Annotated in this window: 391 protein-coding genes, 1 tRNA gene and 1 pseudogene (2 of these 393 running past the window's edge); 147 read left to right on the forward strand and 246 right to left on the reverse strand. The window is 38.0% G+C overall.

Annotation, left to right across the window (positions count from 1 at the left end; translation table 11 throughout):
- From BW964_RS02945 to tpx (BW964_RS02965), 5 genes are all read right to left on the reverse strand, one after another.
- Positions 1–444 carry the 5' portion of a Crp/Fnr family transcriptional regulator gene (locus tag BW964_RS02945; protein ID WP_076504548.1) on the reverse strand. The gene continues 147 nt to the left of window position 1, outside the view, so 444 of the gene's 591 nt are visible here — the first part of the coding sequence; it begins with the start codon at positions 442–444; its stop codon lies beyond the left edge, outside the window.
- 258 nt (positions 445–702) lie between these two features.
- Positions 703–1,914, reverse strand: a complete 1,212-nt coding sequence (locus tag BW964_RS02950; RefSeq protein ID WP_076504550.1) for a DUF763 domain-containing protein — start codon at positions 1,912–1,914, stop codon at positions 703–705.
- Between the two features lie 101 nt (positions 1,915–2,015).
- On the reverse strand, positions 2,016–2,423 hold the full coding sequence (locus BW964_RS02955; RefSeq protein ID WP_076504552.1) for a glyoxalase superfamily protein: 408 nt from the start codon (positions 2,421–2,423) through the stop codon (positions 2,016–2,018).
- A gap of 49 nt (positions 2,424–2,472) precedes the next feature.
- Positions 2,473–2,820, reverse strand: coding sequence for a VOC family protein (locus tag BW964_RS02960; RefSeq protein ID WP_076504554.1), 348 nt, complete (start codon positions 2,818–2,820; stop codon positions 2,473–2,475).
- Between the two features lie 88 nt (positions 2,821–2,908).
- Positions 2,909–3,406, reverse strand: coding sequence for a thiol peroxidase (tpx, locus tag BW964_RS02965; protein ID WP_076504555.1), 498 nt, complete (start codon positions 3,404–3,406; stop codon positions 2,909–2,911).
- Positions 3,407–3,567: 161 nt separating this feature from the next.
- Here tpx (BW964_RS02965) and BW964_RS02970 point away from each other — a divergent pair, with 161 nt between their 5' ends.
- The 3 genes from BW964_RS02970 to BW964_RS02980 are packed head-to-tail and all read left to right on the forward strand — an operon-like array spanning position 3,568 to position 7,468.
- On the forward strand, positions 3,568–4,020 hold the full coding sequence (locus tag BW964_RS02970; RefSeq protein ID WP_076504557.1) for a T9SS type A sorting domain-containing protein: 453 nt from the start codon (positions 3,568–3,570) through the stop codon (positions 4,018–4,020).
- A gap of 14 nt (positions 4,021–4,034) precedes the next feature.
- Positions 4,035–5,189, forward strand: a complete 1,155-nt coding sequence (locus tag BW964_RS02975) for a cadherin repeat domain-containing protein (protein ID WP_076504558.1) — start codon at positions 4,035–4,037, stop codon at positions 5,187–5,189.
- Between the two features lie 59 nt (positions 5,190–5,248).
- Positions 5,249–7,468: an NADP-dependent isocitrate dehydrogenase gene (locus tag BW964_RS02980; protein WP_076504560.1), complete on the forward strand. Its 2,220-nt coding sequence runs from the start codon at positions 5,249–5,251 to the stop codon at positions 7,466–7,468.
- A gap of 210 nt (positions 7,469–7,678) precedes the next feature.
- Here the strand turns inward: BW964_RS02980 and BW964_RS02985 are convergent, their stop codons facing one another.
- The 4 genes from BW964_RS02985 to BW964_RS03000 all read right to left on the reverse strand — a co-directional run bounded on the left by BW964_RS02985 (position 7,679) and on the right by BW964_RS03000 (position 11,278).
- Positions 7,679–8,671, reverse strand: a complete 993-nt coding sequence (locus BW964_RS02985) for an MBL fold metallo-hydrolase (RefSeq protein ID WP_076504561.1) — start codon at positions 8,669–8,671, stop codon at positions 7,679–7,681.
- A 70-nt stretch (positions 8,672–8,741) separates the two neighbouring features.
- Positions 8,742–9,743, reverse strand: a complete 1,002-nt coding sequence (locus BW964_RS02990) for an aldo/keto reductase (RefSeq protein ID WP_076504563.1) — start codon at positions 9,741–9,743, stop codon at positions 8,742–8,744.
- 89 nt (positions 9,744–9,832) lie between these two features.
- The gene (locus BW964_RS02995; protein ID WP_076504565.1) at positions 9,833–10,738 is read right to left on the reverse strand and encodes a helix-turn-helix domain-containing protein; all 906 of its coding nucleotides are present in this window, start codon (positions 10,736–10,738) and stop codon (positions 9,833–9,835) included.
- Between the two features lie 120 nt (positions 10,739–10,858).
- Positions 10,859–11,278: a hypothetical protein gene (locus BW964_RS03000; RefSeq protein ID WP_076504567.1), complete on the reverse strand. Its 420-nt coding sequence runs from the start codon at positions 11,276–11,278 to the stop codon at positions 10,859–10,861.
- Between the two features lie 401 nt (positions 11,279–11,679).
- On the opposite strand from BW964_RS03000, the gene BW964_RS03005 reads away from it, so the two are divergent.
- Positions 11,680–11,967: a GNAT family N-acetyltransferase gene (locus BW964_RS03005; RefSeq protein WP_076504568.1), complete on the forward strand. Its 288-nt coding sequence runs from the start codon at positions 11,680–11,682 to the stop codon at positions 11,965–11,967.
- 1 nt (position 11,968) lies between these two features.
- Here the strand turns inward: BW964_RS03005 and BW964_RS03010 are convergent, their stop codons facing one another.
- Positions 11,969–13,069: an MBL fold metallo-hydrolase gene (locus BW964_RS03010; protein ID WP_317044322.1), complete on the reverse strand. Its 1,101-nt coding sequence runs from the start codon at positions 13,067–13,069 to the stop codon at positions 11,969–11,971.
- A gap of 170 nt (positions 13,070–13,239) precedes the next feature.
- On the opposite strand from BW964_RS03010, the gene BW964_RS03015 reads away from it, so the two are divergent.
- Positions 13,240–14,772, forward strand: coding sequence for a S41 family peptidase (locus tag BW964_RS03015; protein WP_076504570.1), 1,533 nt, complete (start codon positions 13,240–13,242; stop codon positions 14,770–14,772).
- A 42-nt stretch (positions 14,773–14,814) separates the two neighbouring features.
- On the opposite strand, the gene BW964_RS03020 is transcribed toward BW964_RS03015, so the two are convergent.
- The 5 genes from BW964_RS03020 to BW964_RS03040 form a co-directional block, all read right to left on the reverse strand.
- Positions 14,815–15,405: a hypothetical protein gene (locus BW964_RS03020; protein ID WP_076504571.1), complete on the reverse strand. Its 591-nt coding sequence runs from the start codon at positions 15,403–15,405 to the stop codon at positions 14,815–14,817.
- A 22-nt stretch (positions 15,406–15,427) separates the two neighbouring features.
- A complete protein-coding gene (locus BW964_RS03025) occupies positions 15,428–15,922 on the reverse strand; it encodes an RNA polymerase sigma factor (RefSeq protein ID WP_076504573.1) in 495 nt (164 codons plus the stop codon).
- A 493-nt stretch (positions 15,923–16,415) separates the two neighbouring features.
- On the reverse strand, positions 16,416–17,231 hold the full coding sequence (locus BW964_RS03030) for a hypothetical protein (RefSeq protein ID WP_076504574.1): 816 nt from the start codon (positions 17,229–17,231) through the stop codon (positions 16,416–16,418).
- An 11-nt stretch (positions 17,232–17,242) separates the two neighbouring features.
- Positions 17,243–17,752: an RNA polymerase sigma factor gene (locus BW964_RS03035; RefSeq protein WP_076504576.1), complete on the reverse strand. Its 510-nt coding sequence runs from the start codon at positions 17,750–17,752 to the stop codon at positions 17,243–17,245.
- A 156-nt stretch (positions 17,753–17,908) separates the two neighbouring features.
- The gene (locus BW964_RS03040) at positions 17,909–19,537 is read right to left on the reverse strand and encodes an NADP-dependent glyceraldehyde-3-phosphate dehydrogenase (protein WP_076504578.1); all 1,629 of its coding nucleotides are present in this window, start codon (positions 19,535–19,537) and stop codon (positions 17,909–17,911) included.
- Positions 19,538–19,714: 177 nt separating this feature from the next.
- Here BW964_RS03040 and tpx (BW964_RS03045) point away from each other — a divergent pair, with 177 nt between their 5' ends.
- Together tpx (BW964_RS03045) and BW964_RS03055 are read left to right on the forward strand one after the other, a co-directional pair.
- The gene (gene tpx, locus BW964_RS03045; protein ID WP_084175547.1) at positions 19,715–20,275 is read left to right on the forward strand and encodes a thiol peroxidase; all 561 of its coding nucleotides are present in this window, start codon (positions 19,715–19,717) and stop codon (positions 20,273–20,275) included.
- A 529-nt stretch (positions 20,276–20,804) separates the two neighbouring features.
- A complete protein-coding gene (locus BW964_RS03055) occupies positions 20,805–21,179 on the forward strand; it encodes a helix-turn-helix transcriptional regulator (RefSeq protein WP_076504582.1) in 375 nt (124 codons plus the stop codon).
- Positions 21,180–21,493: 314 nt separating this feature from the next.
- Here BW964_RS03055 and BW964_RS03060 read toward each other — a convergent pair whose 3' ends face one another.
- On the reverse strand, positions 21,494–22,195 hold the full coding sequence (locus BW964_RS03060; protein WP_076504583.1) for a DUF6261 family protein: 702 nt from the start codon (positions 22,193–22,195) through the stop codon (positions 21,494–21,496).
- A 324-nt stretch (positions 22,196–22,519) separates the two neighbouring features.
- Between BW964_RS03060 and BW964_RS03065 the strand changes: the two genes are divergently transcribed.
- Entirely contained in the window at positions 22,520–23,305 is a 786-nt protein-coding gene (locus tag BW964_RS03065) for a hypothetical protein (protein WP_076504585.1), read from the forward strand.
- Between the two features lie 85 nt (positions 23,306–23,390).
- Here BW964_RS03065 and BW964_RS03070 read toward each other — a convergent pair whose 3' ends face one another.
- The 6 genes from BW964_RS03070 to BW964_RS03095 all read right to left on the reverse strand — a co-directional run bounded on the left by BW964_RS03070 (position 23,391) and on the right by BW964_RS03095 (position 30,360).
- Positions 23,391–23,849 (reverse strand): hypothetical protein, encoded by a 459-nt coding sequence (locus BW964_RS03070; protein WP_076504587.1) that lies wholly within the window; start codon positions 23,847–23,849, stop codon positions 23,391–23,393.
- Between the two features lie 91 nt (positions 23,850–23,940).
- Entirely contained in the window at positions 23,941–25,926 is a 1,986-nt protein-coding gene (locus tag BW964_RS03075) for a urocanate hydratase (protein WP_076504588.1), read from the reverse strand.
- A gap of 669 nt (positions 25,927–26,595) precedes the next feature.
- A complete protein-coding gene (locus tag BW964_RS03080) occupies positions 26,596–27,033 on the reverse strand; it encodes an endonuclease domain-containing protein (protein WP_076505429.1) in 438 nt (145 codons plus the stop codon).
- Between the two features lie 157 nt (positions 27,034–27,190).
- The gene (locus BW964_RS03085; protein WP_076504590.1) at positions 27,191–27,481 is read right to left on the reverse strand and encodes a hypothetical protein; all 291 of its coding nucleotides are present in this window, start codon (positions 27,479–27,481) and stop codon (positions 27,191–27,193) included.
- Positions 27,482–27,567: 86 nt separating this feature from the next.
- Positions 27,568–29,931, reverse strand: coding sequence for an outer membrane beta-barrel family protein (locus BW964_RS03090; RefSeq protein ID WP_076504592.1), 2,364 nt, complete (start codon positions 29,929–29,931; stop codon positions 27,568–27,570).
- A gap of 96 nt (positions 29,932–30,027) precedes the next feature.
- A complete protein-coding gene (locus BW964_RS03095) occupies positions 30,028–30,360 on the reverse strand; it encodes a DUF6249 domain-containing protein (RefSeq protein WP_076504593.1) in 333 nt (110 codons plus the stop codon).
- Between the two features lie 107 nt (positions 30,361–30,467).
- Between BW964_RS03095 and BW964_RS03100 the strand changes: the two genes are divergently transcribed.
- Positions 30,468–31,019 (forward strand): RNA polymerase sigma factor, encoded by a 552-nt coding sequence (locus tag BW964_RS03100; protein ID WP_076504595.1) that lies wholly within the window; start codon positions 30,468–30,470, stop codon positions 31,017–31,019.
- Complete coding sequence (locus tag BW964_RS03105; RefSeq protein ID WP_123912014.1) at positions 31,000–31,395, forward strand: hypothetical protein; 396 nt, start codon at positions 31,000–31,002, stop codon at positions 31,393–31,395. Before BW964_RS03100 ends, BW964_RS03105 begins: the two co-directional genes overlap by 20 nt.
- Before the next feature lie 39 nt (positions 31,396–31,434).
- On the opposite strand, the gene BW964_RS03110 is transcribed toward BW964_RS03105, so the two are convergent.
- Together BW964_RS03110 and BW964_RS03115 are read right to left on the reverse strand one after the other, a co-directional pair.
- Positions 31,435–32,412, reverse strand: coding sequence for a 2-hydroxyacid dehydrogenase (locus BW964_RS03110; RefSeq protein ID WP_076504598.1), 978 nt, complete (start codon positions 32,410–32,412; stop codon positions 31,435–31,437).
- Positions 32,413–33,069: 657 nt separating this feature from the next.
- A complete protein-coding gene (locus BW964_RS03115; RefSeq protein ID WP_076505431.1) occupies positions 33,070–33,720 on the reverse strand; it encodes a protein-L-isoaspartate(D-aspartate) O-methyltransferase in 651 nt (216 codons plus the stop codon).
- A gap of 139 nt (positions 33,721–33,859) precedes the next feature.
- Here BW964_RS03115 and BW964_RS03120 point away from each other — a divergent pair, with 139 nt between their 5' ends.
- From BW964_RS03120 to BW964_RS03140, 5 genes are all read left to right on the forward strand, one after another.
- Positions 33,860–34,822: a Gfo/Idh/MocA family protein gene (locus BW964_RS03120; protein ID WP_076504600.1), complete on the forward strand. Its 963-nt coding sequence runs from the start codon at positions 33,860–33,862 to the stop codon at positions 34,820–34,822.
- A 61-nt stretch (positions 34,823–34,883) separates the two neighbouring features.
- On the forward strand, positions 34,884–35,762 hold the full coding sequence (bla-A, locus tag BW964_RS03125; RefSeq protein ID WP_076504601.1) for a CGA/CIA family class A beta-lactamase: 879 nt from the start codon (positions 34,884–34,886) through the stop codon (positions 35,760–35,762).
- 69 nt (positions 35,763–35,831) lie between these two features.
- A complete protein-coding gene (locus tag BW964_RS03130) occupies positions 35,832–36,239 on the forward strand; it encodes a hypothetical protein (protein WP_076504603.1) in 408 nt (135 codons plus the stop codon).
- Positions 36,240–36,251: 12 nt separating this feature from the next.
- Complete coding sequence (locus tag BW964_RS03135) at positions 36,252–37,142, forward strand: 3-hydroxybutyryl-CoA dehydrogenase (protein ID WP_181876129.1); 891 nt, start codon at positions 36,252–36,254, stop codon at positions 37,140–37,142.
- 53 nt (positions 37,143–37,195) lie between these two features.
- A complete protein-coding gene (locus tag BW964_RS03140; RefSeq protein ID WP_007845674.1) occupies positions 37,196–37,435 on the forward strand; it encodes a hypothetical protein in 240 nt (79 codons plus the stop codon).
- Between the two features lie 51 nt (positions 37,436–37,486).
- Here the strand turns inward: BW964_RS03140 and BW964_RS03145 are convergent, their stop codons facing one another.
- The 3 genes from BW964_RS03145 to dnaN form a co-directional block, all read right to left on the reverse strand.
- Positions 37,487–37,897 (reverse strand): META domain-containing protein, encoded by a 411-nt coding sequence (locus BW964_RS03145; RefSeq protein ID WP_073335269.1) that lies wholly within the window; start codon positions 37,895–37,897, stop codon positions 37,487–37,489.
- A gap of 364 nt (positions 37,898–38,261) precedes the next feature.
- Positions 38,262–40,664 carry a phenylalanine--tRNA ligase subunit beta gene (pheT, locus tag BW964_RS03150; protein ID WP_076504604.1) on the reverse strand — a complete coding sequence of 801 codons (2,403 nt, stop codon included), beginning with the start codon at positions 40,662–40,664 and terminating at the stop codon, positions 38,262–38,264.
- A gap of 290 nt (positions 40,665–40,954) precedes the next feature.
- The gene (dnaN, locus tag BW964_RS03155) at positions 40,955–42,085 is read right to left on the reverse strand and encodes a DNA polymerase III subunit beta (protein WP_076504606.1); all 1,131 of its coding nucleotides are present in this window, start codon (positions 42,083–42,085) and stop codon (positions 40,955–40,957) included.
- A 202-nt stretch (positions 42,086–42,287) separates the two neighbouring features.
- On the opposite strand from dnaN, the gene BW964_RS03160 reads away from it, so the two are divergent.
- Positions 42,288–42,641, forward strand: a complete 354-nt coding sequence (locus BW964_RS03160; RefSeq protein ID WP_076504608.1) for a diacylglycerol kinase family protein — start codon at positions 42,288–42,290, stop codon at positions 42,639–42,641.
- Between the two features lie 48 nt (positions 42,642–42,689).
- Here the strand turns inward: BW964_RS03160 and BW964_RS03165 are convergent, their stop codons facing one another.
- From BW964_RS03165 to purB, 7 genes are all read right to left on the reverse strand, one after another.
- The gene (locus BW964_RS03165) at positions 42,690–43,022 is read right to left on the reverse strand and encodes a gamma-glutamylcyclotransferase family protein (RefSeq protein ID WP_076504609.1); all 333 of its coding nucleotides are present in this window, start codon (positions 43,020–43,022) and stop codon (positions 42,690–42,692) included.
- Complete coding sequence (locus BW964_RS03170) at positions 43,022–43,648, reverse strand: SGNH/GDSL hydrolase family protein (protein WP_084175550.1); 627 nt, start codon at positions 43,646–43,648, stop codon at positions 43,022–43,024. Before BW964_RS03170 ends, BW964_RS03165 begins: the two co-directional genes overlap by 1 nt.
- 134 nt (positions 43,649–43,782) lie before the next feature.
- On the reverse strand, positions 43,783–44,187 hold the full coding sequence (locus BW964_RS03175; protein WP_076504611.1) for a barstar family protein: 405 nt from the start codon (positions 44,185–44,187) through the stop codon (positions 43,783–43,785).
- Positions 44,188–44,639: 452 nt separating this feature from the next.
- Positions 44,640–48,335 carry a phosphoribosylformylglycinamidine synthase gene (locus BW964_RS03180; RefSeq protein WP_076504613.1) on the reverse strand — a complete coding sequence of 1,232 codons (3,696 nt, stop codon included), beginning with the start codon at positions 48,333–48,335 and terminating at the stop codon, positions 44,640–44,642.
- Positions 48,336–48,411: 76 nt separating this feature from the next.
- Positions 48,412–49,836 (reverse strand): serine hydrolase, encoded by a 1,425-nt coding sequence (locus tag BW964_RS03185; RefSeq protein ID WP_076504615.1) that lies wholly within the window; start codon positions 49,834–49,836, stop codon positions 48,412–48,414.
- 9 nt (positions 49,837–49,845) lie between these two features.
- Positions 49,846–50,805, reverse strand: coding sequence for a WG repeat-containing protein (locus tag BW964_RS03190; RefSeq protein WP_076504617.1), 960 nt, complete (start codon positions 50,803–50,805; stop codon positions 49,846–49,848).
- Positions 50,806–50,850: 45 nt separating this feature from the next.
- Entirely contained in the window at positions 50,851–52,278 is a 1,428-nt protein-coding gene (purB, locus tag BW964_RS03195; protein WP_076504619.1) for an adenylosuccinate lyase, read from the reverse strand.
- Positions 52,279–52,531: 253 nt separating this feature from the next.
- Here purB and BW964_RS03200 point away from each other — a divergent pair, with 253 nt between their 5' ends.
- From BW964_RS03200 to BW964_RS22440, 3 genes are all read left to right on the forward strand, one after another.
- The gene (locus BW964_RS03200) at positions 52,532–53,413 is read left to right on the forward strand and encodes an AraC family transcriptional regulator (protein WP_076504621.1); all 882 of its coding nucleotides are present in this window, start codon (positions 52,532–52,534) and stop codon (positions 53,411–53,413) included.
- A 65-nt stretch (positions 53,414–53,478) separates the two neighbouring features.
- Positions 53,479–54,645 (forward strand): iron-containing alcohol dehydrogenase, encoded by a 1,167-nt coding sequence (locus BW964_RS03205; protein ID WP_076504622.1) that lies wholly within the window; start codon positions 53,479–53,481, stop codon positions 54,643–54,645.
- A gap of 195 nt (positions 54,646–54,840) precedes the next feature.
- On the forward strand, positions 54,841–54,990 hold the full coding sequence (locus BW964_RS22440) for a hypothetical protein (RefSeq protein WP_165789208.1): 150 nt from the start codon (positions 54,841–54,843) through the stop codon (positions 54,988–54,990).
- Positions 54,991–55,131: 141 nt separating this feature from the next.
- Here the strand turns inward: BW964_RS22440 and BW964_RS22310 are convergent, their stop codons facing one another.
- The 8 genes from BW964_RS22310 to BW964_RS03240 all read right to left on the reverse strand — a co-directional run bounded on the left by BW964_RS22310 (position 55,132) and on the right by BW964_RS03240 (position 65,743).
- The gene (locus BW964_RS22310) at positions 55,132–55,272 is read right to left on the reverse strand and encodes a bacteriocin-like protein (RefSeq protein ID WP_123912015.1); all 141 of its coding nucleotides are present in this window, start codon (positions 55,270–55,272) and stop codon (positions 55,132–55,134) included.
- A 206-nt stretch (positions 55,273–55,478) separates the two neighbouring features.
- Positions 55,479–55,892 (reverse strand): hypothetical protein, encoded by a 414-nt coding sequence (locus BW964_RS03210; protein ID WP_076504624.1) that lies wholly within the window; start codon positions 55,890–55,892, stop codon positions 55,479–55,481.
- Positions 55,893–56,089: 197 nt separating this feature from the next.
- Positions 56,090–56,476, reverse strand: a complete 387-nt coding sequence (locus BW964_RS03215) for a hypothetical protein (RefSeq protein ID WP_076504626.1) — start codon at positions 56,474–56,476, stop codon at positions 56,090–56,092.
- A gap of 87 nt (positions 56,477–56,563) precedes the next feature.
- Entirely contained in the window at positions 56,564–58,891 is a 2,328-nt protein-coding gene (gene bglX / locus BW964_RS03220) for a beta-glucosidase BglX (RefSeq protein WP_076504627.1), read from the reverse strand.
- 335 nt (positions 58,892–59,226) lie between these two features.
- Positions 59,227–59,934: a carboxylesterase family protein gene (locus tag BW964_RS03225; RefSeq protein ID WP_076504629.1), complete on the reverse strand. Its 708-nt coding sequence runs from the start codon at positions 59,932–59,934 to the stop codon at positions 59,227–59,229.
- Positions 59,935–60,026: 92 nt separating this feature from the next.
- Entirely contained in the window at positions 60,027–61,418 is a 1,392-nt protein-coding gene (locus BW964_RS03230) for a glucoamylase family protein (protein ID WP_076504630.1), read from the reverse strand.
- Positions 61,419–61,492: 74 nt separating this feature from the next.
- The gene (locus BW964_RS03235) at positions 61,493–62,911 is read right to left on the reverse strand and encodes a RagB/SusD family nutrient uptake outer membrane protein (protein WP_076504632.1); all 1,419 of its coding nucleotides are present in this window, start codon (positions 62,909–62,911) and stop codon (positions 61,493–61,495) included.
- A gap of 12 nt (positions 62,912–62,923) precedes the next feature.
- A complete protein-coding gene (locus BW964_RS03240; RefSeq protein ID WP_084175553.1) occupies positions 62,924–65,743 on the reverse strand; it encodes a SusC/RagA family TonB-linked outer membrane protein in 2,820 nt (939 codons plus the stop codon).
- A gap of 349 nt (positions 65,744–66,092) precedes the next feature.
- Here BW964_RS03240 and BW964_RS03245 point away from each other — a divergent pair, with 349 nt between their 5' ends.
- Both BW964_RS03245 and BW964_RS03250 read left to right on the forward strand, forming a co-directional pair.
- Positions 66,093–66,764, forward strand: a complete 672-nt coding sequence (locus BW964_RS03245; protein ID WP_076504635.1) for a DUF4197 family protein — start codon at positions 66,093–66,095, stop codon at positions 66,762–66,764.
- 41 nt (positions 66,765–66,805) lie between these two features.
- Positions 66,806–67,111 (forward strand): DUF493 family protein, encoded by a 306-nt coding sequence (locus tag BW964_RS03250; RefSeq protein WP_073335288.1) that lies wholly within the window; start codon positions 66,806–66,808, stop codon positions 67,109–67,111.
- 41 nt (positions 67,112–67,152) lie between these two features.
- Here BW964_RS03250 and BW964_RS03255 read toward each other — a convergent pair whose 3' ends face one another.
- From BW964_RS03255 to BW964_RS03365, 23 genes are all read right to left on the reverse strand, one after another.
- Positions 67,153–67,503, reverse strand: a complete 351-nt coding sequence (locus BW964_RS03255) for an ArsC/Spx/MgsR family protein (protein WP_076504637.1) — start codon at positions 67,501–67,503, stop codon at positions 67,153–67,155.
- An 86-nt stretch (positions 67,504–67,589) separates the two neighbouring features.
- A complete protein-coding gene (locus BW964_RS03260; protein WP_073335289.1) occupies positions 67,590–68,204 on the reverse strand; it encodes a deoxynucleoside kinase in 615 nt (204 codons plus the stop codon).
- Between the two features lie 29 nt (positions 68,205–68,233).
- Positions 68,234–69,199 carry a hypothetical protein gene (locus BW964_RS03265; protein WP_076504638.1) on the reverse strand — a complete coding sequence of 322 codons (966 nt, stop codon included), beginning with the start codon at positions 69,197–69,199 and terminating at the stop codon, positions 68,234–68,236.
- A gap of 79 nt (positions 69,200–69,278) precedes the next feature.
- Complete coding sequence (locus BW964_RS03270; protein ID WP_076504640.1) at positions 69,279–70,319, reverse strand: glutaminyl-peptide cyclotransferase; 1,041 nt, start codon at positions 70,317–70,319, stop codon at positions 69,279–69,281.
- Positions 70,320–70,406: 87 nt separating this feature from the next.
- Positions 70,407–71,429 (reverse strand): glutaminyl-peptide cyclotransferase, encoded by a 1,023-nt coding sequence (locus BW964_RS03275; RefSeq protein WP_076504642.1) that lies wholly within the window; start codon positions 71,427–71,429, stop codon positions 70,407–70,409.
- A gap of 35 nt (positions 71,430–71,464) precedes the next feature.
- Entirely contained in the window at positions 71,465–71,842 is a 378-nt protein-coding gene (locus BW964_RS03280) for a VOC family protein (protein WP_076504644.1), read from the reverse strand.
- A complete protein-coding gene (locus tag BW964_RS03285) occupies positions 71,839–72,348 on the reverse strand; it encodes a GNAT family N-acetyltransferase (RefSeq protein ID WP_076504646.1) in 510 nt (169 codons plus the stop codon). The genes BW964_RS03280 and BW964_RS03285 overlap by 4 nt, the downstream gene beginning before the upstream one ends.
- A gap of 5 nt (positions 72,349–72,353) precedes the next feature.
- Positions 72,354–72,779, reverse strand: a complete 426-nt coding sequence (locus BW964_RS03290) for an SRPBCC family protein (RefSeq protein ID WP_076504647.1) — start codon at positions 72,777–72,779, stop codon at positions 72,354–72,356.
- A 21-nt stretch (positions 72,780–72,800) separates the two neighbouring features.
- Positions 72,801–74,414 (reverse strand): Na+/H+ antiporter, encoded by a 1,614-nt coding sequence (locus tag BW964_RS03295; RefSeq protein WP_076504649.1) that lies wholly within the window; start codon positions 74,412–74,414, stop codon positions 72,801–72,803.
- A gap of 193 nt (positions 74,415–74,607) precedes the next feature.
- Positions 74,608–75,612, reverse strand: a complete 1,005-nt coding sequence (locus tag BW964_RS03300; protein ID WP_076504650.1) for a bestrophin family protein — start codon at positions 75,610–75,612, stop codon at positions 74,608–74,610.
- Between the two features lie 88 nt (positions 75,613–75,700).
- Entirely contained in the window at positions 75,701–76,378 is a 678-nt protein-coding gene (locus BW964_RS03305; RefSeq protein WP_076504652.1) for a DUF2490 domain-containing protein, read from the reverse strand.
- Between the two features lie 122 nt (positions 76,379–76,500).
- Complete coding sequence (locus BW964_RS03310) at positions 76,501–76,896, reverse strand: DUF1398 domain-containing protein (protein ID WP_076504653.1); 396 nt, start codon at positions 76,894–76,896, stop codon at positions 76,501–76,503.
- A 159-nt stretch (positions 76,897–77,055) separates the two neighbouring features.
- Complete coding sequence (locus BW964_RS03315; protein WP_076504655.1) at positions 77,056–77,505, reverse strand: VOC family protein; 450 nt, start codon at positions 77,503–77,505, stop codon at positions 77,056–77,058.
- Between the two features lie 40 nt (positions 77,506–77,545).
- Entirely contained in the window at positions 77,546–78,091 is a 546-nt protein-coding gene (locus BW964_RS03320; protein WP_228432137.1) for an SRPBCC family protein, read from the reverse strand.
- Between the two features lie 4 nt (positions 78,092–78,095).
- A complete protein-coding gene (locus BW964_RS03325; RefSeq protein WP_076504656.1) occupies positions 78,096–78,467 on the reverse strand; it encodes a VOC family protein in 372 nt (123 codons plus the stop codon).
- A complete protein-coding gene (locus BW964_RS03330; protein ID WP_076504658.1) occupies positions 78,464–78,868 on the reverse strand; it encodes a hypothetical protein in 405 nt (134 codons plus the stop codon). Before BW964_RS03330 ends, BW964_RS03325 begins: the two co-directional genes overlap by 4 nt.
- A gap of 2 nt (positions 78,869–78,870) precedes the next feature.
- Positions 78,871–79,341: an RNA-binding protein gene (locus BW964_RS03335; RefSeq protein ID WP_076504660.1), complete on the reverse strand. Its 471-nt coding sequence runs from the start codon at positions 79,339–79,341 to the stop codon at positions 78,871–78,873.
- Between the two features lie 10 nt (positions 79,342–79,351).
- Positions 79,352–79,807, reverse strand: coding sequence for a DUF1569 domain-containing protein (locus BW964_RS03340; RefSeq protein WP_076504662.1), 456 nt, complete (start codon positions 79,805–79,807; stop codon positions 79,352–79,354).
- A gap of 202 nt (positions 79,808–80,009) precedes the next feature.
- On the reverse strand, positions 80,010–81,203 hold the full coding sequence (locus tag BW964_RS03345; RefSeq protein ID WP_076504664.1) for an ABC transporter permease: 1,194 nt from the start codon (positions 81,201–81,203) through the stop codon (positions 80,010–80,012).
- Between the two features lie 2 nt (positions 81,204–81,205).
- Positions 81,206–82,162, reverse strand: coding sequence for an HlyD family secretion protein (locus BW964_RS03350; RefSeq protein ID WP_076504666.1), 957 nt, complete (start codon positions 82,160–82,162; stop codon positions 81,206–81,208).
- A gap of 18 nt (positions 82,163–82,180) precedes the next feature.
- Entirely contained in the window at positions 82,181–83,590 is a 1,410-nt protein-coding gene (locus tag BW964_RS03355; RefSeq protein ID WP_076504668.1) for a TolC family protein, read from the reverse strand.
- Between the two features lie 845 nt (positions 83,591–84,435).
- Positions 84,436–84,924: a serine protease inhibitor ecotin gene (gene eco / locus BW964_RS03360; protein WP_076504670.1), complete on the reverse strand. Its 489-nt coding sequence runs from the start codon at positions 84,922–84,924 to the stop codon at positions 84,436–84,438.
- A 44-nt stretch (positions 84,925–84,968) separates the two neighbouring features.
- Positions 84,969–90,851, reverse strand: a complete 5,883-nt coding sequence (locus BW964_RS03365) for an alpha-2-macroglobulin family protein (RefSeq protein WP_076504672.1) — start codon at positions 90,849–90,851, stop codon at positions 84,969–84,971.
- Between the two features lie 18 nt (positions 90,852–90,869).
- On the opposite strand from BW964_RS03365, the gene BW964_RS03370 reads away from it, so the two are divergent.
- Genes BW964_RS03370 through BW964_RS03385 form a run of 4 tightly spaced genes read left to right on the forward strand, consistent with a single transcriptional unit; the run spans position 90,870 to position 93,660 of the window.
- Entirely contained in the window at positions 90,870–91,625 is a 756-nt protein-coding gene (locus BW964_RS03370; protein WP_076504674.1) for a UbiA prenyltransferase family protein, read from the forward strand.
- 3 nt (positions 91,626–91,628) lie between these two features.
- Positions 91,629–92,732, forward strand: coding sequence for a DNA replication/repair protein RecF (gene recF / locus BW964_RS03375; protein WP_076504676.1), 1,104 nt, complete (start codon positions 91,629–91,631; stop codon positions 92,730–92,732).
- Complete coding sequence (locus BW964_RS03380) at positions 92,729–93,367, forward strand: hypothetical protein (RefSeq protein ID WP_076504678.1); 639 nt, start codon at positions 92,729–92,731, stop codon at positions 93,365–93,367. Before recF ends, BW964_RS03380 begins: the two co-directional genes overlap by 4 nt.
- Positions 93,364–93,660 (forward strand): DciA family protein, encoded by a 297-nt coding sequence (locus BW964_RS03385; protein WP_076504680.1) that lies wholly within the window; start codon positions 93,364–93,366, stop codon positions 93,658–93,660. The genes BW964_RS03380 and BW964_RS03385 overlap by 4 nt, the downstream gene beginning before the upstream one ends.
- 321 nt (positions 93,661–93,981) lie before the next feature.
- On the opposite strand, the gene BW964_RS03390 is transcribed toward BW964_RS03385, so the two are convergent.
- From BW964_RS03390 to BW964_RS03400, 3 genes are read right to left on the reverse strand one after another with little or no spacing between them, the layout of a single operon-like run.
- The gene (locus tag BW964_RS03390; RefSeq protein ID WP_076504683.1) at positions 93,982–96,012 is read right to left on the reverse strand and encodes a recombinase; all 2,031 of its coding nucleotides are present in this window, start codon (positions 96,010–96,012) and stop codon (positions 93,982–93,984) included.
- 13 nt (positions 96,013–96,025) lie between these two features.
- Positions 96,026–96,670: a monofunctional biosynthetic peptidoglycan transglycosylase gene (mtgA, locus tag BW964_RS03395; RefSeq protein ID WP_076504685.1), complete on the reverse strand. Its 645-nt coding sequence runs from the start codon at positions 96,668–96,670 to the stop codon at positions 96,026–96,028.
- A gap of 45 nt (positions 96,671–96,715) precedes the next feature.
- Positions 96,716–97,762, reverse strand: a complete 1,047-nt coding sequence (locus BW964_RS03400; RefSeq protein ID WP_076504687.1) for an ABC transporter substrate-binding protein — start codon at positions 97,760–97,762, stop codon at positions 96,716–96,718.
- Positions 97,763–97,821: 59 nt separating this feature from the next.
- Here BW964_RS03400 and BW964_RS03405 point away from each other — a divergent pair.
- A tRNA-Arg gene (locus BW964_RS03405) sits at positions 97,822–97,895 on the forward strand.
- Between the two features lie 198 nt (positions 97,896–98,093).
- Here BW964_RS03405 and BW964_RS03410 read toward each other — a convergent pair.
- Together BW964_RS03410 and BW964_RS03415 are read right to left on the reverse strand one after the other, a co-directional pair.
- A complete protein-coding gene (locus BW964_RS03410) occupies positions 98,094–98,249 on the reverse strand; it encodes a PTS sugar transporter subunit IIBC (RefSeq protein ID WP_076504689.1) in 156 nt (51 codons plus the stop codon).
- Positions 98,236–99,225 carry a recombinase family protein gene (locus tag BW964_RS03415; protein WP_228432139.1) on the reverse strand — a complete coding sequence of 330 codons (990 nt, stop codon included), beginning with the start codon at positions 99,223–99,225 and terminating at the stop codon, positions 98,236–98,238. Before BW964_RS03415 ends, BW964_RS03410 begins: the two co-directional genes overlap by 14 nt.
- A gap of 99 nt (positions 99,226–99,324) precedes the next feature.
- Here BW964_RS03415 and BW964_RS03420 point away from each other — a divergent pair, with 99 nt between their 5' ends.
- Complete coding sequence (locus tag BW964_RS03420; protein WP_076504691.1) at positions 99,325–100,866, forward strand: NAD(P)/FAD-dependent oxidoreductase; 1,542 nt, start codon at positions 99,325–99,327, stop codon at positions 100,864–100,866.
- Positions 100,867–101,301: 435 nt separating this feature from the next.
- Here the strand turns inward: BW964_RS03420 and BW964_RS03425 are convergent, their stop codons facing one another.
- The gene (locus BW964_RS03425; protein WP_076504693.1) at positions 101,302–102,093 is read right to left on the reverse strand and encodes an AraC family transcriptional regulator; all 792 of its coding nucleotides are present in this window, start codon (positions 102,091–102,093) and stop codon (positions 101,302–101,304) included.
- A 474-nt stretch (positions 102,094–102,567) separates the two neighbouring features.
- Here BW964_RS03425 and dapB point away from each other — a divergent pair, with 474 nt between their 5' ends.
- Positions 102,568–103,371 carry a 4-hydroxy-tetrahydrodipicolinate reductase gene (gene dapB / locus BW964_RS03430; RefSeq protein ID WP_076504695.1) on the forward strand — a complete coding sequence of 268 codons (804 nt, stop codon included), beginning with the start codon at positions 102,568–102,570 and terminating at the stop codon, positions 103,369–103,371.
- Positions 103,372–103,661: 290 nt separating this feature from the next.
- Here dapB and BW964_RS03435 read toward each other — a convergent pair whose 3' ends face one another.
- Positions 103,662–104,594: an aromatic alcohol reductase gene (locus BW964_RS03435; RefSeq protein ID WP_076504697.1), complete on the reverse strand. Its 933-nt coding sequence runs from the start codon at positions 104,592–104,594 to the stop codon at positions 103,662–103,664.
- Between the two features lie 274 nt (positions 104,595–104,868).
- On the opposite strand from BW964_RS03435, the gene BW964_RS03440 reads away from it, so the two are divergent.
- Positions 104,869–105,285, forward strand: coding sequence for a winged helix-turn-helix transcriptional regulator (locus BW964_RS03440; RefSeq protein ID WP_084175563.1), 417 nt, complete (start codon positions 104,869–104,871; stop codon positions 105,283–105,285).
- A 165-nt stretch (positions 105,286–105,450) separates the two neighbouring features.
- Here BW964_RS03440 and BW964_RS03445 read toward each other — a convergent pair whose 3' ends face one another.
- The 9 genes from BW964_RS03445 to BW964_RS03485 form a co-directional block, all read right to left on the reverse strand.
- On the reverse strand, positions 105,451–106,314 hold the full coding sequence (locus BW964_RS03445) for a class I SAM-dependent methyltransferase (protein WP_076504699.1): 864 nt from the start codon (positions 106,312–106,314) through the stop codon (positions 105,451–105,453).
- A 46-nt stretch (positions 106,315–106,360) separates the two neighbouring features.
- Positions 106,361–106,618, reverse strand: a complete 258-nt coding sequence (locus BW964_RS03450; protein ID WP_076504701.1) for a hypothetical protein — start codon at positions 106,616–106,618, stop codon at positions 106,361–106,363.
- A 10-nt stretch (positions 106,619–106,628) separates the two neighbouring features.
- Positions 106,629–107,696 carry a S8 family peptidase gene (locus BW964_RS03455; RefSeq protein WP_165789209.1) on the reverse strand — a complete coding sequence of 356 codons (1,068 nt, stop codon included), beginning with the start codon at positions 107,694–107,696 and terminating at the stop codon, positions 106,629–106,631.
- 158 nt (positions 107,697–107,854) lie between these two features.
- Entirely contained in the window at positions 107,855–108,313 is a 459-nt protein-coding gene (locus BW964_RS03460) for a hypothetical protein (protein WP_076504704.1), read from the reverse strand.
- Positions 108,310–111,369: a type 2 lanthipeptide synthetase LanM gene (gene lanM, locus BW964_RS03465; protein WP_165789210.1), complete on the reverse strand. Its 3,060-nt coding sequence runs from the start codon at positions 111,367–111,369 to the stop codon at positions 108,310–108,312. The genes BW964_RS03460 and lanM overlap by 4 nt, the downstream gene beginning before the upstream one ends.
- Entirely contained in the window at positions 111,359–112,789 is a 1,431-nt protein-coding gene (locus BW964_RS03470; protein ID WP_076504707.1) for a radical SAM family RiPP maturation amino acid epimerase, read from the reverse strand. The genes lanM and BW964_RS03470 overlap by 11 nt, the downstream gene beginning before the upstream one ends.
- A 10-nt stretch (positions 112,790–112,799) precedes the next feature.
- Positions 112,800–114,227 carry a SagB family peptide dehydrogenase gene (locus BW964_RS03475; protein ID WP_076504709.1) on the reverse strand — a complete coding sequence of 476 codons (1,428 nt, stop codon included), beginning with the start codon at positions 114,225–114,227 and terminating at the stop codon, positions 112,800–112,802.
- 20 nt (positions 114,228–114,247) lie between these two features.
- Positions 114,248–116,488 (reverse strand): TOMM precursor leader peptide-binding protein, encoded by a 2,241-nt coding sequence (locus BW964_RS03480; protein WP_076504711.1) that lies wholly within the window; start codon positions 116,486–116,488, stop codon positions 114,248–114,250.
- A gap of 217 nt (positions 116,489–116,705) precedes the next feature.
- Positions 116,706–117,059 carry a hypothetical protein gene (locus BW964_RS03485; protein ID WP_073335637.1) on the reverse strand — a complete coding sequence of 118 codons (354 nt, stop codon included), beginning with the start codon at positions 117,057–117,059 and terminating at the stop codon, positions 116,706–116,708.
- 619 nt (positions 117,060–117,678) lie between these two features.
- Between BW964_RS03485 and BW964_RS03490 the strand changes: the two genes are divergently transcribed.
- From BW964_RS03490 to BW964_RS03500, 3 genes are all read left to right on the forward strand, one after another.
- Entirely contained in the window at positions 117,679–119,139 is a 1,461-nt protein-coding gene (locus tag BW964_RS03490) for a serine hydrolase (RefSeq protein WP_076504713.1), read from the forward strand.
- A 1,042-nt stretch (positions 119,140–120,181) separates the two neighbouring features.
- A complete protein-coding gene (locus BW964_RS03495) occupies positions 120,182–120,700 on the forward strand; it encodes a hypothetical protein (protein ID WP_123912016.1) in 519 nt (172 codons plus the stop codon).
- A 33-nt stretch (positions 120,701–120,733) separates the two neighbouring features.
- Positions 120,734–120,928, forward strand: coding sequence for a hypothetical protein (locus BW964_RS03500; protein WP_076504717.1), 195 nt, complete (start codon positions 120,734–120,736; stop codon positions 120,926–120,928).
- On the opposite strand, the gene BW964_RS03505 is transcribed toward BW964_RS03500, so the two are convergent.
- From BW964_RS03505 to BW964_RS03515, 3 genes are read right to left on the reverse strand one after another with little or no spacing between them, the layout of a single operon-like run.
- The gene (locus BW964_RS03505) at positions 120,905–121,129 is read right to left on the reverse strand and encodes a hypothetical protein (protein ID WP_076504719.1); all 225 of its coding nucleotides are present in this window, start codon (positions 121,127–121,129) and stop codon (positions 120,905–120,907) included. The two genes, BW964_RS03500 and BW964_RS03505, sit on opposite strands and share 24 nt — an antisense overlap.
- A 46-nt stretch (positions 121,130–121,175) precedes the next feature.
- Positions 121,176–121,529 carry a hypothetical protein gene (locus BW964_RS03510; RefSeq protein ID WP_076504721.1) on the reverse strand — a complete coding sequence of 118 codons (354 nt, stop codon included), beginning with the start codon at positions 121,527–121,529 and terminating at the stop codon, positions 121,176–121,178.
- Positions 121,526–122,452 carry an IS1595 family transposase gene (locus tag BW964_RS03515; protein ID WP_076504723.1) on the reverse strand — a complete coding sequence of 309 codons (927 nt, stop codon included), beginning with the start codon at positions 122,450–122,452 and terminating at the stop codon, positions 121,526–121,528. The genes BW964_RS03510 and BW964_RS03515 overlap by 4 nt, the downstream gene beginning before the upstream one ends.
- Before the next feature lie 163 nt (positions 122,453–122,615).
- Between BW964_RS03515 and BW964_RS03520 the strand changes: the two genes are divergently transcribed.
- Entirely contained in the window at positions 122,616–123,458 is an 843-nt protein-coding gene (locus BW964_RS03520; RefSeq protein ID WP_165789211.1) for a retropepsin-like aspartic protease, read from the forward strand.
- Positions 123,459–123,690: 232 nt separating this feature from the next.
- Here the strand turns inward: BW964_RS03520 and BW964_RS03525 are convergent, their stop codons facing one another.
- From BW964_RS03525 to BW964_RS03535, 3 genes are all read right to left on the reverse strand, one after another.
- Positions 123,691–124,209, reverse strand: coding sequence for a DUF2911 domain-containing protein (locus tag BW964_RS03525; RefSeq protein ID WP_076504727.1), 519 nt, complete (start codon positions 124,207–124,209; stop codon positions 123,691–123,693).
- Between the two features lie 35 nt (positions 124,210–124,244).
- Positions 124,245–125,936 (reverse strand): sodium:solute symporter family protein, encoded by a 1,692-nt coding sequence (locus tag BW964_RS03530; RefSeq protein ID WP_076504728.1) that lies wholly within the window; start codon positions 125,934–125,936, stop codon positions 124,245–124,247.
- Positions 125,937–126,036: 100 nt separating this feature from the next.
- Positions 126,037–128,541, reverse strand: a complete 2,505-nt coding sequence (locus BW964_RS03535) for a PIG-L family deacetylase (RefSeq protein WP_076504730.1) — start codon at positions 128,539–128,541, stop codon at positions 126,037–126,039.
- Between the two features lie 739 nt (positions 128,542–129,280).
- Here BW964_RS03535 and BW964_RS03540 point away from each other — a divergent pair.
- Positions 129,281–130,495, forward strand: a complete 1,215-nt coding sequence (locus BW964_RS03540) for a hypothetical protein (protein WP_076504732.1) — start codon at positions 129,281–129,283, stop codon at positions 130,493–130,495.
- A gap of 255 nt (positions 130,496–130,750) precedes the next feature.
- On the opposite strand, the gene BW964_RS03545 is transcribed toward BW964_RS03540, so the two are convergent.
- Entirely contained in the window at positions 130,751–131,779 is a 1,029-nt protein-coding gene (locus BW964_RS03545; RefSeq protein WP_165789212.1) for a serine hydrolase domain-containing protein, read from the reverse strand.
- A gap of 356 nt (positions 131,780–132,135) precedes the next feature.
- Entirely contained in the window at positions 132,136–132,681 is a 546-nt protein-coding gene (locus tag BW964_RS03550; RefSeq protein ID WP_076504736.1) for a hypothetical protein, read from the reverse strand.
- A gap of 92 nt (positions 132,682–132,773) precedes the next feature.
- Here BW964_RS03550 and BW964_RS03555 point away from each other — a divergent pair, with 92 nt between their 5' ends.
- The 6 genes from BW964_RS03555 to BW964_RS03580 all read left to right on the forward strand — a co-directional run bounded on the left by BW964_RS03555 (position 132,774) and on the right by BW964_RS03580 (position 139,266).
- Positions 132,774–132,995 (forward strand): hypothetical protein, encoded by a 222-nt coding sequence (locus BW964_RS03555; protein ID WP_076504738.1) that lies wholly within the window; start codon positions 132,774–132,776, stop codon positions 132,993–132,995.
- Positions 132,996–133,409: 414 nt separating this feature from the next.
- On the forward strand, positions 133,410–134,744 hold the full coding sequence (locus BW964_RS03560; protein ID WP_076504740.1) for an SIR2 family protein: 1,335 nt from the start codon (positions 133,410–133,412) through the stop codon (positions 134,742–134,744).
- Positions 134,745–134,979: 235 nt separating this feature from the next.
- The gene (locus tag BW964_RS03565) at positions 134,980–136,104 is read left to right on the forward strand and encodes a helix-turn-helix domain-containing protein (protein WP_076504742.1); all 1,125 of its coding nucleotides are present in this window, start codon (positions 134,980–134,982) and stop codon (positions 136,102–136,104) included.
- Between the two features lie 150 nt (positions 136,105–136,254).
- Positions 136,255–137,295, forward strand: a complete 1,041-nt coding sequence (locus BW964_RS03570; protein WP_076504744.1) for a serine hydrolase domain-containing protein — start codon at positions 136,255–136,257, stop codon at positions 137,293–137,295.
- Positions 137,296–137,496: 201 nt separating this feature from the next.
- Complete coding sequence (locus BW964_RS03575; protein WP_076504746.1) at positions 137,497–138,633, forward strand: helix-turn-helix domain-containing protein; 1,137 nt, start codon at positions 137,497–137,499, stop codon at positions 138,631–138,633.
- A gap of 90 nt (positions 138,634–138,723) precedes the next feature.
- Positions 138,724–139,266 (forward strand): DUF3575 domain-containing protein, encoded by a 543-nt coding sequence (locus BW964_RS03580; protein WP_076504748.1) that lies wholly within the window; start codon positions 138,724–138,726, stop codon positions 139,264–139,266.
- A 155-nt stretch (positions 139,267–139,421) separates the two neighbouring features.
- Here the strand turns inward: BW964_RS03580 and BW964_RS03585 are convergent, their stop codons facing one another.
- The gene (locus BW964_RS03585) at positions 139,422–140,363 is read right to left on the reverse strand and encodes an alpha/beta fold hydrolase (protein WP_084175566.1); all 942 of its coding nucleotides are present in this window, start codon (positions 140,361–140,363) and stop codon (positions 139,422–139,424) included.
- 124 nt (positions 140,364–140,487) lie between these two features.
- Positions 140,488–140,667 (reverse strand): hypothetical protein, encoded by a 180-nt coding sequence (locus BW964_RS22315; RefSeq protein ID WP_123912017.1) that lies wholly within the window; start codon positions 140,665–140,667, stop codon positions 140,488–140,490.
- 480 nt (positions 140,668–141,147) lie between these two features.
- Between BW964_RS22315 and BW964_RS03590 the strand changes: the two genes are divergently transcribed.
- The 13 genes from BW964_RS03590 to BW964_RS03655 all read left to right on the forward strand — a co-directional run bounded on the left by BW964_RS03590 (position 141,148) and on the right by BW964_RS03655 (position 158,593).
- The gene (locus BW964_RS03590) at positions 141,148–141,462 is read left to right on the forward strand and encodes a hypothetical protein (protein WP_228432141.1); all 315 of its coding nucleotides are present in this window, start codon (positions 141,148–141,150) and stop codon (positions 141,460–141,462) included.
- Positions 141,463–141,763: 301 nt separating this feature from the next.
- Positions 141,764–143,551 carry an ATP-dependent nuclease gene (locus BW964_RS03595; protein ID WP_076504752.1) on the forward strand — a complete coding sequence of 596 codons (1,788 nt, stop codon included), beginning with the start codon at positions 141,764–141,766 and terminating at the stop codon, positions 143,549–143,551.
- A gap of 300 nt (positions 143,552–143,851) precedes the next feature.
- Positions 143,852–144,403 carry a hypothetical protein gene (locus tag BW964_RS03600; RefSeq protein ID WP_076504753.1) on the forward strand — a complete coding sequence of 184 codons (552 nt, stop codon included), beginning with the start codon at positions 143,852–143,854 and terminating at the stop codon, positions 144,401–144,403.
- A 299-nt stretch (positions 144,404–144,702) separates the two neighbouring features.
- A complete protein-coding gene (locus tag BW964_RS03605; protein WP_076504755.1) occupies positions 144,703–147,093 on the forward strand; it encodes a TonB-dependent receptor plug domain-containing protein in 2,391 nt (796 codons plus the stop codon).
- Between the two features lie 303 nt (positions 147,094–147,396).
- Positions 147,397–149,280: a type VI secretion system Vgr family protein gene (locus BW964_RS03610; RefSeq protein ID WP_076504756.1), complete on the forward strand. Its 1,884-nt coding sequence runs from the start codon at positions 147,397–147,399 to the stop codon at positions 149,278–149,280.
- Positions 149,281–149,473: 193 nt separating this feature from the next.
- The gene (locus BW964_RS03615) at positions 149,474–151,051 is read left to right on the forward strand and encodes a PAAR-like protein (RefSeq protein WP_165789213.1); all 1,578 of its coding nucleotides are present in this window, start codon (positions 149,474–149,476) and stop codon (positions 151,049–151,051) included.
- Entirely contained in the window at positions 151,032–151,607 is a 576-nt protein-coding gene (locus BW964_RS03620; protein WP_123912018.1) for a hypothetical protein, read from the forward strand. The genes BW964_RS03615 and BW964_RS03620 overlap by 20 nt, the downstream gene beginning before the upstream one ends.
- Before the next feature lie 712 nt (positions 151,608–152,319).
- Entirely contained in the window at positions 152,320–153,822 is a 1,503-nt protein-coding gene (locus BW964_RS03630; protein WP_076504763.1) for a hypothetical protein, read from the forward strand.
- Positions 153,807–154,418: a hypothetical protein gene (locus tag BW964_RS03635; RefSeq protein WP_123912019.1), complete on the forward strand. Its 612-nt coding sequence runs from the start codon at positions 153,807–153,809 to the stop codon at positions 154,416–154,418. The genes BW964_RS03630 and BW964_RS03635 overlap by 16 nt, the downstream gene beginning before the upstream one ends.
- 93 nt (positions 154,419–154,511) lie before the next feature.
- Positions 154,512–154,985, forward strand: coding sequence for a hypothetical protein (locus tag BW964_RS03640; RefSeq protein ID WP_076504766.1), 474 nt, complete (start codon positions 154,512–154,514; stop codon positions 154,983–154,985).
- A gap of 50 nt (positions 154,986–155,035) precedes the next feature.
- Complete coding sequence (locus BW964_RS03645; RefSeq protein WP_076504767.1) at positions 155,036–155,905, forward strand: hypothetical protein; 870 nt, start codon at positions 155,036–155,038, stop codon at positions 155,903–155,905.
- Positions 155,906–156,024: 119 nt separating this feature from the next.
- Entirely contained in the window at positions 156,025–157,614 is a 1,590-nt protein-coding gene (locus tag BW964_RS03650; protein ID WP_076504769.1) for a hypothetical protein, read from the forward strand.
- Positions 157,607–158,593: a hypothetical protein gene (locus BW964_RS03655; protein ID WP_076504770.1), complete on the forward strand. Its 987-nt coding sequence runs from the start codon at positions 157,607–157,609 to the stop codon at positions 158,591–158,593. Before BW964_RS03650 ends, BW964_RS03655 begins: the two co-directional genes overlap by 8 nt.
- A gap of 710 nt (positions 158,594–159,303) precedes the next feature.
- Here BW964_RS03655 and BW964_RS03660 read toward each other — a convergent pair.
- Positions 159,304–159,828, reverse strand: coding sequence for a hypothetical protein (locus BW964_RS03660; RefSeq protein WP_076504772.1), 525 nt, complete (start codon positions 159,826–159,828; stop codon positions 159,304–159,306).
- A gap of 795 nt (positions 159,829–160,623) precedes the next feature.
- Between BW964_RS03660 and BW964_RS03665 the strand changes: the two genes are divergently transcribed.
- Positions 160,624–160,875 (forward strand): helix-turn-helix domain-containing protein, encoded by a 252-nt coding sequence (locus BW964_RS03665; RefSeq protein WP_076504773.1) that lies wholly within the window; start codon positions 160,624–160,626, stop codon positions 160,873–160,875.
- A gap of 228 nt (positions 160,876–161,103) precedes the next feature.
- Here the strand turns inward: BW964_RS03665 and BW964_RS03670 are convergent, their stop codons facing one another.
- Positions 161,104–161,787, reverse strand: a complete 684-nt coding sequence (locus BW964_RS03670) for a hypothetical protein (RefSeq protein ID WP_076504776.1) — start codon at positions 161,785–161,787, stop codon at positions 161,104–161,106.
- Between the two features lie 8 nt (positions 161,788–161,795).
- Positions 161,796–162,740 (reverse strand): hypothetical protein, encoded by a 945-nt coding sequence (locus BW964_RS03675; protein ID WP_076504778.1) that lies wholly within the window; start codon positions 162,738–162,740, stop codon positions 161,796–161,798.
- A 562-nt stretch (positions 162,741–163,302) separates the two neighbouring features.
- Here BW964_RS03675 and BW964_RS22445 point away from each other — a divergent pair.
- Positions 163,303–163,467: a hypothetical protein gene (locus BW964_RS22445; protein WP_165789214.1), complete on the forward strand. Its 165-nt coding sequence runs from the start codon at positions 163,303–163,305 to the stop codon at positions 163,465–163,467.
- 343 nt (positions 163,468–163,810) lie between these two features.
- On the opposite strand, the gene BW964_RS03680 is transcribed toward BW964_RS22445, so the two are convergent.
- From BW964_RS03680 to BW964_RS03725, 10 genes are all read right to left on the reverse strand, one after another.
- Positions 163,811–164,074 (reverse strand): hypothetical protein, encoded by a 264-nt coding sequence (locus BW964_RS03680; RefSeq protein WP_123912020.1) that lies wholly within the window; start codon positions 164,072–164,074, stop codon positions 163,811–163,813.
- A gap of 20 nt (positions 164,075–164,094) precedes the next feature.
- Positions 164,095–164,778: a hypothetical protein gene (locus tag BW964_RS03685; RefSeq protein WP_076504783.1), complete on the reverse strand. Its 684-nt coding sequence runs from the start codon at positions 164,776–164,778 to the stop codon at positions 164,095–164,097.
- 56 nt (positions 164,779–164,834) lie between these two features.
- Positions 164,835–165,383, reverse strand: coding sequence for a hypothetical protein (locus BW964_RS03690; RefSeq protein ID WP_076504785.1), 549 nt, complete (start codon positions 165,381–165,383; stop codon positions 164,835–164,837).
- A 76-nt stretch (positions 165,384–165,459) separates the two neighbouring features.
- Positions 165,460–166,107, reverse strand: a complete 648-nt coding sequence (locus BW964_RS03695; protein WP_076504787.1) for a hypothetical protein — start codon at positions 166,105–166,107, stop codon at positions 165,460–165,462.
- 365 nt (positions 166,108–166,472) lie between these two features.
- A complete protein-coding gene (locus BW964_RS03700) occupies positions 166,473–166,871 on the reverse strand; it encodes a hypothetical protein (protein ID WP_076504789.1) in 399 nt (132 codons plus the stop codon).
- Between the two features lie 57 nt (positions 166,872–166,928).
- Entirely contained in the window at positions 166,929–167,339 is a 411-nt protein-coding gene (locus tag BW964_RS03705) for a 5-fold beta-flower protein (protein ID WP_076504791.1), read from the reverse strand.
- A 141-nt stretch (positions 167,340–167,480) separates the two neighbouring features.
- On the reverse strand, positions 167,481–171,059 hold the full coding sequence (locus tag BW964_RS03710; RefSeq protein WP_084175570.1) for an RCC1 domain-containing protein: 3,579 nt from the start codon (positions 171,057–171,059) through the stop codon (positions 167,481–167,483).
- Between the two features lie 153 nt (positions 171,060–171,212).
- Positions 171,213–178,406 carry an RCC1 domain-containing protein gene (locus BW964_RS03715; RefSeq protein WP_084175574.1) on the reverse strand — a complete coding sequence of 2,398 codons (7,194 nt, stop codon included), beginning with the start codon at positions 178,404–178,406 and terminating at the stop codon, positions 171,213–171,215.
- Between the two features lie 19 nt (positions 178,407–178,425).
- The gene (locus tag BW964_RS03720; RefSeq protein WP_104669481.1) at positions 178,426–179,601 is read right to left on the reverse strand and encodes an autotransporter outer membrane beta-barrel domain-containing protein; all 1,176 of its coding nucleotides are present in this window, start codon (positions 179,599–179,601) and stop codon (positions 178,426–178,428) included.
- 2,046 nt (positions 179,602–181,647) lie between these two features.
- On the reverse strand, positions 181,648–182,178 hold the full coding sequence (locus tag BW964_RS03725; RefSeq protein ID WP_076504799.1) for a hypothetical protein: 531 nt from the start codon (positions 182,176–182,178) through the stop codon (positions 181,648–181,650).
- 673 nt (positions 182,179–182,851) lie between these two features.
- Here BW964_RS03725 and BW964_RS03730 point away from each other — a divergent pair.
- The 5 genes from BW964_RS03730 (at position 182,852) to BW964_RS03750 (ending at position 185,182) form a co-directional block, all read left to right on the forward strand.
- Complete coding sequence (locus tag BW964_RS03730; RefSeq protein ID WP_076504801.1) at positions 182,852–183,160, forward strand: helix-turn-helix domain-containing protein; 309 nt, start codon at positions 182,852–182,854, stop codon at positions 183,158–183,160.
- Positions 183,161–183,459: 299 nt separating this feature from the next.
- The gene (locus BW964_RS22450) at positions 183,460–183,612 is read left to right on the forward strand and encodes a bacteriocin-like protein (RefSeq protein WP_165789215.1); all 153 of its coding nucleotides are present in this window, start codon (positions 183,460–183,462) and stop codon (positions 183,610–183,612) included.
- Positions 183,613–183,790: 178 nt separating this feature from the next.
- A complete protein-coding gene (locus BW964_RS03740; RefSeq protein WP_073336030.1) occupies positions 183,791–184,003 on the forward strand; it encodes an ArsR family transcriptional regulator in 213 nt (70 codons plus the stop codon).
- Positions 184,004–184,094: 91 nt separating this feature from the next.
- Entirely contained in the window at positions 184,095–184,547 is a 453-nt protein-coding gene (locus BW964_RS03745) for a GNAT family N-acetyltransferase (RefSeq protein WP_076504805.1), read from the forward strand.
- A gap of 170 nt (positions 184,548–184,717) precedes the next feature.
- Positions 184,718–185,182 (forward strand): hypothetical protein, encoded by a 465-nt coding sequence (locus BW964_RS03750; RefSeq protein ID WP_076504807.1) that lies wholly within the window; start codon positions 184,718–184,720, stop codon positions 185,180–185,182.
- Between the two features lie 92 nt (positions 185,183–185,274).
- On the opposite strand, the gene BW964_RS03755 is transcribed toward BW964_RS03750, so the two are convergent.
- The 4 genes from BW964_RS03755 to BW964_RS03770 all read right to left on the reverse strand — a co-directional run bounded on the left by BW964_RS03755 (position 185,275) and on the right by BW964_RS03770 (position 189,111).
- Entirely contained in the window at positions 185,275–185,727 is a 453-nt protein-coding gene (locus BW964_RS03755; RefSeq protein ID WP_123912021.1) for a hypothetical protein, read from the reverse strand.
- An 86-nt stretch (positions 185,728–185,813) separates the two neighbouring features.
- Positions 185,814–186,401, reverse strand: a complete 588-nt coding sequence (locus tag BW964_RS03760) for a hypothetical protein (RefSeq protein WP_076504811.1) — start codon at positions 186,399–186,401, stop codon at positions 185,814–185,816.
- 86 nt (positions 186,402–186,487) lie between these two features.
- Entirely contained in the window at positions 186,488–188,023 is a 1,536-nt protein-coding gene (locus BW964_RS03765) for a hypothetical protein (RefSeq protein WP_076504812.1), read from the reverse strand.
- A 281-nt stretch (positions 188,024–188,304) separates the two neighbouring features.
- A complete protein-coding gene (locus tag BW964_RS03770) occupies positions 188,305–189,111 on the reverse strand; it encodes a hypothetical protein (RefSeq protein ID WP_123912022.1) in 807 nt (268 codons plus the stop codon).
- A gap of 385 nt (positions 189,112–189,496) precedes the next feature.
- Here BW964_RS03770 and BW964_RS03780 point away from each other — a divergent pair, with 385 nt between their 5' ends.
- The 4 genes from BW964_RS03780 to BW964_RS03795 all read left to right on the forward strand — a co-directional run bounded on the left by BW964_RS03780 (position 189,497) and on the right by BW964_RS03795 (position 197,722).
- Complete coding sequence (locus tag BW964_RS03780; protein WP_084175577.1) at positions 189,497–191,749, forward strand: tetratricopeptide repeat-containing sensor histidine kinase; 2,253 nt, start codon at positions 189,497–189,499, stop codon at positions 191,747–191,749.
- Positions 191,742–192,371 carry a response regulator transcription factor gene (locus BW964_RS03785; protein WP_076504817.1) on the forward strand — a complete coding sequence of 210 codons (630 nt, stop codon included), beginning with the start codon at positions 191,742–191,744 and terminating at the stop codon, positions 192,369–192,371. Before BW964_RS03780 ends, BW964_RS03785 begins: the two co-directional genes overlap by 8 nt.
- A gap of 376 nt (positions 192,372–192,747) precedes the next feature.
- Positions 192,748–193,983 carry an exonuclease SbcCD subunit D C-terminal domain-containing protein gene (locus BW964_RS03790; protein WP_076504818.1) on the forward strand — a complete coding sequence of 412 codons (1,236 nt, stop codon included), beginning with the start codon at positions 192,748–192,750 and terminating at the stop codon, positions 193,981–193,983.
- 1 nt (position 193,984) lies between these two features.
- Complete coding sequence (locus tag BW964_RS03795; protein ID WP_076504820.1) at positions 193,985–197,722, forward strand: SbcC/MukB-like Walker B domain-containing protein; 3,738 nt, start codon at positions 193,985–193,987, stop codon at positions 197,720–197,722.
- 72 nt (positions 197,723–197,794) lie between these two features.
- Here the strand turns inward: BW964_RS03795 and BW964_RS03800 are convergent, their stop codons facing one another.
- Positions 197,795–198,925 (reverse strand): alpha/beta hydrolase-fold protein, encoded by a 1,131-nt coding sequence (locus tag BW964_RS03800; protein ID WP_076504821.1) that lies wholly within the window; start codon positions 198,923–198,925, stop codon positions 197,795–197,797.
- 320 nt (positions 198,926–199,245) lie between these two features.
- On the opposite strand from BW964_RS03800, the gene BW964_RS03805 reads away from it, so the two are divergent.
- Positions 199,246–199,704 (forward strand): hypothetical protein, encoded by a 459-nt coding sequence (locus BW964_RS03805; protein WP_104669482.1) that lies wholly within the window; start codon positions 199,246–199,248, stop codon positions 199,702–199,704.
- A gap of 94 nt (positions 199,705–199,798) precedes the next feature.
- On the opposite strand, the gene BW964_RS03810 is transcribed toward BW964_RS03805, so the two are convergent.
- Entirely contained in the window at positions 199,799–200,923 is a 1,125-nt protein-coding gene (locus BW964_RS03810) for an acyltransferase family protein (protein WP_076504825.1), read from the reverse strand.
- Between the two features lie 186 nt (positions 200,924–201,109).
- On the opposite strand from BW964_RS03810, the gene BW964_RS03815 reads away from it, so the two are divergent.
- Entirely contained in the window at positions 201,110–202,168 is a 1,059-nt protein-coding gene (locus tag BW964_RS03815) for a sensor histidine kinase (RefSeq protein ID WP_076504827.1), read from the forward strand.
- Positions 202,165–202,863, forward strand: a complete 699-nt coding sequence (locus tag BW964_RS03820) for a LytR/AlgR family response regulator transcription factor (RefSeq protein WP_076504829.1) — start codon at positions 202,165–202,167, stop codon at positions 202,861–202,863. Before BW964_RS03815 ends, BW964_RS03820 begins: the two co-directional genes overlap by 4 nt.
- 51 nt (positions 202,864–202,914) lie before the next feature.
- On the opposite strand, the gene BW964_RS03825 is transcribed toward BW964_RS03820, so the two are convergent.
- Positions 202,915–203,415 carry a GNAT family N-acetyltransferase gene (locus tag BW964_RS03825; protein ID WP_076504831.1) on the reverse strand — a complete coding sequence of 167 codons (501 nt, stop codon included), beginning with the start codon at positions 203,413–203,415 and terminating at the stop codon, positions 202,915–202,917.
- A 137-nt stretch (positions 203,416–203,552) separates the two neighbouring features.
- Between BW964_RS03825 and BW964_RS03830 the strand changes: the two genes are divergently transcribed.
- From BW964_RS03830 to ade, 6 genes are all read left to right on the forward strand, one after another.
- The gene (locus BW964_RS03830; protein WP_076504832.1) at positions 203,553–204,032 is read left to right on the forward strand and encodes a nuclear transport factor 2 family protein; all 480 of its coding nucleotides are present in this window, start codon (positions 203,553–203,555) and stop codon (positions 204,030–204,032) included.
- Between the two features lie 306 nt (positions 204,033–204,338).
- Positions 204,339–204,908: a hypothetical protein gene (locus BW964_RS03835; protein WP_076504834.1), complete on the forward strand. Its 570-nt coding sequence runs from the start codon at positions 204,339–204,341 to the stop codon at positions 204,906–204,908.
- Positions 204,909–204,990: 82 nt separating this feature from the next.
- Complete coding sequence (locus BW964_RS03840; protein WP_076504835.1) at positions 204,991–205,692, forward strand: ABC transporter ATP-binding protein; 702 nt, start codon at positions 204,991–204,993, stop codon at positions 205,690–205,692.
- A gap of 8 nt (positions 205,693–205,700) precedes the next feature.
- On the forward strand, positions 205,701–206,741 hold the full coding sequence (locus BW964_RS03845) for a hypothetical protein (protein WP_076504837.1): 1,041 nt from the start codon (positions 205,701–205,703) through the stop codon (positions 206,739–206,741).
- A 56-nt stretch (positions 206,742–206,797) separates the two neighbouring features.
- Entirely contained in the window at positions 206,798–207,244 is a 447-nt protein-coding gene (locus BW964_RS03850) for a hypothetical protein (RefSeq protein WP_076504838.1), read from the forward strand.
- Positions 207,245–207,409: 165 nt separating this feature from the next.
- A complete protein-coding gene (ade, locus tag BW964_RS03855; RefSeq protein WP_076505444.1) occupies positions 207,410–209,035 on the forward strand; it encodes an adenine deaminase in 1,626 nt (541 codons plus the stop codon).
- A gap of 65 nt (positions 209,036–209,100) precedes the next feature.
- Here the strand turns inward: ade and BW964_RS03860 are convergent, their stop codons facing one another.
- From BW964_RS03860 to lpdA, 4 genes are all read right to left on the reverse strand, one after another.
- Positions 209,101–209,892: a patatin-like phospholipase family protein gene (locus BW964_RS03860; protein WP_076504840.1), complete on the reverse strand. Its 792-nt coding sequence runs from the start codon at positions 209,890–209,892 to the stop codon at positions 209,101–209,103.
- 146 nt (positions 209,893–210,038) lie between these two features.
- Positions 210,039–211,979, reverse strand: a complete 1,941-nt coding sequence (locus tag BW964_RS03865; RefSeq protein WP_076504842.1) for a S9 family peptidase — start codon at positions 211,977–211,979, stop codon at positions 210,039–210,041.
- A gap of 78 nt (positions 211,980–212,057) precedes the next feature.
- Positions 212,058–212,672, reverse strand: coding sequence for a PH domain-containing protein (locus BW964_RS03870; protein WP_076504844.1), 615 nt, complete (start codon positions 212,670–212,672; stop codon positions 212,058–212,060).
- Positions 212,673–212,699: 27 nt separating this feature from the next.
- A complete protein-coding gene (gene lpdA / locus BW964_RS03875) occupies positions 212,700–214,088 on the reverse strand; it encodes a dihydrolipoyl dehydrogenase (protein WP_073335991.1) in 1,389 nt (462 codons plus the stop codon).
- Positions 214,089–214,371: 283 nt separating this feature from the next.
- On the opposite strand from lpdA, the gene BW964_RS03880 reads away from it, so the two are divergent.
- Positions 214,372–215,256 carry a hypothetical protein gene (locus BW964_RS03880; protein WP_076504846.1) on the forward strand — a complete coding sequence of 295 codons (885 nt, stop codon included), beginning with the start codon at positions 214,372–214,374 and terminating at the stop codon, positions 215,254–215,256.
- A gap of 122 nt (positions 215,257–215,378) precedes the next feature.
- Here the strand turns inward: BW964_RS03880 and BW964_RS03885 are convergent, their stop codons facing one another.
- The 11 genes from BW964_RS03885 to BW964_RS03935 form a co-directional block, all read right to left on the reverse strand.
- The gene (locus BW964_RS03885) at positions 215,379–215,633 is read right to left on the reverse strand and encodes a hypothetical protein (RefSeq protein WP_076504848.1); all 255 of its coding nucleotides are present in this window, start codon (positions 215,631–215,633) and stop codon (positions 215,379–215,381) included.
- Between the two features lie 263 nt (positions 215,634–215,896).
- Entirely contained in the window at positions 215,897–218,656 is a 2,760-nt protein-coding gene (locus tag BW964_RS03890; RefSeq protein WP_228432143.1) for a beta-glucosidase, read from the reverse strand.
- On the reverse strand, positions 218,563–220,008 hold the full coding sequence (locus BW964_RS03895) for an alpha-L-fucosidase (RefSeq protein ID WP_076504851.1): 1,446 nt from the start codon (positions 220,006–220,008) through the stop codon (positions 218,563–218,565). The genes BW964_RS03890 and BW964_RS03895 overlap by 94 nt, the downstream gene beginning before the upstream one ends.
- 51 nt (positions 220,009–220,059) lie before the next feature.
- Positions 220,060–220,959 (reverse strand): TIGR01777 family oxidoreductase, encoded by a 900-nt coding sequence (locus tag BW964_RS03900; RefSeq protein ID WP_076504853.1) that lies wholly within the window; start codon positions 220,957–220,959, stop codon positions 220,060–220,062.
- An 86-nt stretch (positions 220,960–221,045) separates the two neighbouring features.
- On the reverse strand, positions 221,046–221,750 hold the full coding sequence (locus BW964_RS03905) for a YqjF family protein (protein WP_076504855.1): 705 nt from the start codon (positions 221,748–221,750) through the stop codon (positions 221,046–221,048).
- A 60-nt stretch (positions 221,751–221,810) separates the two neighbouring features.
- Positions 221,811–222,266, reverse strand: coding sequence for an SRPBCC family protein (locus BW964_RS03910; protein ID WP_076504857.1), 456 nt, complete (start codon positions 222,264–222,266; stop codon positions 221,811–221,813).
- Positions 222,267–222,450: 184 nt separating this feature from the next.
- Entirely contained in the window at positions 222,451–223,263 is an 813-nt protein-coding gene (locus BW964_RS03915; protein ID WP_076504860.1) for a DCC1-like thiol-disulfide oxidoreductase family protein, read from the reverse strand.
- Between the two features lie 12 nt (positions 223,264–223,275).
- On the reverse strand, positions 223,276–223,665 hold the full coding sequence (locus tag BW964_RS03920) for a hypothetical protein (protein ID WP_076504863.1): 390 nt from the start codon (positions 223,663–223,665) through the stop codon (positions 223,276–223,278).
- Between the two features lie 81 nt (positions 223,666–223,746).
- Entirely contained in the window at positions 223,747–224,148 is a 402-nt protein-coding gene (locus BW964_RS03925) for a hypothetical protein (protein ID WP_076504865.1), read from the reverse strand.
- A gap of 7 nt (positions 224,149–224,155) precedes the next feature.
- Positions 224,156–224,500 carry a hypothetical protein gene (locus BW964_RS03930; RefSeq protein WP_076504866.1) on the reverse strand — a complete coding sequence of 115 codons (345 nt, stop codon included), beginning with the start codon at positions 224,498–224,500 and terminating at the stop codon, positions 224,156–224,158.
- A gap of 68 nt (positions 224,501–224,568) precedes the next feature.
- The gene (locus tag BW964_RS03935; RefSeq protein WP_076504869.1) at positions 224,569–225,072 is read right to left on the reverse strand and encodes a GbsR/MarR family transcriptional regulator; all 504 of its coding nucleotides are present in this window, start codon (positions 225,070–225,072) and stop codon (positions 224,569–224,571) included.
- Between the two features lie 368 nt (positions 225,073–225,440).
- Between BW964_RS03935 and mdlD the strand changes: the two genes are divergently transcribed.
- Positions 225,441–226,769 carry an NAD(P)-dependent benzaldehyde dehydrogenase MdlD gene (gene mdlD / locus BW964_RS03940; RefSeq protein ID WP_262484537.1) on the forward strand — a complete coding sequence of 443 codons (1,329 nt, stop codon included), beginning with the start codon at positions 225,441–225,443 and terminating at the stop codon, positions 226,767–226,769.
- Between the two features lie 101 nt (positions 226,770–226,870).
- Here the strand turns inward: mdlD and BW964_RS03945 are convergent, their stop codons facing one another.
- The 4 genes from BW964_RS03945 to BW964_RS03960 all read right to left on the reverse strand — a co-directional run bounded on the left by BW964_RS03945 (position 226,871) and on the right by BW964_RS03960 (position 233,831).
- Entirely contained in the window at positions 226,871–228,034 is a 1,164-nt protein-coding gene (locus tag BW964_RS03945) for a cytochrome-c peroxidase (protein WP_076504874.1), read from the reverse strand.
- Positions 228,035–228,235: 201 nt separating this feature from the next.
- The gene (locus BW964_RS03950; RefSeq protein ID WP_076504876.1) at positions 228,236–229,648 is read right to left on the reverse strand and encodes a RagB/SusD family nutrient uptake outer membrane protein; all 1,413 of its coding nucleotides are present in this window, start codon (positions 229,646–229,648) and stop codon (positions 228,236–228,238) included.
- Positions 229,649–229,659: 11 nt separating this feature from the next.
- Positions 229,660–232,452, reverse strand: a complete 2,793-nt coding sequence (locus tag BW964_RS03955; protein WP_076504878.1) for a SusC/RagA family TonB-linked outer membrane protein — start codon at positions 232,450–232,452, stop codon at positions 229,660–229,662.
- Positions 232,453–232,844: 392 nt separating this feature from the next.
- Positions 232,845–233,831: a LacI family DNA-binding transcriptional regulator gene (locus tag BW964_RS03960; protein WP_076504884.1), complete on the reverse strand. Its 987-nt coding sequence runs from the start codon at positions 233,829–233,831 to the stop codon at positions 232,845–232,847.
- A gap of 226 nt (positions 233,832–234,057) precedes the next feature.
- Between BW964_RS03960 and BW964_RS03965 the strand changes: the two genes are divergently transcribed.
- The 4 genes from BW964_RS03965 to BW964_RS03980 all read left to right on the forward strand — a co-directional run bounded on the left by BW964_RS03965 (position 234,058) and on the right by BW964_RS03980 (position 239,802).
- On the forward strand, positions 234,058–236,475 hold the full coding sequence (locus tag BW964_RS03965; protein ID WP_084175586.1) for a TonB-dependent receptor domain-containing protein: 2,418 nt from the start codon (positions 234,058–234,060) through the stop codon (positions 236,473–236,475).
- A 96-nt stretch (positions 236,476–236,571) separates the two neighbouring features.
- Entirely contained in the window at positions 236,572–237,693 is a 1,122-nt protein-coding gene (locus tag BW964_RS03970) for a glycoside hydrolase 100 family protein (RefSeq protein ID WP_084175587.1), read from the forward strand.
- Between the two features lie 70 nt (positions 237,694–237,763).
- A complete protein-coding gene (locus BW964_RS03975; RefSeq protein WP_076504887.1) occupies positions 237,764–238,408 on the forward strand; it encodes a hypothetical protein in 645 nt (214 codons plus the stop codon).
- Positions 238,409–238,410: 2 nt separating this feature from the next.
- Positions 238,411–239,802 carry an MFS transporter gene (locus BW964_RS03980; RefSeq protein ID WP_076504889.1) on the forward strand — a complete coding sequence of 464 codons (1,392 nt, stop codon included), beginning with the start codon at positions 238,411–238,413 and terminating at the stop codon, positions 239,800–239,802.
- A gap of 387 nt (positions 239,803–240,189) precedes the next feature.
- On the opposite strand, the gene BW964_RS03985 is transcribed toward BW964_RS03980, so the two are convergent.
- A complete protein-coding gene (locus BW964_RS03985) occupies positions 240,190–240,432 on the reverse strand; it encodes a hypothetical protein (protein ID WP_076504890.1) in 243 nt (80 codons plus the stop codon).
- A 129-nt stretch (positions 240,433–240,561) separates the two neighbouring features.
- Between BW964_RS03985 and BW964_RS22455 the strand changes: the two genes are divergently transcribed.
- From BW964_RS22455 to BW964_RS04010, 6 genes are all read left to right on the forward strand, one after another.
- Complete coding sequence (locus tag BW964_RS22455; protein ID WP_165789218.1) at positions 240,562–240,735, forward strand: hypothetical protein; 174 nt, start codon at positions 240,562–240,564, stop codon at positions 240,733–240,735.
- A gap of 260 nt (positions 240,736–240,995) precedes the next feature.
- Complete coding sequence (locus BW964_RS03990) at positions 240,996–242,060, forward strand: STAS domain-containing protein (RefSeq protein ID WP_076504892.1); 1,065 nt, start codon at positions 240,996–240,998, stop codon at positions 242,058–242,060.
- 2 nt (positions 242,061–242,062) lie between these two features.
- Positions 242,063–242,422 (forward strand): STAS-like domain-containing protein, encoded by a 360-nt coding sequence (locus BW964_RS03995; protein ID WP_076504894.1) that lies wholly within the window; start codon positions 242,063–242,065, stop codon positions 242,420–242,422.
- A gap of 56 nt (positions 242,423–242,478) precedes the next feature.
- A complete protein-coding gene (locus BW964_RS04000) occupies positions 242,479–242,943 on the forward strand; it encodes a hypothetical protein (protein WP_076504896.1) in 465 nt (154 codons plus the stop codon).
- 121 nt (positions 242,944–243,064) lie between these two features.
- Positions 243,065–243,433 carry a hypothetical protein gene (locus BW964_RS04005; RefSeq protein ID WP_076504897.1) on the forward strand — a complete coding sequence of 123 codons (369 nt, stop codon included), beginning with the start codon at positions 243,065–243,067 and terminating at the stop codon, positions 243,431–243,433.
- A gap of 572 nt (positions 243,434–244,005) precedes the next feature.
- Positions 244,006–244,917, forward strand: coding sequence for a hypothetical protein (locus tag BW964_RS04010; protein ID WP_076504899.1), 912 nt, complete (start codon positions 244,006–244,008; stop codon positions 244,915–244,917).
- Between the two features lie 24 nt (positions 244,918–244,941).
- On the opposite strand, the gene BW964_RS04015 is transcribed toward BW964_RS04010, so the two are convergent.
- From BW964_RS04015 to BW964_RS04030, 4 genes are all read right to left on the reverse strand, one after another.
- On the reverse strand, positions 244,942–245,445 hold the full coding sequence (locus BW964_RS04015) for a hypothetical protein (RefSeq protein WP_104669413.1): 504 nt from the start codon (positions 245,443–245,445) through the stop codon (positions 244,942–244,944).
- 73 nt (positions 245,446–245,518) lie between these two features.
- Positions 245,519–246,490, reverse strand: a complete 972-nt coding sequence (locus tag BW964_RS04020) for an IS1595 family transposase (RefSeq protein ID WP_228431923.1) — start codon at positions 246,488–246,490, stop codon at positions 245,519–245,521.
- Between the two features lie 224 nt (positions 246,491–246,714).
- Positions 246,715–249,195 carry a vWA domain-containing protein gene (locus tag BW964_RS04025; protein WP_076504902.1) on the reverse strand — a complete coding sequence of 827 codons (2,481 nt, stop codon included), beginning with the start codon at positions 249,193–249,195 and terminating at the stop codon, positions 246,715–246,717.
- Between the two features lie 11 nt (positions 249,196–249,206).
- Positions 249,207–249,725, reverse strand: a complete 519-nt coding sequence (locus BW964_RS04030; protein WP_076504904.1) for an RNA polymerase sigma factor — start codon at positions 249,723–249,725, stop codon at positions 249,207–249,209.
- 230 nt (positions 249,726–249,955) lie between these two features.
- Between BW964_RS04030 and BW964_RS04035 the strand changes: the two genes are divergently transcribed.
- The 3 genes from BW964_RS04035 to BW964_RS22465 all read left to right on the forward strand — a co-directional run bounded on the left by BW964_RS04035 (position 249,956) and on the right by BW964_RS22465 (position 251,738).
- Positions 249,956–251,158 carry a C1 family peptidase gene (locus tag BW964_RS04035; protein ID WP_076504906.1) on the forward strand — a complete coding sequence of 401 codons (1,203 nt, stop codon included), beginning with the start codon at positions 249,956–249,958 and terminating at the stop codon, positions 251,156–251,158.
- A 173-nt stretch (positions 251,159–251,331) separates the two neighbouring features.
- Positions 251,332–251,493, forward strand: coding sequence for a bacteriocin-like protein (locus tag BW964_RS22460; RefSeq protein WP_165789159.1), 162 nt, complete (start codon positions 251,332–251,334; stop codon positions 251,491–251,493).
- A gap of 83 nt (positions 251,494–251,576) precedes the next feature.
- Positions 251,577–251,738, forward strand: a complete 162-nt coding sequence (locus tag BW964_RS22465) for a bacteriocin-like protein (protein WP_165789158.1) — start codon at positions 251,577–251,579, stop codon at positions 251,736–251,738.
- 153 nt (positions 251,739–251,891) lie between these two features.
- On the opposite strand, the gene BW964_RS04040 is transcribed toward BW964_RS22465, so the two are convergent.
- On the reverse strand, positions 251,892–252,953 hold the full coding sequence (locus BW964_RS04040; protein WP_076504908.1) for an NADH:flavin oxidoreductase: 1,062 nt from the start codon (positions 252,951–252,953) through the stop codon (positions 251,892–251,894).
- A gap of 132 nt (positions 252,954–253,085) precedes the next feature.
- On the opposite strand from BW964_RS04040, the gene BW964_RS04045 reads away from it, so the two are divergent.
- On the forward strand, positions 253,086–253,472 hold the full coding sequence (locus BW964_RS04045) for a winged helix-turn-helix transcriptional regulator (protein WP_076504911.1): 387 nt from the start codon (positions 253,086–253,088) through the stop codon (positions 253,470–253,472).
- 7 nt (positions 253,473–253,479) lie between these two features.
- Here BW964_RS04045 and BW964_RS04050 read toward each other — a convergent pair whose 3' ends face one another.
- Positions 253,480–254,211 (reverse strand): methyltransferase domain-containing protein, encoded by a 732-nt coding sequence (locus tag BW964_RS04050; RefSeq protein ID WP_076504913.1) that lies wholly within the window; start codon positions 254,209–254,211, stop codon positions 253,480–253,482.
- Positions 254,212–254,315: 104 nt separating this feature from the next.
- Entirely contained in the window at positions 254,316–256,748 is a 2,433-nt protein-coding gene (locus tag BW964_RS04055) for an alpha-ketoacid dehydrogenase subunit alpha/beta (protein WP_076504915.1), read from the reverse strand.
- 138 nt (positions 256,749–256,886) lie between these two features.
- Between BW964_RS04055 and BW964_RS04060 the strand changes: the two genes are divergently transcribed.
- On the forward strand, positions 256,887–257,180 hold the full coding sequence (locus BW964_RS04060) for a hypothetical protein (protein ID WP_076505450.1): 294 nt from the start codon (positions 256,887–256,889) through the stop codon (positions 257,178–257,180).
- A gap of 159 nt (positions 257,181–257,339) precedes the next feature.
- Here BW964_RS04060 and BW964_RS04065 read toward each other — a convergent pair whose 3' ends face one another.
- The 5 genes from BW964_RS04065 to queA all read right to left on the reverse strand — a co-directional run bounded on the left by BW964_RS04065 (position 257,340) and on the right by queA (position 262,784).
- Positions 257,340–258,317 (reverse strand): polyprenyl synthetase family protein, encoded by a 978-nt coding sequence (locus BW964_RS04065; protein WP_076504916.1) that lies wholly within the window; start codon positions 258,315–258,317, stop codon positions 257,340–257,342.
- A gap of 73 nt (positions 258,318–258,390) precedes the next feature.
- Positions 258,391–259,269 carry a hypothetical protein gene (locus BW964_RS04070; RefSeq protein ID WP_076504918.1) on the reverse strand — a complete coding sequence of 293 codons (879 nt, stop codon included), beginning with the start codon at positions 259,267–259,269 and terminating at the stop codon, positions 258,391–258,393.
- A gap of 303 nt (positions 259,270–259,572) precedes the next feature.
- Positions 259,573–260,514, reverse strand: coding sequence for a sterol desaturase family protein (locus BW964_RS04075; protein ID WP_076504920.1), 942 nt, complete (start codon positions 260,512–260,514; stop codon positions 259,573–259,575).
- 72 nt (positions 260,515–260,586) lie between these two features.
- Positions 260,587–261,621, reverse strand: coding sequence for a dual-specificity RNA methyltransferase RlmN (rlmN, locus tag BW964_RS04080; protein WP_073334743.1), 1,035 nt, complete (start codon positions 261,619–261,621; stop codon positions 260,587–260,589).
- 113 nt (positions 261,622–261,734) lie between these two features.
- A complete protein-coding gene (gene queA, locus BW964_RS04085; RefSeq protein ID WP_076504922.1) occupies positions 261,735–262,784 on the reverse strand; it encodes a tRNA preQ1(34) S-adenosylmethionine ribosyltransferase-isomerase QueA in 1,050 nt (349 codons plus the stop codon).
- Positions 262,785–262,966: 182 nt separating this feature from the next.
- Between queA and BW964_RS04090 the strand changes: the two genes are divergently transcribed.
- From BW964_RS04090 to BW964_RS04105, 4 genes are all read left to right on the forward strand, one after another.
- Entirely contained in the window at positions 262,967–263,659 is a 693-nt protein-coding gene (locus BW964_RS04090) for an AIM24 family protein (protein WP_076505452.1), read from the forward strand.
- Positions 263,660–263,821: 162 nt separating this feature from the next.
- Complete coding sequence (locus BW964_RS04095) at positions 263,822–265,219, forward strand: Gfo/Idh/MocA family protein (protein WP_076504924.1); 1,398 nt, start codon at positions 263,822–263,824, stop codon at positions 265,217–265,219.
- Positions 265,209–266,114, forward strand: coding sequence for a sugar phosphate nucleotidyltransferase (locus tag BW964_RS04100; RefSeq protein ID WP_076504926.1), 906 nt, complete (start codon positions 265,209–265,211; stop codon positions 266,112–266,114). The genes BW964_RS04095 and BW964_RS04100 overlap by 11 nt, the downstream gene beginning before the upstream one ends.
- Positions 266,105–267,139, forward strand: a complete 1,035-nt coding sequence (locus tag BW964_RS04105) for a phosphotransferase enzyme family protein (RefSeq protein WP_076504928.1) — start codon at positions 266,105–266,107, stop codon at positions 267,137–267,139. Before BW964_RS04100 ends, BW964_RS04105 begins: the two co-directional genes overlap by 10 nt.
- 189 nt (positions 267,140–267,328) lie before the next feature.
- Here BW964_RS04105 and BW964_RS04110 read toward each other — a convergent pair whose 3' ends face one another.
- The 6 genes from BW964_RS04110 to BW964_RS04135 form a co-directional block, all read right to left on the reverse strand.
- Positions 267,329–267,820: a DNA-deoxyinosine glycosylase gene (locus tag BW964_RS04110; RefSeq protein WP_076504931.1), complete on the reverse strand. Its 492-nt coding sequence runs from the start codon at positions 267,818–267,820 to the stop codon at positions 267,329–267,331.
- A 134-nt stretch (positions 267,821–267,954) separates the two neighbouring features.
- On the reverse strand, positions 267,955–269,949 hold the full coding sequence (locus BW964_RS04115; protein WP_076504933.1) for a S9 family peptidase: 1,995 nt from the start codon (positions 269,947–269,949) through the stop codon (positions 267,955–267,957).
- A 300-nt stretch (positions 269,950–270,249) separates the two neighbouring features.
- Entirely contained in the window at positions 270,250–270,594 is a 345-nt protein-coding gene (locus tag BW964_RS04120; RefSeq protein ID WP_076504935.1) for a phage holin family protein, read from the reverse strand.
- Between the two features lie 110 nt (positions 270,595–270,704).
- A complete protein-coding gene (locus BW964_RS04125) occupies positions 270,705–271,127 on the reverse strand; it encodes a PaaI family thioesterase (protein ID WP_076504937.1) in 423 nt (140 codons plus the stop codon).
- Positions 271,128–271,283: 156 nt separating this feature from the next.
- On the reverse strand, positions 271,284–272,834 hold the full coding sequence (locus BW964_RS04130) for a GMC family oxidoreductase (RefSeq protein WP_076504939.1): 1,551 nt from the start codon (positions 272,832–272,834) through the stop codon (positions 271,284–271,286).
- Between the two features lie 18 nt (positions 272,835–272,852).
- Positions 272,853–274,259 carry an aldehyde dehydrogenase family protein gene (locus tag BW964_RS04135; RefSeq protein ID WP_076504940.1) on the reverse strand — a complete coding sequence of 469 codons (1,407 nt, stop codon included), beginning with the start codon at positions 274,257–274,259 and terminating at the stop codon, positions 272,853–272,855.
- A 102-nt stretch (positions 274,260–274,361) separates the two neighbouring features.
- Between BW964_RS04135 and BW964_RS04140 the strand changes: the two genes are divergently transcribed.
- Together BW964_RS04140 and BW964_RS04145 are read left to right on the forward strand one after the other, a co-directional pair.
- Complete coding sequence (locus tag BW964_RS04140; RefSeq protein WP_076504942.1) at positions 274,362–275,231, forward strand: AraC family transcriptional regulator; 870 nt, start codon at positions 274,362–274,364, stop codon at positions 275,229–275,231.
- Positions 275,232–275,319: 88 nt separating this feature from the next.
- Positions 275,320–275,721: a hypothetical protein gene (locus BW964_RS04145; protein WP_084175591.1), complete on the forward strand. Its 402-nt coding sequence runs from the start codon at positions 275,320–275,322 to the stop codon at positions 275,719–275,721.
- 372 nt (positions 275,722–276,093) lie between these two features.
- On the opposite strand, the gene BW964_RS04150 is transcribed toward BW964_RS04145, so the two are convergent.
- Positions 276,094–278,217, reverse strand: coding sequence for a type IA DNA topoisomerase (locus tag BW964_RS04150; RefSeq protein ID WP_076504945.1), 2,124 nt, complete (start codon positions 278,215–278,217; stop codon positions 276,094–276,096).
- Positions 278,218–278,575: 358 nt separating this feature from the next.
- On the opposite strand from BW964_RS04150, the gene BW964_RS04155 reads away from it, so the two are divergent.
- Positions 278,576–279,124 carry an REP-associated tyrosine transposase gene (locus BW964_RS04155; RefSeq protein WP_076504946.1) on the forward strand — a complete coding sequence of 183 codons (549 nt, stop codon included), beginning with the start codon at positions 278,576–278,578 and terminating at the stop codon, positions 279,122–279,124.
- Positions 279,125–279,409: 285 nt separating this feature from the next.
- Here BW964_RS04155 and BW964_RS04160 read toward each other — a convergent pair whose 3' ends face one another.
- From BW964_RS04160 to BW964_RS04180, 5 genes are all read right to left on the reverse strand, one after another.
- Positions 279,410–280,123, reverse strand: a complete 714-nt coding sequence (locus BW964_RS04160; RefSeq protein ID WP_076504948.1) for a M17 family peptidase N-terminal domain-containing protein — start codon at positions 280,121–280,123, stop codon at positions 279,410–279,412.
- A gap of 49 nt (positions 280,124–280,172) precedes the next feature.
- On the reverse strand, positions 280,173–281,048 hold the full coding sequence (locus tag BW964_RS04165; protein ID WP_076504950.1) for a pirin family protein: 876 nt from the start codon (positions 281,046–281,048) through the stop codon (positions 280,173–280,175).
- A gap of 136 nt (positions 281,049–281,184) precedes the next feature.
- A complete protein-coding gene (locus tag BW964_RS04170) occupies positions 281,185–281,496 on the reverse strand; it encodes a hypothetical protein (protein ID WP_076504952.1) in 312 nt (103 codons plus the stop codon).
- Between the two features lie 42 nt (positions 281,497–281,538).
- On the reverse strand, positions 281,539–283,149 hold the full coding sequence (locus BW964_RS04175; protein WP_076504954.1) for a Na+/H+ antiporter: 1,611 nt from the start codon (positions 283,147–283,149) through the stop codon (positions 281,539–281,541).
- 145 nt (positions 283,150–283,294) lie between these two features.
- Positions 283,295–283,588 (reverse strand): GNAT family N-acetyltransferase, encoded by a 294-nt coding sequence (locus BW964_RS04180; RefSeq protein WP_076504956.1) that lies wholly within the window; start codon positions 283,586–283,588, stop codon positions 283,295–283,297.
- Positions 283,589–284,143: 555 nt separating this feature from the next.
- Between BW964_RS04180 and BW964_RS04185 the strand changes: the two genes are divergently transcribed.
- From BW964_RS04185 to BW964_RS04205, 5 genes are all read left to right on the forward strand, one after another.
- On the forward strand, positions 284,144–285,139 hold the full coding sequence (locus tag BW964_RS04185) for an EamA family transporter (protein WP_076504957.1): 996 nt from the start codon (positions 284,144–284,146) through the stop codon (positions 285,137–285,139).
- A 23-nt stretch (positions 285,140–285,162) separates the two neighbouring features.
- Positions 285,163–286,191, forward strand: a complete 1,029-nt coding sequence (locus BW964_RS04190; RefSeq protein WP_076504959.1) for a methionine ABC transporter ATP-binding protein — start codon at positions 285,163–285,165, stop codon at positions 286,189–286,191.
- On the forward strand, positions 286,184–286,840 hold the full coding sequence (metI, locus tag BW964_RS04195) for a methionine ABC transporter permease MetI (protein ID WP_076504960.1): 657 nt from the start codon (positions 286,184–286,186) through the stop codon (positions 286,838–286,840). The genes BW964_RS04190 and metI overlap by 8 nt, the downstream gene beginning before the upstream one ends.
- Positions 286,841–286,928: 88 nt before the next feature.
- Positions 286,929–287,735 (forward strand): methionine ABC transporter substrate-binding lipoprotein MetQ, encoded by an 807-nt coding sequence (gene metQ, locus BW964_RS04200; RefSeq protein WP_076504962.1) that lies wholly within the window; start codon positions 286,929–286,931, stop codon positions 287,733–287,735.
- Between the two features lie 433 nt (positions 287,736–288,168).
- Positions 288,169–290,430 (forward strand): glycoside hydrolase family 3 C-terminal domain-containing protein, encoded by a 2,262-nt coding sequence (locus BW964_RS04205; protein ID WP_076504964.1) that lies wholly within the window; start codon positions 288,169–288,171, stop codon positions 290,428–290,430.
- Between the two features lie 82 nt (positions 290,431–290,512).
- Here BW964_RS04205 and BW964_RS04210 read toward each other — a convergent pair whose 3' ends face one another.
- The 10 genes from BW964_RS04210 to BW964_RS04255 form a co-directional block, all read right to left on the reverse strand.
- Positions 290,513–291,451, reverse strand: a complete 939-nt coding sequence (locus BW964_RS04210; RefSeq protein WP_076504965.1) for an HNH endonuclease — start codon at positions 291,449–291,451, stop codon at positions 290,513–290,515.
- 110 nt (positions 291,452–291,561) lie between these two features.
- The gene (locus tag BW964_RS04215; protein WP_076504967.1) at positions 291,562–292,521 is read right to left on the reverse strand and encodes a Fic family protein; all 960 of its coding nucleotides are present in this window, start codon (positions 292,519–292,521) and stop codon (positions 291,562–291,564) included.
- 162 nt (positions 292,522–292,683) lie between these two features.
- A complete protein-coding gene (locus BW964_RS04220; RefSeq protein ID WP_076504969.1) occupies positions 292,684–292,872 on the reverse strand; it encodes a hypothetical protein in 189 nt (62 codons plus the stop codon).
- 333 nt (positions 292,873–293,205) lie between these two features.
- Positions 293,206–293,760: a DUF2652 domain-containing protein gene (locus BW964_RS04225; protein ID WP_076505454.1), complete on the reverse strand. Its 555-nt coding sequence runs from the start codon at positions 293,758–293,760 to the stop codon at positions 293,206–293,208.
- A gap of 60 nt (positions 293,761–293,820) precedes the next feature.
- Positions 293,821–295,239 (reverse strand): efflux transporter outer membrane subunit, encoded by a 1,419-nt coding sequence (locus tag BW964_RS04230; RefSeq protein ID WP_076505456.1) that lies wholly within the window; start codon positions 295,237–295,239, stop codon positions 293,821–293,823.
- A 17-nt stretch (positions 295,240–295,256) separates the two neighbouring features.
- Positions 295,257–298,397 carry an efflux RND transporter permease subunit gene (locus BW964_RS04235; protein WP_076504971.1) on the reverse strand — a complete coding sequence of 1,047 codons (3,141 nt, stop codon included), beginning with the start codon at positions 298,395–298,397 and terminating at the stop codon, positions 295,257–295,259.
- Positions 298,398–298,406: 9 nt separating this feature from the next.
- Entirely contained in the window at positions 298,407–299,552 is a 1,146-nt protein-coding gene (locus BW964_RS04240; RefSeq protein WP_076504973.1) for an efflux RND transporter periplasmic adaptor subunit, read from the reverse strand.
- A gap of 240 nt (positions 299,553–299,792) precedes the next feature.
- Positions 299,793–300,710 carry a helix-turn-helix domain-containing protein gene (locus tag BW964_RS04245; RefSeq protein WP_076504975.1) on the reverse strand — a complete coding sequence of 306 codons (918 nt, stop codon included), beginning with the start codon at positions 300,708–300,710 and terminating at the stop codon, positions 299,793–299,795.
- 89 nt (positions 300,711–300,799) lie between these two features.
- On the reverse strand, positions 300,800–301,594 hold the full coding sequence (locus BW964_RS04250; RefSeq protein ID WP_228431921.1) for a metallophosphoesterase: 795 nt from the start codon (positions 301,592–301,594) through the stop codon (positions 300,800–300,802).
- Positions 301,595–301,771: 177 nt separating this feature from the next.
- A complete protein-coding gene (locus BW964_RS04255; protein ID WP_076504979.1) occupies positions 301,772–303,160 on the reverse strand; it encodes an MFS transporter in 1,389 nt (462 codons plus the stop codon).
- Between the two features lie 143 nt (positions 303,161–303,303).
- Here BW964_RS04255 and BW964_RS04260 point away from each other — a divergent pair, with 143 nt between their 5' ends.
- Positions 303,304–303,774 carry an Lrp/AsnC family transcriptional regulator gene (locus tag BW964_RS04260; RefSeq protein ID WP_076504980.1) on the forward strand — a complete coding sequence of 157 codons (471 nt, stop codon included), beginning with the start codon at positions 303,304–303,306 and terminating at the stop codon, positions 303,772–303,774.
- A 293-nt stretch (positions 303,775–304,067) separates the two neighbouring features.
- The gene (locus BW964_RS04265) at positions 304,068–304,835 is read left to right on the forward strand and encodes a methyltransferase domain-containing protein (RefSeq protein WP_076504981.1); all 768 of its coding nucleotides are present in this window, start codon (positions 304,068–304,070) and stop codon (positions 304,833–304,835) included.
- Between the two features lie 54 nt (positions 304,836–304,889).
- Here the strand turns inward: BW964_RS04265 and BW964_RS04270 are convergent, their stop codons facing one another.
- Both BW964_RS04270 and BW964_RS04275 read right to left on the reverse strand, forming a co-directional pair.
- Positions 304,890–305,405 carry a hypothetical protein gene (locus tag BW964_RS04270; RefSeq protein ID WP_228431919.1) on the reverse strand — a complete coding sequence of 172 codons (516 nt, stop codon included), beginning with the start codon at positions 305,403–305,405 and terminating at the stop codon, positions 304,890–304,892.
- A 19-nt stretch (positions 305,406–305,424) separates the two neighbouring features.
- Positions 305,425–306,477 (reverse strand): hypothetical protein, encoded by a 1,053-nt coding sequence (locus tag BW964_RS04275; protein WP_123911915.1) that lies wholly within the window; start codon positions 306,475–306,477, stop codon positions 305,425–305,427.
- Between the two features lie 591 nt (positions 306,478–307,068).
- Here BW964_RS04275 and BW964_RS04280 point away from each other — a divergent pair.
- On the forward strand, positions 307,069–308,247 hold the full coding sequence (locus BW964_RS04280) for a T9SS type A sorting domain-containing protein (protein ID WP_165789157.1): 1,179 nt from the start codon (positions 307,069–307,071) through the stop codon (positions 308,245–308,247).
- Positions 308,248–308,346: 99 nt separating this feature from the next.
- On the opposite strand, the gene BW964_RS04285 is transcribed toward BW964_RS04280, so the two are convergent.
- Positions 308,347–309,525, reverse strand: a complete 1,179-nt coding sequence (locus BW964_RS04285; protein ID WP_076504985.1) for a hypothetical protein — start codon at positions 309,523–309,525, stop codon at positions 308,347–308,349.
- Positions 309,526–309,717: 192 nt separating this feature from the next.
- Positions 309,718–310,044 (reverse strand): hypothetical protein, encoded by a 327-nt coding sequence (locus BW964_RS04290; RefSeq protein WP_076505462.1) that lies wholly within the window; start codon positions 310,042–310,044, stop codon positions 309,718–309,720.
- A gap of 346 nt (positions 310,045–310,390) precedes the next feature.
- Here BW964_RS04290 and BW964_RS04295 point away from each other — a divergent pair, with 346 nt between their 5' ends.
- Both BW964_RS04295 and BW964_RS04300 read left to right on the forward strand, forming a co-directional pair.
- On the forward strand, positions 310,391–310,909 hold the full coding sequence (locus tag BW964_RS04295) for a Riean_0653 family protein (protein ID WP_076504986.1): 519 nt from the start codon (positions 310,391–310,393) through the stop codon (positions 310,907–310,909).
- A gap of 21 nt (positions 310,910–310,930) precedes the next feature.
- Complete coding sequence (locus BW964_RS04300) at positions 310,931–314,050, forward strand: T9SS type A sorting domain-containing protein (protein WP_076504987.1); 3,120 nt, start codon at positions 310,931–310,933, stop codon at positions 314,048–314,050.
- 124 nt (positions 314,051–314,174) lie between these two features.
- Here BW964_RS04300 and BW964_RS04305 read toward each other — a convergent pair whose 3' ends face one another.
- The 6 genes from BW964_RS04305 to BW964_RS04330 all read right to left on the reverse strand — a co-directional run bounded on the left by BW964_RS04305 (position 314,175) and on the right by BW964_RS04330 (position 322,817).
- A complete protein-coding gene (locus tag BW964_RS04305; protein ID WP_076504988.1) occupies positions 314,175–316,472 on the reverse strand; it encodes a DUF262 domain-containing protein in 2,298 nt (765 codons plus the stop codon).
- 4 nt (positions 316,473–316,476) lie between these two features.
- Positions 316,477–318,339: a DUF262 domain-containing protein gene (locus BW964_RS04310; RefSeq protein WP_076504990.1), complete on the reverse strand. Its 1,863-nt coding sequence runs from the start codon at positions 318,337–318,339 to the stop codon at positions 316,477–316,479.
- A gap of 233 nt (positions 318,340–318,572) precedes the next feature.
- Positions 318,573–319,295: a siderophore-interacting protein gene (locus tag BW964_RS04315; RefSeq protein WP_076504991.1), complete on the reverse strand. Its 723-nt coding sequence runs from the start codon at positions 319,293–319,295 to the stop codon at positions 318,573–318,575.
- Positions 319,296–319,383: 88 nt separating this feature from the next.
- Positions 319,384–320,250 carry an AraC family transcriptional regulator gene (locus tag BW964_RS04320; RefSeq protein ID WP_076504993.1) on the reverse strand — a complete coding sequence of 289 codons (867 nt, stop codon included), beginning with the start codon at positions 320,248–320,250 and terminating at the stop codon, positions 319,384–319,386.
- A gap of 163 nt (positions 320,251–320,413) precedes the next feature.
- Positions 320,414–321,946, reverse strand: a complete 1,533-nt coding sequence (locus BW964_RS04325; protein WP_076504995.1) for a T9SS type A sorting domain-containing protein — start codon at positions 321,944–321,946, stop codon at positions 320,414–320,416.
- A 235-nt stretch (positions 321,947–322,181) separates the two neighbouring features.
- Positions 322,182–322,817, reverse strand: a complete 636-nt coding sequence (locus BW964_RS04330; protein ID WP_076504997.1) for a LysE family translocator — start codon at positions 322,815–322,817, stop codon at positions 322,182–322,184.
- 261 nt (positions 322,818–323,078) lie between these two features.
- On the opposite strand from BW964_RS04330, the gene BW964_RS04335 reads away from it, so the two are divergent.
- The 4 genes from BW964_RS04335 (at position 323,079) to BW964_RS04350 (ending at position 328,534) form a co-directional block, all read left to right on the forward strand.
- Positions 323,079–323,267, forward strand: a complete 189-nt coding sequence (locus BW964_RS04335; RefSeq protein ID WP_123911914.1) for a hypothetical protein — start codon at positions 323,079–323,081, stop codon at positions 323,265–323,267.
- Positions 323,268–323,429: 162 nt separating this feature from the next.
- The gene (locus BW964_RS04340) at positions 323,430–325,760 is read left to right on the forward strand and encodes a TonB-dependent receptor (RefSeq protein WP_076505001.1); all 2,331 of its coding nucleotides are present in this window, start codon (positions 323,430–323,432) and stop codon (positions 325,758–325,760) included.
- 3 nt (positions 325,761–325,763) lie between these two features.
- Positions 325,764–326,573 (forward strand): DUF4249 domain-containing protein, encoded by an 810-nt coding sequence (locus tag BW964_RS04345; RefSeq protein WP_076505003.1) that lies wholly within the window; start codon positions 325,764–325,766, stop codon positions 326,571–326,573.
- Positions 326,574–327,505: 932 nt separating this feature from the next.
- The gene (locus BW964_RS04350; RefSeq protein WP_076505004.1) at positions 327,506–328,534 is read left to right on the forward strand and encodes a LacI family DNA-binding transcriptional regulator; all 1,029 of its coding nucleotides are present in this window, start codon (positions 327,506–327,508) and stop codon (positions 328,532–328,534) included.
- 277 nt (positions 328,535–328,811) lie between these two features.
- Here BW964_RS04350 and BW964_RS04355 read toward each other — a convergent pair whose 3' ends face one another.
- The 8 genes from BW964_RS04355 to kduI form a co-directional block, all read right to left on the reverse strand.
- Positions 328,812–330,425, reverse strand: a complete 1,614-nt coding sequence (locus tag BW964_RS04355; protein WP_076505005.1) for a UxaA family hydrolase — start codon at positions 330,423–330,425, stop codon at positions 328,812–328,814.
- A gap of 6 nt (positions 330,426–330,431) precedes the next feature.
- Entirely contained in the window at positions 330,432–331,895 is a 1,464-nt protein-coding gene (locus tag BW964_RS04360) for a tagaturonate reductase (protein ID WP_076505006.1), read from the reverse strand.
- A gap of 146 nt (positions 331,896–332,041) precedes the next feature.
- Positions 332,042–333,571 carry an MFS transporter gene (locus tag BW964_RS04365; protein ID WP_076505008.1) on the reverse strand — a complete coding sequence of 510 codons (1,530 nt, stop codon included), beginning with the start codon at positions 333,569–333,571 and terminating at the stop codon, positions 332,042–332,044.
- Between the two features lie 245 nt (positions 333,572–333,816).
- Positions 333,817–334,494: a bifunctional 4-hydroxy-2-oxoglutarate aldolase/2-dehydro-3-deoxy-phosphogluconate aldolase gene (locus BW964_RS04370; protein WP_076505010.1), complete on the reverse strand. Its 678-nt coding sequence runs from the start codon at positions 334,492–334,494 to the stop codon at positions 333,817–333,819.
- Positions 334,495–334,496: 2 nt separating this feature from the next.
- A complete protein-coding gene (locus tag BW964_RS04375) occupies positions 334,497–335,504 on the reverse strand; it encodes a sugar kinase (RefSeq protein WP_076505012.1) in 1,008 nt (335 codons plus the stop codon).
- Positions 335,505–335,514: 10 nt separating this feature from the next.
- Positions 335,515–336,912 carry a glucuronate isomerase gene (uxaC, locus tag BW964_RS04380; protein WP_076505013.1) on the reverse strand — a complete coding sequence of 466 codons (1,398 nt, stop codon included), beginning with the start codon at positions 336,910–336,912 and terminating at the stop codon, positions 335,515–335,517.
- A gap of 18 nt (positions 336,913–336,930) precedes the next feature.
- Positions 336,931–337,713, reverse strand: a complete 783-nt coding sequence (locus BW964_RS04385) for a gluconate 5-dehydrogenase (protein WP_076505015.1) — start codon at positions 337,711–337,713, stop codon at positions 336,931–336,933.
- An 8-nt stretch (positions 337,714–337,721) separates the two neighbouring features.
- Positions 337,722–338,558 carry a 5-dehydro-4-deoxy-D-glucuronate isomerase gene (kduI, locus tag BW964_RS04390; RefSeq protein ID WP_076505016.1) on the reverse strand — a complete coding sequence of 279 codons (837 nt, stop codon included), beginning with the start codon at positions 338,556–338,558 and terminating at the stop codon, positions 337,722–337,724.
- 881 nt (positions 338,559–339,439) lie between these two features.
- Here kduI and BW964_RS04395 point away from each other — a divergent pair.
- From BW964_RS04395 to BW964_RS04460, 14 genes are all read left to right on the forward strand, one after another.
- Positions 339,440–342,445 (forward strand): SusC/RagA family TonB-linked outer membrane protein, encoded by a 3,006-nt coding sequence (locus BW964_RS04395; RefSeq protein ID WP_076505018.1) that lies wholly within the window; start codon positions 339,440–339,442, stop codon positions 342,443–342,445.
- Positions 342,446–342,455: 10 nt separating this feature from the next.
- Positions 342,456–344,291: a RagB/SusD family nutrient uptake outer membrane protein gene (locus tag BW964_RS04400; RefSeq protein WP_076505020.1), complete on the forward strand. Its 1,836-nt coding sequence runs from the start codon at positions 342,456–342,458 to the stop codon at positions 344,289–344,291.
- 80 nt (positions 344,292–344,371) lie between these two features.
- On the forward strand, positions 344,372–345,394 hold the full coding sequence (locus BW964_RS04405) for a pectinesterase family protein (protein WP_076505021.1): 1,023 nt from the start codon (positions 344,372–344,374) through the stop codon (positions 345,392–345,394).
- Between the two features lie 24 nt (positions 345,395–345,418).
- Entirely contained in the window at positions 345,419–346,837 is a 1,419-nt protein-coding gene (locus BW964_RS04410) for a pectate lyase (RefSeq protein WP_076505023.1), read from the forward strand.
- Between the two features lie 48 nt (positions 346,838–346,885).
- Positions 346,886–347,893, forward strand: coding sequence for a DUF4861 family protein (locus BW964_RS04415; RefSeq protein WP_228431917.1), 1,008 nt, complete (start codon positions 346,886–346,888; stop codon positions 347,891–347,893).
- A gap of 11 nt (positions 347,894–347,904) precedes the next feature.
- Positions 347,905–349,164 (forward strand): glycoside hydrolase family 88/105 protein, encoded by a 1,260-nt coding sequence (locus BW964_RS04420; protein ID WP_076505024.1) that lies wholly within the window; start codon positions 347,905–347,907, stop codon positions 349,162–349,164.
- A 122-nt stretch (positions 349,165–349,286) separates the two neighbouring features.
- Positions 349,287–350,927, forward strand: a complete 1,641-nt coding sequence (locus BW964_RS04425) for a glycoside hydrolase family 43 protein (protein ID WP_076505026.1) — start codon at positions 349,287–349,289, stop codon at positions 350,925–350,927.
- 62 nt (positions 350,928–350,989) lie between these two features.
- Entirely contained in the window at positions 350,990–351,835 is an 846-nt protein-coding gene (locus BW964_RS04430; protein ID WP_076505027.1) for a rhamnogalacturonan acetylesterase, read from the forward strand.
- A gap of 1 nt (position 351,836) precedes the next feature.
- Positions 351,837–353,504 (forward strand): glycoside hydrolase family 28 protein, encoded by a 1,668-nt coding sequence (locus BW964_RS04435; RefSeq protein WP_076505029.1) that lies wholly within the window; start codon positions 351,837–351,839, stop codon positions 353,502–353,504.
- A gap of 96 nt (positions 353,505–353,600) precedes the next feature.
- The gene (locus tag BW964_RS04440) at positions 353,601–354,515 is read left to right on the forward strand and encodes an alpha/beta hydrolase (protein WP_076505031.1); all 915 of its coding nucleotides are present in this window, start codon (positions 353,601–353,603) and stop codon (positions 354,513–354,515) included.
- Positions 354,516–354,711: 196 nt separating this feature from the next.
- Positions 354,712–355,680 carry a pectinesterase family protein gene (locus BW964_RS04445; RefSeq protein WP_076505466.1) on the forward strand — a complete coding sequence of 323 codons (969 nt, stop codon included), beginning with the start codon at positions 354,712–354,714 and terminating at the stop codon, positions 355,678–355,680.
- A 149-nt stretch (positions 355,681–355,829) separates the two neighbouring features.
- Positions 355,830–356,567, forward strand: coding sequence for a rhamnogalacturonan acetylesterase (locus BW964_RS04450; protein ID WP_076505032.1), 738 nt, complete (start codon positions 355,830–355,832; stop codon positions 356,565–356,567).
- Between the two features lie 82 nt (positions 356,568–356,649).
- Positions 356,650–357,015 carry a cupin domain-containing protein gene (locus BW964_RS04455; protein WP_076505034.1) on the forward strand — a complete coding sequence of 122 codons (366 nt, stop codon included), beginning with the start codon at positions 356,650–356,652 and terminating at the stop codon, positions 357,013–357,015.
- A 395-nt stretch (positions 357,016–357,410) separates the two neighbouring features.
- A complete protein-coding gene (locus BW964_RS04460) occupies positions 357,411–358,526 on the forward strand; it encodes a pectate lyase family protein (RefSeq protein ID WP_076505035.1) in 1,116 nt (371 codons plus the stop codon).
- Positions 358,527–358,777: 251 nt separating this feature from the next.
- Here BW964_RS04460 and pelA read toward each other — a convergent pair whose 3' ends face one another.
- From pelA to egtD, 17 genes are all read right to left on the reverse strand, one after another.
- Complete coding sequence (gene pelA / locus BW964_RS04465; RefSeq protein WP_104669412.1) at positions 358,778–359,797, reverse strand: pectate lyase; 1,020 nt, start codon at positions 359,795–359,797, stop codon at positions 358,778–358,780.
- Between the two features lie 10 nt (positions 359,798–359,807).
- Entirely contained in the window at positions 359,808–360,986 is a 1,179-nt protein-coding gene (locus BW964_RS04470; RefSeq protein ID WP_076505037.1) for a DUF4861 family protein, read from the reverse strand.
- Positions 360,987–361,180: 194 nt separating this feature from the next.
- Positions 361,181–362,125, reverse strand: a complete 945-nt coding sequence (locus tag BW964_RS04475; RefSeq protein WP_123911913.1) for a hypothetical protein — start codon at positions 362,123–362,125, stop codon at positions 361,181–361,183.
- Between the two features lie 117 nt (positions 362,126–362,242).
- On the reverse strand, positions 362,243–362,755 hold the full coding sequence (locus BW964_RS04480) for a hypothetical protein (RefSeq protein WP_104669411.1): 513 nt from the start codon (positions 362,753–362,755) through the stop codon (positions 362,243–362,245).
- A gap of 94 nt (positions 362,756–362,849) precedes the next feature.
- Positions 362,850–363,197 carry a hypothetical protein gene (locus BW964_RS04485; RefSeq protein ID WP_076505041.1) on the reverse strand — a complete coding sequence of 116 codons (348 nt, stop codon included), beginning with the start codon at positions 363,195–363,197 and terminating at the stop codon, positions 362,850–362,852.
- 124 nt (positions 363,198–363,321) lie between these two features.
- A complete protein-coding gene (locus BW964_RS04490) occupies positions 363,322–364,008 on the reverse strand; it encodes a hypothetical protein (RefSeq protein ID WP_076505043.1) in 687 nt (228 codons plus the stop codon).
- A 189-nt stretch (positions 364,009–364,197) separates the two neighbouring features.
- Entirely contained in the window at positions 364,198–364,932 is a 735-nt protein-coding gene (locus tag BW964_RS04495) for a tetratricopeptide repeat protein (RefSeq protein WP_123911912.1), read from the reverse strand.
- 103 nt (positions 364,933–365,035) lie between these two features.
- Positions 365,036–366,448 carry a lysozyme family protein gene (locus BW964_RS04500; RefSeq protein ID WP_076505046.1) on the reverse strand — a complete coding sequence of 471 codons (1,413 nt, stop codon included), beginning with the start codon at positions 366,446–366,448 and terminating at the stop codon, positions 365,036–365,038.
- On the reverse strand, positions 366,436–367,140 hold the full coding sequence (locus BW964_RS04505; protein ID WP_076505047.1) for a hypothetical protein: 705 nt from the start codon (positions 367,138–367,140) through the stop codon (positions 366,436–366,438). Before BW964_RS04505 ends, BW964_RS04500 begins: the two co-directional genes overlap by 13 nt.
- Before the next feature lie 2 nt (positions 367,141–367,142).
- Positions 367,143–368,942, reverse strand: coding sequence for a DUF2235 domain-containing protein (locus BW964_RS04510; RefSeq protein WP_076505049.1), 1,800 nt, complete (start codon positions 368,940–368,942; stop codon positions 367,143–367,145).
- A 10-nt stretch (positions 368,943–368,952) separates the two neighbouring features.
- Positions 368,953–370,035 carry a DUF2931 family protein gene (locus BW964_RS04515; RefSeq protein WP_076505051.1) on the reverse strand — a complete coding sequence of 361 codons (1,083 nt, stop codon included), beginning with the start codon at positions 370,033–370,035 and terminating at the stop codon, positions 368,953–368,955.
- Positions 370,036–370,551: 516 nt separating this feature from the next.
- Positions 370,552–372,411: a type VI secretion system Vgr family protein gene (locus tag BW964_RS04525; protein WP_228431915.1), complete on the reverse strand. Its 1,860-nt coding sequence runs from the start codon at positions 372,409–372,411 to the stop codon at positions 370,552–370,554.
- A 261-nt stretch (positions 372,412–372,672) separates the two neighbouring features.
- Positions 372,673–373,080 carry a type VI secretion system tube protein TssD gene (tssD, locus tag BW964_RS04530; RefSeq protein ID WP_076505055.1) on the reverse strand — a complete coding sequence of 136 codons (408 nt, stop codon included), beginning with the start codon at positions 373,078–373,080 and terminating at the stop codon, positions 372,673–372,675.
- A gap of 213 nt (positions 373,081–373,293) precedes the next feature.
- Positions 373,294–374,859 carry an ABC transporter permease/substrate-binding protein gene (locus tag BW964_RS04535; RefSeq protein ID WP_076505056.1) on the reverse strand — a complete coding sequence of 522 codons (1,566 nt, stop codon included), beginning with the start codon at positions 374,857–374,859 and terminating at the stop codon, positions 373,294–373,296.
- Entirely contained in the window at positions 374,856–375,776 is a 921-nt protein-coding gene (locus BW964_RS04540; protein WP_076505059.1) for an ABC transporter ATP-binding protein, read from the reverse strand. Before BW964_RS04540 ends, BW964_RS04535 begins: the two co-directional genes overlap by 4 nt.
- A 10-nt stretch (positions 375,777–375,786) precedes the next feature.
- Positions 375,787–376,959: an ergothioneine biosynthesis protein EgtB gene (gene egtB, locus BW964_RS04545; RefSeq protein ID WP_076505060.1), complete on the reverse strand. Its 1,173-nt coding sequence runs from the start codon at positions 376,957–376,959 to the stop codon at positions 375,787–375,789.
- Between the two features lie 340 nt (positions 376,960–377,299).
- The gene (gene egtD / locus BW964_RS04550; protein ID WP_076505062.1) at positions 377,300–378,283 is read right to left on the reverse strand and encodes an L-histidine N(alpha)-methyltransferase; all 984 of its coding nucleotides are present in this window, start codon (positions 378,281–378,283) and stop codon (positions 377,300–377,302) included.
- A 484-nt stretch (positions 378,284–378,767) separates the two neighbouring features.
- Here egtD and BW964_RS04555 point away from each other — a divergent pair, with 484 nt between their 5' ends.
- Positions 378,768–379,586: a serine hydrolase domain-containing protein gene (locus tag BW964_RS04555; RefSeq protein WP_228437930.1), complete on the forward strand. Its 819-nt coding sequence runs from the start codon at positions 378,768–378,770 to the stop codon at positions 379,584–379,586.
- A 109-nt stretch (positions 379,587–379,695) separates the two neighbouring features.
- Here BW964_RS04555 and BW964_RS04560 read toward each other — a convergent pair whose 3' ends face one another.
- Together BW964_RS04560 and BW964_RS04565 are read right to left on the reverse strand one after the other, a co-directional pair.
- A complete protein-coding gene (locus BW964_RS04560) occupies positions 379,696–380,217 on the reverse strand; it encodes a GNAT family N-acetyltransferase (RefSeq protein WP_076505066.1) in 522 nt (173 codons plus the stop codon).
- Positions 380,218–380,366: 149 nt separating this feature from the next.
- On the reverse strand, positions 380,367–381,467 hold the full coding sequence (locus tag BW964_RS04565; protein WP_076505470.1) for a calcium:cation antiporter: 1,101 nt from the start codon (positions 381,465–381,467) through the stop codon (positions 380,367–380,369).
- A gap of 800 nt (positions 381,468–382,267) precedes the next feature.
- Here BW964_RS04565 and BW964_RS22800 point away from each other — a divergent pair.
- Together BW964_RS22800 and BW964_RS22470 are read left to right on the forward strand one after the other, a co-directional pair.
- Positions 382,268–382,399, forward strand: a complete 132-nt coding sequence (locus tag BW964_RS22800) for a hypothetical protein (protein WP_262484531.1) — start codon at positions 382,268–382,270, stop codon at positions 382,397–382,399.
- Entirely contained in the window at positions 382,386–382,538 is a 153-nt protein-coding gene (locus tag BW964_RS22470; protein WP_165789156.1) for a hypothetical protein, read from the forward strand. Before BW964_RS22800 ends, BW964_RS22470 begins: the two co-directional genes overlap by 14 nt.
- A gap of 22 nt (positions 382,539–382,560) precedes the next feature.
- Here BW964_RS22470 and BW964_RS04570 read toward each other — a convergent pair whose 3' ends face one another.
- The gene (locus BW964_RS04570; RefSeq protein WP_228431911.1) at positions 382,561–382,833 is read right to left on the reverse strand and encodes a heme oxygenase; all 273 of its coding nucleotides are present in this window, start codon (positions 382,831–382,833) and stop codon (positions 382,561–382,563) included.
- A 322-nt stretch (positions 382,834–383,155) separates the two neighbouring features.
- A complete protein-coding gene (locus BW964_RS04575) occupies positions 383,156–383,716 on the reverse strand; it encodes a helix-turn-helix domain-containing protein (protein WP_076505069.1) in 561 nt (186 codons plus the stop codon).
- Between the two features lie 308 nt (positions 383,717–384,024).
- On the opposite strand from BW964_RS04575, the gene BW964_RS04580 reads away from it, so the two are divergent.
- Positions 384,025–384,465, forward strand: a complete 441-nt coding sequence (locus BW964_RS04580) for a hypothetical protein (protein ID WP_076505070.1) — start codon at positions 384,025–384,027, stop codon at positions 384,463–384,465.
- A gap of 72 nt (positions 384,466–384,537) precedes the next feature.
- On the opposite strand, the gene BW964_RS04585 is transcribed toward BW964_RS04580, so the two are convergent.
- The 4 genes from BW964_RS04585 to BW964_RS04600 form a co-directional block, all read right to left on the reverse strand.
- Positions 384,538–385,674, reverse strand: coding sequence for a 1-acyl-sn-glycerol-3-phosphate acyltransferase (locus tag BW964_RS04585; protein ID WP_076505071.1), 1,137 nt, complete (start codon positions 385,672–385,674; stop codon positions 384,538–384,540).
- A 250-nt stretch (positions 385,675–385,924) separates the two neighbouring features.
- Complete coding sequence (locus BW964_RS04590; RefSeq protein WP_076505072.1) at positions 385,925–386,722, reverse strand: hypothetical protein; 798 nt, start codon at positions 386,720–386,722, stop codon at positions 385,925–385,927.
- Between the two features lie 80 nt (positions 386,723–386,802).
- Positions 386,803–387,348 (reverse strand): hypothetical protein, encoded by a 546-nt coding sequence (locus BW964_RS04595; RefSeq protein ID WP_076505074.1) that lies wholly within the window; start codon positions 387,346–387,348, stop codon positions 386,803–386,805.
- Positions 387,349–387,720: 372 nt separating this feature from the next.
- Positions 387,721–388,221: a hypothetical protein gene (locus BW964_RS04600; RefSeq protein WP_076505075.1), complete on the reverse strand. Its 501-nt coding sequence runs from the start codon at positions 388,219–388,221 to the stop codon at positions 387,721–387,723.
- Between the two features lie 250 nt (positions 388,222–388,471).
- Here BW964_RS04600 and BW964_RS04605 point away from each other — a divergent pair, with 250 nt between their 5' ends.
- Positions 388,472–388,879: a helix-turn-helix domain-containing protein gene (locus BW964_RS04605; RefSeq protein WP_076505077.1), complete on the forward strand. Its 408-nt coding sequence runs from the start codon at positions 388,472–388,474 to the stop codon at positions 388,877–388,879.
- Positions 388,880–388,969: 90 nt separating this feature from the next.
- On the opposite strand, the gene BW964_RS04610 is transcribed toward BW964_RS04605, so the two are convergent.
- The 14 genes from BW964_RS04610 to BW964_RS04675 all read right to left on the reverse strand — a co-directional run bounded on the left by BW964_RS04610 (position 388,970) and on the right by BW964_RS04675 (position 416,744).
- Complete coding sequence (locus tag BW964_RS04610; RefSeq protein WP_076505078.1) at positions 388,970–390,868, reverse strand: Eco57I restriction-modification methylase domain-containing protein; 1,899 nt, start codon at positions 390,866–390,868, stop codon at positions 388,970–388,972.
- Positions 390,869–391,636, reverse strand: coding sequence for a hypothetical protein (locus BW964_RS04615; protein ID WP_076505080.1), 768 nt, complete (start codon positions 391,634–391,636; stop codon positions 390,869–390,871).
- Positions 391,633–392,688, reverse strand: a complete 1,056-nt coding sequence (locus BW964_RS04620; RefSeq protein ID WP_076505081.1) for a response regulator — start codon at positions 392,686–392,688, stop codon at positions 391,633–391,635. The genes BW964_RS04615 and BW964_RS04620 overlap by 4 nt, the downstream gene beginning before the upstream one ends.
- A complete protein-coding gene (locus BW964_RS04625; RefSeq protein WP_084175610.1) occupies positions 392,678–395,005 on the reverse strand; it encodes a sensor histidine kinase in 2,328 nt (775 codons plus the stop codon). Before BW964_RS04625 ends, BW964_RS04620 begins: the two co-directional genes overlap by 11 nt.
- Before the next feature lie 208 nt (positions 395,006–395,213).
- Positions 395,214–395,762 carry a hypothetical protein gene (locus tag BW964_RS04630; RefSeq protein ID WP_076505083.1) on the reverse strand — a complete coding sequence of 183 codons (549 nt, stop codon included), beginning with the start codon at positions 395,760–395,762 and terminating at the stop codon, positions 395,214–395,216.
- The gene (locus BW964_RS04635; protein WP_076505084.1) at positions 395,759–397,012 is read right to left on the reverse strand and encodes a condensation domain-containing protein; all 1,254 of its coding nucleotides are present in this window, start codon (positions 397,010–397,012) and stop codon (positions 395,759–395,761) included. Before BW964_RS04635 ends, BW964_RS04630 begins: the two co-directional genes overlap by 4 nt.
- Complete coding sequence (locus BW964_RS04640; protein WP_076505085.1) at positions 397,009–398,280, reverse strand: condensation domain-containing protein; 1,272 nt, start codon at positions 398,278–398,280, stop codon at positions 397,009–397,011. Before BW964_RS04640 ends, BW964_RS04635 begins: the two co-directional genes overlap by 4 nt.
- A 4-nt stretch (positions 398,281–398,284) precedes the next feature.
- The gene (locus BW964_RS04645; protein WP_076505086.1) at positions 398,285–400,690 is read right to left on the reverse strand and encodes a glycosyltransferase; all 2,406 of its coding nucleotides are present in this window, start codon (positions 400,688–400,690) and stop codon (positions 398,285–398,287) included.
- Complete coding sequence (locus tag BW964_RS04650) at positions 400,683–401,477, reverse strand: alpha/beta fold hydrolase (RefSeq protein ID WP_076505088.1); 795 nt, start codon at positions 401,475–401,477, stop codon at positions 400,683–400,685. The genes BW964_RS04645 and BW964_RS04650 overlap by 8 nt, the downstream gene beginning before the upstream one ends.
- Positions 401,468–401,767 (reverse strand): acyl carrier protein, encoded by a 300-nt coding sequence (locus tag BW964_RS04655; protein WP_076505089.1) that lies wholly within the window; start codon positions 401,765–401,767, stop codon positions 401,468–401,470. Before BW964_RS04655 ends, BW964_RS04650 begins: the two co-directional genes overlap by 10 nt.
- A complete protein-coding gene (locus BW964_RS04660) occupies positions 401,755–405,987 on the reverse strand; it encodes a type I polyketide synthase (protein ID WP_076505091.1) in 4,233 nt (1,410 codons plus the stop codon). The genes BW964_RS04655 and BW964_RS04660 overlap by 13 nt, the downstream gene beginning before the upstream one ends.
- Positions 405,988–406,006: 19 nt before the next feature.
- Positions 406,007–413,008, reverse strand: coding sequence for a type I polyketide synthase (locus BW964_RS04665; protein ID WP_076505474.1), 7,002 nt, complete (start codon positions 413,006–413,008; stop codon positions 406,007–406,009).
- A gap of 617 nt (positions 413,009–413,625) precedes the next feature.
- Positions 413,626–414,234, reverse strand: a complete 609-nt coding sequence (locus BW964_RS04670; RefSeq protein WP_076505092.1) for a hypothetical protein — start codon at positions 414,232–414,234, stop codon at positions 413,626–413,628.
- A gap of 137 nt (positions 414,235–414,371) precedes the next feature.
- Positions 414,372–416,744, reverse strand: coding sequence for a TonB-dependent receptor (locus BW964_RS04675; protein WP_076505093.1), 2,373 nt, complete (start codon positions 416,742–416,744; stop codon positions 414,372–414,374).
- A 110-nt stretch (positions 416,745–416,854) separates the two neighbouring features.
- Here BW964_RS04675 and BW964_RS04680 point away from each other — a divergent pair, with 110 nt between their 5' ends.
- The 3 genes from BW964_RS04680 to BW964_RS04690 all read left to right on the forward strand — a co-directional run bounded on the left by BW964_RS04680 (position 416,855) and on the right by BW964_RS04690 (position 420,564).
- A complete protein-coding gene (locus tag BW964_RS04680; RefSeq protein ID WP_076505094.1) occupies positions 416,855–418,522 on the forward strand; it encodes a histidine kinase in 1,668 nt (555 codons plus the stop codon).
- The gene (locus BW964_RS04685; RefSeq protein WP_076505096.1) at positions 418,519–419,217 is read left to right on the forward strand and encodes a LytR/AlgR family response regulator transcription factor; all 699 of its coding nucleotides are present in this window, start codon (positions 418,519–418,521) and stop codon (positions 419,215–419,217) included. The genes BW964_RS04680 and BW964_RS04685 overlap by 4 nt, the downstream gene beginning before the upstream one ends.
- Positions 419,218–419,535: 318 nt before the next feature.
- Positions 419,536–420,564, forward strand: a complete 1,029-nt coding sequence (locus BW964_RS04690) for a rod shape-determining protein (protein ID WP_073334649.1) — start codon at positions 419,536–419,538, stop codon at positions 420,562–420,564.
- A gap of 113 nt (positions 420,565–420,677) precedes the next feature.
- Here BW964_RS04690 and glsA read toward each other — a convergent pair whose 3' ends face one another.
- A complete protein-coding gene (gene glsA / locus BW964_RS04695; RefSeq protein WP_076505476.1) occupies positions 420,678–421,691 on the reverse strand; it encodes a glutaminase A in 1,014 nt (337 codons plus the stop codon).
- Positions 421,692–421,977: 286 nt separating this feature from the next.
- On the opposite strand from glsA, the gene BW964_RS04700 reads away from it, so the two are divergent.
- The 7 genes from BW964_RS04700 (at position 421,978) to BW964_RS04720 (ending at position 432,930) form a co-directional block, all read left to right on the forward strand.
- Positions 421,978–422,394: a hypothetical protein gene (locus BW964_RS04700; RefSeq protein WP_076505478.1), complete on the forward strand. Its 417-nt coding sequence runs from the start codon at positions 421,978–421,980 to the stop codon at positions 422,392–422,394.
- A gap of 376 nt (positions 422,395–422,770) precedes the next feature.
- Complete coding sequence (locus BW964_RS04705) at positions 422,771–423,958, forward strand: FAD-dependent oxidoreductase (protein ID WP_076505098.1); 1,188 nt, start codon at positions 422,771–422,773, stop codon at positions 423,956–423,958.
- 14 nt (positions 423,959–423,972) lie between these two features.
- A complete protein-coding gene (locus BW964_RS04710; RefSeq protein WP_076505100.1) occupies positions 423,973–425,736 on the forward strand; it encodes a flavin monoamine oxidase family protein in 1,764 nt (587 codons plus the stop codon).
- A 493-nt stretch (positions 425,737–426,229) separates the two neighbouring features.
- Positions 426,230–426,430 (forward strand): hypothetical protein, encoded by a 201-nt coding sequence (locus BW964_RS22320; RefSeq protein WP_123911911.1) that lies wholly within the window; start codon positions 426,230–426,232, stop codon positions 426,428–426,430.
- 900 nt (positions 426,431–427,330) lie between these two features.
- Entirely contained in the window at positions 427,331–432,217 is a 4,887-nt protein-coding gene (locus BW964_RS04715) for an RHS repeat-associated core domain-containing protein (protein WP_076505102.1), read from the forward strand.
- 74 nt (positions 432,218–432,291) lie between these two features.
- Positions 432,292–432,423, forward strand: coding sequence for a hypothetical protein (locus BW964_RS22805; protein WP_262484532.1), 132 nt, complete (start codon positions 432,292–432,294; stop codon positions 432,421–432,423).
- A gap of 309 nt (positions 432,424–432,732) precedes the next feature.
- Positions 432,733–432,930, forward strand: coding sequence for a hypothetical protein (locus tag BW964_RS04720; protein WP_123911910.1), 198 nt, complete (start codon positions 432,733–432,735; stop codon positions 432,928–432,930).
- A 125-nt stretch (positions 432,931–433,055) separates the two neighbouring features.
- Here the strand turns inward: BW964_RS04720 and BW964_RS04725 are convergent, their stop codons facing one another.
- The 4 genes from BW964_RS04725 to BW964_RS04740 form a co-directional block, all read right to left on the reverse strand.
- Complete coding sequence (locus BW964_RS04725; RefSeq protein ID WP_076505105.1) at positions 433,056–434,543, reverse strand: serine hydrolase; 1,488 nt, start codon at positions 434,541–434,543, stop codon at positions 433,056–433,058.
- A gap of 139 nt (positions 434,544–434,682) precedes the next feature.
- A complete protein-coding gene (locus tag BW964_RS04730; protein ID WP_076505480.1) occupies positions 434,683–435,657 on the reverse strand; it encodes an alpha/beta fold hydrolase in 975 nt (324 codons plus the stop codon).
- 198 nt (positions 435,658–435,855) lie between these two features.
- The gene (locus BW964_RS04735; protein WP_076505107.1) at positions 435,856–437,325 is read right to left on the reverse strand and encodes a serine hydrolase domain-containing protein; all 1,470 of its coding nucleotides are present in this window, start codon (positions 437,323–437,325) and stop codon (positions 435,856–435,858) included.
- 139 nt (positions 437,326–437,464) lie between these two features.
- Positions 437,465–438,583 carry a helix-turn-helix domain-containing protein gene (locus BW964_RS04740; RefSeq protein WP_228431909.1) on the reverse strand — a complete coding sequence of 373 codons (1,119 nt, stop codon included), beginning with the start codon at positions 438,581–438,583 and terminating at the stop codon, positions 437,465–437,467.
- 311 nt (positions 438,584–438,894) lie between these two features.
- Here BW964_RS04740 and BW964_RS04745 point away from each other — a divergent pair, with 311 nt between their 5' ends.
- Entirely contained in the window at positions 438,895–439,251 is a 357-nt protein-coding gene (locus BW964_RS04745; protein WP_076505111.1) for a response regulator, read from the forward strand.
- Between the two features lie 138 nt (positions 439,252–439,389).
- Here the strand turns inward: BW964_RS04745 and BW964_RS04750 are convergent, their stop codons facing one another.
- Together BW964_RS04750 and BW964_RS04755 are read right to left on the reverse strand one after the other, a co-directional pair.
- Positions 439,390–439,926, reverse strand: a complete 537-nt coding sequence (locus BW964_RS04750) for a hypothetical protein (RefSeq protein ID WP_139325909.1) — start codon at positions 439,924–439,926, stop codon at positions 439,390–439,392.
- A gap of 362 nt (positions 439,927–440,288) precedes the next feature.
- The gene (locus BW964_RS04755) at positions 440,289–441,344 is read right to left on the reverse strand and encodes a serine hydrolase domain-containing protein (protein WP_076505115.1); all 1,056 of its coding nucleotides are present in this window, start codon (positions 441,342–441,344) and stop codon (positions 440,289–440,291) included.
- Positions 441,345–441,602: 258 nt separating this feature from the next.
- On the opposite strand from BW964_RS04755, the gene BW964_RS04760 reads away from it, so the two are divergent.
- The 3 genes from BW964_RS04760 (at position 441,603) to BW964_RS04765 (ending at position 443,849) form a co-directional block, all read left to right on the forward strand.
- Positions 441,603–442,301 carry a DUF1826 domain-containing protein gene (locus BW964_RS04760; RefSeq protein ID WP_076505116.1) on the forward strand — a complete coding sequence of 233 codons (699 nt, stop codon included), beginning with the start codon at positions 441,603–441,605 and terminating at the stop codon, positions 442,299–442,301.
- A gap of 402 nt (positions 442,302–442,703) precedes the next feature.
- Positions 442,704–442,964, forward strand: a complete 261-nt coding sequence (locus BW964_RS22325) for a bacteriocin-like protein (RefSeq protein WP_123911909.1) — start codon at positions 442,704–442,706, stop codon at positions 442,962–442,964.
- A 66-nt stretch (positions 442,965–443,030) separates the two neighbouring features.
- Positions 443,031–443,849, forward strand: coding sequence for a GLPGLI family protein (locus BW964_RS04765; RefSeq protein ID WP_084175617.1), 819 nt, complete (start codon positions 443,031–443,033; stop codon positions 443,847–443,849).
- Between the two features lie 620 nt (positions 443,850–444,469).
- Here the strand turns inward: BW964_RS04765 and BW964_RS04770 are convergent.
- The 16 genes and pseudogenes from BW964_RS04770 to BW964_RS04840 form a co-directional block, all read right to left on the reverse strand.
- Positions 444,470–445,123 carry an SHOCT domain-containing protein gene (locus BW964_RS04770; RefSeq protein WP_076505118.1) on the reverse strand — a complete coding sequence of 218 codons (654 nt, stop codon included), beginning with the start codon at positions 445,121–445,123 and terminating at the stop codon, positions 444,470–444,472.
- Positions 445,124–445,224: 101 nt separating this feature from the next.
- Positions 445,225–445,776, reverse strand: coding sequence for a hypothetical protein (locus tag BW964_RS04775; protein ID WP_123912029.1), 552 nt, complete (start codon positions 445,774–445,776; stop codon positions 445,225–445,227).
- Between the two features lie 58 nt (positions 445,777–445,834).
- Entirely contained in the window at positions 445,835–446,512 is a 678-nt protein-coding gene (locus tag BW964_RS04780; protein ID WP_076505121.1) for a hypothetical protein, read from the reverse strand.
- A gap of 3 nt (positions 446,513–446,515) precedes the next feature.
- Positions 446,516–447,583, reverse strand: coding sequence for a DUF6965 family protein (locus BW964_RS22675; protein ID WP_185117108.1), 1,068 nt, complete (start codon positions 447,581–447,583; stop codon positions 446,516–446,518).
- 177 nt (positions 447,584–447,760) lie between these two features.
- Positions 447,761–447,922, reverse strand: a pseudogene (locus BW964_RS22890) (PG0870-related protein); the annotation flags it as partial.
- A gap of 69 nt (positions 447,923–447,991) precedes the next feature.
- On the reverse strand, positions 447,992–449,068 hold the full coding sequence (locus tag BW964_RS04790; RefSeq protein ID WP_084175620.1) for an AAA family ATPase: 1,077 nt from the start codon (positions 449,066–449,068) through the stop codon (positions 447,992–447,994).
- Positions 449,068–449,364 (reverse strand): hypothetical protein, encoded by a 297-nt coding sequence (locus tag BW964_RS04795; protein WP_076505124.1) that lies wholly within the window; start codon positions 449,362–449,364, stop codon positions 449,068–449,070. The genes BW964_RS04790 and BW964_RS04795 overlap by 1 nt, the downstream gene beginning before the upstream one ends.
- Positions 449,364–449,708 carry a helix-turn-helix domain-containing protein gene (locus tag BW964_RS04800; RefSeq protein ID WP_076505125.1) on the reverse strand — a complete coding sequence of 115 codons (345 nt, stop codon included), beginning with the start codon at positions 449,706–449,708 and terminating at the stop codon, positions 449,364–449,366. Before BW964_RS04800 ends, BW964_RS04795 begins: the two co-directional genes overlap by 1 nt.
- 84 nt (positions 449,709–449,792) lie before the next feature.
- Positions 449,793–450,497 (reverse strand): hypothetical protein, encoded by a 705-nt coding sequence (locus tag BW964_RS04805; protein ID WP_076505127.1) that lies wholly within the window; start codon positions 450,495–450,497, stop codon positions 449,793–449,795.
- Positions 450,498–450,506: 9 nt separating this feature from the next.
- Positions 450,507–451,661 carry a tyrosine-type recombinase/integrase gene (locus BW964_RS04810; RefSeq protein WP_076505129.1) on the reverse strand — a complete coding sequence of 385 codons (1,155 nt, stop codon included), beginning with the start codon at positions 451,659–451,661 and terminating at the stop codon, positions 450,507–450,509.
- 22 nt (positions 451,662–451,683) lie between these two features.
- A complete protein-coding gene (locus tag BW964_RS04815) occupies positions 451,684–452,232 on the reverse strand; it encodes a helix-turn-helix domain-containing protein (protein ID WP_076505131.1) in 549 nt (182 codons plus the stop codon).
- A 244-nt stretch (positions 452,233–452,476) separates the two neighbouring features.
- Positions 452,477–453,862 carry a tRNA uridine-5-carboxymethylaminomethyl(34) synthesis GTPase MnmE gene (gene mnmE / locus BW964_RS04820; RefSeq protein ID WP_076505133.1) on the reverse strand — a complete coding sequence of 462 codons (1,386 nt, stop codon included), beginning with the start codon at positions 453,860–453,862 and terminating at the stop codon, positions 452,477–452,479.
- Positions 453,863–454,143: 281 nt separating this feature from the next.
- Positions 454,144–454,722, reverse strand: a complete 579-nt coding sequence (locus BW964_RS04825; RefSeq protein WP_076505135.1) for an NAD(P)H-dependent oxidoreductase — start codon at positions 454,720–454,722, stop codon at positions 454,144–454,146.
- Positions 454,719–455,744 carry a saccharopine dehydrogenase gene (locus BW964_RS04830; RefSeq protein WP_076505136.1) on the reverse strand — a complete coding sequence of 342 codons (1,026 nt, stop codon included), beginning with the start codon at positions 455,742–455,744 and terminating at the stop codon, positions 454,719–454,721. Before BW964_RS04830 ends, BW964_RS04825 begins: the two co-directional genes overlap by 4 nt.
- Before the next feature lie 114 nt (positions 455,745–455,858).
- Complete coding sequence (locus tag BW964_RS04835; protein WP_076505138.1) at positions 455,859–456,425, reverse strand: Crp/Fnr family transcriptional regulator; 567 nt, start codon at positions 456,423–456,425, stop codon at positions 455,859–455,861.
- A 461-nt stretch (positions 456,426–456,886) separates the two neighbouring features.
- The gene (locus BW964_RS04840) at positions 456,887–458,656 is read right to left on the reverse strand and encodes an aminopeptidase P family protein (protein WP_076505485.1); all 1,770 of its coding nucleotides are present in this window, start codon (positions 458,654–458,656) and stop codon (positions 456,887–456,889) included.
- A 461-nt stretch (positions 458,657–459,117) separates the two neighbouring features.
- Between BW964_RS04840 and BW964_RS04845 the strand changes: the two genes are divergently transcribed.
- Genes BW964_RS04845 through BW964_RS04855 form a run of 3 tightly spaced genes read left to right on the forward strand, consistent with a single transcriptional unit; the run spans position 459,118 to position 460,860 of the window.
- Positions 459,118–459,555 (forward strand): DUF6526 family protein, encoded by a 438-nt coding sequence (locus BW964_RS04845; protein WP_076505140.1) that lies wholly within the window; start codon positions 459,118–459,120, stop codon positions 459,553–459,555.
- A gap of 21 nt (positions 459,556–459,576) precedes the next feature.
- Positions 459,577–459,744 (forward strand): phosphatidate cytidylyltransferase, encoded by a 168-nt coding sequence (locus BW964_RS04850; RefSeq protein WP_073332811.1) that lies wholly within the window; start codon positions 459,577–459,579, stop codon positions 459,742–459,744.
- Between the two features lie 9 nt (positions 459,745–459,753).
- Positions 459,754–460,860: a DNA topoisomerase IB gene (locus tag BW964_RS04855; protein ID WP_076505142.1), complete on the forward strand. Its 1,107-nt coding sequence runs from the start codon at positions 459,754–459,756 to the stop codon at positions 460,858–460,860.
- A 188-nt stretch (positions 460,861–461,048) separates the two neighbouring features.
- On the opposite strand, the gene BW964_RS04860 is transcribed toward BW964_RS04855, so the two are convergent.
- Positions 461,049–461,373: the 3' portion of a hypothetical protein gene (locus BW964_RS04860; protein ID WP_076505144.1), read on the reverse strand. 182 nt of this gene lie beyond the right edge of the window; 325 of the gene's 507 nt are visible here — the last part of the coding sequence; the start codon falls outside the window, past its right edge; the stop codon is at positions 461,049–461,051.

A 461,373-nucleotide genomic window follows, 5' to 3' on the forward strand; every position in this document is an offset into this window, starting at 1 on the left:
TGCAGAAAGGGTAAACATTTCTACCGAACGTTGTTTATAGGCAAAAAGCTCTTTTGACATCCATGATCTGCCCCATTCTCTGAGATTGGGAATTTTATGGAACAGCTCCTGAAATGTTTCAAAGTCAAACCTCCAGCATTCACAGTCGGTAATGCATACGATATTTTCCTGGGAAGGGATTCTCTGGAAAAGGGATAAAACTTCAATAATGATTTCGTTATCTGCAAAAAAATGCGTGGTCACTTCATTTCCGCTAAAATCGTTGACATAAGAACGGGCGAGGCCTTTTTCCAGAATATAATATTCATTGGCCGTTTTTCCTTCTTCAAGAATGATATCTCCTTTTTGAAATGAGACTTTTTCGTGGGCCTGAAATATTTCTTCAAGCTCTTCCTGCATAAAAAACGGGAAATCATAACAGATTTCCAAGGCTTTATTCGTCATTGAATCAGTGTTTTTAAGATTTTAAAAATATGATTTTTAATTGAATCACAAATAAAAAAAATTAAACAAATTGACGGAATACACAAAGAAAGCCGCATTTAACTATATTGTTAACAGCTGTTTTTATTATTTCTAAACAATTAAACATATTTTTATCCAGCCCATCAAAGGATGGAGGCGATCGACCATTCAACAGGAATTATCATAAGAGCCATGATTGATGTAACGGGTAAGATATTGAGCCGTTATCTTTCTATATCAGAATAAAGAAAGTTGAATGGATTTTGGTTTTTTGGGTGGTTCTGCATCTACGAATACCGTTTTTCCTCCGAAGCGCCATGAATTCTGTCTTTCCTCTTCAATGACCTGCTGGATATCGAAATCCGGGGTAAAATCTTTTTCGGTGGCTGCGACAATCTGATGGAGTTTATTTAAAGTATTCAGCTTATCTGAATTTCCCAGTTTTGATTTTTCGATTCCTTTTCTGAGAATACTGATGCTTTCATCATAGGTTTTGGTAGGAACCGGGAAAGGATGTCCGTCTTTTCCACCATGGGCAAAGGAAAATCGTGCAGGATCAGCAAATCTAGAGGGAGCTCCGTGGATCACTTCGCTTACCAACGCTAATGACTGCATGGTTCTTGGTCCTACTCCTTCCAGCATTAAAAGATCTTCGAAATTCTGCGGCTGTTGTTCACGAGTGAGATATAAAAGGGCACCCAGACGTTTCAGATCAACGTCCGAAGCCTGAACATCGTGATGCGCAGGAAGAATCAACCTTGAAAAATCTTTCATCACATCAATGGAATCGGTATGTGAAATATCCAGAATTCCTTTTCTGTTGCCTGAAGCTTCTGCATCGGTAAGGTTAAGGATTTTTCCTCTTGAGACCCCATTGATCCCCGTGTGTGGTTCTTCTATAAATGATTTGATATTTCCGGAATGCCAGTGATACCGTCTGGCCGTCCCATCCGATTCATGCATTCCCTGTTGTACCACGCTCCAGCTTCCGTTATCTGCTAAAATAAAATTATGCAGGTACAATTGATAACCGTCCTGAATAGCCGTATTATCTACTTTTGCGGAAAGTTTGCTGGCTCTCACCAGTTCATGACCATTCAGCCCTGTTTTATCAGCAATCTGAAGAAGTTCTGATGGTGTTTCTCGGGAGAATTTACCTTTTCCTCCGCAGATGTAAAGGCCGAGTGATTGAGAATTAGGATTAATGGAACGTTTCAAAGCTCCCATTACGGAAGTAGTGATCCCGGATGAATGCCAATCCATTCCCATGACGGCTCCAAAACTCTGAAACCAGAAAGGATCTGCCAATCTCCTCAATACTTCATCTTTACCATAATCCATTAAGATTACTTCAATAATGGAAAGTCCAAGCGCGGACATACGCTCATACAGCCAGGGCGGTACTTTTCCATAGTGTAAGGGCATATCTGCTATTCCTGAACGTTTCATCGGGTAAAGGTAGTTTTATCTGGTGAATTTTTTGATGATCTGAATCATCTGTCTGCGCTCCATTTTGTAATTAAGCTTTTATCATTTTTTGTGAACAGACTCTAGTGATCCCCTGAATAAAATTGAAGGCCTTTATGTTTCTCATCATCAAATTCTTCGTTGAATATGATTTTATTTCCAAATGGATCGTCTACGGTAAAAGATACTGCTCCATAGAAGGCTTTTTCAAGTCCGGGGCGGTTGTATTTGTATTTTTTATCAATGAGCTCCTTGTGATAGGCCGCTATCCCTTGTCCCCAGATAAATACTCTGCTTCCGGGAGAACCGTCCCCGTGATGTTCACTTAAATGAAGAATGATATTTTCCTTTTTCACTTCCATATAAACAGGGGTATTCTCATCAAAATGATGCTCCCATACGACTTCAAAACCCAGCCAATCAATATAAAATTCGATGGCTTTTTTATAATCAAAAATTCTGAGAACCGGAATGATCTTTTCTGCTTTCATAGGACAATGATGTTGTAAAGAAACTCGTTTACTGCTTATCGCAAAATTATTATTGATGGGAAAGTATATTTATCACGTTTCCCAACGGATCTTTTACAAAAAATCGGCGTACCCCCCATTCTTCATCGGTCATTTTGTAAATAATTTCAAAACCTGACCGTTGTACTTTGTCATAGACCTCATCCACATTATCCACTTCTATTGAAAGTAAAGGAACTTGGGTATCATTTCCGCCCTGGGAGGCAAAACTCACCTGAACTTTTGCTTCTTCATCGCTTCCGAAAGTTTTAATCCAGCCATGATTCATGAGTAGGTTAAGACCTAGAATATCATGATAGAAATGGTCTGCCTTTGACAGATCACCGGTTTTTATATTGGCGACAATTCTTTTTACCATATGGAGTGAATTTAGATTCTATAATAGCCCAAAAAAGCCCTGTAAAATAAAATTTTCACAAGGCTTTTATAAAAATCTTATCTGATCATTATTTTAATGCTTCAATAGCTGCACTATAATTGGGCTCGTCTGCAATTTCAGAAACCTGTTCTGTGTACACCACTTTATTATTTTCGTCAGTTACGATTACCGCACGGCTTAAAAGTCCTTTTAGAGGAGAATCCGTAATGGTTACTTCATAGTCATCCCCAAAGCTGCTTCTGAAATCTGAAAGGGTTTCTACGTTATTCAAACCTTCAGCTGCACAAAATCTTGTCAAAGCAAAAGGCAGATCTTTAGAAACGTTGATCACCACGGTATTTTCCAGGTTTGAAGCTTCTTCATTGAATTTTCTTGCTGATGATGCACAAGTAGGGGTGTCGATACTTGGGAAAATATTGAATACTTTTTTCTTTCCTTCAAAACTCTCAAGCGTTTTCACATTTAATCCTGAATCTACCAAAGCAAAGTCCTTAACGGTAGTGCCTACTGAAGGTAAATTTCCTATGGTATTGACAGCGTTTCCTTTTAATGTAATATTTGACATAATTTATTTTTTTGTTCTTCAAATTTACTTAAAATAGAAAGTTTCTGGAGCGGATGAAAGGTTAAATAATTCTTAAAGTAGAAATAAACGTACTTATCTGCCTCCGGTGATTTTTCTGATTAAAATTTTATATATATTCGCAATCCAAAAAAATAATAACTATGCGAAAAAAAATTACTTTCCTGCTCTTTGGGTTGCCTGTTTTTGGTTTCGCTCAGTCTGTGGTCGGCAATATCAATTCCGGTGCAGTTTCTGACACGAATTTCACGCATTCTGTAGGAGAAATCTATGTCATTCCTACCGATCCTGACCAGGCCAATTCCGGGACTATGGGGATGTATTACCAATCTGTTTTAAAGGTTTTAGGCGTCAAAGAACTTGAGAAAGACCATGTCAGGATCTACCCCAACCCTACCGCTGATTTTGTTCATATCACTTTAAACTCAAAGTCGAAAATTGAGGATGCAGAAGTATACGACACTGCGGGTAGGCTTGTATTAAAAGCGAAACTGGACAGTGGGAAGCTTGATCTCCGCAGTCTTCATTCCGGAGTGTATATGATCACTTTTAAAAATCCGGACCTTCAACCTATTAAAATCATTAAAAAACCTTAAAAACTATTCAAAACATGAAAAAACTTTACACTGCTGTAGGATTATATCTTGCTACTTTACTAAGTGCACAGGTTCCACAGGCTTTCAGCTATCAGACTATTGCTTTCAATGCTTCAGGTGCTCCGATTTCCAATGGAAACATTTCATTAAGAGTAAGCATTTTAGAAAACTCTGCTACAGGAAACGTCCTGTATACTGAAACCCATAACAAAACGACTAACGCTAAAGGCCTGGTTAATTTAAATATTGGACAGGGAACTTCATCTACAGGGAGTTTTGGAGGAATTAACTGGGGAACCAATACCAAATTCGTCAAAGTGGAAATGGATCCGCAGGGTGGTTCCAATTACACCAATGTCGGGGTAAACCAACTGATGAGTGTTCCATATGCCCAGGTAAGTAAAACAATCGTTACCGGTCCTGGCCAGGGCATTACTCTGGTATCTCCAAACGGAACCAATTATACGTTAAACGTAAGCGACTCCGGTATATTAAGTCTGCCTACGAATACGAGTTCATCCGGTAATACTTTACCTTCCAACTTATATGCGTATGGATCATACAACTCCTTTACTCCTTCCTCCGCTGAATTACTACGGGGAAACGGCACAACGAAAGTGGGGTATAAATACCTTCAGGCCAATACCCAGATTAAATTCATAGCTTCACCGGGGAATGGTGCACAGGTTTACGGGTCAGACTCCAACGGATTCGTTACTGCCAACGGAAGTAATTATAATGTTTCTTCCAACGGATACTACCAGATCCTTATCGCTCCTAACGGTCCACAAATGAGGGCAGGTTTCTTCAACTTTGTTCCTAAAATCAGGTTTACGGCTATTTCGGGTACTACGCCTGTAACTTCTGTCACCTATAATAATGCTACAGGAAAATTTACGGCCATTATCAATGGAGTTACCACCAGTACCGGAGGTTCATTTTATATCCAGCTTGCTTCAGAGAGTATAGAGGTTGAAGATTTAGGAGATAACCTGAATGACGGATCTTTTGATGTAGAAGGTACAGCAATTACCTTTCCCAACCTTTCTTCTACCACACCCAAAAACTATAAGGTTGAATTCAGCCTCAATTTTGATGCTACCGGAACTTACACAAATATAAATTTAAAGAGGCATACGCCTCTTTTTTTATGCAAAATACCTTCATAAAACAATCATATTTAGTAAATTTGTGATTCTTAAAATATCAAATAATAAATACCAGTATAATGTCAGACAAATCAAAAATCTATTACACCCTTACGGATGAGGCTCCAATGTTGGCAACACACTCGTTTTTACCGATCGTAAAAGCTTTTACAAAATCAGCAAACATTGAGATTGCCGTTCCTGATATTTCTTTGGCAGGAAGAATCTTAGCCAACTTCCCTGAGTTTTTGAAAGATGACCAGAAGATCGGTGATGCCTTGGCGGAATTAGGTCAATTGGCGACTCAACCTGATGCAAACATTATCAAATTACCAAACATTTCGGCTTCTGCCCCTCAATTGGATGCTGCTATTGCTGAATTACAATCTAAAGGTTTCGCAGTTCCGAATTATCCGGCAGAACCTAAAAATGAAGAAGAAAAAGCAATCAAAGCTAAATATGCCAAAGTTTTAGGAAGTGCGGTAAATCCTGTATTAAGAGAAGGAAACTCTGACAGACGTGCTCCAAAAGCGGTTAAAAATTATGCCAAAGCAAATCCTCACAGAATGGGAGACTGGGCTTCTGACAGCAAAACTGATGTAGCTCATATGGACAACGGAGATTTCTACGGAACAGAAAACTCTACTACGCTTGAGAATGCAACACAATATAAAATTACATTTAAAGGAGCTGACGGTGCTGAAACTTTACTAAAAGATTTCGCAGGTCTTCAGGCCGGAGAAGTAATCGATTCTTCTGTAATGAACTTAAACGCTTTAAGAGCTTTTGTACAGAAAGCGATCGCTGAAGCTCAAAACAGAAACGTTCTTCTTTCTGCTCACCTGAAAGCTACGATGATGAAAATCTCTGATCCTATTATTTTCGGAGCTATCGTAGAAACCTTCTTTAAAGATGTTTTCACCAAATATGCTGAAACATTCAAATCTCTAGATGTTAATCCAAACAACGGTCTTGCTGACCTTTTTGATAAAATCAAAGGAAATGCTCAGGAAGCTGACATTAAAGCTGATATCGAAGCTGCTTTAGCGAACGGACCAAGAGTGGCTATGGTTAATTCTGACAAAGGAATTACGAATTTCCACGTTCCTTCTGATATCATCGTTGATGCATCAATGGCTGCTCTTGTAAGAGGAGGCGGTAAAATGTGGAACAAAGAAGGTAAGGAAGAGGATACGGTATGTATTATCCCGGACCGTTCTTACGCAGGTTTCTATCAGTCTGTTATTGATGATATGAAAGCGCACGGAAAATTAGATCCTACAACCATGGGTTCTGTTCCCAATGTGGGTCTAATGGCTCAAAAAGCTGAAGAATACGGATCTCACGACAAAACTTTCCAGGCATCAGCAGAAGGAACTATTGAAGTTCAGGATGAAGCAGGAAATGTTCTTCTTTCTCAAAAAGTGGAAAAAGGGGATATTTTCAGAATGTGTCAGACGAAAGATGCTCCGATTCAGGACTGGGTAAAATTAGCGGTCAACAGATCAAGACTTTCTGATACTCCTGCGATTTTCTGGTTAGATAAAGGAAGAGCACACGACAGAGAAATCATCAAAAAAGTAGAAAAATATCTTAAGGATCACGATACGGCAGGTCTTGACATCAGAATTCTGGATGTAAAGGATGCGATGACTGAAACACTTAAAAGAGCAAGAGAAGGAAAAGATACAATTTCTGTTTCAGGAAACGTATTGAGAGATTATTTAACAGATCTTTTCCCGATCCTTGAATTAGGTACTTCTGCAAAAATGCTTTCTATCGTTCCATTGATGAACGGTGGTGGTTTATTCGAAACAGGGGCAGGAGGTTCTGCTCCAAAACACGTTGAACAGTTCCTGGAAGAAGGTTATCTGAGATGGGACTCTTTAGGTGAGTTCTTAGCGCTTCAGGCTTCTTTAGAGCATTTGGCTCAGACACAAGGCAATACTAAAGCTCAGGTTTTAGCGGATGCACTTGATGAGGCTAATGCTAAGTTCTTAGCTACCGATAAATCACCGGCAAGAAAAGTGGGACAGATCGACAACAGAGGTTCTCACTTCTATTTAGCAATGTATTGGGCTGAAGCTTTAGCTAACCAGACTGCTGACGCTGAACTGGCCTCTCATTTTGCTCCGGTTGCAAACGCCATGCAGGAAAGTGAAGAGGTAATTAATGCAGAATTAATAAGTGCTCAGGGTAAGCCTCAGAATATTGATGGTTACTACAAAACTGACACGTACAAAACGTATGCAGCGATGAGACCAAGCACGGTATTAAATGAAATCATTGACGGAATTTAATTTCTGACTGATATAAATACATGAAAGCTCCTTTTTTAAGGAGCTTTTTTTGTGTCCGAATGAATACGTTTTAAACGCATCCTATGGAGATCTCCAAGTGAATACTATTATAGATATCTTCCGCAAACTCTTTGCACCAATAATCAGCAAATCCTCCCGGAAAATGAGAGGATTTAGTATAGAAACGATATCGTAGAAAATTGAAGTCTATTAATTCATAAAACTCTCAGGAATCCATTCAAATCCTGTTGCTTTTTTTCTGGTAAATCCTAAACCTGGCCATGGAAGATGATAAGCAAAAGCTTTGGTTTTAGTTTCCGCAAGCTGTAACAACAGTTTTTTGCGGGATTCAGTGGCGATATCCAAATCTGTATCCCCTGAAAATCCCCAGTTAGGATGTGGAAAAAGAATGACATCGGAATGAATGAGATCTGCCATATAAAGGAGTTTCTCGTCGCCTGAAGAAATCGTCATTATGGTAAGTCCTGGTGTATGCCCGGGAGCCAGCTGAAAGCCGAAATGATCATACAAAGTATTTTTAAAATCATAAAACCTGAGCTTCGGGCGAATCGTCTTCAAAATATTCTGAATGGGCGGAATCACCTGGTTGAGGAATTCCGGTTGGGTCTTCAGAAAGCTGTTTTTAAAATCTTTAAGAGAAGCCTGCAGCCAGAAGTCGTGTTCAATCTTTGAAATATAGAGATGAGCATTAGGGAAAATCAGATTGTTCTGTTGATCTACCACGCCACCGATATGATCCGGATGGGCATGGGAAATAAAAACATCCGTGATGTCTTTGGGATAAAACCCTGCCTTTTGAAGGCTTTTTAATAGAAAACCCGTTCTTTCATCAGCAAATATGCCCATTCCGGCATCCAATAAAACGAGTCTATCCTTTGTTTTAACAAGCATCAGGTTCATTGCCATGTTTATATAGTCATCTGGTCGGAAATGCCCCCTCAGCATAGCTTTCAATTGAGGTACATCCGCTCGGGGAGAAAATGTATCTACATTTTTCTCGTGAATATATCCATCCGTGAGAATGAATAGCTCCAGTTCTCCAAGTTTTATCTTTTTAAACCCTGAAAGGTCTTCTTCCGGATCAGGCATCATTGTTTTATTTCCTGCAAAAACATCTGTAAAAGGGACAAAGCTTAATGCCCCCGCCATCAATCCGTTTTTTAAAAGTTCTCTTCTGTTCATAATCAAAATAAGTTTTTTCCAATAAATCCGGATTCCTGCTTACATTCAGGAATCCGGAAACAGGACAGGTTTAGTTATTGACTAATTTCATTGAACCTTCAGTGTATCGTTCGCCCACGTTAGGGTATTTTTCAAGAAGACTGTCGATCGTTTCAAGATCTGATGGTGACAGATCAATGTTCACAGCTTCAATATTCTCTTCCAGATATTTAATCCGTTTAGTTCCCGGAATCGGAATGATATCTTCTCCCTGATTGAGTACCCATGCAAGCGCCAACTGAGTCCCTTTTACTCCTTTAGACTGAGCCAGTTCATTGATTTCCTTTGCCAGGTTTCTGTTGTTTTCAAGATATTCTTCCTGATAACGGGGTAAGGTTTTTCTGAAATCTTCATCTTCAAAATTCTGCACGTCATTGATATTAGCAAAAAGACCTCTGGCTAAAGGAGAATATGGAACTAATGTGATTCCTAACTCTCTGACGGTCGGAAGTATTTCATTTTCGATATCCTTCGTCAGAATGGAATACTCTGACTGCAATGTGGTAATCGGATGGATTTTATTAGCTTTTCTGATCGATTCTGCTGAAGCTTCTGACAATCCCAGGTACTTTACTTTTCCGGCTTTTACCAGTTCTGCCATAGCGCCTACCGTTTCTTCTAAAGGAATATTCGGATCTACTCTGTGCGCATAATAAAGATCAATGGTATCGATTTTCAATCGTTGAAGACTTAAATCAACAGCTTTTTTAATCCACTCCGGTGAACCGTCAAAATAGGTCCCGGGTGCTCCGCTATGGCTCGGTTTTCCATCTTTAAATCTGAATCCGAATTTAGTCGCGATAAAGATCTTATCGCGGTTCGGAACCAAAACCTTTGAGATAAGTTTTTCATTTTCTCCGTCCGCATACATATCTGCCGTATCCCAGAAGTTGACTCCTAAATCCAATGCCTTGTGTAAGGTACTGATGCTTTCCTGCTCATCTGCCGGGCCATAAGCAAAGCTCATTCCCATACATCCTAATCCTACTGCAGATAACTGCTCTCCTGTGTTTCCTAATTTTCTGAATTTCATAATGGGTTGTGATTTTAAAATTGATAAGACAAAATTAAAACAAGACCAGTCCGGATGTTCTATAGAATTCAAACTAAGAATTATAAAAATCAAACAACCGTTGTTCTGACTGTGTTGGGCGCTAATCCTGTCTGCTTTTTAAAGAAATTGGTAAAATAAGCAGGCTCCTCAAATCCTAATCCATAGGCGATTTCGGAGATATTCCAGTCCGTATGTTTCAAAAGTGCACTGGCTTCCTGAGTGATTCTTGAGGCAATCTGCTGGCTGGTGGTTTTTCCGGTCATTTCCTTAACGGAACGGTTTAAAGAGTTGACATGAATGGAAAGACTCTGAGCATAATCATTAGGTGTTTTCAACTTCAAAAAGGCTTCAGGGCTGTCTATCGGAAATTGTCTTTCAAGAAGTTCCATAAATAGTGAGGCCACTCTATGTGAAGCATTCTGATACGGTTCAAAGTTTTCTGCAGGATGCATCTTCATCGTTTCATGGATCAAAAGATGAAGGCACGTACGGAGCATATCATATTTATGCATATACTCGGACTCAATCTCAGACATCATTTTGATAAAAAGGTCCGAGATGGTTTTTTGCTGATCCTTATCAACAAAAAATATAGGCGTTCCCCCAATTTTAAAGAGCTGCGAATCCTGAAGGTTACCCAGACGAGTACCGTTCTGCAAAAACTGATCGGTAAAAAGGCAAAACCAACCGGTCTGATCTTCGTCATCTGCTTCCCATGAATAAGGAACGACAGGATTTGAAAACAGCAGTGCCGGACGGTCTACATAGATCCATTTATCAGCATAATGAAGTTTTCCCTTTCCGATGATGAGTGAAATTTTATAATAATCCCGCCTGCTGTAAGGTGTTAGCAGTGAACAACTTTCGCGCGTAAACACATTAAAATGCCCTACTCCGGCAGACTTATCACTCTCCAGCCTTTCCACTGAGGCATTCCGTAAATAAAATCCTTGTATTGTTTCTTTAGATTCCATAGTACTAAGTTATAAAATTCAAACCAATAAAAATATGGTAATTCTTATTATACATATAACAAAAAATGACCGGCAAAAATGCCGGCCACTAAAAAACTGAATGTATAATTGATCATTGATTTAATGATGATGTTCTTTTTTCTTATTCATTTTGTACTCTTTGTTTTTATAGCCTTTATTTTTCTTATAATTATTTTTGTTTCGGTTATAGACCGCTACAGGATTCTGCCCTTTATAATAATTTTTTTTGAACTTGGTATACTTTTCCCTTCCAAGAATTCTTTCTATTTCATAATATCTGTCTTCTCTCCATCGATCAGGCTGGCTTACATAGGCCCTGTTCCATGAATCATAGTCACGGTATCTGTCATTTAAAGAATTCAGCTGATTGGTCTGGGATACGGAAAGCAAAAGATCTGCTGCCACCGATTGCCAATTGACATCCGTAATACTTCTTCTGTAATCGTTATAATAATCCGACTGTGCAAAGCTCAACCCAAAAGTTCCTGTGAGCAGTAATGCAATTAATATTTTTTTCATACTTAGCCTTATTTTTAAATTAAATTACTTCATTAAAGTCAATTAAAATGCCAATCTCTTAAAGCAGTCTCCCAATCTTTGTTAAAAAAACAAATACCCTCATCGCCATGTTCAAAAAACCTGTCACATTTTCGCCTATGCCACAATAACTTATGAATACACAATTCTTTTACTGTACTCTTCTACTCCTATCTTTTTCTACTCTGACCTTCGGTAACTCTCTTTTTAAAAGAACTTAAAATTTCGTTAAGTTTCCTCAAAACTCATGTTTTGTATTATTTTAATTTGTAATTTTAAGAATGTGAAGGATAATTCCGGAAAGGATTGCGATGTCGTAAGATTATTTTTTACGAATGCGTAGAAAGAAGTTATTTTTTTAACTCAACCAAATATTAATTGTTATGGAAAATATAAAGTTTGAGATATCTCCCTATCAGGATGAGCTGCAACTATTGATCAACGGAGAAAAAGCAGGATATATGTCTATAAAAATTGACGGAAGGCTGCTGATCGTTTATTATACTAAAATCATTGAGGAACGCGAAGGCCACGGATATGCCAAAATGCTTCTGGATGAACTGGTACGCTATTCTGAGGAGAAAGATCTTCTGGTAGATCCTGAATGTGATTTTGTACGCCAGCAATTTGAAAATCATCCTTCAAGGTATAAGGATATCTGGCACGCCTGAATCAGTCTTCCCACCAGATTTTAAACTGGTGATCAAAAGCATTCATATCCAGTACTTCCCCAATCATTGGGGTAAGAATATTGAGCCCTTTTTCTTTTCCTAAAACCGTCGCTTTTTGAAGCGGTTCATTCCACGGATGAAGAGCCAGAGCAAACTTTGAAGAATGAACAGGAATAATATTGGTGGCCCTCAAGTCCATCGCAGCCTCAATAGCATCTTCAGGAAGTGCATGGATATACTTCCATGCTTCGTCATACTGCCCGTTCTCAAGAATCGCATAATCAAAAGGTCCAAATTGCTCACCGATCTTTTTAAAATGAGAATCATATCCACTATCACCGCCCAGGAATATCTTTTTCGTAGGAGTTTCCAGAACATAGGATGTCCACAAAGTATTGTTCTGCTTTATTCTTCTTCCGGAAAAATGTCTTGCAGGTGTAAAACTTATTTTTATTTTATTTTTTAAAAGCACTTCTGTTCCCCATTCTTCTTCAATCAACTTTTCTTCAGGATAGCCCCATCTTTCAAGATGTGATCCTACTCCCAAAGGTACAATGGCCACATCCGTCCGGTCTTTTATGGATTTCACAGTCGGATAATCCAGGTGGTCAAAGTGATCATGGGTAATCACCAGATAATCGAGATTGGGAATGTCATCCGGTGTAAAAATATCTGAACCTTTAAATGCTTTGTTAAAGTATTTGAAGGGAGAGCCATATAAACTCAGCACAGGATCTACAAGAAAGGATACCCCATCTGTCTGAAGATAATACGATGAATGGCCCAACCAGATGAACAGATCCTGATCTTTAGGAATGTTTTTTAAATCTGTATGAATGGAAGGAATCGCTTTCAAAGGTTTTAGGAGACTATGTTTTTTACCCAAAACAAAATCATATGTGACCTTAATGGTACTGTAACCTTCGGAAATATTGGGAGTATAACTGATGTTTTGAAATTGTTGGTTTCTATAAAGCCTTGACTCTTTTATACGCTTCAGTCTTTCACCTTTAGGTGCTGCTCCGAAAGCCGGAAGCTCCATTACCACGAAGTAGGTGGCAACAAGAAAAACAGCAAATACAATCCAATATATCATCTGCATCTAAATATGTTGACAAAGGTATTAACTTTTACTTTCCTATAGAAACATCATTCTATAGAAGTTTCTTTTTAACTAAATTTATAAAGCTTTCTGAATAATTTATTATTTATTTAATCGAGAATTATTTTAAACTTTTTAACTTAGCCAATTGAAAAAAAAGTCAAAACACGTTGAAAAATTATTCGATTATATTGCTGGCCGCAGCGCTTTCCTCATGTGCATCTATCAGAAGGCACAATGAGCAGCGGGCAACCTGCATTGAACCAGACAAGCTTAAGGAAGACGTAGACTATGCGTATTCAAAGCTTCAGAAAATGCATCCCCAGCTGTACTGGTATATTTCCAAACAGGATCTTGATCAAAAGTTTGACAGTCTGAAACAGACGATCAACCAGCCTCTTACCCCTCTTGAGTTTTATTTTAAACTTCAACCTGTAATCGCGGATATCCGTGAAGGGCATCTTTCGCTAAGAATTCCCAGAAAGAAATTTACCAAAAGAGAAATTAAAGCTCTTGAAAATAAGAAGGGAATGTTCAGCCGCTTTGAATATTATATAAAAGATGATCATTTATATATCATTCAAAATAAAGATTCGATAGAAAACATACAACCTGGAACCGAAGTAGTGTCCATCAATCATGTTCCGGTTACGGAATACTTAAAAAAATACCGTGCACTGGTCAGCAGTGACGGTTACAATAATACTTTTCAGTCTTATTTTCTAAAGGATGTATTCTTTAATTTCTATACGGCAGAAAACGGCTTTAAAGACACGGCAACGATAGAAGCACTGTACAACGGTAAAAAGTATAATTACACGCTGCACCGGGAATCTAAATCTAAAAATGATCTGGATCAAGATAAACAACAGGAAAAACGAACTCCTGAAAAGAAAGTGAATGACTACGTAGCATCAAGCAATTCTTATAACCGGGATTTTAAATTTCTGGATAAGGACAGCACTACTGCTTACATAAAAGTAAAAAGTTTTTCAAGAGACTATTCGGATAAGTTTTATAAGGAAACCTTTGAAAAAATAAAAAAAGCAGGTTCAAAGTACCTTATTATCGATGTCCGGAATAACTATGGTGGATCTTTGTATGAGATCAACAACCTGTATTCCTATCTGGCGCCACAGCCGTATGTCCTGATCAAGCCTTCGCAGCTTACGTCAAGGCTTACTCCGCTAAAGACCAATTATTTCAGAAAAAGCAATGCCTTTCAATATGCTTTTAAGAGTCTGGCCTATCCTACTTATGTTTTTGCGCAGACTTTCAGCACTTATAAAAAGGACGGAAAAGTTTTTTATAAAATGAAAGCCGATAAGCCTACAAAACCCAACAAAGAGGCATTCAACGGGAAAGTTTTTGTACTCATCAACGGCGGGAGCTTTTCAGCATCCTCCATTATCACAGCGAAACTGAAATACGATCAACGCGCAGTTCTCGTTGGTGAAGAAACCGGCGGTGCCAATGATGGAACCGTGGCCGGATTTTACTCCTATCAAAAGCTGCCAAACTCCAAGATCAATCTTCCTATCGGATTATTATTGGTGCAACCCAACATTGATTTCCAAAATACAAAGAAAGGAGTTTCTCCGGATGTTGTAATTAAGGAAAGCATGCAAGATATCATTGATAAGAGAGATCCACAACTGGAATGGATCAAGAATGAAATAGCAAAAGAAAAAGAACTTCAATAGTTTTATAGGTTTCGGCGGGCTTTCAGCCCGCCGAAACCTTTTTTACTTCTTTAAATCCTCCAAAAGACCTTCAATATGATCAATATACCTTCCGTAGTAACGGTGGAACCAGAATTTCCCGGTCAAAAAAAGAAAAAAAAGTCCTATCGTAACTGAGCTCAATAGAATAACAGCTGTTTTCATTTCACTCATTGGCTCACGCCATGGGATAAATTCTATCACAATAATCATTTCGCAGACGATAAAAGGCACAAAACTCAGATAATAAGATAAATAATACTGCTTATTAAGATTGAACTGCATTACCAGATCTTTTAATGAATCATAAGTTTTAAGCATAGGATTGCTGATATCACTGTAAAGCCTGAAAAATTTACTAAAAAAGAAAATCGTCACCAAAAGCATAGATGCCACAAGAACCGTGATATAGAACTGGAGTTTGAATGGCCTGCAAAAGGCGCATACTGTAAATGAAAATATAAAAATTCCAATCACGGACCAGAATTCCATGCGCATGTTTTTGCGCATTTTTTCCAGCGGCAGGTTGATCTTATGTCTCTGCTCAATACTTATTTCAGGGGTTCCTTCTGATACCTCTTCATTCCAAACGTTTTTTAATTCATCTATATTCATGAGTATTGATTTAAAGTTATAATTAATTTGAGGTTAGAATATCTTTCAGTTTATTTTTGGCACGGTTCATTCTCACTCTTGCATTGCCTTCAGAAATTCCCATCTGCTCTGCAATTTCTTTTCCTGAAAAGTCTTCCAGATAGTAAAAAATAAAAGCTTTATCAATAGGATTCAGCTGTCGGATTGCTTTATACATCTTCGTAAGCTTTTCTTCCTTTTCGTCGTCGTATTCATCCTGAATCACCTTAGAGACCGAAAAATCTTCATTCGAAATAAAACTTCTTTTTTTCTCAGATTTCAGAAAAATAATCGCGGTATTCAGTGCGATCCTGTAGAGCCAGGTAGAAAATTCGCTCTGTCCTCTAAAGCTTTGATAGGCTTTCCATATCTGATACGTGATTTCCTGAAAAAGATCATCCCGGTCGTCTTTTTCGGACATATACATTTTGGAAATCTTAAAAATGATTCCTTTATGTTTTTCTATTTTGTCTAAAAATTCCTGCTCCAATGAGTTCATGATTTTAAGCTCTATAGAGTTAGTTTTAAATATCTGAAAATGTTACACCTGTTTCTTAAAAATAAAAATCCCAACAGAAAATTTCTGCTGGGCCTCATGATGTGTTTTCTTGTTTTTCTCCAGCATCCGTATCGGAGAAACGGAGCTTTTGCACGAAATAATTTTAATTTTTAAAGTTTTTCTGCAATGTTTTTTATCCATTGATTCGTCAGTTCATATCTGAAATGTACAAGCTCGAACAGATTACTAACATTTTATATTTCTAATAGTTAGTAGAAAAAAGACAAAAATGTTACACCCTTTAGGGAAAAATTTAAAAAAAAACAATATTCTATTCCTGCCATTTCATTCAAGGTTTTCCAATCCTGTGATACGGGTGTTTCCCAGCTAAAGGATTTCTGGTTTGTATTTTAAAGAAAATAATCCCGTAAGAAAATTTCTTACAGGATTGATAGTGTATTAAGTTTTTTACGGGATTAAATTTTAAAAAAAATTAATTCAGTTGATCCAAAGCCTTTTGAAGGATATTCAGATCAATAAAATCCAGTTTTACCCCAATAAAGATGAAAATAAAAAGAACCAAAGTTAAAAATATGATGATAAAGATATATACCGATACAAACCAAACAACGGTATTCAGAATATTTCCTTTAAAGCCGAATTTATTCATAAAAAAACTCTGCGAACGTTCAAACCAGGAATTTTTTCCGGTATTTTTGGGTTGTATTTCCAGTCCGTTCAGTTCATCTACCAAACGTACCACATCTTCTATATACCTGCCGTACATATAATAAATCCAGTACTTGATAATAAACCAGACGAGCAGGAGGGTAATGATGAAACTGATCCCGAAAATAGCAAGATTGTATTTCACTTCAAAATGGAAGTTGATCTTGATAAGTGATAACAGAAAAGCAAGTGGAATATAGGAAATATAATAGGAAATGTAGATTTCTTTCGATATTAAAAGCTGTGTTTTAAGGTTGAACAGGTCATAATTGGTATTGATTCCGCTTTTGCAGAGTATTTTGTAAAGTTTGAGAAAACGGGAGTAGAAATAGAGTATAAATCCTAGTGTCAGTGCGACGACAAAGGCAGAGATAATCACGACATTCCTGTCTCCGGAGGCCAATGGAAAGCCGATCAGAAGCATGGGCATGGTGACGACCATCAGCCAGAATTCTGTTTCCATATTGATCTTCAGCATCTGCATCGGAGAATGAATTTCACCTTGTTTCTGGAGGGATATCTCAGGCAGATCCTGCCTGTTGTCTTTATCCCAAAGTTCTTTAAAATTTTCTAACTCCATTTGTTTTGTTTTTAAATCTTGCTATTCCTTTGCTTTTCAATGATTTCCTTCAGTTTCACCTTGGCCCTGTTGAGCTTTACACGGGCATTCACTTCCGTGATTCCCAACTGAAGGGCGATCTTTTTTCCGGAAAAATCTTCCAGAAAGAAGAAGATTAATGCTTTATCTATAGGACTAAGCTGGTGGATAGCCTCATACATGAGTTTCATATTTTTATCATCTGCATCATTATAAGATTCGTGCGGAACAACAAGATTCTCAACCCCTTGATTTTGTATAAAACTCCGCTTTTTTTCACTCCGCAAAAATACAATGGCAGTATTGAGCGCTGTGCGGTAGAGCCATGTAGAGAAGTCACTTCTCCTCTGGAAATCTCCGTATGATTTCCAGGCCTGATAAATGATCTCCTGATAAAGATCATTCTGATCATCCTGATCGTCCATATACATTTTAGAGATCTTGAAGATAACACCTTTATGTTTCTCAATTTTCTCTAAAAACTCTTTTTCCATTAAAGACATGCTCGAAACTCTATACGTAAAGCCGTATTTTGATAAAAATACCGCTTTTTTTTAACACAAAAATTAAAACTCTATGTCTCAAAGTACAAAATCCTCAAAAAATAAAGAAATTTATTGAGGATTAATATTTTATGTTAAATAGAAGAAACAATCCGTCTAGAAAATATAGTCTGTACTTAGAAAATTAGAATCATGTTCTCTCACAATGGTATTTAATAATTTCTTATTGGAATCCGTCAGTTTTGCAGCTACCAGAGATCTTATGGAGAATGAACGGAGGGCATCAAAAACAGAAAGTGTACCTTCTGCACTGTCTTTTCGCCCTGTAAACGGAAAAACATCCGGTCCGCGCTGCGCCTGACAATTGATGTTCACACGGCTTACCAGATTCACAAAAGGATCAATTAATCTGGAAACCTCCTGCGGATCTTCACTGAAAATGCTCACCTGCATCCCATGTGAAGCATTGACCTGATAATCTATAGGTTCTTCCAGGTCTTCAAACGGAACCACAGGAATCACAGGACCGAACTGTTCTTCGTGGTATAATTTCATATCACTATTCACCGGATACACTACAGCAGGAAAGACAAAAGATTCTTCTGTAAATCCTCCGTTTTCATTTAAAACCTTCCCTCCTTTTGCTAAAGCATCTTCAATACATTCTTTCAGATAAGAAGGTTTATTCACTTCGGGAAGTGGCGTTACTTTCACATCCTTTTCCCACGGCAGCCCTGGTTTTAGTGCAGAAACTGCTGCACTTAATTTTGCTGTAAATTCCTCGGCAATTTCTTTTTGAACAAATATCAGTTTAAGAGCAGTGCAACGCTGTCCGTTGAAAGATAGAGCTCCCAGAATGCATTCACTTACAGCCACATCCAGATTCGCATTTTTAGTTACAATGGCAGCATTTTTAGCATCAAGACTGAGGATGGCGCGCAGGCGGTTCACTTTAGGATGGAGTTTCTTCAAGCCATTGGCTACTTTACTGGACCCGATAAAGGCAAGAACATTTACCTTTCCGCTTTCCATAATCGGGGTGATGATCTCCGAACCTTTGCCATAAAGCGTGTTCACCGTTCCTTTCGGGAAGGCTTCTTTAAAGGCATTCAGTAATGGGTAATGCGCCAAAACGCCATGCTTTGGAAGTTTAAATAAGATCGTATTTCCCATGATCAGTGCAGGAATCAGGGTAGTAAAGATCTCATTCAAAGGATAATTGAATGGCCCCATACTTAGAACGACACCCAGAGGAGCTCTTCTGATCTGCGCAATCGTTCCTTCTGCTTCCTGAAAACGGGAAGACTCTCTGTCCAGATCTTTCAGGGCATCAATGGTTTGATTGATATAATCTACCGTTCTGTCGAATTCCTTGGTAGAATCGGCCAGCGTTTTTCCGATTTCCCACATCAGCAGTTTGATGACCAGATCACGCTGCTCAATCATGAGGTACACAAACTTCTGCATACATTTGATTCGCCCTTCTACAGACATCGTTGGCCATTCTCCCAGACCATTATCATAGGCTTTTACGGAAGCTTCAAGAACGTCCATCGCTTCTTTGGGCGTGATATTGGGAATACTTCCGAGAAGTTTTCTTTCCAGACCATTTTCTGTAGGGACACAGACGGGAGAATAGATATTCTGCACCTCCCCTTTCCATTCTACCAGTTCCCCATTCAGAAGATAGACCTTCTGGTGAATCTCGGGAACTTTATATTCTTCGGGAATATCGTTTTCGTTTTTAAAAATATCTTGAAATAACGGCTTGTTGACTGAATTCATAAATTTTTATTTTTTTGATAACTGAATGTGATTCTAAAATTATATAGAATAAAGGTAGCCGATAAAATTGATTTTAAAAAGAGACCGTTGATAGATTTGCTCTATGTATCGGGTATTTGAATTAAAATTAATAAACGGAGACTAAAAAAAGAATAATTTTGTTCAAAATAAAATGTCATGTTTTCAAAAATAATTTTCAGTACGTTATTTCTTCTTTCAGTAGGTACTTTCGCTCAGAAGAATACAGTGATGATGGGAGGAAAACCAGTCCACACCTACGCCAAATTGCCGGCAGTGAATAAGGCAGCGCCCAAGTTTACCCTTACGGACGTTACGATGAAAGATCAGACTCTGGATTCTTACAAAGGAAAATTCATCATTCTTAATATTTTCCCAAGCGTAGATACGGGCGTTTGCTCGGCCTCGGTCCATCATTTCAATGAAGATGCGGCCAATATCCCCAATACGGTGGTTCTTTGTATTTCCAAAGATTTACCTTTTGCCCAAAAAAGATTTTGTGGTGCAGAAGGAATCAAGAATGTGGTGATGCTTTCTGATTTCCGATCTGATTTCGGAAAGACGTATGGCGTAGAAATCACAGATTCTGTGATGAAAGGCCTGTTAAGCAGAGCCGTTGTGGTGATCGATCCTTCAGGAAAGATAGTGTATGAGGAGCAGGTGGATGATATTTCGCATGAGCCGAATTATGAAGCGGCTATAGCAGCGGTGAAAAAGTAAGACTTACTTTTAAAATAATTTTAAATGGGCTCCGGCGATCTTCGATCGCCGGAGCTTGTTATTTTTTTAGCTTTTCTTTCTGATGATTTATCACAAGGTTCGGGAATTTTTCTCAGCGCGAATATCCATGTCAAGGTTTTGAACCTTGACATGGATGATCATTCTTATAATTTAACGTAAGGTTTGGGAAATTTTTTCAGTGCGAATATCCATGTCAACGTTTTGAACCTTGACATGGATTATTAGCAGCAGGACCTATTAAAAAGAATATTTTAAAGTACACGGATTTCATCTCCGATCAAACGGAATATCATCCATTTCACCATGAATACTTAGCTGAAAATCTTTGATTTTCTTGCCCCTTCCATATCCATACAAAATAAAAAAACATTGCGCCTTTGCGATTTCCCAACAAAACCAACCATACCCTTTGATCTGAACAAAAAAAGAATGATAAAATCTCACCCTCAAAAACCCTCACCTCTGTTTTTTTTGCGTAATATTTTGCATATTTGTAAAAAATACAGCTATGCAAAAAGAAAAACTACGCGACGTACGAAAAAGAAAAGGCATCACGCAGCAGCAAATCGCTGATATCATTGCTACAGATGTCTCCAACTACAGCAGAAAAGAAAGCGGAGATGTAAGCATCCGAAAAGAAGAATGGGAAAAAATTGCCCGTTTTCTGGAAGTTCCTTTGGAAGATATTTATCAGGAAGAGGAAGCTAAACAGATCAACCATTTTGATAATATTACTTCAAGCAGTAGCTTTGGAAATAATATAAGCGGTAATTATTACTGCAATGTCCCGGAATATCTTCTGGAAAGCCAGAGAGACCTTATCCAGATCCTGAAAAAGGAGAACAAAAGGCTGGAGGAAGAACTGAAAAAGTATAAAAAATAAGGAGTTTCTAACCTTTATTTGTTTTGAACCATTAAGAACATTTAAGGTATTAAGGGTCGTTAATAAACATCAAAGATGTTTTATAAAGCGTGACGCTTATTATTTCTAAACCGCGAAAATACCCTTAATGATTCCTGCCGTCATGGCGAGGAGTGCAGCGACTAAGCAATCTCAATCTCCACCTTCCCGAAATCTTCGATTTTCTTGCCCCTTACCTCATCATTTAGCCTAAAAAACTTTCGCCTTTGCGATGCTCCAACGATAAGAAATACAAAAAACTCAGCGCTGTGCTGAGTTTTTTGGGTTCTATTGTTTTAAGATGGTTTTTCCTGCTTTGAACTTAAGACAGAAGAGTTTTTGGCGGCCTTTACCAATTCATTGACATCATTGTAGAAAAGTTCCCAACCCGGAACGTTTTTCATCACGGTTAATAAACTGATATACGTTTTCAGTTTTTTTTCCAGATCCTTTCGGATGGCCGATGCGCTTTTCATCTGGCGAAGATCTGCATTAATCCCTGCCTGTTCAGAAAACAGCGTTTCAAAAGCTTCATGTTTGGCTTTCATATCAGCCAATGCGGTTTCCAGAGCAAGGCTTCTGATTTTGTGCATATTTTCGGAACTTTCCAGGGTTTCGATCAGCTTTTTCATTTGGGCAGTCTGGGAAGAATAGCTTCTTCGGTCCAGATCCAGCCCGAAAGTTTTAAATACTTGGTAGAGGTTTTCCGCCAGCTGATAATTGGCGGCAGAAGATAGCTTCCGGTACCCGTTCAGGAATGCCTTCATCCTGGTGTACGCAACATCTCTTTCATGGTCCAGCGCGGCAACGTCTTTTCCTTTCCCGCTGTAGACCTGTTTGGTATACACCTTATCGTATTCGGTATAGGAAGCCTGCAAATCTGCAAGCAGCGGATGGTGGGCAATAACCGGATATTTCCCCGACTGGGCATTTGAAATGGTTCTCTGAGCTAAAGTCGCAAGATCTTTAGTACTCAGCTTGGTGAGTGAAATTTTCATACGCTTTTTTGTGTATTGGTTAGTGAATTGATGGTGATTTTCAGAATCAAATATATTAAAAAGTCGTTAGGTTACAAACAGTCTTGCGCGTGATCTCCGGAGTACTTCTGTGGCTTCCTGCATGTTGCGGGAGACTTCCGGAGTCCTCCGGAGATTAGAAACAGGTTTGTTTTAAAGTTCCGGAGGAGTACGGTGGTTTGTTTTAATAGTGGGTGGGAGTTGCGGAGGGGTTGGGTGGGTGATTTGGTGATTGATTATGGGAAACCATAATTATCAACTATTTCAAATAATTACATTTGAAAAGTTATAATTGATTACAAACATATGCAGAAAACAACTTTACTATTAATTCTAGGATTTTTTTCACTTACAAATTGTAAAAAGTCTAATACTGATGCAAATATCAATTTAGATACATTAGTTCTAAATAATGATCATGAAATTGATTCATTAAAGATGTACGGATTTAATGATTCAAATTTGGACAAGAAAATATATGAAATAAAAGGTGAAAATATTTTTCTTAGAGATGGTCCAGGAAAAAAATATAATAAGTTGATAAACCAAAAAGCAACAGATATTATTGGAGAAACTCAATACATGCAAGTTGATTATACTTGTACTATTTCAATTGAACAAGAAAAAAATAATTGGGCCAAGGTAAGAATTGTAGAGCCTTCTCATCTATCTGCAACGCATTATGGGTGGATCCCATTACAAAATATTATCAAAGATGATAGTCAGATTCCTAGTGTAAATTTATCTCAATTAAAATATGAGATAATTTCAACAACCGAAAATAATATTAGTAAAAACTACAATATCTATCTTGATATAAATAATTTATCAAAAGATGAAATATCAAGTTTTGTGAAAAAGTTTAGAGAAAAGAATTGCTCAGTTTGCACAATAAGTATCTTTGACACAAAATCAATCAAGAATTTAATAGATATATATCCGTTAAGTAAAAGTGAATATCTACGCTTTGCTGATCATTTTGTTGCCTGGTCTACATTTGATGTCCCAAAATTAGTTAGCTTCTATCCTTTTCAAGATTCAAAATATAAAGAATATGGTGGTAAAAACTTTAAAGAACAAAAAATGAAATAAATTAATTCCAGAAATATAATATTAGCTTCCCCAAAAAAACCTGCAACATAGCAGGTTTTTCTATATCTAAAAATTAAACTATTATCTAATCCCCATCCCCACCAATAGAACTAAACTCCTGCGTAGAATAATGTAAGAAAAACAACACCAGTAAGTCATCAACAGATTCATCAACCTCAGCGTGATAAATAGGATATTTAAGTTTCTTTTTCTCTTCGGTTATGACTTCTATTAAGAGTTTTCCTTTTTCAAATAGCTGATTGGTTTTACTCAATTTAAAATTATAAATCCTAACATCGGCTCCGGACTTAATAATTCTTTCCTTCCCCAAATCTGTAAAATAAATGACGCCTTTGGAATTAAAAAGTTCGGCATCGTTCTTCAGAAAACCCACATTTTTGATATCATAGCTTCTGGAATTAAAAATGATATAATGTCCTGAAGAAAAAAACTTATTGAGTTCTACAATCCTCCCAATCTCTTTTTGATCTTCTGAAACTAAGACAAGTTGTTTGTTGTTAATTTGTGCGGTATATTTTTTCAACTATTTTTAGGCTTAAGATGTATATAAAAATAAAAAAACTTTGCTATAAAAATACAGCAAAGTTGTTTAGTATGATTTAATTTCTGTTGAATTAAAACAGATTCTCATCCACAAAATTCGGAAGCGTCACTTTCAGATTGGGTTCTGCTTCCATGGCTCTTTTAATGGCAAAAACCGCGCCTTCATTTCTGGCCCAGCTTCTTCTGGAAATTCCGTTGTTCACGTCCCAGAAGAGCATAGATTTCAGTCTTCGGTCTGCTTCATCACTACCGTCCAGCAGCATTCCGAAACCACCATTGATCACTTCACCCCAGCCTACTCCACCACCGTTGTGGATAGATACCCAGGTAGCCCCACGGAAACTGTCGCCAATCACGTTGTGAATCGCCATATCTGCGGTAAATCTTGAGCCGTCATAGATATTGGAAGTCTCTCTGTAAGGGGAATCTGTACCGGAAACATCGTGATGGTCTCTTCCCAAAACAACAGGCCCGATCTCCCCGTTTTTAATGGCATTATTGAAAGCTTCAGCAATCTTCATTCTTCCTTCTGCATCTGCATAAAGGATTCTTGCCTGTGAACCTACCACCAGTTTGTTTTCCTGAGCGCCTTTGATCCACTGGATATTGTCTTTCATCTGCTGCTGAATCTCTTCCGGAGAGTTTTTCACCATCTCCTCCAACACAGCGCATGCAATATCATCAGTTTTCTGCAAGTCTTCCGGATTTCCGCTGGCACATACCCAACGAAACGGCCCAAAACCATAATCGAAACACATAGGTCCCATAATATCCTGAACATAGCTAGGATATTTGAATTCTCTTCCCAACGTAGGATTTTCAGCCATTACATCTGCTCCGGCTCTTGAAGCTTCGAGTAAAAAGGCATTTCCGTAATCAAAGAAGTACGTTCCCTTCTGCGTGTGTTTATTGATCGCAGCGGCGTGTCTTCTTAAGGTTTCCTGAACTTTTTCTTTAAACAATTCAGGATTTTCAGCCATCATCGCATTCGATTCTTCAAAACTCTGACCCGCCGGATAATAGCCACCAGCCCAAGGATTATGAAGCGATGTCTGATCTGACCCGATATCGATTTTTAAGTTTTTCTCATCAAATTTCTCCCAAACCTCAACAATGTTTCCAAGGTAAGCAAGAGAAACGGTTTCCTTATTTTCCTGAGCTTTTCTTACTCTCTCTATCAGTTCCTCTATATTCTCATAAATCTCATTCACCCACTTCTGGTCGTGACGGATTTTAGTGATCTTTGGATTCACTTCAGCACATACCGTGATACAGCCTGCAATATTTCCTGCTTTGGGCTGCGCACCACTCATCCCGCCCAATCCTGAAGTGACGAAAAGGCCTCCCTGCGGTTCTTTTTTAATCTTTCTGAAAGCATTCAGTACCGTGATCGTTGTTCCATGAACAATTCCCTGCGGACCAATATACATGTAACTTCCCGCAGTCATCTGCCCATATTGGGTAACGCCTAAAGCATTGAATTTCTCCCAATCATCCGGCTTGGAATAATTAGGAATCATCATTCCGTTCGTTACCACTACTCTGGGTGCATCTTTATGCGACGGGAAAAGACCCATCGGATGGCCGGAATACATGGTTAAAGTCTGCTCGTCCGTCATTTCAGACAGATACTTCATCGTCAGAAGATATTGCGCCCAGTTGGAGAATACTGCTCCGTTTCCTCCATAGGTTATCAGTTCATGAGGATGCTGCGCCACTGCATAATCCAGGTTATTCTGAATCATCAGCATAATAGCTTTTGCCTGCTCCGATTTCCCGGGATAATCTGCGATAGATCTCGCCTTCATCTCATAATCCGGACGGAATCTGTACATATAAATTCTCCCGTATTTCTCAAGTTCCTCTCTAAATTCAGGCAACAATTCTGCATGAAACTGAGGTTCGAAATACCGTAAAGCATTTTTCAGAGCAAGCTTTTTCTCTTCCTCACCTAAAATTTCTTTACGCTTCGGTGCATGGTTGATGTTGGTTTCGTATGGTTTAGGCTGTGGCAGCTGATTCGGAATCCCCTGCTGTATCTGTTCTTGAAATGTCATATTGCTATCTAGTTCAATGTTTAGAATTCAACGTTTTGAAGTTTTAAAGATATTCAAATTAGAAAATATAGGCAAGGGAATTTGAGGATGTCTTTATCCACAAATACCGACCACCACAAAAACACCGACTGAAAATTCCCCTCCCACGGAGGGGTGGATTGAGAAATTTATAAAATTTTGAAAGACGGGGTGGTTACGAAGTAATGGGTTTGTTGAAAGTGAGTGTTTGCTTTAGTACCACCCCGTCTTCTCCTTTCAGGAGAATCCACCCCTCCGGAGGAGGGGAATGATGGTCGTCGTAGAATAGATGGTTTTCCTAAATATATGACTCGTTGATACACAAACCACCTGTAGATAACAACTGTAATAAAAACACCAACTGAAGATTCCCCTCCCACGGAGGGGTGGATTGAGAAATTCTATAAATTTCGCAAGACGGGGTGGTTACGAAGTAATGGGTTTGTTGAAAGTGAGTGTTTGCTTTTTGACCACCCCGTCTTCTCCTTTCAGGAGAATCCACCCCTCCGGAGGAGGGGAATGATACTCGTCGTAGAATAGATGGTTTTCCTAAATATAGGACTCAGTGATACACGTGCCACCTGTAGATAATGACTGTAATAAAAACACCAACCGAAGATTCCCCTCCCACGGAGGGGTGGATTGCGAGATTTATAAAATTTTGTAAGACGGGGTGGTCCCAAAATGTTCAATAATAAAATACTCCAGCTCCTTCATCACTACATACAAATTATTCTTTACATCAAAATCCGTAGTCCTGAAAACCAGAAGTCCTAAAGATTCAAGGTATTCCTGCCTGATTCCGTCATAAACTTGCTTTTCATCATGGCTGGAACCGTCGATCTCAACAATTAGCCCTAAAGTTTTTACATAGAAATCCACGATATAATTTCCGATGATTCTTTGTCTGTCAAAATCAATGTGATGAAAAGTTCGGGCCCGAACTTTTTTCCAGAAAAGAACCTCACTTAAAATACGTGCTTTCCGTTTTTCTTTTAGTAATACTATTAAATGGGGATTAAAAGGTAGGTTTTCTACGAAGTTCCTTTGGATGGGAACGCCTTGGATGTGGGTTAAGATTTCTTTCATTGTTTGTGTATTTGTTTTTTGACCACCCCGTCTTCTCCTTTTAGTCGAATCCACCCCTCCGGAGGAGGGGAATGATATTCGTCGCAGAATAGATGGTTTTCAAAAATAAAAAAACCTTACTGATTTCAGTAAGGTTTGTATGTTGTACGCTTAGAATTTAGGTTAAAACATCGTCATTTTCTTCTTCGTGGTCATCTTCATTATCGCTGGTGCTCCAATAGTTGTTTTCTTCATCCTCAGATCCTATTTCCTCCATATCGTCATCATCTTCAGTACCGGGAATATCCAGGCCTTTATCTATTTTGTCATCGTCCTCTTCATTGAGGATGGGATTTCCGTCACCGTCGAGCGGAATATGTTTTTCCTTATTGAATATATCTTCATTAGGATTATAATCCATCTCTTCCAGCTTTCTTTTTTGTTCGTTGGTATTGTCTTCTGGTGTCATAATATTAGTATTTAATGTGAGCGATATAGATCAAAAACGGTTCCAACCTGTCTTTTTATGGTCGTGGATTTACAAAAATATGATCCCTAGTTCGCGAGATCGTTATTATTTATTTTTCGCTGGGTACTTTTAATTTCATCTTTGAGCTTTCCGAATTTATAAGTGACATTGAAGCCGAAAGATCTGTAATAGTCTCTGCTGTAGTTATTCTGCTCGAATGTACCTCCAAATGTTTCTGTAACTGATTTTCTATAGGTGTTAAACGGATTATTGATAAAGGCTGAAAAGTAAATTTTATTGGCAAGAATACTTTTACTGACCCTAAAGGACGAACCGATATAAGCATTGGTGGTACTTTGTAAACCTGCGGGCATTTTGCTGTTGATCTCCAGGTTTGAACTGACCGTCCAGCTATTTTCAAACTGATAACTGGCAGACAGGTACATATAGTAAGTAAACAGATTATTTTCTACAGTTGATTCATTCACTTTTCCACTGATGAAAAACATGGCGGCATTTCCATTAATGCTCAGATTCAGCTTTTTTGTGACGGGATAATTGAAGTAGTAGTCAAGCCCTACTCTGCTTGCTTTACTTGAATTTTCAAAAGTCGTTTTTGTGATATGGGTAACCGGATCATAGGTGGAAACCCTAAGATCAATTTTATTGGAAAAGGAATAGGAAAGTCCTACGTTCAGGTTTACTTTTTTATTGTAGGAATAGCTGGTCATGATATCATTGTTCACTACGGATTTTAAATAGGGATTTCCGCTTATTTCAAAATAAGGATTTGATTGGTTGACAAATGGATTTAACCGAATGATTCCCGGTCTTTTGATCCTCTGGGAGAAACCAAAACTGATGCTGTGATTGTCTTTCCAGGTTTTCCCTATTGAAATATTCGGGATCCAATTGAAATAGTTTTGATCAACTGCGGTATTGGTAGAGGTAAAATTCACATCAGTGGCTGTACTTTCTGCTCTTAAACCGGTTTGAAAATTCCAGTTGAATAAGGAAAATTTTGCAGACCCATAAGCGCCGTAAATGTTTTGTCTGTTGACGAACTCATCCGAGTTATTTCCATTGTCCGGAACTGAAATATAGTTGCTGCTGTTTTTCCTCAGAATGGCTTTCAACCCAGTTTCGAACGTTATTTTCTTTATATTTTTCACAAAATCGATTTGAAAAGTATGTTCACTATTCCGGTTGGCATTATGCTGATCAATCCTGTTTGATACATTGGTGATCCGGTTCTGAATATCTGAAACAGCGTTTATATCGTAGTCGTAACTATTGAATTTATAAGACAGGGTTAAAAGTTGGCTTTTATCATGTTTAAAACCAATCTGATAATTAGCAGAAGCTTCAAAACCTTTTCCTTTACTTTCAGAATGGTTGTTGGAATTATTATTTTCTAAAAGAGCATTCTGCTGATAAAAATAAGAATCCAGAATATCGTGAGATTTGCTGTTCGAAAGATTTGAGCCCAACTGTACATTCAGCAATTGTAAACTGTCTATTTCATAACTTACATTGGCATTAAAATATCCGCCATTACCTTTGTTTGAAGTTCTGCCATCCTGTTGCAGCCTGATGGAAGCCGTATTCTGATGATTGTGATTGTCTATTTTAGGATTGTTTCTCAGAAAACCACCGCCGTATGCAGAAATACCCAGTTTTTTATGTTTCATATTCAGAGAAAATCCTATATTTTCTTCCTGTTTGGGAAATTTCGCTCCAAAATTAACCGAGGCATTATACCCATCATTCATCTTTTTTGTAGTTATGATATTGATAACTCCGGAAGCTCCTTCTGCATCGTATTTTGAGGATGGATTGGTAATGATCTCAATATTCTGAATGGTACTGGCGGGAATACTTTTCAATACTTCTTTTGCATTGGTATTGAGAAGCTGGGTTTCTTTACCGTTGATTAGTATTTTAAAATTGGTATTCCCTTTGAACAGGATATTTTCATTGGCATCTGCGGACAAATAGGGTAATTTTTTCATCATTTCGATGGCATTTTTTGACCTGCTTTCGGGATCGGCCTGAATGTCATACACCAAACCGTCTATCTTATTCCTTATCAATGGCTTTTTGAGGTTGATCACTACTTCTTTAATCGATGTTTCCCTGTTGAGCAATAAGATTCCAAAATCTGTTTGATCTGCTTTAATTCTGACCGTTCTAGATCCGAATTCTGAACTTGTGACAAGCAGTTGAAGATTCGTGATATCCTCTTTAACGGGGATTAAAAATGTTCCGTTTTCTTTTGAAATTTCCGTTTGAATAATATGATGGTCCTTATCAAGAATTTTTAAAGACGCAAAAGGAACTGCTTTGCCTGAAACAGAATCTTTTACCGTGCCAGAGAATACTTTCTGGGCACATAAACGGTCTGCAAAAAGCAGAAAAATAAAAATTAAAAATGCATATATACGTTTCATAACAGGTTAGATTAAGGGCATAAAAATCCATGGAGCAAAGTTTTTTGCCCTTATAATGGTTCAGGATTTTTATTGATTATTTAGAGAAAGAGAAGGTTATTTCTTCTGATTTTTCATCAGGAAATAATAGGTAAGAAAGCCGAGGGCAACAAAGACGGTCAGTACTCCGTAAGGAAGTGGTGAATTTTCATTATGGGGAAGAAATTCAAGAGCAATAAGTCCTGCTCCACCGAATAACAGGATGATACCCCATTTCAGCATTTCGGTATTGAATCCGGTAAGATTGTTAAGGATCATATACATACGCTCATCTATATTTTCCTTATTGAGAATCTTCCTTTTTAGGTTGTAGTTGGTGATCACGACAATAATTACAGCGATGGCAATGAGTAATGCGATCATGACTATAAAGGGTGCCAAATGTTTCATAACAATTTAGATTTAACCAATAGACAAAATACGATAACCAAAGGTTACAAAAATTACGATATATTAGAAATTTGTAACCTTACTATAAAAAGATTGTCTAATGTAATATGTTTGATGAAGAAAAAACCATTAATGAGATTCTGAAGGGAAACCTTGGCGCTTTTCAATCTATTGTGAAGCAATATCAGAATTTGGTTTATTCTATTTTGAACAGGTTATTAAGTAATGATGAAGATATCGAGGATGTAGGTCAGGAAGTTTTTATAAAAGTGTATGATCAGTTGAAAAACTTTAAAAGAGAATCTAAACTGTCCACCTGGATCGCTAAAATCACCTACAATATTGCGGTTAATTACCTGAAGAAAAATTCAAAATATCAATTCAATAGTATTGATGATGACTCAGACTTCAGGTTTTCTTCCGAAACTCCGGAAACCAAACTCATAGGAAAAGAATTCGATCTCTACATCAACAGACTGATCAGTGAGCTGCCTCTACCCTACAGAACGGTCATTACACTGTATCATCTGGATGATTTCAGTATTCAGGAAATTCAGAAGATTACAAAATTTCCGGAGGGAACGATTAAAGGTTATTTGTTCAGAGCAAGAAAATTATTAAAAGAAAAACTTGAAAAAGATGGATACCAATCAAGATAAAATAAATCAAAAGATCATCGATGATCAGAAGGGTTTCACGGAATTGTCTGAGAATGATCTGAACATTTACGGAATGGTTTACCACTCATTGGAACAAAAGTCTGATGCGGGATTTCCGTTAGGATTTTCGGATAAAATCATCAGGAAAATTGAAATCAAGCAGCAACTCCAATTCAATCTAAAATTATATGCCTTGTTTTCGGTAGTGCTTATCATGTGTCTTGGATTCCTGTTTACTTTTCTTAATGAAGATCAGCTTTCAATGATGATTTCTACAGCAACGGAGCATAAGTACATCATTCTGTTTTTCGTGTTCACGGTAACATTAATCCAGCTGGCCAGCCATTTTTTAACCATAAAAAAATTGGAAAGATAATTCTCTCCAATTGTATTCTTTATTCTTTATCAGATATAATTATCCGGTGTATACTTCAGGATTGGCACAATAAGGTATTTTTTCACCTTTAGAAAACGCGATGATATTTTCAGCCGCAATTCTGGCCATTCCTGTTCTGGCTTCCATCGTCGCAGAACCGATGTGGGGCAATACACAAACATTTGAAAGCTCTAACAAAGGGCTTTCCTTAGACATTGGTTCAGGATTGGTAACATCTAAACCGGCTCCCCAAATCTGTTTTGAAACCAAGGCTTCATAAAGATCTTTTTCATTTTGAAAACCACCTCTTGCCGTATTAATGAAAATAGCATTCTCCTTCATTTTTTCGAAAACAGGACCATTGAAAAGATCCTTCTGCTCAGGAGTAAAACTAGCATGAATACTCAATACATCAGATTGCGCAATCAGTTCTTCGAAAGAAACATAAGTGGCATTCAATTCCTGATCTGCTTCCTCATTTTGATGACGGTTATGGTAAATGATGTTCATATCAAAAGCTTTTTGGGACTTTTTAGCCATTTCAAAACCTATTCTCCCCAATCCCAATATGCCTAATGTTTTGCCATACAACTCCTGTCCTAAGGCGTGCAAAGGATCAAAATCCCCCCAGTTCCCGTCTTTTACTTTCTGAAAGTTATAACTCGCTCTTCTCGCCACCGACTGCATTAATAGAAAAGCGACATCGGAAGTGGCTTTACTGAGTACATCAGGGGTATTTCCTACGGGAATATTTCTACGGTTGGCTTCCTGAATATCTACATGATCAAAACCTACGGAATATAAGGCAATGGTCTTTATATTGGGGCACTGAACAAAAAAATCTTTGTCGTATTTAAATTCTCCTCCCACACTTAAAATAGCATCGTGATTCTGACAATAGATCAGCCATTCTTCGTGAGACAGGTTTTCATGGTCAGGAATAAAAACTTCCATTCCCGCGTCTTTCAGCATATTGATTCCAGTTTCCGGAATTCTTCTGTTTACAAATACTTTCATGTTCTATTTTGATTTAATTTTCGTGTTTACAATTTTCAATTAAAAAACCTCACTGCGTTAAAAGTGAGGCTCTTTAACTTTAGTATTAAAATTACTGATGTTTATCTTTGTTTTTGTCCCATGCATCTGAAGCCATCTCCTGAATTTCCTCCCAAAAATCCTTCGATTTTTGTGCATTCGACATGAATGGGTCTTAAATTGAATTCAATTACTATTCCGAACCTGTCTTAACGTTTATTAAAATAGAGAAAATTTCAATTTTTAACCACAAAAGGGACAGAACGTTTTTAGAACACTTAACTTACTTTTAAAGGGAATATATTGCGGACAAAAAAATACACTTAAGTTTCTATGAAAATCTTATTTTCTTTTTAGGTATTCTTACAATTTCCAGGATAATAAAACCTTTAATATTAAAACGCTTTAAAGCATTCCATACATTAAACTTGTGCGTCTTTTGTGTTCAGATCAACATTCACAAGCAAAAACAACGACACAATCTCTTAAACCAACTTCAATTCCCAGGAAAATCTCAAAATTCCCCTCCTCCGGAGGGGTGGCGAAAATTCAAAGAATTTTTGACGGGGTGGTTTAAAAAGTTAAACATCCACCAAAAAATCTTTTCAACACCTTTTCTGGTCAAAACCTTATCAGCCTCTAATGGTTTGTATCGCCCAACATCGGAACAAATTTGTAAGCGCCGAATTCCTCTTTTTCAAATTGGGTAGGAGCCGTTTTGGTAAATCGATATAAAATCTGTTCATCGGTTGGTCCTAATGGAATAACCATTTTTCCTCCAATATTCAGTTGTTTCAATAATTCTGTTGGCAAAACGGAAGCACCACAGGTGACAATGATCTTATCAAAAGGCGCAAACGTAGGAAGTCCGGCAAAACCGTCTCCAAAACTCTGAAATTTTGGAATTAAATGCAGTTCACGGAATTTCTTCTTTGAAAAATCAAACAGGTCTTTTTGTCTTTCCACCGTATATACCAAAGCCTTCATAGCAATCAATACAGCCGTCTGATATCCGCATCCGGTTCCTATTTCAAGGACTTTTTCACCAGGTCTTATCTGAAGCAGCTCCGACTGTTCCGCCACCGTTGATGGATGGGAAATAGTCTGGTGTGATAAAATAGGAAATGCCCGGTCTTCGTAGGCAAAATCCTCAAAAATGCTTTCGATGAAAAGATGTCTCGGAACTTCACTCATTGCCGAAAGTACATTTTCATCTGAGATCCCGATCTTATGTCTTAAATATTCAACCAGGATTTTTCTTTTTCCTTTATGTACAAACGAATCATGCATCATTAGTAAGATAGTAGTTATTAGGTTACGGGTAGTAGTTTCTACAAAAGTAAAAAAACTATCAATACTTATCAACCAAAAAGCAACAACGTCTTTCCTAATACCTAAAATTCTTATCTTTACCAAAATTAAAAAATCTATGTTAAAAGCAGGTTTGGTAGGTGCCGGACATCTGGGAAAGATCCACTTAAGACTTCTTAACCAGTCAGATAAGTACGAGCTGGTAGGTTTCCACGATAAAGATATTGAAAACGGGAAAAAAATAGAGGCTGAATTCGGATATAAATATTTTGAAAATTTTGATGAACTTCTTGAGCAGATCGATATGCTGGATATTGTGACGCCTACGGTATATCACTATGATTATGCTTTAAAAGCAATTGAAAAGAAGCTTCACTTTTTCATTGAAAAGCCAGTGACCCAAACCCTTGAACAGGCAGAAGAGATTCTTCAAAAATGTCAGGAAAACGGTATCAAAGCGCAGGTAGGACATGTGGAAAGATATAACCCAGCCTTTATTGCTACAAAAGAATACATTCAAAATCCAATGTTCATAGAGATTCACAGACTGGCAGAATTCAACCCAAGAGGGACTGATGTTTCTGTAGTTCTTGATCTTATGATCCATGATCTGGATATTTTATTGAGCATGGCTAAATCTAAGGTTAAAAACATTCATGCAAGCGGTGTTTGTGTGGTAAGTAAAACTCCGGATATTGCCAATGCAAGAATAGAGTTTGAAAATGGTTGTGTAGCCAATCTTACGACTTCCAGAATTTCTATGAAAGCCATGAGAAAAAGTCGTTTTTTCCAGAAAGACGCCTATATCTCAGTAGATTTCCTGGAGAAAAAAGCAGAAGTGATCCGTATGAAGGATGCTCCTGAAAACCCTACTCCATTCGACATGATCATTGAAAATGCTGATGGAGAAAAAAACCAGATTTTATTTGAATATCCGGACATACAGCCTAATAACGCCATCCTTGATGAGTTGAATTCTTTTGCAGATGCCATCACTGACGGCAAAAATGTAGAAGTTTCTCTTGCAGACGGGACTGAAGCTTTAAAGGTTGCTCTGGAAATTGTAAAACTCATTTCTTAATTAACGTAAATCTCAGTTTTCTTTTTAATGGATAAAAGAGATCTGTTTTAATGGCCATATTATGAAAAAAATAGGACTTTTCTTTTTTCTGGTTTCATCATTCACATTTGCTCAGAAATCAGCTTTGGAACAAAAAATAAACGCTATTACGGAGGGTAAAAAAGCGACCGTTGGCGTTTCCGTTCTTGGCTTTGAAAATAATTTTAAATACCATAAAAACGGCGATAAGCCACTTCCTACGTTAAGTGTATTCAAGTTTCATATTGCCTGTGCAGTTTTGGATCTTGTAGATAAAGGCAAGCTGTCACTGGATCAGAACATCTTTTTTAAAAAGGAGGATATGCTCCCCAATACCTGGTCACCTATTGGCAAAAAGTATCCGGAAGGGAATGTTTCAATTCCTCTGGGTGAAGTACTGGATTACACTGTTGCCCAAAGCGACAATAATGGCTGTGATATGCTGCTGAAACTTATCGGAGGAACGCAGACGGTTCAGAATTTCATGGATTCCAAAGGGGTAAAAGGCTTCCAGATCAAACGCAATGAAGATGATATGCACAAAAACTGGAAAACTCAATATGACAATTACAGTACTCCCAATTCAGCAGTTCTGGTCCTGAAAAAGTTCTATGACGGAAAATTAATTTCCAAAAAGTCTACGGAATATCTGATGAAGATCATGATCGGAACCACTACAGGCACCAATAAAATTGTTGAACAACTTCCTAAAAATACACCAGTAGCTCATAAAACGGGTTCTTCAGGAAAGTATGACAACGGTCTTACGGTAGCTGAAAATGATATGGGAATCATTACCCTTCCCAATGGAAAACATTACGCAATTGCCGTATTTGTAAGCAATTCCACCGAGACAGATGCCGTCAACTGCAAAGTGGTTTCTGATATTTCAAAGGCCGTATGGGACGATTTTAATAAGTAAAATATTAAGCTTATTTTTAAAGCATAGAAATTGATACAATATCATTTCTCAGACCCATAAACCATTGATATGAAAAAGGCATTAGTAACGATAACTCTGTTATGCTCCGTATTCTTTTTTTCACAGAAGAATATGAATTACATACAAATCAGCTATGGAAGCATCTGTTGTGGAACCCCTTCAACAAAACCTGTAACGGATTATCTGAAAAAGTTTGAGAAAAGCAATCGGATTAAATCTTTTGAAGTTTTAAGACAGGGCGGACTTGGAAGAGAGGGCGAATTTAATTTATACATCGGAACAGACAGACTGGGCAAAAAACAGAAGACTGCTTTTGTAAAAGGTCTTGAATCTGCTGTCGCTTTACAAAATAAAAACAGAAAGAAAGACAGCGATGGCACTGTAAGTTTCGATTCTTCAGTGATCGTCGGTAAATCTGATCTTACTAAAATCAAAAATTTAACTATCTATAAATAAAAGAAAAAAATGATCAAAAACATTGTAGTGATTGGAGCTGGGACCATGGGGAACGGTATTGCGCATACTTTTGCACAAAGCGGATTCAAAGTAAATCTGGTAGACGTATCTCAAGACGCACTGGACCGAGGCCTGAAAACGATTACAACTAACCTTGACAGAATCATTGCAAAGGGAAACCTTACTGAAGAGCAGAAAGCTGAAACATTAGGAAATATCAGCACTTTTACAGAACTTAAAGAGGCGGCAGGATCTGCTGATCTTATTGTAGAAGCAGCTACTGAAAATCAGGACCTGAAGCTGAAAATCTTCGGACAGATGGATGAATTGGCACCTGCCAACTGTATTCTGGCAACCAATACTTCTTCTATCTCGATTACGAAAATCGCAGCGGCTACGAAACGAGCTGACAAAGTGATCGGAATGCATTTTATGAATCCGGTTCCTATTATGAAACTGGTAGAGATCATCAAAGGATATTCTACTTCTAAGGAAACTTTCGATGCTATCTACGACATGAGTAAGACTTTAGGTAAAGTTCCTGTGGAAGTGAATGACTATCCTGGTTTTGTGGCGAACAGAATTCTTATGCCGATGATCAACGAGTCTATCGAAACACTTTATAACGGGGTGGCTGGTGTAGAAGAAATTGACACAGTAATGAAGCTTGGTATGGCACATCCGATGGGTCCGCTTCAACTGGCCGATTTTATCGGTCTTGATATCTGTCTTGCCATTCTTAACGTGATGTATGACGGCTTCAAAAATCCTAAATATGCTCCGAACCCACTTCTTGTGAATATGGTAATGGCTGGAAAACTGGGCGTAAAGTCAGGGGAAGGTTTTTATGATTATTCAGAAAGTAAAAAAGCTGAAAAAGTTTCAAAAATGTTTTTGAAATAATTTTAAGTCAATAATTTTATTTATCTTTGATCAAAGTTAAAATATTTAAAAAAATGAAATTACCAAAGTTTTTATTAGCAGACAATTCGGAATTTCCTGAAGATTTATTCGTAGTTCACACAGAATATCCAAGATTCATCTTAAACGTTGAAGAAGAAGAAGTTGAGTGGTTAGATGATTTAGAAGGTGACGATGAAGAAACTATGGCAGACGAAGCTACAAAAGTGGTAGAGGCTGCATTTAAATGGTGTGATGAAGAGTTGGCTAAGTACGACGAAGAAGAGGAAGAATAATAACGACCTAAACATAAAAAAAAGGAACTCAAATTGAGTTCCTTTTTTATTTTATTCCGCTTTGTTGAATTTCAACAGCAGAAGATTGTCTTTGTACAATTCTAAGGTAGTCCCGGAAATGACATATTTATTGGCTTTCCCTACCATATCCATAAAGTTTTGCTCCACACTCATATTGTTGCACATCATTTTGGTAGATCCCATCTGTCCTGCAGAGAAATCACCTGTAGAAGGGTCTATTTTAGCGGTTCCGAAATAGTTGTTGCATCCTCCGTTTCCATTGATCTTTTCCCCTTCAATATTCAAGGTTGGAACTTTGCCTTTCACGTTGTCTGCCAACGTCCATTTTGTATTAGCCAGTGAAGGCTGTGCTTTTCCTACTTTAGAGGCCGAAGCACTGGACATTGTACCGCACGACGCCAGAATAGCCGCCGCACCTATACTTAAAAAAAGATTTTTCATTTTTTTCTTTTTGAATTACTCAAATTTAAGGAAATTATATTATTTAAACGGGCCACAGAGGATTTTATTACTTTTTAAGAATTCTATTTTACGATTATTTTCAATCATAAATCTTTTATATTCTGTAAATCATATTCTTTATTTTAAGAATAAAACCAAATTGATTTCAGATCATACAATCATTGAATGAATACCGGATCTATTGCATATTTTGAAAAAATAAACTCTTCTGATGCCAGATGATTGAACCTCTCTATGTTTACCTAATCATTTAAAAGCATTATCTGAAAAATCGCTCCATAATCTATGGTGAAAAACAGAAAAACGGGCTATAAAGCCCGTTTCAATACTATATTATTCTTGATTAAGATCTTAACTCTGCGTTGTATTCTTTTTGGAATGCTTTGATCAGAGAATCCATTACTTCAGAAATTTCTTTTTCTTCCAATGTTTTTTCTTCATTCAGAAGTTCAAAACTCATGGCGTAAGACTTCTTCCCTTCCGGAAGGTTTTTACCTTCGTACACATCAAATAAATTGATGCCTTTGATGAACGGAGATTTATTCTTCTTAGCGGTCTGATAAAGCTCCTGATAATTAATATTTTTATCGATCAATAAAGCAAGGTCTCTTCGGATCTTGTTGAATTTCGGAATATCCTTGAATTTCAGTGCATTTCCAGAACGTAATTCCTGCGCCAATTCAAGCTCGATCTCTGCATAGAAACATTCCTGATCGATATCAAAGTCTTTCAGTAATACCGGAGATACTTTACCTATTCTCACTAAAGTTTTTCCGTCTGCTTCATAAGCTAAAGAATCAGAGAATCTATCGTCTGTTAAAGCCACTTCTTTATAATCTACCCCAAGTCTTTCCAACAGAACCTTTACGTATGCTTTAAGATTATAAAAACTTACTGCGGATTTAGGCTGTAACCAGTTTTCAGCAACGTCTCTTCCTGTTACCAGAATCGCCAATTGCTTTCTTTCCTCGTATTTATCTTTTTTGTGGTAGATTTTCCCGAACTCGAAGAACTTGATATCCTGATTCTTTCTGTTGATGTTATAGACTGCATTTTGAAGAAGTCCTTCCAATAAAGATTTTCTCATGAATGCAAGATCTCCACTTAAAGGGTTCAGTAATTTCACTGCATCGGTTTCGTCTTTCACAGAAGTCAGTGAATTGTTCATCACTTCATTGAATCCAATGCTCTGCAACGTTCTTGCCCAGTTGTTTTCCAGTTCATCCTGATCGTTAGCGCTCAGTTTTACAGGGGTAAATGAAATTTTTTGCGGGGCATCGATCTTATTGTATCCGTAGATTCTTAAGATTTCTTCGATAACATCAATTTCTCTTGTTACATCAGCTCTGTAAGCCGGAACAGAGATTTCAAGCCCGTTCTGGATCTCGTTTAAAACCTGGATTTCAAGAGCTTTCAAGATCTCTTTTACTTTTTCTCTGTGGATCTTTGTTCCTAAAATCTGTTCAATTTTCGAGAATCTGATGATCACATAATTGTCTTCGATTTTCTTAGGATATTCTTCCAACAGGTCTCCCACCAGTTTTCCCCCTGCAATTTCCTGGATCAGTTTAATCGCGTGAGTAATGGCTGTTCTGGTAATATTAGGATCCACTCCTCTTTCGAATCGGAAAGAAGCGTCTGTATTTAAATTATGAAGTTTAGCTCCTTTTCTTACCGCTACCGGGTTGAAATAAGCACTTTCTAAAAAGATGGTTTTTGTATCATTGGAAACTCCTGACTGCGCTCCTCCGAAAACACCGGCAATACACAGTGGATGATCCTTTCCGTCTTTGATCATGACTTCAGAACCGTTTAAAGTTCTTTCAACACCATCCAACGTTGTGAATTTTGTTCCTTTTTTTACAGTTCCCACTTTCACTTTACTGTCAGCAATCTTATCTGCATCAAATGCATGAAGCGGCTGCCCGTAACCGTGAAGAATATAATTTGTAATATCAACAATATTATTGATAGGACTTAAACCTATCGCCTTTAATCTGTCTTTTAGCCATGATGGAGATTCAGCTACTTTCACCTCTTCAATTACTGCTCCGATATATCTTGGACATAATTCAGCACTTTCAACTTCTAAAGTGAAATTATGTGAACCTTCATTATTTAAAGCCTCGGAAGATACTTTTTCAAAGGTTGATTTCTGTTGATTGGTTGAAAGGAATGCATGAAGATCTCTCGCCACTCCATAATGAGACATTGCATCTGTTCTGTTGGGCGTAAGACCAATTTCCAACACTTCGTCGTTGGTCAGCTCAAAATAATCAGCAAAGTTTTTTCCTACTTCATATTTGGTCTCATCCAAAACCATGATTCCACCGTGATCGTCACTAAGGCCAAGTTCATCTTCTGCACAGATCATCCCCTGAGAAACCTCACTTCTGATTTTAGCTTCTTTAATTTCAAAAAAGTTTCCGGTTTTGTCATAGATTTTAGTTCCGACTACAGCTACAGGAACGGTTTGCCCTGCTTCTACGTTGGGAGCACCGCAAACAATATTCAATATTTTTCCGTTTCCTACGTCAACTGTTGTTTTCTTTAATTTGTCTGCATTCGGATGTTTTTCGCAGGTCAGTACTTTTCCTACTACAATTCCTTCCAGGCTTCCTTTTACACTTTCAAATTTTTCTATCCCTTCAACTTCAAGACCTATATCTGTAAGGAATTCTCCGATTCTCTCCGTTTTCAGTTCCGTTTTGATAAAGTCTTTCAGCCAGTTGTTTGATATTTTCATTTGCTATATTTTGAAAAATTTATTGAATTTCCGTACCCACTTTCCTGTACGGTTTTTCCCGTACAAATGTCGTGTTTTTTTGAGAAACAGCGAAATTTAGGAATAACTTTAAAACAAATAGTTTTATTATTTTACGACAGCTCTCAGAATCTATCGTATTACAGAAAACAGATAAAATGAAACATTATATTTTAAATCTGCTATGATAGATCTATAACAAGCTCATTTGATTATTTAAAATAAAAAAGAGGTCTTGAAAATCAAAACCTCTTTTATGTATTTGTCAACTATTACAATCCGATAACCGGCATTGATAACATGAGTATATTTTCGCTGTCTTCAAGACCGTCAAGAGGTTCAATGATCCCCGGTCTGTTGGGTTGTGACATTTTCATAGTGATATCGTCAGACCCTAAAATCGTAAGCATTTCGGTTAAAAACTTAGAGCTGAAACCGATATTGATATCTTCGCCGTTATAGTCGCAAGGAATCTGCATATCTGCTTTGTTTGCATATTCTGTATCTTCTGCATGAAGGTGGAGAATGTTGGCCGACAATTTAAATCTTACCTGGTTGGTCGATTTATTAGACATGATCGACGCTCTTTTGATCGCTCCTAATAGAAGGTTTCTGTTGATCGTCAGCACATTTGGATTTTCTTTCGGGATTACTGCTGTGTAGTTAGGATATTTTCCGTCAATCAGTCTGCAGATCCAGATATGTTTTCCAAAAGTAAATTTAGCCATGTTCTCATTGAAGTCGATTTTCACGTCTTCATTGGAACTTGCCAGTATATTTTTGAAAATGTTCAAAGGTTTTTTAGGCATGATAAACTCCATAGGCTCGGCATTCATCAGGTCTGTTCTTTTATACACCACCAGTCTGTGGGAGTCTGTAGAAACAAAATTGGTTTCATTTTCTCCAAACTGAAAGAGCACTCCTGTCATTACGGGACGAAGAGAGTCATTGCTGGTTGCAAAAAGAGTATTGGTCAATGCTTCAGATAAGACTCCGGCTGGCATTGCAACACTTTGGGAAGCATCGAATTCCGGCAGCTCAGGATAGTCATCAGCATTATCCAACGCTACAGCGAAATTATCTTTTTCATCTAAAATCTCCAGCTGGCTTCCGGTTCCTTCTGCATTATCCTTCACAACGAACGTCAGAGGCTGTTCACCATAGGTCTTGATAAAATCTTGAAAAATTTTAGCAGGAACGGCAAATTTACCAGAATCGTCAGACTTTACCTCCAGAGAAGTAACGAGTGTAGTCTCGCCATCAGAAGCTGTAATGGTAACGTTATTTCCGTCTAATTCAAAAAGATAGTTTTCTAAAATCGGTCTCGACTGAGAGCTTGATATTACGCCACTTACAGTTTGCAATGCTTTCTGCAGTTCACCACTTGAAATAATAAATTTCATAGATTTAAAAATAAGTTTCTACAAATATAATAAATAGAAACTATAATGAAAAAAATAATCTTAAGGAGTTTTGAACAAATATCATTAACCTGTTTTCAGACTTGACCTTATGTTCAGATTTTGTCATAATTAATTTTCACACCTAGGCTGCGGAATCTGGGGTACCATCAAAATACAAATCTTATATTTGCGAAAAAGAATCATGAAAAAACCGCATATTCATAAAAGTTTTCTGCATGCTTTCCGGGGTATTTTCCTGATGGTGCGTACGGAAAGAAATTTTCAGATTGAGCTTGTGGCTTTTTTCATTAACCTTTTCTTCATTTTCTATTTTAACCTTTCCGGAATAGATACTGCTTTGGTTATCATGGCTTCTCTGGCCGTTTTAAGTGCTGAAATTTTCAATACTGCCATAGAAAGGACATGTGATATCATCCAGCCTGATTTTGACAAGAGAATCAGCTTTATTAAAGATATTGCTGCAGGAGCTGTTCTGCTGATGGCGGCCGGAGCTGTTGTTGTGGGAATTATTGTGTACCGGAAATACCTTTTCTAACATCAACGACTATTTTCATATTGCCCATCCTATGCTGTACAAAGGGAATTATTTCCCAATATAAATCCATCCTTTCTTTCCGGATCTGAAAACAGTTTCTACTTTTTTATAATCATCCACTTCATAGTCATCTGCCTGAAGAATTTCCTCTTCTGTCACTTCAAAAAGCATTCCTTCTGCTTCATCTTCGTTTTTCCCTGAAAACGTTAATATCGGATGGTATTTCTGGCCGCTTTTGCGTAAAACTTCAGGATCTGTAATTTCGACCTTACTCAGTTTATAGCCGGTAAGAATATCTTTTTCACCTTTTAAAAGCCGTCCGAATATTTCAAGTTGTACCTGCTCTTTCCGGAGGGTTCCGTAAGAAAATAAATGCGTCATTATAAGTATTTTTCTATGATGGGTATTGCTGTTTCAGCCATGATGCCGTAGCCTTTTTCATTCGGATGAACTCCGTCCGCGGAAAGCAGAATTTCTTTATCCCGGACAAGTGCAGCGTAGAAATCAATGTAATGCAAAGATTGTTCAGCTGCTATATGGGTAAGGATTTGGTTATAAATCAAAACGTCTTCGTTTACTCGTAATTTCCCTGTGGCCGACTCTACTCCATCCACTTTTTTGGAAAATGGGAGAATGCTTACGAGATAAATATCATTGGAATATTTCTTTGCATGCTGAACTGCTATTTTCATATTTTCTTCAAACTGTTCAGGGGCTACGAGGTAACTTCCATTCTTCTTCGCCAGATCATTGGCTCCGTAACCGATAAAAATAATATTTCCTTCCGCCGAATTCCTTGCTTCCATTTCATAAGGCATCCTTTTCAGCAAACCTTCTGTAGTTTCACCGCCTATTCCCAGGTTAAAAAGAATTAGTTCGTTGCTTCCTTCATGAAACTGCTGCAAGGCATATCTTTTCAGAATATCTACCCATCCTCCGAAAACGCCGTCATATTCTCCATAGGTAATGCTGTCGCCAAAGAACAGCCCGTAAATCATTTTTTTCATTTTTAAATAAGATGTTAGATGTCAGATGCTAGATGCCAGATGCCAGAAATTAGTAATATTGGGATATAAGTAATACTGTTGACCATCACTCATAACTTATAACTCATAACTTATAGCTCATCATCCGTCTAACATCAATCCAAAATTAGGGTAATATTTTTGTGTGACTCTATAATTTCTATTAAAATTTGAAACAGTGTCTGTCCGTTTCCGGAGAGTAATTCATCGAGTTTTTGCTGAATCAGTTCTATGTTAAAAGGCTTTCCCTGTCTGATTTTGTTTTCATAAAAATGACGAGTAGCTTCCAGCCCAAGATCTTCTTTTGATTTTTGGGAATCTTTCCAGGTGACCTCCACCTGATCTTTGTTTTCAAATACTCCGAAACCGCCGTACAGGATATCATCGAAACCATCGAGTGTTCCTACTTTCCAGTCTGTCTCTTTCATGAATACCAAAGAAGCTTCATCATAGAATCCGGCCAGGTCTGAGAAACGGCTGCCATCGATTATAATTTTTTTATTTTGATCTGAATTCAACATCGTTCTTGAAAGATTTTATTCCGTAAATATAAAAAAAGGCTTTTTTTCAACTTAGTTATCCAATAAAAATAGATCTTAATTTTCTTAACTTCAATGAACTTTAGTTTATTTCTAAATTTTAAACATTAAGAATTTAAGCAATATGCTTATTGTTATGAATGAAGAAATCAATAAATTGATTTTTTAAAGTTCTTTAAGTACCCTATCTTTTAAGATCTTAATGTCTTAATGTTAAAAAAGTATGCTTCCATGTTTTGAAATTGATCCAATAAAAATTCACATTTTTATCGATCATACATTAAGAATTCAATGCAAAACTTCAATGAATACATACTTTGTGTAAGAAAAGCAAAGAATTCCGACTTCGTCAGTGTTTAAGCGTAAATAAAATATCCGTTCATAGAAATCTGATATAAAAAATGACCGCCATTCGGTGGCGGTCATTTCTATTTTTATTTGAAGTATTCTACTCCGTTTTTGAATATGTTGTGGTAATTCGCGGTCGGTATGTTTTTCATGAGGCCTTCTGCAAAACGCTCAGGGTGTCCCATTCTTCCATAAATCTTTCCGCAAGGGCTGGTAACTCCTTCAATTCCGAATAATGAATTATTTGGGTTGAATGGCATTCCGTGGGCAATGTTTCCATCCAGATCAATGTATTGAGTCGCGATCTGTCCGTTTTCGTAAAGCTTTTTGATTTCCTCTTCGGATGCCATGAAACGGCCTTCACCGTGAGAAATCGGAATAGTGAATACCTGATCTTTCATTCCTTTTAACCAGGGACTTTCGTCATTGATTACTTTCACATTGACCATCTGAGAAATATGTCTTCTGATGGCATTATGAGCCAATGTCGGAGAGTTTTCATCCAGATCTTTAATTCTTCCGTAAGGTAACAGACCGGATTTTACCAAAGCCTGGAAACCGTTACAGATTCCGATGATCATTCCGTCTCTGTCCAATAATTCGTGAACAGCATTTCTCATCTTTTCATTTTTCAGAACATTCACGATGAATTTTGCGGAACCATCCGGTTCATCACCTGCTGAGAAACCTCCTGAGAAGGCCAGAATCTGAGACGTTCTGATCTCTTCCACCCATGCATCAATACTTTCGTCCAGCAACTGGTGACTGATATTTTTCAATGGAAGACTGCTGGTAACCGCGCCTTCTTTCTGAAATGCATTCAAGGTATCGTACTCACAGTTGGTTCCCGGGAATACAGGAGCAAATACTTTCGGCTGAGCAATTCCATGCTTTTTGATGATGATATTTCGTGGGTTGATGGAGTTTAATTTTTCATCGATTTCAACCGTTATTTTTTCTTTTTCCTGAGTTGGGAAAAGGTTTTCAAATGTTCCGGTATTAGCGGCTAAAAGATCTAAGATTGAAGCTTCAATACCGTTTATTGCTAAGATCCCTGAATCTTTTACGTCACCGATCTGCTGTAGAGAAGGATGCCCCAACTCTTCTTTTGATTCGATGATTAAACTTCCGATGTTTTTAGCTAACAAAACATTTTCGTCAACCGTGATGTCTGCTCCCAATCTGTTTCCAAAGCTCATTTTGGCTAAAGCTACTGCTACTCCGCCTTCTTTAATAGTTTTTACAGAAACAATTTTTCCGGCTTTGATGTTTTCAAAAATAAATTCAAAAATTCCTTTTAAGCTTGTGTAATCCGGAAGACCGCTTTCCTGCGGAGTATGGTTGAAGAAGTATACTTTATTTCCAGCTTGTTTGAATTCAGGGGAAATTACATTTTTCTTTTCTCCGTTGGCACATGCAAATGAGATCAAGGTAGGCGGAACGTTCAGATCCTGGTAAGTCCCGCTCATGGAATCTTTTCCTCCAATCGCAGCAAGACCAAGATTGATCTGGGCATCATAACCTCCTAAAAGAGAAGCTAAAGGTTTCCCCCATTTTTCAGCATCCTGACCCAGTTTTTCAAAATATTCCTGGAAGGTTAATCTGATATTTTTGTAATCGCCACCCATCGCAACGATCTTAGCGACACTTTCTACAACTGCATAAGAAGCTCCCAAGAGTGAATTCTGCTTTGAAATTCCGGTATCAAATCCCCAGCTTGCGAAGGAAACGGTTTCGATATCTTTTGCTCCTAAAATGGGTAATGTCTGAGCACTTCCTTCCATTAAAGTCTGCTGGTATTTTCCTCCCAGAGGCATTGCAACCGTAGTAGCCCCTACAGAAGAGTCGAACATTTCCAAAAGTCCTTTCTGGGAAGCTACATTTTTATCGCTTAATATGGTCATGAAGTTCTCTTTTGTAAAAGCAGGTGTTTCTTCTTTTACTTCTTCAAGATGAGTAATTTTCACCTCCTGAGTTTTGGAGCATCCATTGGTATCCAGGAATTCTCTTGAAAGGTCAACAATTTTATCGCCTTTCCAGAACATCTGCATTCTTCCTGAATCCGTTACTTTTGCCACTTCTACAGCGACAATATTTTCGTCCTGACAGAATTTGATGAATTGTTCTTTGTCTTTTGGATCAACTACTACAGCCATTCTTTCCTGAGATTCAGAAATAGCCAGCTCGGTTCCGTTTAATCCTTCATATTTTAAAGGTAAAACATCCAGATTTACTTCTAAGGAATCTGCAATTTCACCAATCGCTACAGAAACTCCTCCTGCTCCGAAGTCATTTGATTTCTTGATCAGTTTCGTTACTTCAGGGTTTCTGAACAGTCTCTGGATTTTACGTTCTTCAACGGCATTTCCTTTTTGAACTTCAGTAGACATGGTATGGATGCTGTTTTCATCCTGCACTTTTGAACTTCCGCTCGCTCCGCCTACTCCGTCACGGCCTGTTGCCCCTCCTAAAATAATGATAGAGTCACCATTTTCAGGTTTGTCACGTCTTACCCAATCTACAGGAACGGCTCCGGTAACGAATCCTACTTCCATTCTCTTGGCTTTATAGCCTTCGTCATAGATTTCAGAAACCATGGTAGTGGCTAAACCGATTTGGTTTCCGTAAGATGAATATCCGTTAGCAGCCTGTTTGGTGATGGTTTTCTGAGGAAGTTTTCCTGGCAGAGTTTTGTCTACCGACTCTAAAACGTTAGCAGCACCCGTTAATCTCATCGCCTGGAATACAAAGGATCTTCCGGACAAAGGATCTCTGATCGCTCCTCCCAAACAGGTGGAAGCTCCTCCGAAAGGTTCAATTTCCGTTGGATGATTATGGGTTTCATTTTTGAATAATAAATACCACGGCTCTTTTTTACCGTCGTATTCTGCTTCGATCTGGATGGTACATGCATTGATCTCGTCAGAGATGACAAGGTTCTCCAGATTCCCTGTTTTATGGAAATATTTACCACAAACTGTTGCAAGATCCATTAATGAGATCGGCTTCAGCTCGCGGCCTAAGAATTTTCTTTTTTCGATATAGTCACTGAAAATAGTTTCCAATGTATGTTTGAATGCTCCTTCAAACTGGATATCCGACAGTTCTGTTTCAAAAGTGGTATGACGGCAGTGGTCACTCCAATAGGTGTCTAAAACTTTCAGTTCCGTTTCGGTAGGATTTCTTTTTTCTGTTTTAAAGTATTCCTGAATGAACTTAAGGTCATCCAATCCCAGCGCAAAACCGTGGTTATTGTAAAAATTTTCAAGTTCAGCGTCATCGAAATTGATGAAGTTTTCGTGGATCAAAACTTTTGTTGGAATTTCATCTGCCGGGATGTTTAAAACAGAAAGATCTTTTTCCTGAGATTCCACTTTATTGATCAGAAGGTCTTTGATTTTCACAAGATCGCCTTCAGCAATGCCTTCAAACTGGATCAGTTTTCCGCTTCTTACTTTGGACTTTTCATTTTCCGTGAGTAAAGCAATACACTGCTGGGCAGAATCTGCACGCTGATCATACTGGCCGGGAAGAAATTCCATGGCAAACCAGATCTCCTCTCCAGGATTTTCTGTATGTAAAATATCAGTCACAGGATCTACGAAAGTGCTGTTGACCACTTTTTCGAACTCTCCTTCATTCAGTCCGAAAATATCATAGACATTATACACTTTCACATTTTTGACCGCCGGAACGACTGCTTTTACTTCATCAAAAATTTTTGGACTTTCAACATCGAAAATACCTCTTTTTTCTACGAAAATTCTTTTGTTATTAGACATTAGATGTCAGATTTTAAATATTAGATTGATTACTTTCTTTTTACTTTTTCCAGAACCAATAACGGCCCTTTATATTTTAAAGCTTCAACGTCAGATTATTATCATCTGTGCCGTCTGTATTGGAAGCATTTCCTGATGCATTGATCCAGTCTTCTCCGTTCAGAACCAATTTAAAGGAATAGGTTTTCCCTTTTTCAAAACGGGATTTCGGAATTTCCAACTCGAAGCGGTTATCTTCTTTCTTCGTTAACTGATAGTTCTTATTGTCGGTCTTCCAATCATTGAAAGATCCTGCAACAGAAGCGCTATTGATCAGTTTTGAGTTTAAATTCTTTGGATGGGTATAGGTAAACACCACATTCTCTCCTTTCAGGTAATATCCTTCTGTTTGCTTTTTGCCCGGTGCTATTGTCAGATCATTCGCTAATCTGGCAGCTGAATTATAAAGAGCCGGAAACGTATCCGGTCCGCTGATATTAACGATTAAGCAAATCCCCATATTCAGCTCAGGATAGATCATAAACCAGGTCTGATCTCCAAATGCACCTCCGTGCTTATACCCCATTTTACCGTGTTCGCTAAGACCAAAGCCATCCCAGAAATAGCCATACCAATCTCCTTTGCTGTTACTGATATTTCTTTGAGATTCCTGAACAACTGAATTTTTTGAATCCAGTTCGTACTTTAAAAACTTCACCATATCTCCCATCGTCGATTTGGTTTTTGATCCGCCTGCACCCCATAAATGGCTTATGGATCTTGGCATCAGACGTCCGCTCGTATAATATCCGTTCGCCAGGACCTCATCTTTCCCCAATTCCAGTTTGGTATGATTCATTCCTGATTTTGAGAATATATTTTCTTTAATCAGTGTTTCATAACTTTGACCATATATATTTTCCAGCATAAGGCCTGTCAATTCAAGACTTAAGTTGCTGTAAGCATATTTTGTTCCGGGTATCGTATCCAGTTTTACTTTTTGAAGATCCTGCTTAAAATGATCTTTTGTATAGTTTTCGCCTAAGGCATTGTATTGAAAAGGCGTTTCATCTGACATTGTTTTCCGGATTTCAGAATCATCCGGAAGATTACGGGGTAATGCTGTTCTGTAGGAAATAAGATCTTTAATTTTAATCGGAGTTCCATTATATTCTAAGTTAGGATAAGATCCTTTCAGATACTTACGAATATCGTCTTCAAGATTAATTTTATTTTCCAAAACGGCCTGAGCCAACAATTGTCCGGTAAAAAGCTTGGTTACAGATGCTATTTCAAAATAGGTATTGTCATCCACTTTATTTCCCTTTCCTTTATCTATTTCCCCAAAATGTTTTGTGTACACTTTACCGTCTTTCACTATTCCGACCGATACGGAATAAGCGCCCGATTTTTCTTTTAATTTCTGTGCATTCCTCTCCATAATGGAAAACATCTCTTTCTGGCTTTGAGAGAAGCTTTTTGCAGACACAAGAATCAATAAAAAAATCGACAGGTTCTTCATGGGCTATTGTTATTTTACAAATTTATTTGGATTATCGGGATGTTCTTTCTGAAACTGTTCCGCTTCTTTTATTTCATTCTTCAGCCATTTTTCGTACGGGACTTTTTCATCATAATCCAGGGTATACTTTTCTTTGCCGTCTTCTGAAACAAGGAATGTAAACCGGTCAGAAACCATACTGTCCCTACTCGAAGCATAGGTATTGATCTGGTAATAAGGAAAATTATCTTTAGGCCTGTCTACAATTTCAAAAATTAATTTTTTCTCAGCCTCAGACATCTTAGGATAAACATTGATATAATATAATCCTGAAAGTGTTTTATTCTGTTTTTCAAAAAACCGGAGAATATTCTTTTCTTTTTCGTTGTAATGAAAAGGATTGGGATAATATTTCCCCTGAATTTCTTTGTCTTTATCGGATGATTTCACAATGGGCTTTACGGTTTCGCCTTTGGTATTCATTACGCCCCAGGTTCCACCTACGATTCCTTTATGTTCATCTTCTGTCTTTTCCCAGTCGCAGCCGTCACAAAACAATGCATACCCGTACTCGAAATAGGAAACAAAGTCATGTTTGGGTTCTATGGCGATTTTTCCATTCCGGTCGGCAAAACCTACTTTTCCATTCTTAACGAATCTTCTGACTCCTTCCTTGAAATAATCTGCTCCATTGTCATAAAAGAAAGGCCTGTAAAGAAAGTTACCTTTTTTGTCGTAGACATAGCCCCATGCATTTTTTTCTTTGACTTCCCCTTTTTTGGAACCGTCGAAATAAATGGTTTCCTCTTTTACAAGATCTCCATCTTCAAGATCCGAATATATTTTAAACTGAGCAGGAACGATAATTTTTCCGTCCTGATCTTTCACTCCCGCCAAGGTATCTTTTGAGATAAAATACTTTAAAACCTCTTTCTTCTGGGAAAAAGAAAGGATGGGTATCATGGCAATAAGTAAAAGAGTTTTTTTCATGTTGAATCTAAAATAAAAAATGCAGCCCAAAAGACTGCATCTGTTTTATACTTTAAGGTCAGCCTCTAATCCTATCAGGTCTTTATTCTGATCCAGAATCGGCTGGACTTCATTCGCGATGAACTCCTCTGTCTGGATAGGGGCAAAACCGATAAAGTTTTTAGGATCTAAAACTTCTTTTAATTTTGATTTATCTAATTTTAAAGAATCATCATTTAAGATTCTTTCAATAAGGTCATTTTCTTTTCCTTCTTCTTTCACTTTCTTGGAAGCTTCCATAGAATGCACTCTGATCACTTCGTGAATTTCCTGACGGTCACCACCAGCTTTCACTTCTTCCATGATGATATATTCCGTTGCCATGAAAGGAAGCTCTTCTTCGATATGTTTGTTGATTCTGTTTGGATACACAACGATTCCGTTCATGATGTTGTTCCAGATTAACAGGATTGCATCAACAGCTAGGAATGCCTGAGGAATCGTCAGTCTTTTGTTGGCAGAATCGTCCAGTGTTCTTTCAAACCACTGAGTAGAAGCTACCATAGCAGAACTTGTTGTCAGGGACATTACATATTTTGCCAAAGCCCCGATTCTTTCACTTCTCATTGGATTACGTTTGTACGCCATAGCAGATGAACCGATCTGGTTTTTCTCGAATGGCTCCTCAATTTCTTTAAGATTTTGAAGAAGACGTAAATCGTTGGTGAATTTATGAGCAGACTGAGCAATATTTCCTAATAGAGCGACTACTTTAGCATCGATTTTTCTGTCATAAGTCTGACCTGAAACGCCAAATACTTTCTCAAAACCGAATCTTTTTGAAAGTTCTTTATCTAAGTGTTTTACTTTTGAATAGTCCCCGTTGAAAAGCTCTAAGAAACTTGCCGCTGTTCCTGTCGTTCCTTTTACTCCTCTGAAACGAAGGGTTTCTAAGAAGAAATCCAGCTCTTCGATATCAAGAACCAAACTCTGTAACCAAAGGGTCGCTCTTTTTCCCACTGTCGTCAGCTGAGCTGGCTGGAAATGAGTAAATCCTAAGGTTGGAAGGTCTTTATACTGAATGGAGAAATCAGCTAAGCTTTTTATCACATTCACCAGCTTTTTCTTTAAGATTAAAAGCCCGTCACGGATCTGAATAAGGTCGGTATTGTCTCCTACAAAAGCTGAAGTAGCTCCCAAGTGGATAATTCCTTTTGCTGAAGGCGCCACATCACCATAGGTGTGAACGTGAGCCATTACATCATGACGGAATTTTTTTTCATACTCAGCCGCTTTATCGTAATCGATGATTTCGGCATTGGCTTTCAGCTCAGCAATTTGCTCTTCTGTAATATCAAGACCCAGGTCTTTTTCAATTTCAGCTAAAGCTATCCAAAGCTTTCTCCAGGTACGGAATTTGTTATTATGTGAGAAATTAAACAACATTTCTTCACTGGAATAGCGCTCTTCCAATGGATTTTTGTAGGAATTCATTCTTTCTTTTACTTTTAGATGCACAAAAATAAGGATTTTCGGTGAGAGATGAAAATTGTAAAGGGTGTTTTAAGCTTACGTCAGAGCAATTTTATTTTCTTCATCGGCAAACCTGTAAAAGCCTGTTTCCAATGATTGTATTTCTGCCCTCAATTGCGTTGATAAACACAGATATTCTGTAGTTTCATTGAGATTTCCTGAAAAGGACTAATTTTGCAGATTCATTTTTAAACTCTACTAATTCATCAATTCAATGGGCTTACAGAAACTGGAAATAAAGAAAAACATCCAAAAAGAAGAGGATAAGAATTTGTCTTTCCGCATTTTTGATCTGGACAGAGAAAGGCTTGAGGAATACCGGCAGCCCCACAAAAAAGATCACTTCTGTATTATTGTCATGGAAACCGGCCATCTTCAGGTTCATATTGAAGAGAAGATGCATCACCTTAAGCCGGGAAAGATCTCTGTGATTTTCCCTGAACAGGTTCAGTTTATCTCGAATCCGGGTGAGGATTTAAAAGGGAAAATTATTCTGTTTGAAGAAATACTGTTCTGCTCTGATATTCTGAAAAATGAACTGAGCACTTATAATGTGAATCTTTCGACACAACTTAACTGTACGATCCTTCCTCCAAAAGATTTTGAACGAAGTAAGAATCTGCTGGAAATCATCCAGGATATTTACATGAACCCGAGTCTTATCAAAAAAGAGCAGGCCCGTTTTTATATTAAAATTTTCCTGCTGGGTCTCATAGAGTCTATTCACGGACTGCATCCGGTATTGTACAAGGAAACTACGGATAAGCCTTTGTATGTGCGCTTTAAAAAATACCTTAATCAACATTACAAGGAGCAGCGAACGGTTCAGTATTATGCTGAAAAATTAGCCATTACGCCTAAAAAACTTAATTCCATCACCAAGAAACATTGCGGAGAAACAGCGATTCATGCCATTCATAACCGTATTCTGATGGAGATCAAAAGACAGCTTTTATTTTCAGACCTTACGCATAAAGAGATTGCATTTGACCTTGGTTTTAATTCTCCTTCTGCTCTTAATAAGTTCGTAAAATCGAAATTAAAAGAGACTCCAACGGAACTTCAGCAGGAGTTGGCGCAAATGTATAACGGATAGTCTCATTTGTATAGCATCACGCGGCCCGGCTTATCTAATTTTGCATCATTATAAGAAAAAGAAAAATGAGTAAATTATTTATTGCAGGAGAAGTTTTCCATGGTCCTGGAAGTCTTGAAGAATTAAAAAATATTAAAGGTAAAAAAGCGGTTATCGTAACCGGAGGGGGTTCTATGAGAAAAAGCGGAACGCTTGACAGAGCGATTGCTTTTTTAACTGAGGCAGGAATAGAAACTAAGGTTTTTGATGGTGTGGAAGAGGATCCTTCCTCTGCAACCAGCCTTAAAGGTGCTGAAGTAATGAGCGCTTTTGAACCGGACTGGATTATCGGTCTGGGAGGATGTTCTGCGATTGATGCCGCAAAAATCATGTGGGTATTCTATGAATTTCCTGACACGGACTTTGATTCATTAATCAAGCCTTTCTCTGTCCCTGTCTTAAGAAACAAAGCTAAATTTATCGCAATCCCATCTACCAGCGGAACAGGGACTGAAACTACAGGATTAGCCGTGATTACAGATCGTGAAAAGGGCGTAAAATATCCTATCGTTTCTTATGAACTGACTCCGGATATTGCGATTGTAGACGGTGAAATATGTGCTTCAATGCCTGCTCACATTACGTCTAACACAGGTTTAGATGCGTTGACCCATTGTGTAGAAGCTTATGTTTCGAATATTGAGAATAACTATGCAGATGCACTGGCTAAAGGGGGGCTTGAAATTGTATTTGATAACCTGAAAGAAGCTGTGAATAATCCGACGAATATTAAGGCACGTCAGAATATGCATGATGCTTCTTTTATGGCAGGTTTAGCGTTTAATAATGCGTGGTTGGGAATTGTTCATTCTCTATCTCATCAGGTAGGTGCCTTGTATGGTATTCCTCATGGAGCTTCGAATGCTATTTTCTTGCCTAATGTGATCCGTTTCAATGCTCAGGCGACCGAACGTTTCCCTGATATGGCGAAGGTCATTGGTAAAGAAACGGCAGAAGATCTGGCTCAGGCTGTTGAAACCTTGCGTTCTGAAGTGAATAACCATTCATCGCTAAAAGCGTTTGGAATTTCAAGAGAAGATTGGGATAAAAACCTGGATTACATCGCCAACAATGCACTAATTGATCCTTGTACAGGTTTCAATCCGCGTGTACCGACCCTGGAGGATCTGAAAACCATCTACAATGCTTGTTATGAAGGTCTTGTATATGCTGAAGAAACCGTTCTTGGCTAATATGGTGTTTTTTTAACAGAACCCTATTCGTCATTGGATAGAAATAAAAAGACCATTCTTGTGAATGGTCTTTTGTATATTGTTATTAATTTTTCAACGGAAGGTGATTTTATTTGAATTTATTTTTTTAATTTAGTACAACTCAGCGCTTGAAAAGCTTATGAATTAAAATAACAAATCAAAACCAAACTTACTATGAAAAATTTAAAAAAATTAACTCCATCCGATTTAAAAATAATTTCAGGAGGCTGGGTTCCGCCACCGGGAGGGAGATGTCCGGATGGAACTTGCCAGTACACAGAAAACGGACCGTGCAGAATTTACAATGCCGATAAATGTTATTAAAACTGATTTGATCTTTATTCAGATTTAAATTAACTAAAATCATACAGATAAAGCCGCTCTTGTGAACGGCTTTCTTTTTTTCAGTGAATACCTTAAAGCATCAGAAAATGATCCTTACGGTATTTGGCGATCATCCATTGGCTATAACTCAAGTCCGCAGCTTGAGCCTACAGGAATACATTTTTTCACAAATGAACACCAGAAGTATCCTGCTAAACACATGGGAATACCTCCCTGAACTGTTTTCAATTCCTGTTTTGAAAGTTTTTTTAGATTTTTCATATAGTCTTTTTTGATCTTTCCTACTCTATAAGCTTTTCGGATTCTGCTATGATTCGGTAATACTAATATACATTTTTTAATTGAAACCTAATTTCATTCATTAATAAATATAAATTAAAGAATAATCAACACAAAACCATTACATCATCATTAAAGCCGAAAAAGCCGCTCTTACGAAACGGCTTTTTATTCTTAAGAATTGGGATTTACTGATAAATCACAACATCATCTTTTTTAATCTGATACCCTGTTTTTTTGTAAGGAACTAAAACATACGTTTCTTTAATATGGCTTCCACTTTTCCAAATTTTACTTTTTCCTTCTCTGGCAAGGATAATGCTTTTTGCATTGTCATAGGGAATAAAAATTTCAGCCTTTTTCATATCTTTACTAAAGATCACAGCGGTCATTGAAGTGGAACTTTTATCTGAACCTACTTCCTTTAGTTTGATTTTTTGTGCAAAAACTTTTACACAATCATTTTTGATTTGTGAATAGGTATAACCTGCCGAGCCTATACAGCCGTGAACATCTCTATCACCTCCCAGAACAGGCGTTTTTTGTTGGGTAAAGGCTAAACAACTGCAGAGCATTGTGCCTAATAAAATAGTTTTTCTCATAGTAAAATATTAATGGTTTGAGTTGTATAAAAATAGAACAGCAACAAGGTATTAGTCGACCTAAGATACAAAAAAACAGGCTTATCTCCATATTATTTAACCTTTCTGATTTTGATATGCCTTTTTCAAGGAGTGCTGTTAAAAACAAAGAGACCACCTCAACAGGCAGTCTCTATGGTATGTATAAAATTTGTGGTTTACTGATAAATCACAACATTGTCTTTTTTAAGCTGATATCCGTCTTTCTTAAAAGGAACCAGAATATATCCGTCTTTCTTCCATGCTTTACCTTTCCCTAACCTTGTCAGAATAAGGCTTTCCCCGTCGGTATCCGGAACGAAAACTTCAGCTTTTTTCATGTCTTTGCTGAAAATAACGGCAGCCATTGAAGTGGAACTTCCTTTGGGAGCAACTTCTGTTAATTTAATCTTCTGTTCAAAAACCCTTACACAATCTTTTTTGATCTGGGAATAGGTATACCCTGCTGAACCGATACATCCGTGGGCATCTTTGTCACCCCCTACCGTCTGTGCAAAAGCAAAAGACCCCAGAAACATTGCGCTCAGTATAATCGTTTTTTTCATAATTATTATCTTAAAGTTACAAATGTGCTATTAAAAATCATGCCAAAAAAGGAAAAAAGCCACTCAAAAGAATGGCTTTGGTTATTATTATTTAGTCCAGTTGATTTTTGAATGTTGTACATCATCAGAATTGGTTCCGATCATGATATCAAATTCTCCCGGTTCCCAGTCAAACTTCAATTCTCCGTTGTAGAATTTCAAACTTTCCGGAGTAATATCGAAGGTTACTTTCTTAGATTCTCCTTTTTTAAGGAATACTTTCTGGAAGCCTTTCAGCTCTTTTACAGGTCTGGTGATACTTCCTACCATATCTCTGATGTAAAGCTGTACCACTTCTGCACCGTCATAGTTTCCGCTATTCGTTACCGTCACGGTAGCCTGAACGGTTTGATTTCCTTTAGGATTCGGATTGGAAACAGACATCCCGGAATAGGCAAATTTAGAATAACTCAGACCATATCCAAATGGATATAACGGGGTGTTACATTCATCCATATAATTGGAACGGAATCTTTCGTAAACGCATTTATCTACTTTATCCTGGCTTAATGGGCGCCCTGTATTTTTTGCATTATAATAGATCGGCACCTGTCCTAAACTTCTTGGGAATGTCATCGGAAGCTTTCCGGAAGGGTTTACTTTTCCAAATAAAACATCTGAAATTGCATTTCCAGCTTCTGAACCTGCAAACCATGCATTGACAATAGCATCAGGTGTATCTTTCACGTTGGTTAAAGCTAGTGGACGACCTGTAAAAAGAACCATAGCAATAGGCTTTCCTGTCTTTTTCAACTCGTTTAATAAGTCTACCTGAGACTGAGGAATGGTGATCTCTGTTCTTGAGGAAGATTCTCCGCTCATTTCTGCAGATTCTCCGATAGCAAGAACGATAACATCTGCTTTGTTAGCAATATCAACAGCTTCTTTCAACAGTTGTTCCTTGGAACGGCTGTCTCTGTCTGTTTTTTTACCGTGAGCGGCATAAATATCTTCTAATTTTGCATCGTAATCAATGTTTGCGCCTTTTGCTGAAAGGAATTTCACTTCTTTTCCGTAATTGGCCTGAAGACCTTGCATCAGAGATACCGAAGTGGCATGTTTGGTAGCAACACTCCAAGTTCCCGCCATGTTCAGTGAATTATTTACCAATGGTCCGATCACCGCTACTGTGCCTGACTTTTTCAACGGAAGTACCTGATTTTCATTTTTCAGTAAAACCATCGACTGGGCTGCTGCACTTCTTGCGATGTTACGGTTTTCCATATTATAAACCTCTTTTGCCGCTAGTTTTGCATCTCCGTAACGGTAAGGATCATCAAATAATCCAAGGTCATATTTTGCTTCAAGAATTCTTATTGCTGCCCTATCGATTTCTGCCTGGGTTACTTTTCCTTCGTCCAGAGATTTTTTAAGGGTAGTAAGAAATCCTTCTCCTACCATATCCATATCTACTCCGGCTTTCAGTGCTAGAGCAGATACCTGCTGAAGATCTCCCATTCCGTGTTCGATCATTTCATTGATTCCTGTATAATCGGTAACAACGAAACCTTTGAAGTTCCACATTTTTCTGAGAACATCTGTCTGAAGCCATTTGCTTCCGGTTGCCGGAACTCCGTCCACTTCATTGAAAGAAGCCATCACCGATGCTACTCCTGCATCTACTGCCGCTTTATAAGGTGGAAAATATTCGTTGAACATTCTCACATGACTCATATCTACCGTATTATAATCACGTCCTGCTTCTCCTGCTCCGTATAAGGCAAAATGCTTTACACAGGCTAAAATGGTATTGCCCACGGAAAGGTCTTTCCCCTGGTATCCGTACACCATATTTTTAGAAATTTCACTTCCTAAGTACGGGTCTTCTCCGGAACCCTCAGAGACTCTCCCCCATCTTGGCTCGCGGGAAATATCCACCATTGGCGAGAACGTCCAGTTGATCCCGTCTGAAGAAGCTTCTTTCGCAGCTACTCTTGCAGACTGCTGTACCAGATTCATATCCCATGAAGCCGCCAATCCTAAAGGAATGGGGAAAGTGGTTTCATAACCGTGGATGACATCCATCCCGAAAATCAAAGGAATTTTCAGACGGCTTTTTTCCATAGCGACTTTCTGAACAGCTTTGATTTTATCTGCTCCTTTTATATTGAATAAACCTCCTACTAATCCCTGCTCTACTTTTTTTCCTATATCTGAACTTTGAGCCTGTCCTGTTGTAAAATCTCCGGAGGTGGGCAGGTTGAGCTGGCCAATCTTTTCATCTAAAGTCATTTTAGACAAAAGATTTTCTACAAAAGCTTTTCTTTTTGCCTGATATTGTGCTGTCTGGAAAGACTGCACCGGCTTGGTTACCATTTCCTGTGCGGAAAAGACCGGCGAAAGCGCTAAAGCTGCGAGTACAATTAACTTTTTCATAAATCTATCTTCTTAAATTATAGTTCTAATTTTATTTTTGTTTTAACGGGAGGCGTTAATTCTTTTCAAACATTCTATTTTTGGATACAAAGTCTATAATAAAATGATGGCTAAGTTTTTTATTATTGATTTAACGCAACGGCCCTAAGTTTTCTGTGAATCAATTTTTTTTTAGAACGCAAGGGCGTTAATACTCAGCAAAGGCTGATTTGTTTTTTAACTTTAAACTTTATTATAGAATCCTGAACATTATTTTTTTAGCCTGAATATCTTTTTAATTCTAAAGATCATCATCTTTATTCTTTATTCTTTATTCTTTATTCTTTTATTAAAATCTATTGTCCTTTTTTCTGTGACAGCATCCATTCATATAGTTTAGGATCAGAATAGGTGGAATCCCAGGAATTATGGTTATCATCAGGAAAAATAGTTAATGTAGCCGTTGGGTTTACTTTTTTTAAAGCCTGATACATTTCTATCGAATTCATTGGAGAAACGACATCATCATTTCCTCCGTGAAAAATTTTTACAGGCAATTGTTTAAACCGCTCAATATTGGCTCCCATTACTTTGTCTGCCGGGGCACATACGGGAACTACTGCTGCAAACATTTCCGGATGTTCCATTGCCAGCTTCCAGGTTCCCCAACCTCCCATCGAAAGTCCGGTAAGGTAAATTCTTGATGCATCAATTTTATATTTTTTCTGAATTTCTTTGATCAGATTATAAAGCGTCACGGTATCCCACCATGTATCCGCAGGGCATTGCGGTGCTAAAATCGCTACCGGCTCCTTGATCAGATTTTTATACGTGAACGGGCTATGGGCTTTTACGATTTCAAGATTGTTCCCTCTCTCTCCTGAACCGTGGAGGAATACGATCAAAGGTACATTTCCTTTTACTTTTTGAGGATAATCGAGGATGTAGGATATTTTTTCCTGTCTCTTGACTTCTTTGTTGAGTTCTCCTTTAATTTCCTGAGCATTCATCGGCAGTGAAAGCGGCAAGAGTAAAAGAGGAAGGTGTTTTAGTCTTAATTTCATATGGCTATTTAGGGTTGTGATGTATTGTTATTTTTTAAACAAGAAACTTTATCTTTTAATCTTTTTGGATGAAGATCATATTAAAAACCGGATTATCTGATTCCATATTTTTCAGACTGAAAGCTTAGTTTCTTCAGTCCCTGCTGAATCTCAGGAGCATTCATGAACAGTTTCCAAAGAAATCCTGTTCTGTAGTTTTCGATCATAGGGGCAATGGTTCCCTGATCTATTGCTAAATATCTTGGGGTAAACCAATTGTTATAATTTATTGAAGTGGCATCGTAAGGTCCTGCTGATCCAATAAATTCAGGGTTTTGAGTGTAGAGGAACCTTAAAAAGTCCATAGACTCTTTCGGCGTATAAGGAAAACTACTTAATGCGGCAGTTGGGGTGATCACGCCATTATCGTTGGTTGGCATATGGGCGGTGTAGCCTGTACTTCCATCTTCATTTCTTGTGTAACCTGCGGTGAGACCCCAGTAGTTCGGGCCGTAGCCTTTCCATTGTTTGGGATTTTCCACGCAGTATTTATAGTCGATGAGGACTTGATTTTTGTTTAGGTCAAAATAATTTTTAACCAGTTTATCGGAAAGTCCCGTAGGATCCAGGCCGATATAGGAGTATTGTGACCAGAAAAGTGGTCCGCCGTATTCTTCGGCATAGTTGTGTTTTACATACAGAGGAAGTCCGTATTTTGTTTTGTCGGTAAGGTAAGTTCCGTTTCTTGTCCAGCCTTTGTAGTAAGTTTCAGCATCGATAGGATGCGTGGGTGATGAAGCTGCCAGAATATAGGTGATCAGACATTCGTTATATCCTTCCAGAGGAAAGTTCATTTCCCACTGATAGTCGGGTGACCAGTGCCAGTACAGTACTTTTCCCCCACCTTTTGTATACCAGTTCCATTGAATTCCTTTCCAAAGCTCATCACATTTTGCTGCCAGGGCTTTTTCTTCTGTATTACCATTCTTAAAGTATTCACGTACCATCAGAATTCCAGAGGTAAGAAATGCTGTTTCTACCAGGTCGCCTCCATTATCTTTTTTTCCGAAAGGAACCGTTTTTCCTGTTTCTCCATTGATCCAGTGGGACCAGGCTCCTTTGTGACGGTCTGCTTTGGCAAGAAAATCCATCATATGAGTCAGTCTTTTTACGGCTTCTTGTCTTGGAATAAATCCTCTTTCCACTCCCACCAAAAGGGTTGCCAATCCGAATCCTGATCCACCTGTGGTAATAACGTGTTTGTCATTGTCAGGATAGATATTGTCTTCATGATAGCGCTCTCTTCCCAACATGGATTTGGGTTCTGCATAGTCCCAGAAGTATTTCAGTGCATCTTTCTGAACTTTATCCATCAGCTGTTCATCAGTAATGTCGCTTTTTACGGTTTTATTCTGTGTGGTTTGTGGCTTGGAAGTCTGGGTATTTTTGCAGGAATATGCAAAGAATAAAGAAGTTACGGCAATTGATAATACGGTCCTTTTCATGAAATCTTTTTTTACCTGTTTATACTAAAAGAAGAGGAGAACTTTCATTCTCCTCTAAAGCTTATGGTTATATTTTAATATCCCGGGTTCTGGGTAAACAATCCTGTACTTTCATTGATAGCATCCAATGGAATCGGGAAAAGTTCATTCTTTCCAGCCTTAAATCCGTAAGGAGCCAATACCGTAGCCGCCTGTCCTGTTCTTACAAGATCTACAAAACGGTCACCTTCCAGAGCCAGCTCTACTCTACGCTCATGCCAGATCGCATTTCTAAGAGCCAGCTGAGTAGATGCTGTAGTAACTCCTAACTGAGCTCTGTTTCTCACCTTATTAAGATTGGTAATAGCTGTACCTGTGTTTCCAAGTTCGTTAGCAGCCTCTGCATTGATCAGCAATACTTCTGCAAATCTCAGGATTCTGATATTTTGTCTTGAACCGTAGGCACAAGCGCTGTTGTTCTGAGCTTTAGGAACATATATTTTCTGGTTGTAGGTCGTCACAGAAGCCGCATCTCCCATTGCGATAAGATCACCTTCAGGAGTGGTTTCCCCATTTCTAAGAATAGTCAGTTCTTTTCTGATATCTCCCGGCTCAAATGCGTTCTCCAACGCCTGAGAAGGAGTGAAGAATCCCCATCCGAACTGATCTCTTACGCCCTGAACTTCAGCATACTGACTTCCTCCATATTGAGATGAACATTCGCAGTTTACTTCAAATACGGATTCAGAACCGAATTCTCCTGCAATTCTGAATAAATGATTGAAGTCAGGATCAAGACCGTAGCCCATTCCAATAACCTGATTAGAGGTATCGTAAGCTTTCTGCCAATCTTTCTTATACAGGTATACTTTGGAAAGCATTCCTAAAGCAGCGCCTTTGGTTACTCTTCCAAGATCTGAGGCTGCATAAGACTGAGGCAGAACTGCCGCAGCACTGGTAAGGTCAGAAATAATAAAATTATATACTTCTTCAGCAGAGTTTCTAGGAATTTTATAGGTAGATGGAATACCGTCAAAAATAGGAACTCCACCGTAAATTCTTAATAGATTAAAGTAAAAATAAGCTCTTAACATTTTAGCTTCTGCCACCAATCGGTCTCTTAGGGTAGCGTCCATGCTGATATTCGGAACATTGCTAATAACCTGATTACATCTGTTGACAGCCTGCCATTGTCCGATCCAATATCCTCTTACTCCATCATCACTTACGGTATAAGTAAACTGGTCATAAGCATTGATGAAAGATCCATCTCCTGGATTGGAACCTTTCACTACGTCATCTGCCGGTACTCCAAATACAAATTGATAAGGAAAGGCTGAATTTTCCCAGCTTCTTAAGAATAAATAAATGGCATTGGTAGCCTGCATCGCATCGTCCTGTGTCTTGAAAAATGCTCCCGCTTCTGTTGCCCCTTCCTGTTTTATATCCAGATAATCATCTTTACAACTGATCACCAGTGAAAATAAAGCGACGGATAAAAATATTTTTTTCATGATTTTCTCTAATTAAAAGGTTAAATTCATACCAATGGTATAGATGGCTGAAATTGGATAGATACTGTTGTCAACACCCATTTGTACTCTGTCTGTATTTAAAATCTCTGGAGAGAATCCGTTATACTTAAAGCTTGTCCAAGGATTTTGAGCACTTACATATAGTCTAAGCTTGGTGACCATTAAAGATTTAGCAAAATCTTTAGGCAGGTTGTATCCTAGTGTAATATTTCTAAGTCTTATATAACTTCCACTTTCTACGAAAAAGCTGTTCGGCTTAATGATTTCCTGGTTATTGGTTGTCATTGAATAGGTATTTGAAGTTCCCTCTCCATGCCATCTGTTGTTATAGAAATCTAAATCCCAGTTTTCGTTTCCATAACGTTGTTCACGGTTGTAGTTGTAAATCTTGTTCCCAAAAACACCCTGGAAATCCAAAGCAAGATCGAAATCATAGATATTTAAATTAACACCAAAACCGTACGTTCCTTTTGGAATCGGGCTTCCCAGGAAAGTTTTGTCTCTGGAATCGATCACTCCGTTTCCGTCTATATCCTGAAATTTGAAACCTCCTACTTTAGGGGTGTTCTGCTGTGCCCAACCATCGATATCCTGCTGATTCTGGAATACCCCTACTACCTGATATCCATAATAAGAACCTACCGGCTGCCCATTCTCTAATCTGACAATAGAGTTTCCGAATAGGCTGGCTCCTGTATTTAAATAAGACCCTTCATACACAGAAGTAATCTTGTTTTTAATGGTGGTTAAGTTTCCGTAAACCCCCAACTTAATTTTATCATTGATTCTGGTATCATAGTTTACTGATACTTCAAAACCTCTGTTGTTGAAAGAGTATGCATTCGTAACGAAGTTATTCCAGTTACTCGCTCCTGAAACGGTTCCCTGAACCACTCCGTATACCACATCTTTGGTGTCTTTATCGAAATAGGTCGCGTCAATTTTAAGTTTATTATTGAATAATCCCATTTCTAAACCGATGTCTCTACCTGTGGTAGTTTCCCATCCGATGTTCGGATCAATAACAGTATCGATCGTCTGTGCCGGAGCTCCTGTATTTCCATAATAAGCACCGTCTTTAAATTTTGTTGTTAAAAGAGTATATTTTCTAGCTACGTCCGGATTCCCAAGTTTCCCCCAGCTTGCTCTTAATTTTAATAAACTGAAGACATTCTGGTTACTCATGAACTCTTCTTTAGAGACTACCCATCCTGCGCTTACTGCCGGAAATATTCTGTGTCTATCACCTGAAGAATATTTGGAAGTCCCATCTCTACGGATAGATCCGTTAACAAGATATTTCCCTTTATAATCATAGTTAATTCTCCCAAACATAGATTCAATCCTGTCCTGATAAGGGGCTACATCATAACCATCTACTGCATCTGATACTTTAAAGATGTCTGTTCCACTAAAGATATTCAGAGACTCATTTGATCCGTTAAAGTTGACATTGAGAGCTTCTAAATAGGTTTGAGAATAAGAGTTTCTTGTTCTGGAATATCCTGCAAGTATTTCAAGATTATGATTACCCAATGATTTTTTCCAGCTTAATGTATTATCCCAGATATAATTTCTGTTTTTTGAATCCCTTGTGATGAGCTTAGTAGGTTTCTGATCCGACGTGGGAGCAGAAGTAATTGTAGGGGTAAATTCGTACTGACTTGTATTATAGTTATCTGTTGTATAGCTAACTCTTAAAGTAAAATCACTTAAAAATTTATACTCCGCCCAGATATTGTTCAGCATTCTTTCCTGTCTGATCTGCGAACGGTACAGGTCCAGTACAGCTCTTGGGTTAGGAATAGAATAGCCATTAAAATACTGATAGTCTCCTGAAACAGGATTCATTACTGGAAAAGTAGGAGGAGCATTATACGCATTCAGCAAAGGATTTTTTGCAAGATCGGTACGCATTTTTGAAAATGAGAAGTTATCTCCGATCGTTAAATTATCCGTGATTTTATAGCTAAGATTAACTTTCGTGTTGAATCTGTTAAATCCTGTTCCTGAATTATAGCCTCTTCCTGCTGCAAAGTTTCCTTCATCCTGCAGATATCCTACACTACCATAGTAATTCAGTTTTCCTAAGCTTCCGGATGCTGAAAAATCATTTGAATTGATAATACTTGTGGTAAAGATCTCTTTGAACCAATCAGTATCAGAAGGAAACTGGGCTCTGGAAATAGATCCGTTACTGTTTCCGTTATCATTAATCAGCTTTTCATTATAAAGTTCAATATACTGATCGGCATTAAGCATTTTAGGAACGTTGGTAATTTTCTTCACCCCTAAATAAGAACTGAAGTTATAAACAGGCTTTCCTTTCCCGGTTTTTGTTTTTATAATTACTGCCCCATTGGCTGCTCTGGCACCAAAGATCGCCAAACTCGAAGGGTCTTTCAGCACACTCATAGATTCTATATCCTGAGGATTAAGGAAAGATATGTCATCGGTAATCATTCCGTCTACGATGAATACAGTCTTACCTGTCAGTGAACCTACTCCTCTGATATCCACTCTTGGAGAAGTTCCCGGAGTTCCGGAGTTCAAAACCTGTACACCGGATAATTTACCCTGTATTGAGCTTATTGGATTGGCGTTGGGTTTATCCGCAAGGTCTTTTGCAGAAACCATCCCGATGCTTCCGGTAACATTTTCTTTTTTCTGAGATCCATATCCGATCAGGACTACTTCCTCGATCTTCTGCTCTTTCGCAGCAGTATCTTTAGGAGTAGTCTGTCCATTGACATTCATACCGAAGTACAAAACAGCAATGAGACATGAATACTTTAAATCACGTTGTTTCATATAGTTCAATTTTATTCGTACAATCTAATTTTAACTGATGTCCTTATTGGTGGAGTTATTTAAATTCTCAAAAAAAGACATTAGTCAAAAATAGAAAAAAAAATGAACAATGTTAACATATCTTAAAAATTTAAAAAAAATATATAAATATTAAACAAAAAACTAAATAAATCAGACTTAAGTAATCAAATCATATTATAACTATTAATTCACAATAAAATCCCCAATTAAAAAAGCTGTGTTTTTAACAAAATATTCACCAAATCGGTACCAAGAATTTAATATTTTGTTAATACAGGAATAGTGTTTACCTTTGGCGCAATATTTGAAAAAATAAGAAAAAAGATCAATGAAAAAATATATCATCTCAGCAGCACTGTTAATCGGAACCGGAGTGGCGGTTTTAACCAGTGTCCAATCTTGCCAGACAATGGCTACTACTGACCTCGGATTATCCATCATAAAAAGGGTTTTGCTGAACGGTATTGATAAAGGAATGGGAATTTACAGTAATAAAGAAGCCTTTCTGCAGAATAATATGGTAGACAAGGCCCTTCCCAAAGAGCTCAGAGATATCAATTCTACATTGGAAAAGATTGCTCCATCACTGGTAGCCAAAGAAAGAGATTTCATTGCTCAGGCAGCAGCTTATACTGTCAATCTTTCAAAACCTATTCTACAGGATGCGGTGAACAGCTTAAATGCTCAGGATGTTACGAGAATTATTCAAGGAACTACAGCAACGCAGATCTTAAAGGAAAAAACATCCCAACAACTTGTAGCAGCTATTGCTCCAAAAGTGGATGAGAAATTAAATGAATATGGAATTGCAAAAACCATTAATATGGCTCTTTCGGGAAACAATATTCTTGGAGGTCTTTTAGGAGGGAGCAACAACAATGTAAATACGGGCGGATTGAGTAAACTGGCTTCTGAACAGCTAGTCAACGGATTATTCAATATTATTGAAGATTATGAGCACCAGAACTCCAAAGCACTGCTTGGACCTCTTGGAAAATAGATTTTTTTTCGCTATATTTATATATAATTTAACAACGGCAGATGGACATATTACAAGGAAACCAACACGCAAATCCAGAGGAATTTTATAATTCTCTTAAGGAAAAACTGGAAGGTCACCATGACTTTCCTGAAGATTATTTATTCAAGTTTATTATCCCTACAGACGAGGCAAAACTTACTGAAATTTATAAAGTTTTTGATGGCATTAAGTTTACCCTGGGAAACCGCGAAAGTAAAAACGGAAAATACACTGCATGCAATATCAACGCATTTGTTCTGGATGCTGATCAGGTAGTGACTATTTATAAAGAGGTAGCAAAAATAGAAGGCGTTATTCTATTATAGAGAACAAAAAAGTCAGCTTACGCTGACTTTTTTTATGGCATTTATTTTTCAATAAAAAATTTCACATTTTCAATAGGTCTTCCCAGCATGGCAACAGATCCTTTTATCAGGATAGGCCTTTGGATCAGGGATGGATTTTCAGAAAGGATTTTAATCCATTCTTCTTCAGAATAATTTTTATCCGCATAGTGCTCCATGTACAGCTTATCTGTCTTCCGGATCATATGAAACACGCTCTGATTCAGCTTTTTCAGCACTGTTTTAATCTCTAGGATGCTCAACGGATCTTCTACGATGTTGATGATCTCAAATGGCACACCATTTTCATCCAGATACTCCAGAACAGCATTTGATTTGGAGCAGTTTCCGTTATGTAAAACCTTAACCATCATAATATAATTATTTAAAGATGAAACCCTTCCTTTCAAATTTAGGAAGAAATGAATTGAAAGCTGTCTTAAATTCTGATAAAAATTTGTTAAAAAAGACCGTTTAATTCGGCTTCAATCTTTTCCAGAATAAATCCGAAATCTTCAGGTTTTTCCACAAAATCAAGATCATCTACTTCAATGATAAGAAGTTTTCCTTCTGTATAATCGGAGATCCATTTTTCATATTTCTGGTTTAGTTTTGAAAGGTATTCAATACTGATGGATGCTTCATATTCTCTGCCTCTCTTGTAGATCTTTTTCACAAGATTCGGAACGTCAGATTTTAAATAAATCAGCAGATCCGGTGCAGAAACAAATGATTTCATCAAACCAAAAACAGAGATATAATTATTGAAATCCCTGTCTGAAAGAAGTTTCATGTCATTCAGGTTTTCGGCAAAAATGTGGGCATCTTCATAGATCGTACGGTCCTGGATAATATTTTTCCCACTTTCTCTGATCTCTTTTACCTGACGGAATCTGCTTCCTAAAAAATAGATCTGAAGGGCAAAACTCCATTTGCTCATATCCGCATAAAAATCCTCAAGGTAAGGATTGTGGTCTACATCTTCAAATTGTGCATCCCATCCGTAATGCTTGGCAAGCATCGTGGTTAAAGTTGTTTTTCCTGCTCCAATGTTTCCTGTAACTGCAATATGCATTCTCCTAAGTATTTTTTTTATTAATTGGTCTAAACACCTGCAGCCTGAACTTCGGAAGTATCCTCTATCAGCTTCTGTAATGTATGATCAGGAGCTTTCTCAATGGATTCCTTTTTTTCTTCCTCTGTTTTCTTACCTTCTTCCTCCGCCGTTTTTTCAGATGGCTCTGTTACCGGTGGTGCAGTTTCCTGCTTGTTTTCGGGTTCTGTCTGCAGTTTAGTTTCCTTTATTTTTTCCAGGCTGTAAATATAGAGTTTGTTGGCTTTGATTTCAAAATAAGAAAGAATGTTTTTATCCACAATTTGTGCATCCTTATCTTCAAAAACTTTCACCATTCCTTTTTCAGGATCGTATTTCAGAATCGCATTGTCTGCAACAATCAAAACAGCTTCATTCTCTCTTCTGAAACGTTTACCGTTTTCCAGTGGGGCTTCAAAGAGTTTTTCAAACTTCAGCGAGTATATTCTAAGGTGTTTTCTTGTTAAAATATAGACCTTGGTTTCATAGACCAAAAGATCCATCAGATCATCAAAGCTTACATCAAAAGGATAAGCGTTGATCGTCGTGTCATTTCTGAAATTGTACTGGATGAGGCGTTTTGTACTGTCATCAAGAAGCCAGAGCTGCTGAAGATCTTCTGCATAGGCCATTTTGATAAACCCGAATTTTTGTTTGAAATCAACCTTCTGAATTTCGTTCATATTCTGGTCCACAAATTTCATTTCCTGAGCATTTTCTGAAAACAACGCCAGACTGAGAGGATTCTGAACAGACTGTACTTTATAGGGAACGGTGAGCATCATTTTTCCAAGCTGCTTTCCTAAAGAATCGTATTTAGTGAAACTGAAGTCTTTATTTTTATAGATATACAGATTTCCGTAATCGTCGGCCAGCATATCTTTGGCTTCCTTCAGTTTCAGGGTATCCAAAGGAAGGGATTTCTGCGCAGAAGCTGTACAGAAAAAGAAGATCAATATGATATAAAGTGGTCTCAAAATCTATTTTGGTAAAGATAACTTTCCTATGTGAAACGTCAGCAATTTACATTCTTTTATTTGAATTCCGAATAATGAATTATTGAAAAGCAACTTCATAAATTTTCGACCAGTTTTTGCCTGTTATCAGCATATTATCACCTTTAAAGGCAATTCCGTTTAAAACATGTTCGCTGTTCCCCTGATCATTTTCCCGTGTTAATTTGGTGAAGTCAAACTTCCCTACCGCTTCTCCAGTTTCCGGATTGATCTTTAGAATAACCGGTTGATGCCAAACATTGGAATAAATGAAACCTTTGTGGTATTCCAGCTCATTAATATTATTATAAGTTTCTGCATATCCCGCAACAGCAAGTGTTCTTACGACCTTTGAAGGATCGTTTACATCCAGAAAGTAAAGATTTTTTGAACCGTCGGTTGCGACAAGATTTTTCCCGTCATACGTCAGCCCCCATCCTTCTCCGATGACATTGGGTAACGGAAATTGGGAAAGCTTTTTTAATGAATTTTTATCGTAGACAAACCCAATTTTATTTTTATAGGTCAGCTGATAAATTTTATCTCCTACTACAGCACAACCTTCAGAAAAAACATCAGCGGGCTGTTTTTCTATAATATCCGGAGCAGATGAACCTAAAGTATATTTTATCAGTTTAGAAGCACCATCCAGTCCGGCGCTTTCATAAACCGTATTGCCTTCCATAAGAAACCCTTCAACAAAATTGGTCGGGTCATGAGGGTATTCTGCTACAATTTTGCAGGAAATATTCTGTTCAGGATTCTTTGCAAAAACATTGATGGTTGCATCTTGATTTAAGGTTTCTCCGCTTTTGGTTTTAATGATAAAGGTAACGTCGTTATCTCCCAATGTGAAAAATTTAGGATCAATCGTCAAATTTGAAGTTTCCTTTTCACCAAAGCTTATGGTAATGGTTTCTGCATGATCTGTCACTTCTTTCGGAAGTGTAAGCTGATCTCCAAAATGATAGCCTCCTGTTTCCTTTGCATTATTGTAATCAGCCAATGAATCGAGCATTTTCTCTTTGTTATTACAGGATGACAACAGGAAAACAACCGCTAAACCGGCCAGGATATTTCTTCTGAATGAATTTTTAATCATTTGTCAAAAATAGTAAATTTTTACTCTTTATACGAAAATAGCGCTCCCGGGGAACGCTATATTTTTATGGATCAATCTTTATTTTAATTACTTGATCTGAACTTCATAGATCTTCGGCCAGTTTTTACCGGTTACAAGCATATTGTCGCCTTTGAAAGTAATTCCGTTCAATACGTCATCACTTCCTTTGGTATTCTGTTTTGCGATATCTGTAAAGTCAAATGTTCCTACGACTTCTCCCGTTGCAGGATTGATCTTCAATACTACAGGTTTTTGCCATACATTGGCATAGATAAATCCGTTGTGGTATTCAAGCTCGTTCAGCTGGTCATAAATTTGTGAACTTCCTGCTACTGCTACGTATTTGATCAGTTTTGAAGGGTTGTTGGCATCCAGGAAATACAAAAGCTTGCTTCCGTCTGATGCAATCAGGTTTTTCCCATCATACGTCAGTCCCCAACCTTCGCCTAAAACATTTGGATAAGCGAATTCGGAAAGGAGTTTAAGAGTGCTTTTATCATAAATATATCCTTTCTTACTTTGCCATGTCAGCTGGTACACTTTATCTCCCACGATCGTACTTCCTTCAGAGAAATCTTCCTGTGCCTGTTTTGTAGAGGCTAACGGAGTTGTGGTTCCTAAAGTATATTTCAGGATTTGAGAAGAACCGTTTTGCCCGTCACTTTCGTAAATGGTATTCCCTTCGATCTGGAAGCCCTGTACAAAATTCTTCGGATCGTGCGGATATTCTGCGATGATCTGATAGGCAATATTATTCTCAGGATTTTTTGCAAATACATTAATGGTTGCATCCTGATTCAGAGTTTTTCCTCCTTTTGTTTTAATATTAAAAGTAACGGCATTGTCGCCTAAGGTGAAGAATTTAGGATCGACTGTTAAATTTGAAGTTTCTTTGTCTCCAAAACTGATGCTGATACTTTCTGCATTTTCCGTTACCTCTTTTGGAAGCTCAAGTTGATCACCGAAATGATATCCTTTTTCTACCATTGTATTATTATATTCATTCAGCGTGTTCAGGATCTTTTCATCTTTATTACAAGACGCCAGCATCAAAACCACCGCTAAACCTACTATGATATTCTTTTTCATTGAATTTCTAAATATTTCCCCAAAAATAGCAAAATTTATTCCGTATTGCCAATATTATCCACAGCCTGGCCAAATTGTAACAGATAACCGTTGTTATCATAGACCGCAAACTCTCTCATTGCCCATTCAAAAGTGTCAAGTTCGTAACAAACTTTCGCTTTTCTTTTAAGATCTTCCCAAAGTTCATCAACATTATCTACATTGAAATACAATGAGCCTGTGAAGCCTATTCCATTGGGTTTTTCATAGCCGTTTTGCGAAAGCATGATCAGTACCTCGTTCTTCTTAAGTGATGCCCATTGCCATTCTTCATTTCTGTCCATTAAAGTAAACCCTAGAACTTGGGTATAAAACGCTATCGTTTCATCTATACTTTCTGTCCAGAGGATGGGGCAAAGTGCTGTAAATGTCATAATTTTCCGGATTCAAAAGCATTTTTACTGATCTTCATATTGATGGAAATCCAAATCTCGTTATCGATGCTGGCTTCGTTCATAAGGTCAGGATCAATTTCAAAACCTACTTTTTTATAGCATTCAATTGCTCCGGTATTCCAGTCGTACACATTAAGTTCTGCCGTTTTTCTGTCAAAGGTATTGAAACCATATTGCAGCAATTCCATTACCGTTTTCTTTCCGTAGCCTTTTCCTCTGTTGTTCTCATCCCAGATCAGGATTCTCCCGAGCAGAAAAGTATCTTCTTTTAAAAAAATCTGAGCGTGACCAATAGTATTTTGTTCTGTTGTATCAAAAATCCTGAACATGAATCTGTTTTCGTTGTTCAGATCATTATCCAGCTGTTCTCTGGTCAGTGGAAAGAGATAAGCAGGGCCTGCAAACTGAAGAAGTGCTCTTTTGTCTTTTATTTTGGAGATCAGCTCAGGAGCATCTTGGGTTTTAAAAATTTGAAGTTCAATCATTCGTTCTATTCTTCTACATAGTTCTTCATACGCTGTCCTATAATTGAATTCCATCCTTCTGTAAAGCTTGCTCTGGAAAATGTTTCTCCCAGACCATCGAATCCTTCAATATTTTCATGCGTCAGCTTTACTAATGTTCCGCCGTTGTCGGGCTTAAGCTCCCATGTCACTGTTGTTACCGCATCCGAAAGTTCGGGATAAGACCAGCTATGCTTTAGTTTGCTGTTGGGAATTATTTCCAAAATACGGCCACGATGGAGGTATTTGCCACCTTCGCAGGATTCGTAGAAATCAAACTCTTTTCCCTGCTCCGGTTCGAAATCCAGGATCGTAAAGTACCAGGATTTCATTTCATTCCTATCGGTCAGTGCCTTCCATATTTTTTCGACGGAAGCGTTTATTTTGTACTGAACAGTGATTGGTATACTCATAATATCAGTTTAAATTGAGATTTAACTATGCGAAAATCCTGTAATTTTTGCTTCATCAAAATCCAGCTGCATTTCTATAGATCTCATCACATGATCATCGAATATTTTCTCCTTTTTCATCCGGTGCAACTCATTTCTTTGGGCCTGAATGATCTGGCGGAGCACATCCTTGTTTTCGTTGATTGCATTCACATAATCTCCGGTTGAAGCCATACACTGTGCCTTATCTGCCATCAACATCATTTCGGTTTCCAGTTTGTGTTTCTGATGACGTACCAGCGTATTGGTTACTGCCAGATCGGAAAAATCATTTTCCAGTTTGTGCAATGCTGTTTCTTTAAGCTTTCGCATCAGGATCACCTCCTGTTTTTCTTCCGGCAGTTCGCTTCCGGCATCATCTATTTTTAACCATTTTAAGATCGGAGTCAGAAGAAGCCCTTGTCCTACCAATGTAATTAATATGATAATGAAAGTTACAAATAAAATGATATTACGGTGAGGAAAGGCATCTCCATTGGGTAAAAATGCCGGAATGGAAAGTGCGGCAGCCAATGAAACCACTCCTCTCATGGCAGCAAAACTGATAATGAAAGGTTCACGCCAGTCCGGTTTTGGAATTTTCAGCCTCAATTCTTTAGAACACAGCCTTGGAAAATACATGACAGCGTAGCTGTACAATAATCTGGTGAGAATAATAGCGCCGCCAATCACTACACTGTAAAATATTCCTTCTGAAATGGTATAGTCCTTCATGGCGGCTACCACTACAGGAAGCTCAAGACCGATCAGGATAAAGATAATTGTGTTCATGAGGAATATGAGGACACTCCATACATTTCCGGACTGTATCCTGGAGGTATGGCTGAGGTAGCAATGCGAATTGTAAGACATCAGAAGCCCTCCTGCCACTACAGCCAATACTCCCGAAAAATGGAAATGTTCAGCCCCTACATACATAATGTACGGAACGATCAGCGTAATGACGGTGTCAATATTGGAGTTGGAAGGAATAATTCTCAACAAAGCACCAAATAACAATCCCGTAGCAACCCCTATCACAACTCCACCCACAGCCATCAAAAAGAAATCCTGAATAGCATCTCTCCAGATAAACTGACCTGAAATTACAGCTGCTAGGGCAAATTTAAATACAATTAAACTGGAAGCGTCATTGATCAGACTTTCACCTTCAAGGATACTCGTGATCTTTTTAGGAATCTTCATATGTTTTAAGACTGAAGTGGCTGCCACTGCATCCGGTGGAGAATTTACGCCCCCTAACAGAAACCCCATCGCAACGGTAAGTCCTGGTATAATGGAAGAAGAAAGGTATGCCACGACAATTGAAGTCAGAAATACAAGCCCGAAAGCCATCGAAAAGATCTGTTTTCTCCATTTATGAAAATCCTGCCATGAGGTAAACCATGCGGCCTCGAACAGGATGGGAGGAAGGAAAATAAGAAATACGAGATCAGGCTCTATTTCAATATGTGGCATTCCCGGGATCAGGCTGATCAGAAGACCGGCAATCACGAGGAAGATGGGATAAGCTACTTTGAGCTTTTGTCCTATCATCACCAATATCATCACAGACAGCAAGACTGCGATGGATATGATAACATAACTGTGAATCATTTTGAGTTGTTTTTTACGTTATTTTTTGAGTTTAGTTAAACTAAAGGTGTTAACTTTCAGATCAACTGAACCTTTTTTTGGGGTTTATCACAAAGGTACAAGGTTGTCTAAGGTGAATATTTTTAAGGCGCAAGAAAACCGAAGATTTTCATCTAAGCTTTTTACTTTTAGCCTTTAGCTTTATCGTTACCCTTTAGAGTACAATATTGTTCTTTGGAGTAATGGCAGGAGGAAGATCGGATTCATCCAGCATATCTCTCATGTCAATCTCTATGGTACGGCTGATCTGGGTAATCGGCACGTCATTCGGGCTGCCTTCAAAAGGGTTGACAGAAGCTTCTCCTACACTGTCGAGGGTATGAAAACACCAGGTTACCATTAATGAAAATGGAATATTAAACCATAATGTCCATCCTTCGAGAGCGGTTCCTTCTCCCAATTTATCCAACTCTTTCAGTAATCCAAAAGGGACAAAAAGAATGAAAAGCAGCAATAAATAGGTAGTAATTGATGAGAAGTTTCTCGGATAGGGAAAGTTTTTAATTCTTTCTGCTTTTCCCTGATCGTCTGTAAATTTCACGAGCTGCTGATTGATCTGAGTCCATTGAAAATCATTGAGATCTCCTCTGGCATATGCTTCGGCCACTTCTTTGCTTTGACTCGCCATTAACTGTGTTGCCCTGTTTTTTTTGCTTAAAATATGTTGAAGCTCTGTATCGGAAAGGTACTTTTTCAGTTCATCATCAATCTTCGTCAGCCTTTCCGGGATCTCATATTTTTTAGAATATTCGTCATATTGCGCGGTTCCCATATTCTCCCAAGTTCTGGGCTCGCGGAGCTGAAAACGAAGTGCGGTAAGCCATGCGTAATGGCGGTGAAACATTTCTTTTACTTTTTGGGGATCTTTTGCTGAAAGAGCATCTCTCAGAATATATCCAAAACTACGGCTATCATTGATAATGGCGCCGTAAATCTGTCTGGCTTCCCAAAGTCTGCTGTAACTTGCATTGTTTTTAAAACCGACGATAAAGGCAACTGCTGTTCCCAGAATAGCAATCGGCTGCCAAGGAATAGAAACAAATTTCCACCCTAAAAAATACAAAACTGTAGGTATAGCCGACAATACGGTTAATACATAAATACTGCGTCTTGTCCAAATCGCGAACTCCACCGCTCCAAATCTTTTCCCTGAATGCATATTGTGTTTATTTGTTTTTTATCTGTTGATTATAGATCTAAACTAACCGTTTTTTCTTCATCATGGCATCCGGCAAAGACTGTCTGTATTAATTTTTATTGAAAGGAATATTATTATAGAAACCGATCTGGATCTGCCCACGATTCCTGTTTTCCTGAAGCTGATTCATATAGCCCGCTTCTATTCTCATGTTTTTATTAATTACGTATCCTAAAGCTCCGTATACTCTGTTTCTGTCGAAAACGGGACTATCAAAACTCAGGAATATTTCATTATACACTGAAGCGTAGAGGGATTTGGGCAGCATTTCTTTCTGGGTGATGGGAATATTCAGTCCCACCATATAACGGAATCTCATCCTGAAATCGTCCTGTAAAAAACGTTCTTCCAAACGGTACCGGTGCTGAAGATTAAAACGTCCGAACTTCTGCCTGGTAATAAACTGCTGGAAAATCCGGTGCTCTATATTCTCTGTTTTTTCACCATTTACATAAGGTCTGCTTAAAATAAATCCATATCCCAACAAAACATTATTATTGTTTTCAGTGAGATCATACCCGATTCCTGTACGGATCAACAATTGTTCTAGATCTCCTACGGCATCAAAGTTCCGGTATTGGATTTCGTTATGTAAATTCAGCTTCTTACTGATTTTATTATTTCCAAAATACATATACCATGCTCCCAGATCACTTTTCTGCGCAGCAACAGCTACGGATCCGAGACTTAATACTGTAAATGCCAGCTTCGTCAATATCTTTTTCATAAATTCAATTACTATTATCTATCGTACATAACAAAATTAATAATTTAAATCAATAATTGCAAACAAAAATGCTTTAAGCCTATGACAAATAAGCAATGCTTAAACACATACCGCTCTGTATATTAACCGGGAATCTGTTCTGCCAGGATTTCGTTGCCTTCTCTATCAAGATAAGTACAGATCATGGCATTTAAATCCATTTTCCAGCCTTCAACTCCATTTTCTACGCAGTCATGGCAAAATGTGAGATAATCCGTCCCTCCCTGCTGATGAAGCTTTAGTCTTATTTTAAACTGATCAAGATTAACGATACCTGAAATACTTCTTACTCCATCATCTTTACCTCGTGTAGAAACAGAGTTATTTTCTTTATCAAAATAGTCTATACCGCCATCAGCAACGGAAACTGTATACTCTGAAACGCCAAGTTTCTTTATCGCCTGAATGTATTGTGGGAAATCGGCTCCACTTTTTACTTTCTGATGTTCTGCTTTAATTTGTTCGATTGTAAATTTCATATTTGTTTTTTTATGCCGGAGGCTTTATCAACAAAACCTAATCCCTATCATCGGCTCTCCAAATTTAAAAATTTTTAGAATAAATTGGGTCATAAATGAAAACCGGCAGATAGTTCCGCCGGTAAGTTTTACTTCTATTTTTTATACAAAGAATGAGTTTTAAGGATGTTGCTGTACTTTAGCAGGGTCGTCATAGTTGACCATCCAGTTGATGCCAAATTGATCGGTAAACATTCCGAAATAGGCTCCCCAAAAAGTATCCGCCAACGGCATGGTTACCTGTCCTCCGGCAGAAAGTCCGTTGAATAACTGGTTGGCTTCTTCTTTAGATTCCGCATTGATGGAAATCGCGAAATTATTCCCTTCTTTTAGCTGAGACGACCAGTCTCCGGCCGTATCACTGCCCATTAAGATGGTTTCTTTGGAGATAGGAAGAGAAACATGCATGATCTTATTTTTATCTTCTTCAGAAGTTTCTTTACCCTCCATTGGAGGCATTTCCCCGAATGTTCCGATGTAAGGATACTCTCCCCCGAAAACTGATTTATAGAAATCAAATGCTTCTTTGCAGTTTCCATTAAATGTCAAATAAACGTTTACTGTTGCCATGATTGATTTTTTTTTGAGTTAAGTTTTAATAAGTTTTTGACTAAGGTTTTTCAGATAATTCTTTCAATTTTGAAAGCCCTTTCTGATAATCTTTTCCAATCGCATCTTCCATATTCATCAACACTTTCATTACCGTGAAAGGATAGGGTATCTTAGATGTAAATCCCCAAGTCGCCTTGCTTCCGTTTCCTTCCGGAACAATTTTCACGTAGGCATTGGCTTCACTTTCATAAGGAGTTAAAAATTTAATCTCCGTATCTATTCTTTTCCCGGCTGCATCTACTTTTTTCACTTCCTGGCAACCTTTCCCGGCAGCATCATTTTGACTGTCCCAGCACACTTTTTCACCTGGCTGCCCTGTAGTTCCGGTCCAGTCTTTTTTCATTTCAGGATCTAATTCATTCCATGGGCTCCATTGATCCATTGCTTTTAGTGTATTGGTCTGCTGCCATACCTTTTCTGCCGGAGCATTGATGGTTATTGATTTCTCATACACGCAGTCTCCTGAGATAAAAGCGGCTACGACCATCCATAAAATAAGGATGGAACCGAGAACGAGTATAATTCTTTTTAATATTTTCATCATTAGCTTATCTGTGTTGGTCTATTAAGATCATGTTTCCGTCCGGGTCTTTCAGGAAGATATGTTCCGGTCCTGAGGTACTTTCGTCGGCAGCTTTCTCAAGTTCCACTCCGTTTTCTTTTAAATGTTTCTGAATATCACGAACATCGTCAAAAGATTCCAGGTTCCGGGCATTTTCGTCCCATCCAGGATTGAAAGTCAGCATATTTCCGTCGAACATCGCCTGAAACAGGCCGACCAGAGTACTTCCGTTTTTCATGATCAGATAATTCTGTTCCGTTGTACCAGCCATTACAGAGAAGCCTAATTTTTCGTAAAAATCTTTAGACTTCTGAAGATCTTTTACACTTAAGCTGATTGAAAATGCTCCCAGTTTCATATTTTTTTTGTTTTTAAAGCTAATCTACTTCCTGCAAACACGAGTCCCCACACTGCTATTCCCAGCACCCAAAACCAGATCGGAGTTGGAAGAGAAGCCATCATATAGAGGGTTATGCACAGAAAAATAACTCCACAGACTGCCGCAGAGGTATGTTTTCCGTTCCTGGCCACTTTGGATGCTACAAATCCAGCTACGAAACCAGCCACCGCGTAAGCCATGATCACAAAGAACAGCGCCATAAAAGGAGCTTGTGCCACATAGTTTTTCATCGCTACCATATCATCACTTCCGGCACCTGCAGGCGGCGGATACATTTGATGGCCTATTTTCTCAATGATAGTAATGCAGATAATTCCCGCAATCAGTCCGGCAGGAACGGCAAGTATTCGTCTTACCATGATTATTGATTTTTCAAACGGGTTTTGAAGTCCAGTTTCCCATCATAACTTTTCCAATCTCCAATCAATTCTATGTACTGCGCTTCTACTTTTTCGGTTTTTTTATTCCACTTGAAGGTATAAACAAATCTCCCTTTAAAAATACCGGAATGCTTTCCTTTAGCTTCTTCTGCAAGTTCATATTCCCCGAAAACTACGCCTTTGTTTTTGGAATCTTTATATTTTGTAATGGTGATTTTTCCCTCGTAGTTTGTATAGTGATCGTCCACAAGAGAGTAGCCGGAAATAAAATATTCCTGATCATTCTTTTGGTTCTGCTCGGAAATATTGACTTTCAGCTTCAGTTCTTGTCCCCGGTTGCCAATGGTTCCAATGTAAGGTTTACTGTTGTTCAGCCAGACATTTGAAATATCAGGCATTTGCCCCCATGCAAAATTGCAGGCAAGAATGAGGATCCATAAAATTTTTTTCATATTGTGTTATTTAAACTCCAAATTGGGATAAGTGGTGATTCAGATGTTTTGCAAACATATTATTCCACTCGGTAGATTTCAATTTTCCAAAAGAAAATGATTCTTTACCATCAAACGCTTCAGGGCCCAGCTGTTGTGTTTTCTGGATAAAGCCGATGAGTCTTTTCTTTTCATCCTCAAAGTTTTTTCTTCCGGTAATTAAAAATTGGGGGGCTGTCGGAGAATCTCTGGGATATGCTTTTTCTCCTACCACTTTAGATTTTACAAATGTTTTTAAAATAAATTTGGCGATAGAGCCCGGTTTTTTATGTTTTTCCGGTTCGTACACCATTTCATATGATACACTGCAGTGTGCAAGCATCTGATCAACCGTCATTTTCCCCCATAATCCGTGGGTATCCTCCACCAAATTATTTATCCTATCAATATAGTTCTGAGCATCTTTTGCATCAAATACATTTTCCATATTATGTCTAATTATGTGAAAGCAAATATATCAGTTTTTTCTTTTGATTTTTACAGGGGGATAAAAAAAATGGTGCCGTGTTTTCGAGTTGTCAGTTTAAAGTTATTAGTTGCACGTTGATGGTTGAATGGTTGCTTGCCAATAGTGAATTTTGGATAGATAAAACTAAAGTTTAATAGTCCACTTCCTAAATACTACAACTCTATTCCCCTATAACTTCTGGACTCTCTTCCGGAGTGGCTTTTTTAAAAATAAACCAGAGTTTGATCTTTAACGCAATCCAACCAATGATCGCATACCCTACCAGCAAAATGCTTAAATGTTTTAAATAAGGGAAGGTAAGTTCCACAGAGCCTTTCTGTATCAATAGAATTTTAAAGGCCTGAAGAAAAGGGGTTAAAGGGATAATGTTAGCGATACACTGCACAAAAGCAGGCATTGCACTCAATGGCCAGGTGAATCCACTGATGATGAATGCAGGAGATGCAATGACCATCAGGATTTGGGTCGCTTTTAAAGCATCAGGAATCAATATGCTGATGAATACGCCTAAAAATGATGCGGAGCCGACAAATACTGCGGTAAGAAGGATAAAATTAAATATTCCTTCCGGCATCGGAACATGGAAAATCATGTGCATAAAATAATAAATCCCTACAATAAGAATGGAAAAGATCCAGATAGGAATCACTTTGATCAGCATGGTCGGGAAAGCCCATCTTTTCATCTTCGCGTATTCTTTTACAAAAGATCCTCTTTGAAACTCGGCGGCAAAACTTACCGCCATCGCCAGAAGAATAACCTGCTGAAGGACTACAGCCAGCATGGCCGGCCACATAAAAATAAGATAATTTCCTGTAGTATTGAAAAGCGTAATGTAATTGGCTTTAAAAGGTTCGTATTGGGTCGCTGCTTTTGTCGCTGGCATTCCGGCTTTCTGAAGGGCCTTGATTGATGCTCCGGCAGAAAAAGTGCCTATGGTAAGCTGAAGGGCCTTGGAGGCAAAATTGGCGGTCAGAACGTTTCCGGTATTAATATATACATTCAGTTCGGGATATTTTTTCTGAAGCATTTCTGCTTCAAACCTTGATGGAATGATCACGACTGCCGCTGCCTCATGTCTTATCACCTCATCTTTTATGCTGAAGGGTTCCCGGGCATATTTAATGATACTGATGCTTTTGTTGTCATCCAGCATATCGGTCAGCTGACTGGACAAAGGAGTATTATCTCTGTCGATCACCAGTACCGGTGTATTTTCTACTTTTCCGCTTTTGTACACGAAGCCCAATAATGTGGCATAGAATACCGGAGCCAGAAAAAATACGGTCCTTAGGGTAGAATTGCCTATAAAAAGCTTGAACTCCCGTTTTAAAAGTCGGAAAAATTCTTTCATAATTATTTCAGGATAACATTAGCATTCACCAATATACTTTTAGCTTTATTCATGTCAGAAGGCTTTACTTTGATTTCATAAACCGCATCCTGCAACTGATAATCCGGATAAGCGGTAGTGATGTCTGCATATCTTGTCAGCTGTTTGATATAGACAATGGTTCCGCTAAGCATTTCTTTGCTATAAACCACCTGCATATTGACCGTCTGCCCTTTTTTATATTTAGAGATTGCACTTTCAGGCACTGTGAATCTGAAGTAGGTACTCTCGGGAATATATCCGTTGAATAATGCAAAACCAGCGGTAGCCAATTCTCCCGTATTCAGGCTGATGGTTTCGATTTCCATATCATTGGTGGCGATAATGTATCTTTCGGAATAGGCTACATTGGCTTCCTGAAGGGCACCTTTGGCTTGCGAAGCTTGTCCTGCCGCCATTTCTACTTTTTCTACACGCGTTCCTCTCTGCACATCATCCAGCTCTGCTACAACAGCGTCATACTGGGCTTTTGCTCCTTGCATTTTTGCATAAATTTCATCGTATGCCTGTGGAGACATCAGGCTGTCGCGGTACATATTATTGGCTCTTTTAAAGGATTTCTGAGCAAATTCATATTGTTCTTTCAAACCTTTGTATTTAGCCTGAAGCTGTCTCAGCTGATCTGCGGTAGCTCCGTTTTTTGCCATTTGCTCCTGAGCGGTTGCAGCACTTACCGCGCCCTGAGCCTGGGCAATTTTTGCAGACACTTCCGGGACATCGAGCAATGCCAGAGTATCCCCTTTTTTTACGGTCTGGCCTTCAGCTGCGTATATTTTTAAGATCCTTCCTGTCACCTTGGGAGCAAAAGAAATCACCTCTTTTTTGGTCTTACCTTCTGAATCATTAAGGTTTTCTTTTTTTTCACTGCAGCTCCCTACTAGAAAAAGAACAGCAAAGACTATGAATCTATTTTTATGCATGATTGTAATGGTAAGGGATTAATAAAGTTTGGTAATATCAAGTTCCTGAGTCGATCTCATGAGTTCTATTCCGGCTCTTCTCTGGTTAAAAAGAGCATTCTGATATTCGAGTTCTACCAGTTCAAGATCATTTTCTGCATCAATGAGCTGAGATGATTTGCTCATTCCGTACCTGAATTCTTTTTCAGCCTGAACCAGTGCATTTTTAGCAAGCTCTTTTTCTTTGGCTTTTAAAGTGATCTGAGCGGTTGCAATATCGTAATTGGTCTGATTATTAGCCAGATTAAGGGTTAATTTTTTTAAGGCATCCTCTTTTTTGTTCTGAAGAACTTCTTTTCCAACTTTTGCGGTCTCTTCTGCATGTTTTCCTTCTTTTCCGTCGAAGATCTCCCATTTAAAACCTACCCCAGCCGTTAACAAAGGAAGTACATTGATATTGGTAGGCCTCCAGTCCAGTTTAGCCCCTTCGTATCCTAAAGCCGGAACTGCGGGAATTACATTTTCTGAGGTTTTGATACGGCTTCCATAAAGCCCGATATAATAGGCAGAAGCCATTAATTGTACCTTGGGGATCATCCAGGTTCTTTCCGCTTTTATTCTGTAGTCTGCAGCCGTTATACCATGTTCCAGTGCACGAACCTCAGCTCTTTCCTCGATTCCTTTTTCCGAAGATAAGAGTTCTACGGGAACAAGTACCGGATCGATCAATTTGAGACGTTCTTTACTGATGCCAGTCAGAATATACAGCTGGGTAAGAAGGAGTTCTTTTTTTCCCTCATACTCCACCATTTTGGCATTCAGTGTGGCTTGTGCCAATTCTATTTTTTTATGATCGTACGGGGTGATCAGGCCATAGCCTAAAGCTTTATCGGCTGTTTTCCGGTTGATATCGAGTCTTTTTTTACTCTCATCGAGAACTTTTTTAGACTGATGAATCAGAGCCAGCTGGTCGTATGCTTTTGAAATATTGGCAATGACATCATCTTTTGTTTTTTCAAGGAGAATATCTTCGGAGATCTTCTTTTCCTCGATGGCTTTTTTCAGGTACTTTACTTTTCCGCCTGAGTAGAGAAGCATTTTAGCATCTGCTTTGGCTATTCCTGAAAACCCGGAAACATTGAGATTATTGTTAAAGCTTCCTTCGGGAATATTGATAAAAGGTGCCAGATTTATTTCCGGCGACGTCAGTCTCGCTGTGGCATTTAGATATCCGACCTGTCCGCTTACTTCCAGGGTAGGAAGAAAGATGTCTTTCAGTTTGTGCTCGTCAAGATCTGTGAGTTTGTTTTGGGTGATCTGCATTTTGAGATCGGAATCCCGAACCATGGCACTGTCTAAAAGTTCCTTAAAGTCCGGCACAGACTGCGCCCAACAAAAAGCAGGGAAAGTCAGAAAACTAAACGTAAAAATCAATAAATTGTTTTTCATGGTTTATGTTTATAACAAATATAATGCAAAAATTTGTTAAATCGCTGAAGATAACTCGCCAATACGGTGAATTTAAATTAAGTTTAAAAAGTGTTTAGTTTTAACGCTCTCATGATGATCAGCATATAAGATCCGTTTAACCATAATTTAATTTTTTTTTAATTGAAAAAATATTGAATTATCTTTTATTCATCGGGATATTGGTCTTTCTAATTATATGTAATCCTTTTTTTGAAACATTAAGATGAGTAAAGCAGATAAGAATAGTTAAAAGAAAATCTAAAGATTTTTTTAAGCGTTGCTCTCAAAGCAGAGCTATTCTTAATATTCTTAAAAACTTCATATCGTCTTAATGGTTCAATTTTTAGTTCCCGTAGATTTCTCAAATCACACAGATCAAAAAGTGTATAAAATTTATGATTCAAAATATTGAAATTTTATAATTATGCTATCTGTAGTATTTCAAGATTTATCTGAGAAACCCTTGTGATCTGCGTGAAAAATATTAACCATGGATTTCACGGACGGATACAGATGATTGCGTATATATTTTCTAGCGGATTAAACAGATATGGCAAATTTTTCATTGTAACAAATAAAAATTTTAATTTTTTGCAAAACTCAAGTGCTCTTGTTTTCAGGATGAATTTTTACTTCAGATAAACTAAAGGGTTAGAAAAGCTTTGTGGCCTTTGTGGTTAATAATTCACGACATGATAAAGGTTAAATCTTCCTAATCAAACCGATCTGGGGAACAAATATCTGATGATTCGACGGAACAGATCATCTGACAAACAAAAAACTCCCCACAAAATGTGAGGAGTTCATTATTTAAGGTGATCAGATTATCTCTGAACCGCTGATTTCATTTTAGTATCAGGACGCAAAATACGGTAACGTACTTCAAGATCTTTCGGTACATAGAATACCAAAGGCAGCTTGCTGTTGTATCTTACGATCTCCGGTTGAAGGGTCACAAATTTCTTTGTTTTCTTCTGATCAGGGCAGGCCATTAAAGTCCCTCCTGTTTCACCAGTAGATTCTACTTCATAATAGTTGTATCCCCAACCCTGAAGATCCTGGGTTTTTACATTCCCCATTAAAAAATGTTTGTTGCAATCCAGCAATTTTTCTGCCCCTACAAAAAACTCTACTTTTAAATCGTTTTCATTTTTTGCAACAGGCAACTGAATGTATACCTGCTTGAAGCCTTCTTTAGCTTTAGGGAACATTTCAATCTCCAGCTTTTCAAACTTTTCTGCTTTCTTTTGTGCGAAAGCATTTACACCTGCCAACATAATCAGTCCCGTCATTAAAGTTTTTGAAAATCTCATTTTATTTTATTTTAAAAATTTTACTACTTCCCTACAGCCAAAAATCATTCCAAAATCTGAACATTGCTTCCTTTTGTATGGGCATTCATCTGCGGTGCATAGTAATTCTGCATCGTGGTGATTCCATTGGAAAACTTCCCTGCCGCATTGGAGATCACGTCATATTCAAAGACGTATTTTCCTTTTGGCATGTATTGGATGTAGAAATTCGTGGAAGCATCTTTGGTAGACTGATAGTAGCCTAAACTGTTTTTCCACTGATAACCGGACAATACATCTGTAGGTTCAAATCCAGCAGCACGCATATCTTTAAGGTGAATGAATTCCATTGCTCTGTCTGTATTCAAAATCATTCTTACGGTAACTTTATCACCTATTTTTAAAGGCGTATCTGCTGAAATTTTCTGAAGCTCTTCTCCATTGACTGTTTTCACTTTTTTGTAAAGTTCTTTGGTCACAGAGATATAGTTTTCAGAAGATTTGATTTTATCCAGGTCTTCATAATACTGCCAGAACAATCCTCCCTGAACAATTCCGGGACCAGGTTTGGTAATGGTAACGGTTCCTAAGTTTTTGTCTACCGCATCAGTTTTCACTGTTGATTTCACATAGCCTGTAGCCTGGGTTTGCGGAGCCAATTCTTTTCCGCCCCAAACGATGGTTGCTTTATCGCTTTCCGCAGATGTCCAGGATTTCCCTGAGTTTAAGATGGTAAAGATGACCTCTGAAGTCCCTCTTGAGCTTCCCCATGAATTCACTTCCTTCTGGGTGATCAGCCAGATCTTCATGTCTTCGACGAATTTCTGATCGTTGGATTTCAACTTGTTAAATGCCTCTAAAGCTCCTGCATGATTCACGACTTTAGATCCAAACCATCCCCAGCCGTTCAGGTTTTGTTTCCAGTAAACGCCCTGGGTTTTTGTATCAGTGGATGTTTCTTTCAGGTAGTTCATTAATTTATCTGAAACGTCTTTTAAGCCATAGTCATTCATCAATAAAGCGGCACGGTGAAGTCCGAAGAAAGTGAAATCTGTGATCTTCGCTGTTTTCGCTTTCTGTTTTACCAGTGTTTTCAGTGAGGCTCCTTTTCCTTTTAAAGGATATTGTTTTTCCCAATAATTTCGGGTATCAAGATAATCTATCGCCCAGTTGTTCCAGATATCACCTTTCTTCGCATCCCAGTATTTATCGATCTCATTATCGGCATACTGAACCAATTTAGCCACCAATTCCTGCTGATCTGAGCTCTGATATTCTTTCGCATTCTCTTTTAACCAGGTATTGATCTTACCCAGGTTTTTAAGAATATATAGCGATGTCCCGTAAGAACTTGGATATCCGGGATACCATGAGAATCCCCCGTCCGGGTTTTGTAGTTTTTTAAGATCGCTCCAATCCTGATTGATTGAATTTCTCATGGTGTTGGCATCAAATAGCAGGGCCAGCTTCTGCATCTGCTCGCCTTCATTTTTACTTTCGAGTACCCAGGGAGTTTCTTCCAGTAAAAGTTGTTTCAGTTCCTGATTCTTTTCAAGATTTGAAGTAAGCAATCCTTTATTCTGATATTCTTCAAAAACGGTTTTCATTTTTGGATTGGCTTTAAAAATCTCAGAAGCCAGTACATCGGCAAACCACTTGTTAAAGATCACATCAGAAGAGCTGTTTTGATCGTTTTTCAGACTTGGCAATGCAAACATGATTTCCCAGATCGGATTCGTGGTTAATTCCAGCGTATTCGACACATTGGTGATCGTGGTAGAATTTGTATTTTTAAGATTATCTAAAACAAAGGTTTTCGTTTCCCCTTCTTTTACAAAAACCGGTACGGCATCGGTCACCAGCATTCTGTTCGGAAGTATGGCAATCGCTTGCTGTTCACCATCTGAATAAGCCCCTGCTTTGGCTACGACTTTTAATATAATGGAAGAGACATTATTCGGAACTTTTAATTTCCATGTCAACGCGCTGTTTCCTTTTTCATTTAAATTAAAATTCTGCGTCCCTGCGTTGATACCGAATTGAGAAGAAATATTTTCATTCGTAAAGGCATCCAGAATCTGAAGCTCTGCTGAACCGCTTAGTTTTTTATCGGTAAGATTGGACAGTTTCGACTGAAGATTAAGTTCGTCTCCTTCTCTCAGGAATCTTGGATAATTTGGAGTCACTGAGAATTCTTTCTGTGTCACTACCTGTTTTTCCAATACAGCTGCTCTGGCATCTTTGGTGTGAGCCAGAAACATCAGTTTCCATTTGGTCAATGCTTCGGGAGAGGTAAACTCAAAGCTTACATTTCCTTCTGCATCTGTTTTCAGATCAGGATAAAAGAATGCGGTTTCGTTTAAGTTCTGACGTACGGTAACTTTTTCCAAGTTTTCTTTTACTTCTGCAATTTCATTTAAAGATCCTGCTGCATCAGCCTGCGCTTCTTCTTTGACTTCCGCGACTTCCATTTTTCTGGCCATTTTAGCCCGTGCTGCAATAGGTGCCGGAGGCGCTGGTGCATACGCGGTACTCTTCACTCCTTCTACCATAGCATCAGTACTATAAATTGCATTGCTCATTTGATAGAGATCTCCATCCAACCAGTTAAAGTTGGGTATATCTACATATTTTCCGTTGTAATATTTCAATCTTTTCTGATAGTATTGCTGAAGCAGATACTGTCTCATATCATAAGAAGTCACGATAGAATAAGGTGCATATAAATTCTGCCAGCTAAAAGTATTAGCAGCAAACTGATCCAATGACATATCGTACATATTGGCCAGCACTTCAGCATTGACTTTTTCTTTATCATTTCCTGAAACTTTTACCGTCCATTTTTCTTTGGAGTTGGGCTCAAGTTTATCCCGGAACGTTACTGTTTCAATTTTTACAGGCTGTTCAGTATCTTTTATTTTTAAAGTCACCGCCTGGGTCTGTAAATCATTGTATGCTGCGATCTGGAACTGGATATTCAATGCGGATATTCCTTTGTCTTTAGGAATATCTGTGGTGTATTCCAGAACGCCTTTCTTCATCTGGTGTACTTCAGAAACTGTTTTCCCTGAACCATCCTGAATAAATACATTTACAAGGGCATCCGGCACTGCTGAATAGACATACACCTTAGCCTTCTCTCCTCTTGAAAATTCATTCTTAGGTTCGATAACGGTCAGGAAGGTTTTTTGCGAAGGTTTTAAAGATCCTTTATCCCAGATACTGAAATTCTGAGATGATTTTATCGTGTCTTTCCCTTCGATATTGTAGAGCTCCAACTGATAATCACCTGCTTCCAGTTTTCCTAAATCCAATTCTGTAGTAGACTGCTGTTGCTTTTCGGAAATAACCTTTTCAGCTTTCCAGTTTTTGGTTTCTTCGGTTTTGTCGAACAGATCGTGCGGGAATTTGCTGATGAATTCTTCTTTGGTGTATTTCGGAAGATCCTGCACTTCCTGGGCAAAGTTATCTCTGAAAATCCTGTTTGGAGTCTGAAGTTTTGAGAGTTTAACGTTATAAGATTTTTTAAGATCCTGTTCGTTGTAATTTAAGGTTTCTACCTTTAATTTTACATTTTCATCACTGAATGTATTTTTGATTTCATTTGCTTTGATGTAGTGAGAAACTGAAGCTACTTTCAATTGGGTATTGGCAGACTGCGTTTCACCGTTGATATCTGTTACCGAAGCATTGATCTCGTAGTTATCGATCTGGATTCCCTCCAGCTTTTCATCTTTTTTTAGATCAAGACGGATAACGAATTCTCCTTTCTCGTTGGTTTTAGCTTCGCCAAGAATCGAGTTTTCATTATCGTTTCCACGGGGGTACCACCAGAAATATCTCCATCTGATGTTGTGTTTTTTGATCTCATAATTAACGGTCGTGTTGCTCAGAGCAACTCCGGAGAACATCATTGCTTTTCCTTTCAGTTCAATGGTCTGTCCGTATTTGTATTCTTCTTTTACAGGATCAAAAGTCACTTCAAATTTCGGTCTCTTGTACTCCTCAACTCTGAGGTCTTTATACCCCTGACTCCCTACATCTGTTCTTAGGTAGAAAACACCGTTCAGCTGGCCTTTTGGAAGGATAAAACTTCCGTGGTAAGATCCGAACTCATTCGTTGTAAAGTTCTGCGAAGACACTTCCTGGCTGTTGGCATCCAGAAGAGTTATTTTTTGTTTTAAACCTGAAGTTACAGATTCTACTTCTTTATCAATTTTTGTATTAATGACTTTAAAATAAACGGTCTGTCCCGGTCTGTAGATCGCTCTGTCCGTAAAGATCTGAGCGAGGGTAAGGGTTTGTTTATTGGGATTGTAATTTTCGGCGTTTTCCACATTTCCGTTGTTTCCATAGACCTGCATGATCTGGAAATCATTGGTTTTAGGCTGGCGGATCAAAAACGTTCTGTAATATTCGTTGCTTGCTGTAGAAGGGAATTTAAAAACACCGTTCGCATCCGTTTTTCCGTCGATTTTATTTAAGGTTTTATTGGCAACAAATTCATAAAAAGTAAGACTTTCATTAGCTGCAGGTTTTCCATTTTCACTGCTGACTAATTTCAGGGCATTGGAAAGCTGGTTTCTGTCTGTTTTTGTTTGGTAGATCACTTTGTTTCCTGAAACTAAGAAGTAGAAATTCTGTCTTGCATTGCTGTCTTTTGCATCAGATCCTGCTACGGAGTATTCTACAACATAGATTCCTGAAGGAAGAGGCTTGATCTCCAGTGAGGTTTTATGTACCTGATAATCTTTCGCATCATCAAGCTGGAAAGTTTCTTTTCTGACAAGATTTTTCTTCACATTCCCAAAAGTATTGTTGTAAGAATTCTGTACATATTGCATCAAAGTTGTAAAGTCTTCTTTTACTTCATAAATGTTTAATGAAAATTCTTTCACATTCTTATGGTCCGCTACAAAATGAACAGGCAGATTGTTCTGAGTCTGCTGCTCATATTTAATCGTGAGCAAAGGATTCGTGATCTGATTCTCTTTATTTTTTATGTTTTCAATAAATGGCGATTTCGGATATTGCTTTTTTGCCTGATCAGCAATAGCCAAAGCTTCTTTGTCCTTCTTTTTAGCAATCAGTTCGTTCATGATGTCTTCCATGACAATCACCTTGTAATCTCCTTCCACATCAGCTTTCAAAAGGTTCTGAAGCTGTTCCAGTTTGTCTTTGCACTGATTGTAGTTACAGTTTTCCGTTAGCTTTTCCTTCATGAAATACAGCTTAGGATTTCCGCTGTTCTGAGCAATCAGTTCATCAAAAGTGGCATTGATCTGTGTTCTGTTTTCCGCCAGTTCATTTTTTGTAAAAAGGCTGTTTTCGGAAAGAAAACTGATCTTTTTCATAGAATACCAATCCAGCAAAGTCGGGAAATAGGCTATATCCTTGCTATCGGTAAAAATAGCTTTGTACTTCGTCAGAATCACCTTTTTCATGTCCTGCTTCTGCTGATCAAGTTGCTGATAGCTTTTTTTCAGGTAGTTTTTAAAATCAAGCTTACTCCAGGTTTCAATCTGTGATAAATCCTGTGTATTGACATTCGTTCTCGATTCTATTTCCCATGAATGCTGGTTATAATAATCCATGAAAAAACCGTTCAGAAGAATGGCGTACACCAGTTTCTCTTCACCTTTCAATTGGGAATCTGCACCCTGAAGTTTTGTAAAAAACTTTGAAGCAGCATCATTTTTTTCGTCGTCTACAGTAAGATTCACAACACTGAATTCCGCTTTCAGGGAACGAATAAGCTGAATAGCATTATTTTCTTTCATGGCATGGTTTTGTATGTCTAAAATGATGGGAAGATTAGATTTATAGCTGCCTTTTGCACTATTGTCCGTCACTTTTTTCCACTGGTCGTCATAATATTTTTGCGCCGAAGCCATGGAAAAGCTCAGCATTAGAAGCAAAAGCATAAAAATCTTGGAAAATCTTTTCATATATGTTATTTTTGATAAATGAATTTCTTAAAAATACTGAAAAAAACGGTCATTGACAGCCAGATTTATGTCTCCCTGATGGGAACTCTTTTTGCAGTATTTTTCATGAAAGAGCAAAACACATTCCGTTTCCCTACAATTCTATTAATTTTCATCACTTATTTCAGCGGATATATTTACACTAAATATCAGTATACCAAGCACTTTTTCAAAATACTGCTTCTGAATGCAGGAGCAGGCGTTATCTGTGCTTTTCTCATCATCCATAATCACAATGAAGTAAGACTTCTGAAATGGTTTATTATTGTCGTTCTGGGACTTTTGTATAATAGTTTTTTCCTGGATGTCTACATCAGGAAGATTCCATTACTGAAAGTATTTTATGTAGGACTGGTGTGGGCGCTGGTCAACTGCTGGCTTACGCTTCCTGAATTCAGTATTCCGTTATTTCTGATAAGTTTCTTTTACATTACAGCACTGGTGCTGCCTTTTGATATCCGCGATATGAAAAGTGATACGGTCCAGACCTTTCCCAGGCTAATCGGTGTTCAGAATACGAAATACATTGCCTATATTCTGGTCTTCATCAGTATTATGATCGCCATTTTTTATCTTAAAATGCTTTATGGCGCTGCATTTTTCTTTTCGGTAATCATTACATTTATTCTTATCTATTTCTCTGAAAATAAAAGAGATGATACTTATTTTTCGTTCTGGATAGAAACATGCTCTGCACTTCCTTTTTTATTTCTGCTAATATTGGAGTATTTTTGACGAATGATTATCAAAAAGCTTTCCCTTTACAATTTCAAAAACCATTCGGAGAAGAAGTTCGAATTTTCTCCACAGATTAATTGTTTTGTAGGAAACAACGGTACCGGAAAGACCAATATTCTGGATGCCCTGCATTATTTGTCCGTAGGGAAAAGTTTTTTAGGAAATACGGATGTCAACAATATTAAAAGGGAGGAAGATTTCTTCACCATTGATGCCGAGATTCAGAATGAAGACAGTGAAGATATCATTAAAATCTCCCAGCCCAAAGAAGCTAAAAAGATCATTAAAAAGAATGATAAAAGCTATGACCGGCTTGCGGATCACATCGGATACCTGCCGAGCGTCATGATTTCACCTTATGATTCCAATCTGATTTCGGATTCGGGAGAAAGCAGGAGAAAATTTCTGGATTCTATGATCTCTCAGACTGATTCGGAATATCTTTTTGATCTGATACAATATCAAAAAACAGTACAGCAAAGAAATGCGCTGCTGAAATATTTTGCCAAAAACAGAACCTGGGATAAGGATTCTCTGGAAATCTATGATGCTCCCATCAGTAAGTATGGGACCCGTATTTTCCTCAAAAGAAGAAATTTTGTTGAAAAGCTTGGGCCCATCGTCCAGAATTTTTACAGGATTATTTCAGGAGGAAAAGAAACCGTTTCGGTACAATACCAATCTGACCTCATTGAAAGTTTTAATTCGGCAGATCCTGAGAGGGCTTTTCAGATGCTTTTAACAGAAAGTCTTGATAAAGACCGTATGCTTACCTATACCTCAAAAGGGATTCACAAAGATGATCTTTTATTTGAAATGGATCAGGTACTGATCAAGAAAATAGGTTCACAGGGACAGCAGAAATCTTTTCTGATTTCGTTAAAGCTCGCACAGATGAGCCTTGTAAAAGAATTAACGAAGAAGACGCCCATCCTTCTGTTGGATGATATCTTTGACAAACTCGATGATACCAGGGTTTCCCAGTTGATCGAACTGGTTAATCAGGAAAGTTTCGGGCAAATTTTCATTACAGATACACACAGGGAACGAACTGAAAGTGTTGTGAAGAAAATCAACGAAGAAAGCATAATTTTCGAATTATGATTAAAAATATCACTTGCCTGATCATTTTGCTTTTATTTTCTTTATCATTTGCACAGAAAAGAAAAGCACCGCCCGCTCCTAATGAAGCAGGTAGCAGTTTCATTAAAAAAAATTTTAAACCCAAACCGTTTTCCAATAGTATTAAAAGCTTTCCTTTTAAAAAAACCTCCAAAATAAAGCTGATATCCTACAATCTGGATTTTAAGAGAGAACCTGTTGATACCCCTCCACCTCCTGATGATTCTTTGGCCATAAAGAAATACGAAAACAGAAAGAAACCTGTTCGTTTAGAAACTATTCTTGGGACTGAAAATCTGAATGGCATTCAGCAGCAAAAGAATTTGAATCTTTTGGAAATCCGGCAGCTGACTGATATCATGCATAATACCTGTAGCAGATATACCACAGGACTGTTATCCGAATCAGGATGTTATTTTCCCAGAAATGCGGTATTGTTTTATGATGAAAATGATCAGGTTTTCGCATATCTCGAACTATGTTTTGAATGCGATGGAAATAAGCAAGAACCAAAGAATCTATTTGAAGAAGATTTTTATTGTGAAAATATTTACGGACTGCTGGAAAAGTTCTTTAATACAGCAGGAATCAAAACCCAATACTTAGAGGTAAAATGAAAAGGAATAAAAAACGTGAATTTCAATCCTCAGAACTCGTAAAATCTTTTGCGAGGATTCATGGCTTTGAGCATAAGCTGATTGCTTTTGAAATTAAAGATTTCCTGGGAGAATATCTTGATGAAAGTCTTTTTAATGAAATCAGAAGCGTTGGTATTGAGGATAAATGTATCATCATCAAAATAGATTCTCCTCTGCTGAAACATGATTTTCAGATGCGTAAAAGCTTTTACCTTAAAAAGTTTCAGGACAAGTTTGGAGAGGACAAATTCAATGATATCCGCATTTTATAGGTTTATTTTTCATTAAAGTAATCCATGATATTGGATTTAATATTATATTTGAAAACAATATTAAATCACCTAAACATGAAAAAATCGATTAAAAAACTAAGCAGAGAAAATTTGAGCCAGATTATGGGTTCCGGAGTAAAAATATGCTGTGAGGCTAATTGTGACACTGGGGAATGTTTATCTTATGTTACCCTCCCAAACAGATGCCCATCACCCGATCTTTGCTGGTAATTTATATTTGACAGATCTGTATTAAACAAAAAATGCTCCCTAACCAGGAGCATTTTCAATGATATATATAGTAGATTATTGTAAAATAATTTAGTGTTCTTCAGACTTATTGGTAAGAGTGCTGCTCATCAGGTCATCTGCTTTTTTATCCAGTCCTGAACTTAATGGGATGAAAAATTTGAACGGGTGCTTTACAAAATACCTGAAAATTTCTTTGTAGATCTCACTTACCTGTCCGAAGTTCATCTTTCTTGATCTGAATGCCAGAAACATGGATAAACTGAAACTTACCAGGAAGTTGAAGAATCCTATAAGGAAAACCGTTACGAAAGAGATCCAGAACGTATAGGAATCCACTGAAAAATCTTTTCCGTAAAGTCCTAAAGCGAAGTTTCCGGCGGCAAAGGTAATGTGTCTGATATCGAGGTCCAGTCCGAAGAAAAGACCGACTGGTGCCGTTGCTCCTAAAAATACCCCAAACCAGAAGTTGGAAACGATTCCCGGCCAGTTTTTAGCATAATATTTAGACAAGCTTTTGGCAAATTTTTTACCCAGGAAGTTTTTGATCGGCAGATTTTTTGCGATCCTCTCCGGAATCTGGTAAAACACCGAATTGTTTCCTATATTCCCTGAAATAATCCCTGAAATAAAAAGATAAAAACCCGCAATACTGGCATGCAGTATCGCTTTAGATTTAAACGGATCGAGATCCATTAATAATTTATCTGATCTTTCAACGGCTAGATTCTGTGAGAAAAAAACATCCAGACCATAGATAATTGCCAGAGCAATCGGAAAGGACAACAGCACATTTCCTACGAAGGCGATGAACTGGCTTCTGAAAAGTTTAGATACGAGATGGGCAAATTCTGTGTTATTCCGCTTGTTATTTCCTTCTTCTGACAGTACTTTGGTCATGGTGGCGGCAGTCATTGCGGGCTGCTTGGTGGCCAGGGTAAAGCCCATCAGATAGATCATCACAAACCCCATTGCATAGTTCATGGAATATAAAAACGCGTGTGAAAAGTCACTTCCCGGAATATACCCGTACAGCATTTTCAAAACACAGAGCGCACCTACAATAATTCCGCCACCACTGGCTTTATAGAACATCGTCATATATTCTTTCCGGGTAGAGGTGATGTAATGGGTGCCCGTTTCGGCGGTGTGATTGGTAATAAGGTGAGAGATCAGACGCGTACTGTCGTTGATCAGGTCTGCGATATTATTTTTATGGGATTTATAGTTCAGAATATTAAAAACCAGCTGTTTTGATTTAATGGTAATATCCTGTTCATTATCAATCACCAGAAGCTGCACGATTTCGTAAATTCTTTCGGTTTGCTGGCGGATCTTAAGAAGAGATTGATTGATTTTGCCGGAGATTCCGTATTTGGCTGAATTTTTAAATGCAATATTAACAAATTCGTGACAATGTTCTGTATAGATCTTGATCTGCTTGTAGTGGCTGTCTTTAGAGTTCAGCTGGAGTTCCGGATCTTTTTTCAGGTCTTCGGTCAGTGCTTCCAGCTCGTTCTGCAGGGCAAGAAACGGGTTGTCGAGATTTCTGTATTGCGGAGCCATTCGTACGACCTCTACTTCCATCGCCATTCCCGTCACACGCCATGACAGAATACTCATCGAGAAGATCAGTTCTTTCTTGACATTTGGTTTAATGATGAAATCTGAAGCTCCCAGAAGTTCCAAAAACTCATCCATTTCATTTTCAGGAAGATTGTTGAGGAAAGCCAGATCTTTTTTAGGTCTCAGGCTGACGTTATCAATCATATACCACACAGTCTTTTCGTTTTCTACGGGTGGCAATATTTTATTAAGGATCCTTTTTTTAAGTTCCGGAAAGAAAGCATTTTCTGAAAGAATATTGGCTTCGGTCAGAGAAAGATTAAAGGGTCTTCCTTTAAAAATAGTATGGATGTAATGTTTAAAATTTTCTGCAAAATCCGGGTTGTTTCTTAGAAAATTGAGAACATCCGTAAAATCTGACCTTTTAACGCTCTCCAGAAACTCGGCAAAAGGTTCTAACGAATGGGTTTCGTTCTTAAAAGAGAAATATTTTTTAAGAACTGATTCAAAATTTGTACTGGAATTAAAAAATTTCATTAGTACAAAGATACTATTTCAAACTCACATTCCTCATCTGTCTCAGGATCCAATTGTGTTTCTTTCTTAAATAAGGGGATGGATTTTTAGGATCATATTTCTTTGGATTAGGCAATACCGCGGCGATCCAGGCTGCATCTGAAGCACTTAGATCTTTGGATGATTTTCCAAAATAATACTGAGCCGCGGCTTCTACTCCAAAAACCCCCTGCCCCATTTCAATGGAATTCAGATATCTTTCCAAAATAATATCTTTGCTCCACACCTTCTCAATAATGAAGGTATACATGGCTTCCAGTCCTTTTCTGAACCAGCTTCTGCCCTGCCAGAGAAATACATTTTTTGCGGTCTGCTGGGAAATGGTACTTCCTCCACGGATTTTTTTTCCTTTTTCGTTATTCTTCATCGCCTTTTCAATAGCGGTATAGTCAAACCCGTTATGGTCAAAGAATTTCTGGTCTTCAGAAGCGATCACCGCCTTTTTGACATTATTTCCCATTTCATCATAAGAAATGTAGTCCCTATGCAATTTTCCGAATTCAAAAATGCCTCCTATCTGAGTGATGGTGATGGGAGGATTAAAAAATCTGCCCCATATAATGAAGACCACATTCAGAACAAGAACGATGAAAATAAGCTGTTTAATTTTTTTCCACATAATTTTTTCTAAAAAGGAACTGCAAAAATAAACAATTCGACTGAGTTATTGAAGCTCTTTCATATAGGTAAGCTGATATTCGGGAAGAAGTTCAGGATGGAAGATCTTGATATAATCTTTCAGAATCAGATCAGCTCTCACAGCACCACTTTCGAAGAAGTCGTTGGCTTTATTTTTTTCTTTTCCAGCGATCGTGTAGATTTTGCCTTTATTGAATACGTCCAGCTTTCCGTAGAAAGGATTGGTACCCAACATTTCCTTTTTAGAAGTATGACTTCCGGCATTGACCCAATACTGTACTCCTGCTGATTTGGCATATACTTCTTCAAAGCTCATCGTCAGAGATTTTTCTTCTTTATTGTCTTTCATGATATAGGAAGCATTGGCATCCGCAATATAATTGGCTACGGATGTTTTTCCACCCGGCAGATACCAGACATCTCCATACATTTCATTCGCCAGCACAACTGGTTTGTCTTTTCCTTTTAATGCCAGCTGCTTCAATTCAGTATAATTTTTCTCAATTTCCTTATATTTTGCTTCTGCTTCTTTCTCTTTTCCGAAAAACTCTCCGAAAAGTTTGATGTATGCCGTCTTCTGCAATGGAAGCTGCTCCATATACTCATCCAGAAAAACAACCTGAATTCCGTTATTTTTCAGCAACTGATACGCATTATCAAAGCTTGCAATATAGTTGGTGAAAATAGCATCCGGCTTCATGGAAATGATCTTTTCTACATCATACTTCTGCTCACTTCCCACATTCTGAATCTTCCCGGACTTGAGCAGGTTTTGAATTTTTTCCGAATAAATGTATTCCGGACTTGAAACTCCGATGATCAGATCTTCAGCTCCTAATTCAGAAATATACCCTGCCATGCTCGCATTTAAAAGAATAATTTTCTTAAAAGGAGTCTGGTTTTGCTTAAAATTATAGGTGAAATTCCCCGACTTAAGTTCCAAAAGCCCGTCCTGGTCTTTAAATTGGGTGCGGTTTGAGATTTGAGTCCAGTCTGAGGACGAAATTTTTTGTTCTCTTTTACAGGAGATTAGCGCTATAACTGTAAATAAAAGTAAAATTCTCTGTTTCATCTTTCAAAGAACGGAAAAAAGTGCTATATTTGCAAACCTTAAAACATCAAGGAAACGACGGCCTCGTGGCGCAACTGAATAGCGCATCTGATTACGGCTCAGAAGGTTACAGGTTTGAATCCTGTCGAGGTCACTTAATGAGACAACTATTTATTAGTTGTCTCTTTTTTTATAGACATAACAAATTATTTATCAAACTGTTATAGCTCGATATTTTATGGTTTGAATTTTTTCAGTTGAAATCTTTAGACTATCTAAAATATACAGCCTAAAAGTGCTACATGAGAGATTTCATCGGCATATAAGTATGGTTTGAAATCTCATTAAGGTTCTAATATTTTTTCTCCTTTGGTTTATTATAACTTTTTAATACTAAATATAGTAATTCTAATATAATTTTAGCTTCCTTCTCACTTACCTGAATTCCATTCTTGGCAAGAAGAATGATTGCTTGCTCAACTGAAACATTTTTATCAATGAAATTCATTTTTCTTATTAGTTTTTCGGTTAATTTTTTTTAATAATATTTTTGAAAATGCTTGATTCAAGTCCAAAGAGAGATCTCCCGTTCTATAATCAATATCAACTGGTGGAATAAGACTCACAAGATATCTTTTGTCTGAAGTATCAAACTTGGAAAATTTTTGAAAGATTTCAACCAGTGCTTTATTTTCTATTTGATTCTTTCTATCAATAGCTTTTAATTTAAGAGTAATATCACGTCTTTCTTTACTAAGATTCTTAGTATTAACCAGACATTCTTTTTTTAAGTCATTATAATCATCAATCTTCAATATTCCTGCTATAAATAATTTTCTACCCCTAGAAAGAGTTAGTTCTTCCTCCTTTATTCTTCTTTCTAATAGTTTTTGACCGTATAAATAACTTGCTTTCTGTGTCTTTATATTCTGACCTTCCAAAATATCCTTAAATAGTTCAATTGTGTTATTTGATAGTATCAATTGCTGAAGCTTATTTTGATAGCAATCATTCAGCAAAACTGCGTTTATCCTTGTTCTACAGCGATCATGACAATGATAATATGGGTATTTTTTTGAGCTTCCTTGCGCAATACTCCCACTGAGTTTTCGATCACAAACAGGACAAGTCAAAAAACCTCTAAGAAAAAACAGCTCTTTTAAATCATCTTTTTTAGAAGTAGTTTTTCTTTTTGTATTAATAACAGACTGAACTTGATAAAATAACGATTCAGATATTAAAGGTTCGTGCAAACCTTTTATCATTTGTTCTTCATTAGATTTAAGTTTGACTGATATAAGCCCACAATAAATTGGATTCCGTAAAATTCTAAAGAAGTGTGACCGTGAACATATCAATCCTTTTTCATTAGCCATTTTCATTATTTCGGAAATCTTATGATCGTTCTGGGCAGCTTGATGAAAAGACCACTTTATAATATCAGCTTCAGGCTCTTTAGGAGCAATAGCTTTTTTACCATCCATTAATGTCAAATTAATAGTACATAAAAGCATATAAATAGTATCAATTTTTCTTGATAGTTGTCTATCTTTGTACCGTTCGGGATAAAAACCCGACTTAATATGCAAAAAGACGTCGAAATCACATTGCTTCCTCACGAGGTAGAGCAAACTGAGCTAATCAACCAAAAACTGGCTGAAGCTTTAAAACTATCCGAATCTAGGATAAAAGGCTTTGAAATCCTGAAAAGATCTATAGATGCCCGTTCTCGAAAAGTCATTTTTCGCCTTCAGGTAAAGGTTTTTGTGGATGAAGAAGCCGTTCCGGAAGTTTACACTGTCAATTACTCTAATGTAAGTACGGCAAAACCTGTAATCATTATCGGTGCAGGCCCAGCAGGTTTATTTGCTGCTTTACAGTGTATCGAAAATGGATTAAAACCCATTATTATCGAACGCGGTAAAGATGTAAAGCAACGCCGTAGAGATTTAGCTGCCATAAATAAACAGGGTTTGGTAAATACCGAATCTAATTATTGTTACGGTGAAGGTGGAGCAGGTACTTATTCAGATGGCAAATTATACACCCGGTCCAATAAGCGTGGCGACATTAATAAAGTGCTTCAGGTTTTTGTAAACCATGGCGCACAGCCAGATATCACGATCGATGCCCGTCCGCATATCGGCACCAACAAACTTCCACATATTATTACTTCCATAAAAAACACTATCTTAAATGCTGGAGGTGAAGTGATGTTCGATAGCCAGATGACCGATATTTTAATCGAATTTGGTAAAGTAAAAGGAATAGAAGTTAATTTTCAAGACAAGTTATTTGCCGATGATATTATCCTGGCAACAGGCCATTCGGCAAGAGATGTTTACGAATTGTTAAATAAAAAAAATATTCTGATCGAGGCAAAACCTTTTGCTTTAGGGGTAAGGATAGAGCATCCTCAGGAAACTATTGATAAGGCACAATACCATTGTGATATCCGATCAGAATTTTTACCACCGGCCAATTATAGTTTGGTAGAGCAGGTTGGTACCCGTGGTGTATTTTCTTTTTGCATGTGCCCGGGAGGTATTATTGCGCCATGTGCCACAGGTGAAAATGAAATTGTGGTTAACGGTTGGTCTCCATCTAAGCGGAACAACCCTTATGCCAATTCCGGAACAGTGGTTCAGGTTACCTTAGAGGATGTTCAGGGTTACGATCCGCTAAGGATGTTACATTTTCAATCAGAAATCGAAAAGAGAGCCTTCGAGGCTGGTGGTGGCAATTTGGTTGCACCTGCACAAAGAATGGTCGATTTTGTGAACAATAGATTATCGATCGATCTGCCACGAAATTCTTATCTCCCAGGTACCAAAAGTTCAATGCTTGATAACATTTTGCCTGATTTTGTATCAGATAGTTTGCGTGCAGCATTGCCCTTGTTTGGAAAAAAAATTAGAGGTTATTATACTAATGAAGCCATTTTGGTTGGTGTTGAAAGTAGAACATCATCGCCGGTTAGGATCCCAAGGCATAAAGAAACCTATCAGCATCCGCAGGTAAAAGGTTTATATCCCTGTGCAGAAGGTGCCGGTTACGCAGGCGGAATTTTATCTGCCGCAATAGATGGAATTAACTGTGCGAATGCAATATTAAGCGCATCATAACAAACTTTCTATTATACCAATTGTTGTATCCGGGAAATACATAGTTTAACCGATAGAGGGCTGTGTAACAGTCAATTTAATATACTTAAAAAGAATTTTAGAAAAATATTTCAGCCAGAATTTGACGCCTGAAATTTCAGCATTAGTGCAGTCACAGGCACTAAAGCAATCTTTTATAAAAGTGTTTGAAGATACGCTCGTTGGGATCACCAACAGCCAAAAGGCGCCAACTATCTCAAGTTGGCGCCTTTTTTCCGCTTTATTTTTCTTATTACTTGTACATTTAATTGTCTAATTTAATAATTAACCATATTCGTATCGTTCTATTTTTGAATTAACTATTTGATTCAAAAATAGAAAAAAAACGGTAAATTTTATCTACCTTTCTCATACAGGACTTAAGATTTTTTCATAATCAATCTTAAAATCAGAATTTTAAGATTTACCGATAATTTTTGCTTTTTCTTTCATAATCCCAAAGTAGGAATTGGTAAAAGCCGATAGACTTTTATAACCAATCATAAAAGCGATCTGACTTAAAGTATATTGTCCTGTATCAATGAGTTCAATACTTTTTAAAATACGAATCAGCTGAATATATTTTTGGACAGTAATACCTGTTTCCCGCTTGAATATACGCTGAAGACTTCTTACAGACATTAAGGATATATCAGCTAAGTCATCTACACTTAACTGTTCCATGTAATTCTTATGAATATAATTACATACAGGTAATAGTCTTGGATCAACTGGAATCGGGATTTGTAAACCTACTTTCTCTGTACAGAAATGAGGAAGACTATTCAATAAAGCGGTCAGGAAATATCCCTGCTCTTCATCTTCTTCCAATGATTTATTCCACTTTGAAGCATATTGCAACATTTCTCTCAAAACCGGAGGCGCTGCAAAAACATGCACTTTATCATAAAAATCATTGTCAAAAACAGTTTTGAATAAGATAACCATAAGATCAACTGTACTGGCTTCTGACTGAGTATGATGTTTTTTGCCTGAAGGAATCCAAATTAAGTGATTTTGTGGAACCAGATAAATTTTATTCTCAATGTGGAAATACTGATATCCCTCTTCAACATAAGTCAGCTGATATCTTTGATGAACATGATCATAGTCATCATGCGTCCAGTTTTTCTCATACCAGACATAAGCAGCGATTGTAATTTCATCATCGAACTCTCCTTTTCTTTTTTCTACTAATCCACATTTCATTTTGGCGTTTTATATAATAATTCTGGCAAATTTAATAAAAATACCAATTGTAAATTTGTATTGTACAATGGATGCATCTCCTATTTTTCTGTAACCAGATGAATTTATATTAAACATTTACTATTCTATTCCGCTCAACAGAAAGGATAAAAACTTCTCAAAGAGAAAGTCATAGCAAGGTCATTTACATCGTAAAAGAAAGAATACAATAGTTCTACAGCTTGAAATTATAAATGAATCTTGCAGACATTACTCTAGATATAATCGCTTTAATACGGTAGAAAATTAAAACATGCAGAATTAATGAATGCCACTTCCGATCTTACCATAGAAATTTTTGGTGAAAAATAAAAAAATTGCAAGATTAACTCTTGTATGTATATTCAATACGTGGAAACTTATCTGTTGAAATTCAAGCTATCTTTGAGATAGATTACTATTAAAAATACCATTCAATAAATTAAAAATAATATTATGAAAAAAATTTTTGTTGCAGGAGCCACCGGGTGGGCAGGTTCTGAAATTAGCAGATCAATATTAAATCATGACGAAATGATATTAACAGGTGGACTTTCTTTGTCCCAGGATGGAAAAAATCTGTCAGAAATTCTGTCATTAAAGTCGGACCATACTATTCCATTGTTTAAATCTATAGAAGATGCAATAGAAAATGTAGAATTTGATATTCTTGTAGATTTTACCCAACCGGAAGTAGCGAAGCATAATATCCACACTGCTTTGCAGAAAGGCAAAAAAGTCATCATTGGAACTTCAGGACTAACGGATGAAGATTATGAAGAAATCGAACGTATGGCCAATGAAAATAATACTTCTGTTCTTGCTGCAGGGAACTTTGCTCTAACTGTTGTTTTATTGCAAAAGTTTGCTGAAATGGCAGCGAAATATATCCCCCACTATGAGATCATTGACTATGCAGATGCTAAAAAAATTGATGCACCAAGCGGAACAGTAGCAGAATTGGCTTATCGCCTTTCTAAAGTTCAAAAGCCTAAACTATCCGTAGCAATAGATGATACCATTGGAAATAAAGAAACAAGAGGGGCAACAATAAACGGCATACAGGTTCATGCTGTTCGCCTGCCTGGCCATACACTCGCCGTAGAAACCATCTTTGGACTCAAAGGAGAAAAATTGATACTAAGACATGATTCCGGAGAAAGTGCAGAGCCCTATGTAAAAGGAGTACTACTTGCCATTAAAAACATTGATACTTTCAAAGGTTTACGAAGAGGATTAGACTCAATAATGGAATTTTAACAATATATTTCAATGTCTATTATTTCGAATGTTTAAAAATATATTGTAAGCAGTTTACCCAATAAGAAAATTACTTGATAGAAATGAGCTTTATAATTCTTTTTTACTTTGGCTCAAGCGAACCCAATCATCGATAAAAAGGTTTGAAAATACGCTCACCTTGGCACCAACAGCCAAATGGCGCCACTTGTCTTCAAGTGGCGCCATTTTTTATCTGTACATTCTTATTAGCATTATAGCCTGCAGAGTTTATAAAATACTTTTAAGTAATGTGTTAAACAATTTATTTATTATTTGTAAAATTTCCAGTCAATATTATCTTTTGCCCATTGCCTGGCAGAGATTGTCGGAATTCCGTTTTTACCATTAAATGTCTTGTCTAATGGCCAGGAAACACCTCTTCCCGCTCCAAATATGGAACGGTATTTTTTAACGAAATTGGTGGGATCATTTTTAAGATCATTGGTTATTTCATTGATATCTGAAAGTCTACGCTTATACTCCTGTCCTGACAATGACTCTGCAATATCAGCCAGATCTCCGTAAGTGATGGTATCTCCGGCAATATAGACAATCTCATTCTCTATCTGTGGTTCTGTGAAGAATATCTCAGCGGTAATTCTGCCAATATCATCAGGGGTCGTTAAGGTAACCGCAGTATCCCATCCGCCAATGGCATTGATCGATTTTTTCTCTAAATCTAAAATGCCAAAGAATGGTTCAAATAGATAGCTTGTAAACATACCTGTGGAAATAATGACCCACTTTGTAGTATTTTGTGATCTGAGAAGTTCTCTTACATCAAGTTGTTCATCAAACAGATCCTGTGCACTTCCTCGTCCTATCAGTTCAAAATCAACTCCGAACTGCCAGGGAAAATATCTTTTAACGCCTGCATCAAGCACGGCCTTGGCCAACTTCAGCTGAAAACCTCCTGCACCGGTTCCATAGCCCGTACATGAAACAACAGCGTCATAGTTTTTGAAAATAGCAATAAGTTCCGAAGACCGAGCGGACAGATCTCCCGACAGAAGTTCCACACCTAATTCCCTGATCTCTGTAATATTCTTTTTCTTATCTTCATCTTCAGAGTGAATTGTTGCTTCTCTCAGCAAAACAGTCACTTTTACGTTAGTATAGTTTTTAGCTTTTTTTGCGATATTGCGGATGACAGGCATCCCTAATTCACCTGCTCCTAAAATTAAAATTGACTTATTTTCCATTTTAAAATAATTTAATGTATTTGAACTCCTACATTGTAGAGGTTGGTTCATTTCCTTGAGCAAAGTTATAGCGTTCAGATTATGAAAGCAATAAGATACCAAGCTGTTAGTCACTTACCTATAGGTTAGTTTTTTGATTTCTAATTCAATTATTTTTAATAAATCCAAAAAAAAATTTACTGAAACCAGTAAACTTAAAATTTATCGTTTAAAATGAGTTTTTTGCTTAGAAAGATTTATCTTTAAATTAGCAATAAGCACAGAAATTATAAATATGGACAGATTGATGACAGATGCTGAAATAGTAAAAGCCTGGGATGATATTTGTAAAGTACTGAATAAAGATCATGATGAGCTTAAACATGACATCCTGAATCATGTTGGCAATAAATGGTCCCTTTTCGTCATTCACGCTCTGGGAATAGACGGGAAAATGCGATTTTCAAATCTGGAGAAGCACATTAACGGAATCAGTCAGAAAATGTTGACGAAATGTCTCCGCGAATTGGAAAGAGACGGCCTCATTTCAAGAACAGTTTACCCCGAAGTACCGCCGAAGGTGGAATATGAATTAACATCCTTAGGCCGAGGTTTATTGATTCAAGTTACTCCGCTTTGGCTATGGATTGCCCGTCACAGCAGTGAACTTAATAATGCTCGGGCACATTATATAGAACAAATGGGACGATAATTTTCTAAAAATAGTCCTTTGTTATTTTTTATGTCAACTTCAATGATGTATGCTTTACTATATTAAATTCAATAAAAAAAATCATTTAACGACATAACCATCCAAGATTAATTTGTTTCGAAATCCATGCCCCATCTGCCTTGAATTTATATATAATTAAAAAGGCTAACTGTTTTTCTGTACCGAAAACACCAACATATCTGCTTCAAAAAGAATATTGCCGCCAGTTTTAAAACCGGACAAAAGCGAATAAATATGTTGTTCCCGTTCCTGCCGTTCATCGTCAGAAAGTGCAGACAATAATGTATTTATTATAGGATTGCAGTCTTTGAAAAAGGCCCACAATTCCTGTTCGCTACCTTCCCAGTTCAAAACGGTTTTTCTTGCCGTTACCAGGAGATTGCTGACAGGCTTGTCTGCAAACAAAATCTTTAGCGCATGGCTGTCAGAAAACATAAAGGGGTCCTGGCCGTCGGGATATTTATGGTCCGCCATAGAGAATGTATCCTTGACGAGCCGGAACAACTGGTTGTCGCCGGTCCAGGTCGTGATTACCATATGTCCTCCTGGTCTGAGTACGCGCAAAAACTGATCTATAGCCTTGGATCTATCTTTGAGGTACATCAGGGAAAAAAAGCAGGTAAGAAGATCGAAGCTGGCATCAGGATAATCCAGCACTTCGGCAGCACACACTTTGAACGAGATATGGGGCAGCTTTTCTTCCTGTGCCAGCAGCCTGGCAATCTCGATCGATTCTGTGGCAATATCACAGGCCTCAAAACGGCATTGCGGCCAGGCCTTCGCCAGGTCAAGTACGGGGGTGCCCGTTCCTGTAGCAACGTCAAGGGCAGCAGTCGGCAAGAGCCTGTCCTGCATCAATTCCTGGATGGCGAGAGAAGCGTCTTCTGTCCATCGGGTAAGATAAGCATGCCACCTGATCCAGGGATCCGAAGTTTTGGCGATGATGGCTGCCCTGCGCGCCACCTGCAAGAACTTATTATCTAGAGTTATTTTTTCACTGTTGTCCATAATAGCTGCTATCGGTTTGGGGACGGTTAATGGGAGTTATTTAATATTACAACAAACGGTTCGGTTCAATCTGAAAATCCTGACCGATAAGAGATTCTATTTCCACTATTGCTTTATTCCAGACTTCTTCCGGTGCATGAATAACCAGCTGGCCCAGCATCTGTAAATGCTCAACCTCTATGCCCATTTGTTCCAGTCGGTTTTTTAATGTAATGAGCTGGTCTCTGCCTGTTTCCCTTTTATCCGGTACAAGCGATCGGGCATCTGATAAACTTACCAGGAAACTTATTTCTTTTTTTTTCATGATCTTTTTTTTAGCTGCTTAAATTGATCCTGCCTTTGCCCGCCCGCTCTGTATCCTGCAAAGGTATGACCATATTAAGCAATAATTCTTTAAGCTTTAGCGGTTGCGTGATCAGTTCGGGCTGCCGTTCCAGCAATAGTGCCGCTATCCCTGCTGCTACCGGCGAAGCCATTGAGGTGCCGCTTTGTTTGAAGTATTGGTTCCCAGGTCCTGACAGGCTCGAGTACAGCCAGACACCCGGAGCGCTGATATCCGGTTTGTTGATATTGCCCAGCTGAGCTACTGTGCCCCAGGAGGAAAAAGAAGCCACCTGGTCATTTTCGTCCAAAGCACCGATACCCAATGTCAGATCATAATTTCCGGGGCTGCAATCACTGTTTTTTCCTTTACTTCCGTTATTGCCTATTGCTGCAATCATCAGGGTGCCGGGATCCGTAAGTGCCATGTCCAGTGCACCGTGCAGATAATCATTAAAACCGGAGGCAGATTCTATGGAGGCATTGATCAGATGTACTCTTCCCGCCTGCATATCATTGTCACTGCCTTGTTCCAGCAGATAATTCAGACCACCCAGTATTTGCGCCAGGTATCCTGCTGTGCCACCACGTTGAGTCAGGCAGGCTGCTACCGTCAGCGAAGCATCTGGTGCGACCCCGGCATTTTTGCCGGCCAACAGACCGCATACATGGGTTCCATGAGTACCGTAGTCTTTTGGCGTGGTGCCTACAAGTTTACCAACACTGTCAAACTCTGCAAATTTTATCTGCTTTCCTGCAAACTCCTGGTGGCTTGCGTAAATTCCGCTATCGATCACCCCTACATTGATATTCTTGCCGGTAAGACTCCCATCAAGGTTAAGCTTTTTTTTATGCCAGAATTCCGGTAAGGTAGCCAATGACTCCTGCGATATTTCTGCGGGTGTAACTGATGCCACTTCTACGTTTTCTCTGATTGTGGCATCAAAAGCATCTTTGAAGTAAGATTCATCGATCTGCTCTTCGTCGATAATAAAAGTGCAAAGATTGGCAAGGGCATGGTAGACTCCCTGTGACAGGGATGCAGCACGTGCTGATCGCATCTTCTGTTGATGCGGCCCACTTTGAATAAGATCATGAATATGGGCGGTTTTACCCTTTGCTGAATGGAGATTGAGGCCAGCACTTCTGAGGCCTTTTCCCTTGGACTCCAAATCCTGCAAAAAGGCTTTGGATGGAATAACGATTTTAACTGCCATAACTATTGATTTTTGGGTCTGGTATCCCTGATTGTGATTACGGTATTTTTTCCTTTTAGTTCCTGCGGATCGAGCTGTATAATACCCATGGGATGCTTAGGCATATACGCCGGCATGGGAATATAAAAGGCCCAGGTAAAAGTAAGCCCGACCGGGCCGCTTAGCTGATCTTCGCTAAGGAGATGCGTGACACAGAAATGTCCTCCCATATTGCCTTTCTGCGGCTGCATAACATGAAGCAGTTGCTTTTCTGCAGATACAATGCCACATTCCAGCTCAAGGTTATAGCTGATGTCCCATGTAATAATCGCTTCGTTCTGTTTACCGAGCTCATACTGGTGTTTTTCAACAGAGCAAGCGGGCAGGTTAAAGGGGAAATAGTCGGCTGGCCAACGGAAATAAGCATCCCAGTAAGGGTCCAGGCGAACAATAGATTGTGTTTCAGTAGGTATGTCTATCATTTGGTTATAGATTTTTTGAAAGAATTTAAACGACGGAAGGAGCCAAACTTCCCGATTTGGTCTAACCTTAAAAATAAATGGCATAATGCTCCTGTTCCATGAATAACGGACAACAGGTGTATATCGGAAGCCCAGCTATCAGCAAACCATTCGCCTGTTTGCTCTTTTCTGGAGACAATCTCTGCCGCAAAATGTTTTGCCTGGACAAGGTATTGTCCGTCACCCGTAATATCAGACAGGTTTAAGGCCAATTCAGCATAATCGATCAGTTGTTGTGTTGTTAACTGCCGGGTATCCCGTGACAGAAATGCTTGATAAACATCAGCACTGTTTTGATCATACCTGTACTCTAAAGCTGTAAATAAAGTCCCCATGTCCGGGTCCTGTTCGAATGAAAAATTACCGGATTGTCCTTCCATAATCTGGTTGAGGTAGTCGTACCCTGGCTTTAAGGAAGGCAGTACCTCCAGCGGTCTTGCATATTCAGGGAAAACACTTTTGGATTCAAAAGAATGCCGGGTAAGTTCTGCGAGTTCCCAGGCCGGTTTAAGCCCGTGAAGACTAAACAGCAAACCCGAATATCCACTGATGAAATCAGGGGAAGTATACTTCCGGAGTTGCTCCAGAGGAATTGCATTGACGTAAAGTTGTAAAGCGCTCATGGCTTCAGCAGATTGCAAATGCCGGGCGGCATATTCCAGAGCGATGATCTGGGAGCCGATGCCTGCATAAGCGCCAAGTAATAGAGGTTTGTCTGTAGTACCCCATACCAGGTCCAGATGAATGAAGTTGGCAATAGAATTTTTTACTACAGATAAGGTGGAGGCCAGACTGCCTGATGCATATGTTTTATAATCTTCGAGGCCATATGCCCGGTAGAGATCGGTAAACATCATGCTCAGACCACAGGTACCCGATAAAAGGTCAGGCTTCAGTACCTCCAGCATATAAGTACCAATATGTGACTGGTAATCCAGGCCTATCCAAGCCATATCACCCTGAGGGCTTTTTATAGCTTGATTCATAATCAGGGAGGCACAAGCCTTTGCCTGCGCGGCCCAGTCCGGAATTGGCACCTGCCCGACTGTTTCTTTATAGCCGCCTGTCGGCGCTGCATGATCCCCGCAATAGAAGGTGCTGGCAACAATTTGCTGATTTTTTTTGATGTCGAACGAATCGATCGAGCGTAAACGGCCGATCATCAGGTCCAGGGCGCTATGGTCAAAATAATTAAATACAGCAGTATCCACCACCAGTTGTATACTGCCACCTGTGGCCGTAAAAAGCGGGATGTCCAGATGGTGCATCGACGCAATCTCATTGGCGAGGAGGGTTGCTTTTTCGCGGTTCAGTTTATTGTTTTCCCATACTTCTTTGAACAGGGAGAATAATGATTTATCCCTGATGATACCCCCGACCAGGTTTTGCGAATGCGTAGAAATTTTGATAATACGCATGTAAGTCCAGGTATCGCGGTGAATATACCGCAGGAGAGCGTCCGAGAATTTATAGAGACAGCTGTTTTCAGCCAGCAGCTTATCTTTTAAGCATACCAAAGCATGATTCATATCCGCATACCCTTGCTGAAAATCCTCCATATAATCCGAGGATAGGGCAAATATACCCTTGACACTCGGCAGGTAATCCGTTTTTTCCCAGGTAATATACCCCGCATCCGATTTATTGATCCCTATACTGATGTTGTTATCGGCGGCCAGCGAAAGCTTGAAAGGAGAAGAAAAGGGTTTGATGGCAGCCAGAGTACCCAGGTCTTCGGCTTTTACACCCATGCCTATCGGCGTAGGGAAAGAAATGATGCCAATTTTGATGACGGACTCTTCCACTTCCTGTAATGCCTTTTGCTCTGATGGTAACAGGTCTTTGCCTGTTTCTTTTATATGCTGGATCACCATTTCCAGGTCGACAAACACGGGTTGATCTCCGTGTGCCACCAGGTTGTCCAGCCAGAAATCCCGGGCACCGCACAACTGGAACAAACGGGTTAGCATACCCATCCGCCGGAAAAAAGCCGGGAACTCCGAAGTGTCGTTACATTCCTTATGGGTGATAAACTCCTCCCATGTATAGTCGCCCATCACCGTTATCCGGCGCGTAGCCAGATTCAGGGGTAATACAGTATTCAACTCTGTGATTAGTCCAAAAAAATCATTGGCGATTTGCAAATTCTTGGGTTTGTAAACCAACTTCCTGCCGCCTGAAAAAGTAAGTAATGCAACCGATCTTCCGTTGCAATGTACATCACCCGCATCTCCTGAGTAATCGACAAGCAGTCCGAGGTTATCCGTATTGAAGAAGGTTTTGGCGATCATCTCCCTGTCGTGCGACAAACGTTCTAAAAACTCGGTGATACTATCGGCCCAATTCGTGTAGGCAACGGCTAGTAACCGGCCAAGAACGGGGTAATGTTCGATACGTTGCAGCCAAGCCTCAAAGCTTGCCAGGTCTTTTGTTTTATCGCCAGCGGCAAATGAAGGAATAATACTGTTGAGATAAATCTCGTTATCCAATACCGAAACAGAAAGCGTAACCAGCCTGCGACCAATAGCCTGCACCATCTGTGCGCCGGAATGGTAAGTGATCCCTAAATCCAGCCTGTCCGATTCGGCAATAACATGTGCTTCCGCCATTTTAACGAAAGGAAGCAATATACTTTCTACAGAGTTGCCCTGTTTATTTCCGGGGTGAGACAGGGTGGTACAAAAATCGGATAGGTTCTGAAATACTTTTTTTAACGCTCTGGCCCAGTCCGGCAACAAATCTGGATCGTCAACGATCACCTCGGACTGAACTGCACTTAAAAATGTAGTTTTATTCCAACCCATAAACTCCAGAAATGCATCTAACTTGGCCACATCGCCATAACCTACTATATCTGCCCACTCCTGCGCTATGGCAGGGGTGGAACCTTGTATCTTTTCCAAACCAGTAAAGGCCTTATCTGCCATCAATTCATCAATAGAGCAGGCCGTTGCAATAACCCGGTGTAAGCGTGTTGTTATTGCTGCCGGGGGTGATATTATTTCGTTAACATCCATAAAAGAAGCCTTTTTTATAAAGTTCATTAATTAATAAGTCCGATACTTGCGGTGGTATTGAAAAATAGGTCGCCGCGTGCTGCCGGATATCGGCAAGTCTGGCCGGAGCTTTGGCGATATGCTTTACCAGATGGTACAAAGATGGATTGTCCGTTTCTTCTATAATTTCCTTCTGATTAAAACGTCCTTTTATTTCGATACGATCCGGCAACACATTTACATCCAACCAGGAATGGAAGCGGAGGATGTCGTTGTCCTGCAGCTTCTCTTTAAAATATTGTGTGCTCCATGACTGCAGGATCATTTCCAGTGCGGCAGCATTTTCATAGATTGCCTCGGCAAATATGATATAGCCCAAAGGCCATTCATTTGATGCCGTTGTGGGGCTTATCAGTTGTACCTTCCTGCTTACCGCGTTAATAAGGAAGCCGGTTACACAACAAATGCTGCCATTGGCATATTCTTCCGATCCGGCGTAGTCGGGATTAGAACGATGCCAGGGCGCTTTGCGTAGCTTATTGTCTTGCTGGGATAATATTTCAGGGCGTTCTAATGCTTTCTTTCTGAAATTACCGGCATTGCCGTAAGCAAAGCTGGTATTCATATTAAGGGCCAGACATTCCACTTCAGCGAGCTCTTCGGCGCTAAATGCTTTATGTACTTTACTCATAATGCCCAGAGAGGTCAGGGAAAACCGGTTGAGCCAGCAGCCATGATCGGCGGAAAGCCTGATAAAACGACGTATGCGTTCTGTATCTTTATGAGCTACTGCCGTAGTGGTAGGCGGGAAAACCCCGCATGCTTCATAAACATCAAGACAGAATTTTTCATAATCAGGGTTGTCAAAAGGTTCGGTGGCCCAGTAAAGAAATGTGGATTTCATGGCGTCACCAAGGAAAGAATGCATGGTATCGAGCAGCTTGAGCCACTCTTCGCGGTTGTCGTCGTAATTGTAGTTTTCTTTAAAGCTATCCGGCGACAGGGCACAAAACCAACATCCTACGGAGCATCCCTGCGTTAACTCAATCGTCATGGAAGAGTGAATATTCGTATCGGTAAAGAAAGGCCCTAGATCGAATCGCTGACGCGCGATCTGCCGGTTCCTCCAGGCAAGCATACCACGATCCATAGGCAGGTTTTCAGACAGGTAAAATGACTGAATGAGATCCTGCTTGCTCTTTGATATCTCCCACATGGTTTGTACCGGTTGCGGCAACTCTGTTATCTGATCATCGATCATGTATTTTATCTCATCAGGCCTCACCGGTATGCCATGCTTTTCCAGGGTCTCTGTTGTATTGTTGATCAGGTCTTGTTTGAAATCGGGATCGGCCGACCAGCGCTCAAAAAATCTCTTCAAACCTGCATAACGATGCAGATTATCGTGATAGCTGTTTCTATAACTCAGGCTCTTTTGCATGTTTTTTTATTTATGATTGGTTTCCTAAAATAAATTCTCCAACAGAACTCTCCTGCAGGACTGTTTTTTTCGTAAGCCTGCAGAGCGTCTCAATATTACCGTTGCCTATCGCGCAGGCGCCCAGACCGAGGTCGGTAGCGACGAGGTACAGGGTCTGGAAAATCACACCGACATTTTTCAGAATAGCAGCGTAAGCCATATTTTCATACTTCCAGAACATCCGTTCGAAATCGGCGGCGAAGGTAATAACGGCGGGAGGTAATTTCTCACTGCCGGTACAGGCTCTGGCATACCACATCATAGTATCGGTATCCCTGTTTTTACGATGCAGGAGGCATAACTTATGCTCAAACGCATTGTATTGATAAAATCCGGGTTCGAGCCCTTCACATTCGTAAATGGTTATGTAAAAGATAAGCTCGTACATACTTCCTCCCGAAGGGTAAGGCGCGCTTAATGTTTCTATTTCCGCGGTATCACCTGCTGCGTTGGCTACCGGGTACGGGCGGCTCCCCTTGATGCGCAGGCACCGATACAACAGAATGCTCAGCAACCTGAGATCGAGCCCGTTAAAGGCCCGGGTAGAATGTCTTTGTTCTATACAATGATCCAGTGAATGCGATAAATGCATTTCTTCCGGACCCGGTACGGACAGGTAAACTTCCGCGAGTGCATCTGCTTCTCCCCTGCTTGCCTTCTTGGGAAGAATACGGTTGATAAATCTATAAGTCGCTCCCAGATTGTAATTGTGTCTTCCGTAACGGGTGCGAGTGTGAAACAGCAGGTCGTGAAAACTCCATAATTCTTCTTGGGACGGCTTGTTGACAACAGGCTCAAATTCTAGGAAGTCACCGGTATGCAACAGGGTAATAAAAGCCTCAAGGGTAGATGCACTGATGTGCTGCTCCCGGCTTAATGCCCCCGTTGTGGTAAAAGTGGATAGTAACGAAGTAAGCCCCAGGATCCGCTGGTCATAGATAAGAATCCTGGCCTGGCCAAGCGCTGATTCCAATAGAAAACTTGATCCTTCGCGGCGGATAAAGGCAAACTTTGAAAGCCGGAACCGCCGGGAGATCTGATCTATGCAAAAAACGGCGGTGCCAGTCATCTGTTCGTAACTGCAAAAAACAGAATTATCCTCCATCAGTGTGTAAGCCACGTAACCAGCTTTTTCCAGTCTGCCGAGGTGCAGGTTAAAATGGTTTAATCCGTTATAGCCCTCTTGTTCAAAAGCAATGCTGCCCAGTTCTGTTTTTGTATATTTATTATTTTCCAGGAGCTTTAACGCAGTATGGGTAGAAGGACGGAGATTTTCAATCATGAAAAAATTTCCCTGATTACTAAATAGCAGACTATCTTGTCCTTTTACCTCGACCCGGGTGTCCTGTTTCAGTGAGAGCTTAAGCTCCATCGACTTCTTTGCTGTGTTATGTTCCATGGCATCTGGATAATGGTTGATTAAATAAAAATGGAAATCGGGTTCAGTTCCGACTCGTTTAAAGGGGCCTGAAGCCAGCCCATTTTTACAGGCACATCGTATATACGGCCATCGGCATACCTTGCCCAGAAGTGACGTAAGCCCGGCACAACCACCTTTACCACGTGCAAGCCAATGTCAGGCCTGGTTTGATCAAGGATGTGCATATCGAGTCCCATCTTTTTTACAATCTTGACACAATAGTCAAGGTCATTTTTAATATCTGTAAACCGGGGAACATCAAAACTATCCGCAGTGCTTTTCGGGCGTCGCGTATCGGGTAACAGGTAAGGCTGGTTTTCCAGGTTGGCCGTTTGCCACCAATGGACGGTTTCCGGGTCGTCATATCTGTATTGGCCTGGTGGCAGACTTTCGTCCATAGAGGGCATCATTTGGTTCAGTTCGGTCAGCGCCCGTCGCAATGCTATGCTTGGATCGAGGTGCGCAGCAGGGGCAAATACAATGTCCTGGCAATTGGTACGGTCGTTGCGGGCAGAAATGGCAATAAACGCAGGAATACCGCTGTCGCCGGTGAGGTCTAACACCCACATATCCCGGTTTCTGCTTTTGTGATAAGCCTTAAGTTTAATTGCGTAGTCATCGTTAAAGCTTTCCAGGTCAAGTTCAGGCATATTCAGCCTGTTGTACCACCATATCGCTACACTATCCCTTTCTATAAGTTCCATGAAGCCTTGCAGTACTGCTTCTTCGAGTGTATTTCCTGCAGCACATCCGTTGGAATCCGGTGCGCAGAAGAAATGTTCTCCGCCGTTATCCGGATGGCTGTAATAGCAATAGGCGGCAGGCAGGTAGACCACTTCATTTCTTGTAACGGACCATAGCGGGCTCCATTCGATAAGAGCATTTTCATCCAGAGGCAGGGGCACAATATTAAAGAAACTTTCGCGGGCATTCCACAACTCCATATCTGCTATTTGCTTTTTACTGAACAGCATACAGTCATTGGGATGGATGGCCTTATCGCCAAGGGCTTTAAAACTGGTGAGCTGGCGTGGCTCGTCTCCCCTGTAAACGCCTGAGTACCGTTCAATGGCTTCGCCGATTGCACTGACTTTGGCCTGAATCTCCGTAACACCTTTGCCGCAACTGTTGCTTCGCAGGTTTTTTCGTAACGATTGCAGGTTATTGGTCTTGATCGCCATATTCTGACCGGAAATGAATACATGTTGCAGTACGTCATCTCCGTTTGTAATCCGTTCCAGTTTATTGACAATACCGGTTATCGGGCTGATGAGGTGTTTAAAACGGTTGTAGGTTTCTTCAGCGGTTACGGACCGATGACCGCCGTCGATAAAGCTTTTCGGGCTGGATTGGAATTGAATGTTTCCGGGTATCCTGTCTGTATCGGGTGTTCCGCATATCCTACATTGCGGTCTCCGCACCACTACGTGTTTATTGGTTTCGAATGTTCCGTAATGAATCGTCACCATTTTATTTTCCAATTGCTCGTTATGTCCCAGCACGATAAATTTCAAAAGCTCAGTTAATGCGTTGCTGAGGCTTGTATCGATCGTTGAAGGTAAGCTGCTGGCTGCAACGAGAGGGGTATTAATTTTACCGGTTTCTTTCAGGTAGACTTCAACATCACGGTTGGCTATAAGACGTTGTACCAAACAGTCAAAACATGCAGTCTTGCCGGGTATGAATATGGGGCCAAGCCAGATTTCTATTCCATTAGGTTTACAAATCAGAAAAGGAATGTTTTGATGCCATAAATCTCTGGCCTTTTCCAAAACACCATCCTGAAGGTAATCGTCTGTTAAGATTACCGCAAGGTTTTCTGCTTCCCCGACAACAGAAAGTCCTCCGGCATTCATCTGCCGGATAAAATTGCTGCTTTCGGCAGTACCATAAGTATAGATTCGGACGCGGGCCCGTTCCTTATTCCTTTGTACCACAGCTTCTTCCACACCGAGAGAACTCCAAAATGCAGATTCGGAAACGCTTAGTTTATTCTTGGTTTCAAAAATATATTTTTTCTCTTTCAGCAGGGATAGCACATACAAAACCTGCGGTGCATCAACCACACCATCGAGATGCTGAATAATGTCGTCCACACTTTTGACACCGTCCATGTACTTCGCTACGTGGATAAGGGACTTTCCGGTCAGTAATTGCTGGCCGAATTCCGAACTGAGAATAAGTTTGTCGTCTTCTACAACTATCGGGTGTATATGATCTTTAAATTTCGGGATATGCATGTTGATCTCTTTTATAAGGATAAACGATTTTTCGGGAAATGGAGGGGGAAACTACAATAGCATTGGGCCTGTCAGAAATCCTGTCCATTCACTAGGGATTAATCCGCTATAACGGGAACCGAGTAACCCGGTTCCCGCTATACCGGACCTTTTGGAATAAGCTTATCTAAACCGGCTCATTGATTTTTGAACGGAATGATGTTTATTCCAAAATGTATTAGCTGCAAGAATTTGTAGATGCGCTCGATACGCAACTTACACAAGACGGTACAGTAACACAGGTACTTGATGTACTTTGGCAGCTGGCAGCCGCCGCTGTTGCAAGGGATTCATCTTTAATTTCCTCGTTAACCTGTGGTAAAAGCAGGTAAACATCTGTACTGGTGCTGTTAGGGATTTCCGAGTTGGCCGGAGCGCCTACGATAACGTGGATATTCATCCCCTCTGGGATTTGCATACCTGCGTCAGAAAGCACTTTGTTCGGGTTGTTTACATACTCATGTGCAAAATCAGGGTTTGCCTGGGCCTTTGCTGTCACTTCGCTGATGACTCTTACTGCTTGGTTTTCCATTGTTTTAATTTTTTAGTTAATAAATTTGTGATTGTGAAATTCCACGGATTAAAGGTACCTCGAATAGGGAGGCAGAGATTATGTAGAAATACGGGTTTTCTCCAATGGGTATTTATACTGTAAATATCACTTGATCAGGATTTATTGTATTTATTCAAAGGACTTTTCCTTACCTTATGGCTCATCAGGGAACATTTACAAATCTGGAAAACGTAAAAGGAAGCGTTCATTGCAGGCGGTTTTCTTCCAGCTATGTGAACAATACTTTCTATAACAATTTGATTTTAAATCGAGAATCAAAACAGATTAATATCCCTCACTCGATATATCATTCTGTCTCTTAAAAAAAGAGATAAGCGACATCCGACTGAAACATTCCAATCAGTGAAATTCATTTTTCATATTTGTGTTTTGCTATTTTTTTGATGAAGTTTTTGAAAATACTTGATTCACTTCTAAAGAAAGGTCATTGGTTTTATAAAACTTTTGAAAAATCTCTAGTATACCAAGTCTGCAAATAAAAAAATGTAATCATCTGTTATCAAATAAACGCCTTTTCATTCATATATTTGCCCCTTAAAAACTTCATTAATAACCTTATCAATAAACTCAACTACACATGATTTTTTCACAAAAGTCTTTAATCACCATTTTACTACTATTCTGTAGCATCCCGGTTTTAGCACAGAAAGACAGCATTGATTTATTTATCAATAATCAGATGCAGAAACGTAAAATTCCAGGATTAGAATTAGCCATTGTAAGACACGGCAAAATTGTAAAAACAGGCTATTACGGATTGGCCAATATTCAGGATTCCATTCCCGTAACCCATAAGTCTGTTTTTACAATCAATTCCATTACCAAAGCCTTTGTAGGCGTTGCCGTTATACAACTGATGGAAGAAGGAAAACTAAAACTGAATGCGCCGATCTCCGAATATCTCAGTGAAATTCCTGAAAGCTGGAAAACGGCAACCGTTCTGCAACTTTTGTCCCACACTTCAGGGATTCCTGATGTGGTAGATGAGGAAGAATCCGTTATGATCGCTGATAATTTTAATCTGTCCTGGAAAAAAGTACTTGCTATGCCCAATGATTTCAAACCGGGCGAAGAGTTCAGATATAATCAAACCAATTATTATCTTCTTGGTCAGATCATCAATAAATCGAGTGGAATGAGCTTTCAGGAATTTATCACCAAAAAGCAGCTTCAAAAAGCAGGGATGGAAAAGACCATTCAATCCGGTTTTGGAGCAGTTAAAGAAATAGTTCCCCATGCGGCTAACAGCTATCAATTTTCAAAAGGTAAGCTTAACAATATGTTTTTCTCATTTCCTCCTGAATTACAAACTGCAGCCGGGATGAGCTCAACTGCAAATGAAATGGCAAAATGGGTCATCGCCTTACAGAATATGGAATTTTTCAAGCAAAAATCGAGCTTGGAAGCACTATGGAAACCTGCTTTGCTGAATAACGGAAAAACAGCAGGATTCAGCAGGCTGCTTAATGGTTATGCGGCAGGCTGGCCAGTAATTGACAGAACTGAACATCCTGCCGCTGCTCCTGTGGGAGGTGGACGCTCAGCTGTATTTGTTTATCCGAAAGATGCTCTATCCATTATTATATTGACCAATTTATCCGGTGGAAGTCCTGATGTATTTATTGATGAACTGGCAGGATTATTTATTCCGGATATGAAGGAAGCCAATGGTTTTGGAATGTCACCTTCCGGGAAGTCGATGAAATTAATCTTGGATAAAACCGGGTATAAAAACGCAATCGAAACAGCTAACAAACTAAAATTAAAAAATAAGGATTTCACATTAACAGAAGATGAAGTTAACAATTGGGGCTATAAACTGATTGGACAGAAAAGGCTGAAAGATGCTTTGGAGTTGTTCAAACTGAATGTTTCTCTATACCCTTCCAGTGGCAATGCTTTTGACAGCTTGGGCGAAACCTACGCTGAACTGGAAGAAAACGAACTTGCCATTAAGAATTATGAAAAAGCTTTTCAACTGAATCCTCAGAACAAGAATGCAGAACAGCAGATCATAAGATTGAAATCAAAACAATAGATTTAAATTCAGGCACTAACATACAATGTTACACCGATTTTAATTAAAAAAGACAGCACTTTGCTGTCTTTTATTTTTCATTTATATAACTTTTTGAATGTGAATCTATACTATTATAACAAGAAACAGATAAAATACCTAAAGTTAAAGTGTGTTAAATAGTTTTGTAGTTTGAAAAAAATTCGTATCTTTGCAAAACGAATACCCTTAACTGAAAGTAGCTTTCAGAAGGGTGAATATTGTTTAACTTTTAAAACCCAGAAATAATATGAAATAGTTATCAAATTAAATCCAGTCAACCAAAAGGTTATACTACCAATATAACACTATAGGTTTTTAGTATACATTACAGAGGATTAGGCGTTCTGTAGTGTATTTTTTTGTTTGCCTAAACTCAAATATATATTTTATGATTCAAGACATCATCGAGTTCTTAGCAGAACATTATCAAACATTAGTTACTTTACTTGCCTCAGATGAGGCTAAATCCTTAAAAAATCTATTAAGTATTCTAAGAAGTATCCACTACTTCAATAAGAACAAAGATAAAAAGGATAAGAAAGAATAACTTTCAAAAGACCTAATAAGTTACCGCTTGTTAGGTCTTCTTGTTTTGCAAATATACGAACTATGTTATTATCTGGCAACAACAACAACAACTTTAACTAGTAGTTCTTGTCTATCATTCTCTGTTAGTTTATCTATAACCATCATCTACACCTTTATCCATAGTATTATCATTAACATCATCGTCACTATTATCTTTAGCTTTATCTCTATGATAAGCAACATCTTTTTTCTATATTTGTGACCTAAACATATCGACAAAACAAAGCGTTTGCTTTTTATACTACCTTACAGGAATCTGGTAAATTCAAAAATTAGGAGTAGATAAATAAGCGAAATGCTCATGCCATAGGCGTGGGCTTTCCTGTTTATTTCCTAATGGCTTACCAGAGCCTCTGTAAGAATGAATGGGCAAAGTCCCACGCTTTCTTATTTTAACAATCACTGTTGGGACTAGGTGAACTAAAATCATATTATGAAAAAAGTTATCTTTTCCGTATTCATGTTATTCGGAGTTTTTTGTTTCTCCCAAACAGCAACCAAAAAGTACAATTCATTTTATAACCGTTACGAATATTTTGATTCAAACGGAAATATGACTGGCTATGAAAAGTACAATAGCTTCTCAAAACAGTATGAGTATTATTCTACCAATAATTCTCAATCTCCGCAAACTCGACAACCTACACAGTATCGTGCGCCTCAACAATTAAATATAGTTAATATCGGAGATAGTATGAATATTCTTCAAAATAGATATAACAATAATGTTCAACAGGTTCAAAGTACGATAAACAATATTGAAAGTCAAATCAAAAATTTAGACATTTCAGATTCTCAAAAGACGAAAATTCAAAATAATTTTTCTGAGCTACTTGTCAAAAACGTATTTGAAAAAAATTGGAACTACAATTCTGTAAGTGAAGTTAATAGAATTATTAATTGGATGTATGAAACAGCTAATATAATTATCAAAAATGTGACCTCTGAATAAGTTTAATTCCTATATTTGGGAAAAATATTATTTATGGATAAAAAAGAAATGGATGAACTTTTAAGGTTGATTTCTGCGGTTCTGAATCAAAATCAGGCAATCAATGAAGAGGTAAAGAAATTACTTCTAACAAGACCAATGCATAGCTCTCATTTAGCAGAGTTGACAAGATTACTTAAAGAAAACGAAAATATACTTTCACTTTTAAGAGATAGAATCCCTACTTAGAAATGAATTTCTAAAGTAATCAAAATCTTCATCAAGAAGTTTAACTTTATCAATATCTGAAATATCAGTGTTAACAGTTGAATTTCTTATTAAATGAAGTTCAATTGTTTGGACAACATATTTTGCAGTGGCAAAATCGGCTCCTTGCAATTCTTCTAATAGAAGATTTATTGCTTTCTCTACTTTTTGTTTTTTAGTCATAACACAAATTTAAATTGTTAAATAATAAAGCCCCTTAATCGGGGCTTTAATTTGGTTGTATTTTAATCAATTCAGTAAGTAGCTTTTCAAATTCTACATCTGCTATTGATTCTTTGTCTTTCTTTATTTTTTTATTGAACTTTTTAAATTCTGTGTAGTCTTTAGAAAGTTCAAGTAACACGCATACTCTTATCGTCCGTAATAAAATAGACTCATTTTCAAGATAATCTAAAGGTTCCATCTTGCTTAAATCCCGTCCATTTTTATTTAGCTCTTGTAATATATCGCTGTCTTTGATAGTATCAAGTACATGCGTTTTAAAGAATTCATTTATAAGACTGTTATCTTTAAATTTCTTGCTGTATTGCTTCTTGTATTCTTGAAATACTCTTTCTTTCATGTTTTCGCAGTTAACGATTGCCAAGTTAATCTTTTTTGTTGAGTTTTTTCTAAGTACATTTCAAATCTTCTGTCTGTCCGCAATTCTTTAGTATTATACCTGAATGTCATTTCATCAAGATATAACTGTAAATGCTTCTTACTTGTCTTGTAATAAACTCCTATTATTGAACGCTTCAAATGTGACCAAAAACATTCAATTGCATTTGTAGTTGTCCCTTCATCTGCATATTGCTTTTTACCGTGGTCAACATATGTATGAGTGTGGAAATAGTTTCCTATGTTTTTGTAAGCGTGCCATTCATCTGTCATTATATGAGAGTCTTTCTTGATATGCTCATATAACAATGGTTGAATTGTTTTCGCTTTTGTATCTGAAACTACTATTGCTTTAACCCATCCTGTTGATTCTTCTATTGCTCCGAATACAGGTACTTTATCTTTGAAAGAACGTCCTTGTGAATTCTTTACCTTTTTATCAGCATGACGGTTTTTGTTTTTACCGCCTACAAATGTTTCATCGCATTGTACGATGCCTTCAAACTCTTTCTGGAATGATTCATGCTCCGTTGCATATCTTAATCTTTGCAGGATAAACCATGCTGTTTTCTGAGTTACATCTAAATCCTTTGCAAGTTGATAGCTACTAATACCTCGCTTATGAGAAGTATAAAGATAGATAGCAATAAACCAATTTTGTAATGAGATTTTAGAGCCTTCAAAAATAGTATTTGTTCTTGCGTTAAAATATTTGCCTGTATTTTTACATTTGTATCTATTATCCTTACATACATAAACTTTTGATGTAGCATCAAAAGGGCTCACAACTCCATTTTTCCAACGAAGTTGTGTAAGATAATCAATACATGACTGCTCATCAGGGAAAGCCCTAATAAGGTCTAAAATACTATTAAATTTGAGCATTGATATTTATTGTAAGAGTTATAAATATACGAAAAATTTACGATATACGCAAGTTTAAATGCATTAAAACGAAATATTTAACAAAATAAATTATCAATTTTAACATTTAGTGTAAAGTTGTATGTTAGTGCCTAAATTCAAAATGATATCAACTCAATCAGTTATGAAAAAAACAATATTCAGAACAGTTATCTTATTAATAAGCTTACTATATTCTTTAAAAATAAATGCACAAATTCCATTTGAAATCAATAGCAACGGACACATCATTATCAAGGCCAAAATAAATGATGTGGAGGGAAAATTCATTCTTGATACAGGATCTGGCCTCAATGCCATTTTTAAGAGATTTTCCAATAAAATTACCAATGAAAAGACTCATAATTTCTTTGTGGGCCATCGGGCAACCGGTGAAGAACTCAATGTAGATCTTTATAATGCGAAAAGCTTAGAAATCAATAATAAAAATTTCAACAATCAGCAATACACCATTGTAGACCTGGAATTTGGAGATATTGACGGGATGATCTCACTACAGCCCTTCAGGAATACCCCTGTTACCATTGACTATATCCACAAGACAATTCTTTTCGATAAACCCGTAAAAAATGAAAAAAGCATTGATATTCAGATTGCAGATTATGCGGGGAAAGCCATCGATATTTTTACGTACGTAGAGTTGAATGATAATTTAAAAATTCAGACATTACTGGACAGCGGTGCCGGAAAAAATTCATTTTGGTTCAGTTCAAAGCTGATGGAACCATTGGCGCTGAACAAGGCAGATTTCAAAACAGTTCCTATTAAAAGTGATTTCAATAAGGAAAACAATTATTATATCGGTCAACTGTCAAAAATACATACAGCCAATAAACTACGCAGAATAGAAAATTTAGATGCTGCCTTTGTGGACGGATTGATCTATGAAGGGAAAACAAGCATAGATTGGCTGGGTAAAGTTTTAACCATCGACATTGCCAAAAAGAAAATATTCATTGCAGAATAAATAAAGGTGATTATTTTTTCACAATAAAGAATGCAGCAGGAAAGCGGTTCATCCGGCTTAGACCGACCCAATTATCTATAAAAATACTTGAAGATACGCTACTTCTCACCAATTCAGGAGGCAATTATCTGATAGTTGTCTCTTTTTTTAATACCAATAAATACCTATTTATCAGAAATTTAAACATAAAAAAATCCCGCATTGACGGGATTTTAATTTCTTATATTTAGATTTATTTGATCTCTACCGGAACTGAGATTTTATCCCAATCCATGGTGAATCCATTACTATTTACTTTATATACTAAAGCTTCCTGTGTTGCCGGTAAAGCTTTTGTTTTTACATCCACACGCAAAGCATCTTTAGCTTGCTCGTATTTATAAGCGCCCCATTGTTTTGGTTCTTTGTTAAAAATCGCAGTCCAGGTTCCGCTTTGTTTAGGGATTAAGAAAAAGCTGTATTTCCCTGCAGGCAGTTTTTTACCCTGAACAGTAATATCTTTATCCGTTTCGAAAGTCGTTGCTTCATTGGCACCTGCACGCCAAACTTTATCATAAGCTTCTAAGCCACCCCAGATGGTACGCCCTTTTACAGAAGGACTGCTATAGGCTATCGTAATGGTTGCGTCTTTAATTTTTCCCGTTGCAGTAGCCGCGGGGCTCGCAGGTTTTTTAGTATCCTGTGCAAAGGCATTCATGGAGATTGTCATTGTCGCAACAAGGACGGCAGCAGATTTAATGATGGTTCTCATATTATTTTTATTTATTTGTTTTTGTTATTGTTCGTTTACGAATTTACTGCTTTCTGCTTATAAAACAGCAAACCGATTGCAGAAAATATAATGACTGCCGCTGCCCCAATGACATTGAGCCAAAGGAAAGAAACGATATCGAATTGATAAACGGCAATCACCGCAATTTCTGATAATATGGCAGCAATAAATACATTCGAACCTGTGATTTTTTTATAGTAAAAGGCGACCAGAAAAATCCCCAATATCGGGCCGTAGAAAAGAGAACCTAATACATTCACCGCTTCAATAAGGGAACCCATCTGAGTGGCAAACATAGCAACGCCAATTGAGAAAATCCCCCAGGCTAAAGTGTGCAGGCGACTGTACTTCAATTCGGTGGCATCATCAGGAATTTCTTTTTTAAATATCAAATGAACATCTTTTAATGAGCAGGCGGCAAGGGAATTCAGCGCTGCCGAAATTGAACCCCAGCTGGCCAGAAAAATGACGGCAAATAGTAAACCGATCATCCCTACAGGCAAGGTGTTTTTTACGAAATACAGGAAAATGTAATTGGTATCCGTTTTCTCGGCATTATAGTTTGAATTGTTAATCGCTTCCTCTACCCTGCCGTGAAGCTCTTTTACCTGAGTTTGTGTACTTTTAAAATCCTGAATTGTTTTTGTGAGCTGGGGAGATTGAGTTTCTTTCATTTGCAGAATTTCTTTCGATTCTGCATTAAATTTTGCTTGTAAATCCTGATGTTCTTTTTCAAAAACCGCAGCCTGTTCAGGTTGTGTTTCCTTTAAATGTTGATAAGAGCGTTCGTTAAAATAAATCGGAGCCGGTTTTAAAGAAAAGAAAGCGAAAAGCAAAGCACCGATGAGGAGAATAGCAAACTGCATCGGAATTTTAACCAATCCGTTCAACAGCAAGCCCATTTTCGCATTGGTATTGTCTTTCGCCGTAATATACCTCCCGACCTGGCTCTGGTCCGTCCCAAAGTAAGAAAGGGCCAGAAAAAAACCGCCAATCAGTCCGCTCCAGATATTGTATTTATCTTTCCAGTCGAATTCTGTGGTGATGACATTGAGCTTTCCGGATTTCCCTGCAAGATACAGCGCATCCTTAAAACCAATTCCGTTCGGCATATTCTGAATAAGCAGATACCCTGCAAAAGCCATGGTTCCCAGAATAATCAGAAACTGTAGTTTTTGGGTGTGAGCGATCGCTTTTGCCCCGCCCACATAGGTATAAATCAACAGAATACCCCCTGTTAAGACATTGGTTAAATAAATATTCCAGTTTAAAACGCTTGATAAGATGATACTCGGAGCATAAATACTGATTCCTGTTGATAAACCTCTGGAAAAAAGGAAAAGCAGTGAAGTAAGTACCCTTGTTTTTTTATCAAAACGGTTTTCCAGATATTCATAAGCCGTGTAAACATTTAAGCGCTGAAAAATCGGGATGAACGTGATACAGATCACAATCATCGCCAAAGGCAAACCAAAGTAATACTGCACGAAACGCATGCCGTCTGTATACGCCTGGCCCGGTGCCGAAAGAAAAGTAATGGCACTGGCCTGCGTAGCCATAATCCCTATCAACACAATGTACCAGGGCATTTTATTATCTGCTTTCAGGTAAGATTCGTTGCTTTTCTGGCCACGACCGATGAATACGCCGTAAACCACCACTGCAACCAGTGTACAAATGAGAACGGTCCAATCTATATTACTCATGCCCAGGATTTAGTAAACCAATAATAAAATACGATCTGCAATACTAATGCAGCTGCTAATAATACGTACCAGGTATTCCAATTTTTAAGTTGATTGTTCATTAGTTTTTCTGTGCGGATAAAAAGTTAAAAAATAAACGTGCCGCGCCAACATTTCCCGCAGGCAACTGTCTGAAAAAGGCCAACGGTGTGTAGATAAAATTACCCTTCCCGTATTTTGCATATAAAGTTGATCCCTGAAGTGGTTCTTCCTCTGTGTCGTGCATTTCAAAAAGCGGTTCATACGCAGCATCCCATTGAGCTGGGAAATAGGCACCCCGTTCCTGTACCCAGCCTTTAAAATCATCCGCCGTAATTTTGTTTGGAAAGTTCAGTAATTTATGATTGGGATTTAAAAACGTAACCGCAGCATTTTCTTCGGTAACCCGCTTATTGGTAATACTGAAATTGTACATCCCCAATTGGTCTACGGTTGTATCCTGGTTGGTGTTATACTGCATCACCAGATTACCTCCGGCTTTTACATAAGACCATAAAAAAGGCATCCAGCGACCTAATTTTTTCTCTGTATTATTGGCACGCACACCCAATACGATCGCATCATATTGTGATAGCTTGTTTTGATTGCCGTTTCCGCCAGATTCATCTAATTTGCCATAAAAATCTTCATCTTTCAAAACATCTACCTGAACCCCTGCAATGCGAAGGAACTCAGGAATGAAATCGCCCGCTCCTTCTATGTACCCCACTTTTTTAACCTTCGCCTGAATATCGCCTTTCATTACGGTTACCGTGGCAGGTGCAAAATATTGTAAGGAAGGTAAATGCGGATACTGAATTAATACTTGTTTTTTATTGTAAGTGACTCCATCTGCAACAAAATTGGCTTCCAATGGTAAGCGGGATGAATGTATTGCGGCAAGCTTGGTTTTTGGAATAACATACTCGATGGTGGTCTCTTTTCCATTAAGCGAACTTATATTAGTTCCACCTAATCGTTCTCCGTTGTACGTCAGATTGAGATGACCGTTATTGTACGGTCTGTTAGAATTAACCTTAACATTTAAACTCAAATGTAAATCTTCATTTTCTTTGACTAAATAAAGGGGTTGTGTAAATTTCAGTTCCAATGCAGGAACAATACGTAAGGCTTCGACCACATCACCGCGCACCGGGTCTAACTTCTTAAAAGATAAAGGAAGTTTAACCTGAAAATTTTCTGAACCTATTCTTAAACTCAGCAAAACATTCAGTGGTGACTCTGCCTCTGGCAAACCGATTAAAGTATCATTCGGGACAGAGAAAGTTGCTGCGTTGGTGGGAGATTTTGCCAGCCAGTAAGGTTCTGTGAGGGCTGCATCTGCAGGAATCTGCAGGTCATGCTGAATGGTAATTAAAGAATCTTTTGATAGTTTCCTACTGAAGCTTTCTGATTGACTTAACCATTTTACATTGTCTAAAACGACAGGATTTGCAGCTCTTGAAATCAAATTTAACCTGAAATTATAATGATCTCCTGCAACCGCTTCAGCCTGATTGGTCACTACCTCGCCCATAAAGCCTGCACAGCTTAAAATGATGTTGTCAAGAGATTTAAGTTTATCCTTTTTCAGGTCTGCCTTTTTTAGCGCCATAACTTTTTTTCGCAAGGCAAGCAAAGCAGGTAAGCTGAGATCTGGCTCATTGAAATTAAAAGCTGAAATAATTTGATCTAATGATTGGTCAATATCAGTGTTTCCCTTTTCAGTCCAGGTCTTAACGACTCCGTCAAAAAGTGTTGCTTTTGCAGGTTCGCCAGTAACGTGAGCAAAATATTCAGTTCTGATGCCGGCTACAGACTGTGTTCCTGCTCCCTGGCTTTTATGTAAACTTCTGCTTAATCCTGCCAATTCACCATACCCCATTCCCAATTGTGCATCATATTGCCCAACGGTAACTTTCAGTTGATTTTCAGCAGTCGTATTGACCCCACCAAATCGGAAAGTATTCCACAATACGCGTTTCGGCTGCCATGCATTCACATATTTTAGTTGATTGGGGAAAGCCGATTTTTCGCCTGCCAGCTTAAAAGCTTTTTCTGCAACCACAGCCGAAGCCGCATGTTGTCCGTGGCCTGCCGCAGCAGTTGGAGGAAAACGACAAATGATCACATCCGGACGGAATGTACGGATGACCCAAACGACATCCGCTATAATGCTATTTTCATCCCATTGTTTAAAGGTATCGGTCGTATTTTTAGAGAACCCGAAATCAATCGCCCGGGTAAAAAACTGCTGGGCGCCGTCTAACTTTCTGGCCTCTAAAAGCTCATGCGTTCTGATTAAACCCAATGCAGCCCCCTGCTCTGTGCCTAATAAATTCTGACCACCATCACCTCTGGTTAAAGACAAATAGCCCGTTTCTACATTTTGATCGTTGATTAACCAGGAAAGCAATCCTGTATTTTCATCATCAGGATGAGCGGCCAGGTATAAAACTTTAGGAATATGTTTAAGAGTTTTAAGTTCGCGGTAAATTTCAGATGATTTTGAAGGCCGAACCTGCTGGGCCGAACAAAAAACCGTATAAAAGCCAAGAATAAAGACAGTGCTTACTTTTTTGAACATTTGAATTTGCTTTGCAGGGCAAATATAAGTAAATCATCTTTCTTTCAAACTTAAAAGATTCGGACTGTGAATTTCACAAAAAAACTGTTTAATTTTTATTAAACCACAAAAGGCACAAAAGATTTTAGATACTTAAGCTATTTAAGTTATAGATTTTGTGTATAAGAAGGACACTAAAGTTTTTTGAAAATTAAAGATTTTCATTTTTTGTGAACTTCATTGTGCGGTATTTCTTTAAACTTTTTACTAAACCACAAAAGACACAAAAGATTTTTAAACACTTAAGATATTTTAAGTTATATACTTTATGTATAAGAAGGACACTAAAGTTTTTTGAAAATCAAAGATTTTCATCTTTTGTGAACTTAATAGCGCATTATTTCCTTAAACTTTCTAAAGGTTACTAAAGGGTTTAAAAACTAAAACTTTTCTGACTTTTGTGGTTAAGTTTAAACTTTTTACTAAACCACAAAAGGCACCAAAGATTTTTAGACACTTTAGTTATTTTAAGTCATATACTTTGTATGTAAGAAGGACACTAAAGTTTTTTGAAAATCAAAGATTTTCATCTTATATGAACTTCATTGTTCGGTATTTCCTTAAACTTTCTAAAGGGTAGTTAAGTGTTAAAAATAAACAAAACATTACGATTTAATTAATTTTCGTCAATCATAAATGTATTTTAATTATTTTATCATAAAAAAAGTTATATTTGACTTAACTAAAACAACACCTTCACATGAAAACAAAATTTACACAAATCAGTACTATTCTTATTTCAGGACTCTCATTTGCCCAAGTAGGCTTCAATACAACTTTACCAAAAACCACAATGGATGTATCTGCTAAAAGAGATACTTCAGGAGTGATTACGGATAACACCCAAACATACGGATTACAGGCTCCGAGGCTTACAAGAACTGAACTTACAGCAAATACGGCTACCTATAGCAGCGATCAGAGAGGAGCATTAATTTATATTACGGATGTTACCGGGGGAGATGCTGCAGGGCAACGTATTAATGTTACGGCTATGGGCTATTATTATTTTGACGGAGCAGTATGGCAAAGACTTACACAAGCAATAAATGCCATCTCTCCTGCGATTTCTGCATTGCAATGTACTACAGCTTACTTAAATCCTTCTACGTATACTGCCGGTACTCCTTACAGCGGAAATCTGAGAGTTACCTATAGCCAGGGAAACGGAGGTTCGTATAATTCAGGAACTCCTTTTACAGTGAACGGATTAACCTTCCAGCTAAGACCCGGAATTCTAGAGTTTGGTGATGGTGAATTGGTATTCTCAGTGAGTGGAACTCCTACTACTGGTAATGATATGACGCTTCCTATCACCAGCACTGCCGTTCCTTTCTTAACAGCAGGACAAAACTGTACTGCTACAGTGGGAAATAGCAGCCGTGCAGACATTTCATCTCTCGCTGTGATGGGATATCCTACCCTAACAACCGATCCCAACGGGAAACAAGCTTATACTTTACCTCTTGCTACTTCAGATGGTAAATATTCGATCCGGGTAATATTTGATACCACCAGTGGTACAACCGCTGCAGTTCCTAATGTACAATTGTTTAATAATACAGGTGCTACCGTTAATCTGTATTGGAATTATAATACCGAATATGGCGGTTATATCGGTTCAGCCGTAACCACAAACAATATTACTTCAGGCGTATGGGGCGGTATGGCAGATTCATCAACTTCTTGGGTTCCTCAAACTACAGGGCCAGTAGGATCTGCTTACTGGGGAAACATAGGGATTATAGACGGATCCAGTGGACCTGAACACAGAAGATATACCTGGATAGACAGTAACCCTTCTTCAAAAACGGCTTATACTGCAACCATTATGGTAGGAGCCCCTACTACAGGTAGCGCTCAACCTAACCTTTCTAAAATATTCATCAAGATAGAGCAGGTAAAAGCGCAATAATATAATACCCCTGAAAAAGGGGTATTTTTTTATGTATTTACGAAGTCTCCCTAATCTGAGCAAGTTTAAAAGAAATGCTCTTTTACTCACTCAAAGTCGGGAGACTTTCCACAACAGGCTGTTAACAGTATCGATATTGTTGAAGAGACCAGTGGCAATTTCTTCACTTCTCTTTCCATTACCGCTCACTGATGGCTCATCATTAGCTGATATCTTCGTACGTAAGGAACAAGATACGACGGTTTACATTCATTTTTACTCAAGCAATATCCCTACAATTTCTTCATACAATGCCCTTAACTGCTCCTCTTTTAATGCATCGAAAAGCGTTCCCGCGTTAGTACACAGGACGACGCTGGTATTTTTGGAAGGAAAATAAAAAGCACTGGCCCCGGCTCCGATACCACTCCCCTGGTGACCGATGGCCTGCAGGCCGCCATTGGTTTTATAAAAATATAGCCCTAAGCCATATATCGGAGTCCCCTGATCACTCACCGTCACCTTCATTTCTTCCAGCAATGCGGGTGACAGTACCGTTTTGTCATGGAGCAACTTGTAGTAAAATCCAGCGATATCCTGAACGGAAGCCACAATACCGTCATCGCCAATGAAGGTACGTACTGTACCCAGCTGCAACTCGCTCACATCGTTAAAGGTGCCGTCTATTTGCACATAACTAGCTGTCGTTCCTTCAGGAGCCGTAGTAATTGCCGAACCCGCTATATAATAAGTGTTAGAAAGTCCAATGGCGTTAATTATTCTGTCTGTAATATACTGTCGATGCCCGTTTGGAGTAACATGATCAATTATTAGAGCCAGCAAGTGATAATTTATATTGCAGTACCCAAATGAGGTACCGGGTTCAAATTTTGCGGGCTGATTGTATACATAGCTCAATACCTGTTCGCTCGTCATAGGCAGTGGCCCTGCAACAACATCGTTTAAAAACTGATCGCTATCCAAATAATCAGGAAGACCTGACGTCATCGTAAGCAGTTGCCTTACCGTAATGATATTCCCGTTGGGCAGATGATTACAAATAGCAGGAAGATAGGTGTTTACTTTGGCATCGATATTAATTTTGCCCTCCTCTTTCAGTTTCAGGACAGCCACTGCGGTAAAGGTTTTTGAAATACTCTGCATATAGTGAAGTGCAGAAGCGGCCATCGGCTTTTCCTTAATGACTGCGTCTCCTGCCACCAGAGTATAATTCCCGGAAGCTGTCTTTACACTGAGGCTTAAGCCTGGGAAGTAGGACAAAGCTTTATCGAGTTTTTGCTGCACCTGCGCTTTTCTATCAGGTGATGCATTTGAATCGTCATGGCAACATGAGGTGATCAAAATAACAACAGCTAGTAATAAAAACTTTTTCATAAAATATAATTTGAATTATTTCAATGCAAAACTCAAATAATTCAAATGAGAAGAGGTTTCAAAAGCTTAAAAGTGCATAAATCGGTACTTATTTGCTGGTATTTTATATTCGTTTGGGGTCTGGCCGGCATTACTAATCTGAATATCAATAGATCTATCAAAAAAGGGAATCTAACCTAAAAGTCCCTTTCCCTGTCTCAGAAATTTCCTGAGTGTGGAGCAGGTTTAAAGGAAATGATTTATTAGCTAAATTATGCTCAAATTTATTATCCTGAATGGGTGTCAGCCATCTTCTTTTCTCTCCTTCTTTGAAGGATAAGGTGTGCGGCATCCAGCATTTTAACCGTATGGATGTAGGGCATTACGATATTCCTTTCCGGTAAATTTTCATAGACGCCCATTGAAAAATAGACGATTCCGGACATAAAATAATCAAATTCTTTGAGGGTGTATGCTCTGAATGCTTTTTTGAAAACCAGCACAGGATTCCGGTATTCCTTCTCCGAAAGCAGACCAAGAACCCACGGGGAAATCTTTTCCGGCTGAGTATCGACCGTCCATTTCCTATCCTTCAGCGTGATGAGATAGCCTGCCCGCATCAACAACCTTATCGACTGATGAAACTGGAAGATCACCGCCGGATCTTCATTGATCCAACTATTCCTCTTTACCGCATAGTTCATCATTTTGCTTAGTATTTCTTTGGAAACATCCAGCTCATTGAAGTGAAAGAAAGTTTCCATCAGCTGCAACCCAGAGGACTTCTTCCCTGCCCGAAAGCGGGGAGCAAAATCTGTTTTTATCTTTTTCATTGTTTGTATTTTTTTATAAATGTAATAAAAAATTGTAAACATTCGGATTTGAGTCCGAGATTTTTATAAGAATATGTAATTTATTTGTTTCTATGACAGAAGCAAATAGAAAAATTGTTGAATTTATAAGGGATGAATGGATTATCCCTATGAACAATAACAGCAAATTTGCACTAGATCATAATATAGATGAAAAGACAGTTCGAAGAATAAAAGATGATAAAACCTATCAAATCTCTCTTCTTACTATAATGCGAATTTGCCATGCTAGAAGTTTAACTCTTGCCAGCTTTTTTAATATGGTTGGAATATAGATTACGAAAACAATATAATTGATAAATCCTGACGAGAGTTGGGATTTACTGTAGGTAACATCTTTGCTATAATTAATTTCTAAGTTTAAATCATAAACTAAAACCATTCTCCCCCGAAGTCTCCTGACTTTGCGCTACGAGAGATTTTTGTTTTTTTATGGAAACCAGTAATGAGATGGTTTAAAGTCTACCTACCTTTGATTTTATTAACCAAAATTATTTATTATGAGCGATGGTTTAAGTAAAAAAAAGACGACAAGATGCAAATATGAACTAGAGTTGTAAATTTTGGTTATACTACGAATTGTATAATATATAAAATTCAGTAAAAACACTGAAGATGTATCTTCTTCATTTAACTAATTTTGATTTATTTTTTAAAAATTCAGACACTATCATTAATTAATAAAAAAAATGAGCGATTATTTAGAATTATCAACTTCACTTTATACAAAAACATTAACATTGTTCGTTGGCACGGGATTTAGCAAATATATGACTGACGGACAGGCTCCAAGTTGGTTAGAACTTTTAGTCGAATGCACAAAGAGAATTGATAAAAAAGATATCTTAATTAATCAACTTTTTAATTTTGATAGTTCGGGAAAAGCAAAAGAAGCTATTTATGAATTAACAATTTGTGCTCAAATTCTTGAAATTGAATATAAGAAGAATAAAAAAAGTATTAAGGAAGCAATAGCAGAAATCATTAAGGAAACTGTCAATGAATCTACAATTAATCCTGATAAATTATTATTAGTGCAAAATTTTTTTGAACAGTATCCTGATATAAATATTATTACTACAAATTATGATACTCTTTTTTCTGATTACATTATTTCAAAAAATAGCAGAGTAATTATCGAGGGGTCAACAATGCCTAGAATCAATATTGGTCAAAATATTTATCATATACATGGATCAATTTTAAAACCAGAAAGTATTGTTTTAACTTTAAATGATTATTATAATTTTCAAAATAATAACAATTATTTTTCTAGAAAATTTTATACTTTATTACAAGAAACAACAGTAGCTATTCTCGGCTATTCATTAGGTGATTTTAATCTTAATACCATTCTTAATGAAGTTAAAAATACGAGAAAACAATCATTCCGAAAATCTGATATTTATTATATAAACAAATCAAGCATTCCGGAAATAATATCTAAATTTTATAATTTAACTTATGGTATAAAAACAATTGAGGAACAACAAATCAATGAATTTTTTGATGAAATTAACAAGGCTTATGATAAAGGAAAAGAGCTAATTGATTCTGCCAACGACTTAGTAGATGTTATTAATGGTAAATGTCATTTTGTGGATGACTTTTTAAAATTAAGAATTGCTTTACCAACAATTTTAATGCAAGCTTCAAGTTTAGGAATTGAAACAAATAACAAAGATTTCCTAAATGTACTTCTTGACATTTTAAACAAAAAAAAGGAGTTTACTCACGAACATAATGCTTTTCCTCAATATGAATGCCTAGCGGATTGGTTAATTGAAATAGCATCATCAATTGAAATTAAAGATTCTATAATTGAATTACAATTTTGTGATTTAGTAAAATATTCATTTAAATATAGTAGTAAAGTAAAATATAAAGGATATTCCTGGTATGCATGGAAGCAATGGAACTCAAAATGGCATCAGATGAAAATAGAGAATCAAATTATGTTAGAAGATTTAATAAAAAGCAATAAATGGGATAAAGATTTACAAATAGAATCAATATATAAATAATTTATCAGTAATACTGTATCTAAATTAAGTATTATAAATTCAAAGTCCACCATAAATAGTTGCAGTACTCTTCGCTCTCCGAAGTCTCTTGACTTTGCAACAAATCTAAAGAAAATAATCTTATCTACCAGCTCAAAGTCAGGAGGCATTTCCACACCAGCGCACAATATTTAAAAAATGATCACCGACAATCATTTCTCTTTATCACTTATATCCTATTTTTGTAAAAAAACTAATGGACAAATTAAGTTTTCTGGAAGTTATTGCTGCGATGGCTGTATTTGTATCGCTGCTGCTTGCCGTATTTTTATTAACGGTAAAAACAGAAAGAAAACTGGAAAACAGATTATTTGCAGCGTTCCTTATCATTAATGCCATTGATATCAGCGGGCTTTTTATGCACCTTTTTGTGGATAGTTATAATCTGAAGGCTTTCAAAATATCTGCTTACTTATTGGTCATGCCTCTTTTCTATCTGTACGTGAATGCCGTCTGTTATTCTGATTTCACCATAAAAAGAAAGCATTTACTGCATCTTATTCCTTTTATTGTGGTCAACTTAATTTTAGTTCCAAGACTTTATCTGGCGGAAGGTGCTGCTAAAGAACAGTTCTTTACTACGATGTGGAACTCCCCTGAAATGTTGGTTTATCAACTCATTGGGGAACTGCAGTTTTTCTTTTATATCGTTGGCGTATTTCTTGTCCTTAAAAAATACAGGGAGATTTATCTTGAAAATTATACCAATCCTAACACTTTGCTATACAAATGGCTTTCTCAGCTTACCGTGATTTTCTTAGTCATCCATGTATGTATTATTTTTAAAAACATCGTAAGGTACACCCAGCACAGAGATCTGTTTATCTGGTTGAATATTGTGGCGGGAACGGTGTTTTTACTGGCTGCCTGTTGGTTTATCTTAAAGGCATTAAATTATCCTGAGCTTTTTCGCAGAATTGATTCTACCCTACAACCGGCAAAAGATTTTGCTGAAATCCAGAACATTGAAAATAGAACCGATGAAACCAAAAGCTTTCAGATCGAACAGCTTAAAAATTTCATGGTTGAAAAAGAACCTTTTTTAGAACCTTCATTAACCATTCAGGAACTGGCAGATCAGGTGAATATTCCCGTTCGTGAGTTGTCTGTATTAATTAACCATCACCTCGATCAGCACTTTTTTGATTTTGTAAATGAATACCGCGTAAAAAAAGCAATGACCCTTCTGAAAGATCCCACGAAAAAAGAATATACGGTGCTGGAAATTTTATATGAAGTGGGTTTCAATTCAAAATCTTCTTTTCATACTTCATTTAAAAAATATACCAACCAAACGCCAACAGCATTCAGAAACAGCTGATAATTAATTAATTGCAAATACCCGGACTTTGGATTGCAGATAATCGGACTCATTGTATTCATTAAAAATGAGTCCGACTTTTTTATACGGACTTTTTTCAGGATTCTCTACAGCATAATTGCATCAGAATATCAAATTAAAATTCTGACCATGAAATATGTGACCCTTATTTTATTTTTCGCCTTACTTGGGTGTAAAAGTGCTCAGCCAAAGCAAAATGTTGAATATGCCATTACAAAAAATGCGCTTCAGTTATTAGAGGACAAAAGATTTCATTCTGTTTCCATTGCCGTGGTTAAAGATGGACAATCCACCATCAAACATTTTGGAGAATTAACGATTGGAAAAGGAAACAAGCCCAACGATTCTACGCTTTATGAATTAGCTTCCGTCACTAAAACCTTTACGGGGTATATAGCCGCCAAAGCTGTGCTTGATCAAAAAATACATTTAGAGGATGATATCAGCATCTATCTTGACGAACCTTATCCCAATTTAGCATTTAAAGGGGAACCTATCAAAATAAAACACCTCATCACCCATACCAGTGGGTTTCCCAATTTCCCTATAAAAAGCGAAAATAAAAAAGCCTTTTTTGAAGGATTAAAACTCATCAACATTGAAACGAAACCCGGAGAAGTGTATTCCTATTCCAACACGGCTCCGGAGCTGACCGCCTACATCCTTGAAAAAGTGTATCAAAAATCGTTTGAGGAACTGGTCATTGAATTTGTGTTGAAACCCAATACTATGAATCAAACCAAGTTTACCCTCAATGAAAATGACAGAACAAGACTGGTCAAAGGCTATAACGATAAAAACGAGTTAATGCCCAACTTCAACAGAACATTATGGGGTGGAATTTCAGGATTGCACTCTACCACTACGGATCTGGTGAAGTATATGAAGCTGCAGCTTGACCTATCAAATCCTGTTGTCAAAGAATCTCATCAAAAATTATACAAAGAAGGTTCTGATTTTTGGGAAGGCTATCATTGGTATATCATAGAAAATGAGAATCAATTAATCTATAGACATCACGGAGGGATCTACGGAATGCAGAATTGGTTTGTGATTTATCCTAAACAAAATATAGGAATCTCCATATTAACAAATACCAGCTTTAATGAAACAGGAGAAATTCTAGAAAAAGTCGTTAACCAGTTGTTTGATGATATCAAGGCCCATTAAACCTAATAATTTCACAAACAGCCCGATAGCGCCGTTTTTTAATTCGCCAAATCTGTTTTTTACATTTATTTTTCACCCCAATTCATCAATCATTTCAACGGAGCAGATTTCCTAACTCTTAAAAAAGTTAATTCTTTTTATCAATCCTTATGAAAGAGGTACATTTAGCCACCATAAATCCTTATAACCACTTTTATACAATTGATCTATACAACACTTTTAAATATTGCTATTTTTCAGGGAATGGTCTTAGGCGTAGTTATTTTAAAATCTTCCCTGTTCAACAGTAAATCAAATAAGTATTTAGCGTACTTACTGTTTGCACTTTCCATGGTTTTACTGAATTATGTTTTTGAACTTGAAGGTGCATTTACATCCTATCCTTTGCTGCGTTTTCTGGACTCTATTGAGTGGATATTTTTACTGCCCGTCTTCATCTTCCTTTTTATAATAAACCGGATTGATGATGCCGTAAGGAACAGGCAAAGAAGTTATTTGTACTACATTCCATTTGTCTATTCCTCTACCTTTGTTATTCTCTACCATCTTAATGATATTTTAGGAATTTATAAAATCACAGATTCAGGCAATTTCATCATCAATATACTTGAGCTGATTCAGCTTTTATTTGCCTTTATTATCATTCTTTTTCCACCTTTTTATTCTTATTTTATGATAAGGCATTTAAAAGACCCACAAGAGAAAAAATGGATACTAACTTTATTAACGTCTCTCTATTTATTATTATCTACCTGGCTAATTACGTACATGACCGGCTTCTTTTTTGGAATAGATATTTCCTCTACCATGAGTGGGGTGGCTTTATCGGCAACATTTATCATGCACTGGACCGCCTATATAGGCATTTACAAATACAAGCTTGCCAAAAACAAAGAGGCTGTCTATCATTTTCTCAATAATGATGCAGCTATTCCGTACCCTCATCTGCAAACTGCGGACAACAGTACCCCACAGGAATATAAGGAATCCATCACGGCCGATAATCTTTATTTTCAAAAACTGGAACTTCTCTGCAAAGATGAGCACATTTATACCGACAGTACATTAAACAGAGAAAAAGTAGCTGAAAAATTAGGCATAAGCGCAGGATATGTTTCACAAATTGTTAACACGATCACCGGGGACAACTTTGCGCATTACATCAATCAATACCGGGTGGAAGCAGTCAAGGAAATGATAGCCGATCCGGAATACGACAACTATAATCTGCTTACGATGGGACTGGAAGCGGGGTTTACTTCAAAAACCACATTTTATAATGCCTTTAAAAAAGTGACCGGGCAGACCCCCAATGAATATAAAAATACCATCAAATAAGTACCATTTTCTCCATTTTTAAGCTTTTGGAACCCATCCTAATTTTTATTATTTGAGTTTTGCGCTTAAATAATTCAAATTACTTTTTTTATGAAAAAGAACTTTTTACTGGCAATGATTTTGTTTGCTTTTTATTCTGTTAATGCTCAAAACACCAAAACCAATGAAGATCCATCTGAGAGAAAAAATGAAATTAAACTGAATCTTATCTCGCCGTTATTCGGTGCTGTGGAAGGAGGTTATGAACGGCACCTCAACAAAAATTCATCAGTGGGGATCTCTGCATTTATTGTGTATCATGGCCAAAAAAATGAGGATATGAATTACTATATCTCCCCGTACTACAGATACTATTTTGGAAAAAAATACGCGTCCGGTTTTTTTGTTGAAGGATTTGGAGCGTTTACTTCCATTGATGGAAAAAAAATATACTCAGCAGACCGCCTTACATTTACTGAAAATAAAGATGTTTATGATGTTGCACTAGGTGCGGGTCTTGGCTGGAAGCTGATCACGAAAAAAGGTCTTGTTGTGGAAGCCAACGCAGGCTACGGAGGACTTTTGTTCAATGCAAAACAAACAGATCATGAAGTGGTTGCAAAATTTGGAGTGAGTATTGGCTACCGATTTTAATAACAGCCCGGGTCTAAAAAATAAAGAATGAATAAAATCCTGACGAAAGTTGGGATTTTTTTTCTGTAATGCTGCCAGTACATAGAAAAAGATAGAATCAATACTTATTGTGATTCCCTTTTTCTGATTACAAACTTTTGCAGGTGGTGTTTTTTCTATTTGTTTTTTAAGGAATTCAGGCAGTTTTCATACGTATTCCTTAACGCTTCTGCTACAATTTTGGGGTCCTGCTGATGTATTCCGTGGCTGTAACGTGGCAAGAGGATAAGCCGGCTATGAGCATTATTTTTTATCATCTCTGCATAATGGTCGATCCTTAATTGGTCCAGCTCCTTCCACCACGGGACTAAGTTAATCCCTAATTTCAGATTTTCGTTCATTTCTGTTTCATAATGTTCAATATGCTTGTTGTATGAAATCATGACGGTTACAGGAATGTCTTTAAGAGGTTGCAGGGATTGATATTTTTTAAAAAAGTCCGGTGTGCTTTCATTCAGTTCTCTTTGTGCTTCATTTCGAAAACCTTTGGATGTTGAGGTGTCTTTAATAATGTTTTTAAGGTTTATGGCAAACAATTCCCTATACCCTGTAGCGCTGGATGTATTTATTTTTACTTTGCTGTCTTCTTCTTTTGTCAACATAAAATCTGTAGGGTCTATGAAAAACAGGCCGCAAATTTCATTGGGATACATTGAGGCATACAAACGGATAAACGGTCCGCCTATCGAGTGTCCTACCAACAGATAAGGCGGGCTTATTTTTAAAGCGCCCAGCAAATCGTGAAGCCTTTTTATCACCTGTTCATCTGTTTTTATCGAAGTGTCGATTTCCGATTCTCCAATTCCATTCCTGTCATATACTATCGCTGCAAAGCTTTTTTGAACGAAAGGGAACAAGCTTCCATAGCTTCCGCCTCCCGAACCAAGACCACTTTCAAAAACAACAACGGGCTCATTACTTTTTCTTTCAGCAAGTCCAAAAGTTGTATAGGCCATTTGCGTATTGTTAACGGATATAAATTTTCTTTCAGAAGTCTGGGAAAAAATTAATGTTGTTGAAAAAAAAGTAATACATACAGCTATTATGATGGATTTCATTTCTATTGTTTTGGGATAAATTTCAGATCTTAACGCACCATGTGCATTCCGAATAGGTTAAACAATATTAATCAATTTTCATCTATCAAAATCAGATTTCATCAATTTAATAATGAGGTGAATATCAATGCGGAATTTTTAGTCTTCTGCAAGATTCCTCGTTCGCCGGAATGACATAAGCTGATGTTTTGAAGATTTCCTTGTTGGAAAATCGCAAAGGCGCAAGGTTGTAAGCTCTACGGATAGGGTAAGGCGCAAGAAAATCGAAGATTTTCAGCAAGGTATTCATTATGAAATAAGCCATATTTGATAGTGTCAGAGATCATATTACGCTTTTTTAACGCAAAGGTTTTTATAAGATCCTGATGATTGTCAGGAAAGCAAAGGTGGCGGATTCTCCGCTGATGAAGCGGATGCATAATACGCGCGCTTCATCGAATAAATCCCTGATTTATTTCCTCTTTGCCTCCTACTCTATGCATAATGATAGTAGACCTTTGCGTTAATACAATTTTTATTCTAGTAAACGTTTGCTTATTATCGTCTTGTTGGAAAATCGCAGAGGCGCAAGGTATTCATTATGAAATAAGCTATATCTGATGGTAGCAGAGCTTTTTTGACGCAAAGGTTTTTATAAGATCCTAATGATTGTCAGGAAAGCAAAGGCGGCGGATTCTCCGCTGATGAAGCAGACTGATAAAGCGCTCCCTTCATCGAATCAATCAAAGATTGATTACTTCTTTGCCTCCTGCTCTATGCAAAATTACAGTAAATCTTTGCGTTAATGAATTTTCTATTCGTTAACTATATTAAAAATATTTTAATATTCGGATTTCAGTCCGAGATATTTTTAAGAATATGTAATTTATTTGTTCCTATGATAGAAGCAAATCGAAAAATTGTTGAATTTATAAGGGATGAATGGGTTATTCCTCTGAATAATAACAGCAAATTTGCACTAGATCATAATATCGATGAAAAGACAGTTCGAAGAATAAAAGATGATGAAAACTATCAAATCGCTCTTCTTACCATCATGCGAATTTGTCATGGTAAGAATATCACTCTTGCCAATTTCTTCAAAATGGTTGGAATATAAATATCATAACCACTATAATTAATAAATCCTGACGAGAGTTGGGATTTTTTATGACCAAATTTTCGAGACTTTGAAGAATATCTCTATTTTAAATTTTCTATGAAAATGCGAAGTCTAATTTAAGAGATATCTTAAAACAACTTTTACTATAGTCCCGTCGATTTAAATACTTTATCCATGTTCTCATTTACAATAAGGCTCTTTTTTATTATGAAAATGTAATTCAAAGAATACCTTATGGAAATCCGTAATTACTTTTTTAAACTTATTTATACTTTGGTCGATAATTAATAATCTTAAAATGGCAAAACTTAAAAAAACAGAGATTGAAGCATCCTTAGTTTCTCAAGATCCCACAGTACCAAAGCCTAAACTAACAAAACTTATCATTAAAAACTATCGATGCATAGGAACAACTCCTGTGGTAATTGATCTTGATGAAGTTGTAGTTTTAGTAGGAGCTAATAATGTCGGAAAAAGCTCTATTTTAAAAGCGTATGAATTAGCAATGTCACAAGGTTCAGGAAAAGCTAATCTAAGTATAGAAGATTTCCCAAACAATAAGGTCGATTTGGGTCACTTACCAGAAATAGAAATTCATACAATAGTATATGATAATGCTCCAGGGGACCAGTGGATTGAAAGACTTGAGAATGGGGATTCAATTGTTAAAGAAAAATTTATTTGGGAAAAAGAAGGTAAACCAATTAGACAAGGTTGGGACGTAGAACTTCAAGAATGGAGTGAAAATGTTCCTTGGGGAGCTCCAAATGTCGCTAATTCCCGGAGGCCAGAGCCTCATAAAGTAGATGCATTCGACTCTCCTGAAAAGCAAGCAGAGGAAATTAAGAAACTACTTATGCAAGCACTGAACGAAAGAGTTAAAAATTATAAAAGTAATAATGAAGATAATACAGAGGAAAATGATTATCAAAAATTATTGAACCAAGTAAAAGATTTACAAAAAAGGATTTTGGAGGAAGCTAAAGATCAAATAGATGAAGTAAATTTGGAATTAACTAACTTAATCAGCAAAGTTTTTCCAAATTACAAAATCGATTTTGACGCAAAGGCTGAGGATAATTTAGACAATGCAATAAATTTATTTAAAACTGATGCCCAACTTCTTATGGGACCAAATGATGGCTATCTTAGCACAATTGATAGACAAGGAAGTGGTGCAAGAAGAACTTTATTGTGGACTGCAATAAAATTTATTTCTGAAAATAATCATAAAAATAAACCTGAAGGGGCTATTACAAGACCACATCTATTATTAATAGATGAACCAGAACTATGTTTACACCCTAATGCAATTAGAGAAGCATGTAATTTACTATATGAATTACCACAAACAGGAAACTGGCAGGTAATGATCACTACACACTCTCCAATCTTCATAGATTTCTCTAAAGATAACACCACAATAATTAAGGTAGAAAAAACTGAAAGTGGAGAAATAAAGGGGACAACGGTTTTCCGACCTGATAAAGTTGATTTAGATAATGATGACAAAAGAAATCTGAAACTATTAAATTTATGTGATCCGTATGTTGCTGAATTTTTCTTTGGTGGTAAAGTTATTGTTGTAGAAGGAGATACTGAATACACTGCATTTAACTACATTAAACAGCAAAAACCTGATCTATATAACAATATCAATATTATCAGAGCAAGAGGAAAGGCAACAATTGTCTCATTAATAAAAATATTGAATCATTTTGGATCTAATTATTCTGTTTTGCATGACTGCGATAAACCAAGAATTACAACTAAAAAAGGTAAAGATATGGCAAATCCAGCATGGGGAAATAACCCAAATATTCTACATGCTATAAATTCAAAACCAGCAAGCACCTCCACAAGATTATTAGCTTCACTTCCCAACTTTGAACAAGCATACTTCGGAACTGTTGCTGAAGAGGAAAAACCATATAATGCACTAAAAAAAATAGAGGAAAATCCAGAACTATTTCATATCATAGAAACTTTACTAAAAGCTTTAATCGATTTTGAATCTGAAACACCAATAAATTGCACTGAATGGAGCTCTATAGAGGATTTACTGGAAAAAGTAAATGCTATTTAATTCTATCATTTCAGTTCCGAATTTGGATTTCGGAACTGAAATGATAAATTTAAGGTACTAACAACCTGTAACGTCACAATCTTAAAATTCAATTTTAAGTAAAGTAGGCTTAGCAAAAACAACATCTTAAAAAACTCACTGATTAAACTAGAATTCCTCTAATTCACAAGATCATACAGAAATTTTTATTGCATACTCTACAAACTCTGTCGCACTGGTGTAATATCCAGCACAATCCCATAAAAAAATTCATGCAATTTTTTTTCAATCATAATTTTCTTTAACATTGCAAAAAAAACCATGAAAAACTTAAAATTAGTGTTGGCAGCTATTGTCATCCTGTTCTCGGCAATAAATCTAACGGCACAAAAAAAGAAACCGGCGGCTCCGTCACAACGTGGGCCTATGGAAATGCCAAAAGAAGCTGAAGTCCAGGTCATGGCCGGAGGCGAGAAAGGCATAAGCTATTATTATAAAACCAACGATCGGGTTACCTTTACCTATGATGCCAGCTCTAAAAATGCAGATGTATACATTACGGAAGACGGTACCAAAAAATTAATGTATAAAGCCAAACTGGATGGTACAGGCGTAGATACCAAGCTAAAAGCACGAATCTATCATTATAAAATATACAGTTTAGATCGTAAAACCCTTTTATTCACCTACGAATCTGAAACAGCAGTGACCAGCTTAATAAAAATGATCGCTGTATCTCCTACAAAAACCTCCACCATTCTTGATTTTTCCCAGGCATTCGGCCCTGATGAATATACGCTTGGTAAAACAGAAACGTTTGAGAAATTCCCTGTTTTCTTATATTATTCCATATTTGATGCACCCAAAAAGTAATTGCAGTATTGTACAGCATATAAAATCTCCGGAGTCAGCAGACTTTGGAGATTTTTTTCCCATTAGATCTTGTAAAACGTGATTGAAAAAACAGAAAAGAACAGTACACTTCAATAAACAGAAAAGTAAAATCACTGCTGAATAATGAGAGATCTAAATACCTTACATAAGTCCATTGCATAGTAAGCCCGGCAGACGTCAGGAAAAAACCTAAAAAAACAGATAACGGAGGTTATTATCCATTTTTAAAGCCTTTAAATGATTACATTAGCAGTGAATTAAAATGCGCTAAGATTTCTATGAAAAATATATTCTTTGTATTGCTTATTTCAATGGTACAACCGGTACTGGCACAGACTAAATTAGAAAAAGCAATTACCAGTCTTGAGAATAATTACGATCAGGAAAAAGTATACCTGCTTACCGATAAATCACAATATGCAGCGGGTGACAAAATCTGGTTTAAAAGTTTTGTTTTTGATGGATACAACCGTTCTACATTATCCACTACCCTATTTGTGGAACTGTACAATGCTGATAAAAAATTAATAGACTGGAAAACAATACTTCTGACCAATGGTGAAGGCAGCGGAGATTTCCAGCTAAAAGAAGATCTTCCTGAACAGGTTTATTTTGTAAGAGCTTATACGCCTTACATGACGAATTTTAACGAAGATTTTCAGATGGTAAAAACCATTCCGGTGTACAATCCTCAGTCCACTGAATCACTGGCGATTTCCAAAAGTTCCGACTGGTCTGCCAAAGCCTTTCCGGAAGGCGGAAATTTCATTAACGGGATGCCTACAAAATTTGCCGTAAGATTATCAGGCACTGCTACCCTGCCGGAAAACTGGACCGGAAAAGTCATTGATGCCCAAAATCCCAACGTCCCTATCACGACATTTAAATCTTTTGACAGAAATGTTGCCTCTTTTAAAATTACTCCTGCTACAGGTAAAAAATACCAGGTGATTGTTCAGGATAATGCAGGGAAAAGTCAAACAATAGATTTGCCGCAAGTGGCAGACAGCGGTCTCAGTTTAGAAGTTTACAGCTCTAAAGAAGGAATTAAATATACTTTGAAAGGAGTTAATTTAAAACAACAGCTTCAAAACTATAAAATTGTAGGAACCATCAGCAATCATCTTGCCTACAAAGCCAATATTAAAAACGTCACGAATGAAGCTTCAAGTCTTATTCCTACAAAAATCAGCAATGGAGCAAACTGTATTTTGCAATTGGCCATTTTTGATGAGCAGGACCATTGTGTTGCCCAAAGGCTTTGCTTTATAAAACCAGACCAACTAAAAATTGAAAAAGCAGAGATTATAGCCCAGAACATCAAACAAACCCCAAGAGCTTTCAACAGCATTGATCTTTCCCCGGAATCTTATTTTAAAAACTACACCGTTTTAGTAAGTGAGGATGATGGAACCCAGAAGCCGGAAGAAGAAAATCTTCTGAGTGGACTCTGGTTAACGGGAGATTTTACAGCAAAAATAGACAGTCCGGCACAGTATTTTTCTAAAAATGCCAATACTGAAGCTTTGGACGCCCTCCTGATTTCTGAAAAGTGGCAAAGATTTGACTGGAATTCTGTGCTTAGCGGAGCTGTACCAAGCCTTAAAACCAATTCTCAAAAGTTTCTTTCTTACAAGGTAAAGCCTATTCAAAACGGCTCCCTACTAATCAATACTAATGTAAATTTAATGTTGAAACTAGGCAAGGATGAGCCTGTTATTAATCAATTTACAACGGATCAAAACGGATATGCTTATTTAAATAATCTTAACTATGATGAACCCCTGGACGTTTCATTATTTGTTAATAAAGAATCAGGTACCGATAACTTATTTGTTACCATAGAACCATTGGTGACCCCCACATCATTCAAAGGTAATTTTCCGGGCACAAAATATACCTTGGTAAAATCCGGTGAAAATAAAACCATTTCCAAAGCCGTTTCCAGAGCTATCAATACTCAGAGAAACACTAAAAAAACAGAGAATACTGATGTTCAGATTGAAGAAGTAAAACTGGTAGGAAAAAAACAAGATCCAAAAGAAGAGCTGGACAAGCAACTGTCTACCGGAATGTTTAATTCTATGAATTCTACTATATTTGATTTCGTGAATGAAGACCAGCATGTTGCCGGCTCAAGCAATATATTGGACTGGCTACAGGGAAGAGCTGCCGGCTTAACATTTCATAGAAATAATTCAGGTGTCAACGTCCCTTACATCCGTGGCCAGCAAGCGAAGATGTATCTGGATGAAATGCCTACTGATGCTTCAATGATAGCCAATCTCCCTGTAAGCAATATTGCTATGGTTAAAATTCTTAAAGGAGCAGGATTAGTAGGTGATGCGGTAGCCATTTACACGATGAGAGGGAATATGAAATCTAAAAACAATGAAAAAGAAACACAGAAGAACAACTCATCTGTGATCAAAGGATATGATCATCCTTCGGAATTCCCTATTGAAATGCTGGATAACGATGATCCTGCCAAGAAAGTCGACAATGATACCCGGGAAACCCTTTACTGGAATCCAAATTTATTTGACAGCGACTACGTTCCCCCAAGAATTAAATTTTTCAATAATGACAGTGCAAAACAATTTAAAGTATTGATCATAAGCTTCGATGAAGACGATAATCTTTTGTATGATCAACAAATTTTTAAATAATATATTTTTCCGGATTAAAAAAGCCTTTCAGTTTCCCTGAAAGGCTTTCTTTTTTTAATAATTATGGGTTCACGAATGTGAATATCTTCTATGAAAATGCATCAGAAAGCAGCTCATCCAGAGCTTTAATTCAATTTAATATCGGTTTATTTTTAAATCATTAATCTAAAGCTACTTGGGGCAGAATTTTCAGTCAATCGTAGTTTTACTACAATTTTTCAGATTTAATGTAATTTTATATTGAGTACTGTGTTTTTTATCTAACTTAGGTGACATAATATCACAAAAAACGCACAATATATTATGAAAAACACCTCAAATTCTGATAAAGTTTCAGAAAACCATATTTCGGGCATCAACCGTGTGGTAAAACTGGAAATTGTGGTTGAGGGCAAGGCTATCAATCACTTTAAACACTTTCGTTTACAACAAAGTGCAAGAAAGCACCATGATTTTGAACTCGTATTGGCGCATGATTCTCTGGGCGAAGTACAAAATCACAACCTTGAACAGGCCCAAAAGTTTCTAGGAAAAAGAATCACCATTGTTTTTAAATATAAAGATGCTGAAAATGAAAGCCCCGAAAGAACATTTGTGGGCCTCATTACCAAAGTAGCCTTTAGTCAGGAAAAAATGAGTCTGGGAAATATTATCTTAAAAGGAAAAAGCCCTACTATTCTCATGGATTCTGCCCCCCATACCCAAAGTTTCGGAGGAGACCAAATGGTGAATACCAATATTATTGCCAACCGGATTATCAAGGAAACGCTGGGATCAAGCAAATTTGATTTCAGGATAGATACCCAGAATAAAAGTTATATCAGCTACAGTTCACAATACAACGAAACCCATTACAATTACCTTACAAGGATTGCAGAAGCCTATGGAGAACAGTTTTATTATGATGGTGAAATTCTACATTTCGGAAAACTTCCCTCTTCTGAAAAACCGATCCAGCTGGTGTATGGAAGCAATGTGAATGATGTGAATGTAGAACTGAAAGCCGTTCACACCAAACCGGAATACTTCGGCTATAACAGCAGCAGCCATACTAAAATGGTGGGTGTGGATGACCGTATACAACATTTGGGAGAATTGTCTTCCAAAGCCTATGACCTCAACGATAGCATTTTCACAACCCGGTCATTGACACCTACTCCCATCAATGCCAATATGTTCCGTGATGTAGATGATTCCCAGAAGAGTGCAAGAGGAAGTAAAGCTGTAGAGGTCTTTACCGTTTCAGGCCATACCACAGTTCCGTTCCTATATATCGGCTGTGTTGCAGATCTGGCCATGAGAAAGACGAACAGCAATGATACTTCGCATTTTACAACACTTATGGTGACAGAGGTGAGCCATGAAGTAGATGCCAGAGGATATTATACAGGAAGCTTTGAAGCCATCGCTGAAGGGACAGGTTTTATGCCAAAACCAGATTTTGAAATGCCTAAAGCAGAACCGCAGGTAGCCACCGTAATATCCAATGTAGATCCATTGAATCAGGGAAGAATCCAGGTCCGGTTTGACTGGCAGGTGAATGATACGACTCATTTTATAAGAATGATGAGCCCGGATGCTGGGGGAACTGATGCCATCACTCAAAACAGAGGTTTTGTAGCCATTCCTGAGATTGGCGATCAGGTGATGGTGGGATTTGAATACCACAACCCTGATTTTCCCTTTGCAATGGGCGGAATGTTTCACGGGAAGGTAGGCCTGGGCGGAGGCATCGACAACCATTTAAAATCTATACAGACGAGAAGCGGTATTATGGTTTTAATGAATGATGCCGAAAAAAGTGTCACCATTAAAGATCCAAGCGGAAATACTTATTTTATGGATGGTCAGGGTAACATTCATGTTACTGCACCAAAGAATATGACTTTTACAGCAGGAGAAGATATGAAGATTTCAGTGGGACGAAATATGACCACTAAAATCGGACAGGACAGTACCCTGAATATTGGAAATGACCATACTGAATCTATTACAAAAAGATACACTCAAACCTCTGAAAATAAAAGTGTAACCGTTAAAAAAGATCAGACAGAAAGCACAGGTAATACCTTTAAAAGTATTTCCGGAGAAGCGGATATACAGACTTCTAAGGGCGATTTAAAATTGAGAGGATCATCATTAGCCGTATTCCAGGGAGGAAAAGACGTGAAAGTAAGTAAAGGCTAAATGCATAACGGATGTGAAAGTAAGTTTTCATTGGTTCCGGATAAATATAATTACGGCCTCAACAATTGAATGCAATCCAAAATAGTAACACATGGAAGATCAGAATACTTCAGCGCATGATCGTAAGCTTTCTGAAAAAAGAGCAGAAAAACAAAAAAAAGCAAACGAAGATTCTCCTTTAGAAAAAAGAGAAATGGTCATGCATGGAGCGAAGTTGAAGTGTCCCTACGCTCAGGCGCCAGGCGCACTGAAAGTGACCTCTAACGAAATCAACCTTCAGGATAAGATATTTGCTACAGAGGGGGATGGAAATAACATGGTCAACCTTCAATTTAAAGGAACCTGCGGACACCCCAAATGGCCCGCAAGAAAAATGTCTCCTCCTCCCTGCATGAGCGTCATAAAATTGAGCCCGTGGCAAAACCTGGGAACCTCGATTATACAGGAACAAACAACCTTAGTAAAAGAGTCTTTTATCACTTGTGACCCTGAATTTAATACTGCTGTTGCGAAGCCAATTCCAAAGGTGGAAAGTATAAAAAGTGAGATTCAAAATGATGAAACTCCTAAAATTATTGATGCCTACTTTGTGAAATGGATTTCAGAGAAAGGCACTCCTGTTGAAAAGGAAGAGGAAGTCTACAACAAAAAATTGGGTAAAAAAGTTTCCGTAAAAAAGAAAGTAGAGACCACCAAAATATCTACGGAAAGAATAACAGAACGGGGATTAAGTTATCAGGTTGCTCTCGTTGTTGATACTGAAGGACTTTCAGGAAAAAAAATAAAGGTTAAAATTAAAAGCGGTAAAAATAAGGTCTTAACAGATGTTGATGCTGAAGTAAATTTAATCGATATAAAAGAGGTAGAGAAAGTTACAGACGCTTCAAAATATGCGGGTGTCAAAGCAAAAAGTGAATTTGAAATAGAGGTTGATAATTTTGCAAATGATCCTACGATAGAAAATTCAAGTCAGTTCAAAAACAAAGCAGTGCTCAAGCTAATGCTTAATCAACGTGCTGATGATTTATCATTTAATTTAGCAAAACTCATAGCAGCAAGCCCAGACAAAGAAGCATCGGTATACATAGAAGTTACTTCTGATGAACCAAAAATTGAATATCTTGGTAACCAAGGAAGTAGTAGCTTAAAAAATACCTTCTTAAATGAATTAGGGAAATATTTCAAAATAAAATACCTGGAACAGCCATGGGTTATTAAGGCCCGCGAAGAACAGGAACTTGGTGTTTCAGAATCCACCCATTGCTCAAAAATCATAGATGAATACCACGCTATAAACCGACAAAATAAACCAAAAGCCTGTGCGAATACTGATAACAGTTCCTGGTGTGCTTCATTTGTAGGCTGGTGTTTAAAAAACAGCGGATATTCTGCCCAATTAGATCCGGGTGCTTATACATACGGAGAAGAAAAGACCAGATACAGAGCTGGTTTCAAGAAAAATCCAACAGATAAAAAAGGTTTGGAAAAAGAAGAATTTGATGATCCGGTATGGGGCAAACTTATAGCAGGTAATCAACCTTTAGTGGGTTCAATATGTGTTTTACTAAATAAGCATCACGTAAGTATAGCTGTTGGAAAGAGTAGTGATGGGAAAACCATATATTATCTGGGAGGAAATCAGGGAAACAAAGTTTGTGTGGGAACTTTCGGGCAAAGAACCTCTTCCATATATCCTACAGAATACACCAAAAAATCTGAAGATGATGAATTACCAATTTACTATACAAAAAATGAAAAGCTTAGTTACTAGTTTGATCGTATTTTTCTTTATACCTGTTTTCGGGCAAAAGTCGGTTAATGATACTTTGAAAAGGTATTATCAGGATTCATTGATCATCCATAAAAACTTTAAAGACGGAACAGTGTCCAATAAGCTTACGGTAAAAGTAATTAATCCCTGTAACGCTGAAAAAAACAGATTTGACGGAGCGGTAACCATTATCAGTGCTGCAGTCAAAAATAAAAATTACAGCGATAGTATAGTTTACAATTATCCCTATGCACAATCAGGTTTAATCAATTTAAAAACAAATAATATATCTAGTTATAACATCAATAAGCATGAGGCTATCTTCATCCCCTTTACGTATTGCGGGAATTGGGATAATGATACAAAAGTCTCGTACATTATCTTGTATAACCAGAAAAAATATCTGTATCATATAAAATATTATTGTGGAGAAGATGGGAAATGTATGCTCAATGATAATCTAAATAATACATTAAAAGATTTACCCTCAACATTAAGATTAAAAATTAGTAAAGACTTGGCAACAAAGTATAATAAATCAAGTGATTTTCAATAATGAGCTCAAAATAAAACGTATGAAAAACTGAAGAAGATAAAAAACCATTTGGACCATAAATGAAGAATAGATGTAAAATATTTAAATGTATCTCATGAATTTTATACTATCTCTAAAGAAATTGAATAGATTATCATCTGCTATTGTATGTAGTGTTGTTTTTTATATCGCTGCATCACTACTGTATTTTATTTTGAACAAACTTGTTGATAAAGTAGTAGGATCTCCTTTGGGATCGGCCTATCACTGGATGTACCCTTATTCATTTATAATGGTATTTGCTGTTTTTTTTATGATAACGATGGTATTATTAGGAAGAAACAAAAAGATGATTTACAACAAAGTATTTTATTTCGTTTTTTATGTACTCTGGATCGTGCCCTCTTTACTTTTTTCTGGTCTTTTATGGTCATTTTTTGATATGAATGCAGGGTACTTTCCCCAGGGATCTGATTTTTTAAAAAAAATATTTTCAGATATGTTGTATGGTTTAACTTGGGGTGGTTTAGCTATCATAAGCGCCATACCTTTTAACCTGTTCGTTTTTGCAGTGTCATTTTTTATTATTAAAAAGTACAGAACCTTTATTAACAATAACCTTTAAATAAATACTAATTATAAAATCATTCAACCTTTTATGTAGATTTTGAAATTGTTTCCCAATTATAATATAGATATAAAGTTAATTCTAATCAGCTCAAAATAAAACGCCATGAGTGAAGAACAACAAAAAGATGATTATTCTGCCAATCCCAATCAGAAGGTTTATGATATGCCGCACCAGGTGGATCATGAAGTGAATGTAGTGAAAATATATTTTGCGAAACAGGTTCCTAAGATGATTTGGGAAACGAAGGAAGAAACGTATACGGTCAAAAGTGGTGGTCTGGTATCTGACGTCAAAAAGAAGTATGAAAAAAAAGGAAGAAGGAACATCAAGGCAGATAAAGAAGATTCTGTACAATTAAAAGCCAAAGAATCGGTAAAATTTACCTGGGAAGAAGAAGTACAGGAAATGAAAGAGGGTAAACCTGTTTTTGATTATGAAAAAATAGATAAAACAATCATTAAAAAGAAAGTATGGGTGGTCGCAATCTGTCAGGGAACCAGTGGAAAACTCTCTGTTGAGATCCATGAAAATAAATTAACAAATCCGGAGAACGTATATGAAAATCCTGTCAAATTTTTAGATGGGGAGGAAGAGAAAAGCAAAATTGAATTCAGTATCAATGGAACATTAGTATACGCTAAAGAAATAACACTGCGTCCCAAAAGTGACCCGGATCTGAAAAAATTGATAGAAAAATTTAATAAAAGAGAGAATGTGAATGCTTTTTTATATTTCAAAGCTGAAGTAGCAGGAACAGAGGATGAAGTGAAATTTCCGGATGAGACCCATGAATTTTTAAATAAAGATAGCGAACGATTTGAGATTACAGGAACTCCTTGTTATTGCAACAGAGATATCACAGTTGATGAGATGATAGATTTAATTTATCATTTGAGAGATAAACAAAATTACAAGTCAAAAAGGGATTCATTTTTTACTAGTGGTAAAGAAAAAATAATTGCCATCGGTATTACCAGCGGAAAAATCTCTGAAAACAGAGATAAAATAAAACTATTTACCGATGAAATGAATACGATGTTTAAGAAATTTAAAATTAAAACCTGCAAAAGAAAAATACATTTCATAGGCCAGATGTATCTGGAAACCATAAGCTTTACCTATACCTTTGAAAGTAGAGATTCTGTCCCTGATAACTATAAAGGCGGTGTCGATTTCCAGGGAAGAGGAATGAAACAAATAACCCATGACTACAATTATCTAGCCTATTATGACTACGTTAATGGTACTACCCATTCAGAAACCTACATGAAATTCAGATCGGGTTATGAAAGCGTTGGCGAGTGTGTGAAAAACAGGCCTAAAGCTCAGGAAAAAGGTCTCGATGCAGCCTTTTATGAAGGATTAAAGACCTATGCTAAAAACATTTCTGAAAATTTATTCCATGCTTTTAATTCTGCCGGCTGGTATTCTACTATTTATAAAACCGCTACTATTAATGCCATGGATGAGGGATTGGAGGATTCAAATGTTGAAAAAGTAACAACAGCGATTAATGGAGGACAAACTAATATCGCTGAAAGAAAGAGTTATACCAAATGGACCAGAGAATTTTTTAAATATGATACAGAATGCGTAAACAAATAATATACCTGTTTTTCTTGCTTTTTTATTCTCTGCAAAGCTGCCAGAGTGTGCCGGTGAATAATGATATTCCGGTTTTACAGAATAAGAAAAAAGTAGGGTTTATCAATCAGGCTACTGATTTTAAATGTGACAGTTGTTACACTTTAAAAAAGATGAAAGTAAATGACAGAAATTTCACCTTCAAAATATCTGTTTCTCTAAATAATATTAATGATAAGAACATTCTTCAAGAAGATTATGAGCTTTTATCTGATCAATCAAAAGACGGTTTGGTAATCAAATATAACAGTCTCTATAATTCAGATTCATACATTTTCCGGATTGGAAAAAATAAAAACAATATTGCAATTACTAAAACAAGCAAGATTAGTTCTTCAGTTAATCATCATAAAATTGCCAAAGATGACTATGTAGATTATCCTGCAACTTCAATATGTGAAAAAGAAGGCAATCATATTTTGTATGATGATCGGGAGATTAGCTTGAATCAGTATTTTATAAATTCTGATAAGAATTGTTTTTTATGCCCCTCAAAGTATAGCGTTAAAGAATGTTTGGAGAAAAAGAAAATCAATGCCAAATTCAAATGGCAATAGTAAGGTGGTAAATGAATGAAAAATTATTGAACCAATGTTTCTCATAAATGTTAAATTAAAACTTTTTAAAAGGAAAAACGCAAACTTATCATCATGAAAAAATTGACATCCTTTCTAATCATTTTTATTACTTGTGGAAACGTTGTTTCGCAAAAACATCATGATGTGCAGAATAAAATAGTAAAAAAAGATACTTTAATTGCTTTAAATGATACTTTATCATTGTATTATGCTTCCTACAACAGCCCGATGAAACTATGGTATAATCTTCATATCATTAATAAAAAGAAGAAGATAAAAGTAGGTAAAGGAAGTGAGTTTAAAGGGACCGGAAGTGAACTCTTTTCCCGACTATCCCCGAATGCAAAGTATGTAGTAGTGGACGGGATCATCAAAGAATATGTGCATGAAAGTGCTAAAGACAGTACCCTTCATGAAAACTACACGTGTGCCATTATTGACCTGAATAAAGCAAAAATAGTTAAACAGATGCAACAGGATTGTGACGGATCATGGAACAAAAAAAACCAGTGGGTTTCCTCTGATGGGAAAGTAGTTTTTAAGTAAAAACAATGGTTTAATTAGGCAGCAGCAAATTGTAAAACGAGTAAAAAATAATGGAACCCGTATTTCCCATCAATATTCAATTGAATCTTCCCGAAGGAAAGAAATTTTATCGATATACCTATAATGAATATACCACCATCAACGGACAAACGCATAGAAGCGAGCTCAACAAAAATTTTCATGTTGCGCTGAAACTTTTAGAAAAAGAAAGGTTTGAATACCATATAGAAATTTTCGACCGAGTGCACAGAGATAAGGAAATCTCACTGTCCGAAAAAGATTTTTTAGCCAGAATTGCAGAAATCAATGATGAGGTAGTGATCATAACGGACGAATATGGAAAATTAAAAAACATAAAGGAATTATCAGTTCTTCAGAATAAAGTAGAAAAAACGGTAGAAAAACTCTCCAGATCCTATGTGGGGAAACAGGCAGAGGATACGTATCAATTCTTAAAAGAATTTTATCAGAAGGAATATTGGGTAGGTCAGGATTTTTTAAAAAATAATCATTTTGGAATGATCGTCCATCAATTTTATGGAAGGTATGATCGGGAAAATACGACAAAGTATACCGTACGCTACCGCAATTTTATGACCAATACGGTAATAGATATAGAAGAGCGGGTACAACCGGAGGACATGCGTTATGATGATGAATTAATGCTCTTACAGTATAGTGGGCATATTCCTTCAGACAAAAACTGGGAAATGTTTTATGGGGAAATGAAAAGAAGGGAAATTGCTTATCATCATGAAACAGATGTTCCGAAGCTGGACAAATATAAAGGACAGATTTTACTTGATTTTAAAACCAAAGAAGTTTTGGAGCATAAACTTACGATAGAATTTTCCCTGGGAGAAAACTACCAAAAGAAAATCATCTATCATCTCAAAGAAATAAGCTATGAAGAACTATAAAAAATAAGATGAATTGAAGAACTGCACGAGCAGCGGATGTCTGAGCTTTATCTCATAAAATCTCAGATCATTCCCGTCAGGAAATAGCAAAAACTCCCGTATAAAAAAAGAAAAATAATATGGCGACACGTATTACAATAACAGATTCCGGGCAAACCCAAACTTTAAACGGTCCATTGGCTCCGGATACTCCCGACAATTCATTGCAGCGTATTACTGAGGTTTATTTTGCCAAAAAAACCACAACAGACAATGGGACAAGAGTCAATTTCACGAAAATTGATTCTGCTCATGTGCAACAAGATGATCAGAATCAAAATATTCCCTACGATTCCATCTTAGGAAAAACGGTGTATCTGGTCATAGAGACCAGCAATATGGCCAACTTGAGTATCGATGCGGTGATAAGACCTTCAGCCAATACCATGACGGACAATACCGATACCTTACAGTTAATGCGTTTTGTATCCCCTGACCGGTATGAGGCACAGAGGTTATTTACCGTACAGGTAGGAAATCTTGATGCCCTTAACAACAGAAATGGCAACCATGGTCATTACACGAATGCAAATGATCATATCAATAAAGCGATTATTAAACTTCAGCTAAGACCTGACGGAAGAGCTACTTTTGATGACTGGACCAGAAGACTGGGAGATCAAACTATTAATCTGGAAGTAGCGGTAGAAAGAACAGACAATAATCCATGTGCGTATGGAGATGGGCAGGAAGAAGTCAATGGAGCCGGTATTTTCTTAAATGATGACCGGGGGAGATTCAGAGTGGTCAATAAAAATATATATACCATTTATCATGGCAGTAATACCTACAATACTTTACGGGTGATTACTCCAAATCCGGAAAGAAGAAGAAGGATTCAGAAAGTTCGCAATACCCATTCTACAGAAGTGATCTTTTTTTATTACGACCAAAACGACAATGAACACAGGATCTGTGCCAGAACGAAGGAAAGTGTTACCAGAAAAAGAAGAGTCAACACCATTCCACCGCTGGCCCAAAGAGGAAATCTTTTGGAAACAATAGATTTCACCGCAAACAGAGCTGCCGGAGAACAGATCGATGCCCATCAGCTACTGGTGTATGCTAACGGAACCCTCGGTGATGGAGCAACGGACAAATGGTACGCCAATCAAACAGACAGTGTAGATTTGATCAATATGGATATTTTAGGAAACCAGGGCGTAGGACCACAGATTTTTGAAGCTTTCCATTACAATCAAAACGGAGTGGTCATCCGGTATGGATTTCAGCATACCCGAAGAAGAAGCATTCAGCCGGATTTATTTGCCGGTTTCTTAGGATCATTGGCTCAATTCAGACAGGAAGGACACAATCATTATATCGTATCTCAGGGGTTTTCTTATTCTGATGCTTCGTGCTATCCCAGTGCAGAACATGTGAATGGAGAAGCGGGAGATTTGAATTTATTGACGACTCAGCAAAATGGAGTCAATACCATCCTTACCGCTGCCAATTTTGATTATGACAATCAGGTTATTCTCCGGAATATTCTTTTTGAGTTTGGATTCGAATCCGGGCGATCAGAGGATTTTTCCAATACCTCCAATACCAGTGCGGCAGACAATACGAGTATAAGATTGCCTCACACCACGCATACCGCCACTCCGAGACATAATAATCATTTGCATGTTCACGGTTTCACCCCAATATTAGATATCTATGCCTAAAATTAATATCGCTTGCTTTACCCTTTTGCTTTTCCTTTTCTCCTGCTACAGTAAGGCGCAGACAGAAAATAAGGCAACCAATAAAGAATCCCATTCAACGGATAAAGGATCCGCTTTCCTGAACCCCAATAAAGCGGATTGTATCAGTCTGCCATTCGGGTATTCAGATCTTTCAAAACGAAAAACCGTTGACTCCATTCTGTCTGCGGTACAGGATGAAAATAAATTAAAGGAAATCAATGGATTACAATTTGAAAAACTAATCCAGAAAGATCTTGTATTGCTTCCCGAAGAATATGATGTTCTTCTCCCCTTCAGCACGAGTGTCAATGAAAAATATAATCCAATTAAAATAGCTTCTCGTTTTCTCTGTTACGGAGACTATTCAGTGTACTTTATGGCGGTCTATAATACCGTACGTTACGCCGAACCGTTTATCGAAAAAATATATTTAGTTTCAACGAAAGACGGTAAGCTGATCGATATGAAAAGAATCTATCTTAACCATCAGGGAGAAATGGGATTTGCCAGCTACACCCTGTTTAATATTGATAAAAATAAGATCATTGCTCTGCAGGATTATGAGTTGACTGAAAATCCTTTTCAATTAAAACCATTAAAAAAATATCAGATTCTGCCCTCCGGAAAATTTGCCCGATACTTTGACAAGGATGGTTTTTTTAAAAATAATGAAGAACAAGGCCTGGTGAAAAATCATCATAAAGAAGGAAAATGGATCGAAACCCAACCCAACGGATCTCTGGATGTACAAAAATATCCGGACTTTACCGATTCGTATACGTATCTGGAAGCAGAATATAAAAATGGGTTGCCCGCTGGAACATGGAAGTTTTACAAATTACTACAACAATACAATGAAAAAACAGGGGAACCCCTGTTGAATACCAGGAAGAAAGGATTATTGATCTATACTGAAACGTATCGGGAAGGCGCATTAGAAAAGCGGGAATTCCATTAACATTCCAGAACTTAAACAGTCAGATCAACGCTTGTTTATTGATTTGTTGGAATATCGCAAGGACGCAAGGCTTTTCAAGCTGTATGGATAGTTTAAGGCGCAAGAAAATCAAAGATTTTCAGCTAGGAATTTATTAGGGAGTAAACCGTATTCGATGTATCTGATAAACTCCAAGCTTTTTTAACGCAAAGGTTTTATAAGATTCTGATGATTTTAAGGAAAGCAAAGGTGGCGGATGCTCCGCTGATGAAGCGAACGGATCAAACAATCGCTTCATCAAATCAATCAAGGATTGATTCCTTCTTTGCCTCTTACTCTATGCGTGATTATAGAAACCTTTGCGTTAATGAAATTTCTATTCTAATAAACGTTTGCTAATTGCATTGTTGGAATGTCGCAAGGACGCAAGGTTTTTTAAGCTGTGTAGATAGTTTAAGGCGCAAGAAAATCAAAGATTTTCAGCTAGGAATTTATTAGGGAGTAAACCGTATTCGATTGTATCTGATAAACTCCAAGCTTTTTTTAACGCAAAGATTTTATAAGATTCTGATGATTTTCAGGAAAGCAAAGAGTTGCGGTTTCACCGCTGATGAAGTGAACGGATAAAACGATCGCTTCATCGAATCAATCCTTGATTGATTTCCTCTTTGCCTCCTATTCTATAAATCATGATAGTAAATCTTTGCGTTAATGAAATTCTATTCGTTAGTTTACTTCTTCCCTCTCCTTTCCAAAATAAGGTGGGCTGCATCCAGCATTTTAGTCAGATGAATGTACGGACTGATCATATTTCTTTCAGGCAGATGATCATAAGCTCCCAGTGAAAAGTAAACCATCCCGGATAGGAAATAATCAAATTCCTGTACGCTGTATTCTCTGAATGCTTTTTTAAAGACCAACAGAGGATGGTGGTACTCTTTCTCCGAAAGCAAGCCGAGAAACAACGGAGAAGTATCTTCCCGCTGAGTAGTAACGGTCCTTTTCTTTTCCTTCAGCGTAATGAGGTAACCTGCCCGGACAAACGACTGCATCGATTGGCGAAAGTGAAAAATCACGGACGGATCTTCTTTAATCCAGCGATCTTTTTTTACTGCATAATTCATAATGCTGTTGAGCATCTTTTTAGAGGCAGCCAGATCATTGAACTTAAAAAAGGTCTCCATCAGCTGGAATCCGGAGTGCTTTCTGCGAACTGCCCAAAACCGGGTGTCAAAATCTGTTCTTTTGTTTTTCATAGGTGTGTATTTTTTTAATAGTTGACAAAATAAATTTGATTTTTTTAACCATTAAGAGCTTTTTAAGGATTTAAGAATCATTAAGATCATAGCCGAAGCTATTTATTCAGTAAGCTGCTTCATCCATCTTTGATGGAACTTAACTTATCTTAAAATCTTCATCCCCCTTAATGGTTTGTATTTTAATTGGTTGTATAAATTAAACATAGCTCCAACTTTCAGCATACTGAAGTACCCTGAGATCTATTTTGATCCTTTTGTAGTTAAATATTAAATATTTTCTGTTACACGTTTTTTTACTGGTAGTAAAAGGAGTAAACCCTGACCACATGTTCCTGAACTCCCTGCCCATACCAACCAAGGATAATATGATAGAATTTGTGTTTTACAAAAGCCCGAAAGCCGCAATGGATTGTACACCCCATTGTAATAGATCATGATACTTTATATAGTAAAGCAGGCTTAGAAAAGTATTTGTAGAAAAGCAGAACAGCATGAAAATAAAACGGCATGGGACTCTACAATATCCGTCATTGAGGTACTGGTATACCTTGCACACAGATAAGAGAGCCCACGCCTAGGTCGTGAGCTTCCTGCTTATCGTCTTGTGTGTCTAAAAATTACCAGTTTCCAATGACAAGATTCTAAGCAATAGCTTCTATATTTATTTGAAGTATCGCAAAGCTACATTTATTGTAACTTATTTTACAAATATAATAAAAAATCATAACACTGGCATATATCCCAATAAGATTTATTTTTTATAAATGCAATTTAGTTGAAAACATTGTATTAATGGATTTTCACAAAGATCTGCAAATTTTGATAGGAAAGCGTATTTCTGAAATTAGAATGAAAAATAATCAAACTCAACAAGATTTAGAATTTTTAACAGGCATTGATTCAGCAGAAGTAAGTAAATATGAAAAGGGGAAAAGAAATCTAACTTTAAAAACTATGATAAAATTTGCCGTAGCATTACAAATTCATCCAAAAGAACTTTTTGACTTTGATTTTGATATCATGACTTACAAGAATAGAGAATAGATAAAAATTCCAGCTCTGCGAAGTTTGGAGATTACGAAGCATGTTTTAAAAGGATTATTTTTATTTTAGTTGCTCAAAGTCAGGAGACTTTGTGTAGTGAAGATCAAAAAAGCAAAGGAACTTTTCAATATGATTAACACAGTTATGGATTTGATTAAAAATAATAATTATTTGCATATAAAAAGCCCCGGATATCGGGGCTTTATTTTTACGTATTTAATTATTTTATTACACTAGCTTTCTCTCAATTTCAAGTTCTACTGATGGCTGTATTTGCCTAATTGTTTCTTTAGTAATTGGAAAAACACTACAAAAAGCAGAACAGAGATATTCTAGAGGAGTGACCCTTTTCTTGAAAGTGTTATATCTACTCCAATCTAATGATTTATACTTTCTTTCAGCTTCGTCAATTGACCATTGGTCTATTCCTAAATCAACACCACTACTATCCCAATCTTCCAAATTAAAGTATGACTCTTCTATATCAGTAATTGCATTTGTCAGGGTATTTACACAGAATCCTACACATGTAGCGATTTCCGGCAGCCCTGACAGTGTTTGATACCTACCTTGATTATCATAACTTGAACCGTCCATTATATAACCATACGTTACCGCGGTCTGTTGACAAACTCTTTTACAGTATTGTAAGAAAGCTCCCACATCGCTCTCGTCTTCAGTATCAAAGAAGTCTAATATTTTATAAATTAAAACATTTTCATAATGATAACCTTCTTCTACCATAGGTTGGGTTCTAAATCCTGGATAATGATATAAGAAATCGTTCGATTTGTGCCTAATCAAAATGGCAGCATGTTGTGGAATATTTCCATTTAAAAAAACAGCTATAGAAACAAAGTTACTAGGAAGCTCATTCTCGTTGTATTTAATTAATGTACCTTGTAATTGCATTCTACCACTTATATTTTCCTTGTTTGACTTCTCGATCTAAATGTTTTAACTAAGCTATCATAATATGCAAAGAGCCCATCCTCTTCTTTAATTATCGGTTTGAGAGTCATTAAAATAGTTCTTATAATTCCTTTTTCAGTAAACTTATTATTATATAATCTAATTAACTTAATAAGCTCTTCGTTTGAAGAGTTGTCATCATTAATAGTATTAACTATATAGTTATATATTAAATCATATTTGTCAATCGAATCTTGTGTCATGAGCTGTTCATGAAGATTTTTATAGAACAAATAATTATCATTTCGCAAATAACTGTCGATGTATCTGTACTCTATATCCTGTTCCGTTTTAGAAATTTTAATTACAGATAAATATACTTTACTATATAATCTATCATTTAATTTTTTGGCATCTGGCTTTTCACATTCAATTTTATATTCTTTAGCTAACTCTTTATTTTCAATGTGAACATTTACAGTAGTCCTTCCACCAGTTTCAAATAGTTCACCTTCTAAGAACTCAATTGAATATTTTCTATCAAATATTTGCTTAGCTTTTCTAAATTTTTTTCCTTTAAATATTTGGGTAATTTCACGGACTGGTTCATTTTCTTTGCTAAGAAATACTTCATACACCAATCCATTCAGTTGAATTTTTTCCTGTATATTTCTAAAAGCTTCTACCCTATTTTTATTACTTGATTGAAATGCTAAAATATCCTCAATATCTTGTGATACTTCTTCCTCTTCAGGATAAACTAAACATGTTTCTATTGAGCCATTATCTAACTTAAGTTTAATATCTGATGTATCTTCATATGTTTTCGCAAAATCAACCATAGAGTCAATAAATACCTTTAACGCATCAGCAGCTTCAATACTAATATTGCTCAGATCTAAATCATTCCCGTGAGAGTCTGTAATGATTTTTATTTTTAATTCATTGCTCATTTTATTATAATTTTGAAAGGGTTAGAAAAACACTCTCTTTTAGTAGGACTCTTACTCCGGATAAATTTTGTTTTCATTACTATTAGTTAATAGACAAATATACATTTATTTGTAAAATGAAAATTACGGTTTCCCATATAAAGCCTCAAAGTTATACGAATTATTCCTAGCGAAAATAAAAAAACTACTTGTAATCCCCACTACCGAACGAATCCTTTCATGTGTTTTTAGCATTATACATCAAACATTTGAAAAACATACAAAGCCTAACAAAACCCCACTAGGAAGCCTGTAGACCCTTCCAAAGGGTCCGCAGGTACTTCCCCAACCCCTGGGAGGGTCTTCCGAACGGCCTATACCCACTTGAGGAACGGGCGACACCCCCTTACCCAAGGGGGTAGAACGGGTTATGCAAGAGGGTAAAGAGACTTCCGAACAGCCTTCAGACCATTATCCAAGGGAGTGCAGCCCCTTGCCATACTCCCTTGAGGAGGTTGTGTCCCCCTGAAACTGGGGAATGTCTATTATTTGCTTTTGTCAATTATTTTCACTATCTTGTAGAATGAAAAAAATTGAAAATCAAGGGAGTATCACCCATGCAGGTAGAATGAATGAACGCACAAGAGCGATGGAAGTTCTTGAAAAAGCCAAGCAAACACAGGGGAAAATTACCTTTCTGAGACAAGGCGTAGGGAGAAACTTTAAGCCAAAAACTGAGGAGTCTTAAATCGGAATTGATTGAATTGATATCTTCAAAGAGCAGTTTAGAAGAACCCGGAAATAAGATACTGGAAGTCGTAAAAGAAAAATAGATCTGAACCATCGGGCATAACTGAAATAAGCGGGATCATGTTAACAGAATCCTGAATATCTCAATCTACCATCATAACGCATTTCTTCAGCGTATGGTGAATGATAAGAAAATAATGATTTGAGATAGCGCAAACCAGCGTATAACTATGCTGCCAAAATAAAGCAAAGCCCCTGAATTATCAGGGGTTATTTTTTTTGTGTAATCAGGATCTCAGCGCAGCTATTTTCACTTAAAAATAAGTCCCTGTTTTTTTTTATTATCTCCAGGAGTTCATTTCATAGTTGTAAAAGTTAACTTTCATATCTTCTATCCTGTCTTCAAGGGCTTTGATGCCTGCATGCCTATATTCTTCCATCTCAGATTCATTAAGATTATAAATGATATCGAATCCTGGCGTTGGTTTAGGAATAGGGATAGATAATGTAATCTGGTGGCCCTGCTCATAAATATAATACTCCCATTCTTTTTGTTCGGGTAGTTTCTCTTCGTCCATTCTTTCAGTTGATTTTGAACACGTCATTTGGTATTGGCTCAGGATAACTACCCTTTTGGCACCGCATAGTAACAGATCCCTTCCAAATATAACAGATACCTCCCCGGTTGATATTCTCCGTAGGAAAACAGGTAGATGGCCTCATTTTTCTTTACATAATGAATTTCCAATCCATCTTCAGAAAGATACTTTTCAACAAAGCTATTAACCAGACTGAACGTGCTTTCTTTCATGATGATATTAAAACTTCTCTCCCCTATTTCTTTTTTTAATCCTCGTAACGGGTTGTTGTAAAAATCGATCAGTTTGAACGTTTGATTTTCAATTGCAAAAACATGTCTGACAGCTTTTTCTTCATCTCCGTCAAATAATTTCCGCCTGATCATTTCAATATTTTCAATCATAGCAGGATATAATGATATACCCCAAACGATATCTTGTAGCATCTTTGCGTACGCCGTATCGGCTTCTTCACCCAGAAAATTCCTTACGACCATGATCGCCATTGGGTATTTTTTATACGCTTCATCTTCGGTGTACACTTCATGGTCATCAATGACTGTTTTTTTTATGTCCAGCAGTTGATGATAAAAAGAAATGTTCATGCGGTCATTGGGAAATTGCTCATATTGCTCCTTTGCCTCTGCTAAAGCTTTTTCAACGATTTCACGATAGTATTTTTTCGTTAACCGATCTTCTAAATCTGTATACACCTGTCTGTTCTCATTCATTAAAACTTTGTTTTGGATAGCTCAATTGAGCTAGAATAATTCAGAAAAACTCATCATTAATGCGTATATCGTCTTCTGTTGATTTGATTTTTGTAGATTTCAACGCTGTCTGAAGACACCAGTTCTACTCCTGAATCCATTTCCTCAATTGAAAAATAAGTGGGTATAGTGTTGCCTGTAATTTTTTGAGCTTCTTCCCAGCAGGAGGTAAACCAATCGTCAAAAATCTCATACTTTTCCTGCTCATATTCCTCCATCATTTCTTCCCATTTTTCCGCATACTCAAAGTCATCCTCCAGATCACTCACCGTGTCCAGTAATTCTTCTGATTTTGAAAAATAATCATTCAACTCATTTCTTAAGAAATCGTTTTTTCCCGTCATGGTAAAACCAGCTGAATTGGAGGCAAAAAACACCATGGTAAACCACTCGTGACGGTATTCAAAATTATGTACAGCGATATCGTCTTTGCTAAAATCGGGAAGCATCACAACGGCTTTTCCACTGAGGACATTGGCCAGCTCAACAATTATTTTTCCACGAATATTGTTTAAAGCTGACTGCAATATTGCGTTGGATTGTTTTAGTTCCCGTATTGGTTCCATTCGTTATTTTGTTAATTTTAAATACTCTCATTTAAAGATTGAATGATCATGCATTTTATGACAGACATTCAACGTCTTATAGAAGATTATCAGCTTTTTTTTCTGCTTCCCGTATATTGTAAGCAATCCTATTATCCTGATTGATCAATGCCCTAAAAATACCGATGTAGGCATTCAATAGATTGTTTTCATAATGAACAAGTACCGGAAATAACTGGCTGGCCTGGTAATACCGTTTGTTTTGTAAAGCAGTTTGCATGGCCAGTTCTATTTCTTTCAAAAGCGGCCCGCAATCTTTCGTTAAGAGAAAATCCTTCAGGTTAGATTCAAAAAAACGATCACCATATCGATGTAAAAACTGCTTGATATAAAGATATAATTCCTGTTCGCTTTTTCCATTGAATGTTGAAATGTACAATGCATTGGTGATGACATCATATACATTATCTTCACCATGAAGTCTATGAGGTTCAAATCGCTCTTTTTCGTCCCATTTTTCAGCAATGAACCGATCAAGGAGTTCAAACCCTTCGGGTATAGACCATGCAAGTAAAATAAGCATGGCCTGATAAGCAATATACCGGTCTTCATGGTGAAGAAACTTCTTTAATTTTTCAACCCTGTCAAAATCTTTTTTTTCAAGGAGTTGAACTTCGTTTAAATCGTATCCTTCAAATCCTTCCTCATTGTAGTAGTAAAGGAGTTCTTGGAGTTCGTTATTCATTTTATTAGTTTTTATGATTGGGTTGAATAGTACACGAAATATTCAATTCAATATTTTAAAAATACATTTTTTTTGGATAGGACAATTGTCTAATCTTTTGCAGATCAGCAATTCTTCAAATACAATGAAGTTCATGCAACCTTTTATTTTAAAACACTTTAGTGCACTTTAGAAAGGTGAATATCTTCCTTGATCAATAAATTCACTTTAGAAAAAAAATCAAAGATTTTTCAAAAAACTTAGGTGTACTTCATATTCGCAAAGTTTGAAACTTAAAATAACTTAAGTGTTTGAAAATATTTTGTTACTTTTAATTTCAGGGAATCTTTGATTGATAGCCTAAACAGCTTTATGAATGGTTCAGGTTAAAATACGACTTCCAGCGAATTAGATATTCCTCCTAAAAAATGAAACGTGAGATAAAATTTTTCATTCCTGACGATCCTGAAGGAAATTCCTTTAAAAGATAAAACCCATTCCCCGTCTTCTTCTACAATCTTACCTTGTAATTCAAACTGTCCGGTTTCATTGGGAGCCAATAGATCAGCGCGTACCTTATCACCCGTATATTTGGGCGATATAAAAGCTCTTTCATAAGGCTCTATCTCTTCATCCTTTGTATTAAAAAGTCTTATCCCGTTCCTGGCCAATGCGCCGGTGTCATTATAAAAGTAAAAACTTTGGTCCTTATCGGTATCGTTAGTGATTTCTATAGGTAGTATAAAGCGGTTTTCTTCAAGATGGTAAGCAATATTCAGTTTCATCTTTTTAGTATTTATAATTTTTCACCAGAGGTTTTAAGGCAGTGCTTTACTCTATGACTAATCTAATTTAAAAAAGAAATAGACAACCGCTGCCCACTCCTTTTTAATTCCTCTGGCATAGCCAATCGTGCTGCGACTGCTGTTTTCTACCGTTCCATCGTCTTTGATATACCCAATGGTTGAACGGCTGCTGTTCTCTATAGTCCCGTCTTTTTTAACGTAGCCTACGGTAGAACGGCTGCTATTTTCTATGGTCCCGTCGCTTTTGATATAACCGATGGTTGAGCGGCTCTTATTCTCAATAGTCCCGTCCAGCTTGATGTATCCTACTGTGGAACGGCTGCTGTTTTCAATGGTTCCGTCTGCTTTAATGTATCCCGTTGTGCTGCGGCTTCCTGATTCGATGGTTTGTGCATTGGCGATCGAAAGGCTGAAGACAAGGAAACCAATGATTCCTGTTTTTTTCATGATTTTAAAATTTTAATGGATTATTATTTTGTTTTTTTGATGTCTTAAAAATAACGATTCGTTTTAAAAAAACAGCGCCACTTAAAAGATAAGTGACGCTATTTTTTATAGATCATGCTTCCGCACTTTCATTGATCATGTTTATCTCTTGATTACTTTCACCGTTTTTACGAAGTTATTCACTGCATTTACTTTCATCTGATACACTCCTGATGGGAAAGCAGAAACATCAATGGTTCCTTTAGTGTCATTGATCGCTTTAGTAAGCACCTGCTGACCCGCCATATTGTAAACCGTAACGGAAAGTATCTTCTGATCAAAAGAAACCGTCAGAATGTCACTTACCGGATTCGGGAATACTTTCAGCTGATCTCTCTGCGTTACAACTTCATCAGTTCTTAAAACAGCACCTGACGAACAACCGATAGGAGAAAAAATTCTTTTTCGAATAAGGGTACCATCTCCGAGCTGGTTCTTTCTATTATCGCCGCTACCTGACAAAAATCCGCTGTTACTGATAACGAATAAATTATTACTTCCTGCTGCTACCGTTTTTCTGTCGGTGGCTGTCCCAATAAGCGCAGGTGATAGTCTCGAGATGCCTGTACCGTCTCCTATTTCTCCCACCTCATTACTTCCCCAAGACCATAGCGTTCCGTCTGTTTTGATAGCTATCCCATTAAAGCGCCCAATATCAAAACTTTTCCAATCGGTGGCTGTTCCTACCTGGCCCGGTGATGTTCTGGAACTTTTGGATCCGTTCCCCAGTTGCCCGGATAAATTACTGCCCCAGGTCCAAATAGTTCCATCTGTTTTCATAGCCATAGAGTGATCTCCGGCAGCATCAATACTTTTCCAGTTTGTCGCCGTTGTTATTCTTACTGGCGTTGTTTTACTGGTTGTATTTTCGTTTCCTAACTGTCCGTCATAATTCTTACCCCAGGCCCACAGGGTTCCGTCTGTTTTTATTCCCAAAGCATGATCGCTTCCGGCAGCAATACTTCGCCAGTCTGCGGCAGTTCCTACCTGTGTGGGTATAGTTCTGCTGTAGGTAGTTCCGTCTCCGTAATTACCATAGGTATTATGTCCCCATGCCCATAATGTTCCATTGGCTTTTATGGCTAATGTATAATTATTTCCAATGGTAACACCTACCCAGTCGTTTGCCGATCCTATTTTCAACGGAGTTGTTCTGTTGTTGGTAGTTCCGTCTCCCAACTGTCCAAATTGGTTACTACCCCACGCCCATAGCGTTCCATCTGTTTTAATAACCACTGTATGATTATATGCGGTAGCTATTTTCCAGACCCCTGAAATGGCTATAGGTGTTGGAGTCGCTCTATTGGCTGTAGTCCCATCTCCCAATTGTCCGTCTTCATTAATTCCCCATGCCCATAATGTTCCGTCTGTTTTCGTTGCTAAAGTATAGTCATTTCCTGAACTTACAATGTTCCAGCAGCCTGTACCGCCGGAAAGTGTGGTAAAGGTACCACCCGGAATCCAACTGGTCTGGCTGGTTGCACAATGAGCTGCGACCCAGTAATAGTAAGTAGTCCCTGGCAACAGATTATTCAAATTGACAGTTGTAGAAGTCGTTGCTTCATCGATACCTCCAACAATTGGGTTGGTGCTGTATGCATACAGATATCCATTAGCTGGTGCCGGTGTTGGTGCAGTCCAGTTAAGGGTAGCCGACCCCGAAGTAATATTAGTGGCAGAAAGCTGTGTTGGAACAGCACAGTTTGAAGGACAAGCTATAGATGTAAGCGTGTTTTTTTCAACAAAGGTACCATCACCCAGCTGGCCATTGGTGTTAGATCCGGCAACTCTTAAAGATCCGGAAAAAGTGAGGTTAAGAAAATGCGAGGATCCGCTGGAAATCATCATATTGTCTGTAGTGGAGCCCAATTGTGTTGGTGATATAATGTCCGTTGGCCCGCTTCCAAACATTCCGGAGGAATTGCTCCCCCAGCCCCAGAGTGTTCCTCCTGCTCTTATTCCCTCAGAATGTCCCCATCCTGCAGAGATACGGATCCAATTGCTTCCTGTTCCGATTTGGGTTGGAGCTTTTTTAGAAACTGTGGTTCCGTCTCCCAACTGACCTGATCCATTGGACCCCCAGGCCCAAAGAGTTCCGGTAGATTTTAGAGCTAATGTATGGGTCCCTGCTGCAACTATCTTCAGCCAGTTCGTAGCAGTTCCTACCTGTTTTGGAGAAACATCATAGATCGTAGTTGTGGTAGTTCCGTTCCCTAATTCTCCGTTGGCATTTCTCCCCCAGCTCCATAGGGTTCCGTCTGTTTTGATACCTACGGAATAATAGTCACCGGCAGATATTTTATCCCAATTGATACCGTTTCCTACTTTGAACGGAATATGCCGATCGATTTTGGATCCATCTCCTAGCTGCCCGTCATAATTCCTACCCCAGGACCATAGCGTTCCGTCTGTTTTAAGGGCTAATGTATGGGAATCTCCGGCACTAAGAGCTTTCCAATTGGTTGCCGTTCCTATTTTGACCGGCGTAGTCCTGATGATCGTCGTATTATCTCCCAACTGTCCATATCGGTTCGCTCCCCAGGCCCATAAAGTTCCATCGGTTTTAATGGCCACTGTATGGTCATATCCTGTACTTAATGTTTTCCAGTCGCTTGCTGTTCCAACCTGCATCGGAGCATTTCTTCGAATAACTCCTGCGTCTCCAAGCTGGCTGGAAGAATTACTCCCCCATACCCATAGGGTACCGTCTGTTTTGATCCCTGTGGAATAATTTCGTCCGGCACTGATCATTTGCCAGCAGCCTGTTGCGTTTTGAGGAATCGCTTTCACGAGTCCCTGCTGTGTATATCCTATCCAGATCGTATTGGTGTTCTGGGTTTTCACAACGTTGAGCGTGTTATTGGGAAGGCCGGCACCGTTCGCGGTGTAGGTAACGCAATCACTGAAGTTTTGCAATCCGCTTCCTCCATAGCCAATCCATACTTCATTGTTGCTATCTACATCAAGGGTATTTATTGAAGTATTGGCCACGCAAGAACTTCCTATAGAATACGTGTTGAGTAAAGTTCCCGCAGTAGAGTACGTAAGCATACCGCTGTTGGTATCAACATACACGATATTATTATCAATTTTCACTACTTTTTCGGCATCCTGTACGATGAAATTAAAATTGGTTCCATTATATTTATACAAAGCTCCATTATTAGTCACCCAAACTCCATTGTTGCTGTCCGTCTTTAGTGAGTTGATATTGGGGAATGAAGAATCCGTAGTCCATGTGGTTCCATTAAATTTAGTAAGCCCGTCTGTTGTGATCACCCACAAATTATTGGCTGTGTCTACGGCAATATTTTTAATTGTATTGCTGGGAAGTCCGGAATTGGCGGTGGTGTAGTTCGTCCATGTCGTTCCGTTGAATAAGATAATCCCATTGTTCTGGGTGGCCATCCATTTTCTCCCTAAACCATCAATTTCTATTTCTTTGACAGCATTGGATGCAATGCCGGAATTACCTGTGTTGTAATTGGTAAAAGCAGTTCCGTTGAATATTGAAATTCCATTGTTGGTGGCTATCCACAGCAGGCCGGTATTATCAATCTTAATATCACTGATGTTGTTGCTGCTTATTCCCGAATTTGAAGTATTGTACACTGTATACGTAAATTGTGCAGAGACCATACCGGAAATGAAAATGAGCCATAAAAAGTACATTCTTCTCATCTTAATTTTTTCTTTTGGTAGTTTTTTTTTAATTGTATTGTTTATTTTTTAAGCAGATCAATGACAAGCCCACTAAGGTTTAACCGATTTCTTTCTATTTTTTAGTAATAAAATCATCACCAAACCTCAGCGGTTGTCATCAATTTTTAAGGTTTATCTTTTAATTATTTTTACTGTTTTCGTAAAGTCATTGGCTGCATTTACTTTCAACAGGTACACTCCTGAAGGGAAAGCAGACACATCAATGGTTCCTTTAGTATCGTTGATCACTTTAGTTAGTACCTGTTGTCCTGCGGCACTGTAAACCGTAACGGAAAGAATCTTTTGATCAAAAGAAACCGTCAGGATATCACGTACAGGATTCGGGTAAACTTTCAGCTGATCCGTCTGTGTTGAAACCTCATCAGTCCTTAAAACAATACCTGTAGGACAGCTAATAGGAACCAATATTTTCCTTTGAATATTGGTACCGTCTCCAACCTGACCATAGTTATTAATTCCACAGCTTGATAAGAACCCACTGCTATTGATAACAAGCGTATTAGCTGATCCTGCTGCAATAGTTTGCCTATCAGCAGATGATCCTATAAGTGTAGGTGCATATTTATTGGTTAATGTTCCGTCTCCTAACTGTCCATAATTATTATTCCCCCATGTCCAAAGCGTTCCATCAGTTTTGATGGCAGCAGAAGAACTATTACGGCCAGCATCTATACTGCGCCAATTTGTTGCTGTCCCGATTTGTGTCGGAATGTTGGTTGAACCTGTAGATGTAGTTCCATTTCCAAGCTCCCCAATGAAATTGCTTCCCCAGGTCCACAGTGTTCCATCAGTTTTTATCCCTACCGAATGACTATGTCCTCCATCAACATTTCTCCAATTCGTAGCCATTCCAATTTTAACAGGCACAGTTTTATTGGTCCCGGTTCCATCACCTAGCTGGCCATATCCGTTATATCCCCAACCCCAGAGTGTTCCGTTTGTTTGTATGGCAAAACTATATTCTGCTCCTGCTGCGACACTTTGCCAGTCCGTTAATGTTCCAATCTGTATAGGCACAGTTTTATTGGTAGTTGTACCATCACCTAATTGTCCCCAAATATTACGTCCCCAAGCCCAAAGTGTTCCATTTGACTTTAGAGCTATCGTATGATTGGAACCAGAGGCAATACTAACCCAATCCGTTGATGTTCCTATTTGCGTTGGGGTAAGTCGTCGTACTGTTGTTCCATCGCCTATTTGTCCATAATCATTATTACCCCATGCCCATAATGTACCGTCTGTTTTTATTCCTACTGAATGGTGAAATCCGACAGCAGTTTTACTCCAATTATTTGCGGTTCCAACTTGTGTTGGGGTATTTTTGCCAAAAATAGTCCCGTTTCCTAATTCTCCACCGAAATTATCTCCCCACGCCCATAATGTTCCGTCTGTCTTTATTCCTAACGAATGATTATCACCAGCAACAACATTTTTCCAACAGCCAGCTGCAGCTGTAGGAAGTGTATTGAAGGAACCTCCTGCCGTCCAGCTACTCTGGCTGGATACGCAATTAGATGCCACCCACCAATAGTAAGTGGTATTAGGTAATAAATTGGTAAGATTGGCCGTAGTGGAAGTACTTGTTCCGTCTATCCCTCCAATAATCGAATTGGTACTGTAAAGATACTGGTAGCCTCCATTGGGAGCTGATACTGATGCTGTCCAGTTAAGGGTGGCTGTTGCAGATGTGATATTGGAAGTATACAACTGAGACGGAGGGGCACAGTTTGTAATACATGCAATAGAAACAAATGCGTTCTTTTTAACAAGAGTTCCATCTCCTAACTGGCCTACTTCATTGGCACCTGCTGCTTTCAGGAAGCCATCCGTATTTAAAGCTAATGTATAATATCCTCCTGCAGAGATTATGCTAAAATCGTTAGCATTTGAAATAGAAAACGTGTTTGAATTATTGTTGGTCGTGCTGTTAGCCAGCTGACCAAAATAATTATACCCACAGGCAAACATATTTCCGGTTGTCATTATTCCTACGGTATGATGTCCTCCTGCATCAACGCTTTGAACTCCATCAGAGACAAGTGTTGGTACTAATCTATTAATATAAGTGCCGTCACCAAGCTGTCCCTGGCTATTGTCTCCCCATGCATACAGTATTCCATTCGCAGTTCTCGCTGCAGCATGCATAAATCCGGCAGAAACATCAGTCCAGTCAGTATTGGTTCCGATTTGCTTAGGTACGGTTCTTTGTGTTTTGGTCCCGTCGCCCAACTGACCATTGTTATTATATCCCCATGCCCAAAGTGCACCGCCGGTTTTTACCGCAAGAGAGAAATCAGTTCCTGCTGCAATACTTCGCCAATCGGTTGCAGTTCCTATTTGGGTAGGGACATTCTTATCTGTAGACGTTCCGTCACCTAACTGGCCATACTGGTTACTTCCCCAGGCCCAAAGGGTTCCATCTGTTTTTAACGCTAGTGTCTGTCTTTTTCCAGTCGCAGCATCTGCCCAGTCGGCAGCTGTTCCGATCTGTGTTGGTGTCGTTTTATTCACAGTGGTTCCGTTTCCTAGTTGTCCCACAGAGTTATACCCCCAGGACCAAAGCGTTCCATCTGTTTTAAGTGCTACTGAATACTGAGCACCTGCCATAATTTTTTTCCAGTTGTTTGCGGTTCCTATCTGTTTTGGAACATTTCTGTCAAGGGTTGTTCCATCACCTAACTGGCCATACTGGTTGCTTCCCCATGCCCAAAGTGTTCCATCTGATTTGATTCCTAATGAATGCGTTTCACCGGCCATAATTTTTTGCCAGCAACCTGCCGGAGGGAGCGTAGTAAAAGATCCTCCCTGCACCCAGCTGCTTTGGCTGGATCCGCAATTGGATGCCATCCACCAATAATAGGTCGTATTAGGCATTAGATTGGTAATGTCGGCTGTTGTAGCGATCGTATTTCCGTTAGGACTTCCCATGGTTGAAGAAGTTCCATAGGCATAAATATATCCTCCTGCAGGCGCTGTTGCCAGTGGTGACCAGTTAAGCGTAGCCGTTGTAGAAGTGATATTGGAAGTAGATAACTGACTAGGAGGATTACATGGAATACAGGTAATAGAAACGAATGAATTTCTCTGAATTGTAGTACCATCACCTAAGCGTCCTCCCTCGTTATTTCCAACTGCTTTTAAGTATCGATCTGTATTTAAAGCTAAAGTATGGAATGCTCCTGCAGAAACCACACTATAATCGCTGTCGTTTCCTATGGCAAGCCAGTTCGGGTTATTAGTCGTCGTGTTATTCCCCAACTGACCATAATTATTGGCTCCGCAGGCATATAGTTTTCCGGCTGTAGTTACGGCTACGGTATGATATGCTCCTGCAGCAATACTTTTGATGTTGCCCATTATAATTATCGGTGCCAAAATGTTCGTATAGGTACCATTACCAAGCTGCCCTTTGTCATTTCGTCCCCAGGTATAAATTGCTCCACCTGTGTTGAGTGCTGCAGAATGGGTATATCCGGCTGCAACAGTTGACCAGCTATTTGCTGTTGCTATTTGCGTAGGCAGGATTCTATCGGTAGTTGTACCATCACCCAACTGTCCGTAATTGTTCAAGCCCCATGCCCAAAGTGTATTATCGGTTCTTATTCCCAGAGAAAAGCTATCCCCTCCTGCAATACTTTTCCAGTTGGTTGCTGTTCCTATTTGCGTAGGTAATGTTTTATTTAAAATAGTCCCGTCACCTAATTGTCCGTTTCCATTATTTCCCCAGCCCCAAAGGGTACCGTTGTTTTTTACAGCTAAAGTATGATTTACCCCGCTGCCAATATCTGCCCAGTCGGTAGCTGTTCCTAACTGTGTAGGTACATTTACGTTAGCGGTGGTTCCGTTTCCTAACTGACCTACTGAATTGTAACCCCATGCCCATAGTGTTCCGTTAGTTCTCAATCCAATTGAATACTGAGCACCTGTCACAATTTTTTTCCAGTTGGTTGCTGTTCCTATTTGCGTTGGAGCGTGTCTGTCGGTATTTGTTCCATCACCTAACTGTCCATCGCTATTAGTTCCCCAGGCCCAAAGTGTTCCGTCTGACTTTATCCCTGCAGAATGGGTACTGCCTGCAGCAATACTTTGCCAGCAGCCCGTAGGCGGAAGTGTCGTAAATGTTCCTCCCGGTACCCAATCACTTTGAGTGGATCCGCAATGAGATGCTACCCACCAATAATACGTGGTACTTGGTAATAAATTTATTGCATTGGCTGTTGTAGAAATAGTTGTATTATTAGTATGACTGACACTTCCAACATTGAATGAAGTACCATATTTGTACATATATCCTCCGGCAGGTACTGTTGCTGGTGCAGACCAGTTAAGCGTAGCCGTTATAGAAGTAATATTGGAAGCAGACAACTGGCTTGGAACAGGACAGTCTGTAGGACAAGCGATGCTTATCGGTGTGTAAGAACCGGCCTGAAATCCATTTGTACCATTACCCAACTGACCATTACTATTATATCCCCATGAATACAGAGACCCGTCAGATTTTAAAGCAATTGAATGATAATCACCTGCTGAGATACTGTACCAGTTACTATCTGCTCCGATACGTTTCGGTGCAGTTCTGTTCGTGGTCGTCCCATCCCCTAATTGTCCGTAATTATTTTTACCCCAAGCCCAAAGTGAACCATCGGTTTTAATAGCCAATGAGTGTTCTGTATAACTATCAATACTTTTCCAATTGGTATCTGTTCCAATTTGTGTAGGTACATTTTTATTAGTGGTAGTCCCATCCCCTAACTGTCCGTAAACATTACTTCCCCAGGTCCACAAAGTACCATCCGTCTTTATTGCTATTGAATACTGTAAGCCTGCAACAGCTGTTTTCCAGTTGGTATCTGTCCCTATTTGTGTCGGCACCAACCCATTGGTAGTATTCCCGTTACCCAACTGACCACTGTCATTATTACCCCATGTCCATAGCGTGCCATCTGTTTTCAAAGCTACGACATGTTGGCCTGTTGTTGATATCGAGGCCCAGTCTGTTGCTGTACCAATCTGTACAGGAGCTGATTTATTGATTACTGTTCCGTCTCCTAAAGATCCTTTACTGTTACCACCCCAGGCCCATAGTGTACCATTGGTTTTCAGTGCCAGTGTGGTTTCAAATCCGGCTGCTATAGTTTTCCAGTCTATAGCTGTACCCACTTGTTTAGGGATAAAGATAGCCGTAGTATTGCCATATCCTAACTGACCGGCATTATTGAATCCCCATGTCCAGATTGTACCGTCCTTTTTTAAAGTAGCAGTATGCTGTCCGGCTGAGATAATATGCTTCCAGTTGCTGGCAGTTCCTATTCTTTTAGGCATATTATAAAGAATAGACACATCTTCTCCAAAATTGCCTTCGCCCCAGGCCCAAAGGCTACCATCGGCTTTAATAGCAAAATTACGGAAGCCACCTGCCTGTATTTCCTCAAAACATCCTGAGAAAGGGAGTGTCGTAAATGATCCTCCCGGTACCCAACTGCTTTGGCTGGATCCGCACTTAGATGCTACCCACCAATAATATGTAGTGGATGGCGATAAGTTGGTTAAACTTGCTACGTTAGAAACTACAGTACCATTGGAACTGCCCACAGTTGAAGCAGTACCATAGGCATATACATATCCCCCACCAGGTGCCGGTGTTGCCGGGAACCAATTAAGAGTAGCTGCCGTAGAAGTGATATTGGAAGTATACAACTGACTTGGAGGCGTACAGTTTGAAGTACATGCAATAGAAGTGATGGTAAATTTAGAAGAGGTAGTACCATCACCTAATTGACCCGTATAATTATCTCCGCATGCTTTCAGGAAACCATCATTATCCAAAGCAAAAGTATAGTACCCTGACATAGATGTACTCACCTGTTTATAATTGGTAGCAGATCCTACCGTAATCCAGTTCTTTTTATCAATGCCTGTACCATCACCAAGCTGGCCATACTCATTGGCACCGGAAGCAATTAAAGTTCCGGTTGTTGTTACCGCTAAGGTTTGATAATATCCTGCAGAAACACTTTGAATGCCACTACGTACAAGGGTTAATGTTGATCGGTCTGTAATGGTATTATCCCCAAGTTGTCCTTTGTGATTTCTTCCCCAGGTATAAAGTTGCCCATTAGTATTTACTACCGCAGCGTGGGTGTATCCGGCTGAAATACTTGCCCAGTTTGTAGCTGTTCCTATTTGTGTAGGTACCATTATGAATGACGCAGTACCGCTACTCAGCATTCCATAAACATTTACACCCCAGCCCCAAAGCGTACCGTCAGTTTTTAATCCAAGAGAAAAATCCTCTCCTAATGATATACTTTTCCAATTGGTTGCTGTTCCGATTTGTGTGGGTGTATTCCTGTTGGTATAGGTTCCATCACCTAGATGAGCGCCCATATTACGGCCCCAGCCCCAAAGTGTTCCGTTTGCTTTTATAGCCATTGTATGACTAATTCCGGCAGCAATATCTACCCAGTCGCTATCTGTTCCTATTTTTGTAGGTGTGTTTCTAGAGATTGTGGTTCCATCTCCCAGCTGGCCTACCGGGTTCTCCCCCCAGGTCCATAGCGTTCCGTCGGTCTTTATAGCCACTGTATAGCTTAATCCGGTAACCACTTTTTTCCAATTATTGGCTGTACCTATCTGGACGGAAACATTTCGTTGAATATTAGTTCCATCACCCAGTTGTCCATAACCATTTTGACCCCAGGTCCAAAGTGTGCCATCTGTTTTTACTCCAACGGAATGACTACCGCCTGCAGTGACGCTCTTCCAACAACCTGCAGGTCCTGCGGATTGTACATCAATCACGTTTTTGAAAACAGGTCCCCAGGTCCCGTTGTTATCTTTGACACGGATATTAAATGTATGCAATCCAATAGATGGTAGGGTAATTCCTGTCTTTACGATTTGCTCATAAGCCCTGTCAAAATTACCATCTGCAGCCAAAACAGCTGTTCCGTTTCCTGCTCCCGGATCGGTATCCCAGAAATATTCGGCTTGTGAAAGAGCCAGTAAGGGAGAGGTCTGAGTTTGCTGAACATTAATGACATTAGTAAAAACAGGTCCCCAAACTCCAGTATTGTCTTTAATACGGATATTAAGTTTATGCAAACCATTACCTGGTGTAGCAATCCCCGTTTTGGTCAGTTGCTCAAAAGCACTGTTGAAATTCCCATCCGCAGCTAAAACGGCAGTTCCGTTTCCTGTACCCGGATCGGTATCCCAAAAATACTCGGCCTGGCTTACGTACATCTGTGCCGGGCACAACATGATCATAAGCAAAGCGATGATACTATAGATATATTTATTCATATTGTTCTATCATTAAGAATTATTTGGAAAAACCTGAACCGGTGATGTTCAAAGTTCCACTGCTGATGGTTCTTGGAGTTACCAGATAGTTTACCTGAGGTTTTCCTCCGCTGTCTGCAGGCCAGTAGTTAGCCCAGCTGTTGGAACCTCCATAATGTCCGGCGTCGTTTCTGGTTAAATCTAAATCGGTATAGCTTACGTCAGGATTTCCAGCATCTGCATTCATTCCACTGATAGTGTAATCCGTATTGTTGAAGTTCATATTGACAGATCCTGAATTGTTACTTTGAGTCATAGTTCCTTCTGTTACAAATGGATTGGTAAATACATTATAAGAAGCTGACACAGTAGCATTATTGTTGTTTTTAATACAAACATTGGTTTGTCCTACCACGAAAGACGCAGCATTATTCATAATGGCAATATTTCCGGTGTTTCCATTGTTTAAGTTGATGAAAAATGGTGCTACATCACCACCATTAGGATCATAGATGGTATTGTTAATGATTTCGTTGGCGCTGCCCGTTTTAATAGCATACACAAATACCCCTCTACAAAAATTATTGTAGAATTTAAAATTATAATTGGATTGTGAGTGGGTTAACCCAAAATCAGATTTATTTCCATACACTTCTATATCTGTGGTTGCAAGAACCGTATCTGTTGTGGTAGAATTGGCAGAAATGGACTGTGCTTTATTAGCTGTAATTCTTCCATGGGAAAAACTAATCCCTCCCGACACTGTAGAACCCGAAATATTCGTGGTCGTATTGGTTTGGTTGGTATTCACATTATTTAAATAACAGTTATACAGGTTTATGGTCGTTCTCCCACCGGTTGACGGCCCACTTGCCACTACGTTGTAGATCGTAAAGTTCCCGGAACTCAGACTACTGATATTCACCACTCTTCCTGCTGCCGGATTGATGGTAATGGTTCCCTGAATAAAATATCTGTTGTAACTGGTTTCAGAGACAAAAGTCAGCGATTTATTGATGGTAATGTTTTCTACATACGCAGTCCCATTGGTTTTAGGCTGAATGATGATGCGGTCTCCGTCTGAAGCAGCCGTAATAGCTGCACTTACGGTAGAATAAGCACCGCCCGCTCCGCCATTTCTAACATACAGGTCTGCCGCAAAAGCCATCGTGCTGAATAAGCTTGTCAAGGCAATCGTAAATAGTTTTTTTGTCATAATAGTGTAAGGATTAATAGTTTAATATTAAATATATGTTTGATTTTTAAATACTTATACTCGTTTGAATGGTTACTGAGCTCCATAAAAAAGATGTTAATACCAATCCAATGAATTCATACAAAAACAAAGGCCTTAATCAATGAATCAACATTGATTTTAAAAGTATTTTGTAGATGAAATGGTGTGCCTCATCATTGGAACAACAGCAAGCTTCCTCCTGCATCGCAAGCGATTTCTTTTTCCCGAACCGATAGCCGAATACCTATGGTGTTTCTCATGACCCGGTATTCTTTCCCTGACTTGAGGATCTGATTCAAATCATCCCTATGGGGTAAATACGATTTGTGGCTCCAAAGAAATTTTGAGGAGTTAGCCTTGTTTTAAATTGTCGGAACAATTAGTTTTGATGAGTTAGCAGAGATAGCGTGTAGTTTTGTTCATGTTTAATAATTTTAATTCGTTTTCAAGTTTAGTTTGGTTTTTAGTTTTTTTAAGTAAAAGCAACACTTCCATCGATTTAGATTTTATGTTGTTGAGTGCAAAAGTATATTTTTATTGTGAATCCATCAAATTGTTGATCAAAAAATAATAATTATTTGCTCATTTGTGGTATCTATTCATTTTCAGAGACTAAAAATAGGATTTAAGCTAAATTTGGAAAGTATATTCGTTTTTTTAACGAAATTTTTTTTAATAATAGTAAACCTTTGCGTTAATGAAACCTCTATTCTAATAAACGTTTGCTATGCTTTGTTGGAATAACGCAAAGGCGCAAGGTTTTTCAGGCTATATGGATAGGTTAAGGCGCAAGAAAATCAGAGATTTTCAGCTAGGGATTTATTAGGGATTAAACCATATTCAATTGTATCAGATCAATTCAAGCTTTTTTTAACGCAAAGGTTTTATAAGATTCTGATGATTTTAGGAAAGCAAAGAGTTGCGGTTTCACCGCGGATGAAGCGGATGCATAAAACGTACGCTTCATCGAATAAATCTCTGATTGATGCCCTCTTTGCCTCCTAATCTATCCATAATGATAGTAAACCTTTGCGTTAATGAAATTTCTATTCTAATAAACGGTTGCTGATTGCTTTGTTGGAATAACGCAAAGGCGCAAGGTGTTTCAAGCTATATGGATAGGTTAAGGCGCAAGAAAATCAGAGATTTTCAGCTAGGAATATTCGATTGTATCTGATAAACTCCAAGCTTTTTTTAACGCAAAGGTTTTATAAGATTCTGATGATTTTAGGAAAGCAAAGAGTTGCGGTTTCACCGCGGATGAAGCGGATGCATAAAACGTACGCTTCATCGAATAAATCTCTGATTGATGCCCTCTTTGCCTCCTAATCTATCCATAATGATAGTAAACCTTTGCGTTAATAAAACTTCTATTATAATAAACGGTTGCTGATTGCTTTGTTGGAATAACGCAAAGGCGCAAGGTGTTTCAGGCTATATGGATAGGTTAAGGCGCAAGAAAATAAGAGATTTTCAGCTAGGTATATTCGATTGTATCTGATAAACTTCAAGCTTTTTTTAACGCAAAGGTTTTATAAGATCCTGATGATTTTAGGAAAGCAAAGAGTTGCGGTTTCACCGCGGATGAAGCGGATGCATAAAACGTACGCTTCATCGAATAAATCCATGATTGATGCCCTCTTTGCCTCCTACTCTATGCATAGTGATAGTAAACCTTTGCGTTAATGAAATTTCTATTCTAATAATCGTTTGCTCATTGCTTTGTTGGAATAACGCAAAGGCGCAAGGTGTTTCAAGCTATATGGATAGGTTAAGGCGCAAGAAAATCAGAGATTTTCAGCTAGGAATATTCGATTGTATCTGATAAACTCCAAGCTTTTTTTAACGCAAAGTTTTTATAAGATCCTGATGATTTTAGGAAAGCAAAGAGTTGCGGTTTCACCGCGGATGAAGCGGATGCATAAAACGTACGCTTCATCGAATAAATCCATGATTGATGCCCTCCTTGCCTCCTACTCTATGCATAGTGATAGTAAACCTTTGCGTTAATGAAATTTCTAATCATTAGCTGTACTTCTTACGTCTCCTTTCCAAAATAAGATGAGCAGCATCCAGCATTTTAATCAGATGGATGTAGGGATTCACGATATTCCTTTCCGGGAGGTGGTCGTAGATTCCCAGCGAGAAATAGACCATACCGGATAGGAAATAATCAAACTCCTTGATGCTGTATTCTCTGAATGATTTTTTAAAGACCAACATCGGATTTTGGTATTCTTTTTCCGAAAGCAAGCCCATAACCAATGGAGAAACGTCTTCCAGCTTTGTATTAATGATCCATTTCTTTTCCTTCAGCGTGATGAGGTAGCCTGCCCGAACAAACGACTGCATCGACTCCCGAAAGTGAAAAAGAACGGACGGATCTTCCTTCATCCAGCTGTTCTTTTTGACTGCATAATGCATAATGTTATGTAACGTCTTTTTAGAGGCGGCCAGATCGTTGAGCTCAAAAAAGGTTTCCATCAGCTGAAAACTGGAACGCTTTCTGCTGTCTGCCCAAAGATGGGTTTCAAAGTCTGTTTTAATTTTTTTCATGAGGGTGTATATTTTTATAGATGACAGAATACATGTGATCTACAATGATTTTCCTTAACCATTAAGAGGTTAAGAATCATTAAGATCATAGCTGAAGCTATGGATAAGGCAAGCTGCTTCATCCATCTTTGAGGAAGCTTAACTCATCTTAATCTCTTCACGTTCTTAATGGTTTATCCTTTATTTGATTGTACGGTGTAAGCACCATTTCACTTCCAGCATACTGATCTATGCTGAGTCTTATATAAATGATGACTCTATACGAAATTTGTGTTCCCGTGAAAGCCCTAAGGCCGCAATAGGTTGTACACCCTATTGTATGGTATCATGATACTTGATGTTGAAAAGCGGCTTAGAAAAAGATGATTGTAGAAGACAGAACGGCATGAAATAAAAACGGCATGGAACTCTACAATATCCGCTTTTGAGGTACTGGTATACCATGAGACAGATAAGAGAGCCCACGCCTAGGTCGTGAGCTTCAATACTTATCCTCTTGTCTCAATTAAATTACCAGTTTTCAAAAGCAAGATTCTAAGCAATAGCTTCTAATGTTCGTTGAAGTATCGCAAAGCTACATTTATTGTAACTTATTTTACAAATGTAATAAAAAAAACAATACAATAACATATATGTGTTGATGAAAAATTTTAGAAAGCCCAAAATTTACTGAATGTATAAATGGAAAGTAGAAGAATTAAAAATTCAAATTGGAAAGCTTATCCAATTACACAGGCTAAAGAAAGAACTTTCTCAGTTCCAACTTGGAAATGAACTTAATCTTTCAAGTAATCATGTTGGTAGAATCGAGAGAGCTGAAACTAATCCAACAATAGAAATTCTAGTTAAATTCTGTAATTTTTTTGAAATTGATATGTTGCTTTTATTTACTAAACTAAGCGATAGTGAATTAAAGAGTATCGAAAGTGAAATTGATCATCTGCAAAAAGAATTTAAAAATCAAAATAAAAGAAAATCCTGACGAGAGTTGGGAATTTTTTATGTCAAAACTTTGAAGCTATTTCTCTTTTAAATTCTTGAAATTTCCGTGAAAATACGGATTGAAAGTACTGAGATGATTTTTATTTTTGTTCTTTACGGAAAGGTATGTTATTATCTTGAAAAAACTTACTTACAGAACTTTTATTTCATCATCTTAAATTCAGTATACTTTGCTCAACAAGAATTTTAATTCCCCAATAAAATTATTTCATCAAACACTCCCATCATATCAAATTTAATAGTAACTTTTTACAACATAATCACAAAAAAATTAATGCCATGAAAAATTTGAAAAAACTTTCCAGAGAAAGACTTGTTTCCATCAATGGTGGAATCGAAGTATGTACTCAAAACTGTTTACCGGGATATCGGAAATGCTGTATTCCGCGTCAACCTTATTACTGCCTTTCTGTCAATGAAATCTGCGTGTAAAGGCTTATTTTATTTATTTCAAAATCCTGATCAGAGACTGTCACCTGGACAGTCTTTTTTCAGAAATATTGGCGAACTTTGTTTAAATAATGAATAAAAACCGGGATGCAGAACTTTCAGGCAGACCAGAAAATTGAACTTGCTGCTCCAAAAATCCAAACCCTAAAACCAGATCACCATGAAACAAAACACAGCTAAAAAACCAGCCAAAACCTGCTACAACCATATTGGCGGAAAACTGGGAACGCTTCTCCTTGAAGAATTTATTCATAAGGGATGGATTGCAAAGGAAAACCCCGAAGCCAAACATTTTTACATTACTGAAGACGGCATAAAAGGATTGACAACGTTGGGAATTGATGTTTCAAAAATCCAGTCCGAAGAAATCTAAGAACTATTTTAACATCCATGTTTCTATCCTAATACAGGGAAACCGTCATCATTAAAATTTACTGTATCTTGGTACTACTGAACTCATATTTATGAAAATCATCAATTACACCAAAATTTTCAGAGAAGATTGTATCAAAATCTTCAGGAGTAATATGCCTAAATTTTTTGCTATCGAAGAATTGCCACTCTTTGAAAGCTTTCTGTACGATGATACCGAAGAGAACTACTTCGTGGTAAAAACGGATGGACAGATCGTAGGATGTGGCGGATTTTTTTTAGATCCTAAAAATAATGTCGCAGGATTATCCTGGGGAATGGTTCGCGCCGATTACCATGGAAAAGGAATAGGAAAAGCCTTTACCCAATACCGGATTGATTTGCTAAAAAAAACGTATCCTTCCATCCCTTACAAAATTGAAACCTCCCAGCACACGGCTGAGTTTTACAAAAAGAACGGATTCAGAACGATAGAAATTGTACCGGATGGATTTAGTGAGGGAATTGACAAATACACCATGATGATGGATAATACTGAAGCTTAATGGATTGTATCACCTCTCTGAAGTTTCCTGACTTTGGAGCCTCTTATTAAAAGGATTTTTTTATTTTGCTGACTCAAAGCCGGAAGACCTTGTGCAGCGGATATTTTGTTTAAAACAGGATCTTTTACAAGAAATTCTTAAATATTCCGTTTAATTCTTAAATTTGGCTCATGCAAAAGAATCTTTATTTCATCATTATATTATTTTGTTTTAGCAGTTGCTATACGTATCAGGTAAAAAAGCAAGCAGATCCGGTGACCGCCAATAAGGAAGAATTAAAAAAAGGAGGAGCTCCTTCCAATACTAATTCAGCGCAAATGAAAACAGCTGAATCCCTAAACCCGAACGCACAGCAAGCGCCCGCTCCTATTAACATTCAGGAGAGACTTGCCCCTAATAAAAATGTTAAGATTAATGTTGATGGCAAGACCTATAAAGTAATCGTGGACAAGTGGGAAAGCGACAGTCTGGTGGTTCATCCCGTTCATCAGCCTAAAAAAATCCTGAAATTCCACAAGAACCAGATCAATGCTGAGAAAATTGGAGAAAAACGCTTTTCACAACCAATCGCTGATATTATTACCGTTACGGTGTATGCCGGAATTGCTGTTGGAATCTGGTCTCTTCTGCGCTAATTTTTTAAACTTTTGCAGTCATTTCAGAAAATATTTTATTCTTAAAAATTTTATGAATCTCTTTTTTTAAGGGGATACTCAGTTCGTTTATTTCATCTTTTGCACCAGAATTTCCCGATCAGAAAACCAATCGACGGAAACAGAAAAGAGCTGCACATCAAAATCAATAAGAAGGTAAAATCACTGCTAAACAACGGAAGATTGATAAAACTTAAATAAGTCCAGTGCATATTAAGCCAATACTCCATCAGGAAAAATCCTAATGGCCAATCGCCATGACCACCAAATAGAGAAGTATTTCCAGTGCCTCCATTTGAAATAATATACCCCAATATTAACAATAGATTGACGAAGAATATCCAAAGAACAGACCGGTATTTCATTTGATGTTTCGCATTAAGAAATCCTCCGTAAAGAGTCATTAGTAGCGCGATCATGAAACATAGGGTTCGTAAAGTAGAAAAATTATCATCAGCCAACAGAGAAAAATCATATCCTAACGGAATGCATAAAAGATACAGCAGAATGGAATAATTGATCTTCAAGTGGTATTTGGTTTTTAAGATGGTCTTTTTTTTGATGACTAGCTGCTAAAAATACAGGGAACGAGTGGCATGAAACAAGATTTATTCTACTCCTGCTGTATCCAGTCAAATTTTCCGTCTTTCCAATAAATAACGCCACCGCCACAAGCTTCTTCCTGATGAATAAAAATACCGTCGTGGGGCAGTTTTATTTTATCGGATTCCTTTACGTCTTCATCGCTCATGATGTCTCCATCGTCATTGACGTTATTCCAGTAGATTTCCCCTTTGGGTGCTTTTTCAAAAACTCCGACCCAATCTAAATCATCAAATCCCTGCCCCAAAATATCTTTGCCCATGCCCAGATACTCCACTTTTTTATTTCCAAATAAGATCTCCAGACCATATTTTTTATTTTCCTTATTGAAAACAATATTGACCGTATCCGGTAAGTGATCTCCATCCAAATCGCAGGAAATTGAATTTGGATGGTGTTTTTGAGACAAAACTATGATGTCCTTTGCATTTTTTTTATCTGAATGAGTCAAATTACTTTCCTGCGGTTGGCTGGCCTTTTTATGATCGGATGGTTTTCTGGTTATTTCGTTTTTGGGTGGATCTTTTTTCTCATTCTGACAGCTTAATATCAGCAATGCGGCTAAAAAAGATAGAATTAAAAATCTGGTATTGATCATGGTGACAGGGTTTCAAAAGTGGTTTCACATCAGGATTTCCCTCTTTGGAATGCTGCTGTTTCAAGGGTCGTTATCAGCACAATAGTCTATAAATATTCATAAAATTCATACTGAAGATCAGACTCTGTGATCAGCGTATTCAATGCATTGTAAGGATCGGTCTCCTGCGTTTCTGCAAGGACCTTGGAATCCTGAATCAGTTTTCCGTCACGATTATAAATCTTCACGACAATCCATTTTCCATTGCGCTCCAGCTCCTTTATACCGGCTTCAGATTTGTATTTAAGTTTTCCGCTTTCAAGGACCCCATCTTTCACCACCGCTTTACTGGCCGCTTTTCCTTTGGCATACTGTACAATCTGCGCGGTAAAACCTTCCCCCTGCTCTAGAGGATGGCTGTAGGTGTAAGCAATAGCCCCGTTTTCATCATAAACAGTAGAATTGTATACGGTATGAGCTGCATTGATCTTTGTTTCCGTTTTTAATTTTTCATCTGATGTGAAAAATTTTGAATGAACCCGTATTCCGTTTTTGTACTGCTGTTCCGACGGGCCTTCGTACAACGTCCCATTATAAGGCATATCGTCTTTGTAGGTCACGGAACCTTTTAATTTTCCGTCCGGATAATAATATCTGATCTCCTGGGTCATCTCGTTTTCTGATACCTGCTCGGAGGATAATTTTCCGTCTTCATCAAAATATTTATTCAGGACTGCTGCCCCGTTTTTATATACTGTAATAGCTGTGAAACTTTGAAAATTATAATTGAACTGATAATCTTCGCCGTCCTGCGGCTTGTACTCATTGGTTTCTTTATCATAAAGGTAGGTAAGATGACCGATCTGCTTACCCGTTTCGACATAGGTTTTTTGATACCCTCCTTTTTTGTTTTTCTTTTCTTCCTGCAGAATTTCGCCTTTTTTGGAGTAGATAACGGTTTCTGTCACCTTTCCTTCTTTATCCTGCTTTTCGATTTTGGAGACTTTCATGGGATCCTGGTAATAATCGACCATCACATTATTGCCGGAATCTCCGTAACGGTTGGTACCAATATATTTTCCTTTGTCACCATAAAATCTGGTTTCATACTTCTCTTTGCCGTCACTGATGATTTCATAGCGTATTCCTTTAGGATCTTCGTCATAACCGACGGATTGGAAACTATCGGGAGAATCATACGTCGTCACAACATTAAAATAGGACATTTCTTCCGGATTTTTATAGGTGTATATTTTCCCTGTAAAGGTACCGTCTTCTTTATAGATTAAATCCTCCAAAATCCTTCCCTGCGCATCAAAAGACTTAGCGGCTCCCACTTGCTTGCCTCCTGAGAAAGTTCCTGTGTTCATCACTTTCCCTTCAGGAGTATACCAGGTAATTTTACCTTCATACACTTCACTGCCCGGCGTAGCATCCGAAACAAGACCTTCCATCTGAGGAGTTCCGTTTTTATAAAAGTCTCTGACTAAAGTAAGTTTTCCTTTGTTCTCCGTTTCCCGGTAGAATTCCATTTTGTCCTCAGTGGTCTTGTGCCAGTTTTCATCAAAATAAATTTTTTGCTGTGCTCCTGCGTGGATGTTTATGACCAGGGCAAAAACCGCTGACATCAATAATTTTTTCATGTTTTTAAAGGTTTAGAGGAAGGCAAAAGCCGTAAAGAACAGCTTCCGTCATCGTTTTATATCTATTTTTCCTACAAAAGGAAAAATTTCATCATTGTGCTTTTTTGTGTCCTGAAATCATTGAAACAAAGGTCTGCAAAATCACAATGATAGAAAATCCCTGTTTTCAGCTAATTTGTACCCTCTCGCGGACCCGGCATACAATGACAAAAGGTAAATGAATGCCTTTGTGTAACCTTTCTTAACGAAAAAATGATCTTGGTGAACTTGTAATAATTACTTTAACAATCAAATTGAATGGCTATTTCTGCTGCTTTTTTAATCAGTTTTCCCTTTTTTGCCTGGGAAGAAAGATATAAAATCACCCGCTCCTCTTCATAATCTCTGTTCGCACCAAAAATAAAGTCCGGTTTTCCATCCTTGTCAATATCTCCTATGAAAAGTAACTCTACGAAAGTATCATTAAAAGATTCTTCTTCTAAAAATAAGGTTTCCGGAGAATTATTTGCCGACAGGTAGAGCTTATAATCTTTTACATTCTGGTAAAGTTCTTCTCTATTATCTGTGTGTACTTTTTCGGATGACAGCACTTTTCCTTCTGCACGCAAAGTGTACTCTTCATTTCCAAAATGGAATTTGAGTTTTTCCTTTGGCCAGATTTTATTTTTTCCAATTTTCACCGTTTTTATTTCACCTTGTGCGAGTCGTGAGTTGCCTATTAGTACCAGACTTTTATTTTTAGAATTGATGATTCTGGTAGAATCTCCTGAACATTCGGAATAGCCTCTGGTAATGGTATAGTCCGCTTTCCCCACATAATATTTTCCATTTTTCTCATATAAATCCAGCCATTTATTGGTGAGTCCGTTCATATCATTTTCTTTTCCAAAGTCCCGGTATTCTCTGGGAAGAAGGATTTCTAACGCTTCACTTTTTTCTTCAACCGGATCAGGTTTGGGATCATGAGTTTTTTTATCGGATTGAACTTCTTTTGTATGTTGTACTCCTTTATTTTTTGTTTCCTGCGTTTTATCCTTACATGAAATGATCACGATCAAGGATAAAAAAGTCAATATGGTTGTCTTCATTATTTAGATTTTTTGTTGATTACCTATTGATGAGATGCGTAAATTCCCGTTCACCTCATCCTTTTTGATTGTATTTTTTTAATTCAGCAGCTGTATCAGTGGTCCCCATTTTTATTTCTAAAATACAAAGAGCAAATTTGTTAAAAAAATGCCATTGCAAAACATCCCTGTTTTCAGCCAGTTTGTTTATTCCATTGAAAATAAAACCTGTAAAGAACGAGATTTTAATATCATCACCAAAATTAGCTGAAAACAGGGATTGAAAATTCTGATAAAAATACCGAGTTTTGACCATCCATTCTTTGCTGTTATCCGTGATTGAATAGGAAACATAACCTGAGAGAAGCCACAAAGTAATAACTTTGCCGTCTTTACAAACTGAAAAATGCTGATCAATTTTTTTTCCTTTTTACGTTTTCCCATTATCTTTCTATGTCTTTTCTTAGTGGGTTATGCTGCATCAGCCCAGGAACTTCACATTAGCCTGGAACAACAGTACAAAAAATATCAGCCAGGAAGTACGCAACGGATGTTAATGACCGGAAAGTATGCACAAGCCCTTTTTTTTAATAAACAGCAGGATAAATCTTTTCTTATTTTAAATGAAAACATTGCCTACGCCAGAAAGGTAACAGACGGAAAATATGCTGCGTACTTATACATTATTGCGGCCATCAACTACAGACTGCTGGATGATGTGAAAGCGTATGAAAATGCTTCCAGATTGGCCCAAATCTATGAAGCAAAAACAAAAGACCCGGAAACAAAAGGATACGTAGCTTACGGAATTGGCTGGCTCCATGAACGCAATAACAAAGAAGCTGAAGCAGTTCGGTATTTTTTAAAAGCCCTTTCCTTTTATGAGAAAGCTCCTCATTCTGAAAGTTTAAATAATAGAAAAGCCTCTGTTTACCGGGAGCTCAACAGCATCTATGCGGACTGGAATGACTATGAACTGCAAAAAAAATACAGTAAGCTATCGCTAGAAATGGCCTTGCTGCAAAATGATCCCATGAGTTTGTTTGATTCTTATATGGCCATGGGATATCTGTATGAAAAGCGCTATGAATCCACTCAAAACAAAGCTTTTATTCATCAGGCGGAATCGTACTATATTAAAGCGGTGGAGACCTACAAAATCTATAAGGCAGATATGCCTATTCCGTCTAACCTCTCTTTTGTAGCCATCAATCTGGCCAATTTATACTTAAATTATTTCCCGGATTCCTATCAGGATAAGGTACTGTATTATGCCAATTTAGCCAAAACGCAGGGCATCGCAACCGGAAATCATGATCATGCAGCTTCTGCCAATGGTCTTTTGGCGGAAATCGCTTTAAAGAACCACCATCCGGAACAAGCGAAACAATATCTGATGACCGCATTGGCAGAAGCAGAATATGACAAAGTACCTGACCCTAATATCAAGCTTTCAATTTTCGAAAATCTCTCGCAGCTGTTTCAGAATGAAAATAATTTTAAAGAGGCCCACTTCTACCAGAAAGCTTATGTAGAAACCTTCAAACAAATTTATGATCAGAAAAGTGCGGCTCTGGGTAAAAAACTGGAGATCCAATATGAAAGGGAAAAGCAAAAGCAGCAACTGCTCCGGTTACAATTAGCATCTGAAAAACAGGAACAGCGGCTGAAGGAAATGAGCTGGCACAGTCTGCAACAAACTCAGAAACTGGAGAATCTTGAATTAACAAAAGAAAATCAGTTCAGAAAATTAGAACTGACTGAAATAGAAAACAGTAAAAAAGCACAGGAACTTCGTTTGTCACAACTGGAATCCTTTAACAGAAAACGAGAAGTAGATCTTTATAAGGCCAGAGTTGAGTATAAGGAGAAAATAAACAAATTTTATATCGGACTGATTGCCTCTGTCTCATTACTGCTGATCCTTTTGCTGTATGCGTATTTTCAGAGAGCAAAAGGCATAAAGCAAAAAGAGAAATTGCATCTTCTTGAAATGGAAAAGGTAAGACAGGACTCTAAAATATCCAACCTTACGGTGATGCTGGAAGGCCAGGAACAGGAACGGGGAAGAATAGCCAGGGATCTGCACGATGGTCTCGGAAGTTTACTTTCAGGAACCAAAATGAATCTGTTTTTATTAAAAGATAAATCTAATGATCATCATCAGCTTCAAATAGACCGATCAATGGAGCAGATCGATATAGCGGTTGATGAACTTCGTCATGTTGCGCATAATCTGATGCCGGATCTGCTGCTGAAGTACGGACTTCAGGAAACATTGATGGAATATGTGTCCCGGATGACCACTCCGAAACTGGAGGTGGATGTTCAATTCTTGTATTATTCCAACCAATTACCTCTGGACAGCCAGCTGCTCGTGTACAGGATCATTCAGGAACTGGTGAACAATGCTGTAAAGCACGCGACGGCCCAGGAGATCATTATTCAGTTTATTGAAAATGAATCGGATTATGTCATTATCGTGGAGGATGATGGAAAAGGATTTGATATCAACACTTTAAATCACTCCCATTCTGCTGGATTTCACAACATCCGTTCACGCGTAGAATTTCTGAAAGGTACGATGCAGATAGAATCCCAAGTCAATATAGGAACCAGTATTGAAATCCAATTTCCCAAATCAACAGATTATGATTAAAATCGCTATAACCGATGACCACCCATTATTGCTGGAAGGTTTAAAAAACATTCTCTCCCAACAGGAGAATTTTACAGTAGCAGGCTGCTACTCTTCTGCAAGTGAACTATTTAAAGGATTAGAAAGTCAGATTTTAGATGTACTGCTACTGGATATTAATCTTTCCGATGGCAACAGCATCGATCTGATTAAACCGATACTAAAAAAATACCCTGATACTCAAATCATCATGCTGAGTGTGCACAATGAGTTTGCAGTCATCAATAGTACTTTGGAAGAAGGCGCTATGGGCTACATCCAGAAGAATGCTCTGGTAACAGAAATAATTTCAGGAATACAGACAATACTCAAAGGAGAGAGATTTTTATGCCCTCAAACAAAAAAAATTGTAGAGATGAAAACGAATTCCGGACTCAATGCTGTACCTAAACTGACCCGGAGAGAAAAGGAAATTCTAATAGAAGCCTCTTTAGGTCTCACCACCGTTCAAATAGCGGACAAGTTATGCATCAGCCCTCATACAGTAGAAAGTCACCGCAAAAATCTGATCGTCAAATTCAAAACTTCCAACCTAAGCACGGCAATAAAATTAGCCATGGAATATGGATTAGTCCGCCCATAATCAGAGAATCTGTAAAGGATTGGATTTAAGCTGAGTCGGCTTAAAAACTGATTGTGTACAATTGGAAAAGACATTAGAAAATATAGTTGTCTCTGTTATCCTTGGCAAGGTTTAAACCTTGCCAAGAAGGGTTAAAATAATCTTTCCCAGCTCAAACCTCACACCCTATTTTCAGCAGTATTGATCCCAAGAAAACAAAAACTTTTAACGATCCCACTACAATGGACCAGAAATATGGTTTTCCATAATTTTTTTCATTTTAATATTAATATTTTTGACAAAGGAATAATGTGACATCGGATGATCCTTTTTGAGATTCCTTTTTGATCATAGTAAAGCCTGTCATTAAACGCATCCCAAATTATTTTCATCTGTTATGAAAGTTCTCCATACCGCAGACTGGCATATAGGCCAGCTATTTCATGAATACGACCGGACTTATGAGCATCAGCAGTTCCTGGACTGGCTGGTTCAGACTTTAGATCATGAACATATTGATGTTCTTCTGATCAGCGGGGATGTTTTTGATATTTCCAATCCGTCGGCCGCCTCCATAAAAATGTTTTATACATTTCTGAACAAAGCGACCAGAGGAAATAAAAATTTACAGATCATCATCACTGCCGGCAATCACGATTCGGCTTCCCGTTTAGAAGCGCCCAAGCCGCTGCTGGAGTCTTCTCATGTTCATATTATCGGATGGGTTGAGAAGGATGCGGAAGGAAATATAGATTACGAAAAGCTGATTATCCCGATAAAAGATCCTTTAGGAAATGTCAGGATATGGTGTCTTGCGGTTCCTTTTTTACGGATGGGCGACTACCCAACCCTGCCGGGCAGCGAAAATCCGTATACGGAAGGCGTAGCAGCCTTGTACAAAGAAGCATTTGAACATGCTAACCGGAAAAAACAGGAAGGACAGACGCTCATTGCGATGGGCCACCTTCATACCCATCATGCAGAAATCACGGATCTTGATACAACCGAAAGACTGATTATGGGAGGCGTAGAATGTCTTCCGGCAACAGCTTTTCCGCAGGACCTCAAATATGTAGCGCTTGGACATATCCATAAAGCACAAAAAATAGGAGGAAAAGAACACATCCGCTATTCCGGAAGCCCGCTGCCGATGTCTTTTTCCGAACTTAATTACAAGCATCAGGTGATTGTTTTTGAACTCGACGAAGAAATCAGCAACCTGAAATCGGTAGAGATTCCTGTTTTTGTACCGCTTCAGAGAATTCCGGCGAGCCATCAGCCGCTGCATGAAGTCATTACACTCCTGGAACAAATCCCCAATACAGAAGGCAACCGGGAAACTTTTCCCTATCTGGAAGTCAAGGTTCTGCTTGAAGGTCCCGAACCAGCTCTGAGACATAAAATTGAAGCGGCAATAACAGATAAAAATATAAGACTCGCCAAAATTGACACCAAATATCCGCGATCCACACAGGAAACGCCAGAATTCATTACCCAGGAAAAACTGAGTGAGCTACAACCTTTGGATGTATTTGGAAAGATCTATCAATCCCGATACCATACAGAAGTTCCCGAAGCTATGCTGCAGCTTTTTAAACAAGCCGCAGAAGAAGTAAACCAAACTGCAGAATAACATGAAGATACTCGCAATACGCATACGAAACCTGGCTTCTCTGGAAGGAAATACTGAAATTGACTTTACCACAGAACCGCTTCGCTCGGCAGGCATTTTCGCCATTACCGGAGCCACGGGAGCCGGCAAATCCACATTGCTGGATGCGCTGTGCCTTGCCTTATATGGTAAAACACCCAGATATCTGCAGGCGAAAGAAACAGGAATAGAAATCTATGATGTACAGGGAAGCACGCTGAGTCAGGGGGATGTCCGCAGTATTTTACGGGACGGAACTGCTGACGGATTTGCCGAAGTGGATTTCACAGGCACGGACGGGCAAAACTACCGCACCACCTGGACCGTAAGGCGTGCCAGAAACAAAGCTGAAGGCAGCATGCAGTCTGATTCCATTACCTTAAAGAATATCACTGCCAACGCAGATATTCCGGGTAAGAAAGCTGAAACTTTAAAAGAAATCGAGCGTCTGATCGGATTGAATTTTGAACAGTTCACCCGATCTGTACTGCTGGCACAAGGGGATTTCACCGCCTTCATGAAAGCGAATAAGGATGAAAAATCTTCATTACTGGAAAAACTTACCGGAACTCATATTTACTCTGAAATTTCTAAAAAGATTTATGAAAATTATAAATCCCAGGAGCAGCAGCTCCGCGATCTCAATTTCAGAAAAGAAGGAATCGTTACTTTAACGGAAGATGAATTAAAAACGCTGCTGGAAGAGCAAAGTAGTTTAGAAGCGATCATTAAGGCTTCAGAGAAACACATAGAAGATCTGACCAGGGAACTGGGCTGGCACGATCAGCTTACGGTATTACAAACTCAATATGACCAGGCAGATACGGCATTACAGCAGGCCAGTGAAATCAAAACAAATGCATGGCCACGCAAACAAAAATTACAGGTAGCAGAACAGGCACAGCCAACAAGAAGCTGGGCAGATGCGTTAAATCATGCCCAACAACAGCATAAGGAGAAATCCGGGGCTCTGGTTGTTTTAAAAGAAGCCATCGTAACGCTTCAATCTCAAAAGGAAAAACTCGAGATTCAGCTTGTGAAATCGGGAAATGAGCTTACATATAAAAATAAAAACCTCACCGATGCTTTACCGATTCTGGAGCAGGCCAGAAAATTGGACACGCTCCTTTCTGAGAAAAAAGAGCAATTAACTAAGGCTAGAGACGAGGCAGAAAACACTTCAGAAAACAGCAAAAGGCATCAGAAACTACTGGAAGAAAAGCAAACAGAATGCTCCGACCTTTCTGCTCAGATCAAAACAATAGAAAACTGGAAAACAGATCATGCTGAACGCAGTCCAATTGCCGAAAACAGAGATCTTATTCTTTCTAAACTACAGGACGCCCGGAAACTTCTGGAAATCCAGCAGATCTCTGCCAGCGGACTGGAGCAATTAAGAAATACTCTTAAGACCAACGAAGCTCAGAAATTAAAACTAGAAACTGACCTGAGCCAACATACCCCTGAATGGGAAAATTTAAAGAAATCTTATGATCTTCAGGCCAAAGAACTTCTGTTGGTTCCGATTGAAAAGCTTACCAACGATAAAGCTGAGGTAGACCACGCGGTTGAGACGACCATTAAAGCACAGGCCAGCTGGCAACTCTTCTATCATTCATATACCGAGCTTGAGGCATTGAAGAATAAACAATTAAAAGATCAGGCTGATTACCAGGCAAGGCAGGAAACGTTACAGAAACTGACCCAGCAATTAACGATCGAAAAAGCTCAGAAAGAAACCGCTGAACAGCTGTTACAGCATGCGCGCCTCGCATCAGCAGAAAATGTAGAAACCCTGAGAGCAGGTCTAACCGATCATGAGCCCTGTCCCGTCTGTGGCAGTACCACCCACCCGTACAAGGAACATCATCCACAGCTGGAAAATGTATTGTCGAAGCTTGAAAAAGCGTATGAGGAAAGAGAAAATACCTATCTTACCGCTTATCGCCAGCATACTGCACTGGAACAGGCCTCTGCCTTACTTCATGAAACCATCCGGAGCCAGGCCGAAACTATTCCGGTTAAACAGGATGCTTTGGAAAGTAAAAAGCAGGCATGGGAAGAGCTGGGTATGCTTCAGGAATCTAATGCTGTTGAAGATGAAAACAAAGAAATCTGGATGAGTGAAAAACTACAGACTCTTAAAAACAGACAGGCTGATCTGCTGACCCAGATTCAAACCTATTCCAACCAAAAACAAAAACTGGAGGCTGATAAAAGCAAAATCGATGAGCTTAAAGAAAATATTGACCGCATTACCGGGCAAATCAAAGACCTGAAAAGTGACATCTCTCTATTTCAGGAACAGGAAGGCAACAAAAAGAAAGAGCTTGATAAAGCTGCATCTGACCTCAGCGACGTGGAGAAAACACTTTCTCCCTATTTCATTACTCCTGACTGGATAGACAACTGGAAAGCGACCCCGGATGTTTTTACAGAACATATTGATGCATTTGCCAGAAAATGGAAAGAAAATACGGAAAAACTGGAACAAAATATCCGGACCAAAGGAGCACTGGAAGCCACATTAAAAGAACTGGAAAATCAGGGTAAAAGCTTGTTGGATGAAGTTACCAGGAAAAACGAAACTTATCACAGCCTGAACAAAAACTATCTCGATACTCAGCAGCAGCGAAATGGCATTTTTGAAGGAAAACCGGCAGAAGCAGCAGAAGCAATGTTGAGAAAGGTCATCGGTGAGGCACAACAACAGTTTGACCAATTCAAAGAAGCACAGCAACAACTGAACATCAGCATGGCCAGAGCGGATACTCAAAAGGATGAATTACTAGGCCTGCTAGCCAGGCTGGAAGCGGAATCTAAAGCAGCTATTCAAAAAATACAGGACTGGCTTCATCACTATAATGAAAAAAACAGCCAGACCTTAACCATTGCTGAACTCAATGAAATACTGGCATTAAGTAGTGATTGGATTGATCGTGAACGTACTGCATTACAAAGCATCGAAGAGGAAGTCACCAAGGCAGGCTCTATCCTCAGCGAAAGAAAACAATTGCTGGAAACTCACAAACAAAAATCGATATCGGAACGCACTCCCGATGAGCTGAATGGGTTGATTTCCAATGCAAAATCAGAAGCAGAACAAAGAAATCATAAAAAAGGAGAACTCAGATTTCAGCTGCAACAGGATAAAGAAAATAAAGATAAAATCGGCGGCTTGCTGAAAAGTATTGAAGCACAGGCAGCCATTACCGAAAACTGGAGCAAGCTGAATGAAATTATAGGATCTGCAGACGGTAAAAAATTCCGCCAGATTGCTCAGGAATATACGCTTGATGTCCTTCTCGGATATGCCAACATTCATCTGAAAGTGCTCACAAGCCGATATAAAATAGAACGAATTCCTGCCACATTGGGACTGCAGGTCGTAGATCTAGATATGGGTGATGAGGTGCGTACCGTATATTCACTTTCAGGCGGCGAATCATTTCTGGTTTCGCTTGCGTTAGCCCTGGGTCTCGCCTCTTTATCGTCCAGCAGAATGAAAGTGGAATCGCTTTTTATTGATGAAGGTTTTGGCTCATTGGATCCCACCACCCTCAATATTGCCATGGATGCGCTGGAAAGGCTTCATAATCAGGGACGAAAAGTAGGCGTGATCTCCCATGTGCAGGAAATGACAGAAAGAATACCTGTTCAGATCAAAGTAAGCAAACAGCAGAGCGGGAAAAGCAAAGTGGAGGTAAGTACAATCATTTAAAATTCACCTGAAGTCTGTTTAACAAAATCAATAGTAAAAGGCTGAAAATTTGAAGTTTCAGCCTTTTTATTTTTACTTAAAAATCTTTTGTGTAAACTGGTACAGAGACCGTCTCCAGGTAAGCCATTCGTGGTAAGTATCCGGAGATTGATATAAAACGTACGGATAATGATTTTGGCTTAAAAAACCGGTTAATACTTGATTAAATTCAATAAACATCGGACTCTCCTTCTCTCCGATTCCGATGAAGACGAAAGGTTTTTTCTTTGATGCTAATAAATTCCCGATAGGAAGCTCTTTAAAAGGCTCCGTTTTAGTTCCTTCATAAATAACCGGACTGAAGACGCCAATGGCCGAAAACAGTTCCGGATGGCTGACTCCGATCAGCATTGCCTGATAACTTCCGCGGGAAAGCCCGGCAATGGCTTTTTGACCCGAAGTTTTATATTTTTTATCGATGTAAGGAATCAGTTCCTGAACGACAATTTTGTCAAGGTTTTTGGATGAAATAACGGTTCTTGGATAGTTGTCCGGCATTTTTTCCTGCTCAGGGGTCAATGCCACTCCATAATCCATTACCACGATCATTTCCTTAGCTTTTTTTTCTGCAAAAAGATGATCAAGAATATTCCGGATATATCCCTGTTTTTCCCATCCCGTAATATCTTCTCCGGTTCCGTGATACAGATATAAAACCGGGAATTTTTTAGATCCGTAATTCGGTGGAAGGTAGACTTTAAAATTTCGTTTTCCTTGTGTTATTTTTGAATCTAAACTGTCATTTACGATGGTACCGTGCTTAACGCTCTTTTGCATGAAAAAATCTTCCCCCGAAGAAACCTCAATTCCGCTGGTCGGCTGCCCATAGCCAAAATACAGCTGGGTATTGGGATCATTCGTCCTCTTTCCATCCACATTCAGCCAATAATAATGAAACCCTGTTTCCAGAGGCGACGTTGAAATATTCCAAAAGCCATTCTTGTCTTTTGAAGCCGTGGATGATATACCTTGCATTCCGTCACCTCCTTCTAAAATCACCGATTTTGCCTCCGGAAAATACACCTGAAACAATCCCTTTCTCTCTGAATCTATTTTCGGAAACTCTTTTCCCGGTAAAGCGGTTGAAGAAGTTTTATACGTTTGCGAAAATACAATGGAAGAAAATAAAACGAGAATAAAAGATATTTTTTGTGGATACTGCATTACTTTAGTTTAAAAAAATAAGAAAATAGGCTCTACAGCGTGACCGAACAAGATTTTTATCAGGAAAAATTTCCCGTCATCTGTCCCCATAAAAGGCTGTTGTACTTCAATATTAAGAAAAATATTTCTTCTTTACTGCACAATGGTGTATTTAAAAACATACTTGTGAAGGTCAAAAATACACCTTACTTTTTCTATTTATTGTTGAATCAGCACGATAGGGTTTCAAAACGTTAATTTTCCCAGTGTTTTGTATTTCAATTATGGTCTGTTCAACGTTACAGAGCGAATTAAATAAGATTAATTAAAAATGGTCACCAATGAACTTAAAAATAGGTTTAGCAAAAAAAGTCCTTCTCTTTTATTCGGTTATTGCTCCGTTCATCATGTTCGGATCACTTTATAACCTTGTTGAGGGCGTGATCTTACACAATACTCCCTCGTACAGAATCGGCCTGTTCAGCTTATTCGGGTTTATTATCATGCCATTATTACTTATCGTCACCTACATCAAAAACAAGTGCATCATTTCGAGAGAGGGTGTACAAATCGGAAAAATCCTGTATCCTTTTTCTGATTACCATTTTAGCATCAGACAAAAAGAACTTCCTTTTAAAGACCGCCCTTTGACTTCTTTATGGAAAAAAAAGTATGATGAATTGGTGATCACCAAAATAAATACCGGTGAAACAGTACTGGAAAAAGATCTTGATGTTTTTCAAAAGGATATCGAAAATATTAAAAAAGCTCTGGTTTCCAATACCCCTCAATCTCGTTAAAATCTTCTGTCCATCTCTCAGGAATCCTCTTCAGTGATCGTCAATCTTCAAACCTATCAGGCTTTTCGTCAACGCTCAATTCATATTCCATACTTTATATTTTTAAGGTATTTAAAATTCTGATTTTAAGCTTTGAAGACGGTTTTTCAATCACGAAACGATACAGCAACCCTCCCAAAATACATCCTGCCAGACAGATTAAAAGGCAAATATTGTCTGATGTTTCTATTCCAATCTCGTCGAGACCATATTGAATCATATGGATAATTCCTTTGTGCGAAAGATAAACGGCGTAGGAAAGCCCGGCCAACTGTGCTGTACCATAGGATTGAGATTGAAAAAGAAAAGAAGACCTGGAAACGGCTGACATCAGAATAAGTCCATAACTCAATGCTACAAGAGTAAATCCAAAGACGGAAGCCTCCTTTGAAACCTGGTCATTGCAGACCCAAAATGAAATACCCAGAAGAAGAACACCCCAAACCAATAGTTGGTTTCCATTACCATGAACAATTCTTTGAAATGTTGATGAATACTGCATAAGATATCCCGCTATCACTCCTACTGCCAGGCCGTCCAGACGGGTATGCGTGGGGTAATAAATTTCCCTGTACCATTCCTTCCAAAAACCTTCCGTATTGATCACAGGAACAATAGTATTTTCCCAGATCATGAATCGTGCAGTCAGGGAAAAGAGGATGAGAATAGCGGCAAAATAAAAGGTATATCTCAGCAGCCTGGTTTTCAGCGCAAACAAAAGCAATAAAGGAAGAAAAAGATAAAACTGTTCTTCAATACACAGAGACCAGGCATGCGAAAATGTTCCACGGTTCATCACGTCCAGTCCGTAATTTTGGGTAAAAGTGACAAATTTCCAGAAAGAAGACAGAGATTCCCGCTCTCTGAAAAAAGGAAAAGCAAAATACAGGAAAAGGGTAAAAAAATAGGGCGGGATAATCCTGAAAAAACGTTTGGTATAAAATGCTTTTACATTGATCCATCCACTTTTCTCCATTTCTTTAAAAAGCTGCCCGGATATTAAAAATCCGCTCAGGACAAAGAACAGATCGACTCCGGTCCATCCGAATTTCCCAACCGTATCGATCCACTCAGGATGTTTAAAGGTCCGATAATGATAGAGTAAAACCAGTAGAATCGCTAAAGTTCGCAAATGATCAAGTCCGTAAAGTCTTTTGGTAGAGTGAGGGTGTGAAGGCATTATTTTTTTCTGCAAAAATGGTCATCAGGGCTTATGCTTCCGGACTCTGGTGACAGAAAGCAATGATCGTGATGTCAACAGTAGAATTGGTTGTCCGGACTTCAATTTCTGTTTTCTGTCAGAAATTCACTTCATTTCATCAAAATAGGGCCTTCTGTATGACAGGATTTTCTATTTTTGACAGCTATGAAATTACGATCTGACCATTATATCAAGCGGAATGCCTTTTTTCAACTGTTCTTTTGGACTGCTTTATTTTTATTCGGAACGGCCAGAAATTATGGAGCACACGATGAAGGAATATCAACCGATATCATCATTTACAATATAGGCCACTGGATATTTCAAATCATCGGAGCGAATTTCATCTATTCCATTCTGTTCAGAAACTTTTTTGACCGAAAAAAGTATGTCCTGTTTTCGTTGTTGCTCATCATCAGTTTATATGTGATTTCTGTGATCAACCGAATATTCATCATTTATATTGCTGAACCTTTTTTCATCAATGAACCTCAGGACAGCCTGTTCAGTATTTTTACAGATATCGGGTATCTTTTGACTTGTTATACTTTTCCGATTATCAGCGGAGCTTTTATTTTTATCGCTGTGATGTTTGTCATCCGGTATACCGATGAAAAAGAAACGTCTATACAACTCCAGAAAGAAAAAGCGGAACTGGAGCTGAGGTCCCTTAAATCTCAGCTTAATCCCCACTTTCTGTTCAATACGCTGAACAATATTTATTCACTTTCGCTCAGCAATTCAGAGAAAACTTCAGAATCCATCAGCAGGCTTTCGGATATTTTGGATTATATTTTATACCAAGGTTCCAGGAAAAATGTTTTACTGTCTGAAGAACTTTCCGTTATTGATCATTACATCGGGCTGGAAAGCCTCAGGTACAACGAAGGAAGACTGAAAATCAGCAAAACCATTCATTTCGATCCCGCAACGCTGATTCCTCCTCTTTTGTATCTTACTTTGGTTGAAAATGCTTTTAAACATGGGGCTGGTCAAAGTACAGAGCAGACCGGGATTAAAATCGATGTTTCTTCTGATGGTCCCTACTCTGTTTTCAGGATTGAAAATACCTTTGAAGGTCATGAAAACACGAATCATGAAGGAATCGGTCTGAAAAATATAGAACGGCAGCTCCGGTTGTACTATCATGATGATTTTACCCTTAACGTTTCAAAAGAAAACAATATTTTTAGAGTCGAAATAAAAACTCCAGTAACGGTATGATCCATTGTATTATTGTAGATGACGAACCTCTGGCAGCCGCCCTGCTTGAAAAACACATTTCCAGAATCGACCATTTAAAACTGGCCGGAAAAGCTGAAAATGCGATGGATGCGTACCAACTTCTGCAGACAAGACCGGTAGACCTAATGTTTCTGGATATTCAGATGCCTCATCTCACCGGAATTGAATTTTTGAAATCACTGAATCAGAAACCGCCCACGATTTTTACCACAGCCTATCGTGATTTTGCTATAGAAGGTTTTGAGCTGGAAGCGGTAGATTATCTCTTGAAGCCCATTACTTTTGAACGTTTTTTCAAATCTGTGGAACGGGTTTTAAGAAACAGAAAAGATACCACAGAGGATTTTATCATCTTCAAAACAGAAGGAATGAACCGGAAAGTTTTGATGGAGGAAATCGTTTATTTCGAAAGTCAGGGAAACGATATTAAAATGATTTTAGTGAGTGGCGAAAGCATTGTTTCCAAGCGAACCCTGACGGATATGGACTCTGTTTTGTCCGGGAAAGGTTTTGTAAGAATTCACCGTTCGTTTATGATCAATTCCAGCTTTGTTACCGGGTTTAACCATCATGAAGTCCTTTTAGGTTCCTATCAGATTCCTGTGGGCAGGAGTTATAAAAGTGAATTCGAGGCTTTTATAACAGTGATTTCCAAGGGGTCTATTCATCAGTAAAAGATTTAACTTTAATGGTAAAGCAGTTTCTCTTTTTCAATTCCCCAAAATCTAATGACGTTTCACCAGATAATAAGCCAACTCCCCCTCTGCTCTTTTCAGATTGGGTATACGGCTAAAACCAGCTTTTTCCAAAACCTTCTGTGATCCGATATTATCCAGATCCGTTACCGCTACAATCTCATTGGTTAGTGTATTGTCGAGACAATATTTGATTAAAGCACGGCTAACTTCCGTCGCGATTCCTTTGCCCCAGTATTTTTTGCTCAACGTATATCCAATTTCAACCTGTCCGGATCTATCAGCAAAATTCCTGACAAGGCACATGCCTATAAAATCATTATTTTGAGCATCAAATATTCCAAAACGTCCAAAAGGGCCTTGAGTATAATCGTGCAAAGCTATGTGAAACATTTCTTTATACTGTTCAGGAGAACGGTAAGGAAGGTATTTTGTCACCTCATCATCATGAAAAAGATCACAAAACCATTGCAGCTCTTCAACCAGGAAATGACGGATCACAAAATTCTGATCCTGATGGAGAATTTTCATCTTAAAAAATTATCATAATAAAGCAAATAAAAGTACAAATTACATACCAGCATTACCCATTGCATTAATTGTTTATCTTTGAAACGATTGAAAGCATTAATAATTTTTTTATCTGCTTACTTACTAAAAGACTAACTATGAAAAATAAACTCATTCACCTATTATCAATAGTATTCTGCTGTTCTCTATTTACAACAGCATTTTCCCAATCTAAATCCTACACTCCTGTTTCTAAGGAACTCTATGATACCATCATGAAAAAGGACAGTCTGCTTTTTGGAGCCGCCAATTCAGGAAATATAGATCAACTGAAGGCTTACTTTACAGAAGATCTGGAGTTCTTTCATGACGTGGGAGGTTTGGCCAACTATCAGGAAACGGTTGACAATTTTAGCAGAGTTGCGAAGAATTACAGCTATACCCGCAGGGTTTTGGTACCGGGCTCTGTGGAAGTATATCCTATCAAAGATTACGGAGCTGTACAAACAGGCCTCCACCAATTTTGCCGTCTGGAAAAAGGTGAACTGATCAACTGCGGTACATTTAAATTCGTTCATGTATGGAAAAACACCGCGGGAGGATGGAAAATTTCAAGAGTAGTCAGCTACGGACATTAAAATTGGATGAAAGATCTGTATCTAAAATACGGGTAATTCCTGCCCGTTAAAAGATTAAAACAACAAAATATTACCTGAAATCATTCCGATATCTCTCTCATATTCAACAGTTCTATTCCTGATAACTCTACTATTGCATTATTTATGAACAACGGTACATCCTATGAGCCGCATAATATCAACAGGGCAGCCATTATGGATATTAAAAAAAAGTGTTACTTTTGCTTAAGCTAATAAAATTGTTTTGAAGCATTTTTATTAGTAATTTTAAAACACAAATTTATAAAACATTAAAATCCCCTCTGCATGAGAAAAATAATTCTACTCATTACATGTATGTTCGGCATTTCAGTTTTCTCACAGATCAAAGTGCTGAAAAATGAAAGTTTGGTGGAAATTGGCAAAGATAATTCCGTAGGTTTATATAAGAAGGAGGATAAATTTACCATCAACTATCAGGATCTCAATACCAGTAACCTGAATACGATCCGATCTTTTTCATTCCAGAATCTGGATGGCGATGTAGCGGGTCTGTACAAGCTGATCACGGATGGTTTTTTGACAACTCCCGATGAAAACATCATCCTGGAGCTTCCCAATGATATCATCGAACTTCATTACGAGAAAAACTACGGACAGCCAACGGTTCAGTTTATCCAGTACATCAATAAAAACCGTAAATATGTTGGAAAATCACAGTTTTTGAATCAAAAACAAGTGGAGAAGATCTTTGGAAAGATGAACGGAAAATCGGCGATGTATGATAAGCCCTCCTCGATTAATCATAACAATGGTGGAAAATCGGGTTCAAACCAGGCTTCTACTGCTGCTCCGACCTCAAACGGCAGCAACAAAAACAAGAAACCAAGGAAATAATAGGATTATTTTTGAATAATACTGAACTCATTCCGCCGAATGAGTTTTTTATTTTTACTTTTGTAGAAAGACATTAAGAATTATGCCACTTCAGATTATCAATTTAACGAAAAAGTTTGGAGAACAGACTGCCCTGGACAACATCAATATCTCTATTGATCAAAATGAAATCATTGGTCTTCTCGGTCCAAACGGAGCCGGGAAATCTACGCTGATGAAATCTATTGTCGGTGCACTGAAAATTGATCAGGGTGAAATCATCTTTAATGGAATGAATATTTCCGACCATGCGATCGAAAGCAAGAAAAAAATAGGCTTTCTTCCGGAAAACAATCCGCTGTATCTGGAAATGTATGTCAAAGAATACCTTCAGTTTGTAGCGAACATTCATAAAATACCTTCAGCCAGAGTAGATGAAGTGATTGAACTGGTAGGAATCACGCCTGAAAAATCCAAAAAGATAGGACAGCTTTCTAAAGGATACAAGCAGAGAGTAGGACTTGCGCAGGCCATCATTCATCAACCGGATCTATTGATTCTGGATGAGCCAACAAACGGACTGGATCCTAACCAGATTATTGAAATCCGGAATGTAGTGAAAGAAATAGGTCAGCAGAAAACGGTTCTTCTGTCTACCCATATCATGCAGGAAGTAGAGGCATTGTGTTCAAGAGTTATTCTGATTCATAAGGGAAATATTCTTCAGGATTGCCCTATCGATGAGTTTAAAGGTAAATTTAACAGTTTAGAGGAAGCTTTTGCCAGCTATACCGCCGTTTCTTAATTTTTTCAATGGAAATTCACATCACTCACGGACAGGGCATCATCAAAGCTCTGTACGATGGTTTTGCCAGCTGCTTAATCATCAGACGTCCTGTGGCCGTCAACTGGCCTGATTCCCGGGGCAGTGTGGGTGAATATTATGCCGTTTCTGAACTTTCGGAGAAGGATAAAATCACGTTGTCTGATGATCTTAACCGGGCGCTTTCGGATGGCAATGAAGCTGAAATACTTTCGGGGATTAAGGATTTTCTTCAACTTTTTGAAAATGGCAGCTATCAGGTCAATATGGGTCAGATTCTGTTTGAACATTCCAACTTTTATATGAGCAGACCTTTACCTGCTGATGAGCATCCTGAGGGCAGCAAGAAATTTTCCGGATGGTTCTACCCTTTTGAGGATTTCAATTATCTGTATACGCTGGAAAGTAAAAGCATTGACTCCAAAAGAGTAGATTATTATACCGACCTTATTAAAAAAGGGAGCCGCCCAACGCCTGTGATCTTTTACAGTCTGTATCATCAGGATCCGATGATGAGCAGTGCTTTTGTTTTAGATGGACATCATAAAATTGAAGCTTACACAAGGCTTAAAATGGATATTCCGGCAGTTTTCATTGCCAAGGATCATAACGACTACAACTCTCCTTCAGAAATCATGCATGGAGCGCGCGAGCTGCTTCACGACATTGAATTTGAACATCTTTTTCAGAACAATGACGACAATCTGCCTCATATTAATTTTCTTAATGATGAAGTGCTGACCAACGCGCTGGACAAAATGCTGAAAGAATCTGAAAGAATTGACACCTCCATCATTGAAGTATTGATCAGGCATCACAAGTCCGGTTCTTCGGATGAAAGAAGATGGCTGAACAAGCGTCTTGAATTTTTAAGAGAAAACATCCATCTCAGCTTTTTCAATTTCAGAAAAGGTTTAAATGTATATATACCTCAATCTGTTAAAGATTACCGAACGAATATCTGGTTTCTGAAGACCCTCCGCAATACGATGGAGCTGAATACATGGATCAACGAAACGGTCCTGAGATAAGATCAAATGGCTTCATATTTGATTGGGTGTAAACCTAACCAATACCTGATATTATAATGATCAAAAAGATTGTATTAGGTGCATTCTGCATCACTCAGTTTTCTTTAGCGTATGCGACAGAAAAGCCATCATCAATACTCAATACTTATCATTCATCTCATGGGGTACAACCTTTCCAGAAGGTTCCTAAAACGGTGATCATCAAAACGAAAAAGTTTAAGATCAGAATTGATAAACAACCTAACGGAAAATATCTGTATCAGGCATGGGCTGCAAATGCCAAGCTTACTTCCAAGCCAAGCATGATCATCACAGACGGAGAACTGATTCCTGACGGCTCAGGAGGCAATTACTACTTCAACTTCGTGAATGAGGGACACACGTATCAGGTTTGGAGAAATTACCTTACCGATTCAGCTTCTAAAGCACCTTATACTTTAACGGTCACTGATGAAAACGATCAAGAGATTGTTCGACAGGACGGGCAGGTTGTTAAAAACTAAAATACAGAAATCCATTTTAAAAAATGGATTTTTTTGTACTTTACTAATTCTCTCCGGTTCAGCGCATTGCTTTTCATGAAATGTATTCTCACAAGAAATTCCTGACCGGGAGCCAATTATTTGTGATTAATCCTTATATTGAAACCTCATCCTAAATTGAAAGAAATGCTATTTTCAGTGAAATCAAATCTGATCGACGTTGTCTCCAAAGAAATCTACCCGGCAGAAATAACGGTAAGTAATGGAAAAATTATCTCGATAAAAAGAGTTGACGCTATTTTTGACACGTATATTTTACCCGGTTTTATTGATGCCCATGTTCATATTGAGAGCAGCATGCTTCTTCCTTCCGAATTTGCAAAGATTGCGGTAAAACACGGAAGTGTGGGAACGATTTCCGATCCGCATGAAATAGCTAACGTTTTGGGTATCGCGGGTGTAGAATATATGATTAACAATGCCCGACAGGTTCCCTTTCATTTTTATTTCGGGGCACCTTCCTGTGTTCCGGCTACGAGCTCTGAAACCGCAGGTGCAGTGATTGGTTCCGAAGATATCGATCATTTGCTTTCCCGTGAGGATATTGTGTATTTAGCAGAAATGATGAATTTTCCCGGTGTTATTTACAAGGATCCTGAAGTCCTGAACAAAATAAAAATTGCAAAAAAATACAAAAAACCGATAGATGGACATGCTCCCGGACTGATGGGCGAAAGCATGGAAGCCTATTTTAGAGCGGGCATTACCACAGACCATGAGTGTTTCAGCTATCCTGAGGCGCTGGAAAAACTAAAATTCGGAGTCAAGGTTCTTATCCGTGAAGGAAGTGCTGCCAAAAATTTTGACACCCTGATTCCTTTACTGAAAGAGTATCCTGAACAAATCATGTTTTGCTGTGATGACAAACATCCTGATGATCTTATAGAATCTCACATCAATTATCATGTAAAACGTGCTCTGGATCTGGGCTATGATTTGTTTGATGTTTTGAGGGCTTCCTCTTACAATGTAGTCAAGCATTATCAGCTTCCGGTGGGCTTATTACAACTGGGTGACCAGGCTGATTTTATCGAAATTGACAACCTGGAAAATTTCAAGATCTTAAAAACATATATCAAAGGACAACTGGTGGCGGAAGATAACAGATCCCATATCGAATCTGTTCCGGCTCCCGTGGTGAATAATTTCCATTGCAGCCCCAAAGAAGCTTCGGATTTTAAAATAAAAAGTTCAGGCAGCCATATGCGTGTGATAGAGGTTTTAGACAGGCAACTGATTACCAATGAAATCCATGCACCGACTTTAACGATCAATGGCTATGCAGAATCTGATATTGAAAATGATATACTAAAGATCGCAGTTGTCAACCGGTACAGAGATGAAAAACCGGCTGTTGCTTTTATTAAAAATATGGGACTTAAATCTGGGGCTATTGCTTCCTGTGTAGCCCATGACTCCCACAATATTGTAGTGACAGGCACGAATGATGAGGATATGTGCAAAGCAGTCAATGCCATCATCAAAGCACAGGGCGGGATTTCACTGGCCACTCAGGAGGAAGAAATGGTTTTGGAATTGCCCATTGCGGGAATTATGACGAACCTTCATGCCGAGGAGGTGGCTGCTCAATACATTCAACTGGATCAATATGCCAAAAGATTAGGAAGCACTCTTAAAGCTCCTTATATGAGTTTGTCTTTTATGGCATTACTTGTTATTCCTGAACTGAAATTAAGTGATAAGGGATTATTTAACGGAAAAGAATTTCAGTTTACGGATGTGTTTATTTAAATGACCGGAGGCTGGAAGTATTGGTTGTCGTCATTTTAACAGGAATATTAAACTTCCTTTCAACTTCAGACGATCTTCAGATCAGAGAGTTTGCTGGTGGGGAAGCTTTCTTCGGCCATGGTATATCCAATATTGAAAATCTCTTCCAAACGATCTTTTCCTCTTTCAAAAGTTCCGTAGCTCGATAGTTTCTGAGAAGAAATAAACCAGTCACAATAATCGAATTTTCCTTTTTCTATTCTGTAAGAAAGAAGATCATAGGAACGGGAAACAATGGCTTTAATTGATTTTAAGTCTTTGATGTCAATATTATGGGGAGGCGAAACAAAAACACCGATCAGCTGATCACATTCGTCTCTGATGATATCTGCGGGGAAGTTATTCAGGACTCCTCCGTCACAGTACATTTCCTCACCGATAATGTAGGGTGTGGTCACTCCCGGAATGGAACATGATGCAATCACAGCATCCACCACTTTGAAGTCTTCATCAAAAATTTTCTGGGTTCCGGACACAAGTTCCGTGGCTACAATTTTCACTTCCTTATTCAGATCTCCTAATTTCATATCATGGAAGATGGGCTTAAGGTAATTCCGGAAGATTACAGAAGATACCAGTCCCGGCTGATTGAAAGTAAAATGTTTCCAGTTGAAAAAATAAACCGAATTGAAAAACTCCAGAATCTCATCCGGGGTTTTTCCTACTGCATACAGACAGCCCACGATAGATCCTGCGCTGCAACATGAAAGTACGTCTATATCAATATTCTTTTCGTTCAAGAATTTCAACACTCCTGCATGGGCGATCCCTTTGGTACCGCCTCCTGACAAAACCAGCCCTTTTCTCTGAAAATTCATAGAATAAATGTAAGAAAACAGAGCGATAAAATAAGATTAATTTTTATAAATATTATATTTTAGAACGATTCTATATGATTTCATTCCTGAAACATCAACATCAACCTGAAAAATCTCAGATTGATGCTGATTACTATGGAATATATTTATTTCAACAGATATTCCTGCATGAATCTGATCACTGCAAGCCGCTGAAAATCTACATTTTCTTTTTTTCTGAATCCGTGGCCTTCGTTTTTAGCTTCCAGATACCATACTGTTTTCCCCTGAGCTTTGAGTTTGTCTCTCATCTGAACTGCTTCCGTAACGGGAACTCTTGGATCATTGGTTCCCTGAATGATAAACATGGGCTTTTTGATCTTGTCAATATTGTTCAAAGGGGCTATTTTGGTAAAGAATTCAGCCATTTTGGGGATTCTTTCGTCTCCATACTCTACCCTTCTTAAATCTCTTCTGTATTCTTCCGTATTTTTAAGGAAGGTATTAAAATCGGAGATTCCGACAATATCTACGGAGCATCTGATTTTATCGGCATATTCATAAGCGGTGGCTAATGTCATAAATCCTCCGTAACTTCCGCCCATGATCATAATCCTGTCTTTGTCCAGTTCAGGCTGCTTTGCAATCCAGTCCAGAAGAGCTCCGATATCTTTGACGGAGTTCATTCTCAGATCCCAGTTATCAGCCGCAATGAATGTTTTGCCGAAACCTGAAGATCCTCTGACGTTGGGATAGATCATGGCAACGCCCATTTCATTGGTAAAGTAGTTGGAGGAGCCTATAGATGAAGCCATAGACTGCCCTTCCGGACCCCCGTGAATATTGATAATCACCGGTCTTTTTCCTGTAAACTTCGAGGCTGCGGGATAATAAAATCCTGAGATTTTCATCTGATCAAAGCTTTTCCATTCGATCAGCTTAGGAACAGACATGTCAGCAGGCTGCATTTCTCCCTGCTCACTTTCCGTCCATCTTTCGATGGTCTGGCTGGCCATATCCATTTTATAGATATCGGAACCGGAATCTGCTGCGGATCTCGAAAAATAAAGCGCTTTTCCGTCATCAGAAAATTTCACACCACCGATCAGTCCAATTGGGATTTGGCTTACAGGCACATATTTTTTAGTAGCGGTATCCAGAATGTATAATTTATTGATGCCACTTTCATTGGTGATAAAAGCTAGTTTTGACTGGTCTTTTGAAAGGTCATAATCTTCTACATTCCAGGGAATGGATGAGGTAAGATATTCAGTTTTTTTGGTTTTTAAATTGAGGACAGCCAGTCTGCTGAACTCATTATTCCGGTCTGTGACATAAAAAATTTCATCGGGATTTTTACTGAAAGAAGCGCCACTCTGCACCACTCCTTTTTCTTTTCTGTCTGTAACGGGCTCCAGTTTTTTAGTGTCCAGATCGTAGAGATACAGATAGGAATCGTTGGCAGGCACATATTCTGTGATAAGAAGTTTTTTGCCATCACCGGATAAGTCGGACATTCCCCAGCCGCCACCTTTTACTTCCAGAATCAGTTGTGTATCTTCCGGTTTTGAAGGGTTCATATAATAGATATCCCGGTCTCCACCGTTTCTTTTTGTAGATGAGAAATAGAATCCTGAACCGTCTTTTTTCCAGATCATTCCTCCGTTCTGGGATTTTCCGCCATCGGTAAGAAGTCTGGATTCCATGGTTTTCAAATCAAGTTTAAAAAGCTGCCCGAATTCATTCCCTCCGGTATCTTTGGCGTAGATCAGATACTCTCCTTTTACGGGCTCGTATGAGGCTGTATTGACCGGTTCATCAAAGAAGGTGAGTTGTTTTCTCGCTCCCATTGGTACAGAGATCTTATGAAGCTGGTTGGTAGAAGCAAAACGGGTCACTGCGATGATTTCTTTCCCATTGGGATGAACGCTTGCAACCCCTGCATTTCTGCTTTCGGAATATTTTTTAATCGCCTGATTCAGGTTTTTGGGAATCGGCAGAATATTCTCGGCAATGAGATTTTCATTGGGACTTACAAATTCATTTTTTGCCTGTGCAGACAGGAGACCGGCCAGCGAAATCGCAAGAACTATATATTTGTTTTTCATTGTTCAATTTTTGCCTGAATTTACAAAAAAACCACAGACAAATTGTCTGTGGCTGGTATATAAAGACCGGTGATCTTATTAATTATTGATATACTTTTCAAAGATGGCCGAAAAGTCTTTCTGATTGTATTTCTCATAACTGCTCTTTGACCAGTTGAAAACATATTCATTCACGTGTTGCAACTCCTGGCTTTTAGAGACATTTTCCTGCTTTCCTGCAGCGACTGTGGCAATCGCTTTCTGAAGGCTATCTACAGAGAAACCTAAAACAGACTGATTGTGGTGTACTTCCTGCTGAATCGCCAAAAGAGCTTTATACAAATCTTTTAACTGATCGATCTGGCCTTTACTGACACTGATCATCAAAGGAACATTTCCGATATGGAATGAAATTTCCACATCCAGGTCAATGGTTCCTGCGGTTTGCAGTGCTATATTGGAGAAAGGAAACTGATAGTATTCGTATCTTCTTAAAGTCCTCTTTTTGTCCAGAGCACTGGCTCCGTCGATATGAATTAATGCTCTGTTTGTAAAGCAGTATTCATCTCTTTTGGATTTGATGAGGAAGAAAATTTTCTCGTTATCTTCTGACAAAATATAGTCATCTGAATCTACTTTGTCATAGTCCTGAGAAGGAATGATTTTTCCGATATCACCAAGACCTAATGCTTCTGCAGCAAGTTTTTTAAACATCTTTGAAATAGAGTTATTCGTTAGATTTTAGATATGGATCACTTCACCGTAAGCTGCTGCTGCTGCTTCCATAATCGCTTCAGACACGGTTGGGTGCGGGTGAATCGATTTAATGATCTCATGACCTGTCGTTTCCAGTTTTCTGGCTACTACTGCTTCTGCTACCATATCTGTAACGCCTTCTCCGATCATATGGCATCCTAACCATTCGCCGTATTTCGCATCAAAAATAACTTTGATGAAACCGTCCGTATTTCCGTTAGCAGTTGCTTTACCACTTGCAGAAAGAGGGAATTTACCTACTTTGATCTCGTATCCTTTTTCTTTAGCTTGTTTTTCTGTAAGACCTACAGAAGCTACTTCAGGGTGACAGTAAGTACATCCGGGGATATTGCCATAGTCGATTTTCTCAACGTGCATTCCTTTGATTTTTTCCACACAAGTGATTCCTTCCGCAGAAGCAACGTGTGCTAAAGCCTGAGTAGGGATAATATCACCGATTGCATAGTAACCCGGAACTGAAGTTTCGTACCATTCGTTTACTAAAACTCTTCCTTTATCGGTCTGGATTCCTACTTCTTCCAATCCGATATTTTCGATATTGGCCGCGATCCCTACTGCAGAAAGTAAAATATCAGCTTCAAGAGTAATGGTTCCGTTGGCTGTTTTTACGGTAGCTTTTACGCCTTCTCCGCTGGTATCAACGCTTTCTACTGATGCATTGGTCATGATCTCGATGCCTGTCTTTTTAAGAGATTTCTCTAAGTGTTTAGAGATTTCCTCGTCTTCAACAGGAACGATGTTTGGCATAAATTCTACAACGGTTACTTTAGTTCCCATTGTATTATAGAAATCAGCAAATTCTACTCCGATCGCTCCAGAACCTACAACAATCATAGATTTTGGCTGCTCAGGAAGAGATAATGCCTGTCTGTATCCGATTACTTTTTTACCGTCCTGAGGAAGGTTCGGAAGTTCTCTTGAACGTGCTCCTGTAGCGATAATGATGTTGCTTCCTGCATATTCAGTTACTTTACCATCTTTATCTGTCACAGAAACTTTTTTACCTTTCTGAACTGTAGCTGTCCCAAGAATCACATCGATCTTGTTCTTCTTCATCAGGAATTCAATCCCTTTGCTCATTTTGCTGGCTACGCCACGGCTTCTCTGGATCACGTTTGGAAATTCAAAGCTGGCTTCCACTTTATTCAGCCCATAGTCTTCAGCATGGTTGATATAATGAAAAACCTGCGCAGACTTCAGTAAAGCTTTCGTAGGAATACATCCCCAGTTCAGGCAGATACCTCCTAAGTTTTCTTTCTCGATAATTGCAGTTTTGAAACCTAATTGTGCTGCTCTGATCGCAGTAACATAACCGCCAGGACCGCTTCCGATGACAATGATATCGTAGTTCATTATTTTAAAAATTTTTATGCGAATTTAAGGAAAAATATTGGATGTTTTCTATTCCGGCATTTCATATTTCACTGAACACTAAGTTGGTTTTACCTGATTTAAGGGAAAACTAAGAGCAATGAGCCTCTTTTTTTATCAAATATTTAAACTGACATTAAAATTAAAAAACAGCTCATAAAATCCCCTATACGTGACTTAAATGTTAAAAAAGTAAAATAATCACCTGTAAATGAATATACTATAATAATTTTCATATTTTTGCTTAAATTTTAACAAAATAAAAATGAAGAATTTTATTCCTGTATTTCTCTTATGCGGATTATCTTTAAGTGCACAAGTTGGCATCAGAACTACCACTCCCAACAGCACTCTAGCCGTGGCCGGTTCTCTGGGAGCTGACTACAAGCAGATTACGGCTACCGCTTACAATATTACGGCTACGGACCACTATATTACGTATGACGGAGCAGCTAATGCAACGTTTACCCTCCCTGTTATCGGAACAGGCACAACGAGTTATACGGGAAGAATTTATAAAATAAAAAACATCTCTGCCTCCAGCATTACCCTTCAGGCTTCGAGCGGTAATACACTGAGAATTGACAACACTCCGGTTTCGTCTTTTGTGATTCCTACAGGAGCCTATGCGGAAGTGGTCAACAACAGCAATACGACTGGTGGAACATGGGATCTTTCATTTACGGTGCTTCCTAAACCAAGCAATGTAGAAATTTATGGTGTACAGCTTTCTATTCCGCCTCATGGGAACGGTTCTCCGGGTGTCAATGACTGGACTGGCCACTCTGTCACCTCTTATGATACCGGTACAGGAACAGACGCATGGTGGGTGATCAGTAAAACCTCTACCACTTATGCCCATACGGCAGGCTATTCCAATGCGAGCCGTATGACAATCGTCTATGAATACCAGGGTACGCCATTCAATGTCAACAATATGTATCCTATTTTAACAGCTGGAAACAATTCCAGTTTTCCTGATGTTTTCACGGCTTCATTCGTGAGTCTTGCGAATAATGGAACTTCTTCGAAAACAAGACTTACGGTTTCGGTTTCCCGGATAGACTTTATCGGAGCCAATGGGTCCAATAACAGTAACTGGACAGGGACTTTTCTTCTGAATTTGTTGCTGGCGAGAAAATTATATTAAGATTAATCAGGACTAAACAGATCATGAGATGGGGTTAAAAGATTGATTTTATTTACAGAATACATATTAAAAAGCCGTTCCACAAGATGTGAAACGGCTTTTTATATATTTACCTGTCCTGATTACATTTTTTTAAGTAATCTTTTCTGACTCTGGTATTTTTCATTCAAAGCCTTGAGCTGATCTCTCTTCATTTTTTTAGTAGCAAGCGGATGATTCATAATCAGTCTTTTTTCTGTGTTGTATCTTTTATCCAGCTCACGCGACTTCATGTTGATCATTTCAGTTTTAGACGGAGGTGCAGGAGGTCTTTTCTGTGCTTGAACACTCATCGATAAGCCTACCAGCAATACGGTTGATATAAAAAACGTTCTCATAATATTTACTTTTTTTTGAATAATTGTAAAAAATCAATATAGATCATTCAATTCATTCAGATTTAAAGTAAATATTACATATATCATACCATAATTTTCATTATTTCTAAAAGTCTGTTGAACCTAATTAAAAATGAAATCACAAAAGCGGAGCGAAACGCTATCAACCCTTTAGTTTATGGTACGTTTAAACTGATTGAAAATAAAAAATATACTTAAGCAAAAATTTTTGATTTTTTTGTCATCCGGGGATCAATAAAGAATCATTCAACCTCAATATTCTGCTTTAACGGCACATTTTTCGAAGAATTTCCCACCATAATCCTGTACGTTCCTTTTTCTACGACCCATTTCATGTTCTCATCTAAAAACTGAAGCTCCCTTACCGGAAGTTCAAGGGTTACATATTGTGATTCCCCGGGATTTAAATACACCTTTTTAAAACCTTTCAGTTCAATGATCGGTCTTGATACGGAGGCCAGCAGGTCTTTCACGTACAACTGAACCACCTCACTTCCTGCTTTTGATCCTGTATTTCTGACAAGAACCTTTCCGATGATTGTTTCATTTTCTGCATACTTTGTTTTGCTTAACTGCAGATCTTCGATCTCAAAAGTAGTATAACTGAGCCCAAAGCCAAAAGGGTACAAAGGCTCTCCGCTCAGATCATAGTAATCATTTCCTCTTCCTGTCGGATGATGGTTGTAGGTAATTGGCAACTGCCCTTCTTCCGCAGGAAAGGTAATGGGAAGTTTACCGGAAGGGTTTTCTGTGCCAAACAGTACTTTTGCTACTGCATTACCACCTTCTTCTCCAGGATACCAGACCTCTAAAATGGCCCCTGAATGATCTTTCCAGGAAGTGGTTTTGATAGCAGATCCACCCACCAGCACTACGGTAACTGGTTTATTTAATCTTGAAACTTCATGAATGAATTTCTCCTGATTTCCCGGAAGGCTCAGTGATGAACGATCCTGAAACTCTCCTTCATGGATTCCTGCCGCAATGATGATATGATCTGCCTTTTCTGCTATTTTCAGGGCATTGTCAAAGTCTTTCTGGTAGTTGTCTATACCATAATTCCAGATCAGTTCGATATTGGCCTCTCCCCTGTTTTCACGGAACTCAATAACAATATCATATTCCTGATCTTTCACAAAATCTACTGCGGTTGTTTTTGTTGAATATCCCAGTTTTTCCCATTGATCGATCATCAGTTTTCCATTTAAGAACAACCTGAAACCGTCATTTCCACGCAGTCCCAACTGGTGCTTTCCATGATCGGGACCTTTCAGCTTTCCCGTCCAGCGGATACTGTATTGATCCGACTGCAGTTTTTCAGGATCCGGGGAATACAGCGTCCATTTGAAATTCACTTCTTCATCCTGTCTTTCAAAAGCGGGACTGCCTTTTAAGCTGCTGTTGGAAAAATAATGTCCCTTCAATCCTTTTTTATTTTCAAAAGATAAAAGGTCGGCAGAAACTGTTTTAAACTCTTTGATATCCCATGTAATGCCTTTTGCATAAAGGATTTCAATATTTTTATCCTGGGCGAAGTTTTTCATCCCCTGCAAGATACTCACCTTATTATTACCCGGTCCGGAGTAGCCTCCCAGTCTTGCATCGGCGGCATCTGTTCCAATTACTGCTATTTTTTTCGCAGTGGAAGCGATGGGCAATGTCTTATTATGATTCTGCAAAAGTACAAAAGACTCCATCGCAGATTTTTCTGCCAATGGCTTGTGACTGATTTTTTTTAATTCGCGGATCTCTTGTTCAGAAACATAGGGATTTTCAAACAATCCCAGTTCAAATTTTGCTCTGAGTACTCTTGCCACAGCGTCATCTATTCTTTCTTTCGAAATTCTTCCGTCTAAAAACGGAGGGATAAACAAGGTATAGTGTTTGTATTCTGTTTGAAATATCACGTCCAGCCCGGCATTGATGGCCTGTGCAGATGCATCATCATAATTTTTAGCCGTAAAATGCAGCACATTGGCTCCTCCTACAGCACTGGCATCGCTGATCACCAATCCTTTAAAGTTCCATTCTTTTTTCAGTTTTTCCGTAAGCAGCCAATGATTGGCCGTTGAAGGTCTTCCGTCAAGCAAATTATAGGAAGTCATCACCGATCTGCTTTTTCCTTCTGTAAAAGCTTTTTGAAAGGGAATAAGGTGGGTTTCTTCGAGGTATCTTCTGCTCCAATGGATGGGATAGGAATCTCTTCCGCCCTCTCCTACATTCGCTAAAAAGTGTTTCGGAGTAGTAATGATTCCCTGATCTTCGAAAGAACTCACGAAATTAACGCCCATCACGGAGGTTAGAAAAGGGTCTTCCCCATAGGTTTCCTCTGTCCGTCCCCATCTGACATCACTGGCAAGATTCACCACGGGTGTCAGGATCTGTCTGATTCCTCTGAGTCTCGATTCTTTTGCAATGGCTGAAGATACTTCTTTCATCAGATCCGGATTGAATGAGGCAGCTAAACCGATAGCTTGCGGAAAAGCGGTAGCGCCCTCGCGCATTAATCCATGCAACGCTTCATCAAAAGGGATGATGGGAATTCCCAATCTGGATTCTTCAATGAAATATTTCTGGATGGCATTGATCTTTTTTACCAGTCTTTCGGCGTCTTCGCCTGCATTATATTTCAACATCTGCCCTGCTGCGCCTCCGCCCTGATTTCCGGCACTCACCTGTAATCCGAAAATACCGTGTCTGTACTGGTCTTTGGGAACGTTATCCAAATCTCCCGGAATCATGAAACACTGCCAGAATTTTTCTTCAGGAGTCATCCTTTTCAATAAATCCTGAACCCGGATTTCAATGGGTTGCTTCGGATCTTTGTATAAAGGTTTTTGTTTTTGCGCATGCATAAATCCTGAACTTAATGACGCTATAATGACCGTGATTTTAATACATTTCAGTTTCATGATCTGGTCATTTGAATTACGGTAGCATACGTCAGTTTTGTTCTTTCCTCCGGAAGCTTTATTTCTATTGTATTGCCAATCTGTTTCCACCGGACTTTTGAGGATAAGCCAAGAATTTTCAGTGATTTCGTTTTGAAGTGATCAGGAATTGTAAACTTGAGGAACGAGGGGGTTGTATAGTCTGTCTGATCATCAATATGGAAAACATTCAGGGTTTTACTATCTTTCGCCTGAGTGTAATAAAAATTCCCGTTGTGATAAGGTTCTGCGCTCCTTGTCGCAAAGACCGCCGACTGATTTTTGTCCATCCATCCTGAAATTTCTTTTAATCTTTCATACACCACCGGATCATAGTCACCATCAGGTCCCGGGGCAATATTCATGAGGTAATTCCCACCTCTTGAAATAATTTTGATGAGTGTTTCAATGATCTTTTGGGAGGATTTGTAGTTGTCATTGGGAACGTAGGAAAAGGAATCTCCCATGGTGATGCAGCTTTCCCATGGAATCGACAGAGCGTGTTCCGGAACCGCCTGTTCGGGGGTTACATAATTCTCCCATTTTCCGGGCACCGTACGGTCTACCACAATGATTCCAGGCTGATTTTTTCTGGCCATGGTTCCTATTTTATCCATCCCAATATCCTGCTCTACTTTGATGGTTCTCTGCCATTCTACAGAAGGATCGATGGTTTTGAAAGGACGTACCCAGCCTCCATCCAGCCACAGAATATCGATTTTTCCGTAATGGGAAGTGATCTCGTTCAGCTGATTAAAAGTGAATTTTTTAAAGTTTTCCCATCTTTCCGGGTATTTTTGGGGATCGTAGTTGACGTTTCTGTCTTTTGGTGGAAAGTAGGGCCACCAGTAATTTTCAGAATGCCAGTCAGGTTTTGAAAAATAGGCTCCGATCTTAAATCCGTCTTTTCTGAAGGTATTGAAAATTTCTTTAGTAACATCAGCTTTAGGATTTTTTGAAAAAGGTGTTTTGGGAGAGGTAATTTTATAGTCCGATTCTTTAGTGTCAAACATCGTAAAACCATCATGATGCTTTGTGGTAAATACGACATACTTCATACCGGCGTTTTTTGCGGCATCTGCCCATTTTTGGGGATTAAAATCTACAGGATTGAAACTGGTCTGAAGGTTTTCATAATTCTTTACATACTCATCGTAAGATTTTCCATGTTCCGGTTTTCTCTGGGTCCAGGATTCATCTTCCGGACAAAGGCTCCAGCTTTCTACAATTCCCCACTGGCTGTAGGTTCCCCAGTGCATGAAAAGTCCGAATTTAAGATCCTGCCACTGTTCCAGATTCTGAACGACCAGCGGATCATCGGGCTTTTGATAGCCTGCGGACACTTGATGCGCCTGCGAAAAAAGGGCTGAGGAAATGAAAAAGGAAGACAGGAAAAGGGTTTTCGTTTTCTGTTTAATGAGCATAGAAGGTTAGTTTTTTGCTAATTTAATCATCCTTTCTTTAATCAGCAAACGTTAATTTTTCAGCAAAGCACTTAAGGCATTATCCAGATCAGGATAGGAAAAACGGAACCCGTTTTTGACGAGTTTTCCGGGATATACATTTCTGCTTTTGAGTAAGAGTTCCGTTTCTGTATTCAAAAATATTGAAGCGATTTCCAGCTGCCAGACCGCAGCATTTAATCCAAAAGGAACCTTCAGATGTTTTCTCATTTTTTTCATGAGATCTTCATTGGATACTGGATTTGGAGCCGTTATATTGAGAGGTCCTGACATATTATTATTGTCAATGATCCAGTCAATGGCTTTGCAAAAATCATCAATATGAATCCAGCTAACTTTTTGCTGGCCAGAGCCTTGTTTTCCACCCAACCCTAATTTTGTGATCATTCGCAGTTTCGGAAAGGCACCGCCATTATTTCCCAAAACGATAGACGTTCTTAAGGCTACTTTTCTGACTTGCTCATTTTTAATCATGAAAAATTCATTTTCCCAGCTTTTGCAGATATTCATTGAAAAATCGTCGCCCATAATCCCCAATTCTTCAGTATTCGGCTGTGTTTCTGAATGAACGTAAATCGTTGCAGAAGCCGCATTCAGCCAGACTTTTGGCTTCACAGAACATTGATCAACCGCTTGCTGCAGAACTTTTGTACTGTCGATTCTTGAAGTATAGATTCCCTTTTTGTTGGTTTCATTGTATCGGCAGTCTACAGATTTTCCTGTGAGATTGATCAGAACATCAGATCCTTCAATGCTATCTTTCCATTCTCCCAATGTACGGGCATCCCAGTAGATTTCATGATCCCGTTTGGGTGTTCTGGTTAAAATATAAACCTGAGCGTCTTTTTGCTTAAAATATTGTTCCAGACTTTCACCCAGAAACCCGGTTCCTCCGGCGATTATTATTTTCATTGCGTTATACGTTTTGAGTGATGATGTTGATTGAGATGATACGGATGAGTCAAAAAAAGTTTACCTCTTTTGTAGTTTCAGAAAAATTACAGAATATATTTTTTTGTTTTCACTTCAATTTCAGAGCCTTCTGCCAGCATTACAGAGATAGGACTTTGCTCATTCAGGAAGGCAAATTCTTTTCCATAGAGCGCAGTGAATTCTATATCCAGCTGATAATGTTTAACCGGATAATACTCCCATTTTGGATGACAGACTTCATATTCTGAGGTTTTGTTTTCTCTTTTGGTAAACCCAAAATAATGTTCGGTAATAAATTCAAACTCTGAATCCGTTTCCATTGGTAAAGCAGCAGTATCAGCCGTGATCTGAATCGAATGCCAGTTCTTATCTTTCCATGAATATTTTACCGTCAGTTCGTCATCACTAATTTCTATCTGATTATTCATCGGCATTGTTTTGTAATTCTCCTTATAAAACGAGTTGGCGACGAAGCTGAGCGCATATTTTGTAACGATCTCTCTGATGAAGACAACGCCTCTTTTCCATCCATTTTTTTCTTTCTTTTTAACGTAAAATCTAAGGTTTACTTCTTCAAAATTCCGGTAAAAAGGAATAGAAACGCCCAACAACCGGGTATTTAAAAACATAAATCCAACGAGACTCACGTAGCATTTTCCCAGGTAAAAATCAAGTTCAGTGCCTTCCGGAAGGTATTTTTCCAGAATATAAGTATCTATTTCGTAATTGATGATCGCTAGTTTTCGCCATTCGGCTTTTAGAAAGTTCATTTTTGTCGGGTTTTGGTTTGGTTCTGGGGTTCGTGATGCAGAGTTTGGGTTAATTCTACTTTAATCAGGAGCTTCTGCGGTTGCCTTGATTAATTCGTTTCGTTCCAATAAAAATCTTCTCATATAGTTTTTAAGAAAAATATGATTAAAAAATCTTCCGACTATTCCAAGAGGAGATTCAAATTCAAAGATATCAATCATGATGGTGCTGTTATTTTTCTGTTTAAAAACATGCTGATGTTTCATGGTCTTAAATGCTCCATCAAGCATGATATCGGTGAACTGAAATGGTTTTTCCATACTTATAATTTTTGTTGTCAGGGTCTGCTGAACGCCTAAATGTCTGGCCCTCCAGGTTACGCTTTCATTTTTTTCAATAAGTCCGGATGTCCTTCCTGCCACCGCTTTTTCATTCGTTTTTCTTGTTGACTTCTGATGCAGATCGATATCTCTTGCCAGATCAAAAACTTTGTGGATATCTGCGTTGATATGGGTTTCTAAATCAATTCTAGCCATTGTTTATTGTTTGTTGGTTCGGGTTACGAGATGAAGAGTTCGGATGTTTGAAATATGAAGATTTTTTCAGTAAATCCCAATCTGAAATCTGACATCTGATGTCTTTTATCTTTCATCTTTCCACTCTCTTCTCTATTCAAAAATCTTCACAAAAGCCATCAGTGCGGCTCCTGTTTTCAGTTTTTTAAAAACTAAGCCAAATAATACATGCCAAAGCGGTTATTCTGAAAAGCATCCATGATAGGGTAGGAAGATAGCTTAATTTTAGGAGTTTACAGCGTCTCAGGTGTTCAAGAAACATCATCAGCACTACCATTCCGAAATAGATGATATAAAAAACCGGTGTAAAATTCGTTAATAAGGCAGGCATCAAAAGTACTGTTCCGATCAGAGAGACCGTCATCATATTTCCAAGGTAGTTCCAGATCTTGTCTTTTAAATAAGCTTTTAGAAATACAACCTGCCAGATAATCTGGCCAATGCATACTGCAAATTCTCTCCAAAAATGATGATTCCCGTTAACTCCCATTTTTCCGGTAAAGACACTTAGTACATAGGCTGAAAATACGACGACCAATGCTATATAAGCGATCCTGTATCTGAGATTAAAATCCGGCACACAAGCTTCTTCACGATGATCATTTCCTGAAGGAATAATTTGTTTTCTGTTGTAGGAGACAAATGAATAAAGCTTCTTAAAAAACCAGTACAAAGGTTGTATTCTGGCTATTTTATCCAATAAAGGAAAGGAATTTCCAATGATAAGAAGAAGGCTGTCTAATCCGTACACCACTTCATTGCTGTGATGATCAATCAATGCAATTTCATTTTTTGCACGGGCATAATCGATGCTGGATTTATTGGCAGCAGATATTTCTGTAAAAGCTTCTCTTCCATTGTCATCAAGCATTCCGCATCGGGTAAAAGCTTTTGAATAGATCGTGCACATCGGACATTCATTGTCGTAGATCAGGGTATGATTTTTCAGGGTTTTCATTTGTAGTTTGTATTAGATTAACTTTTGATAATCGTTATAGCAGATGATATAGTATGAGATGGCAAGAACCGGCGTTCCAAATAATCCAAAGCATAAAATACCGTATCCGAAACTGATACTGTAATCATTTTTGAGATGCAATCCGGAAAGAAGAAACAACGACAGCAAACTCAACATAAAAAGCATACTGATCCAGTAATAGACCGTAAACCAGATGGTTTTAATGTACTGTTTTGAAAAAAATCTTTTATTTGAGCTGATGATATGATTGATCGCGATTAGTAAATAGATAACGGCGGATATAAAAGATCCAAAAACCCAAACGTCAAGAACTAAAAAAATAAAGAATAGGGAAAATAATATTGACTGAATGTTGTAATCTGTTTTGATAAAGTTTTTCATAGCGATCTGTTTTAAAGGTTCAGAAAGTCTCCTCTTGTTCTTTTATTCTGATGAAATTTGAATGTAAAGTACATCCAGATCTTAAAGATGATTGTTTTCATTGCCGATAAGTTTTTCTTTATTCATTGCATGTTTACGCCCTTTCAGAAAAAGCAGTACGTTGAAAAGCATTATGATTCCGAGGTAGATGGAAAAGCCTCCGATTTTTTTGCTAAGAGCAACCACCAGTCTTTCTACAGTTTCAATCTGAAAAAATTCGATGATGCATAAAGCGAATCCTATATTCAGGAGATAAAAACCAATTTTAAAGAGAGAATTCGTTGCCATCGCGATATCTTCTTTTTGATGAAAAATGTCAATCATGAATGTTTTTGAGTTTTTAAACAGAAACTGGGATACCAGTACGGTCATAGCAATAACAATAGGTAAATAAATCATGTACGCTGAAAAATTGTACGTTGTGGTGAGAACTGTTGTGGTCATAGCGGTATTATTTTAATGTTAATTTATTTCTTAAAAAATAAAGGGCGAAGATGTTCATATAATGCAGTACACAGAGAATCAAAGCGATATATCCGATGCGGACCGCAGTAACTGCAATGATCTCTTCTATAGAATGGATGCGGTCCCAAAATGACAGGCTCACCGCAATGTATCCCAGGTTCAGCAGGTAGTAACATCCGAGAAGAATCCTGTTGATGGTAAGACACATCTCCTGATCATGAAGAAGATACTCCAGATAAGACTTTCCGGCCTGAAAGCATCTCCTTCCCACATCGATGGTAATGTAAGAGCTGACGATAAGAAAAATGATGTATGAAACTATATTAAACATCTTATAAATATTATATTTTCAGTAATTTTTGAAAACTAAATTCAAATAAAAAAGGATTACATCCTCTTCTATTTCAGCAGGTTGGTAATCTTTCCTACCAGCCAGTGATCATCACTCTTAATGGCCAGGTCCATAATATTATTGATTTTCCCGGTCACTGAACTGAAATCCTGCATCAGTTTTATAAATTCTTTGGCTTCCTCCGAATCGTTATCTTCGATATTTTTAAGTTCCTCCAGAAAAGCAATGACAGGTTCTATTTCTCTTTTTCTGCGTTCTTTTGTGATCTGCTTAAACAGATACCATACATCCTTTTCTGCAATGAAATATTCTTTCCTGTCGCCTTTTATAAATTCTTTTTTCACAATCCCCCAATCGATCAGGGCACGTATATTCATATTGGCATTTCCTCTGGAAATTTCCAGCTGCTCCATCACCTCATCCGTAGAAAGCGGTTTACCACTCGCCAGAAGCAGGGCGTGAACCTGCGCCATCGTCCGGTTGATTCCCCAGTTGGTAGCGAATGTCCCCCAGGTCTGGATGTACTTTTCTTTTGCTTCTGAAAGTTTCATTATTTGTTCTGTTTTTTATTTCTGTAACAAATGTAATTATAATTTTTGAATTTTCAATAATTTTTGAAAGTTTATTTTAAGTGATATGGATTAATCTATTCAGAATCTTCGTTTCCTATGGTTAAAACACCTTTTAATTCCGGTCCTCTGTATCTATTAGTTAATCTATTTCATTCTATTTATGAAAAATAAATTATCCTCTTTTTTTCCTTTATCAAACTTTTTTCACCTTAATAATTAAGCCAATATTTAAAATTGTTTATACAAAACATTGTATAACTGCATTTGTTGCAATTCCTGAAAATAAACACGCAAAAAAACTTGGAAAGTATGGCATAAAAAATGATTGATTTACCGCTAATACAATCATTGAAAAAATGGACGCACAATTAGAACAGCACATTATAGAAGTGTTTCAAAAGCAGAAAAAATTCTTTGCAACACATCAAACAAAATCAATTGATTTCAGGATCAAACAATTGGAAAATTTCAAAAAAGTATTTATCGCGCATACAGATGATCTTTGTGAGGCGTTGTTTACCGATCTAGGGAAAAGCAGACAGGAAGCGGAATATGCCGAAATAAAGTTGGTGGTAGATGAATTGGACTACTGTTTATCCCATCTTGAAGATTGGGCAAAACCTGTTGAATTACCTCCCGTTAAGCATTCTTCCGGAAGTGACATGATCAGTAAAATTACATTTCAACCCTATGGTGTTAATTATATTGTAGGCCCTTTCAATTATCCGGTCCAATTGACTTTCAGTCCGTTAGTGGGAGCCCTTATCGCAGGAAATACAGCGATCATCAAGCCATCGGAAAATACCCCTCATGTGGCCAGCGTGATCGAGACAATCGTCAAAGAAGCATTTCAGCCGGAGTATGTCACCGTTATCCAGGGCGCAATTGAGGAAAACACTCTTTTACTAAGCCTTGATTTTGATTATATTTTCTTCACAGGAAGTCCTAATGTAGGAAAGATTGTAATGAAGGCAGCAGCAGAAAAGCTGATTCCCCTTACCCTGGAATTGGGAGGCAAATCCCCTACGATTGTTCATAAAGATGCTGATCTGGATAAGACAGTACAAAGAATTGCCAGAGGAAAATGGATGAACTGCGGGCAAACCTGTGTAGCTCCGGATTATATTTATGTACATGAGTCTGTAAAAGAGGAATTGATTCTAAAGTTTAAAGCTTATCTGGATAAGACCTATCCGGATTCTTCGCTAGGGAAAATCGGAAAAATTGTCTCTCAGCAGCAGGTTAAACATCTGGCAGGCTACTTAAGTGCTGCGGAAGATAAAGTAGTCTACGGAGGAAAATATGATGTGGAAAGCCGTCATTTTGAAGCTACTCTAATGGATAACGTAAACTGGGATGATGCAGTAATGCAGCAGGAAATATTTGGTCCTATTCTTCCGTTTCTGACCTATACCGATATTAATACAGTTTTGGATGAAATCAATTCGAGACCCAAACCATTAGCTTTATATATATTTTCAGAAGACAGCAGCTTCGCTGAAGATGTATTGAACAGAACGACCAGTGGTGATGCTGAAATCAACAGTACCCTGATTCATGTAGGTGCTCATTTCCTTCCTTTTGGAGGTGTAGGAACATCGGGCATGGGAAAATACCATGGGAAATTCAGTTTTGAGACATTCAGCCATACAAGATCTGTCTTGGAACTCAAATAAAAGAAAAATCACTTTAACAGTTACCCCATTCAAATCCTGTCAACAGACAGCCTCATTTGAATGGGGTATATTTTTTAACGATTAAGAATTAGCTTTAGTGATTAATTCGGTAGTTTTGGCGGAACAGGTCTCGTTGTTCTTGTACTTAATGTTCCCAGAAAAGCTTCCAACTGTGCAATTTCGTCTTTCGTAAGATCTAAACGCTTCAGCATTTCCGATTTTTGAGAATGCAGCGTAATGCCTTCATAAACGGTGGATCTTTTCTTTGGAGGCTCAGGATTTCCACTATTGTAGAAGGTAAGTATATCAGTCAAAGAATTAAAAGCTCCATTATGCATCCATGGTCCTGTTCTGGTAATTTCCCTTAAGGATGGAACTCTGAATTTTCCGGCATCCGCAGGATTTTTCGTAATCATATATCGGCCTAAATCTTGCTGTTTTGATCCTAATAAGGCAGTTCCGTCATTTTCAAACTGATTGTTTGAAAAATATCCGGAATTATGACAATTCATGCATTGGGCTTTTGTACGAAAAAGGTGAAGTCCCATTACTTCATTATCCGTAAAAAGGTCTTTTTGTCCATCGATAAATTTATCGAATCTGCTGGGTGGGCTTACTACGGTTCTTTCAAAAGTAGAAATGGCTTTGGCGATTCGCTCTTTCGTTACCTTGCTGTCGCCGAAGGCTTTTTCAAAAAGGATTTCGTACCCTTTTATTTTTGCAATTTTATCTGTGGCTATATCAATATGCTCATTCATTTCTTTGTGGTCCTCTATCGGCATTCTCGACTGTTCTTCCAGGCTTCCGGCTCTGCCGTCCCAAAACAAAGATTGGGCGTAGGCGATATTCAAGATTGTCATTGCATTTCTGGATCCCAGCTGGCGATCATGTCCAAATGAAAAAGTCTTGTTATCAGTCCACCCCAGCTCAGGATCATGGCATGAAGCACACGCAATCTGGCTGGAACCTGACAATCTTGGATCATAAAAAAGAGTTCTGCCAAGCACTGATTTATCCTCAGAATAAGGATTATCAGCAGGAAATTCAACTTTTGGCAAGTGCCCGATTTCAGAAAAAACAGGTTTTGAAGGATCAAGAACAGGCTTTGGCCAAGAAGAAGCATTACCGGACGAGTACAGTTGTCTGAGCTGGTCTACAAAAGACTGTTTCTTACTGATCTCCTGATACGTTTTGCGTTCCAAACAGTTATTTAGTAATGAAATGGTTAAAAATACAACCAAAATCCAGCTCACTGCATTCTTCATTTTTCTGATAATTTTCGGCAAAAATAACCATTCTAAAATGAGATACCGCTGCCCTATTGACTAATTTTGTTTATTCTACTTTAAAACAAAGAGCTTAAAGAGAAACCTTTTATCATCCAGATCAGGATTTCTCTGTTGAACTCACTGGTTATTTTAAAATATCCAATTGTTTTTGTTTCATTTATCCTTTGAAGCTCAAATTCAGTATCCTTCGTTTTGCTGCATACTGGTATTCACATTAATGGTTGCCTGTGGAATCGGAATTACAAACTTATTGTTTGGATAAGTGGGGCTGCAATTGGTGGAGATACATCCGTTATTTCTTACGATATTTTTATGATTTCGCATCAGGTCAAAGAAATACTGATTTTCAAAGGGAAACTCTTTTCTTTTCTCTTCCAGCAAGATATCAAGTGTAATGGCAGATAAAGAACCTAATCCGGCTCTGTTTCTTATGACATTCACATCACTTAAAGCCTGAGCAGAATTTCCCAAATGAAGAGCGGCTTCCGCCCTGATGAAATAAAGAAGGCTTAAACGATAGATTAAACTGGTCGTGGTGCCTTTGTATTTTTTGGTGAAGCGATAAGGAAGATTAGATGAACCAGTAGTAAGATTGGTCTTTATATTCTGTGTTTCAAAAAGGCTTCTCCGGTTATCGCTGGCAGCATACAAATTATAAAGGTCATCTGTTGCTACGTAATTCGATCTTTGTGTGTCACTCTTATAACTGTATACAGCATACGCCGGAAATTCATTGGAACTGGTATTCGCTATTTCAAAAATAGACTCAGAAAATGCCCAGTTGCCTGCTACTTCACCTGCAGAAGTAAGGCTAAGTCCTGAGCCGTTAATAGCATCGGTACTATAGTCGTATGCTTTTTGCCAGTCGTTTTTCCATAAGGCAATTTCGGCAGCCAATGTTTTTGCAGCTGTTGCATTCATAAAGTTTTTCTTTACTCCGGCAGGAATTGCATGGTTTGGCTGAAAATAACTAATAGCCTGAGCGATATCATTCCCAAGTAAAGCAAAGGTTTCTGCAGCCGTTTTCCGGATGGGATAGTCGACGCCTACTTTGAGAGGTGCTGTATTGTAAGCAATCCCTAAATGGGAAGCATCGGAAGTATAGGTATAATTTTGCGCATAATACTTATACAGCTGAAAATGCACAAAAGCCCTTAAGGATAATGCCTCCGCCTTGATTTCACTGATCTCTGAAGCGGTGGCATCAGGAAGCTGATCTGCATACTGAAGAATCAGATTAACATTATTGATGATCTGATAACTGTCGGAATAAAAAGATTCCAGATCACTGCTCGTTTTCAGGTCATCAAAATGATAAATTCCGTCTACCGAAGTTGCAACAGTCACTGCTCCCGATGTTCTTGGTGAAAATTTTAAATTTCCGGATAAAAGATCTCCATAGGTGAAAACGGCTTCCTTAAAGTAATTTGAACGCAACTGATAATAGGCTCCGTTCAGAGATTCAAGAATTCCTTGCTTATTACTTAGCTGATCTTTTATAGAAATAGCTTCTACAGGCTCTTGTACCAGAAAATCACTGCAAGACACTGTAGAAAGTAAAGAAATTGATAGCAATACTATTTTTTTCATGAGGGTGAAGATTAAAAATTAGCCTTAAATCCAAAACTGAAAGTTCTCATTTCAGGATACATATACCTGAATTCCCGTATTCCGTTTCTGCCTTCGGGAGATTTTTCTTTATACCAGTACAACACATTGGTACAGTCGATAAAAATACTGGCATTTTTAATCAATCTGTTTTTGATTCTACTTAATGGCAACTGATAATTCAGGTTAATGTTCTGAAGTTTTACGTAGGTATTATCGTAAATAAATTTTGTGCTGTTAGGGATCACCCTGTTATTACTCTTAGGAATATGGTTCACCGCATTGGTATCTCCTGGGCCAGTCCAGTAGTCAAAGGCATTGACACTCATATTTCGGTTCAAAAGAATTCTATGCTGATCAATGATCTCATCTTCTACGAGAATATCTCCTCCAATTTCAAAATTGATCAGAAATGATAAACTTATATTTTTATACGTCACCGTATTGCTGAAACCTCCCGTAAGATCTGGCTGAGAATTGCCTATAATGGAATAAGTATCAGCACTTGCCGTAAACTGATTGGCATCTGTAGGCTTTCCGTTCACCATAAAGATATCCTGCCCATTGGCCGGATTAATGCCCAGCCACTCATATCCCCAGATTGCAGAAGTTGAAACCCCCACTTTCTGAGCTCTGGCAATCGAAGCAACAGAGAAATCGTCTCCAAAACCCTGTATTTCAGTGACACGGTTTTTTACACTTGAAATGTTAAATGAGGTGGTCCACCGGAAGTTTTTCCTATTGAACCAGTTTCCACGCATGGAAAATTCAATCCCCTGATTGTACATGGAAGAGCCGTTGATCTCTGCTGTGGAATAACCCGTTTCCAGAGGAACTTCCCTGCTCGTAATCATATCAGATATATTGTTTCTGAAAACTTCTACTGTAAAGTCGATTTTTTTAAAAAAGCTGAAATCCAGTCCCAGATTCCATTTTTCGTTTTTTTCCCATGATAATCTTGCATTCGGAGGGGAAGAACTGTTTGGATATGAATAATCAAAATCATAGATAAAACCGGATTGATAGACATTATAAAGTCCCGAAGAGCGGTAGCTTCCTATTCTGGAATTTCCCGTAACACCCCATGATGAACGAAGTCTCAGAAAGCTTAACCATGAACTATCTTTCAGCAAATTTTCTTTTGAGATCAGCCATGAAGCGCCAATACCGCCATTTAGTGAAGCATTGGTGTCAGGTCCGAAAGTAGAGCTTTCATCTCTTCTGATGCTGGCAGACAAAAAATATTTCTTGTTATAGTCATAATTAAACTGCCCAAAAATACTTCTCCCGCTATTAATCTGGGTAAGTGTTTTATAAGTATAGTTTCCTATACTGTTCCAGGGATACTGGTAATTGCTGTAATCTGAAAAGTTATTGCTATTATGTACTTCTTTAAAATCTTTATTATGTCTTAGTTCCACACCTATCAGAAAATCAGTATGATGTTTCTGCGCAAAATCTTTTTCGTACATGGCATGGATACTCCAGTTCCATTTAAAAGCATCAGAGGTGCTTAGGCGGCTTCTTCCTTTGATATTATTTCCAAGACCGCTTTGATTCAGCCCTGATTTCCAGTCGGCATTCTCTTTCTCGGAAAAATCGACTCCAAAAAGTGTACTTAGTTTTAGACCTTTTGCCAGTTCGTAGCTCGCATTAAGACTGGAAAGCAGCGAATTATTTTTCACATCAACAATGTTCTGATGGGCCGCTGCCAGAGGATTGGGAACCCCATTATTTCCTGATTCAGCATAGTCACCATTGGGGCCATAAATAGCTCTGTCAGGAGCCAGTATAAAATTAAAATAAGTATTAGGCTGTTGTTTATAGAAATTGTTGTAGGCAGCATACAGACTGATATTCAATTTTTTATAATTAAATCCAAGTGTTGCATCAATCCCTTTTTTTTCAAGAGAATTCATCACTTTTGATTCATTATTCTTAGAATAATCCAGTCCAACGCGGTAGGTTAAATATTTCCCCCCTCCACTCACGGTAAAGTTAGTTCTGAAAAAATCACCATTTGAATTCATGACATCAAACCAGTTTACATCGGTACCATTCCATGGATGCCCCGGGCTGGTAGCGATGTTATTTTTCAAATAGTCGTTATACAGCTTGGCATATTGCTGGCCATTCAGATATTTTATTTTATTAATGCTTTGGGAAACTCCGAACTGAGAACTGATGCTATAAACGGGCTTTCCTTTTCGTCCTTTTTTAGTGGTAATCAAGATGACTCCATTGGCTGACTCAGCACCGTACAACGATACTGCTGCAGCATCTTTAAGAATATTAATACTCTCAATATTATCCGAATTAAATCTCGCCAGGGGATTGATGTTCATCTCAGCATTGTTTCCTCCGTCAAAAAAAGCATCCTGAAACGGATTATCTTCTCTCATGATAATCCCGTCGACCACGATGAGAGGCTGCGTAGAAGTCCCTAAAAAACCATTAATAGGCACCATGGATCCAAGTCCGCGAATGTTAATACTTACCGGCTTTCCCAGTTCAGGATTGTTTACAATCTGTACTCCGGGAGTAAGCCCGATAATCATCTTGTCAATACTTTCGTAAGGCTGGCTGGTTATAATATCTTTTTCTGTAAGGGTAACAATAGAACCTACTACTTCCTCCTTAAGCTTTTGAGTACCATAAGACGAAGTAATAATGACTTCTTCAATCATCTTTGAATTCAATGAATCCTGATCTTTTTTCTTTACAATTTGGGCTTTTACAGCAGTTACTCCACAGATCAGCAATACGCTGGCAACAATTTTTTTCATTTTAGCACTAGAGATGTAAACAATTGATCAATGCCGGATTACAGGTATCAAAAGAAATCAGTATTCCCATTGAATTTCAAAAATAAGCTGCCCGTCATCATGTAGCTTTCCTTTTGAGTACCCATCTCTAATCTCGTTTATTACGGCACAGTCAACAACTGCTTTAAAGAGTTTTATTTAGAATTAATAAAATTAAGGCGCAAAATTAAGTAATAATTATTAAATGAAACTATTGCTTCTTTATGAATCAATATGATGTATGTCATACCTTATGAAAGATGCAGTATTAATGGCGATCAGATCAACGATAGGCCATCAATATCGATGGTATTTTAATTTCGGAATGACAAAGAGATTTTTTTATTGCCTTGTAAAAAGACTGTCCTTATCCGTTATATATATTGTGTTTTCGGTAACAGTTTACTCTGATCATCATCTTTTTTATGAATAATACTGAGTAATCGGGCAGCTGCAATGATTCCCATCTGATAGCCATCGTTGATCTCATATTCGTAAGATTCATCAAGATATTTCGGAAGCTTTCCTTCGCTGATGGCCATTACTTTGATATTGGTATTATTGAGATTTCTTTTAATAAGACAACTGTGAAGCCCAGTCAGGGTTTCGTCACTCATGGCAAAAAAGCCGTCAAAATGCTCCTGCTCCAAAATTGCCTCAAGCTGTTCTTTCACAATTTCCGGTGATTCGCAAAATATGGTCTGATACTGAATTTCGGGGGAAGTCTTTATTTTTTTCAGGAAAGATGTTTTTCTCGTCTGTGTTATCTCAAGACTTTCATCTCCAAAAATGGCCAGTATTTTTTTACAGCCTTTCTGAATAAGCTTGTCTGCAGCTAATTCAGCATTCTTTTCATTATCAAACACCACGGAATCATAAATGTTCTGCGGAATGATCTTATCAAAAATGACTACCGGAATTTCCATTTCATCAATTTTCTTAAAATGGGTAAAATCCTTGGTTTCTTTCGTTAACGAAATTAGAATGCCATCCACCCTGGAATTGATACAGGTATGAATATTTTCCATTTCCGTTTCATAGGAATCATCAGAAGATAGAATAAAAAAATGATATCCTTCTTTATTAAGTACTGAAGAAATCCCTTTGATAATAGAAGGTATAAAAAACATGGAGATGGCCGGAACAATGAGCCCGATGACTTTAGATGATTTCTTTCTGAAATTGATTGCAAAATCATTGGGAACATAATTAAATGTCTCTGCAGCTTCTTTAACCCTGAGTTTTACAGAGCTGCTGATATCGGGATGATCTTTCAAGGCTCTTGAAACAGTTGAAGCACTTATATGAAGCATTTCAGCTAGGTCTTTTATGGTAGTTCTTTTCATTTTGGCAAGTGACATAAATTATTGGGAGAAATTATGAATATTTTCGCTTTACTTTTTTGTTAAAGAACGTTAAATAAAAACCATAAAAAAGTTAACAAAATGTTAAAATTAAAATAACTTATCAACCGCAACCGTTTGCACAATCGTTTGCCATTTACAATCTGTTAACATGCCTCCTAAAATCACTTTTTGATACGGTAAAAAAAATACTTTTAGCCCATAAACAAAAACTCAAAAAATTATGGAAGCAAATGTGATAAAAAAACTGCTCATTTTCGGAACAATGAATATCGCAGCCTTTATGTTCTCTCAAAGCACCCCAACAGATTCTACTTCTGTCAAAGACAAGATGATTGATGAAGTAGTGATTACAGGTAACTCTAATCCAAAAGCTTCCATTAAAACGAGTACGTCTATTTCTACGTTAAAGCCTGCAGATATTATTAATGCCGCACCAAGAACTACCGCTGAAATTTTCAGAACCATTCCGGGTATACGTGCTGAGTCTTCAGGTGGAGAGGGAAATTCCAATATTACTGTAAGAGGAGTTCCTGTATCTGCAGGGGGATCAAGATACTTACTGATCCAGGAAGACGGGCTTCCGGTGATGCAATTTGGTGATATTGCTTTCGGTACACAGGATCAGTTTACCAGATTTGATTCTTTTGTTTCGAGAATCGAAGCATTAAGAGGAGGTTCAGCCTCTGTTTTTGCATCCAACTCACCGGCAGGGATTATCAACTTCATTACCAAAACCGGAGAAAAACAAGGCGGAAGTATCACCCAGCAGGTAGGTCTTAATTATAAAAACTTCAGAACTGATGTTGATTATGGAACTCCTCTTGGAAATAATTATTTCATAGGTGTCGGTGGATTCTACAGAGGTGGAGACGGGCCAAGAAAAACAGGTTACATATCCAACAACGGAGGTCAGTTCCGACTTTCTTTACTCAAAAAATTCGAGAAAGGAAGCATCAGAATTTATGGGAAATACCTGGATGACCGTACTGCAGCGTATATGCCAATGCCAATTGCTGTTTCCGGTTCGGATTCGAATCCAGACTACTCTTCTCTGAGCAGTTATAACATATTGACCGGGGCGCTACAATCTTCAAATTTCAGAAATGATCTTACTATCGGCGGAAACGGCCAGATTCTGAAAAGTGATATCCGAGATGGAATGCACTCCGTATCTAAAACGGTTGGTCTGGAGTTTAATTATGATCTGGGTTCCGGATGGAAACTTGAAGAAAAAGCCCGATATGCCGCCAATGACGGACAGTTTTTAGCTCCATTTCCAGCGTCAGTAGGAAGTAAAGCAGAGATTCTGGAATCTATTGCCGGATATGGAAGTGCAGTATATGCAGGAACCAATACCGCAGTAGACAGCAATGCAAAATATATGAAAACGGTACTGTTCAATACCCAATTGAATAACCTCAACAATTTTTTCAGTGACCTTAATATCTCTAAAAAATGGGATAAAGTAAAACTGAATGCAGGACTCTATAACAGCAGTCAGAACATCAATCTTTCCTGGAACTGGAACACCTATCTTATGGAAGTTTCTGATAGCAACGCAAGATTGGTGGATGTCATCAATCCTACAGGAATCAAAATTACAGATAACGGACTGCTTCATTATGGAGTGCCGGATTGGGGTGGTGTGAACAGAAATTATGATACTAAATATTCAGTTATTGCTCCTCATGCTCAGGTAGAAATAAATGTGGTTAAAAATCTTAGCCTGGATTTAGGGGCAAGATATGATTTCGGAAAAGTGTCCGGAAGTTTTGCGGGTACACAAAATACCATGCGTACTATAGATGTCAATCAAAACGGAACGATTGAAACTCCTGAACAGTCGGTAGCTGTAGTAGACGGAACTGTACCAGTAAATTACCGATACGGAATTTTTGGGTACTCTTTCGGAGCCAACTATACGATCAACTCTCATAACGCATTTTTCGCAAGAGTTAGCCAGGGAGGAAGTGCATCTGCAGACAGGATTTTATTTGCAGGATATAACTATACCAACAATGATGATCCGGCACTGGATGCTGTAAAAGTAAACAAGGTTAACCAAATTGAAGGTGGATACAAATTAAGATCAGCGAATTATTTCCTGAATACCACTCTTTTCTATGCGAAAACCATTGAGGCCAACTACGAAGCCACTACCCAGAGAAGAACTGAAAACAAATACCAATCAATGGGAGTAGAATTTGACGGATTTTATAAAATCAATCAATACTTCGATATCAAAGCCGGCCTAACCTATACCCATGCTGAAATTAAAGATGCTATTGATCAAACCATCGTAGGAAATACACCTCGAAGAACGCCCAAATTCATGTATTCTATCAACCCGAATGTGACTATTGACAAACTGAGTTTAGGTTTCTTTGTAGTAGGATCCACAAAAGCATACACTCAGGATGTTAACAAGCTGGTGATGCCGGGCTATGCTTTGGTGAATCCATACATTGCTTACAGACTGTTGAAAAATCTGACACTGAATGTAAATGCCAATAATATTTTTAATGCACTGGCTATTACAGAAGCTGAAGAAGGTTCAATCGTAGGGACTAACGGGATTATCAGAGCAAGAACTTTACCGGGAAGAACTTTTTCGGCAAGTGTAAAATTCGATTTTTAAATACGTAATTTCATATGGGTTTAAAAGATCATACTTATTCATGAGAATCTGATCTTTCATAAAAATGAATGGAGAACCTCCTATTACCAAAATAATATGTTGAAACAACAAGCCTTAGAAGTTATATACCAGTCGATCTCTGAACAAGGGATTCTAGCCTCATCTGAAAAGCGGGACAATTATGCGAGAGTCTGGTCGAGAGATTCCATGATGACCGGAATCACAGGCTTATTAACTCAAAACCCAACCATCATTGACGGTTTAGAGAAATCTATCCTGACCCTGGCAAAACATCAGGCAGAAAACGGACAGATTCCGTCCAATGTTTACGGTGAAAAAGCGAGTTATGGAAAGCTTGTAGGAAGAACAGATGCTACGATCTGGTGGATTATTGCGGCTTGTGAATATATTGAGTATTGTAAAAATGACCTTCTAAAAAACACAATAAAGCATAAAATTTACGATGCTCTTTCATGTCTCAAAACCTGGGAATTTAACCAAAGAGGACTTTTGTACAGCCCACTGGGGGGGAACTGGGCAGATGAATACGTCACTTCCGGATATGTTCTTTATGATAATGTCCTTCGATACTGGGCACTGAAGAATGCCGCAAAAGTGTATGATGACTCTGATCTGGCCATGCAGGCTGAAGCAACAAAGAAACTCATTGAAAACAATTTCCGGAAAAACAGCTCTCATGAAACAAAATATCATGAAAATGCTTATCAAAAGGCATCAGAAAAGCCCTATTTCTGGGCTTCTCTTAATGCCAACGGATACGATGAACGTTTCGATCTTGCTGGAAATGCCCTCGCGGTTCTCCTTGGTTTTGAGCTTGATATGGATGCTTTTATTCATTTCCTGGAACAATTAAATTCGGAGTTCAAGCACTGGATGCTTCCTGTTTTTTATCCTGTCATTTTTCCTGAAGATGCCGACTGGAAATTATTGGAAAACAATTACAGCTATCAATTTAAAAATGAACCCTACCATTTCCATAATGGGGGATCGTGGCCCATTTATCTTGGCTGGCTGTGTCTGGGTTTAAAAAAGAGAGGATTCGATGAAATTCCCCTTAAAATTTTAAAACAGTATGAACAGCTTCTTGAAGAAAAAGGGACGAGTTTTAAAGAGTATTACTCTACGGATGAATTACTTCCTTTAGGAACGGACAAATTATGTTTTTCAGCATCAGGATACTTATTGATGACCGTTTAAAATACTTTATCACCCCTACTGTTATCAGAATATCATAGAGAATTAAATTAATGACCAAAAGAAAATAAAGATGATTGGAGATGTTATAGAACTGCAGGAAAAGCATTTGCACACAGCGGAAAATATTTATAAGATCATAGAACAAAAGCTTACTTTGCATGGTGGTCATAAATGGGCTGTTGGGATTTGTGGTGAGAGCGGAAGTGGAAAATCTGTCACGGCTTTTGCCCTGCAGAAAGTAATGGAACACAATGGAGTCCGCAGTAGGGTTCTTCAGATGGATGATTACTTTACCCTCCCTCCAAAAAACAATCACAAAAATCGCCAGAAGAGTTTAGACAATGTAGGAACCCACGAGGTTCAGCTACACCGTATCCAGGAAAATCTCAGGCAGTTTAAAGCCGGAAAAATTAGTATTGAAAAGCCTTTGGTTGATTATCATGCTAATTCTATTTCTAAAGAAACCATAAAGACTGATGATATTGAGATATTGATCATTGAAGGAACGTATATACTGGATATTGATGATTTTGACTTTAGTATTTTTATTGACCGTAATTATAAAGACACCCATGAAAACAGAATGAAAAGAAACCGCGACGAACAAAGCGATTTCATAGAAAAAGTGCTCGATATTGAACATCAGATCATCAGCAGATTGAAGGATAAGGCCAACTTAATCCTTGATAAAAACTATCAAATTACAATGCCGTAACCATGACAAAAAGAATAATTCCTAAACTTAGTTTTTGGCAGATTTGGAATATGAATGTCGGTTTTTTCGGCATTCAGTATAGCTTCGGCCTGCAGCAGACGGCTGTAAATCCGCTGTATTCTTTTCTGGGAGCACACGCCGAACAGTTACCTATTCTTAATCTGGCCGGACCTGTTACGGGATTGCTTATCCAGCCTTTGATCGGGGCTATCAGTGATAAGACATGGAGTCCGAAATGGGGACGCAGAAAACCGTTCTTTTTGCTGGGAGCCGTATTTTGCAGTCTGGCACTGTTTATTTTTCCTTTCAGCTCTACCATATGGATGGCCGTAGGACTTCTGTGGATTTTAGATGCTGCCAACAATACGGCGATGGAACCGTACAGAGCTTTTATCGGGGACAAACTTCCTGAGGAACAGCAGACCTATGGTTTTCAGATGCAAAGCCTTTTTGTAGGAGCAGGTATTACCCTGGCCAATTTATCTTTGTTCGTTTTTCAGAAGTATTTGGGAGGCACTTCTGAATCGGGAGGAATTCCGAAATGGGTTTATTATTCCTTCTTTCTTGGATCTTTCTGTTCTATCGCTTCCGTGGTATGGTCGGTGTATAAAACACCTGAAATTCCGCCTACAGATGAAGAACTTGCCCTACTGAAAGCTGAGCGGGAAAAAAGCACCCTGTTCACTCCATTCATTGATATTGTTAAAGCCATTATGAATATGCCCAGAATACTTTGGCAGCTGGCTTTGGTTTATCTATTTCAATGGTATGCGCTATTTTGCTACTGGCAGTTTGTAACGCCAATGATCAAGCAGACGCTTTATGGCGTTTCAGAACATGATGAAGAAAAAGCGGGTCGTATTCTGGAGCTCTCAAAAAATGGATCAGCGATTCTCAACAGCGATTTGTCGTGGGCGAAAAACATTGTCCATCTGGCAGAAACAGCCGTGGGACAAACGGGTCTGATGAATGGCTTTTATAATTTCATTACAATGATCTCAGCCCTTATTCTCATTCCTTTTGCTGTAAAATTTTCTTCAAAAAAAGTATATGCTTTTTGCCTTTTTGCCACCGGATTATCATTATTGATCCTTCCCTTTATCCAAAGTGAAATTTTAATATTATTACCGATGGTCTTATTTGGAATAGGATGGGCCTCTATGATGGGACTTCCCTATTCTATGGTTTCGCCTTCTATCCCTTCGGAGAAAAGAGGGGTTTATATGGGCGTCATCAATATGATGATTGTAGTTCCAATGCTTATACAGACCATTTCGTTTGGTTTTATCTATAAAAACATTCTTCATAACAATCCTTCTTATGCTATTCTTACAGCAGGGATACTATTCTTATTGGCAGCTATATCCGTAACCTACATAAAGATGAAAAAATAGCTGGGTAATTATATACTTCACAGGTAAATAGTTTAGAATTATTTAATTCAATGTTAGTATGCTATTTTGCCTTTGGGGTATATAATTCCTATCCTCCAAAATATTTTATAGTCCTAAGGAACTATTTAAAAACAGAGCGATGAATTCTGTGCCCGCAAAAGTGTAACAGCGAAAGCAGCAACATAAATTGTCTTCATTGTTATTACTATCTTTAAAAATATAGAAAGAAAAGAAATTTCCGGGGAAATTTCTTTTCTTAAAAATATTAGATAATAATATACTAGTTTATACCAAATAATTAAACAACAATAGAAAAGAAAAACAGCATCAAAATGATGCTGTTTTTCTTTTGTTTATTCTATTAATATTAATATAGAATTTTAATCATTAATTCCATTCAGCTTCTGGTATATCATCATTATCATCGACTCCTATAAATTCAATGATGCTATTTTTTAGTAATAAGCTTGGGAAAATTTTAATCTTTTCATCTTTATTAAAAACAACAGTATGAGTATTTTCTTTATCTAATAATGCTGCTGTGATCATCAATTGGAAATTTTTAAATTCTTTTTCATCATCAAATGATAAAATATGCTTGGATGTCGAATTTTGTATTTTTATTCTCATAATGTATAATTTTTTATCAAAGTTAATTCTTTTATTGAAATTTTAAATCTCTTATTATCTATCATTAACTATTTTCAAAAATGCTAGCAATTACAAGAGTTAAATACATATTCTAAAATTCAATTTATTATGAAATCACTAAAAGAATTCATCACAGAAAATTTAGAAAATTCAACTACTATCCTGGTTCAAGAAAATACTGAACAAAATAACAAAGATCAAGACAACGCTGACATTAACAAGACTAATGAGAACAATGAAAATATTATCAAAGGTCAGCCAAATGATGAAAAGACTGATTAAAAAGATAAAGTTTTTATCGTTCTGTGGTTTTTTTATCATATTTCTGTTTATTGATAACACTTTTTACAATTATATTTTGCTTAGATCCAATAGCTTATAGATAAATTGATGTTAGTTTTATTATCGTAAATATTTTTAATACGTCGAGTTTTGTCGTTGACCACGAATATATTTGCAATAGTTGTAAATAATATAAAATGAAGAATAAATAAATTGTACAATCTCATAGTAAAAGTTATCTTTGCAAACTTTGCTATACCTTGAAACTCGATAATAAAAAATACAAGAAAAATAGGAGATTGTCTAAATGGCAGCACTATATCCGAAATTATATTAGAATTCGGAAATTTTTTCCATTTAATAATTTCAAAGAATTCTATAACGAAACCAGATATAGAGAAAAATATTCTAAAATTATTGAACCTTGTGCAGATTTCAGGTTAATAGATAATCCTGTTGAAGTTATTAAAACTATAGCTGAATTAAAATCTTTGGCTAAAAATGTTAAAATTCATAGGGTTATTATTGATTTAACAAATATAATAAATATTGACATTGGAGCGATATCATTGATGTTATCTTCTGTTAAAGAACTACGAAATCATAAAATAAGAGTTTCAGGAACGCAACCTTTGGACGAAGATGTTTTAGATTTTATTATTAAAAGCGGTTTTTTTGGTAATATGTCAAATGTTTCACCTCATATTAATAATACCTTACAATCTCATAAGAAAAATAATAAAAATACTTTGATTATAGCTGATTGTAATACGAAAGGTAGAGGTCAATTGATTGGTACAAACATAAAACAGATTAGAAAATTGTTGTTAGGTGTGGAAAATCATTATCAACCTTTGTATACTATTCTTATGGAAATGAATGCTAATGCTTTTGAGCATGCTTACAATGATAATAAGAAGCATTGGGTTTTAGGTATAAATTTTGATGAGAAAAGTAAAAAAGTTTTTGTTACTTTTACTGATAATGGATTAGGAATTATACAACAATTAAATTTAAAGAGATCAACTAGAGTTAAAGAATTTATCTCAGATTTTGCAAAATTAAAGACCCCAGATGTTTTTAATAATGGAATATTATTACAAAAAGTTTTTGACAAAATTTATAATTCTAGATTTAAAAGTCAAATTAATAGAAACAGAGGATTACCAACGATAAAAGATAAAAATATAAAAAATCAAATCAAAAATCTTATTTGTATTACAAATAATGTCTATTTAGATTTAACTACAGATAAGTATATAATTTTGGATGACGATTTTACAGGAACCTTTTATTATTTAGAGTTAGAAGCAGAAAATTTTTAATAATGGATAAAATAATTGTAAGAGTTAAAGATTTTACAGAATACCCAGATGCCAGATATATAGAGCATGATTCATTTTCTGGAGAAGAATTTTACTATAAGTATGTAAAACCTAATTTCGAGAAAGCTATTGATGAAAATAAACAACTTGTTGTAGATTTAGATGATACAGCAGGTTACGCCTCTTCATTTTTAGATGAAGCTTTTGGAAATTTAGTTTATGATTTTAGCCTTGATATTATAAAATTAAGACTACAAATTATTTCTAATCAAGAGCCTGATTGGATAGATTTAATTATGGAAGATATAATTTCTATATGGAAACAAAAAAAGGAAAAAGGATTACCACGTAAAGAAGTATGATTCAATATTTTATAAATTTTTTGATTAATCATACGCATTTAAACTTCATTTTTTCGATGGAATTTACATTTAGTGATATTATAGCAATATTAGCACTTTTTTCTGGTATTGGTGTGCCCATATATATAGCTGATAGATTACAAAATAAATTTCTTAAAAATACAAATTTAAAAACTTACCATGTAAAACTACTTGATGATATTTTTTTAGATTATAAAAATTTTATTGAAGAATTATTCAAAGGAAACTATAATAAAAGAGATATTACAAGTAAATTTAAAATGTTTACTATTAGATTTGCTTCTATCGATTATCAAAATCGAGAACGCTTTAAAATATCACAAAAATTACAACCAATTAATAGACAACTACAAATGTTTGTAACAAGTTGTAATGAATATAATACGACTCAAACAACTGGTAAAGTCAAATTTAATAATCCATCTAAGAGTCAAATGGAAATATTCTATTCATTATTAATTAAAACTAATGGTGATATAATCTTCTCATTACATAAGTAATTAAGATTGAAAATGTAAAACCCTCTAAAATAGAGGGTTTTACATTTTTCACCTTAGCTATTTTCATCATATTTTTGTTTATTCATTTAATAGTAATATTTTTGAAAAAACTATAAACTTCATGAATATAACTATTATTGCTAATTATGAATTAGTGAGGGATTTGATAAATCCAAATAAAAGCATTGCTTATCAACCTAACAGATTAATAATTGATATTAAAAATGGGCTTAATATTGATTTTTATGTTGAAACGTTAGAAGTAAAAGTTTGCAACAAATTTTTGCCATTTATATTTAGTAAAACTGAATTGCAACAAACTGAAAATGTAATAATTAAGCCTAATCACGAAACTAATTTTCTAATTAATTTCTCTAATAAAAAGAATAAAAAATATAAAATATTAGTTAATGGCAAATATTCAAGTAAAGAAACAATTAATTATTTTGGTCTTAAAGAATATGAAAAAATTAAATCAAGTTTCCATTAATTAATTTAATAACTGTTTCAAATGATGGTACATTTTTTACAGGAATGCTATAAATAATTTTGCTTTTATTAATACTAACTATTTTTATTTTTGACAAGTAATCCTTATCATTTTTCATCTTTTTACATCGCCAATTCATTATATTTATTAATGAAAAACAGTATTTATTATAAAATTGCTTATAGTGTATAGAAAAAAGTGATTTAATGAGATTTCGCATATTGTTAAATTTGAATAATTAAACAATCTCATCAATTATTAAAACGCAAAACCCTCTAAAATAGAGGGTTTTGCGTTTTTCAGCCTTAAATCTTTTTTATATATTTGTATTATTAAAAATAAAATCATTCTGTAAGGAATGTAAAATAAATCGTGCTAATTGCATTATTGCTAACCTAAACTACCACAACGAAGTTTTCGAACTTCATCTTTAAAAGCAAATAATGTATATAAGGTACGCCATTTTGGCGTGGCTTGTATCATTGCTTTTAAGGGTGTGGTAGCCCTTGGTTAACGTGGTACAATGTCCACGCTTTATTTTTTAAGCATTTATTAACCAAAACTACCACACAATGAAATTTGAATTATCTACATTCAAAACAGTAGCATCATGTTCTATTTTGATGCTCACAAACTTCTCCGTATCAGGACAAACTAAATTTTCTTTTGATGACCAAACATTAAAAAAGTTTTATTATCAGACATTATTTCCAGTTGAGTATAAGCAAATAACTGATAATTCTGAAACAAGAAAAGCCTACATGATTTCGATTGATGAACAAATACCTATTTCATCGGATGAATTAAAAGGTTCATTTATTGTCATTTCAGACAAAATGGGTTTTCATGACAAAGATGTTACAGGGCATTTTCTTAAGTATGAACTATGTGAAGAAGTTATGCGATATTATGAACTTTCTGAAAGTCATGTACTACTAGTAGAAAATGAAAATACTAAAAAGCTATACTTGATGTATTCTAGTCTTCTTAAAAGTATGAATGAAGAAAAAGAAAAAATTCAAAAAGATGCATCTGAACTGAAAATGATAGATGGGTTTATGCAATCAATGGGATATAAAACTTCTCAAATAGATGGTGTCATATATGTAAAAACTAAATATTATCGAATTTTATGTAACCTATCAACGGTTGACGTTTTACAAAAAGACAAAGAATATTTGAAAAAAATTGATGGTTGGTTTGAACAACGAGAAGCTATAAGAAAACAAATCATTGCAACCATTCCTAAATTTGATCACTATGCAAGATTATATAGAGTACAAAGAAATAGAATGTCTAAGGCGGATATTTCGTCATGGACAACTTTAACAAAATCAGCTAATCTTCTAAATAAAAAAGAAGTTGATTTAACTGATAAATTATGGGGATTATTAGAATTGCAGAATGCAACAGAAAATTACCACAAATATTCATCTGAATTTATCGATTATCTAAGTGCTTCTACAGGAGTTTTAGGAATATAGGTAAAATAATCCGGCAATACCGGATTATTTTATTTCAAAAAACTCATCAAAAGACATGAAGTATTTCAATAATGGGATTTGATTAATTTCATTCAAATATTTAATAAAACCGAAAATTAAAAATAAATCATTTTCACCCAATATAATTTTTGAATAATCTTTATTCATTGAATGGAGTGTAAATTTAAAATTAAATCCAGACTTTTTACAAATCATTAGAATGTAAAAATCATTATTTTCTAATTTTACATCATATTGTATAGTTAATGATTTTGTTACTATAGTTTTTTCAACTATATCAAAACAATTTATTTTACAATTCTTATAAATATCTGATTCTTTAAGATAGCTATTAAGAATTAAATTAAACGCATCTAATAGTTTTTTTTCATTTATATAATTAAAGTACATTTGCTTAAAATATGAGCTAAATTTACCCAAAAATTTTAACAGACGAAATTTATACGTAAGAAATCTAAATTTTAACAATACTCTTGTTAACTTACAAAACAATAAAAAATTAGACATAATGTTAATTTTAATTGTTTAATTTAACAATCAATATTTGTAATTAATCTAGTAAATCAAAAAGTGAATGTTATTAAGCAATCAGCTCCTCATAAGTAAGTCGTTCCTCAAATGCACAGTATAAAGCAAAATTAAATCGGTTACCTTCATCAAAATCTTTAGTATTATATCTAAAGGAAAATTCATCACAGTAAAGTTGTAAATGTTTTGGGCTTACTGAATGATAAATACCGAGAATTCCTCGTTTAAGTAAACTCCAAAATCCTTCAATACTATTAGTATGATAATTGTCTTTAACATATTGACCTTTAGTATGAGGTATACTTTTATGTTCGTAATGTTTGTGTACTTGTGAATAACCTTTCCAACCATCACTAACCACAATAGAACCTCTTTTGACCATGTTTTTAATAATCGTTGTAAGAGTTTTCCCTTTTGTGTTAGGAACGATTTCTGTGGATACTTTTCCATTATTAAGTAAACCAAATACAACAGCTTTTGTTTTAGTACTTCTTCCCTGAGTATTTTCTACTCTTTTTTGCCATGATTTTTTATGATTTTTTCCTCCTACGAATGTTTCGTCCACCTGTGTAACTCCATCAAATTTATTTATTTTTTCAGAACTTAAAGAATGCCTTATTCTTGAAAGCATAAACCACGCAGTTTTTTGAGTTACACCAATATCTCTTGCAAGTTGATGACTACTAATACCTTTTTTGTGTGATGTAAAAATATAGATTGCGTAAAACCATTTTCTAAGTGAGATTGCAGAGTTTTCAAACATAGTTCCAATTTTCACATTGAAATTTCTTCTACAATCTTTACATTTATAAATACCATTGAATTCACCGTCCTTTTTTAATTTGTAATGATCTTCTCGTTCACTGTTACAATTAATACATATTGGGTCACCATTCCAAAGCAATTCTTCAAGATATTCTCTGCATTTTTGTTCTGTATTCAATGACTCCATCATATTGGTTATAGAAGAATTATCTGAAGAAATTCCAAGATGAAAAATTTTTGTTATGCCTTGATATCTCATATTTATTAGTTATATATAAAATTAATAAAAAAGATCGAGGCTGAACAATGCTGATGAACAAATTTTTATGATTTTTATCTTGTTTTTAGTTTGATTGTCAGTTAATTATGTGTTATTATTTAGTGATTTCAGATACAAAAAACAGCATCAAAAGATTGATGCTGTTTACGTATTGAAATGTTGTTTAATTAATTTGGTATTAACTAGTATATTATTATCAAATATTATTTTGAAATGGCTTTATAACTTTCTACAAGTCTCAAAAATTCAGATCTGTAGCCTTCCTCATCATTCCCTTTTCCTTGTTTGGCAAGATTCTCAATATCAGAAAGATCTTTTTCCCTGATCAGGTCAGATTTCCTTAGAACCAAACCGAACCAAGCAACTGATGCTGTGAACTTAAAATCCGGACTTGCTGAAGATATTTTCCCGGATCCCTTTCTAATGACCTGGCTGATCTCTTTACTGGTATTTTCATCCGGCTTTTTATATCTGAATTTAATTGTTGCAAGCTCATCTCCAAAATCTCCGGAAGATTCTGTACGTGTATATTTCAAATCACTATCCTTAGGAAGAAACTCTGATTGAGTACCTGCCGGAATAATCTCATATAAAGCAGTCACCGTATGTCCGCTTCCCAATTCTCCCGCATCAATTTTATCATTCGTAAAATCTTCGTTCTTTAATTTTCTGTTTTCATATCCTATCAAACGGTAAGAACTTACATAGTTCGGGTTAAATTCAATCTGAATCTTCACATCTTTTGCTATCGCATACATGCTTCCTGCAAATTCTTTACCCAGGAATTTATTAGCTTCCTGAAGATTATCAATGTAAGCGTAATTTCCATTTCCTTTATCAGCAAGTGTTTCAAGCATATTATCTTTATAATTCCCCATTCCAAAACCTAGGCAGGTCAGAAAAACACCGGATTTTCTTTTTTCCTCAATAAGGGCCTGTACATTGGAAGTGGAAGAAGCACCCACGTTAAAATCGCCATCGGTAGCGATCACCACACGGTTGTTGCCGTTTTTGATGAAATTTTCCTGCGCCAATTTATAAGCAAGCTCGATACCTGCTCCACCAGCAGTACTTCCTCCCGCCTTAAGATTATCCAGAGCAAGAATTATTTTGTCCTTTTCGTTAGCCGAAGTTGGTGGCAGAACCACCCCTGCGCTTCCCGCATACACAACAATTCCAACTTTATCCTGTGGTCTGAGTTGATCCAGAAGCACTTTGAAAGATGATTTCAGGAGGGGAAGTTTATTCGGCGAATCCATAGATCCCGAAACATCGATCAGGAATACCAGATTAGAGGACGGGAGCTTGTCCATGGCTATATTCTTTCCCTGAAGGCCTATTTTCAAAAGCTTATGCTCCGGATTCCAAGGCGCATCGCTATATTCAGTATTAATTGAAAACGGCTCGTTATTTTTAGGCTGAGGATAGGTGTACTTAAAATAATTAATCATTTCCTCAATCCTTACTGCATTCCTATCTACAATCTGTCCATTATTAATCATTCTCCTGATATTGGAATAGGCAGCATTATCCACGTCAATTGAAAAGGTTGACAGCGGCTGTTTTTTCGTCAGTTCAAAAGGGTTTTCAACAAATGCATCATACCCTTCATTATCAGAAACCTGATTCTGTTTATACTGATTGATCGTTTGCTGCATTTCTTCCATTCTTCTTTTTCCCCTTTTCGAAAGTCTGTCGGTCTTCACTACAATCACTCCGTTCACGCCCCGGCTTCCATACAAGGCAGATGCTGCTGCTCCTTTTACAACTTCTACACTTTCAATCTTTTGGGGATTTAATGCTCTGAAGTAAGCTTCGTTCACAACTTTACCGTTGACAACAATTAATGGTTCATTTGTACTTTTTACAGTGGCTAAGCCTCTTATCGCAATTTGATTATTATTTAAATAGCCATTATTCGCTGTATTGACTGTATTTTTAATTTTATCACCCTTTCTACGCTTCATTCCAGATGACTGTATCTGGATGCCTGCTACGCTTCCCTGAAGTGCCTGCCCGACATTATTTGATGCGATATAATTTAGTGGTGCACTACTCACAATGGTACTTGATGAAGTTGTTGTTGATATTGTTTTTTTGTAAGTCAAAGGTGCATAAAGAACTACTTCTTCAATATTTTGTGTTTTACTAGAATCCTTCCATTGTGCTTTTTTTGGAGCAGGATGTATATCTTTCTTTTTAATGAAATATTCATCAGTTGAGTAATCCGCACTTCTTGAAGCATAGATCTCATCATTTTTATTAACAACCCTTGCTTTTCCTATCTTGTCTGGAATTTGAATGTCTTCATAGGCCAATGCAGGCAGTTTCTGTGGTGACTTTGAAACTTCAATTTCGTTTTCAATATTAGATTTTACCGTGCTGTCTATGGTCTGGATCTGGTTTCTCTGAAGATGATCTTTTGGCTTTTCTGCAATAACAGGCTTCCCGGGAGCTGTTGTGTCCTTTTTATCTAAAAAATAAAGGACTCCCAATCCAAGGATCAGACTTGCTGCAATTCCGTAAGGAAACCACACCGGCAGTATTCTCTTTTTCTCTTCTTTTTGATCTAATTTTTCTTCAACTTTTCCCCAGACTTTTTCAAAGCCCGGAAAAACAGCCGGCTCATCTGAAAGCTTAGAAGCTTCATTGAATCTTTTATCTATGTCTTGATTATTTTCCATTGCTCTAAAATTTAAATGTTCTGATTCACCAAAAGTTCCTGTAGTTTTTTCCTCGCAAAATTGAGCTGCGATTTTGAGGTTCCCTCACTTATAGAAAGCATAGAAGCAATTTCTTTATGAGGATAACCTTCAATTGCAAAGAGGTTGAATATCGCTCTGCAACCTTCGGGAAGAAAGTTGAGGAGGCTCAGAATATCTTTCTCAAACGAAATGCTTTCTGATAAGGTTCCTGATGTTTCTACAAAATCATCGTCCATGGAAACGAACTGTGCTTTTGTAGCTCTGAGTTTCTGAAGGCATTCATTAACAGCAATTTTTTTAGCCCATCCTTCAAAAGTATCCAGATTCTGGAGTTGGGTGATCTTCGTGAATATTTTGTAAAAAGTATCGGCCAATACTTCTTCAATATCTTCATCATTTTTCAGATAGCGTCTGCAGACTGAGTACAGCCTGCTGGCCATTTTCTCGTAAACCTTCCGCTGCGCACTGCGGTTGCTACGTTGGCATTCTATTAGTAATTCTCTTTCCATAGTCAGGCTTTATACTGTGATAGATGCATAAACTTTAGGATAGGTTGGAAACATTTAATTTTTTTTTAAAGAAAAAGCAAAATAATGAATCAACTGATCAGAAATAAACCTATTAATTTTCAATCAGTTCTCCGTTTTATTGAACTTTTTTCACTTTCAAATTTAACTTTTCCCTTTGTAACAAATCTTTACTATGAACGACTATTCGTATAAATAATCTTTTTATAGTAATGAAAAATACCAAAATTGCCTCATTACTTTTTGTTTTGTCTGCAGGAAGTATGATGTTTGCCCAAGATGACTTGATCAACAAATTAAAAAACAATCAATCTCAAAATGCTAATTTTCAGTTCACAGCGTTAAAAGACGTAGGAGCTACTTCGGTAAAAAACCAGGGTTCATCGGGAACTTGCTGGAGTTATTCCGGAAATTCTTTCCTGGAATCTGAAATGCAGAGAATGGGAAAAAAACCTGTAGATCTTGCTGAAATTTTTACGGCAAGAAATTCTTACCATGATAAAGCAAAGTTATATGTACTGAACAGCGGAGCGATCAGCTGGGGTGACGGCGGAGAATTGCACGACGTTGTGAATATGTACAAAAAATACGGTGCGGTACCTCAGGATGTGTATACAGGACTGAAATCCGGACAGAGCCTTAATAATTTTAAGGAAATGCAGGGGAAATTGAAGCCCGTACTGGACAGCCTTGTACAGGCAGGTTCAAAAGGAAAGCTTACGGATAACTGGATGGATTCGGTAGACGCTATTCTGGATGAATATCTTGGAAAAGTTCCGGCTAATTTTACCTATGAAGGAAAAAATTATACTCCAAAAACATTCGCTAAGGAAGTGGTAGGAATTAATCCTGAAGATTATATCGAGATCTCTTCGTACAAAGATTATCCATACTATCAGAAATTTGTAGTTCCAATTCCTGATAACTGGAGTCATGATTCTGACTGGAATGTTCCTATGAAGGATTTGACAGCCATCATTGATAATGCTGTAACCAAAGGCTATTCTGTAGGATGGGCAACAGACGTTTCTGAGCCTTATTTCTCTTATAAAAACGGAGTTGCCTATGTTCCTGATATGGATCTTAACCAGATCACTCCTGAAAATAAGCAGACTTTATTCACAGAGCCTAAGAAAGATAAAACCATCACGGAAGATATGCGTCAGAAAGCGCTTAACAACCTTTCTACAACGGATGATCACGGAATGCACATCGTAGGATTGGCAAAAGACCAAACGGGTAAAGAGTATTATATGGTTAAAAACTCATGGGGTGTAACCAATGATTTCGAAGGGTATCTGTATGTAACAAGACCTTATGTTGAGTATAAATCAACGGCTATTCTTGTTCATAAAAATGCAGTTCCCAAAAGCATTCTTAAGCAATTGAAACCGACCAAAAATATTGGTTTATAATCAAAAATCACTATTACCGTCACTACGGTAATTTTAGATATTTAAATCTGTTAAAAACCGCGCTCCAAAAATTTTGGAGCGCGGTTGTTTTTACTACTTTTGACATTTTCATTCATAATATTTCGCTATTTAGTGAAAATATTATACTTTTAATAAACAACAAATTATAACGTATGAAAAATTTAAAAAAATTAGCAAAAGCAGATTTAAAGAAATTGAATGGCGGAAATGCTCCGGATTGTCCTGCGGGAACAACACCCTGTCATCACCGCCGTAAAGATGGTTTTCCAAGCTACTGGACTTGCGAATCCAATGGTACAGTATGTCAGGACTAAAAAATAATCCAATTCAATTTTAGGAGTATAGTTGTCTTTTAAATTTCAGACCACTGAAAATATCAACCCACAAATTATTACCTATGAAAAATTTAAAGAAATTAATAAGAACAGATTTAAAGAAATTAAATGGAGGAAATGCACCCCAATGTCCGGAAGGAACAACAGCATGCTATATCCCGCCTAAAAACGGATTCCCTTCCCGTTGGAGATGTGTTTTGAACACCATGGAATGTCCGGATTAAAAACCAATAAAACCCGCTTCAGAAAAATTACTGAAGCGGGTTTCTTTAAAAAAATAATTAGGTAGAAAATTAAATATAAATAAGTGAACTGTCAAATCATTTACAATGTCGGTGATCCGCCATCAAAGTGCCTCTACAATTCATAATGGTCTTTTAATAAAGTACGGCTAAACTTTCAGCTGAAAAGTTTAAAAGCTCATCGGTATTCCCTTCTTTTACTTTTTTCACCCATTCAGGGTCTTGTAACAGGGCTCTCCCTACCGCAACAAGATCGAAATCTCCCCTTTCCAGTCTTCTGATCAATTCAGATAAATCTGCTTTTTCAGTTCCCTGGCCTGCAAAGGCAGCCATGAAATCACCTTCAAGACCTACAGAACCTACGGTAATGGTTGGCTGTCCGGTAATTTTCTTTGCCCATCCTGCAAAATTCAAATCAGAACCTTCAAATTCAGGTTCCCAGAAACGACGTTGTGAACAGTGGAAAATATCAACTCCAGCTTCTTTTAATGGCAGCAACCAGTCTTCCATTTCAGAAGGGGTAGCGGCCAGTCTTGACTTATAATCCTGCTGTTTCCACTGAGAAAGACGGATAATAATGGTGAAATCTTCGCCCACTGCCGCTCTGATTGCTTTTACAATATCAACAGCAAATTTGCTTCTTTCTTTTAATGTTTTACCACCGTATTCATCAGTTCTTGTATTGGTCACCTCCCAGAAAAACTGGTCGATCAGGTATCCGTGGGCTCCGTGAATTTCCACAACATCAAAACCTAAGTCTTTTGCTGATTTCGCAGAAGCTGCAAACTGGGCAATGGTATCCTGGATATCTTCCAAAGTCATGGTAGAAGCTTTCTCCATTTCAACTAATGGATAGTCTTCAGAACTTCTGGTATCCCCAACGTGCCAGATCTGAGGGCCCATTTTTCCACCATTTTCATGAACGGCATCAATGACATTTTTCCAGCCGTTTAATGCTTCTGCTCCATAAAAGTCAGGAATATTTTGAATGTTTTTTGAAGCGGGTCTGTTGATTACTGTTCCTTCAGAAAGGATCAACCCTACCTCTGAAGCCGCTCTTCTTGCGTAATAATCTACGATTTGCTGAGTGGGTACTCCGTTGTCCGATTGAGCTCTTGTCATGGGAGCCATCACCACTCTATTTTTAAGTTGAAGATTTTTATAACTAAAGGGACTAAATAATGCGTCTATACTCATTTTGCAATTATTTTATATTTAACATTTTTAAATTGTTACACAAAGTAACTAATAATAGTTCGTATTTGTATCTTATAAAGAAAAAAAGTGGTAACTTCGCAGTAACTTACATTAGTAACTTAAAAGTAACGTATGGTAAAGAGTGAATTGATGAAATACAGCTGCCCTTTAGGAAAGGCTATGTCTGCCCTGGGAAGCAAGTGGAAACCAATCATCGTATTGGTGATCAAAGACCGTAAACTTCGTTTCGGAGAGCTCGCCGTACGAATTAATGTAATCTCAAGGAAGGTTCTGACAGATCAGTTAAGAGAGATGCAGACTGACGGACTGATCATCAGGGAAGAATTTAAGGAACTTCCTCCAAGAGTTGAATATTCGTTGACAGAAAAGGGATTGGCTTTGCTGCCGATTTTGTATTTGCTGGAAGAATGGGAGGCGAAATTTACTACGGAGGATTATGGTTCTGAGAAAAGCTGTGGTGTATTGGGGAAAGAAAAGAAAAAGGAAGTTGGAGTCTGACCCCTCTTTATTTCAGGATCAACATATTTGCAAATGGGGTAATTTTTTGATTAGAAATTATTTGCAAGCCTGCGCTGGAAATGGCTTTCTTCCATTGTTTCTGACTTAGAAAATGAAATGCTCCGATATTAAAAAAAACAAAATTGGTTGTATCTCTAAATTGCTCCGAAACAATTATTAGTCCATCATTTTTCAATATTCTTTTCGCTTCTTTAAAAAACAGAACTCTCTGTTCATGATCTAAAATTTCATGCAGTGATGTCAATGCAAGAATGACATCCTGGGATTTATCTTCAAATGGTAATTTTTCCGGAGAAATCTTTATTTCTTTAGGGTTAGGCGGGAATACTTTTTTTGAAGTTTCAATTCCTTTTTCATGTTCGTGCCTGTTTCCGTAAATATCGCAAACCGTTAAATTTAAGTTTGGATATTTTTCTTCCAATCTTCTTGATAGGGGATCAAAACTGGCATGAACCAAAATTGCATTTTCTATTTTCCCAAAATCTACAGTTCCTTTCAAACTGGTTAATTCATATAAATCAGACTTATCATAAAGAATATAAGAGGCCACCAGTGAAGCTATTATATTTAAAATAATAAGGGTTCCTGAAATTCTAAGCAATAGAATAAACAGACCTGAATTTATATAAAATGAACATCCAAAAAGAAGAGCTGAAACAATGATCCCCAATACTATTTTTTGATAATTGAACAGAATGACAAGTTTGGTGATTTTCATGTTTACAGATTTTTTTCAATTGTAGCTTAAGGTCCAAATTTATAAATTTTACAATAAAAAACCGCTTCCCAAAGAAAGCGGTTTCATTTTATCTCAAATCCCGATTAGAATATCGCAGGATATTTCTGAGGGTTTGTTTCATTGAACATCGCGTAGATTTTTTCAACCATATCATCTGAAGATGGCTTGCTGAAGTAATCTCCGTCACTTGCATATGCAGGTCTGTGATCATTCGCAGCTATTGTTAACGGATCTGAATCCAGATATCTGAATGCTTTTTGTTTTTCAAGGATTTGCTGAAGGATAAACGCTGAAGTTCCCCCTTCCACATCTTCGTCGATTACGACTAATCTGTTGGTTCTCTTCACGCTTTCAGCAATTTCATTCGTTAAATCGAAAGGAATTAAAGACTGAACATCAATAACTTCTGCGGAAATTCCTAATTTTTCTAACTCATCGGCTGCATCCATTACTACTCTCCAGGTCGAACCGTACGTTACCAAGGTAACATCCTTCCCTTCTTTAGTGACTTCAATCTGACCGACAGGAACAGTGAACTCCCCTAAGTTATCCGGTTGTTTTTCTTTTAATCTGTACCCGTTCAGACATTCAACAATCACAGCAGGGTCGTCACTCTGAAGCATCGTGTTGTAGAATCCGGCTGCTTTCGTTAAGTTTCTTGGTACCAATACCAGAATCCCTTTTGAAAGGTTCAGAATTCCCGCCATTGGAGAACCTGAATGCCAAACCCCTTCCAGTCTGTGTCCTCTTGTTCTGATGATCACAGGAGCTTTCTGACCGCCTTTGGTTCTGTACTGAACCGTCGCCAGATCATCACTCATCCCCTGTAAACAGTATAAAATATAATCCAGGTACTGAATCTCAGCGATCGGTCTCAAACCTCTCATCGCCATCCCGATCCCCTGACCAAGAATGGTCGCTTCACGGATTCCTGTATCTGCTACACGTATTTCGCCATATTTCTCCTGCATTCCTTCCAATCCCTGGTTAACGTCACCGATATTTCCGGCATCCTCACCAAAGACTAAAGTTTCAGGATATTTTTCAAAAATTTTATCAAAGTTATTTCTTACCACTACTCTTCCGTCCACATCTTCAGAGCTATCCGAATAAACCGGTTTGATTTCTTTCACATTTTCAGCTTTCCACTGAGACTGAGAATACAAGTGAGAAGAATAGTTGTCTTTTTCTATTTCAAAAACTTCTTGGTATTTCTGCATCAACTGCGTTCTTTCCGCAGAAGAGGTTCCTCTTGTGGCCAGTAAAGCTTTTCTTGTTAAATGGAAAATATCTTTTTTAGCTTTAGAAACCAATTTATTGAACTGACCAATATACCCTTCAATTTCAGAATTCTGTCCTTTCAGGTTCTCCACCAACGGAAGAACAGACTTAATTAAATCTGTAATCGTCTTCTGGTAATTTTCCCAGGCATTTTTCTGACCTGCTTTTACTATTTTTTTTGCTTCCTCATCTATGGCATCCAATTCTTCAACAGAAGCAATGATTTCTTCTTTTCCTTCAATTTCAATGGAATAATTTAAAACCCATTCTCTGAATTTTACCAATCCGTCAAATTGAGATTCCCATGAAAGACGCTCTTCATTCTTATATCTTTCGTGAGATCCGGAAGTTGAGTGACCTTGGGGCTGAGTAACCTCAATCACGTGAACCACTACAGGAACACTTTCCACTCTTGCAAACTGCTCTGCTCTTGCATAAGCATCCAATAATGCAGGATAATCCCATGCTTTCACCTGAATAATCTCACACCCCTGGTTTTCTCCTTCTTTTCTTTGGAAACCGCTTAACATTTCTGCAATGTCAGCCTTTGCTCTCTGATTCTTTGTAGGAACTGAAATTCCGTAACCGTCATCCCAGATAGAAACGATCATAGGAACCTGAAGTGCACAAGCGGCATTCAATGTTTCCCAGAAATGTCCTTCTGCAGTAGATGCATCTCCAATGGTTCCGAAGGCAATCTCGTTTCCTTCATTGGAGAACTTTTCAGAACCTTCAAATTTTACACTTTTATAAATTTTAGAAGCCTGAGCCAACCCTAACAGTCTTGGCATCTGACCTGCCGTAGGAGAAATATCTGAAGAGATATTTTTCTGTGCGGTAAGATCTTTCCAGCTTCCGTCTTCATTTAAGCTTCTTGTCGCAAAGTGACCGTTCATTTGTCTTCCTGCGGATGCCGGTTCTCTTTCAACACTTGTATCTGCATAAAGCTGTGCGAAAAAGCTTTCAACCGTTAAAGCATCTACCGCTAATGCAAAAGTCTGATCCCTGTAATATCCTGAACGGAAATCTCCATTTCTGAAAACTTTCGCCATGGCCAGCTGAGGAAGCTCTTTACCATCCCCAAAAATTCCGAATTTAGCTTTTCCTGTAAGCACTTCTCTTCTTCCAAGATAAGACATCTCGCGCGAGATCCTTCCTAACCTGTAATCTTCAAGTATCTGGTTTTTAAAATCCTGGAAAGAAATTTGCTGTGTTTCAATATAGGTTGTCTGCATAGCTAGATATAAAAGTTTTTTTATTCTTCAAGTATGGCGCTAATATACAATTTTTAAATTAATTTTAATTTTCAATAATCTTTTTTAAAAATTTGATAATAAAAAAATTGTGTTTTATATTGTAAAAAATTGTAAATGATGGAAAAAAAGTCACCTCATATCCTGAATGCATCCAGCAATCTTTTAGGTTTTTCTTTAATTATCATCACTTCACTTAAAATTACGAAAATGAGTGAGCATACTCATTTGGATGAATTTGCGGGTGTTGCGTGTATTCTTTTTGCCTGCAGCTGTTTTTTTTCTTTTCTGGCGATCAGGACCGAAAATGAAAAGCGGGAAACCAGATATGAGACTATTGCGGATTATTTATTTTTAATCGCTTTATTTTGCGTCGTCTTAGCGGTTATTATTGTAACGGTAAAGGTATTGTAGTTCAATTTTTTATGTATTGATGCTTGTTTTGGTTAAAATAAAAAACAATTCTACATCATAAAGCAACTTGCCAACCTGTCATAATTTAGAATAAAATTTAAACTTATTTCAATAAAAAAGGATGACTGCTTTTGGCACCTCATCCTTGTATTGTATTCTTTAAAATTTTCTTTCAATGACGTAATCCAACATACTGTGCAATGATTTTTTTGCCTCAGAATCCGGAAATTCGTTGAGAATATCTTTTGCTTTCTGTTGGAAATCTTTCATGATCTTAATCGCGTAATCCATGCCTCCGGAGTTTTTAACAAAGTCTATAAGCTCTTTCACACGTTTGGGATCGTTATTGTAGCGTTTGATCGTATTGAAGTAGTATTTGCGATCTTTCTCTGCGGCCGTTTTTAAAGTATGAATCAGGGGAAGCGTCATTTTTTGCTCCTTAATATCGATTCCTACCGGTTTTCCGATCACATTTGAGCTTAAATAGTCAAATAGGTCATCCTTAATCTGAAAGGCCATTCCGGTATAGGTTCCGAAGTCCATCATTTTTTTGGCAAGAAGTTCATCGGCATTATTCGACAGGACTCCTATTTCGCAGCATGCCGCAATTAAGGTCGCTGTTTTCTGACGAATGATCTCATAGTACACTTCTTCGGTGATATCGAGCTTTCTGGCTTTTTCAAGCTGCAAGAGTTCACCTTCGGACATTTCACGAATGGTTCTTGAAATGACAGCCAGCAGGTCGTAATCTTTATGGTCTGTAGAGAGTAAAACTGATTTTGATAAAAGATAGTCCCCTACCAAAACTGCAATTTTATTTTTCCACAATGCATTAATAGAGAAGAAATTACGTCTTTTAAAGCTTTCATCTACCACATCATCATGAACCAGCGTTGCGGTATGGATCAGTTCAATCATTGAAGCGCCACGATACGTCTTCTCGTTGACCTCCCCGATTAACTTCGCACAAAGAAATACAAACATAGGACGCATTTGTTTTCCTTTAGTAGTAACGATAAACCGGGTTACTTTATCTAATAAAGGGACTTTACTCTGCATAGACTCATAAAACTTTTGCTCGAAAAGTTTCATTTCCTCATTGATCGGTTGTTTGATTTCTTCTACGATATTTGCCAAAATCTGTGGATGATTGGTATATAATTATTAATTATGACAAAGATAATTTTTTTCACGCAATTTTAAGATAAAATTAATCTTTGAGTTGTTCTTTGGGAATAAAATACAGGGAGGGTTGCGCCGTTCCCAGTCGTGATTTGAACTTTTCTCCCGAAATATAGATTCCGGTCTCATTGACGGCAATCCCTTCGATCTGGCCTACTGCAAGGGCACTTCCGAGATAATAATGTTTCGGGGGTTCTTTAAAAAAGATTCCCGGTTCAGTTTCCTTAAAAACATTCAAAAAGACTTCAGTTTTCTTCGTATACCCTACCAGATATAATTTTTTATCAAAATACGCAGCATCAGTAACCACAAAGTTGGTTTTGTAAGATTCTATTTTTTCAGCTTTCTGTTTTTCAGATATTGCGGGATCAATGATATAATGTGAGCTGGATTTTGATTTCCATTCTTTGGTAAAAAGATGCAGCTTTCCATTGAGATAAATCATGGCTTCAGCATCAAAATCATTGTTGGTGTATTGGGGAATGAATTCTGTTTGTTCCGGATAATAAAAAGAAATTTTCTTGATAGAGTCATTCTTCGGCTCATTGTTATGAAAAGGAAGCTGATAGATTTCAAGATCTCTTCTTGTTCCTCCGTTATTTCCAAAATCACCAATATAGAAATTCTTCCCGTCATTCGTCAGGGCTTCCCAGTCTTTATTTTTAGCATGAATGGTAAAGGTATTTCTGATGCTCCCGGAAGTTTCATCCATTTCAAAAATTTCCGGGGCATTCCCACTGTCATTGAAGGTGTACAGTTTTCCATTCAGAATACTCAACCCCGATGTTTCCTGAATCTTATCATCCAGGTAAGCAACCCTGAATTTTCTTATTTTCAGGAAATCGGTCTGCTGTGAAAATGACAATTGAAAAATGACAACGGCAGCAAGAAGGAAAAGTTTTTTCATGAAGCAAAAATAAGGGTTTAAGGGGAATGAGGAAAAGATTGGAGATGTTTTGTTTTTTGGAACCACCCCGTCAAAAATTCTTTGAATTTTCGCCACCCCTCCGGAGGATGGGAATTGTCATTCATTCAATGGTCATTATCATGAAAATATTCTTCACCTCATATGGCAAAATTTTCACAAATGTTCACCTATAATTCAGTGTAAAAAATCTTTAATTTTTCAACCTTAAGGCTTAAAAAGCTTTTGCCCCTTTTGTGGTTAAGTAAAATCAGAACCATAACCATCTATAATTCATTAAATACATTATGCAGATTTCATTTTTTGCTTTTGTTCCTGTCTTTTGGCCTGTTTCTGTAAATAATCTTTCTGATATTGCCTTACCGTTTTACCGTTTCCATCATGTCTCCATCCCGGTGAATTGAAAATATAATTGATCCTGTCTGAGATTGTCAGCCCTGGCTGCCTGATATCTTTCCAGATCTTTCGCCATTCATAAAGAAGAACAGTATCAGGTTTGTTATCCGGCATTTTCGGGTAAATCCCGTACTTGACAGGTACATTGGGATCTTCTTTTTCGAAGGTTCCGAAGATTTTATCCCAGATAATCAGACACATGCCCATGTTTCTGTCCAGATATTTGATATTGCATGCGTGATGTACTCTGTGATGTGAAGGCGTTACCAGAATATATTCCAGGACTCCCATACTCTTTACAGTCTGGGTATGTACCCAGGTTCCATACACCTGCCCTATGGCATAAACGACCATGATATGCCAGGGATTAAAACCTAAAAAAGCCAGTGGAGAAAAGTAAAGATATCTGTAAAGAGGCTGCAGTACAGGACTTCTAAAACCCGTTGTCAGATTGAAATATTCTGAATTGTGATGGGTAATATGAACCGCCCAGAATGCTCTGGAATGATGATCTACATAATGCAGTACATAATAAGCAAAGTCTGTAATGATAAAGCAGATCAGCCAATACCAGACGGTAAAATCCCAGGTGAAAAGTTTATGATTGTAAAAGAAAAACATGACTCCCATGGCAAAAGCCTTCATGATAAGATCCAGGCCGAAGTTCATCAAGGCAAGATATACACTCGTTGCCACGTCCTTTCCATTATACAGCTTAGCCTCAGAAATATGGCTGTAGATCATTTCTGCCAAAATTACGGTAGCATGAAGCGGAATTGACCATGCATAGACATTTTCAAGCCCATCTTCGCCTGTAAAGAAATCCAACATCCCTTATTAGTTTATGTAAAGGTAGGATTTTAGGAAATTTTTAAGAAAAGTTTTTAATCTTTTAAGGAAATTTTAATCCGTCGTTTTGTTGGCAAGCTGTCCACAGGCTGCATCGATGTCTCCACCGCGGCTTTTTCTGATCATCACTGTGATTCCTGCATTTTCCAGTTGGCGTACGTAGTTGTCTTCTGCCTGTTTATTACACTGGTCATATTTTCCGTCACCAATAGGATTATACTGGATCAGATTCACTTTGGAAGGCACCTGTCTGCAATATCTGATCAGTGCTTTGATATCTTCATCTCCGTCATTGATTCCTTTCCACACACAGTATTCAAAAGTAATAACAGAACCTGTTTTTTGATACCAGTACTGAAGTGCATCCATGATATCCGTTAGTGGGAATTTATCAGAGAAAGGCATGATTTCGTTACGCTTGACCTCTATAGCAGAGTGAAGTGAAAGTGCGAGTTTTACGCGGAGCTCGTCATCGGCCAGCATTTTGATCATCTTCGGAATTCCGGATGTAGAAACGGTAATTCTTCTTGGAGACATGCCCAAACCTTCAGGCTGGGTAATTTTTTTGATGGCCTCTACCACGTTTTTATAATTCATCATCGGCTCTCCCATGCCCATAAAAACGATATTGGAAAGCGGTCTGTTAAAGTACATTTTGCTTTGGCTGTCGATCAGGGCCACCTGATCTACGATTTCAGCGACTTCAAGATTTCTCATTCTTTTCAGCCTTGCCGTTGCACAAAATTCGCAGTTCAATGAACATCCTACCTGTGAGGAAACACAAGCTGTGGTTCTTGTCTCCGTAGGAATAAGAACAGATTCCACCAGCAGCCCGTCGTGAAGTTTCACCCCGTTTTTGATGGTTCCGTCTGAACTTCTCTGCAACTGGTCTACAGAAACCGGATTGATGGTATACTCTTCGGAAATTCTTTCGCGAAGCGTTTTCGAAAGATTCGTCATTTCATCAATCGAATGGAGATTTTTACTCCATAACCAGTCGTAAACCTGTTTCGCACGAAACGGTTTTTCCCCTAAAGTCAAAAAATAGTCTTTAAGCTGGTCTAGTGATAAAACTCGTATATCTTTCATTATTGTAAAAAGTATGATGCACAATGTACAAAGTAATAATCTTATGTATTATTCTAAGTTTTAAACCACTAAAAAATACATTATACTTTGTACATTATACATTAATACATAAATTATAGGATTAACATTGCGTCACCGTAAGAATAGAATTTATACTTTTCTTTTACGGCTTCTTCATAAGCATGCATAATAAAATCTTTTCCTGCAAACGCAGCGATCATCATCAATAATGTTGATTTCGGCGTGTGGAAGTTGGTGATCATTGAATTCGCTACCCCAAAATCGTGCGGCGGATAAATAAATTTGTTCGTCCAACCGTTGAATGCAGAGATTTTTTTGTTTGAAGAAACAGAAGTTTCCAATGCTCTCATCGTTGTAGTCCCTACTGCACAAACTCTTCTGTGAGCATCTACCGCTTTATTGATAATGTCAGCATTTTTCTCATCGATGATGATTTCTTCAGACTCCATTTTGTGCTTGGAAAGATCTTCTACCTCAATAGGGTTGAAAGTTCCTAAACCTACGTGAAGGGTTACTTCAGCAAAATCGATTCCTTTGATTTCTAATTTCTTCATCAGATGCTTGGAGAAGTGAAGACCTGCTGTAGGTGCAGCCACCGCTCCTTCAATTTTTGCATAGATCGTCTGATATCTTTCTGCATCTTCCGGCTCTACTGCTCTTTTGATATATTTTGGAAGTGGAGTTTCTCCCAATTCCTTCAGTTTTGTTCTGAATTCGTCATAAGATCCATCGAAAAGGAATCTTAAAGTTCTTCCTCTAGAAGTGGTATTGTCGATCACTTCTGCTACTAAAGATTCATCTTCAGTAAAGAACAATTTGTTACCAATTCTGATCTTTCTTGCCGGATCTACAAGAACGTCCCATACTCTGGTTTCTTTATCAAGTTCTCTTAAAAGGAAAACTTCAATTTTAGCCCCTGTTTTTTCTTTATTTCCATAAAGACGTGCAGGGAAAACTTTAGTATTGTTGAAAATGAAAAGATCTTTCTCATCGAAATAATCTACAACATCTTTAAACAACTTATGCTCAATAGTTTCAGTTTTTCTATTAAGAACCATTAGTTTCGCTTCATCTCTGTGTTCAGATGGGTGTTCTGCCAATAATTCTTCAGGAAGATCAAAATTAAAATCTGATGTTTTCATTTTTTTAAATTACGGTTTAAAAATTATTCAAATTACAAGTGTAATTTTCGGTGTGCAAATATACGACATTGAATACCCCTTTGTCAAGTAATATTTAAAATCTAATATAAAACCGTGATTCTACGGTGATTTATGAAGGAAAAAAAGATTATTTTTGGAAATATTTAAAACTTTTAACCCCTATGAGCAAATATTCATTAGAAGCTTTTGTCAACGAGACTAAAGAAAATCCACAGCAAAGAGACTATTTTGAGCTTGAAACGCCCCATCTTTTAGAAATCAACCTTAATAATCAGGCGGTATGGACGAAAAGAGGAAGCATGGTAGGCTATGTGGGAGGCATCAATTTCGAAAGACAGGGAATGCTGGCCGGAGGTATCGGTAACCTTTTAAAGAAAGCGATCAGTGGTGAAGGAACAAAACTGATGAAAGCAGAAGGAAACGGTAAATTGTATGTGGCAGATTCTGGTAAGAAAGTCCGTATTCTTTATTTGAACAATGAATCCGTATGTGTCAACGGAAATGATGTTCTGGCCCACGAGCAAAGTGTAAAAAGCGATATTACTATGCTGAAAAGTGTGGCTGGTATGATGGCCGGTGGTCTTTTTCAGGTAAAGCTTTCCGGAACCGGACATATTGCCATAACGACCCACGGTGAACCTTTAACCCTGATGGTCACTCCTGACAGTCCCGTTTTCACAGATCCTAATGCTACGGTAGCATGGTCCGGAAACTTAAGTCCCGATCTGAAAACAAATGTTTCTTTCAAAAGCCTTATCGGAAGAGGAAGCGGCGAAGAATTCCAGATGAAATTCTCAGGAAACGGATGGGTACTGATCCAACCTTACGAAGAAGTATATTTCACAGAGAAATAATATATTAAAAAATTAATGATTCTAAAAATGGCTGCTCCTTCAAACCGGGCAGCCGTTTTTAATTGCAGTCAACACCACTCTCATCCCGAATCTCGCAACTTGCAACCCGCAACTTATAACCCGCATCCCACAACTTTTTAATATATTTAGGAAAAAATTCTGATGGACAACACCTCTTCACGCAGAACCTTCATTAAGACTGCAGCCCTGGCTAGCTTCGGCGCATTGGTTTTACCCAATTCTTTATTTGCCTACTCCAATGATTTTAAAACAGATAAAAAAGTCCGAGTTGGATTCATCGGCGTAGGACTTCGCGGACAGGAACATGTAAAATTGCTGGCAAAACGCGATGATGTGGAGATTGTGGCTTTTGCTGATCCGGATAAAAGAATGCTTGCCGCATCTCAGAAAATACTGAAAGACCATCATAAACCTGCCGCTCAGGAATTTTCAAACGGCGAATATGATTACAGGAATCTTTTGAAATTAAAAACAATAGATGCCGTAGTGATTGCCACTCCCTGGGAATGGCATCTTCCGCAGGGTACTGAAGCCATGCGTGCCAGGAAGATTGTAGGAATGGAGGTTTCCGGAGCTATAAAACTTCAGGACTGCTGGGAATTTGTGAAAGTTTATGAGGAAACGAAAGTGCCTATTTTCATGATGGAGAATGTATGTTACCGCAGGGATATCATGGCCATTATGAATATGGTGCGTAAAGGAATGTTTGGAGAATTGGTTCATGGAAGAGGTGGCTACCAGCATGATTTAAGAGGTGTTCTTTTCAATGACGGGGTGACTCCTTACAATTCGGGTGCTGAATTTGGTGAAAAAGGATTCAGTGAAGCGCATTGGAGAACGGAGCATTATGTAAAACGCAACGGAGAGCTTTATCCTACGCATGGATTGGGTCCTGTGGCAGTGATGATGGATGTCAACCGTGGAAACCGTCTGACCCGGCTTTCGTCATTCTCTTCAAAGTCTGTTGGACTTCACAAATACATTGTGGAACATCCAAAAGGTGGAGAAAATCATCCTAATGCCAAAGCAAAATTCAACCAGGGAGATATTGTGACCACCCAAATTGCCTGCGCGAATGGCGAGACGATTCTTTTGACCCATGATACCAGCTTACAGAGACCGTATGATCTGGGATTCAGAGTACAGGGAACAGAAGGTTTGTGGCAGGATTTCGGATGGGGAGATTTCAATCAGGGACATCTTTATTTTGAAAAAACAATGAATCACAGCCACCGATGGGAAAATACGGAAAAATGGATGAAGGAATTTGATCATCCTATCTGGAAAAAATTTGAAAGTACGGCTGCCGGTGCAGGCCACGGAGGAATGGATTTTTTTGTGATGAATACTTTTATCGAATGTATCAAGCGAAATATAGAATTCCCGATGGATGTGTATGATCTTGCTTTATGGTATTCTATCACCCCGCTGAGCGAAGAGTCCATTGCTAAAGGAGGTCAGGTGGTAGATATTCCTGATTTTACCAACGGAAAATGGAAAACCCGTCAACCTGTATTTGGAATGACCGATGACTTCTAAAAAAACATTACTCATTCTGGCCGGAGGCTTAGGAAGCCGTTACAAGGGTTTGAAACAGGTAGATGGAATTCTTGAAAATGGTTCCCCTATTCTTGAATATTCCATTTATGATGCGCTGGAGGCCGGTTTTAGCAAAGTAGTCATTATTGTGAACCGTTTGATTCCTCAAAGTTATATTGATAGATTAAATACAATATCCAACGTCAAAAACTTTGAACTTTACTGGATATTCCAGGAAAAAGAAAGTTTTCTCCCTAAAGATTTTAACTTTACAAAAAGAGAAAAGCCCTGGGGAACCGGACATGCTGTTCTTTGTGCAAAAAATTCGGTGCAGGAACCTTTTGTGATGATCAACGCTGATGATTTTTATGGAAAAGAAGCCTATCAGCTGGCTTCTGAAGAAATTGATTTTCATATTTCAGGATCACAATTTGGAATGGCGGCTTATCCTGTGAGATCTACTTTGAGTGGAAACGGATCTGTAGCCAGAGGAATATGTAGCCTGGATAATGAGCATGATCTGGTAAAGATAGAGGAGCAGACCTCCATCCGAAGAGAAGGCAATTCAATTGTTTATACCGAGAATGGAATTGATATTGAAATCCCTTCCGAGACGCTGGTCTCTATGAATTTTTTCATTTTTCATCCGGATATTTTTAATGCTCTTGACATGTATTTTAATGATTTTATACAATCAGATCCCGGGCCATCGCAAGAGTTTTATATTCCTACTGCCGTACAGAGAATGATTGATGAAAAAAAAGCGAAAGTATGGGTGAAGGCTTCCCCTTCGCAATGGATGGGAGTTACTTATGCAAATGATAAAAGCAGTATTACAGATTTTCTGAGATCGGAAATCGAAAAAAACAGATATCCAGAAGATTTATGGAATTAAAACAAATTGTCACCGGATTTACCGGAACTGAAAATTGTACCGTCATTCCTATTACAAACGGACTGATCAACACCACTTATTTGGTGGAAGATCATGATTCTGAGGAAAAATGGATCCTTCAAAAGATCAATACTCAGGTTTTTCCTTTTCCTGACATCATCAGTCAAAATCATCTCCTGATCAACGGGATGCTGGAAAGGGGAAATTATCCGCTGGAAATCGTCAAACCAAAGGTAAGCTTATCAGGACATTTCATCCTGAATGATGACAACGGAGACTCATGGAGAATGCTCAGTTTCATAGAAGACACTAAGACTTTTTTCAAAATCCCTGATCTAAAAACAGCCTACGAATCGGCAAAAGCAGTCGGATGCTTTTTAAATACAATAAACCCTGAACATCTTCCTGACCTTAAAGTTCCAATTCCTGATTTTATTAATTTTGAAAAAAGGATGCAGGATTACCAAAATTCATTACAGAATGCAAACGAATCTCTGTTAGAAAATGCTGCCCCGGAAATCAAAATAATGAATGAGCTGCTGTCTCTTCCCCAAAAATGGATCGAAATGGAAAGAGATCATCTTCTTCCTAAAAGAATTATCCATGGAGATCCTAACGTCAGAAATATTCTTTTTGATGAAACATCAAAACCACTGGCGGTCATTGACCTGGACACAGTAACCGTTTCTACCATCCTGTATGACTTTGGTGATATGGCAAGATCATATACCAATACTTTGGATGAAGATATCAAAACTACTGAAAACAACTTTAACCCGCATATGTACAGAACCGTGAAAGATGGTTTCTTACTGTATTTAAAGAACAAACTGAGTTTTGCTGAACTTGAAAACCTGGATTATGCTGCCCAAACCGTGATCTATATTCAGGCGATCCGTTTTCTGACTGATTATTTAAACGGAAGTACATACTACTCTACTAAGTATCCCGAACACAATCTGGACAGAACGCGAAATCAGTTACAACTGCTGAAGGGATTGAGAAAATACCTGCGTGTGGAGTAGATTTTACCCCATGGGTCTCGCAGATTGCTATAAAATCAGTCATTGCGAGCGTAGCGAAGCAATCTCCCGGAAGAATTTTAGAATCTCTCTGATACGAAAATCTGCTTTAATATGAGATTGTTTCTTAGATACCCTCCTCGAAGTGGCGTTTATTCGTCAAAACCTTTGTAACTTTTGTGATAAAAAATTTTACATTAAGAACTCCAAAATTTTCTTCCACTCTTCCAGTTTCTTATCAAAAGATACGGTATGAAGTGGGCTCGTAGAAGGAAGCTGAATGATAGGTAACTTATAATTTTTGCCTAAAAGTTTCTGCAGATTTTTATACGATTTACCTCCGTTGCAAAAAATAGCTTTGATATGGGGATGTTCTTCCAAAAGTTCATCAATCCGGTTGGCTTCTTCATTTTTGATCTCAGAATCGAGGCTTCCTTTTCTTTCGCATGAATCGATAACGTCCCAGACTGCGAGGTGATGTTTTTTTAGGATGTTTTTTCTCTCGTTATAATCTTCAGTAAATTCTTCATGGAACAGGTGAAAAATAATGGTCCAGAATTTATTTTGCGGATGACCATAGTATTGCTGCTTTTCCAGAGATTTGACACCGGGAATTGAACCTAAAATTAAGATTTCAGATTGATCATCAATGAACGGTGGAAAAGAGGAAATTCTGTTTTGCATATTCAAATATATAAAATCTGGTGAAAGCCGTTTCATAATGCCATAAAAAAACGGGCCAAAGCCCGTTTCTATTGATATTTTTAAAAATAATTAAAAGCTATTCGATTTACTTTCAATTGTTCTCTTTTTCATTTTTATAAAGTTTCCTTCAGCCAGTCGAAGAATTCTCTCTGCCATACCAATCCGTTTTGCGGATGAAGTACCCAGTGATTTTCATTAGGGAAGTAAACCAATTTAGATTTCAATCCTCTTAATTTGGCTGCCTGGAAAGCTTCCTGCCCCTGCTCATAAGGTACACGGAAATCAATTCCTCCCTGGAAGATCATGATCGGCTTGTTCCATTTTTCAACAAAATTGCTTGGGTTGAATTCTGTGTAGGCTTTTGGAAGTGGTTTTTCCCATGGAGAACCAAGGTCCCAGTTGGCAAACCAAAGTTCTTCTGTAGTAAGATACCAGGATTTCATATCGAATAATCCATCATGTGCGATGAATGTTTTGAATCTGTTTTCGTGGATTCCGGCCAGCATAAATACGCTGTATCCTCCGTAGCTTGCTCCTACTGCCGCTACTCTTTCACCGTCTACATAAGGTAATGTTTTTGCGTAGTCTGTTGCTGCCAGATAATCTCGCATCGGCTGTCCGCCCCAGTCTTTAGAAATTTCTTCATTCCATTTTGTTCCCCAGCCCGGCATTCCTCTTCTGTTGGGTGCTACTACGATGTATCCGTTGGCAGCCATGAGTGCGAAGTTCCATCTCGTACTGAAGAATTGTGTCAGTGCAGATTGCGGACCTCCCTGGCAATACACCAGTGTAGGGTATTTTTTATTCGGATCAAAGTTCGGTGGGTAGTGGAACCATACGCCCATTTCTTTTCCATCCGTTGTTTTTACCATCTTCAGTTCAGATTTCCCTTGCGCCAGTTTAGCGTAAGCTTCTTTATTGGCTTCGGTTACCTGCTTCATTTCTCCGTTTTTCACGTTCACAGAGAATAATTCCGTTGCGTGGTTAACGTCTGTTCTTCCTACTAAAAGTGAGGTTTTATTATCGGTAAAGATTTCGTTAACGTCAAAATCACCTTTAGTGATCTGCTGTACTTTTGAGGCTTTAGGATCTAGAGAGAACAGCTGTTTTGTTCCTTTGAATGCTGCTGTAAAATAGATCACTTTGGAATCACCGCTCCAGAATACATCTCCGGAAACGCTTTCATCCCAACCCGCAGTAAGGTTGGTGGTTTTTCCAGATTTCCAGTCCATGATTTTCACATCATTTTTGTCCGCTTCATATCCGTCTCTCGCCATACTCTGCCAGATCAGAGATTTCCCGTCCGGGCTGAATTTTGGATTTACATCATATCCTTTATTGGATTCTGTAATATTCTTTGTGGTTCCGGAAGCAAGGTCGTATGCAAAAATGTCTGTATTGGTGCTTGTAGAATATTCTTTACCGCTTTTAGGTTTTGTAACGTATAAAAGCTGTGAAGAATCCGGGCTCCAGATAAAATCTTCAGCTCCTCCGAAAGGTCTCTGAGGAGAATCCCATGTTTTTCCTTCTAAAAGATCTTTTGCAGACTCCGCTTTATCTGTGGTATTCACTACAAATACGTGGTTGTATTTTCCTTCATTGAAATAGTCCCAGTGTCTGTGGTTTAAGTCTGTGTATACCTGTGCTGTCGTTTTAGGAGTATCGCTGTATTTGTCTCTCCCCATTAACTTTTCTACCAGAACCTGCTTGCTGAATGCAATTTTTTTACCGTCCGGAGAAATCACAATATTATCGGCTTCACCAATGGTATAAAATTCTGACCAGGTTTTTCCATGATCTTTTGACAGATAAATTTTGTCTCCTTCCTGTGCATAAATTCCGTTTTTATCCCACTGAATAAGGTTTTTTTTACCGAAATCTATTTTGGAAGACTGGTTATTCAGAACATTGAGAAAGTAGTTTTCACTTTTTGTTTTTTCTGTTTTCAGATCTACCTGTCCTATTTTATAAATCAGGGAAGCCTGATCCGGTGAAACGGCCTGCACTCCAACTTTTTTCAAAGTCCAAAGAATTTCAGGCGTCATGAGTTGTTGTGCATTCATTAAAAGCGGAGCTGCCAGAGCCAGCAGACTGTACTTAAGTTTCATATGTTGATATTGATTTTTAACGGATCTGTAAAAGCGTTATGATTTCACAGATTCCTTTTATTTAATTCAAAGATGGCCAAAGTTAATATTTAAAATAAAGATGAGCGAAAGAATTAACATTTAAGTTTTGATTGATCCAGTATTTCCAGTGAATATTTTTAAAAATAACACTCATCATTATAAAACATTTTTACATGGCCCCTTTTTCAAGGTTGGATCTATTCTTTCATAAAGTCGAGGCAACAAAAAAGTCTGCCGTAAAAACAGCAGACTTTATGATATGGATTTATAGGGGATCAATTAATCTCCATCTGAAAACATGGAATTGGCCAGTGAAGTCACAAAGGACAGCAGCACACTAAAGATCAGTGCCCACCAGAAGCCGTCTACTACCATACTGTCTATAAAATAATCTGCAATAAGAATGATCACAGCGTTGATCACCAGGGCAAATAATCCTAACGTAATAATCGTTAATGGCAACCCGAAAAGTCCCAGAATAGGTTTTACAAAAATATTTAATACCCCCAATACGATGGCAAAAATAATCGCCGAAGAAAATCCTTCGAAATGTACCCCCGGTAGTACCTTGGTCAGAAGATACGCAACGATGGCTGTAATGAACAGCCTGATAATTAAGTTCATATTATATTTTTTAATGTTTATGGTCTTTATTGAGCAAAACCTGTTCCATTTACATTGAAAAAATACAGTGAGACTCTTTGTTTACGTAATATTTTTAGTTTCGATCTCCATTACTTTATTCTCATCATGGTTACCAGTGAAGTGGCGACATGACTTTCGGATCCGGTATTTTCATCAAGAACATAAATTTCAGTTCTTACGACAATGATCTTTGCTCCGCCTTTGATAACGTAAGACCGCGATATCAGGGCATCTCCCAATGCGGGACGAAGATAGTTGACCTTCAGTTCGACGGTGACTACATAACAATCGTCTTTGTAGTGACTTACCGATGCATATCCTGAGGAGACATCCACCAGGGAAGCGATCATAGCCCCATTGAACATTCCGGCTTTCCGGGTCATCATTTCCATTTTAGGAATCTTAATGGAGACGAAACCGGTGTCTACTTCCAGTAATTCGGCATTATAGAATTTTAAGGTCTCTGAACGGCCGAAGCTGTCTGTCATCAGTTTCTTTTTTTCCGGGGTCATGAATTTTATTTTAAACAAAGATAAGGGCTCTGCTGTTTTTTATCTCCATCCTGTTTGAAATTTTAACCAAAGATTTTCACTCTGTTGATTCAAAAATATAAAAGGGTCGCTGGCACCAAAAGTGAAACGACCCTTTATCTGAGTGGTATACTCTATTTAAACGAACGATAACTTTTCAGATGAACTGTGGATTTGCAGATTATGATCTTCTTTAATCATATCAGCTGCTTTTTCCCCAATCATAATGGTAGGCGCATTGGTATTTCCTGATACAACATCCGGCATCACAGAGGCATCAGCCACCCGCAAACCTTTGACGCCATAGACTTTCAATCTTGGATCAACAACGGAAAGGCTGTCTGTCCCCATTTTACAGGTTCCGGTCATATGATGATAGGTAGAGCATGAGTTTTTAATATAATCAATCACTTCTTCTTTTGTTTTTCCTTCTCCGGGATAGATTTCACCGTCATTCCAGTCTTTCATAGCTTCTGTGCGTCCCATTTCACGACAGATTTCAACCCCTCTGTAAAGTGCTTCCACATCAGATTCTTCAGATAAATATTTTGGATTAATTTCCAGTGGAGCTGCCGGATCAGAAGATGTTAGTTTGATGTATCCCCTGCTTGCCGGTCTGATAAACCCTGCACAAAACGTGAATGCATTTTCCGGTCCAGTGAACCCGGGGCTGTAATACGGAAGTCCCATAAATAAGGGCTGCAAATCGGGGAAAACCATTTCTTCTTTGCTCTTCCAGAATAACTGGGCTTCCAGTAAATTGGCTTGTGGAGCAGGAATTTCTTTTTTAGCTTTGAATATTACACTGGTCAAAAGATGATCCTGAAGGTTTTTACCGACTCCTTTTAAATCCTTTATGACGGGAATTCCTAAGGATTCCAGTTCTTCTTTGTCCCCGATCCCTGAAATCATGAGAAGTTTGGCAGATTCTATGGTTCCACAGGATACAATGACTTCTTTCTCGGCTTTTATTTCGAGTAATTCTCCATTTTTCAGGTATTGAACGCCTGTACAGCGATCTCCTTCAAAAATTAATTTTTGGGCGAGCGCATCTGTATAAATATCTAAATTGGGTCTTGATCTGACAGGGTCTAAAAATGCTTTTGCTGTAGAACATCTTTGTCCGTCTTTTCCTACACTAAGATGATTAAGGCCTGCTCCCCAGATGTTTTTATTGAAATCATCAGTCAGGGGATATCCCAGTTCTTTACAGGCATCAATAGCACTTATCGAAATAGGATTCGGATGTTTGATGCGGCTTACGAAAAGCGGCCCGTTTCCTCCGTGAATATCATCTCCTCCGTCTTCATGTGTTTCAGATTTTTTAAAATAAGGCAAAACACTTTCCCAGTCCCAGCCGACGCATCCATTGTAAGCCCAATGGTCGTAATCCTGCTGATGACCTCTGATGTAGATCATTCCATTGATAGAACTTGAGCCTCCCAGCGTTTTACCGCGGGGCCAATATCGGGTATTTCCTCCTGCGCTTTCCTGAGGAACGGTATGATAGGCCCAGTCTCTCTCGGTATTCCAGATGGCGGGCCATCCTGCCTGTGCATGAACTTCGGGAACCTGATCATGGGCTCCTGCTTCTAACAGAAGAACCTTTATATTTTCGTTTTCGCTTAATCTGTTGGCTATTACAGCTCCTGCCGAACCGGATCCGACCACTATAAAATCGTATTTCATAAGTTTTAATTTGATTTTTTACTTTTTAATGCTGATGATTTTGGGAATGGTCACGGCTTTCAGTCCTTCGATTCCAAATTCTACTCCATAGCCGGATTGTTTTGCCCCTCCAAACGGTACAAAAGGATGAATAGCGCCATGCTGATTGATCCAGACAGTTCCTGCCTCCAGCTGATTGGCCACATGAGCCGCTTCATCGGGATGATCACTCCAAACGGAAGCCCCCAAACCGGTTTCTGAATCATTGGCTTTTTGTATGGCTTCCTCTACTGTTTTATATTTGATGACAGGCAGGACCGGCCCGAACTGTTCTTCATCTACAATTCTGTCTCCATTATCCACATTTCCGATCAGTGTGACTGGAATGAAATAGCCTTCCAGATCAGGTTTTTCACCTGTAAATATAAAATCGGCTCCGATATTTTCGGCATCTTGGATCAGATCCTGAATTTTATCGTACTGCATTTTATTCTGTATCGGACCTAAAACAGTGGTTTCATCCGCTGAGTTTCCCATCGGAATAGGGGAAGAATATTCAGACAGCGCATGAACCACCTTTTCGTAGTCATCTTCGTGCACATAAAGCCTTTTTAAACAGGCGCAGGTCTGCCCCATATTGATAAAAGCGCCCCAAAACAGGTTTTCGATATGTTTGGTCACATCAAGACCCGGTAAAATAATCCCGGCATCGTTTCCTCCACATTCTAAAGTTAAGCGAGCCATATTTTTAGCAGAAGCTTCGATCACTTTTTTCCCTGTAGCAATTGAACCTGTAAACATAATCTTACCGATTTCAGGATGTCCGGTAAGGTATGCGCCTACATCTCCTCTGCCGGTAACCACCTGTAAAACATTCTCAGGAAGCACACTGTTGATTACTTTGATCATTTCCAGCGTAGCATAGGTTGTATATTCTGAAGGTTTCAGGATCACCGTATTTCCCATTCTGATGGATGGAATGATCTGCCATATCGCAATCATAAGAGGCCAGTTCCACGGTGCAATGGCTGCTACCACCCCAATTGGTTTTCTATACAAAACGTCTTTCCGGGTTTCGTCTTCAAAGACAATTTCCTCAGGAAGATCCAGTGATGCGGGAACCTGGGTCCATCCTACACAAGCCTGCATTTCGAAATGGGAACCAGGTCCGTTAAAAGGTTTTCCCTGTTCACGCGTAATCCATTCTGCCAGATGTTTTGAATTGTTCTGTAGAGCTTCTGCAACTTTTAATACGATTTCCTTTCTTTCTGCATCAGGCCTTGCTGACCATTCTTTTTGGGCGATTTTGGCTTGGGCGATTTTGGCATCTATTTCTTGTTTTGATGTATTGATCACTTTACCGATAACCTCTAATGTAGAGGGATTCAGAGCGATAAATTCAGTATCTGTAGGTTGAGATTCTTTTGCTAATGACGTATTTTCCATGTTTCAAATTATTTTGTATTTTACATAGCCCGAAAATGGCAAAAACATGATATAAATCATTTGCCTATTCTCTATATTTTTTAACCTAAACTCTACATTATAATGGAAAAGATCGAAGAGAGAACTGTTTTCAGCATTCCTTTCGGAGAATTGAATGTGTTTGAAACGAATGTAGTCTGCCATGATTTCCCCTTCTTTTTTGAAAAACCTGTGGTGACGCTCATGCTGAGTGGCAGCAAGATCATCCGGAATGAAGAGGAAACTTTTGAGTTTAGGGAAAGGAGCGTGTTTATACCTCCCTGCAATAAGGAACTGAGCATCGATATTCATCCTGTTTTCCAGACTCCCACAAAATGCCTTGTCCTGGATATAGAACAGGAATATATTGACCATGTTTTTTCGGAGGTGATTGAAAACTGGCATCCTGACTGGGATAAAACAGGAATCATGATGAACCAGAATGCCGTTAAAAAGTTTGTAAGTTCCGATGAATCTTTATGGAGGAGTTTAACGAATCTCTACAACAGAAGAATTGATGAAAGTATCTACGGAACATCAGATTTTCTTTTAAGCTTAAGTCTTAAAGAACTGATTTATGAGCTGATGAAAACCAATGCGAAGCATATCCTTCTGCACCATACTACGACAGATCATATCCAGCGTGAACTCCAGGACGTGGTTCATTTTATCAAACAAAATTACAGAGAACCAATCACGATAAAACAATTGGCTTCTATTGCAGGAATGAGTGATGCCAACCTGTTTAAAAAGTTTAAACAGTCCTACAACTGCAGTCCGGTAGAATATATTATTGAACTGAGAATAGAACACGCCAAACAACTGCTGATCCATACGCCGGAGATGGGCATTAAAAATATCTGTTTTGAATCCGGTTTTAATACCCTGGAATATTTTTACCGGAAATTCACTCAGATGACCGGAAAGTCTCCGAAAAAATTTACCGTCAATTAAAATCAAAGTTAACTGACATTCATCTTTTCAGTTCAAAAGATTAGCTTTGTCATCAAGTGATTTCTTTATGTATTGTAAAAGGATTTTTATGTGTTTATGGCTTCTGATGAGTTTTGCTTTTCAGGCGCAGACCCTTCATCTTTACGGAGGTTCCCATCAAGATCAATATCTGGGATGTTTAAACTGCGATACTTTTGATAAAAATTCAGTTTGGAATACGTATGGTGATTATGGAAATGTTTACAGTTCAAAATCCATCTGGAATAATTATGGAAACTATGGAAGTGCATACAGTACGTATTCTCCTTGGAACAGTTATGCTTCGTACCCTCCGACTATTGTTGATCAGGGCGGAAACTTTTTCGGTTACCTGACTTTAAACACTTATAAATCTGAAAGATCGGAGCTTGAATTGGCTCAGGTGCTGTGTAAATATTATGATGTTATAAAAAAAGATATCGGAGGATGGTATGGTAAGTTGTTTAGGTGAGGGTAATGAGCGGGACCTGAGAGCCCAAGCATACTATATAAAAAACAATGGCGCGTTTGACTGGAAGTCTAACGTTGACGGGTTCGATTCTCGTATTCTCCACATTCGGGAGGAATTTATATTATGATTTTTTTATTTTAAGCTTTTGTTGGTAAGGTATGTTGTGATGTATTGTACCACCCCGTCAAATCTTTGATTTGCCACCCCTCCGGAGGAGGGGAATTCTTTGTCCTTCCATGGTTATCTTTGTTGGGTTTTTGATTTTCAGGAATTTTGACAATCTTGTGTTTGAGGGTGAGTGAGATTAAAATGTTTATGTGTTTTAATTTCGCGATTATGGCTGATTGAGCGGGTTTTTAGAATTTAAAATTCTCAGGCAAGCTGTACCTGGAAATCTTCTCCAATGGTCAGGATACCTTCCGTCAAGCTTTCAGAATGGGTACTGAAGCCTTTCAGTTTTGATGTTTTTCCTTTTAAAACGAGATCTAAAAGCTGTTTATCCGAAAGTTTCTTTCCGAAAATATCAAAGGTGATTTTAAAACCACAGTTTTTGAAATCGGAACATCCCACCGCTGCTTTCCCTTTGATCAGATGGTGTTCTTTACATTTTGGACATTGGGTTTCTTCCCAGGATTGAAGTTCTTTTTTGACGGCTGGTTCGCGTTTTTTCTTTTCTTTTACTTCTTCTTTTTCTTCGTATAACGTGATTACTTTTCCTTTTCCATATACCACTTTTTCGGTCAGTTCCGTGACCATCTGAATCAGTTCTTCTTTAAACCGGTTGGCTTCATATTCACCGCTTTCAATTTTACGAAGTTTTGACTCCCATTCTCCGGTTAATTCGGGGCTTTTCAGCAGTTCGTCCTCAATGGTATCGATCAGCTGCATTCCGGTTGGAGTAGCAATGAGATTTTTTCTTTTTTTCTCTATATATTTTCTTTTGAAAAGGGTTTCAATGATGTTGGCACGGGTGGAAGGTCTTCCGATTCCGTTATTTTTCAAAAGTTCTCTCAGTTCTTCATCATCCACCTGTTTTCCGGCTGTTTCCATTGCTCTCAGCAACGTTGCTTCGGTGTAGGGTTTGGGTGGTGTGGTTTTTCCCTGATGGATCATCGGATCGTGGGGTCCGGTTTCTCCAACGGTAAATTCCGGAATGGACTGTTCTTCTTCTTTCTCTTTTTCTTTATCTGCAGATTCTTCTTTGGGTTCTTTGGCGTAAACGGCTCTCCATCCCGGTTCCAGAACCTGTCTTCCACTTGTTTTAAAGGGAATCGTTCCTACTTTTCCTTCCACCAAAGTATTTGAAATCTTACATTCGGGGTAAAACACTGAGATAAAACGTTTGGCAATAAGATCATAAATCAACTTCTCTTCTCTGCTCAGATTTTGGGAAGGCGGAACTTCAGTTGGGATAATCGCATGGTGATCGGTCACTTTCGTATCATCAAAAACTGCTTTTGACCTGGGAATAGGGGCTTCCAGCAATGGGGAAATCAGATCCTGATAAAAATGCATTTTGCGAAGGATGCCTTCTATTTTCGGATACAGACTTTCGGATAGATAAGTGGTATCTACACGCGGATAGGTCACGTGCTTTTTTTCGTACAGACTTTGGATATAATTTAACGTGTTTTCTGCGGAATAGCCATATTTTTTATTGGCTTCCACCTGAAGTCCTGTCAAATCGAAAAGTCTGAGATTTTTTTCTTTTCCTTCTTTAATTTCAAAAGAGACAATTTCAAAAGGATTTAATTTAAGGTATTCAAGTCCTTTTTCAGCACGGTCTAAGGTTTTCAGACGATCAATGGCTGCATTGAAAATAACGTCGCGGTATTTGGTTTTAAGTTCCCAATATTCTTCGGTATTGAAGGCGTCAATTTCTTTCTGACGCTGAACCAGCATGGCCAAGGTAGGAGTCTGCACTCTTCCAATAGAAAGGACGGCCTTGTTTCCGCCAAACTTTTTGGTAAATAATCTTGTAGCATTGATTCCCAACAGCCAGTCGCCTATGGCTCTTGCATTTCCCGCCAGATACAGATTTTTGTAATCTTCAGCAGGTTTCAGATTGGCAAATCCTTCTTTGATCGCTTCTTCGGTAAGGGACGAGATCCATAAACGCTGAACAGGTTTGGTGCATTTTGCTTTCTGCAAAACCCAGCGCTGAATAAGCTCTCCCTCCTGCCCGGCATCACCACAGTTAATGACCTCATCACATTCTTCCACCAATCTTTCAATCACTTTAAACTGGTTTTCAACGCCTTTATTGGGAATTAATTTGATCCCAAAACTGGCTGGAATGATCGGCAGTAAAAACAAATTCCAGGATTTGTACTGAGGACCATAATCATGAGGTTCTTTTAAGGTACAAAGGTGTCCGAAGGTCCATGTCACACAGTATCCGTTACCTTCCATATAGCCCTGTTTAGGCATGGTAGCACCTAATACTTTGGCGATATCTCTGGCAACACTGGGCTTTTCGGCAATACAAAGTTTCATGAATTTCGGAATTATTGAAGGGGGACAAAAGTCGGGATTTTTTTTGGATTTTGCTAATTTAGTTGGGAGTTGATGTTTGAAAATTACAGGGATGAGCATGGACGTTTATTCCTGCGGAAGAGGTTTGATTGTATTAATATAAATGTTTTGGATTAAGGTTAAATGAATAGTAGTAGATCTGTTGCGGATTGAGTTTAGTAATGAGCACGAGTGGGACGCTCGCGCCAGCAGATGCGAGCAGGAGGATATCCGACAATGCGGCTGTTCAACATATAAGCACTACGCTAGCGCGAGCGTCCCGCTCGTGCTATACTCTCATTTTATTCAATTTTAATTATCTTTTTATTATTTTTATTAAATGAGCAGAAAATATAAATTTAAAGAAAAAGACGGAGCTTATTTTATAAGTTTTGCTACTGTTTTTTGGATCGATATTTTTACACGAATAGAATATTTCGATATCATCATTAGTTCATTAAACTATTGCCGTAAAAATAAAGGAATGATTATTTTTGGATATTGCATTATGCCAAGTCATATTCACTTAATTTTTCGGGCTGCAAATGAAAATCCGTCAGACTTAATAAGAGATTTTAAAGGCTTTACATCAAAACAAATGATCAATGCTATTAAAGAGAACAGTCAGGAAAGTAGAAAAGATTGGCTTATGTGGATGTTTAAAAAAGCCGGCGAAAAAAATCCAAATATTCAGAATTATCAATTTTGGCAGCAAAATAATCAGCCCATAGAAATCTGGTCTTTAAAAGTTTTCGAGCAAAAACTCAATTATGTACATGAAAATCCTGTAAAAAGCGGTTTTGTTTTGCAACCTTATGAATGGAAATACAGTAGTGCAAGAAATTATTACGAAAGTGATGAGAATGTAATGAACATTGATATGAATTAAACTATGACGGGCACGAGCGGGGAGAACGTTTATTCCAGCAGAATAAATTTGATTGTATACATATTTTTAAGTTAAAGGTTTAATGAATATAGTAGATATATTGTAGATGGGTTTTATTCGTGGGCACGAGCGGGACGCTCGCGCCAGCAGATGGGGACAACAGCGGATACACGTTAGACATGTAAATACGTTGCTAGCGCGAGCGTCCCGCTCGTGCTAATGATTATAACAAAAAACTCCCCTTAAAAAAGGAGAGCCTTCACAATAGTAACGAAAATAAATTCATTATTTTTTATTCACTTCAGCAATCACCTCTTGGATCCCGCCGCCTGCCACTTCAAAAAAAGAAGGACCTGCCAGCATATATACTTTTTCCAGTTTTCTGGTATTGGAAAGTTGATGTTCTTTAAGATAGGTTTCGGAACGGTGGGCCAACATAATGCCTTTGACTACATTCCCGGCTACCAAAGCGGTTGGAGAATCTATTCCGGCATCTTTCAGATCGCTGGCCAATGCGAAGTTGGTCACACCTAATCTCATGGCTTCACGGGCAGCCACTTCGCCCACTGAAGTCATTAGTTCCGGAGTGAAATTATTGCGGTCGCCCAAACCGATCAGCAATAGTTTTTTGGCAGACATAGAACCTTCAGGAGGTGTCATGAGAAGGGTTTCCAACGAATGCCCTTTAAACTGTCCGGACTTTCTGATTTTTGTCAATTCACCTTTTAATGCGTCATCCAGATGCACTAAACCATTTAAGCTGGCTGGTAAAGCTTGCGCGCTGTGAATATCATTTTCTGTGTATTCAAAAACACAAGCCACCTGTAATTGTGCTTCTGCCGACGTTGGACCCTGAACCAGCCCTATAATGGAAATCCCATCCACTGAGCCCCAGTTTTTTGCGGTTCCGATAGGGATGGTTTTTGCCGTTTGTGCAAAACCTGTGATAGAGAATAGCAATCCTAAGATGATAAGTGATTGTTTTAATTTATTTTTCATGGTATCGGTTTTCAATATTCCTTTAAATATGATGGGTACTATGTTCAGATTACATTGTCATGGGAACATCCATTAATAGAATCTCCGTGTTTTCTGCTGTTGCTTTAATATTCAGCTCTGAAATATCCCAAACTCCGAAACCGTCTCTTTCTTCCAGTGATTGACCTTCGATCTCTGCTGTTCCTTTTAACAGGAAAACATAGACCCCATTTCCTTTTTTTCTGATCTGATAATTGATTTCTGCCTCCTGATCAAAACGTCCTAAATGAAACCATGCATCCTGATGAATCCATACACCATCATCATCTGCATTGGGTGAAAGAATCTGCTGAAACGTACTGTAGCTTTTTGTTTTGTCTAGAGTAATCTGATCATATCTCGGACTTACATTTCTCTTATTTGGATATACCCAGATCTGAAGGAATTTGACCGATTGATCCGTGTTCTTATTAAACTCACTGTGCATAATGCCAGTTCCTGCACTCATGACCTGAATATCTCCACTTTTGATCACCGTGGTATTTCCCATATTATCTTTGTGCTCAAGATCTCCCTCCAGTGGAATACTGATGATCTCCATATTATCATGAGGATGGGTTCCAAAGCCTCTGCCCGCTTCTACTTTATCATCATTTAAAACCCTCAGCACTCCAAAATGCATTCTTTCAGGATTATGATAATTGGCGAAACTGAAGGTGTGGTTACTTACCAACCAACCATGATCTGCTTTTCCTCTCGAATCTGCTTTATGAATGATTGAATTATCTTTAATTTTTGATTCCGGATTAGGTAAATGATTGTATCCGATAGGCTCCAGAGGCTCGATCTCGTCTATTTCATTTTTCATCGTATTTCCAAGAGAAGCAGAGGCTACAAACATCCCTGTTCCCAATAAACCTTTCTTTAAAAAATCTTTTCTGTCCATATCTTTAGTTATTTTTTTGTTTTGATGGTGCAAATTTATGGTGATGTATCATCCTGTGTATTTAACTGGTTCTTCTTCAGTGAGACTTATAAATCGGCGGATTTTTCCGGATAATATTTTCAAACATTGACTCAGTTTATGGCTGCAGATCGGGGAAAAGGCTGTAAACTTCGTTCTTTAAAAGTCCGCTTCCTCCACCGTAATGATCGATCACTTTAACGTCTTGATCTGACTCTTCACAGAATCTTTTTATATCTCTTTCAAACTGATCTTCCAGCCCTGAACTTAAGAGTACGATATCCACCTGATTGTCTTTAATATAATCATAGCATACCGATTCATTGCTTTGGATCTCAGCTTTCCAGCCTTCATTATTTTCGATGATTCTTTTTAAAGTTTCAAGAATTTCCTGATTTTTTCCGATGACTAAAAATTGTAATGTTTTCATTTTTATCTTGTTTTTAAAAGGCAAGGATGTTAAGTTTTACAATTATAAATGCTTATTTCCTGTAATTTTTAATTCATTTAAATCCAGTTGGGATTCTGCTTTTCGGATCTCATCATCGCTGAAAAGCTTTTCTCTTTTCAATCTGAACAGTTCTTTTCGTTGTAAAGCAAATATATCCAGCACAATCTGATGGTATTCTTTAAGGTCATTCTGTCTGTTGGAGCATGTTTCAAGAGAACTTAAATGACTCTGATGCAATTGGATATCATTTTGAAGATTATCCTTTAAATTTTCAACCAAACTATTGCCTGTTAAGTTTTTTTCATATTTCTCATTCAATCGGTCGACTGCCAGTTGATCCAGTCGTATCTGAATTCCTGCCTGCTGTTCGTGAGAAGGTAAAATAGGATCAATTTCTCCAATTTTGGTTAATTTAATAATCAAAGGAAGTGTGAGTCCCTGGAAAACCAAGGTTACAAAAATGACGACAAACGTAATGAAGATGATCAGATTTCTCAGTGGAAATTCAGCCTGATCATTCATCATCACCGGAATGGACAGTGCTGTAGCAAGCGAAACAACCCCACGCATCCCTGCCCAACCAATGATCAAGGGATTTTTCCAGCCCGGACTGGGATCCTGACGTACTTTTTTGCTCAGCCATCTCGGAATATGAGCTACGGGATAAATCCATAGCAGACGAACGAGAATGACAATCAAACTGATGATCAATCCATATTTTATGCCTTCCATCAAGGATGTTTCGCCCAAACCATTGATGATATCGGGAAGTTCCAATCCGATCAATACAAAGACTAATGCATTCATCACAAAAATGAGGGTATTCCAAACGCCTGTCATATTGATTCTGGTGGTTCCCGTTTTAAAAATCTCATGGGAACGGAAAGACATAAACAACCCGCCACTTACAACGGCCATCACTCCTGAAAAATGAAAATGTTCTGCCCCCAGAAATAAAATATAAGGGGTCATGACGGTAAGTGCCGCATCGATCGCCGGAGTAGTGGGCAAAAACCGATGAATGGCGTAGAAAATATGAGCCCCAACAATTCCTACTACGATTCCCATTCCAGCGACAAGAAAAAACTGACCTGTTGCTTCCTGCATGGAAAATACGCCCGTCATCACCGCTGCCAAAGCAAACCTGAAAACAATCAGCGATGAAGCATCATTGATCAGGCTTTCGCCTTCCAGCATTGCAATGGTTCTTTTCGGAACTTTTAATCCTTTTAAAACCGTGGTGGCCGCTACAGCGTCCGGTGGTGAAACAATTCCTCCCAGTAAAAATCCTAAAGCCAGCGTGAACCCCGGAATTAAAGACTGAGCAGCAAAAGCAACCACTATAGACGTTAAAAACACCAAACCAAAAGCCATCAGCGAAATCGTTCTTTTCCATTTCCAGAAATCATTCCAGGAAGTATACCAGGCCGCTTCATATAAAAGTGGAGGCAAGAAGATCAGGAAAATAATCTCGGGATCTAATTTTAAAACAGGAACTCCGGGAATAAAGCTGATTCCCAATCCCGCCAATACCAAAAATATAGGATAGGCGATTTTAATGCGCTGTGCCAGCATCACCAGCAGCATGACAACGAGTAAGAGTCCGAGGATTAGAAGGAGGTGTTCGTGCATTTTTTGTGTAGAGATTAGAAGTTAGAGGTTAGGCCCGGTGGCGTCTGAGATTTTTGTTTTTTTAGATAGAGCGTTCCTATAATAGGTTTCCAGTTATTGGCAAACGATTATTGCATGCAAGTAAGATCAACCTTTTTAAATTTGATTAATTTTCTTTCAGCCAAACATCGTTGTAGTCATCAGGATGACGTTTGAACTGTAAGTGAACGTACGGACATAGCGGTACAATTTTCAGATCATTTTCTCTTGCATAAGAAACCAGTCTTTCCAGTAATATTTTGGCAAAGCCTTTTCCTTCATGTTCAGGATCAACTTCTGTATGATAAACCGTTAATTTTTTCCCGATTACTGAAATGTCCATTTTCCCAGCTTTATGATCATCTGAGAAAAGCTGAATCTCTCCTCTCACATTTCCTAAAACGATTTCTGTTCTTTCCATTTTTTAAGCTTTTAATTAATAATTCAAAATTATGATCTTTATTAAAGCTGAGTAATGATCTATGATAACTTCGGTACCGGCACTACTCTTTTATGGTATTTTACTTTGACTGTTTGAGGAATCTCCCGGATATGTTCATCTGCTATAATGATCATCTTCAAACTGCAGAATTCACTTTTTTCAATACAAATTATCACGAAATCCATACAACTCAACTTATTTCAAACCTTGATTAAATAAAATTAATCATCTGAAAAACAATTCGTTAAACACTTCACCAATAAAAAAAATCAAAAAGTCTATTGTTTTAGTGGACTAATAAAAATATATGTTCTATATTTGCAACCGTATTCAGGAAAAGAAAACAAAATGAAACAAGGATTTAAACATCAATCACTTAAGAAACAAAACATCAAAACTATGATGATGTTCAACTGTATGCCTATGCATCAGAAATTCCGTGGCTGACCTTACTTTTATATCACATATTTCTAAAGGCCTTACCACGTTGTAGGGCCTTTTTATTTTAATACACATCCTATAAAAACATACATCATGAGCAGTTCTAAAAACAGCTGGCTGGTGCCGGTGGCATTTATCAATATTTACGTTATTTGGGGAATTACATTCCTCGCGATTTCATTTGGTCTGAAAGGATTTCCCCCGTTTATTCTTTCCGGATTCCGCTTTTTAGCAGCAGGATTGCTGATGATCGGATGGCTGTTGGCTAAGGGTGAAAAAGCCAATTCCCTAACTAATTGGAAAAAGAATGCCATCACTGGAATATTGATTCTTACCGGTGGAACGGGTTTGGTAGCCTGGGGAGAACAGTATGTATCAGCTTCTGAAGCAGCAATTGCCATTGCAACAGGCCCGTTCTGGTTCATTGCTATTGATAAGAAAAACTGGAAATATTATTTTTCAGACAAATTTATCCCGATAGGACTGATTATAGGTTTTGTAGGACTGATTTTATTCCTGAACGGAAGTGTTTCAAGCGCTCATCATACAGCCGTCGACGGTAACCTCCGAATCACAGCCTTCATTGTTCTGGCCTTAAGCTCAGTGGCATGGGTTCTGGGATCTTTATATTCAAAGAAAAACCCGGCGTCGCAGTCTACCTTTATGAATATTGCCCAGCAGCTTATCACCGCCGGGGTTGCTTCCTTTATTATTGCATCTTTCAGACAAGAATGGCACGGTTTTTCATTCTCCAATGTTCCGGCATCGGCATGGGCGGGTGTACTGTTTCTGGTATTCTTCGGATCTATTGTAGCTTATTTATCTTATATATGGTTGCTTTCTGTAAAGCCGGCAGCTTTGGTAAGTACCCATACTTATATTAACCCCATTGTTACGGTATTGGCAGGTTGGATGGTAGCCGGACAAACGATTAACGGAAGCCAGCTGTACGGCTTGTCCGTTATATTATTGGGGGTACTGCTTACCAATGTGACCAAATATTTCAGGCTTTCGAAACGCTCGAAAGTGAAAATAAGAAGACTGAAGCGACTGGTTAACAAAAGTGTACGACCGTATCAGCCTATTTAAAAAATTAAACTATACATTAAAAAATGATAGAAATAAAGAACATTTCAAAGACATTTCATCAGAAAAAGCAGTCTTTCAAAGCACTGGACCAGGTAAGCCTCAGTGTTGAGAAAGGAGATATTGTTGGGATCATCGGATTTTCCGGAGCAGGAAAAAGCACCCTGATCCGTACCGTCAATCTTCTGGAAAGACCAGATGAGGGCCAGATTATCATTAACGGAAGAGATTTCACCCAATTGAGTTCAAAACAGCTTGCAGGTGAACGAAAAAAAATCGGGATGATCTTCCAGCATTTCAATCTGCTTTCATCTAGAACAGTTTTTGATAATGTAGCCCTTTCATTGGAACTGGATCATGTCAGTAAAGATGAGATCAACAGAAAAGTCAATGAACTGCTGAAGATTGTAGGATTGGAAGAAAAAGCCAATGATTACCCCAAAAGCCTTTCCGGAGGCCAAAAACAGAGAGTCGCCATTGCAAGGGCCTTAGCGAATGACCCTTATCTTCTTCTCTGTGACGAAGCCACGAGTGCTCTGGATCCGGCGACCACACAGTCCATTCTTCAGCTTTTAAGGGATATCAATCAAAGACTTGGCATCACTATTCTGCTGATCACGCATGAAATGGAAGTTATCAAAGCAGTCTGCAATCACGTGGCTGTTATCGACAAAGGCAAATTATTAGCAAAAGGAACATTAAGCGAGATCATCTCGGATAAAGAAAATCCGGTGATCCGTCAATTTATAAATTCAGATATCATGACGATTCCTCAGGAACTCAATAAAAGACTGCAGAAAGAACCACAGGATGGTTTATTTCCGCTGGTTGAAATAGAACTCAATGAACATATCAGTGTTGAAAAACTACTTTCAACGCTTTACGATCAATATAAAATACCGTACCGACTTCTGAAAGCCGATGTAGAATATCTGGGTGATTCCAATTTCGGAAAACTGCTGCTTCAGCTTCAGGGTAAAACCGAAGAGAATCAGAAAGCCATCTATTATTTTAACCAGAATAAAATTCAAAATACAGTAAAAGGATATGCTTAGTGATTCGGTAATTGCTCTTTTGGGAAAGGGACTTTGGGAAACGATTTATATGACGTTTGTTTCGGGATTTTTTGGATTTGTTTTGGGACTTCCGGTGGGGATTCTCCTGTTTTTAACAAGGAAAGGACAACTGTTGGAAAGTGCAGCTTACTACAGAATAACTTCTATTCTGGTCAATATTTTCCGGTCTATTCCATTTATTATTTTAATTGTCTGGATGATCCCTTTTACAAGAGTGATCATAGGAACTTCAATAGGAATGAATGCAGCATTGGTTCCTCTAAGTGTAGGAGCTGCTCCGTTTATTGCCAGACTGGTAGAAAACAGCCTTCTTGAGGTTCCGCATGGTTTGATAGAAACAGCCAGAGCCCTGGGTGCATCTCCTTTACAGATCATCCAGAAAGTATTGCTTCCGGAAGCACTTCCTTCCCTGATCAACAATGCTGCTATTACCCTGATCACTCTGGTAGGTTATTCTGCAATGGGTGGCGCACTGGGAGCCGGCGGACTGGGACAGATTGGGTATCAATACGGCTACATTGGTTATGACGCGGTGATTATGAATGTGGTATTGGTGCTTTTGGTAGCACTGGTGTTTATCATACAGTTTGCGGGAGACCGATTGGCGAAGAAATTTGATCACAGGTAAGTTAAAGACTCAGAAATTTAATATATAAATCTAATTAATAAAAGGTGGCTGAGACACTCGAAGCCCCCTTTTAATGATAAAAATTCTAATGAAAAAGATAAAAACAATAGCCTTGTTAACGGCCGGACTTCTCGTATTCAATGCATGTTCCAAAAAGAAAGATGACCCTAACCATATCGTGGTGGGAATAACGTATGGTCCGGAACTGGAAATTGCTGAAGCGGCTAAAAAAGTAGCCAAGGAAAAATACAATCTTGATGTGGAACTGATTCCCTTCAATGATTATGTGGTCCCGAATGAGGCCTTGAACAACGGAGATATTGAAGCCAATGCTTTCCAGCACGTCCCTTATCTGAATGAACAGGCGAAGCAGCGAGGTTATAAATTAGCTGTGGTAGGAAATACCTTTGTTTATCCTATTGTTGCCTATTCAAAGAAGATCAGAACGATCAGTCAGCTTCAGAACGGAAGTACAGTGGTGATTCCCAATGATCCTACCAACGAGGGACGTTCCCTTCTTCTTCTTCAGAAAAACGGACTTTTAAAATTAAAAGAAGGAACCGGACTTCTTCCGAAAGTCACAGACATTGTCGAGAATCCAAAACAATTAAGAATCCTTGAAATTGAAGCTCCACAGCTTCCAAGGGTTCTGGATGATAAAGAAGTGGTCATCGCCATCATCAATAACAATTTTGCTGCCCAGGCTGGATTAGATGCCAGCAAACAAGGTTTGTTTAGCGAGGATAAAGATTCACCCTATGTCAATGTAGTGGTTTCAAGACATGACAACGAAAATTCCGACAAAGTGAAAAATTTTGTAAAAGCTTATCAATCTGATGAAGTGGCTAAAAAAGCAGAAGAGATCTTCAAAGGCGGTGCGGTGAAAGGATGGTAGGAGCATGAATGATGAGTGATGAGTGATAAGTGATGAGTGATAAGTTTGTTGCGGGATGCGGTATCCTGGTTTTGAGTTACGAGGTGTCAGATTCGGGTTGTAATTAAAAACCGGATGAAGATTTATATTTTAGATAAATGAAGAAACTGGTGACGGAAGCTTCAGCCGCCAGGTATTTTTCATTCAATGTTTTTCTCTCTTGTTACTTCAAATATTCAAACTCTGAATCCCACAACGCTTAAACCCTAAAACTTTGCGACTCTCAAATTCACAACTCCGTAATACGAACCTTGTACCCCGCCAACTCTAAAACTCTCCCACTCTCAAACTTCAGAACTCGGGATCAACTATTTATTGATTAAAATTTATTTTCTCAATTTGAGATAATAAAAATTTTACTTACTTTTGTTGTTAATCAATAAAAAGGCATTTTATGTTCAAGAAAACCGCCATCGTAAGTTTATTCACTTTTATTGCTGCTTCATATATGGCTCAGACTCATACTCAACCCGTTTATTTAGATGAATCGAAACCTGTAGAGCAACGTATTCAGGATGCTCTTTCCCGAATGACTGTGGAAGAAAAAGTGGCTATGCTGCATGCACAGTCCAAGTTCAGCTCTCCGGGTGTTCCCAGACTGGGAATTCCTGAATTCTGGACTACAGACGGACCTCACGGGGTACGTCCGGAAGTGATGTGGGACGAATGGGACCAGGCCGGATGGACGAATGACTCGATCATTGCCTACCCTGCCCTGACGGCACTTTCTGCAACATGGAACAAGAAAATGTCCTGGAATTACGGGAAAGCTCTGGGCGAAGAAGCCCGATACAGAAAAAAAGATATTCTTCTGGGACCTGGTGTTAATATCTACAGAACACCACTGAACGGTAGAAACTTCGAATATATGGGTGAAGACCCTTACTTAACTTCAAAAATGGTGGTTCCTTATATCAAAGGGGTACAATCCAATGGTGTAGCGACTTCTGTAAAGCATTTTGCCCTGAACAATCAGGAAATGTTCCGTCACACGAGCAATGTCAATATTGATGACCGAACGCTTTATGAGATCTACCTTCCGCCTTTCAAAGCAGCGGTCACTGAAGGAGATTCATGGACGATCATGGGCGCCTATGACATGTACAAAAACCAATATGCCAGCCAAAACCAATATCTTTTAAACGATATTCTGAAAAAAGAATGGGGCTATAAAGGCGTTGTGGTTTCCGACTGGGGAGCGGTCAACAATACGGAGCAGGCCATCCACAACGGACTCGATCTTGAATTCGGGAGCTGGACGAACGGACTTTCTGCTGGAACTAAAAATGCTTACGACAACTATTATTTAGCAAAACCTTATTTAGACCTCATCAAAGCTGGAAAAGTAGGAACTCAGGAACTTGACGACAAGGTAACAAGACTGCTTCGTTTAGCCTATAAAACTACGATGAACAGGAATAAACCTTTTGGGAATATTGCTTCAGAAGAACATAAAGCGGTAGCCAAAGAGATCGGTGAAGAAGGAATTGTATTGCTGAAAAATCAAGGCAATGTACTTCCTATCGACATCAATAAAGCTAAAAAAATTGCAGTGATTGGTGAAAATGCCATCAAAATCATGACTGTTGGTGGTGGTTCTTCTTCTTTAAAAGTAAAATATGAAACGCTTCCATTAGACGGAATCAAATCCAGATTCGGAAAACAGGCGGATGTACAGTATGCGAGAGGTTATGTAGGAGACATCGGCGGAGAATACAATGGGGTAAAATCCGGACAGAACTTAAAAGATGACCGTTCTGCAGCAGAATTACTGAACGAAGCTGTAGAGTTAGCTAAAAAATCTGACTACGTTATTTTTGTAGGAGGACTGAATAAAGCCGATTTCCAGGATAGTGAAGGTAACGACAGAAAAAGTTACGGACTTCCATACAATCAGGATAATGTGATCTCAGCATTAGCAAAAGCGAATAAAAACCTTGCTGTAGTTTTGGTTTCTGGAAACGCAGTGGCTATGCCTTGGATCAAAAAGGTTCCTTCTGTTCTGCAGTCGTGGTATCTTGGTTCTGAGGCAGGAAATTCTATCGCTTCTGTTTTGGCAGGTGATGCAAACCCATCAGGAAAACTTCCGTTTACTTTCCCTGTGAAACTTGAAGACAATTCCGCACACCAATTGGGAGAATATCCGGGACAGAAAGACGAACTGGCCGCCGGAAAAGGAAAAGATCAGAAAAACCCAATCAATATTACCTATAATGAAGGTGTTTTTGTAGGATACCGTTGGCACGACACGAAAAAGATCAAACCTTTGTTCAGTTTCGGACATGGTTTAAGTTATACCACCTTTGAGTTTGGAAAGGCTTCTGCTGATAAAACAGTAATGTCTGCGGACGATAAGATCACTTTCACCGTGACTGTAAAAAATACAGGGAAGAAAGCCGGTGCTGAAGTTGCACAGTTATACATCAGTGATATCAAAGCTTCTGTACCACGTCCGGCAAAGGAACTGAAAGGTTTTGAAAAGGTATTTTTAAATCCTGGTGAGCAGAAAGAAGTAACGTTTACGATTGATAAAACGGCATTAAGCTATTTTGATGCAGATAAGCATGAATGGACGGCTGAGCCTGGAGATTTTGAAGCGCAGATCGGAAATTCTTCTGATGCGATTAAGACGAAGGTGAAATTTACGTTGAAGTAGTTTTTATTAATATATTTAAATATCTGAGCAGGTTCTACGGGATCTGCTTTTTTAATCCATTATAATAATTTGCTTTATCAAACTATTCTTCTGCTGATTTAATATTAATCTCTATTTTTTTGCCTTTTACTCTTACATTCTCATCTAAATATATCAATCCGTAATTTTTCTCATTCTTTAAATTATTGTTTAAGTCTAAAGCTGTTGGAATCAAATGAGGAAAAGGTGATAATTCAGTGCAATCCTCAAAAGGAAAAACTGGAAAAAAAGTTTGAATGGCAAAGTTTTTATAGCTTAATACAAGTAATGTTTTAGGAATTTGTCTAGTAACATTGAATTTTCTATCAAAAACCACACATCTAATTTTATCTATTGAGCTACTAAATGGAAAAATTGTAAAAGCCATACATGGACGAATAATCACATTTTCTTCTAATGACATCAACCATTCAATAGTCTCATTATAATTCTTAATTCCCTCTTCGCTAATTACTGATAGTCCAATTTTAATTAGGCTTCTATATACATATTCTGGAATATATGAAGCTGTTTCTACTGTAAAATCTATTTCATTGTTACTGCTTACAAGATCATCAGGAAAGTTCTTAATATGAAACACATTTTTATCATCTTGATGTATCTCTAATTTATTTTTAAATTTAGGTGTCTTGTTTTTTTTATTTTTAGTACTTGAAAGAGTATTTAATGGTAATAAAAAGTTAGCAAGTTCATTTTCAAATGCAGAAAAATATTTGTTACAATTATCACATTCGAAATTTGAAGTTAAACTTTTGTTACCTAGAAATTCAGGAATTGTGTGAGAAACATTTCTAAAGTTAACCTCAGGAAAATGTTTTTTACAAAATCTACATTCTTTTTCTTTCGAACCTTTTAAAACTTTTTTATTATTCGAATCATTCTCCTGAATTTCAATAGAATTAATAATTTCATACTCTTCACTTAATTTTTGTAAATCAGAAAAAGCTTCCTCGTTTATAGGAAAGTTTGATTTTATTTTCATGCTGATAAGTATGAAAATAAATATAATATTTTTATCTCGTATACTAAGTTTTAAATACAAAAAATATGTTTATGGAAACTATTTTTTTTCAATACTCTAGACAAGCCACCTTAACCTATGAACTGATACTCAGTCAATCGCTGTTCACCATATTTTTCCAAAACATTCTGATCCACTGCCCATTTTAAATCTCTACTGGCTGTGGGGGCAGAAATATTTTTGAAATGTTGCAGATAATCTTTTCTGCTGAATTTTTCGCTCTTCATCTTTTCTTTAAAGATCAGGATCCTTTCTTTTGTATTCAGGTTTGTATTTTGAGACTGCAAAACCTGTTGAAGCGCTTCCAGAATAATTCCCATCATAAATTCAACAAATGGTGTAGAGTTTCCTTTTTTATCAGATTCCGAAAGCTTATTGTAATATTCCTCCTGGTTTTTCTTAATAAGGCTCTCCACCGGAAGATACTCAAATACAGGATACTGCTGCATCAGAATTAAGGTCTGCCATAATCTGCCCATTCTTCCGTTACCATCGAAAAAAGGGTGGATAAATTCAAATTCATAATGAAATACACAGCTTTTTATCAGTACAAGTTCATTGTCTTCTTTTAAATATCGAAAAAGGTCATTCATCAAACCTTTTACCATAGATCCATCTGGCGCTATATGTTCTACTTTAGAACCTTTTACTATTCCTACATTGGAATTTCTCAATTTACCAGCCTTATCAATCAGATCTTTCATTAAAACAGCATGAGCCTTTTCCAGATCTTTGATACTGGTAGGGTTAAACTCTTTTAAGCGGGGGTACACTTCGATAGCATTCTGTGCTTCCTGAATATCTTTTAAGGGCGCAATGATTCGCTTATTATCAAGTAATGCCGTGATATGTTCCTCCGTAAGGGTATTCCCTTCAATTTCCAATGAAGACTGAATCGTTTTAATACGGTTCTTCTTTCGCAGCTCCGTTGTCGGTTTATAAAGGTGATGGGCATTAATTTCTCCAATCTTTTCAGAGATGGAGGCAACTAATGAAAGAATTTTATCGGTAATGGTATACGGTGGCTTCAAAACTTGATAGTATCATTTGATAGTATCAAAGATAAGAAATTACTTGTATATTTTCTGATTTTCCCAAAGAAACCCGAAGTTTAAAATAAGCAGATAGAGCGGGTCAGTATTCTTAAGGGATAAGTACAAAAAGCCCCCTTAAAAAAAGAGGGCAATATCTGATTACATACATGTAGATGTGCTGCAATAATTTCCTGCACGGTGATAACAACATCTGTAGCTGTCATCAGGACAGTGCGAACCTCCACATGCAACACCTGTTGGATCACCTGTTTCTATTCCTGTTTCTGGTTTAGTGGGTCCTGCCCCCATGGTGTTTTTCATTTCTTTTCTGGTTAGTTTTCTTTTCATAGTATAAATCTTTAATTTGATCGAATTGTAAACTTAGCAATTTATATTGAAAAAAATAATAAAAAAATCAAAAAATTAGAATATTTTCAACCAAATTTTAAATAAATAAAAACTAAACACAATTAAGTGATTTATTATCGCTAAAAAACGACCTCTCATTTATTTAAAAGGAGGTATTTTGATTCAGCATGAATTTTGGAGATGGAATTCAGTTCAGTTTGTCTTACCTCCTTTATCTTTTACCTGAAATCTGCCGCTGTATATCCACAAAAAATGCCCGGATCTCACCCGGGCACCGCATAGCCAATTGACAAGGATTAAAAAATAAATAGGCTAGTTGACACTTTCAAAATAGTGAATCATTCCTCCTTCCGGAAGATGATATTTCTGTGTATGGGCTTCTGACTCCCTGTTTCCGCTGTTCTCTAAAAAAGAATTGCTGAAAAGAGCATAAGACGGCTGCTCGGCAAATTCGTTTTTCAACATCTGATGGGCTTCAACGACTGTTTTTCCATAGAGCTTTTTAAAACTTCCGATGGTATACTGCGAAAATTTTCCGTAGTGTACAATGAACTTCAGCGACATGTCTATGGACATACTCAGCTCTTTACTCAGTTCCTTTATCTTTTGGTTAAAAGCATTCCGCATTTTCCAGAGCATTGTTGAAATATTCTCATAGGAAGGATGGTTATCGTACCTGTAAAATAAGATCGCATCGCCCTCGATCTCTGAGATATCAAAATACTGGTCATTGATATCAATCAATGTAGATAGTAGTTGTCTTACAATATATTCTCCTGTATAAAGTTTGGTATTGAACACAAATTCAGTAAACCCGCTGAAATCAGGAATAAGAATGATACCCTCATGTATATTTGTATTCTTCATAATCATTATAGTTTTAAAAACCTGCTGCATCATGATAGACGAAGCAGGTTTCATTTTACTTTACTGCCAGCCGCCGCCAACCGCTCTGTACAGAGAAGTAATGGCATTTAAGCGTTGGGCTTTTAGAGAAGCGAGATCCAGTTCTGCCTGAAGCTTATTGCTTTGCGCGATAATTACCTCTACATACGTCGCTGAATTGTATTTAAATAAAATATCAGCTTTTTTCACGGCTTCACCGGATTTCGTAGCCAGTCCTTCTGCAATTTTCTGCTGTTCTTCCAGCTTCTGGATTTGTACCAGTGCATCCGAAACTTCTCCAACCGCTTTTAAAACGGACTGCTTAAAATTAATTTCAGCCTGATCTGCCAGCACTTTAGACTGTTCGTATTGGGTCTTTAATTGTTTTCCGTTTAAAATAGGCTGTGCAATCATTCCTGCCGCCATTCCGAAAAGCGAACCGGGAACACTGAACCAGTGGCTTGCCTGAAAAGCATTCAGTCCGCCCTGAGCGGTAATATTCAGAGAAGGATACATACTCATTTTTGCGACATGGATCGCCGCGGCACTTTTTCTGACTTCAAGTTCAGCGGTTTTAATATCGGGTCTGTAGCTTAACAATTCTGATGGAATTCCTGCTGCAATTTTGTCAGGTGACTGTACATTGTTCAGGCTCGCACTTCTCTCAATCTTATCAGGCATTGAGCCTGTCAAAAGACTTAATGCATTTTCCTGAACTGCGATAGAGCTTTCAATGGCAGGAACTGATTTTAAGATCTGATCTTTTACAATTTCCTGTTGCTGCACCGCAAGAGCGGTCGTTAAGCCCAATTCCTGCTGCTTGGTTAAAAACTTCAGGGTTGTATCAGAATATTCCAGATTCGATTTTGTGATCTGCAACTGGGTATCCAGCATGAGCAAATTGTAATATCCTTGCACCACTGAAGCTACTAATTGGGTTTTCACCGCCTTTGCCGCTTCCTGAGTTTTAAGATATTCTGTCAGAGCCTGCTCTTTTCTTCCTCTGATCTTCCCCCAGATATCTGCTTCCCATGAAATATTGACCGAAGTGGTATAATCTTCTGTATATTTTCTCCCCATGAACTGCCCGGCCATTATCCCATTCATACTGTTATCTGAAGGCCTGCTGATACTGGCGTTCCCAACGGTTGCACTGATGGTGGGAACATTCCCCCACTTGCTCTGGTTATAAGCAAGGGAGGCATATTCTATCTGTTTTAATGCCACGAGAAAATCATTATTCTGCGCAATGGCTTTATCAATGAGGTTGACCAGAACAGGATCTTTAAAAAAGTCTTTATAGCTGATCTTTGCTATATTTTCCTGAGCGTCCGCCACGATGCTGTCATTTCTGAACGCTTCAGGCATTTTCACTTCAGGCTGTTCAAATTTCTGAACTTTGCACGAAACGGCAGCTCCTGAGATCAATGCGATATATGCTATATTTTTAATTAAATTCATTTTAATAATCATTTGGATTAATATTCCCAGTCGGCTTCTGTTATTACTTTTCCGTTCATTCTTTCATGTAAAGCCTGGAAGACCACAAAAAGTACCGGAACCACGAATATTCCTAAAACAGTTCCGAAGATCATCCCGGAAACGGCTGCATATCCGATAGAATGGTTTCCTAACGCTGATGGTCCTATCACAAACAACAACGGAAGAAGTCCAGCAATAAATGCTAATGACGTCATCAGAATCGGACGGAGACGCGCTTTGGCACCTTCTACTGCAGAAGCGATAAGGCTTTTCCCTGCCCTTCTACGTTGAATGGCAAATTCTACAATCAGAATCCCGTTTTTCGCTAAGAGACCTATCAGCATCACCAAAGCAATCTGCACATAAATATTATTGGACAGATCTGCCATGGTAATTCCCACAAATACACCTGATAAACCTACAGGAATCGCGATCAGTACAGCAAACGGAAGCACATAACTTTCATACTGTGCCGATAAAAGGAAGAATACAAACACAATACACAATCCGAAGATCATCACTGATTGTGAACCTGCACTTACTTCTTCACGGCTCATTCCTTTGTAATCGTAGGTATATCCCGGAGGAAGTACCTGCTTGCTTACCTCATCAATAGCGGCCATCGCCTGCCCTGTACTGAATCCCGGTGCCGGCATCACGGTTAAGTTGGAAGAGTTGAACAGGTTGAAACGGTCTACTACTTCTGCTCCTGTCACCTGCTTCAAGCTAACCAGCGTATTAATAGGAACCATTTCTCCTGAATTATTTTTAACGAAAATACCGTTCAGTGATTCTTTATCTTCTCTCATTTCCGGAGTAGACTGAACCAGTACTCTGTAATATTTTCCGAATTTGTTGAAATCTGAAGACTGAATACTTCCGTAATAGCCCTGCATTACGCCCAATACATCAGACACATTAACGCCAAGCTGAGCTGCTTTCACTTCATCTACCAACACTTCAAACTGCGGATAGGTTACATCAAACGTTGTAAATGCTACGGCTACTTCCGGTCTCTGCATCAAGGCTCCCATCATTCCGTACGAGATATTTCCAAGATTCTGAAGTTCTCCGTTGGTACGGTCCTGAAGCACAAGCTCCATACCGCTGGTATTTCCGAAACCGTCTACCGTAGGTGTATTGATCACAAGGAAATTCGCTCTTTTATCCTGGGAAAGTGTTCCCTGAACCTGACCGATAATGTCATTGATATTTCTTACATTTCCTCTTTGCTCTGTCTTTTTAAGTTTAACGAAAATAGAAGCCGCTGAAGATGACATCGATCCACTGAATAGGTTAAGACCGTCTACCGAAATCACTTTTTCCACTGCCGGATTTTTCATTAACAGGTCTTCCGTATCAGAAACTACTTTGGTCGTTCTGTCTTTGGAAGCTCCCGGTGCAAGATTGGCTGTTACGATGATAAAACTTTGATCCTCATCAGGAATAAATCCTTTAGGTGTCGTCATGGACATCCATGCGAACAGTCCACCAAATCCTAAGATGATGATTGCTGCCACCCATTTTCTCTTTAATAAAAACAGGATCGCTTTTCCATAACGGAAGGTCAGTTTATTAAAGCTTGCATTAAAACCGGCAAAGAAACGGTCTTTGAAGTTCATTTTCTCATGCGTTTCCGGATGATGCTGTTTTAAAAATATAGCACATAAGGCCGGACTCAAAGTCAATGCATTAATAGCTGAAATCACAATGGCAATGGCTAATGTCAAGGCAAACTGCTGATAGAACAACCCTGTAGAACCACTCATAAAGGCTACCGGAACAAATACCGCGGACATAATCAGCGTAATTGAAACAATGGCTCCCGTAATTTCACTCATCGCCGACATGGTCGCAGCCCTTGGATTAAGCTTTTTATGTTCCATCTTAGCATGGACCGCTTCCACGACGACAATGGCGTCATCCACCACAATACCAATGGCCAGTACCAGGGCAAATAACGTCAGGATATTAATAGAAAACCCAAATAAATTCATAAAGAAAAACGTTCCCACAATCGAAACCGGAACGGCAATAGCCGGAATCAGTGTTGAACGGAAATCCTGCAGGAAGATATACACCACGATGAATACCAGGATAAATGCCTCAATCAAGGTGTGAATTACCTGATCAATAGACTGATCCAGTGCTTCTTTGGTCGCATAGGGAATTTCATAGGCCATTCCTTCCGGGAAGGATTTTTCAAGCTCCTTCATTCTCTCCTGAAGGGCGATCTGTACCTCATTGGCATTGGATCCCGCCATCTGGAAGATCGCCATCGTCACCGAAGCTTTTTTGTTAAAATTGGAAGAAACCGTATAACTGTACGCTCCAAATTCAACTTTGGCAACATCTTTTAATTTTAAAACAGAACCGTCGCTCAGTGCTTTAATCGTAATATTTTCATACTGCTCTGGCTCTGTGAATTTTCCTTTGTAACGAAGCACGTATTCCATCGCTTCTTTACTTCTTTCCCCGAATCTTCCCGGTGCTGCTTCAAGGTTTTGTGTCTGGATTGCCCGTGAAACATCTGCAGGTGTAAGGTTGTATGACGTCAGTTTATTGGGATCAAGCCAAACTCTCATAGAATAATCTTTGTTTCCGTACACCATGGCATCTCCTACTCCTTTTACCCTTTTCAGGTCGGGAACAATGTTGATTTTAGCATAGTTTTCAAGGAAAAGATCATCCATTTTACCATCCTTGCTGGTTAATGAAACCATTGCGATCATACTGTTCTGCCTCTTCACCGTTGTAATTCCGGCCTGAATCACTTCTGCAGGAAGCTGATTTGTTACCTGTGCTACCCTGTTCTGTACGTTAATCGCAGCCTGATCCGGATCTGTACCCAGTTTAAAGATTACGGTGATACTTAAAGTCCCATCATTACTGGCTGTGGACGTAATATAGTCCATATTTTCAACCCCGTTGATGGCGTTTTCTAAAGGCGGCGCTACGGATCTCGCAATCGTTTCCGCGTTGGCTCCCGGATAGGCGGCCGTTACCATTACGGTAGGCGGTGCGATATCAGGAAATTTGGTGATCGGCAGACTGATCATACCGACGATACCCAGAATGACGAGCAATACGGAGATAACCGTTGCCAGTACGGGCCTTTTTATAATTGTTTTTAACATGATTTTTTCTTACGATTTTTTCGGTTGAGCATTCTTTTTCTGAGCGACTACCGGAGTTCCCGGCTGTAATCTGTCGAAACCTGTTACAATGTACTCATCACCGGCTTTTAACCCCTTTGATACGATGAAATTATCTCCGGCTTTTCCTGTTATTTCCACCGGAAGCATGGCTGCTTTTCCTCCTTTGATAGCGAACACAAAGATCTTATCCTGAATGGTTCTGGTAGAAGCTATCGGAAGAAGAATCACATTGCTGTAAAACTGCTCCATCACGATCTTTCCGGTATTTCCGCTTCTCAAAAGGTTGTCCGGATTGGTGAATTTTGCTCTTAACGTAATAGAACCTGTGGTTTTGTTGAACTGCCCTTCCACCGCATCTATTTTTCCGGTCTGTGCATACTTTTCACCTCCTGAAAGCAATAGGGAAACGGCTGGAGTGTTTTTGATAATCTCATTGATCGTACTTCCTGACTGTTGCTTCTGGAAATTATTGAAATCATTTTCACTCATGCTGAAATAGGTATAAACTTCATGAATGTCGGACAAAAGCGTAATCGGTTCCTGATTGGAAGGAGTCATTAAACTTCCAAGACGGTAGTTGAATCTCCCGATAAAACCGCTGACCGGTGCTTTGATCGTAGAGAAATTAAGATTGATCTTTGCAGATTCAATGGCAGAAACCGACTGACTTACCGCGCCTCTCGCTGCATTATAAGCTGCTTCCGCTTCTTTTACCTGAATATCAGAAACCATTTTATTTCTTAATAATTCCTTTTTTCTGTCAAGGTCAATTTTAGAGGTGGAAAGATTCGCCTGTGCTGTGATCAGAGCTGCCTGAGCGCTTTTCATCTGCTCACGGAAGATCTGGTCTTCTATTTTGAAAAGCGGCTGCCCTGCTCTTACATAATCCCCTTCATCTACGAAGATCTTGCTTAAATATCCGGTAACCTGCGGTCTGATCTCCACGTTGGAGATTCCCTCCACTGATGCTGCATATTCTCTGGAAACAGAAGCGTCTCCCTGCTTCACCTTTTCTACCGGAAGTTCAGGGGCCTGCTGTTGAAAAGCCTGGTTTTGATTGTTTTTCCTGCACCCCGCCAAGACGATCAGCGAGAGGAAAAATATAGTTGATTTTTGGATAAAAAATCTCTGCATAACAATATTCCTTTTAAATTTACGGGGCAAAATTCGCCCTAAAAAAATTCAATCGAAATATTCAAAAAACTCCTTGTTTTGTCAAAAAGACTCCTTATTTATAAAAACATGAGAAATGTCATTAATTCCCCTTAATAGAATACATAAATAACATAATTCCATTTTTTGTATCAGAAAATCATGTTTATTTAGCAAAAAGACATCAATTTTAAATTTCAAAAACAAGTAAATAACTGATTATCAATACAAATCATCTTTTTTATATTCTAAGGGAGACTTTCCCACATGCTTTTTAAAGAACTTACTGAAAGATGCCTGATCTGAAAATTTCAGCTGCACCGCTACGTGATTGACATTAAGATTCGGATTCCTGAGAAGAAGCCTGGCTTCTACAGCTAATACCTGATGGATAATATCGCGGGGTGATTTAAACATGGTTTTATTGATCACCTTGGTCAGATATTTACGGCTGATGCAAAGTTTGTCTGCATAGAACTGCACATAATGTTCCTCCTTGAAATGTTCCCGTACCAGGGTGAAAAAACTCGTCGTCAGTTCATCCTCCCGGTGGGTAACCTGATGTGGTTTTTCAATTTTCTTAAAATAATTGTCAATTTCATAGATCACCAGGGAAAAGTGATGCCAGATCATTTCATTAAAGTAATAATCTTCCTTTTCTGCGTTGTTAAGAGCTTTCAGTTCATCAAGGTGGAAATTCATCCTTCTGTAAAGATCGGGCTCATTCCTGATAATGTGGGTCGGATCTGATGACAGGCTTTTCAGGACATCATTTGACTTATAATTAAATCCTGCATCCGAAATAAAGTCTAATGAAAAAAAGATATACTTTGCTTTATAGTCCTCAGAGATATGGTCTATCCAAAATATTTCCGAAAAGGGACAGAAAATAATATCCCCTTTTTCTACATCATAGCCTTTGTCATCCAGCCTGAAACGGATACTTCCCTCCTGCACCATAAAAATACAGAAATAGTCTGAGCGGTACGGCGTATTGAGCTTGATGAGATAATTCGCCTTATCAATTTCCATGACTACAAATTCTTTTACCCTGAGGTCAAACTCTACGTCCCGAAGAAGTTCTTCAAAAGTAAACAGGGATACAAATTCTGAGGAGGATGCTGGGGACTTTTTAGCCATGAAGGATGAATTAGATTACGAAATTAGGGTATTTGAGTGAAAGAGGCAAAATCAAAAAAGATTAAACGAATAGAGAAAACTCTTTGATTTTACAATTCAATGATCAACTCTTTTTCATACCCATTATATTTTTCATCGATATAGCCATGCGGGTTGCAGATCACCTCAGTTTTCCCAATGGTGTATCTGCATGGCGTATGAATATGCCCATGAATCCAGTACAGCGGCTGATGTTCTTGAATGAAATCTTCCATATCAGAAGCATAAGCAGCGGTCAAAGGATCTTTTTTATACTGTTCCGGGGCAGACCGTAAACTTGGTGCATGATGGGTAACGACAATATTTTTTAAGCCTATTGAATTTTCGAGACTTTCTTTTAACCAAAGCTTTGAAAACTGATGGATTTTAAAGGTATCAACAGTTCTCATTTTTGAATAGGAAGGATCCCGTCTGATCATTTTATAATCATTCATTTTAGGCTGACAGATCATTCCGTACTGTACGGGATTTCCGAAAATAGAAAAATCTGTCCAAAGCGTGGCTCCGTGAAAGCGAATACCGTCAATATCTGCAGCTTCATTTTCAAGAACAAAGACATTTGAACCTTCAGCGGCATGTTTTATTTTGTCTAAAGTTTTAGGATAGGAGCCTTTATAATATTCATGATTTCCCAGAACATAAACGACAGGCTTGTCCTTTATTTTTGACTTTATCCATTCAACTCCTTTGGTACCCAGATGAATATCGCCAGCCAATACGACAACGTCTGCCTGATCAAAAAATAAATCAGCCGATCCGAATTCCCGGTGAAGATCACTGATGATCTGTATTTTCATTCTGCTAAAATAAAAAGAACCGACAAAATAATGCCGATCCTTTTTCATGTAGTTTTGTATATTTTTAATAGAAACTTATCCTATCAGTACCTCTTTCGCTAAAAATTAAAAAGTAAATAAATTTTCAGAGCAATAATCAGTGACACCGTCATCTTTTTACTCTCCTCAAACAGACATGAATAATAATTTATTTGCACTAAATTATGGGGTGATAACTACTTTTGTTTATGACACCACGATTTCCGTTGGTCTGGTTTTTAAGCTTTTAACAATAAAATACAGCAGCATCCCAAGGGCCAGTAAAGCATATCCAACCAGGATCATCAAACTGAGATCTCCAACCGCATACTGTGAAGGAAAAATCTGGCTCATCAATGTCATAAACGACAATCCGATTCCGGCTCCCAGGAAATAACTGGTGGAAGTTAAACTGGAAGCCACTCCATAGTGTGAAGGCTCCACATCCTGAATTCCCATCACTGAAAGCGCCGTAAAACAAAAGGTCATTCCTATTCCTGAAATACAGGCCGCTCCCAGCAATACTACCGCCAGCGGATGCCCTGTGTAAACCGAAATGAGTAATGATAAAGCACCTGCCAGCATGAAACTCCATCCGAAAATACCCATCTGCGAAGAACTTAATCTTTTAGAAATATGAGGCAGTACAAACTTTGAAGCCAATGCCGACATGATACTGAAAGGCACAAGCAGAAGCCCTGCAGAAGCCGCACTGTGTCCCATATCTTTCTGAAGCATTAATGAAATAAGAAATAAGAATCCTATAAAAAACGCCCCCAAGGTGAAAAACACCATATTAGAAATCATCAGTGATCTATGTTTAAGCAATTGTAAATCGATTAATGGCTGAGAGACGGACTTTAATCTGATAAATACAGCGACTAAAAGCAAAACCGCAAGCACAAGAGATCCGATAATCATTAAAGGATTTTCTTTGATATGAACCAGTTCGTGGGTTCCGTATGTAAGGCTTAAAAGTCCCAAAACAAGCAGCATTCCGGAGATAAGATCCGTTTTCTGGCCGCTCTGTCTTTTTTCGTCCGCCGGAAGATATTGGTAAGCAAAAACTAAAGTAAGTAATAAAATGGGAACATTGATGAGAAATACCCAATGCCAGCTCAGATAAGTACTGATGATTCCTCCGACAGACAAACCGCTTCCGGAACCTATCGCTGCAAATGAACTGAAAATTCCAATCGCGTAGTTACGTTCCTGCTCTTCTCTGAATGTATTGGTCACAATAGATAAGGCAGAAGGCATAATGAAGGCAGCTCCCAACCCCTGAAGAGCCCGGAATACAGCTAATACTTCAAAACTCTGCGAAAGTCCTGCTCCCAATGAGGTCAGCATAAAAATCAAAGCTCCGATCAGGAAAATTTTCTTACGGCCGATCTGGTCTGAAAGTTTACCCCCGATGATCAGAAATCCCCCAAAAAACAATACATAAAGGGTTTGCAGCCACTGTACGGTCTCTGCTCCGATATGGAACTGCTCCTGAATAGAAGGAATCGTTAGATTAATAATGGCAATATCCAAAGCCTCTACAAAAGTTCCTACCGATGCTAATATTAATATTAAATTTTTCCTTGTACTCATAGATTCAAATTTCCTGCAAAATTAATTTTAAAAGAACATATGTAAAAATTATATAGTAAATTTGGAACGAATTAAGTATTTAAGCTATAAAAAAAAGAACAAATACACTTCTACATTCCATAACAAGCCTAAAAACAGAACAAATGACTGCAGAGCATTATACTCCGGATGAGAAAGACCTTTCTATCCTTCGTCTCCTACAGAAGGACGCCAAAATGAGTGTTCGTGATATTTCAGCAAGGATCAATTTAAGTCCTACTCCCACTCATGAACGGATCAAGCGGATGGAAAAACAGGGAATTATCAAAGAATACACCGCTGTTGTAGACCGAAAAAAAGTGAACAAAGGCATGATGGTGATTTGTATGATCGCCCTGAATGTCCACAATAAAAAAACTGCTGGAAAATTTATTGAAGAGGTTGGAAAATTGAAAGAAGTGGTAGAGTTTTATAATATCAGTGGTGACTTCGATTTTATGCTTAAGATCCTGGCTCCGAATATGGATGATTTCCACGAGTTCTTCATCAATAAGCTCTCTGAAATCGAGGGAATCGGGCAGACTAAAAGCATTTTCGTGATGAACAGTATTAAGGAAAGTGCGCAGATTTTGTAGGAGTTTGAAGCGGGAAGCGAGAAGATGGGCGAGGGAAGTTACTTTCAGTCTGTAAATGGATTTCTGGTCTTTTTAAGATCCCTTGTCAAGGTTTTGAACCTTGACAAGGGTTTTTACCGAATTCAGATTAACTTGATGAAACTTTAAATTCAATGAAAACGGGATTCATTATTCTTTCTTCTTTCAGTAACTCCCATCCTCCCGCTTCCTTTCTTTTAAGAATCTTTTAATATTTGAAATTCTTTGTTCTATTCAGTAATTGCTAAATTGAAGTCCATTTAAAATTACTGACTATGCCCTGGAATCCTGACGTTTATAATCAATTTAAAAATATCCGTTTCAAGCCGTTTTATGATCTTGCAGAGCTGATCACTGATGAAAAAGAGATGAAAGCGGTAGATCTTGGTTGCGGAACAGGCGAACAGACGGCCATCCTAACTGAAAAGTTCCGGAGCACCATTTTTACAGGAATCGATTCTTCTCCAGAAATGCTTAAAAAATCAAAGGGACTGGAAAATGAGCGTCTCCATTTCAAAATGGCAACCACAGAAGCCATGCTGGATGCTGATGAAAACTGGGATCTTATTTTCAGCAATGCAGCCCTGCAGTGGTCTGATGACCATCAGAACCTGTTTCCGAAACTTATTTCCAAATTGAATACCGGAGGTCAACTGGCGGTACAGATGCCTTATCAGCCGGGCAATACACTTAATAACCTCCTTTTTGAACTGGCCAATGAGGAGCCTTTCCAAACTGATCTTAACGGCTGGAACCGACCTTCTGCGGTGTTGGCAATCGATGAATATGCTCAGATTTTATTTAACAGCGGCCTTGAGGATCTGAACTTATCACAGAAAGTTTATCCCATCATTGCGGAAGATCACGAAACTTTATTCAATTTTATCTCCGGATCGGCTTTGATTCCTTATCTGGAAAAACTTACTGAGGAACAACAGGTATCTTTTACAATTGAGTTTAAACAACGTATTGCAAAGAATTTTACTAAGCTTCCTGCTATGTATGCCTTCAAAAGAATTTTATTATACGGAAGAAAGAAATAAAAAAGCCCTGCTTATGATGAAGGCAGGGCTTTTTAAACCGTTTCTACAACGTTATTATTTCCAATAATTCCAGAAGGTTCCATCAAAAACAGCGAAAGTTTTGCTAGCCGTGTCATAACAGATCATTCCGGGATAGGGATTTTTTACATTGAGATGCGGTGAAGATATTTTAGGCAGAATCATAGCCTTATCCGGCGACTCCAAAACGAGTATACCGTCTGCACTACCAGCCTGAGTACCCATCACTACTCCGTTGCCAGTTTCATCTGAAGTGTTGGCTACAATCGCTGACCCGTTTCCTATATCACTCAGGGCTTTCCAGGTATTGTTTTCGTAGACTTTCACTTGATCATCGAAGGTATCAAAAATAAAGGTTCCGTTTGCGGGACTACCTGCCGGAATTCCCTGTGTGGCTGGCAGAATAAGCCCCTTTGTATTGGCTGCAGTATTATTAAAATCCAATAGGGTACTGTTTCCATCAACGGTTTCTTTCCCTATAGCAACCTGAGCATAGATTGAATTAAAAATAAACAATACCGCCACTGTGGATATATTTTTTATATGTTTCATAGTATTGAGAAAATCGGGGTTAATCATTACAGCTTCTTTCGATACATTTCCAGCCGGTTCCGTTGTAGAGCTTCACACAACGGTCCTGGATATCATACACAAGCATTCCTTCTCTGGGATCCGCAACAGCATCTCCAGGCTGAGGGGTTGAGCTTACATGCTGCACTCTGGTTATCACCAATCCTTTTGTCTTTGATTCAAGGGCGAGGAATCCGTTCGGAATATTTTCAGGCCATTCATTGCTTTTCTTCTGTATAGTGATTCCCATTTTGGTATAGCCGTCGGGTTTGCCTGTAACCCCTGGTTTGGTACAATATTCATCTAATTCATGAACGACCTCATCAGCAAAGCCACAGACCATTTTATCGTCTGGAAGTCCTGCAGGCCATAGGGCGGGACACATCGCCTGAGTTGCATTTGGCCCGCAAAAGCTGGCATTTCCGGGAGCTAACCCGGTTACCGTATCCATCGCAATGGCGACGATCTGACGGTCATTACTAAGGATGGAAGTCCCTCCTCCGCTCACCTGTGCCTTGGCAATACAATAAGCCTTTCCCAAAGGAGCTCCCACATAGTTGATGAAAGGGTAAGTAATGGATTGCTGACTGAACGTTCCGCATATTTCGACAACACTGTACGTTCCCATATCAATAGTTGACATTGCTCCGGGAAATGTTCCCATAAATGAAGGATCTCCCTGAGAGACTGATCCTGTAAGGGAAAGGTATGCTTTTGTTCCCAACTTTACTTTTGAGTTTTTCTGACTTCCGAAAACTCCGATAATGATGGATCCCTCAGATTTTACACTTCCCTTATCACCGATCTCCAGACTACCGTTCACGGTTATGCCTTTTACAATAAGCGCTCCACCCGGTCGGATCATCAACAGAGCATCCTGTGGAATGGTGATGTCATTAGCTAAAGTGAGATTTCCTGTAAGACAATAGGTCTGGCCGGGATTCATTGCCTGGCCGGTATATGCTGTACATTGTGCGTTCGTAAGACCGTAAAAAAGAGCCATTAACAAGAAAATGAATTTCTCATTAATGGCGCAAAAATTTAAATTATTCATATGACTTTATAATAAATTAATATTTTTTAAACATTCTAAGAACTAAAATATGATTATTTAAAATAGGTCCTTTCGAACAATTTGCATACCAAAATTGTATTCAAGGGCACTGTACGGCCTTGAGTTATTGGAATTAAACATGCTTAATCAGCACAAGGGCAGGAATTTAAACGCTTGTTTAAAAATTTAAAATATTTTTTTTCAAGATTGGTGATTTGTAAATCTGCTCATCATTTTATATTGCATTTATTATCAAAAAAAACAGGCTTTTTTGTGATGTACTTTTATATGTGAAGTTTTCTTTTTTTCTGTAGTATAAAAATCGAAGAAACGAAAGAGATTTTAGAACATTGCTTTCAGGAGAGTATTGATCATAATGAAAAAAACTGCCGTATTGAACGGGCTTTTCAAATCATTAGATTTTACAAATAAACAGTATAGATATTAATTATAATGTAAATTATTCCTTTTATCATTGAATTTAAACCAATATCTATCCATTTAAAATCACTTTATCGTGACAAATTAACATTTTCGATGATAATATTTCATACTTTAGTGATAACTAAAAACCATCAAAATTCAAAATTTATGAAAACATCACTATTATCCATGAAAAATGGTCTGACTACCGCTATGGTATTGTTAACAGGAATTGCCAGCGCCCAACAGTGGCAAGTTACAGGAAATGCGGGAATCACTAACGCTAATTACGCGGGTACTGTAGATCCAAGGCCTTTTTATCTGAGAACCAATGGGGCTTCTTCCAATCCGGGACAGGCGATTCTCAATGAGGCAGGTTCATTTATTGTAGACGCCGTCAACAATTCCAATGTGGCAAAAGTAAAGGGAAGCATCGTTAACGGTATTTCCAATATTCTTGGTGCGCAGGCGAGCAGTTCTCTTGTGAGCGGCTGGGAAAATGACCTGAGCAATGGCGGAGGGGCGAATATTATTGGCGGACAGGCTAATGTAGTTTTGAATAATGCCGGAAAATCCGTGGCATTAGGCTGGAAAAATATTATCCGAAATTCGAACCAGTTTGCCTTAGGGGTAGGAATTGATCTTAAAGATGTGTATTCGGGAGGATTCGGAATTGACCTGGCTGCGACGGGAAACCGTTCTTTTGTGATCGGATCAGGAACGGGAGGAGTAAAACTGACGAATAATATTCCGCTATCAATCATGTTTGGTCTGTCTACCACCTCAACGATGCTGATCAAGGATAAAAGTGTAGGAATTCTTACGCTCTCTCCTACTGCCAATTTTCATACGGTAGGAACGGTACGGTTTGAAAATTTGCCTTCAGGGAGCGGAAATGCCCTTGTAATGGATGCAAGTGGAAATGTCATGGTGTCTACTACCCCACTCAGCAGAATGGCTGGTGCTTCAGATGCAACGGTACAACAGCTGGAAGACCGTATTAAAAATCTTGAAAACACGGTAGAGGAACTTAAGCAATTGTTGCTGAACAAAGGGACTTCAACTTCACTTACAGGTTCTTCAGATATTGCCCAGCTTTCTCAAAATGTTCCCAATCCTACCCAAAACGGAACGCGCATCGGCTATTATCTGCCACACCATGCAAAATCAGCTTCGATCGAAGTTTATAACCTATCGGGTCAGCTGGTAAGAACGCTTCCACTTCGGGATAAAGGAAATGGCTCGATCATTCTTTCCAGTTCAGACCTTCCATCTGGTACCTATATTTATAAAATGACCACAGACGGAAAAGTAACGGGTTCCAAAAAGATGGTGATCCGGGATTAGATTCTTGATATATTATTTTCAAAAGAATGGCTGAAGGATTTCTCTTTCAGCCGTTTTTTATAATTCAGATCCATCACAATTGTGGTAGATTCTTTATTTCTACACTTGAGTTCTTCTTTTATAATTAACCAAAAGATAAATTAAAAAACCAATCAGCCAGGCTCCGACGACAACGCCCATAAAGATGATCCGAATCGATGGATGAAGGTAATTGGGCTGATAAAATAAGCGCTCCAGCGTTGTGAGTTTTTCGGAAAGTGCCTTTCTGTCAAAATAATTTTTGATTCCACCATTCAACAGTTCATTATTGTGGTCTTTATAATAGAAAACGTCTTTGGCCAGCTCTTTAGGAACGATTTGAGTTTCTATCTTATATTTTTTTAATAAGGTATCCAGCTTCTGAAAATTGGAAATCAACGAATCCTGCTTGTATTTGTAAAGCAATTTGTATCGTTTTACTGCGGCATCCCATTGCTGCTTCTCTTTCGGAATTCCTTTGACAGGTTTATACAATGTATTATTTTGAATAAATATGCAAATATCTTCATCATATTCGGGATTGACCTCCTGGCCTTTATAAATAATCTGGGTACTGTCTTTTATAACAGTCTTCTTAATGATTCGCTGCAGGAGTTCTTCTTTACCAAAACCAAGAGGGTCCAAAACTGAACTCGTAGCAGCAGAAATTTTATTTAAATCAGCAGTGAGCATTTTCAAAGTATCAATGCTGTAATATTTAGATTCCACACTGTAATACTGATCAACAATCAAAGTACTGTCCACAACCTCAATCACAGGATAGGGTTTCGGATAAAGAATATTTACCGGATTAAAGAGTTTCTCCGAACTGTAAGAAGTATCATTGTATAAAAACGGGTTTAAAACATTCAGCAGGGTTTTGTCCTCATTGAATTTTGCCTCGGACAGCTCCGATTTTAATTTTGCATTCAAGCCAAAACTATAACTTACAAAAAATGTAAAACTGAAAAAAGAAATCAGGAGCAATACTCCACCAATTTTCAGCAAATCAGGAAAAGAATAATTTTGTTTCGAATGATTTTTCAATAAAAATATCAGAAAGAAAAGTAAAAACAATCCACTTATAAAAACGTGGGAAATGGAGACATCGTCATAAAACTTAAACCTGTAGAATTCAGTATAAATGTTGATATTCCCTATTCCCTCAAATTTAAAATAGCCATATAAAAAATAGCCCAGATGAATGAACAATAGTACTCCAAATGATTTTGCAAAGAATTGCTTTAATTTTTTATCCATATTTTATTTTGAGATGTGATTCTCAAATATAAATAATCCATTGCAATGAACACTATAAATGAAAATTATAAATCAAGATAATTTAAAACATAAAATGACATCACATCATTACCCCTCCATTTTTACTGTGTCTTCCTTCAGAATAAAACAAAGTTTGCCGGATTTAATTTAGGCTCCTTTTCTCACATCAATTTATGCATCATTGATGGCATAATTATACAAAAGTTCAGCAATATCTTTATCTGCCAGATCCAGGTGATCCGACTTTTTGATTTCTTCAAGCACATTGATAAAATAGGGAAAACCGAATAAGCTGTAATATCTTATTCCATCTTTAACAAACTCAAGGCTGCCTTCTGTGGTTTCAATTTCAAAAAATGCTAAGGTATTGTTTAGCTCTAAGGGCTGTTCCATATAGATTTCAACAGCTTCAGACTCCTGATCTAATAACTGATCCTGGCAAAAATCTTTATAAGAACCTCCGCTTCGGAAGTAATTGATTAATTCTGATAAATTCATATTGTTTTGTACGGCCTTGAAAATGGATTTATTTTTATTCATCACCTCATCAGTGTATGAATACTAAAATCAACCGTGACGGCAAATTTACCGAAAATTAGTAAAACAGTTCCTGAGTTCTTCTTTCAATATCAGCATCTTCAAAATCCATAGTATGATAAAAACAAATATTTCAATAGAAATATTTAAATACCAACAAGCTAAAGACGTATTAATTTAAATAGAAAAATCACTAAACAGTTAAATATTTTTATATATTTAAAAAATATTTCCCTTATTAATGAAATTTAATTTTAACAGATTGGCGGAATACTTTACATTTAATCCATAATATAACCATGAAGCTATGAAGAATATTCTACTAGCTATTTCTCTTATAGGAATTTTATCTTCATGCAAAGATAACGACACTGATTCTCCAACCCTTCCACAGGCTACACAAACGGGTGCTAATACCGGCGGCGCCATAGTCAATGGCAAAATATGGGTATCTAAAACAGAACAGTCTACCGTTGCGGCATTGGGAAATAATACGACCTATGAACTCGTGAACAATGAATATTCTCTCAAAATACATTTACGAAATGCTGACAATCCATCAGGAAATACCATTCAGATCCTGCTGGTAAGTCATCAGGACTTCGGTATCGGGGACTATCCATTATCTGAAAATGATCAGGGGCTGTATTATAATTCTTCCAAAATCTATTCTACCAATCACGAAAACATGGGAACGTTAACCATCACCAAATTTGATAAAGCCAATCAAATCATTTCAGGAACATTCAGCTTTAAAGCCCAATACTATTACGACGGAGATACAGTAACCATTACTGATGGCCGTTTCGACAGAAAATATCAATAATTTTTTTCAACTAATACCATTATGAAAACAAAATTTCTTCTTTTTATTCTATCCTTTTCAGGATTTATTGGCTATGGCCAGAATAAGAAAATCATTGTCAGGGACATCCAGGAAAACACCCTGCAGTCTGTTTTTGCCAATCTGGAAAAGGACAGAATACCCAACGGCCTACTGCTAGATGCAGCCATTGAATTCGCCAATCTCAAGAAATATGATGGCACAATGCCAGACAGCTCCTATACGAGCTCGAAATTGGTGGCAGATATATACAATACCATTCTGATGAGCCGTCTTTCCGCTAACGCTGCCATTACTCAGACTTCCAACAACCTTGTTTCGCAATGGAAATCTGAACAGCAAAGAGATATTATTCCTCTTGGAGGCGTTTTCTACAAGTACAGCCAGTTTTCGCAGACTACCCAGCAGAATGCTCAAAATACAGGAGATCCGGGTACTTTAACGGTTACTAATGGAGCTGTACAGGATAAATATGTGAACGGAGTATGGCAAAACCCATATGAAGAAAAGTATGTGCTTGCACTTTCGCCTTCTGTTTCTTCTCATAATAAACTTAATTTTAAGATCAAGCTTCCGGACAATCTGTTTCTCAGCAACCAGACTTCACAGATCCAGAAAATAGAGTATAAACTCAGCGACCAGCTTCCTTATCAGCTACTGCCCTACAATCAATTGATTGACGTTAGCTATGCTGCCCTGGGAACTTATCACTGGACCTTCAAACTTACGCTCAATTCCGGGGAAGTATTGTATACCCATACTCAATTTACCGTAAACGGTGATATGGGAAAATATGTAGATACGGCCATGGAAGCGAAAAATACGACACTCAATGCGTATACCAAGAATGTTATTATTAACGGAGCCAACAGAGCTACGATGTATATAAAGCTTGCACCAGGGCACACCCAAATCACCAAACCTCTTATTGTAGCAGAAGGTTTTGATATGGGCGCTATCGTTGCTCCCACACAGGAAGCTGGACTGACTAATATTGATTCTTTTATTTCAAGCCTTTGGGGAGGGTCATCTTCACTGTATTTTGATATTAACAACGGTTATGATATTATCTATGTGGACTGGAATAACGGGGTAGACTATATCCAGAATAATGCAGCCCTTTTTTCAAAAGCCATTCAATGGGTGAATGCCAATAAAGTAGGAATGGAGCGCAACGTTGTGATCGGACAAAGTATGGGCGGTCTTGTTGCCCGATATGCACTGAAAGATATGGAGCTCCAGGGAATACCTCATGTTACGAAGCTTTTCATTTCGGATGACAGTCCGCATCTGGGGGCTAATATTCCACTAGGAATGCAGTATATGCTGAATAATGTAGCACGAACTTATATTAAAACGCCATTAGTAGCCGGAATCGGAGAATTTATTGTTCCGATGTTCAATCAGGGAATCTCAATTAATGACATTCTTACTTTGACGGATACGCCTGCTGCAAGACAGATGCTTATTAATTATGCTGATAGCAATTACCAAATTAATAACACTATTCATGACAACTGGCAGAATGAACTTAAGCTTAAAGGTTATCCTCAGCTGACGAGAAATGTTGCCATATCGAACGGAAGTGAGTGCGGAACAGACCAGACTCTTTCGAATTTACTTCGTCTTTATAAGGAAACCAACAATCAGCATTTATTCTCTGATATCATTGGAGCATTGGTGGGGGTAGCTACCAACCGTCTGGATATGATTTTACTGGCGTCTGTTCCGGGAAGTTCAAAATATGTATTTGATTTCACAGTGCGTCCTATGACCCAGCTGAATGCAAGCACCCAGTTATACAACGGAAGCATTAAATACAAAAAGAAAGTTCTATGGCTGATCAATGCGCAGGTAACCTTACTTGGAGGAAGCAGAACCCAGCCGGGAGGTATTCTTCCGATGGATAAATACGGAGGCGGTAAGTTTAAACTGGCACAAAATCAACTTCCGTCATTTGTGACAGACAATCTTACAACCACTCCATTCAGCTTTATCCCTACGCCAAGTGCATTGGATTACAAATCAGGGAATACGGTTTTAACGGAAGCTGATTATCAAAGACCTTTTTCTCCAACAGATGATGCCGCAAATGTTCCTTTTGCTAATTTTGTGGCAGAAAAAGTAGATGCCAATCAGGAACATATTACCTTCAGTGCAAGAAACGGACAGTTTATCCTGAACCAGCTTTCTACTGATACGAATGTACAGAATCAGAAAATCAGTACTTCTTACCTGTGCGGAACCAAAATCAAGATCGGAGGAGATGCAGCCTCTTGTGGAAATACTGCTCTTACGTATACTACCGGTTTTGCGCCATCGATCACATGGTCTGTTGTTAATGGAGCTGGTCTTATCGACATTAACGGACCTACGAATCTGCCTCAGATTACTTTCACGCCAAAACCTTATGCTAATGGAAATGTAAAGCTTCAGGCAGCGCTTTCCGGAGACGGTGCCAGCAACAGTGTCACTAAAGATGTATGGATAGGAGCACCGATGGTTTATATGCAAAATTACTGTACGGATGCCAGCCAGACGATGTGCTATTTACAGGGCATTACGACTTCTTTCCCGGTAGGTTCTACGATATCCCTAAGTCTTGCTGCATTAGGTTTGGATGGTACAGATAACTCAGGAAATACCTGGGAATGGGAAAAAGTAATGGGTAACTTCAAGTTTGTCAATTCTCCTTATGTTGCGGATGCTCAAAACAACGGAAGCATCAGTAAAGGTAAGGTAGCGAATATCCAATCGACAGGGACCAACAGTACGATTTCGTTCAAAGGAAGAGCTAAAAGTGCCTGCGGATGGGGACCATGGAAATGGTTCTACTGGAATATATCTTATTCCAAAATGGCTCAGGTACAGAATTTATTTACGATTTCACCGAATCCTACAGACGATATCATCAATATTTCACTGCTTGATTCAGGGAATACGTCTGACATCACAACAGACATTCAGGCAGAATTGTACAACAATACCGGAAACAAAACGGGAAGCATTAAATTAAATAACTTCCGTGGCACCATGTCAGCATCAGCATTGCTACCTGGCGTGTATACTTTAAAAATAATGTATAATGGCAAATCAGAAAGCCATCAGATTATAAAGAAGTAAATTGTTTTTTTAATAGGAATGGCAGCCTTTCGGGCTGCCATTTTTTTATCATAATTCCTTACCTCTTATTACAAAAAACAGCTGAAAGACAGATCTTCCAGCTGTTTTTGCTATTTAATCAGGACTAATTGTAATTGCTTACAATATATTCGATGATATGCTTATCAGAATGATAAAAAGACATCCCTTTTCCCCTCTCGATTACTGTAAATTGATCCGTATTATTGTAGTCATAAATAATCTTGGATTTTCTTTTGCCTATTTGTGATATAATTGATTTGGAATATTCCTGGCTATAAGAAATCTCTGTTGATATTCCTAATTTCAGTAATTTTTTTTGAAGCAGTAATGTTCTCATTTCAATCGCCCTCACACTATATTTTGAAGCGTTGAGTAGGTAAACAAGATTATTATCTTTTTCAAAGTAAACATACCCTGATAAATGAAATATAAATTCTGGATTATCCAGGAAGTACAATCTCCAGTCATTTACTGTTGGCTTATATTTACTTAGAATATTTTTCAGATTTTCTGTATCAGAAATAGCCACATCGGTTTCGTCAAATAATTTCTTAAGTACATCCAGAGATTTCCCATATTTTGGATTATCACTTTCTCTAAAAAATCTTTTCCAACTAATATCCCTATTAAATCTATTATCTACAAAGTGGAAGTTTTTTGAATGGATCAAATAATCACCAATTGAAAGCATCGCTGATCTAAACAGCTGTTTATCATAATCTTTTATACCAACATCAGTGAAATACATTTTATAGATTGTGAAATAGGATTTTAGGGTCTTGTACCACTTTAATGAGATGTCTTCATCCCAGTTTAAAGCAGCGTTTAATTTGTAATCATCCCAGATACCTGAATACTTAAGCAATAATAAAATATGTCCCTGAAGATATGAGTCTAACTCAATTTCATGGATAAGATCTCTCCATTCCTCAGATTTATTAATTAAGATAATTTTGATTTCTTCTTCTGTAATCTGCTCTTTATAAAATCCTGAAATTTCAGTATTGACAAACTGGTGATAAATATCTCCTGAATAATTTTTTATTATATCATCCACGCCTTTCAAACTTGAGTGAAGATCTTCATAATTATTATAAACATTGTTTACACTTGATAAGTTGGCAATTATTCTTTCAATTTTCAGTAATTCCTCTGCTCCGTTTTTTAAACCCCTGACCAGAGGTAAGAAATGCATAATAGTATAGAGTCTGATTCTTTCTGTCGCCAGAAGACCATAATTATCCTGAAATGTTTTTACGGTTAAAATATCAGAGAAATTAAAGGAATGATTATCAAAGGAATTATAATCAGAGTATACTTTATGCTTTTCAACCAGAAAATCCAGAACATCGATATAATTTATGATGGTATTTTCTGTAAGCAGGTTAGATTCTATAAACTGATAAAACGAAGGTAAATATTCACCTGATATAAATTTATTTCTGGCATTTTCGAAAGAATCCGGTTCAGTGAGCGCTTGATTGGTGAGCGCTATAAAAGACAATAAATTAAGTAATCTATCATCAAAAACATGGGTTTCTTTATTCCTCAGATCCCAGAAAAAGTCGGACCAGACGGTATCTACTTTAGTAATAAAATAGGTATACATGTCAAAATTTGAAATACCTTCCGTATGCTGGTAATCATAGAAATGTTTGGTATTAAAATCACTATCTTTTATGAGTTTACTCAGTTCAGCCTTTAAATTTTCAAAACCGGTCAAAGAAACTCCTCTTGCATTCATCTTTATATACAAATCATCCGAGATACCCAGCTCTTCTATGTCTAAGAAATTGAATACGATCGGGGGTTCATCCTCATTGATAAGCTGCTTTAAGGTAATCCCCGATGTGTAAAATTTCGAATGAAGTAAATCAATAACATTCAAACAGGAAAAAATGGTATTATCTGCCGACCATCTGGTAAGAAACCAGCTCTGATTTTTAATGTATTCAGATATTGTTTTTTCAGTATCCGAAATGTCGATACTGGAAATATCCAGATCTAGAATCTTCCTAAAGAAATCATTGGAAGTCTGGCGTATCTGATAAGTAAATTTTGAAAGTTTCTTACTGTAATTGGGCAAAACTCCATCTTTAAAAGCCAGATACCAATGAAGGAGATATAGTGTTGTTAAACGTTGCTGCCCATCAAGAGGATAGAAAATATCATTTTGGATATATCCGTATACGAAATCTAATTCAAGAGGTTCAGAACCTTCATTTTTAACTCTAACAATAGAATCTTTTATATCTGATACAAATTGATTCCGGATTTCAATGGATTTCGGATTAAGACGGCCTTGTGCATAATCCCTCTGGATCATGGGAATTGTGATTCCATACTTTAACGAATGATTGTCTATATCATTACTAAGCAGTTTCCATAAAGTAGTTCTCATTCTGTTATTTGAATTTATCTAGTGTGCTGTTAATTTTTTCGAGATATGATAGTTTGTCAATGACTGTCCAATAAAAAAAGTTTTCTGGCTTAGGAGTATGATATTTTAGAAACACTCTTTTAGTTTCAATGGGAATATAGGATCCTTCTTTATCTCTATCAAGTATTTTTGAGCGCTTCACATCAAATAGTGAATAGCTCAGAGATGAGTTGGAATCTTTGTCTAGCAAGGCCAAATTCATAATTGAATCTCTTTCTGATAAAAAAGAAAAATCCTTCTTTTCCTCTAAATTTTCAGGAACAGCATCTTCTTCATTTTCTTCCAATAAACTTATAGTCTGGGAATCAATTAACGAGAGCCCATCTGTATAAAGTTTTTCCGATGCTGAAACAATACCTATAAAATCGATATTATCAAATTTTCCACCATTTTCTTCATAAAAAGATATCTGATATTTAATTTCCTTTAAAAGTTCAGCAGATTCTGTATTTTCAACTTTCTTCTCGATAGACAACTTGTTATCACGCAACCATATGATGTAATCTTTTTCTTTAAAATCTTCTGAATTTTGAGCATACACATGTTCTAAGCTCCATGTTTTTGACTTAAACGAATAGAATGGAAAACGCGAACTTTTATCTGGTATTGAATAAGTACTGTCAACGTTTACCAGAAGAAGTAATTGAGATATCACTTTATGATGAGGCTTATAATACAGCTCTTCAATTTTAATATTTTTGAAATGACTGTACACCGCTTTTTTGAGAAAAATGTTAAACTCTTTTTTCGATTTTAATAAGAAAGCATCCACTAAATAGGAGACAGGATAGTTTAGAGTAATGAGAAATCCAATAAAATGATAATAGTAATGATCATTAAACCATTCGTCAAAAATCTCAATCCGGGATTTGATTCTATCCCATTCATATTCAATGAGTGAATAATTTTTATCCGCAAGATTTTTTATGAGTTCTGTATCCTGTTTCGCTTTTTTTATTTTGTCATAAAAATACCTGAAGGATGCGTATGTATTTGACCCTGTAATTTCTGGTGAAAGCAATTCTAAAATATAATCTATCCTGGTTTCAAAACTTTTGTTGGACTGCAGAACAAAATACCAAAATTGATCATTTCGCAGTCTTTTTTCTAATTCGTCCCATTCGAAAGCGATCCTGTTTTGGACTAAACTAAGTACTTCGGGTTCCCGCTCATGAAAGCCCACTTTCATGTTGTCTTTACTTAGAAAAACAGCTTTTACAAGTTCTGAATTTGTTAAGGCAATTTTTCCCACATTAATCCTTGTAAAAACGTCTACAGCGTTAGTATTTTCTAAAATTTCATACCAAATAAATTCAATTCTGTTACCAAATGCCGTCTGAAGATCACTGGGAACAGATGGCTTATTATCTATTTGCTGGGTAAGCCATTGGTCTATTATTAAATACGCTTGACTTATGTAGTAATAGTCAGGATTAGAATCGTTAATTTCATGAGATATTTCCTGTAAAAAAGCAGCACTATCAAGCCTTGTCTGATACGATAAAGAATATGTTTTTAGCAGCGTATTATATCTTTTAATACAATTAAGAAGAATAAAAATAGTCGTCAGACGCTGTTGTCCATCCAAAACCTCATATCTTTCGTCTTTCATTTTTTTTACAACGATGGGCTGAAGACAGTACTTTTCCCCTTTTGTAATATAAATAAAATCATAAAGATCTTCCAGTAAATCCATTATTTGATCTTTATCCCACCTATACCCTCTCTGGTATGATGGTATGTAGAAATTATAAATAGGTTTACCGTCTTGTTGTTTCAATAAATCTCCAACTAGTATAGGATGGAGCTTATTTTCTTGTGATTTCATAGTTATTTGTTTCGAAAACAAGTATAGTGAAAATCTTTAATTCCTGCTTACGGGAAAACGTAATTTTTCAACAAAATCGATTCTAATCATTCCCTACGTAAGCATTGCTCTCCCACCCAAAATACTCTTGATCATCTTCGACAAAGCCTAGAAAACTTAACCAGCATTCATTAAGTAAGAGATTCATAATTATCAGTAGAAAATATAATTACTACCATCACAATATTCCCCCCTTACAATCCCCTCTTCCCCTCCATCCAATACGCCTGCGACCTGATACTCTTAGCCTCAACCCCTTTAGCTTTAAGAAACTTTCGGATTACAGACATGGTATTTGCGTTTCCTGTAAGATAAAAAACCGCTTCATTATCGTAAATGGCCTGCTTTTCTTCCTTTAAAAAGTCATTTAAAGCTTCCATGATATTTTGTATGTCATTTTTAGGAGCGTGATAACCGTACAGTTCCAGTTCTTTCAATGCGGAAGGCTCTTCCAGTTCGTGAAGACAAACAAATGATCCGCCTATTTCTTCTGCTGCTTCTTTGATAGAAAGAGAGCTCCCTAATGACGTTTCGTCACCTATGGAAAAATGGATTTCGGCTTCAGGTTCGAAGAAACGTTTTCCTCTTGGCATTAAGATCTTTGTCATGTCACCTTCTGACAGGTGATGGGCAAAACGACTTCCTGCAGAATCAATATCATGAAGGTGAAACAGCACATCGAATGTGCCTGCAGGTTTATTAAAATTAAAGGGTGAATAATTACGGTAATCCCTTTCATTAACTCTTATTCCAATCGCATACGCAGGTTCAAAAGGGACCTCTTCCAAATCGGCAGCAAAACGGATAAGACGAAGATCTTTTCCAACGGTCTCTGTATGGATAACGGTACATTCTTTAAATTTCGAGGACATGACATTTTCTAACGTGTCATTGATCCATTTTGGTAAGCTTGGCATAAATCATTTTAATGCAAAGGAAGCTGCAAAATGAAAACAGACCGATAGCCGTTTCAGGGAATTGATTGGACAATTCGCGGTTTAAAATCTATTGTCGGGTTTTGTCCCGGAATTCTGATGGTGGAAAACCTTCAACCTTACCAAATAAGCGTGAAAAGTAAGCATGATCACTATATCCCAATTCATAAGCAATTTCTTTTATCGTCAAATGAGTAAAGGATAAAAGTCTCTTGGCTTCAATTAAAACTTCCTGATGAATCCAGTATTGGGCCGATCTTCCTGTGACTTCCCGGATAACGTCTGTCAGATAACCCCGTGAAATATTAAGAGCTTCGGCATAAGCAGATGGACTTTTCATGGTTTTGAATTCTTTCCTCACCAGGATTCTGAACGTTCTGGTCAATTGAGCCGCTCTGCTTTCATTAGAGATCTCAACACTGTTTTCCTTTAAAAAAATCATCGCATACATTCCCGTAAAAGCATTTATCAGGGAATGAATAACCAGAAATCCTTCCTTGCTGGCCAACATTTCTTCCGTATAAGACATTCGCAGCATTCCTGCACAAGCCCTGAGTTTTTCAACCCAGCTTTTATCAATGGAAACAGGTTGTATATCCACCAAAGATTCCTCAAAAACCGATCTTACGGCATCAGGCAATAAATCCGCTTTCACCGCCACAAACCATCCGGTGACCTCTTCCATCAGAATACCTTCGTGAACCTGCCCCGGCAACAGAAAGAACAATGCGGCATCTCGGGCTTCCACGACTTTAAAATCAACCATCATTCTGGCCCGGCCGCTTTCCAGAAAAGTAAAAATATAATGGCTGTCTCTGTGAATTCCCTTATCGAAAAGATTGTCCACCGTACTGATGGTTCGTTTTTCAATTCTTTCAATCAGGATACCGTGCTGCGTAATACTGCTTAAATCGTAGGTGGGAATAGACTGTTTCATCTCAAAATATTGCCATAAAGTTAGAAATACTCTTAAGAACAAACGTAAACGAAAGTGTTTTCCTTTAAATTAAATGTAAAAATCATGACGATGAGCTGGCAGATGTCCACCAATAAAAAAGCCTCAGATAAGTAGATACCTGAGGCTTTTGTTTGTATGTTGACTATTTTTTTATAATCTTGCGGCTGCTTTCTTTATTTTTCTGTTTAACGTTCAGATAATAAATTCCACTGGTGAGGCTGGAAAAATCAATCTCTGTTTGATCTCTGAAAGTCTGGTTTGTGAAAATAAGCTTTCCACTGGAATCAGATAGATTAAATGAAGCCTCGCTTTTATCCTTTACAGTCAATACCCCGGTAGACTGTACCGGATTGGGATAAAAACCGAAAGTATAAGGCTGATTGATCTCACCTGTGGACAGGCTTGGAAAATTAAAATTGACCTTTGAAGTGGAAAGTCCTACTCCCATATAAGTTCTGGAAGAAGTCACCACAATATAATCAGGTTTGATACTGTACGAAGCGGGTGTGCCATAGCTGCCGATACCAAAAATTCCGGGAATGGGAACGCCATTACTGGTTATATTTCCTCCAAAACTGCTATTCAACTGTCCGTCTTTTTTAATATACATCAATGCATCCTGTCTGTCCCCTGAACCGGCAGTAGAAACATAAAAAATCCCTACCAGAAAATCTCCGTTAGGAAGGCTCTGCATTTTAGCGAAATTTAGCACTGCCGAAGGATATCCAATTTTTTTCACTCCATTAGTTCCGAAAGATAGATCAATATTTCCGTCTGCAAGATACCTTGTGAGCTCCAGATCTGTTCTTGAAGAACTTACAAAAACACTTTTCCCCACCACAGCTTTTCCGTCCGGAAAAATATAGGTATTGTTGCCCGTGAGAGAAAGGGTGGGATTATTAGGATAAGAATTATCCTGTATTCCTGAAGAAATGTCTATTCTGTTTATTTTTCTGTTCACGGATGCCCCGTATCCGGCACCCTGAGCATAAAGATAGTTACCGGAAGTCACTAATTTTTCCAATTGTGTATAATTATAAGCACTTCCATAATCAACCTGTTTAAGTCCCTGTTCAAAAATTCCGGTAATCAGCTCTCCGGATTCATTAAAACATCCTATTTCTGCTTTAGAACTGTTCTGAAGGTTGGAATAATTATGTAAAATAAAATATTTCCCGTTAACTTTCGCCAGTTCAGATTGGTAATGTTTCGCATATCTTAAAGAATCTGTATAAATGTATTTAATGCCGGAAGTTCCAAACCCCTGATCAGGTGTTCCATTATTATTCAAACGGAGAAGCTTTGGACTAGCGCTATTTTCCGTAGCGATAAGCAGCATTGGCTTATCATTGTCAGTCAATTCAAAAGAAAATATAGTAAGTTCTTCCGGACCGGTATAACCTAAAAGCGTGTTGATATTAAGCGCTCCATTGGTTCCAAAACCAGTATCAAGATATCCTTGCGATGTATATTTTTCTATATAATAGATTTTTGTGCTGAATCCGGATGTATTGGCTGCATAAAACAAGTATACATTTCCGTTACTGTCTACTTTATTAGTGGTTTGGGAGTAAGAATCGATAGTACTCAGAAGTCCGCTTCTGCCCCATGTTACGGTCTGAGCAAAACCTTGCAAAAAAAATATGCAGGCTAAAAATGATATAATTTTTCTCATTGAATGATGATTACCTATTTAATAAATTATTCTTATTGTTATCAACACAAAACTACAAAATACTTTCTAAAGGCTTCCCCTATGAAAGCTGCATTAAATCAGGGTTTTTAAAAAAATAATTCATTTTTTAACAGATATTATTCAGAGGATATTTAAAGTATTTGGCTCAAAAGCACTTATATTGTCTTCAGGACAGTTCACTTCAGACAGATCGAAAAATCTATCACCTTTGTATTTACTTAGCTTTTGAAAACACCATTTTTACCGCTAAATATGTTAACACACTCGCCATAAACCATTTCTGTACCTTCACCCAGAAAGGATTTCCTGCAAAAAATGCGGCTACTCCGGCTGCTGTGAGTACAATGATAAAATTAACACTAAAGCTGATAAAAACCTGAATCACACCTAGTTCAAGACTCTGAGTGAAAACGGAACCATATTCAGGCTTAATGAATTGCGGAAAAAATGACAGATAGAATACGGCTACTTTTGGGTTCAGTACATTCGTTAAAAAGCCGATGGTAAAAAGCCTTTTCGGTCCGTCGTGAGAAGCGCTTTTATCCACATCAAAGATATTTCTGCTCTTCGGTTTAATCGCCTGGTACGCCAGATACAAAAGATAAACGGTTCCAAGTGTTTTGAGAACTGTATAAGCCAATGGAACTGCTAACAGGACCGCGGTAAGGCCAAAGGAGACCATTACAATATGAAACAGAAAGCCGCCAACGACCCCTGCCAATGAAATCAATCCCGATTTTTTTCCCTGAGTTATAGATTTTGAAATCAGATAGATCATATTGGGACCGGGACTTATCACTAAAATAAGAGCAGCCAGAACAAAAAAAGCAAGTTCGTGGAATGGAATCATCTTTTACTCAATTATTTAATTCAATACCATCTTCTGAAAAACCGTTCATTCCGGTTACCAGAGAATGGCTATACAAATATAATGGATTTCGTGGCTATTCTTTATCCCACCTTTCGGATCAGATCATTCCAGCTGATCGTTTTCATTAGTTAATTAATCATAAGATTACCATTAATTACAATGCTGGTCATAGTATTTTATTACTTTTGTATTCCCGAAAGAGGGATTTTTTACTTTTTTCAAAATAACCAGACAAAAACTATGAACCAGATAGCCCCATGCAGCCTGCCTAAGATACAAGAAAAAAGACCAAAAAGGAAGATGAGTATGATTTCAAAAATGCCCGATCTTCTTCAAACTTTCGCCAATGGATCTTTCGATCCGGATGTTGATGGGAAAATATTCTTCTGTCATACCTCTGATACCCCATTTTTTTCGTACAAACCGTAATATCCGATGGATTTTTACGTTTGACAGTAAACTATGAATCATTTTACCTAACATTGAAAGTTTGACCCGTCTTATTTCCCTGTTCTGCAGGATCAGCTTACCATCAATCCATTAAAAACCTACTTATTGACAGATTTCTACTCCATTAAAAATGTAAACTCAATGCAAAAATTTTTTGTTAAGACTGCTGTCACGGCCGCTGTCCTCTGTTTCAGCTCCATGGCTCTGGCACAGCAAAAATACTCCGTAAGCGGTACTGTGAAAGACCATAAGAATGGCGAACTGCTGATCGGGGTTACTGTAAAAGTGAATGAGGACCCTTCTATTTCGGTGGTAGCCAACGAATATGGTTTCTACTCGCTTTCCCTTCCTGAAGGAAACTACACCCTGATTGTTTCTTATCCAGGCTACCGTGATTATGAACAGGCTATAAAAATTGAACAAAACACGAAATTAGACCTCCCCCTTGATCAGGAAGATCAAAAAATAGGAAAGATTGACGAGGTTGTTATTTCCGGGGTTAAAAAGAATAAAAATCTTACTACCGCTCAGATGGGAACGGAGACTCTGAGCATTAAAAATATCGAAAAACTGCCGGTTTTATTCGGGGAAAAAGATGTCATGAAAACGATACAGCTTTTACCGGGAATAAAAAGCAACGGTGAAGGAAGTAGTGGATTCAGTGTTAGAGGGGGCGCCACAGACCAGAACCTGATCTTACTGGATGAGGCACCTGTCTATAATGCATCCCATTTACTTGGTTTTTTCAGTACGTTCAACAGTGATGCGCTGAAAGATGCAAGTATTATCAAAGGAAACAGCCCTGCACAATATGGAGGCCGTCTTTCTTCGGTAATGGATGTTAAAATGAAAGATGGAAATAATAAGGATTATAATGTGAATGGAGGAATTGGCCTGATCAGCAGCAGACTGAGTGTGGAAGGTCCTATCCAGAAGGAAAAATCTTCATTTATCGTTTCCGGAAGAAGGACATATGCCGATCTTTTCCTTAAAACTTCCGATGATTACAAAGACAGTAAACTGTATTTCTACGACCTGAATTTGAAAGCGAATTACCAGATCAATGACAACAACCGTCTTTATTTATCAGGATATTTCGGAAGGGATGTTTTGGGATTAGGGGATACTTTCAATACAGACTGGGGAAACACAACAGCTACGCTTCGCTGGAATAGTATCATCAACAGTAAATTGTTTTCGAATACTTCATTCATTTACAGCAACTACAATTATAAAATCAGTCTTAAAAGTAATGACAATACTTTTGGTTTAGATTCCCAGATTGAGGACTGGAACCTTAAACAGGATTTTACCTGGTTTGCAGGCAATAAGCATTCCGTACGTTTCGGGCTTCAGTCTATTTACCACACAATTACTCCAAGCAGTGCTTCGGGAACAAGCGTAAGCAGTTTTCCAAGAAACCCGAGAAAATCATGGGAAAATGCGGTGTACATCAATGATGATTTCAGGGCTTCTGACAAATTTACCGTGAATTATGGTTTGAGACTTTCGACCTTCAGTGTTTTAGGGGGCGACACGTATAATACGTATGAAAACGGAGTCATTACGGACAGCAGGTTTTTGGAAAAAGGTAAATTCGGAAAAACGTATGTTAATCTTGAACCGAGAATTACAGCCAATTACCGCATTAATGAGGTCAGCAGTGTGAAAGCCGGATATTCCCGTAACACGCAGAACCTTCACCTTCTAAGCAACAGCAGCAGCGGAAACCCTACAGATCAGTGGATCGGAAGCAGCTATAGTGTAAAACCTGAAATCGCAGACCAGATCAGTGCAGGATACAGCAGAAATTTCAATAACAATAATTATGAACTGAATGCGGAGATCTATTATAAATCTATGCAGAACCAGATCGACTTTAAAAACGGTGCGCAGATCTCATTTGATACGGCAGCTGATGTAGAAAGTGAATTGCTGTTTGGTAAAGGAAGAGCGTATGGTCTGGAACTTATTGCGAAAAAGAAAAGCGGAAGACTAACCGGATGGATTTCTTATACGTTATCTAAAACGGAGCGGAAAATCGATGGCATCAACGAGAATGAGTGGTATAATGCGAGAATGGACAAAACGCATGATATCTCTATCGTTGCCACTTATGAACTGAATAAAAAATGGTCGTTATCAGGATTATTTCTTTACAGTACAGGTAACGCAGTTACTTTCCCTACTGCCAAGTATGAGCTGAACGGACAGACCATCTTTCAGTACAGCAACAGAAATGCCGATCGTATGCCTTCTTACCACAGAATGGATCTGAGCGCTACTTATGAACCGGAATCTACAAAACGTTTCAAAGGATCATGGTCTTTTGGTATTTATAATATCTACGGCCGTGAAAATGCTTATACCATTACTTTTGAAGATAATCCGAATAACCCGGGAACTACCCGCGCTATGCAGACTTCATTATTCCGTTGGGTACCTAATGTCACTTATAATTTCAAATTTTAGATCATGAAAAATATTATTTTTATTATATTAACGCTGTTTGTATTCTCTTCCTGTGAAAAGGAGATCGATCTGGATCTGGACGATAAAAGCGGAAACATTGTCATCGAAGGTAATGTAACCAATCAGCCGGGACCTTATTTTGTAAGAATAACCAAATCGGTAGCCTTTACCCAAAATAATCAATACCCTGCGGTAACTGGCGCTCAGGTTGTTTTAAGTGACAATACGGGGCAGACAGAAACCTTACAATACGTAGGGGACGGAAAGTATAAAACCACGAATTTCACAGGCGTTACGGGACGTACCTATACTCTGAAAATACAGGCTGAAGGAAAACAATATACCGCCCAAAGCTCAATGCCTGAGGTGGTGAATTTTGATGGACTTACACAGGATTCTTTTACTTTCGGAGGGGAGACTACTTATACCCTTCTTCCTGTTTTTACGGATCCGATAGCTTTAGGAAACCGTTATCTTTTCAATTTTACAGTGAATAACATGACTAAAAAAACGTTTGAAGTATTTTCAGATAATGTGAATAACGGATTGGTGAATCAAAGACCCCTACTCCTTCCGAATGAGGACGATGACAAAGATCCTACAGATCATAAGGTAGTACCGGGAGATACTATTTTTGTAGAGATGCAGTCCATTGATCATAACATATTCACTTATTATTCTGCTCTCCTGCAAATCTCAGGAGATGGAGGCGCGGGGGTTACGCCTTCCAATCCTCCAAGCAATATTGATAATGGTGCTTTAGGATATTTCTCAGCCCATACTTCACAGAAAAAAAGTATTGTGATTCAATAGATAAGGATCGCGATTGTATAGATAAAGGCTATTCCTAAGTTGGAGTAGCCTTTTTTGTGAACCACCCCGTCAAAAATTCTTTGAATTTTTGCCACCCCTCCACGGGAGGGGAATTCTACTCCGACCTATTTTTGTCATTAAGAAAATCTTTGATTTTCAAAAAACTTAAGTGTACTTTCTATTCACAAAGTATTTAACTTAAAAATATCTTAAGTGTTTAAAACTTTTGTCTCTTTTGTGGTTGAAAAAACCAGTGGGAACTGGAACTTCCGAAGCTTCTATCATCTATTAAATTTTTAAACAAAAAGCCGATTCAAAATGGATGAGTGATGATGAACCACCCCGTCAAAAATTCTTTGAATTTTCGACACCCCTCCACGGGAGGGGAATTCTACTCCGACCTATTTTTGTCATTAAGAAAATATTTGATTTTCAAAAAACTTAAGTGTACTTTCTATTCACAAAGTATTTAACTTAAAAATATCTTAAGTGTTTAAAACTTTTGTCTCTTTTGTGGTTGAAAAAAACAGTGGAACTGGGACTTCCGAAGCTTCTATCATCTATTAAATTTTTAAACAAAAAGCCGATTCAAAATGGATGAGTGATGATGAACCACCCCGTCAAAAATTCTTTGAATTTTCGCCACCCCTCCACGGGAGGGGAATTCTACTCCGACCTATTTTTGTCATTACGAAAATCTTTGATTTTCAAAAAACTTAAGTGTACTTTCTATTCACAAAGTATTTAACTTAAAAATATCTTAAGTGTTTAAAACTTTTGTCTCTTTTGTGGTTGAAAAAACCAGTGGGAACTGGGACTTCCGAAGCTTCTATCATCTATTGATCCCTTAAATTTTTAAACAAAAAAAGTCGTGGGATCGCTTTAATTTGATTAAATTTACGTCTTATCAAAAAACAGTTTATAAACGACGTATGAATAAAAAAAATGCCACGATATACGACATTTCAAAGAAGCTCAATGTAAGTGTAGCTACTGTTTCCCGGGCATTGAATGACAATCCAAGAATAAGCGAGGCCACAAAAGATCTGGTCCGGAAAACGGCCAAGGAAATGAATTATAAGCAAAATAATCTTGCTAAAGCCTTGAAAAGCGGGGAAACAAAAAACGTAGGCATTATCGTTCCCTATATCAATACCAATTTCTTTTCATCGGTGATCCGAGGCATTGAGGAAGAACTGTCCCCTCATGGTTATCATGTCATCATCTGTCAGAGTCATGAAGATGTTACTATTGAAAAAAGACAGCTGAGTACATTGCTGAATGCTCAGGTAGATGGGATTTTCATGTCAGTTTCCAAAACGACTATTGATACAGAACATATTAAAAACATTTTAGAGACAAGCAATACGCCGATTATCTTTTTTGACCGTAAAAAGGACATTCCGGGAATCAGTACGGTAACGATCGATGACTACCGCGGCGGATATATGGCAACAGAGCACCTGATCAAAGAAGGCTATAAAAACATCTGTCATTTTGCAGGCGATCTTAATCTTGAGATCTATCAGAATCGTCTTAACGGATACAAGCAAGCTTTAGTCGATCACAATTTTCAGGTAAAAGAGGAAAACATAACGTTTACAGGGAGTTCCATTGAGTCGGGAATTGAAGCGATCAAAAAACTCTGGGATAAAAAATCAGTTCCGGATGCGATCTTTTCTGCCAGTGACTTTGCCGCTCTTGGAGCCTGCCAGGAACTGAAAAAACGCGGGGTAAAAATTCCGCAGGAAGTGGCTGTGATTGGTTTTTCTAATGAACCTTTTACGCAATTCATGGAACTTCCGATCAGTTCTGTAGATCAGACTCCCGTGATCATGGGAAATATGGCGGGACGGGTTTTTATTGAAAGTGTCAAGGAAAATGGCTCCGGGGTTTCTATTGAGAAGAAAGTGGTGCTGGCGCCGCAGATCTATATCAGGAAATCTTCTAAGAGGAAATAGATTTCTTTTGTCCTGAAAGCGAAGATTCGACGATGCAAATACATGATCAAACTCTATTTGTCATCCTGAAAGATTCTACACTCTGATCTTTTTATTCAGGTTTGGGTTAAAATCAATGATGAATTTATCTTTTACTAAAGGAACTAAAGCCCGTTCCCAATGGTATAAGTATCGTGTTCATTCGTGAAAATATTCGTGGTATTGGTGTTTAAAAATAAAAAGAAAATGCCTCCTACCAACGTAGAAAGCATTTTCAACCCTAATTATTTAATAGAAATTATAAAGATACGCCCCGTCTCCAGGGAATAAAATCATTCTGATTTAAAATGGCCGCTTTTGTTTTTATGTTTCCGCTGGCCACTTCGATAATAAACTCTAACAGTTCTTCCGCTTTTTCATCAATTGTTTTTTCTCCGGTAATAACGTCACCTGTATTGAAATCGATGATATCGGGCATTCTTTCTGCCAGAATGGTATTGGATGATATTTTCACCACCGGAACTACCGGATTTCCTGTTGGCGTTCCCAAACCTGTCGTAAATAAAACAATGTTGGAACCTGAACCCACCAAAGCTGTTGTACATTCTACGTCATTTCCGGGTGTACACAGGAGATTCAAACCTGGTTCTTTGATGTATTCTGTAAAATCAAGAACATCATTGATGGGTGACGAACCTCCTTTTTTAGCTGCTCCGGCAGACTTCATTGCATCAGTGATCAGTCCGTCTTTAATATTCCCCGGTGACGGATTCATATCAAAGCCTGAGCCTGCTGCCACAACTGATTTTTCAAAATCTTTCATGAGCTGTAAAAACCTTTCGGCATCTGCTTCATTCACACAACGATTGACCAGTTCCTGCTCTACTCCACATAATTCCGGAAATTCTGAGAGAATGGTTGCTCCTCCGATTCCAGCCATCAAATCTGACAATTGTCCTAAAACCGGATTGGCAGAAATTCCTGAAAAACCGTCTGAACCTCCACACTCCAATCCTAAAACCAGTTTTGAAACGGAGGCAGGTTTTCTTTCGATTTCATTAGCTTGTTTAATGGCTTCATAAGAATCTTTGATAATTCCGTTCAGCATTTCATCTACTGTTCCGGACTTTTGCTGTTCATAAACAATAATCGGTTTTTTATGGCCTGGACTCATTTTTTCTAACGCATCTGTAAAAATCTGAACCTGTAAGTTCTGACATCCCAAGCTCAAAACCGTTGCTCCGGCCACGTTTGGATTATTCACATAGCCCGCCAATAATCTGCCCAATGCTTCAGCATCCTGACGAATTCCGCCGCAACCGCCTTGGTGGGTAATAAATTTTACATCAATATTTTTAAAAACACGGGAATTCTGTTCTTCTTCGATCATCTGTTCTTCTTCAGAATTATTGATGAGTGATCTTAATAATAGCTGATATTTTGTTGCTTTTTCAAAGAGGAGTTCTTTTTCAAAAACATCTTTTAAAATCTCAACATTTCTGTTTTCACAAAAAACCAAGGGAAAAAAGAGCCAGACATTTTCTGTTCCCACCTGTCCGTCCTCCCGATGATAACCCATGAAGGTTTTGTCTTTCCATTGGTCCACATTTGGAGCAGTCCAGGAAGTTGTTTCTGTTTTTCCTTCTACTTTTGCACTTTGGTGCTTAACATTTTCGGTGGTAATCACTTCTCCTTTTTGGATCGGCTGACTTGCTTTTCCAACTAAAACGCCGTACATGATGATGGAATCACCAACGGCAAGGTCTTCAGTCACGAATTTATGTTTTGCCTTCGTGTCTTTTATAATGTCATAAGTAAGTTCCCCTAAAGTAACCGTTTCCCCGTGCGTCAGATCTACCAATGCTACTGCTACATTATCTTTGGGATTTACTTTCAGTACTTTCTTTTGCATGATTTCTTAAGAATTGAATTGGATAAAATTTTGGTAGGCTATTTCTATATCATGGTGATCAATTTCCCACAGTGCTTTTGCTACTGCAGAGGTCAAACCATCGACCTGAGTAAGGTCGGTGTCCCAGAAAGCAGTTTCGCGTAAAGCCAATGCGGCCACTTGCTCATGATCTTCGTTTTCCCAGATCTCTCTGAATCTGTTGATAATGGATTCTTCGTCATTTAATGGTAAGGATTTTTCACCCAAACTTCCCTGATAGAATCTGATTAAACTTGCCAATGAGAAGGTTAAATTAAGCGGTAGTTTTTGATTGATATCAACATACCCCAGCAAACTTGGAAGAATTCTTACTTTAAATTTAGAAACAAAATATAAAGCAATACTTGCCTGATAATGTTTGATAAAAGGGTTTCTGAACCGGTCGAAAACTTCATCTGCAAAATCTTTTAATTCGTTTTCATCTAAACCTAATGTAGGATTGACCTCATTGAAAATCGTATCCTTTAAAAACTGACCGATAAACGGGTCATCAACAGATTCTTTGACGGTTTCTTTTCCTGATAAAATGGCCGGAGCCAGCATTAATGTGTGACCTCCGTTCAGAATTCTCACTTTTCTCAACCGGTAAGGCCGGATGTCATCCACCACTAAAATCTGTTCACTGATCTGGTCAAAAGGAATTCTTGCTTTTAAATTTCCGGCCTCCTGAATCACCCAAAGCAGGAAAACTTCAGAAACAACCATCATGCGGTCTTCGTAATCCAACTGGTCTTCGTAGGTTTCTGCATCATCTTTCGGATACCCCGGAACGATCCTGTCTACCAACGTATTGTGGAAATAATTGTTTTGTTCTATCCATGATACAAAACTGCCTTCCAGATTCCAGAGTTTTGCATATTTTAAAATGATTTCTTTTAAAGCCAGCGCATTATCTTCGATCAGTTCACAAGGGATAATTCTCAAACCTTTATCCTCTGCTCCCTTAAAATGTTTAAATCTTTCATGGAGTAAAACGGCTACTTTTGCAGGAAAGTTTTTGTGTGGACCGGCATAATTATTTTCTGATTCATCATAAGCAATCCCTGTTTCTGTTGTATTGGAGAAGATAAATTCCAGTTCCTCTTCTTTTGCCAACGCGAGGAATTCATCGTAATGGGTATAAGGATTAATGGATTTCTGAATGGCCGAAATCACCTGTTTGGTATCAATGATTTCTCCTTTCTTAATCCCTCTTGAGAAAAGCGTATATAAATTATCCTGCTCTTCAAGCTTGTGAACCGAACCGCCCTGAGTGGGCTGAACGTTAACAATTCCTGCATTGAATCCTGCTATTTTATTTAACTGATCAATCACATAATCTGTGAATCCTCTCATGAAATTTCCCCCTCCGAACTGTACGATTTTAATGGGAAGTTTTTCCTGAGAACCGTTTTGCTTACGGTTTAATTGATGTTTTATCTGATTTTCCATTCTTCTAATTTGAATATGCTTTTTTGTTGTAAACACCAGATTTGCTAAGGTTTTAAATAGTTTTCTGTTCTATTTTACGATCGCAAGGGCGTTTGACTTCATCGAATCTTCGATTTCACTCAGCAATGAGAGTATAGAATCTATTCTTATTTACTGATCACTTTATACTGGGGAACCAATGCTTTCATGACGCTCCACGCAATGAGGTAAGCAACGGCACACACTGAAAAAATGATCATATATCCTTTATCGATTCCGTCTGAAACTACAGCTCCGGACTTCTCCAGCTGTTCGAAAAAACCTTCCGGTAATCGTTCGTTGATGTATTGCGGATATTTTTCCAGTAAAGGAATTCCGTCAACGGTACTCCATGCTTTATGCGCATGATCGAATAATACCCCTGAAGATTTGTTGATTAAAAATGAGCCGATTCCTCCTGCCATACCGCCGATTCCTGTGATGGTAGCAATGGCTTTTTTAGGAAACATATCGCCTACAGTGGAGAAAATATTCGCCGACCAGGCCTGATGAGCGGCTCCGGCAATTCCGATGATCAAAACCGGAATCCAGTATGTTACAGAACCTAAAGGTTGTGCCAGCAGTGCCAGCAACGGGAAAAAGGCAAAGATCAGCATGGCTTTCATTCTTCCGGCATAAGCATTCATTCCTCTTTTTTCAACGAAATATTTTGGAAGCCAGCCGCCAATGATAGACAATAAAGTGATCATATAAAGGACGAATAATGGCAGTGCGCTTTGAGTAGAATCCATTTTATAAACCGAGCTTAAATAGGCGGGTGTCCAGAACAAAAAGAACCACCAGATTCCGTCTGTCATGAATTTCCCGAAAGCGAAAGCCCAGGTTTGTCTGTAACTGAAACATTCTCTGAAAGAAAATTTCTTTTCGCGAACACTTGCATCTGTATTGGGCAGATCATCCTGATCTTGCTGAATATACGTTAATTCATGCTCGTTGACCTTATGATGTACGTGTGGTTTTTTGTAATAAAATACCCAAAGTCCCATCCACACAAATCCTAAGGCTCCAATGATAATAAACGCCCATTCCCAGCCCATTGATCTGGCAATAAAAGGAATGGTAATCGGTGCAGCCAAAGCGCCTACAGTAGCTCCGGCATTGAAAATACTCGTTGCTAAGGCTCTGTCTTTTTTAGGGAAATATTCTGCAGTTGTTTTGATGGCTGCCGGGAAATTTCCGGCTTCACCTACGGCCAGTACAAAACGGGCAAAAATAAACAGGGTAACGCTCGTGCTGATAATAGCGCCTACATGATCTACTTTCCCGATAATTTCTTTAGACTCTGCAAAGCCTACCATCCAGTTTCCAGTTAAAACGCCAGAAGTGGCAATTCCGCAAAAGGCGTGTAATACGGCCCCAACCGACCAAATAGCAATGGCCCAAAGGAAACCTTTTTTGGTATCCATCCAATCGACAAATTTCCCTGCGAAAAGCATACTTACCGCATAGAAAATAGAAAATAATGCGGTGATATTTCCGTAATCATTATTGTTCCAGTGGAATTCCGGGGCAATGAAATCTTTCCATGTCAGGGACAAAACCTGGCGATCCATATAATTGATCGTCGTGGCAATGAACAGCAGAAAGCATATCGTCCATCTGAACGTACTCGGTTTCGAGGATATTTCTTTTTTCATATCAATCTTTAATAGTATTGATTTTTATTGATTCTTGAAACAAATGAGAGCAAAAACTCTCCTTTCCATGCTGTTTTCAGCAAGGACTTATTAATTGTGAAAATCGTTTTTATTTAAAACTTAAACATTTCTGAACCGTTAAGTTGTTAAGAATAGTCAGGTTACCTTTGCTTTAGAAATCCAATTGATTTTTATTGATGTCCCTTGACTCATTCAAAGATCTTAGTGGTTTAATACGTTTTATTTTAAACTGATAATCTTAATTCTTTAATAATTTGAATTGAATTCGCTACAGTCTCTGTAATTTTTTCGTAATCATATTCCCCGTTTTCATTTTTCACAAACAACTGCGACCCCAATCCCACACAATAGGCTCCTGCAGAAATCCATTGAGAGAGGTTTTCTTTTGTTGGCGATACTCCACCTGTAGGCATAATGTGGGACCAGGGCATCGGACCTTTTACGGCCTTAATGAATTCCGGTCCTCCCACTTGTGTTGCCGGGAAAATCTTCACAATTTCAGCACCCAGTTCTTCTGCGTAAGAAATTTCAGAAACGGAACCGCAACCTGGCATCCATGAGATTTTTCTTCTGTTGCAAACTTTCGCCACTTCAGGATTCAATACGGGAGCAACAATGAAATTGGTTCCATTCTGAATATACAAAGAAGCTGTTCCTGCATCGACTACAGAGCCGACTCCCAGAATCATTTCGGGAAGTTTTTTTGCTGAATATTTCACCAGCTCTGCAAAAACTTCGTGAGCAAAATCACCTCTGTTCGTAAATTCAAAAACACAGGCACCACCGTCATAGCACGCCTTTAAAATGTTTTTCCCAATCTCGGCATCAGCGTGGTAAAATACAGGAACAATCCCTGTTTCTTTTACTTTTAATGCCACTTCTATACGCGTAAATCTTGCCATAATTATCTTTTTATTCTTCCTCCTGAACTTCCGTTCATCACTTCTAAAATGTCTTCTGCACTGCAATAGTTGATGTCTCCGGGAATTGTATGCTTGATCGCGCAGGCTGCGTTGGCAAATTTCAGTGCTTTTTCGTCATCGAAATTCATTAAACCATAAATCAAACCTGCGGCAAAAGCATCACCGGTACCGATTCTGTCGACCACGGGATTTACTTCCAGAAGCTCAGTCTCAAAATACTGGTCGTGAACCCAAGCTCTTCCTTGTGTCTGCTGAGAACTCGCCGTAACGCCGATTCTTATTTTATCGAAAACCTTTTGGATGGAAGGTATTTGTTCTTTTAATTCCTTAGAGGCTTCAATGAAACCTTGTTGATCTGATGAAAACTGAGTTCCTAAAATTTCGTTAATCTCATTAACCCCGCCAATAAACAACGTTGAATAGGAAACCAGTTCTTTTAAAATGTCACTTCCATTTTTTCCATATTTCCACAGATTGGAACGGTAAGCCGGATCTGTCGTGATATGAATTCCCATTTCCTGAGCTGTTTTCAAGCCTTCTTTCAACGTTTCATACGCTGCTGCGGAAATTCCTGGGCTGATTCCCGTCCAGTGAAAATATTCGCAGCCGTCGAGCGCTTTTTCCCAGTCTATGTGCTCCGCTCTCATGTTAGCAAAAGAACCGTTTAATCTGTTGTAAGCAATTCTGCTTGCCCGGACTGATGAACCTGCTTCAAGGAAATATAAACCTAAAGGATGTTCGTTTTTGGTGATGAAACGGGTGTCGATTCCAAAACTTTTAATAAAAGAAACAGCCGATTCACCTACGAAATCATCAGAAACACTGCTGATATGTCTTACGGTGCAGCCCATCGTAGCCAATGAAGAAGCGACATTAAGCTCCGTTCCGCCGAAGAAAAATTCCATTTCGTGGCTTTGTTTCATGACTCTGTTTCCCGGAGGTGAAAGCCTCATGATAACTTCACCGAATGTGACTATTGTATTGCCCATCCTGTTCTATTTAAAAATCAAAATAATGTTTAGCATTGTGATAGCAGATATCAGAGATTGTCTTTCCAATCAGGTCGATATCGTCAGGTAATTCACCATTTTTCATTTCTTCTCCAAACAGATTACACAATACTCTTCTGAAATACTCGTGTCTCGGGTACGAAAGGAAACTTCTTGAATCCGTCAGCATTCCTACAAAACAGCTGATCAGTCCCATATTGGAAAGGGCGTTCATCTGCTTGATCATTCCGTCTTTCTGATCCAGGAACCACCATCCGGAACCGAACTGCACTTTTCCTTTGATGCTGCCGTCATTGAAATTCCCGATCATGGTCGCAAAAATCTCGTTGTCGGCAGGATTTAAGTTATATAAAATGGTCTTTGTTAACTGGTCTTTTCCGTCTAATGTATTTAACAATTTGGACAGGGTTTCAGCCTGAACGAAGTCACCGATGGAATCCCAACCGGTATCCGGACCCAGGATTCTGTGCATTCTTTCATTATTATTTCTCAATGCTCCCAGATGGAACTGCTGAACCCAGCCGAATTTGTGGTAGGTTTCGCCTAAGAATAATAAAATGGCAGTTTTGAACTGATTGACCTGCTTTTCAGCAATCACTTTTCCTGATAATTTATCATTGAAAATGGTGTTTACTTCAGCATCAGTTGCTTCTTCGAAAGAAATATTATTCAGTCCGTGGTCGCAAAGTCGGCATCCGTTTTCGTGGAAATATTCAATTCTTTTAAGCAAAGCATCACATAAAGTCTGGTAAGAATTAATCTCAATTCCGGCGGACTCGCCTAATTTTGAAATATAATCTGCAAAATTATGATTTTCAATCAAAATTGCCTTATCAGGACGGAAAGCTGTGCTTACTTTGATACTGAAGTCGCTTTTCGCCAAATCCTGGTGATAATTCAACAGATCGGTAGGATCTTCCGTAGTACAGAGAGATTCTACGTTCATCATTTTAAGCAAACCTCTTGTTGATTTTTCAGGCGTCTGAAGCTGAGCGGTGATGTTCTCGTAAATTTCCGATGCATTGTCAGCATTGAGCAATTCATCAATTCCGAAATATCTTTTTAATTCCAAATGCGTCCAGTGATACAATGGATTTCTCAAGGTATACGGAACTGTTTTTGCCCAGGCTTCAAATTTTTCTTTGTCTGAAGAATCCCCGGTAATGAATTTTTCGTTCACGCCCAGGGTACGCATGGCTCTCCACTTGTAATGGTCACCAGCAATCCAGACTTTTGAGATATTTTCAAAAACCGTGTCATCAGCAATATCTTTAGGAATCAAATGATTATGATAATCAATGATGGGTTGTTTTTCTGCGAATCTGAAGTACAATTCTTCAGCTTGTTTATTGTGTAGTAAAAAGTTATCTGTAATAAAAGGTTTCATTCTAGTCTAATTCTGTTGTTACTCATGAGCAGGTTTCCCGATAGTGGCCAAAATCCCTCCATCTACGTAAATAATCTGTCCGTTGATGAATCTGCTTGCGTCAGAGGCTAAGAAAATAGCCGTTCCTGCAAGGTCTTCGGGATTTCCCCATCTTCCTTCCGGAGTTCTGCTGATGATAAAATCATTGAAAGGATGTCCATCCACTCTGATAGGTTCGGTCTGAGAAGTGGCAAAATATCCGGGACCGATACCGTTCACCTGAATATTGTGTTTTGCCCATTCCGTCGCCAGATTTTTGGTCAGCATTTTTAGTCCGCCTTTTGCAGAAGCGTACGCTACTACATTATCACGGCCCAGCTCACTCATCATCGAGCAGATGTTGATGATCTTTCCGGATTTTCTTTTGATCATATGTTTGCCGATTAACTTCGACATGATAAAAGGTCCTGTAAGATCTACATCGATTACTTTTCTAAAGTCTTCTACTTCCATCTCAATCGCCGGAACACGTTTGATGATTCCTGCGTTGTTGACAAGGATGTCTATTTTTCCGTGGGTAGCCTCCATGAGAGCTACTTTCTGAGCGGCTTCCAGTTCGTCTGTAACATCAAAAAGATAACCTGTTGCTTTGTATCCCTTTTCGTGATAATAATCTAAAGCAGCCTCTAATTTTGATGGTGTTGTACTTGTAATAGCCAGTTCAGCACCTGCCGCAGCAAGACCTTCGGCCATTGCCATTCCCAATCCGTGAGTACCGCCTGTAACAACTGCTACTTTACCGGATAAATCAAATAAATTCATTAGAAAAATTACTTTAGTTCGTTAGTTTTGATCCCGTCCATATCGCCATAGTCCATATTTTCTCCGGCCATACCCCAGATAAAAGTATAATTGGAAGTTCCGACTCCTGAATGGATGGACCATTCCGGAGATAACACAGCTTCATGATTTTTCATAAAAATATGACGCGTTTCGTGAGGCTGCCCCATCAGGTGGTTCACCGTCTGCCCTTCTTCAAGATCAAAATAGAAATAGGCTTCCATTCTTCTGGCGTGAACATGCGCAGGCATCGTATTCCAGACACTTCCGGGTTGAAGCTCTGTCATTCCCATTTGAAGCTGACAGGTTTCAAGAACACTGTTAACAAGCAGTTTATTGATTGTACGTTTGTTAGCATATTTTTCTTCGCCCAGTTCTACAATTTCAGCTTCATTCTTCGTGATCTTCTTCGTTGGATAGGTATGATGTGCGGGCGCTGAATTGATGTAAAAGTAAGGCTGTTCATGACCTTCTTTTTCAAAAACCACTTCTTTTGCTCCTTTTCCGATGTACAGGGCTTCTTTATTTCCAAGCTCATAGACTTCGCCATCCACTGTTACTTTTCCTGAACCTCCCACGTTGATGATTCCCAACTCTCTCCTGTCAAGGAAATGCCCGGCTTTCAGATCGTCCGTGGGTTCCAGTTTCAAGGCTTTCGATACGGGCGTTATCCCTCCTACTATCAGCCTGTCATACATAGAATAGACCAGTTTTATTCTGTCTCCATTAAATAAATCATCGATTAGAAACTCCCTCCTGAGGTCTTCTGTTGAATACTTTTTCACATCTTCAGGATGGTGGGCGTAACGAAATTCTGATTGTGTCATACTACTTGATTTTTATCCTTTTCTCTTTGCGGTTTTATCAAACCTGTTAAACATTGTGTAATCGATTGCATGAATTACACTAAAATTGAGCAGAAATACTTACGGGATAAATATATAATTATTCTTTAATTAGTTCACAAAAAATTAATTTTAATTTACAAATAACTGAATTACAACACAATAAAATGATATCATAAAAGAAAAAAAGAGAATTTTTGAAGAAAAAAAGCGGTTTATAGTAACCAAAATTAATGCTCAACATCAACTCAAATATAAAATCATGCCAAATAAAATAGCAAAATCCAAAATACTGAATCAATATAAATAATGAAAAATACATCTATATACTCTATATAATAAGTCTAAACGTTATCAACTATAAAATACAGTCTTCAATTCCATGTATAAAAGATGACAAAAATCAGGAAATGAGTGAAAATTTTCTTCTTCAGGACAGATTTTGGAGATTTCAGAGGCATAAATCAGGCTTAATTTTAAGTAATTTTTAAGTTTTAAAATGTTAAACAGTGAAAAAAGCATAAAAAAACAGACGAAATAATAAAAGACGCATAAAACTAACAAAATACTGATATACAGCTCTTTAAATTAGACTAACTAATCAATGTTTTATCAAAATGAATCAATTAAACCATCAATTTAATGAAAAAATAATATTTTTTTCTTTGCATATTGGAAAATAATATTAGTTTAGGAGCCAGAATAAAAGAATACGAAATTTTACGCAATCGATTGCACAATACCAGCGTAAAATTTTTAACAGGATCTACCACTAGAATAAGCAGAATACTTCATAATCCAAAAACAAAAAAAACGATTGAAAAAAAACTTTCAACCAGGAATTAAAACTATAAGGATACAAAATGGATAAAAAAGTACAATCAATAAAGTGGTTATATTTAACTGTCTTTCTACTTCCTGTCCTTGCCATGGCTCAAGAAAAAGATAAGGAAACCAAACTGGACGATGTGGTTTTGGTAGGATATACAAAAGTTTCTAAGAAAGACGTTACAAACGCTGTTTCCTCAGTGAAAGGCGAAGCTCTTAAAGATATGCCTTCCACGAATGCGGCAGAAGCAATTCAGGGAAGACTTGCAGGGGTACAGGTATCACTGAGTGAGGGATCTCCCGGAGCTGATGTGGATATTGTAGTGCGTGGAGGAAACTCCATTACGCAAAGCAATGCACCACTCTATATTGTAGACGGTATTCAGATGGATAATGCTCTGAGTATCTTGTCTCCAAAGGAAATAGAATCAATAGAAGTATTGAAAGACGCCTCATCAACCTCTATCTTCGGTTCAAGAGGAGCCAACGGAGTGGTGCTGATTACCACGAAAGGAGGCCGTAAAAAAGCAAAGACTACCATTAATTATAACGGATTTGTAGGGGTAAGAAAAATTCAGAATAAAATTGATGTTCTGGATCCTTATCAGTACGTCCTTTACCAGTACGAACAGTATTATAAAAATGGCTTGGAAGCTGATATTACTACCTTTAATACACGCTACGGAACCTTCGATCAGCTGGGTAAATATAAGTCCATGAAAAAGACGGACTGGCAGGATAAAGTATTTGGGAGAGAAGCATTCAACTTTACGCATAACGTTTCTATATCAGGGGGTTCTGAAAATTCAGCCTTCGCTTTGACATTGAATAATGTTCAGGAAGACGGGGTGATGATTGGTTCTGCGTTTAAACGGAGTATGGCGAACTTCAAATATGATTATGATGTTTCAAAGAAGTTAAGCATTGGTCTTAATGCGCGATACAGCAGACAGATGATCTACGGCGCAGGAACTTCTGCTTCCGGTTCACAGAGTACAAACAGATTAAGAAATGCCATACGATATCAGCCTTTTGAAGGCGGGTCATCTGTAGATGTGGATGAGTTTGATCCTTTATTTGCAGATCAGACCAATCTTGTAAATCCTGTTTTACTAGCCAATGATGAAGTTAAAGAAAGCGGAAGAAATGATTTATTGCTTAATGCCACCATTGATTATAAAATAAGTAAAGACTTTACTTTCAGAAGTGTAATCGGGTACGTACAGAGAGATCAGATCGTTAATCAGTTTTCCGGTCCTGTAACCACGCTGGCTAGACAAAATAATGACCAGCCGGTCGTATTTTTAAGTAACAGTCAGTCCAGAAGAATCACGAATACCAATACCCTGAACTACAGAAAGACCTTTGGAAACCATAAACTGGATTTATTAGCAGGTCAGGAAACGGTAAGAACGGATGGCGAATCGATGTCTATCAACATCAAGTGGTTTCCAAAATCTTCTTCAGCACAAGAAGCATTTGCCAATGTACAACTGGCTTCCCCTCCATCAGGAATGGTTCAGGATGCACCGAAAACAATGGGAGATATAGACCGTCTGGCTTCATTTTTTGGAAGAGCGAACTATATCTATAAAAACAAATATATTGCAACCGTATCCATGAGAGCGGACGGCTCAAGTGTTTTCAAACCAGGCTCGAACCAGTGGGGATATTTTCCGGCAGCTTCATTGGCATGGAAAATCAAAGAAGAAAATTTCTTAAAAGAAAACAATTCAATTAATGAATTAAAACTCCGTTTAGGATTCGGAAAATCCGGAAACAACAGAATCGGAGCCTTCTTATATGATACCTTCTTTACTTCATCATCAGATTACGGCTATGCTTTCGGAACCAGCGTTACTCCAGGGGCTACTACCGGGAATATCATGGCCAACCCGAATGTAAAATGGGAAACTGCCAGTTCTTATAACGCAGGTTTAGACTTCGGCTTATTTAAAGGCAGACTGTACGGTACTCTTGATGTGTATAAAACCGATACAAAAGACCTTCTGTTATTGGCTAAAATACCTCAAACTTCCGGCTATGAGTATCAATATCAAAACTCCGGAAGCAGCGAAAATAAAGGGATCGAATTATCGATGGGTGGCGCGATCATCAACAAGGAAAATTTTTCTTGGAAAATCGATGCCAATATTTCCTCTAACAGAAATACAATTAAGAGTTTAGGGAATAATGCGTCCGCAAGTGCCAATTATTACTACTACCCTTCCGGATGGCAAAACAACCTGTTTGATTTCCTGGTACAGGTAGGCAAGCCGGTAGGTACCTATTGGGGCTATGTTACGGCCGGAAGATATGAAGTGAGTGAGTTCAATTATGATGCGGCAACACAGGCGTACTCTCTAAAAGCAGGCGTAGCCAGTTCAGCAGCTGTAGCCAACGGAGCGAAACCCATCCAGCCGGGAGATCTTAAGCTGAAAGACATTAACAATGACGGGGTGATCGACAGTAAGGATATGACTGATTTAGGAAGTGCACAACCCAAATTCTATGGAGGTTTCACGCAGACTTTCAGATATAAAAACTGGGATATGAGTTTACTTTTCAACTTCTCAATCGGAAATAAAGTATACAATGCGAATAAGATAGAATACAGTACACAATATCTTTACAAGGACAACAATATGCTGGCAGAGGTTGCCGACCGATGGAGATGGTTTGACGATGCGGGGATAAAGGTGACAGATCCTACTGCTCTTGCCGCTCTCAATGCCAATACAACGATGTGGACTCCGCCTGCAGGAGCCTATTTCCTGCACTCCTACGCCATTGAAGACGGATCTTTTTTAAGACTGAACAACGTTACTGTTGGATTCAGTTTGCCAAAAGGTTCTCTGGAAGCCATTGGTGTTAAAAACCTGAGACTGTATGCTACGGTAAATAATTTATTTACCATTACCGGGTATTCAGGATTCGACCCTGAGGCTAACACCAGAAGAAACCCGCTTACGCCGGGAGTAGATTATTCTGCCTATCCGCGAAGCCGATTTATTTTATCAGGAATTGATATCACTTTCTAAAACTAACCCTATGAACAAAAATAAATTCTTAGCCATTTTCTTTTCTATTGTCGGTATGGCTTCTGTTTATTCATGCAGCGACTATTTAGAAGTAGAAAACTTATCCAATACAGCAGAAAAACAACAATTCGACTCTGCCTCAGATACTTTTGCAGCGTTGGTTGGAGTTTATAACAGCGCCATGGGCGACAATACCTACGGGCAAAGAATGAACCTTATTCTTAGCCAGTCCGGTGACGATTTCAGAACATCGGGAGATTACAATGCCAATGACAGAAGAGGAATCAGCTGTTTTGGAGCTGTTCCTACGAACACTGAACTGCTAAGACCTTTCTTAGATACCTACGCAGGAATCGAAAGAGCGAATCTTGTTATTAAAAATATTCCCATCTCACCTGTGTATCAGACGGGATCTGCAGCAGACAAAAAACTGATGGACAGATACCTGGGTGAAGCACTTACGTTAAGAGCTCAGTTTTATTATGACCTGATCAAAAACTGGGGTGATGTTCCTTTTCAGGATACTCCATCGGCAGATCTTGCCACGGTGTATTTACCGAAAACAGACCGTGATGTTATTTATGATAAAATCTTAGATGATCTGGCTAAAGCGGCAACATTGGTTCCATGGAAATCTGAAGCGGGGACGACTGCTCAAAGAATTTCTAAAGCAGCGGTTAAAGGATTGAGAGCAAGAATCGCACTGGCCAGAGCCGGATATTCTCTACGCAGAAGCCCGCAAGCAATGGCACAGGGTTCCAATCCTCAAAAGTATTATCAGATCGCCTACGACGAATGCAGGGATATCATCAACTCCGGAGAACATAAACTTAATCCTAGTTATGAAGGTCTTTTCAGATCATTGCACACGAATTCTCAGGATGCAACGAATGAAGTGATCTTTGCTATAGGTGCTTTCGGAGGAAACTCAAGAACAGATTCCAAGATCGGATATTACAACGGATTAAGACATGATGATACAGACTGGAAATCGGCAGGAGGAATCAGTGCCATTCCAACGTATTTCTATGAATTCAGCAAATTTGACCTGAGAAGGGACGTGAATATTGCCATCTTCAGAGTAAGTACGACCAAGCAGGAAGATCTTCAGACTTCCATCAACTGGAACGACGCTAAATTCAGAAAATCATGGACCAGCATTACCGGTACTTCGCAAAATTTAGGGATTGACTGGCCGCTGGTAAGGTATTCTGATATTTTACTGATGTTTGCGGAAGCTGACAACGAATTACACAATGGAGCTTCACCGGAAGCGGTGAGTGCTGTACTTTCTGTCAAGCAGAGAGCCTTTGCCGGAAATGTAGGACAGGTAGGAACAATACCAACGGGTAAAAATGACTTCTTCAACTTTATTGTGAAAGAAAGATTACTGGAATTCGGAGGAGAAGGATTAAGAAAATATGACCTGATCCGCTGGAATCTTCTGGAAACCAAAATCAATGAAACCAAACAGAAACTTGTGGCTTTCATGAACGGAACGGGAGCTTATGCCAACGTTCCTGAATACATTTTCTATAAAAAACCAGCCTCTACCGTGGTGAACTATGTTCCAACGAAGACGGCTCAGCAAAATGTACTGGACATGGATCTTTATGTAAACGGAATTGCGAAAGCAGATGTGTTCTACAGTCCGAACCAAAGTGTTGCAACACCGTCAGGATATACCAAAGTGAACTGGAGACTGGCTATGACACTGCCTTATATCAGTGGAGATCCTATAAAGAGTTATGCGCACTATTTTCAGCCTAACAAAAAAGAACTTCTCCCGATCGCCCTGGATGTCATCAATTCAAATTACAACCTTACCCAGGATTACGGTTATTAGACAAATAGTTTCACATTCATATTAAGTAGATACAGACTTTCTCTTCACAGAGAAGTCTGTATTTTAAACAAAACCATTCAATGAGAATTTCCGCTCTTCTTAAAGATTTTAAAGTGTTGACCGTTTTTTCGATCGTGCTGATCGGTCTTCTTTCTTTCAAAACCAGCGATAAAACCATCGTGGTTTCGAAAGACGGGAAAGGCCATTTCACAACAGTACAACAAGCTATCGATGCTGTCGGAAACGGGTCTGCATCAACAACAAAAATCATTATTAAATCCGGAGTTTATAAAGAAAAAATCATCATTCCTGAAACCAAGGGAGCTATTGTTATAGAGGGCGAAAATCCTGAAAATACGGTCATCACATATGATGATTTCGCTTCCAAAAAGAATCAGGAAGGAAAAGAGATCGGAACGACAGGTTCTTCTACCATTTTTATTTATTCAAACGATTTTACCGCAAAGAATATCTCATTTGAAAACAGTTCAGGAAAGGTAGGACAAGCTGTTGCCGTTCTGACTACAGGTGACAGAATTGCTTTTGACAACTGCCGGTTTCTGGGAAATCAGGACACCCTATACCTGAAAGGAGCACAGGATCTTGCAGACAAAAGCCAACCTTCAAGAAATTATTTCACAAACTGTTATATCGAAGGAACTACAGACTATATTTTCGGGGCGGGAACGGCTGTTTTTGAAAACTGCACTATTCATTCCAAAGAGGGTGCATCGTATATAACCGCCGCTTCTACTCCACAGGGCCAGGCTTTCGGATTTGTTTTTATTCACTCTAAAATCGTTGGAAATGCCACCCAAAACTCAGTTTATCTTGGAAGGCCCTGGAGACCTTTCGCCAAAACAGTCTACATCAACTGCGAAATGAATGCTACTATCAGACCTGAAGGATGGCACAACTGGAGCAAGCCGGATGCTGAAAAAACAACGTTTTATGGAGAATTCAATTCAAAAGGAACCGGAGCCAATGCTTCAAAAAGAGTTTCATGGTCGCATCAGTTAACTCAGGAAGAACAAAGAAAATATACCGCAGACTCTATTCTCACAGGAAACGACCACTGGAATATTAGAAAAAATCTGCAATAAACCTCAATATCAACGGTTTTTATCATGAAAAAACAATGGATCAAGCTATTCACGATAGGCGTTTTATGCGGTGCAACAGGGTCCGCAGAAGCTCAGAATGTGTTAAGTTTTCCGGGAGCAGAAGGTTTCGGGAGGTATACATCGGGTGGACGTGGCGGAAAGGTTTATTGTGTGACGAAAACTTCGGATGACGGTTCAGAAGGAACCCTGAGATATGCCCTCAACCAGAAAGGTCCGAGATATATTATTTTTAAAACAGGAGGGACCATCTATCTTCAATCCCCGTTAAAAATACTTGAAGGCAACGTAACGATAGCCGGACAGACTGCCCCGGGAGACGGAATTACGATTGCCAATTACGAAACTTTTGTAGCTGCAGACAATGTAATCATCCGGTACATGAGATTCAGAATGGGGGATCAGAAAAAATTTGAAGGCGACGCCCTTGGGGCAAGATTCATTAAAAACCTGATTGTGGATCATTGTTCGATGAGCTGGTCTACCGATGAAACCGTTTCTATTTATAACAATGAAAATACAACGCTTCAATGGTGTATCATTGCAGAAAGTTTAAGAAATTCTGTTCATCAGAAAGGAGCGCACGGATACGGAGGAATTGCCGGAGGAAAACAGGCTTCTTTTCATCATAATCTGTACGCCCATCATGACAGCAGAAATCCAAGATTAGGTGAATACGCAGGAAGTAAGTTTGCTTTAACCGATCTTACAGATTTCAGAAATAATGTGATTTATAATTGGGGCCACAACAATATCTATGGAGGAGAAGCAATGAACGTGAATATCATTAATAATTATTACAAACCCGGCCCTGCAACGATGACGAAACAAAGGATTGTTGCGATTGATAAAAATGAAAAACCGGAAACAGAAGTCTACAATATCTGGGGGAAATATTACATCAATGGAAATGTGGCGAAAGGAAGTCCTGAAGTCACCAAAGATAACTGGACGGAAGGTGTATTCAGCCAGATGAAACCTTCTTACCACCTGACAGATCAGGACAGAAACGCCATTAAAATGAGTCAGCCGCATGATATTCAGAATACTATAAAAACACATTCTGCACAGGAGGCTTATGAGAAAATTATAAAGTCCGGAGGGGCCAGCCTGGTAAGGGATGCCGTGGATCTTCATATTTTAAAAGATGTCAAAAACGGAAGTTTCACCTACCAGGGTTCAAAAGGAAGTACCAACGGAATCATTGACTCTCAAAAGGACGTTGGCGGATATCCCAATCTGAAAGAAGGAAAACCACTCCCCGACTCTGATAATGACGGAATGCCCGATGAATGGGAAATCAAACACGGTTTGAACCCCAAACTCTCCAACGCCAACGGAAGAGATTTAGAGAAGGACTACGACAATATAGAAGTGTACATCAATGATATTGTCTATAAAATAACCGGGGGACAAAAAAACTAATAACCATGAAAACTTTTTGTTAAACCCGGTTATCTAATAAAAATGATTATGTTAAAATTGAAATTCAGTGTATTCAAAATAGCAGCAGCAGGAGTATTCATGAGTTCTGTAGTAGTACATGCTCAAACTTCTGTGATTGAAAAAATCCGTAAAAATCCCAAAGCTCCTTTTTCTTATGCAGAGCTTTCTGTAAAAGAAGGCGGAAAATGGGAAGTAGATCAATACATCGGCGGTACTTTCAAAAATATTCAGGAACTTACAATTCCCGCTGAACATACGGATCACTCGACCTACATCAGGTACGAAGGCATCGGACTGGAAAACAACCAGATTGGCTACAGACTCTATCTGGACTGGAGAAATGCGACGGATATTTTCGGTAAAAAAGTAAAAACCCTGGTTTTACCGGAGGTTGGTCAGGACGGGTTTGAGTCTTATCATCACGACGCTCCCTGGGGGCAGGATGTTTTAAAATCCGGCCGTACCATTGGCGTCGGTTCTTATGGAAGGTATGACGAGCAGAACGATTATGTGGAAACTTTCAAAACGGTAAAAAATACAACGGCTAAGGTCAGTAATGAAAAAGACAGATCCTTCGCTACCATCGATTATAAAGGATGGAAAACCTGGGGTACTGCGGTAGATCTTCAGTCAAAACTGACCATTTTCCCCAAAGACCGTTTTGTAAAAGTAGATTTATCTTTGAGCAATACCCTTTCCGGGTTGTGTACTGGCATTGTGGCTATTAAAAATATTCCGGTAAAACAGGGAATCAGCCAAAATAAAAAATGGGCCTACATCGCCACGTACGGAAACCAGACTGAAACCAAAAAGGATGACAATCTGGGAATGGCTGTCTTCTACCCTATTGAAAGTTTTGATAAATATGTGAAAACAAAATCCACTCACACGGTGGTTTTCAAGAAAACGAAAAACGTTTCCTATTACTTTCTGGGAGCATGGTCTCTGGAACCCAACGGTCTGACTACAGAAGAATCATTTTACCACGATCTGGATAAAAAACTGGATCTGTTAGATAAAAATAATCAACTTTAAAGTTTGAAATAATGAATTTGATTAATCATCAACTCAAAATATATGCACTGGCGGTCATGGGTTCAGGAATCTTCATGGCTTGTGCCCAAACCAGGCAGGCTACCGATTCAAAAATGACTGCTGCACAGGCAAAAGCAGGAAAAATAATTCCATCCCAGTTACAATGGTCAGAAAGAATGCTTCTCTCTGAGATTCAACGATTCCCGGAAGCCTGGATGCTGGATTACAATAAAAATCCTAAATGGAGCTATCCTACAGCCATTGTACTGGAAGGTGCGGAAAGACTATACCAAAAGACAGGTAATAAAGACTATTACAACTACATCACGAGATTTGGCGATACGATGGTAAAAGAGGACGGAACAATTGTTTCATACGATCTTACCAAATATAATATCGATATGCTGAACTGCGGAAATGTTTTGATTTACCTTTATCAGCAGGAGAAAAAAGAAAAATATTTAAAAGCATTACAAACACTCCGGTCACAGATCGACGGACAACCAAGAACCTCCGAAGGTGGCTTCTGGCACAAGAAAATCTATCCTAATCAAATGTGGCTAGATGGCTTGTACATGGGTGAACCCTTTTATGCCAACTACACCCACGAATTTTCAAAAGGAGCCGATGCTGCAAAAGCTTACGATGATATCATCAATCAATTTGCCTTAATTCAAAAATATCTTTTGGATAAAAAAACAGGTCTGCTGTATCACGCCTGGGACGAAAGCAAAGAACAGGCCTGGGCCGATAAAGAAACCGGACTTTCACCCAATTTCTGGTCCAGAGCGATGGGTTGGTACGGAATGGCCATGGTAGATGTGCTGGATTATTTACCCCAAAATCATCCGGGAAGAGCTCAATTGATCTCTTATTTAAAATCCTACACCGATGCGGTTATCAAAGTTCAGGACAAAGGAACGGGACTTTGGTATCAGGTTTTAGATAAAGGGGGAGAAAAAGGGAATTATCTGGAAGCAACGGGTTCATCCATGTTTGTCTATACGATCATCAAATCAGTCAACAAAGGGTATCTTCCGAAATCCTATAAAGCGTATGCTAAAAAAGGCTACGACGGAATCATTAATAATCTGATCACGGTTGACGAAAACGGATTGGTGAGCTTAAATAAATGCTGCGCAGTCGCAGGTTTAGGTGGAACGCCTTACAGAAGCGGTTCTTATGAATATTATATCAATGAGGAGATCCGTTCCAATGATCCAAAAGGAACAGGCCCCTTTATTCTGGCATGTTTAGAATTTGAAAAATAACGAAAGGAAAAACATTCACCTTTTGCCGGGTAGAATACCTTGCGAGTCCAAATTACTACTGATTAAAAAAAGAATGTGACTGGGCATTAAAATTAAAAACAGATAAAAAATCTGATTTTACAATGATAAAAAATCTTTTAAACAGAACAGCAATTACTGTATTTTCAATTGCTTCAACATATCTTACCGCACAGGAAAAACCATCCATCTCTGAAGTGTGGACGGCAGATCAGGGGAAAAATTTCAGAAATCCTATTCTTCATGCAGATTACTCCGATCCGGATGTCATTCGTGTCGGTGACGATTACTATATGACTGCTTCCAGTTTCAATGAAGCTCCGGGGCTGCCGATCCTGCATTCTAAAGATATGGTAAACTGGAAATTGGTGAATTATGCACTTCCTGATGTTCTTCCGCAAGAACATTTCTCGACCCCAAAAAGAGGCGACGGTGTTTGGGCACCCAGCATCAGATTTCATCAAGGTGAATTTTACATTTACTGGGGCGATCCAGACTTCGGAATTTATATGGTTAAAACCAAAAACCCGCTGGGAGCCTGGGAAAAACCAATTTTGGTAATGGAAGGAAAAGGCCTGATCGACTCATGTCCGTTTTGGGATGAGGATGGAAGTGCCTACTTGATTCATGGCTGGGCGGGAAGCCGTGCAGGGGTGAAAAGTTTGCTGTCAATTAATAAAATGAATTCCGAAGGAACAAAAGTACTGGACAAAGGTGTTCATGTTTTTGATGGCCACGACGCTCATCCTACCGTTGAAGGCCCCAAACTGTATAAAAGAAACGGCTATTATTATATTTTTGCTCCGGCAGGCGGTGTGGCTACAGGATGGCAATTGGTTCTGAGATCCAAAAACATTTATGGTCCCTACGAAGAAAAAATAGTTTTGGAGCAGGGCTCAACAAAGATCAATGGACCGCATCAGGGAGCCTGGGTAGATACGCCTTCCGGTGAAGATTGGTTTTATCATTTTCAGGATGTGGATGCCTACGGAAGAATCGTCCATCTGCAACCGATGAAATGGGAAAAAGACTGGCCTTTCATCGGAATTGACACGGACAAAAACGGTATTGGTGAACCAGTATCAAGCTATAAAAAACCCAACGTTGGTCAGTCCTACCCTGCCGTTACGCCTCCTGAAACCGATGAATTTGACCGTGAAAAACCAGGACTTCAATGGCAATGGAGTGCCAATGAAAATATCGTTTGGTCGTCTAAACTTCCGGGCCAAAAATTTTTAAGACTATTCTCCATGAAAGTTCCTGAAGGTGAAAAAAATCTTTGGAACGTCCCCAATTTATTAACCCAAAAATTCCCGGCTCCGAATTTTGCGGCATCAACGAAAGTTAAATTAACACCGGAAGATGCCAAGGAAGGGAAAACAGCTGGATTGCTCATCATGGGCTCAGATCATGAATCGCTGGTGATTACCAATAAGCCTGACGGATATTATGTACAGTTAAGAAGAGCTGAAAAAGCAGATAAAGGAGGGGAGGAAAAAGTTTTATTTGAAACAAAATTAAAAGGAAACGAAGTTTATTTGAAAGTAAATATAAACGAGCCCAATGGCTTGTGCCAGTTCAGCTACAGTGAAAATGGGAAAAACTTCATCAAAGCGGGCGACGTTTTTCAGGCAAAACCCGGAAAATGGATCGGAGCTAAAGTCGGGCTCTATAGTATAAGTACTGCAAAAGCACCCCGTGGCGGATATGCAGATTTTGATTGGTTTAGAATCACAAAAAATTAGATTAAAAAAATGATCGTTAGCCAAACTTTGCGTTTTTGCATTGATCAACTCATATCTCAGTTATGAAAAAAAGAACATTTAAAATAGCCTCCTTTCTATTCAGCATTTTGCTGCTATCTGCATGCCAGTCACAAAGCAATGGTCAGAAGACGACAGCGAAACAGAATAAGAAAGTAACCCATATCTATCTTATCGGAGACTCCACGATGGCAGATTATACCGGAGATTATGATCCCGGAAAAGAGTATATGAAAGTCCGTTACCCGATTACAGGTTGGGGCCAGGTTTTTCAGCCATTTTTTGTAAAAGACAGTCTGGCTTCTCTGAAACCTGAGATAACCACCGATTCTGTAGCTGTCATCGACAGAGCCCACGGCGGAAGAAGTACGCGAACTTTTTTTCAGGAAGGAAGATGGAGATCTGTATATGATCTTTTACAACCCAACGATTATGTCATCATGCAGTTTGGTCACAACGACGGTTCAGAAAAACATCCGGAACGGTATATCAATATTCAGGGGTATAAAGAATTTTTAAGGTTATTTGTATCGCAGACAAGACAAAAAGGAAGCAACCCTGTTATTGTGACTCCTGTCGCCAGAAATTACCCCTGGAAAGATGGAAAACTGGAAAATGTACACGGAGAATATGCGCAGGCCCCGATTGACATTGCTAAAGAAATGAATGTTCCTTACATTGATTTAAACAAATTATCAATGGCGTATTTTACCCAAAAGGGGCAGGATTTCACTACGAATCATTATTTTATGAATCTACCTGAAAATGTTTATGAAGCCTATCCTAAAGGGCAGAAAGACAATACCCATTTTCAGCCGGAAGGGGCAAAAGCTGTAGCCGCGATGGTCTATAAAGAATTTAAAAATGTAATTAAAACTCAAAAAAAATAAAATGAAGAAGTCTCTTACAATTATCGGTTTAGCAGCAATGATGATCTTTTCAGGGCAAACCCAAGCTCAGAATCTGGATATTTACAAAAATATTGAGTTTAAAATGCCTCAGGTCGCAGAAACTTCTTTTGCCGCCAATACGGTTTCTATCACCCAATACGGAGGAATTGCAGGCGGAAATGTGAAAAATACAGAGGCCTTTAGAAAAGCCATTGAAGACCTCAGCAAAAAAGGCGGCGGAAAACTGGTGGTTCCCCGCGGAATGTGGCTGACCGGTCCTATTGAATTAAAAAGCAACATCAATCTTCATGTAGAAGAAGGAGCGTTCCTTATATTCAGCAAGGACAAAGAAGATTATCCTTTGGTGGATGTGAGTTTTGAAGGCTTAAATACCATTCGATGCCAGTCTCCGATTTCTGCAAAAAATGCAAGCAATATTGCCATTACAGGAAAAGGGGTGATTGACGGAAGCGGCGATGCGTGGAGAGCGATTAAAAAAAGTAAAGTGGCAGAATCAGAATGGAAAGGAATTGTCTCTTCAGGTGGAATATTATCTTCTGACGGCAAAACCTGGTATCCTTCTGAAAGCTATAAAAAAGGATTTGAAAGTAGTTCCAGCTTCAATGTTCCTGATAAAATCTCTAAAGACGATCTGAAAACAGTTAAAGATTTCCTTCGTCCCGTTATGGTAAGTTTGGTAGGCTGCGATAAAGTTTTACTGGATGGCCCTACTTTCCAGAATTCACCGGCATGGAATCTTCATCCACTCATGTGTACCAATGTCATCTTGAGAAATCTTACGGTAAGAAATCCCTGGTTCTCTCAAAACGGAGATGGTGTGGATCTGGAATCTTGTAAAAATGTTCTGATCTATGACAATACCTTTGATGTGGGTGACGATGCGATTTGCATTAAATCAGGGAAAAATGAAGACGGAAGAAAAAGAAATATGCCTACGGAAAATGTCATCATTAAAAACAATGTTGTCTATCACGGGCACGGAGGGTTTGTGGTAGGAAGCGAAATGTCGGGAGGCGCCAGAAATATTCATGTATCCGACTGTACTTTCATCGGAACAGACATCGGGCTCCGTTTTAAAACAACCCGTGGAAGAGGGGGAATCGTTGAAAATATTTACATCAAAAATATTGATATGATTAATATTCCGACGCAGACGATTGGGTTCAATATGTTCTACGAAGGAGCATCGCCTGTTTTGGAGGAAGGACAGAAAAAAGAAGGCAATCAGGCTCCGGAAAAGGTGTATCCTGTGACCGAAGAAACGCCTGTTTTCAGAAATATTTACTTTAAAAATATCAATGCCGTTAATTCCTATGAGGCGATCACTTTATTTGGATTGGCTGAAATGAATCTTAAAAACATCGTCATCGAAGATTCTCAGTTTGATACTAAAAAAGCTTTAACCATCGTTGATGCAGACGGTATTCAACTGAAAAATGTAAAGTTGAAATATTCTGAAGGAACGGGAGCAACCATCTATAACAGTAAAAATATCAATCTTTCGACCGTAAAATTTGAATCTCAAAATAAACCCATCGTAAAAGTTTTAGGAAACAAAACAGGAGCAGTCCTGTTACCGAAAGAAATAACGAATGATAAAACGGCAGTTTCCATTGGAACAGAGGTCGCTAAAAATTCAGTGAAATAGCTGGCGATCCCAAAGATGTAAAAATGACACTTTGCGATTCCCAAACGAATATCATTAATCTTAAAAAATTGTATAAAAAAAAATTCCTACAAGCGAATGATTTTTAACAAAACACCTACTTATATTTCTATTTTTTTAATGGGAGGCATGGCAGCATTCGGTCAGGTTCAACGGCCGAATGCTTCTCCCTATACCAACGAAGCGACCTTCGAAAAACTCAAAAAAAAGCATCCTTTCATTACGCCCTTAGAAAGACCTGTTCCGGGCAATATCGGGATTGATCAGAATGTAGAATATGCCAATATCAATGGACTTTCTTTAAAAGCTGATGTCTACTACCCTCTTGATACATCCAAAAAACATCCGGGAATTGCAATGGTTCACGGTGGCGGCTGGATTTCAGGAAGCAAGGAGAATGAAAAGTATATGGCTCAGGAACTGGCAGCCAAAGGTTATGTTGCCATTGCCGTCGGTTACCGTCTGGCTGATGTAGCAAAATATCCCGGTGGCGTTGAAGATATTGAGCAAGCCATTCATTGGTTAAAGAAAAATCATAAAAAATACGGTTTAAATCAGAAGAAAATAGCTGTTTTGGGTGAGTCGGCGGGAGCCCAGATCGCCACTTTGGTTGGGGTAAGATCAAAGAATAAAATAAAGGCAATCATCAATATTGACGGAATTGTTTCCTTCATTCATCCTGAAGCGGAAGAGAGCACGTATGCTTCGTATTGGTTAGGAGGTGACCGAAATGTTAATTTAAAAAACTGGACGGAAGCCTCACCTCTGGAATTCGTCCATAAAAATACGCCTCCTACTCTATTCATCAATAGTTCGCAACCCCGATTCCATGCGGGAAGAGACGACATGATGAAAAAGCTGAAAAGTTACAATATCCGGACAGAATTTCACGAAATCAAAGATACCCCACACTCCTTTTGGTCGGCAGAACCCTGGTTCACGGAAACATTGAATTCTACAATTGATTTTTTAGATAAAGTATTAAAGGAATAGTAACTATAATTTTAAACGCAAAGATTTATAAATAATAATGTTCATCTTAAGAAGCAAAGAATGCACAAATCTCTGATGAGACTTTATGACTAAAACGATCAATTCGTCAAAATCAATTTATTGATTTCATCTTTGCTCACTAAAAATAAACATGAAGAAAATCAAATTTTTTGCGTTAAAAACAACAAGCCTGTTTATGAAAAAGTTATTCTTAATTCTATTCATTTCTATTGCTAATTTTCTTCTGGCAGGAAATGATCCTTACGTTAAAATCACTGTTGCAAAAGACGGAAGCGGAGATTTTACCTCTATCCAGAAAGCAATCAACTCAATAAGAGATTTAGGTCCTGCAGAAGCATTGATTTTCATTAAATCAGGCATTTATCATGAGAAAGTTGTGATTCCTTCTTCAAAACATAAAATCATTTTAGAAGGTGAGAATAAGGACAACACTGTGATCACCAACAATGATTTTTCCGGAAAACCGGATTTTTTCAATGAAAAAATGACCACCTTCAATTCTTATACTTTATTGGTGATGGCGGACGATATTAAGATCAGTAATGTGACCATTCAAAACAGTTCGTGTAACGAAGGTCAGGGCGTTTCTCTTCATGTGGAAGGTGACCGTTTTGTGATCAGAAACTCCAATATTCTTGGTTGTCAGGACACCGTTTATGCGGCGACCAATCACAGCATGCAGTATTTTGAAAACTGCTCTATTGAGGGAACGACTGATTTTATTTTCGGACAGGCAACAGTAGTTTTTAAAAACTGTACCATGAAAAGCCTGGCAGATTCGTACATCACCGCTGCTGCAACAGAAGCAGACAGAAAGTATGGATTCGTTTTTATTGACTGCAAGTTAACAGCTAAAGAAGGCATCACGAAAGTGTATCTTGGACGACCGTGGAGACCTTATGCCAAAACCGTTTTCATTAACACAGATATGGGAAAACATATTCTTCCGGAAGGCTGGAACCCATGGAAAGGTGACAAAATGTTTCCTGATAAAGAAAAGACAGCCTACTACGCTGAATTCGGAAGCAAAGGCGAAGGAGGAACAACAGCTAAGCGGGTGAACTGGTCCCGTCAATTGACACAAAAAGATTTGAAAAACTATACTTTGGACAAAATTTTTAAGGGGTGGAATCCCAATCAATAATTGAAATGCTTCAACTTTGCTCAGCATGACCTTCGCTACAAATAAAATGCTAAATAATCAGAGCTATAATGTTGACTTCCCATTGAATTATATAAGTAAAACCCACCATTCATCCTGGATACAATCAATCAAGTTTAATTAAAAGTACAATGAAAAAATTCCTTCTGACATTTTATATTTTCTTCGCTGCGATCTTATTTGCGCAACAAAAACCAACCTTATTTTTAATAGGTGATTCCACGATGGCCAACAAGGAAAATCCTGATAAAAATCCGGAACACGGTTGGGGACAAATGCTTCCTCTGTTAATGACAACAGGAATTGAAATCCAGAATCATGCAACGAACGGAAGAAGCTCCAAAAGTTTCAGGACAGAAGGCAGATGGGATAAAGTGATGAAACAGCTTAAAAAAGGAGATTTTGTGATCATCCAATTCGGACACAATGATCAGAAAATAAATGATTCCCTCCGTTTTACCAATCCTTATACGCAATACAGAGCGAACCTGGAAAGGTATGTGAATGAAACCAGAGCAAAAGGAGCCCATCCTATTTTGATGACTTCCATCGTAAGAAGAAATTTCAATGAAAATGGAGTTTTGGTGGATACTCACCAGGAATATCCTCTGGTGGTAAGGATGGTAGCCAATGATCTTAAAGTTCCGATGGTAGATTTACAGTTATTAACAGAACAAATGGAAATTTCATACGGTCCTGAAAAGTCAAAAAAGCTGCATCTTCATTATAAAAAAGGGGAAGTTGATTATTATCCTGAAGGAAAAGATGACGATACGCATTTGTCCAAACTGGGAGCTGAATCTATTTCAAAAATGGCTGCGGGTTCTTTGAAGAATATGAAAACAGGTTTGGAGAAATATATTCAATAGTTTTGAGATCTACTTTCAGAAATTATTTTACAATGTACTCCTCATTCATAAAATTGGTGATAACTAACAAAAAATCAAATACATGAAATTTAAAAAAGAAAAATTCTTCGACGGTCATTCTGAATGGGAAGATCTGGGAGCAGGTGTTTCCAGACAATTTGTAGGATATAATGCTCAGGTGATGATGGTGATCGTGAAATTTGAAAAAGATGCCATCGGCACATTACATCAGCATTTTCACTCCCAGATTACGTATGTTGCCTCAGGAACCTTTGAGGTGACCGTGGATGGTGAGACTAAAATTTTACAAAAAGGGGATGGCTTTTTCGCTCAGCCCAATATTTTTCATGGCGTCAAATGTTTGGAAGAGGGACAGCTGATTGATGCCTTTACTCCATTCAGGGAGGATTTTCTTAGTCCGCCAATAAACGTAAATGACAAAGTTTAATTTGATTCAGAAAAACATTTATCTATTTGAAAATTAGCTAGATATATTTTAAATTAAGCTAAAAACATTATTCAACAATTTAAATCACAACCATCAAATACCCAATGGATTCATACCATTATTTTCTCTGAGTAACTTATTAAAAAGCAAAATACCTGATCCCGCAGATCTCATGGATTCACAAAAAATACCCTTTGTAATCTATAAGATTTGTGGGTATTTTATTTCTGGCAAGCTGATACGATCTAAATTTTACACATAATATAAAATGTAACCGATTGAACAATTATAATAAATAACATTATAATTATATAAATATGAATACATTAAAATATAAAATTAATTGATATCAAATTAATAATTTTATTTCAGTTAAATTACAATATATAAAAACTATGAAAAAAACCTTAAAAGCAATCCTGCTGACAGCAGCATTAAGTTCAGCTTTTGTATTGACCGGCTGTGGTCAGGAAGACCTTAAAACACAATTGTCAGAAAACCCCAATGATTTAAATCTAAAAAGTGCTCTGGATGCCAAGGCGATTATACCATTGGCCAATTGTGTTGCTCCCGGCTGGGCTTCTCAAAATGGTGGAACTACCGGTGGTGGAACTGCTGCTGAAACTACAGTAACCAACTATGCTCAGCTGAAAGCTGCTATTGAAAATACCGCAGTAAAAGTAGTGAAGGTGACGGGTACCATTACGATCACGGCACGTTTATCACTACAGGATCAAACCGGAAAAACCATTTATGGAACCAGCGGTGCAAAATTGGTTTCTACGGATCAGACAAAGGATGGTTCAGGAATCATCAATGTTAAAAGATGCAACAATATCATTATCAGAAACCTGATATTTGAAGGACCGGGAGCTTATGATACAGATGGATGGGACAATGCCATTCTGGATGACTGCCGAAATGTATGGATCGATCATTGTGAATTCAGAGACGGTGTTGACGGGAACTTCGATATTAAGAATAAATCTGACTTTGTTACTGTTTCTTATAGTAAATTTCATTACTTAAAAGCTCCTAAAGCAGGCGGTTCCGGGGGAACAGATGACCACAGATTCTCCAATCTTATCGGTTCAAGCGATGGCGCCACTGCTGATGCAGGAAAGCTAAACGTCACCTTCGTTCGTTGCTGGTGGGCTCCGGGATGCAGAGAACGTATGCCGAGAGTAAGATTTGGAAAAATTCATATCTTAAACAGTTACTTCAACAGCTCTGTAAGCAATAAATGTATTGCTGCAGGGGTACAGGCGAACATTCTGGTCGAACGCAATGTTTTCGAAAATGTAAAAGAGCCTATCAACCTGATGAGTGGATTTACGGCTGTGACGCAAACTGGAAGCATATTTACCAACGTAACAGGAAATACAGCAGGGAGCGGAACGGCATTTACACCATCCTATTCTATCAATAAATTAGCCGCTTCAGATGTGAAAGCAGATGTAACCGCTAATGCAGGTGCTACCTTAACGGGAAATATCTGTGATTCATTTTAATTACAATAAAGGAATTTAAACACTATTTAAAAAAACGACTGAGCATTTCTCAGTCGTTTTTTGCTTGTGGCGGGTAGAGATGTGGGATTTGAGATGTCAGATTGCAGACTTTAGATTTTAGATTTTAGACTTTAGACTTTAGATGACAATCGTTTTACTATAGTTGAGTTTTGCTATTATTTGAAGTAAATGATCTATATTAAACCCTTCCATTCTCAAACTTCACGCCCTCGTACTCTAAGGAAAGTCTATCAATCCCCAATTGCGTTCTTCAATTTCCATTTCGGATATTCTTTGTCAATGAGTTTCTGTGGACTGTCGCCAAACCAGCTGTAGCCGTTTCTTCTTTCTTCTGAGACGTCGTTATAATTATATTTTACACTTCCGTCACGGTCGCCAAAAAGGGGTTTATTGGTATGGATATCGTAGAATCTTGCCCAGATCACAGAGTTTTTATCTTCGGCTAAAACTCTTACTGTTTTACCATTTTGTTTAGCAACATTATAACTGTAGCCTTCAATTTTATTGTCTTTAAACCATTCTATAGCTGCATTAACAGACTTCTGGATTTCGGGAGTTGCAGGTTGTACCATTAAAAACCTGATGATTGCCACAGATTCTCCGGTTGCGAGAGAAATAGGTTCAAAAGCTCTGGCTTTGTCGGGCTGCAAAGTAATTTCATTGTATTGATCTGCCCAGATGGACGGACTTCCTTTTTGCAAAACCTGAGTTTTTAAGATACATTGAATGCCTTTTTGAAGGGCGGTTTTTGATTTTTCTTTGAGTTTTGAATCCACAACATCAAAATCAGTTTTCCCTTCTGCCACATTGTAAAGCACCGTCAAAGCATTGATCATGGCGTTGTCATTGTAAGTGACCTGCTTTCTGTACAGTCCCGTATTCGGGTAGTATTGAGGAAAACCTCCATTGTCATACTGCATTAAAAGAAGGTAATGGATTCCTTTTTCTGCAGATTTCAGGTATTCGCGATTTTTTGTGGCTGCATAGGCTTTTATTAGTATATTAATTTCTCTGGACGTGGCATTGTTATCAATGGTTGCGTGATCATCCCCGGTTGTCTTTATTTTTCGTAAGAGATTTTTGTCAACCGGTAGGTTATAATTCACGACTGACTTATCATTCAGCTGCTTTCCCCAACCTCCTACAGGAAGCTGATAAAGCACTATTTTTTCCGCCAGAGTATCTTTAATCTGCGCAGAAACAATCGTCGTAAAGCAAAGGGCTGCTATTGAAATTCCAGATTTTATCATGGTATAATTCTTATTTGATTTTAATAATGAGTGGAGTGGCTATCATCGCTGCTTTTTGCTGTAACATCAGTTCCCAGTCTCTTCTTGTTTTGATCTGCCCGCTTTTCTGCCATGCAAATCCGGCATAATAGATCAGCTTTTTTTGAGGTCTGGTGATGACCAGCAGATTGCTCTGATCCGGGGTTTCAGACTTAAAAGCCATTGATTTTTCAACGACTTTCGGATGCACTACTATTCCTTCTCCAACAAAAGCATCATCCATTTTTTCCCAGTGAAGATAGTATCCTTCTTTGTCAATGAGTACAGTTTCTCCTTCATTTTTATGCAAACTGATGCCGATGGTATAATTGGGAACCGGCTTTTCAGCTTCAAAACAGGATTCAAATTTCGAGAAATTAGAGCCCAGATCTAAAGAAATACGTTTGGTTTCTTTGACTCCATATTCACTCCATGGATTATATGTGAGCTCAAAAACGGTTCTTAAGGGACCTTCAGCTATTGTTTTGGCGGTGACAAAATTTTGGGAAACCTGAAGGTTATCGTTCACCCAAATGCCGATTCCACCTGTGCCGCGGCTGTTTCCTACGTGATAGGGATCATATCCTTCTTCTCTTGTATCCCTGTGGTAAAACATAGGATCGGTAAGATATCCTTTGTACCATTTATTGATAACAGGCAGATCAGTCCGCTTCAGCCAGATATCCACTCCGCTGGACAGGGTACTGCTTTTAATTCCCTGTAAGGCTTCCTGCTGGCCTTTCGGACCATAGACTCTGAAAGCAATTTTATCATTTTCCCAGGCATAGTCATCTACACGCTCCGGGACAAGTCTTGAATAGGTAGAAATTCTGCTTTCGGGAACCGGAACACTTCTGTCAACAACAATGCTGTATCGGTTGGTCTTTTTTGCTTCAATGACAGCCTGAAAAAGCAATTCATCATCCTGTCCGTCGGAATCATTATCCATCCACTGAACCGTAAGTACCTTATGATTGCTGTCTTTTATTCTGATGTCAGCTTTTCTGTTTTCTTTCATCAACGCCTTCAGCTGATCTACAGGAATGGCAACCACTTCATTTCTAGAGAAATTCAATGTATTCTTTACTTCAATCCTGGTTTGTGAAGTTAAAGAATGAGCATTCGTAATGCAATCGATTGCGCAAATTAATCCAATAATACATTTTTTCATAAAGATTACGGTTGTTTCGTCAAAAATAGAAAATATTTTTAAGTAAAAGATGCTACCTGTTCAAGATTTTAAAATATTTGGAGACTTGTATAAGAATGCTTTGAGTGGGACGGGAATAATTGCTTTTTTGTTACAACCTTGGTTTTTCACGTTTAATCATAAAAAATAATGACACTCATTTTTATCTCCTTTTCCTATTTTGATGAGATCATTTTTGAAATATGATCCGATGTTAAAATAAATTCTCTTGAAGGAAAACTTTTATAGGAGATCGGTTTAATTTCATATCTGGTTTCTTTTCCTATTCCTACCTGAAATGATGTTACCTTTTCTTCATAACTATTTTTGTTAATATCTATCAGAATTTCACTATCCGTAATAAGCCTGCTTTCCGCATTGGTATGCTTTATATATTTAAAAACTCCTTTATTGGAAGATACCAGCTTTTTCTCTAATTCCTTATCCCCTTCTGTAGATTCTTTTAAGATATATTTGGGTACCCCTGCTTCATTATATGAAAATTTTACATTCCATTTATCCAGATAATCACTTGCCTGTGTTCTGTAAGATTCCATATAGCCTTTTATTACTCTAAAGTCCTTGTGTCTGTATTTTTCGTACGATGAAATGTATTTTAAATCATCAAGGTTATAATTTATTAAAAAATCATCTAAAAAGTCAATCAGAGTAGGGATATTTAGATGATCGCCAATATTTTTACGGACATATTTATAGTAAGAATTGTTTAAATAAAAGATGTCCTTATCCCCTATTATAACAGTCTGTTCCTTATCACTAAATGCAATATTAAGCTTGGTACTATAACTTTCATTTTTATAGGTTAACAAAAGAATATTTTGATTCTTCGTTAAAGTACATAAACTGGGAACTGTTTTTTCTGATATCGGAGAGTCATTAAAATCATAGAATGCGATACTGTCTTTTTTGGTATTGAGGATGTAAATTAAGTTATTCGTATTTACTTTATCTTTCTTATCAATTCTCCGGTCATCTACATATTCTCCCTTATCAATAGTTTTATTCATGATATGAGTGATGGTATATGATTTTAGAGCCTGTGCAAAAGTGTTTGCATGAAAGGCCACCATAATGAGTAGTATATATGTTAAACTTTTCATTTTCCAAAATTATAATAAGCCAAAAGATTACTTAAAATATACTAACCTGCTCTTTCCTCAACGACTTAAGAAGTTAAAATAGAGACTGTTTCCAATGATTAAAACTCTTATTAAAATTTATTCAAGATTTTTTTTTGAACATCTCATCAAATATTTCTTGTTATCTAATAATTTTTCCTGAACATCATCAAAACTATTTTTCTTCAAAGAAAACCTGATGTTTTTCGGTATTTTATATTGACATCTTTCTGTCATCAATCTCTCACTTAAAGGATTGGTTCTGGAACTTAAAATGTCAGTTAAAAACCAATCTCTTTTTACTGTATTATAGCTAAAAGTCAATAAATCAAAGTCAAGGTATTTTGGTGCGTAAGTAAATTTAATATTGATGATATTCTTTACTATTTTTACATTTAAACCTCCTGCTTCCGCATTATAGTTTGAGAAAAAAAATATAGAATCTTTTTTGTTTACCATTGGTTTACCATACTCAAAAATCAACTTATTGGTAATGGAATCTTTATAAATAATATCCTGACTTTTATCTAAATTCAAATCCTGTTTAGCGATCATCTGATATTGGGCGTTGCTAAATAGAGGAAAAAAAAATAGAATTATTTTAAGTTTCATGAATTAAAGTATTGTGATTTACAATTTCAAATTAATATTCAAGATTAGTGTATTGGTCCATTATCAACCCTAGTCTGAATATTGGAGAGAGGTTTTAAATTGCTTTCTTTAGCCAGATGAATAAACAATTGCATTCTTTAAAATGCACATATGGATTCTTTGAATTTCCTGAATTTTGAATAGAAATGGTATCATTGTTAAACATTGCACTAATATTGCCGCTAAAATCGAGATAAGTGTTTTTATCTTCTTTAAAAAGCTTCACGATTCCCTCAATTTTTTTTCCCTTACCTAATTCAGAAACAAAACTATTATTATTGTCTATTTTCAGATAAATTTTACATTTGGAGGCAAAAGATAAATAATTTCCGGAAATATGCTGAGAATATGAAAAGTTAGCAATCAATAAAAATATAAATAGAATAATTAATTTCTTTTTCATAAGTGATACATTTTAAAATCTTGGTCATCATCACTGAAACTTAATTACTAAATTTCGATATATTATTTTTTATAAGAGATCGGTTTAATTTCATATGTGGTTTCTTTACCTGTTCTTCCGTCAACTATTTTCCATCTTTAACCCTGATGAATTTCTCTTCATAAGACTCAACAGTACTGTCTTTTACAGAAGTGATTATTTTTTCAATATTTTTATTATGATAATAGTAGTTTCTCTTATAAGTAAAAGGTGTATCGAAGTATTTTGCCTGAAATTCTATTTCATCCAGTCTATTTTCTTTCCTTTTTATTTTAGCTGATGTTATGGTTGAGTTATCTGGCCAATATGGAAGTTCGCTATTTTTTGGAAGCGTGAAATCACAGTCAATATATCCATCTTTGGTTTGTTTACAGTTTTCTTTGACCATGCGTTCGATTTCCAAGTCCTTTTTGAGAAAATTGAAATTAGTAATGGGAACTTCATCCATTGAAAATGTATTTTCTGATGCAACGATATCTGAGAGTTTGCTATAGTAATTGATATACTTAATGTTTCCGGTAGCAATTCTTTTTTTCTGTTGATCATTATACTTAAATTCGTTCACTATCAAGTCATTTTTATCTATAGTAAATACTAAAGAATCATTCTTTATCGAGCTACCATATACTCTTGCGTATTCACTGTTCACATGAAAATAATGAACTGTTTGAATATTGTTGTTACTCAAATAAATTACTTTGCCATCATGATGTTGAGATTGGCAGTTAATATAAAAAAAGAATAGGATCAGATATAGATTACTTCTTTTCATTAGGCTTCTTTTTTCTTGTTTTTAATTCTTTCCAAAAAATAGTCCCTAAATACACTGCTCTTGATTCTCTTGAAAAACAAGGTCAGTCCTGTTATTTTCCTGTATCATCTTTATTAATGATGTATTGGGAAAGGATCTGACTGGAAAAGAAAAAATAATAAGTAGATTAATGAGGTCTTTTTTCATTTCTTATTTTATTCTATCCTTTGCATATTGTGGTATTTTATTAAGATCCTTTTTTTGAGATTTCATTAAAGATAAATATTCGCTGTAATTGGTTTTTGCTTTGACATTTTCTCCTATACTCCAATAACTATCTGCAAGATTAAGGTAAGCAACTGCTCTGGAAGGGTACTTCTTAATGATCTGTTGCAATAGTTCAATAGCCACTTTTTGATTTCCATTTCTAGAAAGGATATAGGCTACATTATTGTAATCGTCCAGATTAGCTTTAGATAACACAAATTTATTTTTAAAATCGAACAACATTGATTCGTTAAAACTGTTTGAAAGTATAGGATAATTAGATAAATCTGTATAAAGTTTTTTTAAGTCTTTGTAAGTTTTCACAATACTTTGACTATCAAAAAATGTTAATGATTTAAAACCTTTTGAATCAACTTCAAGAGTTTCTGGGTCTATATCTTTAATTGGGAGATTTATATTTTTAGTTAAAATTTTAATACTCTGATTTTCACATTCCTGACAGGGGTTATAAAAATTAACGTTCTTTATAAACCAGTTTTTTTTATAAAAGATACTGATTGTACCATACAAACCTCTGTCTCCACTATAATATATCGTTATCTCATAAGGATTTGAATATCCAATTTTTACATTTGTGAGCGCTGTGATTTCAGGTAATTCAAACCGACCTGAAGTTTTATTCCCAAAATGAACATTTAAAAATTCTTTTTCCAGCATAACCGTGTCCTGGAGGTTATCACAATCCAGATCATAATAATGGCTCTGAGATGAAGTAAAGCCCCAAAAAAATAAACAGAAAATTAACGCAAATTTCGATATGTTATTTTTTAATTTTATCACGATTAATACATTTTGTGTTAAACTTAAATACATTGGTTTTTAATTCATTATAGTAAACATTTCTCTCCGCCATCCCATTTCCTCCCCCATTCACAAATTTTGAAATGATCCTTAGATATTTATCTCCATAATCGGATACTTCATTCAAATTTTTATGTAATATTTCTTTATATTTTGCTTTATTAGCTTTTGAACTATATTCTACAGTTTTATAAATATCCCAAAACCAGCCTGCAGAATCAATCGCAAAAAATAAATTATTAGCTAATAATCCGGCACCATCTACATCTTTTAAATCAATAACTTTTTCTTTAATCTTCTTCTTTTTCTTATCTAAAACTGGTTTTCCATCTTTATCCAGTTTAAACTTTGTATAGATAAACTCTTCTTGATATTGCTTTTTCCTATCAAACAATTCATCTATTTTTTTCCCTTGCACCAACTGAGGCTTTTTTGAAATGACATAACTGAAGTATTCTTTTTGCTGATCTCTCCACGTCAATTGCATTGCTCCTCGCCCTTTATACCTAGGACCATCTCCGACTTCAATATGTCCGTGCTGCTTGGATTCCGGATGATTTCCCGGGTCATATCCTACACCACTAGCATATTCCAATGTAGTCCCTAATCTGGATGTTTCATGATAACTTTGTGCGAAAAAATGTATTTTTCTCATACATGTATTAATATGATACGCTTTAAACATTGTATTTAATTCATCAAGCAATCTTTCATAGGTTCTATCAGATTCAGATAAAGGACAATTTTCATCAGCAAATAGTGAAGTAGACTTTTTCTTCTCTGACGCTCTGAGTTGTTTTACAATAAGCTTTAGTTCATCTATTGTTAGATCTCTGTCACAATAACATTTTTCATCATCTTTCTGATCCGGTACCGGTGCCCCTTTCGCTGCAACACTTTCAGGCTCGTTGACCTGTCCGGATGTTGTAAACTCTATCTTTCCGGTTTCAGGGGGTACATTACCCGGCATTTTGCCTGTTCCCGGTAATGTTGATTTTTTCAATAATACATAATTCTCCTGTACTTTAGCGGTCCCAAAATCCTGCCATTCTGTGAGGGATATCATCTGAAAGCCATCATAAAATTTAAAATTAGGAATCTGCTTTTCTACAATTGTTCCGGTAAGTTTTCCTTGCGTCGTAGGTACATCAGTTAAAACTTTAAATTCACCTAAATGAGCATTGAACTTAATCTTTGCTCCATGTATTGCCAACAGCAATCCATCTTCAACTTTATCCTTTTCCTCATTCTCCGCCCGTTTCTCCTCCATTTTCTGGCTGTTCGCAGCCTTTACCTGATCACTGTCCTGTGCTGTCTCCTGATTTTGAGTTTCCGGAACGGCAGCTTCTGTATCTTTATCTAGCCTATCCATAATAATGAATGTTTTAAATGGGTATTGTTTTTTTTGATTTCTATAAAACCTTCCTCATAATGATCTCCTTTGAATACAAATAATCCTCTGAAATGATCAATTTCTGTTGGTTCAAGATTTTCAGGAGTAATGGTTAATGTTATTTTTTCTCCCTCTTTTACAGGGGTCATCATTTCTGTAAAACCATCTGGAGATTCTCTCTTTCGCCTGGTATCAAATGACTGTAACAGGCCATTGAAAAGCAATCCAAACATAGGGTAGCCACCTAAAAAATCGATGAGCCTGCTTTCATCTTCAAGGATACTGCTGATCTGACTGAAATAGGTATCTATCACTTCACCCTTATGGGTTTCTGAAAGTCTGGCAGCTATTTTCATCCATCGTAAGCGAAGAAAATTAATATTATTCACTTCAACAATATTTCCTTCCTGATCAACCGTTAATTCCAACTCATCAAATAAGTAACTGATTTGTTTTAAAAATTTCCCTACTGCATTATCATCGTCCGAAAAAATAAAATCAACGACTAAAACGTGATATTTAAAATAGTCTTTTTCATTCCCTAAATGGTAAACCTCGGCATGTCTTACATATTTTTTTTCAGTCAGATAAAACGGATTTTTCTGTTCTGTGACGATCGTTTCCAGCCGATACGTTTTCTGATCCAGGTTCTTTAATATATCCGGTACCATTATTAATATATTCTTCTCTGATAATCGCTGTTCGGGTCCATTCCCATCCAGTCCCTGTTAGCAGACCAATGGAGGTATTCATTTCTTATCGTTCTTAATAAACTTTGCCATCTGTTACCGTATACAGTCACCCCGGGAATATTCATGACCTGATGTCCATCTTTATCGATGCTCACGGTAGGATATTCAACGGGCATTTCTGCTCTCATTTTATCATATTCCTTTTCTAAATCTTCATCACTTCTGAATGCCCAGGCTTCTTTGCTGTCAAAAACATATTCGTGAAGCCTCCTTTTGGCAGCAGGCAGATGTGTATCATGCTCTATAGAGTAGGTAGCTTCTGTTTTTGTGATGATTTTGTGATCATACAACTTCAATCCCTGTTCTTCCATAAAATGCAGGGGAATATAGCTGTATTCTTTTCGCAGAAAACGGGTTCCTGTAATTTTCCGGTACACATTTCCAAAGGTTAAAATATTGAGTGCGGTATTGTTGATTTCAATCTGATCGTCTTTAAACCAATGCCCGTCAATTAAATCCTGCATCCGTTTTTTTAATTCCCAGAGTGGCTTATGATTGGACGTTTCAATTTCATCCACCACTTCCATTCCATTTTCATAAGCTCCTCCGATGTCACAGTGAACTCCTGGAAATTCTTTTTCAATACTCCCCGGAAATCTGGTTAACGAAAAGTTTTCACGATGTTCATCTGTTGCTGTAAAATGAACTGCTTTAAAATAAGGTCCGGGATTTTTTAACTGCAACTGTTCTACATCATCGCCAAAATTGTGCTTAGATCCCAATGTAGAATGGACCACTCCTCTATAGCCCACTCTTTCCATAGCCCCCATATCTCCGAATTCTTCATAAGATGAAACGGTCTCATAGACTCCTATAAAACGAATATCCAATAGTAAAGCTTCAAGCTGTTCAGGGGATAAGATTTTCTTACTTAAAAGATAATATCCTAAAAAACCGAATTTTGGAAGCTTTCCATCAATCAGATATTTAGGATCTACTTCAGTTTTATCTTTATCGATCCAAATATCTCCATATTCAGGTACTACAACAGGACCTTCATGGGCGTAGGATCCCACTTCTTTGTAACCTACAATTTTCCTTGATTTTTTTATTTCAATATCTTTGGTTCTCTTGTTGCCATTGATTTCATAGACAAAATTTCTGGCAGCAGCGGCACCACGACTAAACCCGAAAGCATCTATGGTGATTTTTGTTAATTTCTTTTTTGAACCAGCATTTTTTATAAGTTCCTTAATCCTGTCTGCTATTTTTCCGCAACCTTTTCTCACTTTCCCCCGTACTCCCGATTCACCGGAACCATATTGAAAGCCATCATCCACATCCCTGCTGTTATCAAGTGTACCAATTCCCTCTATATAAACGCCGTAACTGATCTGTTCACAACATTGATACATCCGGGCCACGTTGGTATAATCATTACTGAAACTATTATCAACACCCTGACTGTCTAACCATCCTCTGTGGCTTCCTTTCAGATATCGGTCATATTCTGAATCATTTTCAGTGATATCACTGCTTTCCAGATCATCAAACTCTTCTTCCTGCTTTTCTCTCGTTTTTTTTATCGCTTCTTCTTTTGCCAGTATCTGCTCCTTGGTATCCGTACTTTGTATTTTATTTTTACCATCCCTGTACTTCTCGCGCAACGCTGTGTTTTTGAGATTATTTAGGGTACCATCGAAAAAAACGCCTATTTCCAGATGCAGTTCATCTATAGGAGGAACAGCATTACCTGTATTATACACTAATGTTTTTCCCATAATTATCGTTTTAGAAAACTTCTACTTTATCTGCTTTTATAAAAGCTACTTTACCATTCTCACCTCTTAGTTGTATGGTAAAATGGCTGTTTGCTTCATTTACTTTAATCACAATATCAGCTTTAGTTGAATTCGGATTTTCTCCAAATACAGTTTTAAATGCTTCGAAGCTGGATTTTTCATTGAGATCACCATTTGCTCCATACTCCTTGTGATCACTGCCAATAAAATCAAAAACTATTCTTGTTGGCATTGCTCTTTCCGCATTTTGAGCCACAGAAATTTTTGCAGCATCCAGTTGTTCTTTCTCTCCATTGATCATGTCGATTCCAACATCGGTTAAAGGGTTGAGCGCTGCCTTTTCCGGAAGTTGAAAAACAGGCTTCCAGCTGTACTGTATTCTATAGGTATCCCAAATCCCGAATGGAATGGGTTTTCCTTTATTTTCTTCTCTTATTTTTTCAGGAATTACTTTGCCATTGTTAAAGACCTCATCGAGATAATCTTTCCGCCAAAAACGGTTTTCATGGCTATCCAGTTTTGCAATTTCCGATTCCGGAATTGTTACTTTTTTTCCCTTATACCGCCCTACTTCTTTCTGAACACCTACACCAGCGACCCAAACCACCACTACTCCACCAGGAGCCATTCCTACGCCAATTTTATCATAATTTAAATGTTCCGTTTCTCCACTCCCGTTGGTAACCTTTACTTCATATCCTTTGCTGAAGTATGCTTTTAGTTTTGCAGTATCAATAGGAGTGTCTATCAGATAAAACTGGTTTTCCATGTAAGACATCCAGATAAACTCCAGGCGGGTAGGAAGGCTTCTGAAACCATTCCCCATTCCATGATTGATAGCCCCCCAGGAATTTCCGCCGGGAATGATCCCAAACCCTAATCCAACCCATTCTCCGCCTTCGCACTCCATTCCTCCTTTATATACTTCCATCGGATATCCGGAGGAAGCAGAAGTTCCCTCGGTCCATTCATATTTTGTCATGGCTTTTGTTTTTTGATGCTCTTTCTTTTCCTGACACGAGATCTGAATGAAGAATAATAAGCTTAATAAATATTGTATTGATTTGTTCATTGTTTAGGAAAATTATTCTTTACTACCTTACTATAACCGGGCTGCTTTTCTAATTTATTTTTTTCTTTTTTATAAGTCCTAAATTTCTGATTGTTTATCCTGTTTTGTAATGAGATTCGCCGCAATTAAAATGATCAGAAAAGACAAAATCAATGAAATCAGAAGATATAAATCATTGTTTATCCCGGATTTATCTTTTGCTGACACATTCAAACCCATATTTAACAAAGAAAAAAAATAGACCCCATTGTAAATGTATATTGATGTTATAATGTTTAGCTTTCTGAATGGATTGATTAATAAAAATATTATAAAAGATCCTAATATGGCAATACCTGACGGCATCAGAATCTCTATTGGAATCATTCCAAAATCTGCTCCGTCATAATTTAAAATTTTCGCCATCAACATCATGATCAACCCATTCAAAATCATATTACTGATAAAAATACCTAAGCATATTATATACCTCATTTGCAGCGACTGTTGATTTTAACCTCTGAATTATCTAAGTTTTCAGCCTTTATTCACCTTGGCATCTATTTTACCCAACATTTTGGCCACTCCCGCACTTTGTAATAAAATATCGCCATTTTTGGCATTATGAGTGGTTGTAGAAGTCGTTTCTTTCAGATCTCCCGTTATATTGATGGTTTTATTTTCATTAACGGTCTGTTTATAATTCTTTGAAGTGAACTGATGATTGTTTATAATATGAATGGCATTATCATTTCCAACACTTGTTTTCATGTCTTTTCCTACATTAATACTAAGATTCTCTCCTGCGTTGAAGGTCATATTTTTGGGAGCGGTAACGACGATATTCCCTGCTCCGTCCATGAAATAATTATTGCCGCTCGGATCGATAATGTTGACACTTCCTTCCGCATCATTCATTAAAATTCTGATTCCGCTTCTCGTTTGTATTGATTTTAGATGATTATCTACCCCGCCTCCTAGAGCGGTCCCGCCATGAAACATTCCTCCCATCACGAAAGGTCTGTCCGGATGGTTGTGGACAAAACCTACCATCACCTGATCGCCGACTTCGGGTATGGCTACATATCCTCTGTTCTGGCTGATCTGATCTGTGCCTCCTGCATCCGGAGCCATCATCCGAATAAAATTGGTATTATCGTTCATCTGCCAGTCGAATCTCACCGTTACCCTGCCCTGTCCCAGAGGATCGGTGTTGGATATTACGGTGGCGATTTGCGGCTGTGCAATGGGTACAACAAAATCGGGTTTTGGGATATATCCCGTATCTGAAGCTATCGCCTCAAATTTTCCGGTATAGTTTCCTAAGGTATCCACTTCATGGGTAACTTCGGTTATCATCAGTTTTGTAAAATAGGCCGTCTGGCTGCTATCTGTTTTCCGCATTTTAATATCAGCAATACATCCCGGATATAAAAAAGGCAGCGTTGTTCCTCCCGACACGGTAAAGACTTCCACAGCCCTGCTTCCTGATGTGGAGGTCTGAGAAATAACCACATCCATATCGGTGGCCGCTTTTATAGGCGCAACCTGCAATGATGGGGTCTTGAATATCCCTTCATTATTTTGATAGGCTGTTTTTGCTAAATTTCCCACATGCTGGATAGGGGTTTCTCCTGAACTGAGTTTGGTATTGGAACTGCTGTTATACCCATAAAAACTAGGTTTGATATGGACTGCTTTCAGTTCAACACTCACGTCGGAAACGCTGCTTCCATAGATCAGCTCTAAGGCTTTATTCTGGGGAGGCATATTTCCGAAGTGCAGAATTTCACCATCGTAATAAAACTGTTCTCCATAAGCCTCTGCCATTCTGCAAAGATAATTATAGTGTGTTTCCTCATACTGAGCACTATAGAGAATCTGAGAAGAGGCTTTTGCATTGATTTTGACATCAAACCTGCTGCTTTCGATTCCCTGCCTGATGATGTCCGTTGCGATGATGCCCATATTTACGGGTTGCGCTCCCCCAAAACTTTGGGTATGAGGAGCAGCGTCCAGTAAAATAGTGGGACTGTAGCCTTTCAATACGATGTTTCCAAGACTATGGTTTTCCTGGCTAAACGCTACTTTTGTGATCACCCCGACAAAAGTTCTTTCCGGACTATTTTCAACGTCTTTATAGGTGATGGTTACCGTGAGCCTTCCTCCTAAAAACCTGTTGGCTTCTTCAAGTTCATGATTTTGTTTCTCAGACAGGGTATCATTGGCAAGGATCAGCTCAAATTCATGATGCTTTCTTACACTTTGCTGCATACGGAAATGTTTAAAATGTCTGATGATCTTACCATCAATCACAATATCCAGTTTCACCACACGGTTGATTCCAGGAAGATTATTCTCTGCAATCTTGTCAGAATTTGGAATATTTTTATCCATAGTATTGAATGTGTTTTTAGGGTTCTTAATTTTAAAAAAAATTAAAGAAATAGACAGATGCTCTATAAAGTTAAAAAGTTTTCCTGGTATAAAATCACATAATTGGACCTATTTTTAAATTATTAATAGAAATATAAACGATCTTATCTATTAATATCAAAATGGCCATCTTTATCACAGACAAAAAAGGCAGAACGGCATTCCTACCGCCGGATACACCATTCTGCCTGATATTTTTTTAAAATTAAAAAAAATTATGCTCTACGAAGTAGGCCACTCTGCCTTGTAAGAAGAGTTCCCCAAGTCGATAAGCTCTGCACTTACAATGAAACTGACGTACATACTGTTTTCATCTACTGCATCAAAATCTACTTCGTGCTGAATGACATATCCGTTTTCCCATTTTAAGGTAGTCAATGTTCCTTCTTCATGGGATTTGTTGAATATTACTTCTCCGGTTGTAGGTTTGTATTTTCCGTTAAGAAGACTTTCCAGAATGTCAGATTTTTCTGTAGCTTCTACTGTAATTTTGATAAGTGCATTCGATGGATCTGATGCTACTCTTCCGGATACGTCTGTGGAACGGGACACGCTATAATTAAGTCTTAATAGTTTCTGCCCTTCTCCGCCGTTGAATTTTAGAATTCCTCTTGAATTTTTGTCTGCCATGATTGGTCAATTTTAAATATTAATATTTTGTGATCTGATGTTCCTTATTTCACCAAATATAGAATATTAAACTTACAAAAAGGCCGTTTATTAATAAATATCAAAAAGTGTAGTAGTACTACTACTAACAATCGTTAGGCTCACTGAATATTGTAAATCAGATATTTACATTAAAAAAAAAGAAAATCATACGATGGATCTTAAGTAATGCTTTTACTTACCCTCAAAATACTTTTTAAGGTCTGATATACTTTTTATCCTGAGTTCTTCCGCCTGTTGTCTGCGCATCATCAGGGCATATGAATTATTAAAACCAAGCGGTTTTAACCATTGAATGCCGTATTGTTGTTGAAATTCGGAATTGACATATTGGTAGGTTTTAACGGCACTTTGAGTAACACTTTTAAGGGTCTGTTCTGTTGGTTTTAAAAGGACCAGAAGTCCTGTCCCGGTATATTCCGGATAGAAATCTATGCCGTCATTCATCAAAGCATCAAAACATATTTTGGTTCCGCCCAGTCCTGTTTTGGTTTCTACTTTATAATCGGTGTAGCCTTCAATCAGCATTTTATACATTTCGGTGAGAATATATTGTTCACCAAAGATTTTTGAGCCAATTCTTATGTTTCCTGAGTTTCCTTTTCTTGAGTTTTGATATAATTTATTCTTCATTAAAAAATCTCTGGCAATTTTTTCCGGCGTCTGATTGAGGTAATCCGATTTGTAATTCAGATCGGTCATGATAGAGTCATTGAATTTACCGGCGAGAAGATTCAGTGTTTTTTCAAGTTCGGGAAATTTCTTCAGCGTTTTTGTCTTTATAATGGGTGCTGCAAAATAGGGTGGAAATATTTTCTTATCATCATCCAGAACATACAGATCAAAAGCTTTGATCCTGCCATCTGTAGAATATCCGCTGATGAGATCCAGTTCCTTTTCGTATGCCGCTTTGTACATAATGGCATCATTTACGACAACGGGATTTACATGAAGTCCGTACACAGAGCGCAGTCCCAGATCACCATCCTGCCTTCCCATAAACTCAGGCGTAAAACCTGCTTTCATTTTATTGCCTGAAACGGAAGTGAACAGGTAAGCTGCTCCCAAAATGATAAGGAAGGCCGGAACCACATACTTTAGTTTTTGAAACAACCGGTATCCGGATTTCTGTACCACCGCGATCGTCTGATCTAGTAAAATAGCCAGTAATGCTGCGGGAATGGCTCCTGCCAGAATCATATTGGTATTGTTCAGAGAAATTCCGCCAAAGATAAATTCTCCCAACCCACCTGCTGCAACAAATGACGCTAATGTAGCAACGCCGACATTGATGACTGCTGCGGTTCGTATTCCTGCAATAATGACGGGCATTGCCAAAGGGAGTTCTACTTTAAACAGAAGCTGGCTTTTATTCATTCCCATGGCTTTTGCCGCTTCAACGACGGTTGGGTTGACTCCTGTAATTCCGGTATAGGTATTTCGGATAATAGGTAACAGCGCATAAATCAGCAGAGCAATGATGGCGGGTTTAGCCCCGATTCCAAAAGCCGGAATCATGAAACCCAGCAGGGCAATACTGGGAATGGTTTGTAAAATACCGGCAACCCCCAGCACGGGACTTGAAAGTTTTCTTTTCCGGGCAATGAGGATTCCCAAAGGTACTCCAACGATGATCGCCAGAATTAATGACAGAAAGGTAAGTCCCAGATGCTGTACCACCTGAGTGAGTAATTTTTCCTGCTGTTCTATGATAAACTGCCAAAGACTTTGCTGCTTCATACGATCTGTAATTTTCTGTACTCATTGAATGCCTTGATCAGGTCTTCATAATATCCTGTATTTCTATGATCAGAACTTAGTTTCTGCAAAGCGTTCCAAACACTGGTGTTTTCAGTAAAGCCAAATTCTCCGGGTGTATTTTCTGAATTTAAAAATGGTCCCACTTCTTTCAGGGTGGCAATTTTGTATTCCAGTAAAAGTCGGTTTTCAGCGAAAAAGTCGCTGACAAAGTTGTTCTGCGGACGATAAAGCATTTCTTTTGGAGTTCCTGTCTGAATAATTTTCCCTTTATCCATTAAACATATCCGGTGTCCCAATTCGAAGGCTTCCTGTACATCGTGTGTTACGAGTATAGTGGTCTTATTTTTAAGTTCTTCCAGTGATTTAAATTCTGAATGAATATCTGCTTTCGTAATATTATCCAAGGCACCGAAAGGCTCATCCATCAACAAAACGGGAGTGTTGGCGATTAAAGCCCGGGCGATTCCAACTCTTTGCTGCTGCCCGCCGCTCAATTCATCAGGGAACCTTGAAAGCACATCTTCTGAAAGGTGAAGTTTATGCAGAAGTTCTTCTGTTCTGTTTTCTGTTTTTTTCTTATCCCACTTTAACAATCCGGGAACAACAGCGATGTTTTGTTTAATGGTATAATGGGGAAATAAACCGGAATGTTGCATGACAAAACCAATTCCCATGCGCAGTTCTTCTGCTTTTTGATCACCTATATTTTTACCATCAATTAATATATCTCCTGAATCTGCCTCTATGAGACGATTGATCATTTTAAGGGTAGTTGTTTTCCCACAACCGCTGGTTCCCAGAAGCACCAGGATCTCCTGATCATGAGCCTGAAAAGAAATGTGGTCAACGGCTGGTTTTCCGTTAAAATTTTTTGAAACTGATTCAACTGTAATCATCGGTAAAAAATTATCGGGCAAGTCTGATTCCTGTGAACTGCCATTTCAGGCTGGTCTGGAAAAAATTACGATACGTATTTCTGCTATGTCCGGGAGGCGTTGCATCGGAAGCGCCACGCAAAACCGTTTGATTGACCATAAATTTTCCGTTGTACTCTCCCACTGCTCCCGCTTCTTTTTTAAAACCCGGATAGGGCAAATAAGCCGAATTCGTCCACTCCCAGCGATTCCCCCACTCGAAATGTCCGGATGCAACTTCCCATTCTGCTTCAGTGGGTAACCGCATTGCTTTCCAGGAGGCAAAAGCGGAAGCTTCGTAGAAATTGATGTGACAAACAGCGGCGTCCAGATCTACTTCCTGTAAGCCATTTAAAGTATAATTCATCCATTTCCCATCCATATAATGCCAATACAAAGGAGATTGTGCATTATTCTGTTTTACCCAATCCCAGCCTTCAGCGTGCCAGTGCTTGAAATCTGAATAACCGCCAGCGTCCATGAACTGAAGGTATTCTCTGTTGGTGACCAACTGGTCCGCTATTTCAAATTCATTAAGAAAAACTTTATGCCTTCCCAGTTCATTGTCAAAACAGAAGCCTTCTCCATCAAAACCTATTTCATAAACGCCTTCAGAAAAACGGATCATTTCCGTATTTCCGATCTTCTTTTTATTAAAAACAGGTTGTTTTGTATAGGCCGGAAAAAGTGGATTGTGTCCTAAAATATATTTGATATCTGTCATTAACAGCTCCTGATGCTGCTGCTCGTGATTAAGTCCTAATTCCAAAAGGGGTTCAACATCTTCAGTCAAGAACTTACTTTCAAGAAAGGCCTTCATATGATCATCTACATAAGTCCGGTATTTATAAATGTCTGAAACGGAAGGGCGGCTGAGATTTCCCCGGTCGGTACGGATGACTCTTGCGCCAATGGTTTCATAATAGCTGTTAAAAACAAAATTATATTGTGGATCAAAAACCTTGTAATCGGGAAAATTGGGTTCCAGAATAAACGTTTCAAAAAACCAGGTGGTATGCCCCAGATGCCATTTGGGAGGGCTTACATCGACAATAGGCTGTACTACATAGTCCTCAATCTCAAGAGGCGCGCATATTTCTTCGGAATACTTTCGAATACTGGTATATCTTTTTACTAAATCTGATGTCGTTATTTCCGGGGTCATGTTCTTTAGTTTTAATAGGTTAATTGGATCAGATGATAAATTTGATTAATGGAACTATGTTTTTTTAACTGAAGATCACTGACAGAAAAACATCTGTCTGATGGATCTACGGATGATTTTGCTTTTTTTAGTTAACGCAACGTTTTAGTTAAATACCATTCAGTTTTAGATAAGCAAAGATGGCAATGGTATCGCTGATGAAGCTTCATGGCTAATTTGTTTTTTAATCGTCTATTCTGTTGATTATACCTTTAATTCCTTTGTTAAGCAATATATCCTTTGCGTTAAAAATATATTCTCACTTTATGAGCTGTGAGATCTGATGAATCGGCAGGAAATTTTACTTTACCTTCCAGACAACATCTACCAACCATCTTTTGGAGTCTTTGATTTCTCCCGCTGCCAAAAACCCAGATTTTTCTCTTAATTCTTCTATTTTCTCCGTTGAAAACTTCTGTGAAATCTCCATGTCGATCAGTTCATTTTCTTTAAAGGAGATGCGGTGATCATCTATGGTGACTTTCTGATCTTCAAGACTCACCAGATAACTCTTACAGGCTCCGCTCACAGGATCATAGGTTTGATAATGCTGAAACTGGTTTGTATCAAAATCAGCATCGAGCTCAGTGTTGATCCGGGTGAGAAGATTAAGATTGAATGCCGCTGTAATTCCTGCTTTATCATTGTAGGCATTTAAAATGGTGTGAGGATTTTTCTTCAGATCAAAACCTATCAATACTTTATCTCCGGAGGTTAAATTCTGGTTTAAATCGGAACAGAATTGATCGGCTTCTCCGATATCCATGTTTCCTATATTGCTTCCTAAAAATAAAATCACCTTCCTTCTGTCGGACAATGCCGCTGCTTTCTGAAGCATTTGAAAATACTCGCCTTCAAGGGTAACTATTGGTAAAGCTGGAATTTCGTGACTTAATTTTTCATTTAATATGGAAAGAATATTACCCGAAATATCGATGGGCATGTAGGTAAAATCAATTCCCTGTTCAACAAGATATTGAAGTAAAAAGGTTGATTTCATGGCATCTCCGGCACCTAGCTCAATCAAATCGAACGGCTCGTTGTCAGGAATAATTAACCTGGCAAGCTCTGCGGTTTTATTTTGGAAAATATCAAGTTCACATTTCGTGAGATAGTATTCAGGCATTGCCATGATTTCCTGGAACAGGCGGTCTCCGTTTTTATCGTAAAAATACTTTGAGGATAACCTTTTCGGACTGCTTTTTAAGCCTTCCAAAACATCCAAACGAAAACGGTCAATATGAGTATTTTCAACCTTCGAATATGGGTTTAGCTTTAGATTCATATGTTTTAATTTGTGTGGGTTTGTAGTTACCTACAACTATCTTGCCGCTCCAACATTGAATTCTATAAAAGTATTCCCTCTGTCATTTCATTAATTTAAATATACGGTAAATTTCGATAAGCGATTGATCAAAGGATACCACATTTTTAAGTTTCATCAATTGTTTCGGGAACCGTTGAAATAAAGATTATATTTGATCCCAACTTATAACAACGAATTTTGCCATGAAAAAAAGCCCTGTATTCTATATTCTATTCACCTTATTTTATGCTGTATTTACCAGACCAGGCTCAAAATCTCAATGAAACAGGACTTCCATCTTATTCATTTCATTAATTTACCCTTCATCAGATATACTATTCATATAAAAATGCTGAAATCCATTTTAATTTTAAGTTTTTCATGTCTCACTATTTTTTGTTTTGGTCAAAAGGCCAATCAAAAGAATGATTTGAAACAAAAAGTAAAACAATTAGATCAACTCATGAAATCCGCTAATGAAGCGGGTATTTTTAATGGGAATGTTCTTATTTCTAAGAATGATAAAATACTATATAAAGCTTCGTTTGGATTTGCAGATGCCGCAAAAACCATTCATTTATCAGATGAATACAGATTTCATTTAGGCTCTATTACCAAAGAATTTAGTGCGGTTGCTTTACTTCAACTGGAGGAACAGGGAAAGCTGAAACTATCTGATCCTGTTTCTAAATTTATTCCACAACTTCACGACTGGGCCCATGAAGTCACCATCAAAGATTTGTTACAATATTCGAGTGGAATTCCTAACGTCAACTGGAAGACCATTAAAAATGACACCGATATTTTTAACGGCTTAATGGCGCTTGACCAATTATCTTTTAAACCGGGGACCGATTATGATTACAACAATAACAATCTATTTTTGAGACAATTTATTATTGAACGGATAACCGGGATTCCATTTAAAAATTATGTGAATCAATTGTTATTTAAACCTTTGAAAATGAATTCTTCCCTCATGACTCCTTTCGACCAGGAGAAATATATTGCTCAGGGCTTTAATGCTGAGGGAGTAGCGGATCGCGCAGAATTACCCATCACCGGCGGAACTTATACCACGAGTGCAGATCTGCTGAAATGGGCCAACGCTCTACACTCTGAGAAGATTATCAATAAAAATTCCATATACCAGTCAGGACAAAGCTTTCCTGTCTCAGATAGCCAATCGGCATTGGGAAATGCGAAGTTTGATCATAAAAATTTAATGGCAGGGCGGGAAGTTTTGAAGCGCTCTTGTTTTCAGATGTTGAAAAGAAAATAACGGTAATTTTACTGAGTAATCATTACCAGGGAAAACTTTTTGATATTTCGGAGGCCATCAACGCGATCTTAAATAACAAACCTTTTAAGTTTCCACAAAAATAAATCCACTATTTCATTGAATGGTATTGGTTAATGACAGGTCTCAGTTCATATTCGATTTCGTCTTCAGCTGTATCTGCAATTTTCACAAAGTTCAGCCGTTCCAGAAGCTTTATCGCTGGACCGTTTTGTTGACTTGTGGCCGCCCAAATACGCTTTAAACCCATATGATTGAGTCCGAACTCAATCGCCAGCGACATCCCTTCGGTCATATATCCCTGCCCGTAATATTTTGATAACAGAACACAGCCCAGCTCGCCTTCACCTCTATCCAAACCACGATAATAGCCGCAAGTCCCAACAATGGTATTGGTCGAATGATCTACAATTCCCCAATGAATGGAATTTCCGTCAAGATAGTCTTGGTTGATTTTTGCCTGCATTTCGGCAGCCTGCTGAACAGTCTGAGCCTGAACGGCATCATAAAAAGAGATTTCCATAAGATCATCAAGATCTGTATCCAGAATCTGTCTCAGGGACACGCGGTTGCCTGTTACGTGGGGAAAATGGTCGTGCTGAAATAGTTTCATGGTGATGTCGTTTATTAATTATGATGTTAAGCATCATCATTACCTAATATCCACGGCGAAAATTTCATATGATGATCCGATAAAAGTACTGAATATTTTAATTTCCGGAAAAGAAATCTCAAATGAAACTTTCTTCCGAATATGGTAATTTAGGGAGCCAGGGTGGTAAAAAGATAGAGAAGAAAGATGGACAGCAGAACAAAACCCTGCATAATATTCGTTTTTCCTGTGGCCAGTGAAATCGTGATAATAAATAAGGACAGTCCCAAAAGAACGGTTGATTTTATATTAATTCCCAGCGTCATTCTAAAATCGCCCATCACCGAAGCTATAGCTACCACAGGAATACTGAGCCCAATACTCGCTAATGCAGATCCGAATGCAAGATTAAGGCTGGTCTGCAATCTGTTATTGTACGCAGCTCTGATGGCTGCAATGCCTTCCGGTAAGAGAACAATACCTGCGATAATAATTCCCACGATAGATTTCGGAGCACCTGCTCCCACAACCAGGGCATCAACATCTTTTGAAAGATATTTGGCCAATACCACAACAATGCCCAGGCACAAAATCAAAAGCACAATACTCAGCATCGTTACTTTCAGAGAGGGCTTTTCAGGAAGGATTTCCTGGTCTTCTGTTTCGAGAGCATCTTTAGGTTTTGGGGCTACAAAATAAGCACGGTGTCTGATGGTCTGAACCATTGTAAAACCGATGTATAACGCCAGACAGGTAATTGAAATGAAAATCAGCTGAAAGGAAGTATACTCTCCGTTATCATGGCTGATGGTATAGTTCGGAAGAATGAATAAAAATGCTACGATGGCGACTAAAGTAATCATCGCTGTACTGACTCCCTGCAAAGTAAATACCTGTACCTTATAACGAATGGATCCTACAATAATGCAAATTCCAATAATTCCTGTAAGAATGATCATGACCGCCGCAAAAACGGTGTCTCTTGCAAGGCTTATGGTTTCCAAACCTTTCGCACTCAGCATGATGGAAATAATAAGAGAAACTTCGATGACGGTAATGGCAAAAGCCAGTAATAAAGTTCCATAGGGCTCTCCTACACGGTAAGCAATGGTCTCCGAATGATAAACCGCTGCTAAAACGGATCCTATAAGGAAAAAACTAAGGAGTACGGAATACAGATGACCTGTCATCGTGTAATGGGCAAAATAAGCAAGCCAGGCAAGTACCGGAATCAGTATTGTCCATCCTACGAGATAGATCTTTTTTTTCATAAATTTTAAATATTTGACCACGGCTGAAGCAAGATCTGTCAAGCTTTATTTATTTTGATAAAGCCGGTTTCAGCATCTTCTTAAAACGCGCCTCACTGCATTCTGACAGATAGAGATTGAGCAGAACCGTATCTGATGGATGAGAATGAATGATCATGCGATTTTTTTTTGTTATCCCTATCATAAAAAAGAACAGATACCCGGAAAGGTTGCTGCCCTTTTTTTTGCTAAAACCTTAAAAACATATTTACTTTTTTTCGGGTTATTAAGCTTATTCTGGCCTTATTCAATATCGAACCTGAAGGTTGAGAGCTGAAAAAAATCAGCTGTCTTTTCTTCGTGTATTGATGAGGATTGATCGATGTCAATGAAGGATAATTGTGGATTTATTCTGATCCAAAGATCGTTCTTTAAGAATGTAATAAGCTACACTCTTCTTTAAAAAACTTACATCTATCCCACTTTTTTAAGATTATACAAATGGTGGGCATTTCTCTTTCAGTGGTTTAGAGAATGAGGGAGAAACTATCGCAAAACGATTGATGCTGTAGCAATTTTAGAGCTCTATTTTTCAAATTCTGGAAGGAAAAATCTTTATACAGCGAAGGTTTCATCTTGATGGCTGGAATAGCTTTATCATCCATGTCAAATTGAAAAATCCTTTACTCTATAAAGCGTTTTTTTTCACAAGCAGGATAGTCCATTGTCATTATCTATGATTTATGTAACAAATGACCAGACTCTTGCAAGCTGTTCCATTTTTAATCCATGACCTTTACACTCAATCAAAATTGTATACAATGGCAAAAGAGAAAGACGGAAAAAAGAAAACGGATAAAACAGCTCCTTTAAAAACCGCAAAAGAAAAACGGGAAGACAAGGCTACCAAAAGAAAGGATAAAGAGAGTGAAAGCAGAAATGCCACCAGCTAAATCCAACTGGATTACCCTTGAAAGAAATAAGATGAAGTCAGAGGTGGAGGACAAAGCAAGAAGGTCTGTCCTTCTCTCTCCCAAGACCTGCAGAATCACGAGAATAATGATTCAGCCAGCCGATGCTAACGGACTGTGAAATTTAATGATCCGCCTTGTTTTCAGAGAATATCATCCTCACCAACAGCAATTACAAAATAATGGTCAATCGTTTCGTCTGCACTTTCGCAAATTTTCAGCAGATCATCCTGTGAACGATCTTCCAAATTACAATCATCCTGGGTTTCAATGATAAATTCGGTTACTTTTTCGGTATCTAATAAATCATATTTCATTAAATCATTTAAAGTTTCCAATCCGTAGCTTTCCTTGAAAAAAGGAATTTTTAGGGAAATGGTATCTTTAAACTTAAAGAGATGGATTGTTTTCATCATTTAAAATATTGTAGGATTGGTATATACTGCCTGAACCATAACAACTTATAAAAAAGGGATAGAGACCTTTAAGCTTCTATCCCTTCCTCAAAACTCTCTTTAAAAGAGGAGTGGTGAACTATTGATTTCTTATTTAGTTGTGATAATTTCTTACTGCTTTTTAATTTGGTCTTTCTTTCATCCTCATGAAGTTGTACGTGTTGTGATGGCCTCCATGAAGAGGTTCTATTGGATGAAGTTTAATCATGACTATACAAATTTGGGATTTCCTTTCCTGATGATGTTACAGATCATTCTATTAATCTTACACTTATCCCACCTTTTAAAAGTCTTCCAGATTGTTTTTACGTTTAAGTCCCAGCTGTTTGTAGAAAGAGGGAGAAAGTCCGGTGATTTTTTTGAACTGGTTGGAGAGATGGGCGGCGCTGCTGTAATTCAGTTGATAAGAGATCTCTGTAAGATTAAGTTCGTCATACAATAACAATTCCTTTACTTTTTCAATTTTATTGATGATGATGTAATGCTGTATCGTGATGCCTTTCACCTCAGAAAATATATTCGCCAGATACGTATAGTCGTAGCCCAGTTTTTCACTGATATGGTCGGAGAAGTTTTCTTTGGGGAGCTCCTCAGAATAGTGGATCATTTCGGTAATTACATTTTTAATTTTTTCAATCAGAATACTTTTTTTATCGTCTAATAATTCAAGGCCTGACTTCAATAATTTCCTTTTTAAAATCTCCCGCTGATCATGGGTAATGTCTTCCAGCACCTCAACCACGCCAAGATCCACCACAGCATGCTTAATGCCCAGATTATTGAGCTCTTCATGCACCACCATTTTGCACCGGAGGCTAACCATATATTTTATGTACAACTTCATTTCACTCAAAGTTACGCATTAAAATTTTGAGGATCAGAATATAAAGACCCGGCATTCTTTAATGAGCGGAGGGAAAATAGAAAAAATTGTGACCCTGACTCCTTTATTTTCATTTTGTATATTTGAAATGCAGTAAAGAAGTCAATGGATTTTGTATCACGTACTGATCATACTTAGCGTATATTTTGTAGGCTGCAAGTACAGAGTATCATCATTGTCAGTCTGAGCGAAATTGAAGACTTTTTTTTAATATTAATATTCAATTATTTATACTACTGATACAACATACTCATTTAAAAATTAAACCCATGCCATTCGATCTCCGTCTACTCACTGAAAAATTGCATCACCGGGATTACGATTTCCTGATCCCAAAGAAAAATATTTCTGAAATCATTTTCAATGGAGATGAGATTATTCTTGTGGTTATTAAGGCGCAAAAAAGTGAGATCCCTGATTTTACTTCCTTTATCATTTCAGCGATGGGAACTTCGGGATCAGATGAATGGGAAATGCAACACTCCAGCATCACGGCCACCGATGAAAAATTAATGCTGCAAAAAATAGACGATTTTCAGATCTACTGGAATCTTGATTTAGCCATTGAAACGTATATGGAAGGAGACCTTCAATATCTGTATGAAGTGGATACTGATCCAAGTAAAAAAGCGTATGGCAGTGAAATGAGCTACGTCATTGAGAGTACGACTTCCTTTATTTATTTTTACACCAGCCATTTTTACTATTAATAATGGCAGGTGACGTTTAAAAAATTGTTATGATCTCTGATTTCAACACTGAGAAAGACTTTCATTGTTTCATTAGTGAACTTCGCCATACTTCATTTTATTAATGAGTGGATTTGCGTACATCACCAGGAAAAATTCTCTTGAAACGGCATCAGAAGGATCGATTCTCATTTCAAGTCTTCGTACAAACAGCTGTTTTTCCTGTTCTGTATATTGTGAGGCATAGGTATCCGTGTTGTGAAGGAGGTCGTAAGCGATAAATTTGGTCGGCCAGAGTTTATAGTTCTGTATGATTGAATCATCGATGATCTGGGCAATTGCCTGCAACTGCTTATTTTTGTTTTCAAAATTGATTGCAATATCATCCAGCTCTGTATCCAATACATTTCCGGCATGCAGATGAATCCGTTTCTTCTGTCCCAATACTCCGCTCAGCATGGTCGTAAAATCTTCATCTTTTCCTTTGATGTATTCCTCATCTTTATGCCTGGCCAGAAGCTGAGGCATTTTTAAAGAATCGGTAGGATCATATTCATAAGAAATGGAGATGGGAACGATTTTTAATGATTTGAAATAATCTGTCAGTGACAGATCTCCGGCTGCCATGGCAAGCATTTTCAAGACTCCCTGCTGGGTAGCATCATTTCCGTCTTTGGCACGGCCTTCACGCTGCGCAATCCAGACGGAACGTTTTTCAACATGTAAAAGCTGCTCAATATATTCGGACATGATCTGGGAACTTTTCAGCTGCTCACGGATCGGCAATCCCCTTTGAACTAAAAAGTTACGGTTCAGTTTCGCCAGTACATGCAAAAAGGATTTTTGCACCAGGTTATCCCCGATCGCAGAAGACGTCATGATCAATTCCTTCTCCAGCAAAACCAGATTCAGCAGTGAAGTATCCAAAACAATATCCCTGTGATTGGAAACGAAAAGATAGGGGGTATTTTTATCGAGCTGATCAAATCCTGAGGTGGTTAATCCCTCTGAACTCTTCGCCAGAATCTGACGAATAGTATGGGCAATAAAATTGTGCTGAAAATCACTTATCGAATGAATACTCTTAAACTGTTCCCTCCAGACCTGCTTATCAGCATCAGGAAAAGTGAAACTCATCAGTGCAGTCATCATAGGATCACGGGCTATTCCCCGTAACGCTTCATTCACTTCATGATCATAAAAAGGCCTGATTTCATCGAACTTCGACATGTAATTATTTAAAATTAATACTATTTTGCAAAAGAACAAAAATTTATCGAAGGGACCTTACAATGTTTGTTAAAGTATACCATTTGTCCGTATAACAATCTATATGTTCTACATATCATTGAAATTTTTACTGTAAAACCCTTGATATTTATTGGTCTATTTTCATCAACTGTCCTCCCTATCCTGAATATGATTATCTCCTTGAAAAGAGGATGTTATGGTTATCCATATTATGGAAAAGTACGGATAATTACAGTGATGGCATCGTAGGATAGGCATCTGTATAGGTTTTCAGCAGTTTTCCTTTGCTTGAATATTCAGAAACCTTGTCACCTGAGTTGGTAGATATGATCATCTCATAGCTGCCGTCCGCGTTGATGACTTTCCTTTTGTTGTTTCCATATCTGATTTCCTTAGTGACCAGGTGGCCTTTTTCATTATATTTTTCTTCCATCCAAGTAGCGCCTTTCTCAAGATTTTTGCTTCTTGTGCGGCTTTCCACTGTATTGGTCTTACCATAATAAAATGTGCGGGTACCTTCTGTTTCGTCCTGAACATCCCACCCGGAAAGGTTCATTCTTTTGGAATAAACAACTTTTCCATCCTTTGATCTTGATTCGCTTTTAAAATCTCCGTTTTCATCAAATTCCTTTTCATAGAAAATGCCCTGGTCAAAATAGCTGGTTTCGATAAGCTTCCCATTTTGTTTTTTATCAATCTTTACAAGAATATCATCCTGATACACAGCTTTTACATCAAGAGGGTTACCGGGAAGCTCAAAATTCATTTCCCCATTAATCTTTCCTGACTGATTAATTTCAAATAATGATTTCAAACCCTCCGAATTCCGGCCTTCCTCATCCATCAGAACGATATATTTTCCCGGAGAAAGGGCCTTACCATCTTTATATTTCACATTTTGAGGTTGATGTTTTTCCATCTCCTTTCCGATACTGAAATCCTTCAAATCGCTTTGTCTGATATTGGTTTGCGCCTTTACACAAACCGTAGTCGCAAAAAGCGAAAAAATATATAGGGTAAGTTTCATAAATATAGGTATTAACTAAAAGCTATAAGGCCCGAACGGTCTGCTCTGAACCTAACAACACCTGTTGCTGAAATAGATCTTTATTTTACTTTCTCCAAAAGATAGAGTTTAGCCCCTGAAAACGCCAGTTTAGGCATCAGGTTTCCTTCCAGTACCATCGTCTTATTGTTGACATCGATCACTGAAATATAGTTGTTGGAATTGTATTCTATATAGTTTTCTTTTTCTTTGGTAACCGGATTTTTCCCGAATTCCATAGAGTATTTTACCCAGTCTTCTTTTTCAGAACTGCAGTGTACAGGTTTGAATTTCGATTTTTTAGCCTTGAAAATAATCTGATCAAAACCTTCGGTACAGTCCGAAGTAAACGAACTTTCCGGATTCTGGTCATTGGTAAAGTCTTCAAAAGAACCTTTGTAGGCCCCTACTACTTTCCAGGTCCCATCCACACGGTCTTCATCTATTTTTCCTTTGGCTTTGCTTACGGCCCAGCTAATTCCGTTGACGGTTCCTTTTACGGCTTTGTAGCTTACGTTAACAGCTCCTTTTACGACTTTGGCGGCGGTGGATACGACGCATGAGTTTAATATAAAAACAGCTGAGACAAGGATGAGGATTTTTTTCATGTTGTGAATTTTATCGTTGCGAAGATAGGGTTTTTGGAAGTGACAATGAAATTTCAAAAAGCCACCCTTAAAAGGCTCAGGAATAGCTGTAGGCCATTCCAAAGGCTCTCCCGGTATTTGTACAAGCCTCTCCAGGCTTTTCTAAAGAGCCTTTCACTATTTACTGAAGTGTCTTTACCCCCTTGGGTAAGGGGGTAAAGACGGTTGTACAACTGCCCCCGGAGACTTTAAAACTGCCGGCAGACGGTTATGCAAATACATCGTGACGGTCATGGCATGCCCGAAGGGGTTATGGAAGGGCATAAAGGTATATTTATAAAAAAAGCACGTAAAAACGTGCTCTTTTATTTAATTAATTTTTCAGTATCATTTCTATTTACTGTCGGTATCTGTAGATTGAGGAGGGACATCGGTTGTCTGGGTTGCTGCTACAAAAAACTGTTTCATATCTTCATAAATCACATTGGTACCCGGTACATTCTCCCCGGAAAGGAATTTGATATTCCGGTAAAAGCTGATGGAATTATGGTAATTATCATGATCCAGCAATACTTTGGTATCGCTGAGCTGCTCTACGATGGAATCCAGAAGCTGAAGCCTCTGCTCGATCTGTTCCCTGGCAGCATAATCCCTGTCGAACTCAGGCTTATCCAGAAAACCGGCAACGTGCTGGGGATGTTGTTCCATATAGCTTTTGGCCTTGTTCACAAAGAGTTTGTTCTGCTCGGCAATCCTTCCGTATTGCTGCCTGAGATCGGGAGTAAGGTTGATCGTTTTTCCTCCAAGGACGGTTTGGATGTCCTTAATTGCCTTATCAACGGTTTCCAGTTCTGCGTTTGTAAAGCTTAAACTGATTAAATTGTCTAGTGCCATGATTTGTGTGTTTGATGTTTAACTATATCAAATATAGCAAGTATAGAATTCGGGGAAACAGTCAGTTAGCAATTTTTCAGCAGGCATTCGCCAGATAGTGGAAACAGGATAATAAGGTTTATATTTTTGAAAATTTTGATGGAAAAAAGATTGTACAGGAAGGGAAATATAGAATTTTAATTCTGTTGTCTTTCAGAGGCTGTTATTATAAATATTTTTTTATTTTAGCTCTTTATAAAAGTAGGTGATCATGGAACATAAAATACATCAGGGACGCAATGTGAAACGATTCAGAGAAATGCTGGGCATCAAGCAGGAGGCATTAGCTTTTGACCTTGGGGACGACTGGAACCAGAAGAAAGTTTCTCTGCTTGAACAGAAAGAAATTATTGAAGATCCTTTGCTGAAAAGAATTTCAGAAGTATTGAAAATTCCAGTGGAAGCATTTCAGAATTTTGATGAGGAGCAGGCGGTGAATATTATTTCTAATACGTTTGGTGATAATGGTATTGGATATCAGAGAAATGATAATCCCATTTTCAATCCTATTGAGCAGGTATTGAAACTTCATGATGAAAAGATTGCTCTTTATGAAAGGATGCTGAAGGAGAAGGATGAGATGATGGTGAGGCTGGAGAGGTTGATTGAGAATAGATAATTTGTTTAAGATAAAAAAAGGTTTAGCACGTGCTGAACCTTTTTTATATAGTTTAATTGAAACTCTCTTGTCTCTGTTACAAAAACTACTCTAGAATTCTTCCAATTTTGGGATATTATATTTTTTTAATCCATATTTATTTATCAAAAAATCATGTATAATGTTATTATCTTTGTTCTCATATAAAAATCTTTTTTCTTCATTATTAAGAAGACAAATTCCAAAATTTTTTATATAGTTTTTAGCTACAGAATAATATCCACCACTATAAGGTTTACTAGTGTTTTTTATGTAAAACCAGAAGATGCCAGACATTAATATTTTTTGTAAGACCCTTAATTCAAACTCATTTTCAGAAATTATAGCATAGCCATTATAAAATAACAACTCCTTATTATCAGAATATACAAAACAAGGTTTATCTGTAATGTATGGAAGAAATAGCTTATTACCATAAATATTTAGAGCTTGGCTTCGACCGAAAGAATACCAATTATTTTCTCCTCTCATATCTCGGTCGGCTAAAATTTTTTTGAATTCGGATAAATATGAATATGCAAATGGATATTTCTTTTTAAAAGATAATTCTTCTATTATTTCAACAGATCTTTTTATAGTTCCAAAAAGATCTTTATTGTTAACAAAGAGGTAAGGAAAAATTAATTTTTCTATTTTTTTTACTATTTCATCTTGATTATTAAGCGTATTTGGTTTTATTGTATCAATACAAATAGGTTTCTCTATTTTGTAATCAAGATTTTTTCTTTTAAAATAATAATATTTTGAATCTTCACGTATTGGTGTGAAAACATATATGTCATTTTTTAATGTAGCAAAACCATTTTTTATATCAAATATATTACCTAATTTTTTTCCTGTGGATTCAATTATATTTATAACCTCTTTTATTGAATCATCAACAAGATGCCAACCGTCTTTTATATTTAATGATTCATAAGGAATATTCAAAAAATCATTTTGTTTTAATTCTATTAATTTATTAAAGTCACAGTATGCATATTTTATAACTTTTGATATACTATTTGAAACAAAACAAATACAGGTATAAGTAGATCTATTTTTAAATACTTGTTGGGCTTTAAAATCTATTATTTCTAGAGATAACTCATTATCCGCAAAATAGCTTCTTAATGATCTGCCGTTTAAACTTCTTTGGAAATTATTTACCGTAATGTATCCTAAAACTCCATTTGGTGCCAAATTTTCAATTCCTATTTGAAAGAAAGGGATATATAAATCTGCTTTTCCAGAATTACTTACGCTCCATTTTTTTAATAAAATTTTACTCTCCAAATCAATTTTGGATGAACCAACATATGGAGGATTACCCACAATAATATCCAATCCTTTATTTTTCTTTATTTTTCGAACTTGATTCCATTCGAAATCTAGAGAGTTACCAATAAATAAATTAAAATTAAAATTATCATCTTCTCCTTGTATGATTGCATTAAGGGATAATAATATCTTAGTTCTTTCAATACTATAGTTTTGTATATCTATTCCAAAAATATTATTTTCATATATATGCTTGAAGGATAAATTATACTTTGTAAATAATTTATTTGCAATTGTTAGAAAAAAACCTCCACATCCACATGAAATATCTCCAAATTTTGCCTCTATTATTTTTTTTGGATATTTTTCGAAACATTGATCAACTATAAAATCCCGAATATAAACAGGGGTATAAACAGATCCATTAACTTCTTTATCTTCTGGAGATATTACAAACTCAAAAACATTTAATAATTCTTCAATGGTAATAGGGCTTTCATAAAAAGTAATGAATTTTACAAAATGGTTGTAATCATCAGATGAGTTATCATGTAAAATTAAACTGCTTATGTGTCTATTTTTTAATAATGTTATATTATTTGTATGTAGGAATGCAGATACTAATATTTTATTAATATTTGCCTCTTTATAAGTGTATTTTTTTAAAAAATTTATTACTCTTCTATCCATTTATATTGAGTATAGTGGAAAAATCCTATCAGCAGTGTAATGAGTATGTTCATTATCATATCTAAATGATTTAAAATAATCATCCCAAATTCTTTTCTTAGAATTTCCTAATATTCTAATGTAATCAGCATCTTGCATTAATTGTTTTACAAATGAAAATTTCACATTATCATAAAAATTATTAATTACGAAATGAAATAATAAAATTATATCCATAGGAGGATGAGGAATTCTAGGACTGCTTAATAAACCCATTCCATCTTCTATATATTCTAATTTTTTTCCTCCAAATTGAAAATGATAATAGGGATGTGTTAATCTGCATATCTCTGGTTTTTTTTCTTTATCTAAATGCCATGAACTATATTTAGGAGGGTCAGTACTAGTTCTGCTTTTTTTTAACTCTATTTTTAAATCTAGATTATAAATATGGATTGAATCTTGATTTTTTTCTAATGGATTTAATACTGCAATTTGATTATCACATTTTATAATAATATAATTAAAAGTATCAGTACTAGGTAAACTACCTCTAAATCCACTATTGATCCAAAATTCTAAATTAGAGAAATTATAATCTACAAAACTTTTACTATCTAAATCATTAATAACATCTTCTAAAATATCGAACTTACCATTAATCTCATACTTAATGATTATATCTTGCAAAGTTCTTAAGTCTTTTATATAATTACGGAGATTCCAATTATCCACACCCAAATTATTTGATTTATTAAAAAAATTCTTAAAAAAAGTGATTATATTCATTTGAAATTTCTCATTTCTTTTCTATCTAATTCGCTAACTTTTTGACTGTATTTTTCTATATCATCTAAGTATCCTTTGATTGATATATAGTTTTTATCTTGCCATGGCATAACTTCTTCATCTAACAATTCTAATCCCTCGGTTGGATCTAATGGTAATTTAGTTTCTTCACATATTGTCCAAAAATTCTTACTATTATTGTACTTTGATTGATTAATCACTTTCAAATTATAATTAGTTTTCCTGGATAAAATTTCATGCCTCTCATCTGAATCATAATGACGTAATGAATATTTATTATTTAATTTTTCTTTCCACCATAAATCAATTTTAGGCATCCACCATCTATTATAAGACTCTGATAAAATACCATTATATTTTGCTTCTTTTAAGCTATCTAAAATTTTACTCCAATCTTTTGATTCTTTTGAAATACCTATTCTTGCGGATAAGATATCTTCCCCAATTAATAAACCTGAACATCTTATCATGTGTTCATATATAAATCTGCTATACTCATAAATAGATTTGCTTTTATGAGATAAATAAATTTCAATCTTTTGATTTAGAAACTCCTTTTCAATATTCAATATTTTGTACAAATCAAAATTTGATTCTTTAATTTTTTTATATGCTTCTATAAATGAAATACATCTATTTCTAAATTTATCTACTTTGCTAGTTGCACAGTCTTTAGTAATAGCGTAGTCAAAAAGGTCATGACTGGTATAGTCTCTTTTATAAGACTGAACAATATTATCTTTTGTTGACATTAAAACAATAGGCCTTTCTTTAAAATCCTCGGTAGCAATTAAAGATCTTAAAGTTGATGCAATTGTAGGGGCATTACAGTATTTTAAATTATTCCCTTCGCCTTCTGTTAAAATATAGTCTAGCAGTATTAAATCTGGGTTTCTTTTATTTATTTCTGAAATTATATTATCAATGGAAATTTCTGGCTCCATTGTTTCAATTTGAAATTTTTCATTTTTAATTGTCAGAACTCTTGTTTCGGGTTCTAGATCTTCAATATACAGTATTTTATAATCCATGTTTATCTAATTCTTTATCTGTTGCTAATGGAACCTCTAAATAAATAGTTGTAGAAAATCCATCTTTAGGCTCATCAACATAAATTTTTCCTCTATAACTTGAAATTATATCTTTAACAATTTTTAAACCTAATCCTGTTCCAATATTTTCGTTACTTGAGTCCAAATTATCAAATGTGTTAGGTAAAGATGTTGTAAAAAACTCATCAAAAATTCTTTCTCTTATTTCTTCCTTTATACCATCACCCGTATCTGAAAACTTTACAAAAACCTTATTATCATATTTGCCACATTCTATTTCAATTTGTCCTAAGTTATTACTCCGTCTAATTGCTTTTTTTGAATTGGTAAATAAATTAAAAAGTATACTAGACCATTCTGAAGGGTGCATGGGACATGTAAAAAGATAATTTCCTTCAATAATTGGCTTAAGTAATTTTATATTATTTTTGTTTAGATCACTTTCAATAGCTTTAGAAAATTGATCTACTGTCCTTCTTATATCAATAGGTTTTAAGTTTCTATTTACATTTTGAGAAATTACTGAATCAAAATATGAAGTATAGGTTTGAAATGACTCTACATTTGCTTGTAATATGCTAAGACGATTCATAATAACTTGATCGTTATTTAATTTTTCAATTAAATAAGCTATATTATTATCCATATTTAATATGTAGTCTTTAACTTCATGAAGAAATAAACCTATTGTTAATCCTACACTACTCAAAACTCTTAGCATCGACCTTTCTTTAAGGAATAGTTCTTTTTCTTCTTCTTGTATTTTTTGTAATTCTGTAATTTGTTTTTTTATTTCGTCAATTCTCTTTTTCCGGTTTCTTTTTACTTCAACATTTCCAGATTCTTTTTCAAATTCTCTATCTAATTCTTCTAAGGTAAATGCAATATTTTTTATTCGAACTTCCACAGAATCATAAAGTCCCTCTGTCATTGTCTGTCCTGAAACTATTTTAACATTTCTTATATCTGCAATTCTTATAACAGATGAAATAATGGCTCTGTAGACAAAGTTTTTAAGTTCTATTAAAGTGTCATTTTCAAGAAGTCCTTCACGTGAAGAAGTTTCATTAAATTGATTATCTAAATCTTTTAATTCAACAAATCCAAAAAAATTGATATTAGCATGTACAGGTAATATTGATCTCCTTGCTGTAGATTGATCTAAACTTAACCAATCGTCACTCGCTTCTCCATAGGGAAGAACTCGAAATCCATTTCTATACAATCTTATTCCACCTTGTTTCCTAGCTAATTTTCTTATATTAGATTCTTGCATTTTAGGAATTAAATCTAAACCATAAATAAAGTAATAAGCCCTAAACTTTATATCTTTCAAGTGTTTGAATTGAATATCTTGTTCTTCGGGATTAGCGCTTAGGTCATGTATTTCATCAATATTTAACTTTTTACTTTCTATTGAGTATATCGCTTTTCCATTATTGTCAACATATCCATTAAAAATTGCAGTTGAATAATTATAAACCATTAATTTATCATCTGCAATAGAAATTAATTTATCATTAATCTTTTTATAGAATTGCACTTTAAATCCCGGATCTTTTTCTAAATCTTTTTCTTCATTTTCTACATGATTTATTTCATCAATTTCACTTAAAGGGAATGGTTGTAAAATATCATTAACATAATTATATATTCTTTTAATAGATGCTTCTGACCATTTATCTTTTAGACCTTCTATTCTTAAAATAGTTCCTTCATTTTTGTTTTTTTGTTTAGTGTAAATAGAATTACTTATAGATAGTAAATCTTGATCGATACCATATCTCGTCCAATCAATTGATAGAATGTGTGCCTGCTCATTTTGATTTGTTTGAGTGGTGATTGTTAACTTTTGACCAAGCCTTTGAACAGCAAAACGACCAATACCTTTTTGTCCTGCTCTTTTACGATCATATCTGTCAGAATATGGGTTGTGAATTTTGGAACTCGAAGAAATTCGCATAAAGCCATTAATTAATTGCTCTCGCGTCATTCCTAAGCCATTATCTTCAATAGTTAGTGTACCTCCTATGTTGTCTGAGTTTTCAAATTTTATAAGAACTTTGGTAGCATCAGCATCATAGGCATTTTTAACAAGTTCAGAAACAGCTGTTTCTTGTTTTGCAACCAGTTCACTTCCTAATCTATCAATAACACCTGCGTCAACACTAAATCTTATATTTTCTTTATCGAATGAAGAAAGTTTTGTTGAAAGCTCAATTATTTTAGAATAATTATTGGGGTCTTCAGATAAGATTCTCTCAAGTTCTTTACGAATTTCTATTTCAGTAATCATTTTAGCTTAAATATATCTAAAATTTAATAATTAATATTGAAAAAACAATAGGTAATTCTAAATTTAATATGCCATATAAATTATTAGTTAAAGTATATTTGAATAAATATTTATTCAAATATACTTATTTATTTTTCTTTCATTCTGGGTATTTACGCATTTTCGTATTCATTACGAAAATCGCTTATAGTTTATTATAAGTACAAAATTAAGTATTATTTGTATTTGAAAGTATTGCCCTCCTCCACATCCACCTCCTCAACCTCCACACCGGCAGATACACAAAAATAACAGAAAGGATTCCTGCCAGCACCCCAACCAGCACCGCCATGGCAGTGGCGTCCAGTTTATAGTATTTTGATAAACTGAATTGTGCGATCATCAATACAGATAAGACAAATAATCCTGTAATGACACCATGTAAAATACTCAGTTTCGTCATCAGTTTCTTTTTATTGAGCTGATCATCTACGGTAAATTCAATGGCCCCCTGTTCGGAAGCAATGATCACCCTGTTGATAATGTCGATGGTAAGGACTACCGGCAGGAATATAGCCATAGGAAGCGTCAGCCGGGCCAGATTTTGCGTTCCTGAAAAGAAGTGGGTGTATCCTAATTCCTGAAAGCTGGCATACGCAATAATGAAATTGAAAAACACATTCGGAAGGACATAATAGATCGTCCGCTTGATTAAAAAGCGTTTCAGGGTGGTTTTCTTGAGGAGCTTAGGCGGCGCAGGCTTGAATTTTAATTTCATACAAACGAGGTCATGAGTTCAGTGGCTTTGTTTTTAATTTTTAGGGCTTCTTCTTTGGGAAGGAAATGCTCGTTGGACATAAAAGTAAAATCCATCTGTTGGTTGTAAGTCGTGGTCACCAATGTATTCGAATTCAGCCACGGAAAGGCAACCGTCGGACTGATGATCGTTTCCAATGTAAAATGTTTATAATCATTGGGAATATCAATTCTTCCCATATTCGAAAGCGTGATGTCATGTCCGCCTGTACTGGATTTCAGCATCGTGATCATACGATCTACGAGCGGATGCATCTGCTCGCCCATCCATAGAAGTTTTCTGGCTTCGATCTTTTCTATTTTCTGAAGAAGTTCTTTTTTGATCTCCCTCGCGTTGTCCATGACACTCTGATTTCCCTTTTTTAACGGAAGTTCAACGGTTGGAGCAAAAGCAAACAAATGATCCTTTTTAATCTCCGGAATAAAGTGGCGTACATCCACAGGGCTGATCACTTTTCCTTTTGCCTGCTTACCCTGGATTTCTTTAAAAGCCTGCATATAGGCCGCACAAAGCAAAGCATGCACCGAAATACCTTCAGCTTTACATTTCTCAGTGATCCGGTTGGTTATTGAAGAATCTTCTCTCCAGTGAATCAAATAATTGTCTCCGATATTTTTTTTCTTGCTTTTGCGCTGCATCATAAAAAAGAACCGCGCCATCAGGAGGTAAAGGCGGGCTTTCCGTTTCTCTCTTTTCAAATTGAAATCCAGAGGGAGGAAATCATCTACTGAACTGAATATAGGATAAGGATTCATTTCAAAAGAAGGATTGTCCAAAAGACCTAGAAGCTCCCGCATCAGGGCAACCGCAGAAGTTCCGTCACAGATACAGTGCGGCATTACCCAAAGCAGTTCCGAGACATTCGTTCCTTTGATCCACACCAACTGGGCAAGCGGTTTTTTCTCGTCTTTAAACAGCCTGAACCACTCTTTTTCCGACTCCTGCAGCCAGTCATGATCTGTTTTCCGTTCCACAATACGGAGCGGAATCGATTCTATCTCCTTTTCTTCAGTAAAAAAGGGATATTTTTCACTCTGCCTGTCAATGCCAGTTCTCAGCAAAGGATGTTTCTGCTGGATTTTCTTCAAAGCAGCCTTAACGTTTTCCTCAGGGATTTCCCCTTTGATTTTTGCCGTAAATACTAAGTTTATCGGTGTATCGTGATCCACATACATGATCCTTTCCACCATCATTAATTTTCGTCTGATCATAATACGGATATCGGATCTAATTGTTCTTTTACAGTCTGAATAACCTCATCCCGGATCGCTAATGCTTCAGAATAGGGTAAATAGCCCTCGCTTCCTACAAAAGAGAAATCCATTTCCCCATTGAATGTGGAAGTGACTATTGTGGTGGTATTCCCCAGAGGACCAATCACGGAAGGGCTGAAAATGGTTTCCAGGGTAAATGCTTTATACTCATGCGGAATCCGGATACGTCCCAGATTGGAAAACATACAGTCGTTGGAAGATTTCCCATGCTTTAAAAATTTCGTAAAATTCTTCAGGGCATCATGGGCAGATTCCATCACCATCATCGTAATGTACGGATTGAGCTTAGAGGTTTTGCGCTCTACCGATTCCTGCATCAGTCGTAAATTTTCCGAAAAGCTTATTTTATGATTCGCTGAAACCACGATCATCAGGCCAAAAGCAAAAATATGATCTTCCTTGATCTGGTTCGCGAAACGCCTGATATCTACCGGACATGACACCTTATTGAAAGCGGCACCTCCTTTTACCTTTCTGAACGCCTGAAGTACCGCTGCACATAAAAACGTGTTCACCGTGACTTCCATGGATTTACAGTAGGCAATTAATTCCTTACTTATTTCTTTGTCAAATTTCCAGTGAATCAGGTAATCGTTCTGACGCTCCACAGCTTTTTTTCCGACAGGAATACATTTGATGGCCGTTGCTGCTACCCTGCCGATCACTTTAGCTTTGAGCTTTTGGCTGCGGTTCGTTAGAATGGCTTCCGGAACCACATCATGAATTCCCAGAATAGGATTTTCTATTCCAATTTCCGCAGACGGATAATCCAATATCGTTAAAAACTCATATAAGAAAGCCAGCGCAGAACCTCCGTCGCATAAACAGTGATGAAAGGAAAAAAGCATATCCGAAACCTCTTCCCCTTTGATCCATATAAACCGGAGAAGCGGCTGCTCGGCATACTGAAATAAGGTCTCCCACTCTCTTCTGGATTCTTCCTGCCAATCGTCGTCCCCTCTCCTGGAAACAATCCGAATGGGTATGGGCACATTTTTTTCCAACACTTCAAACCATGGCACCTTATTTTCGTCATGGTGAATGAGTGCTCTCAACCAGGGATGTTTGCCCTGAAGCCGGCTCAGCGCATGCTGTATATTTTCTAATGTAAAGATGCCCCGTAATCGGAACGGAATAACTACATTAAAAGGTTCTGTTCCGTCTCCTAAAAGCATTCGCTCCCCAAATAACAATTTTCTTCTCATAGGCTTATCCTAAAACTAATGATGGTTGTTCTTGTTGTACAAAGCCTTCCAGCAGCTCTACCGCCAGGTCGTTACCACCTGCATTGAGTAAACTGGACTGAACTTCTTTCGCTGCGTTTCTGTAAGCCGGATTGTCCAGCAGTTCAAAAACGGTTTCACGAAGGGCTTCCACCCGTAATCGTTTGTACCGGATACTGATTCCACACCCTGCTTTTTCAATCAATTTCGCAATATGGAAATGATCGTAGGCAATCGGGGTAATGAGCATCGGTAATCCATTGGTGAACGTATCATTAACGGTATTGAAACCACCATGGCAGATCACCATATCCATATACGGCATCAGGGCAGATTGAGGCACAAAACCGCTTACAATAAAATTAGAAGGCCATTCTTCAAATATATCCGGCGGAGTGGCCGCAATCACCGTTACAGGCTGATCTCCAAAGGCTGCAACCACCTTTTCAAAAAAGGCTTTGCGGATATCCACCAGTAAAGTTCCCAGGGATACAAATATTTTCGGGGTCGTAGAGGCTTCCAGTTTTTCCCAGTCAAAAGGGGCCGGGTTGGGACGTCCTTTTACCGGACCTACAAATCTCATATGTTCCGGAACGGTTTCAAAATCCGCAAACGTCTGTGAGGTGAAAACCAGATTCAATTGATTGGAATGGATAAAAATACCTTCATCCTCAATTCCTACTTCTTTCTGAAGGTCTTTGATCAGGTTTTGCTGCCATTCGAATATTTTGGGTGCGCTGTTCGCCGTATCTCCCATTACATCGGGAGGAACAGGCGTAGTCGTTACACATGGAATATGGTGCTTGTGAGCAAAAAGAGCTCCTCCGAAAGTGATGCAGTCATTCACGAGAACATCCGGTTTCCAGGTACTGGTAAGACGTTCTAATCCGGGCATCATCATTTTGGCAAAAGGAACATACGTTTCCTCCAATGCTAGCTTCATCACTTCAGGGCCGGAACATGCAGGTCCGTCATCCTGTCGCTTTAAAATACGCTGAATATCTTCCTGAAACGGAATGAGATCTTCTTCAGGATAAAAATAGCTTCCTCCTTCCGGAATATGTTTAGGATCTAACGGAGTAATTCCAAACCATTTTACTTCATGGCCCCGGGCAATCAGACTGGCGCCAACACTCAAGGTCGGGCTGATATGTCCAAAAAATGGCGGAATCACAAATAAAAATTTAGATCCGGGTTTTATTTTTTCTGAAACAGGAAGCAATGCTTTTTCTAACAGATCAGCAGCGGTTGAAGTGCCTCCCGCTTCAGCGAAAGATTCACGAACTTTCTCTGCGGCTTCTTTATATTCCGGCTGGTTTAAAATCTTCTGAACTGCTTCGTTCAAATGATGGGATTTAAATCTGTTAAAATTAAGACGTTCTCCGGCTCCGGTACGCACTACACGTCCTGCTACATGAGACTGATCATAGGCAATCGGGATCACCACTAACGGAAGACCATTTGAAAGGGCTTCAGAGACGGTATTGTGACCGCCATGGCAAACCACTCCATCCAGATGTGGTAACAGATCCAGCTGTGGAACCTGCTGGTACACCATAAAGTTTTCCGGCCAGCTGTCAAAAAGCTGCGGATCCGAAACCAGTACAACGGTGATGTCTTCATCCTTAAAAGCATCAATGACCTTTTGGAAAAAAGCTTTTTTATGGTCATGATCGAAGGTTGTTCCGATGCTTACCAGTATCTTTTTGTTGGCAGCATTTTTCAACCGGTCCCAATCAAATTCACAGGAGATCCGGCGTTCCATAAGAACAGGTCCCGTGAACTGATAATTTTCCGGTAGATCCATTTCGCCAAAGAAATACTTGGAAGTTAAAACAAGAGTCAGCAGATCGGAAGATGCCAGTGAACGGTTTTCGGTTACCCCAAGTTCATTTTGCAACTCAATAATTTTGTTGACTTCCCATTCATGCACTTTTGGCAGCTCCTCCATCATTTTAATGGCAGCCGGAGCGGTAACGGAGGTACTGTAAGGAAGATTCAGTTTTTTTGCAGCAATAGCGGCAGCAAATAACTGATGATCTCCAATCACCATATCAGGCTGATAGGTTTCCAGCAAGGCAACAATACCGTTATAACAATGTCTGTTTAAGGGAATCAGGACCTCATCGTACAGAAACTTGATGCTGTCGATTCCGTAGACTATTTTTTTAGAAATGATATCGAGATAGTTTTCACTTTCTTTTTTTTCTTCGTCAGTTTGGTCGTATTGAATGAGTAACAATTCTCCCCCGACAGGAAGTTTCGTACTTAAGTTTTTATCAAGACTGATCCAGGCCACTTGATGTCCTCTTTGCAGTAATTCTGCGCCGATGCTTAAGGTTGGATTGACATGGCCTGTCAATGGGGGAACAACAAATACAAATTTAGCCATGATTTTGTGTTAATGCGTTAGATAATGATTGAGATAAAAAATGAACCATTGATTCTGCGATCTGAACAGGTTCCTGTATCGGGACATTGTGATCTCCGGGAATCAGTTCCAGTTCAGATGAAATGATCTGCGTTTTCAGCCATTCTCCTGTAGGTTTACAGTTCGATTCGGATCCGTAAAGCAAAAGTGTGGGCGTATCCAGTTCTGAGAAATTGACTTCACTCAGAAAATGTTTTTCCCGGATCATATCTGCTTTAATACTGGTCTTTTCAAACAGGAATTCATACATCCGGTGGTTTTTCTCCATCTGCCTTTTGCCCATCTGCACTTTGGTGGTGTCCGTAAAATTGGCCACATAATGTTCGAGGAATTCTTTGCTGTATTCATCGATGATGTTACGGGCCTTTTCATCCTGAGGATCCGGGGCTTCTATAACGACCAGCTGACTGACACGTTCCGGCGCTTTCAATGCTGTTTTCAAAGCAATCAATCCTCCGAAACTGTATCCGGCCAGATGTGCTTTCTTAAGATTTAGAACATCCATCAGAGCCAGTACATCAGATGACATACTTTCCAGATCGTAGCCGTCCGTAAACCGCTCGCTCATGCCGTGGCTTTTCAGATCATACATTACCACGTGGAAATGCCTGGCCAGAATCGGGGCAATATTAAAATAATAAATGGAGAGGTTGCTGAACATCCCGTGGATAAGCACCACCGTCTGTTCAGCCCCTTTGTTGAGTTCCTGAATATGAACCTGTTTATGGTTTATATTGATTATTGGCATTCGTAGATATAATTGATGATCATACGGAGGTCAAGGTTGATCAGTTCGTCTAAGTCCATAGAAGACAGCCATCCCGTGAAGTCAATCTGATCCCCGAAATGCGCTTTGATCTTCTCGGAAAAAGAAACGATTTCTATGCTGTCCATTTCCAGATCTTTGGTGAATGAACTTTCCGGAGTGATGTCCATTTCCTCTACAAATTCAGCGCCTATCACTTCCGTAATAAAACCTTTTAAAAGAGTGAACAATTCCTCGTGATTCAATTGTAATGTGTGGTTTAAAGTGTCCATCCGATAATATATTTTTTATGTTTAATAGTTTTTATTTCAGTTTGGTTGATCCATAAATGATCTCCCTCAACATGTTTGATTTCAAAGGCTTTTGGGTTTCCTTTAAGTCCGGTTCCCAGAAACTTTCCGTACGCTTCTTTGGCTACCCAGAATCTGGTGGTCCATTCTGCCTGATCTCTGTCTTTTAATAAGGTTAATTCGTGATCGGTAAATACCAGATCATAAAATCCGGAGCTGCGTTCCTCCATGATCTCCATGTCGATTCCCACAGGGCTACCCTGTCGTGCAATACCTACGGCATCCTTTTCTTTATGGGCTAAAGAAATATGGATATCTTCTGTGACATCGCCTATCAGATAAGGCTTTCCGACTTCATCCTTCCCTATTTCAAAAGTGATCGGAAAACAAGGGTGATTTTTATGTTCACGAAGAAGATTCCGAACAGCATCTTTCACGGCTACACGGCTTACCATCCATTCTTTCCGCTTGTTGGGAAACAACTGCTGATGATACTGTTTTTCCGTCTGGTTGAAATATCTTTTGAGGATAAAATCCCACGAAGCAACTCTGGTATACGCCTGATGAAAGAAAAATACTTCAGGTGCTATTTCTTCCGAAAGACGATTGTGCAAAGGCGACATGGAAACATTCCACAGTGGTTCATCGATTTCCAGTCGGCGGTTTTGCCAGCCTGTAATCGCGCACCATACCTTTCCATCTCTTTTAAGGATGATATCGGCAATGGCAAATTCTTCATTGAGTTCTGTAAGGATACAGGTGCATTCAAAAAGTCCGTCCTGATCTTCCATATCTCCAAAGAATTCAATATCTCTGATTTTCACCGGGAAAGCAATACGGTCTTTGGTCAGGGTAAGCTGCAGCCACAATCCGAATAATTGTCCGGCATTATCAAGCAAAGATCCTTTCCCTCCGTTTCCTTTGATTTTTCCTACAATTCCTTTTGTTCCTACTGCTGAAATCTCTGTAATTCCCTGGTAGAGTTCTCCATGGAACATATGTTTGTCATAGATCTCTTCAGGTGTTCTTTCGATAGGCAAAAGATCTCCTATTGCCAGGTTAAAGACAGGAACAGCAGGTGCAGACGAAGCCAGTAAGACTTCTGCATTCGCAAAGTTCTCAATATCAAGGTAGGCATGGTTATTGGAACGCCATTCTCCTTTGACTGTTTTTTCAAAAGGTTTGGCAACATTCATCCATTGAAAGACACTTACATTCATGATTTTATGAACGCGGGTTCCCGGTATTTCGGCCTGTGCTATTTCTGCTAACTGCTCAAAAATCATGGTCATCGGGATCACCGGCTCCATATCAGAGACATTGGTCCATCCTTTCGGCTGTCTCAATAAACTGTGATCGATGAGGTAAGGATGTTTATCTAAAGTAACATACAGAAGTTTCGAGAAATTCTTACTGACAGGTGCTCTAGAAACCACAGGTCTTGGGATTGTAATTTCCGGACGGTTTTGAAACAGCGTCAATACTTCTTCCTGCATCCGGATCATATCGGTGATATTTTCCTGGAAAGCCTGAACCAGAGGATGACCTGTCTTAGCGACCGTCGCTGAAACCGTATTTTGTTTTGGCATCTCAAAGGACTGAGCCAGATTTTGAATTTCTTTAAAATCACGGATAATGGGTGAACCCAGCTGTAACTTGATTCCTTTTCCTGATGATTTTTTTGATTGACTTTGTATTTCTAGAAAGTCTAATGCTACGGTTTTACCTTCCACAAATAATGCGGCTACCACACGCTGCAGCTGAGCCAATGCAGATCTTGTGGCCACGCTGGAAGCAATCGTACTGAATGCTTTTCCTTTCAAAGTATCATCAATAAAGCCAATCAGTCCTCCAGTACCAATCTGAATAAAGAATTTTGCGCCTTCTTCATACAGTTTATCCGTCAGTTCACGGAAACGGACTGGCTGCACCAAATGCTCGGCACTTAGTTTTCTGATCGCATCCTGATCAGCAGGATACGGCTCTAAAGTCGTTGCAGACCACAACGGGATTTTCGTCTGTTGAAACTGCGCTTTTTCCATTCCTGCCAGGATCACATCCAGTTGATCAGCAATAAACGGTGAGTGAAAACCGGACTGGAACGGCAGAATCTGATGAAAGATCTGTTTTGATTTTAATAATGGAACCAACTCATCCAGGGCAGCATTACTGCCACAAAGGATCACCTGATTGGGACAGTTGTCATTGGAAATGTAAAGATTGGGAATAGTATCGATAAAAGGCTTTACCGCATCAATCCCTGCTCCGATCGCAATGAATCTGGAATCTTTTAATTCAAAGGTTTCCGGATTCAGAACATCAATCAAAGCTTTAACAGAATTTACTTCTGCCAGTTCTGAGGAATATCCTGCCAGCCATTCTCCCAGGCTGTGTCCCGCATTCATATCCGGAACAATTCCCAGTTTTTTCAGGGCGTTATCAAGGATGCTGCATTTGTTGAAAATTCCCAATGCATCGCTTAATAAACCGTCCCCTTCTGTTTCGATAGGCTCGGTTAATCCAAAATAACGGCTCACACTGTCCACCTCCCCTTTCGCAAGGCCATCCAGCCCCGGAAATACGAAGGCGATTTTACCTCCATCTTTCAGTAAAGGGGTGTTGGTGTACCAGATATCCTGTTTATTGCGCCATGGATTATTTTTAGCTACAATTTTAGTGGCTTTTTCTATTCTTTCAGGGGTCGGGTCGAATAAAGCAATCCGGTAATCCCCTTCTCCTACTCTGTTGTCGTTGTTTTTTAAAGCTGAAAGCAATTCTTCATGGGTAGGTCTTGCCAATACTAAAACACGGTCTTTTTTCGGCATATCATAGCCTTCCAAAACAACGTGTGCATTGATTCCTCCAAATCCGAAGGCATTGACTGCCGCTACTTTCGGCAAGCCAGTTTTTGACCAGCTTTTCGGGTCCTGTACCGGAGCAAAACGGGTCTGCTCCATATCTGCAATTGGATTTTCACAATATAATGTAGGCGGTAACGTATCATGATGAAGCGCCAGACAGGTCTTGATTAAACCTGCGATTCCGGCAGCCGGCATGGCATGTCCGATATTGGATTTAACGGATCCGATTCCTGCAGCCTGGGTTGTTTCTTCTTTAGTGAAAAACTGAGCCAGAGTCTGAAGTTCTGTTTTATCTCCAAGCGGTGTTCCTGTCCCATGGGCTTCAAGATAACCGATTTGTTTTTCATCCAGATCCGCATTGGTCCAGGCCTGTTGTAAAGCTTTAAGCTGACCTTTAACGGACGGGCTCATCACGCTGGTTCCATTCCCATCGCTGCTTACTCCAACGCCTTTGATCACTGCGTAGATTTTATCCTGATCGCGGACTGCATCTTCCAATCGTTTTAAAACGACGAAACCACAGCCTTCACCAATTAACAACCCGTCTGCATCCCTACTGAACGGCTTGATCTGCTGGTGGTGAGACAGAGCTCCCAACTGGGCAAAAATACTCCAGAAAGCAGCGTTCTGTCCGGTATGCACACCTCCCGCAATGACCATATCACAACGGCCACGGTTGAGTTCCTGAACGGCATGATCTACTGCAATCAAAGCACTGGCACAGGCAGCATCTACTGTAAAAGCAGCACCTCCCAGATTGAATCTGTTCGCTACTAAAGAGGCAACCAGATTGGGAATCAATCCCATGGCTGTATCAGCGGCGAAACGACCTTTTCGCTCCTGGAAAGCATGCTTCACCTTTTCAATATCCGCTGAAGATACCTGAGGAAGCAATTCCTGCAGCAGCGAAGAAATCTGTTCTCCGGTGCGCACGATTTCAATGGCACGCGTCGCTCCGGGACCGGTATAGTTTCCTTTACCGATAATGATTCCGGTTTTCTCAAGAGATATTCCCTTTTGAAATACGCCGGCATCTTCCAGGGCTTTCTGCACCAGATCAAGGGTTAATAAATGATCCGGCTCGGTGCCTTCTACTGCTAACGGGAGAATCCCAAAAGCTGTCGGATCAAATTCATAATCTGAAATAAATCCACCGCGTTGACAGTAAAATCTGTCGACAGGACTGGTCTTATCACTAAAGTGTACAGGATCAATCCTATCAGCCGGAGCCGATTGGGTGGAATCTACCTTATTGACAATATTCTGCCAAAAAATATGGGCATCCTGTGCCCCGGGAAAGACACAGGATAGGCCAATAACAGCAACATCTGTTTTTTTCATAGTTATCGTATACAGAGGTTTACCAGTTGTTTCCGGACATGATCAATACCTGACTTTCGGTTCCGTATTTGATCTCGTTAAGGAAGATTTCTTTCCCCTGGTCCAATGGAATTAAAGAAATACCGCGACGTTCATATTCTGTTTCCAGAGTCGATGAAACCATTCCGGCTCCTTTCCATGGGCCCCAGTTGATGGAGATTACTTTTCCTTTTAATTTTTTGTTTAAGGCTTTCGCATAATCATCCAGTACGGAGTTGGCCGCAGCATAATCTGTCTGACCTTTATTTCCATATACCGAAGCGATACTTGAGAAGAGTACTACAAACTGACAGTCAGCTCGAAGTTGTTCTGCCAATACACGAAGCGGTTTTACTTTTGTATCGAATACACGCTCAAATGAGCTGGATGTCTTCTGTCTGAACAGTTTGTCTTCCAAAAGGCCTGCTCCGTGAATGACTCCGTCTAAACGGGCGTATTTATCATAAATATTTTTGATTAAATCGGATAATCCTTCCTCATCACAAAGATCCAAGGATTGGTATACCACCTTATTTCCCAGTTGTTCCATATCTCTGATGGTACGAAGGATCTGGTTGTTTTTGAAAATTCTTACGGTCTCCTTTTCTATTTCGGAAGGAGAAGTGAATTTTCCGGTTTTAATAAGATAGCTTCTTATTTCTTCTTTGGTTTTCATGGCTTCCACTTCTTTAAGGTCCGCTATGACATCTCTAGGATCTGCTGATCTTCCTACCAAAATATAGGTACACGGATACGCTCCAGACATATGCTTCACCAATTCAGAAGTGATTCCCTGTCCGCCTCCAAGCACTAAGACTACAGATTCCTGATCCAGCTGGATATGCGCTTCTTCAAGGCTTGTTGACAATGGAGATGGGATGATCTCTATTTTATGTCTTTGGTCGTGTTTGTAAACGACTTCGGAAGGTTTATCTGTGGTTAATATTTCTTTTAAAGCAATTTCTGTAATCTGATCAACTTCCTGTGGTGTGCTCAGGCTGATCAGCCTGCAAGAGGTTTGTTCAAATTCTCTCGCTAAACTTTTGAAAAGTCCCGGATAGCCTTTGTAATGACGTAAAAGACGCGTATCAGTCAATTCCTGAATATGAGCCGGAATGTCTGAAATCAGATACACCCATTTGGCTTTATCAAGATCCAGTTTCTTGATCTGATCTACGTGATCAATGATGCTGTGCTTTACGGTTGAGGAGAACAGATCCAGAATAATCAGGCCATCAAAATCTTTAAGATCTCTTTCCGTATCCACCAATTCTGCGATAGCTCCATATTTTTCAAGGGTATTCTTGATCGCCATCGTTTGCGGACTGTTGTCCTGAGTGATCGCAAAACGTTTTCCCTTGATGATTTCTGTATTCTGCTCTGTAGAAACATCGGTTGGCGTCAGGTCAAAACGAAGACGTGACAGTAAATTCTGAACAGGTTCAGCATCAGCATCAGTGTTTCCACTCATTTCGCTGATCCATGAAGCCAGTCCTTTTAATGTTTTAATAGCAGCCAGTTTTTCCATCAGATCATCCGCCTGGTCCATATCCTGACCGAAACCGATTTTGGTTTTAAGGTCTCCGATAATTTCCATTCTTTTAATAGAATCGATGCTCAGGTCTGCTTCCAGATCAAGATCCAATCCAAGCATTTCTTTTGGATATCCTGTTTTTTCACTGACGATATCCAGAATTATATTTTGAAGTTCTTCAAGAGAGAATGCAGATTTACTTTCTACTTCTGCTACAGGTGTTACTGCAGTTCCGTTTTTTACAGGAGCGGCTGTTGGAGTTCCTGTCAATTCTGTTAACCAGGAAACCAGACCGCTTAACGTTTTGATCGATGCTAATTTTTCCATGACCGTATCTTCATCGGTATTACCTGATGTAAGCGCTCCCAACTCACTGCGAAGCGTTCCGATGATTTCTACCCTTTTGATAGAGTCAATACTTAAATCTGCTTCCAGGTCCATTTCCATGCCCAGCATTTCTTGAGGATATCCGGTTTTATCACTTACAACCTGTAGTAATAAAGTTTTAATATCTTTTACCGGAGCCTGTTTTACCGCAACAGCAGCAGGCTTTTCTACATGGACCGGCTGTGTAGGAATGGTCACCAAACGATCGTTCATTGGTGCGTGTACCGGCGCAGCATAAGCAGGTGCAGGGCTGACTTGTGGATTCTGTCCCAGGAAGGAAAGCATCACATCACGCTGTGCCTGGATCAGCTGGTTCATGGTATTTAAATATTCATGCAGCATACGTTCAGCGGCAGGCTGAGATTCGGCTACAGGAGCTGGTGGGTTATTCGTAAAATTGTTCATGGGAATAGGAGTTAATATCGGTAACGCACCATTGGCTGGCAGATTACCTGTGGTTGGATGCGCCATTTGTCCGTTCACACGCCAGATGGCTGGATTTTTCTTATACAGTTCAGGCTGGTCTATCTGAATCAGTCTGGCATTACGGCCGTCGAAAAGTTTTTCAATGCTGAAACTTCTGCCAGTTCCCAGATATTGTGCCAGCATAGAAAGAAGATGACTCAGTTTATTTCGGTTGCTGTCTTCTACATACAGGATCAGCTGATCTTTTTCTAAGCAGGATTTCGTCAGTCCGGAAAGGACTTTTCCTGGACCTACTTCGATAAATATTCGGGCTCCGTCTGCATACATCGCCTGAAGTTCTTCTACAAACCTTACGGGCTGTACCAAATGATCTGTCAGTCTTTCTTTGATTTCCGACGGACTTGTTGGATAGGTTTCCGCAGTTGTATTCGACCAAACCGGAATCTGCATTTCCTGGAAAGGAATGTCTTTTAAAACCTTATCATATAAGCCTTTGGATTTAGCCAGTAACGGACTATGGAACGCACAGGCTACTTCTAATTTCTTTGCAGAAATACGTTCCTGTTTAAGGTTCTCCATTAATTTATTGATAGCCGGCGTACTTCCTGCCACCACACATTGGGTCGGAGCATTATAATTAACCGGATAACAGCCTTCTGTCTTGTCTAATACCGGCTGCAACTGTTCTCTTGTTGCGCTTACTGCAATCATAGTTCCAGGATCACCTCCTTCTACTGAATCCAAAATGGCGTGAGCCCTTTGAATACTTAGATCAACCAGTTTTTCTTCTTCAAAAACCCCGGCAAAACATAAAGCCGGTAATTCACCATAGCTGTGGCCTGCTACCATATCCGGAACAATGTCCAGTGATTTCAGGAAGTTAGCTAAAGCCAGGTCAACAATTCCTAAGATAGGTTGCGCCAGACGAGTATCTTTAATGGTTTCTTTTTGTTGTTTTAAAGCAGCTTCATCAAATGTTGCTGAAGGGAAAACCACTTTCTCCAGTTCAGGATATCCTTCGATCAGGTTACGCATGGCTGGAAAAGCTACGAACAGATCACGGGCCATGTTGATTCTCTGACTGCCTTGTCCGGGGAAAAGGAAAGCTACTTTACCGTCACGTTTATTCACCGTGAAAGTGTCTTTACTTTCAATTCCTGATAATGCCAATTCGATGTTCATCATCAAATGTTCGGCGGTATCAGCAACGATGGTTAACTGAATTGGTTTTTCTGAGCCTACTGCTAAGCTATAAGCCATATCTTTTAATGGAATATCACCATTAACCTCTAATAAAGATTTGATCTGTGACAATGGAATTTTCGCATCCTCATAAGTATCCCCACGGAATACAAACAATTCTGACGGCCACGATTGCAATACAGCAGAATCATCTTCCTTGGGATGGTTGGCAATAACCGTATGGAAATTGGTTCCTCCGAATCCGAAAGCACTGATTCCGGCATAACGGTTTTTCTCGCTCCACAATCCGCTTTCTGCATAAAAAGCAAAAGGACTTGTTTCAGCGTTATAATAAGCATTAGGCTGCTGTAAATGAAGTGTTGGTGGTTTTACCCCGTGGTATACCGCCAGAGAAGCTTTGATCAACCCTGCCAATCCTGCTGCACATTTGGTATGTCCAATCTGCGTTTTCACAGAACCTAAATGAGTTTGTCCCGGTATCGCTCCTGAGCGGCTGAATAAATTCGTCAGTGCACTCAGTTCGGTTTTATCTCCTACTACAGTTCCGGTTCCGTGAGCTTCCACTAAACCAACTGCCGCAGGACTAATCCCTGCTTGGGAATATGCACGTTCTAAAGCACGTACCTGCCCTATTTTTCTCGGAGCTGTAAGTCCAAGTGCTTTTCCGTCACTGGATCCTCCCACTCCTTTGATGACAGAATAAATACGGTCGCCATCTCTAACGGCATCTTCGTATCTTTTTAACACAAGGATTGCCACGCCTTCTCCGAGGGCAATACCATCGGCATCCCCGTCAAATGTTGCACATCTTCCTTTTCTGGAAAGAGCATGAGTACTGGAAAACATAAGGTAATCATTGATTCCGTTATGTAAATCTGCTCCTCCGGCAAGAACCATATCTGATTTTCCTAATATCAATTCCTGACAGGCCAGATCAATAGCCGCTAAGGATGATGCACAGGCAGCATCTACGGTGAAGTTTCTTCCTCCAAGATCTAAACGGTTGGTAATTCTCCCTGCAATCACATTGGCCAGAATACCAGGGAATGAATCTTCCGTCGTATGGGGAAACGCCTGTTTCACTTCTTCATGAAGTTCTCCGAATACCTGTTTATAATATCCTCTGAAACTATAGCTGTTAGCCAGATCATTACCGCCTTCAGCTCCGATAATTACAGAAATATTTTCTCTGTTAATATGTTTTTCACCATAGCCCGCATCTTCCATTGCTCTTTTAGCAACCAACAAGGTCAAAAGTTGTGTTGGTTCAATAGCTGCAAGAGACTGCGGAGGAATTCCGAATGCTAAAGGATCGAAATCAATCTTGGGAATAAATCCTCCCCATTTGGAGTGTGATACGTCCGGTCCGTCTGAATCGGGATGGTAATACAATTCTTTATTCCATCGTTCATCAGGCACTTCTGTGACGCTGTCTCTTCCTAATATAATGTTTCGCCAGTATTCTTCAAGGTTTTTTGCCCCCGGGAAAATACATTCCATCCCGACAATGGCTACATCCAGTGGTTTTTCTGCTGAGGCTGGCTCTTCAGGCAGAGCTGCCTGTTCAATATATTGATAATTGTCGATACTTACATTCTGGTGAAGGGCTGCAATGGAGATCACGCGGTTTTGCATCGTAGCCACCTGACCGATCATATACATTCCCAGGTCCAGCTGTTCACTTGTTGGGATATTGATCAATTGATCTCCCTGACGTTCAACACCTTTAGCCGCAATACGAAGACGGCCTACGTTTAATTTTTCAAGCTTTTCCCAGACTTCTTTTTTATCCATTCCGGCGGCCAGAAGCTTTGTTTTCTCGGTGCTGAAATGCTGGGCAAATGCTGTATTTAAACAACGGGTCTCGTGTCCGGGTGCTGTTTCCAGTAAGACCGTATCTTTAGCCTGCATGGCCTGTACCTGGAATTCTTCCTGAATAGCTCCGGTACGAACGGCTTCTTCAGTATATAGATAGGCTGTTCCGATCAATACTCCAACTTTTACGCCTCTGGCTGCTAAAGGAGCTGCCATGATAGAAACGAATGCCGTTGAAAATGCATTGTGAATTCCACCTGCAAAAAAGACGCTGATTTTTTCCGGATGTTCTTCTTTTAAGATGCGTTCAATCTGCTTTTCCCAAAGAACCATGCTTGAAAGCGGGCCTACGTGACCGCCGCACTCACGGCCTTCAAAGATGAAGTTGGTGGCGCCTTCTTTCAGAAAAATATCTAATAGTGCAGGGGAAGGAACATGGAGAAAGGTGGTTATTCCAGCTTTTTCAAATATCTTAGCCTGTGCCGGTCTTCCTCCGGCAATAAGAACCACAGGAGGCTTAGCTTCTAATATATAAGATGTCTGTTCTTCTCGCAGTTCCTGAGGGGCGAATCCAAGAATTCCTACACCCCATGTTTTTTCACCGGCCAGTTTTTTAGTTTCCATCACCAATGCTTTCGCCTGCTCACCTTTCAGTAAAGACAAAGCAACAAAAGGCAAAGCTCCTGCGTCTGCTACCGCGTTGGCGAACAACGGAACATCACTGACACGGGTCATTGGCCCTTGTGCAATAGGATAGCGAAGCCCCAACTCTTTGGCCATCAGATTGTCCTGACTAATCACATAAAGTGCTTTTGCCTGTTTTAAATGACCATACATCGCTTCTTTGAATCCAAAAATCATTTTTTTCAGATTCTTGAAATCTTCATAAAGATCTACGGCTAACGAAATATCCTGGCCCATCGGAATATAACTGCTGGCGGGATCAAGACCCGTAAAATAGGACCTAAGCTCTTCAGCACTTACATTTTCCGGTAAAACTGGTGAGTTGGGCCTCACCAATACCCGGTGATTGGCAATAATCCTGGTTTCGGTGCCATTTAGTTTGGAAGACAGATCTTTAACCTCCTGGGGAACAGAACTCTCGGGAAACAGTGCAAGCTGACTATCCAGTACGATCCCGGTTGCTCCCAGCGCTTTTACGGCGGCTGCGGTATGGAGCCCTATTCCGCCCTGTACCCAGACAGGTATGTTTTTAATTTCTTTGATGACGCGCTGAAACAATACAAATGTTGATTCATAGCCTACCAGGCCTCCTGCCTCATTTCCTTTTAAAATAATCCCTTCCGCTCCAGACTGTTCGGCCTGTAGGGCTTGATCCAGGCTGTTTACCTGATAAATAACAGGCAAATCCGGAGCAACATTCATTGAAACACCTGAGGGAAAGATCGCAAACCTCACTTTTTTCGGGATCTGAAGTGAGATGAAGGTGTCATCAGAGAAGCAAATACCAAATGAAGGTATCTCGGTCTGATCAAGCTGATCCAGAGCTTCCTGAGCATTTGCCAGGTCCTGTCCTAAACTTAAGATGGGAAACGCACCCGCCTGGTGCAGTTTAGACATAAGATTCACATCGGGCTTTTCAAAAGGCGTTAATCCAATAATGGTTAAGTTTTTCATTGCATTTATGGTATTGAGATAATAACTGGGAAACTTCATTAATAAATACTACACCTTTCGGCAACAATCAGCATTTATCATTTATTAGGGAATAAAAATAATAAATTTATACTACATTTTCAACCATAAATGAAATTTAATAATAAATTATTAACAATAAATTATTATGAATTTAAATACTATTAAAAAATGCAGTTTATATTTTTATTATCAGAAATAAGACGGTACAGTCTATACGATTCAATTATAAAGATTTATAAGTGATAATTTAAAGCAAATATAGAAATAAAAAATATAATAAATCAAAAATAAGAGAATTATTATCTCAATATTACAAAAATATAACACGCCTATGAAAAGCGTATGGAAACTGGGAAAACTGACTTTAACCACCAGATAAAAAGATCAGATAAATCAGGATTAAAATAATTAATGATAAAAATTTATGAGATTTTTAATTAAAAAAAACAGGATCATCAACAAGCAACATCATGAAAATAAGAAGATTAAAAAAAAACAATCATTCCCCTGTTAAAAAAATAAAGCCCCTACAATTTGTAAAGGCTCTGGTCGGAAAAATTCATTCACAGTCAATTTTAAGGGACTGCAATTTATGATCAATATAATTGTTTTATCGTCTCAAGGATTCCGGTTTCGGCGTCTATAAATAGAAAAATACTTCCCTCATCGTGGAATAGATCTCCTTTTTTGATGTCTAGCTGTCCTAAAAAATACAAAGGTTTGTCATTTCTGATGGGCCAATCCGGATTCTGTATCCATTTCGGTGGCTTTGTCTGGTATTTAAAAAGTTCTGCATACCGCTGTTTTATGTATTGCTTCCGGTCAGCTTTTGAAAGGCTTGTATCTTCCGGTACAATATATTTTTCAATAAAACCAGCTTCCGCCTCTATATATTTTGGTTGTGTACTTAGCAACAGGTCATAATCATCGGTAGGTTTTGTTGAAGTAACGAATTGAATTCCTATTTTATTTAAAAACAGCTTTACCGTTTCGTGAGCATTTAAACGTCCTTCAGCATTCTTATAGTCTTGTCCGATTAAATACAGAAATGCCGTTGCCTCCTGTAAGTAGGTTCCGTGCCAATTAATTGCGGAGTCTGAAAGTAATTTTTCCAATGCTGAATTTGTATAAAGCTGCTGTTCAAAATCCTGATCTGAAATTTTCCCTTCAACAAAATCTTTTAAAACCTGTATTTCATCTGCCATTTGCTACTATGCTTTTGAGGAGTATATCCGTTAAAGACCAAATTTATACATTCTGCTGATTTAATCTCTATATAAGGTGTCGCTTTTACAAAATTTTACAGATCAGGCAGCAGTTTATTTGATCTATGGTATAAGAATTAATCTCTGTTACCACTTTTGGCTTGTCTCACACTCTGGTTGTCTTTCTGATTAAATCTATAGACTAAAGTCAGACGATATCGGGCGGCGTTAGGAATGCTGGTTTGGCTGATTTCGTAGTCGGATCCTATGGTTCTGCTGTTTGATTTTCTCAAACCACCCAGGTTGCTCACGTCAAACATAAGTGTTGCTTTGTCTTTTAAGAAGGTTTTGCTCAAACCAAAATCAATACTGTGCAGGGCATCGGTACGGGTTTGGGTAGTGGCATTGGCCCCTCTGAAATTATAAAGAGTCTGGAACGCGAGTTTATTCTTCAGTTTAATCTGGGTACTGATACGGGCGGTCCATGTATTCCCTGAATAATCAAAGCTTTGGTTCTGGTAACTTCCCCGTTCAGCATAGTGAAACAGATTGAGTTCTGTATTGACCTGTAACCATTTTACTGGATTATAGAGCAGGGAAAGTTCAAAACCGTGGCGCGTTTCTTTATTGATATTAACGGGCATGGTAATAAACAAACCATCATCGTTCCGAAAAGTATAATCTTCCATCACTCCGATATTTCGCTGGTAATAGAAGGATGGATTGAACGTAAGATTTTTCCAGTTTTTGAGAAAAGCCAGCTCAAATACATTCGCGTAAGAGGGATTAAGATCCGGATTGCCTATATAACGACTGCTGAGATCAGTCAGTTCATTAAACGGATAAATCATTCCCAGTCTTGGCCTGTTGATCCTTTTGCTGTAGCTCCCCTGCAAAGTAGTTCGTTCATTGAAACGGTAACTGATATTGAGGGTTGGAAACAGTTTATTATATTCTTTGTTGTTGGTGTAACTCCCCTCTCTGTCTTCGATCCCGATACGGGTAATCTCACCTCGCAATCCAGCCTGATAACTTAAAGCTCCCGTCTTTCCGGAAAACTGTACATAAGTGCTCCCGATGAGTTCTTTATATAACAGATGATTATCAATCTGATCAATGATCTCCCAACCCGCAGCATTCTGTTGCTCCGCGATAAAATCACTATTGACTCTTCTATCCTCTATTTTCAGACCGAATTCTAAGGTGGAAGTACTGTCTAATGGCTGCACCATATCTGTCTTGATCATAAAATCTTTACTCTTCCCCATCGAACTTGTCCTGATCATCGGTAAGGTACCGGCCATTGGGAACACTTTGCTGGTGGATAAGTTCCAGTCTTTGTCACTGTCCCAGAAATCGTACTGCATATCTACGGTCAGCTTCTTTCCTGCTTTATTAAAACTCTTGGTATAATTAAATTCGAGTTGGTTATAACTTCTTTTTTCCCACGATTCGCCCGTACGGCTTAGGCTGCTGTCGATAGCACTGTTTTTATTTGAATATAAATAGTTCAGCTCCGTCTTGTCATGGTCATGGGTTGAGTTTCGCATGAAAGCTGCGGTAACGGTATTATGGTCATTGATTTTAAAGTCAGCACCGAAATAGAGTAATTTGGCGTCATCATGTCTGTTTTCATCCTGCCTCTGATCCAGATTAACAGGTGTTCCTGAAAGTCCGGTTGATTGTTTCATCGTGTAAAGTCCAACATAATCTGATAAACGAATACCGTAAGTCGCAAATAAGTTAAGTCTATCGGATTTATAATTTAAGCTGGGACTGATACGGGTTTCATTAGGAATCCCTCCAACTAACCGCAACTGTCCGCTGAACCCGCCTTTCTTATTCTTTTTTAATATGATATTGATAATCCCGGCAGATCCCGCTGCATCGAATCTTGATGAAGGATTGGTGATCACTTCCACACGTTCTACCTGATCCGCAGGAACCTGTTCCAAAGCATTGCCTTGTGTAAGTCCGGTACGGCGACCATCAATTAATACCAGTACATTGCTGTTGCCACGCAGACTGATTTCGCCATTTGGGCTCACACTAACTGAAGGAACAATAGTAAGAAGGTCTGTTACCGCTCCCGACTGTGAAAGAATATCTTTTCCCACTTCAAATACTTTTTTGTCCAGTTTTAGACTGACCGATGAACGTTGTCCGGTTATTGCCACTTCCTGTAATAATTTTGTATCAGGTTCTAAAATAATGGTTCCTACATTGACTTTTTCAGTAAGTGCCAGCTGGACGGGATTACTGATCGTTTGAAAACCCGTAAGGCTATAACTGATCATATAATTTCCTGTCGGAATATTTTCCAGACGGAATATTCCTTTAGCATCAGAAATACCTGCTGCGATGGGTTTGTCCGAACTTTCCTTTACTGTTATTGTTACGTAAGCTGCAGGTGTCCCCGATTTTTCATGAATGATGCCGGTTACCTGGCCATTCTGCGCCCATAAACACGGCGCAGACAGGATGATAATGAAGCTGATTATTTGTTTCATGCTGTAAATTTAAATCGCGGATCTGTCCATCCACCTCAGAAACATCTGAACAACTCCAGAGACTTTCAAACGACCATCGGGTTTTTCAAATTAGCTTGTATATTTACATTATGCATAATTTAATATTTTTATTAACGCTGCTGAACCTATTAGCCACGCCTGTTATCCGTAACGAGGATCCCATCCCTGTCTATAAAGTTGGAGATGATATGACCTGGGCCACTAAAAATTATAATGATAAAAGCTGGACGGAAACAAGGGACAATACTTCTGACAAAATATTCTGGTCACGAACACATCTGGATCTTCGCCCGATGGAAAACAATCTCATGCCTGCCGGCCTTCAAATTGAGTCATTCGGAGCTTTTGAAGTCTACTGGGGCGGTATCCTGATTGGCAAAAATGGACAACTCCCTAAAAATGGAAAACCGGAAATACCGGGAACCGAATGCAGTTATTACAGAATTCCGGAGCATTTGATTTCTCCGGGCCTTCATACAATTGCTATGCGTACTTCTCAGTCCCTGCATCCTGAAATAGAACGAAGTATCAGATTCAGCATCAATAATTACACCGTATTACTGACCGGGCCATTGATCACGATGGCCTATATGAATTTAATGGCGGGAGCCTTTCTGATTGCGGCAGTTTACTACCTTTTTCTTTATCTTAACAGCAAGCAAAGACAGAAAGACATCCTTATATTCGCTACTATCTGCTTTCTTTTTTTTACTTTGCTGATCATGGAATACCTGAAATTCCATGTCGTAATTCCGTATTCTAAGTTTTTCATCCGTCTTGAAATTATCGGATGGCTAACGTTTGCCAACGCGCTATTGGTTCCATGGTACTTTATCATTCAGTTTAATTTTAAGCATGGAAAATGGTTGATGGCTCTCCTACTGCTCACCCTTCTTGTGTTGTATTGGTTCAATTACGGGCACTATGACCTGACTGCCCGGCTTTACAGTTTAGCCATGCTAATAGCCGCTTTTATTGTGGTGCTGAAAGGGATCCTTCAAAAAGAAAAAGGGGGTTTTATTGCGCTGGCCGCTCTTTTGGCAAGTGCTTTAGTCAACAGGTTTGTGGTTTATGATTTTGGCCTGTTCATCAGTTTTATGATTATCGTTTTGTCTATGCTTTATCTTCATTCCATTCGTACGAGTGTCATCGAGGCGGAACATCAACATGCCGTTTTGCTTTCTTCCAGACTGCAATTGGAGCTGCTTAAAAAGAATATTCAACCTCATTTTTTACGAAATACTTTAACGTCTATGATGGACTGGGTGGAAGAGTCTCCAAAGGAGGGAGCCCGTTTCATTCAGGCGCTGGCCTCAGAATTTGATATTATGAACGAAATCTCTGAACAAACCCTGATTCCTGTTCATAAAGAACTGGAGCTCTGCCGGCAGCATCTTACTGTAATGGGGTTTCGTAAAGAAATAAATTATATCTGGGAACAGAAAGGTATCGATAGCACTCAGCTGATTCCCCCGGCAATTATTCATACGCTGCTGGAAAATGGCATTACGCACAGTGAGCCAAACTCTGGAAATACGATTCAATTTGTAGTGCATTATTCTTTATTAAAAGATGTCCATCAATATACTTTTGAGACGGTAGCAAAGAACCGGCAAATCATGACGAACCGAACCGGCGGAAACGGTTTTAAGTATATCAAGGCGCGTCTGACTGAAAGCTACAGCCACAACTGGACATTCGAATCGGGCTCTTCGGAAAACGGCTGGATATCTGTTATTCAAATTTTAAGATCATGAATATACTCATTATAGAAGACGAGGCCAGAATTGCCAAACGTTTGCAACGTATGACGACAGAATTTTTCACGGATAAACCTGTTAATATTACGGTTTGTGATTCTCTGCAAACCGGACTTCGGGAAATTACCCACCAGCCTCCCGATTTGTTGCTTCTCGATCTGAATCTGAATGGCGATAATGGTTTTGAAGTGCTCGAACAAATGGTGGCCGCTTCTTTTCATACCATCATTGTTTCTGCCAATACTGATAAAGCAATTACGGCCTTCGCCTATGGAGTGCTTGATTTTGTTCCCAAGCCTTTTGATGAGGACCGACTTTTTAAGGCATTAACGAGGTTTGTAAGTCCTTCTTTGAAATCTGATGAAGGGATTAAATACCTTGCTGTAAAGAGAACCGGGCAGGTACGTCTTATTGCTATTTCTGAAGTGATCTACATTAAGGGAGCCGGGATTTATACTGAGTTGCATCTTAGCAACGGACACCTTGAGCTTCATGATAAATCGCTTGAACATCTGCAACAGTTGCTTCCTGAAAGGTTTGAACGCATTCATAAATCTTATCTGGCTAATGTTCAACAGATTGAAAAAATCATCATCAATCCCGGTACACGATATGGAGTGCTGCTTAAAACAGGTGAGATTCTTCCGGTAGGCCGCTCAAAATATAAAGAGCTTAAAAATAAGATGGTGTAATGGCTGAGCTCTATGACTTTAATTTACACTAATTTTAATGCTTATTAAACGGTATTCTTAAGATCGTATCCTTACCGGGATCTTCGTCTTGGGTAAGTGCTCTTGTAAAATTTCCAATTTTTTTTTATTTTTTTCCGGCATTTAATTGTCTTCCAAGAACTTTTTATCAATAACATGGTATAATTCTTCAGAAAGTGAAATGGATTCAGTGAATACATGGAGATAATTAACACAATTTTAACTCCAATTATAAAGTCCGGAAGTATTTTTATCAATCGATAAAGCCGTACTTTGCAGTCTTAATAAAACAATGAAAAGATGGGGCTATTTGATATGTTTACGCAGGAGATCGCAATGGATCTTGGAACTGCTAACACCTTGATTATACATAACAACAAAATCGTCATTGACCAGCCCTCGATTGTTGCTATTGACCGCACAACAGGAAAACCTATTGCCGTTGGAGAGCAGGCCAAGCTGATGCAGGGGAAAACCCACGAAAATATTAAAACGGTTCGCCCGTTGAAAGATGGAGTCATTGCAGACTTTCATGCTTCAGAACATATGATCAAGGAATTCATTAAACAGATTCCCGGTATCAGAGGCAGATTTATACAACCTGCGTTGAGAATCGTTATTTGTATCCCTTCAGGAATTACAGAGGTAGAAAAAAGAGCGGTAAAAGATTCTGCACTGAAGGTGAATGCCAAAGAGGTAAAGCTGATCTATGAACCAATGGCTGCAGCTATCGGAGCTGGTATTGATGTTCAGAATCCTGAGGGAAATATGATTATTGATATAGGTGGTGGAACTACGGAAATAGCCGTTATCGCACTGGGAGGTATCGTCTGTGACAAGTCTTTAAAAATAGCAGGTGATGTTTTCACCAATGATATTGCTTATTTTCTGAGATCTTACTACAATTTATATGTCGGGGAAAGAACGGCCGAAAGAATAAAAATTGAAATAGGTTCTGCGCTGGAGGAACTGGATTATCCTTTGGAAGATATTCCTGTCCAGGGAAGGGATATGATCACGGGTAAGCCAAAAGAAATTATGGTGAATTATAAGGAAATTTTCAAGGCACTTGATAAATCGATTATGAGAATTGAAGATGCTGTGATGGAAACCCTTTCCCTGACACCCCCTGAACTTGCAGCGGACATCTACAAAACGGGAATTTATCTTGCCGGAGGTGGTGCCCTTCTGAATGGGCTGGCTGACCGTATACACAGAAAAACAGGATTGCCTGTATGTGTTGCAGAAGATCCTTTAAGAGCGGTAGTACGTGGAACAGGTATTGCCCTTAAAAATATCAATAAGTTCAGATTTCTTATGAGCAGTTAAGCGCTCTGATGATCATAAAAAAGGCTTCAAATCATGCGATTTGAAGCCTTTTAACTTTTAATCTTGTATTTTCTTTATTATTATTCAATTGTAGGGTAAGCTCCGGAATTTTTCTAAAACAGACTTAACCCATACTGCTTTACCAGATCTAAAATCATATGATATCCTGCTGAAGAATTTCCATGCTGGTCCAAAGCCGGACTGAAAACCCCGATCCCCATTCTTCCGGGAACACTTACTGTAATTCCGCCGCCGACTCCTGATTTACTTGGCAATCCTACCGTTCGTGCATATTCTCCACTGAATTCATACATCCCTGCAATAAGCATTTGTGATTCCACCAATTTTGCAACTTCTTCGTTTTTGTACTTTGCATCTCCATCAAAACGAACACATTGATTAGCAAAAAAATATCCGATTTTGGCTAAATCTTCAGCCGTCAGCTCAATAGAACATTGCTTGAAATAATTGTCCAGCTGATCTTCATTGCCTGAGATAAGTCCGTTGTTTTTCATCAGATAAAACATTCCACGGTTGCGGTGTCCGGTAGATTTTTCGGATTCATATACGGATTTACTGTAATCAATCGTCTGATCTTTGGTGATGTAGCGAACCATCTCTAAAATTTTAAGAAATGGCTTTTCACCTTCACCGGAAATTAAGGAAGTGGTAAGAATGGCTCCTGCATTCATCATGGGATTCAGCGGTTTACCTGTAGTTTCCAGGTTGGAAAAATGATTGAAAGGTTTATCGGTTCCGAAATAGCCCATTTTATCAAAGACACCGGACTCGCCTTTTTCATTAACAGCGATCATCAGGGCAATGATTTTGGAGATACTCTGCATGGTAAATTTCTTGTGAACATCTCCCACATTCACCACTCTCCCATTTTTCTCTACCACTGAGAAAGCAATGGCTTTGCCATCCATTTTTCCCAGTTCAGGAATATAATCCGCCACTTTCCCCTGGGTGGAATACGTTCTGTTTTTTTCAAGAATGCTGTTTAACGTTTTTTCAGAAATGGTGGAAATATCTGCAGCCTTCTGAGCATACATGATGGTATTAAAAGAAAGAAAAGCTGCAATATAAATTCCTTTTGCAGAAAATAGGAAACTGTTGTTATTCATAAAGGTATTTTCGGCTAATATCTGATCATCAACTCCGAAAAACAAAGATAAAGTATTTCACGGATTACCCGCAAATCTCCCGACCATAGGATCAGATAAATAGATTTGATAAGATTACGTATTTCTACCCAAAACCGTAATTGGTCATTTGTACGCTACCACAGATTCTCTCTTATTTGTTACTTTGAGATAGAAATCAAAGCTTAAAAAGGGAGAATCAAATCGTATTCTGATGTACTTCCAAAAAGCCATTATAAAAAAACTAACCAACCAAAATACATTCAACATGGAAACATCCAACGTAAGCGGAATCGCCAACTCATCCGGTCAACTTCAATTGGGTAACGGCGCTCAGTTCTGGGTTTATCTTTCCCCTCAGAACAATACCTCTACAATGATTTCAACATGGCGTGTGACTTTTTCACAAGGCAACTGGAGTGATGTCATTTCAAGTGAAAATCCTACTAAACAAATTCAGACGCCTAATCTTTCGGGCATTTTTGATATTAAAGTAGAATTATTAAGCGGATCAACCGGCACATGGCGTCAGATCCCTCCTCAGAAAGGCAGTTATAATGAAATTGGCTGTAATTCCAACTGTGCCTCAATGGTAGGTATTGTTGCAGACAGTACTACCCCTCCTCCCGGTGCCATTAATGCGCATTTCTGGACCACTTGGGATGCCATGTGCAAATCTCACTAGAACGAAAAAAGTCTCAATCATAACCAGTCCATATCCTTCAATTGCCGGCCGTTTTTTTTGCGAGTTATAGTGCATGATGTAAAACTCGTGTGTTTAAACCTTTCGAAAAATACGGCCGGTAATTGTGCATCATGTACAAAACTCAGGGAAGCAAATTTGGAATCAATTTCATTGATCCCGAAAAAGCAAATGAGAACATATCGCCTATTTTAAAATTTCACGCAGATTAATCAGATGATGCAGATTTTCATGTTTGTGGATCTGCGCGGTCTGCATGATCTGCGAGAATAAAAATAAAAGTACTTAAAAAGCTTTTATGATCATCATTTAATTCGTGATGAGTACGCGGATTTTACAGATAAAAAAACTAATACCTATGAAAACAGAAAACTACGACGTCATCGTTATTGGTGGCGGAGCCATAGGCCTGGCTACTGCCTACCATCTTGGCCAACGAAAGGCTAAAACCTTAGTACTGGAACAGTTCACTTTTGTGAATCAGCTTGGAAGTTCTGCCGGAGTTTCCCGCCAGTTCCGGATTCCCTATCCGGATGAATATATGGTAAAGATGGCTCTTGAGGCCCAACCGTATTGGGATGCCCTGGAAAAGGAAGCTAATAAATCACTGCTTGATAAAGTAGGCACTCTCTGGTTTGGAGATCCGGAAGTACATTCCACTGAAGGAAATATCGCTGAAGCTGAGAAAGCACTCCAAGCTCTGGATGTTCCCTATACTACCCTGACATCAAAAGAAATTGAGGAGAAATACCAATTTAAAAACTTACCGGAAAACTATACGGGACTGTTTCAACCGGATGGTGCCAGTATTAATTTTAAAGCGACGATTGAAGCGCTTCTAGACCTTTGCAAAAAAGAGGAAACCGTTCAGTTAGAAGAAAACTCGCCAGTACTTGATATCAAACAAATGGGAGAACTCTTCGAAATCACGACTCCCAACGGAATTTATATCGCTAAAAAATTGGCCATCATTCCCGGACCTTATATCAACAGTGTGATCAACTTACTTGATTTTAAGATAGAAGCCACCTACTGGAATATGTCTTCGGCTTATTTTAAAAAAACGGATCCCACGATCCAGTATCCAACCTGGTTTGTGTTTCAAAATGCAATAGGTGAAAACGGGAATCAGTTTTATGGTTTTCCTTCGGTAGATTGGGATCATCCGGAATATATCCGGGTAGCACCGGACTTTGTGATTACTCCTTTGGAAGAACCCAGTGACCGGACATTAATTCCGAATCCTCAGGAGCTGGCCTATACTTCTGAATGGGTACAACAGCATATGACAGGACTGAGTACAGAACCTGAATATACCTCAACCTGCCTTATTGCCCTGAGTACGATACCGAATAAGGAACTGTTGATTGATTTTGCCCCGAAATATGTCCCGAATTACAAAAACATCGTGGTATATGCCACCGGATGGGCCGCAAAATTCACTCCTTTCTTAGGGAAAATCATGTCTGACCTTGCTTTGGACGGACATACGGATTTTGATATCTCGCATTTCCAGTTAGGACGCAAATTCTTTAAATCTATTTAAAAAACGATTACATCATGAATAAAAATACACCGTTAAATACAGGAAAACATCCTGATCTAAAAATAGAAGTCGCCATTATTGGTGCCGGAACTTCCGGGTTATATACTGCTTACCGTTTGGTAACGGATAAAAAATACAAAGCAAGGGAAGTCCAGATTTTCGACATGAACCATAAGCTGGGCGGAAGGCTGGAATCTGTGGTTATGCCGGGAATGAATTTCTGGGGTGAATTGGGCGGTATGCGGTATCTGACTTCTCAGGAAATTGTAACGACCTTGATTGAAGGGTATCCTCTTACCGAAGAAGATCCTGCGAAGCGTATTCCTGTTCTGAAAGATAGGATGACTCCTGTTGCATTTCCAATGGGGGATCCTTCAAAACTATTAATGTACCTCCGGAAAGACCGCTGCAAACAGGATGCCTGGAATGTAGCTCAGGATGAAGGTAAAAAACTGGCCACCCGCTATTACCTGAATGACGATGATGATGGTTTCAGTTCAGATCAGCTGTTTAACAAGATTATTTATGAGGTTTTAATGGCAGATCCATGGGTGGCTGAAACGTATAAAGATAAAATCATCAAAGGAGATGGCATTTATGATTATTCTTTTAAATTAACCAGCGAAGACTGGGATGTAATCAAACCCCGATTGGTTTACAATTTCCCGAATTCTCCCTATGATCAGCGCAAAGTGAATGATTTAGGATTCTGGAACCTGATTAAAGATCAGATTTCTCAGGAGGGCTATGAATTTGTAGCGAATGCCGGCGGCTATTATTCCAATACCATCAACTGGAACTCAGCGGAAGCTTTTCCTTATATGGTAGGAGATTTTTCTGCGGGAACCATTTATAAAACGATTGAAGAAGGCTATGACAGTATCGCTTATGCAGTGGCGAATTCTTATATGGATCATGAAGGGGCATGCATCTGGTCTGAAAATAAGCTGCTTACTTTCACAAAAGAGCATTCTTTAACCAATACTCACAAATACCAGCTGACTTTTTTAAATCTGAAAACGAACACGACATGGAATGTGTATGCGAATACCTTGATTCTTGCCATGCCAAGAAAATCGCTGGAGCTTTTGGATCAGAATAATTTCTTTTTCAATACCAACGAGAATTCAGTATTGAATACCAATATCCGTTCTGTGATCATGGAACCCGCATTTAAAATATTGATGGGTTTTGAATATCCGTGGTGGAAGGAATTACAGATTGATTCCGGACATTCCATTACGGACCTACCGATGAGACAGTGTTATTATTTCGGGACAGATCCTGAGACGAACAATTCCATGCTGCTGGGAAGCTATGGAGATATGGAAACTGAGACGTTCTGGAAAGCGTTAACCGATGATCAACTGCTTTTCGAGGTAAGAGCTGCTAAATCTGCTTCGCTGAAAGAACTGCACCAGCTGGATGATGTTCAGGCCACCAAACTGATGGTTGATGAACTGATGACTCAGCTTCGTGAGCTGCACGGTCCGGACCTCACAATCCCGGAACCTTATGTGACTTATTTTAAAGACTGGACGGATGAGCCTTTTGGCGCAGGATACCATGCGTGGAAAGCCGGCTACTCTGTTGAAAAGGTAATGCAGTATATGAGAAAGCCTGTAGCGGATGAACGCATTCATATTATCGGAGAAGCTTATTCTGATCAGCAAGGCTGGGTGGAAGGTGCTTTCTGCGAAGCGGAAAAAATGCTGCAGGAACATTTTGGCATGGATCGCCCGATCTGGCTGAGCCCTACTTATTATATGGGATGGTAGATTGAGCAAGTAATTGATACCGTATAAAAACCGCCTCCTATTTAATATGAGGCGGTTTTTTATACTTTAAATAACACTACACTCCTCTAAGATGATGACTGAAAATTATGAACATCGGATGATTAAAAATAAAAATGTTAAAAAAATGTTAAAATAAAATATTGTATTTGTATGTATTTTTTATATCCCTACATTAGATTCATAAAAGTTGCTTTCATCACCTGCGATTATATAAAAAGTCGTGATCTATAGAAAGAGACTACCATGAAAATACTATAAACCTGATCAAGGATATCTTCACCGATCTACTTATCCAAAAAAAAATCAATCAATAATTAAAGACCTATGCAAAGCGACACCTATTATATTTTTACTTTTTAATTCACAGTTTGTTGAAAAATATACTTTTCAAACCCTATGAAGAATAAATATTTTCCCAAATTGACCAGCTAGAGATTATAAAAACACCTGTTAACACTAAAAACACACGATAATGAAAAACAAAATTCTCTTCCCATTATTCCATGCAACCTCCACTTTTACGCCGGGGATTTCTTCGCTACCGCATTATTTCAGTAGTACTTCCGGAGATCTTCTTCCTTCTTTTTATAAAAAATATCAGGAAACAACTTCGTGTATTTCCTTTTCAAGATCCTGGTCTTTCCATCCGGGGAAGAGACCTGACTATGTTTAAAAGTAGTTCATTCATCCAAAACCATACAAATCAATGAGTTGAATAAAAAGCTCCTTGATTTATATCTACCTACAGGCTTTTCACGGCCCCCCATGGGCCAGAAGAGATTATGTGACGGATGGGCGCATACGATAGTGATCAACCTCTTATGGTAAAAGATTGAATGTTATCCAAAAGGTAAAAAAACCAGTCCGGGCCTCCTTTAAAATAAAATATACTCCAACTTAATAAATGAATGAATTATTGCACAATTAGGGATTGAAACAAATATTATAATTTACCTGTTGTTCCCATCATCTTAAAATTATTCATAATAACCCCAAAAAAGTATCCCAAACCGTAGATTATTATTCAACCGGCAACACAGGGAATGAGCCGAAAACCGATAATCCCTCTTAAGAACACTAAAAAAATATATCACTATGCATTTCACTCAAAAAACCGATCCTTATTCTGAATGTAGGCTCCTTCTCTTTTCCGTATCTAAAACACGAATAAAAACCGATGCGACCCCGTTGGCCAGAGATCTCAGAACAGGCTCCAATCATATTAATGCTCCTCCAATTATATCATGATCGTCAGAAATGCTTATGCTGCATTTCCCGTCTACGGAATGCAGGGTTCCCATGCATAGGAATTATCCAATGCGTAGGATTTTCTCACAACAGAAAGCACCAGGAGCACCGAGACCGTACCACCGGGTGATGCTGATCGCATTGTATACCCGGCCGGAAGAAACCTTTATTTTGAGTAAAGGTTTCCTATGAACATTATACTTAATTATACAGGCTTTACATCATACCATCGGAGCAGATCATCCTTACGGGATCGCTGACCTGTTTGTATTGATTTCCTACCGGAGGGCTGCGTAAGCCTCAATTCACCTTAAAAATTTTAATGATGTCAAACAGAATTCATTCCAATGCATTTAATTTTGATTCAAGCATGAACGCAGGAGTTGATCCGCGCACCGGACAGTTTTCCTGCAGTGTAGATCTGGTTAGCCTAACTCCTTACAATATGGACCATGACGGCGTAACCGTTACTCTTTCCTATGATCCACTGAGTCCTGGAATCGATCCTACTGCCATCGGCCGAGTAGCAGAACGACATGAAGAAGGTTTCGGTCATGGCTGGAAACTAAACCTTTCTACAATAGAAATAGAGAATCATGATGTTAACCGCCCAACAAGCGTAAACCTTCATAATGGGACGAGCTTTGAAATTGAGGGCAGACCTGCCATTAACGAGGACGCCATACTGAGGGATAATAAAATAGAAAATATAAGAGTCAGAAGAATATCACCAACCCGCTTTGAAATATGGTATAAAAATGGAATCGTAGAAACCCTTGACAGCTATATAGAATATTGGAGTGGTCGAGATCCTCTTGCAATTAAATTCAGATGTACACAGATTCGTTTTCCCAACGGAGAATTTTTTACCATTAGATGGCATGCGAATCGTTATGTTTTAATGGAAATTACCTCTAATATTTATGGCCAAGTCTATTTAAGTGCTGTTGTAGATGGACGGCATCGGATAACAAACTACAGATACCCCATAGAAAACGGATTTGCTACAGTAATAATTAGTTATCGTAATGGCGGTCATGACTTTGGATCTATCATACAGCGGATTAGTCTTCCTTCTCCTCATGTAGATTTGCAGCAACGAGGCCATTATTTTCAATATGTGTTTCGGTTTCAAAGTCGATCTCAAAGTGCATCATATTGTTTAATCTCACGGTATGAAAATCCTTTAGGCTCTCATGAAAATATATCTTATCACAATCAAGGGCATCAGGTTTCAAATAATGATTTTATCCCCGCAGTTTCTCAGCACGAAATATGGCCCGGCGGGCCTGCTAATCACCGCGTCATCCAAAAAAGGTACAGCTACAGCACGAATAATTTCATGGGATTTGACAGGAACGCTCAACATCAATCGGGGACCGATAATCTTTATCTAAGAACCACTACCTATAATTATGAATCTACGGAAACATTGACCACCAGCAATAACATTATTCTTGAGGCTATTCATCGAACCTACAACCGTTTCCATCTTCTGACAAACGAAGTCACCACCAGAGGAATCTGTAGAACCACTAAACGCCTGGATTACAATGAAATTACCGGTGTCAATTTCTTTGGACAACCGGGTAACCTACAGTTCCCCAGAAGTTCACAAGTCACTTTCCGGGATTTGCGAAGCGGAACGGAACGTACGGAAACAGAATTGATGGAAACGGACAACTTTGGCAATGTTCTTTCGAGTACAGATTCTTCTGGCGTTACCAAAAGGTATGCTTATTTTCCCGCAGCGGGTACTCCGGGCCAATGTCCGGCTGATCCTTTACGATTTTCACGGTTTTTACGGGAACTCAGGGTGAGCCCTGCGGGAGGGATTACCCCGGTAGCTCCGGATAAGGTCATTGCCTATACTTATGAAAGTTTTCCTGGTGCTCCTAATGTAAATCACCGTTTCATAGCCAGAGTGACTGAAAGAATCAATGGGATATCAGTGACCAACTATACGTATCTTAACGGGGCAAATAGCTGGGCAGGACTGATACTATCCGAAAATCATACGATCAATAATTTTACTACTCAAAAGCAATATCACTATAGAGATCAAGATGGGAATAGAATAACAACGACTACCACCACAGGATTTGACAGGACAGCCACAACGGAAATTTCTGCCAGAAATTTGCATACGGGTAACGAGGTTTCCTTTACTGATGTTGCCGGAGTCCGTAAACGGTTTGAATATGATGCATTGGGCCATATGAGTGCCGAAATTCTTGAACTTGAGGGAGGACGTGAAACCAGGCGTGTATTTATTTTGGAGTTTAGAGCGAGAACCTTTGTAGAACTAACAATAGAGCCCACAGGGCAAAGGTATCAGGAGGAGTATGACGGAATGAGCCGTTTGATACGAGTTCACCAACTCATGAATAATGACCCCAGCCAAGACTGGCTGGAACACCGGAGCATAGAGTATAACGAACTGAGCCAGATGACTTCAGAAATTGAACGCACCCGTGTAAGAGATTCAGGGGCTTCTAGTGACCGGATTGTATCGAACCGGACAGGCTATAGCTATGATGGATGGGGGAACGTAGCAGATGTGCAACCTCAACTAGGCAGGAGAACTGTCTATGAACATAATCCTATTGCCAATACCGTCTTGACAAATATCTGGAACAGAGGAAGCCATCGGTCCCATCTGAACCGGTTTGGAGAAGAAGAAAGAGTCGAGTTCATATTCAACACCAACCCACCAGGCGGAATATATAGTGTGGAAACAGCCACTTATGATGGATTTGGAAGAATAATCTCAGAAACAGATGCCGAAGGAAATACCACCCGCTTTGGATATGATGAATTTGACCGGATTACTTCTAAAATAATGCCGGACGGAACTTCTATTGCCATGATCTATGCTGGATTCAGCTACGAAAATTACATTGAGTCAATATCGGTTAACAATATTCTTTTTGGATCGCTGCAATATGACGGACTGGGCCGGGTGATCCGCAGTACGGTGGGAGGAAGAACTACCCAGTTTAACTATGCCCGTCCAGGTGATTCTAAACCCACACGCATTACAGCCCCGGATGGAAGCGTACGGGAGATGACGTACAACCGCTTTCTGCAGGATGCTCTTACCCGAATACAAACAGCAGGCATGGCTGATCATACCATCTCTTATGATAACGTGCTTTCGACAATGGAGCAGGCACAAAATGATAATCAGACGACATCCTATAGCTATGATCGTGATCAGAACCATATCCAGGAAACTGCCCGCTCCCAAGGATTTACCCGCTCTGCCACACACCAATATTCCAGCAGCGGTATGCTGCAGTCCATTCAAGATCCCCATGCTAATATTGAAGGTTACTTTTATGATCCGGCACTTCCCCGTCTGATCCGCACCACCAAGAGGCGCGTAACGACTACTTATACCTACGACGGTACTTCGGAAAATTTAAGCCATATCCGTTCTTTGAATTCTGATACAGGTCGAGAAACGACGATCCAATTCGTATATGATGATTTTTTAAGAGAAAACGTAAGGATATTTTCCTTCTTACCTAATGCTCCTATGCAAGTGAACACCTTTTACAACCGGAATAACCAGATCGTCCGAAGAAATACTACCCAAGGAGGAAGCGGTGTATTGACGCAGTTTTTCGAGTACGATCGCAATTCAAGACTAACCGTGTATCATACACAGGGAACTCTACGGCCAACAGATCATACCGGCAGATCATTCTGGAGGCAGAATTTCAGTTATGATCAATGGGGAAATATTACAACACTGATCACTCAATATAATAATGGTCCCGATGAAACCACTACCTATACCTATGATTCAACCGATCCTACGCAGCTGGTAAGTATTACCACAGGTAATTCCAACCCCATTACCCTGGAATATGACGCCAACGGAAGGCTCATACGGGACGAAAAGGGGCAACAACTGATCTACAATAACCTTGATCAACTGATCCGGGTGAATAATCCGGATGGGACCGAATTATGTACTTATTTCTATGATGCCCAGGGTAACCTGATTGAGCAACAGGCTAATGGAGTAATTAACAGACGTTTATATACGCTTGGTGAGCTAAGCAATATGCAGTTTGGAGACAATTTTATCAGTTACATTAACGGAGCAGAACAAAGGATAGGACAAACCAGTAATATAGTAGGACAAAACATTCATGTACCTACAACCACATTATTTGGCAACGATATTGATGATACCTTACGTGTTGATATTACCCACAATAACCAAACAGTTTTCGCCTATACTCCTTATGGCTACAGGCACCAAGCTTCCTTACTACCCGGTTTTATTGGTGCTATCGTAGATCCGGTGACAGGATGGTACTTTCTGGGCAATGGCTACCGGGTGTACAATCCTATCCTGATGCGTTTTCATACTCCTGACAGCTGGAGCCCTTTTGGAGCAGGAGGGATCAATCCTTACATCTACGCAAACGGTGACCCGATTAACAGCAGTGATCCTTCAGGGCATATGTCTACCGGAGATATTGTCACTGTAACGGTTGCCGCAGTAAGCCTGGCCCTAACCCTGGTCGGAGGAATTGGAATAGTAGTCAAGGGAGTTGCCGTGATCGGAAGGTTTCTTTCCCGGATATTCCGTGTCGGCAGGAAAGCAAAAAGTATGGCAAAGGTCATGTCAAAAGCGGCAAGCAAAGCAGGCAAGCCAAAGGTAAGCACTCTCTCAAAGGTTAATAATACGCTTTCTGTGATGAGCGACACCTTATCGATCGTCAATATAGTGGTCCCCGATGAAAGAGTTAGCAAAGTTTTAACCTATGTGGAAGGGCTGCTTGCTGGCGGGATAGGCATATTCAAGGGAATTGTACGAATGGCTGCAAGGTCATCCGCTTCACGAGTAAGAACAACCTTAGCAGGCGCTAAAGGCACGATCAGTAAAAAGAAAAGGGCGAAGAAAATAGCAGGGACTGCGTTTGATATCGGGGAAGGGCTGCTGCATGGCGAAGCTTTCACCATGAATTTACTCGATGATTTTGGGGTCATTGAGAGAAATGATTCAATAGAACTTTCTGATGAATTGATTGAATATATAAGAGCAGGAGGAAATGCCGGAGGCCTGGGCGTTAATCTCGATATCAATTTTGCGGTTGACCCTGGAAATGTTAATCAAAAGCCAGCAAGAAATTCCCTGCAAGGGGGAAGGGCTCCTATCACAGGAAGAAGAACCTGGAAAGTTCACCGGTAAAATGTTGGGATCAAAATACACCTGTAAAACATTAAAATTAAGGTTTTACAGCTTGTAAAAGTCCGGCAGAGCTCATGACAGCATTATTCATCAGCTCGCATCATTCCGGATATATTGCTGCTCATATACTATTTACAGCAGATCAGTATATCATCTCTAAAACAATGCAACCGTCTCCTGCCCATATAGGAGACGGTTTTTTATAGGAGTGATATCAAGTTACGGATATCCGTAAGGTTGATTACTAAAAGTCAATTACTTTTACTTCAGGAAGAGCAATAGAAAGATTAACCTGTCATTTTATTCAATAGAAAGAAAAAAATACTTTTTGATCTTATACACTCCGGCTTCGCTCAGTGTGACACCCTTAATAACATGCTGTTTTGAAAGAAGATGTGGTTCTGAGCAAAGCCTGAGATTTTTATCCCTACAAAAAATTGATATTAAATTATTTAAATACAAAAACCAAGTACACAACAGGTACTATGATGTCTCATTTAAAAATATATGGTCCTATGAAAAAACTGATCGCACTTATTACTTTAACATTACTGTTCATCTCTTTTCAAAATTTCAGTGCCCAGAAAAGATATTCAGGTAAAAGACATTCCTCAAGCCATAGCGGAACCTATAAAAGCGGAAAGGGAAGTTCTCACAAAGGAGGTACTTACAAAAATGCAAAAACAGGAAACCGATATGGAAAACATCATTAATTTAATTATCTTTTACTAAGTATATGTTGAGTTGAGGCTGTCCCAAAAGGCAGTCTTTTTGTTTACCCCAATCTAAGCATGGTCAAAAAAGAGCTTCTATCCCGGATCTGGCAATACATGATGTCTTAGAGATTCGTTGCATTTTTCCTCATCATTTCCTTCGCATTCGTATTTTCCGGATTTAATTCAAGAGATTTCTGATACATTGTAAGGGCTTCTTCTTTTTTACCACATTGAAGCAGTGCCTCACCATAGCTGTCATAAACATTCCAGCTCTTTGGAAAAACCAATGAAGCTGCATGGAAGGTCTGTAAAGAATTTTCACATTTCTGAAGTCGTAGAAACTGATATCCTAATCTGTTAAAGTCTCTTTCTGTTGCCTCGTAACGGTCTGTATCTTTCAAATATTCCTGAATCAGCTGATTGGCTTTATCCTGACTTCCTTTGTCAAGTAAACTGCCATACATTCTTGATAGATTTTGTACAGGCATGGTATAAGACTGATGATCAATCAATTGAAACACAGCATTGGAGGTAGAAAAAACAGGGCTGTTACCTATGCTGGAAAGAAGGATCACCGTCTGATTTTTGGTGATATTATGGATCAGGATACTGGTAAGTCCTGTGATAGATCCATCGTGAAAAACTATTTTGCCATTACTTTCATCGGTATACATTCCCCAGCCTAGTCCGTAGCTAATTTCTTTTCCCTCTATCGTGTAGGTTACTTTTTTTCCATCGTTAAGAAAGGTGGCAGTTAAAGCTTCCTCCAATTCTTTCCTGCCTAAAATCTGATAGGTAAATAAGGCATTCTGATATTTTTGCAGGTCTGAGGCTGTACTTACAATCCCCCCATTTCCATAAAAATTGCTTTTTGCATAGATTGGAAATGCTTCTTTTAAAGTATTGACATTAACAAGATCTGTCGAATACAGATTAGGATAAGTGTAGAGTTCAACCTGATTGGTTTCTTTAGTTTTCCGGTTTTCCGGAACCAGGGAGTTGTTCATTTTTGCAGGGCCGAAAATATTTTCTTTCAGATAAGCGCGATAGCTCATTCCTGATACTTTCTCGATAATCATGGCAGCGATACAAAAGTTAATATTATTGTAATCCCATTTACTTCCGGGCACGAATGCCAGTGGTGTTTTGAAACGAATGAACGTTGGGATAATATCATGATTGGAAATTACTTTTTCCGGCTGTTCTTTGATAATCCTGTCAAATAAATTATATTCCTGTGCCAATCCGGAAGTATTGCTGAGCAAATGCCTGATACTGATATTGGAATAAGGAAAATCCGGAAGGTATTTTTGAACAGGATCTTCAATTTTAAGTTTTCCTTTCTGCTTCAGTTGCAATATTGCTGTTGACGTGAACGTTTTTGTGATGGAAGCAATGGGAAATCGAGACTGCCCATTTATTTTTTCTTTCTTTTCTATATTGGAAAATCCGTACTCACCAGAAAAGGTATCTTTTCCTGCTTGAGAAACAACTGCACTCCCATTAAACATATTATTTTTAGAAAGTGAGGAAAAGAAAGTATTTAATTCCTGCCCTGAAACGCTAAGGGCCAAGAACACTGTCAGTAAGATTACAAAAATTTTAGTCATGGTTATCTTCAATTTTATAGACACGGCAATTATAAAATCCGTCCTATTACAAGACAACCAGGGAAAGCAGTTTATTACATTGTAATCAAATCTGGTTTAGAGAACAGAGCATCCTCACCTGTTTTTTCAATGCCCATTTCTAATTTGGAAATGTTTTGGGCAGTATTTTCTTTATCATGGTCTGCTGAAGTTTTTCCGGTTCACTGTTGAAAATCGTATGTCCTGATTTTTTAAACCAAAAAAAGTTTTTTTTCGGTGCTTTTATAAAATCATAATACTCCTTTACGATATAATGAGATTTCTGCTGGTCACCAATCCCTTCTATAAAATATACCGGACATTGCAATGCAGGTAAAGAGGTAAATAAATTTTTTATTACTGAATTTTTCCACATAGGAAACCATACCGACAACCACTGATGGTACTTTTCACTAAAATCGTGTTTGCTTGCAAATTCAGCACCGTTATGGATAAAAAGCCATTTTTGAGAATAATACAGGTCTTCCCCACTCTCGAATGGTAAATGTACAAGAGACAGCTCTTTTTCTGCCGGATGATTTCCGGTTTTCTTTGCCCATTTATTCAGCATATCCATCGTAAGCCTCTCGCTTTTTCTTTGATCTATGATTCCACTGATGCAAACATAAGCATACAGTAAATCCGGATGTTTCTCTGCCAGGTCAAACCCTATCATAGAGCCAAAAGAATGAGAAACTAAGAACAGTTTTTTCCTGTTGTATTTTTGCAAAAGATAGTGTACCAACTGGCTGGCATCTTTTTGAAATAAGTCCAGCGACAGGGGCACAGGTGAGCTGTTCAGCTTTAATGTTTCACCGGTTTCCCTCTGATCCCACTGGACCACCACAAAATGTTCTTTGAGCTGGGAGGTAAAGGCATCTGCTACCGGAATTAATGAAGATCCCGGTCCCCCGTGAAGAAACAGCATGATGGGTTTCGTCCGGTCTGCCCCCTGAATTTTAACAAACTGCTTTATCCCTCCGATCTCTACCACCTCAACGGTGTCTATCGGCTTTAGGTCTCTATGGAATACAACGTGGCATTTTACTGGAACAAATGAAAAGACAAACAATAAGATAAAAATTAAATTTTTCATAGCTAACAGAGTTGATCTGGTTGATTTTCTGCAGATACTGTTACCCATCAGAAATAATCATTCGTGAATTTCATCACTTGAAAGTTCCAAATATACAACCTCAGAGGTGATCAGAAAATGATTAAAAATAACCATCAACAGGTTGAAAAATAACACCAACTGATCTACCTTTTCGTTTCAACGAATGTCCGCTATCAATTATTTTTCTTTATGAATGACATCTATTTTAGTACTCAGGCGGCCTCTTGTTAAGGTCACTGCATTGGGTTTTCCATCACTGAATTCAAAGTATAGCAGATTAGGATAATCTACAATTTTAAATGATCCGTCTTTGAGATAGAGCAATTCATTGTCATTTTTTCCTTTAAAATGTTCCAATAACTCAGATTGAACATACAGGCGGTTATTTTTTTCTATTATTTTGGTGTCCATCTTCTGTCCGTAAAGGAAATCATCGTATGTTCCGATCAGTTGTTTTTTTAAACTTAAAGGCATTTCCTGAATTTCCGGGTGATCTGATTTTTTGTCCCAGTTCATAAGGGTGATCACCTTTCTCAGGGTTTGGATCATCACAGGAATACGGTTAGGTTTTTCTCCATTAGCAAGAAATACAAAACCATTCCCATCGGTCATCGTAGCGAAAACACTTCCCCCTACTCCTGTATTGGAACCGTTACATGAAAACCAGTCATAGTTGTTGTATCCAAAAGACTTTTGCCATCCGTACCCCCATCCTCCAACAGCATTTTTCAACGCAGTGACTTCCGTTACTTTTTTAGCCACACGATGAGAAATTACTTTATTGTTCTTGTTACGCAGGGCATTTTGTATCTCAATCGAAAGTTTGGCTAAATCAGCAGGCGTAGACCACATTCCTGATGCTCCAACTTGTGGAGTGATCGGTATCCCTGTTTGGATCACTTTTCCATCTTTATCATGAACAAGAGCAACATTGGCAGGAAATCCATTTTCGTTGGGCTGTATCATGGTTGTATTTTCCATGCCAAGGGGCAAAAAGATATTTTCGGCAGCGAGTTCAGCTATCGATTGATTAAAGGTGTCTTCCAAAGCCATTTGAATAATCACATAACCTCCTCCACTGTATTCCCAATTGGTTCCCGGTGTAAACAGGAATTCGATCTCTTTATCGTATCTCGGGATCTGTCCCAGAAGACTTTGTTTGATGGTGGGAATGGAATCTCCCTCATAGTAGTCTGCAAATCCACTCTGACTTGTACCGGCAGTATGATTGAGAAATTGCCTCCATGTGGGACTGTTGTTTTCTGTAAATTTACTTTTGGGTAAATGCCATCTTTTTAGAGATTGATCTATAGGTTCATCCAAATTGATCAATCCCTTTTCTTCAAGAATATGACAAAGAAGGGCGGTGACAGGTTTTGAAATTGATGCGGTAGAAAACGCCGTGTTAGCATCTATTTTTTCGGCAGAATTTACTGATTTCACGCCAAATTGCCTTGAATAGATGATCTGATAGTTTTCAAAAACCACCAGACTAAATCCGGGAAGTTTATATTGTTCCAATTGCTGTTCAATACGCAAACTATCCGTAAGAAATCTATAATCTTTTTTTTGCGACCATAGCTTGTTACCCGTTAAGCAGCTCAACATTACTCCTATAAAAGCCAGTGAATAAATAAAACTTTTCATTGTATCGTTTTTTTATGTTTAAAAATTATTTCGATACAAATATGCAGGAGAAAGTAAAACTATGCGACCGAGTACAGGAAGTCGGACGAATTCTTTATAAAAAATAAGTATGAGTTCTTATAAAAACACGTTCGAATATTTACAAAACACTGTTTGATAAACCTTTGCGATAGTCCGTTGGTGTAAAACCAGTGTGCTTTTTAAAAGCTGTATTGAAAGAAGATTTTGAGTTAAAACCAACTTCATATAAAATTTCAAGAACGGTAACTTTACTTTTTGCAGTATCTTTCAAAATATGCATTGCGTTCTCTATCCTGTAAGTATTAATGAAATCATAAAAGTGTTGTCCCAGCTGATGATTAATTAAAACAGATAATTCTCTGGCAGGAATTTCAATATCAGCCGATAGATCCTGAATGGTCAGAGAAGGATTGAGAAAAGGTTTTTCCTCCTCCATATACTTCTTCAATTTTGTTAGTTCTTCATTGACAACTGCGGGCTGATTCTCCTTTTCTTCTAAAACAATATCGGAAACCAGTTTTAATTTGGAATCAATATTTCTGAACAAGCCGGGATTGTTTAATGCTTTAAACAGATACCAGCAAACAATAAACAGCTGAAATAAGAGAATCGCAATTTTTATCCATTCAGAGATATAGGGATAATCCGAAAATTTAAAAATATTCTTGAAAATGACTATCAGATATAAAACAGCCATTACCACTGTAAACTGAAACAGCCAGTGATAGGAGTTAATGCTTGTCCCTGCATAGTTTTCAACATATAGTTTTTTCGCTTTTCTTAACAGGACAAAAACAGCAACAATATAAACAACGGTCTGAATATGAAAAAGAATATGATTAAACTGCAGTTCTATCATACTTTTACGATGGATAATAAAGTCAATTTTTGATAAGGGACCTACCAGATAAAAACGGGGGAGCAACACTGCATTCGCCATCAGAAAAGGGATCAGATGGACTACATCTTTGGATCTCACTTTAAAATCAGAATAACAGACCGACAATACATAAAGATAAAAAACAGGAATTTGCAAAAAAGCCAGGGTATTTCTTATCATTCCCAGATTTGAAGGACGATCAGTGATTAAGCTGAATAATGGTTCACCGGTATCTATTGCGGTAATGATGAGAAAGAGGGCAAAAAGAGAGTTACTTACCCTGTGTTTTGTTCTGACTGTCAATAAAAACAAGGCTAGAAATAATGAAATGAACAGGGAGATGACAGTTGTTATCATTAACAAATTAATTTTATCCATTCTTTATTCGTTTTGATCGTTTTGATTCAGTTGACAGGTAACCGCGTTTTTATGTTTCGTAACCGAACTGTACAAATATAGAAATTAGACAGGAGTTGTTTTCTCTTTTACCATGAAAAAGCTGCCTCTGAGGTTAATACTACAAACGAGTGTAGTAGCCTCTCTACAGGCAGCTCATTGTTTTGGAAAATTATGAATCTTTTTCTACAGAGCAATCATACAATTGTCTGTCAAATACATGAGGTACTTATCAAAGTTTTCCTATATTTATATTACTATTAAAAAAACATATGAAGAAAAAGGTTGTCCTTATTCAGGATAATGAAGATATCCTGGAAATAATGGATCAGGTATTGGAGGATGAAGGATTCGATGTTACTTCATCATTAACCACCGAGCCTATAGAAAAAATCGACGAAATCGAACCCGATATAGTTATTGTAGATGATCACATCCGGGGAGATAAGAAGGGATCAAAGGTAATTGAAGAATTAAAGGGTGATCCTCAGACGGAAGATGTTTCTGCCGTCCTAACTTCTACATCATTTAATGTGGCTCATGAAGCAAAAGAATGTAAAGCAGATGACTACATCGAAAAACCATTTGACATCGATCATATGATCGACGTTGTTAAAAATAATGCCTGATCAATCTTTTAAAAATGAAAAATGAAGAACATCATTATTACGGTTCTTCATTTTTTATTTTGATATTGTATTGTTTACGTTTTATAAATGCAGATCTTTTTTGACTTACCCGCCTCCTGAGAAAATCTGACCTGTCAATTAATTGGCAGCAGGATCAATAAGCTGAGTGGTAAGGTATAAAGATTTTAAAAGATTCTTGTTGTCAAAAAACAGGTAGGTATAATGCTTCCCTTTTTTGAAGGACAGTTTTGAGCCGCCGGGAAATTCAGTACCATCGCCAAGTTTTTCTGTATCAGCTCCGTATTTACTGAACTTGGCCTTGCTTTCCTGAAGCGTTGTTTTGTTCATGGCCAGACCAAAAGGCAACCCTTCAACGATTACAGATTTATTGTCTGCGATATCGAAAGACATCTCGTTAATGATATTTTTATTTCCGAGGCTGCTATACAGTTCCAGACCTGATTGTGTAATCCATTTAGCATATTTTTCGTCATTAGCATCTTCATAAAAAACGGTTTTTGTCTTTAAAGCACTCGACATTTTATCCGGAGTCTGTGGAAAAATAAATTCAGAATTTTTGTCCAGTAATGAATTGAGACCCGCTGTTTTCTGAGAAAATGCAGTCAGACTTAATAATTGAAAAAGTACGGTGATAATTAATGTGAATGATTTCATCTGCATAAGAACTGTTTTTAAATTTTTAATTAATTCAACAAATAAAGATATTAAATTTAATCAAATCAATAAAACACAAGTAAAATCTAAGCATACAGATACACAGGCTTATAAATAGTACCTTCTAAACTGACCTGATTACTGGTAAAAACGATATCTTCTTTTGTAAATGCTGGCTAAGATTGAGCCTGTACAAATAAGTTTCAATGCAAACTGCAAAGCAGCATAAGGAGGTGAAATTTCATGGGAGGAATTAGGGGATTTATTATATGGGATATGAATTCCTATTTTTAAGGACTCTTAGATCTGGAAAAGTCTGGAACATTAAACTGGAATCCACCTTATAATTTCAGGGCTTCAGATCAAAGAATTGCTTTTCCGATTTTGGATGCATAATCTCCCAGATTAGTCAGATTAGTATTCGATAATATAATAATGCTCAAATCCTTGTTTAAATAGTGAAACCAGGCAGCATTGGCTCCCGCTATTCTACCGTACCGTTCCATTCTTTTGTATTGATGGGCATCCCGGATCCAGACACTATACCCGTATTGATCCAGCCCCGGAGTTAGCAGCTTATCCAACGTTTCTTTTTTGATCAGTTTAAAACCAAATAAGGCATTATTGAATTTAATCAGATCAGTGGTACAGGAATACATGGCACCGGCTGCGGAAAAATCTTCTATAAAAACAGGAATATTGGGGATCAAATGATCCAGACTTTTATCCTTATAATAGGGAGTAGCAAGATTTTTTATCAATTTATAATGAGACAGTAATCCTGAATTGTGCATTTCCAGAGGAATCAGAATCTGCTTATTTAAGATTTCCTCAAATGTCATTTTTTCAATCACTTCTAAAATCCTACCCAAAATCATGTATTCTCCATTGTTGTAATCGAATTTTGTTCCTGGTTCATTGACCAGAGCATTTGAACAAAATTGATTAACTATTTCTTTTAATGGATAAGGCGTGTGATAAAAGCCCATTCCATATTTTAAAAAATTTTCATCTCTGGCTGTATCCGTATTTTTCATTCCGGATGTATGGTTCAGCAACTGATGGATACTTACTTTAGGACCACCCTCCCCTTTATAGTCCGGCAAATAATCCAATATTTTTTTATTCAGGTCAATTTTCCCTTGCTCAACAAGCTGAAGAATAAGAACAGCCGTAAATGTTTTCGTTATAGAACAGACCTGATATTGGGTATGATTGGTTACCGGTGAATTGAATGAACGCTCAGCTATCCCAAAGCTTTTGTGATAAATTATTTTTGAATCCTTCTGTACGAGCACCGTTCCATTAAATTGATTTTGAGTTGCATAATCCTCTATCATCCGATCCGTCTTCTGGGTCTGCCCAAAAGCATAATAGCTAAAAACGAAAAGAAAGAGGATATTTAAAATTGTTTTCATTTAATTAATTTACAGACAGTTGAAAACTCTTTGCTCTTCTTTTAATTTCTGTTTGAAGGTGAGTTCTATATATCAAATATACAAGGTTGTGGCAGTTCTTAAAATAGTTAATAATAACCATTTACTGCTCTAAAAAATATCTCGTAATTCTTTTGTAGCGACTCTAAATAAGAGCTTGCTTCATTTTTATGATCAGATTCTCTACCCTATTCCCTATTTTTGCTAATCATAAGCAACTCAATTATTTCTTCCAAAAACATGAACACTACATTTTCTGACAACCAACAAATTGAAGTGGTTTCTTCTTTTTCTGAACTGGTCAATACCCATTTTAAGGGAGCCATGAATGCCATTTGCTGGCACAGAAGTTTAGCTGGAGATTTTAAGGAAATTGTGTCACAACTTCAATTAAAAGAGAATGTTACGGAAATTTCTACTGAAGATCTTCTGGCACTACAATTATCAGAAAAGGGTGATCTGGCAAGGGAAACGATCTTGAGTGATTTACAATTATTAACAGATTCAGGAGCATTACCTTCACTCAATGTATTGAAGTGCTACGAACGGGACGAAGAGCTGGATTTCATTTCCACGGATGTCTATTCTTATCATGTAGACCGCTCCCCTGTGGCTACCCATACTTTTTTATGTACTTATTACGGTGCTGCCAGTGATATCATCCCCAATGATCAGGTTGAGCAAAAAATTTTGATCCCTGAAATCCGTGAAAAACTTAAAGAATTACATGACGGTCCGGAAGAGGAATTTGAAGATTTTTTGAAAGAGTATTTCTTTGATTTGCATTATCAGCCCAAAGCCAATGCAGAGCCTGTCAATTTAGGAAACGGACATCTTTGGCGCCTGGCGGTAGATCATCCAACACAAGAAGTTTTACCTTGTGTTCACAGAGCGCCTGTTGAAAATGATGGGGAGTATCGTCTCCTTTTGATTTGCTAAATAACAATGAATAAAAGATAATTGTCCCTTCCGGATATACAGACTCATTACCAATTTCAAAATAGTCAATACTAAGCATTAATTCTTTCTATATGGAATAAGGTGTAAAGCCAGTTTTCAACGAAAAATTAAACTATTCTGAAGAAAATATAATATTATTCCAAGTAAGATTAAAGTTCAGTGGGGTCTTTTATTATCTATTTCCCCGATACAAGAAATGAAAAATGCTTTATAAATAATACTTTATACACATTGAATTTTATTCTATTTTTGACTTTATTAGACTTTCTTGTTATACTTAAATCATCTTCTATTTTCTTTTTAACTATATCGGAGTCCGATCTCGAAACTTGAGATAAATTCTCTTGCGCTAAGAATTAACATAATAAAATTCCCTATACAGTGATTGAATTAATTTTATATATTTATAGCTTAATTATACAAATTAATAATACAATGAAGAATTTAAAAAAATTATCTCGTAATGACCTTAGAAAACTAACAGGAGGAACTAAATGTGAACAATCAAGAGGAGCTATAGGTTGTGAAGATCCAGGAGAGGGGCCTCTAAGCACTTATCAATGTTGTTCTAATCTCTATACTTGCGGTGGATGTAGTACTGGTAGCAATTGTCCATCAGGTTATTTTTTAAGAGCTTGTTAAGAGAGACTAAAATAATTGAGGCTGTTAAATAATTATTTGACAGCCTTTTGTTTTAAATAAAAAAATATGATGAATACAATTAGATTCATAATTCTTATTCTAACCTCAATTAATGTTTTTGGGCAAAACAAACAATTTTTCTATGAATACAAATTTATTCGCGATTCAACAAACGTGAAAAATTTTGAGAAAGAAATGATGGTTTTGAACATCGATAACAATAAATCAGAATTCTATAGTTTTGAAAAATATAAGTCGGACTCGACATTGAATGCAGATTCAAAGAAAGGAATTTTTTCTATGCCCCCTAATATAAAAATGAATAAAGATAGAGTAGTTAGAAATATTAATACTCAAAAAATTGAATTTATTACACCTCTTGAACCTTATAGATATTCAGTTAGTCAGAATATAGATTTAAAATGGAAAATACTTGCAGAGTTTAATAATATTTTGGGGTATAATGTTCAAAAAGCAACTACAGAGTTTGGAGGCAGAAAGTGGATTGCATGGTTTTCAAAAGAGATCCCGATACAAAGTGGTCCATATAAATTTTTTGGGCTTCCAGGATTGATTCTTAAAATGGAGGATCTTCACAAAAGCCACATTTTTGAACTTAAAGGAATAAAAGCAACAAAAGGAGATTTTAATTATCCATACGTAAATAATTATAAAGATGTGAAAGTAACTTATCCAAAATATGTAAAAATTTTCAAAAATTTTAGAAAAAATCCAATGGCAGGTTCAGTTGGTGCTTTTCCGGACCAAACAGATGCTAATGGTGTTTTTCACTCTGGAAATGAAATTTTTCGCCAATTTGAAAAAACAGCGCTTGAGGAGTTGAAACAAGACAACAATATTATAGAATTAGATTTATTAAAATAATGAAAAATTCTTTGAGTTGAGCTTTAAGTCTGTTCCTACAGAATTAAAGGATCCATAAAAATCCCTTTTGATTAATTTCAAGAGGGATTATTTTTACTGTAAACCTATGTTAGAATCAATCAGTCAGTCAGAAAAACACAACCATAAAATGAATTAGTCAATACTTAATCTGACAGTTATAATCAAATTAAATAACTTTAAAACAGATTAAGTATTGACTAATTCAAATAAATAAATAGGCCTTGATTATAAAACGGTTCTTTTTCATAATTTAATTTTAAGTAACAAAACTAAAAACAAACTCTTAAATAAGAAAATAAAAATATGTTAATTTACTGTAAATCAAACAAAAGAAAATGAATTTATTTCCCGATACAAAAAGTAATTTACACTAAAAATCAGATAGTTAAAAATAAAAGGTACAAATGAGATACAAAACCAATCAAAAATTAATAAAAAAACACAAAATAACCAAGATTGGAAGATGAGATATTTAAAAATATCTAATTACTTCCCGACAAATATCTAATCACGTAAAAATTTTATTTCTAATTACAAAAAACATCAAAAAAAAATGCGAGAGCATTTAAGTCTCGCATTACATATCATAAATAGATATTTTATTTAGTATCTTTTATTTCAAGTAGATTTCCATCGTAATCAAAAATTCCTTTCACAACATTCAGGACTGTACCACCAACAGCATTATTTCCTCTGAATGTCATGGTTGCTTCGACCTTGTTCTTTTTATAATCAAAAGTAGTCTCAATATGTTCAAAGCTATCAGGACTATTCATAGTTTTTTTTATAGCATGTACTAATTTTGGATTAGAACGATCCCAAGCAGAAATATTTTTCTCTGCAAATTCTAACGTCCTTATGCTTTTAATTTCAATTTCAATTTCTTCCCTTTGAACTTTGGTTAGTTTATTATTTTCAAGTTCTTTTTCCAGCTTTGCTATCTCATTTATTGTAGTTGATGACTGTGAAGTTTCAACAATTGAATCCGTTTTTGAATTTTTATTATTCCCTCCAAAAACAATTATAATAAATACTAAAATAAAAAATACTAATATGATTATTAAAAAAAACTTCATACAACCTTTAGCATTTTTCTCATCTTTTAATTTTTTGCTTTGTTTAGCTTGATTAATTTTATTTTCACCAAATTGATTCAGAATTTGAGTCTTTTTTGTTTGAAATTCCGCTTCAGTTAAAATTCCTTTTTGCCTTAAGTCGTCAAGTTTTTCTAAGTCCGATAAATTTGATTCCATAATTTTAGTTTTTTAAATGTAATAAGTTTGAATATTTTTCTTCTAAAGTTAACTATAATGTAGGTTAACTCATTTTACTTCCTTAAATATTAATCTATATTTTACCATTCATCTCTTTTATTTTCTTCGTTCTTTGTAAAATCAAATAGATTATTGAAAGTTACATCAATAATTTTGCCTGAGACCTTTGGAAAACCTTTTCTAATCTCACCTTTTTTATTAAGAGCCATATTTTCAAGTGTAGTGTCTAATCTACTGCCTAAACCTAAGCCAGATCCATACATAGTTACAGTCATTCCCTCAGATGAAACATTGCGAATTGTTGCCCTATATTTCCCGTCCTTAAATTCTACTTTGAAAAAGCCTTTGTATTTATTGGTTTCATTTAAAATAATCGGTGTTCCCATGTATGTATGCCCAGCTTTCCTGTAATCCATAATCAAGTTAGAAATTTCTCCCTCAATTGAATTTTCATTTTTCTCCTTAATGATTAAACTGTTTCTAGTTTTTAAGGTTTCAATTATTTCTTCAAAGCTTTTCTCAGTTTCATAAACTTTTTGCCACGATACCTGAGAGCCTTCAACAACAAAGTTTTCTATTTGCGCAAAAGTGAATCCTGAAATTAGGACAAAAAGTAAAAATATTTTTTTCATAGTCTTTTTTTTTTCAAAAGTACATTTATTTAAAAATACCGCATTACGGCAATCCGCATTATGTTGTTTTTTGCTCAATTATTTCCAAATCTTCGGAAAGTAGTATTGCTTCAATAGTTTTCAATTGTTCGGGTTTTAAAGTTTTTAGTTTTTCATCATTAAAAATCAATCCGTTTATCTGAATGTAGTTATTATTGTTCTGTATAAAGGTGTTTTGATTATTTTGATTCAATGCTCCCACAACATTAAAATATAATTTTGCGGCACTCATATCTCCATTTACTGCAAACTTAAAAACCTTTGCCAATACTTTTGATGTCATAAATTTAAACTGCTCTACAATCTCATTATATTGCGGTTGTTTAGCATATTCTTTTAGATGTTTCGTTACAGTCTGCCTACTTAATTCTGATTTTATAGCTATTTCTGATGCGGTAGGCATCCGTCCGTAATCCTGCATTAATCCCGAAATTGTTGATGTAATCGTATTTTGATTGCTTTCCCAAATAATATTTCTCGTTATTGCAGGTGTAATATTCCAAATTTGATTTAAAAATTCCGCATTCTCATCACCTTTCAGTTTATTAAACCTTTCTGTAAGCAATTGATAAAATTCTGTTTTTTCATCATCATTAAGAATTTCCAAATCTTCTTTGTTAATTTCTTTCAACTGAAATATAAAATCTTTTTTTTGCTCAAAAGTTGTAAACTTTTGTAAACTTTTTTTTGAAGTCATCTTTTAATTATTTAATGTTAAAATATTTTTTAATTGTCGTAATCTTTCGAGATAAGGCAAAAACGTCCTGTTTCCATTATTAGCTTTTATCACATTCAAATTGGATTGAATAAATTTTGAAACATCTAAAATTGTACTGCAATCATTCAGCTTCATTGGTTCTTTTGGGAAAGTAGTATTTGAAAAAAACTGCTCAATTTCTGCAATCTCATTGCTCCAAATTTCAGCGTATTTTTTCTGCTCATTTTTTTCCATTAGAAATGCAGACTGTTTTGGAACTACTCTTTTTATAGGCTCAATCTTATCAACTATTACAACCATTTCCATTTTTTTTGATTCGGTTTGTAGTTGAACTTTTGGCGGTTCTTTTTCAATTTCTTTTCTGAATAAACGCCAATCCTGTTTTGCCAAAATATCTGCAAAATCATTCCCCTCATTTCTATCAGTATCAATGGCTAATTTCTCCAGCAAATCAGAAAAAACAAACCTTGTTCCTTTCAATTGCTTTTCAAAATCTTTGGCTTTGGCTTCCCATTCTTTGAACGTATTGCCATCTTTTGATAAGTCAGGGAAAACAAAAATGTTTCTACCTTTCAAAACTCCCATTTTATCAATTGAGAAACTGCTTTTGTTGTAAACTGCCAACCAAATAAGATTTTCCGAACATTCGGGCAAACCGAAATACAAAGTTCCGTAAACGGCTGTTTTTGGTGCTTCTACCAATGCAATTGGATTCGTTGGAAACTTTTTTAAAAGATGTTCGCCAAACAAACAGGAAACTTTTTTATCCTGCTTTGTGTAGGCTTCCAACCATTCAGGCAATTGCGTATTGTTTCGATTGTAATGCTTTTCAATTATTGAGTGCAAAAAGTCAGTGCCTTTAGTGTGGTTCGCTTCATTAAATTGCTTTACCTGAATAGCTCTTACGTTATTTTGAACATCAATAAACGGAAAAGTAATTGCTCCAGCTCTGTAACCATTGGCAACCGTTCCCAATCGGTACAACTCAATAACATTTGTAACCTCATCAACTTCAAAAGGAAAAGCAACTTTCTGAATTAAGTTTTGCACAAAAACATTCTGCTCATAATTTGATAATGTTTTTTTGAATGTTTCAAAATCAAAATAAATCGGTTTCGGTTTTGGCTGTTCTGCTTTCCGTCGTGGCTTCCACTTTGGAAGTTCTGAATTTTCGCCCTGCTCCTGTTCGCTTATCGCTTTTGCATAACCATCTGAAAACGGATTAAGTTGATAACTGCATTCGGCTTCACGGTCACATCTTCCGTATTGTTCGGGCAAATATTCATTCTTTTTAGTATCAAAATACCTTACCAATCTTTTTTTGGAACATTGCGGACAATGGTATTTTTTACTGCTTTTATCTAATTTGTAGCGGTGCTCTGTTTCCATAATCTTACCTTTTAGCGTTCACGGTGTTCACGGTGTTCACGATGTTCATAGTGTGAACATTGTGAACGCTTATTGAGTTTTAAGATATTTATTAACTGCACCTAACGAAATATTCAATTCTGTTGAAATTTGCCTTTGTGTGTATCCCTTTTGGCTTAATTCTTTAGTTTTTTCAATCGTGCTTTCTCTATCTTTTTCTGTAAATTCTTTTAGGTGTTCACGCTCCGTTCCAAAACCGACAAATTCAAATTCAAGAAAATTGAAAGGCTTTTGTATTTGACAAACTGCAACGTTTTCGGTATCGTAAATAATCTCTGTATTCCGTGCTTTAATCTGCTTTAGATAGCGCAGATGTTTATCGGTGTGGCTTTCTCCAATAGCAAAGCAACTATCTACAAAATTGATAAGCATCTTGCTTCCCTGTAAATCATTCCTTGTTAATGGTTTTGATAAATCTCTTTTTGGCGTGTGTGCAAGTGCTAAAATAGAAAGTCCATATTTGCTTTTTAAGGCTTTTAAATGCTTCATAAGTGGCAAAGCATCTTTTGCCTTTTCTGTTTCATTTTTGAGGTAGGTAAGATTATCAATGATTAAAATTTTCGCTCCTGTTTCGGTTATGCTTTGTTCTAATGATTGATTAAGGTAATCCTCAAAACTTCTGCTTTCGGGAATTTCCGCATCAGGATTAATTTCTAATCTTTTAAAATTGGTATCAAATGAATAATGTTGCTCAAAAACCTTTTCAGCTTCGTTTTTAATTGAATATCTAATTTCAAACTGTTTGGCTGAAAGTTCAAAATCAAAGTATAAAACAGTCTGTTTTCCCGCTTCTAATCTGAAGCCTGCAATAGTTTTACCTTTACTTATACTATCTGCAATCTGAACGGCTAAAATTGACTTTCCTAAATTGGTATCTGCAAACAAAATACATAACTCGCTATCGTGCCAAAGTTCCCCAAAAAGCATCAAAGGAATAGGGCTTTTCTTTGCCTGTTCTATCCATTGATTAGCGGTTTTCACTTTGAAAAGTCCTTTGTTTTCCTTTTCCGTTTCAAGGTCTTTTTGTAATTGGTCAATGTGGCTTACAATCGTTTCAGGATTGCTTAGGTCATCAAAAACAGGTGCTATTTTTTTCGCTTCCATCATTACAATAAATTTTGTTTGTTAGACTTTGGCGAATTATCGGGATTAGTGGAAAGATACCACGCTTTAAATCCTGTTGCCTTACATTTCTTTTTTTCAATTTCCCAAAGCTTTCCAGCTTCTTGCAAGTCCCTTTTATACCTCGTGATATTTTTTTGAGGAACACCTGTTGCCTTTGTAATCATTGATGCTGTTGCAATATGATTTTGCAAATAATGAAATATGGTTTTTAATTGACTTTGAAATTCTTTATCTTTACCCTGTTTGTCATGCAATGGGCTGTTACTAATGTTTATCATTATTTCAGCCCTTTTTTATTAGACAAATACGCATCTGCTTCCGCTTCTATTTCAGCGGAAGATTTCCTCTTACCTGCTTTTAGGTAGTCAATAAGTTCGGTTCGGGAAAAGTACAGGCGTTTGGAACGCTTCATAAAGGAAATTTCTCTTTTTGAACATTTCGAGTATAACGTTGGTACTGAAAGATTCAAAAGTTCGCTTGCCTGCTGAATGGTTAGAAGTTCGTCTTGCTGTTGTATTAAAGGTTGCTCGCTATTTTTTAATAGCAACGCTTTTAGTTCGCTAACTTCTTTTGTTAGCATTGTTACTGCGGTTGGTAACGACTCGAATGTTAATAATTCCATTTTGCAAAGTATTTTGTTTGTTTTACTTTGCGAAAATATCAGTGGTATTTCGGGTTTAAAAGGTGGTATTTCGGGTTTGCTATACTACTTGATTAAAGCTTTGTAAATATCATTATCGGGGTCATCTTTAAAGTGATGCAATAACTTTATAATCCTGAAAAATTCAAAATCACTTTTTAATGGTATATTACTTAAATTTTTATGCACATCTCTTAAAATAGAGGCTGTTTTCGTCTTTGTTGTCCGCTTTAATTTAAAAGAAATGTCATTTATATTTAATTTTTTAAACTCAAAATATTCAGTTAAAATACCAACAAATTTATGATAATCGTCTTCTATATTAAAAATATCCTGCCAACCGTTTTTAGTTCCTTGCTCAAACAAATCATAAATAAGTTTTGAGGTTATATTTTGCTGAGGTTCTGCAATTTCATTTTGTAAAAATTCAAATTCTTTTTCATCGCTCCAATCATTATTCAAATGACATCTCTCTCTATAATCATGATACATTTTAAAAGAATAAGGATTTTTTGCAAGCGTAACCAGATAACCTATTGGGGCATCGGGATAAATAATAGATGCCCAATTCATAAATGCATTAATATCTTTAGGGATAAGCTTTCCATTTTTTAAAAGATAATTTTCAAATTCATTTTTTGTTTCATCAAAGGAGGTTTGATATCTATCTAAAAATGCTCTCCATGCTCCAGCAAAATCATCCATTGTTTTTTGAAGCTCAGGGCTTACAATCATGCCTTTATTTTTTTTAATAAATTCTTCTTTAGTCATAATAAATTATTACAAATCCAACTGTATTTTATTAGATGCTTCCCTTTTAGATTCATCTACTATCTTCGCATAAATCTGTGTTGTTTTCAAGTCTTTATGCCCTAACATTTTTGAAACGGTATAAATATCTGTACCATTAAAAAGTTGTAAGGTTGCAAACGTATGGCGGAAATTGTGAAAGGTTATTTTCTTAGTTATTCCAGCTTCCAAAATCCATTTCCCCAATTGCTTATTGTGATACGCTGAATAAGGCAAATTGTCAAAAACGTTTTTATCCTGCTCCATATCCTTTGGATTTTCTTTGCCTTTAGTCAAATTATACGCCTGTTCAGAAATCGGATAAACCTCAACTCCTTTGGTTTTCTTTTGATTGAAATTGATAAAATAACCCTGTCCTGCAATGTATTCCATTTCCCTCCAAACCATTTTTTTAATATCCGAAAATCTCAATCCTGTCAATGCAGAAAACAGGACTGCACGTTTCAATAATTCATTACTGAAAGGGGTTTTTGCAAGTGCATTCAGTTCTTCAATGGTAAGATATTCCCTGCGAGTTTCTTCGGGCTTTATGGGGCTTACTTTGGCGTTTAGGTCTGTTTGCAGAATACCGTCTTTGTACGCCTGCTTTATCGTTGCTTTTACTTTGTTGAAATAGGAAACTGCGGAATTTTGGGAAAGTGTTTTATCACTCTTTTTGCTTTTTGTAGATAGCAAATAATCTTTGAAATCTTCCAAAAACATTTCGTTGAGGTCGGCAAATTTCAGATTCCCCTTAGTAAACGCTTCGAGATAATGAAGTGCAGAAATCCAATTATCGTAATTGCTGGCTTTTCTTTTATTGGCTAACTTTCGGAAGTATTCTACAAAATTAATTTCTCCCTGTTCCTTTATTTTGAGCTGTTCCTTTTCGTATTGGCTGTAAATTTCGGGCTTATTCAAAAGGTTTTCCTTTTTTTGACGTATGCGTTCAGCAATTTTCTGCGTTTCAGAATTATGCTGTTTCTCAGTTTGGGTTTTTGCTTTTTCAAAAGTATAAAGCCCTAAAAATTCCCTACGAGTATGTGCACCTGTTTTTGGGTGCGGTATTGATGGGTAAAAATCTAAATAAAGACTTTTCCGCCCTTTAGAAATAGGCTTATCTCTTAATGTTACTTTGATTGTCATTTGTCTTGTATGCTTATCAAATTTACTTAAAAATATCGTTTATTATCACTTTCGGAACGTACACAAATTTCCCTTTCTGCATTTTTTGAATATTATTTCTTTTCATAATGTTTTGGAATGCGGATTGAGAAACTTTAAATTTTTCCTGCACTTCCGAAATGGTATAACATTCTGCAATCTCCAGCGGTTTAAATTGAGTTGGTTTTACTTTTTCCTTTGATTCAAATAGCTTATCAATTTCGGAACGCTTTACAATGGTTTTCTTTATCAAAATATTAGTTGCTTTTAACTTTCCTGTATTGATGAGTTTATAAACATTCTGTTTTGAGCAACCAATCAATTTTGAAACTTGCATAACGGTTAAAAATTCTCTCGCTTTTAAGTCCTCAATTGGCTTTTGTCTTATTTGTTGAATTTCTGCAACTGAAACGCCTATCTTTTCTGCACGTTTACGTGCTTTATAGGCTCTTTTTGCACAATCATCAGAACAGTATCGGGTTACTGTCGTCTTTGCAATAAAATCCTTATTACAATGCTGACAAATACGCTCTATTTCTATGTTACTACTCATTTCGCTCTATTTTATACCAAAATATATTAAAGTGTTTAAAGTTGTAAAAAAGTGACAACCAAAAAACCAAAAAAAATCGAAATCCATGTAAAATTTTGTTCGAGGTACAACAAAGGTACAAATTTGTACCGATTATAACAAAACAACGCAAAAGAAACGTACATTTGTAAAAAAGAAAAAAGCCCTATAAATAAGGCTTTATAACGTATTAATACAGGTTTTTTGATTGTTTATTTTGCGATGGTTACTTTCCGATACAAAACTTAGAAAAAATATTCCCCAGCACCTCATCATTCGTCACTTCACCGGAGATCTCACCAAGATGTTCCAAAGCATTTCTCAGCTCGTAGGCCAGCAATTCTGTAGAGATCCGGAAAGAAATGGCTTCTTTGACTTTATGGGTAGCGTCCAGGGACTTTCGGAGAGCTTCAAAGTGTCTTTGATTCGTAATAACGACGTTATTTTCCTGAGATTTTAATTGTTCAACGTAAGAGGACAATTCGTTTTTAAGATCCTGGATATTTTGGTTTTCTACGGCAGATATTCTGATAAAATCAAAATCCTGAGCGATTTCATTTCTGAAAATATCTTCTACCGCTTCATATTTCGGAGGCAGTACTTCGTCAATTTTTGTAGCACAGATGATGAGTTTCAGATCATCTCTCTGCAGAGATTTTATCATGTCGATATCTTCCGAATAATCTTCTGTAGCGGCATCTGCAAGGTAGACCAGGATATTAGCATTTTCTACCTTTTCTTTGGCTTTCTTTACTCCGATGGCTTCAATTTCATCAACCGTATCACGGAGTCCTGCCGTATCAATCAGACGGAAGGCATGACCTTTAATGTGCAAGATCTCTTCAATCGTATCTCTTGTAGTTCCGGCAATATTACTGACAATGGCTCTCTCTTCTTTCAATAAGGAATTTAACAGCGTGGATTTTCCTGCATTCGGTTTTCCGATAATGGCCACCGCAGTTCCGTTTTTAATAGCATTTCCGTATTGGAAACTATCGATAAGAGAGTCTAATTTTAACTCAATTTTATCCAATAACCCGTTAAGCGCTGACCGGTCTGCAAACTCCACATCTTCCTCTGCAAAATCCAGTTCAAGTTCGATCAGGGAAACGAAATTCAGAAGATCCGTTCTCAAGACCGATATTTCATTGGTAATTCCTCCTTTCAGCTGATTGATCGCTACTTTCCGGGACGCTTCATTTTCAGAGGCAATCACGTCTGCGATAGCTTCCGCCTGCGAAAGGTCTATTCTTCCGTTAATAAAGGCACGAAGGGTAAACTCACCCGCTTTTGCCATTCTTGCCCCGTTTTGGGTCAAAGTTTCCAGAATACGTTTTCCGATATGCGGGGAGCCGTGAAAAGCAATTTCTACAGAATTCTCTGTAGTAAAGCTTTTCGGAGCCAGGAAAATAGAAAGCATCACCTCATCAATCGCTTCTTCCCCATCCATAAAATACCCGTAATGAATGGTATGAGACTTCTGCTTTTCCAGATTTTTACCCGGAAAACTTTTCTGGACAACCTTTAAAGAATCGTCTCCTGAAACTCTGATAATCCCTAAAGCTCCTACTCCATTGGCCGTAGCCAGTGCGCAAATCGTATCCTTATTCATCCTGCAAATTTACGGTTTTTCATGCTAATGTCTCACAGCGTTTTTTATACAGATTGTCTATGGCTTTGATTGGAGCTTTTGGGATTTTTATCCATTATCAGATTCTCTATTGTCAATGACTAAAGTGTTATCATATAATAACTCTTAAGAATTACTATCAATAGTGAAATTTGTGATTCTTATTGGTGCTATCCGTGTTTAAAGCTGTTGGAAATTAAATTCCCTTTCACGGCCAACTTATCGTGAGATTGCTTCGTCACTTCGTTCCTCGCAATGACCGTTTACTGTTGTCTTTTGCCGAGTTCTCTCAATTTTTGAAGCCATTTCGCACGCTGTACATCCGTAGAATTTCTTATCATTCCGATATACGTTACTTTCACCGGTGTTACGCCACAAAATTCCAGCGTTGATTTTTTTAGCTGATTTACACTCGGTCTTCCATAAAGAAGCCAATAATACCAGCCCGGCTGATCCAGTGTCGTGATGATATGGCCTGTTTTCCCTTTCAGCAGCTTATCCCACCAAACCGAATTTTCTCTATACTGGTAAGCAAATCCGGGAAGAAAGAGCCGGTCTATAAAACCTTTCATCAATGCAGGCAAACCACCCCACCACACGGGATGAATCCACACCAGATGATCCGCCCACTGTATGATCTCCCAGGCTTTCAGCAAATCAGGTTCCAGCTCCATTCTTTTCTGGTATCCGAAATGAAGAATGGGATCAAAATTGAGCTCAGCGATAGTAATCACTTTTACTTCGGCACCTGAATTGCCAGCTCCTTCCTGATAAGCTTTTGCCATTCCAAAATTGAATGATTCTTTATTCGGATGCCCGTTGATAATGGCTATTTTTTTCATGATACAGATTGAATATTGATGGTTTCATAGGCTTTAAGCTTGTCCAGCAATATTGATGGCTGATGCAACTGATGACTGAAATACACTTTGTTTTCATGGGAATTCATAAGCAGTTCCTCTGTATGCAATACTGCAGAAAGTGCGGTCAATTCTGCCTGTCCTTTCGTACTTTGCAGACTTAACTTTCTCACTTCATTATTACTCTTGACAAGGATTTCAAATACACTTTGGTCCCCCTTTCCACTCGATCCGAAAATCATTCGTCTTTCCTTTAATGACAAAATATTGAAAAGTCTTATTTTTTGGAATGCCCCTAAAAGCCACGTGATAAACTTCGAATTGTATGTCATCTTAACACTGACATTAGGGACGTTTTCAATCTGATTTAAAATATATAAATCCGGTACATCAAAGTTATAGGCTTCTCTGATCCCAATGCCAAAAGAAAAATTAAAGTTTTCAGAATCTAAAAAATGCTTGATCGGAACCTGTAGGTTATTTTGATACCTGATAAAAGGCTTCGCCACATTTTCGGCCATAAAATGAGCAGAACTTTCACCAGCAAGATCTTTCACAGAATAATACACAAAAAGTTTCACCTCCTGAATGTCGGCATCCTTATCTGCAAGTGTTTTAGCAAGACCGTTCACAATACCTCCCATCCATCCGGAACTAAAGACAATCCGGCTCTGTACCGCTCTGTTTTTAGCAATGGTATATGCTCTTACAAGATCGGGAGTTGGTTTGGTGATATCCAGATAATCGATTTTATTTTCGATGGCAAACCGGAGAACATGATCTTCTTTATCATTGACCGAAAGAATGATCAGATCGATTTTATTTTCCTTAATAATGTGAAAAGTTTCAGGATGAGTCACATCAATTTTCAGATCACTTCCACTATTTTTTCCTTTTCTCCCTCCAACGAAAACAGAGAGATGAGGGTTTCTTGATTTTAAAATTCTGATGATCGTTTTTCCTACCAGACCGTTTCCTCCAATAACTAGAATATTATGCTCCATATATTTTTTTTACAAAATTAGAAAGCTGCCTATCCCGTTTATAGGACAAATGTCCAAAAAGCGATCACTCTTCAGTTATGTTTTATGGTTATTTAAATGATATCATTCTTTTTTTTACAGCGTAATTTCCTTTCTGATCCGGCTAAGATGTCGCTGGGTAATTCCCAGGTAAGAAGCTAAATATTGCAGTGGAATCTTCTGAACATAATCCGGCTGGTTACCGAGCAGGTATGCATAACGCTGAGCGGCACTGTCCCTCTGAAGCTGAAAAAACCGTTCCTCAAGTTCAAGATATTCCTGCTCCGCGATCATCTTCAGAAATCTTGTCCAGTTGAGATCCATTTTTATAAACCGATCAATGGCATCTTTCTTTAACACCATAAGATGGGCATCGGTAATAGCCTGCATGTTTTCTCTGCTGGGAGAATCTGAAATAAATGAAGAATAGCTGGCCATCAGTTGATTGGGAAACCTGAAACAGTAGGTCATATCTTTTCCCTCCTCTGAAATATAATAGGAACGAAAAATACCGGATACGATAAATGCTATTTCTCTGCATCGGTCCCCTTCCTTTACAAAAAATTCATTTTTATGCACTTTTCTGACTTCAAAAAGCTGCAGGAAATCACTGATCTCATTTTCTGAGAATACATTAAAACTCCGGAAAAAATCTTCTACCATGTTTTCAAATTATAATTCAGGAAGGTGATGAGACCTGCCGCGGTATGTTGATGGCGAAATTAAACAAATCAGAGACTATTTCAAAAATTAAGGATCCTAAACGGTTGAAAAGATCTTACGGCTAAGTTTTGGCTAAAAAAATAAAACCATTTCATGACGAAATGGTCTTACTGCTTTGAATTTACTAAGTGTATGAAGATATGAAATGATGTCTTGTTACTGATGCAAAGATAGACTACCCGGTATTTGTTTCTATCAGGGGAATCCCTAGAATTATATCCGTAAAAATACGGTTGTTTGTATAAAAAAGCCCCGCAGAGACATCCGCAGGGCTTCAAGAATTTATCTAACAATTATTAATGTTCAATATATACAATTCAATGGTTAATGTTCAATATTTTGAGAATTCAAAAACTTATTATTTTCCATTCACCATCCACTGTTATTCACATTGCAGATCATTAAAGAGGGCTTACCAATTCCAGGAACCATTCCTTAACCTCTCCTTCAAGATAAGGGCCTATTTTTTCTTCACATGTTCTGTGATAATCATTCAGCCAGGTAATTTCTTCCTGTGAAAGGATTTCTTTTACAATGGTATCTTTAAAGAACGGGCAGAATGTAAGGGTTTCAAATTCATAGAACGTTCCGTGAATTGTTGTTTCTGCTTCTTTTACCGCAATCAGGTTTTCGTGTCTGATTCCGTATTCTCCTTCAAGATAATATCCAGGTTCATTGGAACAAACCATTCCCGGAAGAAGATCCTGAGGGTTCATATCTTTTCTGATGTTCTGAGGACCTTCATGGACATTCATGAAGCTTCCAACTCCATGTCCTGTTCCGTGGTTGAAATCTTTCCCTTCCATCCAGAGCGGAAGTCTTGCAATGGCATCCAGATGAACGCCTTTTGTTCCTTTCGGGAATTTAACCATTGATAAACGGATCAATCCCTGCAATACCAACGTAGAATTTCTTTTGAATTCTTCAGAAACCGCCCCTAAAGAAAGAGTTCTTGTAATATCTGTAGTTCCTTCCAGATACTGTCCTCCTGAATCTACCAGAATACTTGCATCATTGGTAACGTCTTTACTCCCTTCACTTTTTGCAGAATAATGCATGATGGCCCCATTATCTTTGTAGCCTACAATACTGCCGAAGCTTTCTCCCACGAAATTTTCTCCTTCTGCACGGAAACCTCTCAGTTTTTCGCCGATAGAATATTCATTCATCGTTTCTTTTCCTGCATTATGGGTCAGCCAGTAAAGGAATTTCACCATGGCGACTCCATCTCTTACCATCACGGTTCTGAATCCTTCCAGTTCGGTTTCGTTTTTCTGGGCTTTCATCAGGTTCCCCGGAACCGGAGCTTTTGTCAACTTGTTGTCTGCTTTTAAAGTCTCGAAAATCATCTGGTTGCTGTTCGGAGAAACCAGTATATTTTCATTTTTAAATGCTTTCAGGTAATTGTAAAACTCTTCATAAGGCATCATTTTTACAAAGGACTCATCCATTTGCTTTCTTGCCTCCACTTCAAGTTTTTCAAGATCCGTGAACAGGACTGCATCATTTTTCGTGATCACGATATATCCTAAAAATACAGGATTGCTCTGCACGTCGCTTCCTCTTAAGTTTGAGGTCCAGGCAACATCATCCAGACTTGAAATAATATGAACCGTAGTTCCCTGATCTTCCATTTTCTGACGGATCGCTCCCAATTTATCGGTCACTGATTTTCCAGCTCTTTCTACAGGATGTACAAAAATCGGATTTTTCGAAGGGGTTCCTCTGTCTTTCCAGATTTCCTTTAATAGAGGAAGATCTGTTAGGCTTATATTTTTTGACTGCAGTTTTTGTGAAAGCAGTTCCCAATTGGCATTTGAAGTAGCTACAGCATTAACGGCTACTTTTCCGTTTTCAGGCGTTTCAGAAATAATCCAGTCTATATAGTTGGGAGTTCCTTCCATTCCATCTTTGAAAAGATCAATTCCGGAATTTTCCAGTTCAATGGCGGCCTGCGTGAAATATCTTCCGTCAGTCCAAAGTCCAGCTTTGTCTTTCGTAACGACTACAAAACCGGCAGAACCCAAAAAACCTGATAACCAGGATCTTTCCTGCCATTCTTCAGGCAGATATTCGCTCATATGCGGATCTGCGGAATATACTATAAATGCATCAACATTATTTTTCTGCATTTCTTCACGAAGTGCAACAACTTTTTCCTTTGAAGTCATTCTTTTTTCTTTTTTAAACACCGAAAGTTACGAAAAAATTGAGGTTTAAAAGTGAAATCTTTGGTCAATTTTCGCGAACGGTTGGTTATTTATTCTTCATCAACGGATTCAATCTTTTACGGTTTTGAGAATGGGTTATTAAGAAAATTTTAGTTTTTCATTGGTTTATGACCTCTTAAAACTCCTATATTTTAAAGACAAATCCGGATATTTTGAAAATATGAATTCTTCCCACCTTCACCATAGACAGGTATAATTGCCTTTATTTTATCTTTTTAATGACCATCACAACCCGATAACCATTTTGCGATCAATACGCCTGTTAAATAAACAATTACGTATTTTATGATTCATAAAAAATAATCAGCAACATTGAATCTATTATACATTTACATACCACAAAAACATAATAATTGCTAAACATATCAAATTTTGGAAAGATAATTGCTACTATTCATCGTATGAGCGAGCAGAATTATAAAAATCACAGGAAATTTTATCCTCCCCATCATTTCATTTACCTTCCGCTATTAATTGCGTTGGAAATTTATGGAATTTATAAAATCGGGAATGATCCTGAGCATCAACTGACGTGGATATTGTTTTCCATCGTGATATTTCTGCTTTTCTACCTGGCTTTTATGACAAGGCAGCATTATGCACTGGGACTGCAAAACCGAATGGTGATGCTTGAATTCAAACAACGCTATTTTGAGATTTTCGGACAGCGATCTGATGAGATTGCGGATCAGCTGAGATTTGACCAGATTGCTGCACTTAGGTTTGCTTATGATGATGAGTTCAGAGAACTTCTGAACAAAGCTATTAAAGAAAATTTGTCCGGAGATGAGATCAAACGCTCCATCAAGATCTGGAAAGCCGATAACCAAAGAGTTTAACAACACAAAAATATTAATATCATGAGAAAATTGACTTTATTCAGTTTGGCAATATTCACAATGCTGACCCTAACCAGTTGTGAAGCAATAGAAACTATTTTTAAGGCAGGAATGTGGTGGGGAATTATCCTGGTCGTTGCAGTGGTAGTAGTCCTCTTTCTGATCTTTTCTCGGGGTAAAAACTCTTAACCATTTTTTATGGAGAAGAATACAGATCTGGAAATCATTTCTCACCTGAAGCCTTCAAAAATTATCAAGATCATGAAGGATCCTGAAGCCTCCGCAAAGGCGGTACATCTTGTATATACCTCCGATGCGGAAACGGCCGGGATTACCCGTAAGAAAACAGGAAAAAAGTATTCTTACTACAAAAACGGTGAAAAGCTTAAGGATAAGGAAGAGATCACCAGGATCAATAAACTGGTCATCCCTCCTGCCTGGGAAAATGTATGGATATGTGCATTAGATAATGGGCATCTTCAGGCCACAGGTTTTGACGTAAAAAGCCGAAAGCAATACCGCTATCATCCGTTGTGGAGTGCTTTGAGAAATCATACTAAATTTTACAGAATGCTTCAGTTCGGCTATGCGCTGCCCGATATCAGGCTTCATGTGGAGCATGATCTTGCCATAAGAAATTTCGAGAAGAGAAAAATACTGGCATTGATTGTCAGTTTAATGCAGCGTACGAATATTCGTATTGGTAATAATGCCTATGAGAAATTGTATGGTTCCTTTGGTCTTACGACTTTAAAAGATAAGCATGTAAAAATTAACGGGCAAAAAATCTCTTTTTCATTTAAAGGGAAGAAAGGCGTTATGCACAATATAAAGCTTAAAAGCAGAAGACTTTCCAGGCTTGTGCAGAAGTGTAAAGATATTCCGGGAAAGGAGCTATTCCAGTATTTTGATGATGAAGGAAACCGCCATTCGGTAGACTCAGGAATGGTGAACGAGTATATCAAAGAAATAAGCGGAGAAGATTTTACGGCCAAAGATTTCAGAACCTGGTCCGGAACCGTGAGTGCTCTTATTGCTTTTAAGGAAATAGGATATGCAGAAAATGATGCACAGTATAAAAAGAAAGTGAAAGAAGCTCTGGAAATTGTTGCCGAACATCTTGGAAATACCAGTACGGTTTGCAGGAAATACTATGTGCATCCTCTGGTGATCAATCTCTACGAAAATAATACCATCAAAAAATACCTTGATGAGCTCGAACAGATCGAGGATAATGATGGAAAAGCCAGCCTGACACAAGAGGAAAAGCTGGTCCTGAAAATTCTGGAAAACGAGAAAATGTAGACAGGCAGACTGGAGGATGGTCGTTGATAAAGTAGAGAGCCGCTAAAATCTTACCTATATTCTATGTGGATTGATTGTATTCCCTTGTTATTGGAAGATGTACAATGTTGGTGCCCATCGTAAATATTTCTTTATCACTACTCTCCTTTTAACGACATCCTAACTGCAAAAGCAATGTCATTTTCTTATTATATACTAATAATATGAACGGGAGCAACTTCTTCAATTGTTTTCATCTCCATCACTTGTCCTTTTTCATCAAGCGAAATATCAAGGTTTCTCAATAAAAAAAAGGAAAATTTATCGACACATTTCTGATAAGGTGTAGTAATTCTGAACGGATGATAACCAACCGGCCTAATCATGGGCTCCTCCGTTTTCTTCATGATCTCGTAGGTACCTTTTATTAAACTTTTGCAGTGCTTCTGATTGATATTAATTCTGAAATTTTTGGCATCAACAAAATATAAAACATCAGGTTGAGCCTTGTTTTTATCAAATGAGAGCTGGATC

This window comes from Chryseobacterium shigense (genome assembly GCF_900156575.1).
In the GTDB taxonomy this organism is placed as follows: domain Bacteria; phylum Bacteroidota; class Bacteroidia; order Flavobacteriales; family Weeksellaceae; genus Chryseobacterium; species Chryseobacterium shigense.

Bases quoted from the DNA above. Each gene is read 5' to 3' on its own strand.
- BW964_RS02950 (WP_076504550.1), bottom strand. From the start codon at position 1,914: ATGAAACGTTCAGGAATAGCAGATATGCCCTTACACTATGGAAAAGTA.
- BW964_RS02955 (WP_076504552.1), bottom strand. From the start codon at position 2,423: ATGAAAGCAGAAAAGATCATTCCGGTTCTCAGAATTTTTGATTATAAA.
- BW964_RS02960 (WP_076504554.1), bottom strand. From the start codon at position 2,820: ATGGTAAAAAGAATTGTCGCCAATATAAAAACCGGTGATCTGTCAAAG.
- tpx (WP_076504555.1), bottom strand. From the start codon at position 3,406: ATGTCAAATATTACATTAAAAGGAAACGCTGTCAATACCATAGGAAAT.
- BW964_RS02970 (WP_076504557.1), top strand. From the start codon at position 3,568: ATGCGAAAAAAAATTACTTTCCTGCTCTTTGGGTTGCCTGTTTTTGGT.
- BW964_RS02975 (WP_076504558.1), top strand. From the start codon at position 4,035: ATGAAAAAACTTTACACTGCTGTAGGATTATATCTTGCTACTTTACTA.
- BW964_RS02980 (WP_076504560.1), top strand. From the start codon at position 5,249: ATGTCAGACAAATCAAAAATCTATTACACCCTTACGGATGAGGCTCCA.
- BW964_RS02985 (WP_076504561.1), bottom strand. From the start codon at position 8,671: ATGAACAGAAGAGAACTTTTAAAAAACGGATTGATGGCGGGGGCATTA.
- BW964_RS02990 (WP_076504563.1), bottom strand. From the start codon at position 9,743: ATGAAATTCAGAAAATTAGGAAACACAGGAGAGCAGTTATCTGCAGTA.
- BW964_RS02995 (WP_076504565.1), bottom strand. From the start codon at position 10,738: ATGGAATCTAAAGAAACAATACAAGGATTTTATTTACGGAATGCCTCA.
- BW964_RS03000 (WP_076504567.1), bottom strand. From the start codon at position 11,278: ATGAAAAAAATATTAATTGCATTACTGCTCACAGGAACTTTTGGGTTG.
- BW964_RS03005 (WP_076504568.1), top strand. From the start codon at position 11,680: ATGGAAAATATAAAGTTTGAGATATCTCCCTATCAGGATGAGCTGCAA.
- BW964_RS03010 (WP_317044322.1), bottom strand. From the start codon at position 13,069: ATGCAGATGATATATTGGATTGTATTTGCTGTTTTTCTTGTTGCCACC.
- BW964_RS03020 (WP_076504571.1), bottom strand. From the start codon at position 15,405: ATGAATATAGATGAATTAAAAAACGTTTGGAATGAAGAGGTATCAGAA.
- BW964_RS03025 (WP_076504573.1), bottom strand. From the start codon at position 15,922: ATGAACTCATTGGAGCAGGAATTTTTAGACAAAATAGAAAAACATAAA.
- BW964_RS03030 (WP_076504574.1), bottom strand. From the start codon at position 17,231: ATGGAGTTAGAAAATTTTAAAGAACTTTGGGATAAAGACAACAGGCAG.
- BW964_RS03035 (WP_076504576.1), bottom strand. From the start codon at position 17,752: ATGTCTTTAATGGAAAAAGAGTTTTTAGAGAAAATTGAGAAACATAAA.
- BW964_RS03040 (WP_076504578.1), bottom strand. From the start codon at position 19,537: ATGAATTCAGTCAACAAGCCGTTATTTCAAGATATTTTTAAAAACGAA.
- tpx (WP_084175547.1), top strand. From the start codon at position 19,715: ATGTTTTCAAAAATAATTTTCAGTACGTTATTTCTTCTTTCAGTAGGT.
- BW964_RS03055 (WP_076504582.1), top strand. From the start codon at position 20,805: ATGCAAAAAGAAAAACTACGCGACGTACGAAAAAGAAAAGGCATCACG.
- BW964_RS03060 (WP_076504583.1), bottom strand. From the start codon at position 22,195: ATGAAAATTTCACTCACCAAGCTGAGTACTAAAGATCTTGCGACTTTA.
- BW964_RS03065 (WP_076504585.1), top strand. From the start codon at position 22,520: ATGCAGAAAACAACTTTACTATTAATTCTAGGATTTTTTTCACTTACA.
- BW964_RS03075 (WP_076504588.1), bottom strand. From the start codon at position 25,926: ATGACATTTCAAGAACAGATACAGCAGGGGATTCCGAATCAGCTGCCA.
- BW964_RS03080 (WP_076505429.1), bottom strand. From the start codon at position 27,033: ATGAAAGAAATCTTAACCCACATCCAAGGCGTTCCCATCCAAAGGAAC.
- BW964_RS03085 (WP_076504590.1), bottom strand. From the start codon at position 27,481: ATGACACCAGAAGACAATACCAACGAACAAAAAAGAAAGCTGGAAGAG.
- BW964_RS03090 (WP_076504592.1), bottom strand. From the start codon at position 29,931: ATGAAACGTATATATGCATTTTTAATTTTTATTTTTCTGCTTTTTGCA.
- BW964_RS03095 (WP_076504593.1), bottom strand. From the start codon at position 30,360: ATGAAACATTTGGCACCCTTTATAGTCATGATCGCATTACTCATTGCC.
- BW964_RS03100 (WP_076504595.1), top strand. From the start codon at position 30,468: ATGTTTGATGAAGAAAAAACCATTAATGAGATTCTGAAGGGAAACCTT.
- BW964_RS03105 (WP_123912014.1), top strand. From the start codon at position 31,000: ATGGATACCAATCAAGATAAAATAAATCAAAAGATCATCGATGATCAG.
- BW964_RS03110 (WP_076504598.1), bottom strand. From the start codon at position 32,412: ATGAAAGTATTTGTAAACAGAAGAATTCCGGAAACTGGAATCAATATG.
- BW964_RS03115 (WP_076505431.1), bottom strand. From the start codon at position 33,720: ATGCATGATTCGTTTGTACATAAAGGAAAAAGAAAAATCCTGGTTGAA.
- BW964_RS03120 (WP_076504600.1), top strand. From the start codon at position 33,860: ATGTTAAAAGCAGGTTTGGTAGGTGCCGGACATCTGGGAAAGATCCAC.
- bla-A (WP_076504601.1), top strand. From the start codon at position 34,884: ATGAAAAAAATAGGACTTTTCTTTTTTCTGGTTTCATCATTCACATTT.
- BW964_RS03130 (WP_076504603.1), top strand. From the start codon at position 35,832: ATGAAAAAGGCATTAGTAACGATAACTCTGTTATGCTCCGTATTCTTT.
- BW964_RS03140 (WP_007845674.1), top strand. From the start codon at position 37,196: ATGAAATTACCAAAGTTTTTATTAGCAGACAATTCGGAATTTCCTGAA.
- BW964_RS03145 (WP_073335269.1), bottom strand. From the start codon at position 37,897: ATGAAAAATCTTTTTTTAAGTATAGGTGCGGCGGCTATTCTGGCGTCG.
- pheT (WP_076504604.1), bottom strand. From the start codon at position 40,664: ATGAAAATATCAAACAACTGGCTGAAAGACTTTATCAAAACGGAACTG.
- dnaN (WP_076504606.1), bottom strand. From the start codon at position 42,085: ATGAAATTTATTATTTCAAGTGGTGAACTGCAGAAAGCATTGCAAACT.
- BW964_RS03160 (WP_076504608.1), top strand. From the start codon at position 42,288: ATGAAAAAACCGCATATTCATAAAAGTTTTCTGCATGCTTTCCGGGGT.
- BW964_RS03165 (WP_076504609.1), bottom strand. From the start codon at position 43,022: ATGACGCATTTATTTTCTTACGGAACCCTCCGGAAAGAGCAGGTACAA.
- BW964_RS03170 (WP_084175550.1), bottom strand. From the start codon at position 43,648: ATGAAAAAAATGATTTACGGGCTGTTCTTTGGCGACAGCATTACCTAT.
- BW964_RS03175 (WP_076504611.1), bottom strand. From the start codon at position 44,187: ATGTTGAATTCAGATCAAAATAAAAAAATTATAATCGATGGCAGCCGT.
- BW964_RS03180 (WP_076504613.1), bottom strand. From the start codon at position 48,335: ATGTCTAATAACAAAAGAATTTTCGTAGAAAAAAGAGGTATTTTCGAT.
- BW964_RS03185 (WP_076504615.1), bottom strand. From the start codon at position 49,836: ATGAAGAACCTGTCGATTTTTTTATTGATTCTTGTGTCTGCAAAAAGC.
- BW964_RS03190 (WP_076504617.1), bottom strand. From the start codon at position 50,805: ATGAAAAAAACTCTTTTACTTATTGCCATGATACCCATCCTTTCTTTT.
- purB (WP_076504619.1), bottom strand. From the start codon at position 52,278: ATGAATTCCTACAAAAATCCATTGGAAGAGCGCTATTCCAGTGAAGAA.
- BW964_RS03200 (WP_076504621.1), top strand. From the start codon at position 52,532: ATGGGCTTACAGAAACTGGAAATAAAGAAAAACATCCAAAAAGAAGAG.
- BW964_RS03205 (WP_076504622.1), top strand. From the start codon at position 53,479: ATGAGTAAATTATTTATTGCAGGAGAAGTTTTCCATGGTCCTGGAAGT.
- BW964_RS22440 (WP_165789208.1), top strand. From the start codon at position 54,841: ATGAAAAATTTAAAAAAATTAACTCCATCCGATTTAAAAATAATTTCA.
- BW964_RS22310 (WP_123912015.1), bottom strand. From the start codon at position 55,272: ATGAAAAATCTAAAAAAACTTTCAAAACAGGAATTGAAAACAGTTCAG.
- BW964_RS03210 (WP_076504624.1), bottom strand. From the start codon at position 55,892: ATGAGAAAAACTATTTTATTAGGCACAATGCTCTGCAGTTGTTTAGCC.
- BW964_RS03215 (WP_076504626.1), bottom strand. From the start codon at position 56,476: ATGAAAAAAACGATTATACTGAGCGCAATGTTTCTGGGGTCTTTTGCT.
- bglX (WP_076504627.1), bottom strand. From the start codon at position 58,891: ATGAAAAAGTTAATTGTACTCGCAGCTTTAGCGCTTTCGCCGGTCTTT.
- BW964_RS03225 (WP_076504629.1), bottom strand. From the start codon at position 59,934: ATGAAATTAAGACTAAAACACCTTCCTCTTTTACTCTTGCCGCTTTCA.
- BW964_RS03230 (WP_076504630.1), bottom strand. From the start codon at position 61,418: ATGAAAAGGACCGTATTATCAATTGCCGTAACTTCTTTATTCTTTGCA.
- BW964_RS03235 (WP_076504632.1), bottom strand. From the start codon at position 62,911: ATGAAAAAAATATTTTTATCCGTCGCTTTATTTTCACTGGTGATCAGT.
- BW964_RS03240 (WP_084175553.1), bottom strand. From the start codon at position 65,743: ATGAAACAACGTGATTTAAAGTATTCATGTCTCATTGCTGTTTTGTAC.
- BW964_RS03245 (WP_076504635.1), top strand. From the start codon at position 66,093: ATGAAAAAATATATCATCTCAGCAGCACTGTTAATCGGAACCGGAGTG.
- BW964_RS03250 (WP_073335288.1), top strand. From the start codon at position 66,806: ATGGACATATTACAAGGAAACCAACACGCAAATCCAGAGGAATTTTAT.
- BW964_RS03255 (WP_076504637.1), bottom strand. From the start codon at position 67,503: ATGATGGTTAAGGTTTTACATAACGGAAACTGCTCCAAATCAAATGCT.
- BW964_RS03260 (WP_073335289.1), bottom strand. From the start codon at position 68,204: ATGCATATTGCAGTTACAGGAAACATTGGAGCAGGAAAAACAACTTTA.
- BW964_RS03270 (WP_076504640.1), bottom strand. From the start codon at position 70,319: ATGATTAAAAATTCATTCAGAAGAAATATCCTGGCCGGTTTAGCGGTT.
- BW964_RS03275 (WP_076504642.1), bottom strand. From the start codon at position 71,429: ATGAAAAAGAATATCATAGTAGGTTTAGCGGTGGTTTTGATGCTGGCG.
- BW964_RS03280 (WP_076504644.1), bottom strand. From the start codon at position 71,842: ATGACATTTACAGCACTTTGCCCCATCCTCTGGACAGAAAGTATAGAT.
- BW964_RS03285 (WP_076504646.1), bottom strand. From the start codon at position 72,348: ATGATTGAACTTCAAATTTTTAAAACCCAAGATGCTCCTGAGCTGATC.
- BW964_RS03290 (WP_076504647.1), bottom strand. From the start codon at position 72,779: ATGAGTATACCAATCACTGTTCAGTACAAAATAAACGCTTCCGTCGAA.
- BW964_RS03295 (WP_076504649.1), bottom strand. From the start codon at position 74,414: ATGATTCACAGTTATGTTATCATATCCATCGCAGTCTTGCTGTCTGTG.
- BW964_RS03300 (WP_076504650.1), bottom strand. From the start codon at position 75,612: ATGCATTCAGGGAAAAGATTTGGAGCGGTGGAGTTCGCGATTTGGACA.
- BW964_RS03305 (WP_076504652.1), bottom strand. From the start codon at position 76,378: ATGAAAAAGATATTGACGAAGCTGGCATTTACAGTATTAAGTCTCGGA.
- BW964_RS03310 (WP_076504653.1), bottom strand. From the start codon at position 76,896: ATGAAATTTACAATCGAACAAATTAAAGCAGAACATCAGAAAGTAAAA.
- BW964_RS03315 (WP_076504655.1), bottom strand. From the start codon at position 77,505: ATGGCAACAGTAAACGTTTATTTGACATTTAATGGAAACTGCAAAGAA.
- BW964_RS03320 (WP_228432137.1), bottom strand. From the start codon at position 78,091: ATGATGAAAATATTAAAAAGAATTATACTCGTTCTCGGTTCCATCCTT.
- BW964_RS03325 (WP_076504656.1), bottom strand. From the start codon at position 78,467: ATGAAACTGGGAGCATTTTCAATCAGCTTAAGTGTAAAAGATCTTCAG.
- BW964_RS03330 (WP_076504658.1), bottom strand. From the start codon at position 78,868: ATGGTAAGACGAATACTTGCCGTTCCTGCCGGACTGATTGCGGGAATT.
- BW964_RS03335 (WP_076504660.1), bottom strand. From the start codon at position 79,341: ATGAAAAAAATTTTATGGATCCTCATTCTTGCCTGCAATTTTGCATGG.
- BW964_RS03340 (WP_076504662.1), bottom strand. From the start codon at position 79,807: ATGGAAAATGTATTTGATGCAAAAGATGCTCAGAACTATATTGATAGG.
- BW964_RS03345 (WP_076504664.1), bottom strand. From the start codon at position 81,203: ATGAAAGAATTTTTCCGACTTTTAAAACGGGAGTTCAAGCTTTTTATA.
- BW964_RS03350 (WP_076504666.1), bottom strand. From the start codon at position 82,162: ATGCATAAAAATAGATTCATAGTCTTTGCTGTTCTTTTTCTAGTAGGG.
- BW964_RS03355 (WP_076504668.1), bottom strand. From the start codon at position 83,590: ATGAAAAACAATTTATTGATTTTTACGTTTAGTTTTCTGACTTTCCCT.
- eco (WP_076504670.1), bottom strand. From the start codon at position 84,924: ATGAGATTTTCAAAAACTTTAATGACGGGACTGATTATGTTGGCAGGT.
- BW964_RS03365 (WP_076504672.1), bottom strand. From the start codon at position 90,851: ATGAAAAGATTTTCCAAGATTTTTATGCTTTTGCTTCTAATGCTGAGC.
- BW964_RS03370 (WP_076504674.1), top strand. From the start codon at position 90,870: ATGAATTTCTTAAAAATACTGAAAAAAACGGTCATTGACAGCCAGATT.
- recF (WP_076504676.1), top strand. From the start codon at position 91,629: ATGATTATCAAAAAGCTTTCCCTTTACAATTTCAAAAACCATTCGGAG.
- BW964_RS03380 (WP_076504678.1), top strand. From the start codon at position 92,729: ATGATTAAAAATATCACTTGCCTGATCATTTTGCTTTTATTTTCTTTA.
- BW964_RS03385 (WP_076504680.1), top strand. From the start codon at position 93,364: ATGAAAAGGAATAAAAAACGTGAATTTCAATCCTCAGAACTCGTAAAA.
- BW964_RS03390 (WP_076504683.1), bottom strand. From the start codon at position 96,012: ATGAAATTTTTTAATTCCAGTACAAATTTTGAATCAGTTCTTAAAAAA.
- mtgA (WP_076504685.1), bottom strand. From the start codon at position 96,670: ATGTGGAAAAAAATTAAACAGCTTATTTTCATCGTTCTTGTTCTGAAT.
- BW964_RS03400 (WP_076504687.1), bottom strand. From the start codon at position 97,762: ATGAAACAGAGAATTTTACTTTTATTTACAGTTATAGCGCTAATCTCC.
- BW964_RS03410 (WP_076504689.1), bottom strand. From the start codon at position 98,249: ATGAATTTCATTGATAAAAATGTTTCAGTTGAGCAAGCAATCATTCTT.
- BW964_RS03415 (WP_228432139.1), bottom strand. From the start codon at position 99,225: ATGGATGGTAAAAAAGCTATTGCTCCTAAAGAGCCTGAAGCTGATATT.
- BW964_RS03420 (WP_076504691.1), top strand. From the start codon at position 99,325: ATGCAAAAAGACGTCGAAATCACATTGCTTCCTCACGAGGTAGAGCAA.
- BW964_RS03425 (WP_076504693.1), bottom strand. From the start codon at position 102,093: ATGAAATGTGGATTAGTAGAAAAAAGAAAAGGAGAGTTCGATGATGAA.
- dapB (WP_076504695.1), top strand. From the start codon at position 102,568: ATGAAAAAAATTTTTGTTGCAGGAGCCACCGGGTGGGCAGGTTCTGAA.
- BW964_RS03435 (WP_076504697.1), bottom strand. From the start codon at position 104,594: ATGGAAAATAAGTCAATTTTAATTTTAGGAGCAGGTGAATTAGGGATG.
- BW964_RS03440 (WP_084175563.1), top strand. From the start codon at position 104,869: ATGGACAGATTGATGACAGATGCTGAAATAGTAAAAGCCTGGGATGAT.
- BW964_RS03445 (WP_076504699.1), bottom strand. From the start codon at position 106,314: ATGGACAACAGTGAAAAAATAACTCTAGATAATAAGTTCTTGCAGGTG.
- BW964_RS03450 (WP_076504701.1), bottom strand. From the start codon at position 106,618: ATGAAAAAAAAAGAAATAAGTTTCCTGGTAAGTTTATCAGATGCCCGA.
- BW964_RS03455 (WP_165789209.1), bottom strand. From the start codon at position 107,696: ATGCGATCAGCACGTGCTGCATCCCTGTCACAGGGAGTCTACCATGCC.
- BW964_RS03460 (WP_076504704.1), bottom strand. From the start codon at position 108,313: ATGATAGACATACCTACTGAAACACAATCTATTGTTCGCCTGGACCCT.
- lanM (WP_165789210.1), bottom strand. From the start codon at position 111,369: ATGGATGTTAACGAAATAATATCACCCCCGGCAGCAATAACAACACGC.
- BW964_RS03470 (WP_076504707.1), bottom strand. From the start codon at position 112,789: ATGCAAAAGAGCCTGAGTTATAGAAACAGCTATCACGATAATCTGCAT.
- BW964_RS03475 (WP_076504709.1), bottom strand. From the start codon at position 114,227: ATGGAACATAACACAGCAAAGAAGTCGATGGAGCTTAAGCTCTCACTG.
- BW964_RS03480 (WP_076504711.1), bottom strand. From the start codon at position 116,488: ATGCATATCCCGAAATTTAAAGATCATATACACCCGATAGTTGTAGAA.
- BW964_RS03485 (WP_073335637.1), bottom strand. From the start codon at position 117,059: ATGGAAAACCAAGCAGTAAGAGTCATCAGCGAAGTGACAGCAAAGGCC.
- BW964_RS03490 (WP_076504713.1), top strand. From the start codon at position 117,679: ATGATTTTTTCACAAAAGTCTTTAATCACCATTTTACTACTATTCTGT.
- BW964_RS03495 (WP_123912016.1), top strand. From the start codon at position 120,182: ATGAAAAAAGTTATCTTTTCCGTATTCATGTTATTCGGAGTTTTTTGT.
- BW964_RS03500 (WP_076504717.1), top strand. From the start codon at position 120,734: ATGGATAAAAAAGAAATGGATGAACTTTTAAGGTTGATTTCTGCGGTT.
- BW964_RS03505 (WP_076504719.1), bottom strand. From the start codon at position 121,129: ATGACTAAAAAACAAAAAGTAGAGAAAGCAATAAATCTTCTATTAGAA.
- BW964_RS03510 (WP_076504721.1), bottom strand. From the start codon at position 121,529: ATGAAAGAAAGAGTATTTCAAGAATACAAGAAGCAATACAGCAAGAAA.
- BW964_RS03515 (WP_076504723.1), bottom strand. From the start codon at position 122,452: ATGCTCAAATTTAATAGTATTTTAGACCTTATTAGGGCTTTCCCTGAT.
- BW964_RS03520 (WP_165789211.1), top strand. From the start codon at position 122,616: ATGAAAAAAACAATATTCAGAACAGTTATCTTATTAATAAGCTTACTA.
- BW964_RS03525 (WP_076504727.1), bottom strand. From the start codon at position 124,209: ATGAGAACCATCATTAAATCTGCTGCCGTCCTTGTTGCGACAATGACA.
- BW964_RS03530 (WP_076504728.1), bottom strand. From the start codon at position 125,936: ATGAGTAATATAGATTGGACCGTTCTCATTTGTACACTGGTTGCAGTG.
- BW964_RS03535 (WP_076504730.1), bottom strand. From the start codon at position 128,541: ATGTTCAAAAAAGTAAGCACTGTCTTTATTCTTGGCTTTTATACGGTT.
- BW964_RS03540 (WP_076504732.1), top strand. From the start codon at position 129,281: ATGAAAACAAAATTTACACAAATCAGTACTATTCTTATTTCAGGACTC.
- BW964_RS03550 (WP_076504736.1), bottom strand. From the start codon at position 132,681: ATGAAAAAGATAAAAACAGATTTTGCTCCCCGCTTTCGGGCAGGGAAG.
- BW964_RS03555 (WP_076504738.1), top strand. From the start codon at position 132,774: ATGACAGAAGCAAATAGAAAAATTGTTGAATTTATAAGGGATGAATGG.
- BW964_RS03560 (WP_076504740.1), top strand. From the start codon at position 133,410: ATGAGCGATTATTTAGAATTATCAACTTCACTTTATACAAAAACATTA.
- BW964_RS03565 (WP_076504742.1), top strand. From the start codon at position 134,980: ATGGACAAATTAAGTTTTCTGGAAGTTATTGCTGCGATGGCTGTATTT.
- BW964_RS03570 (WP_076504744.1), top strand. From the start codon at position 136,255: ATGAAATATGTGACCCTTATTTTATTTTTCGCCTTACTTGGGTGTAAA.
- BW964_RS03580 (WP_076504748.1), top strand. From the start codon at position 138,724: ATGAAAAAGAACTTTTTACTGGCAATGATTTTGTTTGCTTTTTATTCT.
- BW964_RS03585 (WP_084175566.1), bottom strand. From the start codon at position 140,363: ATGAAATCCATCATAATAGCTGTATGTATTACTTTTTTTTCAACAACA.
- BW964_RS22315 (WP_123912017.1), bottom strand. From the start codon at position 140,667: ATGGCTTATTTCATAATGAATACCTTGCTGAAAATCTTCGATTTTCTT.
- BW964_RS03590 (WP_228432141.1), top strand. From the start codon at position 141,148: ATGAATTTTCTATTCGTTAACTATATTAAAAATATTTTAATATTCGGA.
- BW964_RS03595 (WP_076504752.1), top strand. From the start codon at position 141,764: ATGGCAAAACTTAAAAAAACAGAGATTGAAGCATCCTTAGTTTCTCAA.
- BW964_RS03600 (WP_076504753.1), top strand. From the start codon at position 143,852: ATGAAAAACTTAAAATTAGTGTTGGCAGCTATTGTCATCCTGTTCTCG.
- BW964_RS03605 (WP_076504755.1), top strand. From the start codon at position 144,703: ATGAAAAATATATTCTTTGTATTGCTTATTTCAATGGTACAACCGGTA.
- BW964_RS03610 (WP_076504756.1), top strand. From the start codon at position 147,397: ATGAAAAACACCTCAAATTCTGATAAAGTTTCAGAAAACCATATTTCG.
- BW964_RS03615 (WP_165789213.1), top strand. From the start codon at position 149,474: ATGGTCATGCATGGAGCGAAGTTGAAGTGTCCCTACGCTCAGGCGCCA.
- BW964_RS03620 (WP_123912018.1), top strand. From the start codon at position 151,032: ATGAAAAGCTTAGTTACTAGTTTGATCGTATTTTTCTTTATACCTGTT.
- BW964_RS03630 (WP_076504763.1), top strand. From the start codon at position 152,320: ATGAGTGAAGAACAACAAAAAGATGATTATTCTGCCAATCCCAATCAG.
- BW964_RS03635 (WP_123912019.1), top strand. From the start codon at position 153,807: ATGCGTAAACAAATAATATACCTGTTTTTCTTGCTTTTTTATTCTCTG.
- BW964_RS03640 (WP_076504766.1), top strand. From the start codon at position 154,512: ATGAAAAAATTGACATCCTTTCTAATCATTTTTATTACTTGTGGAAAC.
- BW964_RS03645 (WP_076504767.1), top strand. From the start codon at position 155,036: ATGGAACCCGTATTTCCCATCAATATTCAATTGAATCTTCCCGAAGGA.
- BW964_RS03650 (WP_076504769.1), top strand. From the start codon at position 156,025: ATGGCGACACGTATTACAATAACAGATTCCGGGCAAACCCAAACTTTA.
- BW964_RS03655 (WP_076504770.1), top strand. From the start codon at position 157,607: ATGCCTAAAATTAATATCGCTTGCTTTACCCTTTTGCTTTTCCTTTTC.
- BW964_RS03660 (WP_076504772.1), bottom strand. From the start codon at position 159,828: ATGAAAAACAAAAGAACAGATTTTGACACCCGGTTTTGGGCAGTTCGC.
- BW964_RS03665 (WP_076504773.1), top strand. From the start codon at position 160,624: ATGGATTTTCACAAAGATCTGCAAATTTTGATAGGAAAGCGTATTTCT.
- BW964_RS03670 (WP_076504776.1), bottom strand. From the start codon at position 161,787: ATGCAATTACAAGGTACATTAATTAAATACAACGAGAATGAGCTTCCT.
- BW964_RS03675 (WP_076504778.1), bottom strand. From the start codon at position 162,740: ATGAGCAATGAATTAAAAATAAAAATCATTACAGACTCTCACGGGAAT.
- BW964_RS22445 (WP_165789214.1), top strand. From the start codon at position 163,303: ATGAAAAAAATTGAAAATCAAGGGAGTATCACCCATGCAGGTAGAATG.
- BW964_RS03680 (WP_123912020.1), bottom strand. From the start codon at position 164,074: ATGACGTGTTCAAAATCAACTGAAAGAATGGACGAAGAGAAACTACCC.
- BW964_RS03685 (WP_076504783.1), bottom strand. From the start codon at position 164,778: ATGAATGAGAACAGACAGGTGTATACAGATTTAGAAGATCGGTTAACG.
- BW964_RS03690 (WP_076504785.1), bottom strand. From the start codon at position 165,383: ATGGAACCAATACGGGAACTAAAACAATCCAACGCAATATTGCAGTCA.
- BW964_RS03695 (WP_076504787.1), bottom strand. From the start codon at position 166,107: ATGAATAACGAACTCCAAGAACTCCTTTACTACTACAATGAGGAAGGA.
- BW964_RS03700 (WP_076504789.1), bottom strand. From the start codon at position 166,871: ATGAAACTGAATATTGCTTACCATCTTGAAGAAAACCGCTTTATACTA.
- BW964_RS03705 (WP_076504791.1), bottom strand. From the start codon at position 167,339: ATGAAAAAAACAGGAATCATTGGTTTCCTTGTCTTCAGCCTTTCGATC.
- BW964_RS03710 (WP_084175570.1), bottom strand. From the start codon at position 171,059: ATGAGAAGAATGTACTTTTTATGGCTCATTTTCATTTCCGGTATGGTC.
- BW964_RS03715 (WP_084175574.1), bottom strand. From the start codon at position 178,406: ATGAATAAATATATCTATAGTATCATCGCTTTGCTTATGATCATGTTG.
- BW964_RS03720 (WP_104669481.1), bottom strand. From the start codon at position 179,601: ATGACAAAAAAACTATTTACGATTGCCTTGACAAGCTTATTCAGCACG.
- BW964_RS03725 (WP_076504799.1), bottom strand. From the start codon at position 182,178: ATGAAAAAAATTAAAACAGACTTTGAAACCCATCTTTGGGCAGACAGC.
- BW964_RS03730 (WP_076504801.1), top strand. From the start codon at position 182,852: ATGTATAAATGGAAAGTAGAAGAATTAAAAATTCAAATTGGAAAGCTT.
- BW964_RS22450 (WP_165789215.1), top strand. From the start codon at position 183,460: ATGAAAAATTTGAAAAAACTTTCCAGAGAAAGACTTGTTTCCATCAAT.
- BW964_RS03740 (WP_073336030.1), top strand. From the start codon at position 183,791: ATGAAACAAAACACAGCTAAAAAACCAGCCAAAACCTGCTACAACCAT.
- BW964_RS03745 (WP_076504805.1), top strand. From the start codon at position 184,095: ATGAAAATCATCAATTACACCAAAATTTTCAGAGAAGATTGTATCAAA.
- BW964_RS03750 (WP_076504807.1), top strand. From the start codon at position 184,718: ATGCAAAAGAATCTTTATTTCATCATTATATTATTTTGTTTTAGCAGT.
- BW964_RS03760 (WP_076504811.1), bottom strand. From the start codon at position 186,401: ATGATCAATACCAGATTTTTAATTCTATCTTTTTTAGCCGCATTGCTG.
- BW964_RS03765 (WP_076504812.1), bottom strand. From the start codon at position 188,023: ATGAAAAAATTATTGATGTCAGCGGTTTTTGCCCTGGTCATAAACATC.
- BW964_RS03770 (WP_123912022.1), bottom strand. From the start codon at position 189,111: ATGAAGACAACCATATTGACTTTTTTATCCTTGATCGTGATCATTTCA.
- BW964_RS03780 (WP_084175577.1), top strand. From the start codon at position 189,497: ATGCTGATCAATTTTTTTTCCTTTTTACGTTTTCCCATTATCTTTCTA.
- BW964_RS03785 (WP_076504817.1), top strand. From the start codon at position 191,742: ATGATTAAAATCGCTATAACCGATGACCACCCATTATTGCTGGAAGGT.
- BW964_RS03790 (WP_076504818.1), top strand. From the start codon at position 192,748: ATGAAAGTTCTCCATACCGCAGACTGGCATATAGGCCAGCTATTTCAT.
- BW964_RS03795 (WP_076504820.1), top strand. From the start codon at position 193,985: ATGAAGATACTCGCAATACGCATACGAAACCTGGCTTCTCTGGAAGGA.
- BW964_RS03800 (WP_076504821.1), bottom strand. From the start codon at position 198,925: ATGCAGTATCCACAAAAAATATCTTTTATTCTCGTTTTATTTTCTTCC.
- BW964_RS03805 (WP_104669482.1), top strand. From the start codon at position 199,246: ATGAACTTAAAAATAGGTTTAGCAAAAAAAGTCCTTCTCTTTTATTCG.
- BW964_RS03810 (WP_076504825.1), bottom strand. From the start codon at position 200,923: ATGCCTTCACACCCTCACTCTACCAAAAGACTTTACGGACTTGATCAT.
- BW964_RS03815 (WP_076504827.1), top strand. From the start codon at position 201,110: ATGAAATTACGATCTGACCATTATATCAAGCGGAATGCCTTTTTTCAA.
- BW964_RS03820 (WP_076504829.1), top strand. From the start codon at position 202,165: ATGATCCATTGTATTATTGTAGATGACGAACCTCTGGCAGCCGCCCTG.
- BW964_RS03825 (WP_076504831.1), bottom strand. From the start codon at position 203,415: ATGAAAATTCTCCATCAGGATCAGAATTTTGTGATCCGTCATTTCCTG.
- BW964_RS03830 (WP_076504832.1), top strand. From the start codon at position 203,553: ATGAAAAATAAACTCATTCACCTATTATCAATAGTATTCTGCTGTTCT.
- BW964_RS03835 (WP_076504834.1), top strand. From the start codon at position 204,339: ATGAGAAAAATAATTCTACTCATTACATGTATGTTCGGCATTTCAGTT.
- BW964_RS03840 (WP_076504835.1), top strand. From the start codon at position 204,991: ATGCCACTTCAGATTATCAATTTAACGAAAAAGTTTGGAGAACAGACT.
- BW964_RS03845 (WP_076504837.1), top strand. From the start codon at position 205,701: ATGGAAATTCACATCACTCACGGACAGGGCATCATCAAAGCTCTGTAC.
- BW964_RS03850 (WP_076504838.1), top strand. From the start codon at position 206,798: ATGATCAAAAAGATTGTATTAGGTGCATTCTGCATCACTCAGTTTTCT.
- ade (WP_076505444.1), top strand. From the start codon at position 207,410: ATGCTATTTTCAGTGAAATCAAATCTGATCGACGTTGTCTCCAAAGAA.
- BW964_RS03860 (WP_076504840.1), bottom strand. From the start codon at position 209,892: ATGAATTTTCAGAGAAAAGGGCTGGTTTTGTCAGGAGGCGGTACCAAA.
- BW964_RS03865 (WP_076504842.1), bottom strand. From the start codon at position 211,979: ATGAAAAACAAATATATAGTTCTTGCGATTTCGCTGGCCGGTCTCCTG.
- BW964_RS03870 (WP_076504844.1), bottom strand. From the start codon at position 212,672: ATGTTTAAAAAACTTGCTGCAGAAGCATTAGGTCTTGGTGATATCGGA.
- lpdA (WP_073335991.1), bottom strand. From the start codon at position 214,088: ATGAACTACGATATCATTGTCATCGGAAGCGGTCCTGGCGGTTATGTT.
- BW964_RS03880 (WP_076504846.1), top strand. From the start codon at position 214,372: ATGAAGAATTTTATTCCTGTATTTCTCTTATGCGGATTATCTTTAAGT.
- BW964_RS03885 (WP_076504848.1), bottom strand. From the start codon at position 215,633: ATGAGAACGTTTTTTATATCAACCGTATTGCTGGTAGGCTTATCGATG.
- BW964_RS03895 (WP_076504851.1), bottom strand. From the start codon at position 220,008: ATGCTCATTAAACAGAAAACGAAAACCCTTTTCCTGTCTTCCTTTTTC.
- BW964_RS03900 (WP_076504853.1), bottom strand. From the start codon at position 220,959: ATGAAAATAATAATCGCCGGAGGAACCGGGTTTCTGGGTGAAAGTCTG.
- BW964_RS03905 (WP_076504855.1), bottom strand. From the start codon at position 221,750: ATGAACTTTCTAAAAGCCGAATGGCGAAAACTAGCGATCATCAATTAC.
- BW964_RS03910 (WP_076504857.1), bottom strand. From the start codon at position 222,266: ATGGCTAGAATTGATTTAGAAACCCATATCAACGCAGATATCCACAAA.
- BW964_RS03915 (WP_076504860.1), bottom strand. From the start codon at position 223,263: ATGAAAACCCTGAAAAATCATACCCTGATCTACGACAATGAATGTCCG.
- BW964_RS03920 (WP_076504863.1), bottom strand. From the start codon at position 223,665: ATGAAAAACTTTATCAAAACAGATTACAACATTCAGTCAATATTATTT.
- BW964_RS03925 (WP_076504865.1), bottom strand. From the start codon at position 224,148: ATGACCACAACAGTTCTCACCACAACGTACAATTTTTCAGCGTACATG.
- BW964_RS03930 (WP_076504866.1), bottom strand. From the start codon at position 224,500: ATGTTTAATATAGTTTCATACATCATTTTTCTTATCGTCAGCTCTTAC.
- BW964_RS03935 (WP_076504869.1), bottom strand. From the start codon at position 225,072: ATGAAACTTTCAGAAGCAAAAGAAAAGTACATCCAGACCTGGGGGACA.
- BW964_RS03945 (WP_076504874.1), bottom strand. From the start codon at position 228,034: ATGAAGAATGCAGTGAGCTGGATTTTGGTTGTATTTTTAACCATTTCA.
- BW964_RS03950 (WP_076504876.1), bottom strand. From the start codon at position 229,648: ATGAAAAAAATAGTATTGCTATCAATTTCTTTACTTTCTACAGTGTCT.
- BW964_RS03955 (WP_076504878.1), bottom strand. From the start codon at position 232,452: ATGAAAAAAATTGTTGCCAGCGTATTGCTGATCTGTGGAGTAACTGCT.
- BW964_RS03960 (WP_076504884.1), bottom strand. From the start codon at position 233,831: ATGTCACTTGCCAAAATGAAAAGAACTACCATAAAAGACCTAGCTGAA.
- BW964_RS03965 (WP_084175586.1), top strand. From the start codon at position 234,058: ATGGAAGCAAATGTGATAAAAAAACTGCTCATTTTCGGAACAATGAAT.
- BW964_RS03970 (WP_084175587.1), top strand. From the start codon at position 236,572: ATGTTGAAACAACAAGCCTTAGAAGTTATATACCAGTCGATCTCTGAA.
- BW964_RS03975 (WP_076504887.1), top strand. From the start codon at position 237,764: ATGATTGGAGATGTTATAGAACTGCAGGAAAAGCATTTGCACACAGCG.
- BW964_RS03980 (WP_076504889.1), top strand. From the start codon at position 238,411: ATGACAAAAAGAATAATTCCTAAACTTAGTTTTTGGCAGATTTGGAAT.
- BW964_RS03985 (WP_076504890.1), bottom strand. From the start codon at position 240,432: ATGAGAATAAAAATACAAAATTCGACATCCAAGCATATTTTATCATTT.
- BW964_RS22455 (WP_165789218.1), top strand. From the start codon at position 240,562: ATGAAATCACTAAAAGAATTCATCACAGAAAATTTAGAAAATTCAACT.
- BW964_RS03995 (WP_076504894.1), top strand. From the start codon at position 242,063: ATGGATAAAATAATTGTAAGAGTTAAAGATTTTACAGAATACCCAGAT.
- BW964_RS04000 (WP_076504896.1), top strand. From the start codon at position 242,479: ATGGAATTTACATTTAGTGATATTATAGCAATATTAGCACTTTTTTCT.
- BW964_RS04005 (WP_076504897.1), top strand. From the start codon at position 243,065: ATGAATATAACTATTATTGCTAATTATGAATTAGTGAGGGATTTGATA.
- BW964_RS04010 (WP_076504899.1), top strand. From the start codon at position 244,006: ATGAAATTTGAATTATCTACATTCAAAACAGTAGCATCATGTTCTATT.
- BW964_RS04015 (WP_104669413.1), bottom strand. From the start codon at position 245,445: ATGTCTAATTTTTTATTGTTTTGTAAGTTAACAAGAGTATTGTTAAAA.
- BW964_RS04020 (WP_228431923.1), bottom strand. From the start codon at position 246,490: ATGAGATATCAAGGCATAACAAAAATTTTTCATCTTGGAATTTCTTCA.
- BW964_RS04025 (WP_076504902.1), bottom strand. From the start codon at position 249,195: ATGGAAAATAATCAAGACATAGATAAAAGATTCAATGAAGCTTCTAAG.
- BW964_RS04030 (WP_076504904.1), bottom strand. From the start codon at position 249,725: ATGGAAAGAGAATTACTAATAGAATGCCAACGTAGCAACCGCAGTGCG.
- BW964_RS04035 (WP_076504906.1), top strand. From the start codon at position 249,956: ATGAAAAATACCAAAATTGCCTCATTACTTTTTGTTTTGTCTGCAGGA.
- BW964_RS22460 (WP_165789159.1), top strand. From the start codon at position 251,332: ATGAAAAATTTAAAAAAATTAGCAAAAGCAGATTTAAAGAAATTGAAT.
- BW964_RS22465 (WP_165789158.1), top strand. From the start codon at position 251,577: ATGAAAAATTTAAAGAAATTAATAAGAACAGATTTAAAGAAATTAAAT.
- BW964_RS04040 (WP_076504908.1), bottom strand. From the start codon at position 252,953: ATGAGTATAGACGCATTATTTAGTCCCTTTAGTTATAAAAATCTTCAA.
- BW964_RS04045 (WP_076504911.1), top strand. From the start codon at position 253,086: ATGGTAAAGAGTGAATTGATGAAATACAGCTGCCCTTTAGGAAAGGCT.
- BW964_RS04050 (WP_076504913.1), bottom strand. From the start codon at position 254,211: ATGAAAATCACCAAACTTGTCATTCTGTTCAATTATCAAAAAATAGTA.
- BW964_RS04055 (WP_076504915.1), bottom strand. From the start codon at position 256,748: ATGCAGACAACCTATATTGAAACACAGCAAATTTCTTTCCAGGATTTT.
- BW964_RS04060 (WP_076505450.1), top strand. From the start codon at position 256,887: ATGGAAAAAAAGTCACCTCATATCCTGAATGCATCCAGCAATCTTTTA.
- BW964_RS04070 (WP_076504918.1), bottom strand. From the start codon at position 259,269: ATGAAAAAACTTTTCCTTCTTGCTGCCGTTGTCATTTTTCAATTGTCA.
- BW964_RS04075 (WP_076504920.1), bottom strand. From the start codon at position 260,514: ATGTTGGATTTCTTTACAGGCGAAGATGGGCTTGAAAATGTCTATGCA.
- rlmN (WP_073334743.1), bottom strand. From the start codon at position 261,621: ATGAAAGATATACGAGTTTTATCACTAGACCAGCTTAAAGACTATTTT.
- queA (WP_076504922.1), bottom strand. From the start codon at position 262,784: ATGAAAACATCAGATTTTAATTTTGATCTTCCTGAAGAATTATTGGCA.
- BW964_RS04090 (WP_076505452.1), top strand. From the start codon at position 262,967: ATGAGCAAATATTCATTAGAAGCTTTTGTCAACGAGACTAAAGAAAAT.
- BW964_RS04095 (WP_076504924.1), top strand. From the start codon at position 263,822: ATGGACAACACCTCTTCACGCAGAACCTTCATTAAGACTGCAGCCCTG.
- BW964_RS04100 (WP_076504926.1), top strand. From the start codon at position 265,209: ATGACTTCTAAAAAAACATTACTCATTCTGGCCGGAGGCTTAGGAAGC.
- BW964_RS04105 (WP_076504928.1), top strand. From the start codon at position 266,105: ATGGAATTAAAACAAATTGTCACCGGATTTACCGGAACTGAAAATTGT.
- BW964_RS04110 (WP_076504931.1), bottom strand. From the start codon at position 267,820: ATGCAAAACAGAATTTCCTCTTTTCCACCGTTCATTGATGATCAATCT.
- BW964_RS04115 (WP_076504933.1), bottom strand. From the start codon at position 269,949: ATGAAACTTAAGTACAGTCTGCTGGCTCTGGCAGCTCCGCTTTTAATG.
- BW964_RS04120 (WP_076504935.1), bottom strand. From the start codon at position 270,594: ATGAACTTAATTATCAGGCTGTTCATTACAGCCATCGTTGCGTATCTT.
- BW964_RS04125 (WP_076504937.1), bottom strand. From the start codon at position 271,127: ATGACCCCGGAAAAAAAGAAACTGATGACAGACAGCTTCGGCCGTTCA.
- BW964_RS04130 (WP_076504939.1), bottom strand. From the start codon at position 272,834: ATGAAATACGATTTTATAGTGGTCGGATCCGGTTCGGCAGGAGCTGTA.
- BW964_RS04135 (WP_076504940.1), bottom strand. From the start codon at position 274,259: ATGGAAAATACGTCATTAGCAAAAGAATCTCAACCTACAGATACTGAA.
- BW964_RS04140 (WP_076504942.1), top strand. From the start codon at position 274,362: ATGGAAAAGATCGAAGAGAGAACTGTTTTCAGCATTCCTTTCGGAGAA.
- BW964_RS04145 (WP_084175591.1), top strand. From the start codon at position 275,320: ATGTGTTTATGGCTTCTGATGAGTTTTGCTTTTCAGGCGCAGACCCTT.
- BW964_RS04150 (WP_076504945.1), bottom strand. From the start codon at position 278,217: ATGAAACTTTGTATTGCCGAAAAGCCCAGTGTTGCCAGAGATATCGCC.
- BW964_RS04155 (WP_076504946.1), top strand. From the start codon at position 278,576: ATGAGCAGAAAATATAAATTTAAAGAAAAAGACGGAGCTTATTTTATA.
- BW964_RS04160 (WP_076504948.1), bottom strand. From the start codon at position 280,123: ATGAAAAATAAATTAAAACAATCACTTATCATCTTAGGATTGCTATTC.
- BW964_RS04165 (WP_076504950.1), bottom strand. From the start codon at position 281,048: ATGGACAGAAAAGATTTTTTAAAGAAAGGTTTATTGGGAACAGGGATG.
- BW964_RS04170 (WP_076504952.1), bottom strand. From the start codon at position 281,496: ATGAAAACATTACAATTTTTAGTCATCGGAAAAAATCAGGAAATTCTT.
- BW964_RS04175 (WP_076504954.1), bottom strand. From the start codon at position 283,149: ATGCACGAACACCTCCTTCTAATCCTCGGACTCTTACTCGTTGTCATG.
- BW964_RS04180 (WP_076504956.1), bottom strand. From the start codon at position 283,588: ATGGAAAGAACAGAAATCGTTTTAGGAAATGTGAGAGGAGAGATTCAG.
- BW964_RS04185 (WP_076504957.1), top strand. From the start codon at position 284,144: ATGAGCAGTTCTAAAAACAGCTGGCTGGTGCCGGTGGCATTTATCAAT.
- BW964_RS04190 (WP_076504959.1), top strand. From the start codon at position 285,163: ATGATAGAAATAAAGAACATTTCAAAGACATTTCATCAGAAAAAGCAG.
- metI (WP_076504960.1), top strand. From the start codon at position 286,184: ATGCTTAGTGATTCGGTAATTGCTCTTTTGGGAAAGGGACTTTGGGAA.
- metQ (WP_076504962.1), top strand. From the start codon at position 286,929: ATGAAAAAGATAAAAACAATAGCCTTGTTAACGGCCGGACTTCTCGTA.
- BW964_RS04205 (WP_076504964.1), top strand. From the start codon at position 288,169: ATGTTCAAGAAAACCGCCATCGTAAGTTTATTCACTTTTATTGCTGCT.
- BW964_RS04210 (WP_076504965.1), bottom strand. From the start codon at position 291,451: ATGAAAATAAAATCAAACTTTCCTATAAACGAGGAAGCTTTTTCTGAT.
- BW964_RS04220 (WP_076504969.1), bottom strand. From the start codon at position 292,872: ATGAAAAGAAAACTAACCAGAAAAGAAATGAAAAACACCATGGGGGCA.
- BW964_RS04225 (WP_076505454.1), bottom strand. From the start codon at position 293,760: ATGAAGAATACAAATATACATGAGGGTATCATTCTTATTCCTGATTTC.
- BW964_RS04230 (WP_076505456.1), bottom strand. From the start codon at position 295,239: ATGAATTTAATTAAAAATATAGCATATATCGCATTGATCTCAGGAGCT.
- BW964_RS04235 (WP_076504971.1), bottom strand. From the start codon at position 298,397: ATGTTAAAAACAATTATAAAAAGGCCCGTACTGGCAACGGTTATCTCC.
- BW964_RS04240 (WP_076504973.1), bottom strand. From the start codon at position 299,552: ATGCAGAGATTTTTTATCCAAAAATCAACTATATTTTTCCTCTCGCTG.
- BW964_RS04245 (WP_076504975.1), bottom strand. From the start codon at position 300,710: ATGGCTAAAAAGTCCCCAGCATCCTCCTCAGAATTTGTATCCCTGTTT.
- BW964_RS04250 (WP_228431921.1), bottom strand. From the start codon at position 301,594: ATGAAAAAGGATCGGCATTATTTTGTCGGTTCTTTTTATTTTAGCAGA.
- BW964_RS04255 (WP_076504979.1), bottom strand. From the start codon at position 303,160: ATGAGTACAAGGAAAAATTTAATATTAATATTAGCATCGGTAGGAACT.
- BW964_RS04260 (WP_076504980.1), top strand. From the start codon at position 303,304: ATGACTGCAGAGCATTATACTCCGGATGAGAAAGACCTTTCTATCCTT.
- BW964_RS04265 (WP_076504981.1), top strand. From the start codon at position 304,068: ATGCCCTGGAATCCTGACGTTTATAATCAATTTAAAAATATCCGTTTC.
- BW964_RS04270 (WP_228431919.1), bottom strand. From the start codon at position 305,405: ATGAAACATATAAAAAATATATCCACAGTGGCGGTATTGTTTATTTTT.
- BW964_RS04275 (WP_123911915.1), bottom strand. From the start codon at position 306,477: ATGAATAATTTAAATTTTTGCGCCATTAATGAGAAATTCATTTTCTTG.
- BW964_RS04280 (WP_165789157.1), top strand. From the start codon at position 307,069: ATGAAAACATCACTATTATCCATGAAAAATGGTCTGACTACCGCTATG.
- BW964_RS04285 (WP_076504985.1), bottom strand. From the start codon at position 309,525: ATGGATAAAAAATTAAAGCAATTCTTTGCAAAATCATTTGGAGTACTA.
- BW964_RS04290 (WP_076505462.1), bottom strand. From the start codon at position 310,044: ATGAATTTATCAGAATTAATCAATTACTTCCGAAGCGGAGGTTCTTAT.
- BW964_RS04295 (WP_076504986.1), top strand. From the start codon at position 310,391: ATGAAGAATATTCTACTAGCTATTTCTCTTATAGGAATTTTATCTTCA.
- BW964_RS04300 (WP_076504987.1), top strand. From the start codon at position 310,931: ATGAAAACAAAATTTCTTCTTTTTATTCTATCCTTTTCAGGATTTATT.
- BW964_RS04305 (WP_076504988.1), bottom strand. From the start codon at position 316,472: ATGAGAACTACTTTATGGAAACTGCTTAGTAATGATATAGACAATCAT.
- BW964_RS04310 (WP_076504990.1), bottom strand. From the start codon at position 318,339: ATGAAATCACAAGAAAATAAGCTCCATCCTATACTAGTTGGAGATTTA.
- BW964_RS04315 (WP_076504991.1), bottom strand. From the start codon at position 319,295: ATGCCAAGCTTACCAAAATGGATCAATGACACGTTAGAAAATGTCATG.
- BW964_RS04320 (WP_076504993.1), bottom strand. From the start codon at position 320,250: ATGAAACAGTCTATTCCCACCTACGATTTAAGCAGTATTACGCAGCAC.
- BW964_RS04325 (WP_076504995.1), bottom strand. From the start codon at position 321,946: ATGAGAAAAATTATATCATTTTTAGCCTGCATATTTTTTTTGCAAGGT.
- BW964_RS04330 (WP_076504997.1), bottom strand. From the start codon at position 322,817: ATGATTCCATTCCACGAACTTGCTTTTTTTGTTCTGGCTGCTCTTATT.
- BW964_RS04335 (WP_123911914.1), top strand. From the start codon at position 323,079: ATGAACCAGATAGCCCCATGCAGCCTGCCTAAGATACAAGAAAAAAGA.
- BW964_RS04340 (WP_076505001.1), top strand. From the start codon at position 323,430: ATGCAAAAATTTTTTGTTAAGACTGCTGTCACGGCCGCTGTCCTCTGT.
- BW964_RS04345 (WP_076505003.1), top strand. From the start codon at position 325,764: ATGAAAAATATTATTTTTATTATATTAACGCTGTTTGTATTCTCTTCC.
- BW964_RS04350 (WP_076505004.1), top strand. From the start codon at position 327,506: ATGAATAAAAAAAATGCCACGATATACGACATTTCAAAGAAGCTCAAT.
- BW964_RS04355 (WP_076505005.1), bottom strand. From the start codon at position 330,425: ATGCAAAAGAAAGTACTGAAAGTAAATCCCAAAGATAATGTAGCAGTA.
- BW964_RS04360 (WP_076505006.1), bottom strand. From the start codon at position 331,895: ATGGAAAATCAGATAAAACATCAATTAAACCGTAAGCAAAACGGTTCT.
- BW964_RS04365 (WP_076505008.1), bottom strand. From the start codon at position 333,571: ATGAAAAAAGAAATATCCTCGAAACCGAGTACGTTCAGATGGACGATA.
- BW964_RS04370 (WP_076505010.1), bottom strand. From the start codon at position 334,494: ATGGCAAGATTTACGCGTATAGAAGTGGCATTAAAAGTAAAAGAAACA.
- BW964_RS04375 (WP_076505012.1), bottom strand. From the start codon at position 335,504: ATGGGCAATACAATAGTCACATTCGGTGAAGTTATCATGAGGCTTTCA.
- uxaC (WP_076505013.1), bottom strand. From the start codon at position 336,912: ATGAAACCTTTTATTACAGATAACTTTTTACTACACAATAAACAAGCT.
- BW964_RS04385 (WP_076505015.1), bottom strand. From the start codon at position 337,713: ATGAATTTATTTGATTTATCCGGTAAAGTAGCAGTTGTTACAGGCGGT.
- kduI (WP_076505016.1), bottom strand. From the start codon at position 338,558: ATGACACAATCAGAATTTCGTTACGCCCACCATCCTGAAGATGTGAAA.
- BW964_RS04395 (WP_076505018.1), top strand. From the start codon at position 339,440: ATGGATAAAAAAGTACAATCAATAAAGTGGTTATATTTAACTGTCTTT.
- BW964_RS04400 (WP_076505020.1), top strand. From the start codon at position 342,456: ATGAACAAAAATAAATTCTTAGCCATTTTCTTTTCTATTGTCGGTATG.
- BW964_RS04405 (WP_076505021.1), top strand. From the start codon at position 344,372: ATGAGAATTTCCGCTCTTCTTAAAGATTTTAAAGTGTTGACCGTTTTT.
- BW964_RS04410 (WP_076505023.1), top strand. From the start codon at position 345,419: ATGAAAAAACAATGGATCAAGCTATTCACGATAGGCGTTTTATGCGGT.
- BW964_RS04415 (WP_228431917.1), top strand. From the start codon at position 346,886: ATGTTAAAATTGAAATTCAGTGTATTCAAAATAGCAGCAGCAGGAGTA.
- BW964_RS04420 (WP_076505024.1), top strand. From the start codon at position 347,905: ATGAATTTGATTAATCATCAACTCAAAATATATGCACTGGCGGTCATG.
- BW964_RS04425 (WP_076505026.1), top strand. From the start codon at position 349,287: ATGATAAAAAATCTTTTAAACAGAACAGCAATTACTGTATTTTCAATT.
- BW964_RS04430 (WP_076505027.1), top strand. From the start codon at position 350,990: ATGAAAAAAAGAACATTTAAAATAGCCTCCTTTCTATTCAGCATTTTG.
- BW964_RS04435 (WP_076505029.1), top strand. From the start codon at position 351,837: ATGAAGAAGTCTCTTACAATTATCGGTTTAGCAGCAATGATGATCTTT.
- BW964_RS04440 (WP_076505031.1), top strand. From the start codon at position 353,601: ATGATTTTTAACAAAACACCTACTTATATTTCTATTTTTTTAATGGGA.
- BW964_RS04445 (WP_076505466.1), top strand. From the start codon at position 354,712: ATGAAAAAGTTATTCTTAATTCTATTCATTTCTATTGCTAATTTTCTT.
- BW964_RS04450 (WP_076505032.1), top strand. From the start codon at position 355,830: ATGAAAAAATTCCTTCTGACATTTTATATTTTCTTCGCTGCGATCTTA.
- BW964_RS04455 (WP_076505034.1), top strand. From the start codon at position 356,650: ATGAAATTTAAAAAAGAAAAATTCTTCGACGGTCATTCTGAATGGGAA.
- BW964_RS04460 (WP_076505035.1), top strand. From the start codon at position 357,411: ATGAAAAAAACCTTAAAAGCAATCCTGCTGACAGCAGCATTAAGTTCA.
- pelA (WP_104669412.1), bottom strand. From the start codon at position 359,797: ATGATAAAATCTGGAATTTCAATAGCAGCCCTTTGCTTTACGACGATT.
- BW964_RS04470 (WP_076505037.1), bottom strand. From the start codon at position 360,986: ATGAAAAAATGTATTATTGGATTAATTTGCGCAATCGATTGCATTACG.
- BW964_RS04475 (WP_123911913.1), bottom strand. From the start codon at position 362,125: ATGAAAAGTTTAACATATATACTACTCATTATGGTGGCCTTTCATGCA.
- BW964_RS04480 (WP_104669411.1), bottom strand. From the start codon at position 362,755: ATGAAACTTAAAATAATTCTATTTTTTTTTCCTCTATTTAGCAACGCC.
- BW964_RS04485 (WP_076505041.1), bottom strand. From the start codon at position 363,197: ATGAAAAAGAAATTAATTATTCTATTTATATTTTTATTGATTGCTAAC.
- BW964_RS04490 (WP_076505043.1), bottom strand. From the start codon at position 364,008: ATGAAAAGAAGTAATCTATATCTGATCCTATTCTTTTTTTATATTAAC.
- BW964_RS04495 (WP_123911912.1), bottom strand. From the start codon at position 364,932: ATGCTGGAAAAAGAATTTTTAAATGTTCATTTTGGGAATAAAACTTCA.
- BW964_RS04500 (WP_076505046.1), bottom strand. From the start codon at position 366,448: ATGGATAGGCTAGATAAAGATACAGAAGCTGCCGTTCCGGAAACTCAA.
- BW964_RS04505 (WP_076505047.1), bottom strand. From the start codon at position 367,140: ATGGTACCGGATATATTAAAGAACCTGGATCAGAAAACGTATCGGCTG.
- BW964_RS04510 (WP_076505049.1), bottom strand. From the start codon at position 368,942: ATGGGAAAAACATTAGTGTATAATACAGGTAATGCTGTTCCTCCTATA.
- BW964_RS04515 (WP_076505051.1), bottom strand. From the start codon at position 370,035: ATGAACAAATCAATACAATATTTATTAAGCTTATTATTCTTCATTCAG.
- BW964_RS04525 (WP_228431915.1), bottom strand. From the start codon at position 372,411: ATGGATAAAAATATTCCAAATTCTGACAAGATTGCAGAGAATAATCTT.
- tssD (WP_076505055.1), bottom strand. From the start codon at position 373,080: ATGGCAGACAAAAATTCAAGAGGAATTCTAAAATTCAACGGCGGAGAA.
- BW964_RS04535 (WP_076505056.1), bottom strand. From the start codon at position 374,859: ATGAAGCAGCAAAGTCTTTGGCAGTTTATCATAGAACAGCAGGAAAAA.
- BW964_RS04540 (WP_076505059.1), bottom strand. From the start codon at position 375,776: ATGATTACAGTTGAATCAGTTTCAAAAAATTTTAACGGAAAACCAGCC.
- egtB (WP_076505060.1), bottom strand. From the start codon at position 376,959: ATGACCCCGGAAATAACGACATCAGATTTAGTAAAAAGATATACCAGT.
- egtD (WP_076505062.1), bottom strand. From the start codon at position 378,283: ATGAATCTAAAGCTAAACCCATATTCGAAGGTTGAAAATACTCATATT.
- BW964_RS04555 (WP_228437930.1), top strand. From the start codon at position 378,768: ATGAAATCCGCTAATGAAGCGGGTATTTTTAATGGGAATGTTCTTATT.
- BW964_RS04560 (WP_076505066.1), bottom strand. From the start codon at position 380,217: ATGAAACTATTTCAGCACGACCATTTTCCCCACGTAACAGGCAACCGC.
- BW964_RS04565 (WP_076505470.1), bottom strand. From the start codon at position 381,467: ATGAAAAAAAAGATCTATCTCGTAGGATGGACAATACTGATTCCGGTA.
- BW964_RS22800 (WP_262484531.1), top strand. From the start codon at position 382,268: ATGGCAAAAGAGAAAGACGGAAAAAAGAAAACGGATAAAACAGCTCCT.
- BW964_RS22470 (WP_165789156.1), top strand. From the start codon at position 382,386: ATGCCACCAGCTAAATCCAACTGGATTACCCTTGAAAGAAATAAGATG.
- BW964_RS04570 (WP_228431911.1), bottom strand. From the start codon at position 382,833: ATGATGAAAACAATCCATCTCTTTAAGTTTAAAGATACCATTTCCCTA.
- BW964_RS04575 (WP_076505069.1), bottom strand. From the start codon at position 383,716: ATGAAGTTGTACATAAAATATATGGTTAGCCTCCGGTGCAAAATGGTG.
- BW964_RS04580 (WP_076505070.1), top strand. From the start codon at position 384,025: ATGCCATTCGATCTCCGTCTACTCACTGAAAAATTGCATCACCGGGAT.
- BW964_RS04585 (WP_076505071.1), bottom strand. From the start codon at position 385,674: ATGTCGAAGTTCGATGAAATCAGGCCTTTTTATGATCATGAAGTGAAT.
- BW964_RS04590 (WP_076505072.1), bottom strand. From the start codon at position 386,722: ATGAAACTTACCCTATATATTTTTTCGCTTTTTGCGACTACGGTTTGT.
- BW964_RS04595 (WP_076505074.1), bottom strand. From the start codon at position 387,348: ATGAAAAAAATCCTCATCCTTGTCTCAGCTGTTTTTATATTAAACTCA.
- BW964_RS04600 (WP_076505075.1), bottom strand. From the start codon at position 388,221: ATGGCACTAGACAATTTAATCAGTTTAAGCTTTACAAACGCAGAACTG.
- BW964_RS04605 (WP_076505077.1), top strand. From the start codon at position 388,472: ATGGAACATAAAATACATCAGGGACGCAATGTGAAACGATTCAGAGAA.
- BW964_RS04610 (WP_076505078.1), bottom strand. From the start codon at position 390,868: ATGGATAGAAGAGTAATAAATTTTTTAAAAAAATACACTTATAAAGAG.
- BW964_RS04615 (WP_076505080.1), bottom strand. From the start codon at position 391,636: ATGAATATAATCACTTTTTTTAAGAATTTTTTTAATAAATCAAATAAT.
- BW964_RS04620 (WP_076505081.1), bottom strand. From the start codon at position 392,688: ATGGATTATAAAATACTGTATATTGAAGATCTAGAACCCGAAACAAGA.
- BW964_RS04625 (WP_084175610.1), bottom strand. From the start codon at position 395,005: ATGATTACTGAAATAGAAATTCGTAAAGAACTTGAGAGAATCTTATCT.
- BW964_RS04630 (WP_076505083.1), bottom strand. From the start codon at position 395,762: ATGAAATTAAAATTCAAGCCTGCGCCGCCTAAGCTCCTCAAGAAAACC.
- BW964_RS04635 (WP_076505084.1), bottom strand. From the start codon at position 397,012: ATGATCAGACGAAAATTAATGATGGTGGAAAGGATCATGTATGTGGAT.
- BW964_RS04640 (WP_076505085.1), bottom strand. From the start codon at position 398,280: ATGAGAAGAAAATTGTTATTTGGGGAGCGAATGCTTTTAGGAGACGGA.
- BW964_RS04645 (WP_076505086.1), bottom strand. From the start codon at position 400,690: ATGGCTAAATTTGTATTTGTTGTTCCCCCATTGACAGGCCATGTCAAT.
- BW964_RS04650 (WP_076505088.1), bottom strand. From the start codon at position 401,477: ATGCCAATAATCAATATAAACCATAAACAGGTTCATATTCAGGAACTC.
- BW964_RS04655 (WP_076505089.1), bottom strand. From the start codon at position 401,767: ATGGACACTTTAAACCACACATTACAATTGAATCACGAGGAATTGTTC.
- BW964_RS04660 (WP_076505091.1), bottom strand. From the start codon at position 405,987: ATGAAAAAAACAGATGTTGCTGTTATTGGCCTATCCTGTGTCTTTCCC.
- BW964_RS04665 (WP_076505474.1), bottom strand. From the start codon at position 413,008: ATGAAAAACTTAACCATTATTGGATTAACGCCTTTTGAAAAGCCCGAT.
- BW964_RS04670 (WP_076505092.1), bottom strand. From the start codon at position 414,234: ATGGCAGATGAAATACAGGTTTTAAAAGATTTTGTTGAAGGGAAAATT.
- BW964_RS04675 (WP_076505093.1), bottom strand. From the start codon at position 416,744: ATGAAACAAATAATCAGCTTCATTATCATCCTGTCTGCGCCGTGTTTA.
- BW964_RS04680 (WP_076505094.1), top strand. From the start codon at position 416,855: ATGCATAATTTAATATTTTTATTAACGCTGCTGAACCTATTAGCCACG.
- BW964_RS04685 (WP_076505096.1), top strand. From the start codon at position 418,519: ATGAATATACTCATTATAGAAGACGAGGCCAGAATTGCCAAACGTTTG.
- BW964_RS04690 (WP_073334649.1), top strand. From the start codon at position 419,536: ATGGGGCTATTTGATATGTTTACGCAGGAGATCGCAATGGATCTTGGA.
- glsA (WP_076505476.1), bottom strand. From the start codon at position 421,691: ATGAATAACAACAGTTTCCTATTTTCTGCAAAAGGAATTTATATTGCA.
- BW964_RS04700 (WP_076505478.1), top strand. From the start codon at position 421,978: ATGGAAACATCCAACGTAAGCGGAATCGCCAACTCATCCGGTCAACTT.
- BW964_RS04705 (WP_076505098.1), top strand. From the start codon at position 422,771: ATGAAAACAGAAAACTACGACGTCATCGTTATTGGTGGCGGAGCCATA.
- BW964_RS04710 (WP_076505100.1), top strand. From the start codon at position 423,973: ATGAATAAAAATACACCGTTAAATACAGGAAAACATCCTGATCTAAAA.
- BW964_RS22320 (WP_123911911.1), top strand. From the start codon at position 426,230: ATGAAAAACAAAATTCTCTTCCCATTATTCCATGCAACCTCCACTTTT.
- BW964_RS04715 (WP_076505102.1), top strand. From the start codon at position 427,331: ATGTCAAACAGAATTCATTCCAATGCATTTAATTTTGATTCAAGCATG.
- BW964_RS22805 (WP_262484532.1), top strand. From the start codon at position 432,292: ATGACAGCATTATTCATCAGCTCGCATCATTCCGGATATATTGCTGCT.
- BW964_RS04720 (WP_123911910.1), top strand. From the start codon at position 432,733: ATGAAAAAACTGATCGCACTTATTACTTTAACATTACTGTTCATCTCT.
- BW964_RS04725 (WP_076505105.1), bottom strand. From the start codon at position 434,543: ATGACTAAAATTTTTGTAATCTTACTGACAGTGTTCTTGGCCCTTAGC.
- BW964_RS04730 (WP_076505480.1), bottom strand. From the start codon at position 435,657: ATGAAAAATTTAATTTTTATCTTATTGTTTGTCTTTTCATTTGTTCCA.
- BW964_RS04735 (WP_076505107.1), bottom strand. From the start codon at position 437,325: ATGAAAAGTTTTATTTATTCACTGGCTTTTATAGGAGTAATGTTGAGC.
- BW964_RS04740 (WP_228431909.1), bottom strand. From the start codon at position 438,583: ATGATAACAACTGTCATCTCCCTGTTCATTTCATTATTTCTAGCCTTG.
- BW964_RS04745 (WP_076505111.1), top strand. From the start codon at position 438,895: ATGAAGAAAAAGGTTGTCCTTATTCAGGATAATGAAGATATCCTGGAA.
- BW964_RS04750 (WP_139325909.1), bottom strand. From the start codon at position 439,926: ATGAAATCATTCACATTAATTATCACCGTACTTTTTCAATTATTAAGT.
- BW964_RS04755 (WP_076505115.1), bottom strand. From the start codon at position 441,344: ATGAAAACAATTTTAAATATCCTCTTTCTTTTCGTTTTTAGCTATTAT.
- BW964_RS04760 (WP_076505116.1), top strand. From the start codon at position 441,603: ATGAACACTACATTTTCTGACAACCAACAAATTGAAGTGGTTTCTTCT.
- BW964_RS04765 (WP_084175617.1), top strand. From the start codon at position 443,031: ATGATGAATACAATTAGATTCATAATTCTTATTCTAACCTCAATTAAT.
- BW964_RS04770 (WP_076505118.1), bottom strand. From the start codon at position 445,123: ATGGAATCAAATTTATCGGACTTAGAAAAACTTGACGACTTAAGGCAA.
- BW964_RS04775 (WP_123912029.1), bottom strand. From the start codon at position 445,776: ATGAAAAAAATATTTTTACTTTTTGTCCTAATTTCAGGATTCACTTTT.
- BW964_RS04780 (WP_076505121.1), bottom strand. From the start codon at position 446,512: ATGACTTCAAAAAAAAGTTTACAAAAGTTTACAACTTTTGAGCAAAAA.
- BW964_RS04790 (WP_084175620.1), bottom strand. From the start codon at position 449,068: ATGATGGAAGCGAAAAAAATAGCACCTGTTTTTGATGACCTAAGCAAT.
- BW964_RS04795 (WP_076505124.1), bottom strand. From the start codon at position 449,364: ATGATAAACATTAGTAACAGCCCATTGCATGACAAACAGGGTAAAGAT.
- BW964_RS04800 (WP_076505125.1), bottom strand. From the start codon at position 449,708: ATGGAATTATTAACATTCGAGTCGTTACCAACCGCAGTAACAATGCTA.
- BW964_RS04805 (WP_076505127.1), bottom strand. From the start codon at position 450,497: ATGACTAAAGAAGAATTTATTAAAAAAAATAAAGGCATGATTGTAAGC.
- BW964_RS04810 (WP_076505129.1), bottom strand. From the start codon at position 451,661: ATGACAATCAAAGTAACATTAAGAGATAAGCCTATTTCTAAAGGGCGG.
- BW964_RS04815 (WP_076505131.1), bottom strand. From the start codon at position 452,232: ATGAGTAGTAACATAGAAATAGAGCGTATTTGTCAGCATTGTAATAAG.
- mnmE (WP_076505133.1), bottom strand. From the start codon at position 453,862: ATGAATAAGGATACGATTTGCGCACTGGCTACGGCCAATGGAGTAGGA.
- BW964_RS04825 (WP_076505135.1), bottom strand. From the start codon at position 454,722: ATGAAAAAAATAGCCATTATCAACGGGCATCCGAATAAAGAATCATTC.
- BW964_RS04830 (WP_076505136.1), bottom strand. From the start codon at position 455,744: ATGGAGCATAATATTCTAGTTATTGGAGGAAACGGTCTGGTAGGAAAA.
- BW964_RS04835 (WP_076505138.1), bottom strand. From the start codon at position 456,425: ATGGTAGAAGATTTTTTCCGGAGTTTTAATGTATTCTCAGAAAATGAG.
- BW964_RS04840 (WP_076505485.1), bottom strand. From the start codon at position 458,656: ATGACTTCAAAGGAAAAAGTTGTTGCACTTCGTGAAGAAATGCAGAAA.
- BW964_RS04845 (WP_076505140.1), top strand. From the start codon at position 459,118: ATGAGCGAGCAGAATTATAAAAATCACAGGAAATTTTATCCTCCCCAT.
- BW964_RS04850 (WP_073332811.1), top strand. From the start codon at position 459,577: ATGAGAAAATTGACTTTATTCAGTTTGGCAATATTCACAATGCTGACC.
- BW964_RS04855 (WP_076505142.1), top strand. From the start codon at position 459,754: ATGGAGAAGAATACAGATCTGGAAATCATTTCTCACCTGAAGCCTTCA.